The sequence below is a fragment of the Bacillus sp. SIMBA_026 genome, assembly GCF_046535335.1.
Taxonomy (GTDB): Bacteria; Bacillota; Bacilli; order Bacillales; family Bacillaceae; genus Bacillus; species Bacillus velezensis.
Window position 1 is genome coordinate 57,672 of record NZ_JAWRWX010000001.1, and the last position, 458,523, is coordinate 516,194.

Genomic DNA, 458,523 nt, shown 5'->3' on the forward strand with positions numbered 1-458,523 from the left:
CGGCCTGACACGCGGAACGACGAAGGAGCATTTCATCCGGGCTACGCTTGAATCTCTCGCTTATCAGGCGAAAGATGTGCTTGATGCCATGGAGGCTGATTCAGGCATCTCTTTAAAAACATTGCGTGTAGACGGCGGAGCGGTAAAAAATAACTTCCTCATGCAGTTCCAGAGCGACTTGCTTGATGTGCCGGTCGAACGTCCGGAAATTAATGAAACGACGGCGCTCGGTGCTGCGTATTTGGCCGGAATCGCTGTCGGCTACTGGAAGGACAGCACTGAAATCGCTGATCAATGGAACCTTGATAAGCAATTCAAACCGGAAATGGAAGATGAAACACGCGATGAATTGTACGGCGGATGGAAAAAAGCAGTAAATGCAGCTATGGCTTTTAAATAAGATAAAAATGTGGTATACTGAAAACAAGTTAATAGGAACGGTCCTGAGATGAGGAGAGACCACAGCACCAAAGTGATGACATGCGCTTTGGCTGTTGTGGTCTCTTTTTCTATACCGTGACAACAAGGAGGAAACGTAATGATGAATCACCAATTTTCAAGTTTGGAACGGGATCATATGCTGGAAGACATGACTAAAAAAACATACGATCTGTTTATTATAGGCGGAGGTATTACGGGTGCCGGTACGGCGCTTGACGCTGCTTCAAGGGGAATGAAAGTCGCTTTGAGCGAAATGCAGGATTTCGCGGCCGGCACATCAAGCCGATCCACAAAGCTTGTCCACGGCGGTTTGCGTTATCTGAAGCAATTTGAAGTCAAAATGGTTGCAGAAGTCGGTAAGGAACGTGCCATCGTGTACGAAAACGGCCCGCACGTCACGACGCCGGAATGGATGCTGCTGCCGTTTCATAAAGGCGGCACGTTCGGTTCATTCTCTACTTCCATCGGCCTGCGTGTGTATGACTATTTAGCGGGAGTAAAAAAATCAGAGCGCAGAAGCATGCTGTCTGCTAAAGAAACACTGCAAAAAGAGCCGCTCGTCAAAAAAGACGGCTTAAAAGGCGGAGGCTATTATGTAGAGTACCGGACGGACGATGCGAGACTGACGATTGAAGTCATGAAAGAAGCCGTTAAATTCGGTGCGGAGCCTGTCAACTATTCTAAAGTGAAAGAACTGCTTTATGAAAAAGGAAAAGTTGTCGGCGTTTTAATTGAAGATCTGCTGTCAGGCAAGGAATACAAAGTTTACGCCAAAAAAATCGTCAATGCGACAGGTCCGTGGGTCGACGAGCTGAGAGAAAAAGACCACAGCAAAAGCGGAAAACATCTTCAGCACACAAAAGGAGTCCATCTCGTATTCGACCAATCTGTATTCCCGCTTAAACAGGCGGTGTACTTTGATACACCGGACGGCCGGATGGTGTTCGCCATTCCGCGTGAAGGAAAAACATACGTGGGTACGACCGATACGGTTTACAAACAAAAACTTGAGCACCCGCGCATGACGGTGCAGGATCGCGATTATGTCGTCAGCTCCATCAATTATATGTTCCCGGAACTGAACATTACGGCGGACGATATTGAATCAAGCTGGGCCGGCCTCAGACCGCTTATTCACGAAGAAGGGAAAGACCCGTCTGAGATCTCCCGTAAAGATGAAATCTGGACATCTCAATCAGGCCTGATTACGATCGCCGGAGGAAAACTGACGGGCTACCGTAAAATGGCTGAGCACATTGTCGATCTTGTCCGCGACCGCTTGAAAGAAGAGGGCGGCCAGGACTTCGGCGGCTGCAAGACGAAGACGATGCCGATTTCCGGCGGACATGTCGGCGGCTCTAAAAACTTCGAGTCATTTGTGGAAGCAAAGACAAAAGACGGCTTGAAAATCGGTTTATCACAGGAAACCGCTAAGCAGTTAGCCATCAGATACGGCTCTAACGTTGAAAATGTATTCAGCCGGATTGAGGGTCTGAAAGACGAAGCGGAAAAACGCCAGATTCCGGTTCACATTTTGGCTGAAGCAGCTTACAGCATCGAAGAAGAAATGGCTGCGACACCTGCCGATTTCTTCGTCCGCAGAACGGGAAGACTGTTCTTCGACATCAAATGGGTGCAAACGTATAAAACGGCCGTGATTGATTACATGAGCGACCGATTCCAATGGAATGACGAAACGAAAGAAAAACACACTGAGTGGTTAAATACGCTGCTGCACGACGCGGTTGTTCCGCTCGAACAATAATAACCGGAGGGCTGTGCCGAAAAGGCATGAGCCCTTCTTTTATCTGTTTACATAAAGCATTTGGTTAAGTTATCAAGTGACACGGGCAGCCGCTTCATATTAAAATATGGTCATAAGCTGAAATTATAGGAGGACGAACATGAGTTGGAGTAAGAGTTACGAACGCTGGAATCAGGCCGAACAATTAGATTCAGAATTGAAAAAATTATTGGCGGACGCAGAAGGAAATGAGCAGCTGCTGGAAGATTTTTTCTACAAAAATCTTGAGTTCGGAACAGGAGGCATGAGAGGAGAAATCGGGCCGGGTACGAACAGGATGAATATTTACACGGTCCGCAAAGCATCCGCCGGACTTGCGGCGTATATCGCGAAACAGGGGGAAGACGCGAAAAAAAGAGGGGTTGCGATCGCATACGACTCCCGTCATAAATCTCCTGAGTTTGCGATGGAAGCTGCAAAAACCCTTGCTTCCCAAGGCATTCAAACATACGTATTTGATGAGCTCCGCCCGACGCCTGAGCTGTCTTTTGCGGTGAGAAAGCTGAACGCTTATGCCGGTATCGTCGTGACGGCCAGCCATAACCCGCCTGAATATAACGGATATAAAGTGTATGGCGATGACGGCGCACAGCTGCCGCCGAAAGAAGCGGACATCGTCATTGCGGAAGTGAATGCCATAGAAAATGAATTAACGATTCAAGTTGAAGATGAACAGTCACTGAAAGAAAAAGGTTTGATTAAAATAATCGGTGAAGAAATTGATAAACCATATACTGAAGAACTGACTTCCATCTCCGTACATCCCGAGCTTTCGGATGAAGTGGATGTCAGCGTCGTGTTCACTCCGCTGCACGGCACGGCAAATAAACCGGTGCGCCGCGGTCTTGAAGCACTCGGTTATAAAAACGTCACCGTCGTAAAGGAGCAAGAGCTGCCAGACCCGGATTTTTCAACCGTCAAATCGCCGAATCCGGAAGAGCACGCGGCATTCCAATATGCCATTAAACTCGGAGAAGAACAAAATGCCGATATTCTTGTCGCTACGGACCCGGATGCCGACCGTCTCGGCATTGCCGTAAAAAACAGCGAAGGCAAGTACACAGTGCTGACGGGAAACCAGACAGGCGCGCTTTTATTGCATTACCTGCTTTCCGAGAAGAAAAAACAGGGCGCCCTTCCTGAAAACGGTGTCGTCATGAAAACGATTGTCACGAGCGAATTGGGCCGCGCCGTCGCTTCATCGTTCGGATTAGATACGGTTGACACGCTGACAGGCTTCAAATTTATCGGTGAAAAGATCAAAGAATATGAAAAATCAGGCCAATACACGTTCCAGTTCGGGTATGAAGAAAGCTACGGCTACTTAATCGGCGATTTCGCGCGTGACAAAGACGCGATCCAGGCTGCGCTGTTAGCCGTCGAGGTATGCGCCTTTTATAAAAAGCAGGGCATGTCGCTTTATGACGCGCTGCTGTCCATTTTTAAAGAATACGGATATTACCGTGAAGGCTTGAAGTCATTGACGTTAAAAGGAAAGCAGGGAGCCGAGCAGATTTCCGCTATCCTGACTTCCTTCCGAAACGATCCGCCGAAGCAGATGGCCGGAAAACAAATCACGCAGGCTGAAGACTATTCAACGGGAAAACGGACTGTATTTGCCGATCATCATGAAGAGGATATTGATCTGCCGAAGTCAAATGTCCTGAAATATTTCCTTGAAGACGGCTCTTGGTTCTGTCTTCGTCCATCAGGAACGGAGCCGAAAGTGAAGTTCTATTTCGCTGTGAAGGGAACTTCTTTACAAGACAGCGAACAGCGTCTTGCCGCATTATCTGAAGCCGTCATGAAAACAGTGGATGGCATAGTGGAAAAAACGAAATAAACAACAAACCGCCGGAAGCGACATCCGGCGGTTTTTTTATACGTCTCATCCGAAAGTATGAGGAAAATTCATGCTGAAAACAAAGGAATATACAGAAAAGAATTGATATAATATGGATAATTCTGATTGGCCGGAGTGAGGGAAATTGACGAAAACGACGGTAGAAACGTTAAAAACGTTAAAAGCGATTGCGGAAACCTTAAACCAAAGCCACGATTTAAAGGAAGCGCTTGATAAAGTGCTCCGCGAACTGCTCAGCCTGACCGGGCTGCAGACAGGGTGGATTTTTCTGATTGAGCCGGACGGATCTTATACGCTCGCCGCATCCGCTTATTTACCGCCGGCTCTCGGTCAGCGGGAAAATGCACTCATGTGCAGCGGGGAATGCTATTGTTTGACCAAATTCAGCAATGGCGGATTGACAAAGGCCGTAAACATAATGAATTGTAAACGGATTGAATTTGCCGAACAGACGACGAACTGCCGCGATACGGAGGGCATTACCCATCATGCGACCGTACCGCTTGAGGACGGCGGCCGGAAGTTCGGTTTATTAAACGTCGCCGCAAGCGAAAAGACATTTTTCAACGAAGAAGAACTGCATCTGCTTGAAGCGGTTGCATTTCAAATCGGAACGGCGATTCAGCGGATGAATTTGGCCGAATTTGAGCAGCAGAACGCCCTGTTGGTGGAACGAAGCAGACTTGCGCAAGAGCTGCATGATTCCGTCAATCAGATGCTGTTTTCTGTCAGCTTAACGGCAAAAGCCGCAAAGAGCTTTACAGATAATGATCGGCTCCGTCAGATGATTACGTTTATTCAAGAGCTGTCTCAGGATGCGCTAACAGAAATGAGGGCGCTTATTTGGCAACTGAAGCCGGAAAGTTTGACGAAAGGGCTGTATGCGTCGATCAAAAGCTATGCCGCTCTTATCGGCCTGGAAGCCGTTTGTGAAATGGAGGATGAGCTGGAGCTTACGGATGAACAGGAACACGCGCTTTGGCGGATCGCCCAGGAAGCCTTGAATAACTGTAAAAAGCATGCGGGAACGGACCGGGTTATCATTTCCGCCGTTAAAAAGCCGGATTGCGCCGAGCTTCACATTAGCGACCGTGGAGCGGGCTTTAGCGCTGATGCGCATGCTGTGCTCCCATCGCTCGGCGTGGCCGGCATGAAAGCGCGGGCTGAAGCGATCGGAGGCCGCTTTACATTGCAATCCGAGCTTGGAGCCGGAACGATTGTCTCCGTTCGGCTTCCGTTTCGGGACAGGAGGTCTGATTGATGAAAATTGTGATTGCTGATGATCATCACGTTGTCCGCAAAGGACTGCGCTATTTCTTCGCCACTCAGGAAGACATTGAAGTTGTCGGTGAGGCGTCCACCGGTGCTGAAGCGCTTCAGCAAGCTGAAAAGACGGAGCCGGACATCATTCTGATGGATTTATCAATGCCTGATATGGACGGCATAGAAGCGGCAAAAATTGCGGCTGAACGATTTCCGGACATCAGTATCGTCGTTTTGACGAGCTATTCTGATCAGGAGCATGTCATTCCCGCCCTTAAAGCCGGCGCAAAAGCGTATCAGCTGAAAGACGCCCAGCCCGATGATTTAGTGAAAACGCTCCGGGAAGTGTATTCCGGACGTTACCGGCTGTCGGCGGATATTGTGCCTCATGTGCTGACCCACATGGTTCAGGATGATCAGGATAAGGAAAAATATTATCACCTGACCCCTCGTGAAAAAGATGTTCTTCAAGAAATAGCCAAAGGAAAAAGCAATAAGGAAATTGCGGCGGCACTGTTTATTTCAGAAAAAACAGTGAAGACCCACGTGTCCAACCTGCTGTCAAAGCTGAATCTTTCCGATCGGACGCAGGCGGCATTGTATGCGGTAAAATATAATGTTTTTGGAAAGGCGGTAAAATCATGAGCATATTAGTGATCAGCGGAACACCGAGAAAAAACGGGCGGACTAGAATTGCCGCTTCTTATATCAGAGATCGGTTTCATACCGATTATGTTGATTTGAGCGAAAGTGATCTGCCGCTTTATAACGGTGAAGAAGAACAGAACGAGCTGCCTTCAGTGCAAGAGTTAAGGCGGCAGGTGAAAAAGTCGGCGGCCGTCGTCTTATTATCTCCCGAGTATCACAGCGGCATGAGCGGCGCTTTAAAAAACGCCATCGATTTTTTAAGCAGCGATCACTGGGCATACAAACCGGTGGCAATCATTGCCGCGGCGGGCGGAGGAAAAGGAGGCATGAACGCGCTGGCGAATATGCGGACGGTCATGCGGGGCGTTTATGCAAATGTCATCCCGAAACAGCTGGTCTTAGATCCGATTCACATTGACATGGAGCGCCGGACCGTATCTGAGGATATGGCGGTCAGCCTGAAAGAGATGATCGAAGAGCTGAATATGTTCACAAACACAAGAAATCCCGGCGTCTGACGCCGGGATTGTTTTTATGTCAGCATGGCTAATTGATCTTCATAAGCGAGCTCTGTCGCATGATCAATATACCCGAGAAGAGAATACAGCTCTTTTTCAAGCACCGCATGATCATATTCGAAATGATACGCGTGCAGAAAGTGCTCAATACGCTTTGATAATAAATCATCTTTTGTACGAACCATCAATATTAACAAATTGTCCCATTGAGACCGGTGTGTGTAATACAAGGCTTTGTCATAATCGGCATGATCCATCTAACGCTTCTCCTTTCAATGAGAAGTTCTCCGTTAGTTTATGCCGCTGAAGCCCGGATGCAACGGGGGAAAAGTTGGTGTCCTTATCACTGCGGCATAGCAATATGAGGGAGACATAAAATAAAACCGCATATCCGTCTCTTCTTTGGACACGCTAAGATTGACAAAAAACGACTCAGGAGAACATAAAGATGAAATCCCTTCCATTTGCGCTTGCCCTCTTGTTTTGCGGCATTCTCATTGCCTCGATCGCTGAAAAAGGGCATACAGAACACCTTGATCCATCAGTTGAAAAATGGGAGCAGCTCGCATGGAACCAGCTTGAACGTGAATACAAGGGGGCCGAGCTTACCGATTATTCGTACATGGGCCGTACAAAAGTGAACCGGGAGCAGACGAAAGATGTGTTTCGCGTAACGGTGCAAACAGCAAAAGAAACGTTTTCATCCCGTGCTGAAGTGTATTTCCATCCGGTGACAAAACATGTGATCAGTATTAATATTTTCAGACTGTAAAAAAAGCTGCACAGCCTAATTGAGGCCGTACAGCTTGTCAGATATCAGAAGAAACGTTTTGCGCCGAGGTAGCGCTGTTTCCAATAGGAATTGTTCATGCTGGAAATAACGACACCCGAATCGTTGGCATTAATAAACTGGCCGTTTCCGAGATAAATACCGACGTGGGAAGGTCCGGCTTTATAAGTTGAGAAAAAGACAAAGTCACCGACCGCCGGCTGGCTGACTGATGTCATCGTATTCCAGTAGCCTGCGGCTGAAAGTCTGGATACAGAAGTGACCTTATTGAGAACGTAATAAATGAAACCGCTGCAGTCAAAGCCTCTCGGCGTTGTCCCGCCCCATACATACGGTACGCCCAGTTGAGCTTTTGCGGCATCAATCATTACATTAATCTTCGCGCTTGTTGAACCTGTGCCGCCTGTGTTGCCGGACTGATTCGGTGTCGTGTTTGTCTGCTGTCCGGTAATCGTCAGCTTTTGTCCGATTTGAAGAACATCTGTTTTCAGATTGTTTTTCTCGCGGATCTGCTGGGCGGTCACATTGAACTTTTGGGCGATCACCCATAAAGAATCCCCGCTTTTCACGGTATATGTAGTGGTTTTCCCTGTATCTCCGGACTGGTTCGGAGTTGACGGTGAAGACGAAGAGCCGGAAGATGACGTTTTTGTCAGCTTAAGCACTTGTCCGACCCGAAGCATGTCTGACGTCAGTTTGTTGATGCTTCTGATTTGCTGAACCGTCATGTTGTATGCGTTTGCGATTTTCCAGAGTGAGTCTCCGCTTTTTACTGTATAAGAGGACGTCTGTGTCTGGTTTTTATTTTGGTTTGAATTGTCTTTTGACGGCGTGTTTCCCGAAGAAGACGTTCCTTTTGTTTTCAGGACTTGGTTTACGTAGATCGTATCCGTTTTTAAATTGTTTAATACTTTGAGTTCCGCAATGGTCATATTGACGCTGTTTGCGATCTTCCATAGTGAATCGCCGAGTTTGACTTTATACGTTCCGGAAGATGATGACTGCTTTTTGCTGCTGTTTGAGTTGCTGCCCGGTGTGGTTTTTTTCTGATCGGTGCTTGAGGAAACTTTCCCCGTCACTTGCAGCTTCTGTCCGGCGCGGATTAAGTCGCTTGTCAGACCGTTCAATTTTTTCAGTTCCTGTACGGACATTTTAAAATCAGATGCGATCAGCCACAGCGAGTCGCCGCTTTTCACTGTATAAACGCTTTTAGTCGTGCCGCTGTTCTTTGAAGATGGCTTTGAGCTGCCGGAATCTGATTTGCCGTTAGGAATGTTGAGCGTCTGCCCGATAGAAATAACGGTGGATTTTAGATGATTCGCTGATGTAATGGCATCCACGCTTGTATTGTAGTTTTGGGCAAGCTTCCATAATGAATCTCCGCTTTTAACCTTAATCGTTTGTGCTTCTGCCGGTGTTACAGCTAACGCAGACCCGACGATCGCAGATGCAGTCAAACCGACCGCTACCTTTTTTTTCATAATGAATCTCCCTTTTCCTGCGATGATTTTACTATCCCCATTCGTTGCAGCCGCAAGGTGAGGATATCAGTAATGATAATCTTTATATCGGCACTTGTCTGCAATCGTTTATCATATTAATAGAAATAGTCCTTTTTTCTTATGCCGGCATAAAAAAAAGAAGGAATGCGGACATTCCTTCAGCTTCTGAGCAGTCTCATAATCTCCTCTTTGTTTTTGACCAGATCCCTTAACGTATATTTGTCTAAAACGGCCAGGTAAGCTTGCAGGGCTTCATTCAGAAGGTTCTTTAAGTTGCAGGCGGGAGATATGATACAGAGATTTTTTTTGGAGTCAAAGCATTCTACGATGTTAAAGTCGTCTTCTGTATTTCGAACGACTTCTCCAATGTTTATGTCTTCCGGTGTCATTCCTAATCGGATTCCGCCTCCCCGGCCCCGGATCGTTTCGACATACCCGAGCTGGCCGAGGCGGTAAATGACTTTCATGAGGTGGTTTTTAGAGATGGAATAAGTATCTGCGATTTCTTTTATGTTGGAAAGTTCGTCGGAATGTTTGGAAGCCAAAAAAATCAAAACGCGTAAAGAATAATCGGTATAGTTCGTTAATTTCATAGAATGACCTCGGAAAAAGAGATTTTGCTTCTGTTACAGTCTATCATATATGAATCTAAAATGAAAAAAAAGGAATTTGCCCCTTTAACTCAAAAAAAAACGTGCGCTCCTTCTGAGCACACGTTTTTTTCGTTAAGACATCGGCGGCTTACGATCGTCAGCCGATTGATGTTTTTCAATTTTGCGATCCAATTTTGCGAGATAACGGGAGGCAAATTCTTTTCCGCCAAGACCGAATGAAAGTCCGAAGGCAAGCGCGAAACCGCCCAGAATCAGAATAAACGCGGCATTTACGATCGTGTCGGCGACACCGAGCTGATCCAGCGCCATAAAGATTGAGAGAGTGATAATGGTATATTTCGCAAGCGGCGCCAGGAATCTGAATTCCTTTCCGCTCAGCATGCCGGCAAGCAGCCTGCTGACGAGCTGTCCGGCCAAAAGCCCGATTCCGAGAATAAATACAGCGGCCAGAACATTAGGCAGGTAAGCGATAATACCTGTTGCGATAACGACGAGAAATTCGAGATGAACAAGCTGCAGCGCCTCTGCCGTAAAGAGCAGGACGATGATGATCTGAACAATCATGCCGACCGTCTGAGAAAGCGTCAGCTTCGGGGTACCCGCCTGTTCAAAGCCCATTTTACCGAGAAGAGAGTCGAAACCGGCCCGGTGCAAGAGCCCGGACACAATGCTGTTGACCCATTTTCCGATCCAGATGCCGGCGATGATCAGCACGATACCGATGATGATATTAGGGAGCATTGTGAAGACCGTGTGCAGCATGGCTGACGCCGGTTCAGAAATACCCGCCACATCAAGCCGGTCAAGCGCAGAAATGATCACCGGAATGAAAATCAGCACGTAGACAATCGTTCCGATGATTGCCGACAGGCTTGTATCCTTCAGGTATATAGAAAGCCCCATACGTGCGGCGAGCCTTTCCGTGCCGATACTCGCCAGAAAGTTTGTGACGATATCACGGACGAGACGGGCAACAAGCCAGCCGATTAAAACAATCAGCGCCGCGGCGAATAATTTCGGTATAAAGGACAAAACGCTTTGGATCATATTTGTAAACGGCCCTGATACTCCGCTGATTTGGAGAGCGGCCAAGACGCCGGGCAGGAACAAGAGCAAGACGAAGTAAAAAACGATTCGTGAAGCGGCCGTAACGGATCTGCTCATCTCCGCTTCTTCAGAAACCATTGTCCATTTTCTGAACCGGCCGTTTTCAGCGAGTTTCATGCCCGCTTTTTTGACGAGATAGCTGAAAAGCGAAGCGGCCGCCCAGCCCAACAGCAGAATAAGGCCGGCTTTTAAAATGCTCGGCACAGCCGCCGTTATCGCTGACAGCATGCTGACAAAAGGCGAAGCCACGGTTGTCAGATGCAGAATGTTAAAGAATAGAATAAAAACGATGATTAATGCGATAAAATAAATGACTTTACTGATGACTTTTTCTGAGGAATAGCGCGCCGGCTTTTTTTCGGCGAACAGCCTGTCGTCGATTTTTGTTTTTTGCAGGCCTTTGTATACGGCTTTTTCAATGATTTTGGCAATGCCCCAGCCGATAAGCAGGACGAGCAGTGCAATGATCAGATTCGGGAGTTTGCTGAGATACGTCGTAAGCATGTCAGCTGTATTCAAGTAGAATCGCTCCTTTTCTTTTTGGGGTATGGTGTGTGTTTTACCCACTTACATATAAAGCAAACGGGGCGGATGTGCCGAAAGTTTTCAGCCGGAAACCGGTCTGTTATTTCATCTTTTGAGAGGAAGGGTCATACATTATAAATAAGTCCAAGTAGGGGGGATTCGGTTGAACGCGGAGGAGACAAAAGGTTTACAGCGGGCAATTGAGGAAATAACCGACATTGCGAAGGGTTTCGGCCTTGATTTCTACCCGATGAGATATGAAATTTGCCCGGCTGAGATTATTTATACATTCGGCGCGTACGGCATGCCGACGAGATTCAGCCATTGGAGTTTCGGCAAACAATTTCACAAGATGAAACTCCATTATGATCTCGGTTTGAGCAAAATTTATGAACTTGTCATTAATTCCAACCCTTGCTACGCTTTTTTGCTGGACAGCAATTCGCTGATCCAAAATAAATTAATTGTAGCCCATGTTCTTGCCCATTGTGATTTTTTCAAACATAACTGCCGCTTTCAAAATACGAACCGGGACATGGTTGAGAGTATGGCGGCTGCGGCGGAGCGGATTAAGCATTATGAAAGAATTCACGGGATAAAAGAGGTGGAGTCCTTTTTAGATGCCATTCTGGCGGTTCAGGAGCATATCGATCCGTCGCTCGTCAGGCCGAAGCTGCTGTGGAGCGTCGATGACGAAGATGAGGACGAAGAAGAAACCGCGCCATCGCCTTACGATGATTTATGGGGAATGGATAAGCCGAAGCAGGTGAAAAAGAAAAAAGGGAAAAAACCGTTTCCGCCCCGGCCGGAAAAAGATATTCTGCTGTTTATCGAGGAGCATTCGCGGGAGCTTGAACCGTGGCAGCGTGACATTTTAACCATGATGAGAGAAGAAATGCTGTATTTCTGGCCTCAGCTGGAAACGAAAATCATGAACGAAGGCTGGGCATCCTATTGGCATCAGCGGATTATCCGCGAGCTTGACCTGACTTCAGATGAAGCCATCGAATTTGCGAAGCTGAACGCAGGCGTCGTTCAGCCGTCAAAAACGGGAATCAACCCGTATTATTTAGGGCTGAAAATTTTTGAAGACATCGAAGAGCGTTATGACAACCCGACAGATGAAATGAAAAAAACAGGAGTAAAGCCCGGTTCCGGACGCGAGAAAATGTTTGAGGTCAGGGAAATTGAATCGGATATATCATTTATCCGCAATTATTTGACGAAAGATCTCGTGATGCGTGAGGATTTGTATTTATTCCAAAAGCAGGGCAGGGACTATAAAGTGATCGACAAAGAATGGAAGGCCGTGCGCGACCAGCTCGTGAACATGCGGGTCAACGGGGGATTTCCTTATCTGACCGTCAATGACGGGGATTACCTGAAGAATAATGAGCTCTATATTAAACATTGGTATGAGGGAATTGAGCTTGATCTGAAATATTTGGAGAAAGTGCTGCCGTATCTGTACCAGCTGTGGGGCAGGAGCGTGCACATCGAATCTGTTCTTGAAGACAGAGAAGTGATGTTTTCTTATGACGGCAAAGGAGTGCACCGGAGATATCTGTAAAAGAAGAAATGATGCGGGGAAACCCCCGCATCATTTTTTATTTTCCGTGTTTCAGGATGTGAAAGATCTTTTTGGCCTGGTCCGTGTTGTTTAAAAGCCCCGTAAATGACTCTCTTCCCGGACCGTATGCGTAAACGGGAACTTCTTCGCCCGTATGATCGCCGGTTGTCCAGCCGCTGTTGGTTTTCGCATTAAAGAGCTTAATGATCGCTTTGTAGACGCTCTTGTCAGCATCCTGTTTTGAGGCCGTTTCGATCTGTTTGATTTCCGCTTTTGACCATTTCAGGTCTGTATAACGCGCAAGCACGGAAGATACGGATTTGCCCGCTTTGATTTGGTCAGCCATAAACGCCGGTGTTTTTTTGGCGGCAAGGATCGGTTCAACATGCCAGTTTTTATCGTCATTCGCGCCGATCGTCAATCCCCCGGTGGTATGATCAGCCGTGGCAACGACAAGCGTATGTTTGTCCTTTTTGGCAAATGCGATCGCTGCTTTATACGCTTTTTCAAAATCCTTCATTTCACTCATTGCGCCGACTATATCATTGTCATGTCCCGCCCAGTCAATTTGGCTGCCTTCGACCATTAAGAAAAACCCTTTTTTATTCTTGTTCAGCCTGTCGATCGCTGCCGTTGTCATCTCTTCTAATGAAGGGACGGCGTTTGAGCGGTCGATTGCTTTGTCGAGTCCGCCATCGGCAAACAGGCCGAGAATCTTCTTGTTACGATCCTTTTTGAGCTCCTGTTTTGATGTCACGTAGCTGTATCCCGCTTTTTTGAAATCCTTTGTTACATTGCGGTCTTTACGGATAAAGTTTGACTTGCCGCCTCCAAGGAGCACATCGACTTTCTGTTTTCCGTTGATGCGGTCATCAAAGTAGCTGCTTGCGATGTCATCCATGTTCTTTCGGGATTTGTTATGGGCTCCGAATGCCGCAGGGGTGGCGTGCGCAATCTCCGAAGTTGCGACAAGTCCGGTGGATTTCCCTCTTTGTTTCGCTTCTTCGAGGACGGATTTTACCCGCTTTCCTTTTTTATCGACTCCGATCGCCGCGTTATACGTTTTCACGCCTGTGGCCATTGCCGTGCCAGCCGCCGCGGAATCGGTAATATTGGAATCAGGATCGTCAGGATAAGTCATCATCATACCGGTGAGATTGGGATCGAATGCCGTCAGTTTCATACCATCCGAAGGCTTTCCTTTGTTAATGACCGAACGGTAGGCGTTCATATAGGGAGCGCCCATTCCGTCGCCGACCATGAAGATGACGTTTCTGATTTCGTTTTTGTCAGGCTGTTTTTTTGCCGCAGCCTGTTCGGAGTGCTGAAGCCCCGCGCCCGCAATCAGACCGGCTGTCAGTACAGATACGGCTGCCGCCGGCAGAAGTTTTGATCGAACCTGTTTAAATAGACTCATTCTCACTCGTCCTCCTTTAATCGTGTCTGCATGTCTAATGGTAGGGGGTGTTTGTAAAGAGCGCCTGTTCCTCCTGTAAATTTCAGGTGAAACATTGTTAGAAATGTAAATTCCGGTGTAACTTATGTTTTCAAGAAAGAGTGAAAACCATTCACTTTTTTGAAAAAGACGAGGATTTTTTTAACAAGGGGTTATTTGGAAAATAAACTGCTTTGTTTTTCCAAAATACGAGGATCACAGGAAAAAAACATGACAAATTGACTCATTTTTCGTCACGTTTGAAATCAAATTGAAATATTTAATACCCTTAAAAACTTTTTTTAAAAACGAATTAGTAAGAAATTTGTCACGGGAAGTCAAGTCTATTTCTAGTGGAAATTGAACCTTATAATAGGAAACAGATAAAAACTTTAAAAAAGAGACACATAAAATAGATAGAATCATTCGGGGAGGAAAATATGAAAAAGCAACTTGTTACAGCAACAACGGCAGTGGTTTTGGGGACGACTTTGTTTGCGGGCGCGGCATCTGCGCAAACGATTAAGGTAAAAAAAGGCGATACATTATGGGGACTTTCAAATCGGTACGGAACGTCAATTAATTCCATTAAATCTGAGAACAAATTAAAATCGGATATCATTTACATCGGCCAGACGCTTTCGATCAACGGTAAATCATCTTCAGGTTCAAATTCGGGCAGCAAGTCATCATCGTCTACATATAAAGTCGTAAAAGGCGACAGCCTTTGGAAAATTGCGAATAAATATAAAATGACGGTAAACCAATTAAAAAGTTTAAACGGTTTAAAAACGGACCTGATCCGCATCGGACAAGTTCTTAAAGTAAAGGGATCAACTTCCGGTTCAACGTCTTCAGGATCTTCGTCATCAAAGCAGCCTTCATCCAGCCATAATGCTGCACAGACGAGCCTGAATGTAAACAAGCTGATTTCTGATGCGCAATCTTTAATCGGCACGCCGTATGTATGGGGCGGAACAACGACTTCCGGCTTTGACTGCAGCGGATTTATCTGGTACCTGTTAAACAAACAGACGAGTGTCGGCAGAACGAGCACTGCGGGATACTGGAGCTCAATGAAGAGCGTGTCGAGCCCGTCAAGAGGAGACTTCGTCTTCTTTACAACATATCAGGCCGGCCCTTCACACATGGGTGTGTACATCGGAAACAACAAGTTCATCCATGCCGGTTCTGACGGCGTCACAACAAGTGATCTGAATAACAGCTACTGGAAACCTCGCTACCTTGGCGCGAAAAGATTCTAGCAGCGATAGAAACCCGTTCATCAGAACGGGTTTTTTATTTAGACGGGACAGAGCTCTATTTGTTTCACCTAAAAATGAAAATGTGATAAAAAATCTAAAAAGGTTTTCTTTTTTTCATTTTCATAGAGGGCGATGGCGTACGCGCCCGCGCTCGGCATCTGGGTGAATTCGCACGGAATTTCAATCATGCTGCCTGCGGCGAGTTCGGCCCGTACCGCTGACAGCGGCAGAAATGAGACGCCCAGCCCCTCTTTAATAAATCGTTTCGTAATATGCGTCTGTGTCACCTTCATTGTCCTGACGAAAGGGAACTGTATTCTGACCTGGCGGAGCAAATCATCCCAATAGTCAGGATGGTTATGGGTCAAAAGCAGATATTGTCCGAACAGGTCTTTCACTTCATCCGCCTTCCCTGTCCCGGGTTTTCGGCCGGGCGGCGCGACGAGGACAACGGGGTCATTGTACAGGGGGCGGCAAGTGAGGGAAGATGATTGCACTTTTAAGCAGCTCAGTCCGATATCGGCTGAGCCGTTTCTGATTTGAGAGGCGATTTCTTCCGATTCGAAAATGGTGACCGTCATTTCGGTTTCTTTATTGTCCTCTGTATAACGCTTCATGACAGACGGGAGAACGGTGTCGGCGATAAGCGGCGAAACAGCGAGTGTCAGCGTGTGCGAGTAGCCCTGGCGCACCCTGTGCAGCTCCGCCATGCTGTTTTCATAGTCTTCCAAAAGCCTCATGGCAAACGGCACGTATGCTTTTCCTTCTTCCGTCAATTGTATTTTCCGGCCGCTCCGCTGAAACAGCTTGCAGCTGATTTCTTTCTCTAATAATTTTATATGAACGGTGACGGTCGGCTGAGATAAAAAAAGCGTTTCCGCCGTTTTTCTGAAGTTCTCATATTTTGCCGCGGTGACGAAGGTGTGAAGCCATTTAAAATCCATAGATGCACTCCTCTGATTAAAAGTTTTAATTAATTCCCTTAAAAATATTCATTATTTTTTAAATATTATATTTACTATAATAACAGAAAGAGGATAAGGGGGAATGAAATTGATTTATCGTGGATTGAAAGGGATTACTTGTGCAGAAACGGCTATCAGCCATATTGACGGAGAAAAGGGGCATTTAATATATCGCGGTTATGACGCGAAGGAAATCGCGCTGCAATTCAGTTTTGAAGAAGCGGCGTATCTCATTTTGAACGGGACGCTTCCTGATGAGCGGCAATTGCTTGCGTTTCAGGAAGAACTTGCAGCCGAGCGCGGGCTTCCGAAACATTTGATCCACTTACTGGAAACGCTTCCGGATGAAATGGACGACATGGCGGTGCTGAGAACGGCTGTTTCAGGTTTGGGCACAGATTCATTTACATATCCGCCCAAGCCGGAAGAAGCGATTAAACTGATTGCCGTCACACCGACGATTATTGCGTACAGATACCGCCGTAAACAAGGGCAGGAAGCGTTGTCACCTGAGGCGCGATACGGACACGTTGAAAACTATTTGTATATGCTGACAGGCAGGCAGCCGTCCGCAGCCCAAAAGAAAGCGCTTGAGACGTATATGATTCTGGCGATGGAGCACGGGATGAATGCATCGACTTTTTCAGCGAGAGTCACGGTTTCGACGGAATCAGACTTAGTGTCTGCCGTCACTGCCGCACTGGGTACGATGAAAGGGCCGCTGCACGGAGGCGCACCTTCAGGCGTCACGAAAATGCTTGAAGACATCGGGGAAAAAGAAAATGCAGAAGCATATTTGGCAGCGAAGCTTATGAAGGGAGAACGCCTGATGGGCTTCGGACATAGGGTGTACAAAACAAAAGACCCGCGGGCGGAAGCGCTGCGCATAAAGGCTGAAGAAGTGGCGGGAAATGATCCGTCGCTTGACTTGGCGCTTTATGTGGAGAAGGAAGCCATCCGTTTGTTAGAGCAATATAAGGCCGGACGGAAGCTGTATACGAATGTGGAGTTTTACGCAGCGGCTGTGATGCAGGCCATTGATGTCGACAATGATTTATTTACGCCGACCTTTTCAGCAAGCAGAATGGCAGGCTGGTGCGCACACGTGCTTGAACAGTCCGCTGACAACATGATTTACAGGCCGTCTGCGAAATACACCGGCGCGTTTCCCGAAACGGCTCAGCAGCTTTAATTACCGGCATATTTGTCCGTTTAACTCCCCGCGCTGCGTGGTATCGTCTCAGTAATACCAATTGCAGGAGTGTGAGAATATGAATCCGATGGACAGACAGACGGAAGGACAAAAGCCGCAGGTGCAAAAACGCCAGCCCGGTATTGAGTCAGACATGGAGCCGAAACCGCTCTTGGAGGACCCGGATGTAAAAGGGTCGGGCAGATTAAAAGGAAAAGTCGCCGTCATCACGGGCGGAGACAGCGGCATCGGCGCAGCGGCTGCGATCGCTTACGCGAAGGAGGGAGCGGATCTTGCCATCCTGTACCTAGACGAACATGCCGATGCTGAGAGAACGAAAAAGCGTGCGGAAGAATACCAGGCCGAATGCCTGTTAATTCCGGGAGACGTCGGTGATGAGGCGCATTGTCAGAAGGCGGTCCGGCAAGTCTTAGATCACTACGGAAAAATAGATATTCTCGTTAATAATGCGGCTGAGCAGCATCCGCAAAACGGGATTCTTGATATTACAGCTGAACAGCTGGAGAAGACATTCCGTACAAACATGTTTTCTATGTTTCATATGACAAAAGCCGTGCTGCCTCATCTCAAAAGAGGGAGCGCCATCATTAATACAACGTCTATTACCGCTTATCAGGGAGACACTTCTTTGATCGACTATTCGTGTACGAAAGGCGGCATCGTTTCCTTTACGCGTTCAATGGCGATGTCATTGGCCGATCAGGGGATCAGAGTAAATGCGGTGGCCCCTGGACCGATCTGGACCGCTCTGATTCCGGCGACGTTTACTGAAGAAAAGGTAGAAAAGCACGGTCTGGACACTCCGATGGGAAGACCGGGACAGCCTGCGGAACACGCCGGAGCTTACGTGCTTCTGGCTTCAGACGAATCTTCCTATATGACGGGGCAGACCATTCACGTAAATGGCGGCAGATTTATTTCAACATAATACGCAAGTTTTATCCCGCGCTTTTAAAAAGTGCGGGATTTTTATTTGAACGTACATATGAATACGATTTTTAAAAAATAGAAGTCGCCAGCAGAATCACTAATGTTAATATTTTGCAGTAAAGAATCCGCTGAGTTTTGCTTTATGAAAACCAAAAATAATATATAGAATTTTCAAAAAAGTTATTTTCATTTTTATATTTTTCGCTATAATATGATGTAGGAGAAAGGGATGATGTGCTGAAACATTTCATGCGAAAAATAAGAATTTAGTCATTATTGCTATTGTTATCTGAATATTCTAACATATATTGATTTACAAGGAGTGAAGCAGATGAAGGGGAGCGTATTCAGAAAGAAAAGCATTCAGGACCTGCTTGCCGCAACGAGCGGGGAAAAGTCGCTGAAAAGAGAGTTAGGGGCCTTTGATCTGACCCTTCTGGGGATAGGGGCCATCATCGGAACGGGAATTTTTGTATTAACCGGAACAGGCGCTGTCACGGCGGGGCCGGGGCTGACCGTTTCATTTGTCATCGCCGCTCTTGCGTGTTTATTTGCGGCTCTGTCATATGCTGAATTTGCTTCAAGCGTCCCGGTTTCAGGTTCCGTCTACACGTTTACTTATGCGACACTGGGTGAACTTCTAGCGTTTATCATCGGATGGGATTTAATCTTGGAATATATGCTCGCCGTCAGCGCGGTTTCGGTCGGCTGGTCCGGCTATTTTCAATCATTCTTGGCGGGCTTCGGCATTCATCTTCCGACCGTATTAACGGCCGCGCCGGGATCCATTAAAGGCACGGTCACATTCTTTAATCTCCCCGCATTTGTTATCGTGCTTGCGATTACATTCCTCCTCTACTTAGGCATTAGGGAATCGAAGCGGGTCAATAATATTATGGTCATTTTGAAGGTTCTGGTTGTTCTATTGTTTATCGCCGTTGCGGCCGTATATGTCAAACCTCACAACTGGCAGCCGTTTATACCGATGGGTTTCGGCGGTGTTTTCAGTGCCGCGGCGCTCGTTTTCTTCTCTTTTATCGGTTTTGACGCCGTCTCTTCCGCCGCTGAAGAAACGAAAAATCCAGCGAAGGATCTGCCGAAAGGAATTATCTTTTCATTAATCATCTGCACCGTGCTGTATGTGACCGTATCGGCGATTATGACGGGCGTCGTTCCGTTTGCCCGCTTTGAAGGCGTTGACCATCCCGTGTCTCTCGTCCTGCAGATGGCCGGACAGAATTGGGTGGCCGGGATTATTGATATCGGCGCAGTGTTGGGAATGACAACGGTGATGCTCGTCATGCTGTACGGCCAGACGAGGGTGATGTTTGCCATGTCCCGTGACGGTTTGGTGCCGGGGGCGCTTTCAAAAGTCCATCCGAAGCATAAAACGCCGCACGTGGTGACATGGGTGTTCGGCATCCTGTCGGCATTACTCGGCTCGCTCGTCCCGCTTGATGAACTGGCGAAGCTGGTGAACATCGGCACGCTTGCCGCGTTTGTCCTGATTTCCGTGGCGGTTATCGTATTGAGAAAGAAACAGCCTGATCTGCCAAGGGCTTTTAAATGTCCGGGGGTTCCCTTTATTCCGGTATTGTCCATTCTGTTCTGCGTGTTTTTGATTATTAACCTTGGCGCCACCACCATATTCCGTTTCTTTATCTGGCTGATCATCGGTCTGGTGATTTATTTCTTATATTCAAGAAAGCATTCGAAATTAAACGGGGATTTGTAAGGAGCGGCACCCGCCGCTCCTTTTTATTTTTCGGAATAATGAAACATATTGAAATGGGCTTAAGTTATCGCAGCGAATAAGGGATAATATAGGGCGGAAGGGAAGTGGAAAGTCGTGTCTGACCAAAAAAGGGTTCAATGGGCCTCAAAAATAGGATTTATTATGGCCGCTGCCGGTTCGGCGATCGGCCTGGGAGCCATTTGGAAGTTCCCTTACGTAGCGGGTACGAACGGAGGAGGCGCTTTTTTTCTTGTATTCGTCCTCTTTACCGTGCTTTTAGGCTATCCGCTTTTGCTCGGTGAATTTATTTTCGGAAGACGGAGCCAGACAAATGCGATTGATGCCTACAAACAAGCCGCGCCGAAGTCGGTATGGCACCTCACGGGTTATGTGGGTGTGGCGGCCTGTTTTTTAGTTTTGTCTTTTTACAGTGTTGTCGGCGGGTGGATTTTGCTTTATGTGTTAAAAGCCGTTACCGGTTCTTTATCCGGGCTCACTCAGGAGCAGTACGGCACGGTGTTCGGGACGGTCATTGAAAATCCGATCCAGACTCTCATTGCGCAGCTTGTATTTATGATCATGACGGTGGCGGTCGTCGCAAAAGGCGTGCAGAAAGGGATTGAACGTGTCAGTGCGGTGCTGATGCCGATTTTATTCGTGCTGTTTCTATTGCTTGTGCTGCGATCAGTCACGCTCGATCATGCCGTTGAGGGGATTAAATTTTTATTGGTTCCGCACTTTGAAGATTTGACGCCGGAATCCATCCTATATGCTTTAGGACAGGCGTTTTTTACATTAACGCTCGGTGTTTCGGTCATGGTGACATACAGTTCGTATCTGCCGAAAACCCAAAATCTTCCTGGTTCGGCGGGTTCCATTGTTATGATGAATGTGCTCGTTACGCTGTTTGCGGGACTGGCCATTTTCCCGGCGGTTTTTTCGTTCGGCTTTAAACCGGATGAAGGGCCTACACTGCTGTTTACCGTGCTGCCGGCTGTGTTTGACCGGCTGCCGTTCGGCTCGCTGTTTTTTATCAGCTTTCTGGCGGTCTTTTTCTTCGCCGCGCTGACTTCGGCCTTTTCGATGGTGGAAATTATCGTGGCGACTGTCGGGAAAGGTGATGAAACGAAAAGAAAGAAGCTGTCGTGGACAAGCGGTCTGCTCATTTTCTTAGTCGGAATTCCGTCCTGTTTATCATACGGTGTTCTCGGTGATGTTCATTTGTTCGGAAAAACGTTTTTTGATCTTGCGGATTTCACCGTCAGCAATGTGCTGATTCCGCTCGGCGCTTTATTAATATCAATCTTCGTCCCGCTGAAAATACCGAAGCAGGAGCTGTTTGCCGAGATGAAAAGCGGTTCCGCCATCGGCTATCGTTTCTTTCAGCTGTGGTATTTCCTTCTGAAATATCTCGTGCCGCTGGCTATCATCGTCGTATTGCTGCATTTAATCGGCGTTCTTTCATTTTAAAAAAACAGGCCCCCGTAAAAGGGCCTGTTTTTATGTTTAAAAACCGAATTGCAGATTCGTATCAACCGCAACGATCGTATATACACAGACAATGACGAACAAATTGAGAATGACACCGAGCAGTCCCGGGCCCGTCCGTCCTTTTTTAATAAACAGCTCAATGATGCCGAACGGCACGGCGGCCATCGCAAACGGCAGCATCTGATAAGAATAGAAAGTCACATTGCTGATGATTGCCACGTTCAAAAGCAGCAGCGACAAAATCGCGGTACCGACTGATATCCAGCCGAAAACATTATGCTCTTTAAAAATTCTTACCAATTCCATAATTCCACCTCACCGATGTTTGCTGCTTTTACTGTTTTGTTTTTCAGCAGACGTTCGATTTCTTTTGTCGGCCCCGTCACGACAGAGCCGTATACATTCATTCCGTGATGTTCAACATAGTCGATTCGGCTGCCAAGATTCATGTCTTTGCGTTTCGATATTGCATGCGCCCATTTTTTATGGCGGGACATAAATTCAAGGGCATTGATAAATTGTTCACGGTCTGTCTGTCCTTGCGTTTCGAAAGAGGACACCATCTTGGAATCTTTCCCGGGAAATCCTAACGGCTCGGCATAAGGACTGTCTTTCAGATTTTTCTCCGTTTCGACCGCGTTCCATAAAAACTTCACATCGTATTTTTTAAAAGTCGAATATACTTGAGAAGAAGGGTAGGCCCGGTCATAAGAAAGATAGACCTCCGCCACGCTTCCTTCAGGCAATTTTTTTAATGTCTGTCCGGCTTTGTCAATCGTTCGTTCCTTTAAGCCGGAAGGATGGGCGAAATAATGCTTTGCCTGTGCCGCGTCTAAATCATAGTAGTTAACGGCAGGCGATTTGACCGTATCTAAAAACATTTCAATTCGTTCTCCGCCGACGGATTTCGTTTTTGTGCCGATCTGCTTTTGCAGCGGAAATTCCGTATTCATTCCAAACAGCTTCACCTGGCTTTTCAGTCCGGAGGTATCGACGAGGACGTTCGGCATCGTTGTCGCCACCGTCACTGCCGCGGTCTCCATTAATTGATTGCCGGTGCTTTCTTTTCCTCCCAGACCGTAATAGAGGTAGCTTCCTAAAGTGCAAAGCGGCAAAATCATCAAAGTGGAGATGACGGCGAGAACTGAAATCCGCAAATACGATTTGCGTTTTCCGTATGATAAAATGGCCTTCTGTTTTTCCGGGCTGATGCCGACGTCCCATTCCCGGTCGTCCTGCATTTCGCTTTCAATCAACTCCTGATAGACTTCCAGCTTTTCCAGTTCTTCTTCAAAGGCGGCCATTTCCCGGTCGCTCATTTCTCCATTTTTGTATTGGTAAAAACGCTTTTTAAATTCTTCATTCATCATTAACACCTCTATTATAAAGTGCTTTCAGCCGCTGTCTGGCACGAAATAAAACACTTTTAAAATTAGCCTCTGAAATATTCATAATATGGGATGCTTCTTTGTAATTCAGTTCTTTTAAATAATACAGTGTTAAGGCCTCCCGATAATTGTCGGGAAGTTCGGACATATACCCTGTCAGCACTTCCTTGATTTCAATCTGATGAGCCGGGCTTTGAACAGCCGTCTGAAAAAGGCTCCCAATTAAGTCATCGGAAATGGTCACTTCCTTTTTATGTTTTCTGACATAATCTATAAACGCATTTCTCGCCACTTGAAAAAGCCATGGCTTTACTTTGCTGTGGTCGTAGGAGTGAATGTGTATGTATGCCCTCATAAAGGTTTCCTGCAGCAAATCTTCAGCGAGATGCTTGTCTTTTGTCATGGAGAGCAGGAACCGGTAAACATCATTCATATACATTTGGTAAATTTCATCGATCGTCACTGCCTTTTCTCCCCTCTATGTTATACACGCATAAGAAAGGTTTAAAGTTGCACGTTCCATGCAAACGGCTTAAATTCATTTTCACCTCATCAAACACCATTTCTCTATAGTACCCAAAATCCGTCATAAAAGATAGAGATCGGCGGAGGAAAAATATAATTATTAGTACCAGGTAATAAAAAATATTGTTATAATAGAGAGAGAACACTTTTGATCATTACAACAAAGGAAGTGCGTTATGTATAAGTTTTGTGCAAATGCCATCAAATGCATTCTATCCCTGCGCGGAGGAGTGAAAGTGTACAATAAAGAGAATCTTCCGTCTGATAAAGGATTCGTTATCGCGTGCACGCATGCGGGCTGGGTGGACGTCCTCACGCTCGGTGTCGGGATATTGCCCCATCAGATTCATTATATGGCGAAAAAAGAGCTGTTTCAGAAAAAGTGGATCGGAAGTTTTTTGAAGAAGATTCACGCGTTCCCGGTTGACCGTGAAAATCCGGGCCCGAGCAGCATTAAAACGCCGATTAAGCTTCTGAAGGAAGGAAAGATTGTCGGGATTTTTCCGAGCGGTACGAGAACATCAGAAGACGTCCCGCTGAAAAGAGGGGCCGTGACTATCGCCCAAATGGGAAAAGCGCCGCTCGTTCCGGCCGCATATAAAGGGCCGTCTACGGGAAAAGCGCTGTTTAAAAAGGGAAAAATGCGGCTTATCATCGGCGAGCCGATTTTTTTGGAGGACTTTTCCGATCTTGCGCCGAAGGAGAGGCTTGCGGCCATGACAGAAGAGCTGAATGCCAGAATTAAAGAGCTTGAGAAAAAACTTGAACAATTGTAAATGAAAAAAAGCTTGCCGTCTGTATCAGACGCGCAAGCTTTTTTGTTATGCTTCTTTTTGTTCGGCGGTTTCCAGCAGTTCATCAAACGCCAGTTTTTTCACTTCGATATATGCGACATGGTGGCCGTCAATTTCATTAATGATAAATTCACAGCCTTCTTCGATAATCGAGTCGTATTGTTCGACGTCGTATTTCTGGGTAAGGAACCAGCCGCCGATGGTGTCGACCTCGTCATTTTCCAAATGGATGCCGAGGAGTTCGTTCACTTGATCAATCAGGACCTTGCCGTCAAGCATGTAATGGCCGTCGCCGAGTTTACGGATTTCGTTGATTTCATCGATATCAAATTCATCACGGATTTCCCCGACGATTTCTTCAATAATGTCTTCAACGGTGACAAGCCCCGCGGTTCCGCCGTATTCATCCGACAGAATCGCCATATGAACCCGTTCTTTCTGCATTTTTACAAGCAGATCGTGAATCGGTGCCGACTCAATCACATGGATGATCGGATTGACAAAATCGGTAATCGGCGAGTCGACTGATACTTCGCCGCTGATGCAGGCGGTCAGCACTTCTTTAATGTTAATAACGCCGATAATATTATCTTTGTCACCCTCTTCGACAGGGTACCGGGTATATTTTTCAATCTGAATGATGTCCATCATTTCAGAAATTTTGATATCATGCGGCAGACTGACGATTTCCGTACGCGGAATCATGATTTCTTTTGCAAGTCTGTCGTCAAATTCAAAGATTTTGTTCACGTATTTAAATTCAGACTGGTTGATTTCACCGCTTTTATAGCTTTCCGATAAAATGATGCGCAGCTCTTCTTCAGAGTGGGCAAGCTCATTTTCAGACACCGTCTCCAGACCGAACGTCTTCGTTAAAAGACGGGCGGAGTTGTTCAGAAGCCAGATAAACGGGAACATGATGCGGTAAAACCAAATGAGCGGTTTCGAAAACAGCATTGAAACGGCTTCCGCTTTCTGGATGGCGACTGTTTTCGGCGCCAATTCTCCCACGACCACGTGTAAGAATGTAATGATCGCATAGGCGAGAATAAATGAAATAATATGCGATAATGAGCTTGGTACGTTTATCTTTGTGAAAAGCGGATGAAGCAAGCGTTCAATCGTTGATTCGCCTAAGACACCAAGACCGATGGAAGTCAATGTTATGCCGAGCTGGCACGCCGATAAATACTCATCTAAATGCGTGGTCACTTTTTTGACACCGATTGCGGCTTTATTTCCTTCTGCTATAAGCTGGTCAACCCGTGAGCCTCTGATTCTGATTATCGCAAACTCAGATGCTACGAAAAATGCCGTCAGCGCGATTAAAACCGCGACTAAAATCAAATTCACAATGTCCAATTAGAACCTTCACTTCTTTTGGGAAGATGAAGGTAACACCTCCTGTTAGTAAGATAATGGTTTAACTTAACAGCAGCATAAATGATTGAAGCACTGCAAGCTTTTCAGGAGCCAGCCTTTTTTTCAGCTGGGCGCGCTCCTCTGGTTCAAGCTTTTCAAACCGATTCAAGATCACGGAGATGTTTTGATTCATGTGATCAATTTCCGATGCCAGATTTCCAATATCGTCAGGCAGGGCTGAAGAGGGAAACTGGTTCTCCAGTCGATCTTTTATATCAGACAGGGCCAATCGCTGCTTTTTACAAGCGACTATAAACTTTAACCGATTAAGTGCAAGTGTATCGTAGTAACGATAGTTCGAACAAGACCTGTCAGGCTTTAAAAGCCCGAGGTTTGTGTAGTAATCCACCGTGCGTTTCGTTACACCGGCAAGCTCTGCTAATTCACTGATGCGATAAGTCTCAGCCCCATCTAAATCCCTCCCCAACCATCACGTTATAGTTATGAGAATAGTTTAATATATGAAGGGGAGTTTGCACAAGTTTATTGTTTTCCGTCTTTCTCCTGAAACGGCGCGGCGGGCTGTCTGAAAAAGCGTTGACTGCGCCATGTAAATCTTTCATAATCATTGTAAATAGAAACGGCAGAAAAAGACAGAAGGGACAGATGACAGTGGCCGGTTTATCACGGGAAGTGACACAGAATCTGGAGAAAGGTTCATGGATACGCAAACTATTTGATGAAGGCGCTCGGCTGAAAAAAGAGTTCGGCGCCGATAAGGTATTTGACTTTTCGATAGGAAATCCGGTTGCGGAGCCGCCTGAAACATTTAAAAAAGCGCTTTGCGAAGCGGCTGAAACAGGGCGGCACGGGTACATACAAAACCAGGGGCTTCCGGAGGCGAGAGAAAAGGTTGCGCGCTTTTTGTCAGAGCGGTTTCAGACAGAAATTTCCGCCAGGCATACAGTCATGACGGTCGGAGCCGGCGGGGCGCTAAATGTCGCGCTGAAGAGCATTTTAAACCCGGAGGAAGAAGTCATCCTTCTTTCGCCTTATTTTGCGGAATATAAAGCGTATGTTGAAAATTACCGCGGCAGACCCGTCATCTGCCCGCTGACTGACTCATTTGAGATTGATATTGAAGCGGTTAAAGGTGCGATCACCCCCCGTACGAAAGGACTGATCGTGAATACGCCGCATAATCCTACGGGGACTGTGCTCAGCCAGAAAAACCTTAACGAATTAGGCGCCTTATTAAAAGAAGCCGAAGAGCGGAACGGCCAAAGCATATTTATTTTATTTGATGAACCGTACAGCCAGCTGATCTACGGAGAAGAGCAGGCGAATCCGTTTCAGGCGTATCACCGCGTGATTTTAGTCAGTTCGTTCAGTAAAGATCTCGGCATTGCGGGGGAAAGGCTCGGGTATATCGCGGCAGACGCCCAAATGCCTGAGGGCGATCTTCTGACGGATGCGTTCGTTTTCTGCAACCGGACGCTCGGCTTTGTGAACGCTCCGGTCATGATGCAGCGCGCCGTGGCGAAAATGGATGATCTTTCGATTGACGCTGAACCTTACAGAAAGCGAAGAGACCTTATGGTGGACATCCTCACAGAAGCCGGCTTCGAATTTGAAATGCCGAAAGGAGGCTTTTTCGTCTTTCCGAAATCACCGATTGAAGACGAGGTGGTGTTCTGCATGCATGCCGCACAGAAATACAAACTATTGATCGTACCCGGCAGCGGATTTGGAAAAAGCGGTTATTTCCGATTATCTTTCAGCGTGCCTTCAGAACAGATCAGACAGTCGCGCGATGTTTTCAAAGCACTGTATCAAGATTTTTCTTCATAGCTTCCAATACATAAAGATGGGAGAACGGACAAATGTCGAGGAGAAATAATGGCACGTCAGACATCAGCATTACAGGAATCGGAGTCTTAACCGCGGTCGGACAAGGCAAGGAGGCGTTTCTCGATGCGCTTATGGAGGGGCGGCACGCCTTTGATGTGATGAAACGGCCCGGCCGGCAGAAAGGCAGTTCGTTTATCGGCGCGGAGCTTAGCGAATTAACGCCGCCGGACGCGCTGTCCAAGCGCTTGTACCGAAGGGCCGCATTATCAGGAAAGACGGCGCTTATCGCTTTATATGAAGCGTGGCATGACGCTCAATTAGACGGCGCTGACCACAGCCGCACCGGTCTGATCATCGGCGGCTCGAATATGACGCAGCGCGAATTGCTGCAGACCTTTGAGAAAAACGGTGAAACGCCGCAATTTGTAAATCCGACATACGGGCTTTCTTTTATGGATAGTGATTTGTCGGGGCTTTGTACGGAGCAATTCGGGATAAAAGGGCCGGCCTTTACGGTCGGCGGCGCGTCGGCAAGCGGCCAGGCGGCGGTTATCCAGGCTGCTCAAGGAATCAAAGGAGGCCTGTTTGACCGATGTATCGTGATCGGGGCGCTGGCCGATCTGTCGTACATGGAGTGTCATGCTCTCCGTTCTTTGGGAGCGATGGGCACTGATACATACGCTGAACGGCCTGAAGCCGCCTGCCGCCCGTTTGACCGGCATACGGACGGGTTTATATTCGGAGAGGCGTGCGGGGCGATTGTGCTGGAACGCGCTGAATCTGCCGAAGAGAGGGGCGCACGTTCGTGGGCCGGCTTAAAGGGCTGGGGGATGGCTTCCGATGCGAACCGCAACCCGAATCCTTCAGCAGAGGGCGAAATGACGGTGATCCGCCAGGCGCTGGAGCGGGCAGGTCTTTCAGCAAAAGAGATCGATTACATCAACCCGCACGGCACCGGTTCACCGATCGGTGATAAGACTGAATGCCGGGCGCTTTCTGAAAGCGGCCTGTCGCACGCGCGGATTAATGCGACAAAATCGATTACCGGACACGGCCTGAGTGCGGCCGGAACGGTGGAAATCATTGCTGCTCTCTTGCAAATGCGGGAAAACAAGCTTCATCCGATCCGAAATTTAACGGAGCCGATTGACGATTCATTTCAGTGGGTGACCGACGGGCCGAGCGCCCATACCGTACACCATGCGTTAAGCTTAAGCATGGGATTCGGGGGGATTAATACGGCGCTTTGTTTAGAAAATCATTTCCGAAGCAGATAACGGCAGCCTTCTTTTTGAAGGCTGTTTTTTATATGATAAAAAAATCTGAAAATGATGAAAGAATGGAGTTGTGATACAATAAAATATACAAATGACAATCATGCTTTGACTTAGGAGGTGGCAGGATGGGGCCCTCTGTGTAGTCAATCACCCATTTCGTTCCTCTCGCTTAAGAAAAACGATGAAATCAGGAGGTGACGTCCTTATCCTTCAATTCGGGATAAGGTGAAATGGACGATATTGACAGTTTGATTTTAATCGGTGTGCTCATTGCGTTAACGGCATTTTTCGTGGCGAGTGAATTTGCGATCGTCAGAGTGAGGAGATCCAGAATCGATCAGCTCATCTCAGAAGGGAACAGACGGGCGGTGCTCGCAAAGCGTATCATTACGGATCTTGATGAGTATTTATCCGCCTCGCAGCTTGGCATTACACTCACATCCATCGGGCTCGGCGTACTGGGAGAGCCTGCATTTGAACGGATGCTTCATCCTGTGTTTCAGGGCATGGGGCTGCCGGATTCTGCTGAGCATGTGATTGCTTTTGCTGCGGCGTACGGGCTGATTACGTTTTTACATGTCGTCGTCGGTGAGCTTGCGCCTAAAACGGTTGCGATTCAAAAAGCGGAAAAGCTGACGTTATGGATTGCCGGACCGCTTCGGTTATTTTACGTGTTTATGTTCCCGTTTATTTGGGTGCTGAACGGCTCCGCGAGAATTCTGACCGGTTTGGCCGGATTAAAGCCGGCATCTGAGCATGAAGGCTCCCACTCTGAAGAAGAGCTGCGGATCCTGCTGTCAGAAAGTTTAAAAAACGGAGAAATCAATCCGTCTGAATATACGTTTGTGAATAAAATTTTTGATTTTGATAATCGGATCGCCAAGGAAATCATGATCCCGAGAAAAGAAATCGCGGCTGTTTCCACTGATATGGACGTGCCGGAAATGCTTGATATGATGCTGAAAGACAAATATACGCGCTGGCCCGTAACGGACGGGGACAAAGACAGTGTCATCGGCATGATCAATACGAAGCATCTCTTTTCAGATCTGCTGTTTATGACAGAAGATGAAAAAGCGGAAGTATCCATCACGTCCTACGTCCGCCCGGTGATTGAAGTCATCGAGACGATCCCGATACACGACCTGCTGATAAAAATGCAGAGAGAACGGATTCATTTGGCGATATTGTCTGATGAATACGGCGGAACGTCCGGTCTTGTGACGACCGAAGACATCCTTGAAGAAATCGTCGGCGATATCAGAGACGAATTTGATGAGGACGAACAGCCGCAGATTCAAAAGCTGTCCGAACGCCATTATGTGCTGGACGGAAAGGTTCGGATTGATCAGGTGAATCATCTTCTCGGCGCAGGAATTGAAGAGGAAGTCGACACGATCGGCGGTCTTGTGCTGAAACGGAATATTGACATCTGTGCGGGTGAGTCGATACAAATCGGGGGATACACTGCCCTCATATTAGAAATGGACGGCCGGTTTATTAAACAGCTTGAACTCAAAGAAGAACAGGGCCGCCCGGGCGGTCAGGGAACAATAAACCGCCAGCTGCCCGTGCCTGAAACGGTCATGCTTCATAACGCAACCTTGAGCGAAAAATAAGCTCAAGGTTTTTTTAAATGGACATGATAATGAAGCCGCACCAGAACCCCAAAAGGCTTCCGGCTGCTGAAACAGCGATGTAGAGCAGGCTTTCCTTTATGCGGTTGTTCATCATCAGCTGCACGGCTTCAATACTGAACGTGGAAAAGGTCGTAAACGCACCGAAAAAGCCTGTCGCGATGATGATGCCGGCGGAAGGATTATCCAGGCCCAGTCCGGTGAACATGCCGAGGCCGAAGGAGCCGAGCAGGTTGACCGCAGCCATTCCAAGCGGAATCGGAAAACCTTTTGTTCTTTCTGAAATTGTTTTACCCAGCAGAGACCGTAATACCGCTCCGATACCCGCTGCGATAAGCATCAGGACAATCGTCATGGTGTATCATGCCCCCTTCCTGCTGCGTGAAGGGCAATCCGCCGTCCCCAAAAAATGCCGGCGTATGCAAGGGCAAGACCAGCGAATAAAGTCGCGGCAGCATAACAAAAAGCCGCTGCGGGAGACGATTGCAGCAGAAAAATGGTTTCTTTTGCGAAGGTTGACATCGTCGTGAAACCTCCGCAAAAACCGGTTCCTAAAAAGGCGGTCATAAGAGGGCGTTTAGCCCGAATGATGAAATAACCCGTAATAAGACCAAGTAAAAGGCTTCCCGCCGCGTTTTCGAGGAAAGTGGCCGCCGGGAAAGAACCGCTGTGAATGTGCGTGCTCATTTCAAAGCGGAGCAAAGCGCCAAGCGCGCCTCCGATAAAAATTGCGATGTATTGTTTCATATCAGCCATCCTTAGAAATAAAATCCGGAAAATCAGTTACAATGCCGTCAACTGCCATCATTTGCAGCTTTTCGGCCGTCTTTTGATTTCTGACCGTCCAGGCAAATACTTTCAGGCCGTGTCTGTGAGCGGTGGAAATCAAGAACCGATTCAGACGGGTATATTTAATATTGACATAATTTACGGCTGATTTGTAGGCGTTCAGCTGGTTTTTGGAAAACATCCCAAAGCTGGGTCTTGCAATAATTGCAGTCGGAACGGACGGATACATGCCGTGAAAGGTCTGAATCGACTTGAGGCTGAATGATTGAACGATAGGGTGGATGGAAAAGGAAAACCTGCTTAACAGCTGGCCGACTGCTTTTTCAAGGCCGACTTGAGAAACGTGCCCCTTCAGTTCAATTAAAAATCCGATTTCAGAATGATAACGCTTCAGAACCTCTTCGAGCAGGGGAATCCGCTCCCCTTTAAACTCAGCCCCATACCAGCTGCCGGCATCCAGAGACTGCAGCTTCTTCAGCGTAAAATCTTTTACAAAACCGGAGCCGTCCGTCGTCCGGTCGACTTTGTCATCATGGATGACGACAATCTGACCGTCTTTTGTGAGCTGGACGTCAAGCTCAATGAAATCAGCGTTCATTTCGGCAGCGATATCAAATGCCGCAAATGTATTTTCGGGCGCGTAACCGGAGGCGCCGCGATGAGCGATGGTATACAAGCTTGTCAGCTCCCCTCATGGGCATTTCTGTTATTATATCAGATTCGTATATGCACAGCGATTCAAACTGGTGAATGTGCAAAACAGTATTTTTTGGAATAAAGATAGTGCTTTTTTCGGTTTACAATCCGCATTGATGATTTATAATGGCAAAAAGGAGGCGAGATCATGGGAAAAGGGAGATTGAAAGTGGAAGAAAGAATTAAGGCCGAAACCGATGCTGAAATCCAAAAAGCGACTCTCCTGAAACAGACACAATCAAAGAAGAAATAGTGCCTGACCCTGTTGTATCTGGCTGAAAGATGAACGAATGTGTGAAAACCCCGGCTGTGCTCTGATGCCGGGGTTTTTCAGGCTGCCTAAAGACATTAAAAGAAGCTGATGTCCGAATGTTTTAGTATAATAGATTTTCGACAAGACAAAGGAGCATGCCATGATGACACAATTTCAGAGCTTTTTTACGCTTGACCATATTTCGCAGATCAGTATCAGCATTGGAATTTTAGCGGCTTTTCTCATTTTGAGAAAACTGTTTGTCAAATACTTTTTTCAGCTCATTTACAAATTGGCGAACAAGCCGAAAACCGACATATTCAAGCAGATTGCCGTAGCGTTTGACAAGCCGGCCAGATGGTTTTTCGCGGCGCTGGGTCTGTTTTTGGCGATTGAGTATTCGCCGTTTTTAGACGGGCAGATGGACATTGTCAAAAAATTGTACCGCTCTCTGATCGTTGCGCTGATTGCCTGGGGGCTTTGCAATCTGACATCGGCGTCTTCGTTTTTATTTCATAAAGTCAACAAGCGCTTTGAGCTTGATATGGATGACATTTTGGCGCCGTTTTTATCCAAGGTGCTGCGCTTTGTCATTCTCGCGCTCAGCGTCAGTGTGATCGCGCAGGAATTCAATTATGATGTAAACGGGTTCGTGGCCGGACTCGGACTTGGCGGATTGGCCTTCGCGCTTGCGGCTAAAGATACGATCAGCAATTTTTTCGGCGGCATTATCATCATTACGGAAAAGCCGTTTACGATCGGCGACTGGGTCGAGACGTCATCTGTGACGGGGGGCGTTGAAGATATCACATTCCGAAGCACAAGGTTCCGCACGGCGCAGGGGGCGCTTGTTACCGTACCCAATTCAACGCTGTCCATGGAAGCCATCACAAACTGGACGAGGATGACGAAGCGCCAGGTCACGTTTTCCGTTCGTGTTTCTTATGCGACGCCGATTGATCGTTTAGAGCGGTGCATCACAAGGCTCAGAGAAATGCTTCGTGAACATGAAGGCGTGCATGATGATACGATTATGGTTAACTTTGACGTGTTTGCGGACAGCTATTACAATCTGTTTTTCAACTTTTACACAAAGACCATCGTCTGGGCGGAAAGCCTGGACGTGCGGCAGGATATCAACCGCCGGATTATTGATATTTTTGCTGAGGAAGGCGTGGAGTTCGCCTATCCGGGCCAGAATGTATTCGTAAAACAGAAAAGCCACGATGATCCGGTTCATGTGAAGGATCATTCCGGAGAAAAAGAACGGGCATAACAGGCGCCGTTCTTTTTTCATGATATGATAAAAAGAAAAGGCGGTGGAAGAGTGGAAGCGTTTATGACATTGATCAATCAGGCGGAACGTATCGTGGTGCTGACGGGAGCGGGAATGAGCACGGAATCCGGCATTCCTGATTTTCGTTCGGCGGGCGGTATATGGACCGAAGACACCTCCAGAATGGAAGCGATGAGCAGGGAATACTTTGAACGCCGTCCGCGTGAATTCTGGCCTAAATTCAAACAGCTCTTTCAGATGAAAATGAGCGGAAGCTATGAGCCGAATGCCGGCCATACGTATTTGGCGGATCTTGAAAAGCGGGGAAAGCAGGTAGATATTTTCACGCAGAATATTGACGGGCTGCATAAGAAAGCGGGAAGCAGCAGTGTCTATGAGCTTCACGGTTCAATTCAGACCGCCGCATGCCCCCGCTGCGGAGCGCGCTACGGGCTTTCTCATCTGCTGAAGGACGAAGTGCCGGAATGTACGGCGGAAATCGGTGATCATGCGGTATGCGGCACCGTATTAAAGACGGATGTCGTGCTGTTCGGCGATCTCGTTCAGCATTTTGAAACCCTTTATGAAAAGCTTGATAAAGCTGATCTTCTTCTTGTGATCGGCACTTCGCTTGAAGTGGCGCCGGCAAGGTTTGTCCCTGAGGATGCGGGCCGGATTCCCGGTTTGAAGCAGGTGATTATTAACCTTGAGCCGACATATTGCGACCATTTATTTGATCTTGTCATCCATGAGAAGATCGGTGAATTTGCAAAACGGATCAGCGCCGCGACATAAAAAAAGCCGGATCATATACAGATCCGGCTTTTCTTATTCATGGACGGGAATCATTTGATCCGTCAGAACATCAAAGGAGTAGCCCTGGGCTTTCAGTTTTTGGATCAGGCTAGGCAAAGCGTGCACCGTCGCAGGCAGATCGTGCATTAAAATGACATGCGGCCTGCTCGTATGAACGCTTTCCAAATATGCGAGCTGATTCAATACTTCCGGCACGTACCGTGCATTTTTGTACTTCCAGTCTTCACTGTCTATCGTCCAGTCCCAGTACACGAATCCGCCTTTTTCAAGATTCTTAATTTGGGCATCCGTCAATGACGGTTTACTGCCGTAAGGCGTGCGGACAAGATCCGTTTTTACTCCGGTGATTGCCTCGAGTGTATCGCGTCCCTGCTGCATTTCGTTCAGCGGTGATGTCGGTGTTTGATAAAACAGGTGATTATCGTGCGTCACGCCGTGCAGGCCGAGCGCGATTCCTTCCTGCTTCGCTCTTTGCACGGAATGCTGATAGGCTTTCATCCGCGGTTCAAGCATAAAAAAAGTGGCCTTTGCGCCATTTGCCTTCAACACATTCAACAGCTGTTCAGTATATGGAGACGGCCCGTCGTCGAAGGTTAAATATACCGTTTTTTTCCCTGGGTCACGCTCTCTCTGCAAGTGTTTCATTAAGACGTCGGGAGAATCATTTTTCAGCCGCAGGCTTTCTGCTTCATCCCGAAGCTGCCCGTTTGCGGTCACAGTGACCTGTTTGTTTTTTGCGGCGGAAGCGGAATATCCCATTATGACGATTACCAGAAGCAGTCCGCACAAAACTGCTAAACTCGTAAGTTTAAAAGCCAATGAAAACAGAGAAGGGGAAGCACCTTCTTTTGTGTTGCGCATAACAATCTCTCCAGTAGCATAAGTTTCTGCATAATGCCGATAACAGCGGAGGCTTGCGAAGTGCCATAAGTTAACAGCATATGTATGTCGAATCAAGTATACAGGAACAAAACTGGAAAAGACATAGAAAAGGTGTCGAATAATAAGATTTTAAGAAAAAAATAAACTCCGCAGCCGGCTCGTTCAGTATGATAGAATAGTTGACAATAACAGCTGAGAATGCACATCACGGCAGATAACGATGAGGAGGGTTTACATGAAGACATTAGTAAACGGCCAGTTGATTGATCGTGAAGAAGCGGCAGTTGATATTGAGGACCGCGGATATCAATTCGGTGACGGTGTGTATGAGGTCATCAGAGTGTATAACGGCGCCTTATTCGGTCTGCGCGAGCATATTGACCGTCTTTTCAGAAGCGCCGCAGAAATCGGCATCACCCTGCCGTTCTCCGCAGAGGACATAGAATGGGATCTGCAAAAGCTCGTACAGGAAAACAAACTCATTGACGGCGGGGTCTATATACAGACGACGAGAGGGAAGGCGCCGCGGAAGCACCAGTATGACGAAGGATTGGAACCGCAGACGACGGCATACACCTTTTCAGTGAAAAAACCGGAAAATGAACAAAAAGCCGGAGCGCAGGCCATAACGGCGGAAGACAAACGCTGGCTGAGGTGTGACATTAAGAGTCTGAATTTACTGTATAATGTGATGATTAAACAAAAAGCCTATGAAGCAGGCGCTTATGAAGCGGTGCTGATAAGGGACGGAGCGGTCACGGAAGGAACCTCTTCCAATGTATACGCCGTCATAAACGGCACTGTCCGGACGCATCCTGCAAATGAGCTGATTTTAAACGGCATTACGCGGATGAAACTGTTAGAGCTGATGAAAGAAAACGGGATTGAGGTGCGGGAGCAGGCTCTTACCGAAGACGAACTCAGGGATGCGGATGAAATTTTCATCTCGTCAACGACGGCTGAACTAATCCCGATCGTAACCCTTGACGGAAAACCGGTCGGAAGCGGAGTGCCGGGACCTGTAGCCAAAACGATTCAGGAGGCTTTTCAGTCGCACATTCAGCAGGAGCTCGGCGTTCAGTCATAAGCTGAAAAAAGGCCGGAACACATCCGGCCTTTTTGCTTCAGTCAGATAAAGAGAGATTCGATATGCTGAACGAGCACACGGGAGATCTTCTCTTTTGAAAGACGCTCAGGTTCAAGCATGGCATGCAGCGCCAATCCGTCGGCGATGGCGTACATTTTCTCCGCTTCGATCTCTTTATCAAGATTCGGTTTCAGAAGCTTATTTTCATCCAGCCAGTCAATCAGACCGCGGATATATGCCAAGATCCCGTCCTGCTGGGGTTGAAACTCTTCTCCCTTATGTCTGGCATAAGCTGTGAAAGCGAACCATACCTCCATTTCAGCCATCGTTTCTTCATCTGTCGGGATGATTTCAAGCATCAGACGCACCGCTTTTTCTTTCGGCGGCAGATCTTTCATGGCAACTTCGTTAATTCTGGCGGCCGCTTTTTCTTTTACGAGTGTCATCGCATACCCTAAAAGCTCATCCTGGGTGGTGAAATAGTGCCTCAGCGCGCCTAAAGAAAGACCCGCTTCCTGGGCGATGTTTCTCACTGTCGCTCCTTCCATTCCCCGCTCCAAAATCGTCCGCCAAGTGGCTTCGGCTATTTGTTTTCTTCTTTTTTCATGATCGATTATTTTAGGCATGGTTCCAGTGTAACAGGAAATATTTTTTCTTGCAATTTTGTGATACAGTTGTATTAAATAAAAAGCAGTGATACAATGCATTTTAGAAAACGATAAGGGGGAACCGGATTGAACGCGATTGCTTGGTTGATTGTCATTTGTGAGGCTGCTTTTTGGGCGGCTGTCATCTTTGGATTGGCGGCGCGCTATATATTCAGGCGGCAAAAGCTCGGAATGTTTTTTTTCGCTCTCATTCCTTTATTGGATGCCGTACTGTTTCTGGCGGCTGCAGCTGATTTATACAGAGGGGCGGCGGCGACTATGGCGCATGCGGTGGCGGCCATTTATATCGGAGTGTCTGTCGCCTTCGGAAAAAGCATGATTCAATGGGCGGATGAGCGGTTCCGCTATTATGTGGTCAAGGAAGGGGCAAAACCGGTCAAACGGTACGGACTGGATTATGCCAAACATTATGCGAAAGGGTGGGGAAGACATGTATTAGCATTTGTCATCGGCGGCGTTCTTTTAGCCGGAACGGTATTTCTCATTCAGGACGCTTCCCGCACCGAAGCGCTCAGCGTACTGTTAAAGGGATGGTCTGTCGTATTGTGCATCGATTTTTTGATCATGGCGAGTTTTTTTGTGATGCCGAAAAAAAGAAGAAACAGCCGGGAGCTGTAAAAAAAGCAGCTTTTGATTAAGCTGCTTTACAGAAAGAATTATTTTACGATCAGCACGGGAATATCGGATTTCGATGACAGTTTTTCACTGACACTTCCGAATAAAAGTTTTTTCAGCCTGTTCTGGTCCCGGCTCCCCATGACGATCAAATCCGCCGATATACGGTCGGCATGCTCGATAATGGCATCAGCGGGATCACCTTCTAAAATGTCGATATCCCCGTCAATCTGGCTGTCGTTCATCAGCATTCTCGCTTCCGCAACGATTTCTTCCGTACGGTCTTCATAAATCATCGGATCAGGGGAGATTCTTTCCGCCTGGAGCGGGTCAGGAACGCTTGCAATCCCGCCGCCGATATACGTTGCCCCGGCTCCCGGCCTCGGGGGATCAACAATCGTCCGGGTATCTTTTGCATTGTGGGAATGTACGACCGTTAAATCTGCGTGAAATGTTTTTGAAAGGTCTATGGCTTTTTGGAGCGCTTTTTTACTATCATCACTTCCGTCAAAAGCTGCTATCAACCGGTCCGCGTGAAACATCGGCCTCATCCTTTCAGTAAAAAAGGTTTGTTTTACAATACCCGAATGGCAGAAATGTAAAACCTGCGTTGACAAAAAAAGGATTTGTTTATATGATGAAGGAACAATATAGGGAAAAAGGAGGTATGGATCATGTCAAAACTAAATCTTGTCAACTCATCTTCAGCTGAATACCGGCGTGACTCCCATACAGCTTCCGTTTTCTGAACATTTGCTTAAAAACGGGGCAGTCGCGCATAAACGGCGGGTCTGTACCTTATTTATAATAATAAGAGGCATGGAGCTGAGGCTTCATGTCTTTTTTTATACAAAAAAATGAAAGAAAGACAGGTGTGATGCATGTGGCGGTATTAGCGAAAACAATGAAAAACAATCCGGAAAAGCTTGAGGGCGGCTGATTGATGAAAGGGGATGACGGTATTTGTTTACTGTATTAAAAAAGCTCGCGTGGTTTTTTAAAGCCTATTGGCTGCGCTATACGACAGCGATTGTTCTGTTATTGATTGTGAATGTCATTGAAATGTTTCCGCCTAAACTTCTCGGTAACGCGATAGACGATATGAAGGCGGGCGTGTTTACAAAAAGCGGGATGCTGTTTTACATATGTGTTTTTCTCGCATTAACGGCAGCCGTCTATTTACTGTCTTATTTTTGGATGTATCAGCTTTTCGGCGGGGCGAATGTCATGGAGAAGATTCTCCGTTCAAAGCTGATGGGAAGGCTTCTTCAAATGTCACCGCCGTTTTACGAGAAATACAGAACGGGCGATTTAATGGCGCGGGGGACAAATGACTTGCAGGCCGTCAGTATGACGACGGGCTTCGGGGTCTTAACGCTCGTTGATTCGACGATGTATATGCTGACGATATTTTTGACAATGGGGCTTCTCATCAGTTGGGAGCTGACATTTGCCGCGATTATTCCGCTGCCGATAATGGCGGCTGCGGTCAGCCTGTACGGAAAAAAGATCCATGAGCGGTTTACGGAAGCGCAGGATGCTTTCGGATCATTAAATGACAAGGTGCTGGAGTCGGTATCCGGCGTCCGGGTCATCCGGGCATTCGTGCAGGAAAAAAATGATGTCAGCCGGTTCGGTGATATGACGGCGGATGTATATGAGAAAAATATGAAGGTGGCGTTTATCGATTCACTTTTTGAACCGACTGTGAAACTTCTCGTCGGCCTCAGCTATCTCATCGGTCTCGGCTACGGCGCTTATCTCGTTTTTCAAAACCGGCTGACGCTGGGAGAGCTGGTATCGTTTAACGTGTACCTCGGAATGATGATCTGGCCGATGTTTGCGATCGGAGAATTAATCAATATCATGCAGCGCGGAAATGCCTCCTTGGATCGTGTGAATGAGACGCTTTCCTATGAGCCTGACGTGACGGCACCAAAGCACCCCGCAGGCATCAAGGAGCCCGGGCGTCTTGTTTTTGACCAAGTGACTTTCACGTATCCGAGCGGAGCGGGACCGGCGGTTTCTGATGTATCTTTTTCCGTAGAAAAAGGGCAGACACTCGGCATCGTCGGGAAGACGGGAAGCGGAAAGACGACGATTATTAAGCAGCTGTTGCGTGAATATCCGCCCGGTGCGGGAGCAATCACGTTTACAGGCGTTCCGATTCAAGAGATTCCGCTCGAGGAGCTCCGCGGGTGGATCGGCTATGTGCCGCAGGATCATATTTTATTTTCAAAGACTGTAAAAGAGAATCTGCTTTACGGCCGGCAGGATGCAAACGAAGAGGAAATCGGCAGCGCGCTGAAAGATGCGCATTTTGAAAACGATATCGGTATGCTTTCCGACGGGCTTGAGACGCTTGTCGGCGAGAAGGGCGTAGCGCTCTCGGGCGGACAAAAGCAGCGCATCTCAATTGCGAGAGCGCTTTTGACCGATCCGGACATTCTCATATTAGATGATTCGCTTTCTGCCGTAGACGCGAAAACGGAAGCCGCCATCATTGACAGCATCCGTAAAAAACGGCGGCATAAAACAACGATTATCACCACCCACCGGCTCTCGGCAGTTGAACACGCAGATCTCATTCTCGTCATGGATGAAGGCCGGGTGTCTGAAAGAGGCACGCACCGGGAGCTATTGGCGCAGAACGGCTGGTATCGAAAACAATATGAGAGGCAGCAGCTGTCCTCTCTTGAAGAAGGGGGGACGGGCGCATGAAGACCGGGAGAAGATTATGGAATTACGCGCTTCAATATAAGAAGCTGCTGATATGGGCGGTCGTCCTGCTCATTATTGCGGTCGGCACTGAGCTGACCGGCCCGTTTATCGGAAAAAAAATGATTGACGACCACATTCTCGGCATTGAAAAAACATGGGTTAAAGCCTCTGCGGACGATCCGGGCGCCGTCAGGTTCCGGGGGCATGATTATGTCAGGGAGGACCGGCTCAAACCGGGGGCGGACAAAACCGGAGAGGCGCACATTTATCAAGTCGGTGCGGGCTACTATTTTGTTGACCGTCCCGTCAGTTTTGACGGAAACCGTTCGGTGTCTGACGGCCGGCTGACGATATCAAACGGTAAAGAAAGCAGCTCATATCCCGCCATTACGTTATCAAGACAGGAGATTTTTCAATTTTACCGTCCCGAAATAAAAGGATTGCTGACGTTGACCGCCATTTACGCGGGACTGCTCATGTTTTCCGTATGTTTTCATTACGGCCAGCATTATCTGCTGCAGATGGGAGCGAACCGGATCATACAGCGCATGAGGCAGGATGTATTTTCACACATTCAGAAAATGCCGATCCGCTACTTTGATAATCTGCCTGCCGGAAAAGTCGTGGCCCGCATTACGAATGACACAGAAGCGGTGAGGGATTTATATGTAACGGTGCTGTCGACATTTATCACAAGCGGCGTTTATATGCTCGGCATTTTTACGGCTCTGTTTATGCTTGACGTCAGGCTGGCCGCCGTTTGCCTGCTGATTATTCCGATTTTAATGATCTGGTCGGTTGTGTACCGCAAATACGCATCCGTCTTCAACCAAAAAATCCGTTCCATTAACAGTGACATCAATGCGAAAATGAACGAGTCCATTCAAGGGATGCCGATTATTCAGGCGTTCCGCCGAGAGAAGGAAACGATGAAGGAATTTGAAGAATTGAATGAAGCTCATTTCCGCTACAAAAACAAAATGCTGTCCTTAAATTCCCTCATGTCCCACAGTCTTGTCAATGTGTTGCGTAATCTGGCGTTTGTCGGGCTGATCTGGTATTTCGGGGGCGCGAGTCTGAGTGCGGCCGGAATTGTTTCAATCGGTGTTTTATATGCATTTGTTGATTATTTAAACCGTTTGTTCCAGCCGGTTACGGGGATTGTCAACCAATTTTCGAAACTTGAATTGGCCCGTGTCTCTGCCGCCAGGGTATTCGAGCTTTTACAGGAGGAGGAAACGGAAGAAGAAGGCGCTCCCGCAGACAGAAAGGCGAAAGGAACTGTGGAATTCCGCGATGTTTCTTTTGGATATCGAAAGGGAGAAGAGGTGCTGAAACACATCAGCTTTACAGCTGAAAAAGGGGAGACGGTCGCCCTCGTCGGCCATACGGGGTCCGGCAAAAGCTCCATCCTGAATCTTCTGTTCCGTTTTTATGATGCTCAAAAAGGGGATATTCTGCTGGATGGTCAGAGCATATACGGCATGTCAAGGCAGGAGCTGAGGTCGCATATGGGCATTGTGCTGCAAGACCCGTATCTTTTCTCGGGCACGATCGGCTCCAATGTGACACTCGATGATCAGCGTATTTCTTTGGAGCAGGCGGAAGAAGCGCTTCGCCAAGTCGGCGCCGCAAGCCTTCTGCAATCTTTGCCGAAGGGCATCAGAGAGCCCGTCACCGAAAAAGGCGGCACACTGTCCTCAGGCCAGCGTCAGCTGATTTCTTTTGCTAGAGCGCTTGTGTTCGATCCGGCCATTTTAATTTTGGATGAGGCGACGGCGCACATTGACACCGAAACAGAAGCAGTCATTCAAAAAGCGCTGCAAGTGGTTCAAGAAGGGCGCACGACATTTATTATCGCCCATCGGCTTTCCACGATCAGACACGCAGACCAGATTCTCGTGCTGGAAAAGGGCCGCATCATTGAAAAGGGAAGCCATGACGAATTAATGGCGCAAAAGGGGCAGTACCATCAAATGTATGAATTGCAGAAAGGAACTGCGAAGTCCGCGGTGTAATCGGAAAGGGTGAATCTAAAGATTCGCCCTTTTTTTCATTCAGTAAGCCAGTCCCACCCGTTTTCTGACAAACTGAGGGCTGATCAGCTCACGGTACAGAAAATGCGCCGTGTCTCCGACGGTGATTTCAGCGCCGTCTTCAGGAAGGCGATCCTGTTCGAACCGGTAAACTCCGGCAGCATCTCCGTCAGGAAGGTAGGTGGGACAGATGATTGTCCAGTCAAGATCCTCTGCCAGCAGCATCTCGTATACGCGGGCGTGTTCCTTTGCGGCTTTTGTTGATTTTCGTTTTGATTCTGCCGATTCAAAACGGTATTGATCAGGCATAAGCCGTGATTGAAGGATACCCGCGGTGCCGATCGTAATCAGACGCTGAACATGATGCCGTTTCATGCCGTCTATTATATGGGTCATAGCGGCTGAAAGGGTATCGTCACCGTCCGTGCCGAGACAGCTCACGACTGTGTCCGCTTTGGAAATCAATCGGCTTACATCTTCCCGCTGCCTCGCATTCCCTGTTATGATTTGTTTTTCAGGAATGGGAAGGACGATACCGGCTGATCTGACAAGAGCGAATATCTCCATATGTCCATGTTTCTGCGCTTCTTTTATAAAAGCCTGTCCGACTCTTCCCGTTGCTCCGAGTAAAGCGATGTTCATGTAAAAAACCTCCTCGCCGCTCATTATATCATTCAAAGCAGCGGGGAAAAGAATACCTGTGAATAAACGGGAAATGGTGGGCAACATATTCATTGACCAAAGAAACACTTACGAACTGAAACAGCTCCCAATTGACTGAGGCAATGAATGACATGTTTTCCCTCCTTTTTTCCTAGGGTATGTGGAATAGGAAAAAAGGGTGACGGCATAAAAGAAGACGCGGTATCCCGCGCCTTCTGTAAGCCATTTATTGAGTTATTGTACGCCTTGGCCGCCCATGTTCTGCTGTGCGAAAGATACTAGACGTTTAGTGATTTCTCCTCCGACAGAACCGTTTGCACGAGAAGTTGTTTCTCCGCCAAGGTTTACGCCGAACTCAGAAGCGATTTCGTATTTCATTTGGTCGATTGCTTGAGCAGCGCCGGGTACTACTAGTTGGTTTGAAGAGTTGTTGTTTGCCATTTGTATGATCTCCTTTATAAATTAGTATGGTTGGGTTTGCTGGAATTGCACCAGCCGATGGTTTTCGGAATGAAAACCATTGCCAGCTCGGCTTCACCCAATGCTTGTTTGCCGCTTTGTACTACGTATTATGGTAAAGCAAACGGCATCTCATTCGGAAAACGGTGTGGTAAATAGCGGAAGGGAAAAGAAAAGCCCAGCCTGGTGCGGCTGAGCTTTTAGCTTTCAGTCATATATGTGAAAAAGCATTAATTCATGCAGCTCTTTTACGAGAGCCGGCTCTTCTTTTCCCGGATGTGTGTGTCCCCATTCAATGTCTCCGGACTTATGGTAAATCCCTTCGTAATGCGTACCCTGCCAGTAAAATGAAATCCGCCATCCGGGCAGTTTCTCTTTTTTGAATAACGGTTTCCAGCTGAAGTGCGAAATCATGACGTTCACGCTCCTTATGGGAAATGTTGATCTTGTTCATTGTAGCTCATCGTTCATTGCCTGTCCCGGGTAAACCTAAAAAAAGACAGCCTCACCGCCAAAGTTTTTCCGGGGCGGTGATGGACCGTTCTGATAAATACGACGCGTATTCAAAATTTCTCCGTTTTGTCAGGTAATCGACCGATCTCAGCTTCGGATGGGAAAAAATGCTGCGCCCGGGGCGGGAATTGGCTTCAAACATCCAAACTTTCCCTGAATGATCGACGCCGAGGTCAAAACCGATTTCGCCGATAAAACCTTCAATGTGCTCATTTAACACGCGGCTGACCGCCAAGGCGGCTTTTGAAAGTTTCCGCATCATGCCGACTCTCTCGCGCGGATCGCCGTATAATTCAGCTAACGTCCTGACTTCTCCGCCGGTTGCCAGATGCGTCGTGATGCTGTTTTCACCGGAAATTTTTGCCGCAATGGCCGTCACTGTCCATTTCCCCTCGGCGTTTTTATTCGTGTGCACCCTGAAATCGACGGGGCGCCCATCCAGCCGGATCAGGTCAATGCCTTGCTGAATTAAAAATGCGGACGGGTCATTGTTTTCTTTAAATGATGTCATGAAGGATGCCGCATCTGAATACTCTGCCGTCACCACCGTTTTTTCCTCATTCGTGTGTTTGACAGATAAGCCGGCATCTGTTTTTTCCACCTTGTAAATCCCCGTTCCGAGTGCGCCGTCTGCGGGTTTGATATAGACGGTGCCAAATGTGCTGCATAACGTCTCTAACGCTTCCGCATTCGGGTGCAGGACAGATTTTGGCAGAAGTGAAGCGGTGAGACTGTTTTTTTCCAGAAGCTTATGAATGTCCCATTTATTAAAGAATTGCGGATTAAACCACGGAATCTGATAGTCATTCATCAGCCTCTGTTTTGTCTGCTGTAAAAGCGGAACTTCTTCCGTTTTTCGGCTCGGGAGCCTGTCATATACGACATTCGGAAGCGGGACGGCCGTCCGTTTCCAGCTGTTTTCTTTATAAATCAGCGCTTGGACGGTGCCTTCTTCCCAGTTGATCTGATGGGCCCCGAAAACGAAACAATACCCGTTCGCCTGTTCATGAAGAGAGAGCATCTTGGAAAAGAAGGCTGTACGGTCTCTTAACGGGCGGGACGGCGATGATGTGAACCCAGCTGTGAAAACGCCGATCAGCGGTCCGATGTGCACCGTCTGGCCGTGTATGAGAAAGTCAGCCCGGCTTTTATGCGGTATCAGCAGCTCCTCAAACAAATCTTCAGAAAGGAGCGCGCTTTTTTCAAGTGATTGAGAAAAGGCTACACGGCATTTGACAACCTTGGTCCCGAAGGCAGCGGATAAAAGCCCTTCCCGTTTCATGGAGGAGGGGAGAAACAGCGTATTTTTGCTTTTTTTATCGATGCCGACAATCATCCCTTTATGATTCACGCGGTAATACTCCTTTCCGGCTTTCCTGTGACTGAAGCTCGCGGAAGCGTCTCAGCGGACCCGTATACAAATCCTCTTTCGCCTCCGGAGCCACGCTTAAAATAGCTTTCCGTCCCGGCTTTGAATTGACATCCAAAAGCCAGATGCGTCCGTCTTTGGCATAGCAAATATCGAGCCCCAGCTCAAACAGCGGTCCGAACCGTTCATCAAGGAAATAAGGGACGGATTGGGTGATCGAAAAGACATCATCCAATAAAACGGCCTGCTGCTTTCTCGGAATTTCCTCAAACCATGTGTCAAACTTAATCGGTTCGGATCCTCCGGGCAAATGAGATAAAAGACCGTTCTGGTAACCCCTTCTGACCGCTTTTCCGACCGTTTCCCAAACGCCTGACTCCGTTTTGCGCATGAAAATGCGGATGTCGCACGGATGCCGCTCTTTATCCTGGATATTTAAGTAGGATTGAAGCAAATAGCGGTGCTGCAGCACTTTTTTGCACCAAGACTTAAAAGACACGTGATTGGAAAATGATTTTGTTTGTTTGTTTTTTCCGATATAGTAAGTGGCCGTAATTGATTTTTTGCCTGTTTCAAGCAGGATGATGCCTCTGCCTCCCGCGCCGAAAGCGGGCTTAAGTATACATGCTTTTTCCTTGGCTAAGTATGATTGCACCTGTTCATAGCGGCTGACTTCGGCCGTTTCAGGAATATAGGGACTGATCAGATGATGCTTTTGGAGCGCATCCGTGATCGTCCATTTATCAGGAAGCCCCCGGCCGATAAATTCCGTTTTCGGATATTTTTTCAGCCATTCGACGATCGGTTTGGCTTTTTGCGCTTCAGCGGATTTTCCGTAAAAACAGCGGTCGTAAATATATTCGGGAATATCGATTTCCGTTTCGTTCCACTTTCCGCTTTGCGGGTGATAGACGAGCGCTTTCACGCGCAAAGAATCCGGAAATATATCAAACGGTGTAAAGCGGGCTAAGCGCACATTATATTGAGGCGCTCTTTCAGCCAATTCCCCGGCGTAATCTTCCTCGTGCCGGCGGGATACAGACATAAAACCGAGTGTTGTCATATTATTACTCCCCCTTTATTCAAAAAGCCGCTGATGGAACGGCCCTTCCATCCAATAAATATGCTAAGCGCGTTATAAAAGATGATCTACTGTAAAGAGTACGAAACAGCATCTTGCCTTATTCCTCACAAACAACAATTCAGGTTCTTCATTTGCCCGCATGCCCGCCAGCCTCTATAATACGAATAGATATATCATCAAGAAAATAGAACATAAGATGGAGGCAGAAGAAAAGGAATGGGCATAGCAGGAACGTTTCTATTTATGATTGTGATCGGAGCCGCGATCGGCGCGGTGACGAATCATCTTGCCATTCAGATGTTATTTCGTCCGTACCGGCCGTATTACCTGTTCGGAAAACGGGTTCCGTTTACGCCGGGGCTGATCCCGAAAAGACGGGATGAATTGGCAAAACAAATGGGGCTCATGGTGACGAACCACCTTTTAACACCGGAAGGAATAAAAAAGCGGCTTTTATCAGATACCGTTAAAAACCAGGCGCTTCTTTTCGCCGAACAATTCACACAAAAAATGGCCGCTTCCGAGATGACGGTGCACGAAGCTTTGGCCGCCGCGGGCATCCGGAATCCGCAGGAAAAGACGGATGCCTGGATTGACCGTTTTACCGATGAAAAGCTTTCGGACCTGTACCGGAAATATGAGCACCGCGCCATAAAAGACTGGCTTCCTGATGAGCTTCAGGAAAAGCTGGATGAAAAAGTCCCGCTGGCCGCAGATTATATTCTGAAGCGGAGCATTGATTATTTTGAGAGCGAAGAAGGGAAAGACAGGCTCGGAAATATGATTGACGACTTTTTGAATTCCCGGGGGATGCTCGGCAGCATGGTGCAGATGTTCCTCGGCAATTCAAGCTTGGCAGACCGTGTGCTGCCTGAGCTGTTAAAGTTTTTGCGCAATGAGGAAACGAAAAAGCTTCTGGCTGATCTGCTTTCTCAAGAATGGGGCAAGCTCAAATCTTATACACTTTATGAGGCCGATGAAAAGTGGAATGCGAAAGATCTGCTGTTCAGCATGAAAAAGCGGGCTTTGGCCGCACTTCAAACCGCGCCCTTTTTCGAATGCCGGCTCGGTGACATCATCTCCCGTTATGAAGGGGAGATTACGGGGACGTACGCGCCGAAGCTGCTTGATGCGGCACTCGGCAGTATTGCCGCTCATTTGGAGGATGTGCTGAAACGGCTGCGTCTTGAGGAAGTGGTCAAAGAGCAGGTTGATCAGTTTCCCGTTGAACGGCTGGAGGAAATGGTGCTGTCGATTTCCAAGAGAGAATTTAAGATGATAACGTATTTAGGCGGTCTGCTCGGCGGGATGATCGGAGCAATTCAGGCTTTGTTTGTCATTCTTTTCTAAGGAAAACATACGCCGATGATGAAAGTCGCTCCGCAGTCTGTTATAGTGGAGTGGTATGTCCGAAAGGAAGAAAGGAGCGGTTACTATGGCAGTTCATTTTTATGATGCAGCATATGATCTTGAAAAAGCTTTGCGAAACAGTGATGAATACAGCCGTCTGAGAGGGCTTTATGATCAAGTAAACGCAGATGAATCCGCAAAACGCATGTTTGATAACTTCCGCAATGTACAGCTGCAGCTGCAGCAGAAACAGATGTCAGGTGAAGAAATCACTCAGGAAGAGGTAGAGCAGGCACAAAAAACGGTTGCTCTCGTACAGCAGCATGAATTGATTTCTCAGCTGATGGAAGCGGAACAGCGCATGAGCATGCTGATCGGCGAGTTAAACAAAATTATTATGAAACCTCTTGAAGAGCTTTACGGCAGCCCGGAATAAGCTCCACACCACCCCTCCATCTATGAAATGGAGGGGTTTTTTTATTCAACAGAAAAATCAAGCGAACCTTTTACCGTACCGTTAATGATGACAGACAGAGTGTGAATTCCCCGATAATGCTTGCGGGTGGTTAAATCTTTAAGGGAATGATGTTTGCTGAAGGCTTTTACGTCTCCGTTATCCATGGCGGACTCCGACATCTTAAACACCTTGCGGCTGCGGTGCCCCCTTTTCTTTACAAAATCAATCGCGTATTCAACCCTGACTTTTTGCCGGGCGGATGAGCGGATCTGAAAAGAAAAATGTATGCTTGTTCCGATGGCGGCCGTTTCCGAATTCAATGTAAAACGTTCCAATGAAATCCGGGTGGCGTCTTCAAACCCGAAAACCGCAAGCGCCTGTTTGTCTCCTCTTTTTAACAGTGTCCTGCAGGCGTGCTTCAAAATCCAGTCCGTGTGCGGACAGCTTCCGAACCGCTCGGCTGCGATCTGTAGCAGAAGATCCGGATGTGTTTTGGAGATGTCATTCAGGTTATTCGCCACGCTTTTTCTGACATATAACGAGTCATCCTGCATCAAGCGGTCCAGAACAGGGAGAATCGGAGAAGGATCTTCAAGAAGAGCCGGAATAGAGATTCCCCATGGCAGGCGCGGTCTTGAGCCTTCGCTGGCAAGCCTTCTGACATGTTCGTCCGGATGCTCCGTCCAGGAAAGGAACTCTTTGAACATCCGCTCCCGGTCAAGCCTGATATACGGGCGGACCGCAAATTCAGAAGTGGAAAAACGAGTGAAATACTGAAGCGCCTTCATGGATTCGTCCCAGTGATCCGTTCCGTACTGTTGGACATAATCGGGAAAAATAATCCCGGCGAGCCCTGAGAAGTGGGGAGCTGTCTCGTATAAGACGTCAAGCGCCCGTATGTAATCCTTCGGCAGTGTTTCATATAGAGAGTCTGTGATCCGGCGCATCCGCTGTTTTAACGTCAGTCCGGGCCAATCTTCCCGAAACATCAGCGCCCGGCACTTGTCCCGCTCAAAAGCCGGATACGCCGATTTGATTCTGTTGAACAGTGCTTCTGCAAATTCTTCGTTATAAATATCTTTTAATAGAGACATGACAGTCACCGCTTTTTTTTTTTTATTATATGAGAATGTATGTTCCCTTTCAACTTTATCATACATTCAGCACAGATATTTCCTCTAATTTTTTTAGTTAAAAAAACCCTTGTTTTTTAGCAATATAATTGAGATAATAACTCTGAAAGCGCCTACACTTACAGATGATCTAAGGATACGGTCGCCTATACTGCCTGGTATGATAAGGGGTAGCAACAGAGAGTAAGTGAAACGAGCGCATCAACGGTCAAATAAGGGGTTCCTGATATATTTCGTAAATAGAAATACACATTGGGGAGAAGGCAGCAAATCGATCGTATCCCAACAAAACGACAGTTCAAAGTCTGCTTGAGGCAGGCTTTTTTGCTGCGGAGAAAAGGTTGTTCTAAACAAAGAGACAGGGTCATATCCTAATGACAAGTACAGTCATCAAGGAGGGGGACTTCTCTGTGTCAAAACAAATGCTGGCGTTAAATATAGACGGAGCGCTTCTTCGCTCCAACGGCAAACTTCATCAAACGACAAAGGATGCCATCGAATACGTCAAGAAAAAAGGAATTTACGTCACACTGGTCACAAACCGCCATTTTCGCTCCGCTCAAAAAGTGGCGAAAATATTAAAGCTGAATGCGAAATTGATTACCCACAGCGGCGCATACATTTCTGAAAAAATAGATGAGCCGTTTTTTGAAAAGAAAATATCAGAAGATCACACGTTTAATATTGTTCAGGTGCTGGAAAGCTATCCATGCAATATCCGGCTTCTTCACGAAAAATATTCGATCGGAAACAAGAAGAAAGTGAACTCCAATCTGGTCGGGAAAACGATGATTCACCCGTCTGACCCGATTTTTTATCCGGTGCAGTTTGTCGAATCATTAAGTGACCTGCTCCTTGATGAGCCGGTTTCAGCGCCCGTCATTGAAGTGCATGCCGAAGATGGTCTGCAGGCTGATATAACGGATACGATAATGAAAGCATTCCCGGCCGTCGATGTGATCCGCGTCAACGGAGAAAAACTGAACATCGTGCCTAAAGGGGTTTCAAAAGAAAGCGGACTGTCGATGGTCGCCGCTGATCTCGGGCTTTCAATGGAAGAGGTTGTGGCTATCGGCCATCAGGAAGATGATCTGCCGATGATCGAGCTGGCCGGTCTCGGCGTCGCAATGGGGAATGCCTCAAATGAATTAAAAAGAAAAGCGGACTGGGTGACAAGGTCAAATGATGAACAGGGAGTCGCCTATATGATTAAGGAATATTTCCGCATGCAGCACCGCAAAGGCTTTCTCGATAAGTTCCATATGAAACGGCCGTAATCAAGAGCCGCAGACGCGAACCGCCGGTCTGCGGCTTTTTCGCGGATTGATTTTAGCCTGTTCTTTCTGTACACTAAAGAAAGTTTTGAATCTGAAAAATAAGGTGATCACATTGCAAATAAAAATAGACGGCATCACGGATGACAGGCTGCATCGTCCGCTGCAAAACATCGCGAATTTATTTTTTGAAGAGTGTGTTCTTGCATACGGCGAAACGGAGGAGCCCTCTGATCTTGTCATCTCACTTGCCATTTCTCAAGATGCAGACAGCGTGTCGGTATCCGGAGAAATTAAAGGAACCGGCGAAAAGGAACATCATACGAAACCGCTTCTTGCCGGATGGAGCGAAAAAGAAGTATTTAAACAGGTGAAAAACACGCTGTCGTACGTCTACTTAAATCTTCTTCAATCGCATACGGGCATGACACAAAAATGGGGCATCTTAACCGGCATCAGGCCTACTAAACTTCTTCATAAAAAGCTGCAGAGCGGCCTGACAAAAGAAGAGGCGCACGCCGATCTGAAAAAAGATTATCTGATCCATGATGAAAAAATCAATCTGATGCAGGAGATCGTCGACCGCCAGCTCGCTGCGGTTCCCGATCTGTACCGCGTCAAAGATGAAGTCAGCATATATATCGGCATCCCGTTCTGCCCGACGAAATGCGCCTACTGCACGTTTCCGGCTTATGCCATTCAAGGACAGGCGGGAAGAGTCGGCTCCTTTTTATGGGGGCTTCACTATGAAATGCAGAAAATCGGAGAATGGCTGAAGCGGCATGATATCAAAGTGACGACCATTTATTTCGGCGGCGGCACGCCGACAAGCATTACCGCTGAAGAAATGGATCTTTTATATGAAGAAATGGTCCGCTCTTTCCCGGATGTCGCGAATATCAGGGAGATTACCGTTGAAGCTGGCCGTCCCGACACGATTACGGAGGAAAAGCTGGCCGTTTTAAATAAGTATAAGATTGACAGAATCAGCATTAACCCGCAATCTTATGAAAACGAAACGCTTAAGGCCATCGGCAGACACCATACAGTTGAAGAAACCATCGAAAAATATCATCTTTCCCGCAAACACGGCATGAATAACATCAACATGGACCTGATCATCGGCCTGCCGGGAGAAGGGACGGCTGAGTTCAGGCACAGTCTTGAGGAAACGGAAAAGCTGATGCCTGAATCTTTGACCGTTCATACGCTTTCTTTTAAACGGGCGTCAGAAATGACGAGAAACAAGCATAAGTATAAGGTTGCCGACAGACAGGAAGTATCCCGCATGATGGATGACGCCGTCCGCTGGACAAAAGAGCACGGCTATACGCCGTACTACTTGTACCGGCAGAAAAACATTCTCGGAAACCTTGAAAATGTCGGCTATTCCTTCCCTGGTCAGGAAAGCATCTACAACATTATGATTATGGAAGAAGTGCAGACGATTATCGGTATCGGCTGCGGCGCGGCAAGCAAATTCATTCATCCGGAAACCGGAAAAATCACGCACTTCGCCAATCCGAAAGACCCGAAATCATATAATGACCGATTCGAGCATTATACAGAAGAGAAAATCAAATACTTAAATGAAATGTTCGTCAAATCTGCATTATAATATCAAAACGGCACGGAATCAGCGTGCCGTTTTTTTATGTTTAACCGTCTGCAAAAACGGGAAAAGACCATCAGACTGTTATTCGTAAGAGGTGTAATTATGTATGATGTCATAGGAGCGGGAATCGGGCCGTTTAATTTAGGGCTTGCCGCATTGTTAGAGGATATACCAGGAACAGACGCTCTTTTTTTCGATAAAAAGAAAGAATTTGTGTGGCATCCCGGTCTATTAATTAAAGGGACGGATTTACAGGTGGCTTTTCTGGCGGACCTGGTCACGCTCGCCGATCCGAAAAGCCGCTACACGTTTTTAAACTTTCTCCATGAACATGACCGGCTGTACCGGTTTTATACGTTTAATGAATTTGATATTCCGAGACGGGAATTTAACGACTATTTGAGCTGGGCGGCTTCAGAAATCAAATCATGCCGTTTCGGCTCAGAGGTAATCGGTGTGAAAAATGCCGGCGGACATTATGACGTCAGCGTCAAGAACATTGAGGACGGAAGCATCAGTGTCTATCAAACGAAGCATTTCGTCATGGGGACGGGGTCTGAACCGCTTATTCCCGCAGAGATTGCTGACGAAGCGCGTCAGGACACGATGGTCAGCACGGAATATTTGTTTCGGAAAGACGAGCTCGCCGGCGCCGAATCAATTACAGTGGTCGGCTCCGGACAGAGCGCCGCGGAGATCTTTTCTGACTTATTGCACGATGAACAATACCGCCGCAGCCGGCTGCAATGGGTGACACGCTCCGCCGGATTTCGAGAATTGGAAACCGCCAAGCTCGGGCAGGAAATGTTTACACCTGATTATGTGGAATATTTTAACCGCCTGCCTTTTAAAGAACGACTGAACACACTCCCTGAGCTGGACGGACTGCGCCACGGCATTGATTCTGACACACTTGCCGCCATTTACGATGCCCTGTATCACAGATCGATCAGCGGAGGTTCGCCTGACGTGTATATTCAGCCGATGGCGGAGCTTGAAAAAATTGAAAAGCAAAACGGGCGCTGCGTACTGAGCTTTCATCAATGGCAGATGGATGAAACCTTTACGGCCGATTCAGAAAAAGTGATATTGGCGACCGGTTTTAAACCTCATATTCCGGAATGGTTTACGGCAATTGCCCCCGATATCGAATGGGAGGATGAGAAACGGTTTAAAGTGACGGCAGATTCCCGTCTTGTCTTTAAGGACGACAGGCGGCATCATTTTTTCACATTAACGAATCTTGATCATGCTCACGGAACGGGCGCTACGAATTTGAAGCTGTCTGTTTACAGAAATCAAAAAATCATCAATACCATTCTGGGAAAAGAGCATTTCTCCATTAATAAAAAAACGGCTTTTCAGCAATTTCTTCCCGCTCAAAAAAACTGACCTCTTATGAAGAGGTCAGCTTTTTTTTATGATTTCTGCGGCTTCTTTTCAGGCGTCTTCCATTTGAACACGCTGTTCAACAGGAGATATATCCGCTTCGATTCTTTCGTGAGTAAAGGGCCGAAGATGGCCAGTATCAGAACATATAAGGCGGCGAAAGGTTTAAGTGAAGCGGACAGGCCGCCGGCGATGCCGAGATTTGCGACGATAATGGAGAATTCACCGCGGGACACAATGGTCAACCCGATATTGGACGATGCTTTATGAGAAAGCCCCGCCCGGCGCCCGGCGATCATGCCGGCGATAAAGTTTCCGGCAATCGTCAGCAGAACGGCGCCGAGGGCGAGCCATACCGCATCTCCGAGTGAAAACGGATCAATGCTGAGACCGAAGCTGAAGAAAAACATGGCTCCGAAAAAGTCACGGAACGGCACGACAAGGTGCTCAATCCTGTCAGAATGGGCCGTCTCCGAAAACACGAGTCCGAGCAAGAGCGCGCCGATCGCTTCAGCGACATGAATCGTTTCGGAAAAGCCGGCAATGAAAAAGAGCGCGGCGAAAATGACGATGACAAATACCTCGTTTGAACGGATATCAAGCAGTTTGTTCAGCAGAGGCGGCAATTTTCGGGCGGCAATGAAAAACAGCAGCATATATCCGAAAGCGATCACGATTGACATCAGCGCGCCTCCGACAGACGTCGCGTCTCCCAGAACAAGCCCGGAGACGACGGACAAGTAAACCGCCAGAAAGATATCCTCAAACATAATGATGCCGAGAATCAGCTCCGTTTCCGGATTGGCCGTGCGCTTTAAGTCGACAAGCACCTTTGCGACAATGGCGCTTGATGATATCGTGATGACGCCCGCCAATACAAGCACTTCCAAAAAGGAAAAGCCCGTGATAAAGCCGTAGATCAGCCCCAAACTGAAATTAATCAGAATATAAATCGTTCCGCCGGCGGCTATTGAACGTCCGGATTTGACTAATTTTCCGACCGAGAATTCAAGCCCGAGGTAAAAGAGGAGGAACAGGACGCCCATCCGTCCGAAAAATTCAATCACTTCCCGGCTTTCGATAAACGTCAGGTCAATGATGCCCGCTTGGGGCGCGTGCGGCCCGACGAGCATTCCTAAAATGATCAGGAAGGGGATGATCGAGAATTTAATTTTATTGGCGATGACACTCGCAATGGCCACAAGAACTAACGCCGTACCGACTTCAAATACGAGATGGTCCATAAACAGATCACACTCCGTCTCTGGAGAGGAAGTCTTGGATCAGTTTTTTCAGATGCTTTCTTTCACCTGAGAGGACGAGTGTATCGTTTGCTTCAAGGAGCGAATCAGCGCCCGGGTTTAAAAACTTTTTCTGGTCATGCTTAATGATGGCGATGACCGTCACGTCATAGTTTTGGCGCACATCCAGTTCGCCGAGCGTACGTCCTGCCGCTTTTGCCCCTTTTTCAACTTTAAACCATTCGATAATCAGATCGCTGAACGCCATTTCAATCGATTCAAGCGCCTGCGGTTTGTACACCATCCCGCCGATAATCGCGGCAATCTGTCTTGCTTCCGCATCATCAAGTGAAATGCTTGCCAGAAGCTCATCAGGGTCGCGGTCATCGAATCTGTAAATTTCCCGCCTGCCGTCATCATGAATGATGATCGTCATTTTTTCATGATTTCTCGTTTCGATTTCGAATTTTTTCCCGATGCCGGGCAGATCGTTTTCTTTAATATTCATAAAAAATCCCTCCGGAATATACTGTTTTTACACCGTAAATACAGATTGGCAATGAGAAATGGTCTGATGCCGGAGGTAATTTGACTGGTATTGTATCGGAATGGCGCATGTCCTTTCCATTGTGGAATCAATGAATTGATCAAGAGGTTTGACGGATAACAGGGAGATCATTCGGGATAACGCACCGTATCCTTTTGACAGGCCTTGCGGAGCGGTTTTGGTTTGAACCGGCGTCTTTGCCGAATCCGTTTCCTGCGGGTAAACCGAAATTTGTACATGGCTGTCTGTTTCTGTCACCAATTGGGAAGGAAGAGCGACATCCGAAGGGGGGAACAGCACCATAAAAAAGCTCAGTAATAAGCTGAGTATCACATATTTCATTATCGGCGTTTTTCCCCCCTTTTGTTTTGTATATCAATTTCACTATATAAAAATGTATGTTCAGTTTCAAATGATATGCATTTTTCGGTATCTGTTGACCTTGAAAAATAAAGGAGTTTTGCTTCGGGGAAAGGAATATATCATTTGAACAAAATATGTAAGCGGATTCAAGGGGGATGTAAACATGCAGTATATTCGTTATGAAGAAAAGGGAAAGATCGCAGAGATTGTGCTGAACCGGCCTGACAGTTACAACGCGCTGAATGAACAAATGCTCCGGGAATTGGAAAATGCATGTGTGATGGCAGCCGACAGCGAAGCGCTTATCGTGCTTTTACGGGGGGAAGGCCGGGGATTTTCCGCGGGCGGTGATATTCAGATGATGACGTCGGATCATGATTCAGGAGAATATGAACGGCTCATGAAAATGATCGAATCCATTACGCTGACCCTCTATGATATGAAAAAAATTGTGATTGCCGCCATCCACGGAGCCGCGGCGGGGCTCGGGCTGAGTTTCGCGCTGTGCGCCGATGTGGTGCTCGCCGAAGAAAACGCCCGCCTCGCGATGAATTTCATCGGCATCGGATTGGTTCCCGACGGAGGAGGCCATTATTTATTAATGAGACGCGTCGGTGAGATCGAAGCGAAAAAACTGATTTGGAGCGGTGAAAAATTGCCTGCTGAAAAAGCGGTGCGGCTCAAGCTGGCCGACGGGCTGTTCAGCGGCGGTCCTGCGGAGGGGGCACAACCGTATATCGACCGATTGCTGCATGCGCCGCTGTCAGCGATGATTGAAACGAAGGCTATTTATCAGAGCCTCCATATCAGCCGGTTAAAAGACGTTTTGTCTCTTGAACGAAAGGCCCAGGAAAATATGAGAAAAACGGATGATCATAAAGAGGGCATCCGCGCCTTTTTAGAAAAACGGACGCCGCAATTTAACCGGTAAAATACAGAAGCCGGAAAGCTTCTGTTATCTGTGGAATAAAATCAGCTTTCCGGCTTCATTTACCAAGCGATGAGTACTGTTCTCAAGCTTTTTTTCCTTTAATAAAGCCTCTCCGGCGGCCTTCGCCTCCGCCTCATTATCCGCTTCGATCCGTTCATCCAGCAGCGTTTCTCCCGACGCACGGAATGCGGTCAATACATATTGTCCCATCATGTCACCCCCTTTATAGAATGATATTCTGATAAAAAATTTAGAATCCTCCATTAATTTTTACCCATTTTAGTATATAATGGGTCAAGGAAGGAGTTGGATTCGTGCTTACAATTAAAAACGTAACGAAAACATTCGGCAGCTTTACCGCTGTTGACAATTTGAACCTGCAAATACCTGAAAGGGAAATGTTCGGGCTTCTCGGCGCAAACGGCGCGGGAAAAACGACGACCTTTCGGATGATTTTAGGTCTTTTAAGCCTGACTGACGGGCATATCACCTGGAAAGGGCAGCCGGTCAATTATTCTATCAGTGAAAAAATCGGCTATCTCCCGGAAGAGCGGGGGCTGTATCCGAAATTGAAGGTGAGTGACCAGCTTGTCTATCTGGCAAGATTAAAAGGGATGAGCAAAAAAGAGGCGGAAAAAGAGCTTATGACATGGCTCGAGCGGTTCGGCATTACAGATTATAAGAATAAGAAAGTCGAAGAGCTGTCTAAAGGAAACCAGCAGAAAATCCAGTTCATTTCGGCCGTCCTGCATAAGCCTGAACTGCTGATTCTCGATGAACCTTTCAGCGGTCTTGATCCGGTGAATGTCGAGCTGCTGAAAGAAGCGGTTATTTCTTTGAAAAACAGCGGCGTTTCCATCGTTTTTTCAAGCCACCGAATGGAGCATGTGGAAGAGCTTTGCGAGAATTTGTGCATTCTCCAGAAGGGAAAACCTGTCGTTCAAGGCAATCTGAAAGACATTAAGCGGTCTTTCGGCAAAAAAAATGTCACCGTTCATTCAGATGATGACCTCAGCTTTTTAAAAACGCATGAAGGTGTCGTGAAATGGAAGGAAACAAATGACGGGATCAGACTGCAGGTCGCGAATGAACCGGTTTCTCAGGATATTTTCCGGGCGCTGCAAGGGAAAGGTTTTATACGGAAGTTTGAATTGGAAGAGCCGTCACTGCATGATATTTTTATAGAAAAGGTGGGGGCCGTTTATGAATAAATTTTGGATTATGCTGTTCCATACATATAAAAACAAAATCACGACAAAGTCATTCATTATTTCGACCGCTATTACCGTTTTATTAGTATTAGCGGTGACCAACCTGCAATCGATTATTTCCGTGTTTCAATCGGATGACGGCAAGCAGCAAATCGCGGTGATTGATGAAACGGGCGGGCTGTACCCGGCGTTTGCAAAACAGCTTAAAGCTGCCGATACAGACAATGATCTGCAGGCAATGGAGACGAAGAAGTCCGAAAAACATGCCGTAAAGCGTGTCAAAGACGGTGAATGGGACGGACTGTTTATCATCAGACAAGATCAAAAAGGAACGATAACAGGTGCCTACAAAGCGCTGACCATTTCTGATGAATCAGCGTATAAACTTCTCAAGCAGGCTTTAACCCAGACAAAAACCGCTGTTGAAACCGCCAAGCTCGGCATTTCGGCAGAAAAAGTCAGCAGCCTCTACACTCCGCCGGAAGTCAGCAAAAGCGCGCTGGAAAAAGGGGCGAAATCTGAGGAAGAGCTCGGTCAGGTGATGGGGCTTGTATACATCATGCTGTTTGTCATCTACTTTTCAGTCTTCATGTACGCAAGTATGATTGCGATGGAAGTGGCGACGGAAAAATCGTCACGGGTCATGGAAATTTTAATTTCAAGCATGCCGCCGATTCAGCAGATGTTTGCCAAGCTGTTCGGTATCGCGCTCGTGGGGATCACACAGTTTGCGGTGCTGATTGCAGCGGGTTATCTCTCACTGAAGCTGAACCATCAAAATGATGAGTCGTCGCCGATCAGTGCATTTCTTAATTTTACGGATGTTCCCGTCTCGACGATTGTCTATGCCGTCATTTTCTATCTGCTCGGCTATTTTCTTTACGCGACACTTGCCGCGTTTCTCGGCAGTGTTGTCAGCCGGATAGAGGACGTGCAGCAGACGATTCAGCCGATGATTTTTTTAATCATGGCAGGTTTTATGATCGCTATGTTCGGCCTCGGCAATCCTGACGCCGGTTTTATTACCGTTACCTCTTATATACCGTTTTTCACGCCGATGATTATGTTTTTGCGTGTCGGGATGCTTGATATCCCGTTTTGGCAGGCGGCGGCCGGAATCGCCCTGACACTGGTCACTATCGTGATCTTTGCGGCGGTCGGCGCGAAAATTTACAAAGGCGGCGTTTTGATTTACGGAAACGCCGGCGGATTCAAAGCGATCAAACAAGCGCTGCGCATCTCCAAAAAATAAGTGAAACAGCCCGGAACAGCCGGGCTGTTTTTTTATTTTGCAGAACGTGCATTCGTATAAAAACGGTGCTAAAATAAGGGTAATTCAATTTGCAGAAAGGGGAGGGCGAGATGGCTGATCTGACGTTTATTCATGCCGCTGACCTGCATCTGGACAGCCCGTTTTACGGCATTTCGAATCTGCCTGAACCGGTATATGCGCGTATTAAAGAAAGCACATTTCACAGCGTCCGCCGACTGACGGACGGGGCACTCCGGGAGCAGGCAGATTTCGTGCTGCTTTCTGGGGATCTGTTTGACGAAGCCAACAGAAGTTTAAAAGCCCAGCTGTTTTTGAGAAAACAGTTTGCGAGATTACAGGGAGCGGATATCCAAGTGTTCGTCATATTCGGCAACCATGATCATTTGGGAGGTAAGTGGACGCCGATTGAATGGCCGGAAAATGTACATATCTTCACCTCGGATACACCGGAGGAAAAATCTTTCTTTAAAAACGGAGAGCTTGCGGCAAGCATATACGGATGCAGCTATCAGGAAAGAAGCGTAACGGTCAATCAGGCGGCCCGTTACCGGAAAATGACCTGCGCGCCTTATCATATCGGCATGCTCCACGGCATGTTATCAGGAGCGGAAGGGCATGACCCGTACTGCCCGTTTACGAAAGAAGACCTTGAAAAAAGCGGCATGGATTACTGGGCGCTCGGACACATTCATAAACGGCAGGTTCTGTCCGCCCGGCATCCCGCCGCCATTTACCCCGGGAATATTCAAGCCCGGCATTTAAAAGAAACCGGACCTAAGGGATATTATCTCGTCCGGGCGGCAAACGGTGAGATGTCTTGGGAATTCAAAGAAGCGCATGATGTGTTATGGGAGGAAATTGATCTTGATATCTCCGGAGCTGAACATATGACTTCACTTCTGAAAACCGCATCGGATACATTCTCCGGCTTGCGCGCGGCGGGCCGCCCGGCATGTGTCAGGCTGGTGCTTCGCGGCGCGGCGCCCCGCTTTTGGACGGAGGCGCCCGCAGGCATCGCGGAGGAGCTTCTTTCCGCTTTACAGGAGGAAGAGGCCGAAGAGGAATGTTTCGTCTGGCCGCTTGCGCTTGAGGATCGGACGGACGAAACAGCCAGCGTGCCGCCCGATCCGTTTTTTAAAGGGCTGCTTCAGGACATAGAACAATGCGCGGACATGAGCGGTGTATTTGAAGCCCTTGAGCGTCATCCCGTATACCGGCGTCAGATGGCTTCATTTACAGATGAAGAGATACTGGATATTAAGCGGCAGGCTCAAGCCGTTTTAAGACGCCAAATGAAGGAGCTTCAGCGATGAAAATAACGGCGATGCATATTTACCAATATGGAAAATTTTCTGACCGAAGTTTTCAGCTGTCAGATTCTCCCGTGCAAGTGATCTACGGATTAAATGAAGCGGGGAAAACGACATTGATGTCCTTCATCAAAAGCGTGCTGTTCGGTTTTCCGAAATCAAAAAAATACGAACCGAAAAACGGCGGGGTTTACGGCGGCACTGTGGAATTGAAGCATGGCGATCACGGTGCCGTCAAAATCGAACGGACAAAAGGCGCTGCCGAAAAAGTCAGAGTGTATACGGCTTCAGGCGAAATCAAGGACGGAGAATGGCTCAAACAGCTTCTCTCCGATACAGACCGGGCGCTGTACGAAGCGATCTATTCGTTCGATGTATTCGGACTGCAGGAGATTCAAGCTTTTAACCGGGACAAAATCGGCGAGTTTCTCCTGTATTCGAGCTTATTCGGGTCGGAAGCGGCGGCAAAGCTTGACGGGCGACTGGCAAAAGAACTTGACAGGATGTATAAGCCGAACGGGCGGAACCCCCGCTTAAATCAGGAGTTGGATACATTAAAGCGGCTCAGCGCCCAGCTGAAACAGGCGGAAGCTGCGGAAGCGGGCTATCACAGCCTTCTGGAAGAGAAAAAAAGCGCCGGCGGCCGTTTGCAGGATGCCGAAGCACGATTGAAAGACATAACTGAAGAAATCAAAACAGTAAAATCGGCGATAGAAGCAAAGCCGCTCGCAGACAAAAAAACAGCCTTGGAAAGCGAACTTTCTTCTTATCCGGAAGCATTGAAGCAATTCCCGAAGGACGGAATGCATCAGCTTGAAAAATACGAATCGCATCTCCATCCGAAAGCGGCCCGTCTTGAGGGGCTTCGGGCAAAAGCGGCTGAACTCAGACGGCAGGCTGAGCTGCTCGCTCCAAATGAGGTCTTGCTGCAAAAAGAGCGGCAGCTGCAGGAGCTTTCCGGCGAGCAGCATATGTATGAATCGCGCGGCGAACAGCTTGCCGCCATCCAATCACAGATACGGCAGACATCTGCCCGCGTTTCGTCAGGATTGCAGCAGCTCGGAAGACATGAGGAAGACGGCATTCTTTCACTGAACACCGATTATGAATATGAATGGCGGCTGCAGGAAGCCGTGCAGAGCGCCGGACAGGCAAGAGAAAGAAAGACACAGCTTGATGCGATTTTCGAACAAGCGCGGCTGGAGCTGGAAGAAGCCGAACGAAAACATGCCGTGACGGCGGAAAACATTTTGGACCCCGCTGTCAGGAAAGAAAAAGAAGCCGCTTTACAATCATATAAGCAAACGGCTGATACAGAAGGAAACGAATGGCAGGCACATGTTCAGCATCTGGAAAAACAGCGCGCCAAACAAAAAAAGCTCTTTCTCGGTGCGGGCATTCTGTTCATTGCGATTTTCGCTATGTTAAAGGAATGGCTGCCTGCCGCCCTTTTTACCGGTGCTCTGCTGCTGTATATGCTGTCCGGCATGCAAAAACCGCTGCCGTCAGAAAGAGGAGGGCTCGGACACAAGAAAAAGAAGCCGGCGATCTCCAAAGAAGCGGCTGATCTTCTGCAGGAAGAGCTTTGGCGTGACGGCCGGCACCGGCAGCAGCTGATTGCGGATCAAGCCGTGCTCGAACAGAAAGAAGCGGCATATGAAAGGGTCATCCGCCAATATGAAGAATGGGAGGCCGAAATGGCGCCGTCTGAAAAACAGGCGGAACTTTTTATGAATGAACTGGGGTTTTCAGGAAGTCCTGCCCATCTTCTTGACGCATATCATGTGATGAAAGATGTCAAAAAAGAAATCCTTAACAAGCATGAGCTGACCATTGAAGCGGGCAGGCTGCAAAAGCTGCAAAGAGCATTTGAGGACCGGGTCAAAAAGCTGATTCCTTCAGACGGAAGGGAGCTGTCCGTAAAAGAAAGACTGCACGTTTTGCTGGCTCAGGCGGAACGGGCCCGTGAGGAAGCAAAACGAAAACAGGCGCTCGAAACGGATCTGCTGCATGCACAAGAGCAAATGCGTGAATTAAACGAAGAAGTTCATTACTACGAACAGCAGGTCAAACAGCTTTTCATGGCGGCAGGCGCAAAAAACCGCGAACACTTTTGTGAACTCGCCAGGCTGAATGAAAGCCGCCGGGAAACAGAGCGGCAGTTGCGCGAAATCAAAACGCACTTGTCCGGCATAGGCGGAAAACAGCTGGAGCCGTACATGAGCCGCACAGTGTCCGAACTTGAACATACAGTCGTTCAGAAGGAAACAGAGAAAAAAACGCTTGAGGAAAAAAGCGCCCAGCTCCGTGAGCAAACCGCTTTATTAACGGTGAAGCAAGAGCAGCTGGAGTCCTCGGGGCTTGTATCCGATTTAAAACAGCAGACAGAAATGCAGAAGGAGCGCGTGAAAAAAACCGCTAAAGAGTGGGCTGCATTACAGACGGTCAGACACATTATAAGGGAAAAAATGGAGCGGCATAAAAAAGTGACGCTTCCCCGTCTGTTAGAAACCGCCGGCGCATTATACGGACCGCTTACGGACGGACGCTACCACAAATTGTATTTCTCCGAGGCTGATGATTCCATTATGGTCATGCGGAAAGACGGAACGGTGTTTTCTGCAGGCGAACTCTCACAGGCGGCATGCGAGCAGCTTTATGCGGCGATTCGTTTTGCCCTTGCGTCAGAGAGGGAATCTGCGGTATCACTGCCGTTTTTACTTGATGACAGTTTTGTCCATTTTGACAGGCAGCGGCTGCAGCGGCTGTTTGATGTGCTGAATCAGCTTTCAGAAGGCGGGCGGCAGATACTTTATTTCACCTGCCATGAGCATGTCAGCCGGTCTTTTCACAGCGGACAAGTCATGCGGCTCCTGTCATAAAAGAGTTTATTTTCAAAAAAGAGGTATGTGCTATACTGGTATTATGTAAGATATGGAGGGAGCTTTTAATAGAATGGCAAAAGGTATTATGCTGCACGAGGTCGGCGAGCAGGTCGATCAATACTTTCTGATTAAATCTTCGACTAAGGGAATCGCTAGCAACGGAAAACCATTCCTGACGTTAATGCTGCAGGACCAATCGGGAGATATCGAAGCGAAGCTGTGGGATGCCAAGCCGACTGATGAAGTAACGTACGCGGCGCAGACGATCGTGAAGGTGATCGGAGATGTCCATCACTATCGCGGACGAAACCAGCTTAAGCTGAGAAACATCCGGCCGGCCGGCGAGAACGAAAATGTCAGCATTGATGATTTTCTGGAAACGGCGCCGATTCCGAAAAATGAAATGATGGAAACCGTCACTCAATACATTTTTGAAATGAAAAACCCAAACATCCAGCGGATCACGAGACATCTGGTCAAAAAATATGCGGCTGAGTTTATGGATTACCCGGCTGCGGCTAAAAACCACCATGAGTTCGTCTCCGGGCTCGCGTATCATGTAGTGTCCATGCTGAACCTGGCAAAAGCGATTGCCGATCTGTATCCGTCTCTTGACCGGGATTTACTGTATGCCGGAGTCATTCTGCATGATCTCGGCAAAGTAAAAGAGCTTTCAGGCCCCGTCTCCACAACGTACACCGTGGAAGGGAATCTGCTCGGGCACATTTCGATCATGGTGACAGAGCTTTCAAAAGCAGCCGAAGAGCTTCAGATTGACGCTGAAGAAGTGCTGATTCTGAAGCATTTGATTTTAAGCCATCACGGAAAAGCGGAATGGGGAAGCCCGAAACCGCCGATGGTGAAAGAAGCGGAAATTCTGCACTACATTGACAATCTGGATGCAAAAATGATCATGATGGACAGAGCGCTGGAACGGGTGAAGCCGGGCGAATACACAGAGCGTGTATTTGCGCTTGAAAACCGTTCTTTCTACAAACCGACTTTTCATCAATAAGATAAAAAGGCCGATTCTCTATGATCGGTCTTTTTTACGTTCAGCTCTCATAACTTGTCTTTATCAAGCATAGCTTAGAATAAAGACTCTGGGTGAAAAAGGGAGGAAACCGACGTGCTATTTTTTCCTTGGTGGGTATACCTTTGCATTATCGGAATTATTTTCAGCGCTTATAAGCTTTTTACAACAGCTAAAGAAGAGGAAAAGCTTGACCAGTCGTTTATTGAAAAAGAAGGAAGGGTGTATATTGAACGGATGGAACAGGAACGCGAGCGCCGTATGGCGGCGCCCGCAGGTGAAAACGGGGATGCGGAAGAAAACTCCAATCATTCGATCGCATAAAAAAACTGTGCGGCTCGCCGAGAGCCCGCACAGTTTTTTTATTTAGATTGAGAAGATGATGATGTTGAAGTGTTAAACGTGTCTTTTAAGTCTTTGTCTTCAACTTTTACGTCAGCTTTTTTCATGACTTTTTGAATTGCCGCCTGTACAGCTGAGTTGTCGTTTAATTTCTGCTTAAGAACTTCTTCTTTCAGTTCTTTTTTCATGTCATCATATTTGCCGCGTTCTTCTGTCTTTTTGATGATATGATAACCGAATTTGGTTTTGACCGGATCGCTGACTTGTCCGACTTTCAGGCCGAATGCAGCTTTGCTGAATGTTTCATCCATTGACTTTTTATCGAACCAGCCAAGGTCGCCGCCGTTGTCTTTTGAGCTGTCAGTTGAATATTCTTTCGCAAGCGTTTCAAACTTCTCGCCTTTTTTCAGCTTTTTCTCCACTTCGTCAGCTGTCTTTTTGTCAGCGACAAGGATGTGGCTCGCGCGGATTTTACCTTTTAAGCCGTCGTAATATTCTTTCGTATCGGAGTCAGTCACTTTGATGTTGTCTTTCGCCGCTTTTTGTGCAAGCAGTTCATACTTCACCTGATCTTTCAGGTAATCTTCGCCGTACTGCTGTTTAAGGGCGCTGTACTGATCGCCGAGCTGCGTTTTGTACTCTTTCAGCTTGTTATCGATTTCTTTATCCGATACTTTGTATTTTTTTGCTAATACTTTTTCTTGTACGAGCTGTGTCAGCACACTTGCGCCCGCGGTTTTTTTCATGTTCGTGTAGAGCTCGCCTTTTGTTACATTTCCGGCATCCGTCTTGGCAATCACGTCGTTGTCGCCGCTGCTGCAAGCGCTGAGAGCCAGGACGCTCGTTGCCGTAATAGCTGCTATCGCGATTTTCTTCATTCCATTAAACACTCCTAATCATCCAAATTAAATTGCATATGCGTATCATAACATATTGTGGCTTTCTGTAAAAAGATTTTAAATAAAGGGCATTCGTCTAGTCAAACTTTTTCCTGATACATACAAATATATTGATCATGAAAAGGAGGTAATGAACCATGGGCGGAGGATATTCAAACGGTTTCGCACTGCTCGTAGTACTGTTCATATTGCTTATCATCGTAGGTGCAGCTTACATTTGTTAAGCGAAACGGATCGCTTTTTCTAAAAGCGGTCCGTTTTCTTACCCGGGCGCCTAATCGTTTCAGAAGTAAACTGCATATGATGTAATTGGAAAAATAAAACGTTTTGTAGGAGGTGCTTTTGGAGATGGGTGAAGTATTTGCAGGCGGTTTTGCATTATTGGTTGTTCTGTTCATCTTATTGATCATCATCGGCGCTTCTTGGCTTTATTAAGAAAAAAATATGGCTGTCGGGGGTCAGACCTCCGTCAGCCATATTTTTTTGCCTGTTTACACAGTAAAGGAGATCTCGACGAATGAAGAGATCAGTAAAATTAAAATAGATACATTAATAAAACGGAATACCTTATCCTGCCGGTCTTCAGGAATCTCTCTGACAAGGCATAATGTATTTGTGAGCCTGTTTATGAAATAAAGAATAAACAGGGCAGCCACGATAAAATAGAATAAAATGATGGGAGATTCCCCCTCTCTCTGAACTGCTCCCATATTACATTACCAAATATTTATTAAAAAAGATAGAATGTAACCTGAAAAATCAGCGGGACATCAAGACTCCGGCACTTTTTTTACTAAAATATCAAAACCGTCGGATTCCTGGTCAATCAGACATGATTTGGGCGCTTTGACCAGATGGAGCGCAAACAGAAGATCAGGCAGGCAATACCCCGCATGAATGCTCGAAATCATATAAAAGTAATGAGCGTGTCTCGGAAATGCCAGTCCGGCATAAAACAATAACGGCGTAATGAATAAAAACGGGCTGATCGTTGAAATCAGCATCGTTGTTTTCGGTATGCCTTTCCATGTCGGCATCCGCAAGAAGTACATTTTCATTTCCTTTTTTCTTTTTTTACAGATCATCGGCAGGACATGTATGACTTTATGTACAAATAAAGTAACAACGAGCAGAACACAAAAAGCAAACACGTGCCCGTCACTTAGACTGATATTCGGACGCAGCAGCCCGAATGCCAAGAAGTTGCATATAAAAAACAGGATCATAAAACCTACAGCAGTCAATAATAAACGAACCGCACCATAATCTTTGATCAGATTAATGGTTTTCCAGCAATTCATCAGAGTCATCCTTCCGTACAAAGATGGAGTACAATCTCAAAATAATTTACTCTCTTCAGGAGAAAAAATCAATCCTTTTTTAAAGAAAAAAATAAACCTGGAAAGAGAAGAACAGAAGAGCTCAATGAAACATGGAAATGTACGGTTTAACCTTTCTTCTCCATTCATTATCAGCTAAAATAAGATTAAAGATAGAAAGAAGTGAAACGGATGGATTCAATGGATCAGCGTATCGGGCGTTTAGAATATTACATACAATTGCTGGTGAAAACGGTGGATATGGATAAGTACCCTTTTTATGCGATGATGATTGAAAAAGGGCTGACCGAAGAAGAAGGAGAAGAGGTCGGGCGGATCTGCCGCGAATTGGAGGACGAGCTGGAGTCGCAAAAAGCGCAAGGCTTTGTGACGTTTGACAAGCTCCTTGCGCTTTTTGCGGGACAGCTGAACGAAAAATTAGATGTTCATGAAACGATTTTTGCTCTGTATGAGCAGGGGCTTTATACAGCGCTGATGGAAGAATTTATTGAGATTATGAAGCACTTTGATTAACTGTTGATCGGTTCCAGCTCTTCAGCCGTTTCATGGGCAGCCGATTCGTCCGTTTTTTTCTTCAGCCTTCCGTCTTCACTATCAAAATCATTGTTTATGTTTGTCAATGATTTCTCGAATATCTCCATAAAATCTTCGCCGTAAATGTGGCGGATGACACAGGTTAATTCTTCAACCTCAGGAAACTTCCCGAATAAGTGGTAGATTGGCTGTGAGCCTTTAAACACAGCGTTTCTCGACGGATCAAACTCCTCAAGCAGGCTTTCGAATACATTTTCCCCTTCTTCTGTTAACTGAATGTACGTGTTCCGTTTATCATTCAGCCGCTTGGAAAATTTCAGATATCCCCGTTCTTCAAGCTTTTTTGAAAAGTTAAATGCAGTTGATACGTGCATAACGCCGAATTTGGCGATTTCTGAAATAGAAGCTCCTTTAAGCTGATAGGCAATCCATAATATATGATGCTCATTAATATTAAGATCGTACGGCTTCAGCCAATTCTGCCAGTCTTTCTCGATAGATTTCCAGAGCGCTTTGGACAGCTGCGCCATTTTTTGGGTATAGATTAAAGCTTCTTTTAGATCGTAAGGCGGTTCAACACGATTCAATACAGATCACCTGCTTCACATTTTCTTTTCCTCTATTATGCCAATAAAATAAAGATTAATAAAGATGAAAATTTAAGAATTTTATAATAAATTCTTAATCCGTTGCTGGGAAAGGCTTTAAACCGCAAAAAAAAGTGCGGAACGCAATATGTCCGCACTTTTTTTGGTTGTATAGGATATTAGTTTTGTAAGGTTTTCTCCAGCTGTCTGATTTTCTCTTCGATATCAGCGATTTCCTTTTGGAGATCCTGCTGGTGCGGCTTGATTTCCTCCTGCCACCTTTTAATGCTGGTCTGAAGCTCTCCGCCTACGTCTTTAATGACTTCTGCGCTTTCTTTCGCCGTTTGGACAAGCTGATCCTTAAGCGCCATTCCGTCTTTTTTTAACCGTTTGATTGTGTCCTCAATTGAATTGCAATTCGCTTTGATTTTGCCCCGCAGCTCTTTTCCGGATGAAGGAGCCGAGAGTAACACCGCTGCGCCTCCGATCAATCCGCCTACGAAAAGGCCTGTTAAAAGGGAACGTCCGTCAGCCATTTGAAATCACCCCGTTTTTTTTCTCATAACTTTTATCATTTTTGTTCAGAAGAATAAACTTCTATACATAGCTTGCTTTATTTTAGCATATTTTTTAAGGGAAAAGGAGGGAGAAGGTTGTCTGTCTTTATGATTGTTTTATCTTGTATGGCTCTTGTCTTTGCGGCGGGCGCCGTTTATTACCTGAAACTGCTCGGCCAGGCCGCTTCTTATCCGCCGAAGCGGGTCGTCCGCCAAAAGGCCATTGTCTGCTCAGCAGGAACCGCCCTCGCATTGTTCCTTATCTTTTTCACAAAACTTCTCGTATAAAACATGCTGAAACACATTAAAAAACCTCTTCCGGCCGGAAGAGGTTTCAGTATGCGGTTATTACACCGTTTCAATCATATTGGACCGTTTTAAGATCGTCTGCACAATCGGATGCATAATGATAATGGCGATCGTATTCAGCGCAGCCGCCGGAAGGACGACCGCGAGCACCAATGCGGTGAATCCGCCCGGCAGGCCGACAATCAGAAGGGCCAGCGCCAAAAAGAGCAAACCGGAGATGAAGGTGCCGGCTATCGTAATGACGGCGGCGGCCGCTGTTTTCACGCTCTTCTTCACCAAAAGCGCCAGCGCGAGAAACAGAAACGCCGTTACCGGTTTTTCAATGATATTCGGAAGCTGTCCGCCCGGAAAAGATGTCGTGAGTGCGGAAATGATTCCCGTTACAATCCCAATCATCAGCACGTTCTGCACACGGGGGAATAACAGAATACCCATAAACATCATCACAAGCATCATATCGGGTTTCATTCCGAATAATACCGGCGGCATAATGGAATGAAGCACCGCTCCGATTGCCGCAAACAGGGCCATAATGACTAATTCTTTTGTTTTCATACTAAGCTCTCCTCTGCTAAGCTTTTTCGCCATCCAATAATATGCTCGTCATTTATTGCGATGGCCGGAAAAATTGATATGCAAACAGTATATCAAAGGAACCGTTATGTTAGAAGAAATTTATTCGTTTTCCTGCTGGAACTTTCTCATAAACTGAGCCAGTTTTTCACAATCAGCCAGGCTGACGGCGTTGTAGATAGACGCCCTGCAGCCTCCGACTGAGCGGTGGCCTCCGAGTCCGGTCATTTTAGCCGCTTTCGCTTCTTCAACGAATTTTTTCGTGAGACTGCTGTCGCGGAGGGTGAACGTGACGTTCATGTGAGAACGGCTGTCTTTTGCGGCATGCCCAGCGTAAAACCCGCCGCTTGCGTCGATTGTGCCGTACAGGACATCGGCCTTTTCCTGATTGCGCCGTTCAGCCGCTTCGACACCGCCGTTTTCAGCCAGCCATTCAAGGACGAGGCTCAGCATATAAATCGCAAATGTAGGCGGCGTATTATACAGTGAATCGGCTTTTGTGTGAGTGGAGTATTTCAAAATTTTAGGGACGTTGGCGTTTTCGTTTTCAAGCCATGATTTTTTCATGATGACGACCGTGACGCCGGACGGCCCGAGGTTTTTTTGGGCTCCGCCATAGATGACATCAAACGTTTTGACATCAATTTTTCTGCTCAGGATGTCGCTTGACATGTCGGCTACGAGCGGGATCGGTGAATTCGGGAACTCTTTCCACTGCGTTCCGAAAATCGTGTTGTTGGACGTAATATGCAGGTAGGCGCCGTCTTTGATTCCTGAGAGGTCCGCTTCCGGTATGTGGTTGTGGTTTGAATCTGCGCTTGTTGCCGTGACGGATGTGTTTCCGAACAGTTTCGCCTCGGCGAGTGCTTTTTCAGACCATGCGCCCGTTACGATGAAGTGCGCCGTTTTTTCCGGCGTTAAAAAGTTCATCGGCAGCATGGAGAATTGAAGGCTTGCGCCGCCTTGAAGAAATAAAATATCATAATCGTCGGGAATATCCATCAGTTCTTTCAGAAGGCTTTTGGCTTTTTGGTGCACCGCGTCATATTCTTTGCTCCGGTGGGACAGCTCCATGACGGACATGCCGGTATCATTGAAGTTGACAAATTCTTTTTGTGCTTTTTGCAGCACATCCAGTGGAAGGGCTGCGGGTCCTGCATTGAAATTCGTTGTACGTTCCATGTTTACGATCTCTCCCTGTTTTCCGCTTTAGTGTAAGAAATAATACAATTATCCTATCACAATTTTTTGATTTTTTTGATATAAAAAATATAATTTATGTTTTTTGTGTTTCCAAACGCAAAAAAACCTCATCTTTAAGATGAGGCAAGCCGTTTTCTGACGGTTGAAGCGATCTCCTGAAGATCGTCAGGCGTATAGTCATCGGCGTGGGTCTTCCAGACAGCCCCGAAACCGTCGCCTTTTCCGTAACGCGGAATGATATGCATGTGAAAATGGAACACCGATTGGCCCGCTTTTTCACCGTTGTTATTGAGAATATTCAGCCCGATCGGCTCGAATTCATCACGGATGGCGCGTGCGATTTTCGGCACCGCTTCAAAATATTCTTTAGAAAGCTCAGGCGTAAACTCGTACACGTTTTCGATATGTGTTTTCGGAATCACGAGCGTATGGCCTTTTGTGACCTGGCTGATATCAAGAAACGCCACGACGTGTTCATTTTCGTATACTTTTGAAGACGGAATGTCACCGGCAATGATTTTGCAGAAAATACAATCGTCCGCTTTGTGCATAGATGGGTTTCCTCCCTGAAAAGAAATATATGTATATTCTCATCGTACCACAAAAACGGCCAAAACAAAAAACAGGATGAACGACTGCGCGTTCACCCTGATGCAGAAGTACGAGCTTTATCACAGAAAATTGAATATGCCTTTTGTAAGCACCTCATTTGTTTTTAAAATGAAGACTTATGGGTCTGCTTAATCATTCCTGGGACAAACACCTCATTTGATTATTTCATCATGAATGAAGAACATCATCAAAGCAGTGTGTGAAGAAATTGTAAGCACAGGACATGTTGATTTTCATCCAACTGTTCTAAGACGTCTTTTATAAACACCTCATTTTCAGTTGATTAAAGCTGTTTCCTTCTACATACATTATGATGTCCGCCAAAACGATAACTATGCACACTTTTCACGTGAGAAAAAAAGGGAATCGTTTCAAATCAGACTTTATTTTTGGTACTATGAAGAAAAACGAATCAGAAGGGGAGAAATTATGTCTCTGCTATCGGTAAAAGACTTAACCGGCGGTTATACGAGAAACCCGGTCTTAAAAAATGTTTCATTCACCCTTGAGCCGAACCAGATTGTCGGACTCATCGGATTAAACGGCGCGGGCAAAAGCACGACGATCCGGCATATTATCGGATTAATGGACCCGCATAAAGGCTCGATCGAGCTGAACGGCAAGACGTTTTCGGAGGATAAGGAAAGCTACCGCTCGCAATTTACGTACATCCCAGAAACGCCGGTGCTGTATGAAGAACTGACGCTCAAAGAGCATTTGGAGCTGACGGCCATGGCGTACGGCCTTTCCAAAGAAACGCTTGAAAAAAGGCTTCCTCCGCTTCTGAAAGAATTCAGAATGGAAAAAAGGCTGAAATGGTTTCCCGCTCACTTTTCCAAAGGGATGAAGCAGAAAGTCATGATCATGTGCGCGTTTCTCGCGGAGCCTTCGCTTTATATCATTGACGAGCCGTTTCTCGGCCTTGACCCGCTTGCGATCAATGCATTGCTGGAGCGGATGGACGCCGCGAAAAAAGCCGGATCAAGCGTGCTGATGTCAACGCATATCCTGGCTACGGCAGAGCGCTACTGTGACGCTTTCATTATTTTACATAACGGCGAAGTGCGGGCAAGCGGCACACTGGAAGAACTGAGAGAGCAGTTCGGCATGGAAGACGCAGCTCTTGATGACTTGTATATTGAACTGACGAAGGAAGACGCCGGCCATGAATAATATGTCTACGATTTGGCAGTCCCGGCTTGAAGAGCATATAAAGGAAACCAGAATGTATATGAAATATATGCTCAATGATCATCTCGTCATTGTGCTGATCTTTTTTATTGCCGGCGCGGCAAGCTGGTACAGCAGGTGGGTCAAAGACATTCCCGTTCATTTTCCGTCATTTTGGGTGATGGCGGTGCTCTTTTCATTTGTGCTGACCGGTTCATACGTCCGGACGCTGTTAAAGGAAGCGGACCTCGTGTTTCTGCTGCCGCTTGAACCGAAAATGGGGACATACTTTAAGCATTCATTTAAGTACAGCTATCTGTCACAGCTGTTTCCGCTTATTGCCCTGTCGGTTGTATGCATGCCCCTGTTTTTCGCTGTAAGTCCGGGGGCGTCGCTAGCGTCGTATGCCGCCGTATTTATTCAGATGCTGGCGGTAAAAGCGTGGAATCAGGCCATGGAGTGGCGGATGACGTTTATGAATGACAGAAGCATGAAAATGATGGATGCGGTCATACGCTTTATCTGCAATATGCTGCTTTTATACTTCGTCTTACAGTCGTTTTATGTGTACGCTGCCGCCGTCTACATTGTGATGGCCGGCCTTTATGTGTATTTCACATCGGCCGCAAAACATAAATCATTAAAATGGGAAGCCCATATTGAATATGAATTAAGAAGGAAGCAGCGGTTTTACAGAATCGCCAATCTGTTTACCGATGTGCCTCACCTAAAGAAACAGGCAAAACGCCGGGCGTATCTCGACTTTTTGCTCAGAATGATTCCGTTTGAACAGCGGAAAACGTTCTCCTATATGTATGCGCGGGCCTTTCTGCGTTCAAATGATTATCTTGGCATTCAGGTCAGGCTCACGATTATTTTTATCCTGATTATTATGCTCGTTTCCGCAAATCCGTGGATAACGGCGGCGTTAACCGTATTTACCGTCTTTATTACGGGAATACAGCTTCTGCCGCTGTTCGGGCATTTTCATCATCTTTCTCTGCAGGAGCTTTACCCGGTCAATCAGAAAGCAAAGCTGCAAAGTTTCTTTTCGCTGATGAAATCGGCATTAACCGTGCAGGCGCTGCTGTTCTGTGCAGCGTCAGCCTATGCCGCTGGAGTCAGTGGGGCGCTGTATGCGGCTATTGCTTCAGCCGTTCTGATTTTTGTGATCATGCCTTCGTATATGGGCGGAAGATTGAAAAAGTACGGCAAGCTGTAATCTATCGGGTTTTTGAAACCTCAATGAAAGAAGGAGACACAGATGACCGACGATCAGCAGCTGATACAGGAAGCACTGCAATGGAAAGCGCGTTTTTTGCGCAAAGATTCTATACTTGAACGTTTTTCTAAAGGAATGCAGGCGAAAATAAATGAGCGGATTCCCGATAAAATTCATGCCGTTATCACAGAAAGCATAAAAAAAATGACCGAAGCAACAATGGCGGGTTCAAATCTGGTGAAAAGCAAGCGGGATACACACGGTATGACGCTTGCTGAAAAAGATGCCCTCGCCAGACAAACCATCGTATCGTACCAAAAGGTCGCGGCAGCTGAAGGTATCGGTACGGGGGCCGGCGGAATTTTTTTAGGGATGGCTGATTTTCCTTTGCTGTTATCCATTAAAATGAAATGTCTGTTCGATCTTGCCTCCATTTACGGCTATGATGTGAAAGACAGGGATGAGCGATTGTTTTTGCTGTTTATTTTTCAGCTGGCTTTCTCAAGCGGTGAACAGCGGAAACGCATATACTCAATGATTGAACAATGGGATTCGAAAAAGCATGATGTCGATTGGAGAGTTTTTCAGCAGGAATACCGCGATTATCTGGACGTGGTGAAGTTGTTTCAGCTTTTGCCGGTCGTCGGAGCCGCCGTGGGCGGAGCGGCCAATTATAAACTGCTGTCACAGCTCGGTGAGACGGCAAGACACGTTTTTCATTTAAGAATCACAGCAGCCGGTACGTAATGTACCGGCTGTTTTTTATGTCAGCGGGGGTAGCTCACCGCGGCGCCGATAAGCACCTTGGCGGCCGTCAGCATCGCTTTTTCATTAAAATCAAATTTCGGATGATGATGAGGATAAATGGTTTCCGCATTTTCTAAAGCGGCGCCCGTAAAGAAAAATGCGCCTTTTGTATGCTGCAGATAATAGGAAAAATCTTCTCCGGCCATCTGCGGCTCTCCTTCAATGACCTTCGTGACGCCGTCTGTTTCCGCTGCGGCTGCCGCCGCGTGCGCTGCTTCCTCAGGATGATTGACGACGGCGGGATAACCGCGCTTGAAACGATATTCATAGGAAGCGGAGTGCATGGAACAGATTCCTTTTACGACGGCTTCTATTTCTGCTTCGAGCAGGCTGCGCACACTTTCGTCAAACGAGCGGACGGTGCCTGATATGACTGCCTGATCGGCAATCGCATTAAACGGATTTTCAGCGATGAACGAGCCGGCTGAGATGACGGCCGGCTGCACCGGATTTACCCGCCGGCTGACGATATGCTGAAGAGCCGTGACGATTTGTGAGCCGATTAAAACGGCGTCCTTCGTATCGTGAGGAATCGCGCCGTGGCCGCCTTTGCCGATGACTTTAATCGTAAAGCCGTCAGCGGCGGCCATCACTGGGCCCGGGCGGCATAAGACCGTTCCGACGGGTTCAGTCGCCCATAGGTGTGTGCCGAAAATGGCATCGACATGTTCGAGGCAGCCATCCTCAATCATTGCTTTTGCTCCGCCGGGAGATAATTCCTCGGCGTGCTGGTGGATCATCACAAATGACCCTTTCAGTTTTTCCCGGTTGCGGTACAGCACTTTTCCGACCGCAAGCAGAGCCGCCGTATGGCCGTCGTGCCCGCAGGCGTGCATGACGCCGGGAATTTGTGAAGCATAGGGCACATCTTTTTCATCCTGTATCGGCAAAGCGTCAAAATCAGCTCTGAGTGCCACGACCGGTCCCGGTTCACTCCCTTCAATATAGGCTGTGACACCGTTGCCCCCGACATTCGTCCGGATGGGAACGCCGAACTTTTCATAAAATGAGGCGATGAACGCCGGTGTTTTTTTCTCCTTAAAGGATGGCTCGGGATTCATGTGAAGGTGACGCCTGATTTCAACCATTTCCTCATATAGCCCGTCAAGCTGAGCGTTTAAGCTTTTTTGAAGTGTCGTTAACGTCAAAAGCGATGCCCCCTCGTCTGCTTTTCCCATGATTGTATAGAAAATGTCAGAAGATTTCAATCCTTTTGCTACGGGAGAATGATGATGGCGGCGATCGTTGTGACGACTAGCCCGGCCGCAACCGGGATAAAGTTTTTTCTGGCAAGCTCAAACGGGTCAACTTTACAAATAGCCGCAGCGGGGATCAGTGCCCAAGGGACCAATGTTCCGCCCCCGACCCAGATCGCTGAAATCTGGCCCAGCGCCGTTAAAACGGCCGGGTCCGTATGAAGCGCGGCGGAAAACAGCTTTGCCATCGAGCCTGCAAGAGATATACCGGAAAACCCTGACCCGTCGAGCCCGGTAATCGCACCGACTGCGGCCAGGGCGATGCCGGCGAATTCTCCGGACATCGGAAAAGAATGGGACAGGGCCAATCCGAGGTCATTGACGATCCCCGCAGATCCTTTCGGCAGCGGGGTGTTCAAAATACTTTTAAACCCCGCGTCACCGAGATAAAAGAAGGCCGCGATCGGAATGACGGGGCCGAATACTTTAAAGCCGAATTGAAAACCGCCGATAAAATACTCGGTGATCTTTTCTAAATGCCGCTCTTTATATACAATGAAATGAATGATCAGGAGAATGCCGATCGCGGTTCCTCCGACGAGTGCCGTCGCATCGTTTCCTTGCAGACGGTATACGATCATGCAGATAATATCGGCGAGAAAAACAAGCGGAATGAAAACCGCCAGGATCACCCTGAGTTTTTTCGGCAGATACATACTTGTGTCCAAAGAACCGGAGCTGTCCAAGGAGAGGGGGGCCTTCGTTTTTTTTCGATCCCGCATGATGAGGAAGAAAGCGGTGATTGTCGTCGTTAACCCCATGATCAAAACGAGCGGAATACTTGCCTGCATGACATCGCTCACGGGAATGCCCGCGGCATCGGCCGTTAATTTCGGGGCCGCCTGAATGACGTAATCCCCCGATAAAGCGAATCCGTGGCCGAACAGGTTCATCGCCATTGCCGCGGCGATCGGAGAAAGGCCCGCCCGGATCGCTGCGGGAAGCAGCACAGCGCCGATCAGCGCCACCCCGGGTGACGGCCAGAAAAAAAGAGAGATGGCAAACATCAGACAGCCGATAACCCAATACGCGACAGCCGGCCCTTTCATCAGCTTTGCAAACGGAGAAATCATCGCTTCATTAATACCGGTTTCGGTCAAAAGGCCGCTCATCGCCACGATAAAACAAATGATAAAAATTGTCGGCAGCAATTCTCCGGCGGCATACGTGAAGCTGTGAAACAGGCTGCTGACCGAAGCGGAGAATGAATGCGTCGTCCATAGCGCAATCACAAAAATGCCGGCAAGTGAAATAAAGGTTGTATCTTTTCTGAGAAGCATAAAAACGATAATGGCCGCGATAAAAGCAACATAAAGCAGATGTACCGAGTAGACGCCGATCCCCAATTGAACCACTCCGTTTATAAATAGGATTGCTACAGGGTATTCATAGGCGGGCGGAAGGTGCAAAGAACGAAGCGTAAAATCGGGACATAAAAAAAGCCGGAGAATCTCCGGCGGTTTTCAGTCTATTGCGTAATAAGCGGTTACATAAGACGGGCGTGAGAAAATGGACGTCGTGTCGATGCCGGCTGATGTTCCGCGTTTTTTATGAGCTTCCTGATAAGAGTTTGACTGCTGCCAGCCCTGAAAGGCTTTTTCTTCTTCCCACAGGGTCAGGATGACATACGTATCGCCTTCGAGCGGCCTTAATACGCGGATGGCTTGAAAACCGGGTTCATTTTCCACTTTGCCGGCGCGGTTTTTAAACCGGTTTTCAAACAGCGGACGGCCTTCCTGGGTAACGGCGATGTTGTTGAGGACGGCGTAGCCCGGCTTTTTGATTTCCCCGACGCTGTCGATGCTCTCATATGAATGGGGCGCCTGAAAAACGGTTTCTCCATTTGTTTCATGAATTAAGACCGCATTTTCCTCCCCTTGCATCAGCACCATATTCTCACTCGGGTGTTTCTTTGCAATCGTCTTTAAAAAATCGGCTGTCCCGTATGTAATATAAACCTTCATATCAGCCACCTCCTGCTTGCTAGTATATCAAAAGAGTGGTATAAGTTTCTATTGGCGACTCATTCTGACATAATTCGAAACAATATTTCCCATACTACAAGTTAAGAAAGGCGAGGTGACTTATGCTGAAAAAGAAAAAAAGATTCTTTATTCCGGCTGTAATTGCGGCGGCAACCGCTTTTCTCGCGTTAATCGGATACATTATCATTATATTTCTCGGCCATTATGTCATCGATGAAAAGAAATTAATACTGCACGCATCTTCAAAAATCGTCGATCAAAACGGTGATGAAATCGCGAGCCTCTATACGGAAAATCGCGAGCCGGTATCCATTCAGCAGGTTCCGGAAGATGTGAGAGAAGCCTTTATCGCCGTTGAAGATAAACGGTTTTACGAACATCACGGCATTGATGTGAAGTCTGTCGGCCGGGCGGTGTTCCGGGATGTTTTAGCAGGCGGCAAGGTGGAAGGCGGAAGCACGATCACCCAGCAGCTGGCGAAAAACATTTTTCTGACTCATGATAAAACATTTTTGCGCAAGACGAAGGAAGTCATTATCGCCATCAATCTTGAGCGTGATTACAGCAAGGACAAGCTGCTTGAAATGTACCTGAACCAGCTTTATTTCGGCCATGGCGTTTACGGCATTCAAGCCGCGTCCCACTACTACTTTAATAAAGAAGTAAAAGATTTAACCGTTGCGGAAGGAGCCGTTCTGGCAGCGATTCCGAAGGCGCCATCTCTTTATTCGCCGATTCAGCATCCGGATAAAAATAAAGAACGCCGCGATACGATTCTTGCAATGATGAACGACCAAGGCTATATCAGCGCTAAGGAAGCCGTCAGAGCCCAGGGCCGGACATTGGGGCTTCATGTCAAGAAAACATCAGAAACGCCTTGGTTTGACAGTTATATTGATCTTGTCATCAAGGAGGCGGAAGACCGTTATTCGATGTCAGGTGAACAGCTGCTTCAAGGCGGCTATACGATCCGGACGTCACTTGATTCCAAGCTGCAGAAAACGGCATACACCCTCATGAAGGAAAGCGGCTATTTTCCGGGGACGGATCAGGCGGCAGAGGGAAGCGCCGTCTTTATTGATAATAAAACCGGAGGCGTGCGCGCGGCGGTCGGCGGACGCGACTACGTGACAAAAGGATACAACAGGGTTACGGCGAAGCGGCAGCCGGGCTCAACGTTTAAGCCGATTGCCGTATACGGGCCCGCCATGCAGGAAGACAAGTTCAAACCGTATTCGCTTCTCCAAGACAAACTGACGTCCTACGACGGGTATGAACCGAAAAATTATGACGGACAGTACAAGGGGGAAGTGACGATGCAGGATGCGATCACTTACAGCATAAATGCGCCCGCTGTCTGGACATTGAAGCAGATCGGCGTAGATACGGGAAAATCGTATCTTGAGAAAAACGGCATGAACGTTTCTGACAACGGACTCGCGATTGCGCTGGGCGGTCTGTCTGAAGGCGTCACCCCGCTTCAGCTTGCCGGAGCTTATCATACCTTTGCGGCAAACGGAATGTATACGAAGCCATTTTTTATAGAGAACATCACGGACGAAGACGGAGAAACGTTGTCCGGGCCTAAAAACGGCAAAACGCGCGTCTTCAGCGGACAGACGGCATGGAATATGACGAGAATGCTTCAGCAGGTCGTAAAAGAAGGAACCGCTTCACAAGGCAGCTATCAAGGTGACCTGGCGGGGAAAACCGGCACGACCACATTTCCCGGCGTCCCCGGCGCGACAAAGGACGCCTGGTTTGCGGGATACACTCCCGGACTGACGGGAGCCGTCTGGATGGGCTATGACAAAACGGATAAAACCCATTACCTGAAAGGCGGAAGCCAATACCCGGTCAGACTCTTTAAAGATATCGTCACAAAAGCGGGGGAAAACGGCCGGACATTCAAAAAGCCTGAAAATGTGAAGGAACTGGGCAGCCCGATTGAGCTGGAGGCGGTAAAGTCCCTGTCGGCCCGTTATACATTTAAGGCGATGGGACTGATTACGGTTCAATTAAAATGGGATATTCAAAAGGATGATCGGGTTGTTTACCGAATATATGAGAAGAAAGACGGAAAAGACAAGCTTCTGGATTCTGTGAAAGGAAAAGGCAGCTTTGACATACCGTACGCCAATCTGTTTTCAGGGGCTTCATACAAAGTCGTTCCATATAATTCACAGACGGATCAAGAAGGAGAGGGAACGGAATACGTTCAGCCGAAGCTTTTTTCTTCTTAATCATGAATTCGGCGATTTTTTGAACATTAAGCCTCAATTCTATACGCTTTTGAAAAAACAAGGTATAGTGTAATGGGCGAAGAACACGAACGTATGGTTGCAGGAGGAAAGGTGGAAATTCAGATGAGTAAACGAGAAGCGTTTAATGATACGTTTTTAAAAGCGGCACGGGGAGAAAAAACAAATCACGTCCCTGTCTGGTACATGAGACAGGCGGGGAGGTCTCAGCCGGAATACCGCAAGCTGAAGGAAAAGTACGGCTTAGTCGAAATTACGCATCAGCCCGAGCTGTGCGCGTATGTGACGAGGCTCCCGGTCGAGCAGTACGGAGTGGACGCTGCCATTTTATATAAAGACATTATGACGCCGCTTCCTTATATCGGAGTGGATGTTGAAATAAAAAACGGAATCGGCCCGGTGATCGATCAGCCGGTGCGCTCTGCTGCGGATATTGAAAAGCTCGGCGAACTGAATCCCGAACAGGATGTTCCTTACGTGCTGGAAACGATCCGATTACTCGTAAACGAACAGCTGAATGTTCCGCTCATCGGTTTTTCGGGAGCGCCTTTTACGCTGGCCAGTTATATGATTGAAGGCGGGCCTTCTAAAAATTACAACAAAACAAAAGCGTTTATGCACAGTATGCCGCAAGCGTGGCAAATGCTGATGGACAAGCTCGCGGACATGATTATCGTTTATGTGAAAGCGCAGATTAACGCCGGCGCAAAAGCCATTCAGATCTTTGATTCATGGGTCGGCGCGCTGAACCGCGAAGATTACCGGCAGTTTATAAAACCGGTGATGGACAGAATTTTCCGGGAGCTTTCCGCAGAGCAAGTTCCGCTGATCATGTTCGGCGTAGGCGCAAGCCACCTGGCCGGGGATTGGCATGACCTTCCTCTTGATGTCGTCGGTCTTGATTGGAGACTCGGCATAGATGACGCCAGAAAACAAGGCATTACAAAAACGGTTCAGGGCAATCTTGATCCGTCGCTTCTTCTTGCGCCTTGGGAAGTCATCGAGAAAAAAGCGAAAGCGATACTTGATCAAGGCATGAAAACGGACGGGTTTATTTTCAATTTAGGGCATGGCGTATTCCCTGATGTCAATCCGGCAACGCTGAAAAAGCTGACGGCGTTTGTACATGAATATTCCGCGGCCAAAAAAACGGAACAATCTTCCTGAGCAGATCGTTGGTTATAAGAAGATTTTCCTGTCAAAATCAAGGTAGACAGACCATCAAAAGAGGTGTTTAACAAAATGAGCAGCAAAAAGAAAATGGGACTTCTTGTCATGGCTTACGGAACGCCTTACAAAGAAGAGGACATAGAACGTTATTATACGCATATCAGACGCGGAAGAAAGCCGGAGCCTCATATGCTTCAAGATTTAAAAGACAGATATGAAGCGATCGGAGGCATTTCGCCGCTTGCAAAAATTACGCAGGAGCAGGCGGAGAAGCTCGCACAGCGTTTAAATGAAATCCAGGATGACGTAACATTCAAAGTGTACATCGGATTAAAACATATTGAACCGTTTATTGAAGACGCGGTGGCGGACATGCATAAAGACGGCATTACAGAAGCTGTCAGCCTTGTGCTCGCCCCTCATTTTTCAACATTCAGCGTCCAGTCATACAACAAACGCGCGAAAGAAGAAGCGGAGAAGCTCGGCGGCTTGACCATCAAGTCTGTTGAAAGCTGGTATGATGAACCGAAATTCGTTGATTATTGGGTCGGCCAGGTGAAGAAAACGTATGAATCAATGCCGAAAGAAGAACGGAATGACGCGATGCTGATCGTCTCAGCGCACAGCCTTCCTGAAAAAATAAAAGAATACGGCGATCCGTATCCTGACCAGCTGGAGGAATCCGCAAAACTGATTGCCGAAGGCGCCGGAATTACCGATTACGCAGTCGGCTGGCAAAGCGAAGGGAACACCCCTGATCCGTGGCTCGGGCCGGATGTGCAGGATCTCACGCGCGAGCTGTATCAAAAGCATCCTTATAAAGCATTTGTATACGTGCCCGCAGGCTTCGTTGCCGATCATTTAGAGGTGCTTTACGATAATGATTATGAATGCAAAGCTGTGACCGAAGAAGTCGGCGCAAGCTACTATCGTCCGGCTATGCCGAACGCACAGCCTGAATTTATCGACGCGCTTGCAGCGGTCGTGCTGAAAGAGCTGGACAAGTAGAATTAAACGGTAAAGAAGGCGATAAAAATGAGTGGCGATAAAAAACATCTGGTCATCATCGGCGGCGGCATAACGGGATTAGCCGCCGCCTTCTACATGGAAAAAGAAATCAAGGAAAAACAGCTGCCGCTTGAGGTCACCCTGATTGAAGCGGGCCCGAGAGCGGGCGGCAAAATTCAGACGGCGCATAAAGACGGCTACATCATTGAGCGGGGGCCGGATTCTTTTTTGGAAAGGAAAAAAAGCGCGCCGCAGCTCGTCAAGGATTTGGGGCTTGAGCATCTGCTCGTCAACAATGCGACCGGACAGTCTTACGTGCTCGTCAACGAGACGCTTCATCCGATGCCGAAGGGCGCGGTGATGGGCATTCCGACCAAAATCGCTCCGTTCATCTCCACCGGTTTATTTTCTATTCCCGGAAAAGCGCGGGCGGCGCTTGACTTTGTCCTGCCTGCGAGCAAACCGAAGGAAGATCAGTCTCTGGGTGAATTTTTCCGCAGACGCGTCGGTGACGAAGTCGTTGAGAATTTAATAGAACCGCTATTATCAGGGATTTATGCCGGAGATATTGATAAGCTGAGCCTCATGTCCACGTTTCCGCAATTCTATCAGACTGAGCAGAAGCACAGAAGCCTGATTCTCGGTATGAAAAAATCGCGTCCGCAGCCTTCGGGACAGCAGCTGACGGCCAAGAAGCAGGGCCAGTTTTTAACGCTGACGACAGGGCTTCAAACGTTGGTGGAGGAGCTGGAAAAGCAGCTTACGCTGACAAAGGTGATGAAAGGAACGAAAGTCACCCATATCGGCCGCGAGGAGAAGGGATATTCCGTGACGCTTGATAACGGCAAAGTGCTCTATGCGGAAGGATGCATAGTGACAGCCCCGCATAAAGCCGCGGCGAAAATGCTTTCTGATCTGCCGGCGGTTTCATGTCTCAAAGACATGCATTCTACGTCCGTTGCCAACGTTGCCTTAGGTTTTCCTGAGGGTGCCGTCAAGATGGAGCATGAAGGTACGGGATTCGTTATCTCAAGAAACAGCGACTTCTCCATCACGGCCTGCACATGGACGAATAAAAAATGGCCGCACGCGGCGCCGGAGGGCAAAACGCTTCTCAGGGCGTACGTCGGAAAGGCCGGAGATGAATCCATCGTAGACCTTTCAGATAACGAGATCATTAAAATCGTAATGGAAGATTTGAAAAAAGTAATGAAAATGAATGGCGAACCGGAAATGACCTGTGTGACCCGCTGGAACGAAAGCATGCCGCAATACCATGTCGGCCATAAGGAGCGCATCAAAGAGTTCAGAGATGCGCTGAAAGCTTCCTATCCGGGCGTATACGCGACGGGCGCGTCTTTCGAAGGGGTGGGCATCCCCGACTGTATCGACCAGGGAAAAGCCGCCGTATATGATTCACTGGCTTATTTATTTGAAACGTACCAGCCTCCGTTATCGTAAAACGGAGGTTTTTTTGCATGTTCCCGTTCTGTAAAGGGAACACCAATAAAGAGAAAAAACATTTGAATCTTCTTTGCGACTGTGATAAGTTATCTTATGTACAAAATGACTAAAACGTTCAAACGGTCAATTTAACGAGGTGGGAAACATGTCCGTCGATCGGAAAAAGCTCATTCTGGAAGCGGCAACGAAGTCTTTTACACAATTCGGCTACAAAGCAACGACAATGGATCTGGTGGCAAAGCTTGCAAATGTGGGGAAGGGAACCATCTACACGTTTTTCAAAAACAAAGAAGAACTGTTTGATGATATTTTCACCACTATTTTAAGAGAAATGAAGGAACACGCAGATGAAGCGATGAAACCGGAGCTTTCATTTCACGAAAATGTCCACCGGGCGCTTGTCGCGATTTTGGAATTCAGAAAAACACACCAGCTGACTATTAAAATTTTTCAGGAGAACGCCGAGATTGGTACAATAGCCGTTCAGGATGTCATTGTGAAAATGGAGCGGGCCATTCTGTCATACATTAAAGAAAAGATAGAAACAGCCATTGAAAACGGAAGCATTAAACCGTGTGATCCGGAACTGACCGCTTTTGTGATGCTCAAGCTCTACATCGCACTGATATTTGACTGGGAAAAAAACCATCCGCCTCTTGAAAAAGAGACGATCGCTGAATTGCTGGAAATGTATGTTGGTCAAGGATTATCTAAATAATAGATGATCCTTCACTTTTTAGGTGCCGTGACCGTTTTGTCAAATGAGTCAGTTTGCGGAAGGAGGCAACAGGGTTGAATACAATAAAAAGCCAGTGGAAAGACATTGTAACGAACAAGAAACTGTTAATCCCCATCATTGCCATATTATTCGTTCCGCTGATTTACAGCGGAGTGTTTTTGAAGGCGTACTGGGACCCGTACGGCACGGTGGATCAGCTGCCGGTTGTCGTTGTCAACCAGGATAAAGGGGCGGACTACGAAGGGAAACATCTTCAGATCGGTGACGATCTTGTGAAAGAGTTAAAGAAAAATGATAATTTTGATTGGCATTTTTCAAGCGATCTTGATCAATCGTTAAAGGACTTATTAAATGCTAAATATTATTTATTGGTCGAGATTCCTGAAGATTTTTCTAAAAACGCCAGCACGGTAATGGATAAAAATCCGAAGAAGCTGGATCTGAAATATCATACGAATGCCGGATCAAACTATGTCGGCGCGACAATCGGGGAAAAGGCGATCGACAAACTGAAAGCCTCCGTGTCGAAAGAAGTGACGGAGCAATACGCAAAAGTCATTTTTGATAACTTTAAAGATATTGCCAAAGGGCTCGGCAAAGCCAGCAGCGGAGCCAAGAAAATAGACGACGGCACGAAAAACGCGAAAGACGGCAGCGCCAAGCTGAAGGAAAATTTAGCGAAGCTTACTGAAAGCACCGCTACCATCAGCGATAAAACGCAGCAGCTTGCAGACGGAGCGGCGAAAGTGACAAGCGGAATTCAAACGCTTGACAGCTCTATCGCAAAACTTCAGAGCGCAAGCGCCGAAATTCAAGATAAATCAGGACAGATTGCTTCAGGAGGAGGCCAAGTGGCCAGCGGGCTGAAAACGAGCCTTGACGCACAAAAGCAGCTCCAGCAAAAGCTTCCGGATTTAACGAATGGATTAAGCGCGTTAAACAGCAAGGCGCAGGAAGTGTCGCAAAAAGCGGCGGCATTTGAAGATGCGATCAATTCAGTCAACCTGTCAGACATTGAAAACGCGGTTGGGCAGCTCGAGCAGACTGAAAAGGACCTGCAGCAGTTTAAGAAGAAGCTTTCTGATCTGAAAAACAACCTGGATGCCCGGGATGACGCGGTCAAAAAGGTGATTAAGGACAGTGATTTCTTAACGGATGAGCAAAAAGCGAAACTTATTCAGCTTCTGAATGAGAAGCTTCCGAAAGCCGACCTTCCGGATTTAGACAATATCGTCAGCCAGCTTCCGTCCGGCGGAGATATTCAGCTTCCGGATATGTCAGTCATAAAAAGCGCGCTCAAAGATGTAAAAGCGAAGGCTGATCAGCTGAAAGCACTGCCTCAGTCCACATCGAAACTGTATAACGGCGCAGCGGCGGTACAAGACGCGATTAACCAGCTGACGGCTGGAACTGATAAATTGTACAGCGGAGCGCAGACCGTTTTTGAAAGCCAAAACAAACTGACAGCCGGCATCGGCGAATACAACAGCAAGTTCGGACAGCTCAAATCAGGATCAGAAGCGTTAGTGTCAGGGAGCGGCCAGGTATCAGGCGGCTTAACGAAACTGCTGGACGCGCAAAACAAAATCCATGACGGCTCGTCCAAAATTGAGCAGGGTCAAGCGTCTCTCGGCACCGGTTTAAGCAAGCTTTTAGACGGCACCGGACAATTGTCCGGCCAGCTGAAAGATGCGGCCGATCAAACCGGGGACATTAAGACAGATGACAAAACGTACAGCATGTTTGCCGATCCGGTAAAAACGGACGATAACGCGATTCATTCCGTGCCTAACTACGGTACCGGACTGACGCCTTATATTCTCTCTATGGGCTTGTATGTCGGCGGCTTGATGCTGACGGTCGTATTCCCTCTGAGTGAAGCTTCAGGGCGTCCGAGAAACGGTTTTGAATGGTTCCTCAGCAAATTCAGCGTCATTCTGCTCGTCGGACTGATTCAATCCGTTATAGTCGCCACGGTTCTGTTAAAAGGAATCGGGCTTGATGTGGAGAGCACTTGGAGATTCTATCTCTTTACGATGATTACCAGCATCGCGTTCCTGTCCATGATTCAATTATTGGCGACAACGATGGGAAATCCGGGACGCTTTATCGCTGTCATCATTCTGGTGCTCCAGCTCGGGGCAAGCGGAGGAACCTTCCCGCTTGAACTCCTCCCGGGATTCTATCAAGTGATTCACGGGGCACTGCCGATGACTTACAGCATCAACGGGTTCCGCGCCGTCATCTCAAATGGCGATTACGGCTATATGTGGCAGCAGGCATCCATTCTGTTGGGCATCGCCGTTGTCATGATCGCGCTGACCATCGTGTATTTTACGGTGCAAAGCAAAAAAGAACACAAAACGGAAGAAGAAATAACAGCATAAGAAAAAGAGGCTCCTGAGCAGATGCTCAGGGCCTCTTTTTTTAGATTTCGATCGTCGTACTATTAAAATCCCCATCTTACCAACAGTCCGGTATACGTCAATCCTCCGCCGAACCCGAATAATACCAGCGTCTGGCCTTCCGACAGTTTTTTTGCTTTCACAGCTTCATCCAAAGCGAGAATAATAGAAACCGATGAGGTGTTGCCGTAATATTCAACGCTTGTCAATGTCCGTTCAAGCGGGAAGGGCAGTTTTTCGCAGATGGATTCGATCATCCGCATGTTGGCGCTGTGAGGAACGAACCAATCCAGATCGTCTTTTGAAAAGCCGGCTTTTTCTAAAAGGGCATTGCATTCCTCAGGCACGGTTCTGGCCGCCCATTTATATACTTCGCGCCCGTTTTGCACCATGTTTCCTCCGCCTTTAAGCGGCTCGCCGTTTAATTCTGCGCTCAGTCCCGTGCGATACAGCACGTCCGCGCTTCCTCCCGCTGTTCCTTGCACGGCTGCCAAAAAGCCCGGCGCTGATTCATCGCGTTCCACCAATAGGGCGCCTGCAGCGTCTCCGAAAAGAACGCAGGTCGTCCGGTCAGTATAATCCGTTACCTTTGATAATGTTTCACCGGCAATGACAATCACTTTTTGATGGGAACCGGCGGTAATTAATGCGTCTGCGAGCTGAAGGCCGTAAGTGAGTCCAGCGCATGTGGCGTTAATATCAAGCGCCCCCGTGTGCGGCCAGCCGAAGTAAGCCTGCACGCGTGCCGCGGTGCTTGGAAACGCATAGTCTGCCGTCGTTGTGGCGACAAGGATCATATCGACATCATCAAGAGTTCCGCTGTATCGTTCTGCAAGGTTTTTCACCGCTTCCACACACAAATCCGATGTGAATTCATGTTCGCCGGCAATGCGTCTTTCCTTCATACCGGTGCGCTGGACGATCCATTCATCAGATGTATCGACGATGCGCTCCAAATCCGCGTTTGTTAATCGGCGTGCCGGAGCATATGTACCGATTGCTGTAATTTTAGATTTTGACATGAAAAATCACTCCTTTATATCAGATTATAACACCTGATATTATTACTTGGTACTAATTTTAATAAAAAAACCCAAGCAGCATCCGCTGTTTGGGGAGCATGAGAAATCTATTTGTAAAACGGGCTTGTGTGAACGATTACCAATGACGGCAGCGGCAGCATGAATGATGATGCTTCTTTTTTTCTTTCTTCTTTTTGCAAGGGTCTTCTTTTTTCTTTTTACAGTGATCTTTTTCTTTTTTACAGCCCCAGAAGGCTGCACCAGACCAATCATCCTCAAACCAATCCTCAAACCAATCATTATGAAACCTTTTCCGCTTGTGCGGTTTACGGCTGATCATACATTTCCCTCCTATGCTCATGCTCCCTTCATTCTATGAAAAAAGAGAAGGAAAAGATTGGACGGGTTGTGGATCAAAAGAGTATATTTTAAGAAGAATAAAATTGATAGGAGGAATGACCTGTGGAAAATATAAAACATACGATGGAACTGATTAAAGAATTGGTGTCGATTCCGAGTCCGACGGGCAATACATACGAGGTTATCGCCTATACAGAAAGTCTTTTAAAAGAATGGGGCGTCTCCTCTTACAGAAACCGCAAAGGCGGTCTTTTTGTCACAATTCCCGGCCGTGATGACAAGAAACACAGATTGCTGACGGCGCATGTCGATACGCTCGGCGCGATGGTAAAGGAAATAAAGGCGGACGGCCGGCTGAAGATTGACTTGATCGGCGGCTTCCGCTATAACTCGATTGAAGGGGAATATTGCGAGATCCAAACTTCTTCCGGCAAAACCTATACAGGCACCATTTTAATGCATCAGACTTCAGTGCACGTCTACAAGGACGCCGGCAAGGCAGAGCGGAATCAGGAGAATATGGAAGTCCGCCTTGATGAGCCTGTCCGGACGAAGGAAGAGACGTCTGATCTCGGCATCAGGGTCGGCGATTTCATCTCATTTGACCCGCGTGTGCAGATTACGCCGAGCGGCTTTATTAAGTCCCGTCATCTTGATGACAAAGCGAGCGTGGCTCTGCTCTTGAATTTAATCCGCCGCATCACGGAAGAGAAAATCGAACTTCCGTATACGACGCATTTTCTGATTTCTAATAATGAAGAAATCGGCTACGGCGGCAATTCCAACATTCCTCCTGAGACCGTCGAATACTTGGCTGTTGATATGGGAGCGATCGGCGACGGCCAGTCTACGGATGAATATACCGTCTCCATTTGCGTGAAGGATGCGAGCGGCCCGTACCATTATCAGCTCAGAAAACATCTGGCCGGGCTTGCGGAGCGCTATGGCATTGATTATCAGCTTGATATTTATCCGTATTACGGTTCTGATGCCTCAGCAGCCATCCGTTCGGGCCATGACATCGTCCACGGGCTGATCGGCCCGGGAATTGACGCTTCACACGCTTTTGAACGCACGCATGAATTATCGCTTCTTAATACGGCGAAGCTTTTGCACCGGTACGTTCTATCGCCGATGGCATAAAAAACCCTGCGCGGAAATCATTCCGTGCAGGGTTTTCATTTTAACCTGAGATGGTTGTGTTTTGTTCTGTTTTGGCGAGGCTCATGACCTTCGCGCCTTTAACGGGATCATACTGGCCTTCCCATTTTGACATCACAACGGATGCCAGAGCGTTTCCGGTCAGATTGACGACCGTACGGGCCATGTCCATAATCCGGTCAACCCCGGCGATGAATGCAAGGCCTTCTGCAGGAATGTTGAATGCGCCTAATGTCGCAAGCAGGACGACGAAAGAAGTCCCGGGCACGGCAGCCATTCCTTTGGAAGTGACCATCAAGACAAGCACAAGGGTAATCTGCTGCCAAATGGACAAGTCAATGTGGTATACCTGAGCGAGGAATAAAGCGGCGATTGATTGGTACAGCACAGATCCGTCTAAGTTAAAGGTATATCCGATCGGCACAACAAAGGAAACAATACCTTTCGGACAGCCGATTTTCTCCATTTTTTCCATAACGCGGGGGAGTACGGTTTCGGAGCTTGACGTACTGAACGCTAATAAAATTTCATCCTTCATATAGGCGAGGAATTTGAAAATGTTTACTCCGGCAAGCTTTCCGACGATTCCGAATACAACAATGAGAAAGAAAGCCAAAGCTACATATACTAAACCGACCAGTTTACCGAGTGAAAGCAGGGAACTGAGCCCAAATTTGGAAACGGTAACACCAATCAACGCAAAAACACCAAACGGCGCAACTTTCATGACGAGGTTCACAACATGGAACATCGCATGAGAAACACCTTCAAAGAAGGCCAAGACAGGCTTTCCTTTTTCACCGATTGCCGAGATGCCGAGTGCAAACAGCACGGTAAAGCAGATGATGGCAAGCAGATCTCCTTCGGCTAATGATTGGAAGAAGTTTGTCGGTACGATATGCAGGAATGTGTCTGCGATAGATTTGTTATTTTGTTCTTTTTCTGTTTCAACATATTGACTGATATCTGTCTTTTGAGCTTCATGTATATTAACGCCTGTTCCCGGATGAAACAGATTCGCCAAAGCCAGCCCGAGAATAATGGCAAAAGTGGTAATGATCTCAAAATACAAAATCGTTTTGAAGCCTAATTTTCCGACTTGTTTTCCGCTTCCCGCGCCGGCAACGCCGATGATTAAGCTGGAGACCACAATTGGAATCACTATCATTTTGATTAAGCGTAAAAACAAATCGCCGATAGGCTGTAAATATGTTGGAATGGCGGGATTGCCGTACCAGATGACACCGACTACAACCCCTAGTATGAGTCCGACGAAAATTTGCGTCGCTAGTCCAAAGCGTAATTTTTTCATAGATTACCTCCCGAAGAAAAAAGTGCAATAAGTATCTAAAAAGATAGCTATTAGAACAAATTATAATAGAAAAGAAAACAATCCGTCTATAGAAAAATATAGATTGAAAATACTGAATCTTTTAAAAGGTACAGATAATTGCTAATAATGGTGAATAACGCCCTATTCAGAAAGTATGATGACGGCCGAAAAAACGGGCGCCGCACAACTTAGAATTGTGCGGCGCCCTATTGTCACATATCCTTAATTTTCAAGCAGTCATTGCACAAATTAATGTGACACTCATACTGTTCAACAATCTCATTTCCGCATTCTTCGCATTTCTTACCGGGTAAATTTCTGAAAAAATCCGACATCTTTTCCAACATACCCATCCCTCTTTCATTGTTTTTTCTCTATATTGTATTATAACAGTTTTGGAAAATCAACGGCTGTTTTGGCACAATGTTTAAAACATGCAATTTGTACGAAAAATAGGTATATTGGAGGAAAGGATCTTTTTATCATAAACATTCGGAGGATCATATGAAAATTACAGTCATTGGATGCTGCGGCGGATTTCCGGCCGCAAACGAAGCAACTTCAGGCTATCTGTTTCAGTCCGGCGGCTATTCTCTGCTCGTCGATTGCGGAAGCGCCGTATTATCAAAGCTATTTGCCTATGTTCCGGCAGAAGAGCTTGATGCCGTCATTTTGTCCCATTATCACCATGATCACATCGCTGATATCGGGCCGCTTCAATTTGCCAAACAGGTCGGCTCCTTTCTCGGAAAAGGGACGCATGCACTGCCGATTTACGGGCATGATGCTGATATAGAACAGTTTGAGCGTCTTACATATAAAACGCATACAAAGGGAGTGGCCTATCAGCCGGACCGCCCGCTTTCTGCCGGGCCGTTCACCATTACCTTTCTGAAAACGGTGCATCCGGTCACTTGTTATGCGATGCGGATTACTGACGGTTCAGCTTCTGTTGTGTATACGGCTGATTCAAGCTACCAGGACGCGTTTATCCCGTTTGCGGAAAATGCCGATCTGCTGATCTGCGAGTGCAATTTTTACGCAGACCAGGACGGCACGTCAGCCGGCCATATGAACAGTTTGGAAGCCGGACGTATCGCGAAGGAGGCCGGAGCGGGGGAGCTGATTCTCACGCATCTGCCTCATTTCGGCGAGCACCGGAAGCTGAAAGAAGAAGCGGAATCCGTATTCGGGGGCGAAGTGACAATCGCCGCTTCCGGATTGAAGTGGGAGAAATAAAGGAGGAGCACCATGTTATTTATCGACAACCAAAACATAACCGATCCGAGGATCAACCTCGCGATCGAGGAATATTGCGTGAAGCATCTCGACCCTGAACAGATATACCTGCTGTTTTATGTCAATCAGCCGTCGATTATCATCGGGAAGAACCAAAACACAATAGAAGAAATCAATACGAAATACGTAGAAGATAACGGAATCATCGTCGTCCGCAGGCTGTCAGGAGGCGGTGCGGTTTACCATGACCTCGGGAATCTGAATTTCAGTTTTATCACCAAGGATGACGGCGACAGCTTTCACAATTTCAAAAAATTCACCGAACCCGTTATTCAGGCGCTGCGTCAGCTCGGTGTAGAAGCTGAATTAAGCGGCCGAAACGACATCGTCGCGGACGGCAGAAAAATTTCCGGCAACGCTCAATTTTCGACGAAAGGGCGTATTTTCAGCCACGGAACATTAATGCTGGATTCCGCCATTGATCATGTTGTGTCAGCCTTGAAAGTGAAAAAAGACAAAATCGAATCAAAAGGCATTAAGTCAATCAGAAGCCGTGTCGCCAACATCAGCGAGTTTCTTGATGACAAAATGACGGCGGACGAATTCAAAAAGCATCTGCTTCACCATATTTTTAATACAAATGATCTTTCCGAAGTGCCGGAATATAAACTGACCGATGAAGACTGGAAAGCGATCCGGAAGATTTCAGAAGAGCGCTATCAAAACTGGGACTGGAATTTCGGCAGGTCGCCCGCATTTAATCTTCAGCATTCGAAACGTTATCCGGTCGGATCGATTGATCTGCGTCTTGAAGTGAAAAAAGGAATCATTCAGGACTGCAAAATTTTCGGTGATTTCTTCGGTGCGAAAGATGTGAGTGAAGTCGAACAGGCGCTGACCGGAAAACAGTATGACAGAACCGCTATCAAGGAGGCGCTGGCCGGAATTGATCTGAAACAGTATTTCGGCAAAATAGAGCTGGAAGATTTCCTCGAGCTGATTTATTAGAACATTTGCCGAACGCATGATTTGAATCAGCGCCCGTTTTTGTGAAATGATAGAACCATAATGAATGGGGAGGGATCATGATGAAAGTATTTCTCATCGGAGCAAACGGACAGATCGGACAGCGGCTTACCGGATTGTTTCAAAAAGACGGCACGCATACGCTGCGGGCGATGGTCCGGAAACAAGAGCAGAAAGAAGCGCTTCAAGCCGCGGGAACAGAAGCCGTTCTTGCAGATTTGGAAGGAAGCACGGAAGACATCGCGAAAGCCGCTGAAGGCTGTGACGCGATTGTGTTTACCGCCGGATCAGGGGGAAGCACCGGATACGATAAGACGCTTTTGATTGATCTTGACGGAGCGGCGAAAGCGATAGAAGCGGCAAAGAAAGCCGGCATCAAGCGGTTCATTATGGTAAGTGCCCTGCAGGCTCATAACCGCGGCAATTGGAATGAAGCGCTGAAGCCGTATTACGCCGCAAAGCATTATGCGGACAAAATTCTTGAAGCGAGCGGTCTGACGTATACGATTATCCGGCCGGGCGGGTTATTAAATGATCCCGGCACGGGAAATATCAAAGCCGCGGCCGATTTAGAAAGAGGCTCCATTTCAAGAGACGATGTCGCCAAGACCGTTATCGCATCCCTTGATGAACCGAATACGTATGAAAAAGCATTCGATCTGACAGCGGGCGGCACGCCGGTCAGTGAAGCGCTGAAACAATTATAGTTTCCGGTTTTACGGCACTCGGGGCTTTTTGCCCTTGAGTGTTTTTCTGTATTTTTCTATAATAAAAGTGAACGTTTATTCCGGATAAATGAATGACTATTCATTCATTACTTTTTTAAAGGGGTGGGAAAATGAATCTGGTTTCCAAATTGGAAGAAACGGCATCGCAGAAACCGGAAAAACCAGCTTGTCTGTTTCAAGATCAGTACATGACGTATGAGGAGCTGGCAGGTAAAATCAAAGCATTTGCAAACGGCTTGGAGGACAGGGGACTGAAAAAAGGGGATCATCTCGCGCTGCTGCTCGGAAATACGCCTGATTTTGTTATTGCGTTTTTCGGCGCGTTAAAAGCGGGAATTGTCGTCATACCTGTTAATCCGGCATATACACCTTCAGAAATCGCATACATGCTGAAAAACGGCGATGTCAAAGCGATCGCCGGCATCGACCTTTTAATTCCCGTATTTGAAAGCCTGCACGGCTCGCTGCCGCTGCTGGAGCATATCATTATCAGCCAGACAGCAGAGAACGCTCCATCGACAGAAGACCCTCAATTGCGCTTAAAAATGACAACGTTTACAAAAATGCTCCGCCCGGCGGAGCGCAGCAGAACTTATCCGACATTGTCCAAAGATGATACTGCCGTCATTTTATACACCTCAGGGACGACCGGAAAACCGAAAGGCGCCATGCTCACCCATCAGAATCTTTTCTCCAATGCAAATGATGTCGCCGGATACTTAGGAATGAATGAGAAAGACAAAATTGTGGCGGCATTGCCGATGTTTCACGTTTTTTGTTTAACCGTTTGTATGAATGCGCCTCTGATGAGCGGAGCGTGTGTCTTAATCGAGCCGCAATTCAGCCCGGCTTCTGTGTTTAAACTGATTAAAAGCCGTCAGGCAACCATTTTTGCCGGCGTTCCGACGATGTATAACTATCTGTATCAATACGAGCATGGCAAGGCGGAGGATTTTGCGTCCGTCAGACTGTGCATTTCAGGCGGGGCCTCCATGCCGGTCGCTCTGTTGCAGACGTTTGAACAAACCTTTGACGTCACCATTCTGGAGGGGTACGGACTTTCTGAAGCGTCTCCGGTTACTTGTTTTAATCCGTTTGACCGGGGGAGAAAGCCCGGCTCGATCGGGACGAATATTTTACATGTCGAAAATAAAGTCGTCGATACACTCGGACGCGAATTGCCTGACCATCAAGTGGGAGAATTGATCGTGAAAGGGCCGAATGTGATGAAAGGCTATTACAAGATGCCCGAGGAGACGGAGCACGCGCTGAAAGACGGCTGGCTGTACACGGGTGATTTGGCGAAGCGCGACGAAGACGGTTATTTTTATATCGTCGACAGAAAAAAAGATATGATTCTCGTCGGCGGATACAACGTCTATCCGCGCGAAGTAGAAGAAGTGCTCTACAGCCATGAGGGCATTAAAGAAGCCGTGGTCATCGGCGTTCCTGACGCCAAAACGGGGGAAGCGGTGCATGCTTATATAGTGCCTGGGGACGGTGAGCTGACAGAGCAGGCGGTTTTTGATTACTGTGAAACACATTTGGCAAAATATAAACGGCCGGCGGAAGTGGTTTTTCTTGATGAGATTCCGAAGAACGCGACCGGGAAGCTGCTGAGACGGGCGGTCCGGGACATGCTTCCGAAATGACGGACGAAAAGCGAAGCCGGGGGGCTTCGCTTTTACATGCTGATCCGGTCAGCTCTGTGATTCTTCCTTAATGATGCTTTGCACAAGCTTCGTATCATGCCGGGTCAGTTTGTAATACGTGTTTTTATACTTGTACATCATATAATTGCCGCTTTCGAGCCACATGCTGAATGAATCAAAACGGTCTTCATGGTATTTGACCGTTCCGTCGTAATCGGGAGATACGCTTTTGGTCAGTTTGACTTGTTTTCCTTGGTTCAAGATATCGAGCATATCTTTTACATTCTGCCTGTCTTTAATTTTGATTTCTTTTTTTCCGTGCTCAGACAGAATAATCAGATCTGCGTTGCTTGATGGAAACACATCGCCGGTCCGGCTGTATACATAGAAGAAAGCAATAGCCAAAAGGGCGATTACTACAATAAACGCGATTATTTTTTTCATATTCATCACTCCGTTTTTTAGTCTTTCCCGCTTCCTGTTGTTCCATTCTTTTCTGTTGTGAAAAGATTAACATCCGTTTCGGAGGCTTGGTTCTATTTATTTGCATTTATGCTTACAATAGGAGTAAGTCATAAGGCTAAGGAGGGAGACTTCCATGCGCAAATGGATAGCGGCAGCGGGGCTTGCCTATGTGCTGTACGGCCTTTTTTTCTATTGGTATTTCTTTATGACAGGAGACTCCGCCGTCCCGGAGGCCGTAAAGGGAACGAAAGCCGATCCGTCCTCGTTTATGGACCCGGGCCGCCTGGCAGCCGCTGAAAACTTTTCAAATGTAAAGGATTTTTTATTTTTCATCGGTGCGCCGTTAGATTGGTTTTTATTTTTTCTGCTGCTCATTACGGGGCTTGCCAAAAAAATAAAGCATTGGCTGGAAGCCGCGGTGCGCTTTCGGGTGCTGCAAATCGTAAGCTTCGTATTTGTGATTTCACTCATCGTTACGGCGGCTTCGCTTCCGCTTGAATGGATCGGATATCGGGTTTCGCTTGCGTATCATATTTCGACGCAGACAACAGCAAGCTGGATAAGAGACCATGTCATTGATTTCTGGATCAGTTTTCCGCTGTTTGCCGTGTGTGTGCTTGTGTTTTACTGGCTGATCACAAAGCATACAAAAAAATGGTGGTTTTACGCTTGGTGTCTTACTGTGCCGTTTACCCTGTTTTTGTTTTTCCTGCAGCCGGTCGTGATTGATCCTTTATACAATGATTTTTATCCGCTGAAAGACAAGGAGCTGGAAAGCAAAATTTTGTCGCTTGCCGACAAGGCCGACATTCCGGCCAGCCATGTTTATGAAGTAAATATGTCGGAGAAAACGAATGCGCTGAATGCGTATGTGACGGGAATCGGTTCGAATAAGCGAATCGTTTTGTGGGATACGACGCTTAACAAACTGAAGGATCGGGAAATTTTGTTCATTATGGGGCATGAGATGGGGCACTATGTGATGAAGCACGTGTACATCGGACTGGCCGGGTATCTGCTGCTGTCATTAGCCGGGTTCTGTATCATTGACAAGCTTTATAAGCGGCTGTCCAAATTCTTCGGCCGAATGCTTCATATAAAGGGGCCTGAAGATCTGGCCGCCCTCCCGCTGTTATTGCTGCTCATATCCGTTCTCAGTTTTGCTTCTGATCCGATTACGAATGCCGTCTCCAGGTATCAGGAAAACGCCGCCGATCGCTACGGCATCGAGCTGACCGGAAACCGGGAAGCGGCGATTGAGACGTTTCAGGACTTGGCCGATACGGGACTGAGCCGGGTCAACCCGCCGTTTCTCGTCAAAATTTTCAGAGGGAGCCACCCGTCGATCATGGAGCGGATTGAACATGCGGAGGAAGAAAAATAATAAAAAAACCGGCGGGGCCATGCCCGACGCCGGTTTTTTATGTTTTACTGAGCTGCCGCCTGTACGTTGATCAGCCCTTTTCCGTAGTAGAAAGCATCACCAAGTTTTGTAGTGGTGTTTTCTAAACTGCTGCGGACTTGAGTGTTTGTCCAGTTCGGGTGCTTAGAAAGAATCAAAGCAGCCGCTCCGGCAACGTGCGGAGATGCCATTGACGTACCATTGTACGCGCCGTATTTGTTTCCAGGAAGCGTGCTTTGGATAGAGACGCCTGGTGCCATGACATCAAGCTCAGAACCTACGCTTGAGAAAGATGCTCTTTGGTTGCTGCTGTTAACAGCGCCTACCGCGATGACAGAAGGGTATTTACCAGGGTAGCCCACTGTGCTTGAGCCGCCGGAAGTGCCTTCGTTACCGGCTGCCGCAACCACTACGACGCCGGAAGCAACGGCTTTGTCAACTGCCGCTTTTAACGCTGCAGAACCAGAAGGTCCGCCGAGGCTCATGTTAATAACGTCCATATTGTTTGCGATCGCCCACTCAATTCCGTTAATGATCCAGCTGTACTGGCCGGAACCGTCAGCGCCGAGAACTTTTACAGCGTAAAGAGATGCGCTTGGCGCAACGCCTAATACACCGACTGAGTTATTAAGAGCCGCAACTGTACCGGCAACGTGAGTTCCGTGGGAGTTGTTGTCTTGGAAAGGATTTGTTTCAGAAGGAACCATGCTGGCTCCGCCTGCTACCTTTAAATCAGGATGAGAAGAATCGATGCCGCTGTCGATAACCGCTACTTTAACATTTGATCCGGTGAAGCCTTGGGAGTGCAGAGCAGGGGCTTTAATCTGTGATACGCCGTAAGGCACGGACTGCGCATACGCTTTTGCAACGTGATCTTCTTCAACGTAAGCGACGCTAGGGTCTTTTTTCAGCTCTTTTACAGCTTTTTCATTTAATGTAGCTGAAGCTGCGTCTACATATTTGAATTGCTTTTGAACTTTCCCGCCTTTTTCAGAAATGACATCTTTTTTCTTGGCGGCGCTCATCGTGCTCATTGTCTGTTTAAATCCGACAATGTATTTCTTTTCCTCGTTTGATTTCCCTGCCGCCTGGGCAGGAGACGTGCTGCCGAACGCCATCGTAAAGATTAACGCTAAAGCAAACAGCAAACTGATCCATACCTTTTTGCCTCTCACTCTTTATCCACTCCTTTTTTCTTTTGCAGAACAACCAATAGACAGATTATTCTGTGGATTAATTGTATAGCATGGAATAATATTTTAGTAGACCCAATTTTTTTCAGTTTGTTTTATTTCTATTTAGGTATATCATCTCTCTTTCGTTTAATAGGAACCCGAAATATTTAAATTTTAATGGAAAAAACCGATGGAAGGACATGAGTATTTGTACACAGCCGCAATCGCTCTCTTGTTTGCTGGGTCGAACGGTTTGATTCCATTTTTGGAAGCTGAGGAAAAAACAGGATAAATGTCACCTTTTGTTGAATGCAGAAGTCTGATGGAAACGAAAGCGGAATGAAATAAAGCGGCCGGCATGAATCAGTCTTCGGCTTTCTTGACGGAGAAAAGCTGTGAAACCATTTTATAAAAATAATGATAATGAATATCATTGATACTTATATTGTCAATGATATAATTGCGGAAAAACGAAAGAGGAGGAACAGATGAAACCAATTTTCAGTATGCTGATGATCTTATCCGTTCTCTTCATAACGGCATGCTCAGAACAGGAACATGAAACCGCCGTCAGGCACGATCTGGGGACCTCGCATGTGACTGCGCACCCGCAGCGCATCGCCGTATTGAATGAGGGCTTTATTGACACCCTCCATGATCTCGGCATAAAGCCGGCGGCCGCGGCGGATAACCGGAAAGAGCGAAACGACGGCAGTCCGTCCGTCGGGCCCCCGTCACATCCCGATTTGAAAAAGATCACTTCGTTAAAACCCGATCTCATCATTGCAGACTCAAGCCTTCACAGGGGGATCTACCATAAACTGACGAAGATCGCTCCGACAATCGCTTTAAAAAATGAAGCTGCGGATTATCAGGATGCGGTTGACGCTGCCCTTACTATTGAAAAGGCGGTCGGTAAAGAGGGCATCATAGAGAAACAATTGTTGGCTCAGGAAGAAAAGCTGAATGACATCAAAAGAAAGCTGGATGCAGAAGGCGGCACGATTTTATTAATTGACGCTGCAAATGGCAGCATTTCCGTAAAGAATGATCAGTTCTTTACGTCCCGGCTTTTGACGCTCGCAGGGTTTACATATGCGGTCCAGACGGAGTCCGGCGGGAAATCAGACTCTATCAAAATGACGCCCGGGCAGCTTTTGCATATCGATCCTGATTACATCGTACTGTTGGACGGTGAGAGAGAACCCGAAAAAAATCACCTCTGGAAACAGCTGACAGCCGTAAAAAACGGACACGTTTACCGCGCGGACAGGGCGGTATGGACGGAGCGCCGGAGCATTGACGGTGCGGACGCCATATTACATGATCTTCAGAAAAAAATGCTCGCCAAAAAGGCCCAAAACTGAATTCGGGCCTTTTTGTTATGATTCTGACAGGTGGCTGCTTACATTGTAATCTTTGACGCGCCACTTATTTTTAATTCGTTCGATATTGCTCAGGCACGCATTGACAAGCTTAGCGTTTTGTATGTCGGTATCACCGTCTGAAATGGCGGACAAGAGGGCGTGAATGGCTGCGCCGTGAGCGACGATCAGTACTTTTTGCTCAGGAAACCGCTCCTGAACTTTCACTAAACCGGCAAGCATTCTGTCTGTCAGCTCTTCTGCGGTCTCCATGTTCGGGTAGTTTTTATCTGGGTAGCGCTTCGACCGTTCCGGTAAAGACATTCCTTCCGCATCACCGTAGCTCCGTTCTCTGAAATCTTCCATGACGACAATGGGAAGATTCAAAAACCCGTTAATAATGTCAGCTGTTTTTCTGGCCCGTTTCATCGGGCTTGAGACGATGACATCCCATTCGGACCCCTTTAAGTACTCTCCTGTTTCTTTCGCCTGACGCTCTCCCGTCGCATTTAACGGAATATCCGATTTGCCTTGAAGCTTCTTTTGGGCGTTCCAATCAGTCTCTCCATGTCTTACTAAACAAACGGCAGTCATAAAGTCTCCACTCCGATCAATTTTTTATCGATATCATCTATTATACTGCCGTTACGTTAACACTTCAAAGAGAAGCGCCAGTCCGACTCCCCCTCCGCTGCCGATTGCTGCTGCTGCGTAGCGGGCATCCGGGCGTCTTTTTGCTTCATAAAAAAGCCGGGTGACAAGCGCCGCCCCGGAAGCCCCGTACGGATGCCCGACGGCCAGAGCGCCGCCCCGGACATTTATTTTAGAATACGGTACTTGAAGCTGCTGTGAAAAAACGCATATTTTGACGGCAAACGCCTCGTTGATTTCGTATATATCAATATCATCCGGTGACAGTTCCCGTTCCTTCAAAAGCTTTTTGACGGCATACACCGGAGCTGCTGACGGATAATGCGGATGGACGCCGCTTACCGCGCTTCCGATAAAACGCAATCCCGGCTTTAAACCGAGAGACCGCGCTTTTTGTTCTTCCATCACACAAACTGCCGCCGCCCCGTCAGAAATTCCGCAGCTGTTGGCGGCGGTGACAGAGCCTCCGGACTGAAAGACGGGTTTGGCACGGGAGATGAGAGGCTCCATGTTCCGCTTTTTCAGCATGTTTTCGTCAGCGGCGAATCCGTGACAGGGAAGAATTTCCCGGCGGTACAAGCCGTCTTCGTGCGCTTTGACGCTCCGTTCATAGCTGAGAAGGGCATATTCGTCCTGCATCTTTCTCGTTACGCCGTAAGCCTGTGCCGTATACTCGGCCGCTATGCCCATATCAGGATCGCCGATGTGTTCAGGAGAAAAGCGCGCCCGGGATGAGAAAGGGGAACGGCTGCTGCTCTCGGCTCCTCCCGCGATGTACGTGCTCCCCGCGCCGGCTTTGACAAAGTGGCACGCGACCCTCACGGCGTCCAGTCCGGAGCCGCACTGCCTGTCGATGGTCGTACCGGACACGCTCAAAGGAAGTCCGGCGGCCAAGGCTGACAGCCGGGCGAGATTCCCGCCGCGGCCCGTCGCGTTTCCGATCAGGACTTCATCAATGTCTTCGGGCGTGTTCCGGCTCAAATGGCGAATCAGCGGAGCTGCCAAATCTTCTGGGAGACAGTCTTTTAACAGGCCGTTTTCCCGGGCGAAAATCGTCCGTTTCGCATCCGTAATTACAGCTTCCATTCCATCATGTCCTTTGCCTGCTTTTGTACGGCGGCACGGGCGATCTTTCCGCCGGCTGTTTCCGGTATTTTTGAAAACAGCCATTTTTTCGGGATTTTATATGCCGCCAGCTGCTCGCGGCACTGTTTCTTCAGTTCCTTTACATTTGCATGTCCGTCGATCACCGCAACGGCGATACTGCCCCAATAATCATCAGGAATGCCGATGACGGCCGCTTTTCTGACGCCCGGACAGCGGTTGAGCACACGTTCTATCTCTTCCGGGAATACATTCAGGCCGCCTGATACGATCATCCCGTTTTCACGTCCTTCGATATAAAGATAGCCTTCACGATCGATATATCCCATGTCATCAACCGTCATCCAGCCGGAATCATCAGGTTTTGCGCCGTTGATGTATCCGGAAAATTTCATCGGGCTGTTCACAAAAATCTTCCCCGTTTCGCCCGGCATGCAGCGTTCTCCGCCGGGCCGGCGGATTTCGATTGTAACATTTTCAAACGGACGGCCCGCCGCGTCAGGCTTCCGGGCGCTGTCTTCAGGCGATAAGAACGCCACGAAACTCAGCTCAGACGTTCCGTAAAAATCGTACAACCGCAAATGGGGATAGCGCTCTGACAGCGCTTGTTTTGACGAAGCGGGCCAGTCTGCACCGGAAGAAATCACCTTGAGCGGTGTATCGGGAAACGCCTCTAGTGAGAGCAGGGCGTCCGTCATTGTCGGAACGGTATATAGAACGTCAGCTTGTCTGAGCCGGTCTTTCATTCCGGCCGGATTGAATTTTCTTTGAAGGATGACGGTTCCGCCGATAAACAAAGTGCTGACGGCGCCGTATAAAAAGTGTGACGAGCGAAGCGTGCCCGGTACCAGCACTTTGTCATCAGGGGAAATGCCGAATTCACGTTTCGTACAAGAAAAGCTCTCCAGCCACGAACGGTGAGAGCGGGTGAAGGCTTTCGGCTTACCGGTCGATCCCGAGGTGAACCCGGTATAAAAGGGCAGGCCGGCGTTTTTGATCAAAGCGCCTTCCGTTTTTTCCGCCTCGATCAAAGGCCTGCATTCATCCCACAGGATGACAGGCGTTTTGACGCTGTCCAGTCTGCCGCTCAGCCGGCGGTCACAGATGACGAGGTCGGTTTTGCTGATGTTCAGCTGATCCGCGAGTTCCGCCGCTGCCGAGCGGGGATCTAACGGAACCGCCGTGCAGCCGGCATGCGCCGCGCCTGCGAAAAGTTGTAAAAATGGGATGCCGTTCGGCAGTAATATTGCAATGTTTTCCGGCTTACCTGAAAGGCTGCCAAGCCAGTTTGCGGTTTGGTTTACTAGCCTGTTCCAAGTTTGATAGGTGATCTGTTCTGTTTCTGTCTGAATTGCGATCTGTTCCGGCGCTTGTCCGGCTGTATCTGAATATGATGATGTAATCATGATGTGTAAAATCAGCTTCCTTTCGTCGGCAAAAGCCGGCTAGCTTGAAGAGTTTTTCTGATTCTTACGGCTGCGAATGAGGCTGCGGCCGCTTTAAGCAGATCTCCGGGCACATAGATGAGGCTGAGCTTTACGGCAGTCAAGATATCAATGTGCATCATAAAAGCCTGAACGGGAATGCCGATGACATACAAAAACAGCACGCCGAACAAGAACTGTCTGATAAACAAATGGGGGACAGCAGCTGAGCGAAGGCCTTGGATACTGAGGCTCAGCAATAATGCCGCCAGCGGATATGCGATGAGATATCCGGCGCTCGGCCCGAAAAAAACCCCGAACCCGCCTCTGCCGCCTGAAAGGAGAGGCGCTCCGCATGCCACAATCAGCAAAAACAGCAATTGGCTTAAAAACGCCGCTTTCGGTTTTAGGATGCTTCCTGATAAGAGCACACCGATCGTCTGGAGCGTAATCGGAACCGGCGTAAAGGATAAGAAAAGCGGCGGGAGCATCCCCAAAAGTCCCATAATGGCGGTAAACACGGCAATATGCATCATTTCTGTCAATTTCATTATGTATTCCTCCAGCTTATCAAAATATGTTTATACAATAAAGCGAGTCTTTATATATGTCAACTATATTATATTTTGAGTTGACATTAAAAAGACCGGCCCTTTATGAAAAAGGCCGGTCGGTTTATCTTTATTCTTCTGTAAGGATAACAAGTGAATCAACGGATGATGCAACGTGGGATACGGCGCGGCTGACTTCTTGAAGACCGCCGAGAAAGGCCTGCAAATCAACGTCGATTTTGCCTGTCTGGTCTTTGCTCGTTTTCATGCTTTGGACGATGTCATCAAACAGACGGTTGATCTGCGCCATTTTTTCTTTCGTTTCACTTACAAGTCCGTTTACATCTTTAATATGTTTGGACACGATGTCGATTTGTGTATTGGTATTGTTCACGAGCTCTGATACGGTGGAAACGGTTTTTTTCGTATCCTCTGAAAGCTTTCTTACCTCCGTCGCGACAACGGCGAACCCTTTGCCGTGCTCACCGGCTCTCGCGGATTCTATTGAAGCGTTGAGTGACAGGAGATTCGTTTGCTCGGCGATCCCCGTCACGATGCCGAAGATTTTTTCGATCTGCTGGGCGATGTCATTCAGCTTGTCCATTTCTTCTTCAATCTGCAGAAGGCTGGCGTCGATTTTATTCATCTGCTTCTGCTGGCTTTCAAGCTCTTTTTTCCCGCCGATTGATTTTTCTTCGACATGTACGGAAGTGACGGTGCCGGCTTTTGACGCCTCGGAAATGCCCTCGGATTTATCGACCAGCTCCTGCACGGCTCTGCTCGTTTCTGAAAACAAATCAGCGAGTGATCCGGATGTTTCCTGGATTTTCTGATGAAGACGGGCTTTCTTTTCCTCTTGTTCGTCACGCTGGCAGTTATATTCGCTCTGGAATGCTTCAAGGACGAGCTGCTGTTCAAGATTTAATATTTTCGTCGTCGCTTTGATCGCTTTTAAAAGCTCATGCAAATCCGGGATTGCTGCTTCATATATGTTCATCATCGACAGAAGCAGATCCTGAAACGCTCCCATATACCATTTCGGTTCAAGGCCGATCCGCAAGTGGATGGAAGCGATGCGCTGTCTTTTTTCAATGAATTCATCATCAATCGTGCCGGCAAACATCTCGTGGATATGACGCCGTAATGTTTTTTTCAGGCGCTCGACCGTGCTGTGGTCGTTAATGATCGTCATTAATGATTTTTCGTGATCTAGATTTCGGTAAAAGGAATCGACGATTGTTGAGATATGTTCTTTAATTAACGGCTGCAGCTCTTCAAGCACATGAAGTTCTTCGTTTCCGAGCCTGACCATTTTCAGCTGTTTTTGGACATCTGCATATTGATTTGAAAGCGCGATGCGTTTTTTTTCATCGGCTTCTGAAAAATAAGCTGTTTCTTTTTTGCGGTCTTTTTTAAATAACAATATAAGTTCCCCCAGATATTCTCTTTTTCTTTTTATCGGTATGGAAGGAACTTGAATGAAGGAATCTGATAAAAATTTTTTAATGCGGAAAAAAATAAAACCATTCTGTACGAATGGTTTAGTCAATCTTGGCTGAGGCGTTTCAGCGGCTTGATGGCGGGACCTTCGGCAACCCCGCCGTCAGGTGTGAACCGGGACCCGTGACAAGGACAGTCCCACGTCCGTTCGCCGTCATTCCATTCAACCTCACAGCCTAAATGGGTGCATGTCGTATCGACAAGATGCAGACAGCCTTTTTCATCATTATAGGCGCCGGCCCGTTTGCCGTTTACCGTTACGATTTTCCCCTCCCCGGGCCGAAGAGTCTCAGGTGAAGCGTCCGGCCTCTCAAGTTTGCCTGAGATAAGGTGTTTGGCCACGTCGGCATTATAAGAAATCAGTTTTTTCAGTCCCGGATCTGCGTGGAAGCGTGACGGAATAAACAGGCCGGAAAACGGGTTCTTTTTGTTTTGAATATGATCAGCCAAAAGCTTCGCGGCGAGCGCTGAGCTTGTCATGCCCCATTTTCTAAAACCGGTCGCCGCCAAAATATGTTCTTCATCGCCTGAGATGGGACCGATGAACGGAATTTTGTCAATGGTGACAAGGTCTTGTGCAGACCAATGATATGGGATGCTTTCAACCCCGATTGTGTTTTCCGCAAATTGTTTCAGCGCTTCGTAATGCTCGGACATTTCTTTTCCTTGGCCTGTTTTGTGGCTTTCGCCGCCGACAAGAACCAGTTTTTCACCGTTCAAATCGGTGTATCGCAGTGATCTGGACGGCTTGTCTATGCTGAGATACATCCCGTCCGGATACGCTTGTTTCGGTTTTACCGCGAGTACGTAGGACCTGCTGGCATACATTCTGGCGGCATAAAGCCCCCCTCCGTCATAAAAAGGAAAATGGGAAGAGCAGACAATGTAGCTGCACTTGATGCCGTGTCTGTTTTTCGTGACCACTTCCGGCTGCGGTTCTTTTTTTATGTCGATCGCAGCCGTCTGTTCAAAAATCCGCGCCCCGTTTTTAACGATCTCTTTGACGAGCGCCGCGCCATATAAAAGCGGATGGAATTGCGCCTGATTCTTCATGGCGAGGCCGAGCCTGCAATCAACGGGGACGGGAAGTTCTTTCACAAGCTCATGTTCAATGCCGAGCTTGGTATAAGCTTCCTGCTCGCTGCGGATTTTTTTGACGCCTGATTCTGTATTGGTGTAAAGATATGCGTCTTGTTCAGCCAGTCTGCATTCAATCGAAAGGTCCTTCATAATCTGCTTCATGTCTTCCATGGCGCGGAGATGGGCTTCGAAATACAGCCTTGCGCTGGTCAGGCCGATCTGCTGAATAAGATCGGCATAGATGAAATCATGCTGGGCGGTGATTTTTGCGGTTGTGCCCGCGGTCGTCCCGTTTAAAATCCGGTCTGCTTCAATGACAGCGACACGGAAACCTCTTTTCGTCAGTTCGTATGCCGTTGTCAGGCCCGTAATTCCTCCGCCGATAACCGCAACGTCACATTCTGTATCTTCAGTGAGGGCGGGAAAGGTAGGAATGTCAGCTGTTGCTTTCCAATAGGAAGCCGGTTCCTCGTTTGAAAAAGTAGTCAATTCAGATTTACCTCCTCTGTTGTATATTCTTAATTTTTCCAATAAGACTCTATTCATACATGAAATTCGTATAAGATGCTCAAATTACTCATAATATAGTAATTAATGTAAAGGAGTGATCAAAATGGCTAACCAGAAGAAGAAAACCTTGCCGCCGCAGCATCAAAACCGGCAGCCGGGCTTTGAATATGTAATGGACCCGCGCCCCGTTTTTGACAAACCGAAAGCGGCGAAAAAACTTGAAGGGAAAACGGCGATCATCACGGGCGGAGACAGCGGGATCGGCCGCGCCGTATCCGTTTTATTCGCGAAGGAAGGCGCTAATGTGGTCATCGTTTACTTTGATGAGCATCAGGATGCCGAAGAGACGAAGCAATATGTAGAAAAAGAGGGGGCGAAGTGTCTGCTGATCGCAGGGGATGTCGGCGACGAAGCTTTTTGCAACGATGTCATCCGCCAGGCGGGCCAAGCCTTTCCTTCCATTGACATCCTGGTCAACAACGCGGGTGAGCAGCACGTACAGCCGGGGATTGAGAAAATCACGAGCCACCAGCTCATCAGAACGTTTCAGACGAATATTTTTTCAATGTTTTACTTAACGAAAGCCGCGCTCCCTCACCTGAAAAAAGGAAGTTCAATCATTAATACGGCTTCCATTACCGCCTATAAAGGCCACAAAACATTGATTGACTATTCAGCGACAAAAGGGGCGATCGTCACGTTTACAAGATCTCTTTCCCAATCTCTTGTCACTCAGGGCATCAGGGTAAACGCAGTGGCGCCGGGGCCGATCTGGACGCCGCTGATCCCGGCGAGCTTCTCGGCGAAGGAAGTGGAAGTCTTCGGCTCAGACGTGCCGATGCAGCGCCCGGGAGAACCTGTTGAAGTGGCGCCGAGCTATTTGTACTTAGCAAGCGATGATTCTTCCTACGTCACGGGACAGACGATTCATGTGAACGGCGGCACCATCGTAAACGGATAATGTAAAAAAAGCCAATCCATATGGATTGGCTTATTCACTCTGTTTGAGTGCTGCATATTCTTTTGAAAGCGTGAGGAACGCTTCTTTATTTTTATCATCAAGCGCCTTATTAATCTGCATTGTCAGCATGGCGATCCGGCGTTTATACAAGGATTCATCAAGCACCATTTGAATGTAAATATCGGCCATTGTCACATCGAATTCGTTTGCTTTTTGCGTGTTGCGGGACTTCATGAGCTCAGTGTACGACTTTTTCTCTTTCATAAAGAATCCCCCCAATGCCTTTTTTATAGTATATGGATAACGGCCGGAAAAATCAATTAATTTTTATAATCTTTAGACAACTAATACTTGGAAATATATCGACATATCCTGCAAATTGACGAAAAAACGAAAATGATGATTGTATAAATGAGGTGAAATGAAAAAGAAAAATAATATTTAAATAGTAATTTAAGACTAAATTACAGCTTTAAAAGGTGATTTTTAGCTATATTCAAAAAAAACCTGTCGTTTTCCAATGACAGATGATAGATTATTAGTATAAATTTTCAAGAAAAGGATTGGAGGCTGCACATCATGTGCCAGAAAACACACGCACCCTTAGAAAGCTATGAAGTAAATCGTTCAACCATCGCTGTTTTGCCTGAGGAAATAGACGGTAAAATGGGGTCGAAGGTCATTGAAAAAGACTGCATTCTGTATGTCAGCATGAAGCCGATTCACATCATCGACAGAAGCTGCCGCTACTTTGGCTCCAGCTATGCCGGGAGAAAAGCGGGAACATATGAAGCGATTAAAATTTCTCACAAGCCGCCGATTATGGTGGACCCTTCAAATCACATCTTTTTATTCCCTACACTTTCTTCTGCAAGGCCTCAATGCGGCTGGATATCGCATGTGCACGTTAAAGATTTTCAACCGACGGCATTTGATGACACAGCGGTCACGTTCTCAAACGGCAAAACGATGGAACTGGAAGTATCCTATCATTCTTTTGAAAATCAGGTTTACAGAACCGCCTATCTCAGAACCACTTTTCAGGACAGGATGGGCAGTCATATCCCGAAGCGGCAGGAATTCATGCTGTATCCGAAAGAAGAGCGGACAAGAATGATCTACGACTTTATTTTGCGGGAGCTGGGGGAGAGATATTAGAGAAGCTGCGATGTGAAGGGACGGGTCCTCTCCTTTTGGGGAGGGCTTTTTTCGATTTACATGCCCGGGCAGAGTTGTATCGTGTCCGTCTGTTGGCTATGATGATGTAAAGAGTAATGATATTTCATTTTAGGAGAGATGGGCATGGATGTGTTTGCAAAATATGTATCAGGAATCGATAACCCGGATCACCGTCTCAAAGCAGAGGAAATTTTGTCGTGGACGGCTGGCCAATTTCCGAATTTAGAAGCGCAGATCAAGTGGAACAAACCGACATTTACCGATCACGGCACCTATATCATTATGTTTGCTGCGGCAAAAAATCATTTGAGCATTTTGCCTGAAAAAGAGACGATGGAGCATTTTGCCGATGACATCGCTCAAGCCGGGTACAGCGCTTCTTCGCGCCTGTTCAGAATTCGATGGACTGATCCGGTGCACTATGATCTGCTTAAGAAGATCATCGAATTTAACATCAAGGAAAAAGCTGAAAATCCGGGGTTTTGGCGCTAGCGGACGTGATGTTGAAGGAGGAAGACATGGACGTTTTCAAAGACTATTTATCAAGTATCGACAGCCCTGATCATCGTCTGCGAATGGAGGAAATCCTGTCGTGGACGGCTGACCAATTTCCGAACTTAGAAGCGCAGATCAAGTGGAACACGCCAATGTTTACCGATCACGGCACCTTTATTATCGGCTTTGCGGCAGCAAAGCATCATGTAAGTGTTTCCCCCGAAGAAGCGGGAATTGCGCATTTTGCCGACGACATTGCCCGTGTCGGCTACAGCGCCACTTCCCGTTTGTTCAGAATTCAATGGAGTGAACCGGTGCATTATGAGCTGCTTGAACGCATGATTCAATTCAATATTCAGGATAAGGCGGACTGCTCAGCATTTTGGCGGAAATAATGAAAGAAATGTTAAAAAAACAACCCTGAGGAGGGCTGTTTTTTTATTGGAAACACATGATCAGCCCATTTTAATCAAGAAGCAATGGATGACGTACTATAAAAAATAAGGAGTACGAAGAGTGAATGAATTTTATAAGGCGTTAACATATGTAAATAAAATTTTTTATGAACCAAATCACTTAACGATACATGATATTCAAGAAGAAGCTCAAAACTCAGAGTATGGGGCCGGTATGTTTCAACTGAATTCAACATCAGTTCGATTCAGAGTCGCAAAAATAACGCCTAACAAGATAGGACAGTTTGTTGCTTTTTGGGAAAAAGACGGAGATGGTAAAAACCAAGCCTTTTCATATGAAAAAGCTGCTGATTTATTGGTTATCAATACTTTTGCCAGTAATCATCATTTTGGACAATTTGTTTTTCCAAAAGAAGTTCTTGTAAAGCAAAATATCCTTAAAACAGCCGCTGCAAAAGGAAAAATGGCAATTAGAGTTTACCCTGAATGGGAAAATCCCACCAGCAAACAAGCTATCGAAACACAAAAATGGCAGTTGGCATATTTTGTTGAGGCGAACGATGCAGATCGTTTTCCGGCACAAGACCTGTTAAAGCTATATTCTAACTAAAATTGGACAGCCCTGAGCCGGCTGACAGTATGTGAAGTTAACCGGTGCGTGAGTTGGAGAATAACGGGGAACCTCAGCAAATGAGGTTCCTCTAATTGTTATATAGAAATCGACATTTTGAATGTAACAGAGTTTGTTTATTAAACGTCATCCGAAAAATAAGGGATTTGCGTATCCGGCAGACCCTCACGAAACGCACGATGTCAGAAATCGTGCGTTCAACATTCTTTATTTGACGACAGACATGCTGACGCTGCTGCCTGACACTGTCAATTTGGCAAAATCCTGTGTATCAATCACAGGTGTGACTGCTTTATTGTCGATCGTGATGTTCGTAAAGGCTGTTGAGAAGTTTGATTTGATGTAAGGGCGCTGATCCTCTGATGTGACCGCGACGGTGGCGAGCGCTTTCCATTTTGAAACAGAGCCTACATTTGTTTGGGCGAGTTCTGAGATGATGCGGCCGGTGTATCCGTCATTATTCGTGCCCCAATATGTGGCGCGGGTATTGCCGTTCAGATTTTTGTAAATGGTCAGCTGTACGGTGCTGCCGGGCCGGAAGCCTTTCGTATAGGTGAATTGGCTTTCTCCTTCCAGATACCGGACCTGGCCTTGTCCCTTTGAACCGACTTTCATGATCGGTTTCCATACATGATAGGTGTCACTGTACTGAAGCCCGATATCAGCCTCTGTGCCTCCGGTAAATCCTGAGTAAATATAGGCTGTCCCATTTGACACCTGAATCGAGCTTGGAAGCTGAATTTTCGTGACGAGAACTGAGCCCGTGCTGTTCAGGTAGGCCCTTCCGCCGATTCCTTTGCTGAGCTGGGACGCCGCTTCCGCCGTATTGGGACTGATCACCCCAGGAATATCCGCCGTACATGCGCCGAATAGAACGGCTGAAGTGAGAACACCCGCAAGAAGCCCTTTTTTCATCATCATTTCTCCTCCTATCATCATAGTCAGATAGCGCTATCAATTCATATTATAAAAGGTTTTGGGAAAAATTCCATAAAAGATATACGGGCGGACGTAAATTAAAACTATTTTCCTATTTATCTTGTAAATGGAGATTATTTGAAGTATGATATGTTCAGCAATACAGCATGATTCAGGAAAGGGGATAGGATAGAAATGAAAAAGACGGCAGCTGTGCTTTTGTCTTTCGGTCTGGTGTTCGGTTGTTCATACGGAGCGGGGCAGACGGCAGAAGCGAAAACAAAGGTAAAAACGTATCAAAACTGCAAGGCGCTGAATAAGGTGTATAAGGGCGGCGTGGCCAAATCGTCGAAAGTGAAAAACAAGGGCGGCAGAACAAAGTACAAGCCGTATGTATCAAAAGCGCTTTACAATGCAAATAAAAGACTTGACCGAGATAAAGACTATATCGCATGTGAGAAATAAAAAAACAAGCCTCTTTAAAGAGGCTTGTTTTTTTAAATGGATTCGGCGGTGACGGCGGTTCCGTATCCGATTAATTCGGATGTGTTCTGTCCTGCGGTCAGTTCGAACCGCAGGCCGACGATGGCGTTCGCTCCGAGCTGCTCCGCCTCTCTGGTCAGCCGCTCTTTCACCGCTTTTTTGGAGTCTTCCAGCATTTCAGTATAGCTTTTCAATTCGCCGCCGACGACAGATTTTAAGCCTGCAAGCAAGTCTTTGCCGATGTGTCTGGACTGGACGATACTGCTTGTCACCAAGCCTTTCACTTCTGTAATCTGTTTTCCGGCGACGGTTTCGGTCGTTGTCATGATCATGCGTTTTTCCCCTTTCGTGTATCTTACCGCTATCTTACCATTTAAGCCGCCTTTTCGGCTGCGCCGATTTGTTTTTTTCTGACTGCGGCGCTGACTGCAAACATGACGGCAATGTTCAGAACCAGTGCGATGATGCCTGTATTCATATCCTTAACGATCTGCGGAAGAAACGGAAAGAGGGTTCCGATGGTTGATTCGGTCAGCGTAATGAAGGCCACCGTTCCGACCCCGGCCGTTATGCCGGCAAAAGCGCCGTGGCTTGTGATGAAACGCCGCTTCGGCAGGCTGAATAAGAGGGCGGGGAAAAGCTGGGTGACAAGGCTGTAGCCCATTAAAAGCAAGGTGACGATGGTATTTCCGCCTTTCAGCGTAAAATATACGGATATCAGCGCGATGACGGGTACGGCGTATTTTGCGAGCCGTGAGACTTTTTTGTCAGTCGTGCCGGGCAGAATGGCTTTGTACACATTTTTGGCGAACAGCGTGCTTGAGGCCATTAATATCATTGAACCGGGTACAAGCGCCGTCAGAATGCCCGCCGATCCGATCAGTCCGACAAACCAGGGATCAAAGGTTTTCACAGACAGCTTTAATAAGGCGAGATCCGTGTCCGCCCCTTTTAAACCGGGCACCTGCAGAATCGCCGCAAATCCGGTAAAGATGACAAACAGCAGGACGAGCTGATAAAGAGGCATGATGATTGCGTTTTTCCGAAACACCCGCGGATGCTCCGCCGAATAGGAAGCGGCAAATGTATGGGGCCACATATAAAAGCCGAGGGCGGTCAGCAAAACCGTTGAGCTGAACCAGGAAACGCTCTGTCCGGTTTCCGGCAGCGTGAGAAATCCGGGTTTTGCGGCGTCAATTTGTTTGAACATCTCCGTAAACCCGCCATAGTAATGAATGGGCAAATAAATGCCTAAATACAGGACGATGCCTAAAATCATGATATCTTTAACGACTGATATCCATGCTGAACCGTGGATTCCTGATATCATCACATAAATCGTGATGGAGACAGCGCCGATCCAGACAGCGGCTGAGGGCGGAATCTGTCCGTATGACGTTGCTGAAACAATTAATCCGAGTCCTTTCAGCTGCAGGACGAGATAGGGGATGAGGGATGCGATGCCGACGAGCGATACGAGAATGCCGAGGAGCGGGCTGTTGTATTTTGAAATAAAAAAATCTGATTGCGACATCAGTTTGTGTTGTTTGGCGTAAGTCCACACGGCTGGCAGAAGCCAATATGACAAAATGTAGGCAAGGCAGCCGTACGCGATAATATAAAAGGCGGGGCCTCCTTTTCCGTAAGCCCATCCGCTTCCGCCGAGGAATGTAAAGGTCGTGTATATTTCTCCCGCCATTAATAAAAAGACAAACATCGTGCCGAAGCCGCGTCCGCCCACCGTCCATTGTTCAAGGTCCATATTTTTTCCTTTTCGGGCCCGGATTCCGAGATATACACAAAACAGGAGCACGGCGGCCATTACGGGAAATGCTGCGTTCATTCCGCCTCACCCGCCTTGTTTTCTTTGTCCAATTTGTAAACGGCGGCCATCAGTACGGAAGTCAGCACCGCCCAGATGACGACATACGCGAGAATGAAAGGCATTCCGAAAACATAAGGCGTCACCCGGTTGGCAAATGGAATGCCGGCGAGAATTCCGAAAAAGGGCAGGGCGGCGAGAACATGAATCAGTTTCATAACATTCCTCCTTTTCATTGAAAACAGCGTGTCCCGATTATAAAGAAAATCATGTCGAATGTATAGTGTGAATAGTCTGAAATTTATCAGCTGAAAAGGAAAAGCAGTCCCGGCTGCTTTTTAAATGGTCGCAAGAGACAGGTAATATTCCAATAAGGCGGTTACCTGTTCCCGTATTCTCGGGTTGAAATAACGGTGTTTTTCTTCATAGCCGTTAATGGTGCATATATAAAGCGTAAATGCTTCGTCTCTTTCCGCTTCGTATATTTTAATTTTCCGCTTTCTTAACTCTTTTCGAACATCACTCAAATCCTTTTGTGCTAATTTTAAAGAGCAGCCGATAAGCTGTTTATAGGGTTGTTTTAATTTAAACGGGCACGAATCAAGCGCTTCGAGGTCCCGGTTCAGGATGGCAGCCGCCATGGGCAGAAACAGCCCTTTTTCGATGAGATCGCGGGTGCCGCTCTGGATGTCAGGCATAAATACTCCTTCTTTCTTAAAAAAGAGAACGTTTGTTCTTATTTTATACTCGCTTACACGATATTTCAAGTCGGAAAATCTCGTAAACATTTTCGTTTTTTGGAGATAATGTGTAGAATAAGGATAGACAAACTCGTTAAGGAGTATAAACGTTGGAGCAATTTTTATCATATTTGACTGAGGAACAGCTGACGGAATGGTTCCAAAGCTATAGAGCTTTCGGCCCGGCGGCTGCGGCTGCACTGCCTTTTATTGAAGCGTTTCTTCCGTTTTTGCCGCTTGTTGTATTTGTGGTGGCGAATACGAATGCATTTGGTTTGTGGGAAGGTTTTTTTCTGTCATGGCTCGGGTCTGCGGCAGGATCGATGCTGATGTTTTATGCCGTCCGCCGTTTCGGACAGAAAAGAGCTTTTGGTTTCATCCGCAGGCATCAGACCATAAGGCGGATGATGCTCTGGGTTGAGCGGCACGGTTTCGGTCCGCTGTTTATTTTACTTTGCTTCCCCTTTACGCCGTCCGCTGCGGTTCATATCGTTGCGGGTCTGTCACGGGTGGGGGCGCTGCAGTTTATATCAGCAGCCGCTATGGGGAAAATGGTCATGATCTTTATGATCAGCTTTATCGGGTATGATCTTCACGCGCTCATGACACAGCCTTTTAGGATGGCGGGCGCCATAACGGTGATCGCGGTGCTGTGGTATGCCGGAAAGCATATCGAACGGCGTTTACAGACGAGAATCAGTCAGCATGAGAAAGACGGAGGGAGACAGGAATCTTGAAAAAACGATTTTGGTTTATAGCCGGCGTGCTTATCGTTGTTTTGGCCATACAATTAAAGAATGCCATTTTTATTGATTATAAAGTCGAAGGAATCAGCATGAATCCGACCTTTAAACAAGGAAATGAGCTGCTGGTCAACAAGTTTTCCCATCGTTACAAAACGATCCGCCGTTTCGATATTGTCCTGTTTAAAGGCCCGCACCGCAAAGTGCTGATCAAACGAGTTATCGGGCTCCCCGGCGAGTCAATCGCATACAGGGAGGATCAGCTGTATGTGAATGGAAAACGGGTGGCGGAACCGTTTTTAAAACCGTTAAAGTCATCATTGTCCGCCGGGAGCCATGTGACCGGTGATTATACGCTGAAGGAAACGACCGGGCGCAAAAGCATACCGAAGGGACAATACTTTGTTATTGGCGACAACCGCATATACAGCCTCGACAGCCGTCATTTCGGTCCGATTAAGGATAAAGATATTGTCGGAGTCATCAGTGAATCAGACGCCAAGTGAACGGCGTCTTTTTTTTTCAGAAATGATTGTAAAAAAGCAGAGGAAAGACTATAATGGAAATTGTTACGCGCGAAACAAAAAAAGAGGCGTTTATTTTTTAGTGATTTTGTTACGTCTGTAACAAAAATATGAAAGAGGGCTGATGAGATGAAAACACAGGCTGCCATTATCGGGGGAGGTCCGGTCGGGCTTATGCTTGCATCAGAACTGGCGCTGGCCGGAGTGAAAACGACTGTCATTGAACGATTGAAGAAGACGGTGCCATATTCCAAAGCGCTTATCATGCATCCGCGCACACTTGAACTTTTTGCCATGAGAGGCATATTGGAACGCTTTTTGGAAAAAGGGACGAAGGTGTCTTCCGGCCATTTTTCCATGCTGGATACACGGCTGGATTTTTCTCGGCTGGATACGAAGCAGAATTATTCGTTAATGCTGCCTCAGGCAGAAACGGAGCGGATTTTGGAGGAGTATGCATCAAGTCTCGGCGCAGACATCATCCGCGGGGCGGAAGCGGTGGCTGTCACCCAGACGGATGACGGAGTGGAGACGGTGTTCCGGGACGAAAGCGGGATCCGCACTCTTCACAGCTTATATGCCGCGGGTACAGACGGAGCGGGGAGCATTGTCCGGAAACAGGCGGGCATCGCTTTTTCGGGCACTGATGCCGATTTAACAGGAGCCCTCTGTGATGCCGCTTTGAAACATCCGCCCGAATCTTCCTTTTTTTCAACGTGCCGCCTGGAGGGATCGGTTGTGATTATCCCTCTTACGGACGGACTTTTCCGCGTTCTCATCGTTTCTCCGCACACCCCGCAAAGGCGGAAGGAAGAGCCGGTCACCGAAAATGAGCTGAAAGAAGACCTGCGGCGGATATGCGGCACTGATTTCGGATTAAGTGATCCGGTATGGATGTCGCGGTTCGGCAATGCCGAGCGTCAGGCCGAACAATACCGATCAGGCCGGGTTTTTGTGGCCGGGGATGCGGCGCACATTCATTTTCCCGCAGGCGGCCAAGGCCTGAACACGGGGCTTCAGGATGCCTTCAACCTCGGCTGGAAGCTGGCGGCGCAAATGAAGGGGAAAGCGGCGCCTCATCTTCTGGACAGCTATCATCAGGAAAGACACAGCACAGGAAAAGAAGTGTTGCACAATATCAAAACGCAGATAAAGCTCATGGATTTTACCGAGTCGGGGATGGCATTAAGAGAAACGATGACCGCTTTGCTGGATGTTCAGGAGTCCAACCGTTTATTGGCGGGAAAAGTATCCGCGCTTGATCTGCATTATGAACCGGATGCGGAGCTGCCGCCGCATACCCTGAACGGAAAACGCCTGCCGGATATCGAATTGACCCTTCATGACGGGCGGCCGGCCCGGCTGTATGATTTTCTTCATAAGGGCGCCTTTGTGCTTCTGTCATTAAGAGGGAGCATTCCCGCCGGTATTGATACGGACAGTGTGGCAGCTGTCAGGGCGGAGCTTGCTGAAACACGTGCCGATTGGGATGACGTCCACTCCGTTTTAATCCGGCCGGACGGCCACGCGGCATGGGCAGCCGGGGGCTCGGGACGTGAAGCGGAAGAAGCCGTTCTGGCCGGTTTGGAGAGATGGGGGTTCATCTGATACCCTTTTATGCGCCTGTGTGATTGTTTCTTATGTAACAAAACGTTATAGTAAAAGAAACAATCAATACGGAAGGGTGACTCAGCAGTTGGACAGAAGACAGCCAGACCATGCAAAACACATGATTCTTGAAAGGCTGACAGATATTTTTCACGAGCAGGAGAGGTGTCAGGAGGACATCAGGGCGTCGTTGGCCGGACGGATGGACGAACTCCGTGAAGAAAACGGGAAAAAATTACAGCTGACCTTGACGGAAATTCACATTTTGTCGTGTATCGGAGATCATGAACCGATCAATGTCACGTCAATAGCGGAAAAAATGAAGACGACAAAGCCGACCGTGTCGAGAAGCTGCGCGAAGTTTTTGGAAGCCGGCTTTCTGCGCAGGACCCGGCTGAGCGACAATAAAAAAGAAGTCTATTTCCGGCTGACTCCTGCCGGGAAAGAGCTGCATTCCCTTCATCATGAATATCATGAATTGATAAAAAAGCGGCTCTTGGCGTTTTTAGACCGCTATACAGATGAAGAACTGTTATTTGCTGAACGGCTGTTCCGTGATCTTTCAGCAAACTGGCGGTCTGTAAATGGCGGCGGAGAGCTGTTCAAATAAAAAACACGCATCCATATGCGTGTTTTTTTATTCGGATCATGTTCCTCTTTCTGCCCGGCCTCTTTCACCGTGTGCCCGTTTCAGCTGAGAAAGGTGGTGCAGCAGCCGATAGAAGGGCGGAAGCATGGCGATGACGAGAACGATCCGGATGACCTGAACCGCGACGACGAAAGTCGAGTCTTCGTGCAGGGTGATCGAAGTCGCCGCCATCTCGGCGATCCCGCCGGGAGAAAAGGCGAGAACAGATGTAATCATGGAGATGCCCGTTAATTTAGAAACCGCAATCGCGCTCAGAATCATGGCGGCGATTAATCCGACGGAAGAAATAAATCCGACGGTCAGCACTCTCGTCACGCCGGTGAACATGCTTTTGTACATTTTTGATCCGATTGTGGCGCCGAGAAAAATTTGTGACAGCTGGTTCGCTTCCGGCGGCCACCAGGCCAGCATGTCTTTGCCCGCCAAGGCGGACACGCCAATTTCCGCAGCAGCAACGCCGATCATGCTGCCGAGCAGCCAAGGGGCGGGGAATTTCAGCCGTTTTGCGCCTTTGCTTGCAAGCCAGGCAGCCAAAATAAATCCGGCCGTTAACAAGACGGGAGTAAGGCACGGATGTGAAGCTCCTGCCGAAACGGCTCCGGCTGATGTCTGAGCCGCACCGTTTTGTTTGGTAAATAAGAAAATGACGAGAAACGGTATTGTCATGACGACCAAAAGGACGCGCGTCAGCTGAATAAGGCTTACAATCGCGGTGTTTGCGCCGACTTCCTGGGCGATACCGGGCATGGCGGATAAACCGCCCGGCGCCGTGCCTACAAAGCTTGTCATCATGTCCGTCCGGCTGAACCGAAAGAGCACATATCCGGAAACAAGCGCCATCACGATAGAGAAAATCAGCATGAAGCCTACCGGAAGCCAATGCTCCCGTAAAACCGACAGAACGGACAGGTTCAGTTTCTGGCCGAGTTCGATGCCGAGGATCATTTGTCCCGCCGCAAGCCATCTGCGGTGAATCCCTCTTCTGTCAGGCGCCATGAACAGCCAGCGGGGCCTCGTCATGGAGAGGATGCAGCCGGCGGCCAGCGTTCCGAGCATCCAGGCGATCGACATCCCTGTAAGCGAAAGAAGAAACCCCCCTGCCGCACTGATGAGAATAAACCAGATATCCGTTAGGAGATGTTTGTCTTTCTTCAATGAAAACCCTTCTTCCTGAAACATTCATATTAAATTGTTAAGCTCGTTAACCTTACTATTACTATAGTATAGATTTTGAGATAAATAAATAATGAATTATTTCTCATAATCCATTCATTTTTCTTATCACAAATATAAAAAAAGCTCCGGAGATGGGTGAGTGCACCCTACTCCGAAACCTCGCCCGCTTTTCCTTTCCACATAAAGGTCAATCCCAGACCGAGAAATAAAACCACACCTGCGAACAGAAACGGGAAATGAATATTCATATCAAATAAAATACCGCCCAGAGCCGGGCCGAAAATGGTGCCCAAACTCGTGTATGTTGAGTTCATACCGGCGACAAACCCTTGCTGGTTTCCTGCGATTTTCGATAGATAAGTAGTCAGTGCCGGGCGCAGTAAATCAAACGCAAGGAAAATGATGCAAGTGACAGCGAGCACGGGCAAAAATCCTGACATCACCGTAGAAACGAAAGCCAGCACAGCGCCGATGACCAGACAAAGCTGGATGACTTTTTTCTCCCCGAGGAAGTTGACAAGTCTGCCGAACGCGAGCACTTGAATGAGGACCGCCACAATGGAGCTGAACGTAATAATAATGGCGATATCCTTTGGTGTGAAGCCGAATTTATGGTTTGTAAATAAGCTGAATACCGTTTCGTACGCCGACAGCCCGAATGCCAAAACAAAAACGATGATAAAGGCGATCAAGTAGTTTGGATGAATCGACTTTTTCAAATCTTTTAAGAAGGTTGATTCTTTGACGCTTTCCAGCTGCTTTGCGCGTTCTTCTTTAGTTAACGGCTCTTTCAGCATAAAGACAGAGGAAATCACTGCGATAAATGCAATTCCCGCCGCAAAGAAAAACGGCATACGAACGCCGTGATCGGCAATAAATCCTCCTATGCCGGGCCCGATGATAAACCCTGTGCTGATGGCGGCAGATACATAGCCCATCGCCTTCGATCTTTCCTGCACCGTCGTAATATCTGCGACATACGCTGTAACAGCGGGCATGATAAAAGCGGCACTGATGCCCCCCAGCACCCTTGCGAAATATAAAATGGAGACATGTGTGCCCAATCCGAAGGTCAGTTCGGATAATGCGAATAAAAACAGTCCGGCGAGAATCATGATTTTTCTGCCGAAGCGGTCAACCCATCTCCCCGCAATGGGGGATGCAATTAATTGCGCGACGGCGAAGGCAGCGACAAGGTATCCCATTGTGCTGCCCGTCAAGTGCATCACATTCATAAACAGCGGCATAACGGGAATGATCAATCCGATGCCTAAAAACGCAATAAATATGTTGCTTAATAAGATGATGAGTACAGCCTTTTGTTCTCTGATCGGTTTTTGCATGTTGTTTCTCCTTTGTCAGCTGTCTTGATTCTGTTGATCAGCATTGATGACTCCGTGAATAAACACGGAGATGGCTTCTTTTTGCAATTCGATTCTTTGCTGAATGGTATCGTTTTTATATAACACATCTAAACCGTAGAAGACGGACAGCAGGATTTTCACTTTTGATTCGACATGATGAATGGACCAGCTGCCGTCTTGATTTCCCTCTGTTAAGATCTCTCTCATCACATCGTCGTATTCAATATCAATTTTATTGAGACGTTTTACGACCTCCTCTGACGTAAACGCACTCGCATAAAACTCTTCGCTTGCTCTCATAAGCGGGTAATTAATGCTCATCCGGCTGAGCAGCTCCGCAAAGCCCGCCAGCTTTTCGGCAGCATCTTTCAGATCAGCTTCCATTTCCCTCCACGTCTCGATCATAACGCGGTGATCCTCTTCCATGATATGAAGAAACAGAAACTCTTTTCCTTTAAAATGGTGATATAGATTGCCTTTACTGATTTCGGCCGCCTCTAAAATATCCCGAATCGATGTTTCTGAATATCCTTTTTTTGCAAATAAGTCACGCGAAGCGGATACGAGCCTGTTCTTCGTCTTTTCGCTCTTTCCGGCACCGCCTTTTGTATTTGTCACTTCACACAGATCCTTTCCGCCAAATGAGGTTCGGCTCCTTAGAAACCGACCGGTTGGTTTATTTTATTATAAAGGGTTTTTGCTGATTATACAATGAAGAAGTTATCCATTGTTTAGAGGGAGTATATAAACGGCTCGAAAAGTAAACCCCATTCTCTCATGTTGAAAGAACGGGGTTTGTCTGCGGTCTGAAGACTCCCGGCGGGGGAGCGTGATCTGCCTGAACCGTTATTTTCCGGTATTTACCTCGGTGTAGCTTGTGTTCGGCGCGTTTGATACCGTTCCCCCTGTATGGTGGGAAGGAGAGTGGGCCATATCGTATAAAAACCACACGGCGTGACGCTGCTCGTCAAATGCCGTGCGGGCAAATAACCGCTTCGCTTCAGGGTGCACCGCTCTATCGGATGCCTGCAAATAAAAATCATTCGTTTTCTGCTCATCATAAAACGCCGCCCTCAGTCCTTCTCTGTATGTGTGCGGACAATGCTCCGTCTGTTTCGGCGTCAACTGTTTTCCGGTAATTGACGTATACAATGAAGAAAAAGCGTGCAGGTGGCGCACTTCTTCTTCTCTGATATGTTCGATTCGTCTTCTGATTTCTGCGGTCGGCGCTTTTTCGGCTAATATTGAGTAGCAAATCACAGCGCTGTATTCCCCGTTTATGGATTTTACCAGATCCTTGATAAGCACAGAATCGTCACTGCAGATGGCTGTATAATGAAAAAAATTCTCGTGCATTGGACTCACCCCCGGATGTTTATAGGGTATTATACGGCGGCAGCCCGTGACATGTGCGGATGTCATTTTTATTCTTGATCCAGCGGCGATGTAATATGGTCGTCGTATGTGTCGACAAAAAGCCGGCCGTTGCTTCCGCGCACAGCGTATACGACGTCTTCCGGTTTGAGGTTTCTCTTGTCCAATTCTTCTCTCAGCCATTTTTCCGATACGTGGTTTTCTTCCAGATTCTTCATCACCAGCCTGCCGTCCATAATCAGCTCAACGGCAAAGTTCTTTTCATGTCCGGCAAAGATGCCGAGATCCTGTCTTGTAACGGGCGCAAATTCCGGCTTGACCTCCACTGACATGCTGCCGTTTGTTTCAATGATGGCAGTCTGAACCTGAGAAATGTCAAATACGTCATTTACACGCAGCTGCTGGTTCAAGTAGTCGATGGTATAACGCATCGTTTTCATATTATGCTCAAGTATTTTACCGTTTTGAATAATAATGGTCGGTTTGCCTGCAAAGAAACCCCTAAGGACCCTGTTTTTCATAGAAAGATATGCGACAAGGTAAATGATTGCCACGAAAATAATGTAGGCAATGACATGATAATGAATCGGCAGCTTTGTATTAAACGACAGATTTGCCGTGATGGCGCCGAGCGAGATGGCCGCAATGAAATCAAAAAGCGTCATCTGTGAAATGGTTTGTTTACCGAGTATCCGGGCGCCGATAAACAGAATGCTGAACGACAGAGCCGTCCGTACAATTACTTCGGGATATTCTGACATCATCATTAGTCCTTTTTTCTTTATTTTGGTCAAAAACGAAATTTTTTAAAACAATCATCCCGTTTTTACCAGCAGATGAGATTGGTCATTTTCGTCAACTTTCGATAAAATGTAGAAAGATAAAAAGAGAGGGGTCTTTTAATTTGGGTGTTGAGTTTTTAGTAGGCAGATCGGGGAGTGGGAAAACGAGGCTGATTATCGACAGCATTCAAGATGAACTGCGCCGGGAGCCGTTCGGGAAACCGATCATTTTTCTAGTCCCGGATCAAATGACGTTTTTAATGGAATATGAGCTTGCTAAAACGCCGGATATCGGCGGCATGATACGCGCTCAAGTGTTCAGTTTTTCGCGTTTGGCGTGGCGCGTGCTTCAGCATACCGGGGGCATGAACCGCCCGTTTGTGACGACGACGGGTGTGCAGATGCTTTTAAGGAAACTGATTGAAGAATATAAGCACGAGTTTAAAGTGTATCAAAAAGCGAGTGACAAAACCGGGTTCACTGAGCAGGTGGAACGGATGCTGACAGAGTTTAAGCGGTACTGTATTGAGCCTGAAGACGTCCGCCGCATGGCGGAAAGCGGAACGGCGTCAGAATATCGCGGAGAGCGGATGCTGTCTGAAAAACTTCATGATTTAGGCATTTTATATCAGCAGATGGAAAGAAGCCTCGCCGGACACTATTTGCATTCAGAGGACTATTTAACGCTGCTCGCTCAGCAGATTCCTTTGGCGGACGTTGTAAAAGGCGCCCGTGTTTACGTCGACGGATTCTATCAATTTACGCCGCAGGAATTAAGGGTGCTGGAGCAGCTGATCATGCATGCTGAACATGTCACATTCTCGCTGACGGCGGACAGCCCTTCGGCGGAACAGGCACCGGATGAGCTCGATCTGTTCAGAATGACGGGAAGCACATACTATAAGCTTTATCAGACGGCAAAGGAATTGAATGCTGATATTTCCTGCAAGGAACTGCATAGCACGAAGCGGCATCAGCATGCGCCGGAGCTTGCCTGTATAGAGTCGCAGTACGATGTGCGTCCCGCCGCGGCGTATACCGGCGGACAGGAAGCTTTTACCGTCATGCAGGCGCAAAACAGAAGAGCTGAGCTTGAAGGTATTGCCCGGGAAATTCAATCGCTTGTCCGGGACGGAGGATACCGATACAAAGATATGGCGATTCTCATCCGTCAGCCGGAAGATTATAAAGATTTGCTGAAGGAAGTGTTTGCCGATTACGGGCTTCCTTATTTTATTGACGGAAAAGCTTCTATGCAGCATCACCCGCTTATTGAATTCATCCGTTCAAGCCTCGATGTCGTGAAGGGGAACTGGAGATATGAAGCAGTGTTCCGCTGTGCGAAAACCGAACTTTTATTCCCGCTTGATCAGCCGGAGCAGAAAATAAGAGAGCAGGTTGATCAGCTTGAAAATTACTGTATCGCCTACGGCATTAAAGGGGAGCGCTGGACGAGCGGCGAGCGGTTTGTATACAGGCGCTTCGTATCGCTCGATGAGGATTTCGCGCAGACGGATCAGGAAATAGAGATGGAACACATGCTGAATGAGACGAGAGAGTGGATAGCCGCGCCCCTTGTCCGGCTTCAAAACCGGATGAAAAAGGCGAAAACGGTTCAAAGCATGGCGGAGGCTCTTTATCTCTTTTTGGAAGATACCGATGTTCCCCTGAAGCTGGACCGAAAAAGGCAGCGGGCCGAAGAGGCCGGAAACATGATCGAAGCGCAGCAGCACGGCCAGGCGTGGGATGCCGTTATCCAGCTTCTCGAGGAGTTTGCCGGCATGATGGGTGAAGATGAAATATCTTTGGCGCTGTTCCAGCAAATGCTTGAAACGGGAACGGAATCGCTTCATTTTTCTTTAATTCCTCCTGCGCTTGACCAAGTATTTGTAGGGAATATGGATCTCTCAAGAATGTACGGCACGTCCTGCACATTCGTCGTCGGGGCCAATGACGGCGTTCTTCCGGCGCGCCCGGATGAAAACGGCGTGCTGTCTGATGATGACCGGGAGTGGCTGAAAGCAGTCGGAGTGGAGCTGTCTTCCGCGGGGCGTGAGCGGCTGCTTGATGAGCATTTTCTCATCTATATGGCGCTGTCGAGTCCGTCTGACCGTCTTTATGTGTCATACCCGATTGCCGATGCGGAAGGAAAAACGCTCCTGCCGTCAATCGTTGTAAACAGGCTTGGCGAGCTGTTTCCCGATCATCAGGAAAAGCTGTCAGCGGCTGATCCCGAGCAGGTAAGCGAAGAAGAGCAGCTTCAGTATCTCGTCAATAAACAGGTGGCTCAGACATATACGGCAAGTCAGCTCAGGCTGTGGACAAGAGAGTACGAGATCAGTGACGTATGGTGGAGCGCATACAATGTGCTGATGAAAGAGTCTGATCACCGGCGTGCGAAAAAGCTGTTTTCAAGCCTGTTTTTCCGCAATGAGGCGAAGCGTCTTGAACGGCCTGTTTCGCGCCAGCTTTACGGCGAGCATATTAAAGGAAGCGTCTCCCGGATGGAGGCGTTTAATGCCTGCCAGTTCTCTCATTTTGCATCTCACGGGCTTCAATTAAAAGAGCGGCAGTTTTTCAAGCTGGAAGCGCCGGATATCGGCCAGCTGTTTCACTCCAGCCTGAAGCTGATTTCAGACCGGCTTCGTGAGCAGAAGCTGGAATGGCGCGATCTGACGAAAGATCAGTGCCGGAATTTCTCCTATGAAGCGGTGGAACGGCTTGCGCCAAAGCTGCAAAAAGAGATTCTGCTCAGCTCAAACAGACACTTTTATGTGAAGGAAAAACTGCAGAAGATCGTCACGCGTGTTTCAGGCATATTAAGCGAGCATGCGAAGGCGAGCGGTTTCGTCCCGGTCGGTCTTGAACTCGGTTTCGGCGGAAGCGGGCCGCTGCCTCCGCTCACTTTCACGCTGAAAAACGGCTGTACGATGGAACTCGTCGGACGGATCGACCGCGTGGATAAAGCGGAAAGCTCAAAAGGCCTGCTGCTGAGAATCGTTGATTATAAATCAAGCGACAGAGGGCTTGATCTGGCTGAGGTGTATTACGGGCTCGCTCTGCAAATGCTCACATACCTTGACTTATCGATTACACATTCCGAAGATTGGCTCGGTATGAAAGCGACCCCGGCAGGCGTTTTGTATTTCCATATCCATGATCCGATGATTCAGGCCAGTCTGCCGATGGGGCTTGATGAAATCGAGCAGGAAATTTTTAAGAAATTTAAAATGAAAGGCCTTCTCCTCGGTGACCGGGAGGCGATCAGCCTGATGGACACGACTTTGGAGGAAGGACGTTCAAATATCGTCAATGCCGGTTTGAAAAAGGACGGTTCTTTAAGATCCGACTCAGCCGCGGTCAGCGAACAGGACTTTCATCTGCTGACAGACCATGTGCGGCGGACATTTGAACAGGCGGGCGAAGCGATAACGGACGGGCTTGTGTCCATTACCCCGTATAAGCTGAAAGATAAGACGCCTTGTACGTACTGTACGTTTAAGTCGGTATGCCAGTTTGATGAGTCGCTTAAGGAAAATGAATACCGCAGCCTGAAAGCGGAAAAAGACGGCACCATACTGGATTGGCTGAAAAAGGAGGCGGATGATGATGCAAATTCCTAAACCGAAAGACAGCATATGGACGGATGACCAATGGAGCGCCATCGTTTCTTCCGGCCGCGATATTTTGGTCGCTGCCGCAGCCGGATCAGGTAAAACGGCCGTGCTCGTGGAACGGATGATCAGAAAGATAACTGCGGAAGAAGATCCGGTTGATGTTGACAGGCTCCTTGTGGTGACCTTTACAAACGCCTCAGCAGCGGAGATGAAGCATCGGATCGCGGAAGCATTAGAAAAAGAGCTCGCCAAAAATCCGGGATCTCTGCATATCAGACGGCAGCTCTCTCTATTAAATCGGGCGAGCATTTCGACGCTTCACTCTTTCTGTCTGCAAGTGCTTAAAAAATATTATTATATGATTGATCTTGACCCCGGTTTTCGGATGGCTGACCAGACGGAAGGCGAATTGCTCGGAGACGAGGTGCTTGATGAGCTGTTTGAAGATGAATACGCAAAAGGGAATCAGGCGTTTTTTGAGCTTGCGGACAGATATACGACAGACAGGCATGATCTGGATCTTCAAGACCTTGTCAAACGGGTGTACGAGTATTCCCGGTCGCATCCTGACCCGGAAGCGTGGCTGCAAAGCTTTGTCCGCCTGTATGACGTGACAGAAGAAAGCAAAATAGAAGAGCTTCCGTTTTACCAGTATGTGAGAGAAGATGTTGAAATGGCGCTCTTCGGGGCAAAACAAAAGCTTGAGAAGGCGCTTGAACTGACAAAAGCGCCCGGCGGGCCGGCGCCGCGCGCTGATAATTTTCTGGATGACCTTCAGCAGATAGAAGAGCTGATCAGCTGCCGGCATGACTTCGATGCGCTGTATGAACGGGTTCCCGCAGTCTCATTTAAGCGGGCGAAGGCGGTAAAGGGTGATGAATTTGACAAAGCGCTTTTGGACGAAGCGACCGATTTGCGAAACGGCGCGAAGAAACTGATCGAAAAGGTAAAGACAGATTACTTTACAAGAAGTCCGCAAGATCACTTAAAGAGTTTAACAGATATGAAGCCTGTCATCGAAACGCTCGTTCAGCTCGTGATATCGTACGGAAAACGATTTGAAGCGGCGAAACAAGAAAAATCAATTATTGATTTCTCAGATTTGGAACATTACTGCCTGGCGATTTTAACTGCGGTTGATGAAGAAGGCCGGCGGGTGCCGAGCGAAGCGGCCGTTTATTATCAAGACCAGTTTCATGAAGTTCTGGTTGATGAATATCAAGATACCAATCTTGTGCAGGAGTCTATCCTGCAGCTTGTTAAAAGCGGGAATGAAGAGGCGGGAAATCTGTTTATGGTAGGCGACGTCAAACAATCGATCTACCGTTTCAGACTTGCTGAGCCGCTGCTGTTTCTCGGGAAATATAAAAGGTTTACAGAGAGCGGGGAAGGCGCGGGGCAGAAAATTGATCTGAACCAAAATTTCCGCAGCCGCTCCGATATTTTGGACAGTACGAATTTCTTGTTTAAGCAACTGATGGGCGGAAAAATCGGCGAAGTGGACTACGATGAACAGGCGGCATTGAAGCTCGGCGCATCGTATCCGCCGAATGAAGCGGCAAAAACGGAACTGCTGCTGATTGACAGTGCTGATGACGCAGACAGCTCCGAGGATGCCGAAGACTTTGAAACCGTGCACTGGGAAGCAAAAGCGATAGCCGGGGAGATCCGAAAGCTTGTTTCATCTCCGTTTAAGGTATATGACGGCAAAACAAAAACACACCGGAATATCCAGTACCGGGATATCGTAATTTTGCTGCGCTCCATGCCGTGGGCGCCGCAATTAATGGAAGAGCTGAAAAACCAGGGCATTCCGGTGTACGCCAATTTGACGTCGGGTTACTTTGAAGCCGTGGAGGTGGCTGCGGCGCTTTCAGTCTTGAAGGTGATTGATAATCCGTATCAGGATATTCCGCTTGCTTCCGTGCTGCGCTCGCCCATCGTCGGATGTGACGAAAATGAACTTGCGCTGATACGCCTTGAAAAGAAAAAAGCGCCGTTTTATGAAGCGCTTAAAGCATATATAGCGAACGGTGACAGGCATGATGACCTGTATCAAAAACTGAGAACCTTTTATGACAGTCTGCAAAAGTGGCGGTCATTTTCGACGAATCATTCGGTGTCTGAGCTGATTTGGGAAGTATACCGCGATACCGGATATTTTGACTATGCAGGCGGCATGCCTGGCGGAAAGCAGCGCCAGGCCAATCTGCGCGTCTTGTATGACCGGGCGCGCTCGTACGAAGCGACGGCGTTCCGCGGGTTATTCCGCTTTTTGCGGTTCATTGAACGGATGCAGGAGCGCGGCGATGATCTGGGGACGGCCCGGGCGCTCAGCGAGCAGGAGGATGTCGTTCGGCTGATGACGATTCACAGCAGCAAAGGACTTGAATTCCCCGTCGTTTTCACCGCCGGACTCGGCAGAAGTTTTAATATGATGGATCTCAACAAATCATACCTGCTTGATAAAGAGCTCGGTTTCGGCACGAAGTACATTCATCCGGAACTCAGAATCAGCTATCCGACTCTTCCGCTTGTGGCGATGAAGAAAAAGATGCGCAGAGAGCTCTTATCCGAAGAATTGCGCGTATTGTATGTGGCGCTGACCAGAGCGAAGGAAAAGCTGTTTCTCGTCGGTTCCTGCAAAAACCGGGAAAAACAGCTGGCCAAATGGCAGGCGCAAGTAGACCGGGTTGATTGGCTTCTTTCTGAATTCGACCGCTATCAGGCGTCATCTTATTTGGACTTTATCGGGCCTGCGCTCATCCGCCACCGTGACATGGAGGCGCACAGGACGCCGGGACTTTCCTCATCTGAGGATATCGCGCGCGATCCGTCGCGTTTTCACATCCGGATGCTGCAGCAAAGTGAATTGCTGGAAGAGAATCCAAAAGAACGTGCTGAAGAAAAGAGCAAACGTCTCAAAGCGATTCAGCAGGGCGAGCCGATTCCTGATTCGTTTTCATTTGATGATCAGGCGCGCCGTCTGCTTGAATGGGAATATCCGTACCGAGAGCTGACGGCTATCAGAACGAAGCAGTCAGTTTCTGAGCTGAAGAGAAAGCAAGAATACGAGGATGAATACAGCGGCCGCTCTCTCATCAAACCATCAGGAGACACGCTTTTATACAGGCGTCCCGGTTTTATGATGAAAAAAGGGCTGACAGCCGCCGAAAAAGGAACGGCGATGCATACGGTGATGCAGCACATACCGCTGACGCACGTTCCGACTGCCGAAGAAGCGGAGCGGACGGTCCGGATGCTTTACGAAAAAGAGCTGCTGACAGAAGAACAGCAGGAAGCCATTGATATAGAAGAAATTGTTCAGTTTTTCGGAACTGTAATCGGGAAAGATCTTCTCGGGGCGCTGCGGATTGATCGGGAAGTGCCGTTCAGTATGGCGCTTCCGGCGGGTGAGGTGTACAAGGATGCCGAAACGGCCGGTGAACCGCTGCTCGTGCAAGGGATTATTGACTGCCTCTATGAAACTGCGGACGGTCTCTATTTGCTGGACTATAAAACAGATCGGATAGAGGGGAAATTCCGGAACGGATTTGAAGGCGCGGCTCCGATTCTGCAAAAAAGGTATGAAACACAAATCGAATTGTATACAAAAGCGGTTGAACAAATTACAAAAACGAAAGTGAAAGGGCGTGCGCTCTATTTCTTCGATGGAGGTCACGTTCTTACACTGTAACAAGATCCGAAGCTCCTTTTTGGAGCGGATCTTTTTTTCTATCAAAAAGTGAGGTGAATGCGGTATGCGCATTTTACATACAGCTGACTGGCACCTCGGCAAAACGCTGGAAGGCAGAAGCCGGCTGAGCGAGCAGGCCGAAGTATTGGAAGAGCTGAATACCATTGTCAAGGAAGAAAATATTGATGCGGTCATTATGGCGGGGGATGTATTTGATACGGTCAACCCGCCTGCGCTCGCTGAACAATTGTATTACGAAAGTCTTTCCGCGCTTTCTGACGGCGGAAAGCGCCCGGTTGTCGTCATTGCCGGAAACCATGACAATCCCGACAGGCTGGCGGCGGCTTCTCCGTTAACAAATGAGCGCGGTATTCATTTAATCGGCTATCCGCGGACAGAACCCGTGCATATTGAGGTGCCGTCGGCGGACGAGCTGTTAGCCGTAGCCGCGCTGGCATATCCGTCAGAGGCGAGATTAAACGAAGTGCTTTCTGATACGTTTGAGGAAAAGCTTCTTCGCGATCATTACGATGTCAAAATCAGAGAGGCGTTTGCTCACATGTGCGGACTGTGCCGGGACGATGCCGTGAAAATAGCGGCGAGCCACATTTATGTCGCGGGGGGAAATCAGACCGATTCAGAGCGTCCGATTGAAGTCGGGGGCGCTTACACGGTCGCCGCTGACAGCCTGCCGGCTGATGCGGCTTACGTGGCTCTCGGCCATCTCCACCGTCCGCAAACGATCAAGCGCGCCAAGACGGCTGCCCGTTATTCAGGCTCTCCGCTCGCATACAGCTTTTCAGAAGCCGGTTATGCCAAATCGGTGACGGTGGTAGAAGCGAAGCCCGGCGGAGAAGCGAAGTGGGAAGAGATTTTCCTGTCTTCCGGTAAACCGCTCGTCAAATGGAAAGCGCAGGGGCTGAGCGAAGTTCACAGCTGGCTCGATGAAGGGCGTGACCGGAATGCCTGGATCGATCTTGATATCCATTTGACGGATCAGCTTTCTCTCGAGGAAATTCATCGGCTGAGAAAGGCGCATCCCGGCTTTATCCATATCAGGCCGGTTTTTGAAGAAAAAGAGACCGAAAATGACCGGATTGAAGTGAAACACACATCAATTGAGGATCGATTTAAGAAGTTTTATGAAAAACAAACGGGCGGCGGCGTGCCGGATGAGGAGATGGTCAAGCTGTTTTTAGAGCTTGCGTCAGCAGATGATGAGGAGGATGCGACATGAAGCCGATTCTGTTAACGATAAAAGGGCTCCACAGCTTCAGGGAGGAACAGACCATTGATTTTGCCGGACTGTCAGGAGCCGGGGTGTTCGGGATTTTCGGGCCGACCGGAAGCGGAAAATCGTCGATCCTTGACGCCATGACACTCGCTTTATACGGAAAAGTGGAGCGCGCCGCAAATAATACGCACGGCATCCTGAATCATGCCGAAGATCAGCTCGCCGTCTCATTTACATTCGCGCTTCAATCCGGCCACCGGGTTTCCTACAAGGTCGAGCGCGTTTTTAAGAGAACGGATGAAACGAAAGTAAAAACCGCCCTCTGCCGCCTGATTGAAATCAAAGACGAACAAACGGTGCTGGCCGATAAAGCGAATGAAGTGAACAAAAAGGTAGAGGAGCTTCTTGGCCTGACCATTGACGACTTTACAAGAGCCGTCGTGCTGCCGCAAGGAAAGTTTGCCGAGTTTCTGTCGCTTAAAGGCGCGGAAAGAAGACATATGCTCCAGCGCCTGTTTAATCTGGAACAGTACGGGGACAGGCTTGTCAAAAAATTGCGGCGGCGGGCGCAGGAAGCGGCAGCGAAAAAAAATGAAATGCTGGCTGAACAATCCGGCCTCGGAGACGCAGGAGAAGATGCGCTGAAGCAGGCTGAACAGCAGTTCCACGAAGCGAACGAACGGCTTGAAGCAGCTGAGAAGAAACGGGTCCGGGCAAAAGAGCGCTTTGAGAATCACCAGGAAATTTGGAACCTGCAGACAGAAAGAGATGAATATGAGCGCCGGGAGAAAAAGCTTGAGGAAAGACGCCCGTACATCACGGATTTGACTGAGCGTCTTAAAGAGGCGGAAACAGCTCTCGCCCTTGAGCCGTACGCAGACCGCTGCACAGAAGCCGTCCGCCGGAAGCAGCGCGCCGAACAGGAACACGAACTGGCCAAACGGAAATCAGAGGCGGAAACCGTTTCATTTACCCGGCAAAATGAAGCCTATGAAGCATGGCGGGCCCATAAGGCCGAACAGGAGCCGAAGCTTGTCAAGGAAGAAGAGCTGTATCAAAGACTTTCAGCCATTGAACAAAAACTGCTTGAAGCGAAAAAAGAAGCGGAAAAAACAAATGCGGAACACAGCAAAAAAGAGGAAGAATACGAAGCCGCCTCGAAACAGCTGGCCGCAGTGAAAGACCGCCTGACCCGCGGCCAAAACAGGCAGAATGAGCTGAAAGAAGAGCTGAAAGCAGTTCAAGTGACCGCCGATGAACGGAAAAAATGCCAGACCGCAGCACAGCTGGCGGCGGGCTTTCAGCAGACACAGGAACAAATCACGAAAGAACGGGCCAATCTGACAACGCAGCTGAAAAACATGGAGAAGCTGAACGGAGAAAGCGAGTCGCTCACAGCGAAAGCGAAAACGGAAGAGGAAGACATTACGCACGCTTATCAAACGCTTCAAACCGTTTACCATATGGTCTGTGAAACGGAGCGTTCACTGAAAGCCGCAGCCGAACGGGCTGACAAAACGCAAGCCGATCTCCGCAGGCGCTCAGAGGAAGCGAGAACGGCTGCATTAACAAAAGAATTATCGGAAAAACTAATCGAAGGAAAGCCTTGTCCTGTATGCGGCTCAACACAGCATGACCGCCCGCGTTCCGCTCATGAAATATTCTCGCCTGATACAGCTGTGCAGGAACAGTTGCAGCAGGTTGAAGCGCTGCTTTCTGAGGCGGCGGCTCTTTCTCAGGAAGTGCTGACAGCCAAGGTTGCATTAGAAGAACAGTCGGGGCGTTTTACCGAAGAATGTCCGTTTCTGCAAAGCGCCCGGGTTCCGGAGCTGGAAGCCGCTTCCTCCATCAGCGGACGCCCGCTTGATGAAGCGTTCAGCGCCGTCCGCTTGGAGTGGAAACAAATGAAACAGGATATGCTGTCGGTAAAAGAGAAGGTCACAAGACTGATCAGCGCGCATCAGCAGACGGTGAAACAAGCTGAGCAGCTTGCCGAACAAATCCGCTACGAGGAAAAAGAAGCCGACCGTCTCAGACATTCATTAGAAGAGCTTGAATCGCTGTCAGAAAGCCGATTGAATCAGTACAACGAAGTCTGCGGTGATATTCCGCCAAACCGGATTGACGCCTGGCAGGCTTCGATAGATGAGAAGGACAGGCAGGCAGAAGAATGTGAGAAGCGCATTGAAACAAGCATCGCATTCCTCAAGGAACATGAAGAGGAGAAAGAACGCCTGCAGGAGATGAAGCATCGGCTTGAACGGGAACGGCTCGAGCTTCACTATGCGTCTGAGCGCCTGCAGCAGGTGATTGACGGATATGAACAAGAGCTCGGAACAGCAGCTGAAGAAACATCAATTTCCGCAAAGCTTGAAGCGGTGCGGCAGGAATTACAGCTGTTAAAATCGAAAGAACAGTCCTTATTCGACGCGCTGAAGCAGGCGCAGCAATCACTGAATGACGCAAAAGGCCGGGAATCAGGGAGTCTCATGTCACTCAGGGATGCTGAGACTTCCCTTGAGAAAGCGCAAAACGACTGGCGCGTGAGGTCAAAAGACACCGGGTTTGCCGACCCGGACCAAGTCAAAAAAAGTCTGCTTCCGCAAGGGCGTGCAGAGGAAATGAAAAAAGAAATTGATGAGTTCCTGGACACCTCAAAACAGCTATCGGCAAATATCAGCCGTGTTACTGATAAATTAGCCGAGCGCCGGATATCGGAGGAAGAATGGACAGCATCCGTTTCTCTGCTGAAGCAGGCAGAGGCTGAGTCAGGGGCCGCCATGGAGGAAAAAGGAGCACAGGCAAAAGCCTTCGCGGTTATGCAAAAACAGCATAAGCGCTTTAAAGAGATTGAAGCCGAACTGAAAAGCTGGCAGACACAGATTGACAGGCTTGATAAGCTCCAGTCTGTATGTAAAGGCAATACATTTGTCGAATTTTTAGCGGAAGAACAGCTGGAAAGCGTGGCTCGGGACGCCTCTGCCCGTCTCGGAGCGCTGACAAGGCAGCGGTATGCCATATTAGTCGATTCAGAAGGCGGTTTCGTCATGCGTGATGACGCGAACGGAGGCGTCAAACGGCCCGTATCAAGCCTTTCCGGAGGGGAGACGTTTCTGACATCGCTGTCGCTTGCGCTTGCCTTGTCCGCCCAGATTCAGCTGAGGGGGCAATACCCGCTGCAATTCTTTTTCTTAGATGAAGGATTCGGGACTCTTGACCAAGGGCTCTTAGACACCGTTGTCACAGCGCTCGAAAAGCTGCAATCGGACAACTTATCCGTCGGAGTGATCAGCCATGTGCAGGAGCTGAGAGCGCGTCTGCCGAAAAAATTAATCGTTCATCCGTCCGAACCGGGCGGGAAAGGCACCCGGGTCACATTGGAGATCATGTAGAAAGGAGAACGAATTATGGCCGATTCTGCCGAGGGCACATGTGAATTATGCGGCCGCCATCATGTGCGGCTGACGGAGCACCACTTAACGCCTAAGGAAGAAGGCGGGACATTCCTTCCGACCGCAATGCTCTGCATCCCTTGTCATAAACAGGTTCACGCGCTCTATACGAATCAGGAGCTTGCGGCAAGGCTCGCGGGAATAGAAGAGCTGCGGCGTGACCCGAAACTCGCGCGGTTTGTGAAATGGATCAGAAAACAGCCGCCGGAAAAGCTTGTAAAAACAAAAAAAGCAAATGAACGAACATAACGCTGAACCAAAAGCAGCCCTCTTCTGAAAGAGCGGCTGCTTTTTAGGCGTTTCCGACCACATTTTGATCGCTGACATCGGGGTCTATATAGTTTGTCGCATTGACAACGTTGTTTAATAGCAGGAAATCTCCGGTATTGCCTGCTCCCGAACCGAGCGCAGATTTAGAAGAGCTTTTTGGAGAAAGGTAAAAGGAATCACCAAAGTTTACGACTCCGCCCGATATGGAATTGATAGCTATAGGTCCGGTAATTGCTGGCATAAACGACACCCTTTATAGAAGTCTCACCGTCATTATATGTCAGGGCTGCTGTGATTGTGAGCTTGACGTGAAGATCTGCCTAATATGTTTCAGCCGCGAATCTCCCAGAACGATCGACGTCGATCCGATTTGAACCACGGACGCTGACGATACCCCTTGAACTTTCACATTCCTTACCCGAATTGAAGGGTTTTCATGGCAGAATGCGCTTTGGACTCCCGTTTCCGGTAACGGCATGACAGCCGGCTGCCGAAAGATCTGGTATTCTTTTTTGTTAAATGAGCCTTCATCGTCTCTGTATAAGGCAATAGTACGCTGATCGGCCAATACTTTGACCCGCATATTGATTTCATCCGTATCGCCTGCTTGAAAGACACTCGCAATCCCGACTGAATTGATTTTGGCGTTCCGGAGGCGTGAAATGCGCTTTAACATTATTCCGGCGCCAGCGGCACATAAGGCCCGATAATAAGAGATTCCGGAGGCGTGTCAAAGATGGAAGACAGATAGACGGAATCGGTGTCGCCGATTAATAATAAGGAAGAACTGGACACACCGGTAGACCGGATGTCGCCGACTTCAATATTCCGGTTAATCACTGTAAAAATCATGACGGATCATCACCTTTCATTTCACCAGGTATGTGCTTAATAAAGTGCTCGACGGCCCTGACAATATCACGCTTCACATGTTCGGCAATCTGCTCGGCATATTGAGCGGGCGCCGTGTTTTCTTCTTTCGGGACATGGGACAGATAATACTGAATCCGGCTGTCCATCTGCTTTCTGATATCTTCAATAATATGATATTTGTTCGTTTCGTCCAGCCTGCTCTCATACTGAGTTTCGAGCTGTTCTAAAAGCGCGGGGATTTCTTCATTCAGGTACATATCGACGTTTTGGCGGATTTGCTGCATTTGCTGGCCCGCCTGTTCCTGCTGCATCATTCCGACCTGCGGAGATGTTTGGCCGACTTCGAAGTTTTGCACGGCATTTGGATCAGTCGGATTCAATCCGATATTCAGCGTTCCTTCCAGCCGTTCAATTTTCAGCTGATCAAATTTATACTCGAGCCGATCGATTCTTGTAGAAGGCTGCTGTTTCAGCGTTGAAATTTCATTTTGGAATTCTTTCAGCTGCCGTTCGAGCTCCTGAATCTGCTGCGCCTGCTGCTGGACGAAAGAATTTAAATTCTGCAGGTAGGATGAAACGGATTGATCATACATGACATTCACCTCGCGTCTCGTTTCCTTCATTAAAACTACCGGCTTGGCGGCTGGAGCGGTACAAATGATGAGGTGCCGGGACCTCCCCCTGTTGTTACAGTCTGCTGCCCCGCGGTGACAGGCGGCGCCGGCTCAACATAACTCCCTGTATTGTACAGATTGGAAAGAGATTTAATTGAACCGGCGCTTCCGATTTGCAGTATGGAGGAATTGCTGACAGATTCTACACGCATGTAATTGATATGGATCGACTGATTGACGTAAAAATTCATACGGCGCCTCCTTTATGCATTTCCTGCCATCGGCTGATCGATTACATCATTATCGTACACATTCGTTGAATTCCTGTAATTCGTCAGTGTGAGATTGTCTCCGGTATTGAAGCTGCCCGCTCCGGCAAATGTCTTAACCTCTGCTTTTGGAGAAATGGTGATGCAGTCGCCTATATGAACGACTCCGCTCGTACCGACGGCATTAATTTTAAACGCTCCGACAATTGCGGGCATACGAGCACATCCTTTTCGTGAAGATTTTCATGACTGCACTCCAGGAGCTTATCTGGGCTGCCTGCCTAAAATAGCTTATGACAAATGCACATTTTTGTGAGCGGAAAAAACTTTAGACGTAAAAACACCGGCGCTTTATGCATGCCGGGTCTTATACATAAATGATACAGATTTATATACATATCACGTTTATGAGAAAACCTCTTTTTTTCCTGCGGTGCGGCCGTGCTCAATCTGTGCGGACGGGTTCAGCCCGCTATCTTTCGTTTGTTGGATGAGCCCGCCCCGGCACCCGTTTAAAAGGCTGTCCAGCTCCTGGCTGCACCTGATGGTCTCCGTCGCATTGATTCCGAATTTTTGCGCTGTCTCGAATAAAGTTAATCTTTTTTCTTCAATTTTGTTCATCGTGTGATCTCCAATTCTCGATTATTTTGGAAAACATAGGATGATAATAGTATAACCCATTTTGCGCAAGAAGGTTTTATTTCGTCAATATGACTAAAAAAGTGACAATTTTTGATACTCTTTTACACTTATTTTCAGCCTGTTTAAAAGAGGAATTTCCCGCCCGGAGGAAGAATACATAAAGGAATGCCAGATTTAAAAATGATGGGGGATTAACATGAAATTTGCGACAGGGGAACTGAACAGCCGAACATTTGTCGGTCTGATCATTGATGATGACAAAATCTTAGATCTGCAAAAGGCTGAAAAAAAATTGTTTGAACTTGAGACGATTCCGGGTTCGCTGATCGAGTGCATTCAAAAAGGAGATAAGTTTGTCGCGCATGCCGGACAGCTTGCGGAATGGGCGAAAAAACCGAATGACGAGTCGGGTTCATTTATGTATGCGCTGTCAGACGTAAAGCTTTGTGCGCCTATTCCGAGACCTTCAAAGAACGTGATCTGCATCGGGAAAAATTATCGTGATCATGCCGTTGAAATGGGGAGTGAGGCGGATATACCGGAGCATCCCATGGTTTTTACGAAAGCCCCCGCTGCCGTTACAGGACACGGAGAAACAGTGGACAGCCACTTGGACGTAACGGAGCAGCTTGATTATGAAGGGGAGCTTGCGGTAATCATATCAAAAAGCGGATCGCACATCTCCAAAGAACATGCGCTTGATCATATATTCGGCTATACAATTGTAAATGATATAACAGCGCGCGATCTGCAGAAAAAACATAAACAGTTTTTTATCGGCAAAAGCCTCGATACGACATGCCCGATGGGCCCGGTCATTGTACATAAGTCGGCCGTCAGTGATCCGCAAAGCCTGAAAGTTGAAACGCGGGTGAACGGAGAACTGCGCCAATCAGGATCAACGGGTGACATGATTTTTCCGATAGCTGAATTAATCGAAACACTGTCAAAAGGAATGACGCTTGAAGCCGGTGACATTATAGCGACGGGGACGCCGTCCGGTGTCGGAAAAGGATTTAAGCAGCCGAAATTTTTAAAGCCGGGGGACCGCATTGACATTACAATTGAACCGATCGGCACGCTGTCGAACCAAATCGGATAATTGTGTGTCTTTCGCACGATTGATAATGCTCCGAGCGGCTTGTTGTGGTACCATAAGTGAGGCAGATTGATCTGATAGGGGGAATTGAACATAATGACACATTGGCATATTACTTCATGGGTCGTTGCGCTTATCCTGGTGTTTGTCAGCTATGGGCTGTACGGTTCCGGAAAAGCGAAGGGCGCAAAAATTACGCATATGATTCTGCGCTTATTCTACATTATTATTATTCTGACCGGAGCTGAGCTTTTCGTCCGTTTTGCGAATTGGAACGGAGAGTACGCCGGAAAAATGCTGCTCGGCATCATTACCATCGGACTGATGGAAATGCTCGTCATCCGCAAGAAAAAAGGCAAATCAACCGGCGGACTGTGGATCGGTTTTATTATCGTGCTCGTCCTGACGGTGCTGCTCGGCCTTCACTTGCCGATCGGTTTTCACGTATTTTAATCAATCGCTTGAAAAACCCGGATGCATCCGGGTTTTTTTTAGTTGCGCAACTGTGCCGCTGAATGAGAAATGCCGTGTTGATGAGGCGAAGGAGATGTGCAGGATGCCAAAAGCGTCAATCACTCTCGTTACCGCAAAAGCTACGGCTGTGAAGGGTAAAAGCAAACGCCGGCCGTCAATCAGCGTGAAAAACAAAGCTGAATACATCAGGCGGCACCTATTTAAAAGGTGCCGCCTGTTTGTTACGCGGTGCCGTCTTGTTTTGCCGCTGAATACATAATGGAGCGCCGCCCGTCAGATGCCGTCCATTCAAATCTGTCGTGTTTACCCGAGCTGCCGCGGTGATGCTGCAGGGCGCATTGTGCGTCATCCGCCGAGAAGTGATAAAACGAAACGCCTTCACCGGAAAACAGCGCCTGATTGTAGGAAAATACGCAATCATATACAGACAGGCCGAATCCGTGAAGATGGCTGAGAAACAGCAGAAACGTTTCATCGTCCAGCGAATCGAGCAAAGTTAACAGCGGCCGTTTGACCGCCTTTTCATAACGGATTTCTTCCCCGCCGAGCAGGGGGATGGTGTCTGCGCCGATTTCGGCCGCACCGCGGCAAATCCGTGCCGGCTGCCATCTGCCGCCGCGTTTCATCAATACGTCTGCGTTTCCTAGACTGTCTGCAAGCAGGATATCGCCTTCATCGTTTTCGACGAGGCAGATGCCGTCCTCTATCATCAGGGTGCCGCGCCCCCATTTGTTTTTTTCTGAGAAAAGCTGTTTTCGTTTCATAACCGTGCCGGTCTCCTTTGTTTGTTTCTTCTCTTCCGTTCTTTCCAAATCGGGCTTGTCTCATACAACTCTTAGTGGGACAAATCAACTATCTGCGTTTCTTTGCATAAACTGGGTAAAGTGCTGATAGAAACGAATTTGATACCGACAGAAACGGGATTGGAGCTGATATCACATGTGTGGAATTGCGGGTTGGGTCGATTTTCAAAAGCAGCTCGTCCAAGAGAAACATATTATGAACAATATGATAGACACTCTTTCAAAACGAGGGCCTGATGATTCAAACGTCTGGGGAGAGCCCCATGTTTTATTCGGACATAAAAGACTTTCGGTCGTTGACATTGAAGGCGGCCGCCAGCCGATGGCCTGCACGCATCAAGAGGAAACGTACACCATCATTTATAATGGCGAGCTGTATAACACGGAGGAATTGCGGAAGGAGCTTCAGGCGAGGGGCCACCGTTTTGAGAGGACCTCTGATACAGAAGTGCTGCTGCACAGCTATATTGAGTGGCGGGAGGAGTGCGTGGACCGCTTGAACGGTATTTTCGCTTTTGCCATCTGGGATGAAAAGCGCAAGCGGCTGTTCGGGGCAAGAGACCGGCTCGGCGTCAAACCGTTTTTTTATAAAGAACACGGCTCTTCCTTTCTGTTCGGGTCGGAATTGAAAGCCATCCTTGCTCATCCTGATGTGAAAGCCCGCACAGACAGCGGCGGACTTGCGGAAGTATTCGGACTCGGGCCGTCCAGAACTCCGGGCTGCGGGGTGTTTAAAGGAATTCACGAGGTGCGTCCCGCCCATGCGTTCACTTTCTCAAAGGACGGTTTGTCCATATGGCGTTATTGGAATGTAAAGAGCGAAAAGCATACAGACAGCCTCGATGAAACCGCGGCTCACATTCGGTACTTATTTCAGGATGCAGTGACACGCCAGCTCGTATCTGACGTGCCGGTTTGCACGTTTTTATCAGGGGGGCTTGATTCGAGCGCGATAACCGCGATAGCCGCCGCTCATTTTGAGAAACAAGGCAGAGATCCCCTTCATACTTATTCAATTGATTATGAGGAGAACAGCAAATTTTTTAAAGCGAGCGCCTTTCAGCCGAATGATGACGGCCCGTGGATCGATAAAATGACAAATGCATTCGGCACACAGCATCATAAGTGCGTGATTACGCAGGATCAGCTGGTTGAACATCTGGAGGAATCCGTTCTCGTCAGAGACCTTCCGGGCATGGCTGATGTTGATTCCTCGCTATTATGGTTCTGCCGGGAAATTAAAAAAGATTTTGTCGTGAGCCTTTCCGGAGAATGTGCGGACGAAATTTTCGGCGGATATCCGTGGTTTCACACCGCGGCAGAAGAAGACGGATTTCCTTGGATGAGGTCGACTGAGGAGAGAATCACGCTCTTGGATGAAAAGTGGCAAAAACGGCTGAATCTTAGAGAATACGTGAATGCGAGATATGAAGAAACCATTGCGGAAACGCCGCTGTTAGACGGTGAGACGGGAACAGATAAAGCGAGACGGCAGCTGTTCTACTTAAATATGCTTTGGTTTATGACAAATCTGCTCGACCGCAAAGACCGCATGAGCATGGGCGCAAGTCTTGAAGTACGGGTGCCGTTCGCCGACCACAGACTTGTGGAATACGTTTGGAATATTCCTTGGGAAATGAAAATGCATGGCAGCCGGGAAAAAGGCATCTTGCGGAAAGCGCTTGAAGGACTGCTTCCTGAAGATATTTTGTACCGCAAAAAAAGCCCTTATCCGAAAACGCATCACCCGAAATACACCCAGGGGGTCACAGAATGGCTGAAAACGATTTTACAACAGAAAGATTCCGTGCTTCACACCCTGCTTGACAGAAAGAAGCTGGAAATGCTGCTGGAGACAGAAGGTTCATCTTTTCAGGTTCCGTGGTTCGGCCAGCTGATGAAAGGCCCGCAGCTGATCGCCCATCTTGCCCAGATCCATACATGGTTTGAGGCGTACCGTATCGATATAGAAGAATAACAGTGCCGCGACCGGTTTCCGCTGAAGGATATCGGTCTTTTTATTGTGAAACATGTGGTACACTAAAAAACAGAGGAGTGATACCATGACCGAATACGAAACATGCGCCCAGCTTGCCGAGGCGCACTTTCCTTTATATAAACGGACTTTCTCATCCCTGCCGCCAAAAAACAGGCGGGCAGCATGGGCGGTGCTTGCTTTGTTTCACGAAGCTGATCGGCTTGATGTGCAGGAACTTGGAGAATTTGAACAGGCGGCACAAGACTTTCTGAACGGGACACGCGCCGACGGCTTTTTGTGGGAGGCGCTCACCGATGTGCGGCAGCAATTTGCGCTTGAAGAAGAGCCGTTACGTGAGTTTATCGCCGGCCAAATCTCTGACAGGGGAAAAGTAACTTATCAAGAGTTTGATGACCTGCTGATGTATGCGGGCCAAACAGGCGGAGCCCTCGGCCTGCTGCTGCTGCCGGTTTGTGCGCGCCGGAACCAAGAGAAACTCCGCCATGCAGCCGTTTCATTAGGAGCAGCCATTCAGCTGACCCGGGTGCTTCTGGGGGTCCATACGGACGAGCGGGCGAAAAATCGTCTCCCGCGCCAGGTGATGAAGCAATTCGGCTATACGGAAGAAGAGCTGGAGAGCCATACCGTCAACAAAGCTTTTATGAATGTATGGGAGTACATCGCATTCGAGGCCGAGGCGTATTTCGAGGAGGCGTCTGAAGAGCTGGAGCTGTTTCCGTTATACTCAAGGCCCGCCGTTACCGGTTTGCTGGCACATTACCGGTCAGAGCTCGGTGACATGAGACAACGGCTTTCGCAAGCATAAAAAAACGCCCGGCTTCATAACGAAGCTTCGGGCGTTTATGCAATCCCTTTTTGAATCCAAATCCGCGACCGCCATCTTCTGTACATAAGAATGCCTCTGACCCATTCATCCGCGATAAATGAAATCCAGATGCCCATAAGCCCTAATCCGAAATGGATGCCGAACAGATAAGCGAGCGGCAGTCCGATACCCCACATGGAAATCATCGCCATGTAGACGGGGAATTTTGCATCTCCGGCAGCCCGCAGCGAGTTGATGATAATGACATTGAATGAACGGCCGGGCTCAAGAATGATCGTCATGGCGATCAGCATGCTCGCCGTCGCAATAATGTCAGGGCTGCTTGTGAAAATTCCGATCAGCTGCTTTGAAAACAAGGTCATGATCACGGATGTCAAAGCGGCAATGCCAAGCGCCCAGTACAGACTTTTCATGCAGCGGTCATAAGCGTCGTCAAACCGTTTGGCGCCGATATATCTGCCGATTAAAATCTGTGTGCCCTGGCTGATCGCCGTTCCGAACAGCAGGATAAACATGGTGATGTTTTGTGTATAAACCTTTGTTGTAAGCGCCTGAGCGCCCATAATGGCGATAAAATAAGTGACAACCATTTGTGAAATGTTGTAAGACAGCTGTTCGCCGGCAGACGGAATCCCGATTTTCAGGAGTTTCCGCAAGTGCTCTTTATGGACGTGAAAAATCTTTTGCCATGTCAGACCGAGTCCGATGCGTTTTTTGACGATCACAATCATCGCGACCAGTCCGATGATCCGCGCGAAGGACGTTGACATCGCAACACCGGCGACGCCTAACACCGGAAGGCCGAGCGGCCCGAAAATGACAAGAAAGTTTCCGGCAATATTTAAAATATTCATCCCGATCGTAACGAACATCGTATCCTTCGTATGACCGTAGCTTTTTAAAATGGCGCTGAACGTCATAATCAAAGCCTGAATGAAGGACAGCCCGCCGACCACCTGCAAAAAGACTTTGGCATCCGGCATCAATTCATTGGAAAGACCCATCACATGAAGCAGCGGAACGGCCGCAAAAAATATGGCGGCGCTGATGGCGAGACTGATGACAAAGTTCGCTCCTATTGATACATAAGCCACTTCCTGCGCCTCTTTTTTCTGTTTAGATCCTAAAAACTGTGAAATCACAATTGTCGTACCCGTTGCGATAAAGCTGAACGTCACGATAATTAAATTTAAAATCTGATTGCTGACACCCACGGCCGCCACACTGTTGTCAGAGTATTGGCTAAGCATAAGAGTGTCGGCGTTTCCCATAAACATATATAATGAAACCTCAATAAATATCGGCCAAGTCAGCGCGTATAATGAGAGTTTGTGATCAGAGGATTGTTTGAATGCAGCCCGTTTTAAAATCGCTTGTTTCATTTCTTTTAACCCCTTTCCTGAAAAAATCAACGTTTAAAAGTGTATCTCCATTTTCTTATAATAAAAAGGGAGAGAAACGAAACTTCTTGCAAAAATCCGACTTAAAAAGGAGGGCCGAAAATATGTCCTTTCTCGAGTTCACAGTTCCTCCGTTCCCGGTCTTTATCGCTGCGGGAGAAGGAGTGTTCAAAAAAGGCGAAACCCATGTGAGACGGGTCTTCCCGGTGTTTGATCTGCTGTATGTGAAAGAAGGCGTCCTCTACATTACAGAAGACGAAAACGCCTTTTCCGTTGAAGCCGGAGAATATATTCTGCTTTCTCCCGGCCTTGAACATTACGGGACAAAAGGCAGTGAAGAAACGACATCCTATTCGTGGCTTCATTTTGAAGGAGCGGATTATGAGGTGACGGAAACAACCGGGAACAACTGGTCAGAGCTGAGGCGAAAAAAAGGGAGCTTTGAAGAGCCGTCCCGCTACCGCCTGTCCCTGCCGCAAAAAGGGAAGGTGAGACGTCCGCAGTTTATGGCCGGGCAATTCAGTGTGCTGACCGATGACAGCGCCGAGAATTCCGATCTGCCGCTCAGAAAGCAGATTCTGTTTGAAGAGCTGCTGCTCCATCTTCAGAAGGAAGCGTTCCAAATCCCGTCCGCAAAGGAAAGAGTCGCATGGGAGGCCGCCCGGTACCTGCAGGAGCACTATCAGGAGAAAACAACCATCAAAGCGCTTTCATCGGCTCTTCATTACAACCAAGACTACGTGACCCGCTGCATGCAGCAGGTGCTCGGCGTCACGCCCGGCCAGTATACGAATAAAGTCAGAATGACGGAGGCGAAACGTCTTTTGTCCGCAACCAATGACAAAATGGGGACAATCGCGGATGCCATCGGTATGGAAGACCCGACCTATTTTTCCAAACTGTTTAAACAGATTGAAGGCATTTCGCCGCTTGAATATCGCAAATTCGTAAGCCGGAAAACGGACTGACCTAAAACCAGAGAACAAAAAGTAGGAGGCGGTTTATCCGCGCCGAAGTGATCGGGACGGCGGGAAGCATCTTGGTCGGTACGCTGCGGAAAAGCCATGTCACCGTTTTAACGGAGTCAGGCAGCAGCTGCGAAATTATTCCGGATTTTCAAGCACGTTTTAAAGACGCTTACCGTCTGGAGCTTGAGCACTTTGACGAATGTGTAAAAAAAGGGGAAACGCCGATTGTGACAGACATCGATGCCACGATTAACTTAGAAATCGGGATCGCCGCGACGGAATCTTTTAAAACCGGAAGGCCAGTAAAGCTCACCCCGGGCGCCTCCGGCTATGCCGGATTATGATAGATTCGAAGTAAAAAAGCAAAGGCCCGGGAGGCCTTTGCTTTTTTATGATTCGTATGAGAAAAAAATGTAGTCAGTCGGCACGCCTTTATAGCCCATTTGGTGAAGCATCGCGGTGATATTGCCGCGATGGTATGTGCCGTGATTCACAACATGCCGGATCACATCGGCATATGTCGTCTGAAGCGTTCCCATGCGCGGATGAGAAATAGAGATCGGACCTTCCGGGTTCTCCATTTCTTTTAAAAATTCGCTGAATTCTTTGTCCAGTTCAGTCATTCTATGTTCAATCGCCTCAAAATCTCCGTCAAGCTTTTCAAATTGATCAAACTGCGAGACGATTTGTTCGAAAGTTTCTCCGTAAAGCACGTGAAGCCAAATGTAATCAGCCCGGTATATATGCACAAGTACGGCGTTCACAGTCGGAAAAACACTATCCAGTTTCTGCTGTAAGCTTGCCGCGGGCAGGGTCTTCAAATGCTGAATAACTTGCTCATTTGCCCATCTGTGGTAGTGATACAGCTTTAAAATGTCTGACATTCCAATTCCCCCTCTTCCTTCCGGTACATTCAACATGGTCTGGCCGAATTCCTTTTATCGAAACAAAAGCGCCGCAAAATAAAAAGCAGCACCCCACATCACCAATGCCGAGCATTTATTCAGGACATCGTCCGCCGTTTCATTTAATAAAAGATCACGTCACAATGGCTCCGAGCGCTTCTGCGAATGTCACGGCATGAGACGGAGAGATGCGGCATCCTTTCAGCTTCTCAAGTGAGACGTGCAGGTGATCAAATGTGCACGTGCTGATATCCATATTAAAAAGAGACGTGCCGATAAAATTTGAGCCGTTCAAATCACAGGCGTCAAGATCTGTGTATTCAAGAACGGCATCATTCCACTCACTTTCTGAAAGACCGCACGAGTCAAACCGGACATGCTTCATATTGGAATAGCTGAAGGAGCTGTAATGTGCGAGGCAGTCTTCAAACCGTACATGACGCATGGCGGAATCCGCCAGATTCAAGCCGAGAAGTTTTGAATGCTGAAACGCCGTTCTATGGATGATGCTTCCGCTGAAATCAGCGTTTGAGACATCACATTTGTCAAATAGGACATCCGTACATTCCATATGTCTGAAAGAGACATCCGTAAAAACGGTGTTTCTGAAAATGACTTTTTCGGCGCGCAGGCCGTCCAGTTTGCCGCTTATCACGGCGTTTTCTATGACGACTTCTTTGATGAGGTCGTCCTGAAGCGCTTCTGTGAAAGAAAGCACCGGCAATTCTTTCGGGATTTTCGGTTTTTGGATCGTATTCATCTCATACTCCCTTTTCTAAACATAATAGCTGAAATCGGCAATTGACAGATATCGTTTTCTGCCTGCCATTCTTGTTGTTGCGTAAAAGCGGGAAGGCGTCAATAATGTCGCATATAAAAGCAGACGTGACATTAAAAGTAATGCCCTTAGAGACATGTTCCCAAGGGCATTTTTCTGTTTCAGGCGAGTTCTTTATACATGATCACATGCGGGCCGATGCCGGGTATGTCAAAGGGGCTGCCCGTGCTTTTCCAGCCGAGCTTTTCGTAATATCCCTTTACGTGACATCTGGCGTTGCACCAGACAAGCGCTGCCCCCATTTCTGCCAGTTTCCGTTCTGCATAGGCGATTAACGTGCTTCCCGCTTTTTGCGTCCGGTATTCCTCAAGCGTCGCCATGCCGCGCAGCTGGTAGGCGGGCGCTGCCTGTAAAGCCTGTTGGTTCTGCGGGTAGAAAGAAGCGATGCTGATCAATGTCCCGTCGTAAAAACCTCCGAGATGAAAGGCTCCTTTGACGCTGTCCTGATCATATTTACAATCCTCAATCGTCTGATGGGGGCGCAGCACACTGTGTCTGATCGCGTATGTGTCTTCTGCGGTGATGGGTTTTACTTCAACCATGAAAAAATCCTCCTTTGCTTGATTCTTTTTCTGTATCGTACCATGAAAAAGCCGCCTGTCATATCAGGCGGCCTCTTCCGCGTCAATGCAAATATACATCAGCCCGCTTTTCATCCTTTTGCTTAATATAAGCTGCAAGTTCTGATGTCAAATCAGAACGGAGAAACGGGGTGATTAAATAAATTCCGTTAAACAGTTCGCACGCCGTGTCGAGAAGCGACTTGGCGATGGCGAGGCCTTCGGCTTTCTGCTTTAGCTTGTCTTCGCCGGCGAGCGCCATTTTTTCCCGGATGCTGTCTGACAGCTTAATGCCCGGGATTTCATGATGAATGAACTCTGCGTTGCGGCTGCTCGTTAACGGCATGATTCCGATATACACCGGTGTTTTGAGATGCTTCGTTTCATGATGAATGTCAATGAGCTGCTGCTCCGAGTAGACAGGCTGGGACACGAAGTAGTCAGCCCCGCACTCGATTTTTTTCTCCAGCCGTTTTACTGCTTTATCAAGATGGCGGACATTCGGATTAAATGCTCCGGCTACGGAAAAGTTCGTTTTCTTGCCGAGCGGTTTCCCTGATAAAGAAATGCCCTCGTTGAATTGTTTAATCAGCCTGATCAAGTCAAAGGACGTTAAATCATAGACGGAAGTAGCCCCCGGAAAGTCGCCGATTTTTGAAGGATCGCCCGTGATGGCTAAAATGTCGGTGAGCCCGAGCGTATCCAGCCCCATTAAATGTGACTGAAGGCCGATGATGTTGCGGTCTCTGCATGTAATGTGAACGAGAGAACGGATATCAAGGCGCTCTTTCAGCAATGAACCGCAGGCGGCATTGCTGATCCGCGGTGTCGCCAATGAATTGTCAGCGAGCGTCAGCGCTTCTATGCCGGTTTCTTTTAATTCAGCCGCCGCTTGCAGAAATTTGTCAAAATTCAATTTTTTCGGCGGATCAAGCTCCACGATAATTGACCGTTTTTTAGCGGCGATTTCGTTTAAACCGGGCTCGGTCCGTTCGTTGCTGACTGAGATGACTTCTTCTTCCCGTCTGATTTTCACTTCTTTCTCAGTGACGGGGGAAAGGCCGCGAACCGCTTCAGCCATGGCTCTGATATGGTTGGGTGTCGTACCGCAGCAGCCGCCGATAATGCGCGCGCCCTGAGTGCGGAACTGTACGGCGCTCTCCCGGAAATAGGCATCGTCCGTATCATAAACAAGCCGGCCTTCTTCTAAAGACGGAAGGCTGCTGTTCGGATAGACCGATAAATAAGCGTCACGCAAAATCGGCACTTCGGTGAGCGCTTCAATCATGTGGTACGGGCCGAGCCGGCAATTGATTCCCGCTATGTCAGCGCCGAGATCGGCAATGGACCTGAGGGCTTCCCGAAGCGGCGTTCCGTCCTGCAGCACGCCCTGTTCGTGCATGGATACGTTCAGCATAATCGGAAGTTCCGTTTCTTTTCTCGCTATCTTCAGCACTTCGCGCGCCTCTTCTAAATCATAGTATGTTTCCAGAAGCAGACCGTCCGGCTCTTCATGCAGCAATAAATAAAGCTGCTCACGAAAGCTGCGTTTAATCTCCTCCAGGCTGTAGGCGTTTTTGTTAAAGGTGCGGATGCCGCCCATCGTTCCCAATACATAAGCGCCGTCTGAGGAAGCGCGCGCGATTCTGACCGCCTCCTGATTGATTTTTTTCGTTTCATCCTCAAGTCCGTATCTTGAGAGCTTAATAAAATTCGCGCCGTACGTATTTGTCTGGATGATGTCTGCCCCGGCTTCCACGTAAGCCTTATGTATCCGCTTGATTTCCTCGGGCTTTGATACGTTCAGTTCCTCAAAACATCTGTCAATGCCGTAGGAATAGAGGAGAGTGCCCATCGCGCCGTCACCGATTAAAATCCGTTCTTTTAAGTCTTGTAATAGTCCCATTGTTTGCCTCCTTCGTCACATTCAGCAAGGAAAAAAGAGAAATAAAAAAAGTCTTCTTAAGAAGAAGACTTTGTAATCATTTGTCTCTCTTCTTATCTTCCAAGCTGTTTTTAGCTTGCTGGATTTAGCACCTTGGTCATGGTTTGGGTAAACCACTACACCGGTTGCTGAAGCGTCGTCGGGCCAGTCCCTCGGCTTCTCTTGATAAGAACGTTCATGTAATTGTCATGGGTTTCCAAAACTTAACTGTGAAAATCCCTTTCTCCAAATTTACCGAAAATAGAGACAATAATCAATAGGAATCACATAATTTATCTAAAATTAATAAATTGAACGTCAATCGGCAGGTCTGCTCCGCGGACGGCTGCGATAATCTGCTGCAGATCATCTTTATTTTTTCCGGTGACGCGCACTTGGTCGTCCTGAATCTGCGACTTGACCTTCAAGCCGGAGTTTTTAATCACCGCGTTGATTTTTTTGGCGCTGTCTTTATCAATGCCCTGTACAAGCTTCGCGCGCTGGCGCACCGTGCCTCCTGAGGCATTTTCGATTTTGCCGTATTCAATGTTTTTCGTCGGCACGTCCCGTTTGATCAGCTTGCCGCTCAGCACATCTTTGAGCTGATTCAGTTTAAACTCGTCATCAGAAATCAGGACAAGTTCTTCCTTTTCTAAAGTTACATCGCTTTTCGATCCTTTAAAGTCATAGCGCGTGCCGATTTCTTTCAGCGTCATCTGAATCGCATTCTGCACTTCGGGAAATTCAACTTTCGATACAATATCAAAAGAACTTTCTTTTGCCATGAGAAAACCTCCTATAACATTTCACTTATGAGTTGATTATAGTAGAATAAAGAGAAATGTCCAACAGCATAAGGCATGAATTTATGCATATTGGAAAAAATGAGAAAAACATCAGCCTCATACGGGCGAATCAGGAAGGACGATAACATGAGACCAGGGCAGCAGCTCACGCTTAGTATAGATCACCAAACCGATTTCGGTTATTTTTTAACCGACGGCGAGGATACGGTTCTTTTACATAACAGTGAAATCACAGAGGATATCGAAGACAAAGATGAAGTGGACGTATTTATTTACGTCGATCATCAGGAAAGACTCGCGGCGACGATGAAAAAGCCGCTCATCAGCTTTTATGACTACGGATGGGTGGAAGTGACGGACGCTGTGGAAGATATGGGCGTATTCGTCGACGTCGGTCTGTCAAAGGACGCGCTCGTCGCAACGGAGCACCTGCCTCCGTACAAATCCGTCTGGCCGCAAAAAGGAGACAGACTGTATTGCATGCTGAAGGTGACAAGCCGCGGGCGCATGTTTGCCAAGCCGGCGCCTGAAGATATCATCAGTGAATTATTTACGGATGCAGGGGAAGACGTCATGAATAAAGACCTGACGGGTACGGTGTACAGACTGATTGCATCAGGCTCTTTTCTGATTACCGATGAAGGCATCCGCGCGTTTATTCACCCTTCAGAAAGAAAAGAAGAGCCGAGACTCGGCAGCCGCGTGACAGGGCGTGTCATCGAGGTGAAGGAAGACGGCTCCGTCAACATGTCCCTGCTGCCGAGAAAGCAGGATGCGCTTTCGGTTGACGCGGAAGAAATTCTGACCTATCTGAGATCAAGAAACGGCGCGATGCCTTACGGAGACAAAAGCCATCCTGACGATATCCGCGAACGGTTTCATTTAAGCAAAGCCGCCTTTAAGCGGGCGCTCGGGCATCTGATGAAAAACGGCAAAGTGTATCAGAAAGACGGCTGGACATACGAAAAACATTAAATGTTCTGCAAAAACATCGGTGAACCAAAACCGATGTTTTTTATTTTCTCAAAAGCTCCTATGGCCCTCATTTGTTTATCACCCTGCCGAACATACATATTTTATTGAAATAAAATATTCTGACATCCGAACCGATATATAACTATAGAAAAAAACAAAAGGAGAGTTTCAATGAGAAAAATGGCGATATTTGCGGCTGTACTGCTGCTTGCGCTCAGCACGGCGGGATGTGCCGGCAAATCTGAGGAAACGGCGGCCGAAAAAACGAAAACAATCGGCATCATGCTGACAGACAACGGCCTCGGCGACCAATCATTTAATGATTCAGGCTTTCAAGGTTTGATGAAAGCGAGAGACGAGCTCGGCATCACATTTGACTATCGGGAAATAAAAGATACCGGTACATACGAAAAAGGACTGACCCAGCTTGTCCGGGAAGGCAATGATCTTGTTGTGGGGCTCGGTTACAGCATGCAGGCGGATTTAGAAAAGGTCGCCAAAAAATATCCGAAGCAGCGGTTTGTGCTGATTGATTCCGTATCAGACCTGGATAATGTCACCTCCGTCACGTTTAAAGAGGATGAAGGAAGCTTCTTAGCCGGAGCGCTGGCGGCTATGACGAGCAAAACCGGCACGATCGGATTTATCGGCGGTTCAGATGCCGACGTCATTAAACGGTTTAAGAAAGGCTACCTGAAAGGGGCGGAATCAGTCAAACCGAATATCCGCGTACTGTCGGACATCAGCGGTACGTTTGATGATGATAAGCTTGGGAAGGGCATCGCCCAAAACATGATCCGAAAAAAAGCCGATGTCCTGTTTACGGCGGCCGGCTTCACGGGTGTCGGCGCACTGAAAGAAGCGGAGGCGCAAAAAGTATATGCCATCGGTGTTGACAGCGATCAATATTACACCGCCGAGCACGCCGTTATCTCTTCTTTAGTGAAAAACGTCGACCAAGTCATCTATGAATTGGCGAAAGATTTAAAAGACAACAAGGAGATCAAAAGCGGAGAGATCGTTTACGGACTGAAGGAAAACGGCATGGACTTAGCCAAGATCAGAGTTGTCAAAAACGCAGGCGGGCTGACGAAAAAGATCACGGATATGAAAAACAGTCTGATTGAAAAAGGAGGCGATCTGAAGTGACATTACGGACAAGGCTGCTCGTTAACGCAGCCGTTACGATGATTTGCTTCGCCGCCGTCATCGGCTTTACCATTGTAAACATGATGAAGATTCAGGCTTCAAATGAAGATGAAGTGGACGCGCTGTTAAACGTCCAGGAAGCAAAAGCTGACCTTAATACGTTAAAAGAAAGCATCACCGGCTATTCCTATACGCTCGCAGACGCCCAGAAAGAAGATGTGCGAAGCTATATGAAAAGCAGCTCAGACAAACTGGCGGCGCTCAAAAAAACGATGACGGACGATGCGGACAAAGCCGCTTATGACAAACTCGCCAAAAAATACGAAACATGGCAGGCGGAGGCGGACGCTGCTCTTGATTCGAAAAGCCCGGCTGAAGCGACAAGGACGGCGGCCCGCATCAACGGTCTTCTGAATGATATTTATATGCTGAATCTGAAAACCCGGGATCACTATGAAGACATGCAGAAGCAGACGGCTGACCAGATTCAGTTTATCGTTTACAGCGCAGCCGTTCTGACCATCGTGATACTTACTGTTACCGTCATATCTTCCATCAGGCTGACGAAGAGAATTGCAGGGCCGATCCGCCGCATGGCTGAAAATGCCCGTCGTATTGCAGGAGGGAACCTTGCTGTTGAAATGCTTGATTATAAAGGGAAGGACGAACTGAAAGAGCTGAATGACTCATTCGGAATGATGGCTGAACAGCTCCGCACCTTAATTCAGGCGATCGGAGAGGTCGGCCGTGAAGTCGAGACTTTCGCGGAAGGTTTGACGAAGGAAAACCAGACGCTGAAGGACATGACCGAGCAGGTGTCCGTGTCGACGGAAGAAATGGCGCAAGGCTCCCAAACCATTTCAGAAGATCTGCAGCATGCGGTGCAATTCATTGAACAAATGGATGAACATTCAAAGGCGAACGCCGAACGTTCAAAACAAACGACGAGAAGCAGTGAAGAGACGATTGCGGCGGTGGCTGCGGGGCGCGGTGCTTTAGCCGAAACCAAGCAAGCCATTGATAAAAGCAATGAGACATCAAAAGAGATTTCCGAAGCCGCCGATCTCTTCATAGAGCATGCGGCAGGCATCAGTATGATGGCGCAGACCGTTTCTGACATTGCGGGCCAGACCAATCTGCTGTCATTAAACGCCGCAATCGAGGCGGCCAGAGCAGGCGAGGCCGGAAAAGGATTTGCCGTCGTTGCCGAGGAGATACGAAAGCTCGCAGACGGATCAGCCAAAGCGACCGCGCAGATTTTCGATATGGTAAAGCAAATTGAAGACGGCATCACGTCTATTACCGGAGCTGTCACGACCGGCGTCGCTTTAGCGGACAGACAGCAGGAGCTGATGGAGAAAACGTCAGAATCATTCGCCCATATTGAACAAAAAGCCGCCCATATTAAAGCGGAGCTTACTCAATTGGACGGACGGATCATCGAATCGAAACAGCTTGGTGAGCAAGTGCTGCATCATGCCGAAAGCATCAGCGCCGTCGTTCAGGAAACGGCTGCGGGAAGCGAAGAGATTTCTGCCTCCGCGCTTGAGCAGCTGTCTTCTTTTCATAAAATGGCGGAAAGCGTCAATAATCTGGTGAGTCTGACAGAGCGGTTAAACGATCAGGTCCGCCGGTTTACTTTGTAACGGGCTTTTGCCCCGCCCCTGATTTTTGCAGCCTGACATGAGTAACTTCTGAATGAAACACAAATACTGAATATACATGTGTTTATATTTATTCTTTTTCGTGAAAGGTGAAAAAAGAAGGGAGGAATCGGGATGGATGAACAAATTCCGCAGGAAAAGGGTCTTGATAATAGTCTGGCTTTATTACGCGATGGTTATGTATTTGTGAAAAACCGAGCGGAGAATTATCGCTCAGATGTGTTTCGCGCCCGTTTATTAGGGAAGACATTCATTTGTATGAGCGGAGCGGAAGCCGCAAAGCTTTTTTATGACACAGAACGATTTCAGCGGCAGCAGGCTCTCCCCAAACGGGTGCAGAAAACGTTATTCGGAACAGGGGCAATCCAGGCAATGGACGGTGAACGGCATAAGCACAGGAAGCTTCTATTTATGTCACTGATGACGCCGCCCCGGCAAAAACGGCTTGCGGAAGCGGTGGCAAAACAGTGGAAAGCATCTGCGGAAATGTGGGAGGGTTCAAACCGAATTGTCCTTTTTGATGAAGCGAAGAAAGTGCTGTGCCGGGCTGCCTGTGAGTGGGCCGGCGTCCCGCTGAAAGACTCAGAAGTGAAAGAGCGGGCGGAGGATTTCACCGATATGGTAGACGCATTCGGCGCTGTCGGACCGCGTCATTGGAAAGGCAGAAGGGCGAGGCTGAAAACGGAGAAATGGATAGAGGAGGTCATTGAGGATGTGCGGTCCGGCAAGCTGCAAACGCCGGAGGGCTCAGCCTTGTATGAAATGGCTTTTCATACAGAACTTGACGGGAACAGACTTGATTCTCACATGGCTGCTGTTGAGCTTATTAATGTTCTGCGCCCGATTGCCGCCATTTCTTACTTCATTACGTTTTCAGCTCTTGCATTGCATGATTACCCTGAATATCGGGGCAAACTGAGATCGAGAGATGATCAGGAGGCCGAAAGATTTGCACATGAAGTTCGGAGGTATTACCCGTTTGCCCCGTTTTTAGGAGCCGTTGTGAAAAAAGATTTCGTATGGAAGAACTGTGAGTTTAAAAAGGGTGCCTCCGTCATGCTTGACCTATATGGGACAAACCATGATTCCCGGCTCTGGGAGAATCCGAATGAATTTCGCCCGGAACGTTTTCAGGGGCGGGAGGAAAATAAATTTGATTTCATTCCCCAGGGCGGAGGTGATCCGGCTAACGGCCACCGCTGTCCGGGTGAGGGAATGACCGTGGAAGTCATGAAAACTTCCCTTGCGTTTCTTGCCAATGAAATAGAGTACGATGTTCCGTCCCAAGATTTGAGCTTCAGCCTGTCCAGAATGCCGGCATTGCCTGAAAGCGGATTCGTGATAAGTGATGTTAGACGCATATAGAACAAAAAACAGCCCTCTTTCTTCTAAGACAAGAGGGCTGTTTTGCTTTTACAGATGGTCCGGTTTTTTGGAATTCTGGTTTTTTCCCGCCTGCCGGTTTTTTTCGGCAAGCCGGTTCTTTTTCTGATTTACGGCGTTATTGTCCAACGGTTTTTTGTCATTATCTTTCATGCGGCAAAGCCTCCCTTCTGTCCGTTAGGATGCCCGCCCGCATTGAAATTATGGCTTCAGGAAAAAAATCGCGAGCGTACCCGGCCCGGAGTGCGCGCCGATCGCAGAGCCGATTGAATGAAGAATGATCTCTTTCGGATGGAACGCTTCTTCAATCATTTCCTTCATCCGAAGCGCCGTCTCCTCGTTATCTGCGTAGCTGATCCCCACGGTTTGATCCGCCCAATCGCCGCCTTCTTCCTTCATCATTTCTATAATCCGTTTAAATAGTTTCTTTTGTCCGCGCAATTTTTCGAGCGGCACGAGTCTGCCGTCATCCACATGCAGAATCGGTTTGATGTTCAAAAGCCCCCCGACAAAAGCGGACGTTTTTGAAATTCTGCCGCCCCGCGCGAGATAAGCGACATCATCGACCGTAAATATATGTTTCATCCGTGCGCAAAAGCTCTTTACAGACGTTTCGATTTCTTGTATTGTATTCCCGTTAACACAGAGTGTTTGCGCGTGCATCACCGCGAGGCCGCAGCCCAATGAAGCGCATTTGGAATCTACAATCCGTAAATCAAAATCGGGAAATTCCTCTTTTACTTCATTGGCGATCATTACGGCCGTCTGATAGGTGCCGGAAAGACCTGAGGAAAAGGCGATGTATATCGCCGGTTCTCCCAGTTCCGCGTATTGTAAAAATACTTTTTTTATCGTATCCGGTGATGCCTGGGATGTTTTCGGAACTTTCCCGTCCCGCATCGCTTGAAATATGTGATCCGCCTGAATGGTGACCGCGTCCTCATATTCGTTTCCGTCAAGTGTTACGTGCAGCGGAATGAACCCGATCCGGTTTTCTTCAATATAAGATTTCGGCAGGTCAGAGGCGCTGTCAGCAATAAGGTGAACTGTCATCATAATTCCCTTCTTTCCGATTGGTGAGAGTGATGCCAACTATATCATATAAATGTGGCAAAATAGTGTTCAAAACTTTGTTTTAAGGGAAAAGCTAATAATGAAAATGAGCGGAGGAGCAAGCCATGGTACTAGAACAAGCAAAAAAATTAGCAATCGTCGTCATCGGCGCGTTTCTGTATGCGGCGGGACTGAATTTATTCCTGATACCGGCGAATGTATATGCCAGCGGTTTTACCGGTGTCGCCCAGCTGCTGTCAAGCGTCGTTGATCAATACGCCCCCTTTTATATTTCGACAGGAGTTCTCATGTTCCTCTTAAACATTCCCATCGGTGTGTTAGGGTGGCTGAAAGTCGGCAGATCATTCACCGTATACAGCATATTAAGCGTAGCGATGACGTCCGTCTTTATGGGAATTCTCCCGGAAATGAGACTGTCGCACGATATTCTTCTGAATACCGTATTCGGAGGAGTCATCTCAGCTATCGGCATCGGTTTAACGCTGAAATTCGGCGCTTCGACAGGCGGTCTTGATATCGTGTCGATGGTGCTGGCCAAATGGAAGGATAAACCGGTCGGCACATATTTCTTCATTTTGAACGGGATTATCATTTTGACGGCAGGATTATTGCAAGGATGGGAGAAAGCATTATATACCCTTGTCGCTCTGTATGTCACAACAAGGGTGATTGACGCCATTCACACCCGCCACATGAAACTGACCGCCATGATCGTTACGAAAAAAGCCGATGAAATCAAAGAAGCGATTTACGGGAAAATGGTCCGCGGCATTACGACGGTGCCGGCAAAAGGCGCTTACACAAACGAACAGAAAGAAATGATGATCATCGTCATTACGCGGTACGAATTGTATGACCTTGAGAAAATCGTGAAAGAAGTCGACCCGAAAGCCTTCACAAACATCGTGCAAACGACGGGGATCTTTGGTTTCTTCAGGAAAGACTGATAGGAGCGGATAGAATGAAGTGGCTGTTTGGCCTGTTATTACCGGTCATTTTACTGATCGGATGCAGCAGTCAATCCGGGCAGAAGGAGCCCGCTGAGGAGGTATCCGGAGAGATGAATGAACAGCAAGCGGAATTAGCCGTAAACCCTGTGCAGACGGATCAGCAGATCGAATTTCAAATGTCTTTAAAAAACAAAAGCGAAAGCCCGATCGATTTCACATTCAGCTCAGGGCAGAAATTCGAATTGACCGTACATGACCAACACCACAAAGAACTGTACCGCTATTCAAAAGACAAAATGTTTACTCAGGCGTTTCAGACCGTGACCTTAATGCCGAATGAAACGTATGACTTTTCAGATGTGTGGAAGAACGTGCCCGGTCCGGGAACATACACGGTGACGGTGACGTTTTTAGGGAAGTCCGATCAGATCGGAAAAAGGCTGAAAACGGTAAAAACATTTGAAGTGAAATAAAAAAGCGGCGCCCTCGTCTTAACGGGGCGCCTTTTTTTATTGCAATTTCTCCAGCTGATCCTGAAATTGGTGCAGCTGCTGACGTTCTGCATCTGTCGAATTGGCGTACGCGGAAGATACGGCATTTTTGGCGCGTGAGACAGCTTTTTCCTGATCGCCGTCCTCGAAACCGTTAGCAATCATGACGGCCTGCTGGACAAATGACTTGGCTTGAGAAAACAGTTCGTTTCTCATTAAAAGTCAACCTGCCTTTCAGCCGAATCTTTTGCTGCATCATGCTGTGCTTCCTCTAATGTAGACCGATATGGAAATCTTGCGTCATGAAGACTGACAGAGTCCTTGCCTTGCTGAATAAACCGTTTTGATTTGTTTCGTTTACCCATTGCAATGTCCCCCTTCCATATTTAGACGAGATGAGTCGTCTGTTTTAGTATGGGCGGAAGGCTTTGTGTTATGAGCGGCAAAACCTCACAGGGAGAAATAGGATTTTAAAAATTCGGCGATTCCGTCCGCTTCATTTGATCCCGCGACGCGGTCGGCGGCCTGTTTGACTTCATCCGTGCCGTTTCCCATCGCTACGCCGCACCCGGCAAACCGGAGCATTTCAAGATCGTTGTCTTCGTCGCCGAACGCGATGATCCGTTCTCTCGGCACTTGGTAATAGTCGCTGATTTTCTTCAGGCCGACCGCTTTATTCATCCCGTGTTTAATAATTTCAATCACATGCCAAGGAGCCGCCCATCTTCTGTGGTCAATGACCTCGGCGTGCACATCGGATAAATGCGCGCGTATGTCCGCGACGTCCTCTTCCTTCGCGTGAATCAATACGGACGTCACATCCTCTTGGACCGTTTCGCGCAGATCGCCGAATGTGACATTCGCCGTATTCATATGAAACGCCTCAATTAAATGCTCATCATGATAATGGAAGTACACATCATCAATGATCTCAGCGAGCACATTATGTATTTGATAGGTCTCTGTAAGTTCGGCAAGCTGTCTGACCACAGCGACAGATAAAGACGTGTGGTAGCGTCCCCATGACTCGTCTTTCGGGTGGTGGACAAACGCCCCGTTAAAATTGACAATCGGCGTTGTCAGCCCAAGCTCGTCATAATACATCGAACTGGAACGGAAAGGGCGGCCGGTTGAGATGCAGACATGATGGCCCGCTTCTTTCAGCGTCTGAATCGTCCGTGCCGTTTCAGGGGAAATGGTTTTATCATCTTTTAATAAAGTTCCATCCAGATCTAAGGCGATGAGGTAAGGTTTTGTCTCCATAAATAACTCCTTTTGTCATGTAATTTGCTGTTTTTCTCTTATGTACAGTGTAGCTTTTTACCATCTTTATTGTCTACATGTTACACTTATGATTATGGTTATCCTAAGGAGGGAGTCAACGTGATTCTTATTGATCATCAAACCGTATCAGGCATTCCGTTTTTACATATTGTAAAAGAAGAAAATCGGGACCGTCCCGCTCCCCTTGTTTTCTTTATTCACGGTTTTACAAGCGCGAAGGAGCATAATCTTCATTTCGCTTACCTGCTTGCTGAAAAGGGTTTCAGAGCCGTGCTGCCGGAAGCTCTTTACCACGGTGAACGCGCTGAACAGCTGTCAGCAGAAGAGCTCGCCGTCCATTTTTGGGACATTGTATTAAATGAAATCGAGGAGCTTGACGTGCTGAAAAAGGATTTTGAAGCGCGCGGCCTGATTGAAGACGGGCGGATCGGTCTTGCGGGCACGTCAATGGGCGGAATTACGACATTCGGCGCGATGGCCGCGTATGATTGGGTCAAAGCCGGCGTCAGCCTGATGGGAAGCCCGAACTATACGGCGTTTTTTCAGCAGCAGATTGACCACATTCAAAAGCAGGACATCGACATTGACGTCACAAAAGAACAGGTCGATGAACTGTTTGCGCGGCTCAAACCGTTTGATCTCAGTCTGGAACCGGAAAAACTCCGGAGCCGCCCGCTGCTGTTCTGGCACGGCGTTCAAGACAAAGTCGTTCCGTATGCACCGACCCGCGGCTTTTATGAAACGATTAAACCTCATTACAGCAGCCGGCCTGACCATCTTCAGTTTCTGAAAGACGAACGGGCTGACCATAAAGTCCCGAGATACGCCGTTTTAGAAACCGTCGCCTGGTTCGATAAGCATTTATAAAGCACAAAGGTGTTAACAAAACCCGCTTTTACGTTATACTGAGGAAAAAGGAGTGATGGAACGTGGAAGAAGCATTAAAAGAAAACATCATGGGCGCCTTGGAGCAGGTTGTTGACCCTGAGCTCGGCGTCGATATCGTCAATCTCGGCCTTGTATACGACGTTGATATGGATGACGACGGCCTGACGCACGTTACGATGACACTGACATCAATGGGGTGCCCGCTCGCTCCGATCATCGTCGACGAGGTGAAAAAAGCGCTCGCCGACATTCCGGATGTAAAAGAGACGGAGGTCCACATCGTCTGGAATCCGCCGTGGACGAGAGACAAAATGTCACGCTATGCAAAAATCGCATTAGGGATTCAGTAATAAGAAAATGCACCTCGGATTTTAGGTACATCCTAAAGTTTGGAGGTGCTTTTCTTTTGTCTGCATATTTGTTTTGGATCGCAAACAAACCTTTATATATAAAATTTCATATGAGGTTTATCTTTTTTGTAATAGGACAGTCTGTCTTGGAGTGTACCTGTGTGGAATTCAAATTTATGTCCATCGGGATCAGTAAAATAAATTGACTTTTGATCTTGTTTATCTCTTGGACGTCCATTTAATATATTTACATTTAGATTTTTTAATCTTTGATGTATTGCATCAAAATCTCTTGGATCAATTGAAAAAGCCATATGTGTGTAGGATTTATGTATTTCATTTCTTGGTATATCCGCCTCTAAGTTAAGTGCAAGCCAAAGCCCGTTCAGATCAAAATATGCTGTTTTTTGCCCTTTAACCAGGAGTCGTGCATGAAATACTTCCTCATAAAATTCTATAGATTTTTCCAAATTTGAAACAGAAAAAAGAAGATGATTGATTCCTTTTATGTTTATTTTCCCCACCTCATTTAACATGTTTGTTTTAAACAATCCCTTTGGTAATACATCTGCGTATATATCGATTATATACTGACCAAAAAATCATTTTAAGGATTTCTGTGTATTTTTATGCCCGGTGTTTTCCGGCTGACCGTTTCGAGCTGTACTAAACATGATTCTGTCGGGCGCCGTTCTGTCTGCTTTGTCGCTAGAGACCGGCGTGCGGAAAGAAGGGCAAGTCACTAAAAAACCCCGAGTTTCCCGCCATTCGGGGTTTTTCGCGGTATCGGGTTAAAAAGGAAAAAAACGGACGTGAGGCATGATATAATAGACCGGCTGCATGCGAGGGAGGAATCCATGAAGAAAAAATTACTTCTCATTATCCTTAGCATTCTTGTTTATACGGCGCTGTTCGCTGTTTCCGCTTTTCACAAAGAGCCGGAGCAGCAGGCAGGGACAATGACGGATGTCAGCCGTCTCATGCCCGTGAAAATTAAGCAGACGGTCAAAGGAAAAGAGAAAGAAACATTGGTCGAAACCATTAAGGAAGCAAAGAGAAAGCATCTGAAGATCTCAATCGCAGGCGCCCAGCATTCAATGGGCGGCCAGACGTATTATGAAGACGGGATCGTTCTCGACATGACGGGCTACAACAAAATACTCGGTCTCGACCGAAAGAAAAAAATCATCAGGGTGCAGGCGGGAGCGACGTGGAATGATATTCAGCGCTATGTCAATCCGTACGGGCTCGCGGTAAAAGTCATGCAATCGCAAAACATTTTTACGATCGGCGGCTCACTGAGCGCCAACGCCCACGGCCGGGATATCCGGTACGGTTCGCTGATTGATACAGTCAAATCGTTTCATCTTTTAAAGGCGGACGGCAAAGTCATCACCGTTACTCCTAAAGATGACCTGTTTTCAGCTGTCATCGGCGGCTACGGCCTGTTCGGCGTCATCCTTGACGCGGATATTGAGCTGACGGATGATGAGCTTTATGAAATGAAAACGAAACGCATGAACGCTGATACATACAGTCAATATTTTACGCAGCATGTTCAGCGCAACCCCGCCGTGCGCATGCATCTCGCGCGGATCGCAACAGGGGATAAAGGCTTTTTGCACGATATGTATGTGACTGATTACACACTCTCAGACAATCAGAAAGAATTAAAGCGGCACAATGAACTGAAAGAAGATGAGCATCCGGCGCTGACGAAATTCGCGCTCGGCCTCTCCCGCCGGTATGACTGGGGCAGAAATTGGTTCTGGTCAACTCAGCAGTCTTATTTTCTCAGCCAAAACGGCGTGAAAGTCTCCAGGAACAATGTCATGCGGTCAGAGTCGAAATTTTTGGAATATGAAAACACGGACAACACCGACGTGCTACAAGAATACTTCGTACCCGTCGGCGAATTTGCGCCGTACATTCATGACTTACGCAAGACGCTGTCACATGAAGATCTCAATCTCGTAAATATTACGATCCGCTACGTGCAAAAAAATGAAAAAGCCGATCTGTCATACGCAAAGGAAGACATGTTTTCACTCGTTCTTTTAATCAATGAAGGGTTTTCAAAAGACAGCCAGGCGAGTGCGGCGCGGATTGTCAGAAAAATGACGGATACGGCATTGCGCCACCGCGGCAGTTATTATCTCCCGTATATGCTGTACCAAACGAAAGAGCAGATGCGCGAGGCATATCCGAAAAGCGATATGTTCTTTCAGAAAAAACACAAATATGATCCGGATGACTTGTTTATGAATTATTTTTATCAGAGGTACAAATCATGAAAAACAACCATTTAAAATGGCTGATCCTGTCACAGAGCAGTGTCTTTTTTGCCGGCAGCCTGATCTTTCCGTTTTATATTTTATTTATTAAAAACATCGGTTCCAGCTACACGCAATTCGGTCTCTCATACGGCTTGTTCGGCCTGAGCGGCGCATTGATTCATCCGCTGCTCGGCCGGCTGTCGGCAAGACTGGATCCCCGCTGGTTCCTTATGGCGAATTCGTGGGGGATGGCGGTGCTTCTTCTGACGCTCCCGCACATTACCGGCGTGCACCAGGTTTATGTTGTGCAGGTGCTTTTGGGCCTGTTCGGCGCGATGCAAAAACACGGCGAGAAAATCATGATCGCCGATTACACCGACGGCGGGGAGCGGGGAAAAAAAGTCGGCAGCTATCATTTCTGGACGGCCGTATTTTCAGCTGCCGCCATTATTCTCGGCGGGTTTCTCGCTGATTTCTTTACGGTTTATATTATTTTTTACGCCAGCTCCGTACTGTTTTTTATAAGCGGGCTGATGATGTTGAAAAAAACAGGCTGATCCGATCAGCCTGTTTTTCTTATGAACCCCCCTCGATCGAGAGGGGGTTTTTTGTCAGCGAAAGCAGATGGAAAATGAATGAAAAAATATTAAATATACAATTGAATTAATTTTTATTCATGTTATAATGTTAAATAATTTCACAAAAACCAAGAAGGTGAACCCGTTGAAAATAGGTATTATAGGCGCTACTGGTTATGGAGGCGCCGAACTTGTCAGGATTCTTAACCATCACCCTTATGCAGAGGATTGTATATTATATTCATCGAGCGACGAAGGGAAAGAATATGCCGCTTCATATCCGCATTTGAGGAATATAGCGTCACAATCACTTCAGCCTCTTCATATAGAAACGATCCGAAACGAAATTGATGTCATGTTCATAGCCGCGCCGCCCGGCGTCTCCGGAGAGTGGTCGCCCAAGCTGGCGGAGGCGGGCATCCCGGTCATTGATCTATCCGGCGATCTGCGGATTCAAAACCCGGCCGTGTATGAAATGTGGTATAAGCGGAAGGCCGCTCCGAAAGGAACGATTCAAAGCGCGGTTTACGGTTTAGCTGAACTGCAAAAAGAAGAGATTCAGACTGCAAAGCTGATTGCCAATCCGGGATGTTTTCCGACGGCTGTGCTGCTCGGGCTCGCCCCGCTGGCAAAGAATAAGCTTTTACAAGATTCATTTCTGATTGTTGATGCGAAAACAGGCGTATCCGGCGCCGGCCGAAAAGCATCCATGGGCACTCATTATTCTGAGCTGAATGATAATTTCAAAATTTATAAGGTTAATGAGCATCAGCATACTCCGGAAATTGAACAGCAATTAGCGGCTTGGCAGCCCGGCACAGGCCCGATCACGTTTTCCGCTCATTTGGCGCCGATGACAAGGGGCATTATGGCGACGATGTATACGGAGGCTCCCCCGGGTATGTCTGCTGCACAGGTAAGAGAATTGTATTCCGAATTCTACAAAGATTCATATTTTGTCAGAATCAGGCCGGAAGGTGAATTTCCGGCGACGAAAGAGGTATACGGCAGCAATTTTTGTGATATCAGTGTCACCGTGGATGAAAGAACAAACCGTGCCACCATCGTTTCTGTCATAGATAATCTGATGAAAGGCGCCGCAGGGCAGGCGGTTCAAAATTTAAATATCATGAATGGCTGGCAGGAAGAAACGGGACTTACGATGACGCCAGTCTATCCATAGAACGAAAGAGGGATTCGAAAATATGATTCAGCTGAGTGAGGAAATCACGAAAATAAAAGGCGGCGTATCCTCGCCGAAAGGGTTTGAGGCAAAGGGCGTGCACTGCGGTCTGCGCTATTCAAAAAAAGATCTCGGAGCGATTATCAGCGAAGTGCCTGCAGTCAGTGCAGCGGTATATACGCAGAGCCATTTTCAGGCAGCGCCGCTGAAAGTGACGCAAGCCAGCCTGAAAAAAGAGGGTGTGCTTCAGGCGGTTATCGTCAACAGCGCGATTGCCAACGCCTGTACGGGAGACCAAGGATTAAAGGACGCCTATGAAATGCGGGACGGCTTCGCGAGCCAGCTCGGCATTGAGCCGGAGCTTGTTGCGGTTTCGTCAACCGGGGTGATCGGCGAGCTTTTAGATATGAAAAAAATTCAAGCGGGTATTGAACAGCTCGGTCAAGCGCCGTCCGTGTCCGGAGCATTTGAAGAAGCCATTTTGACGACGGATACAGTGACGAAACAGACGTGTTATGAACTGGTGATCGGCGGAGACATCATCACGATCGGCGGAGCGGCGAAAGGCTCCGGCATGATCCACCCCAACATGGCGACAATGCTCGGCTTTGTCACAACGGACGCGGCCGTGGAAGAACAGGCGCTCAAAAACGCGCTCAGAGAGATTACGGATGTTTCATTTAACCAAATCACCGTTGACGGAGAAACATCGACGAATGACATGGTGCTTGTGATGGCGAACGGCTGCGCGGGGAATGATTGCCTGACGGAGGATCACCCTGACTGGCCGGCTTTTAAAAAGGGATTAAAGCTTGTATGCGAAGACCTTGCCAAAGATATTGCCAGAGACGGTGAAGGAGCGACGAAATTAATTGAAGCCAGAGTCGAAGGCGCGAAAAATAACCTTGAGGCGAATATTATCGCCAAAAAAATCGTCGGCTCAAGCCTTGTGAAGACCGCCGTTTACGGCACAGACGCCAATTGGGGGCGCATCATCGGCGCAATCGGGCACAGTGCGGCAAGCGTAACGGTCGAACAAGTGGAAGTTTTCCTTGGCGGTCAGTGTCTGTTTAAACACAACGAACCTCAGCCGTTTTCGGAAACTGATGCCAAGGAGTACTTATCAGGTGATGAGATTACGATTGCAGTCCGCCTGCAGGAAGGCTCCGGCAGCGGCCGGGCATGGGGCTGTGACTTAACCTATGATTATATCAAAATCAATGCGAGCTATCGCACATAACAAAGGGGAGCGGCATGAAGAAAACCATCGTTTTTAAGTGCGGCGGAAGCGTAATCCGCGAGTTATCCGCCGATTTTTTTCAAAATGTAAAAGAGCTTATGCAATCGGGCTGGAACATTGCCGTCGTGCATGGAGGCGGCCCGGACATTTCAAGAATGCTGAAAACATTGCAGATTGAAACGGAATTTGTCGATGGACAGCGGAAAACGACCAAACCGGTGCTGGAAACAGCGGAAATGGTCTTGTCAGGGACGATCAATAAATTTTTCGTAACCGAACTCGCGAAAAACAGGCTGAAAGCCGCGGGAATATCAGGAAAGGACGGCGGTCTCCTTCAAGCATCTTACCTTAATCAAGACAAATACGGAGAAGTCGGTGAAATACAAAAAACCGATCCGTCAATCATTCACGCATTAATGAAAGAAGGCATCATTCCCGTTATCGCTCCGCTTTCCATGACAAGTGATTTCGAAACGCTGAACGTCAACGCAGACGCCGCGGCATCGGCCGTCGCTTCAGCCTTACACGCCGATAAACTTTTATTTGTCACAGATGTCGAAGGAATTATGGACGGAGAGAACAGGCTGGATACTTTGACGCCGCAAGAGATTCAGGCCCTCATCGATGACGGCGTGATTTCAGGGGGGATGATTCCGAAGGTAAACTCGGCATTATCGGCACTGAGTGAAGATGTCGAGGAAGTGATGATCGTAAACGGAAAAGGAGCGTTTTTCACCGATCAAGCCTTCCAAGGAACAAAAATCGTCAAAGAAAAGGAGAGCGTGTCATGAGCAGCCTATTTCAAACCTACAGCCGCTGGCCTATCGATATCAAAAAAGCGAAAGGGACAATCGCAGAGGATGAAAACGGAAAAACGTATCTCGATTTTATTCAGGGCATCGCCGTTTCCAATCTCGGCCATTGTCATGATGAGGTCACAGAAGCGGTGAAAGAACAGCTTGACAGCGTATGGCACGTTTCCAATCTGTTTGAAAATGATCTTCAGGAAAAAGCCGCGGCAAAGCTTGCCGGACATAGCGAGGGGGATCTCGTTTTCTTCTGCAACAGCGGAGCCGAAGCGAATGAAGGCGCCATTAAGCTTGCCCGTAAAGCAACGGGAAAGACAAAAATCGTAACATTTCATCAATCCTTTCACGGCCGGACCTATGCGGGGATGGCCGCCACCGGACAAGACAAAATCAAGACCGGTTTCGGACCGATGCTTCAAGGCTTTCACTATCTTCCGTTCAATGATCCGTCGGCATTCAGCACGCTTTCAAAAGAGGATGATATCGCCGCCGTCATGCTTGAGACGGTGCAGGGAGAAGGGGGAGTCAATCCCGCCGATCCGGAATTCATCGAAGCCTTACAGACATTTTGCCAAGACAAACAGACGCTGCTTATCGCAGACGAGATTCAAACCGGAATCGGCCGGACGGGCAAGGCATTCGGCTATGAGCATTTCGGCATCTCTCCGGACATCATCACTGCTGCGAAAGGGCTTGGAAACGGTTTTCCCGTCGGAGCCGTGATCGGCAAAAAGAAGCTTGGCGACGCCTTTACGCCGGGTACGCATGGTACGACTTTCGGCGGCAATAAGCTTGCCATGGCAGCTGTGAAAGCAACCTTGGACATTGTGTTTCAGCCGGACTTTCTCCAGGCGGCGGCAGACAAAGGATCATTTTTAAAAGCGCAGCTGAACCGTGAACTGACAGGGCCTTTTGTAAAAGAAATCCGCGGAAAAGGGTTATTAATCGGCATTGAATGCGCAGGTTCCGTGTCCGGCATCATCGGAGATCTGCAGGAACGCGGACTTCTCGTGCTTCCGGCTGGACCGAATGTCATCAGGCTGCTCCCGCCGCTTACGGTTTCTGAAGAAGAAATGCTGTCGGCCGTCAGTATGCTGAAAGCAGCGATCGAAGCGCATTCGGCAGTGAAACGGTAATTTTTTTCGATATAAGAGTATAAAAATTCATATTTTTAATTAATTATTCATCAAGAGGTGGGCTTTAGATGAAAGGCTATTTAGTATTGGAAGACGGAACATCATTCGGCGGTGAACTTGAAAAAGAGGCCCGCTGTGTTGGCGAAGCTGTTTTTTTCACCGGTATGACGGGCTATCAGGAAGTGCTTACAGACCCGTCATATAAGGGCCAGATCATCGTCTTTACGTATCCGCTGATCGGAAACTACGGAATTAATGAAAAAGACCTTGAAAGTAAGATTCCTCAAGTCAAGGCTGTTGCCGTCTATGAAGCGTGTGAACATTTTTCTCACCATGAAGCAGTCTCAAGCTTGAGAGAGTATTTAAATAAATGGAACATCCCGCTCTTAACCGAAGTGGACACACGGGCCGTCGTCAAAACCATCCGCTCCGGCGGCACGATGAACGCTGCCGTGTCAACAACAGGAGAGATTCCCGCAGCAGCATCCGGAACAGAAAACCCGGCGGAGCTGGCGCAGTCTGAAGACATCACGTCAATGGGGAACGGAGACCGGCATATTGCGCTGATTGATTTCGGTTATAAAAAATCAATCGCCTCGTCACTTGTAAAGCGCGGCTGTAAAGTAACGGTCATTCCGTATCAGCAGATGAACGCTGTTTACGACATTCAGCCTGACGGAATCGTGCTCTCAAACGGCCCGGGCGACCCGAAAGCGATTGCGCCGTACATGAACCGGATTACATCATTACTCAGTGATTTCCCCGCACTCGGCATTTGCCTCGGGCATCAGCTGATTGCTCTGGCTTTCGGAGGAAATACGTATAAGCTGCCGTTCGGCCACAGGGGTGCCAACCATCCCGTCATTGACCGGAAAACGAAACGGGTGTTTATGACAAGCCAGAACCACAGCTATGTCGTTGATGAAGCATCAATTGACGAAAACGAGCTGTCCATCAGATTTCATCATGTCAATGATACATCAGTGGAAGGGCTCATTCATAAGCGCCTTCACGTATTAAGCGTCCAGTTCCACCCTGAAGCTCACCCCGGACCGGCTGAGAGCGAGTGGATATTTGATGAATTTCTAGAGAAAGTGATACCAGCAAGGAGAGAAATCGCTCATGCCTAAAGATACAACCATTTCCAGCATATTAGTCATCGGCTCCGGCCCCATCATCATCGGCCAGGCGGCTGAATTTGATTATTCAGGAACGCAGGGCTGCATGGCTCTGAAAGAAGAAGGATACCGCGTTATTCTAGTCAACAACAACCCGGCAACGATTATGACGGATGAGGCGTTTGCCGATGAAATATATTTTGAACCGCTCACAACCGACAGCATCGAGGCTATTATTGAAAAAGAAAAACCGGACGGTCTGCTTGCCAATTTGGGCGGCCAGACGGCATTGAATTTAGCCGTTAAGCTTGAAGAAGCAGGCGTGCTGAAGAAGCATCACGTCAAGCTTTTGGGAACATCGGTGGAAACCATTCAAAAAGGCGAAGACCGGGAGCAGTTCCGCGCCCTGATGAAAGAGCTCGATCAGCCCGTTCCGGAAAGCGAAATCGTCGACAACGAAGAAGACGCCCTCCGCTTCGCTGAGTCTATCGGGTTTCCAGTCATTCTGAGACCGGCGTACACGCTAGGCGGAAAGGGAGGCGGAATCGCGAAAACGAAAGAATCGTTTCAGACGCTTATTAAACAGGCGCTGTTAGCAAGCCCGATCAGCCAATGCCTCGTCGAAAAAAGCATCGCCGGTTTTAAAGAAATCGAATATGAGGTCATGCGTGACAGCAATCATACATGCATCACCGTCTGCAATATGGAAAACATCGATCCCGTCGGCGTGCATACAGGAGACTCCATCGTCGTCGCACCGTCCCAGACGTTAACGGATGAAGAATATCAGATGCTGCGTTCAGCAAGCCTGGCGATTATTTCGGCGCTGGATGTGGTCGGCGGCTGCAACATTCAATTTGCGCTGGATCCGTTCAGCAAACAGTACTATGTCATTGAAGTGAACCCGCGTGTCAGCCGCTCTTCAGCTCTCGCGTCAAAAGCGACCGGCTATCCGATTGCCAAAATGGCGGCGAAACTTGCCGTCGGCTATACGCTTGATGAACTGAAAAATCCGCTGACGGGCTCTACTTATGCAAGCTTTGAACCGGCGCTTGATTATGTCATCGTCAAATTCCCGCGCTGGCCGTTTGATAAATTTAAACATGCCGACCGCACGCTCGGAACGAAGATGAAAGCGACGGGAGAGGTCATGGCGATCGAAAGAAATATGGAAGCGGCCATTCAAAAAGCGGCGGCCTCCCTTGAGCTGAAAACGATCGGCACCCGCCTGCCTGAACTCGGCGGCTGTACGATCAATCAGCTGTGGGAATTAGCGGTAACGCCGGATGACCGGAGATTTTTCGTCGTCATGGAACTGTTAAGCCGCGGTGAAACGATAGAAGACATCCATGCCAAAACAAAAATTGACCCGTTTTTTCTTCATGTATTCCGAAATATCATCACATTGGAAAACAAGCTGATGGAAGAAGGGGATCATCTGTCTTTCCCGCTTTTAAAGCAGGCGAAGGTAAAGGGCTTCACGGATGTTATGATCGCATCTCTCACAGGAAAAACGGAAGAAGACATCCGTGCTCTCAGAAAGAAATCAGGCATCGTCCCGTCGTTTAAAATCGTAGATACATGCGCCGCTGAATTTGATGCCAAGACGAATTATTTCTACTCCACCTACCTCGGGGAAAGCGACGGAGATATCAGCCGAAAAGAGAAAAAACGCGCCCTCATCATCGGCTCAGGCCCGATCCGCATCGGTCAGGGAGTGGAATTTGATTACAGTGCCGTCCACGGCGTTCTGACCCTGCAAAAGCTGGGTTTTGAAACGATTATGATCAATAACAATCCGGAAACAGTAAGCACGGATTATGAAATCGCCGACCGGCTTTATTTTGAACCGCTGACGACAGAACATATTTTAAACGTGGCGGAATATGAAAACATTGATTTTGCCATCGTCCAGTTTGGGGGACAGACCGCGATCAATGCCGCTGAACCGCTGGAAAAAGCGGGCATTCCGCTGCTCGGAACATCCTTTGAAACCCTTGATGCGCTGGAGGATCGGGATCTGTTTTATCAGCTGCTTGATGACCTTGACCTGAAACATGCCAAAGGCGAAACCGCTTATTCAAAAGAAGAAGCAACGGAAAAAGCAAGCCGAATCGGCTACCCCGTGCTGATCCGTCCGTCTTATGTCATCGGGGGGATGGGCATGATTATCGTTGATTCAGAAGCGCAAATGTCAGAACTGCTGGAAAATGAAGCGGGCATGCCGTATCCGATTTTGATCGATCAGTACATTACAGGAAAAGAATTGGAGATCGATCTGATTTCCGACGGACATGAAGTATTCGTGCCGACTTACACAGAGCACATTGAGCGCGCCGGCGTCCATTCGGGCGACAGTTTTGCGATTCTTCCGGGTCCGTCTGTCACACCTGATATGCAGCGGAATATAAAAGAGGCCGCCGAAAAAATCGCGGTAAAACTGGCTTTTAAAGGCATCATGAACATTCAGTTTGTCATTGATGAAAAAGGGGATATTCTCGTTCTTGAAGTGAACCCGCGGGCAAGCCGCACGGTTCCTGTCGTGTCTAAGGTGATGGGGGTGCCGATGATCCCGCTTGCCGCCAGATTGCTGGCCGGCGCTTCCCTTAAAGACATCAAGCCCGAGGTTCAAAATCAGCACGGAACGGCAGTGAAATTCCCGGTTTTTTCTTCTCACGCCATTCAGGATGTGGACGTAAAGCCCGGGCCGGAAATGAAGTCGACCGGAGAAGGCATGTGTGTCGCGTTTGACGCAGAAAGCGCCCTGAAAAAAATCTACGCGCACGTTTGGGAGAAAAAAGGCAGCATCTATCTGGAAGGCTGTGATGCGGAATTGGAACGTCAGGCTCAAGAGGCGGGATTTACCGTATGCAAAGATGCGTTCCCGGCATGGGCAGAGCGAAAGGATAAAGCGGTCCATATCAATTTCAATCACTCTGAAGAAGCGCGTAAACAACGGATCGAAGCCATGACGCACGGTGTGACGGTCTTTACTGAACCGGAAACCGTAAAGGCATTTTTAGCAAGCGGCTCCGGCAAACCTCAGCCTGTATCGCTCAAAGATCTTTATCAAAAGGAAGTGGCATCATGCACACAATAAAAGCGGAACACACATTAACCCATTTGTACGGCAAAGATTTTCTTTCCTTAAAAGATGTCAGCCCGTCAGACATCAATGCGCTTCTGACAGAAGCTTCATTATTAAAACAACATCCGATACAGCCGATTTTCCAAGGGAAAACATTGGCGATGATTTTTGAAAAATCTTCAACCCGCACACGCGTGTCTTTTGAAGCGGGAATGGCCCAGTTCGGGGGAACGGGACTATTTCTTTCAAGCAGCGACCTGCAGCTTGGGCGGGGGGAGACGGTCGCGGATACGGCGAAGGTGCTGTCCGGATTCGTTGATGCCATTATGATCCGCACCTTTGAACATGAAAAAGTCGAAGAGCTTGCCGAGCATGCAGACATTCCCGTCATAAACGGGCTGACCGACCGGTACCACCCGTGTCAGGCACTCGCGGATCTGTTAACGATACAAGAAATAAAAGGAGAACTGAAAGGAGTAAAAGTTGCCTATATCGGTGACGGAAATAATGTGGCGCATTCACTTATGATCGGCTGCGCAAAAATGGGCTGTGACATTGCGGTTGCTTCGCCGAAAGGCTATGAAGCAGAGGAAGAGGCGGTGAATGCCGCAAAAGAAGCGGCGGCTGTTTCCGGAGCGAAAATCACCCTTACCGAAAATCCGCAGGAAGCGGTGCGGGATGCAGACGTGATTTACTCCGACGTCTTCACGAGCATGGGGCAGGAGGAAGAGACGCAGCAGCGGCTGAATGTGTTTGCCCCGTATCAAGTCAACGCCTCACTCGTCAGTCTCGCCAAACCTGACTATACATTTTTGCATTGCCTGCCCGCGCATCGGGAGGAAGAGGTCACGTCCGAGATTATCGACGGCCCGAACTCTGCGGTATTCCAGCAGGCGGAAAACCGGCTTCACGCGCAAAAAGCGCTCCTGAAAGCTCTTCTTTACAAACAGGATGAACAAAAAAACCGCTGAATCTCATTCAGCGGTTTTTGATATTTCTCCGCATACAAGCGCATACTACATAAAAAAGAAAAAGGAGGAAATGACGTGGGACAGCAGCATCAATTCCGCCCGGGACAAAAAGCGCCGAATAACGGTGTGTACGTTGAAATCGGCGAAACGGGAAGCATGGTCAAAAACCCGCAAAAAATTAAGCTTACGGTGGGAGAAATGTTCCCTGAAACTTCAAACCACAACAGATTGTGGACGTATCAACGAAAACCGTGAACACAAAAAAACCTGCTGAATAGCAGGTTTTTTTATTTAATGCTGGCTTGCATCCTGTTTGACAGGCATGATCTCCGCAAGAACAAAGACAAGCACCGCAATAACTACGGCAATAACGGATGATTGCTTGAAATTGTACGCCGCGCTGTTCATGGAGGCGACCAAATAACAGGCCATATGTGTTAAAAGGAACGTCCAAATAAAACCGATAATAAACCGCACGTTTCCACCTCGTCCTTCATTTTATTCTACGTTGTATCATACCATACATAAGGCGCGGGCGGAAGGTCATTTTCTCATCAAAAAGCGCGCCTGAAACTGACATGTGCCCGCCTGTCCGGCCGTCTGAAGGAAAATTCGGTTCCTGTGCTTGGGATAATAGCCAAAACATAGCAGCAAATAGGAGTTTATCCGATCCGTTTTCATTCTTCTTACATATGATAGCCAATAGAGAGATTAGGAGTAAAAGGAGGCGGGCAGGCATGGGGATTACGGAAAGATTTTTCCAATTCGGATCTGAGCCGAACGTCATCCATCTGCCGTATCGGCCGAACGGCTTCTGTATCTTTATTCTGGGGGACAGAACCCACTTTGTCAGCCGGGACTCAAGCTTTTGGCTCGAACATGAAGGGAGAAAGCAGCTGTTACATGTGCTGCTTGACAGAGGGTACACCATTTTTAACAGCAATTTATACGGACGGCATTGGGGTTCGGAAAAAGCCGCTCTTTACGCCAGACAGCTGGTTCATTATGTGCTGAAACAAGAAACCCTCAATCCGAAAATACACTTGCTCGCAGAAGGCATGGGCGCCCTTATCGCCGATCAATTGCTGCAGTCTTCACCGGAGCATATCCGTTCAGCCGCAATGTTAGATCCTTGTCTTGATCTTCAAGCCCATTTTGAATCAGAGAAAGAAAATAAGTTTTTTTATAAGCAGTTCCTGAGGGAAACGGCACAAAGCTTCGGTGTTTCTGAAAAAGAGGCAAGCTCACTGAGCTATCAGACCATTACCGGCTGCCGCACCAGCGTGCCGGTACATATATGGCAAAGAACGACCGGAGCGCCGTACCCGTACACCCTGCATGCGAACGCGTATAAAGAAGCCCGGGAAAAGACTGGAAGCAAGACTGATATCACGTATCACCTGCTTGAGAACCCTGCGCGTATGTACAGAGCCATCTGCCGGTTTTTCCGCAGTCATGAAAAAGACCTGTAATGAATAGAATACAACAGCCATCTCTTTTCAGAGGGCTGTTTGGCTTGTGTGCGAATGAAAAACCGGAAAGGCGGCAGATGTGATGAAGACAGCGCTGATCATTGGAGCAGATGAATTTCTCGGCCTTTCATTGTGCGAACGGTTGATGGATGAGGGTGTGCATGTCGATGTCATTTTGGCAGAACCGGAGGACAAAACGAGGCAGCTGTATTTAGAAGAACGTTTAATGTGGCTCGCGAGAAACGGGCTTTTTCAAATAATAGATGAAATCGGTGAAAAGGAATACGATCGTATCTGCGTTCAATACGGGAGCGGGTGTCTGCCTGAAGAAAGGGCTGAGCCTTTATATTGGATTGTTTACAGTGAGGATCACGGAGACTGGAAAAAAAACGGTCAGCGGGATACGGCAAAAGCGATTATCCTTCCTCCCCTTTACGGTCCGTGGACAGAAGCAAAAGAAGATGGCGAAAGCAGGATCTTTTTAGAAGACGCAGTCTGCGGGCTGATGAATCAGCTTGAGGCTGACGGCACAGAAGACGAAAATCAGATTATTACCCTGGAAATAAAAGAAAAAACGCAAAAAACGGAAGCGGAAGAAAAAATTCAAGAGTGGAAAAGACAATTTTCATCAATATTCGACATTTTTTAAGAAATACCTTCCATGTTATGTGCATTACCGCTACAATAAACGTATATCAATTATATATGTTATGAGTTTGAAAAGGGGTTGAACATGGCTTGATCACCAGGCTTGTCATGATCTTTTCTCTCCTCCTTTTATTGAGCGGATGCGCACAAACTCCGTTTAAAGGAAAAATTGAGAAGGTCGGAATGCTTTTTCCTGATACCATCAGTGACTTGGTATGGGGCACAAAAGGTTACAAAGGTTTATTAGCGATACAATCTGAATTTAACGTTGACGTTTATTATAAAGAAAATATCAGATCCGATGAAGATATTTTAAAAGCGATAGATGATTTTCATAAAAAAGGAGTCAATCTTTTATACGGGCACGGAAATGAATACGAGGAAATCTTCAATATGATCAGCAAGGATTATCCCGACATGGAATTCGTCGTCGCAAACGGAACGGCGAAAAGCGATAATGTCACAAGCGTTCATCTTATGGGAGAAGCAATGGGCTTTTTCGGGGGAATGACGGCCGCCCATATGTCAAAAACCAATGAGGTCGGCGTCATCGCCTCCTTTTTGTGGCAGCCTGAAGTAGACGGCTTTATCAAAGGGGCGAAATATGAAAAACCCGATATCACCGTCAATACTGAATTTACGGACCACTGGGATAACGGCAATGAAGCGCTGCATCTTTACGAAAAGTTAAAAGCGGAAGGCACGGATGTTGTATATCCGGCCGGAGACGGGTATAATGTTCCTGTCATTCAGCAAATCAAAAAAGACGGGCTTTACGCCATCGGCTATGTCGCCGAGCAATCGAATCTCGGCAAAAACACGGTGCTGACAAGCACGGTGCAAAACGTAGATAAAGCCTATACATTAATTGCCGAGCAATATAATAAAGGTACGCTCAAGAGCGGAGATCACAACTTTGATTTCAGGGAAGGAGTCGTTGAAATGGGGACGTTCAGCCCTCTGGTGGACAAAGCATTTCAAGACAAAATCTCAGACCTTGTAAAAACGTATAACCGAACAAATGAACTGCCGTCAAATGAATAGAGGTGGATACACATGCAGCATGAAAAGTCTCTTGAATTTATGCAGATCGCGATGAAATACCTGCCGGAAGCAAAGGCGGAGCTTGAGAAATCCGGCATAGATCTGTCTATGGAAATGATTCAGCCGTTTATGGACCTGTTTACATCGGTCATGGCGGAAGCGTATGAGCTTGGCAGATCTGATGCCGGGGAGCTGAATAAATAAAGAGAGCCACTTTTCATGAAGTGGCTTTTCACATGATTTTTTTCTTTATAGCGGACACCATCGGCGCGAAGTCTTTAAATACGGGCTTTAATTGATCCAGAGAGTTCATGATGGATCCCAGCTGATTCATCACGTGGTTGTAATCGATCTCTTCTTCGTTTTCAGCCTGAGGCTGCTCAGGGGTTTCTTCCGGTTCTTTATCCCGGTCTCTGGAATCGCCGAACATCATTTTGGAGAAAATATCCATAGTGAAGCCTCCTTTCGTCTTCCTTTTATTCTATGAGGAGAAGCGTCCGATAGTTTAGACGAATATATTGCCAACAGAAAAAAAATAGGGTAGAATTAGTACCTGATACTAATAATTGATCATAACTAATTAGTTTTAAATTCATTATAAAAAAGGAGTCTTTTCCAATGAAAGCTGGAATTCTTGGCGTCGGCCGTTACATCCCGGAAAAAGTGCTGACAAATCATGATCTTGAACAAATGGTAGATACATCGGACGAGTGGATTCGTACGAGAACAGGTATAGAAGAAAGAAGAATCGCCGCGGAAGATATGTATTCATCCGGCATGGCCGCTGAGGCTGCGCAAAAAGCGCTTGATCAGGCCGGCATTTCCGCTGAGGAGCTTGATATGATCCTCGTGGCGACGGTTACTCCTGACCAGTCTTTCCCGACCGTTTCCTGTATGATACAAGAGAAGCTCGGGGCCAAAAAAGCGTGCGCGATGGATATCAGCGCCGCGTGTGCGGGTTTTATGTACGGTATCGTAACCGCCAAACAATTCATTGAATCGCAAACATACAAACATGTCCTCGTGGTCGGCGTGGAAAAGCTCTCAAGCATTACCGACTGGGACGACCGCAATACGGCTGTGCTGTTCGGAGACGGAGCCGGAGCGGCGGTCATCGGACCGGTCAGCGACGACAGAGGCATACTGTCATTTGAGCTCGGAGCAGACGGTACAGGCGGCCAGCACTTGTACTTAGATGAAAAAGGGCATACAATCATGCATGGAAGAGAAGTATTCAAATTCGCCGTCCGGCAAATGGGTGAATCGAGTGTAAATGTCATTGAAAAAGCCGGCCTCTCCAAAGAGGACGTAGACTTTTTGATTCCGCATCAAGCAAACATCCGCATCATGGAAGCGGCACGGGAACGTTTGGAGCTTCCGGTTGAAAAGATGTCTAAAACAGTCCATAAATATGGAAACACATCCGCAGCATCCATTCCGATTTCATTAGTAGAGGAACTGGAAGCAGGCAAAATTAAAGACGGCGACGTCATCGTCATGGTCGGTTTCGGCGGAGGATTGACATGGGGCGCCATAGCAATACGCTGGGGACGATAAAAAAAAGTGAGGTGCACACAAGATGAGTAAAAAAAGAGTAGTCGTTACAGGGCTTGGAGCCCTGTCTCCGCTTGGAAACGACGCCGAAACAAGCTGGAAAAATGCAATCGGCGGCGTATCCGGAATCGGACCGATCACACGTGTGGAATCGGACGAGTATCCGGCGAAAGTAGCTGCTGAACTGAAAGATTTCAATATTGAAAATCACATGGATAAAAAAGAAGCGCGAAAAATGGACCGCTTCACGCAATACGCTGTCGTAGCCGCGAAAATGGCCGTTCAAGATGCCGGTCTTAACATCACAGATGAGATCGCGCCGAGAGTCGGCGTTTGGGTCGGGTCCGGAATCGGCGGTCTTGAAACGCTTGAATCCCAATTCGAAATCTTCCTGACAAAAGGGCCGAGAAGGGTCAGCCCGTTCTTTGTTCCGATGATGATTCCTGATATGGCGACAGGCCAAATCTCAATCGCTCTCGGAGCAAAAGGAGTCAACTCCTGTACGGTGACGGCATGTGCGACGGGAACGAACTCTATCGGTGACGCGTTTAAAGTCATTCAGCGCGGCGATGCCGATGCGATGATTACGGGCGGAACAGAAGCGCCGCTGACAAGAATGTCATTTGCGGGCTTCAGTGCAAACAAAGCCCTTTCTACAAATCCTGATCCGAAAACGGCAAGCCGCCCGTTTGATAAAAACCGTGACGGCTTTGTCATGGGAGAAGGCGCGGGGATCATCGTGCTTGAAGAGCTTGAGCATGCCCTTGCCCGCGATGCGAAAATCTACGGGGAAATTGTCGGCTACGGCTCAACGGGTGACGCCTACCACATTACCGCGCCTGCCCAAGACGGGGAAGGCGGTGCCAGAGCGATGCAGGAAGCAATCAAAGATGCGGGCATCAAGCCTGAAGAAATTGATTACATCAACGCTCACGGCACAAGCACGTACTACAATGATAAATACGAGACAAAAGCCATTAAGACCGTTTTCGGTGATCATGCGTACAAGCTTGCCGTCAGTTCGACAAAATCAATGACAGGTCATTTGTTAGGCGCTGCCGGAGGAATTGAAGCAATCTTCTCCGTCATGGCCATTAAAGACGGCATTATCCCGCCGACGATTAACATCGAAACACCTGATGAAGAGTGTGATTTAGATTATGTACCGGACAAAGCGCGCGAGCAGGATGTCAACGTCGTTCTCAGCAACTCGCTCGGCTTCGGCGGACATAATGCCACTTTGATCTTTAAAAAATATCAATAATACAGTTTTGATCGGCTGCCTGAAAAAGGTGGCCGGTTTTTTTGTGCGTGCATATGATAACAACAAGAGGAGGCGAACCGGTATGAGCGTCAAGCAGACATATCAATGGATGGAAAAGGCGGCATCCGTAAATGATCTGGCCCCGCATCTTTTGCCGCTTTTTTCAGGGGCCGATAAGAAAGAGTGGAAGCCGATACTCGGGATGCTGCAAAACCACGGCATGTTCCGCCATTTGAAGGACGGCGTCAGGACCAGTAAACGGCTGAAAGAAAAAGGATGCTACAGTCATATTCAAAAGGAGGAAGCCTATTTAAAGGAGAAGTGGAACGGGCCGGACGTGCCGATCGTAGTTTTGCCCGTCGATGAACGAAACCGGAAAATCCGTCAGGAATTCGGATCAAAATCCGGTCTGGCCTTTCGGGACAAAATGTTCCTCTTTCTATCGTCGGATAGTTCCAATTCAGCTGTATCCGCCCTTATGACACATGAATATAATCACGTCTGCCGGTTAGAACATGTGACAAAGGACGAAAAAGATGAGACATTTCTTGATACAATCATGATGGAGGGGCTGGCAGAATATGCTGTATATGAGCGGTTCGGCTCAAGTCTTACGGCGGAATGGACGTCATACTATACGCCTGAGCAGCTTGATTTTCTGTTTGAAAAAAGAGTCAAGCCGAACCTCCGCTTAACGAGAGACAGCAGAATGTTTTCCCAGCTGTTATACGGAAAAGGATACTTCCCCTCAATGCTCGGCTATGCTGTCGGATTCAATATAGTAAAAAAATATTTAACCGACCATCAAAAAACAGTAAAAGAAGCATTGGCCATCCCTTCAAAAACCTTTCTGGAGGCAACGCATTAATAGATTAAAAGAATGGAAATTATTTAAGGATATTACATTTATCCTAAAAAATTCTTGCTTTTGTAATAATGATGTAATAATATACAACTATAAAATTTTTCGACTATTCTATATTTTGTGATAGCGAAACGTATGTTTCCCTCTGCTTCAGCGGAATGAGAAAGGGGCGTATCATGAGCACACTATTAGAAGTGAATAATTTAAAGACCTATTTTTTCAGAAAGAAACAGCCGATCCCCGCAGTCGACGGGGTTGATTTTCACATTAACAAAGGCGAAACCGTCGCTCTTGTAGGAGAATCCGGCTCGGGCAAAAGCATCACCTCGCTTTCTATTATGGGACTTGTCCAAGGCTCGGGCGGAAAAATTATGGACGGCTCGATTAAGCTTGAAGGCAGGGACCTGGCCTCCTTCACCGAAAACGAATATTGCAAAATCCGCGGAAATGACGTCTCTATGATCTTTCAGGAGCCCATGACTTCCCTGAATCCGGTGCTGACCATCGGCGAACAAATTACCGAAGTGCTTGAATACCATAAAAAAATGAATAAAAGAGAAGCGGCTAAAAAAGCCGTTGAGCTTCTGGAGCTCGTCGGATTCTCCAGAGCGGAACAAGTGATGAAAGAATATCCGCACCGTCTTTCCGGAGGGATGAGACAGAGGGTGATGATCGCCATTGCGCTCAGCTGCAATCCGAAGCTTCTGATCGCTGATGAGCCGACGACGGCGCTTGATGTGACGATACAAGCCCAAGTATTGGAGCTGATGAAAGACCTCTGCAAAAAATTCGATACTTCCATTCTGCTGATCACTCACGATTTAGGTGTGGTTTCCGAAGCCGCCGACAGGGTGATCGTGATGTACTGCGGACAAGTCGTAGAGAGCGCGAGTGTGGAGGACTTATTTTTAAACCCTCTTCATCCGTATACCGAAGGGCTGTTAAACTCCATACCGGTGATAGATGGAGAGATTGATACATTAAAAGCGATCAAAGGCAGTGTCCCGACACCGGATAATCTTCCGGAAGGCTGCCGATTCGCCCCGAGGTGTTCAAAAGCGATGGACAAATGCAAAACAGGGCAGCCGGAGCTGATAACGCATGAAAGCGGCCGTTCTGTAAGATGTTTTTTATATGAGGAAGAGGGTGCCCAATCAAAATGACAGCTGCAGGCCAAGAAACGATTTTAGAGCTGAAAGACGTAAAAAAATATTTCCCGATCCGCTCCGGTTTTTTTCAAAGGAAAGTCGGTGATATAAAGGCTGTTGACGGCGTTTCTTTTTCACTGAAGCGCGGGGAGACGCTCGGCATCGTCGGTGAATCAGGATGCGGCAAATCAACGGCGGGAAGGACGATGATCCGTTTATACAAGCCGACAGACGGCCGGATTCTTTTTAAGGGTCAGGATATCTCGGGCTTATCTGAAGAAAAGCTGAGAAAAAGCGTCCGCAAAAACATCCAGATGGTCTTCCAAGATCCCTTCGCATCCCTTAACCCGAGGAAAACGCTGCGTTCCATCATTAAAGAGCCGTTCCAGACTCACCATATGTACAGCATGAGCGAGCGGAACGAGCGAGTGGAGGAGCTGCTGGCGAAAGTCGGCCTTCATCCGAGCTTTGCAAACCGCTATCCGCATGAATTTTCCGGGGGGCAGCGCCAGCGGATCGGGATTGCGCGGGCTCTGACGTTGAATCCCGAGCTGATTATTGCGGATGAACCCGTTTCCGCACTCGATGTCTCCATTCAGGCCCAGGTCATCAATCTGATGGAAGAACTGCAGGAAGAATTCAACCTGACCTATTTGTTTATTTCTCATGATTTGAGTGTTGTCCGCCATATCAGCGACAGAGTCGGCGTCATGTATCTGGGGAAAATGATGGAGCTGACCGATAAACACGAGCTGTACGGCAATCCGCTTCACCCTTATACGCAAGCGCTTTTGTCTTCAGTGCCCGTCACGAGAAAAAAAGACGCCGTCAAGCGGGAACGAATCATCCTGAAAGGAGAACTGCCAAGCCCGGTAAACCCGCCGAAAGGCTGCGTGTTCCACACGCGGTGCCCGATGGCCAAACCGATCTGCAAGGAACAAATCCCGGCATTTGAAGAAGCCGCTCCCGGCCATTACGTCGCCTGCCATTTATATGCCTGAAATGACAAGCTTCGAGAGGGGGTATGCCGGATTACATAACCAGTTTGCTGCATATATATCACAAAGGGGGAATTGATATGAAATTACGTAAAAGCGCACTGATGATGCTAAGTGTTTTTATGGCGCTCGCCATCTTCCTGTCAGCCTGCTCCGGCTCAAAATCCACAAGCACCGAATCCAAACCGGCAGGAAAACCGCAAAAAGGCGGAGATTTGGTTGTCGGGTCAACCGGGGAACCCACACTTTTTAATCCACTTTATTCTACCGATGTTGCAAGTTCTGATATTGAAGGAATGATTTACAGCACATTATTGGAAACTGATGAGAAATTAAACGTCAAGCCGTCGCTGGCTGAAAAAGTAACAGAAGCTGACGGGGGATTAACGTATGATGTAAAACTGAAAAAAGGCGTTAAATTCCATGATGGAAAAGAGCTGACGGCCGATGATGTTGTTTTCACCTACAGCATCCCTCTTAACAAAGATTACAACGGTGAGCGTGGCTCGGGTTTTGAGTCCCTTAAATCCGTAACGAAAAAAGGAAAATATGAAATTCAGTTTAAAATGAAGAAAAAAGATGCCTATTTCTATAATGTCGTTCTCGACAGTTACGGCATTTTGCCTAAACATATATTGGGTAAGGTGCCAGTTGCAGATCTGGGAGAGAATGAATTTAACCGTAAAAATCCAATCGGCTCCGGTCCGTTTAAGTTTGTTGAGTGGAAAAAGGGCGAGTATGTCAAACTGGAAGCAAATGATGATTACTTTGGCGGCAGACCTTACCTTGATACAGTGACAGTAAAAACAATACCTGATTCTAACGCTGCCGTGGCTCAGTTAAAAGCGGGGGATATTGATTTCTTCGTTGTGCCGGGCACAGATTTTGATACGGTTAAAACGTTTGGAAATGTGAAGGTCAAATCTGATCTTGGCTTAAACTACAGCTATATTGGCTGGAATGAGAAAAAAGAGATCTTTAAGGACAAAAAAGTGCGTCAGGCATTGACTTACGCTCTTGACAGGCAGGCAATGGTGGATCAAGTGCTGAACGGAGACGGTAAGGTAGCGGATGTTCCTGAGAGTCCGCTGTCATGGAATTATCCGAAGTCTAAAGTGCCGACATTTGATTATAATCCGAAGAAAGCAAAGCAGCTGCTAAAAGAAGCCGGATGGGAAGACCATGACGGTGACGGCTACCTTGATAAAGACGGAAAAAAATTCTCGTTTGAAATTAAAACGAATCAAGGCAATAAAATTCGTGAAGATTTAGCTGTTGTCGTTCAGCAGCAACTAAAAGAAGTGGGAATTGAGGCTAAACCGCGAATTGTTGAATTCAGTGCGTTAATTGAACAGACAAGTGCCCCTAATTGGGATTATGACGCTCTTCTTCTCGGATGGAGTCTTGCAACGTTCCCGGATCAGTTCTCTATCTTCCATTCAAGCCAATCGAAAAACGGGCTGAATAATATCTGGTATAAAAACCCGAAAGTCGATAAGCTGCTTGAAGAAGCGAAGACAATTACTGACAGAAAAGAATACCAAAAGAAATATGAAGAGATATACAAATTGATTGCTGAAGATCAGCCGTACAGCTTCTTATTCTATTATAATTACCACAGAGCGATGCCGAATAATTTACAAGGCTATGTATTCCATCCTAAAAATGACTTGTACAATATTGGAAAATGGTGGCTGGATCAAAAATAGCAAAAGCCCTGGAGAGGGAAGGAGGTTCCTTTCCTCTCTTATCCTATTTAAAAAGGGGACAAGAATATGGCTACATATATTTTAAGGCGAACATTAATGTCCTTGCCGATTCTCTTAGGCATTACAATTTTGTCGTTTGCCATTATGAAAGCAGCGCCGGGAGATCCGATGTCACTTATGATGGACCCTACAATCAGTCAAGCGGACAGGGCGAAATTCATTGAAAAATACGGGTTGAATGATCCGGAACCTGTTCAATATGTGAAATGGCTGGGGAATATGCTGCAAGGGGATTTCGGGACTTCTATCGTCAAGAAAGGCACTCCAGTTTCTGAACTTATCTTATCCCGCTTACCGAATACGATTGTGCTTATGCTTTTCTCAACCCTTGTCGCTCTTCTTATTTCTATTCCATTTGGCGTTCTGTCAGCGAAGCGTCCTTATTCAAAATTGGACTACGGGATAACTGTTACTTCATTTTTAGGGCTTGCCATTCCGAATTTTTGGTTCGGTTTGATTTTAATCATGGTTTTATCTGTAAATCTAGGGTGGTTTCCCACTGGCGGAGTAAGCACTTTGAATGCTGACTTTAACATATTTGACCGATTGCATCACTTGATTCTGCCTGCTTTTGTGCTCGCCACGGCAGACATGGCAGGGATAACGAGATACACAAGATCCAGTATGCTTGATGTGTTAAAACAGGATTATATACGAACGGCGCGTGCGAAAGGATTCCGAGATAATAAAGTGATTTTTAAACACGGTTTGAGAAACGGACTTCTTCCTGTCATCACTATTTTTGGTCTGATGATACCGTCATTTATCGGGGGAGCGGTAGTGGTAGAACAGATTTTTACTTGGCCGGGTCTCGGCAAATTGTTTATTGATTCAGCCTTTTCGCGGGATTATCCGGTTATCATGGCCATGACGGTCATTTCAGCTGTTTTGGTTGTGGTGGGGAATTTAATTGCGGACATCTTATATGCGCTGGTTGATCCCCGCATTGAATATTAACAAAGAGAGGTGAGAGTCAAATGTTACAGCCAAATACCGGCACACCCCCCAGCGAAGTAAAATTAAAGGAAAATATTCAATCCAAACCGGAAACAATGACGAAGATTTTTTTCGAAAAGTTCTTTCAAAATAAACTAGCTGTAATCGGAGCCGTTATATTAACCATCATCATCTTGTCAGCCTTATTCGCTTCGGTAATCGCTCCTTACTCTCCGGAGAGTCAATCTCTTATCAATCGTTTGAAGCCGCCGAGCTTAAAACATCTAATGGGAACTGATAAATTCGGAAGAGACATCTTTACGAGGGTTCTGTACGGGGCGCGCGTCTCCTTGCTTGTCGGATTCGCTTCTGTGATCGGCGCGATTACAATCGGGACAGTTGTCGGAGCCGTTGCCGGATATTTTAAAGGGATTGTCGATGCCGTTCTCATGAGAACCGTTGATATCGTATTATCCATACCTGATATATTTTTGCTTATTACACTTGTTACGATTTTTCAGCCCGGAATGGATAAATTAATTTTAATTTTCTCCCTTACAGGCTGGACAACAACGGCACGTCTTGTCCGAGGGGAGTTTTTATCGCTTCGTTCCAGAGAGTTTGTATTAGCTGCAAAGACGATCGGTACAAAAAATCATCACATCATCTTTTCTCATATATTACCGAATGCGCTCGGACCGATTATTGTCTCAGCCACATTAAAGGTGGGAACGGTTATTTTGGCGGAATCTACATTAAGTTATCTCGGTTTCGGGATTCAGCCGCCGATCGCAAGCTGGGGCAATATGCTTCAGGATGCACAGAACTTTACGCTTATGATTCAGGCTTGGTGGTATCCGTTATTCCCGGGTTTGTTGATCCTTCTTACCGTATTGTGCTTTAACTTTGTCGGAGACGGGCTGCGTGATGCGCTTGATCCGAAAAATGTGAAATGATCTCCCGGACGGAACGGGAGATTTTTTTGTTGCAATGCAGTCGGAAATCCAGTTCCGTAATGCGGAAATCTCATATTGAAATGGAATAATTTATCTATCCCTTGCCTATACTGTGGACAACAGTTTTTATAAAGTGAGGGGTCGAATATGTTATTTCTTCATGATGTATGGGTCAATTGGTTTGAAGGGGAAGAAAACGGCTACAATGTGTGCCATTTTCACGAATGGCGGAAGGAAGACACGGTTGAGCTTTTGGATCAGACGCCGCTGCTCAGAGTGCCGTCGGTATTATTTCATTACATAGAAAACGACTTATCAGAGCTTCCGAAAGAGCTGCTAGACCAAGTCCATCAAAAGTCATACGTGCGAAAAAATCATGAGCGGACAAAGCTGGAGTACTGTTTTGTCGTGACAGACGGGATCGGCATCATTGCCGTGGATACGATCGGATATACCATTCCGGTCAGAAAGAGCCGCCTGATTCCGAGACAGGAGCAGCTTGTTTATGAAATGGTAAAGGATGTAGAACCGGAATCGTTTCAATTTGTGCCGGCGCAATTGGAGTCTTCAAAGGAATATCACATTTTGTCATTGGCGCCGGAGCATGTCAGAGGGCTGACGAGAAAAGAGCGGCAGATCAAGCAGCTGATGTTTATGGCGCTCGACCAGCTGAAAGGGCTGAAAAACCGTGCGGAAATTGTGTATTGGTACACGGAATGGAATCCGCATATGTATGAGCAGATCAAACGGATGAGCTTTGAAGAGATCTGGGACATGCTTTACAATGAAACAATTGAAGGCTGGTCAGATAAACATCTTGCGTTCTGTGAAAATTTGATTAAAGGGCAGCCGTTTTTCGAAAAGCTTTGGGAAATGGAGCAGGAATCAAAAGTGAACTAAAAAAAGAGGCGGGGATTCTCCCGCCTCTTTTCTTTATCTTCTTTTCCGTCCGAGACCCATGGCGTTTTCCATTTTCTTCACCATTTTGCCGGCCGTTTTGTTTGCGCGCGCCGCTCCTTCGTCGAGAATGCGGTCAAGCTCGTCGCTCTCAATTAATTCACGGTAGCGCTCTTGGATCGGTGTCAATGCGCCGATAACGACTTCGGCTAAATCGCTTTTGAATTCACCGTACCCTTTGCCTTCATATTTAGCTTCTAATTCTTCAATTGATGTGTTTCCTAAAATAGAATAGATCGTCAAAAGATTAGAAACGCCCGGTTTGTTTTCTTTATCATACTTTACAATGCCTTCAGAATCAGTCACGGCGCTCTTGATTTTCTTCTCGAGCTGCTTCGGCTCATCAAGCAGCGTGATGTATGCCTTTTGGTTCGGATCTGATTTGCTCATTTTTTTGAGAGGATCAGCCAGTGACATGATGCGCGCGCCTGATTCGGGAATTTTCACCTCAGGAATCGTGAAGATGTCATTGTATTTTTTATTGAAGCGTTCCGCCAGGTTGCGGGTCAGTTCAAGATGCTGTTTTTGGTCTTCTCCGACCGGAACAAGATCCGTTCCGTACAGTAAAATATCGCCGGCCATCAGCGGCGGATAGGTTAACAGTCCTGACACGACGGCTTCTTTGCCCTTTGACTTATCCTTAAATTGCGTCATCCGCTCAAGCTCGCCGATATATGCGACGCATTGGAGCATCCACCCCGCCTGGGCATGAGCGGGAACCTCCGACTGGATAAAGAGGGTCGCTTTCTCGGGGTCAAGTCCGACGGCCACGTAAAGAGCCGCGAGATTGCGGATGTTCTTCCGCAGTTCAAGCCGATCCTGCGGCACCGTTATCGCATGCTGATCGACAATGCAGAAGTAGCCGTTGTAGTCATGCTGCAAATCGACAAATTGTTTCATTGCGCCGATGTAGTTGCCGAGGGTAACGGAACCGCTCGGCTGAATGCCAGAAAAAATCGTTTTCTTCATATTTCTTACCTCATTTCTTAAAACATAATAAAAAAAGCCCATTCTTCCCGTAGAAAAAAGGGACGAATGAACCGTGGTGCCACCCTGATTATTCCATTACAATGGAATCGCTCGAGACGTTGGTAACGGAGGCTGCTCCGGCTGGGCCTACTAACGTTCGGTCAGCTGCTCAGAAGTCCATTCCACATCGCCCGTTACCTGCTCCCAGCACCGCAGACTCTCTTCAAACGGATGAAAATGTGTACTATTCTTCATCATCGCAATCACAACAAATGTATTTGATTGATCTATTATAAATCAATTATAGCCAAATGTCATCAGAGGAATACAAGCTTATTTCCAGTTTGCTTAAGGGATGGAAATCCTCAAAAAGAACTGAAAATGCTTAAATGATAACGTATATCAACATTTCGTATAACGAATATTATATGTAAAAAGCAATATGAACTGGAAATTGCAATAAAAAAATTTAGTTAGGTCATGCTTTAAACTATAGAAGTATATCACCTTTTTGACAGAAAAACTGACCAAATTTAAATATTTTAAATTGAGAAAATAGTATTGCAATAAATTATTCATTTCATTATAATGAACTTGTTCACTCTATTGTTACAGCTTCTTTACATAAAATAATCAGAAAAGACGGAACACAATTAAAGTTTAGAAAAATATTAAGTTATTTTGTCTGATATTTCTGAGTATTTAGTAGTAAAGGCTGAAAAATTTGATTAGGGGGTTAGTGCATGAAAAAGCGTTGGTCTATTGTAGGTTTGATGCTTATCTTTTCGCTTGTATTAAGTGCGTGCGGCGGGTTCAGCGGCGGATCAGGCGGCGGTAAAAAAGACACCAAAGGACAGACTTCACTTAATATCAATATTAAAACCGAGCCGTTCTCACTGCATCCGGGTTTAGCGAATGATTCCGTGTCAGGAGGCGTAATCCGACAGACTTTTGAAGGATTGACACGCGTAAACTCCAAAGGTGAGCCTGAAGAAGGAATGGCATCTAAAATTGAAACAAGCAAAGACGGAAAGACCTATACATTTACGATTCGTGACGGTGCGAAATGGTCTAACGGCGACCCTGTGACGGCGCAGGATTTTGAATATGCGTGGAAATGGGCGCTTGACCCGAACAACGAATCACAATACGCTTATCAGCTCTACTACATCAAAGGCGCTGAAGCTGCCAATACAGGAAAAGGCAAGATTGATGATGTAGGCGTAAAAGCCGTAAATGACAAAACATTAAAGGTTGAACTGAATAACCCGACACCTTATTTCACGCAATTAACTTCATTCTATACGTATATGCCGGTCAACAAGAAAATTGCGGAAAAACATAAAAACTGGAACACAAACGCGGGCGAGAATTATGTGTCAAACGGCCCGTTCAAAATGACGGCCTGGAAACACAGCGGTTCCATCACGCTCGAAAAGAACGATCAATATTGGGATAAAGACGCTGTGAAATTGAAGAAAATCAACATGGTGATGATTAACAATAACAACACCGAACTGAAAAAATTCCAGGCCGGTGAGCTTGACTGGGCAGGAATGCCGCTCGGCCAGCTTCCGACTGAATCTCTGCCGACATTAAAAAAAGACGGATCTCTTCACGTTGAACCGATCGCAGGCGTGTATTGGTACAAATTCAACACAGAAGAGAAACCGCTGAACAATGTCAACATCCGTAAAGCCCTTGCTTATGCGATCGACCGCTCGTCCATCGTGAAAAATGTAACGCAGGGCGAACAAATCCCGGCCATGGCTGCGGTGCCGCCGTCAATGAAGGGATTCAAGGATAACACAAAAGGTTATTTCAAAGACAATGACGTCAAATCAGCTAAAGAATTCTTAAATAAAGGACTGAAGGAATTAGGCGTCAAGAATGCCTCTGACCTTCCGGCGATCAAACTGTCCTACAATACGGATGACGCGCATGCGAAAATCGCGCAGGCCGTACAGGAAATGTGGAAAAAGAACTTGGGCGTCAAAGTTGAGCTTGATAACTCCGAATGGAATGTTTACATCGACAAGCTGCACAGCCAGAACTACCAAATCGGGCGTATGGGCTGGCTCGGCGATTTCAACGATCCGATCAACTTCCTTGAATTGTTCCGTGATAAAGAAGGCGGAAACAATGATACCGGATGGGAAGATCCTGAGTTTAAAAAGCTGCTGAACCAATCTCAGCTTGAAACGGATCCGGATAAACGTATCGAAGAGCTGAAAAAAGCAGAAAAGATCTTTATTGACGCAATGCCGGTCGCGCCAGTTTATTTCTATACGGATCCTTGGGTGCAGGATAAAAACCTCAAAAATGTGATCTTGACAGGAACAGGCGAAGTTTACTTCAGAAACGCTTCTTTTGAATAAAAGACGGTTCTGAAAACAAAAGACCCAAGGTATATGGGGAGGATGTCCCCATATACCTTTCTTACTGATTAAGTATAAAATTGTAAAAAACATGGAGGTGTTCACCTTGCTGAAATATATCGGTAAACGATTCATTTACATGATCATCACATTGTTTGTGATTGTGACCGCCACATTCTTCTTAATGCAGGCAGCGCCGGGCGGACCATTTTCCGGCGAAAGAAAGCTGCCGCCTGAAATTGAGGCAAACTTAAACGAACACTATGGCCTGGACAAGCCTCTTTTCGTTCAATATGCCAGCTACTTAAAATCTGTGGCGATGTGGGACTTCGGACCTTCTTTTAAATATAAAGGCCAAAGTGTTAATGATTTAATCAATTCAGGCTTCCCCGTCTCATTCACTCTCGGTGCAGAAGCTATTCTCCTCGCTTTAGCGTTCGGTGTGCTTTTCGGGGTGCTTGCTGCCCTGTACCATAATAAATGGCAGGATTATACCATTGCGATTTTAACGATCTTTGGGATCTCAGTTCCGAGCTTTATATTGGCAACGATTTTGCAATATATTTTCTCAATTAAATTAGAACTGTTCCCGGTCGCAGGGTGGGAATCCTGGGCATACACCTTTCTGCCCTCTATTGCGCTCGCTTCCATGCCGATGGCGTTCATTGCCAGACTCTCCCGTTCAAGCATGATTGAAGTGTTAAACAGCGATTACATACGGACTGCAAAAGCTAAAGGACTTTCCCGTCCGTCAGTCACCGTGCGCCATGCGCTGCGAAACGCGCTTTTGCCGGTCGTGACATATATGGGGCCGATGGCGGCATCCATTTTAACGGGAAGTTTCATCATTGAATCCATTTTCGGAATTCCCGGTTTAGGCGCGCATTTTGTAAACAGCATTACAAACCGTGATTATACGGTCATTATGGGAGTTACCGTGTTCTTCAGCGTGCTCCTGCTTTTATGCGTATTAATTGTTGACGTGCTGTACGGATTAATCGATCCGAGAATCAAGCTTTCTAAAGCAAAGAAAGGAGCCTAGACCATGCAGAACATTCCTAAAAATATGTTTGAACCAGCTTCAGCTAATGCCGGCGATGCCGAAAAAATAAATAAAAAAAGCCTTTCCCTCTGGAAAGACGCCATGCTCCGCTTCCGCAGCAATAAGCTTGCGATGGTCGGGTTCGTACTGATTGTTCTTATTATTCTGATGGCGATTTTTGCGCCTATCTTTTCAAGGTATGATTATGCCACTACCAATCTATTAAATGCGGATAAAGCGCCGTCGAAAGATCATTGGTTCGGCACGGATGACCTTGGAAGGGATATATTCGTCCGGACATGGGTGGGCGCGCGGATTTCCATCTTTATCGGTGTCGCAGCTGCCGTGCTTGATTTATTAATCGGCGTAATCTGGGGCAGCATTTCCGGATTCCGCGGCGGACGCACAGATGAAGTGATGATGCGCATCGCCGACATTCTGTGGGCTGTTCCTTCATTATTAATGGTTATTTTGCTGATGGTTGTCCTGCCGAAAGGATTGCTGACCATTATCGTCGCCATGACGATCACGGGCTGGATCAATATGGCGAGGATCGTCCGCGGACAGGTGCTGCAATTAAAGAATCAGGAGTATGTGCTTGCTTCACAGACACTCGGCGCCAAAACCGGCCGGCTATTGTTTAAGCATATCGTCCCGAACGCGATGGGCTCTATCCTCGTAACGATGACACTGACGGTTCCGACGGCGATTTTTACAGAAGCGTTTTTAAGTTATTTGGGCCTCGGCGTACCTGCGCCGCTTGCGAGCTGGGGAACGATGGCCTCAGACGGATTGCCTGCATTAACCTATTACCCTTGGCGTCTGTTCTTCCCTGCCGGCTTTATCTGCCTGGCGATGTTCGGCTTTAACGTTGTCGGCGACGGGTTAAGAGACGCGCTGGATCCTAAGTTACGCAAATAAGGAGTGATATGAGTGACACGCTTGCTAGAAGTAAAAGACTTAGCCATTTCATTTAAAACATACGGCGGAGAGGTACAGGCAATCCGCGGCGTGAATTTCCATTTGAATAAAGGAGAGACGCTGGCGATCGTGGGGGAGTCGGGTTCCGGAAAAAGTGTGACCTCCCAAGCGATTATGAAACTGATCCCGATGCCGCCGGGCTACTTTAAAAGAGGACAGATTCTTTTTGACGGACGGGATATCGTGCCGATGTCTGAAAAAGAAATGCAGGCTATCAGAGGAAAGGACATCGGAATGATTTTCCAAGATCCGATGACCTCTCTGAACCCGACGATGAGAGTCGGCAAACAAATTACGGAAGTGCTTTTCAAACATGAAAAAATCTCAAGTGAAGCGGCGAAAAAGCGCGCCATAGAGCTGCTTGATCTCGTCGGAATTCCGATGCCCGAAAAACGGATCGGCCAATTCCCCCATGAATTTTCAGGCGGGATGAGACAGCGTGTCGTCATCGCGATGGCGCTTGCGGCAAATCCGAAGCTGTTAATTGCCGATGAACCGACAACGGCGCTTGATGTGACGATTCAGGCACAGATCCTTGAGCTGATGAAAGATCTGCAAAAGAAAATTGATACGTCTATCATTTTTATCACGCATGATCTCGGCGTTGTCGCCAATGTCGCCGACCGGGTCGCCGTCATGTACGCAGGTCAGGTCGTCGAATCGGGAACGGTGGATGAAATCTTTTATGATCCGCGCCATCCGTATACGTGGGGACTGCTTGCCTCAATGCCTAGCCTGGACAGCACCGATCAGGAAAAACTGACGGCCATCCCGGGCACACCGCCTGATCTGACGAATCCTCCGAAAGGGGATGCATTTGCGCTCCGCAGCTCATATGCGATGAAAATCGACTTTGAACAGGAACCGCCGATGTATAAAGTGTCAGATACGCATTTCGTGAAATCGTGGCTTCTGCATCCTGATGCGCCTAAGGTCGAGCCGCCTGAAGCGGTGAAGGCTAAAATCCGTCAGCTTCCGAATACGTATCAGCATCCTGTTTTAATGAAGGAAGGTGAAAAAAATGACTGAGAAGCTTCTCGAAATCAAACACTTAAAACAGCATTTTTTCACGCAAAAAGGAACGGTAAAAGCCGTAGATGATTTGTCATTTGATATTTATAAAGGCGAAACGCTCGGCCTTGTCGGAGAATCAGGCTGCGGTAAATCAACGACGGGCCGCAGTATTATCCGGCTGTATGAGGCAACCGACGGGGAAGTTCTCTTTAACGGGGAAAATGTGCACGGGAAAAAATCCCGCAAGAAGCTGCTGGAGTTTAACCGGAAAATGCAGATGATTTTCCAGGATCCGTACGCATCTTTAAATCCGAGAATGACAGTCGCCGACATTATTGCCGAGGGAATAGATATTCACCGCCTGGCAAAAACGAAAAAAGAGCGGATGCAGCGGGTTCACGAACTGCTGGAAACGGTCGGTTTAAATAAAGAGCACGCCAACCGCTACCCGCATGAATTTTCGGGCGGACAGAGACAGCGTATCGGAATCGCCAGAGCGCTGGCGGTTGATCCGGAGTTTATCATCGCGGACGAACCGATTTCGGCGCTTGATGTCTCCATTCAGGCGCAAGTCGTCAATTTAATGAAAGAATTGCAGAAAGAAAAAGGGCTCACTTACCTGTTTATCGCCCATGATTTATCAATGGTCAAATACATCAGCGACCGCATCGGCGTCATGTATTTCGGAAAATTGGTGGAGCTTGCGCCGGCGGATGAGCTTTACGAAAACCCGCTTCACCCATACACGAAATCATTGCTGTCCGCTATCCCGCTCCCTGATCCGGACTATGAAAGAAATCGCACGCGAAAGAAATACGATCCGGCAGTTCATCAACTCCAAGAAGGAGAAAAAATGGAATTTAGAGAAGTGAAACCGGGACATTTTGTCATGTGCACTGAAGATGAATTTAAAACCTACCTATAAACCTATCAACCTCCAAGACTCAGTCTTGGAGGATTTTTTTGCGCACATTCAAGTTTATTAAGCCTGCTCCCGTTTTTCTATAATGGAAAAAAAGGGGGAGATCAGTATGAAAACCATTTTGTGCGCCATTTGTGCGGGACTGTTTATCAGTGCAGCCGCTTATCCGGCCCACGCCGCTGTGAAAGAGGAGCAGCCGCTTGTAAAAATAGCGCTGGCCGAAAAAGAACTGCCGAAATCAAATGCACGGTTCGCTTATCCGTCAGGGCTGCATTTTTCACATCCTGATAAGGTGCGGGGCATTTACGTCACAGGGCATTCAGCGGGAGGAAGCAAATTCGGGGAGCTGACAGACTTTGTGGACAAGACGGAGCTCAATACAATGGTGATTGATGTCAAGGACGACAACGGAAACCTCACCTTTAAGCCGGACGGCCATTCTGAGTATGCCGAAATCGCCAAGCCGTACATCAAAGACCCAAAAAAGATGATGAAAAAGCTGGAGGAAAAAAAGATCTATCCGATCGCGCGTATTGTCGTATTTAAAGACAGCGAACTCGCGAACAAAAAGCCGGAGTGGTCTTTTAAAGAAAAAAACGGAAGTGTCTGGAAAAACGGCCGCGGCGAATCGTTCGTCAATCCGTTTATGAAAGAAGTATGGGATTACAATGTAAAGATTGCAAAACAAGCCGTAAAGATGGGTTTTCAAGAAATTCAGTTTGATTATGTCCGTTTTCCTGAAGGATTTGAAAAACGTGATGACGAACTGACATACGGTCACGGCGATTACGGAAAAACAGCAGACAGCAATGTGCAAAAACGCGTTCATGCCGTCACCGATTTTGTCGGTTATGCGAAGAAAAAACTCAAGCCGTACGGCGCGGATGTGTCGGTTGATATTTTCGGCTATTCAGCCACGCTGCCGGAAGCGCCTGGTATCGGCCAGAATTTCAGCAAAATTTCAGAACAGGTCGATGTCATTTCATCCATGATTTACCCGAGCCATTGGACAAGCTATTTCGGCATTGATAAACCGGATCTTGAGCCTTACAAAGTCATCAAAGAATACGCAAAGGTGGAAAATAAAAAACTGTCTAAGCTGAAACACCCGCCTGTATCGCGTCCGTGGCTTCAGGACTTCACGGCATCATATCTCGGCAGCGGAAATTATCAAAAGTACGGGAAACGCCAGGTGGAAGACCAGGTTAAAGCGCTGCATGATGAAGGAATTGACGAATTTTTATTATGGGACGCGGCAAACCGTTATACCAAAAACGTCGATTACACACCATTTTAAAAAAATTGAAACCATGTTAAAGGATCACACGTCTTAATAGATGTAAGATTGTTTAAACAATCGGAAATGGGGTATATCTAAAAGTGTGAAGACAACGAACCCATAAGGAGCAAATGAATGAACTGGTACGAAAAGCTGAGTGAATATTTTCCGATTGAAGAAATGAAATCAAAAGCGCATATGGAGGCTCTGTTAAAGGAGCAAAGCGATGTTTATCATAAAGAAGAGGGGCAGTACCACGTGCTGATGTATGCGGAATTTGACTCTTTCATCTTTATTGATTACCTGTTTGTGTCAAAGAAATCCAGAGGACAAGGCCTCGGAAGCAAGCTGATCGGCAGGCTGAAAAAGAAAAACAAGCCGATTCTGCTTGAGGTGGAGCCTGTTGACGAAGATGACACGGATACACAGAAACGCTTGCGTTTTTATCAAAGAGAGCATTTCAAGCACGCGCAGTCAATCGGGTATCGGCGCCGGTCATTGGCTACGAATGAAGTGAACAAAATGGAGATTCTGTACTGGTCACCTAAGACGGAATCAGAAGAAGAAATGTTTGAAGCAATGAAACAAACATATGAAAACATTCACACTTATAAAGATGAAAAATGGTACGGAGAATCATACGAAAAAACGGATGAAGTTCTCAAAGTCATTGATGAGAAAAAACGAAAAAACATTTTCGATCAGCTGAGCTAATTGAGAATGGGGAAACATCCGCCAGCCGTAAATTTGCCGGATTGACACATTTTTTTCTCAGGAGACTGTTCACACTTACTTTTTTATAGTATAATACCTATAAAGATTCCTTTTTTAAAGTCATTTCAATTTGAGAATACAAACATGTTCATCCTACTAATTAGAGGAGTGAAGATTAATGGTTACATTATACACATCACCTAGCTGTACGTCATGCAGAAAAGCAAGAGCTTGGCTTGAAGAGCACGAGATTCCGTTTGTAGAGAGAAACATTTTCTCCGAGCCGTTATCAATTGATGAGATCAAGCAGATTCTGCGTATGACTGAAGACGGTACGGATGAAATTATCTCTACCCGTTCTAAAGTATTCCAGAAACTGAACGTAAATGTTGAATCTATGCCGCTTCAAGACTTATATACTTTAATCAATGAGCATCCGGGACTGCTCCGCCGTCCGATCATCATTGATGAAAAACGTCTGCAAGTCGGCTATAACGAAGATGAAATCAGACGATTCCTGCCAAGAAAAGTGCGTTCTTTCCAATTAAGAGAAGCACAGCGTCTTGCCAACTGATATAAGCTTACGATAAGCATGGAAAAAGCCCAAAACCATCGCGGTTTGGGCTTTTTTTATTTTTCAGTCTGTTGGTAAATCATACTGGCGAGGATAACAAATACGACGGTCAAAATCGGCAGCATCATTTGTATAATGCCGTGTTCTGCCATGAAAAATGACAGCTTGCTGTCTCTGGCAATCATTTCACCGCCGGTAAATGCGAGAAGACCGCTCCCAGCATACATCAATAAAGGCATTTTTTCCATGGCGGCATGAACGAGCTTGCTGCCCCAAATGATAATCGGCACCGAGATGAAGAGACCGATCACTACAAGTGTCAGCTCACCGTGAGAAGCGCCGGCTACTGCGATGACGTTGTCAAGCGACATAAAGATATCAGCCAGAACGATTGTGCGGATGGCTTTCCAAAGAGAAGAACTGCTTTTCACATGCTGCGCATCTTTCTTCTCAATCAGAAGCTGATAGCCGAGATACAATAAAAATACCCCGCCTGCGCATTGCAAAAAAGGAACATTCAATAAATAGACCGCAGCGCTCGTCAGAACGATTCTCAAGATGACTGCGATAAATGTTCCGAAGATGATCGCTTGCTGTCTTTGTTTATGGGCCAGATTCCGGCTGGCCATCGCGATGACGACGGCATTGTCACCGCCGAGAATAAGGTCAATCCCGATAATAAGCAGAAGGGACAGCAGGTAATCGTGCGGCATGGTAACACCTCGCTTATAGATCGATTGCTTGTACAGCTAATATATGAAGCAGTGCGCTATTTATGATGGGAACCGGGAGAAAGCCTGTTTTTCGCTGTGAAAATGCTTTTTTATTTCTTTTATAACTGTTTTATCATAAAATAGAAATATAAAGAATTTGCGCTGTCTTCTATAAGGTTAAGATGTGGACGGAATGGGTAAAGTGTAGTAAAGTACTATTCATCGGGAGCTTAGATGTCCCTTCAACATCTTATAAAGAAGGGAAGGTTGGCAAAATGGAAATAGAAAGAATTAATGAGCATACTGTAAAATTTTATATGTCTTATGGTGATATTGAAGATCGCGGTTTTGACAGAGAAGAAATCTGGTACAATCGCGAGCGCAGTGAAGAACTGTTCTGGGAAGTCATGGATGAAGTGCATGATGAAGAGGAATTCGCTGTCGAGGGTCCTCTTTGGATTCAGGTTCAGGCATTGGACAAAGGACTGGAAATAATCGTAACAAAAGCCCAGCTTTCCAAGGACGGACAAAAACTCGAACTGCCGATCCCGGAAGATAAAAAACAAGGGCCGGCAGATGAAAATCTCGATGCTTTACTTGATGATTTCCAGAAAGAAGAGCAGGCCGAGAGCCGGGAAGATAAGGAGCAAAAGCTTCAGTTCACTTTGCGGTTCGATGATTTTGAGGATCTCATCTCGCTATCAAAATTGAATCTTAACGGAATTAAAACGACCCTGTATTCGTTTGAAGACCGATATTATTTATATGCAGATTTTTATGAGCAAACTGATGAAGAGGTTGAAAATCAGCTAAGCATCCTGTTGGAGTACGCGCACGAGTCATCAGTCAGCATTCACCGTCTTGAAGAATACGGCAAATTGGTGATCGCTGATCATGCGTTATATACAATAAAAAAACACTTTGCATCATAACAAACCGATTTCTCTCAGCAGAAATCGGTTTTTTTTGTTCTGAATGACAGGATGAACGGCTGAAAACCGTATAACGGCTCTCATCCGCAAACAGGATTATATCTTCTTCCTGCTGAATACAACAAGATTCAGGAAAGGAGAAGATGCAACATGTTCAGTGCTGTGACTGCCGACGGAAGGCTCATTCAGCTGGCCGGAAGCTATTCAAAGGAAAAAGCGGCGGAGCTGAGAAAGAAACGCTGGTTCTGCCCCGTTTGCAAAAGTGAGCTTGATATCAAACTGGGACGGGAGAAACTGCCGCACTTCGCTCATAAAAAAAGCAGGCTGTGTCCCGGGGAATCCGAACCTGAAAGCGAATACCATCTTGAAGGAAAAAGACAGCTTTTTCTCTGGCTAAAGACACAAGGGTGCAGTGTCAACCTGGAACCGTATCTGACTTCCGCGGGACAGCGGCCTGACTTGACGGCAGAAAGCGGAGAAGAGAGGCTGGCTTTTGAATTTCAATGTGCGAACCTTTCGGCGGACTCTTTAAAGAGCCGGACGGCAGGCCTGAAAAACGCCGGGTACCGGCCGGTCTGGATCATCGGGGCAAAACGGTTAAAACGGATGGCCGCGCAATTTTTCCGGCTTTCTGCTTTTCACTGGCAGTTCTTTGAAGTCAATTCATTTTCCTCCTTACTGTTTTACTGCCCCGACGCCCGCTCCTTTTACAGGCTGCATTCCATCACTCCGTTTTACACCGGCTATTCTTATGCCGGCTTAACCACAATCCCTCTTCACAAAGCAAACCTGAAAGACATTTGTGATCCGGAAGGGCGGCACAGCGTCAGACTTCCCTCGTGGGGACGTGCCGTAGCCGGCTTCCGCAACAAAAGCGGGCGGTTTTTATCAGAAGATGCCGGTCTTATCCGGCGTCTTTTTTACGAAAGACATCAGGTTGCATTTCCATTTCTCCCATCTGAAGTGTTTATTCCCGTTTCAGCGGGCTTTGTGTTTGCAAGTCCCGTTTTTGTGTGGCAGGGCCATTTATACTTACGACTTGCGGAACTTTCTAAAAAAGGCGCGCCGATCCGATTATCCGGCATGGTTCATGATTTACGGCAAAAAATCAGGCATAAGGAGATCCGGATGCGGTATGGTTCACAAGACAGCCTTATCAGAATGGCGGTAAAACAATATGCTGATTTCTTATGCTTGCAGGATTTTTTAAGGGAAATTGAGAATGAAGTATATATGCCCTCATCTCAACGGAAGCTCCCTCAAACGGCAGAAGAGCTGCGCCGGCGGGATCTGCTCTTTTTTGGGGAATGAGAATGCTTCATTTCGTTCACCCTAACGTCAAGGTGGTGGCGAATGTGAGGGGCGTACAAGCATTTTGTTTTCGTTTTTTCACTGTATTATTGGTATGCTCGGTCTTATATGCCGCATATGATTTGACAAAAGGCAGTGAAAAGCCGGAAGATAATCACAACACAAGTTTTTGGAGAAACAATCGTTTTTTCAATTGGCTTGAAGTAAAGAAAACGAGGGGGATCACCATGACTGAGGAAAATAAAGCAGCACAGCTGCCTGACAGAAGTGAAGTAAAGGCAGAGCATACATGGAGACTAGAGGATATTTTTCCTAGTGATGAGGCCTGGAATAAAGAATTTCAAGCAGTTAAAGAATTAATTCCGAATTTATCTTCTTTTAAAGGCACGCTTGCTCATTCGGCTGATAATTTATACGCTGCGCTTACGGCACAGGATGAAGTGACGAACCGCCTTGGGAAACTTTATGCATACGCGCATATGCGCTCAGACCAGGATACGGGAAATTCTTTCTACCAAGGGCTGAACGATAAAGCCGCAAGCCTGTATTCTCAGGCTGCCAGCGCGACTGCTTACATTGAACCGGAAATTCTGGCGATTCAGGAGGACAAGCTGCACCAGTTTATTCTGGAAAAAGAGGAGCTTAAGCTTTACTCTCATGCAATTGAAGAAATTACAAAACAGCGTCCGCACGTGCTGAGCGAACAAGAAGAGGCCCTGCTTGCGGAAGCCTCAGAAGCGCTGTCGTCGCCTTCCAATACATTCAGCGTTTTAAATAACGCCGATATTACGTTTCCGTCGATTAAAGATGAAAACGGCAAGGAAACTCAAATCACACACGGCAACTTTATTAATTTCCTGGAAAGCAGCAATCGTGAAGTCCGTAAAAACGCATTTGAAGCCGTATATAAAACATACGGACAGTATAAAAACACGATGGCGACTACACTCAGCGGCACTGTGAAAAAAGATAATTTTTACGCCCGTGTGAAAAAGTATAAATCAGCACGGGAAGCGGCTTTATCCAATAACAGCATCCCTGAAGAAGTTTACGATAACCTTATTAAAACGATCAATAAACATCTTCCGTTATTACACCGTTACATTGACCTGCGGAAAAAGGTTCTCGGCCTTGATGAAGTCCATATTTATGACCTTTACACACCGCTTGTAAAAGATTCGGGAATGAAGGTCACATATGAGGAAGCGAAAGATTATATGCTCAAAGGACTTGCTCCGCTGGGCGAGGAATACGCGTCTATTTTAAAAGAAGGACTTGAAAACCGCTGGGTCGATGTATACGAAAACAAAGGAAAACGCAGCGGTGCTTATTCGTCCGGTACATACGGCACGAATCCGTACATCTTGATGAACTGGCATGATAATGTCAATAATCTGTTTACGCTCGTTCACGAGTTCGGCCATTCCGTGCACAGCTACTATACGAGAAAATATCAGCCGTATCCGTACGGTAACTACAGCATTTTTGTCGCTGAAGTCGCTTCAACGACTAATGAAGCGCTGCTCGGTGAATATATGCTGAACAGCTTAAAGGATGAAAAACAGCGTCTGTACCTGCTCAACCACATGCTTGAAGGATTCAGAGGCACAGTGTTCAGACAGACGATGTTCGCTGAATTTGAGCATCTGATTCATACGAAAGCGCAGGAAGGCGAGCCGCTGACGCCTGAACTGCTGAACGAACTTTATTATGATCTGAATAAAAAGTATTTCGGTGACAACATGGTGATTGATAAAGAAATCAGTCTGGAATGGTCAAGAATTCCGCATTTCTATTACAATTATTATGTGTATCAATATGCGACAGGCTACAGTGCGGCCCAAGCGCTGAGCAGCCAGATCTTAAAAGAAGGCAAGCCTGCGGTGGAGCGCTATACCGAATTCTTAAAAGCGGGAAGTTCGGAATATCCGATCGACATACTGAAAAAAGCGGGAGTCGATATGACATCGCCTGAACCGATCGAGGCGGCCTGCAAAATGTTTGAAGAGAAGCTGAACGAAATGGAAGAGCTTCTTTCGAAAGTGAACCCTTCGTAATTCAAAAAAGCCTGTGCATAAGTTGCGCAGGCTTTTTCTAAAACCCTTTAAACGTTTTTCTGTGATTCAGCCGGTACAAGGCAAACAATATGGACAGAAACAGCAGGGGAGATGTAATGTAAATCGGCAGCATGTGCATCATGGCCAGCAGATTTAAAAAGAAGAAAAACACAATCATTCCGATGATCAATACGGTGCGGAGCATTGATTTCCCTCCTTGTTTTTCATTGATATATTCTATGAAAACAAGCAGTCAGTTATGTTTTGTGACAAAAATATGAACATTAATCTTATGGCTTGTCAAAACTCGACAAGATTTGATATGATAAGGATGTGAAATTGATCACAAACAAACATTACCCCTTTGTTTGACCGTGAAAAATTTCTCCCATCCCCTTTGTTGTCGTTAAGACATATGAAACCGCGCTTATCCCGGCGCGGTTTCTTTATTTGCACAAAAAAAGCCGGCTCCGTAAGGAATCAGCTTTTTTTAATGATCACAACAGGTGACATCCTCCTGGGTGCCGGCCAGAGACTTCCAAAACAGACCGTGCTTTGCTTCCACTCTGGCGACCTTTTTGGCGAATGCCAGTTTTTTCATTTCTTTTTCAACTTCTTCTAGACTCCAATCATAAACGAGTGCGATTTCTTTCGATGCGACAAACCGGAAATATTCAATGAAACATTCCAAAGGCGGCGTTTCAGAAGGCTTCGGTTCATCCCCGAGCATTTCGAATAAGATCTCTTCGTATACGTCATAAGAATAGTTGCCGGGAACCTTCAGCCCTTCATCATCATGCAGGCTGTTAAAGAACGTCAATGTCGGGTTGACGGTGACGTCCATTTCCGCCGCGATTTTCATATCGCACTGAAGCGCTTTTACCGCGCTTTGCGAATGGAGGTCACGCTTGAATTCTTCAACATCCAATTTCGTCTTTTCGGCAATCTCTAAAAGAACGTCTTCATCCGTAATATTCTGCTTGGAAACAAACAGGCTTTCCTGCATGCTGCGGAGAAACAGAATGCCCGCTTTTCTTCCCTGCAGTTCGGCTGCTTTTAAAGCGAGTGCGGCAAGGTAGGGCGATGAAAGAGGCTGATCCTGCTCAAGCCAAAGGCTTCCGTCACAGGGCATCCCGGAACGGTTCGCAATTTTTTCCCAAGCTTCGGCAAGAAGGTGTTTTTTCCGCTTTTGCTTATTCAGCGATGTAATGCTCGCGGAAACAATGATCCGCAGCGTAAAAAAACGTCCGTATTTGATTTTTAATTTTTTTATGGCGGGCTCCAGCGACCAGCATTCAGGACATAAAGGGTCGACAAACATGTAAATTTCGAGCGGTTTTTTTGGATGTCCGTGGCAATGGGCGAAGTATTGCTCATGCTGATAATTCGTCAATATGATCGATCCTCCGCTTCTGACTGGTTTACCATATGCCTGGCCGTTAGTTCCAGACGCCCGTACAGAAATTCACGAATATCGCCCTCCAGCCCGACATCATCCATCGCTTTGCTCATACAGCTTAGCCACGCATCAGCCCTCTCGTCCGTAATCGGAAAGGGGAGATGCCTTGCCCTGAGCATGGGGTGTCCGTGCTCTTCAGTATAAAGAGGAGGTCCGCCCAAATACTGGGTTAAAAATTGCTTTTGTTTTCTGGCCGTTTCAGTCAAATCACTTGGAAATATCGGCTTCAGCAAGGGATGAGACGAGACACGCTCATAAAAAGTATCAACAAGTTGCGATAGAAGTTCCTCTCCAATCGCTTCATATGGTGCGTTAAACGATTGTCCCATGTTGACTACTCCTTTATATGGCTAATAGGAATCATAATTCCCATTGCGAATTTATCTTTCAGTTTTACTATCTTCAGTTACTGTATATTTTAGCAATAACATTTTATTTCTACAAACAAAGTGCCTTTCTGTCAGGCGCTTGTATTTCATATCATATCACATCGCCTTCATTCATGTGTAAGATTTCACTCCGCAAAAAAACCAGAGGGCGAAGGAAGCCTCTCTGGTTTACGCGTAATACTGTTTGGTTATGTTTTTAACATATTGCTGTGTTTCCTTAAACGGCGGAATGCCTCCGTACCGATCTACGTTGCCGGGGCCTGCGTTGTAGGCGGCTAACGCCAGAGATACATTTCCGTCGTATTTCGTGAGCATCTGCTTTAAGTACTTTGTGCCGCCCTCAGCGTTCTGGACGGGATCAAGCGGGTTTGACACCCCGAGTGATTCTGCCGTGGAAGGCATGAGCTGCATCAGTCCCATTGCCCCCGCACCGCTGACCGCTTTCGGATTAAAGCCTGATTCCTGTTTAATAACCGCGCGGATCAGCTTTTCGTCCACTCCGTATTTTTTGGCCGCTTTCTGAATGGCGCTGTCTATTGAAAAGTTTCCGGTGCTGATATCAGAAGCCGCATCCCGAGACTTTATGCCCGGGGAAGCGGTCTGTGAAGCAGCCGCGGAGCCCGATGAAACGGGAATTCTCGGTGAATATGAAGCGTGAGCGGTCCGCACACCGTTTAAAATTCCTGATTCCGGCTGCTGCCGGACGGCTGTGTCCGTATACTGGCTGAGAAGCGCGCTGAAATTGGCAAGCGGGCTATCTGAAGATTGTCCGCCTGAAGCCGTGCTTGTATGAGAGATTGATTGCAGCGCCATTGATTGCAGCTGGAGAAGGGCCGCCCAATTCGTTATATTCACTGTGTCATTCCACCTTTTTTTGTTTCTGTTCATAAAAACGCTGGATTTTATTTTTCGTGATCCGCTCTGGGATGCCGAATTGCTTGAGCAATTGTTCAAACGCCCGTTTTCCTTCATCCCAGTCAGCAGCTTCGAATTCCAATTCAAAGTCTTCTTTCTCTAAATATCGGCTGTGATCTAAAATGATTAAGCCTTTTTCTGATTCTTTTTCCGAGCGTGCGGTCGACAGCGTCCCGAAATAGCAAATGTGTTCTGAGTTGATTCCGAGACCTTCCAGCTGACGTTTGACGGGGCCTTCCGGAATCTTGAAGACGTCAAGATCAGGTGCCGCAAGCTCTTGGTGGGTTTCCAGCAGACCGACCGCGGCAGGCTCTTTTAACGTCAGAGCGAACGCGCCGTCTTTTTCTCGGATGCGGAGTGCTGATTTTTTTTGTTTCAGGGAAAAATCTTTCGTGTCGAAATAATGATTGACCTGCTGTTTAAAATCATGTTCTTTCATGCAGAGTGCTTCACTCAGCTTCAGAAATTCTGATTTTGTCAGCAGGTTTTTGAATTCAATTTCTATTTCTTGGGTCATGACAGTCTTCCTTTCAGGACGAAAAATTGTATAATTCCCATTATCTCTTTAGAGGTTACGTTTATCAATATCGACCTTGATATGATAAAATAAATGCTGTACTTTGTTAAAAAAGGAGAACATTATGCAAAAGAGAATTGAAATCCAAAATGCATCATTAACAGAAGACGCGCTCCGCTTGAAGTGCGGAGAGGACTTAAGCGGAGCGGAACGCAAAGCCTCAGGTCAAATGCTTGTTGATTCCGATCACTTTGCTTTTGTATACATACTTGAATCAGCTGACTCTTTTGAATATGTCATTATAAAAGAACATATCTGGCCGGATCTGAAAAAAGCCTTAGACCAAAGAAAACCGGCGGTCCTTGAGGCCGGCGGAAAAATGGTTGAACTTTCAGGGCTGCATGAAGAACTCGATTATCTTCTTGAAAATATTAAAGATAATGCAAACTACGGAGATATGGAAGAAAAAGTGAAAAACGTATTTCTTTAGAACAGGTTCGGAATTGGGGGATGTACGATGGATGACAAACAATGGGAGCAATTTCTAGCGCCATACCGCCAGGCTGTTGAAGAATTAAAGGTGAAGCTGAAAGGCGTCAGAACCCTTTATGAGTATGAAGATGACCACTCACCGATTGAGTTTGTGACAGGCCGCGTGAAGCCGGTGGCGAGCATACTTGAAAAAGCGAGACGAAAAAGCATACCGCTTCATCAGATTGAAACGATCCAGGATATCGCGGGGCTGCGTATTATGTGCCAATTTGTCGATGATATCCAGATCGTCAAAAATATGCTGTTTGCCAGAAAAGATTTTACCGTTGTCGATAAGCGGGATTACATAGCAGAGCATAAGGAAAGCGGATATCGGTCTTACCACCTTGTCGTTTTATATCCTTTACAAACAACGTCCGGAGAAAAGCACGTTCTTGTGGAAATACAGATTCGGACGCTTGCCATGAACTTTTGGGCAACCATTGAGCATTCACTGAATTACAAATACAGCGGGAACATTCCCGAAAAAGTAAAGCTGAGGCTGCAGCGGGCCTCAGAAGCCGCATCACGGCTCGATGAAGAAATGTCAGAAATCCGCGGAGAAATCCAGGAAGCCCAAGCCGCGTTCTCGCGAAAGAAAAAAGCGGGAGACCACCAGTAGGAAAGGAGGGGAATGGCATGAAATTTGCCGTTTCTTCAAAAGGAGACGAGGTTTCAGATACACTGAAAAGCAAAATACAGGCGTATTTACTCGATTTTGATATGACCCTGGATGAAAAAGAGCCGGAAATCGTTATTTCCGTCGGCGGTGACGGAACGCTTCTTTACGCATTTCACAGGTACAGCGACCGTCTCGATAAAACGGCGTTTGTCGGAGTTCACACGGGGCATTTGGGTTTTTATGCCGATTGGGTTCCGCAGGAGATAGAAAAGCTCGTTCTGGCCATTGCCAAAACGCCGTATCATACCGTGGAGTATCCCCTTCTTGAGGTGATTGTCACTTATCATGATGAAGAGCGTGAGGAGCGGTATCTGGCTTTGAACGAATGTACGATCAAAAGCATAGAAGGCAGTCTCGTCGCTGACGTGGAAATTAAAGGCCAGCTGTTTGAAACGTTCAGGGGAGACGGTTTATGTCTGTCCACGCCTTCCGGAAGCACGGCTTATAATAAGGCGTTAGGCGGCGCAATCATCCACCCTTCCATCAGAGCGATTCAGCTTGCGGAAATGGCCTCCATCAACAACAGAGTGTTCAGGACTGTCGGCTCGCCGCTTTTGCTTCCCGATCATCATAACTGTGTCATCAAACCGAGAAACGACGTCGACTTTCAAGTCACAATTGATCATTTAACCTTGCTGCATAAGGATGTGAAGTCCATTCTATGCCGTGTGGCAAATGAAAAAGTCAGATTTGCAAGATTCCGTCCTTTTCCGTTTTGGAAAAGGGTGCAGGATTCCTTTATCGGAAAAGGCGAATAGAAAGAGGAAACGGATTGGACAACTTTTTTATCCAAAAGAACATGACTGCCCGGGAAGCTGGCATGACGGTAAAAGAATATACGGCGCAGCTCGGCATTTCAAAGCGGCTTCTCGCTGACATTAAATTCGGCGGGGGAGACCTGCTTGTGAACGGAGAGCATGTAACCGTCCGCACCGTGTTAGCGGACGGAGATGTGCTTAAGATTGAATTTCCGAAGGAGCATGTGAGTGAAACGCTTTTGCCTGAGCCGGTTCCGCTTGATATTCTTTATGAAGATGACCATGTGCTTGTGGTCAATAAACAGCCGTATGTCTCCTCAATTCCATCAAGAGAACACCCGTCGGAAAGCATCGCTAACGGAGTGATCAGCCACTACCGAAAAAGCGGCGTACAATCAACGGTTCATCTTGTCACCCGCCTTGACAGGGATACATCGGGGGCGATGCTCATCGCCAAACATCGGCTGTCCCATTCTCTTTTGTCGGCAGCGCAGAAGAAGGGGCTTGTCAGCAGGCGGTATCTCGCTGTCGTACACGGGATCATGCTGCAGAAGGAAGGAACGGTGGACGCGCCCATCGGAAGAAAACACGACAGTATTATTGAGCGGATGGTAACGCCGGAGGGACAACGAGCGGTGACGCATTTTCAAACGGAAAAATCGGGACATGCGTTTACGCTTGCAGCCCTGCGGCTGGAAACGGGGCGGACGCATCAAATCCGGGTGCACATGAGCTACCTTGGCCATCCTTTAGTCGGTGATACATTGTACGGCGGAAAAAATGAGGGAATTGCGCGGCAGGCTCTTCACAGTGAGCGGCTTTCATTCGTACACCCCATGACCGGAGAAACGCTCGTTTTTCACGCTCCGGTGCCTGACGATATGAAAACATTAATTGAACACATGTAAAGCCCGAACCGTTTACCGGTTTCGGGCTTTTTTTCATGCCTCCCTGCCGTGATCCTCGCGAAATCGTGAAGCATCATAGGGCATTGAGCTTTCCACAGAGACGGTTTCATGCTCCGGAAAGCGAAAGCCTGTCAGTTGATTGCCGAAGACGCATCCTGTATCAATGTTGATTGTACGGTTGACGATCCGGGGGCGTTTTACCGGGGTATGGCCGTAAACAATCCATGCCTTGCCTTCGTAAGCGGCGGCCCAGTCTCTTCTGACGGGCCTGCCGTCGGGATACGTTTCACCCGTGATATCGCCGTACAGAACAAATTCTTTTACCTTACGCGAGTATTTACCGATATCGTCAGCTTTTATGCCGGCGTGGGCGACAACAAGATCGCCATTATGTAAAATGTCATAAAGCGGCGCTGACTCATATAATCGGATGAATTGTCTGGAGACTTCCGTTCTGTCGGCGGGAGACAGCTCTTTCAGTTCGGCTGCCGTCGTTTCCAGTCCGTGCATCACTTTTACGGGGTTTCCTTTTAAGTAACGATACAGTTTGTTGCAATGATTTCCCGGGACATAACGGACGGCTCCTTTTTCATATGCTTTTGCCGCAAAACGCATCACTTCTACGGATTTTGGGCCTCTGTCCGTTAAATCCCCCGCAAAGACAAGTGTCCTGCCTTCAGAATGAACGGGCGTTCCGTCTTTCACTTCATATCCGAGCTTTTGCATTAACGCGATCATTTCGTCATAACATCCGTGTATATCGCTGATGATGTCATAAGCCATTCGTGTCAGCCTCCTTATTAACGGTTTTTTATTTATTATGGGGCTAATTCCTATACCTAATTACGCTGTTTTTGCACAAATTAAAAAAAGAATTAAAGAAATAAAGCCTTATCACTTTTTTTTCGCGTTCAGCCTTGTTAGAATATGCGTTATGTTTTTAAAAAAAAGTAAGGTTTCGCCCGCTTTAAAGCGGGCTTTTATAACCCTTGTTTTAAGGAGGTATTTACAAATGGAACACACATCAGTCGCATCTTTAGTCGTCGTTCTGATCGTCGCTTTTTTGACGCCGCTCCTTTTACATCGGTTTAAGCTCAGCATCCCCGTCGTCGTCGCGGAGATCATCATGGGGCTTATTATCGGAAAAAGCGGCCTGAATCTTGTCGTTCAGGGAGATACGTGGCTGGAGACGCTGTCTGTTCTCGGCTTTATCTTTTTAATGTTTTTAAGCGGCTTGGAAATTGATTTTTCTTCATTTGAGAAAGGGAAGAAAAAACAATTCCTTCCGAATGGCAAGGAAGCGCCCAACACGTTTTCTGCCGCACTGATTATCTTTTTCGGCATCTTTATTTTATCATTGCTGCTGTCCTATGCCTTTGTATTAGCCGGTTTTATACAAAACGCATTTTTAATGACGCTTATTATTTCGACGATATCACTCGGTGTGGTGGTCCCGACTTTAAAGGAAGAACGGATCATGAACTCCAATATCGGCCAGATCATCCTGCTTGTCGCCGTTATCGCGGACTTGGCTACGATGATTCTGCTCGCTTTTTTCTCTTCTCTTTACGGAGAAGACAGCGGAAATATGTGGCTTCTGTTGATTCTCTTTGCCGCGGGGGTCGTGCTGTATTTCTTCGGCAGGATCTTTAAACACCGTTCATTTGTGCAGTCGATGTCTAAAGGCACCGTGCAGATCGGGACGAGAGCCATTTTCACACTGATTATCGTGCTTGTCGCTTTATCGGAATCTCTCGGGGCGGAAAATATTCTCGGCGCGTTTTTGGCAGGCGTTCTGGTATCGCTTCTGTCTCCGAATAAAGAAATGGTGGAACAGCTGGATTCATTCGGCTACGGGTTTTTAATTCCGATCTTTTTCGTCATGGTCGGGGTGAAATTGGACATTTGGACGCTTTTCCAAGATCCGAAAACATTAACGATGATTCCGCTGCTTCTGCTTGCGCTGTTTATCAGCAAAATGTTTCCGGTGTTTTATTTAAAGAAATGGTATGACAAAAGAACCGTGTTTGCTTCGGGCTTTTTGCTGACGTCCACGCTGTCGCTTGTTATCGCGGCGGCTACGATCGGAGAAAGGCTCCACATTATCAGCGCCAATATGTCCGGCGCGCTGACTTTAGTTGCGGTTATTGCCAGCATCATCACGCCGATCGGCTTTAAGAAATTATACAAACGGCAAAGTGCGCCGCAGGAAAAAAAGCGCATTACATTTATCGGCGCCAACCAAATGACACTTCCGGTTACGCTGGAATTGCCTGGGGAGGAATATGAAGTACGGGTCGTCCATGTGTATCAGGAAAATGCCGGGGAAACGCTTGCGGAATCCGTTTTTTCGGTTGACACGATTTCTGATTACGAGCCCGGCACGCTTGAGTCGCACGGTATTTTCAAAACGGATATTCTTGTCGTGGCGACGGGAAATGAAGATGTGAACGCCGAAATCGCCTTAATAGCGAAAGAGAAAGGGACTGAGCGTATCATCGCAAGCGTCGGCTCGGTTGAGCATGAAACAAAACTGAAAGAAGAGGGCATCAGTATTTTTTCTATCCTTCTGTCTACAAAGACACTCTTGCGTGCATTAATTGAGGCGCCGGGCGTGATGAGCCTCCTGACGAATGAGGAGTCTTCGTTATATCAGATCAATCTGGAAAACCCGGCGTATAACGGCATCATTCTGCGGGAATTTCCGCTGATGGGCGATGTGATTTTCGTCCGGATTTTCAGAGGTGTGGACAGCATCGTTCCGCACGGAGACACGCGGCTGAAAACAGGAGACCGTCTCATCGTCACGGGCTCGCGCAACTACGTGTCGGAACTGAGAAAAATTCTTGAAGCTTGACCAAATTGCAATTCGTGATAATATAGAAGGCATAACAAATAAATCATTAATCGTATGACCACTAGGGGTGTCCTTCATAAGGGCTGAGATAAAAGTGAGACTTTTAGACCCTCATAACTTGAACAGGTTCAGACCTGCGTAGGGAAGTGGAGCGGTATTTTTTTGGGGTTCCTTTTATCCATTTAAATTCCAAACCACTTTTCCGATGCGGGAAAGTGGTTTTTTTATTTTAACAGGGGGGAAGACATGATGACATTTTCTGAAGAATGCAGACTGGCGGCTGCCGAATGGTGGGACGGAAGTTTTGTTCATCCGTTTGTAACGGGAATCGGTGACGGAAGCCTGCCGATAGACCGTTTCAGCTATTACGTGCTGCAAGATTCCTACTATTTGACGCATTTTGCAAAAGTTCAGGCGTTCGGCGCCGCATATGCCGAAGACTTGTTTACGACGGGCAGGATGGCGGGCCACGCTCAAGGGACATATGAAGCGGAAATGGCGCTGCACCGCGAGTTTACGGAGCTTTTAGGGATTACGGAAGAAGAGCGTGCGGCATTTAAACCGGCACCGACAGCCTATTCTTATACGTCTCATATGTACAGATCGGTGATGAGCGGCAATTTTGGAGAAATATTAGCTGCGCTTCTGCCCTGTTATTGGCTTTATTATGAAGTCGGCGAACACTTAAAGGAGTGCAAACCGGAGCATCCGATTTATGAAAAATGGATCGGTACATACGGCGGAGACTGGTTCAGACAGCAAGTCGAAGAACAGATCAGCCGTTTTAACGAGATTGCTGAAAACAGCACAGAGGACATCCGCGCGAAAATGAAAGAGAATTTCGTGATTTCAAGCTATTATGAATATCAATTTTGGGGAATGGCCTATCAAAAAGAAGGCTGGTCCGAGAAGGGCGGAAAAGAGGTGGAATCTTTTGGAGCTGCACGCGGTAACTGATAATCGCAAACCCGTTGCCGAGCTGGCCGAGGATATCCTTTCGATTCAGCGCGAAGTAAGCTTTATCCATATCCGTGAGCGGGATAAAACAGCGGGAGAGCTCATGCAGCTTTTGTCCCTTTTGAAAAAGGGCGGTGCGGATAAGGACAAATTGATTATCAATGACAGGGCGGATATCGCGCTTTTTGCCAACATACACCGTGTTCAGCTTCCGTCCCGCAGCTTTTCCGTAAAGCAGGTGCGAAGCAGATTTCCCCATCTTCATATCGGACGTTCGGTTCATTCGCTGAAAGAAGCCATCCAAGCTGAAAAGGAAGATGCGGATTATGTGGTGTTCGGCCATGTATTTGAAACCGAATGTAAACAAGGACTTGAAGCAAGAGGCATCAGCCTGCTTTCAGAGATCAAACGCACGCTTTCCATCCCCGTCATCGCAATCGGCGGAATGACACTGCAGACGATCGGACACACAAAGCAGGCGAAACCGGACGGAATTGCCGTCATGTCAGGTATTTTCTCAGCTGAAAATCCTGAGGAGGCGGCAAAACGGTATGCACGCGCGGTAAGGGAGGCCGATTATGAAGAAGCACTATGATACGGCGGTGATCGGCGGCGGAATTATCGGGTGCGCCATTTCTTATGAGCTGGCGAAGACGCAGCAGAACGTTGTCTTGCTTGAAGCCGGAGAAGTCGGCCGAAAAACGACAAGCGCTGCCGCGGGAATGCTGGGCGCTCATGCGGAATGTGAAAACCGGGATGCGTTTTTTGATTTTGCCATGCACAGTCAAAGGCTGTATGAAACGGCGGGACAAGAGCTTGAGGAAGCTTGCGGCATTGACATCAGGCGCCATAACGGCGGAATGCTTAAACTGGCGTATACCGAAGAAGATATCGCCCGTCTACGGAAGATGGATGATCTACCTTCCGTCACTTGGCTTTCAGCGAAAGATGCCCTTGAAAAAGAGCCTTACGCTTCAAAAGACATTCTCGGCGCAAGTTTTATAAAAGACGATATCCATGTCGAACCGTACTATGTCTGCAAAGCGTATGCAAAAGGAGCGCGGCGCTATGGCGCTGATATATATGAGCATACACAAGTCACCTCCGTAAAACGGGTGAACGGAGAATATTGCATCACAACGTCCGGCGGGGATGTTTACGCTGACAAAGTCGCAGTTGCAAGCGGTGTATGGAGCGGCCGGTTTTTCAGCCAGCTTGGCTTGGGACAGCCTTTTTTTCCTGTGAAAGGAGAATGCCTTTCCGTGTGGAATGACGATACCCCGCTGACCAAAACTCTTTACCATGATCATTGTTATGTTGTCCCGAGAAAAAGCGGCCGGCTTGTCATCGGCGCCACGATGAAACAGGGCGACTGGAGCGATACGCCTGACATCGGAGGAATTGAGGCCGTCATTGCAAAAGCGAAAACCATGCTTCCCGCCATCGAACATATGAAAATAGACCGGTTTTGGGCGGGTCTCAGGCCGGGAACAAGAGACGGAAAGCCGTTTATCGGGCGGCATCCTGAAGACAGCGGCATCATCTTCGCCGCCGGCCATTTTCGGAACGGCATCCTGTTGGCGCCGGCAACGGCTGAAATGGTGCGGGATATGATCATGGAAAGACAGATTAAACAGGAATGGGAAGAAGCGTTTCGAATTGATCGCAAGGAGGCTGTTCATATATGATCCTTCAGCTGAACGGAAAACAAATTGATTGGAATCGAAATGAGGGGACGGTTCAGGATTTGCTTGAATCGTACCAGCTCGATCAAAGAATCGTAGTTGTGGAGAGAAATAAAGAAATCATTGAAAAAAAGAATTATGAAAAGACGAGTTTGTGTGACCGCGATGTCATAGAAATTGTCCATTTTGTAGGAGGCGGATGAGGATGTTAACAATAGGCGGAAAACAGTTTCAGTCAAGATTGCTGTTAGGAACGGGAAAATATCCGAGTTTTGAGATTCAGAAAGAGGCGGTGGCCGTCTCGGAATCAGATATTTTAACCTTTGCGGTGCGGAGGATGAACATCTTTGAAGAGTCTCAGCCTAACTTTCTCGAACAGCTTGATTTGTCTAAATACACGCTTCTGCCGAATACGGCCGGCGCCGCAACGGCTGAAGAGGCGGTCCGAATCGCAAGGCTTGCCAAAGCTTCAGGGCTTTGTGACATGATAAAAGTAGAAGTCATCGGATGCAGCCGGTCACTTTTGCCTGATCCGGTTGAAACGCTGAAAGCATCAGAACAGCTGCTCGAAGAGGGATTTATCGTGCTTCCGTATACGTCAGATGATGTCGTGCTCGCAAGACGTCTTGAGGAGCTCGGAGTGCATGCCATTATGCCGGGCGCTTCGCCGATCGGTTCCGGTCAGGGAATTTTAAATCCGCTGAATCTATCCTTTATCATTGAACAGGCGAAGGTGCCGGTCATTGTCGATGCCGGCGTCGGATCTTCAAAAGACGCCGCCTACGCGATGGAGCTCGGGGCAGACGGCGTGCTGTTAAATACCGCTGTGTCAGGCGCTGATGATCCGGTTAAGATGGCCAGGGCGATGAAGCTTGCCGTAGAAGCGGGCCGCCTTTCTTATGAAGCCGGGAGAATTCCGGTGAAAGATTACGGAACTGCAAGCAGTCCGCGAGACGGTCTTCCGGTATGACGGACAGATATTCCAGACAGGAGCTGTTTCAGCCGATCGGTCCCTCCGGCCAAGAGAAGCTCCGGTCGTCTCACGCCGTGATTATCGGCGCGGGTGCGCTTGGGACGGCAAGTGCGGAGATGCTTGTCAGAGCAGGGGTCGGGAAGGTAACGATCGCTGACAGAGATTATGTGGAGTGGAGTAATCTCCAGCGCCAGCAGCTTTATACCGAAGACGATGTCAGACAGGAAATGCCGAAAGCCGCGGCGGCTGAAAAACGGCTTCGATCTATAAATAGTGATGTAGAGGTCGAGGGATTTGTCATGGATGTCACTGCGGAAAACGCACCCGGATTGATTCGCGGCGCCTCCCTCATCGTGGATGCCGCCGACAACTTTGAAACGAGGCTGATTGTGAATGATGCGGCTGTACAGAAAGGGATTCCCTTTCTGTACGGCGCCTGTGTCGGCAGCTACGGGCTCTCTTTTACCGTCATTCCCGGTGTCACGCCGTGCCTTCACTGTCTGCTTGAAACATTGCCTTTAGGCGGTATGACATGCGATACGGCGGGAATCATCAGCCCGGCTGTATTGCAGACGGCCGTTTTTCAGGCAGCAGATGCGCTGAAGCTGTTAACGGGCGGATCTATCGAGCATGTTCTCCGCTCCTTTGATTTATGGAAAAATGAACGGTCGGAAATAAACGTCGGCCGTCTTAAGTCGGCTGATTGCCCAAGCTGCGGCACAAACGATTTTCCGTTTTTATCCTATGAAAATCAGACAAAAGCGGCGGTTCTGTGCGGGCGGAACACGGTGCAGATCAGAACGGGGATCTCCGAACAGTTTGATCTGCAAAAACTTGCGGGACAGCTCAGACAGGCAGGGCTTGATGTTTCAGCCAACCCGTATTTAATTTCGTTTTGCACAGACAATTTCAAGATGGTACTGTTTCGTGACGGCAGAGCATTAATACACGGCACAAGTGATATCAGCAGAGCGAAATCCTTTTATCATAAATGGATCGGATAATGCGAAAGGAGCGAAAAACATCATGAGCATATGCAAAGCATTGACGATTGCCGGATCAGATTCAGGAGGCGGCGCCGGTATACAGGCGGATCTCAAAACCTTTCAGGAGCTCGGCGTTTTCGGGATGTCAGCCATTACAGCGGTAACCGCCCAGAACACTTTGGGCGTCCACGGCATTTATCCGCTCACCCGGGAAGCGCTGGGCAGCCAGATTGACGCGGTAGCGGAAGATTTGCGGCCTGACGCTGTAAAAACAGGAATGCTGTGGAGCGCGGAAATGATTGCGGAAATTGCGGAAAAAACGGATCAGTACGGGCTTGATCATGTCATCACCGACCCCGTCATGATTGCCAAAGGAGGCGCTTCCCTGCTGCGTGAGGAATCTCAGGCCGCGTTAAAAGAGCTGTTAATTCCGCGCAGCTATGCGGTGACGCCGAATGTTCCGGAAGCTGAGGTATTGACGGGAATGGAAATCCGCACGTTTGAGGACCGGAAAAAAGCGGCCGAATGCCTTTGCAAGCTTGGTGCAAAGCATGTCATCATAAAAGGCGGACACCAGCCTGAACAGGGGAGGATCGTTGATTTATTATTTGACGGTTCGTCTTTTACCCAAATCAGCCACGCTTATATTGACACGAAACACACCCACGGAACAGGCTGCACGTTCGCAGCCGCGCTGACGGCGGAAACGGCAAAGGGGAAAAACATTCAGACCGCGTTTGAGACAGCCGTCAATTTTGTGCGGGAAGCCGTGGAACATACGCTTGGCATCGGTGCGGGACACGGCCCGACCAATCATTTTGCCTTTAAAAGGAACAGTCTGCAGACGAGATAAAAAAGAGACCGCTTCAACATCCGCGGTCTTTTTCCCATGCTTTCAATCTGGACAAGGTTATGATATGATAAAAATTAAGATCAGGTACTAAAACTATGTCTTTAAGACGATTACAGGAGGCTTTATACATATGAATTTCTCACTTGAAGGCCGCAACATCGTTGTGATGGGCGTTGCCAATAAACGCAGTATCGCATGGGGAATCGCCCGTTCGCTGCATGAAGCCGGAGCGCGCCTCATTTTCACTTACGCGGGAGAGCGCTTGGAAAAATCAGTTCATGACCTTGCGGCTACATTAGAAAGAAATGATTCCATCATCCTTCCGTGTGATGTGACAAATGACGCTGAGATTGAAACTTGCTTTGCGAGCATTAAAGAGCAGGTCGGCGTGATTCACGGCATCGCGCACTGCATCGCGTTCGCAAACAAAGAAGAGCTTGTCGGCGAATATTTAAATACGAACCGCGAAGGATTCCTGCTTGCGCATAACATCAGTTCTTACTCTCTGACAGCGGTCGCAAAAGCGGCGCGTCCGATTATGACTGAAGGCGGAAGCATCGTTACACTCACTTACCTCGGCGGAGAGCGCGTCGTTTCAAACTATAACGTAATGGGCGTGGCAAAAGCGTCTCTTGATGCGAGCGTCAGATATTTAGCCGCTGACTTAGGAAAAGAAAACATCCGCGTCAACAGCATTTCAGCAGGACCGATCCGTACGCTGTCTGCAAAAGGAATCAGTGATTTCAACTCTATCCTGAAAGAAATTGAAGAGCGCGCGCCGCTGCGCCGCACGACAACACCTGAAGAAGTGGGCGACACGGCTGCATTCTTGTTCAGTGACCTGTCAAGAGGCATCACGGGCGAAAATCTTCACGTTGATTCAGGATTCCATATTACCGCACGTTAAATAACAAGCAGTCCCTTTCAGGGATTGCTTTTTTCTTTCTTCTGATTTTAATCATTCCGTCATATAAATAAAACATGACAGAATCGGAGGGATGAAGATGTCAAAACAAAACAGAAACGCGGAAAAAAAACCGCTCATGTATATTGTTCAGGCGGATTATTCAGACACGCAATCATCAATGCAGGACATATTAATCAAAAAAAGGAAAGCGCCTCAGCCGCCGGAAGAAGAGCCGATGCATGGAAAGCGGGAGGAAGAATGTCAAACTCAGCCTGAAGGAGCAGTGGCTGTCGAACCAGAAAAGCAAGTACCTGAACAGCACAGCCGCGCAGAAGAAGCCGTTCAAGAAGTTCCGGCGCAAGCGGAGCAGGACACTGCCAAGCCTGACGCCGCTAAAAAAGAGCCTGATGCCGCTGAAAAAGAGCCTGAAGCGGTTCACAATGCCGCCCCAGAGGAAAAGGTTCCGCCAAAGCGCGTGAAAAAGCCGATGAGCAGAATGTCCATTCTTGAAAAAATTGATTTCTTAACGAAGCTGCCGCATAATATGCCGCGGACCCTTTGTCTGATAGAAGCCAACGGGAAAACCTACAGAGGCGTAATCGTCGGCAGAAAAAATAATGCGATCTTCCTGCGGACGACAAGCAACGGAGCGCCGGCAGAACTCGCAATAGACGATATTACCTCGCTGCATCCGCTTGGATTTTAACCATACAAAAAGCTGCCTGAATTCTTTAATCCGGCAGCTTATTTTTATGCTTTTTGATTTAAGAATGTGTGCGGTTGATCAGTCTCGGGTTCAGGCAATTGATGGCGCAGAAGCTATGGAGATCGACTTCAACGCAATAGTTCGTTTTTTCTAAACGGAATACATCGCAGAGAGAGTCTTTATCTGTAAAATCAAGAATGTGCTTATGCTCGTCAAAAGCAATAAGCAGACTTAATGTGGCACAGCCGTCACAGACCCTTTCAACTCTGAAAAAAACGGTGTTAAAACACGGACCGTTATCCAGCTCGCCGACATTTCCGAATGCGGTAAACGGTGATGATTTAGAAGTGAAAAGCACAAACGGCACTGTATCGCCTAATGAAAAACCCGGCGATAAAAGGTTGGAATAGCATCCGGCCGGGCAATCTTCCTCAACCGCATTTTGCAGGTCTTCAATATTTTCTACCGCTTCACGCACACAGTATGTTGTATGCTTGCTCATAATATCCCTCCTGACTTCACGTTTTATATACCGGATTAAACGATATCGGAGAGTCAGCCGCCCGGAAGTCCGGGCGGGCTGATGATTGCATCTGTAATAGAAGGTTGGAAGGGGATTCTTCTTTAGGAAAGATGCGAATCAATGACTATCCGTGATGCTTTTTCTCTTTGTGCGGCTCAGGCCGGTCAACAAGCTCCGGTGAAAGGCATTGAATGGCGCTGAAGCAGCTCAGATCAACTTCAATGCAAAAATCTGTTTTTTCTAAACCGAAGAAATCCGGGTCACAAGGATGGCAGACGCTGAGGGTGTCGCCGTGCACATCTACGGGGCGCAATACTGAAAGCGTTGCGCAGCAATCACAAACTCTTTCTGCCCGGAAGAAAATAGACTCGAAGCACTGGCTGTCATCCGCAAATCCTCCGACGTTCCCGAATGTGGAGAACAAACCGCCTTTTTTATCAAACAAGAGAAACGGGATGGTATCTTTACCGGTAACCGTCGGGCTTAACAGATTGGTATAGCATCCAGTCGGGCATTGTTCTTCAACAGCCTCTTGTTCTGCTAAAATCTTCTCGACTGCATCGCATACACAACTTTCATCTCGGCCATGGTGTTTTCCGCAGCTCATGGATTTCAGCTCCTTCTTTTAGGGTATTTGACTTTTGTCTTTAACAACATATGTACGCGAGCCTCACTTGGTGTGGGTGAACGTCTATATATTCATCATATGCGGAGAAAATAAGAAAAAGCAGAGCATTTTTAGCTCTGCTTTTTCTTTTTAGAGGATCAGGGTGATGACTAAGATGGCAACCAGTGTATTTGTCGCTGTTGAGATCAACACTGCGATATCGGCATCTACTGTTGTCACGTTTACGCCGCGGGAGTTTTCGATGAGCAGTTTTTGACGGTTGATTTGTTTGTTAGCTGTTAGCTGCAATAAGTCTTGTGCGACCAATTCAGCGATGACTCCGTCAGCGATTGAAGTGAGAGTGGCTGTTACGACTGCTGCATTAAGAGCTGTCATGACTGAAGCGACTGCCTGAACGTCTGTTGACGTTACGTTAATATCACAAGAGTCTCTGATAATAATCGCTTCTTCAGAAACTTGTTTGTTGAGATTCGCTTGAGCCAGGTCCTGGTCGATGAAGGCATTATCTTCGCCGAATCCGTTTCCGTTACAGCAAACACTGCATCTTCTGCCTTCTTTTTCTTCTTTTTCTTCTCGCGGATGTTCGCATTCAGGATCAAGTGCAACCCAAGAGTATGGTCTGCTTTCCATATCTATTCCTCCTTTTCTTTTACTAATATTAAATGAGCCGGCCCCTTACTTTGACTCAGGCATCTATCCTGATAAAAATCACTATTTTTTAGTTATTGACCGGGATTTTGGCGTCTTTGCCGGAGCTGTTCGATTAATTGTTCTCTGCGGGTTTTTGGATTTGTCTGCTGTTCTTGCGCTTTTTCCTGCTCTTTTTTCTGTTTCTGGCTTTCAAGAAAAGCTTCTGATTTCGCCTGCATGTCTTTGACTAATGCGATCAGCATTTCTTTTTCTTCATCAGGGATATCCCGCATTTTATCCTTTGTCACGCCGTGTTTTTTGAAGACATTGCTGACAAGCACTTTTAAAAGCGGATCCACTTCTGGTAGACTTTCGAGTTCTTTTTTTAATTTTTCGTTATCTGCCATTTGTTCTCACCTCTATTTAAATATTTGAAAAGAAAGGTTAAAGGATGTCTAGTTCAGCAAAAAGTATATTTAATAATTGAAACAAAGTTTGTACAAAGGCCATGATATCGTCTGCTGTCAGTGTGATTTTGACATTGCGGCTGTTAATGACTTGAATGAGGGTTCGCTTTTTTATTTGGCAATCATCGAGGATCAGCAGTTCGGTTGCCATTTGGTCGGCTGTGTCTTCATCTGCGATCGCGAGCTGTGTCGCAAGGATAATCGCCGTAGTAACTGAAGCTTGTATTGAAAGAGCGGCCGTTATAAGTGTTGTATCTATTGTGACATTTTCGCAATCAATCACTTCGATCTTCTGCTCGAATTCGTTGGATAATTGTTCGAATATTTGAGGTTGCAGTGTTTCGACTTTTTCTTCAAACGACATAACCTTCACTCCTTTCTCATTCATACTTTATATAATGCAAATGAAACGCCGAGCGGAATAAGAAAAACAACTAAATCGCACCTATTTTTTTACCGGACAAGGTGCGATTCATGAAGATCAGGGTTTTCGCATATGTATAAAGAGGTCAAGTTTTGAAAAGGAGTGAACAGGTGGTTATCAATTGGCTTTCATTTATTCTGTTATCGTTTGCCGTTTTCCGGCTGGCCAGGCTTTTCGTATTTGACACCATTATGGCGCCGCTTCGGAGCCTTTTTCACGAGGAAAAAACAGAAACCGCACCAGACGGCACGACAGAAACCTACATTGTCATAAAAGGAAAAGGCATCAGGGCATTTATCGGTGAACTTCTCAGCTGCTATTGGTGTACGGGCGTATGGTGTGCCGCCTTTTTAATTGCGGCGCAGATTGTGGTACCCGAGGCTGCGCAATGGCTGATTTTGCTGTTAGCCATAGCCGGCGCGGCCGGGATCATTGAAGCTGCGGTTTCTCGTCTTCTGCAGGAATAAGGCGGTTCCACCAGCAACTTACCGTCACTTTCGGCATAAACTGGCATATATGACATAAGGAAAGGAAGGATCACCATGAATCAATCAAGCAAACCTTCCCAACATTCTCCATACAAAACAACTGTGCATCAGCCTTACGAAAAAAAAATTAAGAAAAAAGGCTGCGGCTGCGGCCAAAAGAAAAAACCGAAATAGCCGTTCTCTAAAAAACCGGAGCTTCCGGTTTTTTTGTTTTTTGCCGAACGCCGGCCTCTGTTCGGCATAGATCATAGGAGGAGGGGATGTTATGAATATATTTGAATCATTCATAAACGGTAAATACCGCCGGCACAATCAAAACCAGCGGGAGCATGACAAATATATCTTATCTATTGAAAAACAGCTGTCTGAGTTTGATGAAGCGGGATCGCGCTTTGAGGAATGGATAGATGTGTTTGCCGCCGAAACAGAAGCAAAACTGAAGAAAAATGAGCATTCTCACTAAAATGAATGAAATCCGCACCGGCCCTATGCATTTATCCAAGCCAAACAAGTCGGCTCACATAGTGTATAGAGAGTAAAGGAGGTGCTTAGATATGGGATTCGGATATGGCGGATTCGGCGGCGGCTACGGCGGTTATGGCGGCTGCGGCGGATACGGAGGCGGCTATGTCGGAGGCGGATACGGCTCAACATTTGTTCTTGTTGTCGTATTGTTCATCCTTCTGATCATTGTCGGTGCATCCTTTTTTGGCTAAACCTTAGCAAGACCTTGGATAAGCGCGGGACCGTTCAGTCCCGTGCTTCCCTGATGTATGAAGGCGTATAGAGACGGGCACTCGGAATTTTTTCCTTGTCTTACGGGCACATGTTCCGCTCTTTATTCATACAATATCGTATTACTCCACAAAAGGAGGCACACCATGGATAATCAATTTTTCAAAAATATTGAGAAGAAAACAGGCGTCAGTATGAAGGATGTCATGAACCTTGCAGGATCATTGCAAAATGCCAATTTCAAAGATGAAAACACGGTGAGAGGCGTCATTCAGAAGGTGTCCCAGCTGGCTAACAAGCGTGTTCCGAAAGAATTGGAAGACAAAATCGTTCAATCTATTACAAGCGGTAAAGAGAAACTTGATTTTGGCACCATTTCTAAAATGCTGAACAATAAATAGGCGTCAGCCGGCCTTGCTAAAAAGGCCTTTTTATGTGAGAAGAACCCGGCAGTGATCTGCCGGGTTCTTTATATCCTGAGTGCGCTCCGTCTGTCCGTCCGAAGAAGGGGCTCGAGAAATCTTGAGCTGCGCGCTGTTTTTCCCCGCCTGTATGCGGGACAAGATACATATAAATGCTGCATGGCCCTTGTCATTGCGACATACAGAAGCCGTCTTTCTTCTTCGAGCGGAGCGGGATCGCCCTGTCTCGCCGTCTCAAGCGCGAAGTCATGGGGGATCGAGCCGTCAGCCGCGCCTAAAATATAGACCGTATTGAATTCAAGACCTTTAGAGCGATGAATGGTCAGCAGTTCGACGCCGTTTTCATCGGTTTTCAGATTCTCAGCGGCGCGCATATGATCGACATGCGCAAGAAAATCGGGAATGGTTTTGAATTTTTTGGCGGCCACTTTGACATCCCTGAGATCATCAGAGCCTTTTTCCAGTTTGTTCCCCTCATTGCCCCGTTTTTTTAAATACTCGGAAAAACCCATTTTGCTTTCTGCAAAGGTGATGGCTTCAACCGGCTTCATTGTCCGGATGCTTGCGAAAAACGGAACGATCTGCTTGATCTTCCCTATTTGAAAAGGCTTCAGGTCAGGCAGTTTCGTCAGGGCCTTAATCATCGTGCAATCTTCCGTGATTGACAGCGCCTTTAACGTTTGCAGGGCGGATTGCTTTAAAAATAAGGCGGGCAGCAGGTCTTTCACCGCATCCGGATCATCTTCATTCTGACTCGCATATAAGTAGGCGAGGATCTGGCGTACGATTCTGCGGCTGTAGAACGTCTGCACGCCCCGGTCGGCATGATAAGGAATCGATGATTGATGCAGTCTTTCATAAATGGCCCGTCCGGCGCTGTTTGTCCGGTAAAGCACGGCAAAATCGTCAGGACTCGCCCCGTTTTGAATTTTCTCTTTCATATCCGAAACGATCATGGTCGCTTCTTCTTCTTCATCGTAAGGATAAAACATCACGGGGTTGTGAACGCCGTCTTTGACGGCAGATAGTGTTTTTTCATACCGTTTTTTATTTTTCTTTACGACGGCATGAGCGCTTGAGACGATCGGATGCGGCGATCGGTAATTTGCCGTTAAGTAAATGGTCTTTGCTGCCGGATAATCCTTTTGAAAATCAAGAATGAAAGACGGGCTGCTGCCGCGGAACGCATAAATGGATTGGTCGTCATCACCCACGCAGCACAGGTTATTCTCAGGACTTGCGATCATTTGCATAATGTTGTACTGAACAGGGTTGATATCTTGAAACTCATCAATCAAGATATGAGAAAATCTGTTTTGGTACTGCGCGAGAATATCAGGCCGGCTTTGAAACAGTTCATAACAGCCTTGGGCCATGTCATCAAAATCAAATTGGTGTTTTTCCCGCTTCTGCCGTTCGTAATGTTCGTAGAGCCTGTACACTTTTTTCTCCCAGTCGTCCGCAAGCGGAATGGTCTCATGGGAGAGATACGTGTTTTTCCAGCAGCCGATAAGCTGAAGCGCCTGGTCGACGGGAAACTCTTTTTCATCCAAATTTTCTTCATAGAGCGCCTTTTTCACATATTGCTCTTTTTGCCACTCCATTTTTAAAAGCTGGCTGCCATTCCATTTTGAAGAATCATAATGATAGAGTATTTTATAGAAAAAGCTGTGGAACGTTCCGGTCACGAGACGGGAGACTTTTCCGGCTGCCAGACCGTACTCATTCGCCATCCGCTCTTTCATTTCGGCGACGGCTTTTGTCGTAAAGGTCACAAGCAGCATATTCTCGGGTGAAATGCCGAGGTGTTCAATCATATGGGCGGCGCGTGCTGTCAGCACCCTTGTTTTTCCGCTTCCCGCTCCGGCAAGCACTAATAAAGGCCCGTCCGTTTCAGTAACTGCCTTCATCTGTTCACGGTTCAGGCCGATGCCGGGGAACAAAGATGTATCAGCCGCCTCGGATGTTGGTGAAAACGGTTCGGCCGCAGGCACTTTTTTCGGGCTTTTCCATTCTGAGACGATCGGTTTCGGATTCTCTGAAATCGCTTTTCCTTTCGGCAGGCGGAACATGCCGGCTTCCTTATACTCTTCTTTTTCTTTCTCCGCTTGCGGTTCCTCGGCCGCGCATGCTTTTTCACAGGCGGTGAAGTCTCCCTTTTGCCGGTGATAAAATGCCGGCTGCTCTAAAATCGAAAGCCGCATCAAGACGGGCTGGTCACAATGTGCGCAAAAAATATTTCCTTTTTGAGCTTCTTCAAAAAGGAATTGGTAATGTTCTCTGGAATATGTATGTAAATGTATCGTTCGGTTATTCAGTCGGGCGCATTTCAAAAAGGGGTCCTCCCATTAAAAGGTGTTCATCCATTTGATAGACAAAGAATATCATAACAAAAGAACAGCGTTTCAAAAAGTAAGATTAAGGGAAATGAAAAGCGAAGGGGAGGGGTACATATGATTTATGCAGGACGGATTCAAAACCAGCAGTATTCTCAATACGCAAACCGGGCAGCGGGTTATAAGCCTGATTACGCCGGCATTACGAAAGCGGCCGCCCTCGCCAATGACAGGTTGTACAGAGAGGTGGAGCGCCGCCAGGAAAATACCGCAGCCGCAGAAAAGAAAGTACATGAGGAAAAACGTAAGCGCTCTCTTTCCCGTCTGCCGCAAATCATGGGAAAAGGCCGGCTGATAAATCAATACGTGTGAAAAAGCCCGGATATATCCGGGTTTTTTTTGGGTCGTATATATGAAAGATGCGGAAAGGAATGATTCAATTTGAGAAAGCTTTCATTATTGATTGCGGGGTTATTTCTATTCGGCCTCTTTACTGCCGGAATGAAACCGGCACACGCGGCGGAGGGCTCCGCAGCAAAAGATGTCACTCTCACACAGCTGGCGCCGCATGTCTGGATGCATACAAGCACCGGTACGGCAGACGGAAGTCCCGTCCCTGCGAACGGATTGCTTCTTGAGACTTCAAAAGGAATCGTACTGATTGATACTCCGTGGAATGACAGTCTCACAGAGCAATTAATGACACAAATAAAACAGCGGTTTCCCGGCAAAAGGATGACCGATGCCATTGTGACACACGCCCATGACGATCGTATCGGCGGTCTGAACACCCTGTACAAATACGGTGTAAAGGTGCACAGCACGAAGCTGACCGCCGACTTCGCCCGACAGCAGGGATTTGACCGGCCGCTCGGAGATTTGAAAAACGTGACAAAGCAGCAGTTTGGCGATATGAAAATTGAAACGTATTATCCGGGAAAAGGGCATACGGAAGACAATATTACCGTCTGGCTGCCTGAGGATAAGCTCTTATTCGGCGGATGCTTAATCAAGGCTTTAGAAACAAAGGAAATCGTGCCTACTCCGGGTTTTTATCCGGATCAGTGGCCGCGCGCCGTCCGCAAAGTCATGAAAAGATATCAGGACATCAGCATTGTCGTTCCGGGCCATGGCAGCCCGGGGGATGACCGTCTGCTGCCGCATACGATAAACCTTCTGAAAGAAACGTAATAAAGAAGACCGGCGCTCCCATTACGGAGTGCCGGCTTTTTTTATCTCTTCCTGATTTTCATAAAACTGAGGAAAGCAAGTGCAAGCGCCAAAACGGTATATCCCGCTATCGGCCAAATATGCTGATGAAAGGAAGAATAATCTCCGGATATGACTTCCTGAGCCAGCTCGATCGAGTGAATAAACGGTAAGGCATAAGCGATATGTTTGAATGTGTCACCGAGCAGGCTCACCTCCATCCAAGCCCCGCCCAGAAATTGCACGAGTGTAATATAAATCGTTCCGATACCTGAAATTTGTTTGTCCGTAAACACAGCCCCTAAACATAAACCGAAGAAAACGGACATCATCGCAATCGGCAGCAAGACAGCGATACCTGCGAGAAGATTCATCCACTCGGCGGATAAACCGGCAGCCGCTGCTGCGATAAAACAAATGACGATTTGTAAAATGGCTAACGGCAGCATCGGCAGTGCATAACCGATGACATAATCGGCTGTTTTTAAAGGGGAAGCAAACAAACGGGTCAAAAGGGCGGTCTGTTTGTCTTTTGCGATCAGCAATGCAGAGAACATCGTAAGGAAAGCGAAACCGAAAACAATGAGTCCGGGTGCTAAGTGCTGAATTTTAAAGGTATCAAGCGGCGCATTTTTTTCAATCGCCGTAAACAGAAACAATAGAATAACAGGCAGTGCGATTCCAAGGATAATAGACAGGGGGTCACGAAAAATTTCTTTGCGGTTGCGAATGGCGAAATCAAGCATAAAGACCCGCCTCCCCGTCACAAATCGCTAAAAAGGCATCTTCAAATGTGGCTGAATGAGTTTGCTTTTTCAAGGCCTCCGCCGTGCCCAGTGCTTTTAAAGTCCCATTTTCTAAAATGCAAATACGATCTGCCAGGGCTTCAGCCTCTTCTAAATAGTGTGTCGTTAAAATAATCGTCATGTCACCCTTTAATGCCTCAAGATTTTTCCACAACTCGCGGCGTGAACGGACGTCCAGCCCTAATGTCGGCTCATCTAAGAAATAAATATCCGGTTTTGTAATCATTCCCATTGCGATGCTGAGGCGGCGCTGCATTCCTCCTGATAATGTTTTTGTTTTTGCTCTTTCTTTCTCTTTTAATTGAAACAATTCGAGCATCTCATCTGTTCTTTTTTTTGCTTCTTTTTTTGGAATTCCGTAGACTCCGGCTATAAACTCTAAGTTTTCCCGTACGGTTAGATGAGGCGCGATAGCTGTTTCCTGCGGGGACATATTCAATTTCGGTTTTATTTTATCCAAATCAGTCAAAATACTGTGTCCAAGCACTGATGCATCACCGTCATCCGGAGAAAGGAGTCCGCAAAGCATACTGATTAATGTCGTTTTTCCGGCTCCGTTCTCACCGAGTAAAGCGAAAAATTCCCCTTTCTCAACTGAGAACTCAAGACGGTCAACGGCGGCGGTTTCTTTATAATGTTTCGTTAATTGCTTCAGCTCAATCGCGTGCATTTACTCATCCTCGCTATCTTCATCGATTTGCTTAGCGTTTAAAATATCTTTTGCAAATTCGAAAAAGAGTTCTTGTTTAACAAGTGCGATACCTTGCTGGTCATCCCCAAGCATAAGCAGTGAATCCCCCGGATTTATATCGAAAACATCTCTTGCTTCTTTAGGAATGACAATCTGTCCTTTTGTACCCACTTTAACAGTCCCGAATATGTGTTTTCCTTTTGGTGCCGTCATGTTTATCCCTCCGCAATATGAATTGTATTTTTTGTATGAATTGTAATACTTCGTATACTAAACATACATTAACCTTCCATAAAATGCAATAAAATTCATGAAATAGTATTATTTTCATAAAAAAAGCACTCCTGCTATAAACAGGAGTGCTTTTGATTTTATCGTTTGTGTTCCTTTATCATTTCCAGATGGGGGATGCCCGCATCGAGAAATTCTTCGCCGGATGTGACGCGGTATCCTTGTTTTTCGTAAAACGGAACCGCCTGCGTCTGTGCATGTAAGATAAAGCTGTCGGCGCCCTTGGCTGCCGCCGCTTTTTCAAGCGCCTGCATAATGATGGCTCCGACGCCTGAAGAACGATGGCTTTTCATCACGCAGATGCGCTCTAATTTTCCATGCCCGTCTTTCAAGCGCCATCTGCCGGCTCCGACCGGCTGGCCGCCGTCATATATGACTATATGCTCTGACGTGTCCTCGAATTGATCAATCTCTTCTTCTTCCGGAACGTGCTGTTCTTTAACAAAGACCTCTTTTCTGACGAAAAAAGCGTCGTTCAGCTGTTTTTCAGTTTTTGCGATGATGGATTCCAAACAGTTATTCTCCTCCGCCTAATAAAAATGTTTCGTACACAGTCCATGAGCCGTTATCCAGCTGATAGAGCAAGTGAAAACGGTCGATGACTTCTTCGTGGGAAATGTCCTGCATTTTCAGCTGTCCGAGTACGTCGGAATGTTCATCTGACGACAGCTTCTGGCCGACCGTGACATGCGGAACGAAGCTGTATTCCGGCTCGCCGGATAATGCTCCTGAGTAGCATTTCTCACTCAGAGATTTTAATTCCTCCGTCGGCTCCGCTTTCATATATATCACATTATTCACAGGAGAAAACGAGCTGTATTTTGTGATTTTCAGAACGAGCGGATGCGACTCTTTCGCCGTCTGTCTCAGCTGTGACACGACCTGCTCGATTTCCTGTTCTGTCGCTTCAAACGGATATCTTAGCGTCAGGTGCGGAGGAATGAGCGCGTAGCTCGGGTCGTAGCGTTTCCGGTACGAATTTGCGAGATCCTGTAATTTTTTTGATGGAAATAAAACAACACCGTATTTCATGAAAGTTCCCTCCTTAAATGAATGGTTACAGCATTTTTTTCAGCGCCGGCGTGATGAGCGGCTGCCAGTAGGTCCATTTATGATCCCCGTCGAAGGTTTCATACGTGTATTCAGACTGTTTGCTTTCCAGCAGCTGTTTGAGCTCTTCGTTCGGCACGGTGAAATCAAGAACCTGGCCGTCTGTCGTGTGAACGCCGGTTTCTTTTTCTCCGATTTGATGATAAACGGAAATCTGTTTGAGATCCTCCGACTGCCGGACGGCATCCAGCACGTGCCCGTCAACATACGGAGACTGCATGATGACGTTTCCAAACATGTTCGGATAGTCAATCGCCGTCATGAGCGAAACGGTTCCGCCGAGGGAATCCCCGATCATGGTGCGGCCGTATCCGACTTGATAAGTCGGGTATTCTTTGTCGATAAAAGGAACGAGCTCATTTGCGATAAATCGCTTATATGAGGCGAATTTAGAGCCTTCTGGATGGTATGTGTTTCTTCGCTCCTGCACATTTTTATAAGGGACGCCGATAATGATGCAGCGGTCAATTTCCCCTTTTGACATAAGCTCTTCCGCCTGCCGCCCGATTCTCCCTAATCTGAAATAATCATGGCCGTCCTGAGCGATGACCGTATGATATTTATACAGGGGGGAGAAGGTGGCGGGCAGGTAGACCAAAACGGTCATTTCCTCTTCAAGCTCATGGGAGAAAAGTTTTTTCTCGTGAATGATTCCGTTTTTTGATGCCACATCGCATTCCTCCAGGCCGCTTCTTGTCTTGATGGTTTTTTCCTATTGTACCATGAATTATTAGAAATTTCTTTCTTCAGATGCACTTCTTGCGAGAGTTCAGATAAATAAAAAGTTATTGAAATTCATTTTATAGTGCGTTAATATAGAACAATCAGAAAATACAAAACAATATTCTTATCACGAGAGGTGGAGGGACTGGCCCTTTGAAACCTCAGCAACCGGTTTGCTTTGCCGCGGGAAGGCAAAGTGCCAAGGTGCTAAATCCAGCAAGCGATTCACATGCTTGGAAGATAAGAGGAAGAGAAAAGCTCCTTCTTCTTATGAAGAGGGGGCTTTTTTATTTTTGAAAAAGGATGGTGCTTACTGATGACGCAGCATGTTGATACAAAATTAGCCCAAATCGGAAATAGAAGCGAAGAAGCAACGGGAACGGTCAGTCCGCCGATTTATCTGTCCACCGCTTACCGCCATAGAGGAATAGGAGAATCTACAGGTTTTGATTACGTGCGCACGAAAAACCCGACACGCCAGCTCGTCGAAGACGCCATCGCCGTGTTGGAAAACGGTGCGAGAGGATTTGCCTTCAGCTCGGGAATGGCAGCCATTCAAACCATTATGGCGTTGTTTAAAAGCGGGGATGAATTGATTGTATCCTCCGATTTATACGGAGGCACGTACCGTTTGTTTGAAAACGAATGGAGAAAATACGGCTTAAGCTTTATTTACGATGATTTCAGCGATGAAGACTGTTTACGCTCCAAAATAACGGAAAATACGAAAGCGGTATTTGTTGAAACACCGACAAACCCGTTAATGCAGGAGGCGGACATTGAAAAAATCGCCCGGATTACGAAAGAAGCCGGCCTGCTTTTAATTGTGGATAATACGTTTTATACCCCGGTGCTACAGCGCCCGCTTGAACTGGGAGCGGACATCGTCATTCACAGCGCCACAAAATATTTAGCGGGGCACAATGATCTCCTTGCCGGTCTGGCTGTCGTTAAGGATGAAGAGCTCGGCGAGATCATGTTTAATCACCAAAATGCGATCGGCGCGGTTCTCCCGCCGTTTGATTCGTGGCTTTTAATGAGAGGGATGAAAACACTCGGACTCAGAATGCGCCGTCATGAAGAAAACGCCCGTGAACTTGCAGAATTTTTAGAACAGGAAGAAGAAATCGCCGACGTGTTATATCCCGGAAAAGGGGGGATGCTGTCTTTCCGGCTGCAAAAAGAGGAATGGGTCAATCCGTTTTTAAAGGCGCTGAAAACGATCTGTTTCGCAGAAAGTCTCGGCGGGGTGGAAAGCTTTATTACATACCCCGCGACACAGACGCACATGGACATTCCGGAAGACATCCGTATCGCAAACGGTGTCTGCAACCGTCTGCTGAGATTTTCAGTGGGCATTGAACATGCAGAAGATTTGAAGCGGGATGTAAAGCAGGCATTACAGCAAGTAAAAGAGGGGGCCGTGTCATATGAGTAATCACAATTGGACGCTGGAAACCCAGCTCGTGCACAATCCATTTAAAACAGACGGAGCCACCGGAGCCGTCAGCGTCCCGATCCAGCATGCTTCCACATTCCATCAGTCTTCATTTGAAGAATTCGGGACATATGACTACAGCCGCTCAGGCACACCGACAAGAACAGCGCTTGAAGAAACGATCGCAGGTCTTGAAGGCGGAACGAGAGGATTTGCTTTCAGCTCCGGAATGGCGGCGATTTCGACGGCGTTTCTGCTCTTATCCCAAGGCGACCATGTTCTCGTCACGGAGGATGTGTACGGCGGAACATTCCGCATGGTGACTGAGGTTCTGTCCCGTTTCGGGATCGAACATACCTTTGTCGATATGACGGACACAGAAGCTGTCGCCCGCGCCATCCGGCCGAATACGAAAGCCATCTATATGGAAACACCGTCAAACCCGACGCTCGGCATCACGGATATTAAGGGCGTCGTCAAACTGGCAAAGGATCACGGCTGTCTGACATACCTTGACAATACTTTCATGACGCCTGCTCTGCAGCGTCCGCTTGATCTCGGCGTAGATATCGTGCTCCACAGCGCGACGAAATTTTTAAGCGGCCACAGCGATGTGCTGTCAGGCCTTGCCGCCGTAAAGGATGAAGAGCTCGGCAATCAGTTGTATAAGCTGCAAAATTCATTTGGAGCGGTGCTCGGCGTTCAGGACTGCTGGCTCGTATTGAGAGGCTTAAAAACATTGCAGGTCAGACTGGAAAAAGCGAGCCGGACGGCTGAGCGGCTGGCTGCCTATTTTAACGGGCATCCTGCCATCAAAAACGTTTACTATCCCGGCCTTGCCGGACACCCGGGAGCTGATACCCATAAACGTCAAGCGAGCGGAGCGGGCGCCGTCCTGTCTTTTGAATTGGAAAGCAAAGAAGCCGTCAAAAAGCTGGTCGAAAACGTATCGCTTCCGGTATTTGCCGTCAGCCTCGGCGCCGTCGAGTCCATTCTCTCATACCCTGCAGCCATGTCGCATGCCGCCATGCCGAAAGCAGAGAGGGAGAAACGCGGCATCACAGACGGCCTTCTGCGCCTGAGCGTAGGAGTCGAAAACGCCGAAGATTTAGAACGGGACTTCGAACAGGCATTGAAAAAAATAACTCCCGCCCAAGTGAGATCATAAACGAAAAGGGCGCCGTCAATTTTATGACGCGCCCTTTTTTTATTTTAGATAAAAAAAGTGTTGACGAATGAGAAACCAGGATATATAATTATAAATGTCAGAGAGACAACAACATACCCAGCAACACATACATATCATGATTCCGTAGCTCAGCTGGGAGAGCGCTACCTTGACAGGGTAGAGGTCGCTGGTTCGAGCCCAGTCGGAATCATAGCCGAAACCCTTGCGTAGCAAGGGTTTTTTACTTTCTCTTAATATAGCCGGTTTATCAAATTCGCAAGTTGTTGGCGAACTTGATTTTTTGGCTCGAAATTTATGGTCCGTATCTCTTTTTTGGGTCAAAATTGTTGAAAAGTTCAGCTGGTGATGCGTCAAGTAGATCCAAACCGCACTGTCGGTATTGCATTTCTATCCCGATAAAAAAGGCCAAAAAATCGGTATCAATATAAAAAGGCCCTCTCATAAAAGGGGGGCCTTCAGTGTTTCTTTTAAATAGCTTCTTTTAGTTGTTCTATTACACTTTTTAACCATTCTATAGGCGGTAAGCCAATTGTCGGGAAATATATTTCTGCATTACACTTTATAATGTCTTCCTTTTCTTCTTTAGTTAGATCGCTATTTAGAAACTCTTCGCAATACTTTACTGTAAATAGCAAACCTTCTTTACTAATTTCCTCAATAAATTCGTCTAAGGCGTGTTCAGGGGATTGGATATCTTGATGAAATGTTGCACCTAAAAAATTTTCTAATTCATCTAAGAAATCATACCTTTCATCCATGATACTTCCTCTCTTTCTATTTGGTTGGATATCCTGTAAGAATAAAGTTACCGTTATTATCTTTTTTGAGTATAATTTTTGCGTTTGTAACGTTTTCTACTAGTTCTGAATTTCTTGATACACTTCTGCCGATTATTTCTCCATCGCCCTTGTATCTTAACATTAATTTAGGTTTTTTAGGATTATCAATCCAATTTTCGATTTTCTTTATATTTTTTGGATCGTTTAAAACTGAATTAGCAATTCTTTCAGCGGTCTATCTTTAAAAGTAGATGAAGCTGTAATATGTGGGTTGGGATCAGTTTTCAGCCTTTCTATTAATTCTTTATCTGTTTTCCCAACATGTCTTTCTATAAGGTGTCCGCCTTTTGCTTCGTGAGCAGCTAAACCCCCGCCCGGTGCGAGAGGGGTACTATCACCTTGTTTGACATTACCTATGCCCGTGCTGTTAGAGGTTTCAGATTTTCTAAGAACACTCTCTTTCTGATCTTCAATAATACTTTTCAACAAAGGCGTATTCTTCACATTGTGAGTATTTTCAATATCCTGTGCTATTCCGGCAACCGCGGGTTCGTACTTATTTTTCGAAACGGAATTGATATAGTCTTTTCCTTTTTCAATCCCGGTTTTTACATGTTTTGCAGCTGCTGTTTTACCGGCTTCCAAGACGTTATCCACTTTTGCGGCACCTGTTTTGGCGAGCTTGCTTGATACTTTTACAGCTGAGCCGGAACCTTTGAGCCCGACAATGCTCCCGATGGCGTAGGTGATGTAATGTGATCTTGAATACGCATCTCCGTTAACCATTTTATCATTCCATGAATCCGCCAGGTTTGTCCATATGATTTTTGCGTAGGAGGGCGTGTTCAATACAGCCGATATGGTTTTAGCGACTTTTTGTTCATCAGAGAGATGGTAAAAATCCCATGCGCCGACAGCCAGATCTTTGACGCCTGTTATGGTGTCTTTCCCGACATCATAAAGGCCGACGCCTATTCCTTTGACGATATCCCAAGATCTAGCTATATCATGAAGAATACAGATAAATCAAGAAGCATTACTAGGCTCTTTCTCTTTTATTTCCAATATAGTATAATTTGGAAAAGAAGGAGAGGGAATGAAAAAGCTAATCTTTTTGGCTGTAATTTGCATTGGTTTTATATTGAGTATTAACACACCAAGTGCTGAGGCGAAGCTTACATTAGACTATAAAAATGTGAATTTTCACATGAGTAAGGATTCAGAGAGTTTTTCAATGGCAGATTATTTTGATCGGAATTATGATCGCACTTGGCTCTTCTACAAATTAACAATTAGCAATGCTGAAGGGTGTACTCTAAATATGAAAATCAGTAGGATAACTCTTGCTGGCTGGGTATTTCCACGTAGTGAGAAGCAGTTTGTAGGGAACTATGCTGACTATACTGCTACAGATCGAGTAGAGGGAGATGCTAATCGTAATCATATGTTAGAGATTACAAAGAATCCAGGCTGCGGAGATGTGTGGATTAAAGGTATTTATGGATTTGAACATGAAGATTCATTTGATTGGTAAGCTTAATACATAGTCAAGGTATATCCTTGACCTTTTTTATATGATGATAATTTAAAGTTTATTTCAAATGGAGGGGTACATTTGGGTATACTCAACTTTTTCAAGAATAAAGTTAAAAATGAACAAAATGAGAATAAAAATAATAATATTAACACTGTTGGCGTTAATAACGAAACAGAGATGGTATGGAAAAAAGAAAATTTCCCAATCTTGATTCAAGAGACAGGCTTCTCAAGGAAATATGAAGAAAAGTCTGCATTTTTCGAGTATATAGACTTCAAGGTTGCAGGAACATCACACTATCAAAAAGATATTAAGAAAGCCATCAAGACTGAGGATGAAGATAGCTTTTTCTTCGATGAAAAATATGATGGTATGACAAATAAAGAGATTCTAGAATCAACTTTTGATGAGCCGATATTTATTTATCATAATTCCCTTTTCTCAAATTGTGAATTGCGGTTAGAAGAGAACAACAAGTACGATCCGGAAGCTATAGCTGTCTATGTAAATGATTGCAAAGTAGGACATGTTCCTCGAAAGAATTTTCAAGAAGGCAAGAAATACATTTACGATCAGTTAAAGAGTGGTATAAGGCACCCGATATCAGCAAGTTTGTATGGAGGGAAGTATAAAGTTAACCGTGATGATACAAAGATTGAAACAGGTGAAATAGATTATAAAATTGAGTGTCAAATAGTGATTAAAACAGACAAATAGACAATAAAACTACGATTTTAATAAAACTTCCCCTTCAAAAGAAGGGGATAAAGTCTTTAAAGAGAAATATAGTTTTGTTATTTAAAATGATTGAACTAATTGAATTGTTATGTAAACTGCTACTGCCCATATGATTACTGCAGATACCTTATTTATAATTCTTAAAAATTTCCCATCAGAATCAATATTGCCTATTATACGACCTGCTATTGCAAGACTAAAAAACCAAATCCAAGAAACAATTATACAGGCTGCAGTGAATACTATTTTTTCTGGCCCCGAATAACTCAATGAGTTTGTTCCAATAACACCAACTGTATCAATAATTGCGTGAGGATTTAATAAGGACACTGAAAGAGCAAACATGATTTGTTTTTTCATTGGCATTGCTGATTCTTTTTTGCTTAAGTTTGCTGAATCACTTTTCCAAATAGACCAGCCCATGTAAATTAAAAAAATCAATCCTACACTGAATATTATTGTTTTTAAAATTGGTATGGTCAAAACAATTAAAGATACACCTAAAACTGCAAATAATATTAGGAATGTATCGCAAAGAGATGCTGTAATGATTACGGGCAATGCGTTTCTGAATTTTAGTTGGGATACCCCTTGATTAAAAACAAAAACATTTTGAGCACCAAGGGGAAGGATTAAACCTAAAGCTAATACAATTCCATTTAGTAACGCTGCTAGCAAAATACTTACGCTCCTATTCTCTTATTTATTTATTTTCTGTTTATTAAATAGTGACCACATATATCTTCAATTACGCTATAAAACCCTGGTAAAAAAGATTTGAAAAAACCTGTGCAATGGTGTGCTTCTTTATATTCTGGATCTTCCATTAATATTACATGTGCTTTTTTTAAGTTATAGTGAGGAATTGCTGGAAACAAATGATGTACTAAATGGTAATTATCATGATGTGGGTGTAAAAAGAATATTTGCACAGGATTGCCAAATGTATTTCTGCTTGCATATAGTTCGTTTTCATTTTTTAATCCTGAATGTTCAGCCATCTCTGCCCAATATCTTATTATTTGAAACGTAGTAAGTAGTGGGACAAACCAAAAAAGAATTAATTCCTTCCAAAAGCCAAAAACAATACTACATATAACAATTGATAACCAAAAAGCAATCTTTATAATTCTTTCAGAATAAGGCTCTTCTTTTGAAAAGATATTGACTTTAATTGTTCCATAAATATATTTAGGAACGTGAGTTAGTGTAAGTGGTTTTAAAATATGTTTTAAGATAAATTTTTTAATACTACTTTGAGGTTTGTCGAGCCCAATTAAAGCATATCTTTTAGTATCCGGATCTTTATTGATATCCCATAAATGCCGATGATGTTGATAATGGGAATTACAATAGGCAGTATAAGAAGTGAAAACTGGAAAAGCTGCAAAAAAGCATGCCACCCATTTATTTAAAAAACGATTTTTGAACAATAAAGCATGACTAGCTTCATGCATTAAATTATCAAAAGCTCTCATTCTACTGCCAATAATTAAGATACTTAAAATATACATCCACCAAGAAGGGAATAGCTTTGTTATGAAAATACTTGCTATAATTAAAGACCAATCATACCCAAGAGAAAAAAAGTTGTACCAATTATTTCTTTTGTACAGTTCCCTTAGCCTTGCCTTTAACTCTCGAGAAAATTTGGCTTTTTTGATATTTTGATTATGCGTATAAGAAGTCATATTTATTCCTCCCTTTGATGTATTTTAATGGTTAATATTAGGTTTTTCTCCTTTCTTCTATGTGTTTAATTGATATTTGAAAGGGTGTCTAATAGATAGTATAAATAATTTGAGAAAAATGTCAATATATTGATAATATTGAATTTATTTTAATCTTACGTCTATTATTGATATTTTGTATACGATCCCTCTTTTGATGTAACTGGATAATTAAAAACTATGTACAACAGTTATTCCCTAATGGAAGGATTTAAGCAAACATAAAAAAAGCATTAAACTAAATGCTCTTTTTCATACCGAAACGCCGGCAATCACGCAAGAATACACCACTTTTTACAGAGCTTTTGAACAAAGTGTAATCGCAATTGTCGCAGCGGCCATACTTTACATCAGGATACTCTTTGTAATCATGGACGATTGAAGTATCATACCCATTTGTTTCGTATTTCTTTTCCACAAGATCACCTATTATTCAACATATTCAAGAATACCAACTTTCGTTCGATATAGGGAGGGAAACAATGAGTGGATTAGCTTCTGGCTTGGAGAGACCGGTATTAAGTTTATTTTTGTTGAACAGGTCTATGATGAAGAGTTTAAGCAGGAACTGATTGATTTATTTTTACTAGGTATGGAGCAGAATATGATTGAACTGTTCTTTAAGAATAAAATAAATATCATGGTGTTTTACATATTAATTGGATTGCTGCCACTGGCCATAAAAATTGCTGGTCTGCTGAAGAGGAGTTAGTTATATCGGTTATCGATAACTTTTTTGTAATTCAATTTGAAAATGATGATTACTTCAAGTCGTTTAAATTAGACGGTAGTGGTTATGTAGCATCTAAGGGGCTTCATGACGCTTCTAAGTTTACTACAATGTCAGAAGCTTTAGTGATCTCAAACGAGCTATAGACAAAGTTTAAAGCCACTTCTGACATAAGGCAAATTGAAGTTATTACTAGGTGAGGAGTGTTCAGGTGTACTGGATTGAATGGATTGAGGATGGGGAGAAGAAAAGCATCGTTGCTGAAGGTTGGGTTGAATGGGCTTCAATCCTGAAAGACCTTTATCAGCAGCGATTTGAGTATGTTGAATGGAGGAGAAGTTTAAAAACATCTGAAAGGAAATGAATTTGATTTGGTATTGTTTAATTGGCTATCTCAAAACAAAGAATGGGTGTTTAGCGGTGCGGGTTTAACTATTATTGCTTTTGCGTTTAATCTTTTTAAGAAAAAAAATAAAAGTGAAGGAAAAAGATTCATCCAAGAATCTGGCGACAATTCCGTGAATATACAGGGGGAGAGCGTTAAGGTTGGTAATATAACGCCAAAGCAAGGAGAGGATACAGATGCTTAACAAAAATATTCGGCAGCAAGGCGGGAATCATTCCACGAATGTTCAAGGTGAAACTGTACATATTCATAGCGGGATAACCATAGCAGATGCCAAAGAAATTGCAAATGATGTTTTTGAAAAAAACATGTACAAATTAACATTCATTGCAGAAACAACTGCTAAGGAACGTGCTGATTTTCTTGTATCTAATATGCTTAGTAAAATAGATCAGGAAGCTGAGAAAGAAAAGTTGATTGGGAAATTTAGCGATCCTGATATACAGTATATTCTTTATACTTCTCAAAAAAGTTTTGCAAGGAGCGGTGACCAAGACTTGGGGGAGGTTTTGTCTAATCTTTTTATAGAAAGATTAAAGAGCGGTGAAAGTGACTTCAAGAAATTAATCATGAATGAAGCAATCGAAATAGTACCTCGTTTAACAAATAAACAAATTGAAATATTAACATTGAATTATACAATCGCTCAAATGAAGTTTAATAGTTTAAGATCTCTTGATGATTATAGAAACATGTTCTATGAAATTATCAATCCATTTATACCCTCGGAGGCACCGGCTCCCAATGACTGTGTTCATTTAGACTTTTGTAGAGTTGCTAAATTAGACATGGGATATCGCACATCTGTCTCTGAGTGTACTAAAATCGCTTATCCGGAGATATTTCCGCAAGGACTATCAGAAAGTGAGATGTTAGCATTTATAAGCAAATCAATACCTGAATTTTTAGTTCTTCACAATATATGGAGTAAATCGGTAATTCAACAACTATACCCTACGCTTGTTGGTTGGGTATTCGCGGAATTAGCAATCGAAAAGAAAACTGGGATCAAACTTAATATTGAATTTGAATAATGAACCAATTGGGTAGCACACAGGTACCCGCAAGCTAAGAATTGTCTGTGGCAGCATGATTTCGAAAAAATCTTTTATTTTTTGATGCAGTTAGAGTATCGGGAGACGCTAGTAATCTTAATTTGCAGCTTAACACTATTAAAAAATTCAGTCACTCCGAATTAATGACTTTTAAGAAAAGGAAATGAAAATACAGGGGGATAAGTTAGTGAATCTTGTACTACAGGCATGGATTGGAACAGGCTCTGATATATCAACAGGGCTTATTACTGGAGTAGCAACAGGTATCGTGACAGGATTTATAGTCACAGCTTATTTTAGAAAAAGAGATGCAAAAAAAGAGAAGAAGAGAACATTATATGAGAAATATATGTACTTGCGAACTTTAAAAAGAAATTTAGACTTAATGTTGAATGATGAAAATAAAAAAGATCGTCAAAGTTATTTGTATTTTAATATCATTAATTTACTAATAGATGAACAATTACCACCGCATCTTGCTTTAGAAGGAATTAAACTTAAAGCTGAAGAGGATAAGTGCCTAAGAGAAGCAAATAAAGCATACGAATTGATTTATGAAAATTTCGTCAAAAGCAAGGAGATAATTAATGATGAGGATATTAAAAAAATGAGTTCCAAAGTGCTTATGGCCTCAACAGATCTTCTTACAGTTACTAATAAAATCAAAGTGTGAATAACAAGTGAATTATTAAATTTTAATGTTAAGTAAAAACAATAATAAAGGCGGTTTTATATGGACGAGTTTGCTCACTATAAATTGAAGATTGATGCAAAACCAAGTATGTTTCACGGCAAGACAGTTAGAAAAAATCTAACTGATACTCTTTGGCGTAAAAAAATCAGGGCTGCCATTCTTGAAACAAAGAAACACAGGTGTGCGATTTGTAATTATACGCCTCACATCAATGATTTACGAAGACTTCATGTACATGAAATAGAAGAATATGATTTTGATAATGGGGTTGTAAAGCTATTAGACCTAGACCTGATATGCATAGACTGTCATTCTTTTCATCACTTTAAACGATCTCAATTGGTTCTAACTGATAATCAGTTAGCTAATCTTGCTAAACATTTTTGTAATGTGAACAATTGTACGATGGAGGATTACGAACAGTATAGGCAAATTCTAAAAGAAAAACGTTTCAAAGAGATACAGGAAGAAATCAAACGAGAATTACAACTTAAAAAGCCGTTAGGGATAAAGCACAACACTGATATAAAGTTCGCTATCCTAGGTGATATACCATATAAAGATTTAGTTATTGAACGCTTAAAGAAAAAAGGCGTATATTACGAGTATGACAACTCGCAAGTTAAAGACAAGGGCTTATCCTAGGAACCCTTGTCTAAATAAAATATGAATTTAATTAGAGGGATCTGAATTTTTCTTAGGGGAGAACGCTTATGGATTTACTTAATTGGACTTACATTTTATCTACAACTATAGGAGCCGCTGGGTTCATAAGTTTATTGTGGTTCTCTTATCTTAATAATAAAAGTGAAAAATAAAGCGGAGAATTGGGTTAATTTGTATATTGATTGTGATGATCAAAGTTAAATAGTAAGGGGGATTAATGATGACTGAAGACTTTTATTGTGATGAAGTATTAAGCGGAAAAACAAAAGTAAATAAAGTTTTAGAAACCGAGAATGTTTTGGCGTATCATCATACAAGACCTTTTTGGCCGGTGCATATTGTTGCTATTCCTAAAAAACATATCTCTTCTTTAATCACTTTGGAAGAAGACGACAATGAACTTTTACTCGAGTTGCTGGGTGTGATTAAAGGTTGCGGCGAAGGTGACAAAAGAAAGTGGTTCTTGCAGGGTGCTTACAAACTTAGGAGATTATCAGGATTCAAAGCATCTGCATTGGCATATAGCTTCAGAAGATCCATTGAGATAAAAGAATCCTTTTAAAGTGGACTCCAAGGAGCAGTTGATTCTAAATAGCCAAAAATTGAGGATATAAAATGAAATTGTATAATGAATTTATAAATATAGCTAAAACTCTTAATAAAGAGTTAGACATTACTCCATTATTATATGGCTCTTTAGGTCTTGAAAAGGTAACTGGGTTAAACTTTTCACCAGAAGATATTGACATCCTTATTCCTTTAATATTTTTAGAGGAACAGTGGGAAAAACTTAAAAAAATTATGGAACTGCAAGGATATAAATTGGTTGATTTACATGAGCATGAATTTAGGAAAACTAATACTAAAATAGGCATTGCTTACATTGAGGATTTAAAACCATTTGCAGATGTAGACTATCATAACCTAGGGGTTTTTGAAGATGACGGAGCGAAATATCATTTGCTGACTATTGATGATTACCTCAAGGTTTATAATATGTCTTTATTAGATGGATATAGAAGAACAAAGAAGAGTAATAAAGATCAAAGTAAAATTAACATATTGAATAAACTGATACAGTATTAATTAAATATTTGTACATTAACATGGCGGCAAAACCATCACCTCTTCAATCCATTTTTGCATCTCTTCGTTTGGAGTTCAATAAAGAAATATCGCCACATACTCAAGACCCCCTCACCATTCTGTGAGGGGGTCTGTTTTTATTTATCTTATTAATTTGGAATATGCGTTGACATGCAATTCATATTCAGAAAGATCAATCGTTTTTAGATTCACCGCGTCTAAATCACTTTGTTTAGGTTGAATCGGTTGTTAGAACATCATGTGATGCACCTCCTTTAAAAAGCATAAACACATATTAGATGGCTGAAATTCACTCGAATGAATTAGGATACGACGGCCCAAACGGCTTTCCGCATGGAACCAACCTGGGCAACTGGTCAACAGCTTTAGAAACTTCATCTTAACAGGGAAGTACGGCAAGCATTGGGAATATAAAGGAATATAGGCTTACAGCTATGAAGGATGTATGAAAATCCGTCAGACGGCGAAGGAGATCAATTTCATTGAAAGTGTGGATTACGCCAACAGTTTTGATGAACAGGCGAAGCAGTCCCGTGTATCCAATACGGAAAAAATGACAAACGCAGTCTCCATGTATTGTGTATGGAACTTCCCGTTCATCCGGAGTTATGTCAGAGGGACGAAAAGACTTTTATGGAGGAGGAAGCGGAATGATTGAATTTACACGGCCATCGCCTATGAAGAAAACATGCACGATGCACCCGGAAAAGGAATCTGTCAGAGCGGTTTCGTTTACTGATTTTAACGGCAATTCTGTAACAGTAACCCTTTGTCAAATGTGTCTGGCTGAATTAAAAATGAAAGCCGCGACTGAATACAGGAGCATGACTGAGGAGCGGGCTAAACTGAATCGTTTCAAGATTGGTGATCATGTGTATTTAGAGCATTTGGGAGTAGTCAGCGAGATAAAAAACATGGAAGGCGTTCAAGTGGCAAACAGGACAGACACAGACGGAGTCCGAAAGGCTACCCCTAAGGAAATCGCAGAATATAAAAAGCAGGGGAAGCAATGACGGTGAAAAAATTATTCAGTCAATCATTCTATCAGCTGTATTACTTACAGGAGCGGCGGCCGGATGTTTACGCATGCGCGACTTACATGGCCGGAGCCTCCACGGTGGAGAGGAGGAGAATTCAAACTAAGAATGTGAATTGATCAAACGCAGTTTCATGAATCTCCGAAGGCTTTCATCAGAAATTTTGGTGCAGTATGGAAAAATTTTATGGAAACTTGACATAATGCTGTCAGGTCCCTATTGTATGATTAAATGAATGGCCAGTAAAATGATAGGAGGCGTTCAATATGAAGTTGCTGCAAATTAGACTATTGGTTAATGATTTTAAGAAAAGCGTCGAGTTTTACAAAGATTCATTAGGACTTCCAATAAGTTGGTTAGAGAAGGAAATGGAATATGCACTTTTCGATAATGGAGAAACGAAAATAGAACTTTTATCTCGAGAAAATATGGCTGAAATAGTTGGAGAAGAAAGAAAATCTTTAGACGGAGATGCGCAATCAAGATTTTTGCTTCAGTTTAAGGTAGAAGATGTTGATAAAACGTATGACTATCTGCACAAGCAAGGGATTAAATGCGTCAATGAACCACATGATCGTCAGGAATGGCGTGCACGAATTGCTCATTTCAGAGATCCAGATAATAATCTTATTGAAATATATAAAATGATATAATTTTTTGACTGGCGGGATTAAGGTAATGCGTTTGTTAACTTACCTTATGATTTTTATAGTCTGCAAGAGAAACGTATATAGGTCCAAGACGGAAAGCCTGCGGACACTGATCATTGCACAGCATCACTGTGCTCTGACTGTGTCCGTTTTTATTTGCACGGAGGGATAACAAATAGATGATGATCACGAAGCGGACATGCAAACATTCAGACGCGGCAAGGGCGGCGCATTTAAGCGCAAATAAGGGGAGGAACAGAATACAAGATTTAATCATTCAAAGGAAATATATTGACTTTCATCCTGTTTGTAATGTTAATTAGAAGATGTATACAAAATCATTATAATGAGGAGGCCTGAATGTGAAAAATAAAGCGGGAATACAAGTTGGAATATGCATTGGACTTTTATGTTTGAGCTTTACCGGTTTCAATCCTTTATTCGGCTCAGCGCATGCTGAAGCGAAGTCTATAGAAAACACAAAAATGACAAGCTGTATAACGAATCAGAAATTTGTTCAGCTTGAGAAAAAATTTGATGCCAGGCTTGGGGTTTATGCGATTGATACAGGTTCAAACAAGACAATCGCCTATCGGCCGAATGAACGGTTTGCTTACGCATCAACCTATAAAGTTCTGGCCGCAGCTGCTGTTCTGAAGAAAAGCTCAAATGAAAAACTTAATGCCATCATCCGCTACAGCAAAGACGATTTAGTTACATATTCTCCAATCACAGAAAAACACCTGGATACAGGCATGAGCCTGAAAGAAATCTCAGAAGCCGCTGTCCGTTACAGCGATAATACCGCCGGGAACCTATTGCTGCAGCAGCTTGGCGGCCCTAAAGGTTTCGAAAAGTCATTGAAACAGATCGGGGATCATGTAACGAAAGCTGATCGATTCGAGACGGATCTAAACTCGGCGATTCCCGGGGATCGTCGTGACACAAGCACCGCAAAAGCACTGGCAACTGACCTTAAGACTTTCGCTTTGGGTAACACTCTCACGACTGACAAGCGCACGATCTTAACGGATTGGATGCGGGGCAACGTTACCGGCGACGAACTGATTCGGGCAGGCGCTCCTGCAGGATGGGAAGTCGGTGATAAATCCGGAGCCGGAAGCTACGGCACACGAAACGACATTGCGATCGTTTGGCCGCCTGACAGAGCCCCAATTGTTTTGGCAATCCTGTCAAACCGGTTTACGGAAGATGCCGATTATAATAATGCTCTTATCGCTGAGGCTGCAAAAGCCGCTCTTAATGCTCTTAAATAAACATTGCCGTTCATTTTTTATGGCCGGTTTTTTATATGTTGAGAACATCGGTATTTTTTTCGATAAATGTGGTAATGAAGAGCCGTAAAATGATGGGAAGAGGGGGAATTTCGATGCATTACATAACGGCATGCTTAAAAATCATCAGTGATAAAGACCTTAATGAAATAATGAAGGAATTCAAAAAACTTGAGGAAGAAACGAACAAAGAAGACGGCTGTATTCAGTTCCATGCTCATCCGCTCGAACCATCAGAACGCAAAATCATGCTTTGGGAGATTTGGGAAAACGAAGAAGCTGTTAAAGTCCATTTCACGAAAAAACACACAAAAGACGTTCAAAAACAAGAATTAACGGAAGTAGAATGGTTAATGAAAAGCAATGTGAATGAGTAAAAGGCCTCTTAAAAAAGATATTTCAAATGACTAAGAATCAACCACTTGAAATTAGTGGCGGAATATTTGCAGATTTTTATCTAACCCTCCTAATTACAACCTTCATTGTCTCAAAATGAAAGGGTTGATGAGAATTGAATATACTTGCTGCAGGGCATCAACTACCTTGACAGAGTAAAGATCTTTGGTTCGAGACTATCGGAATCATACGGCGATTAAAGGTGTTACATCAACGTTTCTAACCGTTTTTATTTTTTGACTTGGTTGGTGATTTAGAGGGACTGAGGTGAGATATTATTAAGTGTATGTTCTTTTTATTTAAGCATCTGGTTATCAAATGTTTTATATTTTTATAACCAGTTTGGAGGAATTAATATTATTAAAGCTCAAAGTATTACAATATACACAATAAGTTTCATATTATATAAAAATAATTGTTATAAGATTGGAAATGGAACTAAAAACTCTATGATGTTTTTTTATTCTAGAAGTGATGAATTGGTGACACTATTAATTGTTTGATAGAATCACTTGTAGAAAAACAGAGGTTTCTCTACAAGTGATTAATTATTTATAGCCAACGAAAATGTTTGAGTGTTATTGTGTATTTTTTTCACTTGCCCTAGAAGAATAAAAAGTATGCTCTTTTTTAACGGTAATATTTGTTAATCATGGTTTATATGTTTGTTCCATATACATGTCTATATTATAAGGAACTAGAGCACCAGCTTTTTGAGCATCAGCTGCATAATTATTTGCGACTTTAACAATTGCGCCAGGGATACCGCCACCAGATTTTTTAATCGTTTGGTAATCGTATGTATCGTGGATACCTATCCAAACTTTCCACTTACCGCCACTTTGTTTTTCCGCATACCAATCATAAGCGAATTTACCTATTGTAAGATACCAATCTAAACCAGCATTGCCTGCAGAAGTAGCAGCGCTTAGATTTGATCCTCCAATTGCTTTATGTCCTTTTTTATTTTCAGATTTGATTTTGGCCGCCATTTTTTTTGATATTGTTGAGTAAACAGCTGTATTTGAAAAGCCATTAGAATATGTAGATCCAGCAGGAAAACTTCTGGCTTTTGGGTGATCATCTAGTGAATGCCATAGAAAATTGCCTGCTGTCTCCAAATCAAATGAGCCCATTGTTAAAGCTAAACCTTGAAGAGTTGTTCTATAAAATGTTTTGTTTAAACCAAGAGTGTGAAATACCGGCGTATCATTGTTTTTTTGATTATCTAATTGTTTTTGAGTTTTATTAATTTCTTTTATTGTTGAATTGTAGTTTAATTTAGCGTGGTCATTCGCGTTTTTTATCTTTTTGTAAATGTTTTTTGCTTCATTGTTATAATAGACTTTTTCTGTTTCAGCGATTTTCTTTTCTTTGTTTGCTGCAAGGGTAGTTTGAGGAAAATATAAGCAAATTAAAATCGCTGACAATGAAGATATTTTCAACAAATGATTCAAAAATTTGTTTTTCATAGTTAACTCCTTATTATTTCTTTTTTTCCTTGTAATTGTATACTATCCTCCCTTTTCAAATTATTCATAAATATGTTAGCACATATATTGATAAAATTACCTTAAAATAACTTTAAAATTTTATATTTTAATATATTCCATGATAAGATAAAGGAAAGGAGGTTTATTATGAATTGGAAAAGAAGTGAGAAGTTTATGTTTACAGGAACTTTAGTTGTGATTTTGCTAGTTATAATTTTTAGTGTCTTTTTTGTTATGGAGGCGAACAATACGCCCAGTAAGGATGATGTTGTTGTCTTTGGGAAATTTGCTATAAGTAGACCCCCGGTAAACTATGATCTGTATAATAAAGAGAACTCCAAGACCGTCTTAGAAAACGTTACCGGATATTATGAATCGCCTAACTCTCAGGTGTATGTACAAAATGATTCTGAATTTGTAGTAATAAACAAAGGAAAGTCATATGAGATAAAATCGCTAAAAAGAGCATCGGAAAATGATAGAGTAATGTTAAGTAAAATAACTAAATTGAGTAAAAGATAACCTGTAGTGATAGGGTGTTTAACGTACTCTCTCATAAACTGTCTATGGGTCAATGAAGCCAGTTAAGAAGAAACAGAAATATTAATTTACCCATCAATCGATGAAAGGCAGTTAAAATGTCTAAAATATTATGTGTATAATTTATTAGTGAGATGTTATATAAAATAGAATTACAGCATCGAACATATTTTTAAAGAGGCCCAGTGATTTTTACATAATGGGCCTCTTCTGAATTTTCTATATAACATTTTGAAAGTCTAAAACACATTCTTTAAATGAGTTGTGTTTATAGCTATAATCGGAGGAACCAATTCAGTATATGGATTATCTTTAGTAATTGATTATTTCTTTCCTGTTGCGGCGTCATGAAAAGCGTCAATTGCGGTTGTGTATTTCAAGACGTTTTTAGACACTTTGGCGGTTGCGCCTAATGGATACGCGTCTGACAGAACGCTGGAGTGAGCTTCGGGTTCCCAGTAAAATACGCCGGTTCCTTTGCCGTTCGGAACGGCTTTCACCAGTTTTATGGTGTCTTTTATGGTCCAGTAGGAATCTTTCGGATTATTTTCATCTCCGCCCAGTTCAACCACCATGACTTCCTTGTTGTGGCGTGAGGCGATGTCATTCAAATTAGATGATAAATGGCTGGTGAGCTCCCAGTACGGCTTACCTTCCCAATAGGGATAGAACGAAACGCCGATGATGTCGGTTTTTCCTCCGTTTTTAAAGAATTGATCAAACCACCATCTGAATAGGCTGTTGTCCGTGCCGTGTGCCAAATGGCTGATGACCTTGGTGGCCGGGCTGACGGATTTCACGGCGTCATAGCCTTTGTTCAGTAAGGCGGTCAATTTGCTGAAATCGTTCGTGCTGCCGTCGGGCAGTAAAATTCCTGAATTCATTTCATTTCCTACTTGCACCCAATCAGGGGAGATGCCGTGATTTTTAAGTTCTTTCATGACATCGTACGTATGGTTATACACGGCTGCCTGCAGCTGGCTGCTTGAATAGCCGGTCCATTGGTTCGGCTTGATCTGGTGGCCGGGATCAGCGAACACATCACTGTAATGGAAGTCAACCATTACCTTCATTCCTAACGCTTTTGCCCTTTTGGCCGCCGCAAGTACGCCCGCTTTGTCACTATAGCCGAGCATGGTCCATGTTGTGCCGTCTTTCAGCCAATAATAGCTGCTTGGCGGATTCACAAACACTCTCAGTCTCACGGCATTTATTCCGTGATCTTTAAGAATCTGCAAGGCATCTTTCTGTTTTCCGCCGTCATCCAGCCAGCGCACACCTTCGTCCTCCATTTGTTTCAGCCATCCTATATCAGCGCCATAGGCAAACGGGGCATCCGCTTTTGCTTTAGGAGACTTCTCAAAGAATGTAAAAGCAGTGAAAATGAGAGAAAGACAGATTGCGTTTACAAATACACGTTTCAATCGGTTTTTGAACATCACAATACCTCCTGATAAAAAAGATTGTTGATTGATTTCACTCTGAATGTTTCAGCTGCCATTCTCCAATAACGTCGTGAAACGCTGAAACGCCTGAATTCCTTCGGGTGTCATTTTAAAAACGCCTGCATCGGTCAGCGCGCGTAAAAATACATTCGCGGTTTCTTTTTGTAAAACAGCGGCTGCATTTTCCGGTGTCACGTCTTCATTCGCTTTGATGTTTTCGGCCCACGGAAGATGAATGTCTTTGATGTCATGAGGTTTATTCAGTAAATACTTTTTCACTTCTGCCAGCTCATCTTTCAGGCGGGGAGGTAAAACGGCGAGTCCCATCACTTCAATCAGACCGATATTTTCTTTTTTGATGTGATGGACATCTTGATGCGGGTGAAAAATGCCATCCGGATAATCTTCGGAGGTGCGGTTGTTTCTGAGAGCGAGATCCATTTCGAAATCCGTTCCCCTGCGTCTGGCAATTGGAGTGACGGTATTATGGGGTTCATTTGTCTTTGCGATGATGCTGACGGTTTCGTCTGAATATTCCCGCCACTTTTCAAAAACATACGCAGCGGCATCTGTCAGCAAATCCGGATTTTTTGCGCGAAGGCGGATCACTGATACCGGCCACTTCACGGCTTCGGCCTGAACGTCTGGAAAATGACGCATATGAAAAGGGTAGAGGGAACCCGCTTTTGCCATCGGAAACTCATGGCCGCCGCCTTGATAATGATCGTGAGAAAGAATGGAGCCTCCTACGATCGGCAAGTCTGCGTTTGATCCCGCGAAATAATGCGGGAAGATTTCCGTTATGGCCAGGAGCCTTCTGAAGCTGTCACGGCTGATGTTCATCGGCTTGTGTACGCTTGAAAGAAAGATGGCATGCTCGCTGTAATACGCATAAGGAGAGTATTGAAAACCCCACTGTTCTCCCGCTAAGTCAAGCCTGATGATGCGGTGGTTTGAACGGGCGGGGTGATGCGGTGTGCCGGCATACCCCTCGTTTTCCATACAGAGCAGGCATGTCGGATACCGGTTTTCCGGACTGTTTTTTACCGCGGCGATGTCTTTAGGATCTTTTTCGGGCTTTGATAAATTAATGGTGATGTCCAATTCTCCAAAAGGTGTTGGTGAGCGGTACACGATATTTTTTCGAATGGCCCGCGTCTTAATATAGTCGTTGTTTTGACTCAATCTATAAAAATAATCTGTTGCTTTTTTCGGACAATCTGATAACAATTTGCTGAATGCGGCATTGATCAGAGAAGGGGCCGGTGTGATCACGTCCATGATTCTGCTTCCCAGCATGTCTCTTTCAGCCGGCGTATCGTTAATGATTGACCGTTTTACCGCGTCTTTCACCATTTCATCCAAATAGTAAAGCCTGTTTTGTTTCTTGATATGTTTCGGTTCTGCATAATCCGTCAGTCCGAGCAGATCGAGAAGTCTGTTTCTTGTGTAAATCACATCTGTTTCATTTATGTCGCCTAAGACAGTGCTTTCTTTCAGAAACCCTGCCACTGATTCAAAAACTTCAATGACTGCCGCCTCCATTTCATTTGTCCTTGTATCCGTTTGGATGTTGCCGATGCCAATTCCATGCTGATGCAATGATTTCCGATATGTCCGTTTGTTTCGGATTCCAGCCCAGAATGTTCCGCGCTTTATCGCTGGAAGCGATGAGAGTGCTTGGATCACCGGGTCTTCTTGCGGCCGCTCTTACTTTTATGTCTCTTTCGGTCACTTGCCGGGCCGCTTCCGCCATTTCTGATACGGAAAACCCGCTGCTTGATCCTAAATTGAAAATGCCGCTGTCTCCGCCGTTTTGCAAATATTCCAGAGCGAGAATATGGGCATCGATTAAATCGGAAACATGGACATAATCGCGGATGCACGTGCCGTCTTTTGTATCATAGTCAGTGCCGAATATCAAAACCTCCTCGCGCTGACCGAGCGCGGTTTGTAAAAGGATAGGGATAAGGTGGGTTTCTGGATGATGATCTTCTCCGATGGAACCGCCCGTTTTCGCGCCGGCAACGTTAAAATACCGAAGCGAGACATATTTTATGCCGCAGGCAGTTTCACACCACTTCAGCATTTTTTCTGCCATGAGTTTTGATTCGCCGTATGCGCTTTCCGGCTTTTCCGGCATGTCTTCTGTGATGGGCACTTTTTCAGGTTCGCCGTATACAGCGGCGGATGAAGAAAACACAATGTGTTTGACTCCGAATTCCTGCATGACCTCCAGCGTAATTTGCGTACCGTACACATTATTATTGAAATATGAAAGAGGGTCTTTCATTGATTCGCCGACAAGGGATTGAGCGGCAAAATGGAGAACGCCTGTTACGTTCTCCTTCGCAAACACAGAGCGAAGAAACGGTTTGTCACGGATATCTCCATGGTAAAAGACTGCTTTTTCATGAACAGCTTTCCGGTGGCCTGTCTGCAGATGATCCACAGCTATCGTTTTCAATCCTTTGTTTAATAATTGATCAACCGCATGAGAACCGATATAGCCGGCTCCGCCGAGAACGAGAATCGCCATGATTTATTTTTCCCTCCATTCAGCCGCGCCATCGCTTATATCCGCGATGTAGAAAGATGCTTCAAGACCTGTCCTGCTGCGGTAGTGAGATGAAACGGCCCGGGTAAAGCCGGCGGTTTCTTCACTTTCCACAATGGCTATGGCGCAGCCGCCGAACCCCGCGCCCGTCATCCGTGCTCCGAGCGCTCCTTCTTTCCAGGCTGCTTCAGCGAGCGCGTCTAATTCGTCACCGGTCACTTCATAATCATCGCGTAACGAACGGTGGGACGCATTCATCAGCTCCCCGAACGTTTTCAAATCATTCGATTTGAGAGCCTCCGCGGCTGAGAGGGTCCGCTCGTTTTCATTGACCGCGTGCCGGGCTCTTTTACGCAACGTTTCACAGGAGAGAAGGGATTCGAGTTTGTTGAATTCTTCTCCCGTCAATTCCGCAAGTGATGCGATATTCCGATATTGCCGCAGTTCTGAAAGAGCTGCGTCGCATTCGCTGCGGCGTTCATTATATTTTGAAGCCGCCAGCTCCCGGCGCTTGTTCGTATTCATAATGACGATTTTGTATCCGTTAAAAGCAGCCGGAATCATTTCGTGCTCAAGCTTATCGCAGTTTAACAGAATGGCCATGTTCTTTTTGCCTTTTTGCACTGCGAATTGATCCATAATGCCTGAATTCACGCCGATAAATTCATTTTCGACTCTTTTCCCGATAAGCGCCAGTTCAGTATCGGAAACGTCCAGACTGAATAACTTCCTTAAAATGGAACCGGTTAACATTTCAATAGAAGCGGAGGAGCTTAAACCGGCTCCGTTTGGAATCGTACCGTGAAAAAGAATATCCATTCCGCTGTCTATTTGGCCGCCGGCTTTAAGAAGGTAATGGATCATCCCCTTCGGATAATTGGCCCAGCCGTCTTCTTTTTTGTATGCTGTGGCGGAAAGATCAAGACAGACAATGCCGCTGTCAGGAAAGTTTTCTGAGTATAACCGGATCTGATGATCTCCGCGTTTTGCGCATACGGCATATGTTCCGATCGTGATCGCGCATGGAAGAACGTGACCGCCTATATAATCCGTATGTTCCCCGATCAGGTTGATCCGGCCGGGTGCGAAAAACAGTTCTCCGTTACTTCTCTTGAAAATGTCTTCGAATCTTGATTTCAAAAGTTTGGCATCCATGATAAACCTCCGATTCTATTTTGAGGTATGCTCCAGTATGAACTGAATGGCTTTTTGTGAATTTCTGGTGAGACTGATATATTCCGCTCCTTTCGTTGCAATGAGTTTCACATGCAGGCGATCCGCATCTTCTTTAATGTCATCATAATAAGAGCCGACCTGCGGAGCCAAAATGATCATATCGAAGTCTTTCATGATGTCGTAATGGGAACCGTAGGCGCCTGCTGAGGCGGTAATCGGCACGTTGTATTCTTCGGCTCCTTCTGTCAGTGCGTTCGCAAGCATGGCGCTCGTTCCCGCTCCAGCGCACAGCACTAACACATTGGTGCCGTGTTCCAAGGCGGATGAGGATTCCTGAAAATTTGTGCTGATGACGGAGGCCGCGTCTTCTGAGGCGCCGGCCATGGCGGGCTGTAATGTTTGCGGCGCGCTTTCAGGCTCGGTGTGTTGGGCTTCTTTCGCCGCTAATACTTTGTCATAAGCTTTGCAGAATGGCAGGTATATCAGGAAATCGACAATGATTAATACAGCCGTCAGCACAAAAGCCGAGAGCCCCATGCCGGTTCCGAGAATCAAGCCGGCGGGCGCCGGGGTGGCCCACGGAAGAACATACATAAAACTGTTCATTCCGATGACATCCACGAAAAATTTAAACAGACAGACATTCACCATCGGCGTTACAACAAACGGAATGAAAAAATAAGGATTTAAAATGATCGGCGCAGCAAAGAGCAGAGGTTCGTTTACTGCGAAAGACACCGGAACCGCGGATGCTTTTCCGACTGCTTTCAATTGCTTGGATTTCGCGAAAAGAAGAAAGATAAACGGAACAACAAGGGTTGCGCCGGTCCCTCCCATTGTGCCGACGAAGTTCCCGAGTCCGACGGTCAGCACGTTGGACGCCTGCTCACCGGCATTATGAAGCTGAAGGTTCGCCTCCACATTTGCGTAAATAATAGCTGCGATGGCCGGCTCCACAATAGAAGGCCCGTGAACGCCGACAAACCAGAACAGCGCCATCATTCCCCAAATGACACAAATCCCAAGATAACCGTCTGCGGCGGTAAAAAACGGCGATAAGAGAGAGGAGAGAGCCTCTGCAAAAGATACGTTCAGCATATTCCTGATCAATAAATCAATGATTACCATGGCCAGAACGGAAAAAGCGAACGGAAAAACATCTTTAAATGTTTGTGAAATGGTACCCGGTACTTCTTTAGGCATTTTAATCGTAATATTTTTCAGCACGCAGAATCTGTAAACGTTCACTGTTATGAAAGCGGATACAAAAGCGGCTAAAAGACCTTTTGTGCCGAGGTATTCCGTGGAGAATCCGCCGTCGATTTGAGTGACGCTTAAAATGAGAAACCCGACGACTGAAGCAAGCATCGCTGAAACGGGGTTGATCCCTTTGTTTTTCGGCATTTTTCGGTTCATTGATTCACTCAGGCATTTCGCACTTGTTGCCGCAACGATCAGACCGAGGGCGCCCATTGAATAGTTATAAACTTTCCAAAGCCATTCAGAAACACTTTTAGGCCAAGTGAAACCCAACACTTCCGGCACAGCGGCGGTGAGGATAAAAATGCTGGCGAATAAAATAACAGGCATGGCCGTTAAGAAGCCGTCGCGGATCGCACCTAAATAAATGTTTCTTGAGATTTTTTCAAAAAACGGTTTTCCCTTTTCGATTTGCTTGATGATACCGTTCATTTTTCCACTCCTTATCGGCGGCTTCGGTAGAGTTCTATAAAATCCTGAATAAGATCACGGAGCAAAAGGGTTGTCATCAAGTGATCCTGACCGTGAACGAAAATAAATCCTAATTCCATGTCCTTGCCGTCAGCTTCTTCAGCTAACATTTTCGTTTGCGCATTGTGGGCGAGGGTTAAATTTTCATCGGCGCTTTTCAATGCTGCTTCCGTGTTTTCGAAGTTTCCGGCACGGGCTTCTTTCAGGACTTTCAATAAAGTGCTTCTGGCGTCACCGGCATAGGCGACAATTTCAAAACCGAGCATCTGCAATTCTTCCTTTGTCATGAAAAAACCTCCTAAAGACGGCACACATGATGAAAAGAGACTCTTTTCACCATGTATGATCGTTAAATGATTGTTTTTGTTTCACTTACAAGTTTGTACCAGTAGGCCGATTCTTTCGGATACCGTTTTTGGGTGTCGAAGTCGACGTAAAAAAGACCGTAACGTTTGTTGTAGCCGTTGGTCCATGAAAATAAATCCATTAAGGACCATAAGAAATACCCCTTTACGTTGACTCCGTCGGTAATCGCTTTACTGACGGCTTCTAAATAGACTTTTAAATAGTCGATTCTTGCCTTATCCATAATGATGCCGTCTTCAAACTCATCTTTATAGCCCATGCCGTTTTCGGTAATGTAAATTTTGTTATATTGCGGATAGTCCCGTTTGATGCGCATCAGCATGTCATACAGACCTTCAGGATAAATGAGCCAGTCCCAATCGGTCCGCTTCAGGCCTTCTTTGTAAATTCTTTCGCCGATTCCTTTTACTTTATAGACCGAAGTGCCCTTATCGCCCGTTCCGTTATGGTGAATAACGGTTTCTCCGTCGTACGCTTTGACGAAATGGCATTGATAATGATTGATGCCGAGATAATCATTGCGCGTCGAAGCTTTTTTCATCACGTCAAAGTCACTGTCTGAAAACTCGTATGAAGCGCCGTTTGCCTCACAGATTTCATCCAGAGCCCGCATGGTTTCCTCAGAATAATAGCCAAGGTAGGTGGCGTCGAGGAGGAATCTCACTGATAACGCGTCATCCAGAAAACAGGCGTGGCGGTCTTTTTCTGAGTCACTGGCGGGATATTTTGTTTCCAATGAGTGGACGACACCGATTTCTCCCGGATAGCCGCCGTCTTTAAAAAGATTGACGGTCATCGCATGCGCTACCATCATGTGATGGAGGCATTGAATGACTTTTGTGATATCACTTTTAACAGATGGCGGAAAAACCCCGAGTAAATACTGGTTGGTGGCTGTGGGATAAATTTCGTTAAACGTGCTCCAATATCTGATTTCGCTGAATTCTTTAAAGCAAAACTCCGCATAGCTGACAAACGCTTCTATCGCAGCGCGGTTGAGAAAGTCTCCCTGATCAAACAATCCTTTCGGTGTATCGAAATGATGCAGCGTGACAAAAGGGGTGACGTTGCGTTTATGGCACTCTGAGAAAATACGATGATAGTAATCAACACCTTCCTGATTGATTTTGCCCGTGCCGTCAGGGAAAATTCTCGTCCAGGCTATAGAAAGGCGGATGCCGTTTATTCCGAATTTTTCACATAGTTTAATATCTTCCGGAAACTGGCGGTAAAAATCACTTGCCGGATCAGGGCTGAATCTTCCCTGTTTTTCAAGAAATTCATCCCAGGCCACAGGCCCTTTGCCGCCTTCTTTTGTGGCGCCTTCCGCTTGATATGCCGCAGTCGCCCCGCCGAAAATAAAGTCATGAGGTAATTTGAGCATTACTGAATCCTCCTTCGCCAATGTGTGAATTGGAGTTTGTTAATGTTTGTAATTGTTATCTTTTGTTTAATAGTAAACGCATACATTTTTGTTGTCAATAGCTTCATAAAGAAATAAAATCTGTGTTCATAGGGGTTATATAAGTTTTTCGTTGTTTTATATGTTGATCATGTTGTTTGTTAGTGTTTGTTTTTGTTGACCAGATTGCCGCGGTGTGTTAGATTGTGTGTAAAGTTGAGGGGATGATTGAACATGTTAAAAAAAGAACGTCTTTTAAAAATCATCGATATCGTAAACTCGCGGGGGTTTATTACGGTGAGTGATATTATCGATGAACTGGATGTTTCTGATATGACAGTGAGAAGAGATCTGGACGAGCTGGATAAGGCCGGAAAAATCGTACGTATTCACGGAGGCGCACAGAGCATTTCTTATTCCATTGATCACGAATTATCGCATAATGAAAAACTGGGTGTTCAAATGGAGGAGAAGGAGAAGATCGCGGAACTCGCAGCTTCCTATGTAAATGACGGCGATACCGTTTTTTTAGGGCCCGGCACGACGATTGAACTTTTAGCCAAACACTTGCTGCATAAGCGAATCAGGATTATCACAAACAACTATCCCGTATTTGATATTTTAAAACATGGTGACACTGCGGATACCATCCTGATTGGCGGCGATTTCCGGAAAAATACCGGTGCCTTCGTCGGGCCCATCGTGAACGGCAATCTGCAGAAATTCAATTTTACGAAAGCCTTCATCAGCGCCAACGGCATACATAATGATGAGATTTCTTCTTACAGCATTGAAGAAGGGGAAGCCCATCAAATCGCGCTGAATAATTCGCGGACGAAATTTTTGCTGGCGGATAATAAAAAATTCAACCGGGAAGATTTTTACGTGTTCTATAACTTGCATGATATGGATTATCTGATTACGGATGATAAAGTAATGAAAGATGTTCAAATTCATTACGAGCAATATGTAGATGTCAAAATCGCAAAAAAATAAAAAGGCGGGCGGTTCGATGAAAGGAGTTATTTTTGATTTCAACGGCACGATGTTTCAAGATTCGCATCTGCACGAAAAAGCATGGTTTTTCATGGTGAAAAAATACGCGCCGAAAACCATTTCTAATGAAGACATTTTCGTGAACATTCACGGGAGAACAAACAGTGAAATCCTGACGTACTTTATTTCCGGCGATTTAACAAATGAAGAAATCGAGAAGCTGTCTTTTGAAAAAGAAGCCTACTACAGAGAATTATGCCTTGAAAACAAAGATGAGTTAAAGCTGACGAAAGGACTGACCGGTGTATTGAACCATCTGAAAAAATCAGAAACGCCGATGACCATTGCCACGGCTACGGTAAAGGAAAATGTCGAGTTTTACTTTGACGTCTTTCATTTGAATCGGTGGTTTGATTTTGACAAAGTCACGTTTGATGACGGGAGCTTCCCCGGAAAACCGGCGCCGGATATTTTTCTCATCGCATCGGAAAAGTTAGGCCTCAGACCTGAAGAATGCTTAGTCATTGAAGATGCCTTTTCGGGGCTCACAGCGGCGAAAAAAGCAGGTGCAGGCAAGATTATAGCCATTGACCCGCTCGGAAAAAACCGCGCGCTATTTGAAGAAAAACAGCTGGCGGGTGACGGGATACTGACAGACTTCACCTCGTTTTTTGAGGTGATTGCCGGACATTCTGTTTGAGAGATCAGCCGGTTCTTCATGCCGATATGGCTGTACAGGCTGCGGACTCCGTTCGCAACACGGGATGTTTTTGTGTTCAGCGGTGTCTGCTTCTCGTGAAGAAAGGGGTTTCGCTTTTTAATCGGAGTCACTTTTAAGACAGGGGTATCCCTGTTTTTTTTAAATTCCTCGTATTTACAAACAAGCGCTAAGGTGCTTATTGCTGACTGTTTATATGTTTTACGATAAAATCCTGAGCATACAAGAAAACCAGCCATCCTGTAAGTCCAAGCCCTGATGCGGCAATGAAAGACAGTGAATGGCGAAGGGCGATGCCGATAATGACCAGCATAATGACTGTGGAGGGGATGCCGGAAGCCACGCTGAATGCAAAATGACTTAATGTCTCCTTCGTTTCGCCTTGGATGTACAGCCAAACCATGCTCAGCATACTGACAATTGGTAAAGCCGCTATAAGACCTCCATAACTCGGGCTTCTTCTTGATATTTCAGTGATAATCCCAATAATAGCAGCGGAGACAATGATTTTAACGATCGTAAACATTTTCAGCACGCTCCTTCATCAAACTGAATGCTTTTAAGACAAGTGTTCTTTCTTCATTATTCATGCTGTCAAAAAGGAGCTGTTTAAGCTTTTCTTCATCAAGACCGGAATGCCGGTAAAGGACATCCGCCCCCAAACTGGTAAGTTTTAAAATGACTTTCCGCTCATCCTCAACGCTTCTGGTTTTATAAACGTACTTTTTCTGCAGTAACCGCTTTATATGTTCCGAAGCGGTATTATGTGATACTTGAATCGCTTCGGCAATGTCTTTTATTCCGACTGCCTTTTCTTTTTGAATGACTTGCAGAATCCGTACACCTTGGTGAGTAATTTTTTCATGGTGCTGATAACGGAGCCGGTAGTAAATATCTGTCCAGAGGTCATTTAATCGGATTATTTCGTTTGACATCATCATTCACCTTCTATCGTTTATTAAGATTATATCTTATATTACGATATATTTTTGCGGATTGAAAGCAATTTTTGAGCATGAGGGAGCGGTATTTGTTCTGTTTTTAGAAGATGGAAGAGACAAGCGGCCGCAGCTTCAACGAATAAACTTGTTTAATATACTCTCAATAAGTTATATCCCTTATTTTGGAAACTTCAACTTGATACCTTCCGCATATAAATAAGGGCGCTGACAATATGATAAAGAACCAAAGTATATATTCAAATGCAGTTTTTTCAGCAGGGCAGTCTTGTGCTGATTGAAAAAGATACGGGGGATAAAAAGCGGGTAAGAAGATAAGGAAAGGAGAGAGACGGATGGAACTTGATTTTGTGATTCGTCTGGCGGTTGCGGGTCTGCTCGGGGCTCTTATTGGATTGGAGAGAGAATTCAGGGCGAAGGAAGCCGGTTTGAGGACGCATTTTTTAGTGGCCGTCGGCAGCGCCTTGATGATGATCGTTTCCAAATACGGCTTTTTTGATTTGTTATCCAACAGCCATACGTCCTTTGATCCGAGCCGGGTGGCGGCGCAGGTCGTCAGCGGCGTTGGATTTTTAGGAGCCGGCACGATTATTTTGCAGCGGCATGTCGTGCGGGGGCTTACGACGGCCGCGGGGATTTGGGCTACGTCGGGGATCGGACTGACGATCGGGGCAGGTATGTATGTCATTGGCATCAGCGGCACGATTTTGGCGTTAATCGGGCTTGAACTGTTAAATTTTCTGTTTAAACCGGCGGCGCATTCTTTGTCTGTCAGTTTCAGGATTGAAGAGAAAGCCGTCATGCATGATATTTTAACATCTCTTGAGAAAAAAGGAATTCTTATTACGTCCTATGAATTGAATAAGGCGGTGCTTGAAGTGAAGGGAAGGGTGAAAAGCAAAAGCGGGAAAGCGGCGGTAATGGAAAAAGTTCAAGCTCTCCCGTATATTCTGTCGGTCAAAGTTGAATAGCAGACAGGGGAAGCCTCCTGTCTGCGGTCATTTCTTTTCAAACATTAATACCAGGGATAGAACGGGATATACGGCCGCGGATAGTATGGATACGGTCTGGGGAAATAATAAGGCGGCCGCGGATAGTATGGATATGGTCTAGGGAAATAATAAGGCGGCCGCGGATAATGATATGGCACCCGTTCGTGGCTCTCGGCTGTGTATTCATGATAGAAAGGATCGTACAAGAGGAAAACCTCCTTTTCAAATGATGGTTCCGTTTACCTTATTCCTGTATGCCCGGTATGGTGTACGTACAACGGGCAAAAAAAAAGACGCCGGTTATCATCCGGCATCTTTTTTTACACTTTCACATCAATTGAGTGGCCGGCAGTCGGGTGCTGGGACGGCAGCATTTTCACTGTTTCTTCCGCCGCAGCCTGTGTATGCTGCATGACCGTTTTTGTTAAAGCGATATTTACATTCTGCGCCAGAGATGCTTGGTGCATAGCAATTGATAACGCAGGGATATCCATAGCTTCCACCTCCTTATCCCTTCATATCGGCGGCGTGCTCCGATTATGAAGGGGACTGGCGGTTTCTTTTTACGGCCCATTCTAAAAATGCGGCAGCGCATACCCCGAGAGTATAGGCAAAAATGTCACTCCAGACAAATTGCCAGCCGAGGATCAGCCCGCCGAGCGTGCTGCTTCTGACCGCATCAATCCACGGCGCGTGATACAGCTGGCTGCATTCAATCAGACAGCAAAACGAGAGGCTCAGGATAGCGGCTGTTTCCGTCCGGATGTGCCGAAATAAAAGCCCGAATCCTGTAAAAATCATTGCCGCCCACAAGGCATCTCCTAAATAAGCGTTTATGATGCCGGGCAATAGGGCGGTGATGTATGCGGTTCTGGACAGCAAACCGAGGGCGATGATAAAAACGGTACATATTCCGTATGTCAATGGATGTCTATTCACTTCAAACTGTTCCCCTTTTTTTGTACTCCCATGTATTGTAAGGAACGACGGAGAAGCTGTCTATCAAAAAAACGGCCCGGAAGGCCGCTTTTTTCGCGTTATCTTGCTTTTAGGTTGACGTGGTCTGCTTTTTGATCACTGCCGATGACGAAGCGGAGCTCATACTGCCCCGTATGGTAGACGTAATCTGTTTCGCCCGTTTTTGGCACTGTCAGGATTTTGTCAGCGCTGCCGATTTGTTTGCTTAAGACGTCAGGTGTGACGCCGCCGAGGTTTAAGCGCCGCTCGACCCCTGTTCCGAAATAGCGAATTTCCGAGATTTTTCCGTTTTTATGATAGGAAAATCCATAACCGGGGTTTCCCATGTTCCAGCTGTATAAATCAAATGGATTGCGGCTGTCTGCTTTTTGTTCCGGCTCGCCGATTTTATCGTAAACGTCCTGTCTTGTGCTTTGGTTGATTTTCAGGCCTCTCACATTTTGCGGCATTTCCCCTTTAAACGCCGATTGGTAAAGGCTGTTCACCAGTTCTTGTGCACGCTGGTTTTCCGTTTTTGAAGCGGCTGCGGCATGGACGGGCTGTGTATCTGAAAATGCTTCTGCGCCGAATGCGCATCCCGTGAGCATCACTGCCGACAATCCCGCGGCGAGTGTTTTTTTCTTCAACATATGTGAACGCCTCCTTTTTACCGCTCATACCCGTATGTTTCCTGAGATAAACGAGATGTTTTAGTGAAAGGCCGGTTGGGAATCATAGAGGATGTATAGAGGGGTACAGAAAGGGGAAAAGAAAATGGCTGATACAAAGAAGGTTACAATCAATGGGGTTGAAATGGAAGCGCCGGACGGTCAAACCGTTTTGCAGCTTTTGAATAATAGTTCAATTGACGTGCCGCATGTGTGTTATCATCCGAGTCTCGGGCCGATTGAAACGTGCGATACCTGCATCGTCAATGTTAACGGGGAACTGGTGCGTTCGTGTTCCGCGCAAATAAAGGACGGCGATGTCATCGATACGCTTTCGTCTGATGTGAAAAAAGCGCAGATTATCGGCATGGACAACATTTTGCACAACCATGAATTGTACTGCACGGTCTGTGATTACAACAATGGGAGCTGCGAAGTACATAATACCGTAAAGGAAATGAAAATCAATCATCAAAGCATTCCGTTCGATCAAAAACCGTATCCTAAAGATGAATCAAATCCGTTTTACAGATATGATCCCGACCAGTGCATTTTGTGCGGACGCTGCGTCGAAGCCTGTCAGGACGTACAGGTAACCGAAACGTTAAGCATTGATTGGGAGCGGAAACGCCCGCGGGTCATTTGGGATCAGGATGTGCCGATCAATGAATCATCATGTGTTTCCTGCGGACATTGTTCAACGGTATGTCCGTGCAATGCCATGATGGAAAAAGGCATGGAAGGCGAAGCGGGGTATTTAACAGGCATTAACCAAGAGACGCTTCGGCCGATGATTGACATCACAAAAGGCGTCGAAACCGGATACGGATCGATTTTGGCCATATCGGACATGGAATCGGCCATGCGGGATGAAAGAATCAAAAAAACGAAAACCGTATGCACATACTGCGGTGTCGGCTGCAGTTTTGATATATGGACGAAAGGAAGAGACATTTTAAAGGTAGAACCTCAGGCCGAGGCGCCCGCAAATGGCATTTCGACATGTGTGAAAGGGAAATTCGGCTGGGATTTCGTCAATAGTGAAAAGCGCCTTACCAAACCGCTTATCCGGGAAGGAGACTCGTTTCGGGAGGCGGAATGGGATGAAGCGCTACAGCTGATCGCTGATAAATTTACTGATATAAAAGAACATTTCGGCCCGGACGCACTTGCCTTTATCACATCTTCCAAATGCACGAATGAAGAATCATACGTGATGCAGAAGCTTGCAAGAGCTGTCATCGGCACAAATAATGTCGACAACTGCTCACGCTACTGCCAGTCTCCCGCCACGGCCGGATTGTTCAGAACGGTCGGATACGGCGGTGATTCAGGGTCGATTACAGATATAGAAAAAGCTGAGCTCGTGCTGATTATCGGCTCAAATACGTCTGAGTCTCACCCCGTCCTGTCCACACGCATTAAACGTTCTCATAAGCTGCACGGACAGAAGCTCGTCGTCGCTGACTTGCGTAAACATGAAATGGCCGAGCGCTCTGATGTGTTTTTCCAGCCGCGTGCCGGATCAGATAATGTCTGGCTGAATGCCGTATCGAAATATCTGCTTGATCACGATTTGGCGGATACTGCATTTCTGAAGGAGAGAGTGAACGGATTAGATGAATTCGTGAAAAGCCTTGAACCTTATACAATGGAATATGCGGAAAAACATACCGGTGTGGACAAGGATACCTTAATCAAAGTGGCCCGGATGATTCATGAAGCCGGCAGCGTGTGCGCACTGTGGGCGATGGGTGTCACCCAGCATATCGGAGGAAGTGATACGAGCACAGCCATTTCCAACATGCTTCTTGTGACCGGGAATTACGGCAAGCCCGGCGCAGGCTCATATCCGCTTCGGGGCCATAATAACGTGCAGGGCGCCAGTGATTTCGGCAGTATGCCTGACAGCTTCCCCGGCTATGAAAAAGTAACGGATGAAAAAGCCCGCAAAAAGTATGAACAGGGTTGGGGAACAGACCTGCCGAAAGAAATCGGAATGACAAATCATGAAATGATCGAAGGCATCCACTCAGGAAAACTGAAGTCCATGTACTTAAAAGGAGAAGAAATGGGGCTTGTCGACTCCAATATTAACCATGTTCATGCCGCATTTGAAAAGCTTGATTTCTTCGTTGTGCAGGATATCTTTCTTTCGCGTACGGCCGAGTTCGCCGATGTCGTGCTTCCGGCAAGCCCGAGCCTTGAAAAAGAAGGGACGTTTACGAATACGGAACGGAGGGTGCAGCGCCTTTACGAAGTGTTTGAACCGCTGGGCGATTCAAAGCCTGATTGGCAGATCATTACGGACATCGCCAACCGTCTGGGCGCTGATTGGCACTATGAACATCCGGCAGACATTATGGAAGAAGCGGCAATGCTTTCGCCGCTCTATGCAGGCGTCACTTACGAACGTCTCGAAGGCTACAATTCACTGCAATGGCCGGTTGCAGCGGACGGAACCGATTCACCGCTTTTATTTACGGATAAGTTCCCGTTTTCAGACGGCAAAGCGATTTTATATCCCGTTCAGTGGACCGAGCCGAAAGAATTTGGTGAAGAATATGATATCCATGTGAATAACGGGCGGCTGCTCGAGCATTTTCACGAAGGAAATCTGACTTACCGATCAAAAGGAATATCCGAAAAAACACCGAGTGTGTTCCTTGAGGTCTCGCCCGAACTCGCCGAAGAAAGAGGGCTGGAAGACGGAACGCTTGTCCGTCTGACATCACCGTACGGAAATGTGAAAGTCAAATGCGTCATCACAGACAGGGTAAAAGGCAAACAAGTCTATCTTCCGATGAACGATTCAAAAGACGCCGCCATTAACCTTTTGACAAGCAGCTATGCGGATAAGGATACCGATACACCGGCTTATAAAGAAACATCAGCGAAGATGGAGATTTTGAAAAAAGAAGGCGTTAATCCGCTTCCGAAAATCAATTTCCGTTACGGAAACCCGCAGCCGCAGATCGGTGTCCGGGTTGATCGGAAATGGGCGCGTAAAGATTATGTATTTCCGGGAGACGCCGTAAAAAGGGGGAAACAGCAAAATGGCTAAAGCAATCAGCGGCATCCGAAAACAGACCGTCACAGAAGAAGACAAACGAAAAAAGGACTTAGAAGAGATCGAGACGGCTCTTTTGCGAAATAAAGACGCGATTTTGGAATCTCTGCACATTCTTCAGCACATGAACGAGCGCGGCGTTTTGGCGCTTCTGCGCGGGCTCTTCGGCCAGGGAGACAAAGTGATGGATATCCTCGTGAAAAAGGCGAATACTCCGGAAACGGCCAATATGCTGAAAAATCTCCTGCTGTTAAGCGGCGTTCTCGGCATGCTCGATGTAAAACAGCTTGAGCCGTTTATCGTTAAAATCAATGCGGGCGTCACAAAGGCCGTCGAGGAAAAAGACAGCGGCAGGAAGACGGGGTATTTTGATATCGTCCGCGCTTTAAAAGACCCGGAAATCAACAAGGCCGTCACTCTGCTGTTTTCTTTCCTGAAAGGCATGGGCACTGATACGGACGATATGGAAAGAAATACGCAGCCTCCTGAAGACCAAAAGCAGCACCAGAAACCGCAGACGAATGAGTGAACATTTCTCCCGAGCCTGGCCGAAGGCTCGGGTTTTTTGTGCGCTTCTGCTGTTTTCTTGGGAGAAATTTCACCTCCGGATTCATGACTTTTGTTGTGTTATGTTAATAGTTCAGGTTATGAATAGAAAAAAATTGAAAATGTGTGCTAGGATAAAATTCAAGGTACGTCAACTATTCAAATATGAAACAATCAGGAGTGATGAAACATGAGTAAGCTGAGGAGCACGAGACAAGCCATCCAAAGAACCCTGATGAAAGGAAAAAACGGCCTGGACGTATACAACCCTTTTCCTTGGTACGAAAAAATGAGACGGGAAAGCCCTATACACTTTGATGAAGAAACGAAGGTTTGGAGTGTGTTTTTATACGATGATGTCAAAAAAGTCATCAGTGATAAAGAGACGTTCTCAAGCCTCATGACTGATGTGAAAAGCTCGATTGCAAAGTCCATGCTGAATATGGACCCGCCGAAGCATACCCAAATCAGATCTGCCGTCAATCGCGCTTTCACTCCCCGCGTCTTGAAGGAATGGGAACCGAGAATTAAAGACATTACCGATCATCTCCTGAAACAGGCAAAGAACAAAGGGCGGATTGATATCGTTAAAGATCTCTCTTACCCTTTGCCGGTCATGGTGATTTCAGAATTATTAGGCGTTCCGTCCGAACGTATGGATCAGTTTAAAAAATGGTCGGACATTCTCGTCAGCATGCCGAAAGATGCGAGTCCTGAAGCGGCGGAGAAAAATCAGCAGGAACGTGACCGGTGTGAGGCAGAGCTGGCGGCATTTTTTGCGGAAATAATAGAAAGCAAACGAAAACAGCCCGGCCAAGACATTATTTCTATTTTGATAAAAGAGGAAGAAGAGGGAGAGAAGCTCACGGCAGAAGATCTGATCCCGTTTTGCAACCTGCTTTTAGTGGCGGGAAATGAAACAACGACTAATCTCATTTCAAATGCGGTTTACAGCATATTAGAGACGCCCGGCCTTTATGAAGAATTGAAGCAGGACCCTTCTCTCATCACGCAAACGGTGGAAGAAACGCTGCGTTTTCGCGCTCCTGCTCCGTTTGTCAGAAGGACGGTCCGGCACGACACTGAACTGCGCGGACGCCACTTGAAAAGCGGGGAGATCGTTCTCTGCTACGTTGCATCTGCCAACCGTGATGAAAACAAATTTGAGAAGGCGGGCGTATTTGATATTCATCGCCAATCGAATCCGCACCTTTCCTTCGGATTCGGCGTACACTTCTGCTTAGGCGCACCGCTTGCCAGACTTGAAGCGGAAGTCGCGCTGAAAGGAATTGTAAAAGCCTTTTCACACCTTGAGCCCGTCCGGATTGAGCCGATCCGAAACAGTGTCATGTACGGGCTGGAGTCTTTAGAAGCGGAGATAAACGAAAATGAGGGAGAAGAAAAAAGATGAGAAAAACACACATCGCCATTATTAATGTGGCCGCTCACGGTCATGTCAATCCCACGCTGCCTGTAGCCGAGGAACTTGTCAATCGCGGGTATAAAGTGACATTCGCTACGACTGAGGAATTTGAAGCTTCCGTTGCCAAAACGGGCGCCATTCCCGTTTTATACCGCACAAGCATAAAGGCGGACCCGGAGACGATAAAAGAACGGGTAAACAAAAATGACGCGTTTGTGATGTTTCTGGAAGAAGCGGTTGAAGTGCTTCCGCAGCTGGAAGAGCTGTACAAAGACGACCTTCCTGACATCGTCCTGTTTGATTTTTTAGCTCTTGCCGGAAAATTGTTTGCGGATAATGGCGGCATCCCGGCCGTAAAGTTCTGCCCGAGCTATGCAATGAATGAGTATTTTCAATTAGGAAGAGACGAAGAAACACTGGAAGCGGCCAAACAGGCGATAGAAGAATACCAGGAGCAGATTGAAAATGAACAATTGAAACGTATGACAATGGAAGAGTTTTTTATGCCTGAAAAACTGAATATTGTCTTTATGCCAAGGGCCTTTCAGCCGAAACAGGAAACCTTTGACGAACGATTCTGTTTTGTGGGTCCGTCTCTTGGAGAACGCACAAATACGGGAAGTCTGGAAATTGATGCAGCCGATGACCGTCCGCTTATGCTCATTTCACTGGGAACGGCGTTTAACGCCTGGCCTGAATTTTACCGGATGTGTATTGACGCGTTTCGGGACTCGGACTGGCGGGTTATTATGTCAGTCGGCACAACAATTGATCCGGAAAGTTTTTCGGATGTCCCCGAACACTTTATCATCCGCCAGCACGTTCCTCAGCTTGATGTGCTGGAGAAAGCAAAGCTGTTCGTATCTCACGGCGGGATGAACAGTACAATGGAAGCAATGAATGCGGGTGTCCCGCTCGTTGTCGTTCCGCAAATGCACGAACAAGAGGTCACCGCAAAGCGTGTGGATGAATTGGGGCTTGGCGTGCATCTGCCGCCGAAAGAAGTCACTGTGGCCCGTTTGCAAAAAGACGTTCAGAACGTATACGGCGATAAGAACATCCTCAGCCGCGTGAAAAGCATGCAGCAGAAAATAGAAGAAACCGGCGGCCCAAAACAGGCTGTTTGCGCCATTGAAGAATTTTTGAAAACGGCGGCCGTCGAAAATTGATTGAGAAACAGGCAGCGCACCGGAAGACGGCTGCCTGTTTTGTTATATGTTTTTCTTCATGCCGCATCTCCGGCATTCCCTCAAAAATTTTCCGCCCTTCACTGAGCTTTTAAACAGCGTGTAGTCGCAATTGTCACATCGGCCGCTGTGAACATCAGGATATTCATTGAACTCATAAATGACCGAAGTATCGTATCCTTTTGTCTCGAACTCTTTTTTTGTTTCCATGATTGAAAATCCCTCCGCGAATCAAATCGTTCTGCCCGGTTAATGATACAGCAACTGCACGGGGGATTCAACGGGAGCATAGCTTGATTTTCCCGGCTGATTGCGTAACAATAATAGAAATAAATGACGGCCTGCCATAGGGCGCCCGGCATCTGAAGGGAAGAAGAAAACAGCGATGGGAAAAGGATTGAACGGGAAACGGATTGCCATCGGCGGTTCGCGGAAAACAGAAGAGATCACAAAATTAATAGAAAAGCAGGGCGGAACGGCGGTCGTCCGTTCCCTCCAAGGAACCGTATACCTGGCGGAGGATCAAATTGAACCCGACGTAAGAACATTTGCCGGGCAAAAAGCCGACTGGGCGATATTCACCACAGGCATCGGTACGGAAACGTTATTGTCGGTATCGGAAAAAATCGGTCTGAAAGAAGAATTTTTAGCGGCCGTTCATGAAGCGAAAATCGGCTGCAGAGGCTATAAAACGTATGCGGCCTTAAAAAAGCTCGGCATCACGCCGCATGCCTCAGATGAAGACGGTACAACAAGAGGGCTGATCCGCTCCTTGGAACGATTTGACTTTAAAGATAAAAGAGTCATGATACAGCTTCATGGCGAAAAAGCGCCGGTCTTAACGGAGTTCCTTGAGAAAAACGGAGCGGAGGTATTCCCTGTTCTCCCGTATCAGCATATTCCGCCTGAAAGGGAGACGGTCGATAAACTGCTGGGAGAGCTGTTAAACGGAGAGGTCGATGCCGTATGTTTTACGACAGCCATTCAAGTGCGCTCTCTCTTTGATTATGCAAAAGAAAAAGGGTTCACAAAAGAATTGCAGCAGGCATTCGAAAAACAAGTGCTTGCCGCCGCAGTCGGCAAAGTGACGGCTGAAGCGATCCGGGATGAAGGGATAAAGAGGGTTCTTGCTCCGGACATTGAGCGGATGGGAGCGATGATTATTGAATTATCCCGTTACTATGAATCTCTGACCTTGTCATAAATAATCATTCAGCAGGGAAAAAGCCTACGCTTCCCTGCTGAATTTTTTTAATTGCCAGTGTTCCGTGAAAAGGGAAGGATATGTCAAGGCGCTGAGTATGATACATGTAAGAAGAGCGGAGGCCATCGTTGTAAAAACGATCAGCAGCTGAAAGCGCACCGCCTGTATCGGATCAGCCCCCGCTAAAATCTGCCCCGTCATCATGCCGGGAAGCTGAACGAGACCCAATGTTTTCTGGCTTTCAAGCGTCGGGATCATACTGAGCTTCATACTGGACGTCAATATCTGCCGGACGGCCTGCTTAGGCGTTCCTCCGAGAGAGAGAATCAGTTGGATTTCTTCTTTTCGCAGGTCTGCTTCCGAACTGAGCCGGCTTAAAAACAGGCTTGAGAGCACCATGGCGTTTCCGATGACCATGCCGCTTATCGGAATGACATATCTTGAAGTGAACGGAATGATATGAAGGGTCAGTAAAAGTCCCTGCGTCACGGTTTCCGCGATCGCCAGTGTCAGAAAAACGCGCCAAAATGAGCCGATCTGCATTTTTTTCCGTTTGGCGACATTGTGCGAAGCGGCCGTGAGCATGAGAAGCACCATTAATATGATAAATATCGGGTGATCACCGCGAAAAATCAGCGACAGCACATAGCCTATGATAAGCAGCTGAATGACGGCCCTGACGGTTGCGACGATCATATCCTTTTCGACGCCGGCTTTAAAAGATTTAGACAGGAATAAAGCGATAATGACAAATATACTTGTCAATAACAGAGAAAGATCATTCATATCAGCACCCGCTCCCTTGTAAAAGCGCCCGGGCCTTTTCATGTTTCGGTTCCTTAAAGAACGTTTTCGTTTCCGCGGTTTCTAAAAGCCGTCCCTCAGCCATAAACCATACTGTATCGGATAATCGTTCCGCTTGTTCAAGGTTATGGGTGATCCACAGGATCGTCAGCTGTTTTTGCCGATGGAGTTTCGTAATCAGTTTCTCAATGATGAGAACGGATGACGGGTCCAGCGCCGAGGTGATTTCATCCAGCAGCAGGATGGACGGCAGTCCGGCGAGGGTTCGCGCTAATGAGAGCTTCTGCCGCTGTCCGCCGGATAATTCTTTTGCATTCCGATCCAGAAGCCCGCGCGGAAGATCTGTAAAATCTGCGAGCTCTTCAGGGGTATAGTGCTGTGCGCCGTGGAGTTTTTCTGCGAGCAGAAGGTTGTCCCGCACCGTTCCCTTGAGGACGGGAGCTGATTGAAATGCAAGGCCCGCGGTTTTTCTGAGCTCTCTGATGTCCCAGTGTCTTATTTCTTTTCCGAATACAAGCACTTCCCCTTCATCAGGCGTATTCATCAGATTGCACAGCGACAGCAATGTGCTTTTTCCCGCGCCGGAAGGCCCTATTAACGCCGTGATAGAACCTTTTTGAATATGTCCGGTTACACGGCTTAGGACATCAAAGGACGTATTGTTTTGTTCAAAGCGTTTGCCGGCTGACAGAAAAGATATTGCCGGAATTTCTTCTTTCATACAGGATGACACCTTTCGTAAAAAAATCAGGAACCGGTGAGATTGGCTGACGTTTGCTCAGCCGTTTTCTGGTCTGTCTGCCGGGAAGCGAATGTATGCATGACCATTCCCGCAATAATAATGAACAGTCCGGCAAATGAAAGAAGTGACGGAAACGCCGCGGATAAAAAGACGATTTCGCCGATCAGTGCAAAAAGAACCTCTCCGGACTGCGTCGCTTCAACAGCAGCGAGCTTCTGCGGCTCATTCCTCACCATATCGGTGGCGCGGAAAAATAATACTGTTGCGATAACGCCAGAGCTGAGTGCGACGATAAAGGATTGGAATGTCTGTCCCATTGACGGAAGCCCGTCTCTATGCCAGCCGAAAGCGGCGATCAAAAGCCAAAACGGAAGGCTTGCGAGCGTCATGCCGAGCACCCGCTGAAATGTATCGAGTTTTCCGCCGTATTGTTCCAGCATTTTGCGGTTGCCGAGCGGATAGGCAAACGCCGCGATGACGACCGGCACAACGCTGAATAGTATCGTGCGGCCGGACAGAGAACCCGCATGCTGAAGCTGAATCAGCCCGGCTCCGATCAGGATGATGACGGAAGTAACCAGCGAAATCAGCGGGATCTTTTGTCTGGCGGAAACCGGGCCCGCCGGTGAATGTTTTGTTTCGTAAAAAAACGGCGACAGAAGCACACCCGCGACAATTGTAATCTGCCACGTGCCCGCGATCAGCCAGCCCGGCCCATATGCCGCGGCAAACGTAATCGGGGCATAAAAAAGCACGAACCCGGTAAAACTCCACTTCAGCCAAAAAAACGGTTTTTTTCGGATTTCATGCCAGAGCGGCGCCCATTTTCCTTTCGCATAAACGATCAAAAATAAAAACGGAATCATAAAAAGAAAACGCAGGGAAGAGCTCCACATCCAGCTTCCGCCGGAAAGCTCCATCGCCCTGTTTAAAATAAATGTGACTGCGAAAAACAGAGATGCCAATATTCCGATCACGATGGCTTTCATTAAATCCCTCATTTTGACACATATTTTTTTATACTATACTATTCACCGGCAGGCTTCGCAATGGAATATGGGAAAATAGCGTTTTAACAAATGATGAATGGGAAACAGACATATACGGAGGTGAAAACAGTGCAGAAAGAGGATATTCAAGTGCTTTATTTCGAAGATGACGGCCGCATTCCGAATAACCCGAATCTTCCGCTTGTTATTTATAAAGCGGTATTTAATGAAGAAACGGTACAGAAAGCAGAGTCCGTCCTCCGCCGGCACGATTGGTCGAACAGCTGGACGGGCGGAGTATTTCCGTATCACCATTTTCACAGCACCACGCACGAAGTTCTTGTTGCGGTAAAAGGAAACGCGGTTTTGAGGTTCGGCGGGGAACAAGGAGCGGACGCCGTTCTTCAAATGGGAGACGCAGCGGTCATTCCGGCCGGCACCGGACATAAAAAACTGTCGGGCAGTTCTGATTTTACCGTGATCGGGGCTTATCCGGGCGGCCGGCAGTACGATACAAAAACGGAGAAAAATGATAGAACTTCAGAAGAAATCAGCCGTGTCCCGCTCCCGGAATGCGACCCCTTTACGGGAAAACCGGGCCCGCTATTAAAATTGTGGGAAAAATGACAGGGGAAAAGCGGATGGTCTGTAAAAAAATAGCCTGAAAGAAACGTTATTACACCCCCGCCATATAAATAATTTCATAAACGAAACAATTCACGTTCAAATTTTGTTCAAAAAGTGTTATTATATAAGAGTAAATCAAATTTGGGTTTTTTATGTTTGCTATTTTCAGAGAGGAAAAAGAAATTTTGACTTATTCAATTGTTTTTGTTGATATAAAAATAATACTGGATATGGCAAAGTGAAAAACTGGGTAGTAAACATTTATTTTTGTAAATGATTGTGCATGAATTCACAATCTTGCTTTTTCATGCTTTTCTGCATGAAGGGGGAAAGGCTACCCTTTCCAAAAAAATCAGCATACTGCTTATAGTAAAGGAGAATCGGATATGCCAGAAACAATCGATCAAACAAATGCATCTGTCAGCCAAGGCCAACGCGATCTTATTGATCAGCTGCTAAAACCTGAAGTTCAAGAATCACTGACTGTTTTAGTGGATCAGCTTCCAAAACTGACTGAGTTAGTAAATATTTTAACGAAGTCTTATGATTTTGCACAGTCTGTAGCGACAGACGAAGTATTGAAGAGCGATACAGTGGGTGCGCTTACAGAAATTCTTGAGCCGGTGAAAGAAACAGCGAAAGAAGTTGCGGCTACTGCGATCGAAGCAAAAGACCGCGCGGATGCAAGCAATGAAACGATCGGACTTTTCGGCCTGCTGCGCATGCTGAAAGATCCTCAAGCTCAAAAGCTGTTCCGTTTTGCTAACAGCTATCTTGAAATCATGAACGAAAAACAAAAATAATCTCAGATTCAAATTGATATAAAGGACGGAGGATATACGATGTCAAAACATATTGTCATTTTAGGCGCTGGTTACGGCGGAGTTCTTTCTGCTTTAACCGTTCGCAAACATTACAGTAAAGATGAAGCACGCGTAACCGTTGTGAACAAATACCCGACTCACCAAATCATTACGGAACTGCACCGCCTTGCAGCCGGCAACGTGTCTGAACAGGCTGTTGCTATGCCGCTTGAAAAACTTCTGAAAGGAAAAGACGTCGACATTAAAATCGCAGAAGTCAATTCTTTCTCAGTTGATAAGAAAGAAGTTGCCCTTTCTGACGGTTCTAAGCTGACTTATGACGCGCTTGTTGTCGGACTTGGTTCTGTTACGGCTTATTTCGGCATTCCTGGACTCGAAGAAAACAGCATGGTGCTGAAATCTGCTGCTGATGCCAACAAAGTATACAAACACGTGGAAGACCGTGTGCGTGAATACGCTAAAACGAAAAACGAAGCTGATGCAACGATCCTTATCGGCGGCGGCGGCTTAACAGGCGTTGAGCTTGTCGGTGAGCTTGCTGACATCATGCCGAACCTTACGAAAAAATACGGCGTAGATCCGAAAGAAATCAAACTGAAATTAGTAGAAGCAGGTCCGAAAATTCTTCCTGTTCTTCCTGATGACCTTATCGAACGCGCGACAAAAAGTCTTGAAAAACGCGGCGTTGAGTTCTTAACAGGTCTTCCTGTTACAAATGTTGAAGGAAACGTTATTGATCTGAAAGACGGATCAAAAGTCGTTGCCAACACATTTGTATGGACAGGCGGCGTACAAGGCAACCCGTTAGTCGGCGAATCCGGCCTTGAAGTGAACCGCGGCCGTGCGACGGTTAACGATTTCTTACAATCTACTTCTCATGAAGATGTATTTGTTGTCGGAGACAGCGCTGTATACTTTGCGCCGGACGGCCGTCCGTACCCGCCGACAGCGCAAATCGCTTGGCAGATGGGTGAACTTGTCGGTTACAACCTGTTCGCTTACTTAGAAGGAAAAACGCTTGAAACATTCAAGCCTGTAAACTCTGGTACGCTTGCAAGCCTCGGACGTAAAGACGCGGTTGCCATCATCGGAGCGAACTCTACTCCGCTGAAAGGCCTTCCGGCATCTTTAATGAAAGAAGCAAGTAACGTACGTTATTTAACACATATCAAAGGATTATTCAGCCTCGCTTACTAATCCTTAAGATCACACAGAAGACATTGCCGGACTTTCTCGGCAGTGTCTTTTTTTTGTATGAAAATGTTAACAGATACAATTTTCTGAAAAGTTAAATAAAAATGATTGATATGTGAGAAAGAGGAAGCTAAAATAAAAAAGAACCATTTTGTTAACGTTAACATTTTTAAGAGGGAGGATGAAAGTGTGAAAGCTTTTATGGGTGATGATTTTTTACTGGACAGTAAAACGGCCGTAAAGCTGTACCGGGATTACGCTGAAAACATGCCGATCATTGATTATCACTGTCACTTAAGCCCAAAGGAAATCTATGAAAATAAAACCTTCGCAACGATTACGGAGGCATGGCTTTACGGTGACCACTACAAGTGGCGGATCATGAGGGCCAACGGCATTGAAGAGCGCTGCATTACCGGAAACGCTTCAGATGAAGAGAAGTTTTTCGCCTGGGCAAAAACGGTGCCGATGGCGATAGGCAATCCGCTGTACAGCTGGACGCATTTAGAGCTGCAGCGCTGGTTCGGCATTTATGACGTATTGAATGAAAAAACGGCCGCGGCCATTTGGAAAAAAACGAATGAGCTCCTGCAGGGAGACGGGTTTGGCGCAAGGGATCTCATTCTGAAATCAAATGTCAAAGTCATTTGCACAACCGACGATCCTGCCGATGCGCTGACATACCACGAACTGTTGAAAGAAAGTGATTTTCCGGTTCAAGTGCTGCCCGGATTTCGGCCTGACAAAGGACTGGACATCAGCAGCCCGGGTTTTGCCGATTGGGTCCGTTCGCTGGAGAGCGCTTCCGGAATGGCTGTCACCACCTACCAATCGTATTTAGATGCGTTAGAGTCCCGCGTCCGCTTTTTTCACAATGCCGGGGGAAGAGTGTCGGATCATGCGTTAGATCAAATGGTTTATGCCGAGACGACCGAGGAGGAAGCGGCCCGGATTTTTGCAGCCGGATTAAGCGGAGAGCATGTGTCTTTTGAAGATGAAAAGAAATTCAAAACACGGACGCTGCAATATCTTTGCGGTCTTTACGCCGAACTGGACTGGGCGATGCAGTTCCATATTAACGCGTTAAGAAATACCAATACAAATAAGTTCAGCAGCCTCGGTCCTGATACGGGATATGACTCAATTAATGATGAACGTATCGCAAAGCCGCTTGCCCGGCTGTTAGATTCCGCCGAAAAAAAGCGGCAATTGCCTAAAACGATTTTGTATTCTTTGAATCCGAATGACAACTATATTATCGCCAGCATGATCAACAGCTTTCAGGATGGGAAAACACCGGGGAAAATTCAATTTGGCACAGCCTGGTGGTTCAATGACACGAAAGATGGAATGCTCCAGCAAATGAAAGCGTTATCAAATATGGGCCTGTTCAGCCGTTTTATCGGGATGCTGACGGATTCAAGAAGTTTCCTGTCCTATCCCCGCCATGAATACTTCAGGCGGCTTGTCTGCACGCTGATCGGCGGCTGGGCGGAACAAGGCGAAGCGCCTTACGATATGGAGCTTTTAGGAAAGATTGTCGAGGGGATTTGTTACCGGAATGCTGAGGAATATTTCCGCTTTTAAAAATGGAATGAAAGAGGTGGCCTATGAGTAATGTGCCTGTCGTGACAGCACCTGCCGCAAAAGTGAAGGAGCATAAGCTGAGTCTGAAAGAAAAAGTATCCTATGGTTTTGGAGATTTTGGGAACGGATTTATGTTTGATCTCGGGCAGATCTATTTGCTGAAGTTTTTCACAGATGTCGCAGGCATTCCGGCAGCGTTCGCCGGCAGTATTTTTTTGGTCAGCAAGCTGTTTGCGGCTTTGACTGATCCGATTGTTGGCTCGGCCATTGACTACAGAAAAAAGATCGGACCCCGGGGTAAATTCAGGCCGTACTTATTATTCGGAAGTATTATTCTTGCGGTCATGACCGTATTGATTTTTGTGTCACCGGACGTGAGCGTCACCTGGAAGCTTGTGTACGCCTATGCTTCTTACATGCTGTGGGGGGTGGCTTATTCTTTCGTCAATATTCCGTACGGCTCCCTCGGCGCGGCCATTACACAGGATGCGGAGGACAGAACGGCGCTTTCCGCATTCCGCCAGATCGGCTCCCTCGGCGCGCTGCTCATTACAAGTGTCATTGTCATCCCGATTCTCGTTCATTTTGATAACGTTCACATCGGCTACCCGGCAGTCATGGGAATGATGGCCGTAATCGGAATCGCGGGATTTATGATCTGCTACCGAAACTGCAAAGAAAGAATTATCGTCCGTGAAGCGCCGAAAGAAAAGCTGTCCGTTATGTCGGTTTTCAAATGCTTTATCGGCAACAAACCGCTTCTGACCGTCGTTTTCATGACGATTTTCTCAATATCGGCATATAACATTAAATCCGCTATGCTTGTTTACTTCGCCCAGTACAATCTCAACAATGCGGAGCTGATGTCCTACATGAGTTTTATCATCATCGGTTCTTCATTTTTAGGTGTTTTGTTTATGCCGAAACTCGTCAAACGTTTCGGAAAAAAGCAAACGGTGATGATCGGTTTTGCCGTCAGCGCCGCGGCTGATGCGCTGAATTTCTGTCTCCCGTCAAACGTATATATCTTTACGGCGTTAGCGAGCATTGCTTTTATTGGGATCAGCATACCAAACGGCATTACATGGGCGCTTGTGTCGGACATTATTGATTACGGAGAGTGGAAGACGGGTGAACGGAAGGAGGCGACGACATATTCGCTTTTCAACTTCTCCAGAAAACTCGCCCAATCTTTATCAGGTTTTCTTTCAGGCATCGGGCTGAGCGTTATCGGCTATATCCCGAATGCATCTCAGACAAAAGGCACGCTGATCGGGATTAAAGGGCTACTGCTGCTGTACCCGGCTTTCGCTTTAGCGTGCGCCATGCTGATTATCGGTTTGATGTATAAGCTGACGGACCGGCAGCATGCCGAGCTCGTTCAGGACTTACATCATGCAAAACCTCAACTTTAGTGATTTTACGGACTGTCCGTTAATGGTACAATAGAAATAAATGACAGCATACAGAAAGAAAGGAAAAACGATGGTAACCATAAAAGATATCGCAAAACTCGCCAACGTATCCCACACAACCGTATCCCGGGCACTTAACGGCAGCCCCTACATTAAAGAGCATACAAAACAGAAAATATTAGAGCTCGCTTCACAGCTGAATTACACACCGAATGTAAATGCAAAAAGCCTTGCCATGCAAAAGTCCCATACGATCGGACTGTTTTTTACAAGCATCACAAACGGAACCTCACACAGCTTTTTTTCCGATACCATCAAAGGTGTAAACCGCACAATCAGTGAGGAATACAATTTGTTCGTCCGCGCGATTGACGACCTGAAAAGCTTTGAAACCATTACGCCTATGAGATATGACGGAATCATTTTAATGAGCCAAAGCGACAGTGATAATTCATTTATTTATCATATCCGCGAGAAAAACATCCCGCTTGTCGTGCTGAACCGGGACATTGATGACCGGAGCATCACGAACATCCTGTCAAACGATAAAGAAGGCTCCAGACAGGCGGTCGACTGCCTGATCGCAAACGGACACAGAGATATCGCGATCATTGAGGGAAAGGAAGGATTCAGGTCAACTTCTCAGCGGAAAGAAGGCTATTTGACATCTTTAATTGATCATTCTATTCCGATTAAGCATGAATACAGTGTAAAAGGCCGCTATGATATGGAAAGCGGAAGTCAGGCGATGGAAAAACTCTTGGCGCTTCAATCACCGCCTACGGCTGTTTTTTGTTCAAACGATGATATGGCGATCGGGGCGATGAACGCCATTTTCGCCAAAGGCCTGAACGTTCCGGAAGATATATCCGTTATCGGGTTTGATGACATCGGCATTTCCCAATACATGACGCCGAGGCTTTCGACAGTAAAACGCCCGGTTGAAAACATCAGCATACTCGGCGCAGAGAAGATCTTGGCGCTAATCGCCGACCCGGATACGGCGGCGGAAAAAATATACGAAAACACCGAGGTGATGATAAGAGATTCAATTAAAAAACTCACATAACGGCCCGTCTGATTATCCGGGTTTTCGTACGATAAAATGTTAACGTGTGCATAAATGCAGAAGGAGGCGGACAGCTTGCGGCAGCTGAATAAAAAGATGTGTGGTGAATACATTCAATATCCTGAAAAAGTCCTTCAGTTCGGCGAAGGTAACTTTTTGCGGGCCTTCGCAGACTGGCAGATCGATCAATTGAATCAATTGACGGATTTTAACGGAAGCGTTGTCGCCGTACAGCCGAGAGGCTCTGAGAAAATCAAACGTTTAAACGAGCAGGACGGTTTATTTACGCTTTTTTTGCAGGGGATAAAGGACGGGAAACCGGCTGAAGAACACACGATCGTCAAATCCATCAGCCGCGGCATTGATCTTTTTTCTGACTATGATTCCTTTAAACGGCTGGCAGCACAAGAGGAGCTTCGTTTTATCATTTCCAATACGACAGAAGCGGGAATTACGTTTGAGAAAGGCGACCGGCTTGAGGATAGACCTCAAAAAACATTCCCCGGGAAATTAGCGGCGTTCCTTTATTTCCGCTATAAGGCATTTGCGGGTGACGCCGAGAAAGGGTGCATTGTGCTTCCATGTGAACTGGTCGAAGAAAACGGACGGAAACTGAAGGCTGCCGTGCTTCAATATGCCGGGCTGTGGGAGCTGGAGCCTGATTTTACTCAATGGATTCATGACGCGAACATCTTCTGCAATACCCTCGTGGATCGGATTGTTCCCGGATTCCCTGTTGATACCGTAGAAGAACTTACCAATTTTCTTGAATACGAAGACCGTCTGCTTGTGGTCGGTGAGCATTATTATTTGTGGGTGATAGAAGGGCCGGAACAGCTTCAGAATGAACTTCCTTTTGCTGAGGCCGGGCTGAACGCACTGATCACGTCTGACCTTACGCCTTACAGGACAATAAAGGTGAGAATCTTAAACGGCGCTCACACGGCATTGGCGCCAGTGGCTTTACTATACGGACTGCAAACCGTCCGGGAAGCGGCTGAGCACGAGGTGACGGGCAGGTTCATCGAAGAGCTGATCAATGAAGAAATCCTCCCTGTGCTGCAAATGGAGGGTGTCACCCAATACGCGGCAGATGTGTTACAGCGGTTTAAAAATCCTTATATCCAACATTATCTGCAAAGCATTACCCTTAACGCTGCCGTGAAATTCAAAACAAGAAACCTGCCGACGCTGAAGGCTTATATCGAACAGGAGGGCCGGCTACCTGAGAAGCTGGTATTTTCGTTCAGCGCCATGATCTATTCATACTGGAACGGACCGAACAAACCGGCTGACGACGCGGAGGTTCTTCACCGTTTTCAAATGGCGCGGTCCCGTTGCAAAGATGATATGTTTCAAGCGGCATCTGCCATATTAGGAGAAGAGCGATTGTGGGGGAAGAATCTGAATCATCTTCCGGGGCTGACTGAACGAACGGCTTTTTTTCTGTCTGTCATTCATAAGCGGGGTATGAAGCATGCGTTACATGAATGCTGCGGAAAAAAGGGGGAAGTGAAATGAAAGAGGTCATAAAAATCCATAAAAACGATAACGTGCTTCTCGCCATGCGCCATTTTAACAAAGGGGAGCGGCTGCATACAGACGGACTGACGATTGAAGTGAAGGACTCTGTAAAGCGGGGGCATAAAATCGCGCTGCAAACCATTGAAGAAAACGGCAGCATCATTAAATACGGTTTTTCGATCGGGCGTGCAACAAGGCGGATTTCGGCCGGCGAGCATATTCATACCCATAATCTGCAAACGAATTTATCCGATGTGCAAGAATACACGTATTCACCGCGCTTCGAGGACAATCCTTTTACAAATGAGAACCGGACATTTAAAGGCTACAGAAGAGAAAACGGTACATCCGGCGTCCGGAACGAACTGTGGATCGTGCCTACAGTCGGCTGCGTAAACGGCGTCGCTGAGAAAATCCTGCAGCGCTTCGTAAAAGAGGCGAAAGACATTGCGCCCTTTGACAATGTGCTGGTTTTAAAGCACCAATACGGCTGCTCCCAGCTTGGCGATGATCATGAGAATACGAAACAAATGCTGATGAACGCCATCCGTCATCCAAATGCGGGCGGTGTGCTGGTTTTAGGGCTCGGCTGTGAAAATAATGAGCTGGCGGCGATTAGGGAAGCGCTTTCTGAAGTGAATGGAGATCGGGTGAAATTTCTCGAATCACAGGCTGTCACAGATGAAATTGAAGCGGGGACTGCGCTTCTTAAAGAGATACACCTTGCGGCAAAGGGAGATAAACGTGAGGAGATTCCGCTGTCAGAATTGAGCATCGGATTGAAATGCGGCGGGTCGGACGGTTTTTCCGGCATCACGGCAAACCCTTTATTAGGGAGATTTTCAGATTACTTGATTGCACAGGGAGGGAGCACGGTTTTAACGGAGGTGCCTGAGATGTTCGGCGCTGAGACGATTCTCATGCAGCGTGCGGCGAGTGAAGAAGTGTTTCATAAAACAGTCCGATTGATCAATGATTTCAAGCAATATTTTATGAAGCACGAGCAGCCGATTTATGAAAACCCGTCACCAGGGAATAAGGAAGGCGGCATTTCAACGCTCGAAGACAAGTCGCTCGGCTGCACCCAAAAAGCCGGTCTTGCACCGGTTTCTGATGTGCTGACATACGGTGAAACACTGAAAACAAAGGGATTGACACTGCTCAGTGCGCCCGGCAATGATTTAATCGCTTCTTCAGCGCTCGCCGCGGCGGGCTGTCACATCGTTTTGTTTACAACCGGAAGAGGCACGCCTTTCGGCACATTTGTCCCGACTGTGAAAGTATCAACAAATACTGATTTATTTCAATCAAAGCCTCATTGGATTGATTACGACGCGGGCAGATTGGCGGAAGACCAAACAACAGAAGATCACATTGTAAGAGATTTTATTCAATACATTATTAAAGTTGCAAGCGGAGAATTCGTCAATAACGAAAAAAACGATTTTCGGGAGCTTGCAATTTTCAAGTCCGGTGTGACGTTATAAGGGAAAGGGCGATCTGACAACAGACCGCCTTTTTTATATTAATTTTATTCCGCTGATTAAAATAATCGCCGCCATCACAAACTGCAGCGGGCGCGGTGAGAATTTCGGCGAAAAGAAGCTGCCGAGAAGCACACCCGGCACAGAGCCGATCAACAGATTCAATACAAGCAGGTAATCGACGCTTCCGAAGCTTGCGTTTAACAGACCGGCAGCCGTTACGAGCAAAAAGGCATGTGCGATATCCGTTCCCACCACTTCTGCCGTTTTCATTCTGAACAGGTATAACATGGCGATTGCAAATAACGAGCCGGACCCAATAGATGTCAGGCCGACGATGAAGCCGAAAATGACGCCGATCAGTATCATGAGTGTCCGCTTTTCTTCAAGCGTTTTTTGCTGCCAGCGGTTCGGCCGAAGTTTTTTATCGAAAAAAAGGCGGGCGATAATGGAAATGGCGACAAGGGTCAGCACGTAGCCGAGCGCCTGTTTGATAATCTGCTCCTGATGCTGGTGAAAAGCGGGAAACAAGTGAAGAACACCGATGGCGGCTGTTGCGCTGGGAATGCTCCCGAGCGCCAAATAGCCGACAAGTTTAAATTGAACGGTGCGCTGCTTCCAATGAGAAACGACACCGAACAGTTTGGTGATGGAGTTATATAAAAGGTCAGTGCCGACGGCGATTGAGGGGTTGATCCCCAAAACGATCAGTAAAGGAGTCAAAAGCGCCGCTCCTCCCACACCCGTCAATCCGACAAGCGTTCCGACAAAGAAACCCATAAACACAATGCTTACAGTCATCTGTGTGCCTCCTGAATAATCCTACTATTTTTATCAGATTATATATGATTAAGAGGCGGTAATCAATTAAATTTTCGGAAAATTTTATACAGAACAAAAAATCCGCCAGCCTGCTGTTATGTCGCAGACCGGCGGATGGCCGGATTATGATTTTTGCTGATAAAACGGAAGTTCCGTGTGGCCCATTTCTCTGACATACACGAAAAGGTTGCCTTTATGATGAATTTCATGCTCCATGGCAAGCTGAAGGAGAGCAGCGCCGGTCACTTTTCTGCCGAAAGAGGCGGTCAGGTCAATTTCGCGGTTCAGCTGCTCTTCAGTCAGCTGTGACAGGATGTCTGTCGTTTTTTCAGTACATGCTTCCGCCAGTTTGACGAGGTCTGTTTCCGCTTCTTCTTTCGGTTTGTTCTGGATGGCTGATCCGTTTCCGTCGTTAATGACGTTTGCAAACATAAGAAAAGAATAAACGATGTGTTTTACAAGTTCCTGAGCGGACATTGATGTCTCTGCCGGTTTGTAGTCGTAATGCTCGCGGCTGATTTTTTCGGCCAGTTCAATCGTCACGTTTCGATGTGACAGAAAGTGGCTGACCAATTGATTTTGTGCTGTCATGTGAAAACCCCCATTTAATACAGAATAAAAGCTGCAAGGATATGCTATATCAACGGCACGGAAGAAACAAGCAATAAGCTTGTGACGGAGATAAATCGTTGCGGATATCCGAAATTCGACAATTGCGGTCTTTTTGCGTTCTTCTTTTTCTAGCAAATATGATAAAATATGACATATCTCGGTCATTCCAAAAGGGGGGATTTATTGAGGATGAAGCAGACTATTCCGTCCTCTTTTGTCGGGCTCAAAATTAATGAATGGTATACCCATATCCGGCAGTTTCACGTCCTTGAGGCGGAGCGCGTCAAACGTGAAGTAGAGAGAGAGATCGAGGATATGGAAGAAGATCAGGATCTGCTGCTGTATTATTCATTAATGGAATTCAGACACCGTGTCATGCTGGATTACATCAAGCCCTTAAAGGAGGACCCTTCTCAGCCTGAGTTTTCAGAATTATTGGAAGACATTGAAGGCAACCAGTATAAACTGACAGGACTGCTTGATTACTACTTTAATTTTTTTCGAGGAATGTACGAATTTAAACAGAAAATGTTCCTAAACGCCATGATGTATTACAAACGGGCTGAAAAAAACCTTGCACTCGTTTCTGATGACATCGAGAAAGCTGAGTTTGCTTTTAAAATGGCCGAGATATTTTACAACCTGAAACAAACCTACGTCTCCATGAGTTATGCCGTTCAAGCCCTTGAAACGTACCAATCGTATGAGACGTACAACGTCCGCAGAATCCAATGTGAATTCGTTATTGCAGGGAATTATGATGACATGCAGTATCCAGAAAGAGCATTGCCCCACTTAGAACTTGCTTTAGATCTTGCAAAACAAGAAGGCAATCCCCGTCTTATTAGTTCAGCCTTATATAATCTCGGAAACTGTTACGAAAAAATGGGAGACCTCTCTAAAGCAGCCGAATATTTTGAGACATCCGTTTCCATTTGCAGGTCAGAAAAGTTCGATAATCTTCCGCATTCTATTTACTCATTAACACAGGTTCTTTATAAACAGAACACTACAGCCGAAGCAGAGAAGCAATATCGCCTCGGGCTCAGTATCGCCCGCGAATACAATGATGAATTGTTTGTGAATCTGTTCCAATTTTTACATGCGTTATACGGCAAGGAAATGGATAACGCATCCGTCAGGCACACGTTTGATTTTCTGGAAGAACACATGCTGTATCCGTATGTGGAAGAATTGGCGCATGACGCTGCCAAATTTTACATGAAACACGGACAGACTGAAAAAGCGCTCACGTTTTATGAAAAAATGGTGCACGCCCAAAAACAAATCCAGAGAGGAGATTGTCTATATGAAATCTAAACTGTTGTCAGGATTGCTGCTTGTTGCTGTCGGGTTCAGCTTTACACAGGTGATCGGCCATGAAAGCCATTTGGAAAACCAAGCGGACGGCACATTCCATATTGCCGCGCGCAACCAAACATAACATAAAGACCCTTCTTTGGAAGGGTCTTATTTTTTGCATGCGTATCCATTCCATTTTTATCCGAATGCGGGGTCTATATGCTCAAGTTATCTGTCCTACGAATGCCACCTATTGATGAAAAAGGCATAAGGAGAGATGAAGAGTGGGGATTGAAGTGAAAAAAAAGCTCGTATCGGCTGATAAATATGCGTTAAAATGTCCGAATCCGATGACACCGGAGTATATTACCATTCATAACACGGCAAACGACGCATCCGCAGCTAATGAAATCAGCTATATGACGGGAAACAGCGAATCAACGAGCTATCATTTTGCGGTTGATGACAAAGAAGTGATCCAGGGAATTCCGTTGGACCGGAATGCCTGGCATTCGGGAGACGGCACGAACGGTACCGGAAACCGTAAGTCGATTGCTATAGAAATCTGTTACAGTAAGTCAGGCGGCGAACGGTACAGAGCTGCAGAAGAACTGGCAATTGCGTTTGCGGCGCAGCTTTTGAAAGAACGGGGCTGGGGGATTGACAGAATCAGAAAGCATCAGGACTGGAACGGAAAGTACTGCCCGCACCGCATTTTGTCTGAAGGCCGCTGGGATGAAGTGAAGGCGAAGATTGAAAAGAAATTAAGCGGGAGTATGCCGGCGAAAAAAGCCTCTATTTCTTCTTCCGCGTCTGAATACCATGTGAAAAAAGGCGACACCTTATCGGAAATCGCCGCATCGCACGGTGTCAGCGTAAAATCGCTGCAAAGCATCAACCATATCACCGATCCGAATCACATTACAGTCGGACAAGTGATCAAGCTCGCTCAGACGGGTTCTTCTTCAAAAAGTCAGGCTGTGTCTTCCTATCCGCTTCCATCCGGTGTGATCAAAGTGACGAAACCGCTGACGAAAGGGGAGAACGTAAAACAAGTGCAAAACGCTTTATCCGCTCTTTATTTTTATCCCGATAAAGGAGCAAAAAATCATGGGGCGGACGGCGTTTACGGCCCGAAAACGGCAAATGCCGTAAAACGTTTTCAATCCGTCAGCGGATTAACGGCAGACGGAATTTACGGTCCGAAAACGAAGGCGAAAATAGAAGAAAAACTGTAATCAATAAAACGGAAGCTCCCCGGGCTTCCGTTTCTTCTTACATACAAACTGCTGCAAGGGCCTTTTGAATATCATAAATGCTTTCATCTTTTTTAAACTGCTTTGAGACAGCGGGAAGTTCCGCGCCTGAAATCCAAATTTTCAGCTCTGAATCAAGGTCAAAGCGGCCAGCGGTTTCTACGCTGAATCTGGAAATGCTCTTGTACGGAATGGATTGAATCTCCGTTTTCTTCCCCGTGAGTCCCTGTTTATCAACAAGAATAAGACGCTTATCCGTAAAGACAATGATATCTCGGACAAGCTTAAATGCGGCGTTGACATTCTCACCTTCCAGCAGAATACGGGCCAGTTCTGCTTTTGCTTCAGCCGTCGATATTGTTGACGCATTGCCCAGCAATCCATTGATGAATCCCATGATATATCCCCCCTGTTACGTATTCTATCAAATCATACTATAAAAAGGTTTCCATTCCCAGATGAGTAGAGTAAACTGGTGCTGACTGGAAAAGGAGAGCATGTTACACATGAAAGATAGATATGACAATTTCGCAGCCCTTTCAGCTGCTGAATCAGAATACAGAATTATTTATGAAGAAAAAGAGGGAAGTAAATGTATCGTCCTCGCTCCCCACGGCGGCAGGATTGAGCCGGGAGTCAGTGAGCTGGTGCGGGCATTTTCTGACCAAAGCTCAATTTATTTATTTGAAGGAACGAAGCGGTGCGATAACCGTTCTCTCCATTTGACAAGCACACGCTTTGACGAACCCCTGGCTTTAGAAAAAGTGACCGCCCATCATTACGCATTGGCTTTTCACGGGTATCATGATCTGAAAAAGGCAAATACACTCGTCGGGGGCGCGGATCTGGAAAAAGCAAGACTGATTTGTGATCTGCTGCGTGAAGCGGGGTTTGATGCCGAGCTGACAGAGAAGAATGATCGGCTGGCAGGTGTAAATCCCGGCAACATTGTCAATCGGACAAAAAGGAAAATGGGGCTGCAATTGGAAGTGAGCACGGCGCAGAGACACGCGCTGTTCAGCAATTTTGGCTGCCGGGGAGAAAAATATACGCCAACCGATCTGTTTTTTCGGTATGTAGAAGCCGTGAAGGCCGGTTTTTATGATAAATGAACAGGGGGGCCCGTTCTTACATTCACTGGAGCTATGCGGCGCAAGAAGTGCTTGGCGGGCAGCACGGTGAGAACAGCGTCATGATGCAAAAACCTTTCCTGCGATTTAAAATGCTGACACTCTGTCGGCGGAGAATCGCTAATTTTCAATAAAATACGGCGTTTTTTCCTCAGCGGCATGCAAGTGTGTCTGTCCGCTTTCATAATACCCATTCGGCCGCTTGTCGGATAACAGACAAGTGAGCCGCTTCTGAAATTGAATACCTGCTTTACGCCGTTCAAACAGCTCCAGCCTTTTTTCCGCAAATGATGCCGTCACCCGGAAAGCGGCTGCGATTAAAATGACGGCGTGGCTCCTCCGCTGGGGAAGCTCCATGTTTAACAGCATAAAGGTCGGCACACAGAAGTGGTACATAAAATGGTTGGCCTGAAATTCCTGCAGTTCCCTGAACAGCTTGTTCATATGAAAATGGTTGCCGGTATGCTTCAGCACATGGCACAGTTCGTGCGCAAAATCCTGCCATTGCTCTTCGGGTGACTTTTTTTGATTCAGGACGATGCTGTACATGCCGTCCCGCTTCAGCATCATACTGTGCGTATCTTCAAAATGAATCCAAATGTCAAGCTCCTTGGCAATCATCTGCATATCAATATGGAGAGGGGCGGTCATTCCCATGCGGCAATATAAGTTTTTGACGTATTCCTCAAGATGTGTTAAAAAATCGCCCAATTGAATACACCCTTTCGAACGTATGTTCTTTTTTAAGCGAGAAAGAAAAGCCCTGATCGGACTTTGAATCAATTCCCTTTTCTTTTAAAAATAAACATTCAGCTTTTATATCGGCTGAACGTTAAGCAGTTTAAAGGAAAAGAGCGGTTTATTTATGTTTCGGCCTGCGGTTTTTCTCTTTTTCTTTTAAATAATTAATGAATTCAATGGCCTGCTGCTTGCTTTCCGGGGAAAAGTCCTGCATGTCCCGATATGCGATCTGCAGGTCGGGATCGGCAAACATGTCTTCATCTGAAGGTTCTTTTCCGGTTAACAAATAATCAGTCGACACTTTGAAATAATCCGCAAGCTTTTGCAGCGTGTCGTAATCGGGTTCAGATCGGCCGTTTTCATAATGAGAATATCTGGCGCGCGAGACACCGATATGATTTGCGACTTCTTCCTGCGTTTTCTTTCCTCTGAGACTCTTTAATCTTCCGCCTATCATCCGAATGACCTCTCTTTTTTCAACACCCTAAGTTACTTATGATTATAGATACAAAATGTATCAAAATAAAGTGATGATAAAAAAAGTATCAAAAAGGTCTTGATGATACGAATTGTATCGTATATAATCAACATCATAGGGATACAAAATGTATCAACATGCGATAAAAAATTGATCAGGAGGGTGAGAGATGAAGCCGATTATCATCCGTTTCAGCAGCAATCCGGCTGACCAAAGATGTTTAGGAAAAGCAGGCGGCTCGATATCTTTTACCGCTTGCGGACTTCCGGTATTCCGATTTGATAACCGATTGCAGTATGAACGCTATATAAGTCTGAAGACAAACGGAGACGTCCAATATGAATCGTAAAAGCTACCCGTTTTTCATCTATTCCGGATTATTGAATTCAGAACATTATGACAAAATAGGGTCTGCTATTTGGCTGTTTTTATGGTTCATCAGCTCAACGACAAAGGAACACGTAAAAGACGGCGTAAAGTGGGGGATCGTCCTCGGACATAAGCCCTTAAAAGCAAGAGAAATGGCCGACGTATTTGCCGTCAGCGAAAAAACCGTCAGACGGTGGCTTGAGGTTTTGGAACAGCATGAATATATCAAAACCGTCCGCGCCCCTTACGGACTCATCGTCTCCGTAAAGTACTCGAAAAGATTCACGCAGAAAAAGACATTGACCCGCCCGGAAGTCACAGACCGGACAATATCGGCGGATCACCGGGACAAAAATGTCCGGAGAGAAATAGATATAACAAAAAATCATACTGCTGAAGAAGCGATTAACGACATTGCCGCCCATTTTATCAGATTAAGGTCTGCACAGGAGGGGCGGAGCGTATACCCGTCGCCCCGGGATTATCAGGCCATCGCCCGTATTGTTTCCCTCGGTGCGTCAGCACAAGAAGCAATCAAATGGCTCGGCGAATGCTTTACAGCTTTTGAACAGCGGCGCACCTCTTCAGCTGAAACGATCAAGGCTTTCAGCTATTGCGCCAAGTATATGGAAGACCGCTTGAATGCACGAATTGCGGGAAGGACAATCACAACAAAAAAAGAGAGGAATACGATACATGACAAAACGAACGATCGAGCAGATACTGGCCGACCTGAAAAACGGAAAACGTCCATTACTGGCGGACAGACCGGAAGAATCAGGCGAAAGCCGCTTTGACTGTCCGCTCTGTAAAGATCAGGGCGGTTATCTCAAAAACCAGCTTGGAATGGATGTGTGGGTTAAGTGCCGCTGCGCCGCCGAACGAAAAGCAGAGCGCATTCTCAGCGCAAGTGAGATTACAGGCGCCTTTCGGAAGCTGGATTTCAAAGGGTTTATCACGCGGGGCAAGCCTCAGGCAGTCGTCGACGCATATGAGTGCGCCCTTGAATATGTTGAAAACTTCGACAAGATTAAAAACTGCCGGAAAAACAGCATTGCCCTTTTAGGGCGTCCGGGATCGGGAAAAACCCATCTTTTGACCGCTCTCAGCAATTATGTCATGAGACAGAAGCAGACACCGGTGCTGTATTTTCCTTTTGTGGAGGGCTTTACGGATTTAAAAAATGATTTTGATCTGCTTGATGCAAAGCTTGGCCGTATGAAACAGGCGGATGTGCTTTTTATTGACGATCTGTTCAAACCGCTGAACGGAAAACCCCGGGCGACCGATTGGCAGATTGAACAAATGTACGCCGTCGTGAATTACCGCTATTTAAATCATAAGCCGGTTCTTATCTCGAGCGAGCTGGCCTGTGACGGACTGGTGCAGGTTGATGAAGCCTTAGGCACAAGAATTTATGAGATGTGCAGCGATTATTTAGTCATCATTAATGGCAATTCATTTGACGTAAACCACAGATTAGAGGGGGCGAGATAATGTGTAAGCTGTGCGGGCCGAAGAAGGTCATTATGACGGAAACGGGTTTCGGCGCTGTCTTTCACCCTTGCCCGAACTGCAAAACAGGCACTGATTTAACGCCGGTCATTAAACGTCTTGAGCGAATGGTTCAAGACGCAAAAGCGAGGCTTGATGCACGTGTATAAATATATCAAATGGCTTTTTTGCCTGCTGTTCAGGGCGAAACGGATAGAAAAGCAAATTGAAGCATGGCATGAGGCTGATGGAAAGTGAGGATAACCATTGCAAGAAAATCACAGCCCCGCTCCATGGCGGGCCGTAAACAGCGGAGAAGAAAAACCCATTTACATTTATTCCGCTTACAGCGAAGCGGATAAAGAGAAGTTCCCTTATTCAAACGGAAGGCTCATCGCGGCCGTTTTTAACTTAAGTTCATACTCACAGCAGATCAACGCGGCATTGATGGCGAAAGCCCCGGAACTTTTTGAGGCGGCCGAAACGGCTCTCCGCCTGCTCCGGGGAGAAAGTTCTGAAGAAAAAGAAGCGTTCATAAATAAGCTCGAAAGCCTCATACATGAAGTAAACATCCTGAAAAAGACGGAGGACGTAAAACATGAATCCTAAAAAACTGACTGACATTGAACATACAACATTAAAAAGCCAGCTGGAAGAAGGCAAGGTTCGGGTGATTATTGTAGACGGACTGAAGAAGGAAGCATGGCTCGCCGAAGCGCCGGAGCACGGCAAAACGCTTGTCGAAACGCGAAAAGGGGATCTGGCCCGGGTCGAATATGAAATCGGCTTTAAATTGAATTAAAAACAGAATACGTCCAAGACGGAAAGCCTGCGGACACTGATCAATCGCGCACATGCTGCGCATTGGTTGGTGTCCTTTTTTTGTTCCGAAAAAGAGGAGGATCTACATGGAAGACTTACTATTTGAATATAAACGCACGCTGAAAGAGACGAAAAAGTGGTACAAGCAGCTGGAGGAAGCCGATGAAACGATGCTTACTTCAGAAGAACTGAAAGATAAAAAAATCATCAGAACGATCATTACAGATGTGGAATATGTCATCGAATGGCTTGAAAAAGGCCGGCAGCCCGGCATAAGAAGAGCGATAGACCGCAGAGACGCTTATCAGAGAATGCTGATTAAAGATCCTAGAATCATAGAAACCTATTCGCAGGCGCTGATGTTTGAACCTTCCGCAAATGTGACTGAAGAAGACAGAATCAGACTGCGGGACGCATTAGCCGTTTTAACGGATAGAGAAAAAGAAATGCTGCTGCTCCACAAAGCGGAATGCTTTTCGTATGAACGGATCGCCGCCTTGCTGAACGTAAAGAAATCAACCGTACAGACGACGGTCAAACGGGCGCTTCTAAAAATTCAAAAACAGCAGGAACAAAGAAATCAATCGCCTGCTTCATAAGTTGTCATACGTTTGCCACCTAGAAGTGAACAGACGATCACAAAAAGCGGCCCGATTAGAAGCCGCTTTTTATTATAGACAATCATGTCGGAGGTGGCGGTGATGCCGTAGCATGAAAAACGCAAAAAGAGAACAGGCATTTACAATCTATCAGTCTCATAAAGGCCGCATCACAAATCGCGCCCTTGCCGGCAAATCAGGCGTATCCGCAAGAACGATCGGCAGATGGAAAAAAGAAGGGCGCTGGGACGAGGCGCTCCATAAGAACGCGGAAAGCGGCGGAAAAAACACCCCGGGCGAAGGTGATGAGTTAAACGAACGCCAGCGGCTGTTTTGTCTTTATTATGTGAAAAGCTTTAACGCCACCCAATCTGCGATAAAAGCCGGATATTCACCGGAAAGCGCGCATGTGACGGGAAGCAGGCTGTTAAAAAACGAAAAAGTCGCCAAAGAAATCAGCCGCATGAAAAAGGAAATGGTCAATAAAGTGTTTGTCGAAGCGATGGACGTTCTTCAAGTCTATGTGAAAATCGCTTTCGCCGATATTACCGATTATGTAACCTTCGGAAAAAAAGAGGTTCAGGCCTTCGGAAAATCAGGGCCGCTCTTTGACGAAAATGATAATCCGATTATGCAGGAAATCAGCTACGTTGACGTTAAAGATTCGCACCTTCTGGACGGAACCATCGTCACAGAAGCAAAACTCGGAAAAGAGGGCATTGCAATCAAGCTTGCCGACAAGATGAAGGCTCTTGAAAAGCTGTCCTTGTACTTTGACCTTTTCCCCGATCAATTTAAACAAAAAATCGAAAATGAAAAATTAAAGCTGGCACAGCAGAAGATGGAAAAAACAGAAGACAGCCAAAAGCCGATTGACATTGTCATTACGCGGAAAGAGGAACGGTCATGATTGAAAAAGCGGTTAACCCGCGCTTTGAAGATTATTTGTTCAATTGGAATGAAACGTACCAATTTCTCGTCGGAGGCTATGGCTCGTCAAAAAGCTATCATACCGCGCTGAAAATCATCCTGAAGCTGCTTCGTGAAAAGCGGACGGCGCTTGTCGTGCGGGAAGTTTTCGATACGCACAGAGATTCTACTTTTGCCTTGTTTGAAGATATTATCGGGGAGCTTGAGCTGGGACATGCCGTAAAGGCCGTGTCTTCGCCGATGCAGCTGAGATTTTCAAACGGAAGCCGGATTATGTTTAAAGGGATGGACAACCCGGCCAAATTGAAATCCATTCATCATATTTCACTGATTTGGATTGAAGAATGCTCTGAAGTGAAGTATGAAGGATTTAAGGAGCTGATCGGGCGTCTGCGCCATCCCGAGCTTTCGCTTCATATGATATGCACCACAAATCCCGTCGGCACCTCCAATTGGACGTACCGGCATTTTTTCCGTGATGACCAAAAAAAACGGTTCGTATTGGATGATCAGACGCTGTATGAAAAAGGCACCGTCGTTAAGGGAGATACGTATTACCACCATTCCACAGCGTGCGATAATCTGTTTTTGCCGAAAAGCTATTTTAAGCAGCTGGACAGCTTACGGCATTACGATCCTGATTTGTACCGGATCGCCCGCAAAGGACAGTTCGGCGTCAATGGCATCCGCGTGTTTCCGCAGTTTCAGGTCATGGAGCACAACGAAGTAACGGAGCGGATTGCTTCCATCAGGCGCCCCCTGTTTCGGACGGGCATGGATTTCGGTTTTGAAGAGTCATACAATGCGGTCATCCGGCTTGCCGTCGATCCGGATCAAAAAGACCTTTATATTTTCTGGGAGTATTACAAAAACAAAATGACCGATGATCAGACCGCTGAGGAGCTTCAGGAATTGGCGGATCAAAAAGAGCTGATCAAAGCGGATTCAGCTGAGCCGAAAAGCATCCAATATTTCCGCAGGCAGGGCTTTTGCATGGTTGCGGCCAAAAAGTTTCCGGGCTCAAGACTTCAGTATACAAAAAAGCTGAAACGGTTCAAACATATCTATTGCTCAGACAGCTGTCAACATACGATCCGCGAGTTGCAGAACTTAACGTACGCAAAAAACAAAAACGGCGTTCTGTCGGAAGATGAGTTTTCAATTGATCCCCACACACTTTCAGCCATTTGGTATGCGCTGGATGACTATGACGCGGCGGATTTGAAAGATGCATCACAAAAACGGAGACGTCCGAATCGGGAAAGGAGGAGGTAGGCGTTGCCGAACTATCAAAACGTTAGAGCCACCGTCTTTAAATCAAAAATGGCCGCGCCGCAGGCAAGGCAGATGAACGAAGATCAATTTGCCGATCTGTACGGCGAAGACATCATTTCACCGCCCTATAATCTCATTGAACTGAAAACAATCGCCGAATATTCGACGATTCTTCAGCAGTGCATTGACGCGTATCGGGTCAATATTACGGGTTTTGGGTTTGATGTGGAATATACCTTTGATGTAAATAGCCCAGATTGCTCCCCGTCAAAAAAGGCCCGGGCCGAAAAAAACTGGATGAAGCTGGAGAGCTTTTACAAATGTCTTCATTTTGATGAATCGGCCGAGACGATCCTCGGATATGCGATAGAAGACCGCGAAAAAACGGGCAACGGTTTTCTCGAAGTGCTTCGGGACGGGGCAGGAAAACCGGCGGGGATTGAATATTTGGATGTGAAACATATGCGCGTCTGCGGTGTGACTGATCCCGTTGAAGTTACATTTTCATATGAAGAAAACGGCGCATCCAAAACGATTAAAAGGCAAAAACGGTTCCGTAAATATGTTCAGATGCTGAACGGTCGGAAAGTGTTTTTTAAGGAATACGGCGATCCCCGCATGATGGACATGAGAACCGGCGAATACGTAAAGACCCTGTCTGAAGAATACCGGGCAAATGAAGCGATTCACTTAAAAATCGGCAGCGGCACTTACGGAATTCCGCGCTGGGTCGGCAATATCGTCAATCTGTACGGCGCCCGGAAAGCGGAAGAACTGAATTTTATGTATTTCAAGCAGGGCCGTCACGTGCCGGCCGCCATTACGGTTGAAAACGGCATGCTGTCAGAAACCTCGTACAAAGAGCTCCAGGATTATATGAATGACCTGGAAGGGGTGGAAAACGCCCACAAGTTTCTGCTGATTGAGGCGGAAGGTATTGCGAAGGAAAAAGACCTTCACGGAGGCGAAGACATTACGCCCGTGTCTGTGGAAATTAAATCACTTGCCGAAATTCTGCAGGATGATGCGCTGTTTCTTGAATATGACGACAAAAGCAGAAATAAACTCCGCTCCGCGTTTCGTCTTCCGCCGCTTTATACGGGCGAGGCGCAGGAATACAACAAAGCCACCGCCGATACGGCACGGAAAATAACGGAGGAACAGGTGTTTCAGCCGGAGCGGAAAACGCTGATTAATAAGCTCAACACGTTATTTTTGCCAGAATTGGGTCTCCACGATGTACAGCTCACATTAAAAGGGCCTGATTTTCGCGATCCGCTTGAAATTGCGAAGGTGCTTACGCCATTTATTTCCGCCGGCGCGGTCTCTCCTAATGACCTCCGTGATCTGGCCGGAAGAGTGCTCGGGAAGACGCTTGAGGAGTGGCCTGAAGAGTACTACAGCCGGCCGGTGCTGAAAGGGAAAAAGGAGCAATCCTGAAAGGGGGTGAAAACATCTCGTGCCGAGAGAATTGAGAAATGCCGTCATCAGTTTTGTGAGCTATGTCGATAAGGCGGCGAACCAAACGGAATTCTTTTTTACAAAATCAGCCGGAGGCCTTCCGTCATTTGAAAAAAAGGTGCAGGTGTTTACAAAAAGCGAATCGGATGAACAGAAGCTTGTTTACGGCATCGTTTACGAGCCGGATGTCCCGGATGCCCATGGCGATTATATGACGGCTGAAGAAATTGAAAAGGCCGCTCACGGTTTTTTGGCGGACGCCCGCAACATCGATACAAATCATAATTTTGAAGGCGGGACCGGCGAGGTGGTGGAGTCGTACGTCGCCCCGGATGACTTTGAAATCGGGAATGCTGTGATCCGGAAAGGATCTTGGGTGCTTGTCACCAAAGCTTCCGATGAAGTATGGGATCAGATTAAAGCCGGTATTATTACGGGCTACAGCATGGCGGGAACCGCTGACGTTTACGAAGAGCCGGCAGAAAAGCAAGCCGGCTTATTCGGCGCGGTCAAGCAATTTCTCGACCGTGACCGCAAATCAAGAAACCGCAAAGGAGAGGACTTGAACAAGATGAGAAAAGAAGACGTAAGAGAATCGATTGAACACGCGCTGCACCCGCTTTTAAAGCGGCTTGACAGCTTGGACCAAAACACGCAAGACAAAGACGGGGCGGCTGCGCCGTCTGATGAAGAAAAGCTGAAAACGCTTGTTGAGGACATGCTCGCGCCGATTATTAAACGCATTGAAGCGCTTGAAAAAGTAAGAGGCGCATCAAAGCAGCCTGAAGAAGAGACGGGCGGCCAAGAGCCTGTTAAAAAATCCATTTGGAGCGGACTGCTTTAAGCCCAGTCAGAAGGAGGAACTGTAGAGTGAGAAATCAAGATATCATCAGAAAGGCGGAAATGTCACTTTCCGCTTTAAAAAGCGGCGGTTTAATGAACCCTGCACAAGCTTCAGCATTTATCCGCATGGTGCAGAACACGCCGACCATTTTCAGCGAATCGCGTGTGATTCAAATGGAAAATGACTCGCAGAAATTTGAAAAAATCGGTTTCGGCCAGCGTATTCTGCGTGCCGCTGAGGAAGGAAAAGCCTTAACTGACGATCAGCTGACCGTCCCGGCAACAAGTACGGTGCAGCTGAATACGAAAGAAGTCATTGCGGAAATTAATATCACCTATGACACGCTTGAAAATAATATTGAAAAAGACGGCCTGCAGCAGACGATCATGCAGATTTTGGCGGAGCGGGCGGCAGTCGATATTGAGGAGCTTGTCGTAAACGGCGATACATCTTCTTCTGATCCGTACTTGGCACAGCTTGACGGAATCCGTAAGCAGACTGTATCTCACGTCATTGACGGAAACGGGGAAGAGCTGTCCAGAGCCACATTTAAAAAAGGCTTAAAAGCCATTCCTGCAAAATATTTGCGCCTGCCTCAGGAATTCAGATTTTACACATCTCAAGGCATGGAGATTGAATGGAAAGACCGTGTGGCTGACCGTCAGACCAACCTGGGGGATCTTGCGGTGCAGGGCGGTTTGTCTTCAGCATTCGGCGTTCCGGTCAAAGGAGTGTCCAATCTGCAGCCGTACTCAGTCGGAGAAGGTGATTCCCAGTACGATGCGTCTGACATCATTCTGACTCACCCGAAAAATATCATTCTCGGTTTTTCACGGAATATCCGAATCGAAGTAGATAAAGATATTCGCAGCCGCAAATTTATTATCGTACTGACGGCTAAACTTGACAGCAAATTTGAAGAAGAAGATGCAAGCGCCAAAATCGTAAACGTTAAAGAATAAGACGGGGGTGGCAGTTATGTTAATTCAGCCGTCTGACGTTGTTTCATATTCAGTTTATGATCAAGTCAAAAACAGGCCGGAGCCGCTTCTTATACAGGACATTCTGGAGGCGGAGGCGGAGGCGGCCAGAATGGCGGGGCATTCGTTCACTGATCCTATATACTCACCGCTTCCCGAAAAGATTAAGCTTGCGTTATTAAAGCTTTCTCAATATTTTGCGCTGATCAACCAGAATGAAGCGGCCGCTTCCGCCTATCAATCTGAAAAGATAGGCGACTACTCGTATACGGTGGCAGATGAAGGCGGAATCAGAAAACCGGCGGTGCACCATCTGCTCTGTGAATATATCGCGCCGGGTTATTCCCCGGTTTCTGCACACGCAAAGGTGAGACCTTTATGAGCTACGAACGGCTGCTCACTGACAGATGCGATATTTATCATGAGACGGTGTCAGTTCCGAAGGCCGGACGCTTCGGGATTCCCGCCGAAAAGCTCCAGCCTGTCTTTTCTTATCCGGAAGTGCCCGATGCTGAAGATGTGCCGTGTCTGTTTGTTGAAAAACAGCAGCAGCTTATTCAGCTTGAGCCTGATCATAAGGTATATCAGCGGTTTCTCGTTCATTTTCCGAAAGAGGCCGTTGTGCGTGTCAATGACAAAATCATTTGGGAAGGCCAGGCGTATATTCTGGAAATGCCGAAGAAAGCAAGACAGCACCATTGGGAGGTTATCGCTGTGAGAGATGACAGACTATGAGCATAAAAAACCTTGAACAATGGAATCGGTCGCTGCAAAAGGCATCATCCGGAGAATTTGCCTGTCAGGCAGGCGAATGGCTGGAACAGTCAGGAGAGGATTTTCTCGACTTGGTACGGGAGGAGCTTATTCATTCGGGAGGGATTGATACAGAAGGCCTGCTGTCTTCTTTCCGAAAAGGAGCGCAGGATCATGTATGGATCATTGAAAACGGGGGTCTGACCCTTGAAATCGGCACCAATGTAGAGTATGCCTCATTCATAAATGACGGACATTGGACCGTCTCAGATGAAAATGTCAGATGGGTGCCCGGGTATTTTCAAGGCTCCCGGTTCATCTATGATCCGTCAGCTTCAACGGGAATGGCGCTCAAAAAACAATGGATCAGCGGGAATGGGTTTTGGGACAAAGCCCTTCTTTTGTATGAAACACTCTTCGCCGAATCGCTGGACAAGCGTTTCGATCAGTGGCTTAACACGTTGGGGGGAGATATCGGATGAATCGCGAAACTGGTTCAATCGCCGCTTTTTTGTATCAGCAGTGCGGCGTGCCCGTATATGAAAATGAACTGCCTGAACAATTTCAGGTGCCGTCACTATACATTCCGCCCCCGTATGTTTTTGACGAGAATGACACAGTCTCCACCTTTAAGAAGACATACAGTCTGAATGTGAAGCTGTTCCATGCCGACTCGGTGCAGGCGCTCTATGCAGCCGACCGGATCGCCGATGCGGTGAGAGAATCAAGACAGCTGATTCCGCTGCTTACGGAATCAGGGGAGGATACCGGTGATTTCGTCCGCATCAGCCGTATCGAAACAAGAGTCGGAGACAAAGGCGAGGCAGTGATCACAATCCGCTGGACGAGCCGCTACTACTATCAGAAACAAACATCTCCCGCACTGCGGGATGTGGACATTAACAGCGGGGTGATAGAAAAGTGAAACAACATAAAAAGAAAAACGCCGCAGCGGCGGAACGAGCGGTTCTTTATGACACGGCGGATTTAACAAAGCACGCGAAGGAGCTTTTCGGCGTAAAACCTGAGATTCTCCAGGGGGCTTTATTCGGCGTGAAGCAAAAACAAATGACAAAAGCGCAAGCAAAGTCTTACATTGAAGCATTTTTAACCAAGGAGGTCATGCAATAATGAACGGCGGAACATTTACACAAGGAAAAGAAAAAGAACGTGCCGGGATCTATTTTAATTTTAAAACAACCGCCCAGGAGCGGGTATCGATCGGTGAACGCGGGATTGTCGCCCTTCCCGTCGCATCAAGCTGGGGGGAAGCGAAAACATTCGTTTCCATTTCAAGCATTGAAGATTTGAATAAAAAAGTGGGGCTCAGTATTGAAGATCCGTCACTGATTCTGCTTCGTGAGGCGAAAAAGAAAGCAAAAACCGTTTTGATGTACCGTCTGACAGAGGGAATCAGAGCGAGCGCCGATCTTTCGCAAGGTGTTAAAGCAACCGCTTTGTACGGCGGTTCAAAAGGAAATGACATCATCATTCGCATCAGTGAAAACGTCCTTGATCAGACCGCTTTCGACGTGACCACTTACATGGATGAAGCGGAAGTTGACAAACAAACGGTGAAAAAAGCCGAAGAATTAAAAGCAAACGGCTATGTCACATTCACGGGAACGGGCGAACTGTCGGCTTCCATCCCGCTGACAGGCACTGAGGAAGAATCCGGGGAAACGTTAAACCCGCAGGCAGGCATCCGTCTTGCGGGCGGAACTGATAAAGCACCGGTCAACTCAGACTATACGGATTTTTTAGCTGCGGCTGAAACGGAGAATTTCGATGTCATCGCTCTTCCTATCGCGGAAAACGATCAGCTGAAAGCGACATTTGCCGCATTCATTAAACGCCTTCGCGATGCGCAGGGACAGAAAGTGCAAGGGGTGACCGCCCATTACAGCGGGGATTATGAAGGCATTATCAATGTGACTGAAGGTGTGCTGCTGGAAGACGGAACGGAGATTAAAGCTGAAGATGCGACCGCCTGGGTGGCAGGCGCAAGTGCCAGCGCCGCATTTAATCAATCCTTAACATTCGTTGAATACGAAGGCGCCGTCGATGTGCTGCACCGCCTGACTCATGATGAAGTGATCGAACGTCTTTCCAAAGGTGAATTCCTTTTCTCTTATGATGCCCGTGATAAGTCAGTCAGCGTTGAAAAAGATATCAACTCATTGGTGACATTTACGGCAGAGAAAAACAAAAAGTTCGCGAAAAACAAAATCGTCCGTGTGCTTGATGCGGTGAATAACGATTTGACACGTGAACTGAAAGCCTTAATTAAATCGAAAAAAGGCACGGGCAGCGATCTTCCTGCGACAAATGACGGCCTTCAATTCGTTAAAACGATGATCATTCAATATTTGACTACGCTTCAGGATGCGGGCGGCATCGCCAACTTTGATTCAGACAAAGACATTGCAATCGGGCTGAATGAAGACCGCGACGGCTTTTTAATCGATCTCGCCGTACAGCCTGTGGATGCGGCAGAAAAATTCTACTTTAACGTGGAGGTAAACTAAGATGGCATTAAAAGCGCAAAACACGATTTCAGGAAAAGAAGGCCGTTTATTTCTCGACGGAGAAGAGATGGCGCATATTAAAACCTTTGAAGCAAACGTGGAAAAAAACAAATCAGAAGTAAACATCATGGGCCGCCGCATGACGGGACATAAAACAACAGGCGCCAACGGAACGGGCACGGCAACATTCTATAAGGTCACATCCAAATTCGCCGTCCTTATGATGGATTACGTCAAAAAAGGCAGCGACCCGTATTTTACGCTGCAAGCCGTTCTTGACGACAAATCATCAGGCCGCGGAACAGAACGCGTCACCCTGTATGACGTCAACTTTGATTCTGCAAAAATCGCCGGACTGGACGTAGACTCAGAAGCCCTCGAAGAAGAAGTGCCGTTTACCTTTGAAGATTTCGATGTGCCGGAAAAGCTTTCTGAAACGTTTTAATTAAGATCGGTATGAGTGAAACAGGCCTTTTACAGGCCTGTTTTTTATAAAAAAAAGAGTAAGGGAGTTTTCATCATGAGCGAAAAAAACGAACAAGTATTTGATCTATCATTCTTTATGCCGGGTAAAACAGTCGAGGCTGAGGAGATTCGGGTTCCGCTTTCAAAGCGTTTTGTCGATAAAAAAGGAAACATCGTGCCTTTTATTTTTAAAGCCATTACGACTGAGCGCATTGATGAACTGGAGAAGGAAAGCACGACATATAAAAATGTGAAGGGCAGAGGCCGCGTAAAAGACTTAGACAGCCAGCGCTTCTATGCGCGGATCGCGGTTGAATCTACGATTTACCCTGATTTCCGGTCTAAGGAGCTCCGCGACGCTTACAAAACGGCAGATCCGGTCGAGGTGGCAAAACGCGTGCTTTCAGTCGGCGGTGAGTATGCAAATTGGCTGAATAAAGCGATTGAGATCAATGGTTTTGAAGATGAATTAGAAGATCTGGAGCAAGAAGCAAAAAACTGATAAAAGATGGGAATAAGGAAGCCGTGTATCTCTATTACGCGATGCATGAGCTTCATTATTCTCCATCAGAACTGAAAGAGTTATATGAAGCACCGAGACATTTTAAGGCGCTGTTGTACGGTTTAATCGGTTACAAGCTGGACATTCTTGAAAAACAAGCGAAGAAAGGGGGAGCGACATCATGGCAAAGCTGACCGCCCGTTTTGAATTGGAAGATCGGGTTTCAAAGAAAATAAGGAAAATCCAAAATGGCTTCAGAGCGCTTGAGAAATACAGGAAAATGACAAAACGCCAAAGTGAAATTGATATACGCAAAGAGAGTAAATCTGTTTTAAGAACAATTGACCGCATCCAGCGCTCTATGAAAAGAAAGCTGGGCGCACAAATGATCTCTATTTCAGCTGAAGACGGAGCCAGTGCCGTCATTCAAAAGGTGCAAACCCAATTAGCGGGTCTGCCTGCGTCTTTAACCGTTAAAATAGGAGCAAAAGACAGCGCGACAGCGGCATTTGAGAGATTGCGGGATCTGGCTGCGGGTTTTAAAGGATTTACCGTTTCACTGTATGCGTCAGACGAAGTGACTCCTGCCATGGAACGTATCAAACGCTACATGCAATCTGCGTTAAAGAACGGGTACTCTGTCACTATACGCGTCATAGATCACGTCATGACAACAGTCGGCCGAATTTCAGCGGGCATTGATTCGCTGACGGGAAAAAACAATGTCATTCAATTATCGTTAAACGAAAAGGTGACAGCACAGCTGGCTGCAATGCAAAAGAATATGCCGGACGTCGGAAAAGCTTCTGCATCTGCTGCTCCTGCTTCGCCGAAAAACGATTTTTCAATGCTTGACTCCATTGCAGACACCTTCATGAAAAAAGTCAATGACATCGCATCCAAATTTTATCCGGAAACAATCATAGCGGAACTGGATAAATTCGCTGCAAGCTTTATGAAGAAAGCGGACGAAATCGCGAGTAAGTTCAGCCCTGCAACGATTTTAACCGAACTGGACAAGTTCACGACCTCATTCATGGGAAAAGTGGACGAAATCGCAAGCAAATTCAGTCCTGAGACGATTTTAGCAGAGCTGGACAAGTTCACGAGCTCATTCATGGGAAAAGTGGACGAGATCGCAAGCAAATTCAGCCCTGCAACGATATTAGCCGAACTGGACAAGTTCACGACCTCATTCATGGGAAAAGTGGACGAAATCGCGAGCAAATTCAGCCCGGAGACGATATTAGCCGAACTGGACAAGTTCACAACGTCATTCATGGGAAAAGTAGACGAAATCGCGAGCAAATTCAGCCCGGAGACGATTTTAGCAGAGCTGGACAAGTTCACGACCTCATTCATGGGAAAAGTAGACGAAATCGCAAGCAAATTCAGTCCTGAGACGATATTAACCGAACTGGACAAGTTCACGACCTCATTCATGGGAAAAGTGGACGAAATCGCAAGCAAATTCAGCCCTGCAACGATATTAGCCGAACTGGACAAGTTCACGACCTCATTCATGGGAAAAGTGGATGAAATCGCGAGCAAATTCAGCCCGGAGACGATTTTAGCAGAGCTGGACAAATTCGCTGATTCGTTTATGAAAAAAGTAGACGGGGTCGTGAGTAAATTCAGTCCGGAAGCCATATTGAAAGAGCTGGATAAATTCGCTGATTCGTTTATGAAAAAGGTAGACGGGGTCGTGAGTAAATTCAGTCCGGAAGCCATATTGAAAGAACTGGATAAATTCACTGATTCATTTATGAAAAAGGTTGATGACGTTGTCAGCAAATTCAGTCCGGAGACCATATTGAAAGAGCTGGATCATTTTACTGATTCGTTTATGAAGAAAGTCGACGACGTTGTCGGTAAATTCAGTCCTGATAAGCTAATCGACCGCGCCGAACAATTTGTAAATGACACGATTGACCGAATTTCTGAGAAATTCGATTTTCTCAATCCGGATAAGATCTTGGAAAAAGTGGAGCAGTTTACATCCTCACTGTTCGGAGGCATTGATAAAAAGTTCGGCAAATTCAGTCCTGATGCGATCATCGAAAAAGCCGAGGCATTTGTTGATAAAATTGTCAGCAAGATTGCAAAGAAATTTGAGAATTTCAGCCCGGACAAAATCATCGAAAAAGCCGGGGAATTAATAGAAAAAATATTTTCAGGAATCGCTGAAAAATTAGGCAAACTCAATATCGGCGGATTATTAGGAGGCGGCACGAAAAAAGAAAAGAGTAAGGGCGGCCTTTCTGCCGGCGGCACCAACAGCCCGAAGCGTCCTGATCTGACAAAGGGTCCGCAGCGCACGGCAGCACCACCAAAATCTTCAGGAAAGTCAGCCAAAAAAACCGGCGGGGCTTTGGGGGGCTGCTGCTGCTGTACCGGAGTGACGAGGGGCAAAAGCAGTAAAGTCGAAGGGCGGAATAAATCTTCAAAACGAGGTTCATCCGCAAAGGGAAGCAAACAGGCATCCGTAAATACGCCGAAAACAAAAGGGGCAGGTAAAGGCATCGGCGCGCTTTTGAAAGGCTTAGGAGATTCAAAGGCGCTAAAAGGCGGTATGAAAGGGTTAAAAGGTGCCGCTAAAGGAATTCCCGGCATAGGTGAATTGTTATCACTTACTGATTTAGCCGGCATCAATAAAGATAATGCAGGAGAGAAGGTCGGCTCAGCAGGCGGCGGTCTTGCCGGAGCCGCGGCCGGAGCGGCAATCGGCAGCGTTGTTCCCGGAGTGGGCACATTAATCGGCGGCGCGGTAGGCGGCATCGCCGGCAGTTTAGGCGGTTCCAGCTTGGGAGAGGCCTTTGATTCAGGGGCTTTGAAAGACACGTGGAATGATATTTCCAAAGCGGCGCAAAGTGCTTGGACAACAATACAAGATACTTGGGGAAGCGTTTCATCCTGGTTCATGGAAAATGTATGGACGCCGGTGTCATCAGCTGTCGTCGGAGTGGCGACAAGCATCTGGTCAAATATCGTGAATGCGTGGACAACGATTCAAGGGATTTTCAGCACGGTGTCATCCTGGTTCATGGAGAATGTATGGACGCCGGTTTCATCGGCTGTCGTCGGAGTGGCAACCAGCATCTGGTCAAATATCGTGAATGCGTGGACGACGATTCAAGGTGTCTTCAGCACAGTATCCGGCTGGTTTATGAGCACGGTGTGGGGGCCCGTAAAATCAGCTGTCGTCGGAGTGGCAACGTCCATTTGGAGTAAAATTACAGGAGCCTGGGATAAAATTAAGTCCGTTTTCAGTACGGTTTCCGGCTGGTTCATGGATACTGTCTGGAATCCGGTGAAAGACATGGTGAAAAATGTAGGTAAAGGAATATCAGATGCTTTCCAGACTGCTTTAGATACGGTAAAGGATATATGGAAAGGGTTAAGCGGCTGGTTTGAGAAACATATAAAAGAACCTCTTGTAAAAGTGGGAACAGCCATATCAGATGCTTTTTCTGCAGCATTCGACTGGGTGAAAAAGATTTGGGATAAAACCGGCGGCAAAATGATTTCAGGCATAATGAATTTTGTCACAGGAGGCGGCGGAGATAAAAAGAAAAAACCGGACAAAAACGCCACAGGAGGCTACATTACAAAACCGACCATTTCCTGGATTGGTGAAGCCGGTAAAGAATTTGTCATCCCCGTCGACAACAATCGCGGACGCGGAAAGATGCTGCTTTCACAAGCTGCGTCTAAGCTCGGCATGCGTGTTGTCGATGATATGGGCGCGGCTTCGGCTCAGTCTTCTGCTGTTCCGGCGGGAACGGGCGGTGTTTCTTCTTCTGCATCTGTGTCGGCCGCAGCGTCTGTGGATTCTTCCGGATTTGCCGGGACGGCTTCATCACTCGGCAAACAGTTTACTGAAGGCTTTGACAGCGGAATCAGCAAAAAAGCGGTGGATATGGACGGCTGGAAGGAAAAAAACATCGGAACGCCGTTCAATGCCCTCATTTCGTCTTCATCCGGTTACGGAAAGCAAGTCGTTGCGGGCTATGCCAAAGGTCAGAATACTTCGCCGACGGGCACCGATTCATTTTTAAAAACAAAGGTGAAAACACCTTATCAATCGGCGGTTAACCAATCGTCATCATGGGGCGCCGCAACGGTGAAAGGATATTCGGCCGGACAGAATGCAAAAGATACGGGAACGTCGCAATACGTAAGCACACATATCAATAAACCGTTTGTGCAATCAAGAGATTCCGCGAACGGCTGGGGGTCAGGCCTGATCGGACACTTCGTATCAGGGATGACTGCAAAAGGAAGCGAAGTCAAACAGGCGGCCAAAGATATGGCCAAAAAAGTCGAGGACGCATTCAGGGAAGAGCTTGATATTCACTCTCCTTCCCGTGTCATGATGAGTCTCGGACGCTTTGCTTCAGTCGGCGTCGTCAAAGGGCTCAGCTCAGTTGACGTGAAAAAATACGCCGAAAAACAGGCAGGCTCGCTTGCAGCAGCCTTTTCCGGCATGGGTGCAGCGGGAGGAAGCGTCAAAGAGTGGCTTTTGGCCGCAATGAAAGCAACCAATACGCCGATCAGCTGGCTTCCGGGATTAATGACGATCGCACAGCATGAGTCAGGCGGCAACCCTAATTCCATTAATCTATGGGACAGCAACGCCAAAGCCGGACACCCGTCACAGGGGCTTATGCAGACGATTCCAAGCACCTTTGAAGATCACAAAGCGCCGGGCATGAATGATATCAGAAACCCAATTCACAACGCCGCTGCCGCTATCGGCTATATTAAAAGCCGATACGGCTCGATCAGCAATGTCCCCGGGATTAAAAGTATGGCTCATGGAGGCCCTTATGTCGGTTATGCCAATGGGGGTCTGATTACCAAGGAGCAGATCGCCCGTGTCGGCGAAGGGAACAAACGAGAGTGGATCATCCCTGAAGAGCGGGGTATCCGGGGCCGTTATCTGCTGCAAAAAGCGGCTCAAGCGCTCGGCATGGAAGTGTCCGATCCGTCCCAGACGGAACCGGCGGCGCTTTCAGCCGGCACGGTTTCCGCAGCCGTTAAAGGCGGCGGCCAAACCGTTCAAAAAACGGGAACAAAAGAAATTAAAATCGAATTCAGCGGCGATCAGCATTTCCATAACGGACAGGACGCCGACGGCCTCGCCGCCAAAATCAAACAGGCGCTGATTGATGAACTGCAAAAAGACATTTATACCGGAGCAAAGGGGGCTGTTGCTTTTGACTAAATCTGTTTACGAATTTTGGCTGTCTCAGGGAAAGGACAAGCTTCGGCTTCCCATTCTCCCTGAAGCGATTGATATCGCAAACAGCGTGCAGAATGATTCCGTGAAAGTCACCGGACTTGGAGAGGTGACGTTTATCGAAGAACCGGGAGCGAAAGAAATTTCGTTCTCTTCTTTTTTTCCGAAACGGTACAGCCCGATTGCCGAATATCAAAGCATCCCTTCGCCGGAAAAAGCCATTTCAGACATTGAAGCATGGATGAAAGCGAAAAAACCCGTTCAGTTTTTGATTACAGGGACAAAAATCAATGTCACATGCAGCATTGAAAGTTTCAATTACAGTGAAGGTGACAATGAAATCGGCGACCGGAATTTTGATATCGTACTGAAAGAATATAAAACCGCTTCGCCGAGAAAAATCAAACAAAAGAAAAAAACGAAAGCGAAGCGCCCGTCCAAAGCTTCACCCAAAACATATACCGTCAAAAAAGGGGATACGCTTTGGGACATCGCCGGCAAGTTTTACGGAAAACACACGGAGTGGCGGAAAATCTGGAACGCGAATAAAACCGCCATGATTAAGCGCAGCAAACGGAATATCCGGCAGCCGGGGCATTGGATCTTCCCGGGGCAGAAGCTGAAGATACCGCAATGAAACGGGTGAAAAGATGATTGAACTATTTGTCATAAAAGAAACGGAGTGGCTCGAGCTTGTCACAGAAAGCGTAACGCTGGAAGGACACAGATATCAGGCGCCCCGTTCCATCGAAGCGACGATTGTCGTAAAGCAGGGCGGCCAGACGTATTACGGCGTATCAGAAGGGGATACGGTTTTGTTCAAATGGAACGGAAAAGAACTGTTCCGCGGCATTGTCTTTGCAAGAACGCCCGATGAGCATACCGTCGCCTTCACCGCATACGATATGCTTCAATACCTTGTGAAAAACCAGGACGTTTACGTGTTTTCCAACAAGCGCGCCGATCAAATATTAAAAAGGATCGCCAGCGATTTTCAAATTCCCGTCACATCCATTGCTAACACAGGCCATACCATTAAATCACTCGTTTTTAAAAATGATACAAGCCTTTACGATATGATGCTAAAAGCGTTAAAGCAGACAAAAAGCCAGACGGGGCGCAATTATCAGCTCTATTCAGAAAAAGGCAGGCTCGGCTTGCGTGAATGGCCGGAGCCGTCTGACATATGGGTGCTGGAAACAGGAGTTAATATTACAGGGTATCAATACAGCACCTCAATTGATGACACCGCAACCCGTGTCGTCATGCGGCTGCAAAAAGACAATAAAACGATAAAGGCTTCCGCCTCAGACAGCGCGGGCATGAAAACATTCGGCGTTTTGCAGTATACCGAAACGGTTTCTGACGACATTAACGAAGCTCAGCTGAAACAGCGCGCAAAAGTGAAGCAGGCTGAGAAAAAAGGCGTTAAGAAAGAGCTGAAAAATATACAGGCGATCGGTATTCCTGGGTTGGAAAGCGGGTTGCCTGTCTATATTTCAATTCCGGAAATCGGGCTGAAGAAAACCTATTATGTAGATACGGACCGCCATGAATTCCAAGGAACAAAACATACCATGACGATTGACGTCACGGAGAAAAATTCACTGCCGGAGGGGACATCCTGATGAGATTAAGTGATGCCATTAAACATTTAGCCGTCGGAGCGGTTGACGCCGAAGCGCCGGTGGAGCTGATGCCGGCCGAAGTGACCTCCGTTTCCCCGCTCGAGCTGAAACTGAAAGATCACGACAAACTTTTGATTCCGTCTGATGCACTCATTGTGCCGAAGCGGCTGAGATCCGGAGAAGATGATCAGCTCCAGGCGGGAGATCGGGTGATGACCGCCGCTTTAACAGGAGGACAGTCTTTCTTTGTACTGGACAAAATTTAACCGGCATCCGGACGGAGATGTACGAGAATATCAGCCTATTAAAGCCGCTTCATCTGCCGAAGAGGGCTTTTTTACATGAACAAATCTAAAAGGAGCGGGTGCAATGGCCCTGACACCGGAAATCGAATTTGAAGATTTGGAGGATGCGAGTGAGGCCGTTGAGACTTCACAAACCTACCGAATTGATTTTGAAAACAACCGGATTACCAATGAACTGATAAACGGACTGGACGCAATCAGGCAATTCGTCTATATCGCTCTTCACACAGAACGGTATTCATATTCGGTTTTCAGCCATGATATCGGAAACGAACTGCAGGAAGTGCTTTCAGATCAGAACACGACGGATGCTTATAAAAAAATGGAGATCCCAAGACTGATAGAAGAAGCCTTGCTGTATGATGACCGTATTTTGGCCGTTACCAATTTTGAGATTGAGAAAAAAGATGATGCCTTCATCGTCTCTTTTACCGTTGAAACTGATGAGGGCATGCTTGAGATAGAGGAGGTGCTGGGTGAGGATGTTTGAAGCTCAGACGTTTGACGACATTATGGACAGAATGCTGGCGCGCGTTACGGCGGATATTGATACGAGAGAAGGCAGCGTCATTTACAATGCGCTCGCGCCTGCGGCCGCTGAGCTCGCAAAGTCATATATTTGGCTGGATACCGTGCTGGAGCTTGTGTTTTCCGATACGGCTCAGGGAGAATTTCTGGACAGGCGTGCTGCTGAAGCGGGAATTGAACGAACACCTGCCACAAAAGCGGTCAGAGCCGGAGAATTCACAGCGGGCATCACCATTCCGCCAGGCTCCCGTTTCTTTGTTGATAACCTGTATTTTCAATATACGGGGGATGGAACGCTTGAATGTGAAACAGCCGGTGAAGCGGGCAATGCCGGCATTTCAGGGCAGAACCTGCTGCCGCTTGAAACGATACCCGGGCTTGAGAAAGCAGTCATGCGTGATATATTAATTCCCGGCCGTGAGGAAGAAGATGACAACAGCTTAAGGGCGCGCTATTTTACCCGTGTCCGCCGGGAGGCAGTCAGCGCAAATAAACAGCACTATAAACAATGGGCCGAAGAGGTTGACGGCGTGGGCAGGGCAAAAATCTTTCCGCTTTGGAACGGAGCCGGAACGGTGAAGGTTGTCATCACAAATGCGAATTTGGAACCGGCATCAGATATTCTGATCAAAAAAGTAAAGGATTATATTGATCCGGACGAAGGGCAGGGAGAAGGACAGGCGCCGATCGGAGCGGCAGTAACGGTGGAAAGCGCCGTATGGAAGGAAATCGAAATCTCCGCTTCCGTGCTGCCTGAGCTGAACAGCTCGATTGATGACGTAAAAGCGGAGATTGAAAAAGGCGTCCTGAATTTATTTAAGAAAATGGCCTTCGAAGAAAACACCGTCCGTTTATCACAAATTAACAACATTGTTTATAACTCGGCATCCGTCAGTGACTATGCCGATATCAAAATGAACGGTGCGGCGGAAAACCTCGTGCTCAGTGATGTGGAAATTCCTAAACTCAAAGAGGTGACAATCCTTGAGCAGACTCGATGAGATGACGGCGTACCTCCCGCCGTTTTTAACCCGATTAAAGGAGATGGCACAACTGCTTGAGGCGGAAGCTCCTGAGTTTGAGCGGCAGAATAACGACATTTTCGATTTGACAGATCAGCTCTTTATCACGACGGCGACGTGGGGGCTTGACCGCTGGGAAAAAATATTAAAAATACCGCGGGAATCAGGTGACACGGAGGATATGAGACGGCTCAGGCTGATTTCCAAGATGTCGAATATTCCGCCCATCACACATCAAGCGATCGAGCAGGCGCTAAACCGTTTTTTAAAACATCCGTCAGCTTACGTTCGGATGTTTCCAGGGCAGTATCGTTTTTATGCCGATATCGGCCTTGATGACCTGCAGCACATGAACGAGCTGATTGAAACGCTTGAAAAGATCAAACCCGCTCATTTGGCGTTTACACTGAGAGCCGCATTAAACGAAACACTGGAAATCAAAGACCGGGTCATTCTCAACAATCGGAGATACCGAAAAGTCAGTGAACTGAAGGTCGGTTATTCCGTCACACTCAACAATAACGAGGTGGTCTTACCATGATATCAGCCGCTTACAGACAGCGTGCCGCAGCCGATCTGAAAAACAGGATCACAAAAGTGCTGTTAAACGGCAAAGAAACTCCGATTGCGGATATTTCCGTAAAAGATGCCGCAGTCACCGTTCTCACACGCAGGGAAGAAGACATCAAACACATTGAAACCGTGCAGATGCTTGACGAAACAGGAAGCGTCATCACAGAACGAAAAACAAATTTAGATCTCAGCAATAACAGAACGCTTGATTTAAGATTTACCTTTGAGGTGGTGTAACGATGGCTTACGAAGAAAAAACAGACTGGCTTCCGGACGATCCGATTAACGAAGATGACGTCAACCGCTGGGAAAAAGGCATAAAAGACGCCCACACGGATCTGGCGGCCCATAAAAACGACATGAACAACCCGCACAAAACGACAAAGGCGCAAATCGGCCTCGGAAACGTGGACAATGTCCAGCAGGCAGCAAAAAAAGATTTTGATCAGCACAATCAAGATCTGGACCGGCATGTGACGAAGGAAGAGCGCCAAAAGTGGAATAACGGGCAATTAACAAAGCTGACGGATGATTCAGGGAAATATTTAATAAGTATACAAGATGGCTTGGATTTTCATCAAATTGTAGACCAGCTTAATCAATCTTTTTTCTTTTACACAAATAACACGGGAGTTCATACTCCTCCGCTTTCCACCAGAGGCTTATATATCGGATTCAAGTCTTATGGTGAGGCTCTGGCAATGGATTATGAAGGAGGCACATGGAGAAAAACCCTTAAAGCTTCCGGCTGGTCTGATTGGGTTCAGTTAGAAACTTCGGAAGGCGCCCAAAAAAAAGTCGATGCCCACACAAATCAGACTGATATCCATGTAACGAAAGCTGAGAAGGATACATGGAATGCAGGGCAGCTGTTTAAAATCACCGCTGATAACGGCACGCAAAAAATCAATTTAACTTCCGGCTCGTTTTATGACTCGTTAAAAGATGTTGGTTCTGTAACTTTTTACGGAACCAATGCAGTAACAGACAACCCGTCAAATACGAGTCTGCGAGGTATGCAGTTAGTGGGGCAGCCGGGAATAGGTAATGGTTATGCTGTAGACGTGAAGGGTAATGCATGGTGGTTTTATTATAACTCTAATCAAACAGCAATCAATTGGTATCCAATTGAATCCATAACTGGAGCACAGTCAAAGGTCGATGCACATGCGATAGATTCATCAATTCATATAAGTCCTATCGAAAGAGACAAATGGAACGGCGGCCAGTTGGCGAAGTTGACAAAGGATGATGGGAGACGAGCACGATTAGAAAACGGATCAGACATACTGGCGCTGAGCTCGGGGTTTTATTGTGGAATGGGTGCTCAGCTGAAAAACAATCCGGTTGAAAATGATAATTCCTGGTTTAACTATGATGTGGTTGAGGGGGAGTCAGGGAGGAAGTCGATTTTAGCTTGGAGAAGTTACGATAACAATGTATGGATTGCAACTGTTCATACAGACGGTGTTTTTAAGGGGTGGAAACGTCTATTTACTGAAGAGGATTTTAATAAAATAACTTGGTATGATTTAACGCTAATTAATGGACATAAGGTTGGCGGAAGAAAACCTCAGTATGCAGTGTGGGGCAACCAAGTATTCACCCGTGGTGAAGTGGTTCCTCCAGACTTCGATAGTGTTTTTGCTGTACTCCCCGCTGAAGCTCATCCTTCAACACAGAAAGCAATGACTGCCACTTTCTTTGGAACAACGGGGGTAACAAAATATTATGCCGAAACAACGGGTGAACTGAGATTTAGCGGAAAATTCGCTAAAATAGAGGAAAATATTACAGGGATTTCAATAGATAATAATTTCACTATGTAATGAGGGATGAATATGCAAGTCTTTTTGTATGATGAGAATTTTTATTTTCAGAGGCCTGAAATCTTAGACAGTACATCAAGTATAATGCCGCAAAACTCAACAACCATAAAACCTCCGGACGGCTTATGGAGACCGCAGTTTGATGAAGTAAATAAAATTTGGAACGAATCTGCTGATCAAGAATATAAGGAAAATCAAAAAAACAAGTATCAGGATGTGGTGGAGCCGGATCCCATTGTGGAACAGTTGAAAGAAATCGGACAGCAACTGGCAGATGAAAAACTAGCGAGAAAACAAGCAGAACAAGCTCAAAATGCTTTAGGTGTACAATTGTCTGCCGAAGTGGCAGCAAGGGAGAAAACAGAGATGTTGAATAAAGCTTTAGGTGAACAAATAGCGTCTTTAAAACTGGAATACTTAAACGTAAAAGGAGAATAAAAAATGAAGAGACTTAACTTTTGGGTTTACGCTTTGTTTTATAAGTGGGCCTCAATAGAAATGGTAAAACAGGCTATGGGCTATGATGACTGCTCTGCCGAAGATCTGGCGGAAGGTGTGGCCGCGAAGTATATCACGCCTGAGGAATTTCAAGAAATAACGGGTGAAACATACGAAAATTATAAAAATGCTGTGTCATAAGCCAAACGGCTTTTTTTATTTGTCATTTTTAGTAAATGAGAAAAGGAGGACGGCCGATGAAAAAGCATTCATTTGAATTTCCCGCCGATCAACTTGGCAGACCCGGCGCAGTAAAAGCTTATCGCGGTAACAAAAACGATTATGTCACACCGGTTGCTGATTTGTCCGGAATGGCAGAGCTTCTTACCAATACGCCGCTAGAAGCGATTGAAGTTTACAGCCAATTCGGACAAGACCGTTTAGGAGCCGTCTTAATAGACAGAGCACAGGGGTGGGCTTATTCGGACCGCAGCGGAACTCTTTTTATCGAAGAGAGCGAGGATAACAATTCGTGGACAGCTTCACATTCTCTCGCAGTAAAAGGCGGAGTGCTGACCGCTTCGGGGTGGGTCTGCCTGACAAAACGATATTACCGGTTCCGTTTTGAAAATGGAAATCAAAAGCAGTCCGAATTTGTTTTATACCAATCTGTCGGTACGGGCGGTGATATGGCGTTTTCATATACAGACGTGATTTTTCATGAAAATGCAGCAGAGGCGGGCGAGGGAAGCATCTTCTCGGCGGGCGCTTGGAAAAAACTTCTCGTCGAAATCACCGGCACGGCTGAGTCGGGCCATGTCGCGTTTTGGGGGAGATCCATCTCGGGAAAAAACGTGCCGATCAGAGGAATCAGGTCTGAAGACGGAACATCAGCAGCCGGTACATCAGGCACAGACGAAGTGTGGTCATTTGATATTGCCGGTTTTAAGGAAATCATCATGGAAATCAAAAGCATTTCCGGCGGGAGCCTTTCTGTCAAAGGCACGGCATTTTCTTAAAAATGAAACTTCCGAAGGGAGGTGAGAACAATGTAAGAGGGGGGGAGCGGTAGTGCTTCTGGATGAACAAGCGGTGCAAGAAGAATTCGCGGGCATCAAAGGTGAACAAAAGGTGCTTGAACAGCGGGTGGCCGCATTAGAGCGGGTATCCGACCGGCAGGATCAGCAAATCATGACGCTGAATGAAAAACTGAACAAAATTGACGAAAACACAACATGGATTAAGCGGACCATTACAGGGGCGATCGTGACAGCAATCTGCACGGGCGTCATTGGCGGAGCCATCGCCATCATGTACAATCTGCTGCAAAAGTAAGGGGGAAACCGATATGAAATTCGCGGACAAAGGCACGGTCGTCAGGACGGTGCTTCTTTTGCTTGCTTTATTGAATCAAACTTTGCTGATGTTCGGCAAATCGCCGCTGAATATTCAGGAGGACCAGGTCAGCCAGCTTGCAGATACGCTGTATGCCGCCGGGTCGGCCGTTTTTACAATCATAACGACTGCCGCCGCCTGGTTTAAAAACAATTACGTTACAGCAAAAGGGAAAAAACAGCAGGCTTTATTAAAAATAAACAATTTATCGAAATAGGAGAGATGAGAATATGGTAAAAATCACACAGGATTTTATCCCGGCAGGAAACAATAACCGCCCAGGCTATGCAATGTCACCGATTTACATTACGGTGCACAATACAGCCAATACTGCAGTCGGAGCTAACGCCAAAAGTCACGCAAGCTATGTGAAAAATCCCGATACACCGACAAGCTGGCATTTCACAGTCGATGATACGGAAATTTATCAGCATCTTCCGCTGAATGAAAACGGCTGGCATGCCGGTGACGGAAACGGAGACGGCAACCGTAAATCCATCGGTATTGAAATTTGTGAAAACGCAGACGGCAACTTTTCACAGGCCGTGGCAAACGCCCAATGGCTCATCCGCACATTAATGACGTCGCACGGCATCCCGCTTGCAAATGTCGTTGCGCACAAGCATTGGTCAGGAAAGCTTTGTCCGAGAAGACTGTTGGATACATGGGATGAGTTTAAAGCGGGAATCGGTTCTGAGGAAAGACAGACGTATACCGTCCAAAAAGGAGATACGCTGTCGGCGATCGCGCGGAAATTCGGCGTCAGCGTGGCCGATCTGCAGAAATGGAATAACATCGCTGACCCGAACCTGATTAAAGTCGGACAAGTACTGATCGTCAGCCCGCCGGTTGAAGCACTGTATTCTCTTCCGGACGAGGTGATTCAGCTGACAGAGCCGTACACGTCCGGCGAAAAGGTATACCAGGTGCAAAACGCGCTCGCCGCGCTTTATTTCTATCCTGAAAAAGGAGCTGTCAATAACGGAATTGACGGTATCTACGGTCCGAAAACCGCAGATGCCGTGGCCCGCTTCCAATCTGTAAACGGGCTGACGTCTGACGGCGTCTACGGCCCCGCTGTAAAAGCGAAAATTCTGATGCAGCTTTAACAAAAAAGGCTGAGTCCCGTTCATATTGCGGGATTCAGCCTTTTTTCTTTTTTAACCGGTTCAATAGCCCGAGATTCCTCGCCCGCATCCTCAGCGAATAAGCGGAAAGCCCGAAGCGTCCGTAATCCACAAACTTTACGCGCCTGACAATTTTCTTCACATCATCACCTGTCGCATCTCTTTGTTGGTTTTATTATATGAAAGATAAGGAAAAAAGGAATAAGGACAAGAGCCGTGTCTCCTGTCCTTAGTGTAATCAAGCTTTTTTTTGTTTATACTTGTCAATCAGCCGCTCGTTTTCTTTGAAAATTCTGGCGGTATGAGGGCTGACCTGGTAACTTGCGATACTTGTCATTGAACGTTTTTTAAACATTTTGAACGGTTTCGCTCTTTGTTCCGGCTGCCCGTTTTGAAATGCCTGCTCCATTTAACCGTCACCTTCCTCTTCTATTGGCAGCATTAAATCATAAATGCTCGTTAGCGATGTGAAAAGCAAATAATCGAATTCCGTCAACAGGTTTTCCGACGTGAGTTTGATCACGTAATGGTGGTTCTGGACTGTAAACGGAATAAGCACAAGCCTGCCTTTTTGATCATAGTAGACGTCTTTACGGTTAAGACGGGACTGAACGTCTGCCGCATCAGGCATATGCTCCGTCAAGCGGTCCTTATCCGATTGTGCGGAATAGTCGCACAAGGAAGCCGTGACATTCATTTTTTCGGCATAAGCGGCCAGCAGTCTGCTGATGCCTTCCGCATAAGCTTCTGTACTTCCATAATATACATGGATCGGTTCATTTTTCAACAGATATTGATAGGTTTTCAGTTTTTCAAGATAGGAGTGAAGCATTTCGTTATTTTCTTCTAAAATTTCCCGCGTATCCGTCTCTAATTCATTGCCGGCGAGCTTTTTGATATACGCGCTCAAAAAGATAAACGCATCAATAAGGGCAAAGCAGACGGCAACAATCAAATATTGTCTCCATGCGGCAAAGAGCGATTCAGGATCATATGTCCAATAGACCATGGAGCCCAGTACAAATAGTAAATACCACGTTTTACGGATGGCAAACATTTTTTCTTTTACCTTTGCCTCATACCGCCAGGATGCGTACACATATAAAATGAGTGCGGCCGCCATCGTCCACACCATGATCTGAAAAAACAAAAGCATGAGCATCCCTCACAATTTGAAAAATGGTCTGCTATGTTCATTCTATGTCATGACATCATTTTCCTGTCACAAAAAAAACCGCTTCTGTAAAGAAGCGGATGTCATCAGAAAAACAGATCTAAGATGAAAAAGGCGATGGCGCCGAGTGTACCTGCAATCGGCAGGGTGATGACCCATGTAATGAGCATCCGTTTAGCCGTTCCCCAGTTTACGCCTTTTACGCGGTGGGAAGCGCCCACACCGAGAATGGAAGACGAAATGACGTGCGTCGTGCTGACAGGGAGATGAATAAACGTGGCCCCGAAAATAATGGCTGCGCCGGTTAAGTCGGCAGATACGCCGTTTACCGGACGGATTTTCATAATTTTACCGCCGACGGTTTTAATGATTTTCCAGCCGCCGATGGATGTGCCGAGACCCATTGCCAGGGCACAAGAGAGCTGCACCCAAAAAGGAATGGCATCACTTTTATGTAAATTGGCCGTCATAAGCGCCATCGTAATGATACCCATCGCTTTTTGCGCGTCGTTTGTTCCGTGTGTATAGGACTGAATGGCAGCCGTCAAAATCTGCACTCTGCGGAAGCGTTTATTTGTTTTCGCCAGGTTGCTGTCTTTAAAAATCAGCTTCACGATCGAATATACGATAAAGCCGAGAACAAAGGCGATGATCGGTGATAAAATAAGTGCTTCGATAATTTTAATGAACCCTTTATAATTAAGCGTCGCAAAACCTGATGCTGCAATGGCCGCACCGGCGATCGCTCCGATAATCGCATGTGAAGAGCTGCTCGGAATGCCGAAATACCATGTGATCAAGTTCCAGACGATTGCGGCGAGTAAAGCAGCAAGAATGACAACCGATCCGTTGTCTAATGTATAAGGATTCACAATATCTTTCGTAATGGTTTTCGCCACACCGGTAAACGTCATCGCTCCGAGAAAGTTCATGATGGCGGCCATGATAATCGCGTGCCGCGGCTTCAGCGCTTTTGTCGAAACTGAGGTGGCGATTGCGTTGGCGGTATCGTGAAATCCGTTAATGAAGTCAAATACCAAAGCGCAAATGACAATTAATATCGTTAAAAGTAATAGAGTATCCATTTTAACCCCTCGTTACGCGTTTTTCATAATGATGGTTTCAAGATTATTGGCAACGCTTTGGCAAGAGTCAGCAATTTCTTCAAGCGTTTCGTAAATTTCACGATATTGGATCACTTTGATCGGATCTGTTTCATGGCCGAAAAGATTTTTTAATGATTTTCTGTGTAGGTTGTCACAGTTGTGCTCATACTCTTTAATTTTGATGGCGTGAGGCTGAATGTCCTTTAAGCGGTTTTCTGCCAACAGCTCAGTTGCAATTAAAATTTCTTTCGCACATTCTCTAATGTATCCGCTGAATTTGTCGATATGCTCGTCTGATGAAGTAATTGAGAAAATCTCCATCATGGCAGAGAAATGTTCAATTCCGTCAAGCACATCATCCAGGCTGTTTGTCAGCTGAAGGATATCTTCGCGTTCAATAGGAGTGATGAATGCTTTGTTAAGCTCTTTAATCATGACATGAACATGATTGTCACCTTTTGTTTCGTATTCTTTTAACGTATCTGCAAATTCTTTAAGTGTTGTTTGGTTTGTGACTTTAAAGTTCACAAAATACTCTGCAGTTTCATCTATATTTTTTGCGATTTCTGTTAAAAGGAGTGAGAACTTATCTTTTTTTCTTTTTATCATTAAAAACCCTCCATTGTTTGAATGAGACAATGCACACATCAAATTATTATATAGCCTTTTGTCGAAAAAAAATAGATAAAGTCGAAAAAAACGCCTCTTGATTTTTTCGTAAAAACGTGTCTCATCCTGTTTTTCTTATGTTACCCACTTTGCCAAAAAAACGTAACATACTTCGAATTCAGACATCTTGCTTAAAAAGTATAACAAAAGATGTGAATTTGCTGTCAACTTTTGCACGTGATTTTGCCGAAAAAAAAACGGTTCCCGTAAAAGGAACCGTTTTTGTCAGTCATTTCTGCCGTTTTTCAGCCAAAAATAAAGCGGGAGTCCGGCAAGACCGATCAAGATGGAAAGCCCGCAGCTCAGTGTATCTGTAATGATCGTGCTGATCAGCACAAACAGTGAACCCGCGATGGCCAAAACAGGAATGACCGGATACAGAGGCACGCTGTAGGCGCGCGGTTTTCCGCCGCTTTTTTTTCTTAGGATGAAAACGGCGAAAAAGGCCATGACGTAAAAAATATAAATCATGAAAATAGAGATTTCAGACAGCTTATCAGGATTGCTGATGATCATAAAAATAATGGCCAGCGCGATCTGAAATGACACGGCAATCCAAGGAGTGCAGAACGTCGGATGCACCCGTGAAATCTGTTTGGCAAACGGCAGCTGTTTCCGTTCCGCCATTGCAAACGAGACACGCGGAAAAGCGAGAATCTTTCCGTTTAAACAGCCGAAAATGCTGACGATGATCCCGACGCTGATCAATTTTCCCCCGATGTCGCCAAACAGCATTCCGGCAGCGGTGCCTGTGGCATTTTCACCGAGTTTGACGATGTCGGTCGCGGGAAGAATGTGCAGCAGTGCGAAGTTAATGAAAAGATAAATGGCGGTGACGACCAGCAGTCCGCCCGTCATCGCTCTCGGGAGCAGCTTTTCCGGATTTTTCATTTCACCGCCGAGAGCCGCAAGCAGAATCCAGCCGTCATAGGCAAACAAGGTGGCCAGTATGGCAGCGCCGAAATTCATGTCCGACATGCTGCTTGTAACGGCTGTAAAAATATGCTGATCGCCTTTCCAAAGGCCGAACACGATCATGCAGATAATCGGAATCAATTTGCCGACAGTCGTAATTCCCTGTACGATGCCGCCATATTTCGTTCCGATAATGTTAATGATGCTTAAAAACAAAACGGCTGAAATCCCGATCAATTTAGACCAGCCGGAATCCCAATTGAACAAGTGCGCCATCAAAGAGCCGAAATACAAGCCGATTGCTCCGATAATCGCGGGGCCGTAAATGATAATTTGAACCCATCCGCACAAAAAGCCCCAAAATTCGCCGTACACTTCTTCGAGATATGTATAAAGTCCGCCCGTTTTCGGGATCTGAGTGCCGATTTCCGCAACGGTCAAGCCGCCGGCAAGCGTCAAAATGCCTCCTAACAGCCACGCGATAAGCGCGGTTTTCGCATCACCGGAGTAGGCAAGCACGGCGCCTGGTTTCATAAATACGCCGGAACCGATGATGGTGCCGATAACAAGTGAGAGGGCGATGGTAAGGCCGATCTCTTTTTTAAGTCCGTTCTCTTCAATCTGCATATCCTTTCCCTCCAGATGTAAAATCGTCATGCTGAAAAAACTATTTTCCATATTGTAAACCCTAATTGCTGAAACACGAATAAAATAAATTTTCTGATTTTGTCGTTTTGTCTAAAAGATAAAGGTTTCTGCTTTTGAGAAGGAAAAAATACCGTTTTAAAAGCGAACATTAATGATTTTTTAATATCAAAGGTTCGTTATTTGGGAAGCGGCAGTCTGCAGACCGTCTGTGAAGCAGATGGGTTGACTTTACGATCCGGATAACATAAATTGTATATATAAAATATCTCGAAATCGAGATAATTGACTGGAGGATAACATAATGAAAGTTAATGGAATACACCATGTATCAGCATTGACGGCTGATGCGCAGAAAAATTTAGATTTCTATCGGAACATCCTGGGACTGAAGCTTGTGAAAAAGTCCGTAAACCAAGATGAACCTACGATGTATCATTTGTTTTACGGTGATGAAACAGCCAATCCGGGATCTGAATTGACGTTTTTCGAGATTCCGCGGATTGCGCCGTTTCATGCGGGGACAAACAGTATTTCTTCAATCGGCCTGCGTGTCCCGGATGCACAAGCGCTGCAATATTGGAAAAAACGATTTGAAGAGCATCAGGTCTCTCACAGTGAGATCGTGAAAATAGCGGGCAGGGACACACTCGCTTTTCAGGATCATGAAGGACAGCGGCTTGTGCTGACAGCTGACGAAAAAGGAAAAGACATCGGTGAAGCGGTGAAGCAAAGCGGCATACCGGAAGAATATTCTTTCCGCGGTCTTGGTCCCGTTGAATTGACCGTCCCGTATGCAGAACCGACCCTGCGTGTGTTAACCGATGTGCTGGGCTTCACTGAAATCGGGAAAGAAACGCATGAAGACCGGGGCACGGTTACGGTGCTCGAATCCGGTAACGGAGGCGCGCGTACAGAAGTCCATCTCATTGAAAGAAACGATCTTCCGCGCGAGCGTCCTGGAAAAGGCAGCGTGCACCATGTGGCCTTCCGCGTTCAGAATGAAGAGGAGCTTGCTTTATGGCACCGCATCATTACGAAAGAAGGTTTCAGCAACTCAGGCATTGTAGAGCGTTATTATTTCAAAGCGCTGTACTTCCGGGAACCGAACGGAATTCTGTTTGAATTGTCAACGGACGGTCCGGGATTTATGGTTGATGAAAAACCTGAAGAGCTAGGCAAAACGGTTGCGCTCCCGCCTTATCTCGAACACCGCCGTTCTGAAATAGAAGCACGGCTGAAACCGATTCAGTAAATCAGAAATCATGACAGATGCCTCTCGGCTTGACGGGGGCATCTTTTTTTTGTCTTTTTACCCGTTTTGTCATTCTTTTTACCTATTTGTAAACGGCAAAATAATTGTCTTTGTTTATTAATAAATTTTTCACATTTGGTTGTTACACTTGTTCAAAGTTAAACAAAAGGAGTGAAAACACAGGTGAAAATGAAAAAACGCGAGATAGACGCAGTCTTAATTCTCATTTTACTCGCTTCCGCATTCTTGAATATGTACAACATCTGGAATGACGATACGGTGAATCCTTATTACACCGCAGCGGTAACGAGTATGCTTCAAAGCTTTCATAATTTCTTTTACGCTTCATTTGACGCAGCCGGGTTTATCACGGTAGATAAACCGCCTGTTACATACCAGATACAAACGATCAGCGCGCTGATATTCGGTATGCACGGGTGGAGCGTCATCCTGCCTCAGGCATTGGCGGGTGTAGGTTCAGTTCTATTCATGTACTTATTAATAAAGCCGACGTTCGGAAAAACGGCGGCGCGCATCGCCTCATTTGTCATGGCGTGTACACCGATCGCAGTAGCGGTCGCGCGGACGAATAATGTCGATGCTTTACTGGTCTTTTTCCTCTTGTTCGCCACATGGCTTCTCTTTAAAGCGATCAGAAAAGGCAGACTGATCTGGCTTTTGGCGGCATTTTTTGTCGTCGGAGCAGGCTTTAACACAAAAATGCTTCAGGCTTATATGATTTTGCCGGCCTTCTTGCTGTTCTATATGATTGCGGCAAACACCACGATTAAGAAAAAAATCATTTCATTGGTAAGCGCGTTAGCCGTTTTAGCAGCCGTTTCATTGTCATGGCCGCTCATTGTTGACAATATTCCTGCCAGCAAAAGGCCATATGTCGGAAGCAGCCAGACAAACTCCGTATTGGAATTGGCTTTCGGATATAACGGGATTCAGCGGCTGACAGGGCAAAGTTCCGGCGGCGGCCAGGGCGGGCCGGACGGAAACGCATCGAAAGAGATGTCTTCTTCCGGCGGTTCTTCACAAATGCAAAAACCGCCTGGCCAGTCTTCAAGCAGCAGTTCAGCAAGCGGAGACAAATCACAAAACGGCAGTATGACGGCACCTCCATCTAACGGGAAAATGCCAAGCGGCGGAGACGGTCCCGGCGGCGGAGGAAAAAGCGGTGCAGGCACCGGCTCGAAAATGCAATCAGGTTCAGGAATGTTCGGCACGGGAACCCCTGGTCCGCTGCGCCTTTTCCAAACGGAATTATCTGATCAGATCAGCTGGCTCCTGCCGTTTGCGATTTTTGGAATGGCCGGTTTATTGATCGCTGGGGCAAGAGAAAGAAGACGATTATCAGCAGAACAGAAGGAAACGATCTTTTGGGCAGCGTGGCTTTTGCCGATTGCCGGATTCTTCAGTGTGGCGGAATTTTTCCACCATTATTATCTCATTATGCTGGCCCCTCCGATCGCGGCACTTGTCGGTGCGGGATGGGTCGCCCTCGTTCATCTGTACCGCAAGCATGCGGGATGGAAAACTTGGCTATTGCCGGCCGCTATTCTTGTGACAACCGGATTGGAGCTGTTTATCCTCAGAAACTACAATGATCAAATCGGCGCAGGCTGGAGCATCGGAGCAGGCGTTCTCGGCGCAGTGGCAGCAATCGCCCTGTTCGTATTCAAACAGCGCCAAAAACCGCTCAGTTATTATGTTTCACTTGCAGCCCTTCTCGTCTTGATGGTCATGCCGATTTATTGGGCGAGCACACCGCTTCTGTACGGAGGCAACAGCTCATTGCCTGAAACAGGCCCTCAGCTCGCTTCAACAAGCGGAAAAGGCATGGGAATGGATAACGCATCTGTCAATACAAAACTGATCAACTATTTAGAGAAACATAACGCCGGAGCGGACTATCTATTTGCTACAACCGATTCCAACACGGCGGCGCCTTACATTATTAAAACGAAAAAAGCGGTCATGGCGATCGGCGGATTCAGCGGGTCTGACCCGGCCATTACGCTGACTCAATTTAAAAAGCTCGTAAAAGAAGGGAAAGTAAAATACTTCTTAACATCCGGAATGGGCAAAGGCGGAAATAACGATATTGTGCAGTGGGTTGAGAAAAACGGAAAGAAAGTATCTTCAGATAAATGGCAATCAAGCACAGATCAGAAAACGAAAAATCATGATGCAGCTGATACAAAAAGCAGCAAGGCCGCGGGTAAAAACAGCCGAATGAGCGGCGGGCCGGGCGGAATGAATCAGTCAGCTTCACTATACGAACTTCAATCTGATGAATAGGAGGAAAAAACATGAGCAGACATATTCAATATTCAATAGTCGTCCCGGTTTATAACGAGGAACTCGTCATTCAGACAACCTATCAGCGCCTGAAAGAAGTCATGGATCAAACAAAAGAGCATTATGAATTGATCTTTGTCAATGATGGAAGCAAAGACCGCAGTATTGAGATTTTAAGAGAGCAAAGTCTGATTGATCCGAGAGTGAAAATTATCGATTTTTCCAGAAACTTCGGACATCAGATCGCGATCACAGCGGGTATGGATTATGCAGAGGGGAATGCAATCGCCGTCATTGACGCCGATTTGCAGGACCCTCCTGAATTAATCCTTGATATGATTGAGCAGTGGAAAGAAGGCTACGATGTGGTGTACGCCGTCAGAACGAAACGAAAGGGAGAAACCTTTTTCAAGAAACAGACGGCCTCTATGTTTTACCGGCTGCTGCGGAGCGTGACTGATATTGATATTCCGCTCGACACCGGAGATTTCCGCCTGCTGGACAGAAAAGTCTGTGATGAGATGAAAAGATTAAAAGAAAAAAATCCTTTTGTCAGAGGACTCGTCAGCTGGGTCGGCTTTAAGCAGACTGCTGTAGAATATGAACGTGATGAGCGGCTTGCGGGGGAAACGAAATACCCGCTTAAAAAAATGCTGAAGCTTTCCATGGACGGAATCACAACGTTCTCTCATAAACCGCTCAAGGCGGCAAGCTATGCGGGAATGATCATGTCCGGAGCGGGTTTTCTCTATATGTTTATCGTTTTATACATGAAGCTGTTTACGAACAGCACCATTACGGGCTGGTCCTCTCTGATTGTGATACAGCTGTTATTCAGCGGCATCGTTCTATTAATGCTCGGAATGATCGGCGAATATATCGGAAGGATTTATGACGAAGCAAAAGACCGTCCGCTCTATATCGTGCAAAAAGCGTACGGCATGAAAAACGAAAAGATTTATCGGGACCAGCATATGTCTTAACCGAAACACCCTGTCCGGCCAGCGGACAGGGTGCTTTTTTATTCATCTGCGGCCGGTCTGCGTGTGCAGAGAGCGCATGATCAGTCCGGTTCCCGAAAGGTTCAGTAAAATGCTTGCACCAAGCGTCTTTCCCCAAGCAGCGTTTTGCTGAGGAAGCTGAATGCTCAGCTGCAGCAAGATCAGGCCGGTAACGACCAGCAATAGTCCGGTTTGTTTCATGTGTATGTATCATCTTGTACACTAAGTCATACGGCTGATCCAGGCCTAAAGTTTCATCAGTATATAAAAAATCCAAGGCGGCTGCCTTGGATTTTTGTTAAGAAGATGTTTCTTCTTTTTGAGTCAGTTTCATTTTTTTCGTCATTTCCTTGCCGTTTCTGATAATCTTCACGTCAACGGTGCTGCCGACTTTCGTATTCTTGTAGAGAATATTGCGAAGTTCGCTGCCCGTGTCGGTTTCTTTCCCTTTTAAGCTGATAATGATGTCTTCTGCTTTTAATCCGGCTTTGGCTGCAGGTGAGCCCTGCGCCACTTCGCGAATATAAACGCCTTTATTCAGCTGTTTGCCGAAAAGCCCGAGTGTGCCTTCCTGATAGTTTTGCGGCACTTGTTCCAAGTCGATCATGCTCACGCCGATATAAGGGCGCTCCACCTGTCCTTTCGTGAGAAGCTCTTCGGCGATCGGTTTTACATCGTTGCTCGGGATGGCAAAGCCGATGCCTTCTACATCACTTTCGCTGATTTTCATGCTGTTGATGCCGATGATTTTGCCGTCTGTATTCAAGAGCGGCCCGCCGCTGTTTCCAGGATTGATCGCGGCATCGGTTTGGATGACATTGATGCTTGACTCACCAGCTGACGTGGAAATCGAGACGGTTCTGTTTAAACCGCTCACGATGCCCTGTGTGACGGTGCGGGAAAGGTCTTTTCCGAGCGGATCACCGATGGCGATCACGGATTCACCCGTTCTGAGAGCGGATGAGCTGCCGAAACTTGCCGTTTTTGTCACGTGTTTATCACTGATTTCTAAAACGGCCAAGTCTGTCAGAGAGTCGCTGCCGACGAGTTTAGCTGTTACATCGGTGCCGTCATATAATGACACTTTAAGGGAAGAGGCGCCTTCGACCACGTGGTTATTCGTAATAATATACGCTTTGCCGTTTGCTTTCTTAAAAATAACGCCTGAACCCGATCCCGTTTCCGCATCATCACCCGATGAATTTGAGTTTGAATCTGAGCTTGATCCGAATCCGAATAAATCGGAACTGCTTTGCTGCTTCTGCAGATTGGTGATCCCGACGATCGCCGGTGAAATGTCTTCCACCATATTCGAAATGCTGCTTGAATTTGCCGATGAGCTGTTTGCCGATTTGCCGCTGCCGGAATCAGAAGATGTCTGCTTGGCGGTTACCGATGACGTTTCCTGAGCGGGAGCCGGATTGGAAGTATCTTGAGTCTGATGGTCTCCAAGCGGCGTAAATGTATAGATGCCGAGGGCGAGCCCTCCGCCGATCACTCCGCCGAGAAGCGGTCTGAACCAGCCGAAGCTTCGTTTTTTCTTGTCCTCGTCCGGCGCGGAATATCCGGTCGGCTGCGGGTTTTCTTTTACTAAAAGGACTTCCTGTTCTTTTTGGTCTGTCCGATTTTCATCACGATAGTTATCCATCATGTTCACTCCGTTTCTCTATTTCATCATAGCATGATTTGCCTATTATTACTGACTCCATCTTAAACAAAAAGTGTGGGATAATAATGAAAAGATTGTGGGAAATTGTGAAAAAGACGAAATCGGACGGCGGCGCTTTATATTGACAATTTCCATCGGATTTGAAATAATAAATGAGATATTATGTTCAATCCTTCACATGAAAAGATATGAAAAATTCTGTCAAGCTAATGGGGGAAATCTGTTAGCTTTTTCACTTTGTCAAATAGTCAGAAAGGAGCTGTCACATGAAAGAAAAACATCACTGGATTATTTCTCTGCTTGCTGTATTGGCGGTCGGGCCGGGGCTGATGTCGAATACCGCTCTTTCGGCTGTCCAAAGCCTTGTCCGGCAGACGGTCGGCGGGGAAAACTTTGACTCTTTTCATCCGATTATTATCGGGAATATGGCATTTGCCTTATTCGTGCCGGCGGGGCCGTATTTAAGAAAAAGATTCGGCTCCCGGCCTGTCTATATGATTTCGATGGCCGCGGGTGTCATCGGAGCGCTCCTTGCTGCTGTGACAAATGATATTTATCCGCTCGCCGCGGGCCGTTTTTTACAGGGAGCTGCGGCGGGTACTATGCTGATGATTATGATTCCCATGCTGGTGCTTTCGTTTCCGATTGAGCGCCGGAATTACGCATTATTTGTGTTAATCGGCGGATTTTACGGTTCCGTCATTATGGGGACCGTTTTAGGCACGGCGGCGGCAAGCGCCGGCCATTGGCATTGGCTGTTCGGCATTTTTAGCCTGCTGTCTTTTTTCGGCCTCATTTTCAGTTATATGTGGCTGCGGGATGACGCTCATAAAAATGCTGAAAAATCTCCATTTGACGGCATCGGTTTTCTGTTAGCGGGTGTATCAGCCGTGCTGACCGCCTATACATTTATTCATCTGCCGAAATGGGGCTTTTCATCATGGCAGACATTGGCGGGATTTGGAGGAAGCATCGCCATTCTTCTCATCTTGCTGATCATGCAGTACAGAAACGAACATGCGCTGATTTCGATTAAACTTATGCTGATTCCAAAGCCGATTCTGGGTGTTTTCATGATCGCTGCGGGCAGTATTTCCATAGCGGTCAGTCTTTCGGCATTTCACGGGGAGCTTCAGACCGCATATCATATGTCACAAACTCAACTGATATTCCTATATGCGAGCCTTTTGGGAGGCGTGGCCATCGCCGCTGTCATCAGTGCATTAGCATATGATAAAGTCGGTCCGGGCATGCTCGGCATAACAGGCTCTGTTATACTGGTGTTCGTGAATTTCCAATGGATGACGGCAGATCATCATATACCGCTTATTCTATTTGCGGGGCTTTTCGTGATGCTGGCGGCCGGGACAGGGCTTATTGTGGCAGCCGGACTGATGGGAGCCGCGTTGGGCGGACCGCTTCCGGAACTGGTGAAACGCATGACGGCAGTTCAGTTTTTAAGGCTGTTCATTTATATGGGCGCTCCTGTTTTAATAGGGTATTTTACGAAAAGAGATGCTTCCGGCACGCTTCGGGGCGCGCGCGGCACACAATCGCCGCATGACCTGCTGATGGGGACATACAGCGATTTGTTTCTTATTGCTTTCATCTTAAGTTTGCTTTTAGTGTGTTTATCATTTGTCATGAATGCGACCGGCATGGGGCATAAGCTGGCGCATAAACCGCATGCCGTCCGTAAGCAGGCGGCTGAAGAGCCTTCGCCGCAGGCTCCTGAACCGATCAGGCATCAGGTCATTCCCGATCATGAATACAGAAGTGCGGTCAGACAGTTTCAGCGTCATCACATAAGCAAAAACAGTATGTAACTTTTTCTATCAGCAAACCCTTTTCCCGGTGAAAAGGGTTTGTTTTTTCCTATAATGGCAGAATGGTATATTGCATGTTTCATCCTTTTTTAATATAATTTGTTAGAATATTCATAATTTAATATCGAAATTTTAAGTAAAAAAGGAGGCATTACATGAAACTGTATCTATCTGTGGATATGGAAGGGATTTCCGGACTGCCTGATGAAACATTTGTCAATTCCCGCATGCACAATTATGAGCGCGGCAGGGTTCTGATGACCGAAGAAGCGAACTGGTGCATCGCAGAAGCGTTTAATAACGGATGCACGGAAGTGACCGTGAATGACAGCCACTCAAAGATGAATAATCTGCTCGCGGAAAAACTTCACCCTGAGGCAGAGCTGATTACGGGGGATGTCAAGCCGTTTTCCATGATGCAGGGGCTTGATGAATCGTATTCGGGTGTGATGTTTATCGGCTATCATGCGAGAGCGTCGATGCCGGGCGTTATGTCGCACAGCATGATATTCGGCGTCCGCCACTTTTACATAAATGATAAGCCGGTCGGTGAACTGGGGTTAAATGCCTATCTCGCCGGATTTTACGATGTCCCGGTCATCATGGCTGCCGGAGATGATTGCGCCGCAAAAGAGGCGGAGGAGCTGATCCCGAATGTGACGACTGCCGCCGTCAAACAAACCATTTCAAGAACCGCGGTCAAATGCCTGTCCCCTCAAAAAGCCGGACGGCTCCTGACGGAAAAAACAGCCTATGCGCTCAAAAATAAAGATAAGGTCAAACCGCTGACTCCGCCTGAAAGACCTGTATTAGGCATTGAATTTGCCAACTACGGACAGGCTGAATGGGCCCATTTAATGCCGGGCACAGAAATCATCCCGGGAACAACAATCGTTCAATTTCAGGCAAAAGACATGCCGGAAGCCTATCAGGCCATGCTCGTCATGACAGAACTCGCCATGAGAACAACATTCTGTTAAAGGGGTGAACGGCATTGCTGCGGTATTTTATCAAACGTTTTATCGCCATGATTATGACCGTCCTCGTCATCACCACTCTGACATTTGTCATGATGAAAGTGATACCCGGCTCGCCTTTTAACGAAGAGCGGGGCACAAACGAAGCGGTTCAGCGAAATCTCGAATCCTACTACCATCTGAACGAACCTCTTATCACTCAATACGCCATCTATCTAAAATCCATTCTTACCTTTGATTTCGGTCCTTCAATTAAAAAACCGTCAGACAGTGTAAACGCTATGCTTGAACGAGGGTTTCCGGTCTCATTTGAGCTTGGGATAACGGCGATCATCATCGCTGTTATTTCCGGGCTCGCGCTCGGCATAATGGCCGCTCTCAGGCGCGGCGGATTTCTCGATTACGCGGCTATGAGCCTTGCGGTGCTCGGGATTTCCATTCCGAATTTTATTATGGCTACGCTGCTGATTCAGCAATTTGCGGTTCATCTGAAATGGTTTCCGGCAGCTACCTGGACGAGTCCCGTTCACATGGTCCTGCCGACTGTTGCGCTTGCCGTCGGTCCCATGGCCATTATCGCGAGGCTGACAAGATCAAGCATGGCCGAAGTGCTGACTCAGGATTACATCCGCACGGCAAAAGCAAAGGGGCTTTCTCCCGTCAAAATTGTGATCAAACACGCATTGAAAAATGCTCTTATGCCTGTTGTGACAGTACTCGGGACGCTTGCCGCAAGTATTTTAACGGGCAGTTTCGTCATCGAGAAAATTTTTGCCATACCGGGAATGGGCAAATATTTCGTAGAAAGCATCAATCAGCGTGATTACCCGGTCATCATGGGAACGACCGTATTTTACAGTGTGATTCTGATCGTCCTGCTGTTTCTGGTTGATTTGGCATACGGCCTGTTAGACCCGCGCATAAAACTTCATAAGAAAGGGTGATCCTGATGAATCTCCCGCAAGAAACGGTAAAACACACAGAAGTGCCTGATGACTGGTTTCAGCCGGGCGCGGAAAGAAAGGGTGAAACCGAGTCGGTCAAGCGTCCGAGCCTGTCTTACAGTCAGGATGCGTGGCGGCGGCTTAAAAAGAACAAATTGGCGATGGCCGGGCTTGTGATATTATGCTGCCTGTTTCTATCGGCTGTGTTCGGTCCGCTGATATCACCGCACAGCGTGACAAGGCAGACGCTCGCCGAGCAGAATCTTCCGCCGTCTTTTTCACACTGGTTCGGAACCGATGAACTTGGCCGGGACGTGTTTACAAGAACATGGTACGGAGCGAGGATCTCTTTATTTGTCGGTGTGATGGCGGCGCTGATCGACTTTTTGATCGGCGTTATCTACGGAGGCGTCGCCGGCTACAAAGGGGGCCGGACAGACAGCGCCATGATGAGAATCATCGAGGTTCTCTACGGATTGCCGTATCTGCTCGTTGTCATTTTGTTAATGGTGCTGATGGGGCCGGGGCTCAGTTCCATTATCGTAGCTCTGACCGTGACGGGATGGGTCGGCATGGCGCGGATTGTCAGAGGGCAGGTGCTGAGGATGAAGCATGATGAACACGTATTGGCTTCGAAAACGTTTGGAGCGAAAACATTTCGGATTATTAAGAAAAATCTGCTGCCGAATACGATGGGAGCCATTATCGTCCAAATGACGCTTACGGTGCCGGCGGCGATTTTTGCGGAATCATTTTTAAGTTTTCTCGGACTCGGCATTCAGGCGCCGTTTGCAAGCTGGGGAGTCATGGCAAACGACGGGCTGCCGGCGATTTTATCAGGCCATTGGTGGCGGCTGTTTTTCCCCGCTTTTTTCATTTCCTTGACGATGTACGCGTTTAACGTACTTGGAGACGGCTTGCAGGACGCGTTAGACCCGAAACTGAGGAGGTAGGAAAAATGGCGCAGCAAGTTCTTTCCGTTCAAAATCTGCATGTTACTTTTTCAACATACGGAGGCACTGTGAAAGCCGTCAGAGGCGTCAGCTTCGATTTATATAAAGGTGAAACGTTTGCGATCGTCGGTGAATCTGGCTGCGGAAAAAGCGTGACGTCACAAGCCGTGATGGGTCTTCTTCCGAAACATTCGGCAAAGATTGAATCCGGAAGCATACAATTTAAACAGAAAGACCTTTGCCAAATGTCGGATCGGGAAATGCGGGCAATCCGGGGGCGCGATATTTCTATGATCTTTCAGGACCCGATGACGGCGCTCAATCCGACGTTGACCATAGGGAATCAGCTCTCAGAAGCGCTGTTGGAACACCGCGCCATGACAAGAAAACAAGCTGAATCCGAAGTTCTCGCCATGCTGGATCTGGTCGGTATCCCGGACTCGAAATCCCGCCTGAAGCAGTACCCCCACCAATTAAGCGGGGGCATGCGGCAGCGGATCGTGATCGCAATGGCTCTGATCTGCGAGCCGGAAATTATGATCGCCGATGAACCGACAACGGCCCTTGATGTGACGATTCAAGCACAAATCCTTGAATTATTTAAGAAGATTCAAAGAAAAACAGGCGTGTCAATTATTCTGATCACACACGATCTCGGCGTCGTCGCTCAGACTGCTGACAGAGTCGCCGTCATGTATGCGGGGAAAATCGCCGAAATCGGCACGAGGCATGATATTTTTTACCGTCCGGCTCATCCATACACAAAGGGGCTGCTTCATTCAGTGCCGCGGCTGGATATGGAGGATAGTGAGCTTTCGCCGATTGACGGGACGCCGCCTGATTTATTCGATCCGCCGCCGGGCTGCCCGTTTGCCGCCCGCTGCCCGGACAGGATGATCGTCTGTGAAAAGGTATATCCGGCAACAACCATGAAATCCAAAAGCCATATCGTCAACTGCTGGCTTCAGGATCACCGTGCAGAGCGGCTGAAGCAGCAGCTGACGGCAGCAGAGGAAAAAGGGGGATTGAAATGAAAAAGAGATGGGCGATCGGTGTGATTGCTGTTGTTTCGTTTGCTCTGATGGGCTGTACAGCCAATGAACAGGCGGGGACAGAACCCGGCAAAGCAAAAGAACAGGGGGGTGAAACGGTGCTGCGGCTCAATAACGAAAATGAGCCGACCTCACTTGATCCGCCGATCGGATTTAATAATGTTTCCTGGCAGCCGCTGAATAACATCATGGAAGGATTGACGAGGCTCGGAAAAGATAATAAGCCCGAACCGGCCATCGCGGAAAGCTGGAAGGTGTCCGCTGATAAGCTGACATATACCTTCAATATCCGTGATAACGCCGAATGGACAAATGGCGATCCCGTTACGGCGGAAGACTTCGTGTACGCCTGGAAACGGATGCTCGATCCGAAAACAGGCGCATCTTCCGCATTTCTCGGCTATATGATCAAAGGCGGAGAAGAATTTAACAGCGGAAAAGGCAAACAAGAAGACGTGAAAGTCACGGCAAAGGATAAAAAAACGCTTGTCGTCACATTGGCGGCACCGCAGGATTATTTTCTGAGCGTCGTGTCCAATCCGGCGTATTTCCCGATTAATGAGAAGGTCGCCAAGGCTGATCCGAAATGGTTCACTGAAGCAAAAACCTTTGTCGGCAACGGGCCGTTCAAACTGACGGAATGGAAGCATGACGACAGCATGACGATGGTCAAAAACGAGACGTATTGGGATAAAAAGACGGTGAAACTGGATAAAGTCACATGGGCGATGGTCAGTGACCGGAATACCGATTATCAGATGTTCCAGTCGGGGGATTTGGATACCGCCTTTGTGCCGGCAGAGCTGAGCGAGCAGCTGATGGGAGGAAAAAATGTCCGCACGTGGGATCAGGCCGGACTCTATTTCTATCGTTTTAACGTGAAAATGGAGCCGTTTCAAAATGAAAAGATCAGAAAAGCGTTCGCGGCAGCGATTGATCAGAAAGAAATCACGGATTATGTGACCAAAAACAGTGAAAAGCCGGCACATGCCTTTGTATCCCCTGGATTTACTCAGCCTGACGGGAAAGATTTCCGCGAAGCGGGCGGCAGTTTATTAAATCCGGATGAATCAGAAGCCAAAAAACTGCTGGAAAAAGGCATGGCGGAAGAGCATTATGACAAGCTGCCCGCCGTTACCTTGACATACAGCACAAAACCGGAGCATAAGAAAATAGCGGAAGCGGTTCAGCAGAAGCTCAAAAGTGTGCTCGGTATAGACGTTAAGCTCGCCAATATGGAATGGAACGTCTTTTTAGAAGAGCAGAAAGGACTGAAGTTCCAGTTCTCTCAAAGCTCATTTTTACCGGATTACGCAGATCCGATCAGTTTTCTTGAGGCTTTCCAGACGAATAATTCCATGAACCGCACCGGCTGGGGAAGCGCGGCATACGACGGCTACATCAAGCAGGCAAAACAGGAAGCCGATGCCAAAAAACGTTTTGCGCTCATGCATAAAGCGGAAAAGCTGCTCATGAACGAGGCTCCGATCATTCCGATTTACTTTTATAATCAGGTGCATCTGCAGAACAGCGGCGTGAAGGGCATTGTCCGGCACCCCGTTGGTTACATTGATCTGAAGTGGGCGGAAAAGTCCTGATCTTACAGCGGAAACATATGCTGCTCTTTTGCCGTTAAAGGAGCGGCGTGTTTCACTTTTCAATCCGGAAAGGAGATTGAAAAAGTCATGAACCATAAACCGAAAGCACTGCAAAAAGGCGACACGGTCGGTGTGATTGCGCCCGCAAGCCCGCCTGAGAGCGGGACGCTGCAAACCGCGCTGCTGTTTTTAGAGAATGAGCTTGGCCTTCATGTGAAACTCGGCCGGGCGCTGAAGACTCGTCACGGCTATTTGGCGGGAGAGGACCGGGCGCGTCTCGATGATCTCCATGACATGTTTAGTGATCAGAATGTCAAAGCGGTGATATGCGCGTGCGGAGGATTCGGCACGGGCCGCATTGCCGCCGACATCGATTTTGGCTTAATCCGCCGCAATCCGAAAATTTTCTGGGGATACAGCGATATCACGTTTTTACATACCGCCATTCATCAAAATACGGGGCTCGTCACATTTCACGGCCCGATGCTGAGCACGGATGTCGGGCTTGAAAATGCTGATCCCCTGACGAAAGCGTCGTATCATCAGCTTTTTACAGAAACGGAATTCACCTATACGGAGGACATTTCTCCGCTTGAGGTGCTGACAGGCGGAAGGGCCGAGGGAGAGCTTGCGGGCGGAAATTTGTCGCTCATTACGTCCACGCTCGGCACGCCGTTTGAAATTGATACGAAAGACAAATTGCTGTTTATCGAGGATATTGATGAGGAGCCGTATCAAATCGACAGAATGCTGAATCAATTAAAGATGGCCGGAAAACTGTCAGACGCAGCCGGAATCCTGGTCTGTGATTTTCACCAATGCGAACCGAAAAACAAAGAAAAGTCCCTTACCTTAGAGCAAGTGCTGAACGATTACATTGTCAAATCAGGGAAGCCCGCGCTCAAAGGCTTTAAAATCGGCCATTGTTCACCGAGCTTCGCTGTTCCGATCGGAGTCCGCGCGATTATGGATACGGCGGCCAAAGCGGTAACGATTGAATCGGGGGTTTCCGGAAGGGAGTGATCAGGCGTGAGGATAACAGATATTCAAACGGGACGGATGTCCGTGCCGCTGAAAAAGCCGTTTAAGACCGCTTTACGCACGGTTTACAATGCTGAATCGGTCATTGTGAAGCTCACTTTTGACAACGGTCTGATCGGCTGGGGGGAGGCGCCGCCGACGGTTGTCATTACAGGCGACAGCGCGGACGGTATTGAAAGCGCCGTCCAAGATGTGCTGAAGCCCGCTCTGCTGAGCCGGAGCCTTTCCGGCACGGAAGCTGTTCTGTATGATATCAGCCGGCTGTTGGAAAGAAATCAAAGCGCAAAAGCCGCGGTAGATATGGCTGTATATGACGGATGGGCGCAAATGCACGGACAGCCGCTTTACCGGCTTCTCGGCGGCTATCGGAATACACTGGAAACAGATTTTACCGTCAGCGTTAATTCTCCTGAAGAGATGGCGGGGGATGCAGACCGTTATGTGAACAAAGGATTTCATATTTTAAAAATAAAAGTCGGCATAGGTGACATATCGGACGATGTTGCGCGGATTCAGGCGATCAGATCACGTGTCGGCGGAAACGTCAAACTGAGATTGGACGCCAACCAAGGCTGGACGCTGAAAGAAGCCGTGACTGCGATCCGAAAGATGGAAGACGCCGGCCTGGGCATTGAGCTTGTCGAGCAGCCTGTTCATAAAGACGATATCGCCGGGCTGAAGCAGGTCACAGATGCCGTAGACACGCCGATTATGGCGGATGAGAGCGTCTTTACCCCCCGTCAGGCCTTTCACGTGCTGCAGACGAGAAGCGCCGATTTAATTAATATTAAGCTGATGAAAGCGGGCGGCATAAAGCAGGCGGAAACAATCAATGCGATGGCGGAAACGTGCGGCGTGGAATGCATGGTCGGCAGCATGATTGAGACCAAGCTCGGCATCACCGCCGCGGCTCATTTTGCCGCGGCCAAACGGAATGTGACAAGGTTTGATTTTGATGCGCCGCTTATGCTGAAAGATGATTTGATTCAAGGCGGCATCACATACAGCGGCAGTCAGATTACGATTCCCGATGAACCGGGTCTCGGCATTACCGGTGTGTCGATACAAGAGGAGGCGAAAAGATGAGAGCAGCCGTTACAGCGGCGGCAGCCAACGTATGGACGCTGCCGTCATCTCCCCGTTCGGATGATGCGCCGATGCTCGAAAACCCGCCGCAGATCAGAAAATGGTTAGCGTCTATGGAATATGAAGAGCGGCTGCAATTATGCACAGACAACCTTGTCCAAACGCAAGCGCTTTTCGGGGAAGAGGTGATCATTCTTAAAGAGGAAGGGGAATGGGCTTTTGTCGCCGTTCCCGGCCAGCCTTCAAACAAGGATGTGCGCGGATATCCGGGGTGGATGAAAAAAAGCCAGCTTTCAAAAGACGGCTTTCATACATCTTCCCCCGCTGTATGGATTACCAAACCGACCGCTTTTTTATATCACACAAACGGCGAACCGGACTTGGAAGTAAGTTTCTTAACGCGTCTTCCGGCATCAGGACGTGAGAAAGGCTTTTTCCGGGTGGTGACGCCCCTCGGAGAACGGTTCGTAAATGAAGCTGACGCAGACGAGTGCCGGCATACGGAAGGACGGGCGGCCGATGTCATCGAAACGGGCATGATGTTTCTCGGGCTTCCGTATTTATGGGGAGGACTGAGCGGTTTCGGGTTTGACTGTTCCGGGTTTATGTATTCGATATTTAAAGCAAACGGCTATGCCCTTCCCCGTGATGCAAAGGACCAAGCAAAAGCCGGATGCAGCGCGGCGGTAAACGATATCCGGCCGGCTGACCTTTTGTTTTTCGCCTATGAAGAAGGAAAAGGCGCGATCCACCATGTCGGTTTGGCGCTGGGAGACGGCCGAATGCTGCACTCCCCGAAAACGGGAAAAACAATCGAAGTGCTGTCTTTGGAAGGAACCGTCTATGAAAAAGAATTATGCACCGTACGCCGCTGTATAAGCGAAAAGGGGGAATAGAAAATGACGGCATCTCCGCTCCTTGAAGTCAGCGGGCTGAAAATGCATTTTGACGCAGGAAGAAAGAAAGCCGTAAAAGCAGTCGACGGTGTCAGTTTTCACATTAAAAGAGGGGAAACATTCGGACTTGTCGGAGAATCGGGATGCGGTAAATCGACGCTCGGAAGGGTTATTCTCCGTCTGTATGACCCGACGGCCGGTTCGGTATCATATGAAGGGACGGATATACACCGTGCCGCGGCAGAACAGCGGTCGGTCTTCTTCCGCAAGCTGCAGATGATTTTCCAAGACCCTTACGCCTCGTTAAATCCGCGCCTGACCGTAAGGGAAATTATTATGGAGCCGATGGAAATTCACAATCTTTACAATACAAGAAAAGCCCGTCTGATGATGGCGGATGAACTGCTTGAAGCTGTCGGGCTCCATCCGGATTTCGGCAGCCGGTATCCTCACGAATTCAGCGGCGGACAGAGGCAGAGAATCGGGATTGCCAGAGCGCTCTCTCTGCATCCCGAATTTATCGTGGCGGATGAGCCGATTTCCGCGCTGGATGTGTCGGTACAGGCTCAGGTCGTCAACCTTTTAAAAAGGCTTCAGAAAGAGAAAGGGCTGACATTTTTATTTATCGCCCACGATTTATCAATGGTCAAGCATATCAGCGACCGGATCGGCGTGATGTATTTGGGCCGCATGATGGAAATTACAGAAAGCGCTGCGCTTTACCGGGAACCGCTTCACCCTTATACGAAGGCGCTTTTATCCTCAATTCCGATTCCTGATCCGCTTCTTGAGGACAAGCGTGAACGGATTATTCTGAAAGGGGAGCTGCCGAGCCCCCTTAACCCGCCGAGCGGCTGTGTATTCAGGACGCGGTGTCCTGAAGCGATGGAGCTCTGCGGTAAGATAACGCCTGAGCTTGAAGAAGTGAAGGCGGGGCGTTTTGTCGCCTGCCATTTATACAAAAAAGAAAGCTGACTTTATATTGTCAGCTTTCTTTTTTGATTAAACCTGATGCAGAAATGACACGCAGACAGGATACGGAACCGGAATGTCGGATTGAAGCAGAGTCAATTTGCCTGTTTCCGGATCACGTTCAAACAAAACCAGATTTCCCGTTTCTTCGTTTGACGCGACAAGGAATGTCTCAGAAGGGTCAAACGCGAAATCACGCGGCCAGTTGCCTTCTGTCGGCACCCATTCAATAAGAGACAATTCACCGGAATATTGGTTGATCTTATAGATGGCGATGCTGTCATGTCCGCGGTTGGCGGCATAAAGAAATCTGCCGTCTTTAGATATGCGGATCGCGCTGCCTTGCGATTTGTCCGTAAAGCCTTCAGGCAAAGCGGAAATGACCTGCAGCTCTCTGAACTCACCTAAGGTCGGGTTGTATTCAAGCGCGATGACTTCATTGCTGATTTCCGTCATGACATAGGCGTATTTTTCCGCCGGATGGAAAACGATGTGGCGCGGTCCTGAACCCGGTGCGAAAGAATGAGTTTTCACCTCTGTGAGCGAACCGTTTTTCATTTGGTAAGTATAAAGCGTATCCGTCCCTAAATCGACGGCTGCAATGTAGTTATGCTCAGGTGTATAGCCTGCGAAATGGGTATGCGGTTTCTCTTGTCTTTCATGAGGACCTGTTCCCGTATGAGCGGCTTCGGCAGCCGGCTCCTGCAGACTTCCGTCCTCATTGACGGGAAAGGCGTGCACTTTCCCGCTGTGGTAATTAGCGGTTAACACATATTCATGTTTATCATCAATGCTGACGTGGCATGGAGACGGGCCTTCAATCAGCTGGTGGTTCACAAAAGTTAATTCCCCGCTGTTCTGATGAATCTGATAGGCTGCGACACCGCCTTTTCCGTCTGCCTTTTCAATGGAATACAGCATGCTGTTATCAGAATTCGGAGTGACGTATGTCGGGTTGCCGAGCTTTGCTGCCAGCTTCGGCCGGCTGAGCCGTTTCGCTTCTGTATCAAGTTCAAAACAATAAATGCCTTCGCTTCCGCCTTTTGTATATGTTCCCGCGTATCCTATGTACTTAGCCATTCGGTTTCCCCCTTTAGAGTCTTGTCTTCTCTATATTAACGTATCTTGAAGGAAACTGCCTTGTAAATGTTTAAGATGTTCTGACAAGCGGCAAGGTGCAGCAGCGGAAGGAACCGCCTGATTTAATAATTTCGGAAAACTCGGTTTCAATGACTGTATAACCTCTTTTTCTGAGCTCGCGGTTCGTATGACGGTGCTGCGGCAGGCTGATAATTGTCTGATTGCCGATTGACAGGATATTCGGGCCGAGCGTGAATTGCTCTTCTTCAGGCACTTCTATCATCTCAAAACGTTCGGCGAGAAGATCAATTTCTTCCTGCCGCAAGCCATTTTTGCAGTATAGCGCTTCCGTTTCCGAGATCATATTAAATACACAGTCCAAATGTAAGAAATCCTCCTTGAGAGGGATCGGCACAACCGTCATCTCCGGCAGCGCCTCCCGCAGCTCCCGGACAGCCGCTTTATCCGTGCGCTTGCTCAGCCCGGCGTAAACGGTGCCGTCTGCGATCAAGATGTCGCCGCCTTCAATGTTCGCTTTTTTCAGTCGCGTATAGGGGATTTTCTTATTGTCAAGCAGGTCTTGAAACACTTTTTCTTCTCCCTGCCGGACTGAAGCCGCCATGTTTGAAATAAACGCCGTCTCGCCTAAGACAAATCCGATATCCCGGGTGAATACCTGCTCAGGCAATGCGGGATCGGCAGGCAGCAGGACGACTTCAATCTGATGAGATCTTAAAATGTCAATAAACTCACTATGCTGTTTGAGGGCAACGGGTATGTTAATATTTTCTTGTTTGAAATGTTTCTGCGTTCCGTTAATAATATCCTTGATGGCCATGTGTTCCGGCCGGCATAAGACGACTGTCTGCAAAGCATCAAACTCACTGCGGCAAGCCGGTTTTCGCGTGGATTTGGGAATGGATACGTTCATGTGATATCCTCCTATCGGTATTCAATGTGCGTTTATTATTCCCGGATGTGATGAATAATGAAACATTTATGAGAGAATATCTAACCAACTTAATATTTAAAATTTTAGACAAAACGGTCAAAGTATTGTTTAATAGGGTACAGATGAATGAGTCAAAACGACCAGACACCAAAGGGGAGTTTAAATAATATGAAGTTGCCAGAATCAAGATTTTGCAAAGAAACAAGGGTTGTTAAAACAAGCAGGGTTTTTCCGCTTGATACGAATAATCACAATACGCTGTTTGGCGGAAAGCTGATGAGCTACATTGATGATATCGCTTCAATTTCCGCGGCCCGCCACTGCCGGTGTGAAACAGTCACGGCCTCAATGGATTCTGTAGATTTTTTGCGCCCCATCGGCCAACAGGATTCCGTATGCCTTGAATCTTACGTCACATGGGTCGGCACATCGTCTATGGAGGTGTTTGTCAAAGTCATTAAAGAACATCTGATGACGGGCGAACGCGAGCTTGCGGCAACGTCGTTTCTGACCTTTGTCGCGCTTGATTCAAACGGGAAATCAGTACCCGTTCCGCGGATCGTGCCGGAAACCGAGGAAGAAGTCATGCTTCACAATACGGCCGTTCAGCGCGCCGGAGAACGAAAAAACCGCTTAAAACACAGCAAGGCCCTGGCCGAGGCGCTCGGAACAGATAAACCTTGGTAATCGTCAAACCGCTTTTTTAAAAAGCGGTTTTTTTATGCTGAGAAAGGACTTTTCCTGCCGGATCCATAATCTATTACAGGGAAAGGAGACGTGGCGTGCATGATGAAACATAAGTCTTCCGGCACCATCCTGACAACCGGGCGTATCCGTCTGCGGACTATGCGGGATGACGATGAAGAAAATTTGTACAGGCTGTTTACCGACAGAGAGGTCATGAAATATTATCCTTCTCTTAAAAGCAGACGGGAAACGAAGGAGTGGATTGCCTGGAACAAACGATTGGCCAAAGGATACGGCGTCAGCCTTTGGATCGCAGAGGATAAAGAGACGGGCGCATTTCTCGGTCAATGCGGAATCGTTCCGCAGACGGTAAACGGAAACACTTTGATGGAAATCGGCTATATGTTTGCCCGCCGCCGCTGGGGCCTCGGCTATGCGACAGAGGCGGCGAACGCCTGTCTGGACTACGGTTTTCATACGCAGCAATACGGACGCATAGCGGCGCTGATTGATCCGGAAAACGCTGCCTCCGTCCGTGTCGCGGAAAAAATCGGTATGGTGCCCGGTGAGACCGTTACCAAATGGGAGAGGCAGCTGACGGTTTTTGACATCACATCTGACGTTGAACGTTTCGGCGAAATGTAGTATGATACGAACAGACATGTTTTCTAGGGTTCCGCATGTTCATACATGGCCTGGTCCGAGAGAAAACACATATGCGGACATATCCCGCATATGCGCACGGAGGGAAAAAAGCCCGGGAGAGTCAATCTCATGTGAGACGACTATCCGGGCTTTTTTGTATTGTCCGGATACAGAAAGGGTGAAGAACATGAAATGGGGTTTAGTGGTCATAGCGGCCGTATTTGAAGTGGTATGGGTCACCGGCCTGAAACATGCTGATTCGGCACTGGCGTGGAGCGGCACGATTACGGGAATCATCATCAGTTTTTATCTATTAATCAAGGCGACAGACAGCCTGCCCGTAGGAACGGTATATGCGGTCTTTACCGGGCTCGGGACAGCGGGCACCGTGCTCAGTGAAATCCTGCTTTTCAAAGAGCAGGCCGATCCGGTGAAAATCGTGCTGATCGGCGTTTTGCTGATTGGTGTCATCGGGTTAAAGCTGGTCACACAGGATAAGCCTGAGACGAAGGAGGAGAAGGCGTAATGCATTGGATCAGCCTGATAGCCGCGGGTCTTTGTGAAATGCTCGGGGTCATTTTAATGAATCAATTTCAAAAAGAAAAGAAAGTCAAATGGATTCTCTTCATTATCGCCGGATTTGCGGCTTCTTTTTCCCTGCTTTCTTATGCGATGGAGGCAATCGCGATGGGCACGGCCTATGCGATCTGGACCGGTATCGGCACAGCGGGCGGCGCATTAGCCGGCATTCTTTTCTACGGCGAGCAGAAGGATGCGAAGCGCATCTTTTTCATTGCGCTTATTTTATGCGCTGCCGTAGGGCTGAAAATTCTTTCGTAAATTGATTTTTATCAAATCTTCAGTATAATCTATTAGTAAGTTACGAATTATGAAGATACGAGGGATTAAAACAGATGAATTCATATATGACACAGCGGCTGAAAGAATACCGCCGCGGGAATGAGGAAAAAGGGCGCCTGCTCGTCAGCTGCCCCGACCAGCCGGGAATTGTATCGGCCGTGTCGGCGTTTTTGTTTGAACATGGCGCAAACATTATTGAATCAAATCAATACACGACTGACCCTGAAGGCGGACGGTTTTTTCTTAGGATCGAATTCGACTGCAAGGGCATTCGTGAGAAAAAAGAGGACTTACAGCAGGCGTTCGCCTCAATCGCCCAGACATTCGGCATGACATGGAGCCTGTCTCTGGCAAGTGAGCTGAAGCGAGTGGCGATCTTTGTATCGAAGGAGCTGCACTGCCTTCATGAACTGATTTGGGAATGGCAAAGCGGCAATATGATGGCCGAAATTGCGGTCGTTATCAGCAACCACGAAGAGGCCAAAGAAGTGGTCGAACCGCTGAATATTCCGTTCCATTACATGAAAGCTAACAAAGACATCCGCACCGAAGTGGAGCGGCGCCAGCTTGAGCTGCTGGAGCGGTATAAGATTGATGTTATCGTTCTTGCCCGTTACATGCAGATTTTGACGTCTGATTTTGTATCTGCCCATCCGAATCGGATTATTAACATCCACCATTCATTTCTGCCGGCCTTTATCGGCGCTAATCCGTATAAACGGGCTTATGAGCGCGGAGTGAAATTAATCGGCGCGACCTCTCACTATGTGACGGACGACCTTGACGAAGGGCCGATTATTGAACAGGATATTGAACGCGTCGATCACAGAGATCACGCAGAGGATCTGAAGAATATTGGCAGAACGATTGAGCGGAGCGTGTTGGCAAGAGCCGTAAAATGGCATCTGGAAGACCGCGTCATCGTTCACGGAAACAAAACGATCGTATTTAATTAATGGCGGTCCGCCGGGGAGGCGGACTGTTTTTTATGGATGAAAATGTCTTGACAAGAACCTGTTTTCTTTGCATAATAAAAAAAAATCATTGAGCGTTGAAGAGGATCAGTACGCAGAACTTTCTGTGACAGAGAGCAAAATGGCCCGCTGAAACATTTTGCCGCATGAAACCTGCCGAACCTGCCTTGGAGTCCTGAGGGGAAAACTCAGGCGCGATAACCTGGCGTTACAGGAAAGCGGGACGCGTGAAAAACGCGTTCAAACAAGGTGGTACCACGGAAAGCCCATTTCGTCCTTATTTTTCAGGACGGAATGGGCTTTTTTTATTGACGAGAGCCGGTTTGGATTGATTGCCACGGAGGAGAAACGATGAAAAAACAAAGAATTGTTGTGAAAATCGGGAGCAGCTCGCTCACCAACAGTAACGGAAGTATTGATGAAGCAAAAATCAAGGAACATACGGAGGCCATTTCTTTATTAAAAGAAAACGGGCATGAAGTGATCCTCATTACCTCAGGCGCGGTGGCAGCGGGTTTTTCCGCTCTCGGCTATCCGTCGCGACCCGTTACGATAAAAGGAAAGCAGGCAGCTGCCGCAGTCGGCCAGACGCTTTTAATGCAGCAATATATGGACCATTTAAAAAGATACGGTCTGACGCCGGCACAAATTTTATTAACAAGAAATGATTTCTCAAAAAGAGAGCGGTACAGAAATGCTTATGCTACTGTAATGGAACTGTTGGAGCGCGGCGTCGTGCCGATTATTAATGAGAATGATTCCACATCAGTTGAAGAGCTGACGTTCGGTGATAACGACATGCTGTCGGCGCTTGTAAGCGGGTTGATTCATGCAGACCAATTAATGATTCTCACAGACATAAACGGGCTGTACGATGCCAATCCGAATGAAAACCCGGACGCAAAGCGGTTCGACTATCTGAATGACATCACACCAGAATTGCTCGGGTATGCCGGATCAGCAGGCTCAAAGGTCGGCACCGGAGGCATGAAGTCAAAACTTCTCGCCGCCCAGACCGCATTGTCGCTCGGGGTGAAGGTGTTTATCGGAACCGGCTCCGGACGGGAAAAACTGATGGGAATTTTAGACGGAAAAGGCGACGGCACATATATCGGTGATAAAGACCTGTCCTCAGTGAATAATACACGGCAATGGATCATGTTTCATTCTCCGATATCAGGGGAAATCATCATTGATGGGGGAGCGGAGCAGGCGATGATCCATAACGGGTCAAGTCTCCTCCCGGCCGGCGTCGCCGATGTCTGCGGCAGTTTTCCGAAAGGGGCCGTAGTGGAAGTCAGAGGACCCGGGGGCATTATCGGCAAAGGGCAGACGCAGTACTCATCCGATGAAATTTTAGAAGCCAAAGGGAAGCGGAGCGACCAGCTTTCAGGAACGAAGCAGGTGGAAGTGATTCACAGAGATGATTGGGTGAATTTATTTGACGAGGGGGAACACAAATGAGTGAAGTATTGCAAAAGGCGGCTTTGGCAAAAGAAGCGGCTGCCGAAATGGTCATGAAAACGACGGCTGAAAAAAACGAAGCGCTCCAATGTATTGCAGACGGACTCAGAAATGAACGCCGGCTGATTTTAACAGAGAATCAGAAAGATATTGAAGCGGGACGGAACAGAGGACTGACACCTGACATTATTGACAGGCTGACTCTTGATGAAAAACGCCTGCTCGATATCGCGGACGCCGTGGAACTGTTAATCGGTCTTGAAGACCCCGTCGGTGAGTCGCTGGAGACCATTCAAAAAGAGAATGGATTATCCATTGAAAAAATCCGCGTGCCCCTCGGAGTAGTGGGCATGATCTATGAGGCCAGACCGAACGTTACCGTAGACGCGGCCACACTCTGCCTGAAAACCGGAAACGCGGTTGTGCTCAGAGGAAGTTCTTCCGCCATCCACAGCAACATAGCGCTTGTCAGTGTGATGAAACGCGCACTTGGGCTGTCAAAGCTTCCGATTGATGCCGTTCAGCTCATAGAAGATACAAGCAAAGAAACCGCCAAACAGCTCTTTACATTAAATGACGGGCTGGATGTATTGATCCCGCGCGGCGGTAAAAATTTAATTGATCTTGTGGTCAGGGAATCAACCGTACCCGTTTTAGAAACCGGAGCGGGCAATTGCCACGTGTACATAGATGAGTCAGCAGATCCTCAAATGGCAAGCGAGGTCGTCATCAATGCCAAAACACAGCGTCCTTCGGTCTGCAATGCGATTGAATCTCTTTTGATTCATGAAAAATGGGCCGAAGAACACGGACGAAAGCTGCTGAATCAGCTGACAGAAAAAGGGGTGGAGCTCCGAGGAGACCAGGTGATTTGCAGATTGGAACCTCAAGCGAAACAAGCAGAAGAAGCCGATTGGGGAGCGGAGTACCTGGCGCCGATTCTCAGTGTGAAAACGGTGCAGGACGTACAGGAGGCGGTCCGCCACATTCAGCAGTACGGCACAAACCATTCAGAAGCCATTCTGACGGAGAAAGCCGAGCATGCGGCTTACTTCCAGACCGCCGTTGATGCCGCCGCCGTGTATCATAATGCTTCAACCCGGTTTACGGACGGTTTTGAATTCGGATACGGAGCCGAAATCGGGATCAGCACGCAAAAGCTTCACGCGAGAGGGCCGATGGGGCTTCCGGCGTTAACATCTACAAAAATCATCATTAAAGGAAACGGACAAATCCGCGTATAATTTTTTAAGCTTATCCTTCAAAAAGGGTAGGCTTTTTTTATGCGGAAAGATTGACGCCCTCTATTATATTGTGTAAGATTAAATTGTACACAATACAATAGAGGTGAATTTACATGACAAAACCATTATTTACTGCAACCGTATCAGCTGCCGGCGGACGTGAAGGGAAAGTCACGTCTTCTGACGGGGTGCTGAATCTTGATGTTGCCATGCCGGGAACGCCAAGAGCGAAACGGCTCGAACATGCTACAAACCCTGAACAGCTGTTTGCCGCAGGATATTCAGCCTGCTTTGACAGCGCTCTTCAGCTCGTAGCGAGAAAAGAGCGTCTGAGTATTGAAACAGAGGTCACTGCGCATGTCAGTCTGCTGAAAGATGAAGCAGACCAAGGATATAAACTAGGCGTTACGCTTGAGGTCAAAGCATCCGGCATTGATAAACAGGAGCTTGAAGCCCTTATCCAAAAAGCGCACGGTGTCTGTCCGTATTCAAAAGCGACAGCGGGAAATATTGAAGTGAAGCTTCTGGCAGCAGAATAAAAATAAGGATGCCCATTCGGGGCATCCTTATTTTTTGCCGTGCAGCGTATTCAAAACCTCATAAAGCGACTGCTTTAACTGCTTTAATTCCTCTTTTGACCGTCCCGTCTGTTCCAGCATGGCAATGGGAATATCCGCCGCTGTTTTCTGCAAGGCCCGTCCTTCATCTGTGAGCCTGATCGTCACGGACCGCTCGTCTTCAGCCGATCGCTTTCTCATGATGATTCCGTGCTGCTCCATCCGTTTCAGCATCGGTGTCAGCGTTCCGGAATCCAGGTACAAAAGCTCACCCATCCGTTTCACATTCAGTTCTTCGTGCTCCCATAATAAAAGCAGCGCCAAATACTGGGGATAAGTTACGTTGAGCTTATCAAGCAGCGGTTTGTACCGTTTCGTCATTTCCCTTGAGCTTGCGTACAGCAAAAAACAAAGCTGATTCTCCAGTTTCATATGTTCAAATTCTTTTTCTGCCATTACTTCTTTCACCAACTCTTTGTTTGTTAACGTTACCCCTATTGTAGCCGAAAAACGGCCCATTTCCTATTGCAATCATGTTTAAAAATATGAGCAGGGGCAATATATACAGTAAGTACAATGAGGAGGCTGATAATAATGGCATTATTTACTTCAAAAGCGACCGCAGTCGGCGGACGGGCAGGACATATTAAATCCGAAGACGGGGTGCTGGATTTTGACATCGTCATGCCGAATGCAAAAAAAGACGGAGAAACCGGCACAAACCCTGAACAGCTCTTTGCGGCAGGGTATGCTGCCTGCTTCGGGGGAGCGCTTGAGCTCGCCGCCCAAAAACAAAAAATCGACATGACCTCTGAAATTGAAGGACAGGTCAGCCTTTTAAAAGATGAGAGTGACGGAGGTTACAAAATCGGCGTAACGCTCGTCATTGATACAAAAGATCTTGACAAAGAAACGGCGGAGAAGCTAGTGCACGCCGCTCACGAGTTCTGTCCGTATTCAAAAGCAACAAGAGGAAATGTAGACGTCAAACTTGAATTAAAATAAAACAACGAACGAATATCCCGGATTTTATATCCGGGATATTTTATTAACGAAAACATCAGTAATGATCTCTTCTCTCCCGGAATAAGAATACGATATAGCACTTTTGCATAACGACACCAAGAGAAAAGAGGGAGAAATCGATGTCTCTTCCAAACATACCGAACATCACCCCCGACATTACACTCTCCAGATGTGAGACCCTGAACCTCCTTCTTTCATCCGTGGCTATGGAAGAAATCGGACTATCCCATATTCTGCAGGCGGAAGCGGAAAGGATTCAAATGTTTCTCGGCGCTTCCGGCAATCCCTCCTTGGAGGAATTGTCATCAATCAATAGAAGCACTGAACGGCTCCTGCGCACCGTCATGAAATCACAACTCCTTTTGCAGACGAAGCTTGAGGACATTATCTTCTTACAGGATTCTGAAGCCTGTAGGGACCCGGACGACCCAAGCAATCCAAGTAATCCGGGCGATCCTGATGACCCGTGGAATCCGGACGACCCAAGTAATCCGAGTGATCCGGGCGATCCCGATGACCCGTGGAATCCGGACGACCCAAGTAATCCAAGTGATCCGGGCGATCCTGATGACCCGTGGAATCCAGACGATCCCAGTGATCCGGAAGATCCGTGTGACGGCCTGTTTTACGGCCGCATTGGCTGCTGTGAGTACGGGGATTGTGAGGACTGCGGTTGGAAGAAAAAAGGCGGGGAGCGTTCATAAAAAAAGAGACGGGTGAAGCATATGCCGTATCCAAGCATTTCAAAAGCGAAACAGGCATCTTTTGAAGCCATGCATTGTCTCACGATTGCGCTGTTACATATATTATCTGTGACCGTGGATAAAAGAAGGGGTTCAAATTACAAAGAAGAAATCAGGCTGTTCTCCGCATTGTGCCGCTGGCAGATGGAAACAGGCGGCCGTCTGTTTTTAATGATCAGCCTGGAAGAAGAGCAGAAGCAGATGTATGAGCGGCACTTTCTTGAAATGAAGACAGTTACGGAACGAACGAAAAAATTCATTTTTGAAAGCCCGCGCGAATTCCGGGCGCATCCCATTACGAAGCGGGCTGTCAGGCAGCTTCAGGAATGGGATACGGAAACTGCCGAACCTGCCGTCAGATGGGTGCGGCCTGTCATCATAACGATGAACGGCACTCCTGAACGGCCTTGGTTCAATCAACAACTCCAAAATCGGGAAAGGTGAGAAAATGAGCGGAAATGCTGAATGTAAACTGACTCTTTGCATGATTGTGAAAAACGAGGAGAGATACATCTCCCGTTGTTTATCAAGTGTACAAGACATCGTTGATGAGATCGTCATCGCAGACACCGGATCACAAGATAATACAAAAGATATATGCAAAAGCTTTCAGGCAAGAGTGTTTGATTTCGAATGGGAGAATGATTTCGCAAAGGCCAGAAATTACGCCCTGCAGCATGCCGAAGGAGATTGGATTTTAGTGCTTGACGCGGATGAAGAGCTCGATCAGGAGACGGGCCGTTTTTTAACTTCGCTGCTTCATGACGGATTACCGAGCCGGGGTCTTTTGAAAATCATCAATTATACAGGGAAGCTGCTCGATGAAAACGAAGCGTTTGAAAGCATGCAGCCGAGACTGTTCCGCAATCATAAAGGCCTTCTGTATCAAGGCAGAATTCACGAGAATATCTCGGCTCCCAATGAGGAAGAAAACAATGCTTTTTTCACGCTCCCATGTGTGATTCATCACTATGGCTACTTGGAGCAGGAAGAAAAGATCAAGCAAAAACATAAACGGAATATCAGCATTTTAAATGAAGAGCTTTCAGAGGAAAATCCTGATCCGTGGCTTGTCTATCATTTGGCAAGTGAATGCTACAGAATAAAAGACTATGAAAAAGCATTACATCTTGTCAACGGCTCAATTTTTCAATTTTTAAGCGAAAAACGAATGCCTCCGTCTCTCCTGTATTATTTGAAATATACAATATTGCTTGAGCTCAAACGGTATGAAGAAGCCGAACAAGGGATTGAAAAAGTGCTCAAGCTATATCCTGATTACAGCAATCTTCATTATTATAAAGGCCTTGTATTATATCATTTGGAAAAGTACAGAGCGGCAATCAAAGCATTTGAAAACGGAACGCAGGTTGAAGGAGAAAACGCTGATCACTTCATTTTAAAAGGTGCCGCCGATTTCAGAGCTTTTTATTATATGGCGAAATGCCATGCTGCATTAAACCATGATATGACGGCCATCGCTTACGCCAAAAAATCGGTGAAGTTCAATCCTCAATTTAAACCCGCACAAGAGCTTCTGTCTCAATTAAAAAAGGATCAGCGGACAAACGCCTGATCCTTTTTTTGCATGTTCGATTAAGATAATCGAATAATGTTTAAAGCTGCACCGGCGCTTCCTCCAAGCAATGTGGCCGCACCCAATAATCCGAACAGCTGAAGCTGGATGGTGCTGCCTGCTGGCAAAGTCACAATAAAGGAGTTATTAAAGTTTGCCAAAGACGCGACCGGGGCGATAATCGAACTTGCAGGAGGAGTGCCGTTGATTAAAATACGCGAACTTACAAGCAGGCCGGCCGTTAAATTAATATGGTAGGAAATATAGTACCGTCCCGCCGGAGCAACGGTAAATATGGTATTTGCGGCGTTAGCCGTAATATCTGCCGAAAGGTTTTGTTCATTCGGTAAGGGAATGGTCGTGCCGCCGGCAATAACTGCGACAACACCGCCGCCCGTATTGCTCGCATAGCCGGAAGTTGCTGTCAGACTTGTTCCGGTGATCCCGGTCGGTCCGGTGCCGCCAGTAACGCCGGTGATCCCGGTCGGTCCGGTGCCGCCAGTAGCGCCGGTGATTCCGGTCGGTCCGGTGCCGCCAGTAGCGCCGGTGATTCCGGTCGGTCCGGTACCGCCAGTAGCGCCGGTGATTCCAGTCGGCCCGGTACCGCCAGTAGTGCCGGTGCTTCCCGCTGCAGCTAAAAGTGTATAGTCAGCTGAGGCTCCAGGGGTTCCCACAGGGCTGTTTACGTTTGCGACGTAAGAGCTTCCGTTATACAAGACAACCTGTCCGGTTGTGTAAGTGGGGGCGCTCAGCGGATTAAAAGCAACAATTCCTTGAAGGCCCGCACCGGTGACCCCCGTCGGCCCGGTCGGTCCGGTTGGCCCCGTCGCTCCGGCCGGTCCTATTGCCCCGGTCGGCCCCGTAGCACCAGTCGGTCCCGCCAGTGTAGGGATATTTGAGATACTGTCCAATTTTGAACCGAGAAGAAGCTCCTGTTTCATTAAGCTGTCAAGCGTATCCCGGACGCTCTCATTCAGGTTAAGAATATCAGCAAGACTTGACGGGGGTCCTGTTAATCCGGGAATCGTTCCGAGCGCGTATTGGATTTTTTCCCCTTCCGCATTCAGAATATGTGCCATTCCCAGCTCTTCCATAGCAATTGACGAAAGAAGAAGGTTAATGGTATCGTCTCTGGAAAGTGTAACGACAGGGGTGATATTGGGCAAATTAGGCTGTGACACAATGTCCCTCCTTATGAGTTGGCTGAAAATCATTTTATTACGAACAAAGTTCCCCGAAATGAGCGTAAGCAGTACTGTATCATTATATTCACGGATTCTGTCCAAGTTTCTGATTCCCTTCATTAACCAATTGAGCGGGCTATACCGCTGTTTTTGATTTCATCATATATGAAGGAAATACTTTAAATATAGAGAAAATACATCGCACAGCATTCGCAAATCGGTCAAAATGACAGCGGGACATGTGATCGTCTATAAAGCGATGGCTATATATCTTGTGCGTTTCCTGCAAAAACTCTCTTTTTCATTTCAAGTTTTCTGTATACAAGGGCGAGTAGCATGGATGGGATCGTACAAACAATCATTCCGATAAAGGCATACCGGGGTTCAATTTCATATAAAAAACCTCCGAAAATAGTAAATGCCGCAGTGCTCCAGCTGAGCGCAAGCGCTGAATATATGCCTTGGGCTTTCGGGATTTGCGCGGGTGAAATATTTTTAATTAAGTATTTCATAAATGCATAGTGTCCCATCGCGAATGAACAGGCATGCAGCGTCTGCGCAATACAGAAAATGATGACATGCGGAAAGGCAAATACGAGTATCCAGCGTACGGTAGCACCAAGCGCCGCCAGAGCGAGCAAAGAGCCTGCCGTAAATTGATGAAAGTATCGGTCAGCGATTGCAAAGAAGATAATCTCCGCGATAACGGCGATGTTGATGATGATTCCGATGGCATATGCGGGCGCATCGATTTCCTGCAAAAAGAGATAACCGTAATTGTAGTAAGATGCATGTGCCGCCTGCAGTAAGATAACGATTGCGAGCACCAGACCGAAATATTTGATGCGGAATAAGGCAAACATACCCTCTTTTCTTGCGCGGTCTGTTTCCGGCCGTTTTGAAAGAACAGCTGGCGCATGCATAAAGCTGAGACATGCGAATATCAGGGTGCCCAAAAGCAGTGCCCATAAAATCGCTTGATCTCCGAATATACCTGTAAAGACGGACAGGATGACGCCGGCTGAAACAAAACCCGCGGACCCCCACTGGCGGCTTGTCCCATAAGCCTTTAATTCGTTATGCTGTACAAGGACGCCGCAAGCGCTGTCTAAAGCAGGCATTAAAGCAGGGTAAAACACATGCAGCACTAATGTGACAAGAAGCAGGCTTTGAAAAGAATCAGCGGGAATATAACATAAAAGTGCGAGAAGCGTCCCGATTCTGGCGCCGTTTAATAAGGCTTTGCTGCTGAATTTTCCTGATAAATAAGGGAAGAAAAATAATGTGGAAATCCCTCTTGCCGCCAAGCCCAGGCTCATAATGAAACTGGCTTCGGATACGGAAACCCCTTTTATATGCACCATCCATCCTGTCCAATAGGGCAGAAAAACACCCCATGTCATAAAAAAACTAAAAAAATGCAGACTCATCCAGCGATATGCTTTCATTCCCGTTCCTCCTTTAATTGGCATGTTATCATGTAAGGACATAAAGACAATATGAGATATCTCATATTTTTGGGGTGGACGATGGAAATTTATAAAGGCGAGAAAAAGCGGCATAAGTTAAAAAAACACTCAATCGCGCATTTATTCTCTTTCCCCGCTGAAGAGTTTATGGAAGTGCGCGAATATGAGCGGGACGAATGGATTATTCAAGAGGGCAGGAGGTCTGACTTCCTGTTTTACGTGATTGAAGGAAAAGCGAAAATATATGTAACCCATCAAAACGGGAAAGTTTCTTTAATTAATTTTATCAACAAAAATGATTACATCGGAGAGATGGAACTATTACATGAAGTGTATTACACAAAAGGAATTCAAGCCTCAGCGAAGACTGTTTGTTTTGCTCTGCCTATTTACCGCTGTCGCGTGCAATTGCTGCAGGATGCGAAATTCCTGCGTGAGTTGGCTAAGTTTCTAAGTGCTAAGGCAACGCTTATGGCTTCGAAATATTCACAAAGTCTGGCGTTCCCGCTTGAAAACCGGCTGGCTGATTTTATTTTGCAGACGGCTTATGAAGGGGTTTATAAAGAGAAGCACGTAACGGTCTGTGATTATTTGGGTGTATCTTACCGTCATCTCTTGCATGTGCTGACGCAATTCTGCCAAAAAGGGTATTTGCAAAAAGAAGGGCGGGGCTATCAAATTAAGCAGCATGATTCACTAAGTGAACTTGCGGAGGCGCTGAAGAATAAGTAGCACGCCCAGAAAAAACAGCCACCCGCGATTTGCGGATGGCTGTTTTTTTATACAAGCTGAGCTTGTTTTTTTCGTGCCTGTTTCGCGGCGTCGACCATATTTTTTAATGCCGCAACGGTTTCTTCCTGCTGTCTTGTTTTCAGTCCGCAGTCCGGGTTTACCCAGAAGCGGTCAGTCGGACACACTTCAAGCGCGTCATCAATAATTTGATAGATTTCTTCAGTTGCCGGCACACGCGGGCTGTGAATGTCGTATACACCGAGTCCGAGGCCTTTCACGTAAGGATGTTCTTTCAAATATTCTAAAAATCCTCCGTGGCTTCGGCTGTGTTCGATTGTAATGACATCCGCGTCAAGATCATTGATCGTATCTACGATATCTTCAAAGTTGCTGTAACACATATGCGTATGAATCTGCGTCTCATTTTGCACAGAAGACGTCGTTAACCGGAATGCTTCTGCGGCCCAAGTTAAATATTCATCCCAATCCTGCGTTTTTAACGGCAGTCCTTCGCGGAGCGCGGGTTCATCCACTTGGATAATCTGAATACCGGCATCTTCAAGCGCTTTTACTTCTTTTCTGAGGGCAAGCCCGATCTGGAAGGCGATTTCTTTTCTTGAAATATCCACACGCGGGAATGACCAGTTTAAGATGGTGACAGGTCCCGTCAGCATGCCTTTCATGTGTTTTTCCGTCAGCGATTGGGCGTAGACCGTATCTTTTACCGTCATCGGTTCGATAAATTCGACATCTCCGAAAATGACAGGCGGACGTACGCAGCGTGAACCGTAAGACTGCACCCATGCATATTTCGTAAAGGCGAATCCGGCCAGTTTTTCACCGAAGTATTCGACCATGTCCGTCCGCTCAAATTCTCCGTGAACGAGCACGTCTAAGCCGATTTCTTCCTGAATGTCAACCCAGCGCTTCGTTTCCGCATTAATAAAGGCTTGGTACTGTTCATCCGTCCAATCTTTTTTGCGCCATTTTTGCCGTGCGCTCCGCACCTCGGCAGATTGAGGGAAGCTTCCGATTGTCGTCGTCGGCAGAAGAGGAAGACCGAGTGATTCATTCTGCAGCGCCAATCGTTCTTCAAAGCTTGCCGGACGGGAGAAATCTTTTTCCGTCAGCTGATTCAGCTCTTCTTTTTGAGCTGAGTTCGCTCCTGTTGCGAATGCTTTTAAAGCCTTAAGTGCCGCTTTTGATTCTTCGATCTGCTCACTGACGGCCGCTTTTCCGGACAGAAGCCCTTCTTTTAAGACGCCGAGTTCCGCCAGTTTTTCTTTAGCGTATGACAGGCCGTTCAGCAAATCCTTTTCAAGATGCTCGTCAGGGTGTTTCGCCACCGGCACGTGCAGAAGGCTGCTTGAAGGCTGAATCCATAACTCTTCAACATCAGCGTGGCTGAGGATATCCAAAGCCGCATCAAGGCGTTCTTCAACATCGATTTTCCAAATGTTCCGGCCGTCGACCACACCGGCTGCCAGCACTTTATCTTTCGGGAAGCCGTGCTTTTTCAGCTGCTCAAGGTTTCTGCCTTTATCATGTACGAAGTCAAGCCCGATTCCCTGTACAGGATAAGAAACGAGTTCTTCATATGCATCAACCGAATCGAAGTATGTCTGCAGGAGGACATTCAGTCCTGAAAGCTCTTTTGTGATCGCCTCATAGAGGTCTTTGGCGGCGCGGACGTCTTCAGAAGAAGCTGTCACAAGGGCAGGCTCATCGATCTGAACCCATTTTACGCCTTCTGCTTCAAGCTCTTTCAGCAGCTGCACATAAAGAGGAACAAGGCGCTTTTGAATCGCTTTCGCTTCTGATTCTTCGTATCCTTTCGCAAGTGTGACGAATGTGTATGGACCGACGATGACTGGTTTTGTTTCCGCTCCGAATTCTTCTTTGATTCGGCGGTAGTCGTCAAGCTGTTTGTTTCTCGTCAGACGGAATTCAATGCTTTCGTCATATTCAGGAACGATGTAATGGTAGTTGGTATTGAACCATTTCGTCATTTCACTGGAAACGGCGTCTTTTACACCGCGGGCAATCGCAAAGTATGTATCAACGGGATCCGTGATGCTGCGGAATCTTTCCGGAATCCAGTTAAAGCTGACGGCTGTATCAAGCACATGGTCATAATGGGTGAAATCAGAGACCGGCACGATATCGATATGTTGGTCAAGCTGTGTTTTGACAGCTGATAAGAATAAACCGTCAAGCTCTTTAAGAAACGTTTCTTTGTCAGTGTTACCTTTCCAATAAGCCTCAAGCGCTTTTTTCCATTCTCTGTTCAAGCCGATTCTCGGAAAACCGAGGTTCGAAGTTTTGATTGTTGTCATTAAGTTTCCTCCTTTAAGTGAGATGTAACAAAAAAGCCTCTTTCTCATGAGAGAAAGAGGCTTTAACTTCAAAATGCAAGCCTCTCTTATCTCTCAGATCACGTCTGATGGAATTAGCACCGTGCCTTATGAGACAATCGTCTCGGCGCAAAAATCACGCGCCCCATTTCACAATGGAATTACGGTCGGTTGCTGTTGGGGTCAAAAGGCCAATCCCTCGCCCAACTCTCGATAAGAGAAAATATTTCAATTTTTTTGAAAAGTTACATCATTTGTTGGTTATCTTATCAGCTTATTCAGATCACTGTCAATAGAAAATCTCACAATTTAAAAATTGGTGATGTGACAAGCTGATTAATCATTATACGAGAAAAATATCAGAAAGACAGCAGCTGTGCCTGTTCGGCTCTTTCCATCAGCACTTCAGGCGCGTCTAAATACAGAAATCCGTTCCCGGCCAATGTTTTGGAGATGTCCAAAGGAAGGGTCCGCCGCACGAGCTGGGCGTAGATTTCAGCCTCAGAAAGCGTCCGCTGAAACGCGTCCTGTTCAAGCCCTTTTATTAAGGCAAGCGCTCCGCTCACATGCGGGGCGGCCATTGAAGTGCCCGTCAGCTTCCCGTATTTATGGTTGGGAAGGGTGGAGAGAATATTTTCTCCCGGAGCCACCAGGTCAATCTCTTTATTGGCGTTTGAAAATTCAGACGATTTACGGGCGATTGAGACTGATCCGACTGCGATCACTTCGTTGTAAGCGGCCGGATACGACAGTTCCTCTGTACGCTCGTCTCCGTCGCCTTCGTTTCCTGCTGCGCAAACGACCAGAACACCGCTTTTTACCGCATTTGTGACGGCTTCTTTCAATTCAGGCACATCGCTTGGCCCGCCGAGTGACATGGAAATGATATCGGCCTTTTGTTCAACGGCGTAGTTGATGCCGTTAATGATCCATTCGTATTTGCCGCTGCCGTTTTGACCGCCGAGAACTTTAACGATTAAAAGGCTTGCTTCCGGCGCGACACCCGAAATTCCGCCGTTTGAATCATTGGCGGCAATCGTTCCGGAAACGTGTGTCCCGTGTCCGTTATAATCGGAAATCGCGTCTTCTTTGCCTCCATCATCATCGGTGAAGTTTTTCCCGCCGACAATCCGGTCTTTCAAATCAGGATGATTGATGTCGCAGCCTGTGTCAAGCACCGCGATTTTAATATCCTTGCCTTTAAACCCTTTTGCCCACAACTCTGGCGCCTTAATCACTTTAATCCCCTCAGGAAGCTCGTTCACATCCATGATCTGTTCATCCGTGACATAAGGAATCAAATGCATTTCACCATTCATAAAAAAGCCCTCCTTTTTTATGCTTGCGAGTGGATACAAGGGGTGTTGCTACTATTTTATGGCAGAGCATGCCGGCCGGAAAGAGTCATTTGAAGCATTTTCATAAAAAAGGCGTAATCTATCGTACTAAAAAATTTCAAATATATGGATAGTTTGACAGCTTTCATTTTCATTCATGACCCGCTGACGCTATAATTGGAAATGGGAAAGGAGAAGAGATATGAAGATAAGTGAAGCATTATACAACTATTTTTCAGAACAAGTGGATCAAATTGCGAAAGAGTGGATCGAAACGATGGAAGATTCGGATCCGAATTCGATTTATTCTTTGACAAATCCTGTCATCACAGAAGAACTGACGGAGCAGGATAAAGAATTTTACCGGCATATTAATAAAATGTATATCATGCCGGAAAAAGAATTTTTAGAAGAGTTCGAGCAGTGGGTGATTGAGCTCGCGAAAGACCAGAAGCATCTGGATACACCCGTCCAGTATGTGGTCCGTGAATTCATGAGAAACCGGAGACTATACATCAGTTATTATGATGCGTTTGCCGATAAACATGAATCTTCGTTTGCACAGGGAGAAAGGAAGAAATGGGAGAATTTAATTGTACAAGTATTTGATTTTACGATTTACACGTTTGTCGATCATGCCGAGCATAACTCAAAAATGCAGCTGAACGCGCAAAGAGAAATGATTTTGGAGTTAAGCTCGCCGGTTATCACGCTGAGCAAACGGACGGCGCTGCTGCCGCTTGTCGGCGATATTGACACGGAGCGCGCCAAATTCATTCTTGAAAATACGCTGAGCACATGTGCCAAACGGCGGATTGAACATCTGTTTATTGACCTGTCGGGTGTAGTGGTTGTCGATACGATGGTGGCGCATCAGATTTTTAAATTAATTGAGGCGCTGAACCTGATCGGCGTCACGTCCACTTTATCCGGAATCAGGCCGGAAATGGCTCAAACCGCCGTACAGCTCGGCATTAATTTCTCAGATATTACGATCAAGTCCAATCTCGCTCAGGCTCTCAATTATCATCAATAACATACATAACAAAACAGGCTGCCGAATCACTCCGGCGGCCTGTTTTTATACAAACAACAATGAAATGAGCCAGCTTGCGCCGAATAACAGAAGCACGAGCAGGAAAAAGCACCAGTCGGCGCGGCGCACAGTAACAGTTCTGTAAAACGTGCGGTTTCGGCTCCCCGTAAAGCCTTTAGATTCCATCGCGATCGCCGTGCGTTCCGCCTTTCTGATTGCGCCTGCCAATAGCGGAATGGTGAAGCGCCTGAAGGCGGAGAGCTTTCCTTTCAGCCCGGAATCAGACGCCGCGCCCCTGATTCTGTGCGCCTGCCGGATGATCAGGATTTCATCTTTCAGAAGAGGGAGAAACCGGAACCCCGCGATAACGCCGTATGCAAGCTTGGGCGGCAGCTTACACTGCTGAATCAGACTGAGCATGAACAGAATCGGATCGGTTGTGAAAAGAAACATCATCGACAAAGCGGAAAAACATAAAATACGAAACGCGATAGAAATCCCGAGCGCCGCGTTATCACTGTTGACGGCAATCGGCCCGAGCTTAAACAGCAGGTTGCTTCCGGTTGTCGGGATGTTTCCGAATACGGCGGCTGTCCATAAAGAACCGAAGGCCAGAATGACAAACGGAATCGTGAACAGCAGCCATTTTTTCAGCGGCACACGCCCCGCCGAGAGGACGCCTCCCGCAATGATGATATAAAACAAAGCAGGGGTGTACGGATTATAAATAAACGACAGCATAATGACGCATAACAATACAGCCGCCGCCTTTATTGACGGGTTAACAGCCTCCAGCCGCAAGTTCATTTCTCCGCCTCCTGTCGTGTTTCATCCATTCATACCGCAGCGGCAAAGCCAAATGCGCCTGCTCGGCGATCCCGGTGTTATCAGAAAACAAAGCGTCGGGAGTTCCCCGGAATACCAGTTTCGTGCCGCAGAGCACAAGGATCGTGTCGGCATAATCTGAGACGAGTTCCATATCGTGTGTCACCATTAAAACAGCCGTTCCTTCCTTTTGAATCTCACGGAGCATTTGCATACACTCCCGCGCCGTTTTGGCATCCTGTCCGAAAGTCGGTTCATCAAGCATCAAAACGTTCACATTGTGCATAAGCATCGTCGCGACGCTGAGCCTGCGTTTTTGTCCTTGGCTTAAAGAAAACGGATGCTGTGAGGCATGGCGTCTCAGGCCGAATCGGGTTAACAGCTGAAGAGCTTTCTCCTTTGCGGCTCTGCTGCTTTCAAAACCGAACATCAGCTCTTGAATGACGGAATCTGTGACAAACTGGTGTTCAGGATTTTGGAAAACATATCCGATCAGCCGCCGCAGCTCTTTTTCAGAATAGGAATCAATCGGTCTGCCGTCTATTTTGATGTCTCCGCCCAGCGGACGGATGAGCTTGGCCGCGGCAGAAAGGAGCGTGGATTTTCCTGTTCCGTTAGGGCCGGCAATCGCGGTGATTGAACCTTTTTTTACGGAAAAGCTCACATCCTGAAAAATGACGTCTGCTCCTCTTGAGAATGACAGCTCGTGAACGTTCAGCGCGTCTTCTGCCGAAAGCGCGGCGGGCCGGGGTTCGGGCAGAGATGGTACAGGTTCGTGAAACAGCTTTTCTTTACACAATGTAAAAGGAATGCTGACGTGCTCCTGCAATGAGATCACACGCGGGATCGGAATGCCGAGCTCCATCAGCTCTCCAATCTTTGTTTCAAAGATAACGTCCGTCTCTCCGTCCATCACCTTCTGACCCGTTTCATCAAGGACAATCGTCCTGTCCATCCACGGCGCCCAATGATCAAGCTGATGTTCGATAACGAGAAGGCCGAAGCCTTTTTTTGCTTGAAGATCTTTGATCAGCCGCACTAATTCACGTGCGGAATATGGATCAAGCTGTGCCGTCGGTTCGTCCAAAATAATGAGTTCCGGTTCCATCGCAATGATACAGGCAAGCGCCACTTTTTGTTTTGAACCGCCTGACAGCGAAGCGATCGTTCGCGTTTTCAGATGAGTGATCTCTAATTTTTCTAAAACGTCATCGATGATTGCGTCCATATCTTCTTTTGTATATTGCAAATTTTCCAGGCCGAAGGCGATTTCATCTTCAACCGTCAGCATGCAAAACTGCTGGTCCGGATCTTGAAACACGACGCCGATGGATCTGGCGGCGGGTTCTGTCAGATGTGAAAGAGGTGTTCTGTATAAAGAAACGGTTCCCGATTGAACCCCATCGCATGCTTCCGGGTACAGACCGTTTAAACAGAGAGCGAGCGAGCTTTTACCGCATCCGCTCGGCCCGAGCAATAAAGCCCGCTCTCCTTTGCGGAGCTGAAAGGACACGTTTTGAAGAATCGGCTTTTCATCCTGATCATAAGAAAAGGTAAGACGGCCGGCCGATAGAAGGGGCTCAAATGCCTGCATCTTGGTTCACCTGTTTCTTTTTCTTCTTGAATTGTTTTCCGAGCGCCATGCCGTTCAGCACCCCTGTGTAAGCCAGCGCATCACTGATTGCTTTGCCGAGAAGGCCGGCAAGAAGCGCACCTGAGACCAGACGGATGAGAAGCATGACGGCTAATAAACCCGGATTCAAAACAGAGTACCCCGAAACGAACAAGTCATAAATGAAGCTTGTCACAGAAGACCCCATACCGGATAAAAGAAGCACGGGCAGGGTATAAATCCGCCAGCGTGTCGCAAAAAAGACCGCTTCCGCACCGATTCCCTGTGCGATCCCGATCAGAATCACCATCGGTCCTGACGGATTTCCGAGTAAGCACTCCACAAACGCGGCGATGATTTCAGAAACGAGAGCCGCTCCCGGTTTTTGAATAATGTACGCGGCAATCACCGAGACGATAAACCAGATACCGTAAATCGGTTCATAGCTCATCCTGCCGAAAAATCCTGCCGCTATATTGCTTGCATGAGTTGATACTAAATAAATGACAGCAAATACAACACTGATGACGGACATGACGACAATTTCTCTCATTTTCCAATTTTTCATTGTGATCTCCTGCTTTCTTATCGGATAGTCGTATGTATGAAAGAGTTGATTTTACAGGCGGTTTATATTTAGTTTCATATTGCGGTGTCCTCCCCCGTTTTTTAATGAAAAATAAAAAACTGCATATCCGAGGGAATATGCAGCAGCAGAACGAAAACGCATGGGGAAAAACCCTGCGCTCCGGTCAATCTGCACTTCCCCACGCTGGTATTATCCAGATCGGGTTATAAGGGATCAAAACACGCCTGCCGCATGTTTTATCTCAGCCGATAACAGCACCCCTAGTGCGTTTCCTATACAGTTTTTTATGATGACATCATCATAGTTGATCATGTCTGATTTGTAAACAGCCTTTCTCCGAACAGAGTTTGGAATCGGAGCGGAAGATCATTCATAAAGATAAGAAGAGCCCTAAGATAAGAAGAGCCCTTTTGATCAAAAGGAAACGGAGGACATCTATGTTTGTTCATACAGTGCAGTCTGGCGACTCGTTATTTTCCATCAGCAGAAAGTACGGATACCCTGTTGACAGCATCAGAAGCGTCAACGGGCTTGAGGAAACGAATATCGTTCCGGGGCAGGCGCTTTTAATCCCTCTTAATGAATATACGGTTCAGCCGAATGATACGTATGCCGTTATCGCAGGTAAGGCTTATGTGCCGCAGATGCAGCTGATGCAGGCAAACCCGGATATTCCGCCGAACCGGCTGCGGGCGGGTATGAAAGTGAAGATCCCTGATATCTCTAACTATCTTGCGGGTACCCTGCAATTTTATGTCATTCGGACGCCTGAAGCGGATAGAGAGTTAATTAATGATTTTGCGCCGTATTCTTCGGCGATTTCTTTGTTTGAATATCATTTTGGCCCGAATGGAGATATCATTAACGATTTAAACGACAGAACCGCAATAGAAACCACATGGCAGAACAGAGTGCGCCCGCTTGCCGTCATTACGAATCTGACAGAAGGGGGATTCAGTCCGGAATTAGCCCATCAAGTGCTGCAAAATCCGACGGCAAGAACGAATCTCGTCAACAATATCGTCTCCTTAACCGTAAGAAAGGGATACGGCGGTGTAAATATCGATTTTGAACGGGTCAGAGAAGCTGACAGGGACCTCTTCACAGGATTTCTCCGGCAGTTAAAAACCCGGCTTTCAGAGCATCAGCTCGCGTTAACGATATCGGTTCCGGCGAAAACAAGTGATGCAGTGCCGTGGCTGAGGGGATATGATTACGGCGGAATCGGAGCCGTCGTCGATTATATGTTCATTATGGCGTACGACTGGCACCACGCCGGCAGTGAGCCGGGACCCGTGGCGCCTTTGACAGAGGTCAGGCAAACGATCAATTTTGTCATCAGCAGGGTGCCGAGAAGAAAAGTGATTCTCGGTGTTCCGCTGTACGGGTATGATTGGGTGATTCCGTACCGTCCGGGAACGACCGGATCCGCCATCTCCAATCAGCGTGCCATGGAAACGGCCATGAAGCATCAATCAGTGATCCGTTATTCCCAGCAGGAGCGTTCCCCTTACTTCCGGTATACTGATGAAAATGGAAGAACGCATGAAGTGTGGTTTGAGGATGTGCGGAGCATGAGTGAAAAAATGGTTCTCGTTCGGGAGTTCGGACTGCAGGCGATCGGCGCGTGGCAATTAACGCTCGGTTTCAAACCGGGCCCGTGGCTGCTTAGGAACTTTTTCACGATCCGAAAAATATAGCTGCATGTCCCGCTCCGCAAGTGATTTTTTTTCTATGATAACGGGTCTTCTTTTGGACAATCTAAAATTGAACAGGAGGTCTGTCATATGAAGAAAAGGGAAGAGCAGTATATCAACGAGGCTGAGTATGTACCGCATCCGACAAAAGAAGGGGAGTACGCGCTCATGCTGCATGAATCCTATCATTTCCTTTCAGAAGAAGATGAAAGCGATTTGCCGGAATAAGGGTTTTATGCCTTTATTCCATTTATTTTATAGGCATGTGCTGAAATCACAAATTTAAGGTTGACACATTCCTTTTTTTTCTGTAATCTCAGTGTGTCAATTCAAATAAGAACTTCGTTAGGTGAGGCTCCTGTATGGAGATACGCTGCTGCCCAAAAATGTCCAAAGACGCCAATGGGTCAACAGGAATCATCGACATAAGGTGATTCTTAACGCAGCTGGATGGCTGTCCTATGCCATACAGTGCTAAAGCTCTACGATTGGAGGCCCCGCACGTTTATTTGCCGTGCTTGTTTTCGCCTTCATATCAGAAGGTTTTTTTTATGCCTCAAAACGTACACGACTGAGCATGATAAGGAGGTGCGGAGTATGGATTCTCCCCATTCGAGTATGTCAGAAGAAGTACCCATATACAGCCAGATAACCAGTGACGACATGATGAGGAGACAAACCGCCGCACTTCCCTTGACGGACGGCGCGTCTCCGTAAAGGAGGTACGAGTCCCGATGGTCCAAAACATGACCTATGACGAACTCATATTACGCATTATCATTTTATTGCGGGACGGAAAAATAAAAGAATTCCGAAACATGATAGATGAGCTTCAGCCCTATGACATGGCATTTTTGTTTAAAGAAATGCCGGAAAAGCACCGGGCCCGCTATCTGTCATATATGACGGTTGATGACATCACCGATATGATCGGAGAGCTGGAGCGGGAATTTCAGCTTGCCGTTTTGCATAAAGTCGGTAAAACGAAAGCCACTCTCGCAATGAATAAAATGGATAACGACGATCTCGCAGCATTGCTGGAAGAGATGGATGAAGAACTGAAAGAACAGCTTTTATCCAGCATGGAGGCTGAGGAATCAAAGGCCGTACAGCTTTTGATGAACTATCCGCAAGAATCGGCGGGCCGGATGATGACGAACCGCTTCGTCTGGATTCCGCAGCATTATACAGTAAAAGATGCGGTCGTGAAGCTGAAAAGCTTTGCAGAAATCGCAGAATCAATAAATTATTTGTACGTGATTAATGACAGCAAGCAGCTTGTCGGAGTGCTCTCATACAGAGATTTAATTCTCGGCGAGCCTGAGGATAAAGTGCAGGATCTCATGTTTACTCGTGTCATCTCGGCCGGGGTGCTCCAAGACCAGGAAGAAGTCGCCCGGCTGATCCAGCGGTATGACTTTTTAGCCATTCCCATCGTGGAAGAAAATCATGTGCTTGTCGGTATTGTCACTGTCGATGATATTATTGACGTCGTGATTAAAGAAGCCGATGAAGATTACGAAAAATTCGCAGCCTCCGGTAAGGCGATTACATTTGATACGAAAGCGTACGTTGCGGCGTACCGCCGTTTGCCGTGGCTCATTCTGCTTTTGTTTATCGGATTGATTTCCGGAAGCATTCTGAATTATTTTGAAGATACATTGCAAAAAGTAGTCGCCCTCGCGTTTTTCATGCCGATGATCGCGGGAACGACGGGTAATACAGGCACACAGTCACTCGCCGTCGTCATCAGAGGACTGGCTAAAGAAGAAATGAATAAAAAAACCATCTTTAAACTGATTTTCCGTGAATTAAGAACCGGTATCTATATCGGCATCGTCTGTGCGATCGCGATTACGATTGTCGCAACCGTCTGGCAGAAAGACTTAACGCTCGGTTTTGTCGTCGGTTCATCGCTGCTTGCAACGTTGATTATCGGTACGATGGCGGGAACGATCGTCCCTATTATTCTTCATAAACTGAACATTGACCCGGCGATTGCATCAGGACCGCTGATTACGACGCTGAACGATATTTTGTCCTTATTAATTTATTTCGGCATTGCAACTGCATTTCTTCATGCTTTATAAAAAAAGTCCGTCTCACAGGAGGCGGACTTTTTTGATCAGCGGTTTTTATACTTAAAATGAGCATTAAGCTGTCCTTCCAGCATTTTTTTGCGGAGCTGCGGGTCGTTTTTAAGAGCCTGTTCTTTTTTTCGCATGTCTTTTAAAATCTCAGCCGTCTGCACGCCGTCTTCCCGCTTGTTGGCAATATCCATGAGCCGCTCAACGTCCGCGAAAGAATACTTTCTCGTTCCCCGTGATGAACGCTGCGGGTAGATTAATTTCCGTTCTTCATAGTATCTGATCTGTCTGACTGACAATCCGGTTAATTCGCTTACAATGCCGATCGAGATTACTTTTTTATCTTTGTAAGATTGTTCGTCTGCCGTCATTTTCCCCACCCCTGGATGTCTTTTACTCATATTATATAAGAAAAAAAGAGAAAAAACCTGACGCTTGTCAGGTTTTCTGACACGGAATAGAAAATTTTAGAAAAAAAGCGGCAGAAAAATTGACAAGGTTAATGCATGGTCCTTTGCCCCGTTTTATGCTTACTGTACAGACACAATGAGGAGGAAGGATAGGAATGGAGAAAGAAAAAGCGGTTTCGCTGGCAAAAGAAATCATTGAATTAGATATGAAACGCGATGAAATGCTGGAGGCGTTCATGCAGCTTGCCGGGGAACACGCTTTTCCGCTGCTCAGAGCCGTCCAGAACGGACTTTACCGAAAAACATCATAATCTACAGAAGTTTTACAATGGCTTTATACATCTTTGATATAAAAGCGTTATTCTGATCATAGAATAACGGAAAACAAAGGAGGCCGCCATGAGTCGTTTGCTTCAAAATGCATTGGACAAAGAGAGAAACCATTATTCCAAAAAGCTTCTGCAGATCGGAGTCTATACGAAAGAAATACTCAATTCCATGACAATTACGGAGCTGAGAAAGGAATACGCGTATTTTTTTCGGAACATTCCCTATAAAGAACGGAACCCTTATACAAATTAAATGATGTATAAGGGTATTTTTTTATATAAAAAAGAAGGAATTCTGAAAAACGGCACGAATAGAATATAAAACAAAGAACGACTCTTATGAATTGTAAGGGTTTACATTATTTTTTTATAAAAATCTTAAATACGGGGTAGATATGATGAGATTATCATTTAACGAAGAAGAAGTGATGCGTTCGATGAATTTGTACAAAGTTTTTGCAAGGGCTTTCAAGAGTGTGTCTGAACACAGCATCCGAGACAGTAAAGAACACGGTTTTAATCCGACTGAATTTGCCGTTTTGGAGCTGCTCTATACGAGAGGACCGCAAAAGCTTCAGCAAATCGGGTCGCGTCTTTTGCTTGTCAGCGGGAATGTCACCTATGTCATCGACAAGCTTGAAAGAAACGGGTTTTTGGTCAGAGAACAAGACCCGAAGGACAAACGGTCTGTTTACGCCCATTTAACTGATAAAGGAAACGAGTATTTGGATAAAATTTATCCGATTCATTCATTGAGAATTGCGAGAGCGTTTTCAGGACTTATGCCTGAGGAACAGGAACAGCTGATAGCCCTGCTGAAAAAAGCGGGAATTCACAGCCAGCATTTGCTTTTCCGTTAAAAGAAAGCGGATACAGACACTCTTCTTCACGAAGAGTGTTTTTTTTCTGTTCCGGACAGTAGAGCCTGAAGCGGTTTTTGCATAAGCTGATACAGGTCGGCATCATTATTTACCAATCATAATGTGACATGCCCCATGCCAAAATATGAGGGTGCTTTGAATATAAAGAAGGTGAACATGTGAGAAGCTGTCTGCTGTCTATATGGTACTTACTTGATCCGCTTTATTTCTTCTTTACCCGGCTGACGCTGATTGATAAACGGCAATCGAATGTATTCCGCGTCCGTTTGACTAGATATAAAGGAAAAGAAGTCATCCTGAGCGACGGAACCAGAATTAAAAAAAACGACGTGTTAGTTAAGATTCATCTTCATAATGTCAAACTCCTGAAAGAGCTGCAGCCTATTGAAAGCGCGGTCAGAAGGGGGATTATGCTATATCAGAAGGTATATCAATCCATGCCTCATTTAGCGGATTATATTAACCAGCATAAACGGAAAGACGAGATTAAGGGAGTCGTCGGCATTACAATGCTTCATAAAGGAGCGGCGAGACTCGGTTTTGATGTGATAAAACCGTCCAGCGGCTGCTACAGGCTGTTTAAGAAAGCGGCCCATATTCCCATTTTATACTTTACTGCAAAACAGCTCACCCTCAAAAACATTCCTTACTCCTGCTATTTATTTATTTCCAAAGAAAAATTGATGTGCACATATCAGACTGAAAAGAGCTGACAAAAAGCGTCAGCTCTTTCTCTTGATTTGCTCAAGCACGATTGAAAGCGGGCCGTCCTGCGGATTCCGGTAAAAATCATAAAACGGATCTCCCTCTGTCCTGACGCGGTTCACTACTGTATCGATCGTATAATCATCAGGTGTTAAAGAGGAGTTGACTTCGCTCCAATAAAGGGGAGCCGCAACCGTTCCCAGTTCGTTGCCCCGGGTCGAATAGGGGGCGATAATGGTTTTCCCTTCGGCATGCTGCAAATAATCTAGATAGAGCCTGCCGTTTCGGTTTTTGATAAACCGCTCTGTCGTAAAAAGATCCGGGCGCGTCCTGACGCAATAATCGGCGATGAGCATTGTGAACGCACGGGTTTCTTCATAGGTGAATGCTTCCGGTGAAAGCGGGATGTAGAGCTGAATGCCTTTATTTCCGGAGAGCTTCGGGAATGACGTAATACTGAATGAATCAAACAGCTGTTTCAGCACATGCGCAGCCTCCACAGCCATAGGGAAATCATTCCTTGACGGGGGATCAAGGTCAATGACAATCTCTGCGGGCCTTTCAGAATGAACTTTCTGAAACGGAACGTGAAATTCAAGCGCCAGCTGATTAGCCAGCCATAAAAGTGACGGTATGCTGCTGCATACGATGTGCTCGTGGCTCCCGTCAAACACGCTTGAGACAAAGTCCGGCGTGTAGTCCGGTTTGTTTTTTTGAAAAAAAGATTCGCCAGGCGCGCCGTGCGGATAACGGATCACCGTGACGGCCCGATCTTTAAGAAAGGGCATAAGAAAATCGCTCATTTTCACCATATAACTAAGGAAATCTGCTTTCGTTTTTTCACGTTTTTTAAAAACAATCTTATCCAGGCTTGTGAACTGCAGCTTCGGCGGCAGCGTTTTAGAGTGAAGGATAAGCTGCTGATACGTGCATTCCGTCCAATCCATTTCAAACTGAAAAGACACAAAAGATACTTCACGCAGCGTGTCCTGCAATATGGTTAAATACTGCACGGTCATGCAGATAGAAGGCTCAAGTGTATACTCGCCGCTTTTTTGTTTTTTTCCATGGGTCTCCATAATGGTTCTGACGGCGTTTTTTTCTTCCGCCTGCATGCCGTGGGAAACGGAAGCGATCGGGACGGCGGTGTCGTCTTTTAAAACAGAGGCCGTTACATACCCGTTCTTCGGGTTAAACCCGGTTAATAGCACATGTGCCGTTTTCATATGTTTATACTTTTGCCAGTCGGGAGAGCGTTTATTTTCCGCCCAGCCGCTGGAAGCCCTTTTTGCTACGATACCTTCTCCGTCATGGCGGACGACCTTGTCCCAAAGCGCATCAAAGTCAGTGTGTTCCGGAATGTATTGAATCGCTTCTTCCGCTAAGTGATGAGGGCAGGCGGGAAGATTTGCTTCTTTAAGCAGTTTGGAAAGGGCGCGTTTCCGTTTCACATACGGTAATGAGACGGTGCCGGCGCCTTCCAGAACGAGGAGATCAAATGCCAGAAAGCGGCACGGCCGTCTATCAGCGGTGCTTTCAATTGCTTCCGTCCGTTTTAAACGTCCGCGGATTTGAAGATGCTCAAAGTCCGCTCTGTACGGATTGATTAAATAGACAAGCTCTCCGTCAAGCGTAATGGGAAACCTGTCTTTCATGTGCTGAAAACACCGGGCCGCAAAAGCCGTGATTTCGGGAAATTGATTCGTCAGCGTCTGTCCGTTTCTGCTGGTTAATGTAACGCCGCTTTCGTCTATGCGGAGAAGACAGCGGAACCCGTCATACTTTACCTCATAGCGCCACTCACTGCCTTCAGGCGGTACAGAGGTCAAAATCGGCTGCATCGTCAGCACCATGATTAAGACGTTCCGGCTTTTTGTCTGGTCGTCTTCTGCTTTTTGCCTCCGCCGCCTGCTGACGCGGCGTCTTTTGTCCGCGCCGGTGCAGCCTGTTCGCGATCCGGCCGCTTCGTCCGGTCAATGCTTGCCTGAAGCGCGCTGACAAGATCGATGACATCTTCGCGCGGGCCGGCAGCAGCCGGTGTCACGCCCGCTTCTTCATGTTCGAGCTTATCGTTAATTTTAGCGAGAAGGGCTTTCCGGTATGTGTCTTCGTATTGTTCCGGGTCAAACTCGGTTGTCAGCTCATTAATTAACGTAATCGCCGTCTGCAGCTCTTTTTCATTAACGGCTGTCTGCTCGGGAACGCCCGGCACATGTCCGGCGTTTCTGACTTCATCCGGATAATGAATGGATTCCATCACGATGCAGTTGTCATACACGCGAAGAATCGCAAGCTGCTGTTTAGAGCGGATCGTAATGGAGGCAATCCCGATTTTACCCGTCGTCCTCAGCGCTTCCCGTAAAAGTGTATAGGCTTTTGTGCCGTTATCTCCCGGCCCGACATAATACGACCGGTTAAAATAAATCGGATCAATTTCCTGCAGCTGGACAAAGTCAACAATCTCAACCGCCTTTTCTTCATGTTCCTGTTTTACGTCTTTCAAGTCATCGTCTGTCATAATGACGTATTTCCCTTTTACATACTCATAGCCTTTCACGATTTCATCAGGCTCCAGACTCTTTTCACATCCGGTGCAGATTTTTTCGTATTTAATCGGCGCATGGTCTTCTTTATGAAGACTGCGGAATTTTATATCTTTATCTTCAGTGGCCGCAAAGAGCTTAACCGGGATATTGACGAGGCCGAAACTGATCGAACCCTTCCACATCGTGTGCATGAATAAAAACTCCTTTTTGTCTTTTATTGTGGATAAACGGGTCCGTTCCATGTGTAGCAACTTATGGGTGTTGCGGCGCTTCATGGAGCGGCTGTTCCATTTCCTCAGGCGGAAATGGTCGGCTGAAAAGCAAATGAATTCTTTATAGTGAATCGGTAAGTTCTTTAAAGCGCTGAAGTCCCTGAAAATCATCAGCGGTAATCAAAAAGATTATACAAAATCATTCCCCGGGAAATGCCCCGCATTCCCATGTAGTGACTGAGAAAATTTCCCGCTCCCATATGAACTGAATCCGCGGTCAGCCGCCGCTTACCGCGAAGGGTAATTTTTCCGGAGAACTTAAGTGATATAACCGCCGCCAGACAAGCAATCAGGAGACAGGCGGGACGTTGTATTGCGCATGTCATTCCCTCCCGCTATACCGATCTGAAACGACTCACATTTATAACGGGCATGTCTAAAAGATATTTCAGACTCAAGGTTTTGTGTTAAAATCATTCTTAAGTTTCAGAATATAGACGTAAGCCGGGAGTGATAAATCATCGAAGATTTCATCATATCAATAATTGAAGCGTTTAAAAGCTTATCTTACGCCGGAATTTTTTTGGCGCTCAGTATAGAATTCATCCCGGCGGAAATTGTTCTTCCGCTTGCGGGCTATTGGGTCTCAAAAGGGGATATGACGCTTGCCGGGACCGTGTTTGCCGGTTCGCTCGGCGGTGTTTCAGGTCCGCTTGTCTTATATGGAATCGGCAGGCTGGGCGGTCGGCCGTTTTTGCTGAAATATGGAAATTATATATGGATAAAACCCGAATCCCTGCAGAAATCAGATGATTTCTTTCAGAAGCACGGAGGTTTGGTCGCGTTCAGCGGCCGTTTTATACCGGGGGTCAGGACGCTGATTTCTTTACCGTGCGGCATTGCGAAGATGAATGTCTGGGTGTTCTCTCTATATACATATGCAGCGATGCTGCCGATTACATTTGCTTACGTATACCTCGGAATGAAACTCGGGGAAAATTGGAAAAGCGTCGGTTCCATTCTCGATCAATATATGCTGCCGCTCGGTATATTCATTGTGTTGCTTCTCATTCTTTGGATGTTTTTAAAGAGAAGAAAACAGCGGGCCAAAACAGAAAAAATTTCTCAATTTGTTAAAAAAGTTAAGCGTTGACAAATGATGAAACAGGCTTTATCATGAGCGTATAAACAAATATTTCTTGAAATCCCAAAGGGGAGTAGCGTCCGGATATTCCGGAAACAAAGTCGTCAATTCATGGATCATATCCATCGGCTTTGTTGGCATGCCAATCATTCATGTCTAGCAAGACCTTTGCCTTATATCGGCAAAGGTCTTTTTTGCGTAAAAAACCGCCGGTATAAGCTCGGATGATAGAAAAAAGAAACGGAGGGAATGGATTGGACTTTGCATTATTATTGGAGTATGGATGGGTTCTTCTCGTTTTAATCGGGCTTGAAGGGATTTTGGCGGCGGATAACGCGCTGGTGATGGCTGTGATGGTGAAGCATCTTCCTGAAAAACAAAGGAAGAAGGCTTTATTTTACGGATTGGCGGGCGCATTTATTTTGCGTTTCGGGTCGCTGTTCGCCATTTCTTTTCTGGTGAATGTTTGGCAGGTCCAGGCCGTCGGCGCTTTATATCTGTTTTACATTGCGGTCAGCCATTTGCTGAAGCGGTATGTATTTAAAGATAACGCCGGTCAGAAAACGCAGAAAGAAAGCGGGTTTTGGCAGACTGTCTTGAAAGTGGAGCTCGCGGACATCGCTTTTGCCGTTGACTCCATTTTAGCGGCGGTCGCGCTTGCCGTAACGCTCCCGGGAACACAGCTTCCTGCCATCGGCGGCTTGGACGGCGGTCAGTTTCTCGTTATTTTAGCCGGCGGCGTAATCGGTTTAATCATTATGCGTTTTGCGGCATCAATGTTCGTATCCTTACTGAAAACCAGGCCGGGCCTTGAAACGGCGGCATTTGTGATTGTCGGATGGGTAGGCATGAAGCTCGCTCTTTATACATTGGCTCATGAGGAACTCGGTATAATTCCGGCAGATGTCATCCATTCGGCGGCCTGGAAAATCATTTTCTGGGCGGTTCTGGCTGCCATTGCGGTTTGCGGATGGTTTATGTCAGGAGCAAAACAAATAGAGTCTGGCGCGGAATCGGAAAAAAGAGAACACGCGTAAAATGATCAAAAAGGGAGTCTGACTTTTTAAAAAGCAGGTTCCCTTTTTGTTTGAAACGCTTACATTTAAGACATATGATAACAATTTTATAACAGCATTGTTACAAAAAACACAGAGAAAACCCCCTTAATTCTGCATGGGGGCACGAAATCATGTATAGTACGTCTTATTGGCTTGTCATAATTGAGACAAATGAAATCGATTTCTCTTTTTCTTCCTTTGCGAATCCCTACTAAATTAGCTATGATTATGAGTAGTTATAGGGAGGAACTGAGGTGAAACCAGTGCTTAGCCTTTTGTTTAAATTGGGAAAAAAGAAGCAAACGCTTGAAACATCTGTTGAAAAAATACAAAAAGGCGACAAAGATCTGCAGAACGATTTAATACAGCAATATAAGCCTTTTATCGCGAAGACGGTTTCATCCGTTTGTAAACGATATATAGATGAAAAAGACGACGAATTCAGCATCGGGCTGATCGCGTTTAACGAAGCTATTGAAAAGTATTCGGCTGAAAAAGGTAATTCGCTGCTTGCATTTGCAGAGCTGATTATAAAAAGAAAAGTGATAGACTATATCAGAAAAGAAGCAAGAACCGCTCAGCATATCAATATGGATGTGCAGGAAGGCGACGACCAGGAATCTTCGCAGAGCCTTATCGAAGCGGAGCTTTCCATTGATGAATACCGCAAACAGATAGAACAGGAACAGCGCCGGGAAGAAATTCTTTTTTTTCAGAAGCAGCTGAAAGAATACGGCCTGTCTTTTAAAGAGCTGCTGGAACAATCGCCGAAGCATACAGATGCGAGGCAGAATGCGATTAAGGTAGCCTACACGCTTGTTGAAAATGAAGAGCTGGCGTCCATTTTGCACCATAAAAAACAGCTTCCTGTCAAACAGCTGGAGCAGCTCGTGTCGGTCAGCAGAAAAACGATCGAACGGAACCGAAAATATATCATCGCCATGAGTATTATTATTACCGGTGATTATATTTATTTAAAAGATTATCTTAAAGGGGTGTTGCACTCATGAGAAGAGGGATCATAGTAGAGAAAAATAAAAAATTCGTCACGTTGCTAACCCCTGACGGACAATTTTTAAAAACAAAAAATGATCACCGCACTTGTGAAATCGGAGAGGAAATTACGTTCGAAGGCGAAACGCGTATGGGAAGAAGGGCCAGCTTTTTTGATTTTCTGAAACTGCGCCCTTTTAAATTGGGAGTGTTTACGATGACTGCTATTATTTTGTTTATTTTAATTTTGCTCCCGGTTTTTTCTGATAACAAAGCTTACGCGTATATGACGCTTGACATTAATCCCAGCATTGAAATGGCTTTAAACAGCAAATATGAAGTCATTGAACTGACACCGCTGAACCATGACGCCAAACAGGTCATCAGTGACATCGGAGATTGGAAAAGCAGCGATTTTAAGGAAGTCATCAGTAATATTATTACCGATTGCAGCAAGCACGGATATGTAAAGGAATCAAAAGAGATTTTAATTTCCACGGTTTATGAAAATACAGATGACAATACATATAAAAAAGGCGTTAAAAAACAGCTGGCTGACATGACTGAAAAATATAAGGGCACCTACCAGGTCCAATCGCTTGAATCTGATATGGAAACAAGAGAAAAAGCAAAACAGGAAGGGATGTCAACAGGCAGCTACATAAGAAGAAACGAAAAGAAAACAGAAGAAAAACAGCCTGAAAAGCAAACCGACGGCAATGAAACAGATCAAAAAGATACCGAAACAGACGCTGATCAAAGCGAGCAGCCGGACACAGAAAAGCCGGCGGCTGATGAAAAGACAGCTCCTGATGAAGAAAAGGCAGCAGAGAAGCCGGGAAACAATGAAACAACGCCCGGTACGGAAGAAGCGAAGCCGGACAGTCAGGACGGCAATCAGCAAACCGAAAAAAATGCAGCTTCCGGATCAGAGGAAAACACACAAAAGGAACAAGATGGGGAAACAGAGCAGCCCCCAACACAAAATCCTCAGGAAAACGGAAATGACAAAGAGCCTAAGCAAAAGTATTACAATCATTACTGGAATCATGATCGCAATGAACATTGGGAATCCTATCGGCATCATGAAGATTCGTCAGACCGAAGGAATCCGAACGGCTACCGGCACGGAAAGGAGAATGCCGATAAATATCAAAATTCGCCGAGAAGTCCCGGCGAATAAGCTGCATTATTGATTTTTCCCGTTTAATTGTGATTGAGCCTGCTGTACAAGACGTTTTGTCATTTCCCCGCCTACAGAGCCGTTTGCGCGTGCTGCTGTATCAGAGCTAAGGTTCACGCCGAATTCTTGAGCCACTTCGAATTTAAATTGGTCAAGTGCCTGCTCAGCCCCTGGAACTAAGAGTTTATTTCTGCTCGCCATCTTTTTCATCTCCTTTTCTCTGGCAAGATGTGTTTTCGCATTTTAGTTTCAAACGGAACGGTATTGATTATGCTGGCAATTGTTGTACAGCAAAAAAACCCCGGCGCAGACACCGGGGCGAAGAAGCGTTATGAATTATAATAAATGGCTGATCATTTTGTAGGCTGAGGCTTGAATATGGAAAGTCAAAACGGAGAGCACCGTGACGGCGATTATGGATCTGATATCGTTCCATTGTCCGCTTCCGAGTTCTTTAAAGCAGCCTTTGAGCTTGTCCGTCTGCTCTTCGACGAGCTCCTGCAGGCTCGTTTCCTTCATCGGCGGGTTTGCCTTATGATGAAGATAATCAATCACTTGGGCGCAGCTTTCATAGTAGCTGATCGGGCTGATGACGTCGTCTGATCTGTCTGTGATCGTGTTAAAAGCGATTTTTAATATGCCGCGTATATGTTCGAAGTCATAAATTGATTTTAAATCACGTACAATGAGAAGGATGACAGCTTGTTCAATTGTATATTTTTTGCCGAGTAAGGGGTGGCCGATTAAATCTTTAATATCGCGCTTCACCCAGTTTTGGACGGCGGTTGATTTTAAAGACGTCAGCTCGCACAGATTTCCCAGCTCGACAATCTCGTTAGTTGAAAGCCCGTATTCCTTTTTCTCTTTTTTTCGTTCGAATCTCGTCAGAAATTCAGGGATATGCAGACGGCTTTCCGCTTCATCCAAGGTCATATCCGCTGATTGCAATAAGATTTGGAGAGGGGTTGCGTCTCCTTGGCCTTTTAACGCGTAAAGAAGCCGGACCATATCAGTTCGGGTCAGTTTAAACGTGTTCATGGTTCACCTCTGATTGATTACGTGTTACTTTCTAATATCAATGAGAATTACATTAACATCATACGTCGAAATTGTTGCATTTTCAAACAGATCATTTATAATTTAAGTAAATAAGTTCTTTTGATCTTAAAAAAGACGGAGGTAATTATGGCGAAAAGAATATTTCTGTTTATTTTAACGAACCTTTTGGTCATTACGACAATCGGAATTGTGCTTACGATTATTACAAGCGTTACCGGTGTCGGCTCATATATTCAAAATGGCCGCATTGATCTGATGGCATTGCTCGTGTTCAGTCTTGTCGTCGGTTTTGTCGGTTCTTTTATTTCTCTCGGAATGTCCAGATGGATGGCCAAAACGATGATGGGCGTCCGGGTGTTAAATCCGAAGAAACAGTCGCTCAGCTATGAAGAACAGCAATTGGTTGACCGTGTGCACAGATTGTCCCGTGCCGCAGGGATGACGAAAATGCCTGAAGTCGGCATTTATCATTCCCCGGAGGTCAATGCTTTTGCGACCGGGCCTTCTAAGCGCCGTTCGCTTGTCGCAGTTTCTTCAGGTTTATTGCAGCAGATGGATGATGCTGCGGTGGAAGGGGTTCTTGCCCATGAAGTCGCACACATCACAAACGGTGATATGGTCACGATGACGCTGCTGCAGGGAATCGTCAATACGTTCGTCGTATTCCTTTCCCGAATCGCGGCATGGGTTGCAAGCCGCTTTGTCAAAGAAGACCTCGCGCCGGTCGTTCATTTTATCGCGATGATCGTGTTTCAGATTATCTTTTCCATTCTCGGCAGTCTTGTCGTCTTCGCCTACTCGCGCCATAGAGAATTTCACGCTGACCGCGGCGGTGCAGACCTTGCCGGCAAGGATAAAATGATTCACGCCCTGCGTACGCTGAAGTCTTATACAGGACATGTGAATGAAGAGGACCAGACGGCGGTGCAGACGTTAAAAATTAACGGCAAAAAGCATTCGTCACTGTTCTCCACACACCCTGATCTCGATGAGCGCATCCGCAGGCTGGAAGCAAAATAATCAACAAAACCTCTGACAATCGTTTCAGAGGTTTTTTGTTTAAAGATCGGCAAATTACATAAGGTAATGAAAAATCTTTCTAAAAAGACCTTTAAAAATTCTCCCAATATCATTAGAATAATTACGTACTACATTTGAGAGGCAGAAGGAACTATCTTATGAAATTAAAACTGAAGAAATTCATACAGATCTTGTCGCCTGCACAGCTGATTGCATTATATTATTTTCTTGCTGTGACGGTGGCATTTATTTTGCTAAGTCTGCCGGCCGCCCACAAACAAGGGGCCAGCTGGTCGTTTATAGACGCGCTGTTTACGGCTGTCAGCTCAGTCAGTGTCACCGGTTTAACGGTCGTCAACACGGCTGATACATTCAGCACGGCCGGGATTGTCATTTTGGCTTTCGTGCTTCAATTCGGCGGAATCGGCATCATGACGCTCGGAACATTCGTCTGGCTCATTATGGGCAAACGGATCGGTCTGCGGGAACGGAAGCTCATCATGGTGGATCAGAATCAATCGCAGTTTTCCGGTATCGTCAACCTGATGAAGCAAGTGCTGTTTTTGATTTTATTAATCGAGTTTTTAGGCGGCATCATCTTAGGAACATATTTTTTAACGTATTATGATTCGTTTGAACAGGCGTACTTGCACGGATTCTTTGCGAGCGTCAGCGCCACGACAAACGGCGGTTTTGATATTACGGGAAATTCACTCGTCCCGTTCAGACATGACTATTTCGTGCAGTTTATTACGATGCTTCTGATTATTTTCGGTGCGATCGGTTTTCCGGTGCTCGTAGAAGTAAAAGACTTTTTGTTTTCAAAACAGCGCAGATACTCATTCACGCTGTTTACGAAAATTACGACCGTTACGTTCGGAATGCTCGTTTTGTTTGGAGCCGTGGGCATTTACGCGCTTGAAGCAAGCCATGTCATGAAGGGGAAAAGCTGGCATGATGTTTTATTTTTATGTCTCTTTCAATCAACCGCTACGCGAAGCGGCGGGCTTGCGACAATTGATATCAGCCAGCTGTCGGCGCCGACATTATTTTTCATCTGTGCCCTCATGTTTATCGGCGCATCACCGAGCTCGGTCGGCGGCGGAATCCGTACGACGACATTTGCGCTTAACCTGCTTGCCCTGTTTCATTTTGCCCGGGGGAATAAAGCGGTCAAGGTCTTTAAACGCGAGCTTCATCAGGCTGATGTCATGAAGTCGCTGGTCGTCACGATGATGGCGATTCTGCTCGTGTTCGGATCGACGCTGATTCTGTCCGTGACGGAGAAAAATCAGACGCTCCTCGGACTGCTTTTTGAAGTGTGTTCCGCATTCGGAACGACCGGCCTGTCGCTTGGGATTACTCCGCATTTAAGCGACATCGGAAAATGCGTGATCATGATTGTCATGTTTATCGGCCGGATCGGCATTTTGACGTTCCTTTATTTGATCGGCCGAAAAGAAATCGAAGCAAATTATCACTATCCGAAGGAAAGAATGATTATCGGCTGACACCGCTTTTTAGAAAGCGGTGTTTTTTATTGCCGTAAAATGGATGAGTGGAAACAGTTTCTTTGGAGATTCTACTTGTAAAGAGGTGACGTCATTGTTTGCCGTATTTTGGAAGTCGGTAATTATGATAGCGGTCGGTACCTTTTTATTGCGGATTGCCGGACGGAAATCAATCAGCCAGCTGTCGGTGACCCAGACAGTCATCATGATTTCGATCGGCTCGATTATTATTCAGCCGTTTATTGAACATAATTTATGGGAAACCATTTTCGCGGCGGCGATTTTTATTGCGGTATTAATCCTGATGGAATATTTAGAAATCAAATCAAGCTTTTTTGAGTTTTTATTTTCAGGAAAAACCGTCGCTGTTGTCAGAAACGGAAAAATCATCCCGGAAAATTTAAAAAAAATGCGTTTTACCGAAGCTCAGCTGTCAATGAGGATCAGGCAGGAAGGCCTCGGAGACATTCAAGATTTTAAATATGTGCTGCTTGAGCCGAACGGACAGATCGGCTATGAACTCATTGATGAGGCCAAAAACGTGACAGTGCGCGACTTGAAAAAAATGCTTGATGAATTCAAAACAGATTTGCTGACAGAAGGAGGAAATCAAATGAAACGCAAAGCAGCAAAGAATGAAGCTTTGACCAACAACAACACACCGACTGAGAGCATGGACAAAGATGCATACAAAACACAATATGACGGTGATCCCGGACTGAGAGGCGCAAACCGCAAATCAAAACACGGCAAACAAGGAGGCGAGTAACATGACGAAAAAAAACCGCCACAGCAAAGACATGCAAAACCATAAAAAGCCGATGGACCCTAAATTGCTTGAAGAAGAGTTTGCAAGCGAGCTCGGTGATTATAACGCCGGAAAATGGATTGAAACGCTTGAACAGACGAAGCCAAAGAAAAAAGAAGACGGCAAACAATAAAAAATACCTCTTAGGCGGCAACGCTTAAGAGGTATTTTGCATTATTTCGAATAAGCACCGTTTCTTGTTCCTTTCACCGCTTCAAGCAAACCGGTTATCCGCAGCTCAATAAACGGCTGTGCGGCCGTTTTCACCGCATTGCTGGAGAGAATGGACGTAAGAGCGGCCGTTAAAATTAAGAGCATGACTAAATTCTGATAATCAGACAAGTGATCTTCAAGCCCGATCTGCCGCAGCGTTTTTATAATGAATCCATGCAGCAGATACACGTAAAACGTTCTCGTACCCCATTTCGTAAAGAAATAACGCCTTTGCGGAACGAGCGCCAAAAAGCTGAAAGTGGCGGCAAAGGCCAAAACATACCAGCCGATGCGCGACAGACCGCTCAACAGCGACACCGTGCCGAATGTGGAATAAGGCTCCGATCCGAACAGCCACGAGTAATCAAAATCAATACACCAGCATAACAGGAAAACAATCCCCAGTACGCCGGCGGCAATCTGCCTGCCTCTTTTAGCCCGAAGCAAATCAAAGTGCTGTTTCTTTAAATAAAACCCGACGAGAAACATCGGAAGAAAAACAAACGTCCGTGAAAGACTCAGCGTGCTGCTGATAAAATCAAGATACCCGATCATGACGGCAAGCCCGCAGCTCGCCCCAAGCGCCCACATCTTCGGCAGCTTTGTAAAAGGATAAAGCAGCAGATTCCAAAAGAATAAGCTGACTAAAAACCAGAGAGACCACTGCGGATCAATTGGATTGACGCTTGCCATGCTTTCATCCTGAATCAAATAGTAAAAAACTGAGTAAATGCCCTGAAAAATCAGGTACGGAATAATCAGCTTCACAGCCAGCTTCTTCACATAACCTTTCCGCTTAAAGTTTTTTGCGAAATAGCCGGAAACCAGGATAAAGGCCGGCATATGAAAAGTATAAATGAATTTGTAGAGATGGAGCATAAACTCATTTCCGTTAATAAATGACCGGAGGATATGGCCGAACACCACCAGAAAAATCAAGATAAACTTGGCGTTGTCAAAGTAACTGTCTCGCGATTTTGTCATAGCATCACCTTCTCTTCAAAAATCATCCACTGCATGATTATTTCCTGTTGTTGTTCATTTTAAAATAAAAAATAAAAAATTGAAGGAGGACAAAAGGGATTGTTAGGATGATGTAATGGGGAGGTAAGGATCGTAGAAAAAGACTTTAACTTGTCATATCATTGAAATTTTCTGAAATGTATAGGGCGAATGAAGGAAGATGAGGTATTTTGTAGAAATATTGAAGGATAGGTTTTTGAAGAAGGAGTGTACTGAATGGCTGAAACTCTGGATTTGCAAACAAAAGAGTCGCTGAAAGAGCAGCTGAAGCGGATGAAAGAGGAAAATGACCGCCTGAAGAGTGATTTGAACCGGTATCACGTGATTATGAATAACACGCTTGATGCCATTTTTATATGCCGTAAGGAAATGAAAATCGTCCAGGCGAACGAGGCTGCGGCCCGGATGATGCAGATTGAGGCAGAGAGCCTCATTAACCGCTCCGTCCTGGATTTTTTATATTCCGTGCCTCAGGAAGAACTGAATAAGGCCGTGAAAAAGTTTTTAAAAAAAGGCCATCTGTGGAAAGAGGTGCCGATTAAGCTTGACAGCGGCGCGACGAAATACATTGAATTCCTCGCCAGAGACGGAATTGGGGAGGATTATTTTTTTGTGGTGATGAGGGATATCTCCTCTAAAAAAATATTAGAGCGCGAATTCTCCATGAACGAGCAGCTGTTTAAAGATTTGTTTGACAGGGCTGTCGACGGCATCGTGCTGTTTGATAAGGACGGCGGGTTTATTGATGCGAACCTCTCTTTTTGCAAAAGCTTTGAGATCGGCCAGAATGAATTGTCCCATCTGTCGCTCCGCCATTTTACCGACGGAGAAAACAAAAAGCATCTGAAAGAAATCTGGGAAACCCTCCGCAGAAAAGGAAACGCCAAAGGAGAACTGCCTGTCAAGCTTCGGTCCGGCGAAGAGAAGCTGTTTGAATTTACGATTACGTCCAACTTAATCAGCGGGTTCTACATGTCTATTATGAGAGACATAACAGAGAAACGGTTGATGGAATTGAAACTCTTTAAAAGCGAAGAGCGATTCCGCGAAATTTTTGAAAACGCCATGGACGCGATTGTCATTTGGTCTGATGACGGAAAGATTGCCAAAGCAAACGAATCGGCGTGCCGCATTTTCGAACTGCCGATGGATAAGCTGGTGGAGCGGAATTTATGTACGTTTATCGTTGATCCGCAGAAAAAATACAAGCAGATTAAGAAGAAATATGAAAAATACGGAGAAATCCGTGAAGAAATGCTGTTTCAGATGGCAAACGGCCAATTTAAAGAGCTTGAGTTCACATCAAAACGAACCATACTTGAAGGTCAGCATTTAACCATTTTAAGAAATGTCAGTGATCGTAAGCGGATGGAAAAAGAATTGCGGGAAAGCGAGCTGAAATTCAGAAAAGTATTCAACGGCTCAATGGACGGCAAGGTCTTATTTGACAACCAATTCCGCATTATTGACGCGAATCCTCTCGCAAGCCGTATACTCGGTATGCCGGATGAGGAGCTGAGAGCGTACACCGTTCCGGATATTCTTTCTTTATTTGATATTGAAAACGCGGGTGTTCCCGCCAGAAAGATTGATTTAGAAGGAATGGATAATGAAATCCCCTTCCTGTTAAGCAGCAGCGACAGCCGCAAACTGGAATTCTCCTTCAAAAGAAATATCATTCAAAATATGAATCTGGCCATCTTTAAAGATGTCACAGAGGCCAAAGAGCTTGAAGAGAGGCTGCGGAAATCCGACACTCTTCATGTTGTAGGGGAGCTGGCGGCGGGTATCGCCCACGAAATCAGAAACCCGATGACGGCGCTGAAAGGGTTCATTCAGCTTCTTCAAGGAAGCATTGAAGGTGAATATTCTCTGTACTTTAACGTCATTACCTCAGAATTAAAACGCATCGAGTCTATCATCACTGAATTTTTAATTTTAGCGAAACCTCAGGCGATATTATATGAAGAAAAAGACGTGACGCAGATTATGAAAGACACGGCTGATCTTTTGAATGCCCAGGCCAATCTTGTTAATGTGCAGATCCATCTGAACCTGACCGGAAACATCCCGCCGATTTACTGTGAACCGAATCAATTAAAACAGGTGTTTATCAATATTTTAAAAAACGCAATTGAAGTCATGCCGGGCGGCGGCAATATCTACGTGACCATTCAGTCTTCTGATCAAGACCACATTTTGATTTCTATTCAAGATGAAGGAACAGGCATTTCCGAAGACAAATTAAAACGTCTGGGTGAACCATTTTACACGACAAAAGACAGGGGAACGGGCCTCGGCCTCATGGTCAGTTATAAAATCATCGAAGAGCATCAGGGCCGCATTCATGTGGAAAGTGAAGAAGGGAAGGGCACGGTTTTTCATTTGACGCTTCCGGTCCGGCAGAATACCGAGGAAAGAAGGAGCGGGGAATGATCTGTTTTACAAGTGTGAAAGCGCCGTTTGGAACCGTCATCGTAACAGAGGAAGAGAGCTTTATTACCGGCCTGTTTCTCACCGGGGAAGAGTTTGAGAAATGGCGGAAAGGCGCGCCCGGCGTAAAGCCGTGCGAAACCGCTTTGCTGTCGGAGGCGAAACAGCAGCTGACAGCATATTTTTCAGGAGAAAGAAAGCAATTCTCTCTGCCTCTGAGACAAAAAGGCACACCCTTTCAGGAAAGGGTATGGAACGCGCTGACGATGATTCCTTACGGGGAATCCCGAAGCTACGGCGATATGGCTGAAGCGATCGGAAAACCGAAAGCGGTGCGCGCCATCGGACAAGCCAATAAACGAAACCGGCTGCCGATTTTGATCCCGTGCCATCGGGTAATCGGCAAAAACAGCGCCTTAACGGGATACGCGGGCACGAAGACGGATGTAAAAGCGGTGCTGCTGAACATCGAACAAATATCCTATAAAGAAAAATAAAGCGTATGGCACGTTCCGTTTTTTCACGTCCGACATATCATTTTATTAAGTGAAAAAAGTTGGTCTGATGAAAAAGGAGGACGAAGCCTGATGAAAATGAGCCGCCCGCAGAAGATAGCCGGTTATGCAGAGCTGTTTTTTAAAATGCATCTCATTACAGCCGTCCAAAAAGATGAAGTGATTACATTGTGCAGACAAAAAAACCGCTGACATTGCCTGAGGCAACATCATCAGCGGTTTTTCAGCTCAGCTGGCAGTCAGCGAATAATTGTTCAATTTCTTCCTTGTAAGAACCGGTCACAATTCCTTTCTCGGTTATAATGCCGGAAATCAGGCTGCCCGGTGTGATGTCAAAGGCCGGATTGAAGACCGGAACATCCTCGGGAGCGGTGCGTATGCCGGAGATCTGTCTGACTTCATCCGGATCTCTTTCTTCAATCGGAATCTGATCGCCGTTTTCAATCTGCAAGTCAAATGTCGAAAGCGGTGCGGCCACAAAAAACGGAATTTGAAAGGCGTTTGCCAAAATAGCGAGGCCGTACGTTCCGATTTTGTTGGCCGTATCACCGTTTTTTGCAATTCTGTCAGCGCCGACAATGACTGCAGAAATATGTTTTTCCTTCATTGTATGGGCGGCCATGCTGTCGGTAATGAGCGTGACATCAATTCCGCCCTGCATCAGCTCCCACGCCGTCAGCCGTGATCCTTGGAGAACGGGTCTTGTTTCACATGCGTAGATATGAAGGCCGAGGTCTTTTTGTTTTGCTAAGTAAAAGGGAGCAAGCGCCGTACCGTACCGGCTTGTGGCGATCGAGCCCGCATTGCAGATGGTCATGATCTGGTCGCCTTTTTTAAAAAGGTGCAGCGCATTTTGGCCGATCATACGGCATGTTTCTTCATCCTCAATCTGAATTTGAATGGCTTCATGAACGAGCGTTGTCTTCGCTTCATTGATTGAGATCGCATCCCTGATCGAATCCGTCAGTCTGTCAAGCGCCCACGCGAGGTTGACGGCAGTGGGCCTTGAACTGTTTAAATACGCTTTGACGTCCGCGAACTGACGTCGGAAATCTGAAAGGTCGCGGGCTTCAAACGACTTGGCGGAGAGCGCGAGTCCGAACGCCGCGGTTATACCGATGGCCGGGGCGCCCCTTACTTTCAGCGTGACAATCGCGTCGAATACATCTTCCTTTGTTTCAAGTTCCGCATATTCAGTGACGTCGGGAAGCTTTTGCTGATTTAAAATGCGAATATAGGTTTCTTTCCATTCTACAGAACGGGGGATGGCAAATTCATTGGTCATGCTGCATCATTCCTTTACACGGAGCTTAAATTGGTCCAGAACCTCGGTGATATGCTTCAGTTCTTTTCTGTTTTCGATATAATAGGCGCCGATCTCAAGCGCCAGCTTCTTCCGTTCGATTCGTTTGTCAAACGGAGTGATTTCATCTAAGTCAGCCACATGGGCGAGTCCAATCGTGCGCCGGATCAATTCGCATCCCGCAAAACCGACCGCTTCCTCAAACGCGTTTTTCAGTGTGTCTTCCAGCAGGTGTCTGCGGGAAGGCAGGCAGTCTTTCTCCCATGCTTCACTGAATGTTTTCACAAATGTATCCCATACGGCGGCAGTATGGTCATATAACGGCTGTCTGTCGTCACCGTCGCGGCTGAGGGCGTTTAAGAGCAGATTGGCGATAAATTGGCCGATGTCAAACCCGATCGGTCCGAAGAAAGCAAACTCGGGATCAATCACCTTTGTTTCATGTTCATCGGCGAAGATGCTTCCCGTGTGCAGATCGCCGTGAACCAATGTTTCCGCGGAATTCAGAAAGATGGCTTTCAATTCGTCAGCGCCTTCTTTCAGCCGGGAATTGTTCCAAACTTTTTCTGCGTATGGGCGCAGCTCCTCTTCAAAATCGTTTGTCTCATGGTCGAGAAACGGTTCTGTAAACACAAGCCTTTCTGTAATATTGCAAAGCTCAGGATTTGTAAACTGCTTTGCGAGCTGCTGCTTTACTTTCGCATCAAGCGCATAATCGGATGAGTAAAAAAGCGTTTTCCCTAAAAATTCACCGATATGAACCGATAAGTTCGGATAATGCTGCCCTTCCAGCAGCCCTTTTCTTGAAATCCGCAAATGGGAGAGGTCTTCCATAACCGTGACGGCCATTTCAGTATCGGAATAGTAAACGGCCGGAACGAGGTGCGGCACGTGTTCGCCCTGGCGGATGAGGGCGCTGCTTTCGATTCTCGCCCGATCAATGGTAAGCGGCCAGCTTTCACCGACGACTTTCGCGTAAGGGATTGCCTGTTTAATAATCAGTCCTTTTTTGTTTTCTTTATCGTAAACATGAAAGACGTAATTTAAATTGCCGTCGCCGATTTCACGGCATGTCAGAGTGCTTTTGCTTTGGAACAAGCCGAGCTTGACGGCTAACGCGGCGGCGGAGCTTTCTGTTAATTGTTCATAAAGACTTGTTTTAGTTGCTGACATGGATTTACCCTCCAATTATGTAGTGGCAGTAAGAGATCGTGACGGAGAATACGCCCGAAAAAAAGCCTCCTTCTCTGAAAGAGAAGGAGGCTGAAACAGTGCAGTCCGCCTCTTATCTCTCAGATAACATCTGATGGAATTAGCACCGTGCCTTACGAGACAATCGTCTCGGCGCAAAAATCACGCGCCCCATTTCACAATGGAATTACGGTCGGTTGCTGTTGGGGTCAAAAGGCCAATCCCTCGCCCAACTCTCGATAAGAGAAAAATATATTGATTTGTATCACAATTCGGATTAATCAGTTGATGAAAATATTAGCAGGTGCCGGATATTCTTGTCAACATTTTTTTGAAAATTAATATAAATCACGCCGCAAGTCTTGGAAAACCGGAATGGTTCCGCGAACGGCCGCGCTTTCTGACACATCGATTTCCGCCCGGACTGCGCCTTCCGTCCGGTCTCCTTCGGCTAAAATCCGGCCCCACGGGTCAATAATCAGGCTGTGGCCGGCAAATTCATTATCGGGATTGGACCCCGTGCAGTTAGAGGCTGCGACAAAACATTGGTTTTCAATTGCTCTGGCGATAAGCAGGCTTCGCCAATGATCAAGGCGGGGCAGAGGCCATTCCGCAGAGATAAACAGGACATTCGCGCCCTGGGACGTATGCTTTCTGATCCATTCGGGGAAACGGATATCATAGCAGATCAGCCCGGCGCACTTGACACCGTCAAGCTCAAAGGAACCGTCGCTGTTTCCTGCTGCCAAGTAAAGGTGTTCATCCATCAGCTGAAACAGATGGGCTTTCTGATACCGCTTCACGATCTGTCCGCTGTTATCGGCGATGTACATGGTGTTATAGACATTTTCGCCTTCTTTGACCGCAAAAGATCCGGCAACGAGGTGTACGTTGTATGTTTTTGCCGTTTCTTTAAGCCATTGTTCCGAAACTTTGCCGTTTTCATCCGCCAGCTGGTCTAGCCGTGTGAGATCATAGCCGGTCGTCCACAACTCAGGAAGCACGATTACATCCGCATGGCGGCTTTCTTGCTCAATCAAAGATTCTGCTTTTTTAAAGTTTTCTGAAGGATTTCCGTATGAAATATCAAATTGCAAACAGGAAACGGTCCATTTCATTTTTTAACACCTCAAGTTTCTCTTTACTTTTTTTATTTAACCATATATGATGATGGACTATCATTTCAAGACATTTTTAGAAGGTGAAAATATGAACTTTGAAATCTCAGATGTACTCAAACAGCTGCCGGAACAATTTTTCGCATCATTGGTGCAAAAAGTGAATCAAAAGCTGAAAGAAGGCAGAGACGTCATCAATTTAGGGCAGGGAAACCCTGATCAGCCGACGCCTCAGCATATCGTTGAAGAAATGAAGCGCGCCGTCGAAAGGCCGGAAAATCATAAATACTCATCATTCCGGGGCGCTTACAGCTTCAAAAAAGCAGCCGCTGCATTTTATGAAAGGGAGTACGGGGTCACGCTTGATCCGGAAACGGAAGTCGCCGTGCTGTTCGGAGGCAAGGCGGGACTTGTTGAGCTTCCGCAATGTCTTTTAAACCCGGGAGATACCATTCTGGTGCCTGATCCCGGATATCCTGATTACTGGTCGGGCGTCGCCCTTGCGAAAGCGAAAATGGAAATGATGCCGCTGACAGAAGAAAGAGGGTTTCTCCCTGATTACAGCGTAATTCCTGAAAAGGTGCGGAGCGAGGCGAAGCTGCTGTATCTCAATTATCCGAATAATCCGACCGGCGCTGTGGCGACTGAGGCGTTTTTCGAGGAGACGGTCGGCTTTGCGGAGCAAAATGGCATTTGTGTCGTTCATGATTTCGCGTACGGAGCCGTCGGCTTTGACGGTCATAAACCGCTGAGCTTTTTGCAGACTGAAGGCGCAAAAGAGACGGGAATCGAAATCTATACCTTGTCCAAAACGTATAATATGGCGGGCTGGCGGGTCGGATTTGCCGCCGGAAACGCTTCTGTCATCGAAGCGATCAACCTTTATCAGGATCATATGTTTGTCAGCCTGTTTCCCGCGGCGCAGCAGGCGGCGGCAGCCGCTCTTTTAGCGGATCAGGCATGCGTCGCAGCGCAAAATGACAGATATGAATCGAGACGCAATGCATGGATTGAAGCCTGCCGCGATATCGGCTGGGATGTGACGGCTCCGGCGGGCTCCTTTTTTGCATGGCTCCCTGTGCCTGACGGTTATACGTCACAGTCGTTTTCAGATCTGCTGCTCGAGAAAGCGGATGTCGCGGTCGCTGCCGGAAACGGGTTCGGAAAATGGGGGGAAGGCTATATAAGAGTCGGTCTTCTGACAAGTGAAGAAAGACTTAAAGAAGCTGCGGAACGGATCGGGAAACTGAATCTTTTCACCCGAAAAAGCATTGACATATCAGGATAACAATGCGATAATTCAAAATACTTTATAAAATCATTATTCTTATCAAGAGCAGGCAGAGGGACGAGCCCGATGAAGCCCGGCAACCGACTGATAAAGCACGGTGCTAATTCTTGCAGCAGGAGCTGAGAGATAAGATTCGGACATAACACGAAGCCTCTTTCTGCTCATACGGAAGAGGTTTTTTTATGTTTTGCGAAAGAAAGAGAGGCGTTCACGCATGAGCGAAGTATTGGCAACATATCTTCTGACAGACACAACGGACAGTGAAAAGCGGGCGGAACAGATTGCGGCGGGGCTGACAGTAGGCTCCTGGACTGACCTGCCTCTGGTGAAGCAGGAACAGCTCAGAAAACATAAAGGGCGGGTCGTAAAAGTTGAGGAGAAAGAAGGAACCTCAGAAAACGAAACACAATCCGTCATCACCATCGCCTATCCCGAGGCGAACTTTTCAAGAGATATTCCGGCCGTCCTGACGACGGTATTCGGAAAGCTGTCACTGGACGGAAAAATAAAATTGACTGATCTTGAATTTTCCGAAGGGTTTAAACGCTCCCTTCCCGGGCCGAAATTCGGTATATACGGCATCCGCAAACTGCTGGGCGAATTTGAAAGACCGCTTCTGATGAGCATATTTAAAGGCGTGATCGGACGGGATCTCGCCGACATTAAAGAACAGCTCAGACAGCAGGCGCTCGGCGGCGTGGATCTGATTAAAGATGACGAAATTTTCTTTGAAAATGAACTGGCTCCGTTTGAAACCCGCATTATCGAAGGAAAACAAGTCCTGAAGGAAACCCGGGAGGAGACGGGGCATAAAACGCTGTATGCCGTAAACCTTACGGGAAGGACGGCTGAATTGCGGGATAAAGCGAGGCGCGCGGCAGAACTCGGGGCGGACGCCCTTTTATTGAATGTGTTCGCTTACGGTTTAGATGTGATGCAGAGCCTTGCTGAAGACAGGGAAATCCCGCTTCCGATCATGGCGCATCCGGCAGTCAGCGGCGCGTTCACATCATCTCCCGTTTACGGCTTGTCGCATGCGCTTTTGCTCGGCAAGCTGAACCGCTATTGCGGCGCTGATTTCAGTTTATTTCCGTCACCTTACGGATCCGTTGCTCTTCCGAAGGAGTCCGCACTTGCAATCCATGATGAATGTGTAAAAGACGATGTCTTTCATCCGTCGTTTGCCGTCCCGTCAGCAGGCATTCACCCCGGTATGGTGCCATTATTGATGCGCGATTTCGGCATCGATCACATCATCAATGCCGGCGGAGGCATTCACGGCCATCCGAAAGGAGCCGAGGGCGGCGGAAGAGCGTTCCGCGCCATCATTGATGCGGTGCTTGAAGCGCAGCCGATTGAAGAAAAAGCCGCGTCGTGCAAAGATCTTCAGCTCGCATTAGACAAATGGGGAAGGGTGGAAGCCGTATGACCCGCACGCCGCTGATTATTTGTGATTTCGACGGAACGGTCACCATGAACGACAACATTGTCAGCATGATGAAAGAATTCGCGCCTCCTGAGTGGCTTGAAATAAAAGACGGTGTTCTGTCTAAAAGCATATCAATCCAAGAAGGAGTCGGACGGATGTTCGGACTGCTGCCGAGCAGCTTAAAAGAAGAACTGACCGGCTTTATCCTGAAGGATGCGAAAATACGGGACGGCTTTTTGGATTTTGTCTCGTTTGTCCGGTCAAACGGCCTCCCGTTTTATATCGTAAGCGGGGGAATGGACTTTTTTGTGCATCCGCTTTTGGAAGGGATCGTAGAAAAGGAGCGGATTTTCTGCAATCATGCATCCTTTGACAATGAATATATTCATATAGACTGGCCGCACGCCTGTGACGGAGACTGTACCAATCAATGCGGCTGCTGCAAACCGTCAGTCATCCGGAAGCTATCCGATCAGCAGAAATTTCTCGTTATGATCGGTGATTCGGTCACGGATGTCGAGGCTGCAAAGTTATCCGATATGTGCTTTGCGAGAGATTATCTTTTGACTGAATGCAAAGAACTCGGTCTCCGGCATCTGCCTTTTCAAGATTTTCATGAGGTGAAAACAGGCATTGAAAACATCGGGGAGGTGCAGGCATGGCTGCAAAAGAAGAACGCTGGCGCGAACTTGCCGAGGTAAAACGCGAGCTGGCCGAAAGAGACTGGTTCCCGGCAACGAGCGGGAATCTTTCCATCAAAGTATCCGACGCGCCGCTGACTTTTCTCGTTACGGCGAGCGGAAAAGACAAACGAAAAGAAACAGACGAAGATTTTCTCTTAATCGATGAGTATGGTAAGCCCGCTGAGACCGGCCATTCTTTAAAACCCTCAGCGGAAACGCTTCTCCATACTTACTTATACCAAAAGACAGACGCCGGCTGCTGTCTGCATGTCCATACCGTCAATAATAATGTCATCTCAGAGCTTTACGGGGATGAAAAACAAATCACTTTTCAGGGGCAGGAGATGATTAAGGCGCTCGGATTATGGGAGGAAAACGCGTCCGTGACCGTTCCGATCATTGACAATCCGGCGCACATCCCGGCATTGGCCGAAAACTTCGCACACCATGCGGACGCCGGATCAGGCGCGGTATTAATCCGCAATCACGGCATTACGGCATGGGGGCGGACCGCATTTGAAGCGAAAAGGGTGCTGGAAGCCTATGAATTTTTATTCAGCTGTCACCTCAAGCTTCTGTCACTTCGTCCGCAGCTGGTAAAATAAAAGGAGGAATAGAAAATGGCGACCATCAGAATTCATGACGAAAAGAATACGCTTATTGAAAAACAGGAAGAAGTAGCGCGCTTCTTAGACGAACAAGAGGTGATCTATGAGCAGTGGAACATTGAAAAACTTCCGTCTGGGCTTTCGGAAAAATACGATCTAACCGAAGATGAAAAAGAACGGATTCTCGCGGCGTTTGACACGGAGATTCAGGACATTTCAGCCCGGCGCGGATATCAGTCTCAGGATGTTATTTCTTTATCAGATACCACGCCGAATCTTGATGATTTATTAAAAAATTTCCAAAGAGAACATCACCACACGGATGATGAAGTCCGCTTTATCGTCAGCGGACACGGCATCTTCGTCATTCAAGGCAAAGACGGCACATTTTTCGACGTCCGTTTAAATCCGGGAGATTTGATTTCAGTTCCGGAGAACATCCGCCACTACTTTACGCTTCAGGAAGACCGCCGGGTCGTCGCAATCCGAATCTTCGTGACGACTGAGGGCTGGGTGCCGATTTACGAGAATGAAAGTGTGCAAAACTGATAGACGCCCGAACCTCTCATGCCCCGCCGGCATGAGAGGTTTTTTATTGTAATGTAAAGTCAGCTGTAGCTGTTTTTTAAATCTTGAATTGAATATGCCGCATTCTGTTTATATCATTACCCGAATGGGTATTATTCTCGTATTCATGCAAAGATTCCAATACGAAATGAAAAAATAAGTTATTTAGTAAAAAAATGTTTACAAATAAAGTATAATCTGTAATAATGCTCAATAACCCAATCAAACTTGTTTCCTATTCTTTTAGCGGTGAGGGGTGAAGTGAATGGGCAGTTATTCTGAACAAGAAAAATTGCTTGTATCTATTGATAAAAAAAGAAAAATGATGATAGATGCGGCTAACAGGCAAGGGTTTACAGGATATGACACGATCAGGCACAGCCAGGAACTGGACTGTCTGATGAACGCGTATCAGCAGCTGGTAAACCGTGATCGCACACATCACCAAGGAATACAGGGCCTTGTGAAGAAAATAGGCTTGTTCTCCCGCGGTGACGTCATGCCTGCATATGAAGCAAACAAATGATTGATGATAAAACAGATAACGAAGACTGAATGCGCTTCCTGATCAAGCGCCGCATCCGAAAGATGACCGCGTACTGTCAGCACATTTTTCCGCTGGCACGGCTCACGAAGCGCCTCGTACTATCTGCCGGCCATGATGCCGTTCCTCTGGTATATCCTCTTACACATATTCTTCTTTAAATGAAAAACACCCCGATCCAGGGTGTTTTTTTCATCGAGAAGCGGCAGGGAGGGTAATGGTGACCTCTGTGCCCTTATCGACTTCGCTTTGAATGTCAATTGAACCGCCGTACATCAGCATGATTCGTTTACATACGACAAGGCCGAGGCCGGTGCCTTTTTCCTTTGACGTTACAAACGGAAGAAAAATGTGTTCAAGCATATCTTCAGAAATGCCCATTCCGTTGTCGGCCACCTTAATGACTGCTTTATGATCGCGGGCTTCTAAATAGATGGACAGCCGGCCGCCTTCCTGCATGGATTCCAACGCGTTTTTCGCGACATTTAAAATCACCTGTTTAATATGGTCTTTCGTGCAGTTGACCTTGAGCGGCCGATTGACGAGAATCTCCACATTCACTTCCACATTATACAGATTCCCTTCAGAATAAATAATCGGCATAATCTCATCAAGAATATCCTGCAGCGAGTTCACTTCCAACCGTTCAGCAGTGGGTTTTCCAAGCACTAAAAACTCACTGACAATCTGATTGATCCGTTTAATCTCCTGCTCAATAATTGAGAAATACAGCTGATCTTCCTCCGATTTGTATTTTTTCTGCAAAAGCTGAATGAAGCCGCTGATCCCTGTAAGCGGGTTGCGGATTTCATGGGCGGTGCTGGCGGCAAGCGTTCCGATCAGCTCCAATTTCTGCGCTTCATTTTGAGCGCGCTCCAGCTGGGTCTTGCGCTTAAGCAGATAATATTGAACGAGAATGAACAGAATATTCAGCAGCACGGCAATACTGGACATCGGCAGCAGCACGCTTTTGGTCAGCTCATTCAGCTCAACCGGTTTCGGATAAACATTGATATTCCAATTAATATCATCCAGATAGCCGCTGACCGGTTTCACACCTTCTGATTGATCAGCCCGTCCGCTGGCAAATATCACTTTATTCTGATTGGTTGCCTTGACATAAACGTCAGGGCTCAGCATATTGATCATATTTCTCAAATAATCGACTTGTATGGCGGCTACTAAATAATCTGTGACTTCCCGTTTTGCGTCTAACACCGGCACGCAGATCGTGAAGATGCGCTGGCCTGTAATTCTGCTGGAGTAGTCATTTGTGATGACCGTTTTTTTCGTCTTTTTCGCCTTCGTAAAATACGGTCTGTCGGCCAAATTCACCTTTGATTTCAGATCAGTCGTGCTTGCGATGACATCACCTTTGGAATTCAGCATATACAGTCCGCTGAATCTGGGTTCATCCTCAAAAGCCTGATCGAGAATGTCAATGATCTTTTCTTCATTGACAGGCTTATCGACAGCGATCGCAAGTGTTGTCATCCGGGCTGTTGTTTCACCGATTAAATAATTGAGCTTATTGCGGTGAAGGTTGAGCATCATACTGGCTTCCTGTATGTGTTTATCGGCTATTTTCTGCTTTTCTTTTTCATAAATGAAAAAGCTGATAATAAGTGCCGGGATGATCACCAATATGAGATAAAGCTTGATCTTTCCCCGGGCACCTTTAAATGTATTCACTCTGCATCGCTCCAACATTACACTTGAATAGAGGTATTATATCATCTTTATACTTCTTTAATAAGAAAAAATAACCAAAATGATAGAAAAACAAATTATTTTATTAAGGTCAGACAAAAAGAAGAGAAATTTTGGAAACATTTTTGTTGACATTTTTCATTTTGTTTATTAATGTTTCTCTGTAACGGTTTCTTTTGTAAAAGGATGATTGAATGTATGACGGATAAAACAGAAAACTCATTGAAATTATTTATTGTACTGTCACGTGCGTACCGATCTATTAACGACCATATGAATAAACATATTCATAAGCACGGTCTGAACCCGACGGAATTTGCGGTGCTTGAGCTGCTGTACCACAAAGGCAACCAGCCGCTTCAGCAGATCGGCGACAAAATTTTATTAGCGAGCGGAAGTATTACATACGTTGTTGACAAATTAGAGAAAAAAGAACTTCTCATCAGAAAAGCCTCGCCGACTGACAGAAGAGTGACTTTCGCGCAGATTTCTGAAAAGGGAATCCGTCTTTTGGACGATATTTTCCCTGATCATGCTGAAGAAATTAAGGAAATGATCAGTGTGCTGAGTGATGAAGAGATAGAAATGTGTACGGAAATGCTGAAAAGAGTGGGGTTAAACGCAAAACATTTTCATCAGAAATAAAAAAGGAAGCCATTTGAAAGGCTTCCTTTTTTATATTACTGATTTTGGTCAGTCGCGGCGTTTCTAGGCTGTATCAATACCTCGACGCGCCTGTTTTTGCTGCGCCCTTCAGCGGTTTTGTTCGACACGGCCGGTTTATACTCTCCGAAACCTTTGGCGCTGAATACTTTTGCGTCAAGTTTCGGGTTTTCTGTCAGAATAGCCATGAAGTTGACGGCCCGCATGACGCTTAAATGCCAGTTAGATTGATATTGTGAGTTTTTAATCGGCACATTGTCCGTATGTCCGCTGATGATAATGTTCCTCGGCGGATTCAGAACAAGGAGATTCGAGATTTCCTTGGCAAGCGGAATATCTTCCTGACGGATATCCGCCCGTCCGGAATCAAAAAAGATACTGTCTTTAATGGTAATTAAGAGTCCTTCTTTAGTCAGCTTTGTTTCCAGCTGAGTTTCAAGCTTTTTATTTTTTATAAATTGATTGACTTGCTTTTGCACGCCTTCAAGTTCTTCGCGGTCGGCTGCTTCTCTTTCTTTCTTTTTCTGTTCTTTATCTTTTTCCTTGTCTTTTTTTAACTGATCAACGCCGTCTTTTTCGTTTTCAGGAGGGGTGACGCTTGAATATTCAAGAACACCCGTGCCTCCGGTAAACACGGCGTTAAATGATTTAGACAGCATTTGGAATTTCGCCGCATCGACCGAGCTCATGGCGAACAATACAATGAACAGAGCCAAAAGAAGGGTGAGCAAATCCGCGTACGGGATCAGCCAAGACTCATCCACATGCTCGTCATCATGCTTCTTCTTCTTTTTTCTCGCCATTGTTTGCCTCTCCTTCTTGTTCAGCGACTTTTGCGCGTTCATTCGCAGGAAGATACATGAGAAGTTTTTGTTCGATCACTTTAGGGGCCTGTCCTTCAAGCACTGACAGAACGCCTTCGATCATGATTTCACGCAGTTTGACTTCCTGCTTTGATTTGCGTTTCAGTTTGTTGGCGAAGGGATGCCATAGTACATATCCTGTGAAAATCCCGAGAAGGGTGGCGACAAACGCCGCACTGATGGCATGTCCGAGCGCCTCGGTATTGTTCATGTTGGAAAGAGCGGCGATAAGGCCGATGACCGCACCCAAAACGCCGAGTGTCGGCGCATATGTGCCGGCTTGTGTAAAGATGGCTGCGCCGGCCTGGTGTCTGTCTTCCATCGCTTCAACTTCCTCAGTCATAATATCTCTGATAAATTCTGCGCTTTGTCCGTCAACCGCCATGCTCAGGCCGTTTTTCAAAAATGCGTCATCCACGTCTTCAATGCTTGCTTCCAATGCGAGCAGACCTTCACGTCTGGCGATTTGCGCCCATTGAGAGAACATAGGAATTAATTGCGCAATTGTCAGCTGTTTGTTTTCTTTAAACAGCACTTTAAAAAGGGCAGGCACTTTTTTGATTTCTTTTCCGGGGAATGCGATGATCACCGCAGAAATCGTACCGAACAAAATAATCAGAATAGCTGCCGGGTTAGCGAGTGCGCTTAAGCTGACCCCTTTCAGCACCATGCCCACGCTTAAAGCAATCAAGGCGAGGATGATACCGATAATCGATGTTTTATCCATAGTTTTCACCAAATCCTTTATACTAGCTTTCTATGGTTAATATCGGTGGCAGTGCATGGAACTTTAGGGTGATTGAGAAATTGTTCCCGAATTCTTCACAGTTTCTCCCTTCCGGCATGGAGATAGAAACAAAAAAGCGGCTCCCCGCGAGGAGGGAACCGCTTTTTTCTTATTGTGCCCGGACTTTGATGCCGTCCTCTTCCATTACGACATGGAAGGCTTTTATTTCGTTGTCATCCAATAAGAGATCTGTCATTTCGTCCTCGATCAATTCTTGGATGGTTCTTCTGAGCGGGCGTGCTCCGAAAGCTGGGTGGTAGCCGATTTCAGCGATTTTTTCTTTCGCATCATCGGTGACGTTCAGGCTGATGCCGCGCTCTTTTAATGTGTCTTCAAGCTCTGTGAGAAGCAGGCTGACGATTTTCACGAGATGTTCTTTTTTCAGGGATTGGAATTCAATAATGCTGTCAAACCGGTTTAAAAACTCCGGTTTGAAGAACGCGCTCAGTGAATCAATCAGCGTTTGTTCTTCCAGGACGCTCTCTTCAGATTGGAATCCCACTTTCACCTGTTTTTCGCCGGTTCCAGCGTTGCTTGTCATAATCAAAACGGTATCTTTGAAGCTGACCGTTCTGCCCTGGCTGTCTGTCAGACGGCCGTCCTCCATAATCTGCAGAAACATATGCTGGACATCAGGGTGGGCTTTTTCAATCTCATCGAGCAGCACGATGCTGTACGGATTGCGGCGCACTTTTTCCGTTAATTGCCCGGCTTCATCGTGTCCGACATATCCCGGCGGTGAACCGATTATTTTTGATACGGCGTGTTTTTCCATGTATTCACTCATATCGAGACGGATAATGGAATCTTTTGTACCGAACAGTTCATCTGCGAGTGTCTTTGATAACTCGGTTTTTCCGACTCCGGTCGGTCCGACAAAGAGGAAGGAGCCGACAGGTCTGTTTTTGGATTTTAAGCCGGCGCGGCTTCGTCTGACCGCTTTCGCCACTTTTTTCACGGCTTTTTCCTGACCGATGACGCGCTGATGAAGATGCTCTTCAAGTTCCTTCATTTTGACTTGTTCATCAGCCTGGAGTTTTCCGACCGGAATGCCTGTTTTCTGTTCAATGATGGCTTGAATATGCTCCGCCCCGATTTCAGGTGAAGAGGCCGGTGTTTCATGCGCCAGCTGCTTTTCCAACGCCGCTTCTTCATCACGCAGTTTCGCGGCAAGCTCATAATTTTCTTCATGAAGCGCTTTTGTTTTCTCCGCGTCAATTGCTTTGAGTCTCTCAGCCGCATCTTCTTCATTTACGGTATCAAGCTCCAAGTTCGCCTTAGAGCCGGCTTCATCTAATAAGTCGATCGCTTTATCCGGCAGGTGGCGGTCCTGAATGTAACGGGATGAAAGCGTAACACAGGCGTTTATCGCTTCATTGCTGAATGTGACGCCGTGATATTTCTCGTATTTATCTTTAATGCCTTCCAGAATGCTGATGGCTTGTTCTATTGTAGGCTCGTGAACCATGACAGGCTGGAAGCGTCTTTCAAGCGCCGCATCTTTTTCAATCTGGCGGTACTCTTTCAGCGTTGTCGCCCCGATGACCTGCAGCTCGCCTCTGGCAAGCGCCGGTTTCAGGATGTTCCCGGCATCCATTGATCCCTCGGCAGAGCCGGCGCCTACAAGAAGGTGAATCTCATCAATGAACAAGATAACGTTTTTCCGTTCTTTTAATTCGTTCATTAATTGTTTCATTCTTTCTTCAAACTGGCCTCTGATCCCTGTATTGGCGACGAGAGAAGCGACGTCAAGCAGGTAAAGCTCTTTGTTTTTCAATTTGTTCGGCACATCGCCCTCAGCGATTTTAAGCGCGAGGCCTTCTGCAATAGCCGTTTTACCGACGCCCGGCTCACCGATCAGCACCGGATTGTTTTTATTCCGGCGGTTCAAAATTTCAATTACACGCGCCACTTCATTATCGCGGCCGATCACAGGGTCAATCAGACCTGCTTTTGCGCCGTTTGTGACGTTTTGAGCGAGCTCGTCGAGCAGGCCTTTTTCAGGGCCGGCCTGCTGTTTATTTTGATTGGGAGCGAAACCTTGCTCAAACGGGAACCCGAATGATTGCGGCCCCATGCTCATAGACGGTTTTCGGGTTAATTCTGTATAACATGTTTCACATAAAACGAATTGTTTTTGAATGGAATTGACTTGCATGTTCAGGCGAATCGTCGCCTCGTTTTTCTGACAATGTTGACAACGCATTTGCCAAAACCTCCTTGAAAAATGTTTGATCATCTTTGACCAAATGGATTAGAAAATAAGGTCTTAACTTTGACCTTCTTTGATTAATAGTATACTCTGACCTTCTTTGACTTTCAAGTGTTTTGTTTCAAACCCCGAAAAATAAATGTTTACAGCATGATAAGTGATATTTGCGTGGTCTGATTATCTTTGACCAATATAGTCAGAAAGGAAATGAAATGCTTTGACCTTTCTTGATGAAGAGTATACGCCGGCCCTTTTTTTCTTTCAATATTTTTGCTTAGAGGAGAGAGCTGAATCTGTTTTCTCCAGGGAAGTACGATTTGTTCGTCTTTTCGGGCGACTTGTCTCATAAGCATATATAAAGGCCTGGACAAATCTGCGCTTAGCCGGAGGGTGAAATGGGACAAACAAAAGGTTCTGCAAGTCAGCTTGCATTTGTATACGTAGGCACGGTTGTAGGAGCCGGTTTTGCCACGGGAAGGGAAATCGTTGAGTTTTTTCTGAAGTTTGGCTGGATCGGTCTGTTCGGTATCGTGGTAAGCGGTCTGATGTTTACATATTTAGGCGCCAAAATCATGATCATTTCCAAACGGATTCACGCAGCATCTTATCAGGAATTGAACACATATTTATTCGGCCAGTCCATCGGCCGCGCCGTAAACATGTTTATGATGTTTATATTGCTGGGAGTGACCTCTGTCATGCTGTCCGGAGCGGGAGCGCTGTTTCATGAACAGCTTGGCTGGCCCGCACAAGCCGGGATCCTTCTGACGATCGTACTGAGCTTTGCCGTCATGACAAGCGGCGTTAAAGGTGTGTTCGGCGTCAATATATTGGTTGTGCCGCTTTTAATTTCTTTCTCTTTTATCGTGACAGCTGATTCATTTGTATTTACAAGCACGAGAAACGCGGACGAATGGGTATGGCCTGACAAGTGGAATTGGCTTTTGTCCGCCGTCTCTTACGGCGCGTTAAATTTATCGCTCGCCCAAGCCGTCCTTGTGCCGCTTGCGAATGAAATGTCTTCAGAGAAGGTGATCAGAAGGGGGGCTTATATAGGCGGCATTCTGTTGACACTGGTGCTTGCCGCGAGCTTTTTATCATTATCGGTGCTGCCGGATGTGCTGGAGTTTGACATTCCGATGGCTCAAGTTGTCTATTCGTATTCGCGTTCGCTTCATATCATTTATTTGTTTATTATTTTCGGGGAAGTGTTTACGTCGGTCATCGGCAATTTATACGGATTGGAAAAACAATTAAACAGTTTTCTTCATATAAGAAGTACATATATTTACGGCGGCATTTTGGCGTTTGCTTTCATTATCAGCCAAATCGGCTACGGACAGCTGATTTCCACCGTTTATCCGGTGTTTGGATATGTGAGCCTCGCTTTCATCGGCGCATTGATTTGCAAAAAAATCCCGAAAGAAAAATAAGGATATAAGGAAAATGTCTGTATTTTTTGGGAATTCCCCTTCTTTTTTCCTGGCATTTCTGTATAATGAATTGGGAAATGATGGGGAGGAGTAAGAGATGAAAGCTCGACGTGTATTATTGGGATTTATTTTTATTTGTATCGGCATTGCGTTTTTTTTACAGAAGGCGGGAGTTATACATATATCCGCAGGTTCGGCGTGGCCGTTTCTTTTCATTATAATGTCCGCAGGGTTTCACGCCGGATTTATTTTTGCGAAAAAAACGCCTGACCAGGCGGGACTGCTCGTTCCGGGCGGTATGTTTCTTGTGCTGGGCTGCCTGTTTTGTTTTGAAACGGCAACAGGATGGACGTATTCAGGCGTGACGTGGCCTGTTTATATATGGGCGCCTGCTCTCGGTCTGTTTGAGCTGTGGTATTTCGGCGGGAGGAAGTTAGGTGTCTTGATTCCTGCTTTCATCCTGACTGCCGTGGGAGCACTATGCTTTGCCGGTATGCTGATGCCGGGGCTGTGGCCGCTTTTGATCATCGCAGCCGCGCTTTTGTTTCACGCCGCTGCCTTTACGCAACCGAAAAAAAGATCGGGCCTTCTTATTCCGGGCGGCATTTTGCTTGTGACGGGCGGGTTGTTATGGTTTGAAACGCTGACGGATTGGACATACGCAAATGTGACATCGCCTGTCTACCTCTTTGCCGTTGCGTTCGGCCTGTTTGAAGCCTGGCTGTTCGGCAGAAGGCAAAGAGGGCTTTTGACTGCTGCTGCGGTTCTGTGCGCCGCGGGCATTTTCGCCATATTCACCAATGCAAATGAAGTCATCAGCGAACGCGGCTGGCCCGCTCTCATTCTTTTGCTGGGCGCCGCTTTTCACATTCCGATTTTCGGCCCGAAACCTGTCAAAAACGCGGGGCTTCTCGTACCGGGCGGCATCTTATTGATTACGGGGATCTTGTTTGTCTTTGAAACGGCAACCAATTGGTCCTACTCCGGTGTGACATGGCCTGTTTATCTGCTTGCAACGGCATTCGGTTTATTTGAGCTGTGGCTGTTCGGCGGGAAAGAGAAGGCGCTGCTCATCCCGGTTGCGGTGCTGACCTTGACGGCACTTTGCTTTATGATGACGAATCAGCCGATCATTCCGGTTTCTGTTTTCTGGCCTGCTTTATTTGTTCTGATCGGGATTGCGCTGATGGTATTTCCGGGGAAAAAACGCGGGGCTTAAACCCGCTTTTGCAGCCTGACACAGGGTTCAGGCTGTTTTTTTATTGTCACGGGAAACAACATTATGGTATGATAGCAAAAGTGAAAAAAGAAGAAAATCCGTATTGATGCGGGAGAGGTTCTAGCTACACCCTCTATAAAAAACTAAGGACGAGCTGTATCCTTGGATACGGTTTTTTTATGTTTTTTAGGGCGCCTTCTCCGAAAAAGGCGCTTTTTTTATGGAATGATAGATAAGGGAGAGAAAGACATGAAAAAAGAAAAAGCAGTTGTGGTGTTCAGCGGAGGCCAAGACAGCACGACTTGTTTATTATGGGCTTTGCAAAACTTTGAAGAAGTGGAAACCGTTACATTCCATTATAATCAGCGTCACCAAGAAGAAATCGATGTGGCAAAATCAATTGCTGAAAAGCTCGGTGTCAAAAATCACTTGCTTGATATGTCTCTTTTAAACCAGCTCGCGCCGAATGCGCTGACAAGAGATGATATCGAAATTGAAGCGAAGGACGGGGAACTGCCGACAACCTTTGTACCGGGACGCAACCTTGTATTTTTATCCTTTGCATCGATTCTTGCATATCAAATCGGCGCGCGCCACATTATCACCGGTGTTTGCGAGACTGATTTCAGCGGCTACCCGGACTGCCGTGACGAGTTTGTCAAATCCTGCAACGTCACCGTCAACCTGGCGATGGAAAAGCCGTTCGTCATTCATACGCCGCTTATGTGGCTGAACAAAGCAGAAACGTGGAAACTTGCGGATGAGCTCGGCGCGCTTGATTTTGTAAAGAATAACACACTGACTTGCTATAACGGCATCATTGCGGACGGGTGCGGCGAATGCCCGGCATGTCTGCTCCGCAATAAAGGATATGATGAATATATGAAAATGAAAGGAGAGCGGAACTAATTGCTTTCTCAAATTTACCCGCAGGTTCAGCATCCTTATTCGTTTGAGTTGAATAAGGATATGCACATTTCAGCCGCGCACTTTATTCCCCGCGAAAGCGCCGGAGCGTGCAGCAGAGTCCACGGGCACACGTATACAGTAAATATTACAGTTGCGGGGGATGAACTGGACGATTCAGGCTTTCTCGTGAATTTCAGCGTGCTGAAGAAATTGGTGCACGGCGCTTACGATCATACATTGCTGAATGACCATGACGAATTTTCTGAAGATGACAGATATTCACTGCCGACGACCGAGGTCGTGGCCAAAACGATTTACGATAAGGTGCAGTCCTACCTTGAAACACTGGAGAATCAGCCGGTCTGCGTGCAGATTTTTGTCAGGGAAACCCCGACAAGCTATTGCGTATACCGCCCGAAAAAAGGTGATAGGAATGGCTAAAGGAATTCCGGTATTAGAAATTTTCGGACCGACGATACAAGGGGAGGGCATGGTTATCGGCCAGAAAACCATGTTCGTCCGCACGGCGGGCTGCGACTACTCCTGCAGCTGGTGCGACTCCGCTTTTACATGGGACGGCTCAGCCAAAAAAGATATCCGCTGGATGACGGCGGAAGACATTTACCGCGCGCTGAGAGAAATCGGCGGAGACGCCTTTTCCCATGTCACCATCTCAGGAGGAAACCCGGCGCTGTTAAAGCAGCTTGACGCGCTGATTCTGCTGCTGAAAGAGCACGGGGTGCGCGCCGCATTAGAAACGCAGGGAACGGTCTATCAGGAGTGGTTCACAATGATTAACGACCTGACGATTTCACCGAAGCCGCCAAGTTCGGGGATGACAACCGATTTTGCAAAGCTCGATCACATTGTGTCTTCGCTTGATGCGGCAGAAAGGCTTAACGCGGTCAGCTTAAAGGTCGTCATTTTTAATGATGAAGATCTGCAATTCGCGAAAAAAGTGCACAAGCGGTATCCCAATATCCCGTTTTATCTTCAGGTCGGAAACGATAACGTCCATACGACGGACGACCGGGCATTGATCGCACATCTGCTCGGAAAATACGAAACACTCGTTGATAAGGTTTCAGCCGATTCGGATCTGAATCTCGTCAGAGTCCTGCCACAGCTGCATACGCTGCTTTGGGGCAATAAACGGGGAGTTTAATAGAAAGGGAGATTTAAATGACTAGAAAAGAATCAGAATTAGAAGGAGTTACGCTCCTGGGGAATCAAGGGACAAACTATTTATTTGAATATGCGCCGGAGGTTTTGGAATCATTTCCGAATAAACACGTGAACCGTGATTATTTCGTTAAATTCAACTGCCCGGAATTTACGTCGCTTTGCCCGAAAACGGGACAGCCGGACTTCGCAACCATCTACATCAGCTATATTCCGGACGAAAAAATGGTGGAAAGCAAATCGCTGAAGCTGTATCTTTTCAGCTTCCGCAACCACGGAGATTTCCACGAGGACTGCATGAACATCATCATGAATGATTTGATCGAATTAATGGACCCCCGCTACATTGAAGTATGGGGCAAATTCACGCCAAGAGGCGGAATCTCGATTGACCCGTATACAAACTACGGCAGACCGGGAACAAAATATGAAAAAATGGCCGAACATCGGATGATGAATCATGATATGTACCCGGAGACGATTGATAATCGGTAATTATTCCGTTGTGTGATACGGAGTGTGAAACGAAGTGGAGTCACAGTAAAATCCGAACATTCAGTGCTGATTTTCAGCGAAATTGTGACCGAGTCACAGCGAAGTGTGACCTGAGGTGCAACCTGAACTGTGACTTTTATGCAGTGAAAAAATGATAGTACAGAAGCAGATTAAGGCGTACAATTTGTACGTCTTTTCTTTTTTATCCGAAAGAAAAAATGCCTATCTAGAGATCAGAGGCATTAAATATGATTATCAATATCTTCATTTATTTTTTGGCTAAGTTTCTGAACCTTCTCTTTAACATTTGAAACAGCTCTTTTTTGACACTTCTTATTAGAACTTCACTTTCAAAATTGAATATCTCATTTATTTCTGACTGTTCTTCATCTGTTAGGCGATGGTATTGAAGTTGTTTAGCATTTACTTCAGCAGCTACATCAATCCTAACGTACAATTTCATATTCACCTTCTGCATACTCTTGCTCCGCATAATGGCTTCCCCATTGACAGAGCTCCTGCAAGATAGGTTTAAGAGATTCTCCAAGTTCAGTGGATGAATATTCAACCTTCGGCGGTACTTGATTATACATCTTTCTGCTCACAAGTCCACTGGCTTCAAGCTCTCTAAGTGTTTGAATCAGCATTTTCTGAGTTATATTTGGGATAATGCGCTTTAATTCACTCGTTCTCTTTGGCCCATTCATTAAAAAGTATAATACAAGGCCTTTCCATTTTCCGCCAATGACTTCCTTTGTCACTTCAAACCCACAGCTAAATTTTTTCATGTCTAAAGCTCTCCATTCCACATTTATTACTTTTTAGTTACTATATCACAAAAAAGTGGGTACTTCCGATAATGTGCTTACTGAAGGATACTATATCTTGTAAGTTGTTCTTCAAGTACTTAAAGGTACTAGACGTAAAATAAAATTAATTCTAAAGGAGTGTTAAGTATGGGTAAATTTGAAGGTAAAATAGCGCTTGTAACGGGTGGAACAAGTGGGATTGGTCTTGCTGCAGCACAAAAATTTGTAAACGAAGGTGCATATGTTTATATCACGGGACGCAGACAAAACGAACTTGATAAAGCTGTTAACCAAATTGGCAAGAATGTAACCGGTGTTCAAGGTGATATTTCTAAGCTTGAAGACTTAGACAAACTATATGACATTATAAAGCAGGAAAAAGGTAAGTTGGACATTCTTTTTGCTAATGCAGGCATCGGCAACTTCCTTCCATTAGGTGAAATTACTGAAGAGCAGGTTGATAGAACGTTCGACATTAACGTTAAAGGAACCATCTTTACTGTTCAAAAAGCGTTATCACTATTCCCGGACAAAGCAGGTTCTATTATTGTAACGGGCTCTACTGCTGGATCAATTGGCAACCCAGCGTTTAGTGTATATGGAGCATCTAAAGCAGCATTAAGAGCACTAGTTCGCAACTGGATTCTTGACCTAAAAGGTACTGAAATCCGTGTAAATGTGGTTAGTCCAGGAGCTATTCTTACACCTGCATACGATGAGCTTTTTGGTGATGCACTTGAAGGAGCAATGGAAAATGCCAGAAATACTGTTCCAGCTGGAAAAGTTGGGACACCTGAAGAAGTAGCAAACGCTGTATCTTTCCTTGCTTCAGACGAAAGCAGTTACTTGACGGGTGTTGAATTGTTCGTAGATGGCGGGCTAGCACAGGTATAATTTCACTGCGCAGAGATTACAAATAGTCCCCAAAAAAGGTTAAAATCAATCGTTTGGTAAGGTGTGAAATTGGTGTGACTTCATGATTAATGTCTAGAGCAAGTACTTATGGGACAAGACTTTGACCTGCCTTTTCTTCCACGAGGACTGCGTGAACATCATCATGAATGATTTGATCGAATTAATGGACCCCGCTACATTGAAGTATGGGGCAAATTCACACCAAGAGGCGGAATCTCGATTGACCCGTATACAAACTACGGCAGACCGGGAACAAAATATGAAAAAATGGCCGAACATCGGATGATGAATCATGATATGTATCCGGAGACGATTGACAACCGTTAATTTTCAGACGGAGTACGGTCTCGGAATATAACCTAAATACCCCCGCCTTTTAAGCGGGGGTATTTTTCGTCTGTGCCGCGCAGCCAAAAAGGTGCATGATATTTGCACAGAACTTCTATAAGGAAAAGAGAGATCATTTGGAGAAAAGAAAAAGACGAGTAAACCCGGGGGGAGTGTACTCGCCGCTTCAATAAGTGACGGGTGCTGGATGGCAGCTCGTCTGTTTCATTATAAAATAGGGAACGTATGTTTGTAAAGGCCTGCGCTGTTTTTTCTCATTCGGAGCGGATCAATTGTAAAGGAATGGTCAGCATGATAGCATGTCCTGTAAAAAGAAGGAGTGTTCGTTATGGAGCCGTTAGAGTTAAACGGTGTAAGGCTGAAAATGTATGATTGTAAAGAAAGTGCGGGCAAAAACGGCCGCATGATTTCATTTGTATTGAAGGTGACCTCTGAAACGTATCATGATATTGCTGTCCTTTTGTATGAAAAAACATTTGACATCAAGGCGCCCGAGCGAGGGCTTGAATTCCGCGGTAAAATAACCAACTACCATACATCCGTCACAAATCTTTACAATAAAGATCAGACCGGTGATTTTTTTGTAGAAATGACGGAGATCTGAGTTCATTTGAAAAAGCTGCCGGGCGGCAGCTTTTGTGCGGGATATGTAAATGGTTCGGATTGTTCGAGGGGGTTTAATAGGAGTCTCTGATGATTTTATAATTCTTATGGTTGACGACAGTGAGGGAATCTAATTCAAGGTCACGATAATTATCCATGATGGTTACATCAACGATGACGGAATTTTCATTTACTTTTTCAACAATACCGGTTAATCCGTTTTTAAATTCAATGACGTTTCCAACCTTAGCAATTTTCACGAGCTTCCTCTCCTTTATCATAAATCCTGTTTGAAAATATTTTGCAGTATTTTCTTTAAGAAGTAAAGCGATATGGGTATCAGCCCGCTCAATCATTGTCCCGGCGGGGGAAAGATGGTATATTGATTTTCGGGAAAAAGCCGAGAAAAGGAGGCTGTGTTCGTTGCTGCCTGAGGAAATTTCAGAATCTATCAACCAAATGCGCACCGGTGAAATCAAAGAATTCAGGGTGCAGAAAGAACATTTTCTTGCATTTCGAGCGGTTTTGTCGAAGCAGGAAGATTTTAAGCATTTCCGCGGTATTGCCCAGCAGGGCGGGGATGTTATATTCCAGTATTTAGAACAGCCAAGAAGCTGACGGCTCCTCGCACTTGAGGAGTCTTTTTTTGTTTTTTAGTTTCTCATTTCATCTGGCTGTAACAGATGTAAACAAAATGTAAAATCCCTCCGATGGATACTTTTACTGCTATTTGGTTAATGTTGTGAAAATAATGGCTGTTTTCCTGCCAATAACAAGGCTGTTAACGAACTTCTTCCATCATAAAAGCTGATTGGGAGCACTGGAAAATCTTTAACCGTGAATTTGCGCACAGCTCTTGTTAAGGTAGTGAAGTATTTAAGGAGGAAATCGTATGACGACAAAATTTGCTGCCTTGGCTGTCTTTTTTCTATGTTTTATGCCTGCATCAAAAATTGAACATACAGAAGCTCTGTTTACTTTTGCGAAGAAGCCAAAGCAAGAACCCAGCACACTGGTTGCTGATTTAAATAAAAAAAGCTCGGTTCCGAAGCTTTCAAAAACGGATCATAAGCATTCTATCCAACCGATAAAGCTGTCATCTCACCAAGAGAAGGAAGCCAAACCGGAGGAGACGGCTTATCAGCCGCCGAAAAAAACGTATTCCCGCGCTGACAGACAACTTCTGTCGCGTCTCGTTCACGCAGAAGCGAAAGGTGAGTCTTATAAAGGGAAGGTTGCGGTAGCCAGCGTAGTGCTGAACCGCACTGAAAAAAACGGCTTCCCGGATACCATTCGGGGTGTGATCTATCAAAGGAATGCATTTGAACCGGTAGCAAACGGAAGTATTAATCAAAAGCCGGATAAGGATTCCATCGCCGCCGCAAATGAGGCGCTTGACCATCCGGGCAGAGAAACGAACGCGTTGTTTTTCTACAATCCGAAAACGGCATCTGACCACTGGATTCGTTCCCGAAAAATTATCGAACGGATCGGCAGACACGTATTTGCGATGTAAGCATAGCGGGATTAAAAATATCCCGGCTATGCTTTTTTCAATTTTGAGAAATCGAAAATATTTTCAGAACTTGTCTCATATGATGATGGAAGAACGAGAGACAAGGAGAGACACCATGAATCGATTTGTGAAAGGGATCATTCTTTTATCCATCGCCGCCTTTTTCGCGGAATGTCTGGAATTTGTCGTGAATATGATACTGGCGCGGGAGCTTGGCGAGCATGGGATGGGACTTTACATGAGCATTCTGCCCACCATTTTTTTAATTATCGTCATCGCCAGTCTGGAGCTTCCGATCTCCATTTCAAAATTCATCGCGGAATCCAATCAGAAGCTGCATGAAAGCATGCTCCGGCATGCCTTCAGAATGACCGCCGTTTTTACCGCGTTTTCAACCGCGGCCGCAAGCATCACGCTGCCGTTCATTCCTGTATTCGATACGTACCACCCGTTTATTAAAGGGATTGTCATCGGGCTGATTCCAGTCGTCGCTTTTACATCCATCGCCAGAGGTTATTTTATGGGTGTGCAGCAAATGGGAAAAATCGCGGTTGCGCATGTCTTGAAAAAAATCATTCAAGTGCTTTGTCTGTTTATCTTTTTTCAATGGTACTCTTTTGAAATTGATATGGCCGTGCTCATTTCGTTATTTGTGCTGGTCGCAAGCGATGTCGTGGTGTTCGTTTACTTGTATACGCAGTTTATTTTGGCGCGGAGGGCGCTTTCCGGCCATCAGCACATTCATCTTCGCGGGAAAGACGTGCGGAAACGCCTCCTGGCCGTATCCATCCCGACAACGGGACTTCGTATATTTCATGCGGTGACGAACGCCATTGAACCCTTTTTAGTGAAAGGAGCGCTGCTGGCGTCCGGGGCAGCCGGGACAGCCGCGATTGATCAATACGGCATGCTTGCCGGTGTAGCAATGACAATCGGTTCGTTTCCCGCATTTATCGCCCATTCGCTGATGGTCGTCATGATTCCCAGCATTTCAGAAGCGTATGCGCTGTCCCAATATGATATTGTGCTGAAACGGCTGAGACAAGCGATTTTTATTACATTCGGCTACGGCATTCCGGCAGTCTGGGTCATGTTTCAGTTCGCGGGCCCGCTGACCCATTTGTTTTTTCAGTCTCCGGAAGCGCAGTATTATTTGCAGCTTTTGTGGCCGTTTTTTCTTTTTCATCTGTTTGTGATGCCGCTTCAGGCCTGTCTGATCGGTATCGGCCACGTGAAAACGGCGTTTTATCATAACGTATGGAGCAGCATTGTAGGGCTTTCGATGATGTATGTGCTCGGTTCTATGCCGGAATTGCAAATGCTCGGCATTATACTCGGCATGAATACCGGCATGATTCTTCTGACAAGTTTACATTACGCGACGATCTGCAAAGACCTCGGTGTCTCCGTGTTTTTGACGGGCGGCGGAAGAACAGCGCCCCGGATCGAAAGCTGAAAAGGCTGATACATTTCAATAAGGAAGGGCAAGCTATCCGAAACGCGTGAAAGGAAGATCATATGCATAAAAACCGCCTAATTGTATGTGCAGTCCTTTTGATAGCTGCCGCCGTCTGGATGCCTGAAGCAAAAGCCTCATCAGAAAAACAGGCAGTTCCTGCCGTGTTTCTGATGAAGACGATTGAAGGAGACGAGATATCGATTCCGAATAAAGGGCAGAAAACGATTTTGCATTTTTGGACATCGTGGTGTCCGCCGTGCAAAAAAGAACTGCCGCAGTTCCAAACGTTTTTTGAACAGCATCAGTCCGATGATGTAAGCCTTGTAACGGTAAATTTGATGAATGCCGAGCGAAACAAAAATACCGTTCAAAACTTTGTCAGTCAGCATCATCTCACTTTCCCGATTGTTCTTGACACGAAAGGCGAGCTTATGAAGGAATACGATGTCATGACGATTCCCACGTCATTTCTGCTGAATGAAAAAGGAGAAATCGAAAAAAAGATCGTCGGTCCGATGACCGCCTCACAATTAAAAGAATGGTCAGAGAAATAAAAAGGTGCGGGAGGAATTCCTCCCGCACCTTTTTTGCATATAATGAACAGCTGAAGAAACACTAATGATAATTATTATCAAAAAGAAATTAAAACAATTATAATTGAAATCTTCCGCCGGCATGCTATAATAAAGAAAACACTGCGATAACACTGTGAAAATGCTGCCTGTCAGGCGGCTGTTTTGCTTTTATCGGGGAATTGAAGATGATTTGCGTTCTCAATTAGAGAGGAGAATTCATAATGAATGAACAAGTGATGACACAAACCCATTCACAACAGCACATACAAGAAGAGCGGGCCGGAAAAAAGTGGCTCCAGCATGCAGAACTCATTGCGGCGCTCGTATCCGGCGTCCTTATTCTTGCGGCCTGGTTTTTTACCGAAACAAAAGGCCTGTCCGTCACTTTGTATATCCTAGCCTTCCTGATCGGGGGATTTGCAAAAGCGAAAGAGGGAATTGAGGATACCATTGAGACGAAGGCGTTAAATGTGGAACTGCTGATGATTTTTGCGGCTGTCGGCTCCGCCCTGATCGGTTATTGGGCTGAAGGCGCTGTTCTTATCTTTATTTTTTCGTTAAGCGGCGCGCTCGAAACATATACGATGAATAAAAGCAGCCGTGATTTAACCTCTTTAATGAAACTGGAACCGGAGGAAGCGACACTGCTTGCGGACGGACGGGAAAAGCGGGTGCCGGCTGCTGAACTTAAGATCGGTGACATGATCGTCATTAAGCCGGGCGAACGCGTAGCAGCAGACGGGATCATTGAGTCTGGCGTGACGAGCCTCGATGAATCGGCGCTTACGGGTGAAGCGATGCCGGCGGAAAAAACAGCCGGAGATTCTGTGTTTACAGGAACGGTAAACGGAAACGGCTCCTTAACGGTCCGTGTGACGAAAACAAATGAACAGTCTTTATTCAGAAAAATCATCCGGCTGGTGGAATCAGCCCAAAACAGCGTGTCACCGGCTCAGGCATTTATTGAACGATTCGAAAGTGTCTATGTAAAAGGCGTGCTGTTAGCCGTGGCTTTGCTTTTATTCATTCCTCATTTCGCTTTAGGCTGGAGCTGGAGTGAAACCTTTTACAGGGCGATGGTGTTTATGGTGGTCGCCTCCCCGTGCGCGCTTGTCGCTTCTATTATGCCCGCTGCGCTTTCCCTTATCTCAAATGGGGCCCGCAACGGATTATTGGTTAAAGGAAGTGTGTTTTTAGAGCAGCTGGGAAGCGTCCGGATGATCGCTTTTGACAAAACCGGCACGGTCACAAAGGGACAGCCGGCAGTCGCGGCGTTTCAAGCTGCGGAACATGTGAATGAAGATGAGATCATCCAAGCGGTGTATGCGATGGAAAAGCAATCAAGCCACCCGCTTGCAAAAGCGATAGCTGAATTTGCCGAAAGCCGGGGCGCCGTGCCCGCAGGACATCTATCGATTGACGAGACGTCCGGATTCGGTGTTCAGGCTGAAATAGAAGGCGTCAAATGGATGGTCGGAAAAGCGGGGTTTGCAGGTGAAGATGCGGCAGATGCTTTTTTGCAGACATCGGGAAAAGAATTAAAGGATAAAGGTTTTACACTGGTCTTTGTTAAAAAAGATGACCGGATTGCGGGCTGCTTTGCCTTAAAGGATCAAATCCGACCTGAAGCCAAAGCCGTGATGGCTGAGCTTGAATCACTGGGCATTCAAACAGCCATGCTCACCGGCGATCAGTCTGAAACTGCGGCTGCCATTGCAAAAGAGGCGGGAATGACGACGGTTGTTGCCGATTGTCTGCCGGACCAAAAGGCAAAAGAAGTGAAGAAGCTGAAAGAAACGTACGGCACAATCGCCATGGTGGGGGACGGCATTAATGACGCGCCCGCTCTGAAAACCGCTGACGTCGGTATTGCGATGGGCGGGGGAACGGACGTGGCCCTTGAAACGGCTGACTTAGTCCTTATGAAAAATGATCTTCACAAGCTTGTGAAAATGTGCAGACTCTCAAGGAAAATGAACCGGATTATTAAGCAGAATATTGTTTTCTCGCTCTCGGTCATCTGCCTTTTGATCTGCGCTAACTTTCTGCAGGTGATGGAACTGCCGTTTGGCGTGATCGGGCATGAGGGGAGCACGATTCTGGTCATACTGAACGGACTGAGATTATTAAAATAAACATGACAGCCGCACATCGGGCGGCTGTTTTTTTAATGTTCGTTCACAGCATAAACGCCGGAAAACTGATAGAATGAATAAAGAGTCACTTTGGTAAGGAGGAAAAGCAAAAAATGAACAGATTAGAACGTGTTTCATCTTGGCTGAAAAAAGAAGGACATGATGCGGCATTTATACATACAAAGGAAAACGTATTTTATTTAACTGATTTTTACACGGATCCGCATGAGCGGTTAATGGGATTGTTCCTGTTTCAGGAACAGGAGCCGTTTTTCGTTTGTCCGGGAATGGAAGCCGGACAAGCCCGAAGCGCCGGGTGGGAGCATGGTATTATCGGCTACGGCGATCACGAAGATCCGTGGGAGCTGATCAAAGCCGAGCTCACAAAACGAAATGTGCGGCTTGATTCCATCGCGGTTGAAAAGGATTCGATCTCTCTTTCCCGTTCAGAACAGCTTAAACAAGCTTCAGGGGGCGCGGCCTTTGTTTCGGCAGAAGAAACGCTCAACCAATTCCGTCTCGTAAAAGATGAGAAGGAAATCAGCATTCTCAGGGAAGCGGCAAAACTCGCGGATTACGGAGTTGAAGTCGGTGTCGCGGCGCTTAAAGAGGGTGTGAGTGAAACCGAAGTACTCGCGCAGATTGAGTTTGAGCTGAAGAAAAAAGGTGTGCAGGGCATGTCATTTTCAACGATGGTGCTGTTCGGGGAAAAATCAGGCCAGCCCCATGGGAATCCGGGTGCAGACCGGTTGAAAAAAGGCGATTTCGTTCTGTTTGATCTGGGCGTTATTCTTGACGGCTACTGTTCAGACATTACGAGAACATTCGCATACCAATCAATCAGCCCGAAACAGGAAAAGATTTACGAAACGGTGCTTAAAGCTGAACAGGCGGCGCTTCAATTAAGCAAGCCAGGTGTCAGAATCGGCGATCTTGATTTAAAAGCCCGCGGCATTATTGAAAAAGCCGGATACGGAGACTATTTCCCGCACCGCCTCGGCCACGGACTCGGGATTTCGGTTCACGAATATCCATCAATGAGCAGCGCGAACGACACACTCCTCAAAGAAGGCATGGTCTACACGATAGAACCGGGGATTTACGTGCCGGATGTCGGCGGCGTGCGTATTGAAGACGATGTGTTCGTCACAAAAGACGGCGCCGAAGCATTAACGCAGTATCCGAAAGAATTAACGATCCTGAAATAGAAAGCTTTGTGATAAAAAAGGACGTTTCTGGAACGCAGCGTCCTTTTTTATCACCTTTTAAATGAAAAAATCATCAAAATGCTGAAATGGTTTGATTTCATGCTTTTCATTCAGGGGCCGCAGGGCAAGGTAACTGCCGCCGAGTATGGCCAGACACAAACCGATTAAGCAAAGAATCCCCATCGCTGTTCTTCTCCTTTCAAACGAATAGGATGTATCTGTTTCTAGCTTACTGTATGAAACGCATTCCAGATCAAGGGAAAAAAAGAAAGGGGGGACGCAATGGCTACGATCAGAGACATTGCCGGCGCTGCCGGGGTTTCTGTTACAACGGTATCAAGAGTTTTAAACGATCATCCTTATGTAAGTAAGGACAAAAGAGAAAGAGTGAAAAAAGCGATGCAATCGCTCGGATATACGCGCAACATTCATGCTGTGCATTTATCCAAAGGTTTTTCCGATATGATCGGCGTTGTGCTTCCGTCGGTGAATCTTCCGTATTTTGCAGACCTTGTTGCAGGTATTGCCGAGGCTGCCGAAGCGTCAGGCGTGCATCTTTCTTTATACCAGACAGATTATCAGCAGCAAAAAGAATGTTTTGCCTTATCACAATTACAGGAGCGCCAAGTGGACGGCCTGATTATCTGCTCCAAAGCAATTCCTGATGAGCATCTGCTTACCTTGAAAGAACCGCTCATCCTCTGCCAGTACACTGATGCGGCAGGGCTTTCCTCCATCAGTAATCCGCATCGGGAAGCATTTCGGCACGGTCTGGATTATCTGATAGAAAAGGGACACCGGAAAATAGCGATCAGCCTGGCCAGAAAAAAGGGAAAAAACAGTCAAGTCCGCATCGCCGCATACAAAGAGGCGCTGAATAAGACCGGGCAGCCTTACAGAGAAGAGCTGGTTGTGGAAAAGGCGCTGACGCTGCTTGATGGGAAAGCCCTTTTTCATAGATGGAAGAGCTGGGATGACAAACCGACTGCGCTGTTTGCGGCGAATGATCAAGTATCCGCAGGTCTTTACCTTGAAGCCAAGGCAAATGGGACGCGCATCCCGGAAGAGCTTGCGATTTTGAGCATCGACAATCATGATATCAGCAAGATGTTAGGTATTTCTACAATAGATATACAAACAAAAGAAATGGGAAAGCAGGCTTTTCACATGCTTGAGAACCGGATCAGCGGCGGGCCTCCGGCAAGGAAAGTTCTTGATTACCGCCTTATTGAACGATCAACCGTCTAAAAAAAGAATTGACGCGCTTTCCGTTCGTTTTGTACGATATGATGTATTGAATGACAAAGGAGCTGAGGATCATGAAGGGGTCCTTTACAGTTGAAAAGGTATTAAATAACAATGTGCTCATCGCAACACATGATAGATACAATGAGGTCGTCTTAATCGGAAAAGGGATCGGCTTTGGAAAAAAACAAGCGGATGTCATTGAAGATAAAGGGTATGACAAGATGTTCATCTTAAAGGATGAAAAAGAACAAAAACAATTTAAAAAGCTCCTCGGTTATGTGGACGAGACACTTGTCGACATCTCCAATGACGTCATTTATCATATCAAGAAGCGGACAAGCCAACCGTTAAATGAGCACATCCATATTGCGCTGACTGACCATATCGCCTTTGCGGTAAAGCGGCTGCAGCAGGGTTTTGACATTAAAAACCCGTTTCTCATGGAAACCGAAACGCTTTATCCGGAAGAATTCCAAATTGCCCGTGAAGTCGTCGGCATGATTAATGAAAAGACGGGAATCTGCCTTCCGGAAGGAGAGATCGGCTTTATCGCTCTGCATATCCACTCCGCCCTGAGTAATCGGCCCCTTTCAGAGGTCAATCAGCATTCACAGCTGATGTCCCGGCTCGTTCAGGTGATTGAGGAATCTTTCCAGATGAAAGTGAATAAAGAAAGCGTCCACTATTTGCGGCTGATCCGGCATATCAGATTTACCATAGACAGGATTAATCGGGAAGAGCAGACAAAAGAACCAGAAAAGTTAATGTTATTATTGAAAAATGAATACCCGCTATGCTACAATACTGCTTGGAAACTGATAAAAATCTTGCAGCAAATACTGAAAAAACCAGTTCATGAGGCGGAAGCGGTTTATCTCACGCTTCATTTGTACCGATTAACCAATAAAATTTCATAATTTCAGTTGAAACCTTAAAAACGTGTCACTGATTCGATCAGGCATGAGTGATTGAGGGTAAAAAACGGGAAGAACGATCCCGTTATTTTGCACACCCTTTTTACTCATGCCTTTTTTGTTGTGTAAAAGGGCAAATGTAAACGGTTAAACTGAAGACTTGCGCCAGTGAATTCGTTGTCATGAATTTTCGCTGTAAGGTCACACTAGCTAACAGAGGAGGTACATCTTTTATGTTTAAAGCATTATTCGGCGTTCTCCAGAAAATCGGCCGTGCTCTTATGCTTCCGGTTGCGATTTTACCGGCTGCGGGGATCTTGCTTGCGTTAGGGAATGCCATGCAGAACAAAGATATGATTCAAGTCATGCATTTCTTAAGCAATGATAACGTTCAGCTTGTGGCGAACGTCATGGAAAGCGCCGGCCAAATCGTATTTGACAACCTGCCGCTTCTTTTTGCAGTAGGAGTTGCGATCGGCCTTGCCAACGGAGACGGTGTTGCCGGAATCGCGGCTATTATCGGATACTTGGTCATGAACGTATCCATGAGCGCCGTGCTTATGGCAAACGGCAGTATTCCGTCTGACAAAATTGAACGGGCAAAGTTTTTTGCGGAAAACCATCCGGCCTATATTAACATGCTGGGGATACCTACTTTGGCGACGGGCGTGTTCGGCGGTATTATCGTCGGGGTTCTGGCCGCGTTATTGTTCAACAAGTTTTATAAAATTGAACTTCCGCAGTACCTCGGATTCTTTGCGGGTAAGCGGTTCGTCCCGATTATCACATCAATTTCCGCATTAATTCTCGGTCTTATTATGTTAGTGATCTGGCCTCCGATCCAGCACGGTCTGAATTCCTTCTCCACGGGTCTTGTGGAAGCGAATCCAACCTTGGCGGCCTTTATTTTCGGGATGATTGAGCGGTCATTGATTCCGTTCGGTCTTCATCACATTTTCTACTCGCCGTTCTGGTATGAATTTTTCAGTTATAAAGATGCCGCAGGAGACATCATCCGCGGAGATCAGCGGATTTTCATGGCTCAGATCAAAGACGGCGTACAGCTGACGGCGGGAACATTTATGACGGGGAAATATCCGTTTATGATGTTCGGTCTTCCGGCGGCAGCGCTTGCAATCTATCATGAAGCGAAGCCTGAAAAGAAAAAACTTGTAGCCGGAATCATGGGTTCTGCCGCTCTGACAAGTTTCTTAACGGGAATTACCGAGCCGCTTGAATTCTCATTCTTGTTTGTGGCTCCTATCCTGTTTGCGATTCACTGCGTATTCGCGGGACTTTCCTTTATGGTCATGCAGCTGCTGCATGTAAAAATCGGCATGACCTTCTCAGGCGGTCTGATTGACTACTTCCTGTTCGGAATTCTGCCTAACCGGACGGCTTGGTGGCTTGTCATTCCGGTCGGCTTAGGATTAGCCGTCATTTACTACTTCGGTTTCCGGTTTGCGATCAGAAAGTTCAATCTGAAAACGCCGGGCCGTGAAGAAGAGGCTGCGGATGAAGGTGCGGGCGCCTCAGGCGAAGCCGGCGACCTTCCTTATGAAATCCTGCAGGCAATGGGTGATCAGGAAAACATTAAGCACCTTGACGCTTGTATCACGAGACTCCGCGTTACGGTCAACGACCAGAAGAAAGTGGATAAGACTCGTTTGAAACAGCTTGGCGCCTCAGGCGTTCTTGAAGTCGGAAACAACATTCAGGCCATTTTCGGCCCGCGTTCTGACGGTTTAAAAACACAGATGCAGGATATTATCGCCGGACGCACGCCGCGCCCTGAACCGAAAGTATCCGCACAAGAAGAAGTCAGCCAGCAGGTTGAAGAGGTTATCGCAGATCCGCTCCGAAACGAGCAGGGTGAAGAAGTGTTCGCTTCTCCGATCACCGGCGAAATCCATCCGATTACCGATGTGCCTGACCAGGTGTTCTCAGGAAAAATGATGGGCGACGGTTTTGCGATTCTTCCTGAAGAAGGAATCGTCGTATCGCCTGTCCGCGGAAAAGTGCTGAATGTTTTCCCGACAAAACATGCGATCGGCCTTCAGTCTGACGGCGGAAGAGAGATCCTGATTCATTTCGGAATCGACACAGTCAGCCTGAAAGGCGAAGGATTCACTTCTTTTGTTTCTGAGGGTGACCGGGTTGAACCGGGACAAAAGCTGCTTGAAGTTGATCTTGAAGCGGTTAAACCTCATGTTCCTTCATTAATGACACCGATTGTCTTTACAAATCTTGCCGAGGGTGAAGCGATTTCCCTTTCGGCCGAAGGTACCGTAAAACGGGAACAAAAAGATATTGTGAAAATCGGAAAATAAGCATATAAATACGCCGTGCTTGTCAGATGACAAGTACGGCTGTATGATATAATATTGTGTAGTAAAATAGCTTTAATTTAAAGGAGAATGATAATCATGGCACAAAAAACATTTAAAGTAACAGCAGATTCCGGAATCCACGCTCGTCCTGCGACAGTTCTTGTACAGACTGCAAGCAAATACGATGCTGACGTAAACTTAGAATATAACGGCAAAACAGTAAACCTTAAGTCAATCATGGGCGTTATGTCTCTAGGTATTGCTAAAGGCGCTGAAATCACAATTTCCGCTTCAGGCGCTGACGAAAACGATGCTCTTAACGCTTTAGAAGAAACAATGAAAAGCGAAGGACTCGGCGAGTAATGCAAGAATTAAAAGGAATAGGCGCTTCAGCCGGAATTGCGATTGCGAAAGCATACCGGCTTGAAGAGCCGGACTTAACGGTTGAAAAGAAAAACATTGCTGATGCTGCGGCTGAAGTAAGCCGTTTTGATGAAGCGATTGTACGTTCTAAAGAAGAGCTTGAAAAAATTAAAGAGCATGCTTTAAAAGAACTGGGACAAGATAAAGCTGACATTTTCTCCGCGCACCTTTTAGTTCTGAGTGATCCTGAGCTGTTGAACCCGGTAAAGGAGAAAATCAGCGCAGATTCAGTCAATGCTGAATTCGCTTTGAAAGAAACAGCTTCCATGTTCGTTACTATGTTTGAATCAATGGATAACGAATACATGAAAGAGCGTGCGGCGGATATCCGCGACGTAACAAAACGTGTGACGGGGCACCTGCTGGGCGTGGAAATTCCGAACCCGAGCATGATCTCAGAAGAGGTTGTTATCGTGGCTGAAGATTTGACACCGTCTGATACGGCGCAATTAAACCGCCAGTTTGTAAAAGGTTTTACAACTGATATCGGCGGACGCACTTCACACTCCGCGATCATGGCCCGTTCGCTTGAAATTCCGGCTGTCGTCGGCACAAAAGCGGCTACAGGGACAATTGAAAACGGTGTTACGGTAATCGTAGACGGCATCGATGGTGATGTGATCATCGATCCTTCCAGTGAAACGTTAAAGAAATATGAAGAAAAGCACAGTGCTTACCTGGCGCAAAAAGCTGAGTGGGCGAAGCTCGTCAATGAACCGACTGTTTCAAAAGACGGCCATCATGTAGAGCTTGCCGCAAACATCGGCACCCCGGATGATGTAAAAGGCGTTCTTGAAAACGGAGGAGAAGCTGTAGGGCTTTACCGTACGGAATTCCTTTACATGGGACGCGACCAGCTTCCGACGGAAGACGAGCAGTTTGACGCTTATAAAACGGTTCTTGAGCGTATGGAAGGAAAATCAGTTGTCGTTCGGACATTGGATATCGGCGGCGACAAAGAGCTTCCTTACCTGCAGCTCCCTAAAGAAATGAACCCGTTCTTAGGCTACAGAGCCATCCGCCTTTGCCTTGAAGAGCAAGAAATCTTCAGAACTCAGCTTCGTGCGCTGCTTCGTGCAAGTACATACGGAAACTTAAAAATCATGTTCCCGATGATTGCGACAGTAAACGAGTTTAAACAGGCGAAAGCGATTCTTCTCGAAGAAAAAGAAAAACTCGTCGAAGCCGGCGTAGCGGTTTCTGACGATATTGAAGTCGGTATGATGGTAGAGATTCCGTCTACAGCCGTTATCGCAGATCAGTTTGCCGCAGAAGTTGACTTCTTCAGTATCGGAACAAATGACTTGATCCAATACACGATGGCTGCTGACCGCATGAACGAGCGCGTAGCTTATCTGTATCAGCCATACAATCCGGCGATTCTCCGTCTGATCACCCTTGTTATTGAAGCCGCTCACAAAGAGGGCAAATGGGTCGGCATGTGCGGAGAAATGGCGGGAGACGAAATTGCGATTCCGATTCTTCTCGGCTTAGGCTTAGATGAGTTCTCGATGAGCGCTACATCCATCCTTCCGGCAAGAACGCAGATCAGCAAGCTTTCTAAAAAAGAAGCTGAATCATTCAAAGAAACAATCTTGTCTATGAGCACGACAGAAGAGGTTGTCGCATTCGTTAAAGAAACATTCAATAAGTAATACAAAAGCCAGACGGTGTAAGCCGTCTGGTTTTTTTCATATTCGGAAAAAAGGGGGGAACAATAATTTTCAACAGGAGGGATTATCATGACAAAATCATTTGCAGCGGGGGATACGGTCTATGTGATTTACCGCAATCCGCATGCCGCCAATGTTGCCCATATTAAAGAGGCGGAGATCGTCCATCACCCGTATCATGAGGGAGAATTGTCTCTGTTTTTATACGAAACCTATCATCCGCTGGCCGAAGATGACGCGGTCTTTTCGACATATGAGGAAGCGGAAGCGCTTTACAGCGAGCTTTTTGAAGAAGACCGGTATCATTGATCAAAGGAAATGTTTACAACGCATATTCACTCTCTTTTAAACGGAAAGTAACAACATGAGAATATGTAAAGGGAGTGTCTGTCTATGCTGAAGCCGTTTGTGCCCCAGCTTGTTTATATTGAACCGAGAGCGCTCGAATACCCGTTAGGCCAAGAGCTGAAAAATAAGTTTGAAAACATGGGGCTTGAGATCAGAGAAACGACATCGCATAATCAAGTCCGGAATATTCCGGGAAAAAATCACTTGCAGCAATACCGGAACGCGAAATCAACATTGGTAATCGGCGTCCGGAAAACACTGAAATTCGATTCTTCAAAGCCGTCCGCCGAATATGCCATTCCATTTGCGACGGGCTGTATGGGGCATTGCCACTATTGCTACCTGCAGACGACGATGGGGTCAAAGCCCTACATCCGGACATATGTCAATGTGGAAGAGATTCTGGATCAGGCTGATGAGTATATGAAAGAACGGGCGCCGGAATTTACAAGATTTGAAGCCTCTTGTACGTCTGATATCGTAGGAATCGATCATCTGACACATACATTAAAAAGAGCCATTGAACATTTCGGACAAAGCGAATTGGGACAGCTCAGATTCGTGACTAAATTTCACCACGTCGATCATTTGCTTGATGCAAAACATAACGGAAAGACTAGGTTCAGATTCAGCATCAATGCGGATTATGTCATTAAAAACTTTGAACCGGGAACTTCTCCGCTCGACAAACGGATAGAAGCCGCCGTCAAAGTCGCTAAAGCGGGCTATCCGCTCGGTTTCATCGTGGCGCCGATTTATATTCACGATGGCTGGGAGGAAGGCTATAAGGAGCTGTTTGAGAAACTGGATGCGGCGCTTGATGAAGACGTTCGGCATGACATCACATTTGAACTGATCCAGCATCGTTTTACAAAACCGGCCAAACGGGTGATTGAGAAGAACTATCCGAAAACAAAGCTTGAGCTTGATGAAGAAAAGCGCAGGTACAAATGGGGACGCTACGGAATCGGCAAATATATATACCAAAAAGACGAAGAACATGCCTTAAGGGAAACACTCGAATCTTATATCGAAACCTATTTTCCGAAAGCAAAAATCGAATATTTTACGTAAGGCGGAGCTGTCGGCATGACGGCTCTTTTTTTTGCTGCGCCAAATGACGGAAATGTTTGATATTTATTTCAAGATTTATTCATTTTCTTGGCCGAAAGACCGATATAACTCTCAGGAGGGGATGGTTATGTTTAAAAAAATGCATATCAAAATTGCTGTGTTTGTCTCGGCAATGCTTATTGTAACGGTTGTTTTTTTAACGGTTTCTTCATATTTGACATTAAAGCCGATGATGACGGAGGAAGCAAAACGTACGACAGAGAATGTCACCAATTCACTCGGTCAGAACATTGAGCTTCAGCTGAAAAATGATGAGACCGTATTAATGAGATTAGCAGACGGTGAATTGTCCCGGTCTTTTCTATCAGATGGGAAGAAAGAAACCGCGCGGCTTTTTAACGATGAGTTAAAACAGATCGGACAGAATGACAAATATGTCGCGCTTGCGTACGTCGGAACCGCAAACAAACAAATGTTTACATATCCAAAGGCCGATTTTGCCAAAGACTATGATCCGACAAATCGAACGTGGTATAAGATGGCGGCTGAAAAACCCGATAAGGTTGTCTGGACTGACCCTTATAAAGATGCAGTGACGGGAGACATGATCGTGACGGCGTCAAAAGCCATTCAAAACAGCGGAACCGTCGTCGGAGTGGCGAGCTTAGATTTGAAGCTGTCCTCTATTCAGAGCATGGTCAACGAGCAAAAGGTTCCGTATAAAGGATTTGCCTTTTTAGCGGATGAAAACGGCTCTCTTCTGGCCCATCCGGCAAAACAGGGAAAAAATACTTCGGAAGATCAGACGTTAAAAAACATCACTACGGACAAAGAAGGCATCAAAGAGCTGCAGGGGAACATGGTCGTCTACCAAACGGTAAAAGAAACAGGGTGGAAAGTCGGAACGCAGTTTGAAAAAGATCAGCTGATGGGAGTAGCCGACAAAATGAACACGGTGAGCATTTTTATGTCACTGATCGCCCTTGTGATTACGATCGGACTCAGCTATTTCCTCGCAAAAACGATAACCGGGCCGATTCAGCAGCTGATCGCCAAAACAAATTCAGTCTCAGCGGGAGATTTAACCGTCCGCGCCCAGACGAAATCAAAAGATGAAGTAGGCGAGTTAACAAAAGACTTTAACCAAATGGTTGAAAATATGAAAGAGATGGTCGAACAGGTCAAGGCCTCCTCGGAAAATGTATCTGATACATCTGACCAGCTAACCGTCATTTCACAAGAAACAAATGAAACGAGCGGACAAATCGCAAAAGCGATAGAGGAAGTCGCCGCCGGAGCGACAGAGCAAGCGTCAGAGGTTGAGACGATCAACGAAAAATCAGAAAATCTCTCGGTCAAAATAAAAGGAATCGCAGATCGCGCGGGCAGCATAAAACAACTCTCAAAATCTTCAGAGGATGCCAGCTACAAAGGATTGGACGCGCTCGGGCAGCTGCTGATGAAGTCAAACGAAGCCAATTCAGAAACGAAAAAAGTAGAGGCAATGCTGAATGACCTGGAAGAACAAACGAAAAACATAGAAGAAGTCGTGACGGCAATATCCGCCATTTCAGACCAGACGAACCTCTTGGCGCTGAATGCGAGCATTGAAGCCGCAAGAGCGGGAGAAAGCGGCCGGGGCTTTGCCGTCGTCGCTGAAGAAGTCCGCAAGCTTGCTGAGCAATCAGCTCTTTCTTCCGGCCATATCAGTGAAACGGTCCGGCTGATTCAATCTGAGACAAAAGAAGCGTCACACGCGATGATTGAGGCAAGCAGAATGAATGATGAACAAAACAGCGCCATTCATGAAACGGGTGAGGTTCTCAATCTGATTACGACGGAAATGCAGTCTCTCGTTCAAGGTATAGATCATATTTACAATGACATTCAAAAAATGAGTGAAGAACAAGCCGCGATTCAAGAAGCGATTCAAAGCATCTCCGCCATTTCTCAAGAATCTGCGGCAGCGGCGGAAGAAGTGAATGCTTCTACTGATGAACAGCTCGTTACGCTTGAAAAAGTGAAGCAATCGACTGACATGTTAAAGAGCGCGAGCGAAGATCTGATCAGCGCCATTTCTAAATTCACTTTGTAATGCGGTCTCTATCAGCCTATAATATGGTAATATAGACATGAAAGAATAATACTATGAATCGCATCAGGGGAGGAAAGCGCAGTGAACAAAACGGTCGGATTTATCGGTTTGGGCGTCATGGGAAACAGTATGGCATCGCACATTTTAGAAGCGGGCTATCCTGTTTTAGTCTACACGCGGACGAAACAAAAAGCGGAAGAGATTCTGAATAAGGGAGCGGTCTGGCAGGAGACGGTCAAAGACCTTTCAGAGAAAGCTGACATTATTATTACCATGGTCGGCTACCCGAGTGATGTCGAGGAAATCTATCTCGGCGAAAACGGCATTCTCCGGCACGCAAAAGAAGGGGCGTTTGTCATTGACATGACGACATCAAAACCGTCTCTGGCGAAGAAGATAGCGGAGAAAGCCAAAGAAAAGTCCATTCACGCCTTGGATGCACCCGTTTCCGGCGGAGACATCGGCGCGAGGAACGGAACGCTTGCCATTATGGCCGGAGGAGAAAAAGAAGCATTTGAAGCATGCCTGCCGCTTTTCTCCGTTATGGGGGAAAACATTCAGTATCAAGGGCCGGCTGGCAGCGGCCAGCATACGAAAATGTGCAATCAGATCGCGATTGCAGCGGGAATGGTCGGAGTGGCTGAAGCGATGGCTTACGCTGAAAAATCCGGTCTGAACCCGGAACAAGTGCTGAAAAGCATTACAACCGGAGCGGCTGGCAGCTGGTCATTGTCCAACCTCGCTCCCCGTATGCTGAAAGGCGATTTTGCGCCGGGATTCTACGTGAAACACTTTATTAAAGACATGGGCATCGCCCTTGAAGAAGCGGAGCTCATGGGAGAAGAGATGCCCGGATTGGCGCTCGCCAAATCATTATACGACAAGCTTTCCGCGCAAGGAGAAGAAAACAGCGGAACTCAAAGTATTTATAAGCTTTGGGTGAAATAAAAAAGATTGCCCGCAGGGGCAATCTTTTTTATTATTTATTTTCCGATGAATTGCTGTGTCCAGATGTTTCCTGATTCTACATAACCGACACCGATTTGAGTGAACTCGGGGTTCAGGATGTTCTTTCTGTGGCCTTCACTGTTCATCCAAGCTTTAACAACAGCTTCAGGAGTCGGCTGCCCTTTGGCGATATTTTCACCGGCAGTTTTATAAGTGATTCCGAAAGACTTCATCATATCAAAAGGTGAACCGTAAGTCGGACTTTGGTGATCGAAATAGTTTTTGTCTTTCATATCTTGTGATTTTGCGTGAGCTGATTTACTTAGTTTATCATCAATCTGCAGAGGTTTTAAGCCTTGCTTTTGTCTCTCTGCGTTTGTCAATTCAACGACTTTCTTTTCATACGCACTGACAGATGAAGGAGTTTTCTCGCTGCTGTTGTTTGTGTTAACTGTCTGTTTTGCATTGTCAGCCGTCTGGTTTTGATCGGCTTTCGGTTTTTCAGCAGCTGCCGGAGCCGTTTTTGCAGGTGTTTCTTTTTGAACGTCTTTAACTGTCATGTCAGAATGCTTTGCGTGTTTTTGCAGCAGCTGAGTCAGTTCTTTCTCATTTTTAACGTTCAGCTTTTTCACGCTCGTTTTCATATGTAGTTTTTCAACAGCCTCTTGAAGAGTCAGATGCTGTACAGTGTTTCCTTTTTTCACGGTAACGACGTGCTGGCATGACAGCTCTTTGGCAGATGCCTGCTGAATGCCTCCGAATGTAATTAAACTGACTGCCGCGGCGGCAGATAAGAGAAATGCTTTTTTCATAGTTAATAGCCTCCCAGAGAAGTTTTTTTCTACATGAAAAATCTTATCACAGCTTTTTTGTCATAATGCAGGCAGCCATTTCCTTTGACAACAAACTCTTGTCATAATTGTAATTGAGCGCAGAAAAATAGCTCTATACCGGGAAAAACGATCTGTATTTATTTTTTAAAATCCGTTACATCTCTTCAAATTATTTGAAGTGTTAGATATATTTTAAGATAATTTGATCTTGACAGTTTTTTTTACCCGTTTTCGCTGTAACAACTTTTACAAAAATGTTACAATTAAAATCTGTTTATGTAAATATATTCAATGATTTGAGAGGTGTAACAGAAAGTGGCTGAAGTTGCGCGCGAACCAAAGAAAAAAACGAAACGTTACAGAGCGCTGAGAATGAATCTCTATTTTTTGATTGTTTTTCTTCTCTTTACGGCACTGATTTTTAAACTCGGCATCGTCCAGATTGTCGAAGGGGATAAACACCGCCAGGATGCGGAGAAGGCAAATGCAAAAACCGCCTATTATCCGACACCGCGGGGAAAGATGTATGACAAGCGGAACAGGGTGGCGGTTGATAACCAGGCTGTGCCTGAAATTGTATACGTTTCTACCTCAAAAACCTCGGCAAAGGACAAATTGAAAACGGCAAAAAATCTCGCCGCACTGATTCATATTGATACTGAATTTATGAAGGATCGAAATATCATTGATTACTGGCTTGCCGCACATCCGAAGAAGGCGGAAAAGCTTATGAAGGATTCAGAAAACAGCCTGAAACCGCAAGAAGTATACAAACGCCAGATTGAACGCGTCCCGAAGCAGGAGATTGACGCGATCAAAAAAGATAAAAAAGAGCTGGAAATCGCGGCGATTTATACGCGTTTTTCAAGCGGAAACGCCTATCAGCCGCAAGTCGTCAAATCAATGGACCCCAATAAGCTGAACGGAAACGGAAACAGCGGTTCATTGCTTGACGAGCATGAAAACAACAAGCAAAAACCAAAAAGCGATCTGACATATGAAGAAGTTTCCGTCGTATCCGAGCACCTGAAAGAGCTCCCCGGCATTGACGTGATCAATGACTGGACGCGAAAATATCCATACGACAAAACGCTGTACTCTCTGTTCGGCGGTGTGACGACACCGGAACAGGGATTGTTGGGCGAACGGAAAGATTACTATGTCACAAGAGGCTACTCACTGAATGACCGGGTGGGAAAAAGCTACATCGAATATCAGTATGAGGACTATTTAAACGCGCATAAAGAAAAAGTAGAGTATGTGGAAAACAGCAAAGGTGAGGTCGTCAGCCAAAAGCCCGTCGATGAAGGCAGCAGAGGCTACGATCTGCAGCTCTCGCTCGATATGGAATTACAGTCGAAAGTCGAAAAAGTCATTGAAAAAGAGCTGAGAAGAAGCCGCGCCGCAGGCAACTATATGGTTGACAGAGGATTTGCCGTCATGATGGACCCGAACAACGGGGATATTCTCTCAATGGCGGGGAAACGCATCGATCTCGAAACAAATAAAACACAGGATTTTGCGATCGGAGCATTTACGACCCAATATGAGATGGGCTCTTCTGTTAAAGGAGCGACTGTTCTTGCGGGTTACCAAAGCGGCCTCCCGCATTATAAAACGTTTGTCGATGCACCGCTTGTATTTAAAGGCGACACGAAAAAACAATCGTGGACACAAATGGGAGCCATTACTGAGCTGACCGCGCTGCAAAGAAGTTCAAACGTATATATGTTTCATGTGGCCATGCATATCGCGGGCATTACTTACGTCCCGCACGGCACGCTGCCTGCCGGATTAGACGATATTAAAAAAATGCGCAACTACTACGCCCAATTCGGCCTAGGTGTGAAAACCGGGATTGATCTTCCGCAGGAATCAGCGGGCATGCAGTCAAATCCGCAAATGGTCGGGGGATTGCTGCTTGACTTTGCGATCGGACAGTTTGATACGTATACGCCGCTTCAAATGGCTCAATATATTTCAGCCATCGCAAATGGCGGGTATCGCGTCCAGCCGCGGATTGTCACAAGCATTCATGAACCGGACAGCAAAAACAAGATTGGAAAAGCGATTGAACAGCGAGATAGTAAAATTTTGAACAAAGTAAATAACAGTCCGAGCGATTTTGACCAAGTTCATAAAGGGATGAAATTGGTTACAAGCTCACCTCAGGGAACGGCTTATTCAACATTCCAAGGTTCCGGCGCTGATGTTTCCGGAAAAACGGGAACCGCGCAGACGCGCTATTACGGCACGAACAAAAACTGGTGGGGGAAAGACACTTATAACCTGACCTTTGTCGGCTATTATCCGTCAGAACATCCACGAGTGGCATTCAGCGTCGTCGTACCGACTGTTCAGGATGATCACGATCCCGTCAGCAAAAACATTGCCAAAGGAGCAATTGACGCTTACAAAGAGCTTGAAAAGAAATACAATAAAAAATAACAAATGAAAGGGCGGCCGAACATATCGTGCGCCCTTTCTTTCATTCAGGAAAATTGACGTTCACAATAAGAATAGAAGGAGAATGCTCATTTTTTAGCGAATCAATCTAGTGGAATTTCTTTTTATATCAGTCCGTGTCCAGCCTGCAGTGCGAGTATAATGCAAAGGAGGGATTCTGTGGAACAGGATACTCAGCATGTCAAACAGTTTCAATCGAAAACCGATCTTCATGCCGTTTTGACGTCTAACGGGCGTATTATGTATATTTCTGCAAACTGCAAATCGTACTTCAGTTATTCTCAGGAAGAGATGATCGGGTCATTTCTCAAAACGTTCCTGCATGAAGAAGATCAATTTTTGGTTGAAAGTTACTTCTATAATGAGCATCATTTAATGCCTTGCACCTTTCGTCTTATTAAAAAAGATCATACCATCGTATGGCTTGAAGCGGGTGTGGAAATTGTCACACCGCAAATGGAGGGGACGGATCGGGAAATCATCCTCAAAATCAAGGTGCTTGAGGAGAAGACCCCCCGCCGGCCTTATATGTATGAACAAAAGAAGCAAAAGGCAGAACAACAGTCGGAAGATGCGGCTGGAAACGGCGAATTCGAGCGTCTTGTCGAAATGCTGCCGAATCCTTTATATGTCAGCATCAACGGCACAATCGCCTACGCCAACAACGCGATGCTTGCCATGCTGGGAGCCGAAAGCAAAGACGAGGTAATCGGCAGGCGCTCTTATGAGTTTATTGAAGAAGAGTATCACGACATTGTGAAAAACCGAATTGTGCGGATGCAAAAAGGAATGGAAGTCGGAATGATCGAACAGACGTGGAGAAGGCTCGACGGCACGCCCGTTCATTTAGAAGTGAAGGCGGCACCGACGACATATAAAAATCAGCGGGCGGAATTGCTGCTTCTGATTGATATTTCTTCACGGAAAAAATTCCAAACGATTCTGCAAAAAAGCAGAGAGCGTTATCAGCTCCTCATTCAGAATTCAATTGATACGATCGCCGTGATTCACAATGATAAATGGGTATTCATGAATGAGTCGGGCATTTCGCTGTTTGAGGCTGAAACATATGAAGATTTAATCGGGAAAAACGTCTATGATCAGCTTCATCCCTGTGATCATGACGGCGTGAAACAGCGGATCCAAAATATTATCAACCGAAAGACTGAGTCAGAAATTATTAAGCAATCGTGGTTTACCTTTAAAAACCGGCTGATCTACACGGAAATGGTCTGCATTCCGACGACGTTTTTCGGAGAAACGGCCGTGCAGGTCATTCTGCGTGATATTTCTGAGCGGAAGCAGACGGAGGAATTAATGCTGAAGTCGGAGAAGCTGTCTATCGCAGGGCAGCTGGCGGCGGGAATCGCTCACGAAATCCGCAATCCGCTGACGGCGATCAAAGGATTTTTACAGCTCATGAAGCCGACGATGGGGGAAAACGAACATTACTTTGAAATTGTGTTTTCTGAACTGAGCAGAATCGAATTAATTTTAAGTGAGCTTTTAATGCTTGCCAAACCTCAGCAAAACGCCGTGAAAGAGCGTGTAAACTTAAAGAAAATTATAAGTGAAGTGACCGCTCTTTTAGAGACGCAGGCAAATCTTAAAGGGATTTTTATCAAAACGGATTATGAACATGACAGCATGTATATTAACGGTGATCAAAATCAGCTGAAACAGGTGTTTATCAACCTGATTAAAAATGCCGTTGAGTCGATGCCGGATGGGGGAACGGTTCACATCATCATGACAGAAGATGAGTACTCCGTTAATGTGACGGTGAAAGACGAGGGTGACGGGATACCGGAAAACGTGCTGAAACGAATAGGCGAACCGTTTTTGACAACGAAAGAAAAAGGAACCGGCCTGGGGCTGATGGTCACATTCAACCTTATTAAAAACCACCAGGGAGCCATCCAAGTAGACAGCAAACCGGATAGAGGCACGGCCTTTCATATTACATTCCCGAAACAATAAAAAACAACGGCGTTATGCCGTTGTTTAAATAGTCTGCATGGATTCTCTCGTTTTTAAAATAAATGCTTCCAGCCGGTCCAAGCCTTCTCTCAATGTATCCAGTGAATATGCGAATGACAGCCTCACATACCCTTCACCCAACTTTGAAAACGAGCTGCCGGGCACAAGAGCCACACCTGCATCCTCTAAAAGAGCCATACTAAAATCAAACGATGACATTCCGAATGACTTAATGGAAGGGAAGATATAAAATGCGCCTGACGGCTTTACGACGTCAAGCCCCATTGAAACAAGACGGTCATATACATAGTCAAGCCGCTTTTTATACTGTTCTCTCATAATAAGCGCATCATCAACACCGTTTGTCACCGCTTCAAGAGCCGCTTTCTGAGAGATTGAAGACGCGCATGTCACACTGTATTGGTGAACTTTTAAGATGTGCTTGGCAATTTCTTTCGGTGCGAAAATGAAACCGATTCTCCAGCCCGTCATGCTGTGTGATTTTGACAGGCCGTTGATAACGATCGTCTGGTCTCTCAAATAAGACGCGATCGAATAATGCGGTCTGTCATAGGTTAATTCGCTGTAAATCTCATCAGACAGGACAAAAACATTTCTGCCCTTCAGGACGGCCGCGATGTTTTGCAGCTCTTCCTCAGACAATGTCACTCCGGTCGGATTTGACGGATAAGGAAGAATGACGCATTTTGTTTTTGGTGTCAGCGATTCTTCAATGAGCCGCGCCGTCAGCTTAAATCCGTGTGTCGTCGTATCCACATGAACCGGAACGGCGCCCGACATGCGGATGATCGGTTCGTAGCCCGGATATATCGGTCCGGGGAGAATAACTTCATCGCCCGGAGATAAAATCGTCCGCAAAGACGCGTCAATCGCTTGGCTTGCCCCGGTTGTGACGATGATTTCAGTTTCAGCTTCATAATTCAAATCAGCTTTTTTCTTCATATAAAGCTGTACGGCCTGTCTCAGCTCAAGGCCGCCCGCATTCGGAGTATATGCCGTTGCGTTCTCGTCGATTGCCTTTTTGGCAGCCGCTTTGACATGGTGCGGCGTGAAGAAATCCGGCTGACCGATTGTAAGCGAAATGACATTGTCGTGCTGAGCTACAAGATTTGAGAATTTGCGAATTCCTGAAATTTCAATTTCTTTTACATTCGGATTAAGCAAATGTTCCATAATTCATCACCTTATACTATATATTGAGTTTATCCTATTTTACCACTAGCTGAGCATTTGTCATCTTTTTATTGAACTATCCCGAGTATATGTCCGATATGTGAAAACATACCTTCTTTCAGAAAAAAATAAGACAACCAGCTGAAATGATTGTCTTCATTGTATCATGATCTATCTATTGTGATATGTGGCGAATGTCATTAATACCCGTATTCAAAGCTGACGTCTTCCCGCCATAAGATGTAGGGAGCGGGCTTGTCGGGACGCTCTTTCGCCTCTTTTTTCATTTGCAGGTAAGCCGTTTTGCTGATATCTTCTAACACCGTCATTTGATCTTGGTCGAATATGACTACTGTACCCATTTATTACACCCTTCTTCCTGAAAAATCCTTGACTATTTTACCACTCGATGTCAAAAAGTCAATGGGATATCAGAAAAAAGCATTTTTTTATAAAGAGTTCATGGCCAGTTGGACCGAATACATTCACTTTTTCCGTTTCCAGCCGATATATACAGTACAATACTGAATGCGGATAGCGAGGGATTGAATTGTCTTTACAACAATACGATATTTTATTGGATTCAGGCACAAACGAATTAGAAATCGTCAAATTTGAAGTAGGCGTCAATACATTTGGCATAAATGTGATGAAAGTCCGGGAAATCATTCAGCCGGTAGAGGTCACATCTGTGCCTCAGTCTCATAAAGACGTAGAAGGGATGATTAAGCTGAGAGGCGAAATTCTTCCCGTCATCAGTCTGTATTCCTTTTTCGGCGTTGATGCCGAAGGAGCAAAAGACGATAAATATATCGTAACGGAATTCAACAAGCGGAAAATCGTCTTTCACGTCGGTTCCGTTTCACAAATCCACAGGGTGTCCTGGGAGGCGATTGAAAAGCCGACTTCCCTGAACCAGGGCATGGAGCGGCATTTAACGGGAATCATCAAACTGGAAGACACGATGATCTTTCTGCCTGATTATGAAAAGATCATTTACGATATTGAATCGGCATCCGGCGTTGAGACTTATCATGTCCATCAGGAAGGATTTGATGAAAGACGGGCGGGTAAAAAACTGATCATCGTTGAAGATTCGCCGCTTCTGATGCGTCTTTTGACGGATGAGCTGACTGAGGCGGGGTACAGTGAAATCGTTACGTTTGAAAACGGAAAAGAAGCGTATGATTACGTCGTGGAACTGACGGATAACGGAGCAAACCTGTCAGACCATATTGACATGATTATCAGTGACATTGAGATGCCGAAAATGGACGGGCACCGTTTGACGAAGCTCCTTAAGGATAACCCGCAAAGCTCTGATGTGCCGATTATGATTTTCTCGTCCCTGATTACGGACGACCTGCGCCACCGGGGCGAAGTAGTCGGAGCGGATGAACAGATCAGCAAGCCTGAAATCAGCGAGCTCATTAAAAAAGTGGATACGTACGTGATTGAATAGAAAAAAGCCGATGCATGACGCATCGGCTTTTTTGCGGCGGAATTAAAAATAACTCTCACCAAGTTTTTTAAATACGGGTTTATGATAAGCGGGCTGCTGCCTGTTGGCGGCAAGCGGTTTTTCCTTTAAGCCCACATATTTTTGCAATACGTTTTTCGCTTTTGTCAAAGACATTTGTGCTTTAGGATTGCGGTACGATTGATTTAACGTACCTAAATGCGGAAGATGCTGGAAGTCTTCTTTTGTTGGAGGCATGTGAAAATAGTAGTCTCCGATAGAGATAAGTACGTCTGACTGCTGTTGGCTAAACCTGGGATTATTTGAAAAGTGAAGCCCTATTTTTTTCCCTTTGCCTTCTTTCACAAGCTTTTGTAATGCCCGTTTTTTCAGCAGATAAAGGTATTTAGGGTTGGGGGCGGTTTTTGCATGGCGGTTCACAGTATAAACAGCTTTTGAAAGATTCTCGATGGTTGGCTGCAGCTCTTTCGAATAAGCGTGGTCGTCCATTATTTCTCTCCTTTGCATTGATCAAGTTCATATATAGATTATACTTTTTTAGCGTTGAAATGCAAATATTGATTATAAAAATACGCCTTTTTCTGATGAAAAGGGCGCATCTTTTTCCTTTATTAGACAGGATTCGCATGTTTTTCGGAATCAGCCTTTAATGATTGCTGCACATCGACCTCTGCTGCCTCGGCGCTGTATTTCGGAAGAGCGATAAAATAGAACACAAATACCGCTAAAATCACGATTCCCATGCCGTAATAAAGGTAATCAATATTGGTAACGAATTTCGGAAATAACAGGGCGACCAGTCCGAGTGTAATCGATTGGGCAAACATCATAAAAGGATCCTGCCAGCCGCTGACCCGGCCCATTATTTTCGGATGAACGATTTTCGGCATCCAGCCGCCGATGGCGATATTGACAGGGCCGATGCACATGCCGAGGACGAAAGCCGCCGCATAATAAATCCACAGCTTATCCGTATAGCCGAGGACAAAAATGAGCAGTCCGGCTGCCAAAATAGGAATCGACATCAAATGATGCGGTTTGACTTTTTTTGCGATCATCGTTCCGATTACACTTCCTGCAAGCAGGCCGAAGCCGAGTGCGACGGTGAAGATGGAAGTATGTGATTCGTAATGATCAGGCGCAAGTCCGTATTTCATCGTAAACATCGGCAGTACGGCAAAGCCGCCGTTGACAAAACCAAAGATAAAAAAGCCGAAAATAAGGGAAGCAAGCAATTTGTTTTTAACAATATATACGATCCCTTCCTTAAAATCAGCGACCGAGTCTTTCAGAAACGAATCTCCCCATTTAAAAGGGCCGTTCGGCTGACGGGCTTCTTTCGGAATGCGGCAGGCGCGGATCAGAAAGCCTGATACAATAAAGCTGACAAAATCAAGGATAATGGCTCCGTGAATACCGATCGTTTTATACATAAACGCGCCTATACCGACGCCGAATACCATGAAGATGCTGAACAGGATCTGGTTAAGTCCCGCCGCTTTCGCGTAATGCTCCTTAGGCAGAATAGCTTGTACAAGGCTGGCTTCCGCCGGGAAAAAGAACTTGGTCACGGCGCTTCTGATGAACAAAATACAGAACACGAGAGGGATGCTCCCGGTGTATAATGCGGCAAACAATACGATCGTCAGTCCGGCTCTGATCCAGTCACAATTCTCTGCGACTTTTTTTCTGTCAAGCCGGTCAGCTGCGACACCGACAATCAGAAATACGAAAACTGTCGGCAGTGAATACATCAGCTCAGCCAAAGTCGTGTATGCCGGCTGGTTTGAAAAATGGTCCAGCAAGTAAAAAGCGAAAGCCATATTACCTACAGTCGTTCCCATTTGAGAAGCGAGTGCTGCGAAAAAGAGACGGACAAAATTGCGATTTTTAAATATATCCATAAACACGCTCCTTACCCTAAAGGTCCCACTGTAATATATTATCATCAGCTCGTTCCATTAACAAATAAGATCTTTCTATCTTATAATAGTCACCCTTGTTCCATTAGGAACGGTAGCGGCAAGTTCAGTGACGTCCTGATTATACATCCGGATGCATCCTTTTGATACCGCTTTGCCGATGGAGGAAGGATTATTTGTTCCGTGAATGCCGTAATGAATTTTAGAGAGGCTGAGCCAATAAGCGCCGAACGGGCCGCCGGGCTTAGGCTGGCGGTTCACGATGTAAAATTCTCCGGTCGGCGTGGTCGTCAATATTTTTCCGACTGCGATGGGGTACGTACGGATGAGCCTGCCAAGGCGGTATAACTCCAGTTTCTTCGCTCCGATATACACGATGATGGAGTAGGGAATGGTGGATGGATCGGGAAGATTCGGTATGATAATATGCTGTCCCGCGTATATGACCGATTGGATTGAGGGATTTGCCTGAAGGAGAGCAGCAGTGCTTATTCTGAAGTCTTGCGCAATGCTGGAGATGGTTTCTCCTTGTTTCACTTGATATGTCAGCAGTTTCATCACCCTCCTTTTTGCTCTTTTCCATATACATATTACGGAGGGGGTGTCTGTGCATCAGGATAAAAGTCTTATTTTTGCTCGGTTTTCAATGTGAACAGCGTGATTTCCGGTCTGGCTAAAAATCGATACGGCAGTCTTGTCGTACCGAGCCCGCGATTGACGTAAACGGCTGTGTCATGCAGCGTATACATGCCGTCGGTATACGTTTTTCCGTAAGGAGGCGTAATGAGAGGGCCGAAAAACGGGAGCTGGACCTGGCCGCCGTGAGTGTGTCCCGACAGCTGGAGGTTTACGGGATATTCGCCTATCTTGAGAGCGGCATCAGGCTCGTGGACGATTAAAATGGAAAAAGCATCTTCGGAAAGGCGGGACAGGGTGACTTCATAATCGGGTTTTCCGAGCATTACATCATCCAAAAACGCGAGTTCAATCCGGCTTCCGTCTGTCAGCTGCACCTGACGATAGCCGTTTCGAAACACTTGAAAATCAGCCGCTTCCATCAGAGCCTTGTACGTGTTCGTACCGTAGCCTCCGTGGTCATGGTTTCCGTAAACACAAAGTTTGCCGAAGGGAGCTTCAAGATTTTGCAGCACGGCGAGTGCATGCTGGTGATCATTAAATAATTGCGGCTTATCAATTAAATCTCCCGTAAAGATGAGCAGATCGGGTTTCAGCTGATTGATCTTTTCTGCTGCTTTATTCAAGTCACCGGATGTAAACACATCACTGAGATGCGTATCGCTGAATTGAACGATTTTAAAATTGTCAAAGCCGCGGGGGATCAGACGGTTGGTGATTGTATGCCGGGTGACCTCAATCATGCGCGGTTCAATATACCGGGCATAGCCGTAACCTCCGCAAGCCATTGCGAGAGCTGCACCCAAAATGCCGAATCCTCTTTTTAAAAATGTTCTTCTGGTCATTTTCTCCATATGTAAAACCAACCTTTGTCAGAGTTGTTCTATTATATCATCAGCTTGGCTGAAAAATCCCTTCTCAGCATGTAATGACGCGGAAAGACATTTGTGATAAAATTATGAATGATTATTCATTCAATAAAAGGGGTGGGTTTGTTATGGATAAGAAAGCGGTAATCATTACAGGCGGTTCAAGCGGCATGGGAAAAGCAATGGCGAAAAAACAGGCTGAATTAGGATGGCACGTCATGGTGACAGGGAGGAACCATGAAGCACTTGAGGAAACAAAAAAAGAAATTGAGACCTTTGAGGGGCAGGTCGCCTGTTTTCAAATGGATGTCCGTTCTGATTCCGCCGCTTCAGACATGATTACAGAAGCGAAAAAAGTATTTGGCCGGCTCGATGCGCTGATTAACAATGCGGCCGGCAACTTTATTTGCCCGGCAGAGAAGCTGACGCCCAATGGATGGAAAGCTGTTATTGAGATTGTTTTAAACGGCACATTTTTCTGCAGCCAAGCCGCGGCAAGGCATTGGATCGAGCAGGAGCAGAAGGGCGTCATCTTAAATATGGCCGCTACATACGCATGGGGAGCGGGAGCGGGTGTCGTTCATTCCGCTGCAGCCAAAGCGGGGGTATTGTCACTGACAAGAACGCTGGCCGTTGAATGGGGGAGCAAATACGGCATCCGCACAAACGCGATAGCCCCCGGCCCTATTGAACGGACAGGCGGTGCGGAGAAGCTGTTTGAATCGGAAAAAGCGGTGTCCCGCACTATGAACAGTGTGCCGCTCGGCCGGCTGGGCACACCGGAAGAAATCGCCGCGTTGGCAGCGTTTTTACTATCTGATGAAGCGTCCTACATAAACGGGGACTGTATCACAATGGACGGGGGGCAATGGCTGAATCCTTATCCGTTTTAATTTTTCATATATTGATTATTTTGCAAAACAAGCGAACGTTAAAGCCGCCGTTCGCTTGTTTTATTTTCTATTCAAAATTATGATATAATTTTGAAAGATTAAGGGGCGGTTAATTGAAGAAATTATTAAAATGGTTTGTTGTACTATTTGTAAGCAGTTTCGTTATCATCTTTAATATTTGGTACTTTATCATTTGCGCTTTTACTCCGGAGTATTATCAAAATACCAATCTTACATCTGATGAAATAATCAGATTTGAAAAGCTATATCACATAGATTTTCCTGATGAAACGAAATTTATTAAAGCCAGGGAGTATTTGAGTGGGCTCGGAGGCGATACATCGGCTGTATTATATGTGTCTCTGCCAACTAAGCTGGCGGAAACAATTTTATCTGATTATACGTATATGCCAATAAATCATACTGATCATGCCGGTTCAATGTATGGAGTTGACGTTTCCAAGAGTGTTGGCGGGTTAACAACTCTTACATTTGGCACTTTAGATAAAAAAGGAACTTTCTTTCAGTTGGAACATGAGGATGATTGGATATATAACAGAACTGATTGGAGCCATTATTTTTGGACAGCTGCCGGTTATAATGCTCTTATATTTATCCTTTTATTTGTGATTGTGAAACAAATGAATAACGTCCTTAATTAACCGGAAGAGTATCTTAAAAAGTTTTCCCCTTTTATTTTAAGCTGCTGCCATACTGCCTCCTTTTCCCCTAATCTAAACATTTGTGGTGCTGATATAATTGTGTATAATCAGACAAAGATAGAGAAGCAGGTGATAACATGTTGGACCCACTTGATATACTGACGAATATTGATGATGTCATTCCGTATTACCAAGCGATTTTTAACGCTGAGGAACAAAGAGTCGTAGGCTACGAAGTGCTTGGCCGGATTTTGGCAGATGCGGAGATTGAGAGCCTCGGGCCGTTTTTCTTAGATTCCGGCATTCCGGAAGAATATAAGCTTGAGGTCGATGACAGAGTCATCAGGCAGGCGCTGGAGCGGTTTAAAGAAGCTGATCGTGATCTGTTGATTTTTATCAATCAGGATGCGAATGTATTGATGCTTGACCACGGCGAAAGCTTTCTTGAGCTTTTGAAAGAATACGAAGAGCAGGGCATTGAATTGAACCGTATTGTGCTTGAGATCACCGAGCACAATTTCGAAGGCGACATTGAACAGCTGTACCATATGCTTGCCTACTATCGTACATACGGCATTAAAATCGCGGTGGACAATATAGGTAAGGAGAGCAGCAACCTGGACAGAATCGCGCTCCTTTCACCGGACCTTCTGAAAATAGATTTGCAGGCGCTGAAGGTATCTCAGCCGTCACCATCATATGAGCATGTGCTGTACAGCATTTCATTGCTGGCGAGAAAAATCGGCGCCGCGCTGCTGTATGAAGATATAGAAGCTGATTTCCAGCTCCAGTACGCATGGAGAAACGGAGGCCGATTTTTTCAAGGCTATTATCTGCAGGCGCCGAGCGGCGATTTTATAGACCGGAGCCTGTTAAAAGCACGCTTGAAAACGGAGTTTCAGCAATTTATCACGAGAGAAAAAAAGAAGCTGGAAACGGTCTATGAACACTCTGAGAATTTTTATAAGCGGGTCAATCAGGCAGTTTCCGAGCTGAAGAAAACCCATCAGGCGGACGATGAGTTTATTAAAAAACTGGCGGAAAACCTGTCCGACTGCTGCTTCAGAATTTATATGTGTGATGAAGAAGGCTATCAGCTGACGGGAAATGTGTTCAAGCAGTCCGGCGAATGGCTTTATCAGCCTGAATACATGGAGAAAAACTGGAGCTGGCGTCCGTACTTTTTAGAAAACATCATGAAGATGCGGAATTCAAGAAAAGGCTTTTTCAGTGACCTGTACAGTGATATTGAGACAGGTGAGATGATCAGAACCTTTTCATACCCGATGGATGACAATATGTATTTATTTATCGATCTGCCTTACTCTTATTTATATGAACAGGACGGATTACTTTAAAGCGGCTGCTGTATGCCGCTTTTTTTGTTCATTTGAAAAAAGTTTTAAAAAACGTTTGACAATGATACTGATAATCATTATCATTTGGTTATAGAGAGAAGTTACTCTCTGTTCCCCAACCCCTCTATCAGATCAAGATCCGAAAAAACTTGGCGCTACCCCCGCCAAGTTTTTTTATGCTGTTTCCTCATAAAAGGGCTTCTCCTCACATACATCTGACAATGGCGGCTCAAAAAGCGAAAAATTATTTTTGAAAGGTGTATGACATTCCGAAAAAAGCTTCAAACTATTCGAAAACACGGTTTTCCCGTTTATTTCTTTTTGAAAATCCAGCGGGAAAATGCCATCCCGGTCTACTTTATGGTATGATGCTCTGTAGAACTTGTATTATAATAAATACTTGTTGATTTGAAGTTGTTTTTTGAAAGGAGTCTTTTTTTAGAATGTCACAATTAATGGGTATCATCACGCGGCTGCAAAGTCTGCAAGAAACAGCGGAAGCGGCTAACGAGCCGATGCAGCGTTATTTTGAAGTTAACGGCGAAAAAATTTGCAGTGTTAAATATTTCGAAAAAAATCAAACGTTTGAACTGACGGTTTTCCAAAAAGGTGAAAAACCTAACACATATCCGTTTGATAACATTGACATGATTTCTATTGAAATTTTTGAGCTCCTTCAGTAATTTGATTTGATTTTTCAGGCTGACCAAGCTTCCGGTCTTCCGCAAGCGGAGCTTTATTAAATTATGCAAAGGAACGTGCTTGTTCGTTTGGTTGTAGACTCTGGAAAGAGGAGTGTCCGTACATGGCTGATTCTTTTCTGTTTTATAATCTTTCTGAGGCACAGATGACCTTTCAAGACGTGACGGAGCGGCTGAAACGCTTTGTCAATAAAGACCCCCGTTCAGCATACGTGCTGTCTGTAGGGACTGATTCACAAGTTTACCGCGACTTCACAAAGTTTATTACGGCTATACACTTGCACCGTACAGGCAAGGGAGCTTGGGGCTGTTTGAAAAATCACGATCTTGCAAGACCGATACATAGCCTTCGCGAAAAAATTTCGCTGGAAACCGCGTTCAGCCAGGAGATGGCAGCGCATATCCTCGACGGCCGTCTTATGGAACTGACAGATTTGCTCTTGCCTTTTACGGATGAAGGGGCGGATCTTTCATTTGAAGTGCATCTGGATATCGGTCAAAAAGGGCTGACAAAAGAATTGATACAAGAAATGACCGGCCGCATTACCTCGATGGGCATTGAAGCGAAAATCAAGCCTGATTCCTGCACAGCATTCAGTTATGCCAATCGTTACACAAAATAATATTTCATACAGAATCCGCAAAATGTCGAATTATGCGGTTGACGATTTTTTTCTGTTTACTTATTCTAGCGGTAGAGCTGAAAGCAAATTTCACATTGCTTTCAGAGGTATTCAGTTAAAAATAGGGGGCCTGATTACGTATGAGTCTTATCAGTGAACGATTTACGGAAGAAGAACAGAAACTTCTGCTGAATATCCTGATCAATCAAGAATATGCCATTGAGCTTTTGACCAGCGAAATCAACGATATAGAAGCAGGGTCAAAAAGCGTTGATGGAACCACTTATAAAAAACTCGTAACGCTCTATGACCGTTTTCGGAACGAAAATTAATCAGCGGCCTATAAATTGATACTCGATTGCAAAGAGTATCTTTTTTATTGACGGAAACTTTTCGACAAAAAATGATAATGTTTATATTATTGCAATATAGGGAATACATGCTTTGATGAAAAATGTAAAGGGGTCGAAGTGACATGATTAGCTTACAATCAGATCAGCTTCTTGATGCAACAGTCGGACAATTTATGATCGAGGCGGATAAAGTGGCGCACGTTCAAGTCGGAAACAACCTTGAGCATGCTCTATTAGTGCTGACGAAAACCGGCTATACCGCCATTCCCGTCCTTGACGCTTCGTACCGTCTGCACGGTTTGATCGGGACAAATATGATTATGAACAGCATTTTCGGACTTGAACGGATCGAGTTTGAGAAGCTGGATCAAATTACGGTTGAGGAAGTCATGCTGAAAGACATTCCCCGTCTCCACATCAATGATCCGATTATCAAAGGGTTCAGCATGGTCATTAATAACGGCTTTGTCTGCGTTGAAAATGATGAAGGCGTCTTTGAAGGCATTTTCACGAGAAGAGTCGTGTTAAAACAGTTGATCAGCCATATCAGATCATTGAATAAGTAGGCTCGCACGATCAGCCTATTTGTTCTTTTTCATGCCGGAAAAAGAAAACGCATACATATGAGTGGCGCTTGCCTCGGCAGCCTTTATTTTATTAGAATGGTAGATAAGAAATACGAAAAGGCATTGAAAAGGAGGACGACATGCAGCTTCAAGAGCTTCATATGCTCGTAGTTTTAGCTGAGGAATTAAACATGAGGAAGGCTGCCGAACGGTTATTCGTGTCACAGCCGGCTCTGTCCCAGCGATTGCAGACCATTGAAAAAGCCTGGGGAACAAAGATCTTTCTAAGATCTCAAAAAGGACTTACGGTAACGCCGGCAGGAGAGAAAATCATACAATTTGCAAATGACGTCACGGATCGGCAAGAAAGAATCAGAGAAAATATTGATGAACTTGAGGGTGAGATTCACGGCACATTAAAGCTTGCCGTCGCCTCCATTATCGGGCAGCACTGGCTTCCGAAAGTGTTAAAAACATATGTGGAGCGTTATCCGAATGCAAAGGTCTCTCTCATTACAGGGTGGAGCAGCGAAATGCTGAAAAGTCTGTATGAAGATCAGGTACATATCGGCATTATCCGGGGAAATCCGGAATGGAAAGGCCGGAAAGATTATTTAATGACCGATCATTTATATTTGGTTGATACGGAAATTTCCTGTATTGATGATATAGCCCATACCGATCGGCCGTTTATCCAATTCAAAAGTGACAGTACATATTTTCAGGAAATTCAGCATTGGTGGCATCAAAAATTCAAAACCTCGCCGAAACAGACCATCCTCGTCGATCAGATTGAAACGTGCAAGCAGATGGCGCTACACGGGATCGGTTATGCCATTCTGCCGTCAGTCACCTTAGAAGAGGAAGATAAAGTAAATAAAATGCCCCTGCTTGATACAAAGGACCATCCGATCGGCCGTGACACATGGCTGCTCGGATATGAGCCGGCATTTGAATTAAAACAGGTGCAGGCTTTTGTTTCTGTCATTAAAGATATGCTGAAGCAGGAACGGCCATTTTAGAAAGACAGCAATCATGCTGTCTTTTTTTATTTTTTATTGACAATGAAAATCATTATCATTTAAAGTGTTATATATGTTAATGAAAATCATTATCAATTACGAGGTGATCATATGCAGAAAGCATTAATGATATACGCAAGCATGTCGGGGAATACAGAGGATATTGCCGGCATTATAAAAGAAACACTGAGCGGGCATCAGATAGCAGTTGACTGTCTTGACATGGACGAAGCAGATGCGGATTCTCTCGAAGCATATGATTATGTTTTTGTCGGCACGTACACATGGGGGGACGGTGATCTTCCTTACGAAGCGGAAGATTTTTACGAAGATATTCTGCATAGCCAGCTCAACGGACTGAAAACGGCTTGTTTCGGTTCAGGCGATCACGCCTACCCGAAGTTTTGCGAAGCGGTCACGCTGTTTTGCGATGCGTTTGAACAGGCCGGAGCCAATTTATATCCGGAAACGCTGAAAATCGAGCTGGCGCCCGAGACGGCTGAAGATCAAGAATGCTGCAAAGAATTTGTCCGCGGTTTTCTTGCATGGGCCGCTCACCACGGAGACCGGTGCCATGTTTCATAAAGGCGCGACGGCTGTCATGGCATCAGTGACTTCAGGATATTTTGTCGCAGTGAAAGACGAAGGTATTTTTCATTTTTCCGCGGAAGAAGGCTGGAAAAGACTATTCCGAGTGAAAAGCAGGGTTCATGTGCTGACTTATATAGGGCCCTACATATTCGCGGCTGGAGAAAAAGGCGTCGTCCTCAGATCAGCCGATCAGGGAAAGACTTGGACGGCCTCCCGATTTCCGACCAGCGCCTCCGTATGGGCCGTTGCCGGGCGGAATGACGGGTTTGTCTGTGCGCACGGCACATACTGCCTCTACTTATCTGATGATTTCGGCGTCACTTGGCATGTGGCTAAGCCCTTTTCACAATTAAAGGAGCCGCCTGTCATCCGTTCGCTTTGTTTACACGGTCAGACGATTTATATCGGCACCCGGATTCATATGAATCATGGCGGCATTTGGGCGTATGATCTGACGGAAGACCGCATCCGGCGTATAAGCCGCGAAAGGCAGCGCATGACGGCTTCAATGATGATGTATCAGAATGACTGGCTCATTGCAGTAAAGGGCGCGGCAAAGGGAGAACGGGGGGAGGTTGCCGTCCGAAACGTGCGGACGCAAGAGGAGTTTGCCATTACAGCCGGGCCCGCCGAACGGGAAAAATCATTTCTCGACGTTTCTGAGGATAACGGGGTTATTTATGTCACATCGTCACAGGACGAAAACGGATTTTCGCGTATTTATCAAGCTGATCTCGTCGCCGGTGAATTAAAGTGGTTTGATACGATCCGCGGTCACGGATGGCGGGTGGCCAACCGGGAAGAAAACTTTTTTTGCGCGGGCCTTTACGAAAGTAAGTTTGTCAGACCGTATGAGGCGGTACGGCTCGCACATTAGTTTTTATGCATAAAGGAGAGACGAAGATGGGGAATGTATTGCTTGTTTACGCTACAATGTCAGGAAACACCGAGGCGATGGCGGATTTAATTGAAAAAGGGCTGATCGAAGCACAAGCATCCGTAGACAGATATGAAGCGATGGATATTCATGCCGAACTTTTTAATGATTACGAGTATATTTTATTAGGCACATATACGTGGGGAGACGGGGATCTTCCTGATGAAATGCTCGATATTGCTGAAGATATGGAAAACCTGGAGTTTACGGGAAAAACATTTGCTTTGTTCGGTTCCGGAGATACGTCCTATGAGTTTTTTTGCGGAGCGGTTGACGAATTGGAAAAAGTAATCACGGCCCGCGGCGGGCGGGTGGTGCTGCCGTCGGTCAAAATTGAAAACAACCCTGAGGGCGGTGAGGAAGAAGAGCTCCGGGAATTCGGAAGACAGTTTGCCGCGCTGTGCAGCCAGCCGGCAGAATAAAGGCTTGTTCCTTTTTTTCTTGTCTTTGTATCCTTCCTTTGTTACAGTAATGAGGTAGAAAATCAGAGGAGGACAATACATATGAAAATGATGGATGCAAATGAAATTATTTCATTTATTCAAAATAGTACAAAATCAACGCCTGTAAAAGTGTATGTAAAAGGCGATCTTGAAGGAATCAGCTTTGGCGATTCCGCTAAAACATTCCTGAACGGCCAATCCGGCGTCGTTTTTGGCGAGTGGGCTGAAATTAAAAGCGCAATCGAAGAAAACAAAGACAAAATTGAGGATTACGTCATTGAGAATGACCGCCGCAACTCTGCGATCCCGATGCTTGATTTAAAAGATGTTAAAGCGAGAATCGAGCCCGGCGCTATTATCCGCGACCAAGTCGAAATCGGCGACAATGCCGTTATCATGATGGGTGCATCTATTAATATCGGTTCAGTCATCGGCGAAGGTACGATGATTGATATGAACGTTGTGCTCGGTGGACGCGCGACTGTCGGCAAAAACTGCCACATCGGAGCGGGTTCTGTATTAGCGGGCGTTATTGAGCCGCCTAGCGCTAAGCCTGTTGTCGTGGAAGACGACGTTGTGATCGGCGCAAATGCGGTTGTGCTTGAAGGCGTAACAATCGGTAAAGGCGCGGTTGTCGCTGCCGGAGCCATCGTTGTAAATGACGTCGAGCCATATACCGTTGTAGCGGGAACACCTGCGAAAAAAATCAAAGATATCGATGAAAAAACAAAAGGCAAAACAGAAATCAAACAGGAATTACGCCAGCTGTAAGGAATGGTTTGATAGAATGGGCGTGGATGATAAAATCCACGCCTTATTCTTATCTCAAGGAGGAATACATATGGAAAAAGAGCGGCTCATTGCCATCCGAAGAGATCTGCACCGCATTCCGGAGATCGGCTTTCAGGAATATAAAACCCAACAGTACCTGCTGAATCTATTGAACCAATATCCGGAGGAAAGAATTGAAATCGAAACTTGGAGAACCGGCATCTTTGTCAAAGTCAACGGCACGGCTCCGGAAAAAATGCTCGCCTACAGAGCGGATATAGACGCTCTGTCGATTGAAGAGCAGACGGGGCTTCCGTTTGCATCTGAACACCCCGGTTTTATGCACGCATGCGGCCACGATATGCACATGACCATCGCGCTCGGCATTATTGATCATTTTGTCCATCATCCCGTCAAACATGATCTGCTCTTTTTATTCCAGCCGGCTGAAGAAGGACCGGGCGGAGCGGAACCGATGCTTGAAAGCGATGTGCTGAAAAAATGGACACCGGATTTGATTACCGCTCTCCATATAGCACCTGAGCTTCCTGTAGGCACAATCTCCACCAAAAGCGGATTGCTGTTTGCCAATACGAGCGAACTCGTCATCGATCTCGAGGGGAAAGGCGGGCATGCGGCATATCCGCATACAGCAGACGACATGGTCGTCGCCGCGAGCACGCTTGTCACGCAGCTGCAGACGGTCATATCCAGAAATACGGATCCACTTGACAGCGCTGTGATCACTGTCGGAACGATTACCGGGGGCACGGCGCAAAATATCATCGCAGAGCATGCTCATCTGGAGGGAACCATCCGGACGCTTTCCGAGGAATCAATGCGTATGGTGAAAAAGCGGATTGAAGAGCTTGTCAAAGGAATTGAAATCGGCTTCCGATGCAAAGGAAAAGTTACATATCCGTCCGTTTATCATCAAGTTTATAATACGAGCGGTCTGACCGAAGAATTTATGCAATTTGTCAGCGATCATCAGCTTGCTGACGTGAGAACGGCGAAAGAAGCGATGACCGGAGAAGATTTCGGGTACATGCTGAAAAAATATCCCGGCTTTATGTTCTGGCTGGGGGCCGATTCATCCCACGGGCTTCATCACGCAAAGCTGAACCCGGATGAAGATGCGATGGAAACCGCGGTAAATGTCATGGTCGGATATTTTTCGAAGTATGCCAATTAAATCCGAAAAGAAGAATAATCTAACAAAAATTGAGCATTCTACATAACGGAGGTGTTCAATATGACGAAAAAAATTGGAATTGAACAATCTTTATCGGATGTAGAACAGGCGTTAAAACAAAAAGGATATGACGTAGTGATGATGAAGACTCCTGAGGATGCGAAGAATTGTGACTGCTGTGTCGTAACCGGACTTGACAGCAATGTCCAAGGAATTGCCGATACGTCAACTCAGGCTCCCGTCATTACGGCTTCCGGAATGACCGCCGACGAAATCTGCAGCGAAGTGGAAAAAAAATTTCATTAAAAAGAAAAAACCGAAGCTTACGCTTCGGTTTTTCTATTCGGCGGATGCGGCGTTTTTAAAACGGTCGAGCGCGATTTTCATTTCTCTCCGCAGTACGCGTTCAACCCGCCATTGCTCCATATTTTCTGTTTTGGCAATGATTCTGAGCACCATTTCTGACGAGCTTAAATCCTGAACCCCGATGACGTCCGGCCCTTCCTTAATCTGCGGGAGCTCAGCGGCTGCTTTGTCACACGCGGTTTGCAGGATTTGAATGGTTTCATCAAGATTTTTTTCAAGCGGCACTTTAATATCGACAAGCGCCTGCATCGTTCCGCGGGAATGGTTGCTCACATTCGTAATGCCCCGGTTGGGAAGATAGTGAAGCGTGCCGTCAAAGCTCCGGATTTGCGTCGTACGGAGACCGACCTGCTCGACAATGCCGCTGTAGCCGGCAACCGTAATATAATCGCCGACGTCGATCTGTTTTTCCAAAAGGATAAAAAATCCGGTGACGATGTCACTGACGAGCCCCTGAGCCCCGAAGCCGACTGCGAGACCGACCACGCCGGCGCCAGCAATGAGAGCGCTCGGATTGTAGTGAAATAAATCCAAAATCATTACGATAAAAACGAAAATCAGGATGTATCCATATACATTAAGCGCGAGGCTTCGCAAAGTATAAGCGCGGCCTTTGGAGAGGTTGTTTTGTTGCTCGAATTTCTGAAACAGATGCTTGATCAGCTTTTTTCCTGCCGTCCGGAAAATAAAGTACGCTAAAATAATGAGAGCCAGCTTTATGATGAAAATCCCGGCAGATGTGAGAAGCCCGGCCCAATCAAAGTGTTTTAAATCAATCATAGTGATGTCTTCCTTTCAAGTCTATTGCAGAAAAAGCTAAAAGTGATATACCCGTTTTTAAAATAAAATAAACCTTTTAATAGAAATCAGTTATTTCATTTATGATTTGTTCATATTGCCGGTTTCAATATCATCATTTTTGTGAAGATATGAACTAAGAAATCGCCACACTCATTTTAACATGGTGATTCAGCCAAATCATATCCTTTGGAGGGAAAACAGGAGTACGTTGCCCGGCGAAACTGAAAGCCCCGGCAAAAAGCCTTTTTCATAAGGAGGGAGATAAGATGAAATTACGTCAGCAAATGCCTGAATTGACAGGCGCTAAAGCATGGATTAACAGAGAAGTCACGAAGGAACAGCTGGTCGGCGGAAAGCCGGCACTGATTCACTTCTGGTCCGCCAGCTGCCGCATGTGTAAAGAAGCGATGCCTGAGGTGAACGGGTTTCGTGATAAATATAAAGATCAGCTGAATGTGGTGGCCGTTCACATGCCCCGTTCCGAAGATGATCTTGACCTTGAGAAAATCAAGAAAACAGCGGCTGAACACGATATCTCTCAGCCGATTTACGTCGACAGCGATCATACGCTGACTGAAGCATTTGAAAATGAATATGTGCCGGCTTATTACGTTTTTGATAAAAGCGGACAGCTCCGCCATTTTCAAGCGGGAGGAAGCGGGATGAGAATGCTTGAAAAACGCGTCAGCCGAGTACTTTTAGAATCGGAGCAGGCTTCTGAGTAATCGGGACAATCTCCGTCGGACTATTGTCTCGGTTCCGCAAACCCTTTGCTGTTAGGTAACAGGGTTTTTTTGTGTCTATTGGATAAAAAATTCCAATATGACATGTGTGGCTTAAAAAATAAGAGAAACAGCCGTAAACACGCTGTACCGCTTGTTTTATCCATATCATAATCTTTTACATATTATAGTCGAAAATTGTAGATATTACGCTAATTTTCATTAAACAAGTAATTTCAAGTTATATTTTGAAATGGTTAAATAAATTGGAACTTTGTCCAGAATCCCCTATATGATAAGGGATTTTTGTATATAAAGTACCATTTTCAGAAAATAAGCAATTTTTCATAGAGTAAATAAAATAGTAAAATGATAAAATAATAGTTGATAAAATTACTTTTGTAATCTAATATCTTAATAAAAGCGTTTAAATTTTTGACAGGGGGTTTTACACATGTTTAATGAAAGAGAAGCGCTGCGCTTACGTTTAGAACAATTGAACGAAGCAGAGGTAAAAGTCATTCGTGAATATCAAATAGAACGTGATAAAATATATGCAAAACTGAGAGAATTAGACAATACAGGCAGCCTGTCCGATACAAAAAAAGAGTTTCGTCCGGAGAAAAAAAGTGACTCTCTCCCGGTGCTTGCAGAGCTTGCAGCACAGGAAATGAGAAGCTATCAAAAGCCGCAGACACAGCCTCAATCCTCCCAGCCGCAGATGCAGTCTATTACGTCTCTTCCCGCCGGCATTCCAGACGGTTCTACAAGAAGAAGAAGAGGGACGGCGAGACCGGGATCAAAAGCGGCAAAACTGCGCGAAGCAGCGATTAAAACATTGAAACGCCACAATGCAGCGATCAAAAGTTCCGAACTGCAAAAGGAAATTGAAAAGGAAAGCGGCCTTGAAATTCCTAATATGACAACATTTATGCAAAGCTTAATTAAAATGTATCCGGAAGTGAAAAAACCATACCGCGGCCAATATATTCTTGAGGGAGAAATTTCTCAGGAAACAGCAGAAACGGCAAATGATACGGCTGCTGAATAATAAAACAGTAAAAACTGCTTGCGTTACTCAAGCAGTTTTTTTGCGTTTTCCCGCTTATTCTGCGGAAGTGACGCATCTTTTCCCGGCTTTTTTTCAAGCTTGACGACATATTTTTGGAAAGGCTTTTCGCCTTCAGCACGTTCTTTCAACGCATCCAGTTTTTCATCAAACGACTGATCGCGGGACTCTGATTGTACAAATTGTTTTTGCAGGGAGATGACTTGTTCGGTAACGGCTTTAAGCAAGTCTTCTGCCTGAACAGTCTCTTTGGAAACAGAAGGGATTTCCAGAGCTCGTTCCGCCGGTTCCGCCGTGCGGCTGTCAATATCAGCAAAATGGCCGGCAATCCAAGCATCACTTTCGTCCAGCTGCCGTTTATACGAAAGAATGGTTTCTTGAAATAACTTTTCTTTCGTTTTTTCTATTTCTACAAGCCGTTCTTTTGTTTCTAGTATTCGATCTCTCATATGATTAATTTCTATTTTAATATGTTTAAGCTGGTATTCTTTTTCTACCATTTGTGTTTGGAGCCGGGTATTTTCGTCTGCAGCGGCATGATAACGCTGTTTCATATCTTCGTGAGAAGTCCGTTCAGTTTGAATGGCGGTCTCAAGTGAGCGGATGCGGGTATGTAAGTTTTTATTTTCTTCTTCAAATTTTACATTTGTAAGATGCAGACGGTGCTTTTCTTCCATCTCATTTTTCCGCCGAAACGTTTCCTGCTGAAGCAGTTCTTGCAGAATGACGATTTTATCGAGCAGCCCGGCTCTGATTTCATGCAAAGAACGTTCCGTGTCACTTGTCTGTTTGTGTTTTTGAGCCATGGCTTCCAATTCGTCAGAAAGCTTGTGAAGCCGCTCTTTAATATTGGCGTTTTCCTCCTGAAGCTTATTATTTTTTTGATGGAAGTAGCTTGCTTCAAATTCTGAAATTAATTTTCTGCATCTGGAAAGTTCGGATTTCAAGTAAAGGTTCTCTTGAGAAGTGTCGTGGAAAAACGGACCGGATATTTTCATAAGAACCATCTCCCTCATGATGTTAACACTACAATATGGGAAAGGATCAACGGCTATTCCTCTTAATTAAACAGACAAGCACCGTAATATTGTATTTCGGCTGAGGCGTTTGCTATGCTTTTATATAGAATGGGAGAGAGATGACATGAAACGGGTGAATGTAATATTAGCGGGGGGAGCTTCCCGAAGATTCGGAGAACCGAAAGCTTTTGCAAAGTGGAAGGGCGGCATGTTTTATGAACAGGCGAAAAAAGCCTTCGGCGGCGGAGAAACGGTAATTATCACCCGCCCTCAGCATATAAAAAAGTTCTTATCAAACAGGGAGCGGCATGTTTTGGCCGATGAGCCGCGGTTTCGGGGAATGGGCCCGCTTGCCGGCATCTATACGGCAATGAAACAAACGGAAGGCGAAATATATACGGTCATATCCTGTGACACGCCGCTCGTGACAAGAAAAACGATGGCGGCGCTTGAAATGAAGCTGACCGGAAACCTGGACGCTGTCATACCGGTTTGTGAAAACAGAGAGCAGCCCCTCTTGGCGGTTTATCATAAGCGGGTGCAGGATGTGCTTTTTGATCAGCTGACACAAAACAAACTGAAAATGACAGACACGCTGAAACGGCTGTCTGTCTGTTATGTGCAGGCTGAAGACATCGGCGCCGGGCTGGAGGAGTTCGCTAATATCAACACACAGGACGATTACACCAGACTTTTGGCGCATGTCGAGTCTTCAAATCAAGACTGATCGGGAAGAAACATGGTATGATGGAAATAAAAATGCAAGGGGACAACACAGATGGAAGAGCGCTATTCGCGGCAGACAAGATTTAAGCCGATAGGGGAAAAAGGGCAGCAGGCGCTGGCTGACAGCAGTGTCCTGATTGTCGGAGCCGGAGCCCTCGGAACAGCCGCGGCAGAGGGCCTGGCAAGAGCCGGAGCGGGCCGTATGGCGATTATTGACCGGGATTATGTGGAATGGAGCAATTTACAAAGACAGCAGCTGTATACAGAAGAAGACGCGAGACAGCGCCTGCCGAAAGCAATGGCGGCTAAGGCGCGTCTTTTGGCGGTAAACAGTGATATACATATCGATGCTTACGCGGCGGAAGGTACGGCGGAAACGCTCGAACCGCTGATCGAACAAGCGGATTGCATCGTGGATGCGACAGATAATTTTGAAACGAGAATGGTCATCAATGATCTGGCGTTGAAAACGGAAACACCTTGGATTTACGGGGCCTGTGTCAGCAGTCAGGGAATGTGCATGACGATTATTCCGGGGGTTACGCCGTGTTTATCCTGCCTGTTTGAGCAAATGCCCGTGGGCGGAGCGACATGTGATACAGCAGGCATCATACCTCCGGCGGTTCATATCGTCTCCGCTTATCAGCAGGCTGAGGCGCTGAAATTGCTGACAGGAAATCATGCGGCGGTAAATCGGCGCTTTTTCACGTTTGACGTGTGGAATAACACCAATATGAGCATAAATGTGGATCAGATCAAACGGGATCATTGCCCTTCCTGCGGCGCGGAGCCCGTATATCCGTATCTGCAGCCTGAAAACAGGCCGAAAGCAAGCGTGCTGTGTGGAAGAGACACCGTTCAAATCAGATCGGAAGCCTTAAAGAGGCTGGATAAAGAAGAGCTTGTCAAACGTCTGAAGCAGATCGGTAAAGTGGAAGCAAATGAATTTCTGCTGCACATGGCGTATGAGCGCTTCAGAATCGTTATTTTTCAGGACGGACGGGCTTTGATTCACGGTACAAACGATATAAAAGAAGCAAATTCAGTTCTGGCCAGGGTGATCGGACTGTAGGAAGGGGAGATATTGCTATGCTTGAAAAAAGAACGCCGATTCAGGTGGACGAAGCAGTCCGCCGGGTGAGCCGGTATAAAAAACAGGGGGATACCGAATGGGTGGCGCTTGAGGACAGTCTCCACCGCTATTTGGCGGAGGATGTTAAGGCGGATCATGATGTGCCGGCCTTTAACCGTTCCCCGTATGACGGGTTTGCCATCAGGGCGAGCGATTCAAAAACGGCTTCCCGTGACAATGCCGTCACCTTTGAAGTCATTGACCATATCGGAGCAGGCGCCGTGTCGGAAAAAGAACTCGGGCCTTATGAAGCGGTCCGCATTATGACGGGGGCGCAGATTCCAAAAGGCGCGGATGCCGTAGTGATGCTTGAGCTGACAAAAACGTTTTCTGAAAACGGCACGAATTACATGTCAGTGAAACGCCCTTTTCATGCGGGTGATAATATTTCATATCAAGGAGAAGATGCGAAAAAAGGCAGCTCGCTATTAAAAAAAGGGACGAAAATCACGCCGGGCGTAACCGCTCTTTTAGCAACCTTCGGCTATGCTTCTGTTCCCGTGGTCAGAAAGCCGGTTGTCGGCATTATCGCAACGGGAACCGAGCTTCTTCATGTCAGCGATCCGCTTGAGCCGGGGAAAATCCGCAACAGCAACGCTGCCATGGTGTATGCCCAGGTCATTGAAGCGGGCGCGGTACCGCTGAACTTAGGGAAAATTTCCGATGATTTTGATGACAGCTATGATGCGGTGAAGGAAGCTATGAAAAAAGTTGATTTTCTGATCACGACCGGCGGCGTGTCAGTCGGCGATTTTGATTTTCTTCCAGACATTTATAATAAGCTCGGAGCGGAAGTTCTTTTTAACAAAGTGGCAATGCGCCCGGGGAGCGTGACAACTGTCGCACGGGCCGATGACATGCTGCTGTTCGGCCTTTCAGGCAATCCGTCCGCATGTTATGTCGGATTCACCCTGTTTGTCAAACCGATGATTCAGACATGGCTTCTGAATGAAAAACCTCATTCCGGATGGGCAGAAGCCGTGTTAACAAACGACTTTCCGAAACCGAATCCGTTTACGAGATTTGTGAGGGCATTTGTTTATCATAAGGACGGAAAGATGATGGCGTCACCGGTCGGTCTCGACAAATCAAGCTCAGTCACATCTCTAGCTGAAGCAAACGCGTTTATCCTTCTGCCGGGAGGAACGAGGGGGTATGAAGCGGGCCGGACGGTTCACGCGCTCCTCATCCGTGATGAGAATGGAAGTGAATGGCCGTGGTCAATTCTTTCCCGATCGTCCAGATCGTAGGTTTTCAAAACAGCGGTAAAACAACGTTTATTGAACGTGTGCTGAAAGCGGCGCCGAAAGAGTGCAATATTGGATGTTTAAAACATCACGGACATGGCGGAGAACCGGAGCCTTTTTCTGACGGAAAAGACTCGGAGCGTTTTTCAAAGGCCGGAGCCGCGGTTACGGCAGTAGAAGGGGACGGCGTCCTGCAGCTTACGGCGCGAAAAAAATGGGATTTGGCGGGTTTGATCAGTCTGTATGAATGTCTGGGAATTGACGGTCTTCTCATAGAGGGATTTAAACATGCGCCGCATCCGAAAATCATTATGATCAAAGACAGCGAAGATTGGCAAAAGCTGAAGCATTTGGAGCGCGTGATCGCGGTTGTCAGCAGAAATACGGAGCATATGCCGGCAGATGCAGGCATGCCCGTATTCCATGCGGACGATCCGGCTGCCATGATGTTTGTGCTTTCGCAGCTGAAAGGGGAATCTGCATAAATGGAACGTTTTCAAATTACAAGGGAACCTATCATTGCGGAAAATATCGTAAAAAAAGTTGAAAAGCGTGAAGCCGGGGCCATCACAACGTTTATCGGCACGGTCAGAGAGTGGACTGCCGGGCGGCGGACGGTACGGCTCGAATATGAAGCGTATGAACCGATGGCTGTTCAAATGCTTTCTCAAATCGGCGATGAAATCAGTGCGAAATGGGAAGGAGCCGAAGCTGCAATCACTCACCGTGTCGGCGTCCTTGATATCGGAGAAGCCGCGGTCGTAATCGCCGTGTCTTCACCGCACAGAAAGGCGGCATATGAGGCGAATGAATATGCAATTGAACGGATAAAACAGATTGTGCCGATATGGAAAAAAGAAATCTGGGAAGACGGCGAAGAATGGATAGGCGATCAGCTGGAAACAACGCCCTATCCGAACGGAAAACCGGATTTGGATAAAGGGGAATCGCGATGATTAAAGTATTATTGTTTGCCGGGCTTGCGGAGCAGGCGGGAACACCGGTCATTGAACTTGACGAAAAAGAAACGGCGGCGTCTGCTGTAAAAACGCTGCTAAAGGAACGGTACGGCCTTCAGACGATTGACAATGCCATGATCGCAATCAATGAAACATATGTAAAAGACAACAGCGTCGTAACAGAAGGTGATACCATTGCCTTTATCCCTCCTGTAAGCGGAGGGTGAAAAAAAAGCCGGATGTGCATCATTGCCATCCGGCTTTTTCGTATATAGGCGCTGAATTCCAGAGAATATATAAATGGGATTTAAAGGGATTTGCGATTGAGGCGGTTTTGACTACATGAATAGGCTGAAGACAGTACCCTTACAAGGCTTTGTGCCTCCCGTCATACCGGGATGACAATGCTTTTTTTTACATAATTATGGAACGTAAAGCTGAGAATTTGTGTTACAATTTAGCATAAATACGCAAACGGCAAAAAAATTGAAACTTCTCTCAGCCTAAAGCGTACGTATAAACAGAATAATACATAGGAGGCATCAGCAATATGGAACCAAACCTGGAAAAAGGCAATACGGCAGTAACGGAAAAGCCGTCAATTTTCGGCGTCATTACAAGTCCTGTTGTGCAGTTTAAAAGATTAAAAGAAAAGCCGGTCATCGGCATTCCTCTCCTGATTGTCATCATTCTCATCGCGGCCGGCAGTATTTTGCGCGGGCTTGGGATGAATTATGAAGAAGTGCTGAACAGCTCATCTCTTGACGGTTTGACGGATGATCAGATTGAAATGACCAAAACCTTCGCTAAATTCGGCACGATGTTCGGAGGAATCTTCGGGGGCATTATCGCTCTGTTTATCGTTCCGCTCATTTACTGGCTGTGCGTCAAAATTTCAGGCGGCGTGACAACTTACAAAAAAATGCTCTCACTCAGCCTGTTTACGGCATTTATTACCAATATCGGCTTAGTTATTAACGGTCTTGTTACTTATTTTACCGGTGCGGGCTCACTGTACGCCGTTACATCTTTGGCGAGTGTCATACCGGCCGGAGACGGCGTCGCGGTCTTTTTAAGCGCGTTTGACATTTTCAGCATCTGGAGCTATATTCTGCTCGCTTTGGGACTTCGCTATACAGGCGGCATTTCGAAAAAAGCGGCTTGGACTTCCGCGATTGTCCTTTTTGTTATTATGCTTTTGGTTTCGGCAGTCGGAGGACTGTTAAGTTCAGTGACAGCAGGTGTATAACATGAAAAAAATTTGGATCGGAATCGGCATCGCCGTAATTGTTGCAGTATTCATCGGTATCAATATTTATAAGTCTGCCGCTCCCGCGGGCGGCAGCGCCGGGAAAAAAATCGAAACCGGAACCATGGAAAACAGAGAAATCTCATCTACGGTTATGGTTCCGGGAACACTTAAATTCTCTAAAGAACAGTATGTTTTTTATGAAGCGGATAAAGGAACTCTTGATAAAGTGAAAGTAAAAGAAGGCGACAAAGTAAAAAAAGGGTCGTCGTTAGTCACGTATACAAATGAGCAGCTCAATCTTGATAAAGAACAAAATGAGTTGACAGAACAATCAAAACGGATGCAAATCGAACAAGTTGAAGAAAAACTCAGAGCATTAAACAGCAAGGAACAAGATCTGGCAAAACAAGTGGGAGAAGCGGAAGCCAAAAAACAAATTGAATCCGAACGGACGGATCTGCAGCTTCAGCAAAAAACGGCGGAAATCGAATTAAAGCAATCTGATTTGCAAAAGCAGTCTCTTGAAAATCAAGTGGCGAATCTCAATGTTAAGAGTGAGATGGACGGGACGGTTATCTCGGTAAATCAAGAAGCGGCTTCTAAAAAATCGGATATTCAAGAACCGGTTATACATATAGGAGACCCGGAACACCTGATCGTTGCCGGCAATTTGTCCGAATACGACACGCTGAAAGTGAAAAAGGGACAAAGCGTTACAATTACCTCAGACGCCATTCCAGGTAAAACGTGGAAAGGGAGAGTGGCGGCTGTCGGCCTCGTTCCTGATCAAAAGTCAAGCGCTGCTTCCGGGGAAAGTACGGAACAGGCCGTGCAGTATCCGTTCCAGGTTAAGCTGATCGGAAACCTTCCGGAGGGCAAGCCGGGGTTTAAATTAATTATGAACATTGAAACCGACAAACGGAAAGCCGATACACTGCCGTCCTCCGCAGTCAAAAAAGACGGAGATGAGCACTGGGTCTTTACGGTAAAAGACGGGAAGGCCAAACGCGTGAAAGTTAAAGTCGGCGATACCGCAAATCAGCTTACGGAGATAAAAGAGGGGCTTTCAAAGGATGATAAAGTCATTCTGAATCCGGCTGACGATTTGACTGACGGAACGGATGTGAAAGCATAGATGATTCAGCTTTCAAAGGTGAAAAAAAGCTATCAGATCGGCAAGGAGACGTTTGATGTTCTTCGTTCAATCGACTTGACGATTGAAGAAGGAGAATATGTGTCAATTATGGGACCGTCGGGATCGGGGAAATCTACGATCATGAATATCATCGGCTGTCTGGACAGACCGACGTCCGGCAGTTACAGGCTTGCGGGCGAAGATGTTTCTTCATGCACTGAAAAAGAGCTTGCGGCGGTCCGGAACAAATCAATCGGATTTGTCTTTCAGCAGTTTCAGCTGCTGCCGCGATTGAATGCAAGAAAAAATGTCGAACTCCCCATGATCTACGCCGGTATCGGCAAAAAAGAGCGTGAGGAACGGGCTGAGTATGCACTGGAAAAAGTCGGTTTGGCGGATCGGATGCGTCACATGCCGAATGAGCTGTCAGGCGGCCAGAAGCAGCGTGTCGCGATTGCAAGAGCCATCGTGAACGAACCGAAGCTCATTTTGGCTGATGAGCCGACCGGCGCGCTGGATACGAAAACAAGCATTTCCATTATGGAGCAGTTCACAGAGCTTAATGCAGAGGGCGTGACCGTGGTGCTTGTGACTCATGAGCCTGAAGTGGCGGACTGTACAAACAGAGTGATTTTCGTCCGTGACGGCATGATCGTTTCCCGCGATGCTGAGCAGAGGAGAGTGGGGGAATGAGCCTGTCAGAAAATCTCCGGATGGCCCTCAGTTCCGTAAGAGCTCACAAGCTGAGATCGATTCTGACAATGCTCGGAATCATTATCGGCGTCGGTTCAGTAATCGTTGTTGTGGCTGTGGGCCAAGGCGGAGAGCAAATGCTGAAGCAATCCATCAGCGGGCCGGGCAATACGATTGAATTGTTTTACCTTCCGAGTGATGAAGAATTAACAGCCAATCCGAACGCCTTACAGGAAGCGAGTTTCACAGAAGAAGATATTAATGGATTAAAAGGAGTGGACGGCGTAAAGCAGGTTGTCGCTTCCGCTGTAAAATCCATGACGGCCCGTTACCATGAAGAAGACACGGATATTACGCTGAACGGCATTAACAGCGGCTACATGGACGTAAAAAAGCTGGACGTTCAAGATGGACGGACATTTACGGACAATGATTTTCTTTCCGGTAAAAGAGCGGGAATCATCTCAAAAAAAATGGCTGAAAAGCTGTTCGGGAAAACGTCTCCGCTCGGAAAAATCGTCTGGGCCGGCGGACAGCCCGTAGAAGTAATCGGCGTACTGAAAGAAGAGAGCGGTTTTTTATCGTTAGGACTCAGTGAAATGTATGTGCCGTTCAACATGCTGAAAACGTCTTTCGGTACTAACGACTACAGCAACGTTTCCGTTCAGACGGAGTCCGCTGATCAAATCAAATCAACAGGAAAAGAAGCGGCTCGTCTCTTAAATGACAATCACGGTACAAAAGAGGCCTATCAAGTTATGAATATGGAAGAAATCGCGGCGGGAATCGGTCAGGTCACGACCGTCATGACGACGATCATCGGTTCGATCGCCGGTATTTCTCTCATTGTCGGCGGGATCGGGGTCATGAATATTATGCTCGTATCAGTGACGGAACGGACAAGAGAAATCGGCATCCGCAAATCGCTCGGTGCCACGAGAGGACAGATTCTGACACAATTCTTAATTGAATCTGTTGTGCTTACATTAATCGGCGGCTTAATCGGAATCGGTCTCGGCTACGGGGGAGCATCACTCGTTTCCCTTATCGCAGGCTGGCCGTCGCTCGTTTCTTGGCAGGTGGTTTGTATCGGCGTACTGTTCAGTATGCTGATCGGTGTCATTTTCGGCATGCTGCCCGCCAACAAAGCATCACGCTTAGATCCGATTGAAGCGTTACGGTATGAATAACCCGTACCCCATGCAGTCTGCATGGGGTTTTTTTGTGTTTTAATGATTGAATGAATATAATAGACTTTTTTCATTTATGATAAAAAGAAAATGTCATACAATTGTCCCCCTTTTTGTCGAATTTACAGTTTACAAACCCTATGTACATACGTTAATATGAACAAATGTGAAAGATTTTGATAGTTATTGAATGAATTTGAGTGATTTTAGTTGCTAGAAGTAAAAAAAGCGTTTACAATTATCTTGCAGCCGAAATGAATACGTTTCCAAAGGAGGCGGAATATGCTCACTCCTGAAAGGTATCAGCTGATTATTGATCAGATTGAAAAGCGTGATGTGGTGAAGATTCAAGAGCTGATAAGCATGACAAATGCTTCTGAATCAACGATCAGAAGAGATTTATCAACACTCGAAGAGCGCGGATTTTTAAAGCGCGTTCACGGCGGGGCGTCTAAACTTTCCAACAGCAGGCAAGAACCCGATATGCTTGAAAAATCCTCCAAAAACCTTCAAGATAAACTGAAGATCGCAGAAGAAGCGGCATCTTTATTAGAAGAAGGTGACTGTATTTATCTTGATGCGGGAACAACTACATTGCATATGATTGATTTTATAGATCATACAAAGGACATTGTGGTTGTCACAAACGGAGTTATGCATATCGACGCTTTAATAAGGAAAGGGATTCCCTTTTATCTTCTCGGAGGATATGTGAAGCATAGAACAGGTGCAATGATCGGCGGCGCCTCATTAACGGCGGTCAGCCAGTACCGTTTTGACAAAAGCTTCCTCGGGGTGAACGGCGTGCACATTGAAGCCGGTTTTACAACACCCGATCCGGATGAGGCTCTTCTGAAGACAAAGGCTGTGAGACAGGCGAAAAATGCGTATGTTTTAGCCGATCCTTCTAAATTCGGCGAAATTTCTTTCGCAGCGTTCGCCGCCTTGGGCGATGCAGCTATCATTACCACTGAAGCTGAAGAACTTGCATTCGATAATTACCAAGAAAAAACTGTCGTAAAGGTAGTGAAACCATGATTTACACTGTAACCCTCAATCCGTCTGTTGACTATATCGTTCACGTTGAAGATTTTGCCGTAGGCGGTTTAAACCGTTCCAGCTATGACACGAAGTATCCCGGCGGAAAAGGCATCAACGTTTCAAGATTACTGAAAAGACACCATGTACCGTCAAAAGCATTGGGGTTTGTCGGCGGATTTACCGGAAATTATATTACGTCATTTTTGCAGCAGGAAGGTCTGGAAACGGCTTTTTCTGAGGTGGATGAAGACACGCGTATAAATGTAAAACTGAAAACGGGCGATGAAACGGAAATTAACGGACAGGGCCCGACGATTTCAGACGAAGTGTTCAATACCTTTTTAGAACAGTTCTCCGCTCTGGAAGAGGGAGACATCGTCGTTTTAGCGGGAAGCATTCCTTCTTCCCTGCCGCATAACACGTATGAAAAAATTGCTGAGGCATGCAGAAAGCAGAATGCCCGGGTAGTCGTGGACATCTCCGGTGAAGCGCTGATGAAAGCGACAGAAATGAAACCGTTTTTGATGAAGCCGAATCATCATGAGCTTGGCGAAATGTTCAATACGGTCATTGATTCAGCCGAAGCTGCCGTTCCTTACGGTAAAAAATTGATTGAACAAGGCGCTGAACACGCGATTGTTTCGATGGCTGGCGACGGTGCGCTTTTATTTACGAAAGAGGCGGTTTTCCTCGCCAATGTTCCTAAAGGAAAGCTTGTCAATTCGGTAGGCGCGGGTGATTCCGTCGTCGCGGGATTCCTTGCGGGAATTTCAAAACAGCTGCCTTTGGAAGATGCGTTCCGTTTAGGAGTTGCTTCCGGAAGCGCGACGGCATTTTCTGAAGAACTCGGAACTGAAGAGTTTGTACAGCAGCTTCTTCCTGAAGTTAAAGTCACACGTCTATAGAGGAGGAAAGAAAAGTGAAGATAACTGAGCTGTTAACAAGAGATACAATTCATCTCAATATAGAAAGCAAAGAGAAAGAAAACGTTATCGATGAAATGGTGACAGTGCTTGACAAAGCCGGCAGATTAAATGACAGAGAGGCTTACAAAGCAGCCATTTTAAATCGTGAAAGCCAAAGCTCAACGGGAATCGGCGAAGGCATTGCCATTCCTCATGCGAAGACGGCGAGCGTCATTAACCCGGCCATCGCATTCGGACGTTCAAAAGATGGTGTGGATTATGAATCATTAGACGGTCAGCCGGCACACCTGGTCTTTATGATTGCGGCAACCGAAGGAGCGAATAATACGCACCTTGAAGCATTATCAAGACTTTCAACGCTTCTTATGCGTGAGGAAATCCGCAAACAGCTTCTTGAAGCTGAATCAGAAGATGCGATCATTGACATCATCAATCAGCATGACAAAGATGACGATGAGGAAGAAGAAGAGCAGGAAGAACAGGCAGCGCCGTCAGGAAAAGGCAAAATCCTTGCCGTTACGGCATGTCCGACAGGTATCGCCCATACGTTCATGGCAGCTGACGCACTGAAGGAAAAAGCGAAAGAGCTCGGCGTTGACATTAAAGTAGAGACAAACGGCTCAAGCGGTATCAAACATAAGCTGACGGCTCAAGAAATTGAAGACGCGCCTGCGATCATCGTGGCGGCTGATAAACAGGTTGAAATGGAACGCTTTAAAGGCAAACATGTTCTTCAAGTGCCTGTGACGGCCGGTATCAGACGTCCTCAGGAACTGATTGAAAAAGCCGTTAACCAAGATGCGCCGATTTACGAGGGCAGCGGCGGAGGATCTTCCGCTTCAGATGAAGACGGCCCGAAACAGAAATCAGGCACAAGTATCGGAAGTACTTTCTATAAACACTTAATGAGCGGTGTCAGCAACATGCTGCCATTTGTCGTCGGCGGCGGAATCCTCGTGGCGATTTCATTCTTCTGGGGAATTCATTCAGCTGAGCCGAAAGATCCGACATACAATACGTTTGCTGCAGCGCTGAACTTTATCGGCAGCGATAATGCGTTAAAACTGATTGTTGCCGTTCTTGCCGGATTCATCGCAATGAGTATTGCGGACCGCCCGGGATTTGCGCCGGGTATGGTCGGTGGATTTATGGCTACGCAGGCGAATGCCGGATTCTTGGGCGGACTGATTGCCGGATTCTTAGCTGGTTATGTCGTAGTCCTTTTGAAAAAGCTGTTTGTCTTTATTCCTCAGACTCTTGACGGATTAAAACCTGTATTGATTTATCCGTTGCTCGGTATTTTTATCACCGGTGTCCTGATGCAGTTTGTCATTAACACACCTGTCGCAGCGTTTATGAATTTCTTAACAAATTGGCTTGAAAGCCTTGGAACTGGAAACCTTGTCTTAATGGGGATTATTTTAGGCGGTATGATGGCTATCGACATGGGCGGCCCGCTCAATAAAGCGGCGTTCACTTTCGGAATTGCGATGATCGATGCCGGAAACTATGCGCCGCATGCGGCCATCATGGCCGGCGGAATGGCTCCGCCGCTTGGAATCGCACTGGCGACAACATTCTTTAAACACAAATTCTCTAAACGTGACCGTGAAGCCGGTATTACGTGCTACTTCATGGGAGCAGCTTTCGTTACAGAAGGCGCCATCCCGTTTGCAGCGGCTGATCCGCTTCGCGTCATCCCTGCAGCCGTTGTCGGTTCTGCGGTAGCGGGCGGGTTGACAGAGTTTTTCCGGGTAACGCTTCCTGCACCGCACGGAGGAATATTCGTTGCATTCATTACGAACCATCCGCTGCTTTACTTAATGAGCATCGTGATCGGAGCGATTATAACGGCGGTTATCTTGGGAATCGTCAAAAAACCGGTAGTAGAGAAATAAGCAAAAAGCGTCCTTTACGGGCGCTTTTTTCAATCATGTGCGCATAGAAGCGTTATGTATTTTATGATGAGTTATGATAAAGTAAAGATGGTACATGAACTGAAACAGTGATCGTCTAGGAGGAACCACG

Annotated in this window: 488 protein-coding genes, 1 tRNA gene, 7 pseudogenes, 10 riboswitches and 2 other annotated features (1 of these 508 cut by a window edge); of the genes and pseudogenes, 320 read left to right on the forward strand and 176 right to left on the reverse strand. The window is 46.6% G+C overall.

What is annotated here, in order from left to right:
• From glpK to SB847_RS00400, 6 genes are all read left to right on the forward strand, one after another.
• Positions 1–400, forward strand: partial view of a glycerol kinase GlpK gene (gene glpK / locus SB847_RS00375; protein ID WP_410563044.1) — the final stretch only. The gene continues 1,091 nt to the left of window position 1, outside the view; 400 of the gene's 1,491 nt are visible here — the last part of the coding sequence; the start codon falls outside the window, past its left edge; its stop codon occupies positions 398–400.
• A gap of 138 nt (positions 401–538) precedes the next feature.
• The gene (glpD, locus tag SB847_RS00380; protein ID WP_003155341.1) at positions 539–2,206 is read left to right on the forward strand and encodes a glycerol-3-phosphate dehydrogenase; all 1,668 of its coding nucleotides are present in this window, start codon (positions 539–541) and stop codon (positions 2,204–2,206) included.
• Between the two features lie 139 nt (positions 2,207–2,345).
• The gene (locus SB847_RS00385; RefSeq protein WP_410563041.1) at positions 2,346–4,088 is read left to right on the forward strand and encodes a phospho-sugar mutase; all 1,743 of its coding nucleotides are present in this window, start codon (positions 2,346–2,348) and stop codon (positions 4,086–4,088) included.
• 145 nt (positions 4,089–4,233) lie between these two features.
• The gene (locus tag SB847_RS00390; RefSeq protein ID WP_410563038.1) at positions 4,234–5,370 is read left to right on the forward strand and encodes a GAF domain-containing sensor histidine kinase; all 1,137 of its coding nucleotides are present in this window, start codon (positions 4,234–4,236) and stop codon (positions 5,368–5,370) included.
• Positions 5,370–6,017: a response regulator gene (locus tag SB847_RS00395; protein WP_007610297.1), complete on the forward strand. Its 648-nt coding sequence runs from the start codon at positions 5,370–5,372 to the stop codon at positions 6,015–6,017. The genes SB847_RS00390 and SB847_RS00395 overlap by 1 nt, the downstream gene beginning before the upstream one ends.
• Positions 6,014–6,538, forward strand: coding sequence for an NADPH-dependent FMN reductase (locus SB847_RS00400; RefSeq protein WP_088462359.1), 525 nt, complete (start codon positions 6,014–6,016; stop codon positions 6,536–6,538). Before SB847_RS00395 ends, SB847_RS00400 begins: the two co-directional genes overlap by 4 nt.
• Before the next feature lie 14 nt (positions 6,539–6,552).
• On the opposite strand, the gene SB847_RS00405 is transcribed toward SB847_RS00400, so the two are convergent.
• Positions 6,553–6,795: a YhdB family protein gene (locus SB847_RS00405; protein WP_003155335.1), complete on the reverse strand. Its 243-nt coding sequence runs from the start codon at positions 6,793–6,795 to the stop codon at positions 6,553–6,555.
• Between the two features lie 191 nt (positions 6,796–6,986).
• Here SB847_RS00405 and SB847_RS00410 point away from each other — a divergent pair, with 191 nt between their 5' ends.
• Entirely contained in the window at positions 6,987–7,310 is a 324-nt protein-coding gene (locus SB847_RS00410; protein ID WP_003155332.1) for a DUF3889 domain-containing protein, read from the forward strand.
• A 44-nt stretch (positions 7,311–7,354) separates the two neighbouring features.
• Here SB847_RS00410 and lytF read toward each other — a convergent pair whose 3' ends face one another.
• The 3 genes from lytF to SB847_RS00425 all read right to left on the reverse strand — a co-directional run bounded on the left by lytF (position 7,355) and on the right by SB847_RS00425 (position 11,070).
• Entirely contained in the window at positions 7,355–8,809 is a 1,455-nt protein-coding gene (gene lytF / locus SB847_RS00415) for a peptidoglycan endopeptidase LytF (RefSeq protein ID WP_310526936.1), read from the reverse strand.
• A gap of 179 nt (positions 8,810–8,988) precedes the next feature.
• The gene (gene nsrR, locus SB847_RS00420; protein ID WP_032874275.1) at positions 8,989–9,423 is read right to left on the reverse strand and encodes a nitric oxide-sensing transcriptional repressor NsrR; all 435 of its coding nucleotides are present in this window, start codon (positions 9,421–9,423) and stop codon (positions 8,989–8,991) included.
• Positions 9,424–9,555: 132 nt separating this feature from the next.
• Complete coding sequence (locus SB847_RS00425; RefSeq protein ID WP_410577211.1) at positions 9,556–11,070, reverse strand: mechanosensitive ion channel; 1,515 nt, start codon at positions 11,068–11,070, stop codon at positions 9,556–9,558.
• 169 nt (positions 11,071–11,239) lie between these two features.
• Here SB847_RS00425 and SB847_RS00430 point away from each other — a divergent pair, with 169 nt between their 5' ends.
• Positions 11,240–12,646, forward strand: coding sequence for a SpoVR family protein (locus SB847_RS00430; RefSeq protein WP_410577213.1), 1,407 nt, complete (start codon positions 11,240–11,242; stop codon positions 12,644–12,646).
• A 37-nt stretch (positions 12,647–12,683) separates the two neighbouring features.
• On the opposite strand, the gene phoA is transcribed toward SB847_RS00430, so the two are convergent.
• Positions 12,684–14,063 carry an alkaline phosphatase PhoA gene (gene phoA, locus SB847_RS00435; protein ID WP_265972338.1) on the reverse strand — a complete coding sequence of 460 codons (1,380 nt, stop codon included), beginning with the start codon at positions 14,061–14,063 and terminating at the stop codon, positions 12,684–12,686.
• Between the two features lie 458 nt (positions 14,064–14,521).
• Between phoA and SB847_RS00440 the strand changes: the two genes are divergently transcribed.
• The gene (locus SB847_RS00440) at positions 14,522–15,346 is read left to right on the forward strand and encodes a C40 family peptidase (protein ID WP_014417294.1); all 825 of its coding nucleotides are present in this window, start codon (positions 14,522–14,524) and stop codon (positions 15,344–15,346) included.
• Positions 15,347–15,414: 68 nt separating this feature from the next.
• Here the strand turns inward: SB847_RS00440 and citR are convergent, their stop codons facing one another.
• Positions 15,415–16,290 carry a transcriptional regulator CitR gene (citR, locus tag SB847_RS00445; protein WP_319465252.1) on the reverse strand — a complete coding sequence of 292 codons (876 nt, stop codon included), beginning with the start codon at positions 16,288–16,290 and terminating at the stop codon, positions 15,415–15,417.
• 109 nt (positions 16,291–16,399) lie between these two features.
• On the opposite strand from citR, the gene SB847_RS00450 reads away from it, so the two are divergent.
• The 4 genes from SB847_RS00450 to SB847_RS00465 all read left to right on the forward strand — a co-directional run bounded on the left by SB847_RS00450 (position 16,400) and on the right by SB847_RS00465 (position 21,659).
• Complete coding sequence (locus SB847_RS00450; RefSeq protein WP_410577216.1) at positions 16,400–17,503, forward strand: citrate synthase/methylcitrate synthase; 1,104 nt, start codon at positions 16,400–16,402, stop codon at positions 17,501–17,503.
• Positions 17,504–17,582: 79 nt separating this feature from the next.
• Positions 17,583–18,452 carry an SDR family oxidoreductase gene (locus tag SB847_RS00455; protein WP_007610321.1) on the forward strand — a complete coding sequence of 290 codons (870 nt, stop codon included), beginning with the start codon at positions 17,583–17,585 and terminating at the stop codon, positions 18,450–18,452.
• A gap of 333 nt (positions 18,453–18,785) precedes the next feature.
• The gene (bcaP, locus tag SB847_RS00460; RefSeq protein WP_038457443.1) at positions 18,786–20,189 is read left to right on the forward strand and encodes a branched-chain amino acid transporter BcaP; all 1,404 of its coding nucleotides are present in this window, start codon (positions 18,786–18,788) and stop codon (positions 20,187–20,189) included.
• A 114-nt stretch (positions 20,190–20,303) separates the two neighbouring features.
• Positions 20,304–21,659, forward strand: coding sequence for a sodium-dependent transporter (locus tag SB847_RS00465; protein ID WP_007610324.1), 1,356 nt, complete (start codon positions 20,304–20,306; stop codon positions 21,657–21,659).
• Between the two features lie 36 nt (positions 21,660–21,695).
• Here the strand turns inward: SB847_RS00465 and SB847_RS00470 are convergent, their stop codons facing one another.
• Genes SB847_RS00470 through sigM form a run of 3 tightly spaced genes read right to left on the reverse strand, consistent with a single transcriptional unit; the run spans position 21,696 to position 23,531 of the window.
• A complete protein-coding gene (locus SB847_RS00470; RefSeq protein WP_003155315.1) occupies positions 21,696–21,986 on the reverse strand; it encodes an anti-sigma-M factor in 291 nt (96 codons plus the stop codon).
• Complete coding sequence (locus SB847_RS00475) at positions 21,974–23,050, reverse strand: anti-sigma factor (RefSeq protein WP_088005355.1); 1,077 nt, start codon at positions 23,048–23,050, stop codon at positions 21,974–21,976. The genes SB847_RS00470 and SB847_RS00475 overlap by 13 nt, the downstream gene beginning before the upstream one ends.
• Complete coding sequence (gene sigM / locus SB847_RS00480) at positions 23,040–23,531, reverse strand: RNA polymerase sigma factor SigM (RefSeq protein WP_003155312.1); 492 nt, start codon at positions 23,529–23,531, stop codon at positions 23,040–23,042. The genes SB847_RS00475 and sigM overlap by 11 nt, the downstream gene beginning before the upstream one ends.
• A 238-nt stretch (positions 23,532–23,769) precedes the next feature.
• Between sigM and SB847_RS00485 the strand changes: the two genes are divergently transcribed.
• Positions 23,770–24,369, forward strand: coding sequence for a lysophospholipid acyltransferase family protein (locus tag SB847_RS00485; RefSeq protein ID WP_007610331.1), 600 nt, complete (start codon positions 23,770–23,772; stop codon positions 24,367–24,369).
• 45 nt (positions 24,370–24,414) lie between these two features.
• Here SB847_RS00485 and SB847_RS00490 read toward each other — a convergent pair whose 3' ends face one another.
• On the reverse strand, positions 24,415–25,749 hold the full coding sequence (locus tag SB847_RS00490; RefSeq protein WP_003155308.1) for a hemolysin family protein: 1,335 nt from the start codon (positions 25,747–25,749) through the stop codon (positions 24,415–24,417).
• Positions 25,750–25,810: 61 nt separating this feature from the next.
• Positions 25,811–26,236, reverse strand: coding sequence for a Cu(I)-responsive transcriptional regulator (cueR, locus tag SB847_RS00495; RefSeq protein ID WP_007409263.1), 426 nt, complete (start codon positions 26,234–26,236; stop codon positions 25,811–25,813).
• Positions 26,237–26,415: 179 nt separating this feature from the next.
• Between cueR and SB847_RS00500 the strand changes: the two genes are divergently transcribed.
• The 3 genes from SB847_RS00500 to SB847_RS00510 all read left to right on the forward strand — a co-directional run bounded on the left by SB847_RS00500 (position 26,416) and on the right by SB847_RS00510 (position 30,496).
• Positions 26,416–27,600 (forward strand): pyridoxal phosphate-dependent aminotransferase, encoded by a 1,185-nt coding sequence (locus SB847_RS00500; protein WP_410563016.1) that lies wholly within the window; start codon positions 26,416–26,418, stop codon positions 27,598–27,600.
• A gap of 32 nt (positions 27,601–27,632) precedes the next feature.
• Positions 27,633–28,877, forward strand: a complete 1,245-nt coding sequence (locus tag SB847_RS00505; RefSeq protein ID WP_038463734.1) for a beta-ketoacyl synthase N-terminal-like domain-containing protein — start codon at positions 27,633–27,635, stop codon at positions 28,875–28,877.
• A 230-nt stretch (positions 28,878–29,107) separates the two neighbouring features.
• A complete protein-coding gene (locus tag SB847_RS00510) occupies positions 29,108–30,496 on the forward strand; it encodes a hemolysin family protein (RefSeq protein ID WP_007610337.1) in 1,389 nt (462 codons plus the stop codon).
• 13 nt (positions 30,497–30,509) lie between these two features.
• Here the strand turns inward: SB847_RS00510 and crcB are convergent, their stop codons facing one another.
• From crcB to SB847_RS00525, 3 genes are read right to left on the reverse strand one after another with little or no spacing between them, the layout of a single operon-like run.
• Complete coding sequence (gene crcB / locus SB847_RS00515) at positions 30,510–30,869, reverse strand: fluoride efflux transporter CrcB (protein ID WP_007610339.1); 360 nt, start codon at positions 30,867–30,869, stop codon at positions 30,510–30,512.
• Complete coding sequence (locus tag SB847_RS00520; RefSeq protein ID WP_410563012.1) at positions 30,866–31,261, reverse strand: fluoride efflux transporter FluC; 396 nt, start codon at positions 31,259–31,261, stop codon at positions 30,866–30,868. Before SB847_RS00520 ends, crcB begins: the two co-directional genes overlap by 4 nt.
• Before the next feature lies 1 nt (position 31,262).
• Entirely contained in the window at positions 31,263–31,979 is a 717-nt protein-coding gene (locus SB847_RS00525) for a glycerophosphodiester phosphodiesterase (RefSeq protein ID WP_007610342.1), read from the reverse strand.
• 168 nt (positions 31,980–32,147) lie between these two features.
• Between SB847_RS00525 and SB847_RS00530 the strand changes: the two genes are divergently transcribed.
• The 3 genes from SB847_RS00530 to SB847_RS00540 all read left to right on the forward strand — a co-directional run bounded on the left by SB847_RS00530 (position 32,148) and on the right by SB847_RS00540 (position 34,323).
• Positions 32,148–32,252 (forward strand): YhdX family protein, encoded by a 105-nt coding sequence (locus SB847_RS00530; RefSeq protein WP_003155299.1) that lies wholly within the window; start codon positions 32,148–32,150, stop codon positions 32,250–32,252.
• Positions 32,253–32,412: 160 nt separating this feature from the next.
• Entirely contained in the window at positions 32,413–33,528 is a 1,116-nt protein-coding gene (locus tag SB847_RS00535; RefSeq protein ID WP_410563008.1) for a mechanosensitive ion channel family protein, read from the forward strand.
• A 63-nt stretch (positions 33,529–33,591) separates the two neighbouring features.
• Positions 33,592–34,323: an NAD-dependent protein deacylase gene (locus SB847_RS00540; RefSeq protein WP_301294548.1), complete on the forward strand. Its 732-nt coding sequence runs from the start codon at positions 33,592–33,594 to the stop codon at positions 34,321–34,323.
• A gap of 33 nt (positions 34,324–34,356) precedes the next feature.
• On the opposite strand, the gene SB847_RS00545 is transcribed toward SB847_RS00540, so the two are convergent.
• Entirely contained in the window at positions 34,357–35,205 is an 849-nt protein-coding gene (locus SB847_RS00545; RefSeq protein WP_025284491.1) for a polysaccharide deacetylase family protein, read from the reverse strand.
• Positions 35,206–35,461: 256 nt separating this feature from the next.
• Between SB847_RS00545 and dat the strand changes: the two genes are divergently transcribed.
• Positions 35,462–36,313, forward strand: a complete 852-nt coding sequence (gene dat / locus SB847_RS00550) for a D-amino-acid transaminase (RefSeq protein WP_029325975.1) — start codon at positions 35,462–35,464, stop codon at positions 36,311–36,313.
• A gap of 41 nt (positions 36,314–36,354) precedes the next feature.
• Here dat and SB847_RS00555 read toward each other — a convergent pair whose 3' ends face one another.
• Positions 36,355–36,939, reverse strand: coding sequence for a TetR/AcrR family transcriptional regulator (locus tag SB847_RS00555; RefSeq protein ID WP_012117186.1), 585 nt, complete (start codon positions 36,937–36,939; stop codon positions 36,355–36,357).
• A 108-nt stretch (positions 36,940–37,047) separates the two neighbouring features.
• Here SB847_RS00555 and SB847_RS00560 point away from each other — a divergent pair, with 108 nt between their 5' ends.
• Positions 37,048–37,599, forward strand: coding sequence for a hypothetical protein (locus tag SB847_RS00560; protein WP_014417310.1), 552 nt, complete (start codon positions 37,048–37,050; stop codon positions 37,597–37,599).
• A gap of 38 nt (positions 37,600–37,637) precedes the next feature.
• Here the strand turns inward: SB847_RS00560 and SB847_RS00565 are convergent, their stop codons facing one another.
• Positions 37,638–38,138: a universal stress protein gene (locus SB847_RS00565; protein ID WP_007409250.1), complete on the reverse strand. Its 501-nt coding sequence runs from the start codon at positions 38,136–38,138 to the stop codon at positions 37,638–37,640.
• 421 nt (positions 38,139–38,559) lie between these two features.
• Here SB847_RS00565 and bmrC point away from each other — a divergent pair, with 421 nt between their 5' ends.
• Entirely contained in the window at positions 38,560–40,317 is a 1,758-nt protein-coding gene (gene bmrC / locus SB847_RS00570) for a multidrug ABC transporter ATP-binding protein BmrC (protein ID WP_410577219.1), read from the forward strand.
• Complete coding sequence (gene bmrD, locus SB847_RS00575; RefSeq protein ID WP_410577221.1) at positions 40,314–42,335, forward strand: multidrug resistance ABC transporter ATP-binding protein/permease BmrD; 2,022 nt, start codon at positions 40,314–40,316, stop codon at positions 42,333–42,335. The genes bmrC and bmrD overlap by 4 nt, the downstream gene beginning before the upstream one ends.
• 39 nt (positions 42,336–42,374) lie before the next feature.
• Here the strand turns inward: bmrD and SB847_RS00580 are convergent, their stop codons facing one another.
• The 6 genes from SB847_RS00580 to SB847_RS00605 all read right to left on the reverse strand — a co-directional run bounded on the left by SB847_RS00580 (position 42,375) and on the right by SB847_RS00605 (position 46,420).
• A complete protein-coding gene (locus SB847_RS00580; RefSeq protein WP_410563002.1) occupies positions 42,375–42,995 on the reverse strand; it encodes an NAD(P)-dependent oxidoreductase in 621 nt (206 codons plus the stop codon).
• A 28-nt stretch (positions 42,996–43,023) separates the two neighbouring features.
• Entirely contained in the window at positions 43,024–43,149 is a 126-nt protein-coding gene (locus SB847_RS00585) for a hypothetical protein (protein WP_007610363.1), read from the reverse strand.
• Positions 43,150–43,250: 101 nt separating this feature from the next.
• Positions 43,251–43,457 carry an alpha/beta-type small acid-soluble spore protein gene (locus SB847_RS00590; RefSeq protein ID WP_007610368.1) on the reverse strand — a complete coding sequence of 69 codons (207 nt, stop codon included), beginning with the start codon at positions 43,455–43,457 and terminating at the stop codon, positions 43,251–43,253.
• 225 nt (positions 43,458–43,682) lie between these two features.
• The gene (locus SB847_RS00595) at positions 43,683–43,898 is read right to left on the reverse strand and encodes a YheE family protein (protein ID WP_406527320.1); all 216 of its coding nucleotides are present in this window, start codon (positions 43,896–43,898) and stop codon (positions 43,683–43,685) included.
• An 82-nt stretch (positions 43,899–43,980) separates the two neighbouring features.
• Positions 43,981–45,339, reverse strand: coding sequence for a YheC/YheD family endospore coat-associated protein (locus tag SB847_RS00600; RefSeq protein ID WP_007409242.1), 1,359 nt, complete (start codon positions 45,337–45,339; stop codon positions 43,981–43,983).
• Entirely contained in the window at positions 45,329–46,420 is a 1,092-nt protein-coding gene (locus SB847_RS00605) for a YheC/YheD family endospore coat-associated protein (RefSeq protein ID WP_038457467.1), read from the reverse strand. Before SB847_RS00605 ends, SB847_RS00600 begins: the two co-directional genes overlap by 11 nt.
• Positions 46,421–46,657: 237 nt before the next feature.
• Between SB847_RS00605 and SB847_RS00610 the strand changes: the two genes are divergently transcribed.
• On the forward strand, positions 46,658–47,791 hold the full coding sequence (locus SB847_RS00610) for a DUF445 domain-containing protein (RefSeq protein ID WP_045207060.1): 1,134 nt from the start codon (positions 46,658–46,660) through the stop codon (positions 47,789–47,791).
• A gap of 85 nt (positions 47,792–47,876) precedes the next feature.
• Entirely contained in the window at positions 47,877–48,227 is a 351-nt protein-coding gene (locus SB847_RS00615; RefSeq protein WP_014720937.1) for a YlbF/YmcA family competence regulator, read from the forward strand.
• Positions 48,228–48,268: 41 nt separating this feature from the next.
• On the opposite strand, the gene SB847_RS00620 is transcribed toward SB847_RS00615, so the two are convergent.
• On the reverse strand, positions 48,269–49,408 hold the full coding sequence (locus tag SB847_RS00620; protein ID WP_410562994.1) for a DNA alkylation repair protein: 1,140 nt from the start codon (positions 49,406–49,408) through the stop codon (positions 48,269–48,271).
• Positions 49,409–49,791: 383 nt separating this feature from the next.
• Between SB847_RS00620 and SB847_RS00625 the strand changes: the two genes are divergently transcribed.
• The 3 genes from SB847_RS00625 (at position 49,792) to SB847_RS00635 (ending at position 53,662) form a co-directional block, all read left to right on the forward strand.
• Positions 49,792–50,658, forward strand: coding sequence for a Cof-type HAD-IIB family hydrolase (locus SB847_RS00625; protein WP_007409237.1), 867 nt, complete (start codon positions 49,792–49,794; stop codon positions 50,656–50,658).
• Between the two features lie 112 nt (positions 50,659–50,770).
• Complete coding sequence (locus SB847_RS00630; protein WP_410562991.1) at positions 50,771–52,273, forward strand: coproporphyrinogen III oxidase; 1,503 nt, start codon at positions 50,771–50,773, stop codon at positions 52,271–52,273.
• 99 nt (positions 52,274–52,372) lie between these two features.
• Positions 52,373–53,662: a lysine N(6)-hydroxylase/L-ornithine N(5)-oxygenase family protein gene (locus SB847_RS00635; RefSeq protein WP_410562988.1), complete on the forward strand. Its 1,290-nt coding sequence runs from the start codon at positions 52,373–52,375 to the stop codon at positions 53,660–53,662.
• Between the two features lie 26 nt (positions 53,663–53,688).
• Here SB847_RS00635 and SB847_RS00640 read toward each other — a convergent pair whose 3' ends face one another.
• Genes SB847_RS00640 through SB847_RS00650 form a run of 3 tightly spaced genes read right to left on the reverse strand, consistent with a single transcriptional unit; the run spans position 53,689 to position 55,789 of the window.
• A complete protein-coding gene (locus SB847_RS00640; protein WP_003155266.1) occupies positions 53,689–54,903 on the reverse strand; it encodes a cation:proton antiporter in 1,215 nt (404 codons plus the stop codon).
• A 7-nt stretch (positions 54,904–54,910) separates the two neighbouring features.
• Positions 54,911–55,408: a cation:proton antiporter regulatory subunit gene (locus tag SB847_RS00645; RefSeq protein WP_003155265.1), complete on the reverse strand. Its 498-nt coding sequence runs from the start codon at positions 55,406–55,408 to the stop codon at positions 54,911–54,913.
• Between the two features lie 27 nt (positions 55,409–55,435).
• On the reverse strand, positions 55,436–55,789 hold the full coding sequence (locus SB847_RS00650; protein WP_014417322.1) for a hypothetical protein: 354 nt from the start codon (positions 55,787–55,789) through the stop codon (positions 55,436–55,438).
• Between the two features lie 184 nt (positions 55,790–55,973).
• Here SB847_RS00650 and SB847_RS00655 point away from each other — a divergent pair, with 184 nt between their 5' ends.
• Complete coding sequence (locus SB847_RS00655; protein WP_007409232.1) at positions 55,974–56,741, forward strand: enoyl-CoA hydratase; 768 nt, start codon at positions 55,974–55,976, stop codon at positions 56,739–56,741.
• 24 nt (positions 56,742–56,765) lie between these two features.
• Here the strand turns inward: SB847_RS00655 and SB847_RS00660 are convergent, their stop codons facing one another.
• Positions 56,766–56,951 carry a YhzD family protein gene (locus tag SB847_RS00660; RefSeq protein WP_410562983.1) on the reverse strand — a complete coding sequence of 62 codons (186 nt, stop codon included), beginning with the start codon at positions 56,949–56,951 and terminating at the stop codon, positions 56,766–56,768.
• A 104-nt stretch (positions 56,952–57,055) separates the two neighbouring features.
• Between SB847_RS00660 and SB847_RS00665 the strand changes: the two genes are divergently transcribed.
• The 6 genes from SB847_RS00665 to SB847_RS00690 all read left to right on the forward strand — a co-directional run bounded on the left by SB847_RS00665 (position 57,056) and on the right by SB847_RS00690 (position 64,777).
• A complete protein-coding gene (locus SB847_RS00665; protein WP_375005146.1) occupies positions 57,056–57,952 on the forward strand; it encodes an ABC transporter ATP-binding protein in 897 nt (298 codons plus the stop codon).
• On the forward strand, positions 57,945–59,204 hold the full coding sequence (locus tag SB847_RS00670; protein ID WP_410562980.1) for an ABC transporter permease: 1,260 nt from the start codon (positions 57,945–57,947) through the stop codon (positions 59,202–59,204). The genes SB847_RS00665 and SB847_RS00670 overlap by 8 nt, the downstream gene beginning before the upstream one ends.
• Before the next feature lie 110 nt (positions 59,205–59,314).
• A complete protein-coding gene (locus SB847_RS00675) occupies positions 59,315–60,538 on the forward strand; it encodes a metallophosphoesterase family protein (RefSeq protein ID WP_410577223.1) in 1,224 nt (407 codons plus the stop codon).
• The gene (locus SB847_RS00680) at positions 60,535–63,417 is read left to right on the forward strand and encodes an ATP-binding protein (RefSeq protein ID WP_410577225.1); all 2,883 of its coding nucleotides are present in this window, start codon (positions 60,535–60,537) and stop codon (positions 63,415–63,417) included. Before SB847_RS00675 ends, SB847_RS00680 begins: the two co-directional genes overlap by 4 nt.
• Positions 63,418–63,490: 73 nt before the next feature.
• Entirely contained in the window at positions 63,491–64,435 is a 945-nt protein-coding gene (yhaM, locus tag SB847_RS00685; RefSeq protein WP_003155251.1) for a 3'-5' exoribonuclease YhaM, read from the forward strand.
• Positions 64,436–64,549: 114 nt separating this feature from the next.
• Complete coding sequence (locus SB847_RS00690) at positions 64,550–64,777, forward strand: sporulation YhaL family protein (protein WP_032874329.1); 228 nt, start codon at positions 64,550–64,552, stop codon at positions 64,775–64,777.
• A gap of 38 nt (positions 64,778–64,815) precedes the next feature.
• On the opposite strand, the gene SB847_RS00695 is transcribed toward SB847_RS00690, so the two are convergent.
• A complete protein-coding gene (locus tag SB847_RS00695; RefSeq protein ID WP_032874331.1) occupies positions 64,816–65,673 on the reverse strand; it encodes a peptidylprolyl isomerase in 858 nt (285 codons plus the stop codon).
• A 158-nt stretch (positions 65,674–65,831) separates the two neighbouring features.
• Between SB847_RS00695 and yhzE1 the strand changes: the two genes are divergently transcribed.
• Both yhzE1 and yhzE2 read left to right on the forward strand, forming a co-directional pair.
• Positions 65,832–65,918 carry a sporulation protein YhzE1 gene (gene yhzE1, locus SB847_RS00700; RefSeq protein WP_017417375.1) on the forward strand — a complete coding sequence of 29 codons (87 nt, stop codon included), beginning with the start codon at positions 65,832–65,834 and terminating at the stop codon, positions 65,916–65,918.
• A gap of 124 nt (positions 65,919–66,042) precedes the next feature.
• Positions 66,043–66,129: a sporulation protein YhzE2 gene (yhzE2, locus tag SB847_RS00705; RefSeq protein WP_003155248.1), complete on the forward strand. Its 87-nt coding sequence runs from the start codon at positions 66,043–66,045 to the stop codon at positions 66,127–66,129.
• 56 nt (positions 66,130–66,185) lie between these two features.
• On the opposite strand, the gene SB847_RS00710 is transcribed toward yhzE2, so the two are convergent.
• Both SB847_RS00710 and SB847_RS00715 read right to left on the reverse strand, forming a co-directional pair.
• Entirely contained in the window at positions 66,186–66,404 is a 219-nt protein-coding gene (locus SB847_RS00710) for a hypothetical protein (protein ID WP_003155245.1), read from the reverse strand.
• Positions 66,405–66,464: 60 nt separating this feature from the next.
• Complete coding sequence (locus SB847_RS00715) at positions 66,465–66,995, reverse strand: DUF3267 domain-containing protein (protein WP_007409225.1); 531 nt, start codon at positions 66,993–66,995, stop codon at positions 66,465–66,467.
• A gap of 210 nt (positions 66,996–67,205) precedes the next feature.
• On the opposite strand from SB847_RS00715, the gene SB847_RS00720 reads away from it, so the two are divergent.
• Positions 67,206–67,547 (forward strand): YhaI family protein, encoded by a 342-nt coding sequence (locus SB847_RS00720; protein WP_003155243.1) that lies wholly within the window; start codon positions 67,206–67,208, stop codon positions 67,545–67,547.
• Here the strand turns inward: SB847_RS00720 and SB847_RS00725 are convergent.
• Together SB847_RS00725 and SB847_RS00730 are read right to left on the reverse strand one after the other, a co-directional pair.
• Positions 67,544–68,155 (reverse strand): HTH-type transcriptional regulator Hpr, encoded by a 612-nt coding sequence (locus tag SB847_RS00725; protein ID WP_007610395.1) that lies wholly within the window; start codon positions 68,153–68,155, stop codon positions 67,544–67,546. The genes SB847_RS00720 and SB847_RS00725 overlap by 4 nt on opposite strands.
• A 179-nt stretch (positions 68,156–68,334) precedes the next feature.
• Positions 68,335–68,691 (reverse strand): YtxH domain-containing protein, encoded by a 357-nt coding sequence (locus tag SB847_RS00730; protein ID WP_007409224.1) that lies wholly within the window; start codon positions 68,689–68,691, stop codon positions 68,335–68,337.
• Positions 68,692–68,808: 117 nt separating this feature from the next.
• Here SB847_RS00730 and yhzF point away from each other — a divergent pair, with 117 nt between their 5' ends.
• Complete coding sequence (gene yhzF, locus SB847_RS00735; RefSeq protein ID WP_007409223.1) at positions 68,809–69,000, forward strand: membrane protein YhzF; 192 nt, start codon at positions 68,809–68,811, stop codon at positions 68,998–69,000.
• A 60-nt stretch (positions 69,001–69,060) separates the two neighbouring features.
• On the opposite strand, the gene SB847_RS00740 is transcribed toward yhzF, so the two are convergent.
• The 3 genes from SB847_RS00740 to SB847_RS00750 form a co-directional block, all read right to left on the reverse strand.
• Complete coding sequence (locus SB847_RS00740) at positions 69,061–69,576, reverse strand: tryptophan transporter (RefSeq protein WP_029325969.1); 516 nt, start codon at positions 69,574–69,576, stop codon at positions 69,061–69,063.
• A 120-nt stretch (positions 69,577–69,696) separates the two neighbouring features.
• Positions 69,697–70,776, reverse strand: a complete 1,080-nt coding sequence (serC, locus tag SB847_RS00745; RefSeq protein ID WP_044802753.1) for a 3-phosphoserine/phosphohydroxythreonine transaminase — start codon at positions 70,774–70,776, stop codon at positions 69,697–69,699.
• A 134-nt stretch (positions 70,777–70,910) separates the two neighbouring features.
• Positions 70,911–71,348, reverse strand: a complete 438-nt coding sequence (locus tag SB847_RS00750; protein ID WP_045207064.1) for an HIT family protein — start codon at positions 71,346–71,348, stop codon at positions 70,911–70,913.
• A gap of 490 nt (positions 71,349–71,838) precedes the next feature.
• Between SB847_RS00750 and SB847_RS00755 the strand changes: the two genes are divergently transcribed.
• Genes SB847_RS00755 through SB847_RS00765 form a run of 3 tightly spaced genes read left to right on the forward strand, consistent with a single transcriptional unit; the run spans position 71,839 to position 74,548 of the window.
• Entirely contained in the window at positions 71,839–72,582 is a 744-nt protein-coding gene (locus SB847_RS00755) for an ABC transporter ATP-binding protein (RefSeq protein WP_025284506.1), read from the forward strand.
• Positions 72,575–73,801: an ABC transporter permease gene (locus SB847_RS00760; RefSeq protein ID WP_410562966.1), complete on the forward strand. Its 1,227-nt coding sequence runs from the start codon at positions 72,575–72,577 to the stop codon at positions 73,799–73,801. Before SB847_RS00755 ends, SB847_RS00760 begins: the two co-directional genes overlap by 8 nt.
• Before the next feature lie 42 nt (positions 73,802–73,843).
• On the forward strand, positions 73,844–74,548 hold the full coding sequence (locus SB847_RS00765; RefSeq protein WP_410562963.1) for an EcsC family protein: 705 nt from the start codon (positions 73,844–73,846) through the stop codon (positions 74,546–74,548).
• A gap of 20 nt (positions 74,549–74,568) precedes the next feature.
• On the opposite strand, the gene SB847_RS00770 is transcribed toward SB847_RS00765, so the two are convergent.
• The 3 genes from SB847_RS00770 to hmoB form a co-directional block, all read right to left on the reverse strand.
• Positions 74,569–75,756: a M20 family metallopeptidase gene (locus SB847_RS00770; RefSeq protein WP_410577228.1), complete on the reverse strand. Its 1,188-nt coding sequence runs from the start codon at positions 75,754–75,756 to the stop codon at positions 74,569–74,571.
• A 68-nt stretch (positions 75,757–75,824) separates the two neighbouring features.
• Positions 75,825–77,210, reverse strand: coding sequence for a hypothetical protein (locus tag SB847_RS00775; protein ID WP_038457495.1), 1,386 nt, complete (start codon positions 77,208–77,210; stop codon positions 75,825–75,827).
• A 117-nt stretch (positions 77,211–77,327) separates the two neighbouring features.
• Positions 77,328–77,828, reverse strand: coding sequence for a heme-degrading oxygenase HmoB (gene hmoB / locus SB847_RS00780; protein WP_007610409.1), 501 nt, complete (start codon positions 77,826–77,828; stop codon positions 77,328–77,330).
• Between the two features lie 122 nt (positions 77,829–77,950).
• Here hmoB and SB847_RS00785 point away from each other — a divergent pair, with 122 nt between their 5' ends.
• From SB847_RS00785 to SB847_RS00810, 6 genes are all read left to right on the forward strand, one after another.
• Positions 77,951–80,092 carry a transglycosylase domain-containing protein gene (locus SB847_RS00785; protein WP_410577231.1) on the forward strand — a complete coding sequence of 714 codons (2,142 nt, stop codon included), beginning with the start codon at positions 77,951–77,953 and terminating at the stop codon, positions 80,090–80,092.
• Between the two features lie 123 nt (positions 80,093–80,215).
• Positions 80,216–81,277, forward strand: coding sequence for a uroporphyrinogen decarboxylase (hemE, locus tag SB847_RS00790; protein ID WP_003155222.1), 1,062 nt, complete (start codon positions 80,216–80,218; stop codon positions 81,275–81,277).
• Positions 81,278–81,352: 75 nt separating this feature from the next.
• Positions 81,353–82,288, forward strand: a complete 936-nt coding sequence (gene hemH, locus SB847_RS00795) for a ferrochelatase (protein WP_310526911.1) — start codon at positions 81,353–81,355, stop codon at positions 82,286–82,288.
• A gap of 27 nt (positions 82,289–82,315) precedes the next feature.
• The gene (gene hemY / locus SB847_RS00800) at positions 82,316–83,749 is read left to right on the forward strand and encodes a protoporphyrinogen oxidase (RefSeq protein WP_410577233.1); all 1,434 of its coding nucleotides are present in this window, start codon (positions 82,316–82,318) and stop codon (positions 83,747–83,749) included.
• Positions 83,750–83,897: 148 nt separating this feature from the next.
• Positions 83,898–84,470: a TetR/AcrR family transcriptional regulator gene (locus SB847_RS00805; protein WP_007610428.1), complete on the forward strand. Its 573-nt coding sequence runs from the start codon at positions 83,898–83,900 to the stop codon at positions 84,468–84,470.
• Between the two features lie 74 nt (positions 84,471–84,544).
• On the forward strand, positions 84,545–86,878 hold the full coding sequence (locus SB847_RS00810) for a YhgE/Pip family protein (protein WP_410577235.1): 2,334 nt from the start codon (positions 84,545–84,547) through the stop codon (positions 86,876–86,878).
• Between the two features lie 62 nt (positions 86,879–86,940).
• On the opposite strand, the gene fabHB is transcribed toward SB847_RS00810, so the two are convergent.
• Together fabHB and SB847_RS00820 are read right to left on the reverse strand one after the other, a co-directional pair.
• Positions 86,941–87,918 (reverse strand): beta-ketoacyl-ACP synthase III FabHB, encoded by a 978-nt coding sequence (gene fabHB / locus SB847_RS00815; RefSeq protein WP_003155217.1) that lies wholly within the window; start codon positions 87,916–87,918, stop codon positions 86,941–86,943.
• A gap of 136 nt (positions 87,919–88,054) precedes the next feature.
• A complete protein-coding gene (locus SB847_RS00820) occupies positions 88,055–88,258 on the reverse strand; it encodes a hypothetical protein (RefSeq protein ID WP_410562953.1) in 204 nt (67 codons plus the stop codon).
• A gap of 143 nt (positions 88,259–88,401) precedes the next feature.
• Between SB847_RS00820 and SB847_RS00825 the strand changes: the two genes are divergently transcribed.
• Complete coding sequence (locus SB847_RS00825; RefSeq protein WP_014720961.1) at positions 88,402–89,421, forward strand: M42 family metallopeptidase; 1,020 nt, start codon at positions 88,402–88,404, stop codon at positions 89,419–89,421.
• Between the two features lie 40 nt (positions 89,422–89,461).
• On the opposite strand, the gene gltT is transcribed toward SB847_RS00825, so the two are convergent.
• Both gltT and yhfH read right to left on the reverse strand, forming a co-directional pair.
• The gene (gene gltT, locus SB847_RS00830) at positions 89,462–90,751 is read right to left on the reverse strand and encodes a glutamate/proton symporter GltT (RefSeq protein ID WP_003155211.1); all 1,290 of its coding nucleotides are present in this window, start codon (positions 90,749–90,751) and stop codon (positions 89,462–89,464) included.
• Positions 90,752–90,984: 233 nt separating this feature from the next.
• Positions 90,985–91,125, reverse strand: a complete 141-nt coding sequence (yhfH, locus tag SB847_RS00835; protein ID WP_012117221.1) for a protein YhfH — start codon at positions 91,123–91,125, stop codon at positions 90,985–90,987.
• A 151-nt stretch (positions 91,126–91,276) separates the two neighbouring features.
• Here yhfH and SB847_RS00840 point away from each other — a divergent pair, with 151 nt between their 5' ends.
• From SB847_RS00840 to SB847_RS00855, 4 genes are all read left to right on the forward strand, one after another.
• A complete protein-coding gene (locus SB847_RS00840) occupies positions 91,277–92,011 on the forward strand; it encodes an MBL fold metallo-hydrolase (protein WP_007610443.1) in 735 nt (244 codons plus the stop codon).
• A 12-nt stretch (positions 92,012–92,023) separates the two neighbouring features.
• Entirely contained in the window at positions 92,024–93,019 is a 996-nt protein-coding gene (gene lplA / locus SB847_RS00845; protein ID WP_410562950.1) for a lipoate--protein ligase, read from the forward strand.
• An 80-nt stretch (positions 93,020–93,099) separates the two neighbouring features.
• On the forward strand, positions 93,100–93,744 hold the full coding sequence (locus tag SB847_RS00850) for an SDR family oxidoreductase (protein ID WP_044802762.1): 645 nt from the start codon (positions 93,100–93,102) through the stop codon (positions 93,742–93,744).
• A 131-nt stretch (positions 93,745–93,875) separates the two neighbouring features.
• Positions 93,876–95,417 carry a fatty acid--CoA ligase family protein gene (locus tag SB847_RS00855; protein ID WP_007409202.1) on the forward strand — a complete coding sequence of 514 codons (1,542 nt, stop codon included), beginning with the start codon at positions 93,876–93,878 and terminating at the stop codon, positions 95,415–95,417.
• A gap of 48 nt (positions 95,418–95,465) precedes the next feature.
• On the opposite strand, the gene SB847_RS00860 is transcribed toward SB847_RS00855, so the two are convergent.
• Positions 95,466–95,861, reverse strand: coding sequence for a YhfM domain-containing protein (locus SB847_RS00860; RefSeq protein WP_130571198.1), 396 nt, complete (start codon positions 95,859–95,861; stop codon positions 95,466–95,468).
• Between the two features lie 154 nt (positions 95,862–96,015).
• On the opposite strand from SB847_RS00860, the gene SB847_RS00865 reads away from it, so the two are divergent.
• The gene (locus tag SB847_RS00865; protein WP_410577238.1) at positions 96,016–97,266 is read left to right on the forward strand and encodes a M48 family metallopeptidase; all 1,251 of its coding nucleotides are present in this window, start codon (positions 96,016–96,018) and stop codon (positions 97,264–97,266) included.
• A 44-nt stretch (positions 97,267–97,310) separates the two neighbouring features.
• Here the strand turns inward: SB847_RS00865 and SB847_RS00870 are convergent, their stop codons facing one another.
• Complete coding sequence (locus SB847_RS00870; protein ID WP_410577240.1) at positions 97,311–98,459, reverse strand: S8 family peptidase; 1,149 nt, start codon at positions 98,457–98,459, stop codon at positions 97,311–97,313.
• A 488-nt stretch (positions 98,460–98,947) separates the two neighbouring features.
• Between SB847_RS00870 and SB847_RS00875 the strand changes: the two genes are divergently transcribed.
• On the forward strand, positions 98,948–99,826 hold the full coding sequence (locus SB847_RS00875) for an ABC transporter substrate-binding protein (RefSeq protein ID WP_410577241.1): 879 nt from the start codon (positions 98,948–98,950) through the stop codon (positions 99,824–99,826).
• A 15-nt stretch (positions 99,827–99,841) separates the two neighbouring features.
• Here the strand turns inward: SB847_RS00875 and SB847_RS00880 are convergent, their stop codons facing one another.
• The 7 genes and pseudogenes from SB847_RS00880 to SB847_RS00910 all read right to left on the reverse strand — a co-directional run bounded on the left by SB847_RS00880 (position 99,842) and on the right by SB847_RS00910 (position 106,622).
• The gene (locus SB847_RS00880) at positions 99,842–100,417 is read right to left on the reverse strand and encodes a histidine phosphatase family protein (protein ID WP_410577243.1); all 576 of its coding nucleotides are present in this window, start codon (positions 100,415–100,417) and stop codon (positions 99,842–99,844) included.
• 51 nt (positions 100,418–100,468) lie between these two features.
• A complete protein-coding gene (locus SB847_RS00885; protein ID WP_410577245.1) occupies positions 100,469–101,560 on the reverse strand; it encodes an acetyl-CoA C-acyltransferase in 1,092 nt (363 codons plus the stop codon).
• Positions 101,548–102,984, reverse strand: coding sequence for an acyl-CoA synthetase (locus tag SB847_RS00890; RefSeq protein ID WP_410577247.1), 1,437 nt, complete (start codon positions 102,982–102,984; stop codon positions 101,548–101,550). The genes SB847_RS00885 and SB847_RS00890 overlap by 13 nt, the downstream gene beginning before the upstream one ends.
• Positions 102,985–102,995: 11 nt before the next feature.
• Positions 102,996–103,553 (reverse strand): biotin transporter BioY, encoded by a 558-nt coding sequence (locus tag SB847_RS00895; RefSeq protein ID WP_044802768.1) that lies wholly within the window; start codon positions 103,551–103,553, stop codon positions 102,996–102,998.
• 130 nt (positions 103,554–103,683) lie between these two features.
• Complete coding sequence (locus tag SB847_RS00900) at positions 103,684–104,199, reverse strand: methyl-accepting chemotaxis protein (RefSeq protein ID WP_369878811.1); 516 nt, start codon at positions 104,197–104,199, stop codon at positions 103,684–103,686.
• Between the two features lie 243 nt (positions 104,200–104,442).
• Positions 104,443–105,102 (reverse strand): annotated as a pseudogene (locus tag SB847_RS00905) (protoglobin domain-containing protein); the annotation flags it as partial.
• On the reverse strand, positions 105,099–106,622 hold the full coding sequence (locus SB847_RS00910) for an FAD-dependent oxidoreductase (protein WP_410577248.1): 1,524 nt from the start codon (positions 106,620–106,622) through the stop codon (positions 105,099–105,101). The gene SB847_RS00910 and the pseudogene SB847_RS00905, both read right to left, overlap by 4 nt.
• Positions 106,623–106,746: 124 nt before the next feature.
• On the opposite strand from SB847_RS00910, the gene SB847_RS00915 reads away from it, so the two are divergent.
• On the forward strand, positions 106,747–107,604 hold the full coding sequence (locus SB847_RS00915) for an SDR family oxidoreductase (protein WP_007610477.1): 858 nt from the start codon (positions 106,747–106,749) through the stop codon (positions 107,602–107,604).
• A gap of 30 nt (positions 107,605–107,634) precedes the next feature.
• On the opposite strand, the gene SB847_RS00920 is transcribed toward SB847_RS00915, so the two are convergent.
• Complete coding sequence (locus tag SB847_RS00920) at positions 107,635–107,868, reverse strand: IDEAL domain-containing protein (RefSeq protein WP_007610478.1); 234 nt, start codon at positions 107,866–107,868, stop codon at positions 107,635–107,637.
• Positions 107,869–108,183: 315 nt separating this feature from the next.
• Here SB847_RS00920 and SB847_RS00925 point away from each other — a divergent pair, with 315 nt between their 5' ends.
• The 4 genes from SB847_RS00925 (at position 108,184) to SB847_RS00940 (ending at position 110,304) form a co-directional block, all read left to right on the forward strand.
• Positions 108,184–108,762, forward strand: a complete 579-nt coding sequence (locus tag SB847_RS00925; protein WP_003155179.1) for a competence protein ComK — start codon at positions 108,184–108,186, stop codon at positions 108,760–108,762.
• Positions 108,763–108,906: 144 nt separating this feature from the next.
• Complete coding sequence (locus SB847_RS00930; RefSeq protein WP_012117235.1) at positions 108,907–109,275, forward strand: iron chaperone; 369 nt, start codon at positions 108,907–108,909, stop codon at positions 109,273–109,275.
• Between the two features lie 26 nt (positions 109,276–109,301).
• A complete protein-coding gene (locus SB847_RS00935; RefSeq protein WP_410577250.1) occupies positions 109,302–109,673 on the forward strand; it encodes an iron chaperone in 372 nt (123 codons plus the stop codon).
• A gap of 121 nt (positions 109,674–109,794) precedes the next feature.
• Positions 109,795–110,304 carry a MepB family protein gene (locus tag SB847_RS00940; RefSeq protein WP_130571192.1) on the forward strand — a complete coding sequence of 170 codons (510 nt, stop codon included), beginning with the start codon at positions 109,795–109,797 and terminating at the stop codon, positions 110,302–110,304.
• A 228-nt stretch (positions 110,305–110,532) separates the two neighbouring features.
• Here SB847_RS00940 and SB847_RS00945 read toward each other — a convergent pair whose 3' ends face one another.
• Positions 110,533–111,243, reverse strand: coding sequence for a YrpD family protein (locus SB847_RS00945; RefSeq protein WP_082997804.1), 711 nt, complete (start codon positions 111,241–111,243; stop codon positions 110,533–110,535).
• A 195-nt stretch (positions 111,244–111,438) separates the two neighbouring features.
• On the opposite strand from SB847_RS00945, the gene SB847_RS00950 reads away from it, so the two are divergent.
• A complete protein-coding gene (locus SB847_RS00950) occupies positions 111,439–111,708 on the forward strand; it encodes an excalibur calcium-binding domain-containing protein (RefSeq protein WP_003155168.1) in 270 nt (89 codons plus the stop codon).
• A 32-nt stretch (positions 111,709–111,740) separates the two neighbouring features.
• Here SB847_RS00950 and SB847_RS00955 read toward each other — a convergent pair whose 3' ends face one another.
• The 4 genes from SB847_RS00955 to SB847_RS00970 form a co-directional block, all read right to left on the reverse strand.
• Positions 111,741–112,058: a YbjQ family protein gene (locus SB847_RS00955; protein ID WP_082997805.1), complete on the reverse strand. Its 318-nt coding sequence runs from the start codon at positions 112,056–112,058 to the stop codon at positions 111,741–111,743.
• 41 nt (positions 112,059–112,099) lie between these two features.
• On the reverse strand, positions 112,100–113,569 hold the full coding sequence (locus SB847_RS00960; protein ID WP_038457538.1) for a sodium:solute symporter family protein: 1,470 nt from the start codon (positions 113,567–113,569) through the stop codon (positions 112,100–112,102).
• Positions 113,566–113,766, reverse strand: a complete 201-nt coding sequence (locus tag SB847_RS00965) for a DUF3311 domain-containing protein (protein ID WP_007409181.1) — start codon at positions 113,764–113,766, stop codon at positions 113,566–113,568. The genes SB847_RS00960 and SB847_RS00965 overlap by 4 nt, the downstream gene beginning before the upstream one ends.
• A 120-nt stretch (positions 113,767–113,886) precedes the next feature.
• A complete protein-coding gene (locus SB847_RS00970; RefSeq protein WP_044802775.1) occupies positions 113,887–114,246 on the reverse strand; it encodes a YhjD family protein in 360 nt (119 codons plus the stop codon).
• 152 nt (positions 114,247–114,398) lie between these two features.
• On the opposite strand from SB847_RS00970, the gene SB847_RS00975 reads away from it, so the two are divergent.
• The 4 genes from SB847_RS00975 to SB847_RS00990 all read left to right on the forward strand — a co-directional run bounded on the left by SB847_RS00975 (position 114,399) and on the right by SB847_RS00990 (position 117,773).
• Positions 114,399–115,025, forward strand: coding sequence for a TVP38/TMEM64 family protein (locus SB847_RS00975; RefSeq protein WP_059367273.1), 627 nt, complete (start codon positions 114,399–114,401; stop codon positions 115,023–115,025).
• Positions 115,022–115,537 carry a signal peptidase I gene (gene lepB, locus SB847_RS00980; RefSeq protein WP_007610493.1) on the forward strand — a complete coding sequence of 172 codons (516 nt, stop codon included), beginning with the start codon at positions 115,022–115,024 and terminating at the stop codon, positions 115,535–115,537. The genes SB847_RS00975 and lepB overlap by 4 nt, the downstream gene beginning before the upstream one ends.
• Before the next feature lie 147 nt (positions 115,538–115,684).
• The gene (locus tag SB847_RS00985) at positions 115,685–117,163 is read left to right on the forward strand and encodes a monooxygenase (RefSeq protein WP_410562921.1); all 1,479 of its coding nucleotides are present in this window, start codon (positions 115,685–115,687) and stop codon (positions 117,161–117,163) included.
• A gap of 88 nt (positions 117,164–117,251) precedes the next feature.
• Positions 117,252–117,773, forward strand: coding sequence for a MarR family transcriptional regulator (locus SB847_RS00990; protein ID WP_045207084.1), 522 nt, complete (start codon positions 117,252–117,254; stop codon positions 117,771–117,773).
• A 36-nt stretch (positions 117,774–117,809) separates the two neighbouring features.
• Here the strand turns inward: SB847_RS00990 and SB847_RS00995 are convergent, their stop codons facing one another.
• The 5 genes from SB847_RS00995 to SB847_RS01015 form a co-directional block, all read right to left on the reverse strand.
• On the reverse strand, positions 117,810–118,967 hold the full coding sequence (locus tag SB847_RS00995) for an AbrB family transcriptional regulator (protein ID WP_410577252.1): 1,158 nt from the start codon (positions 118,965–118,967) through the stop codon (positions 117,810–117,812).
• Positions 118,968–119,134: 167 nt separating this feature from the next.
• Positions 119,135–120,331, reverse strand: a complete 1,197-nt coding sequence (locus SB847_RS01000) for an MFS transporter (RefSeq protein WP_038457542.1) — start codon at positions 120,329–120,331, stop codon at positions 119,135–119,137.
• Between the two features lie 15 nt (positions 120,332–120,346).
• The gene (locus tag SB847_RS01005) at positions 120,347–120,970 is read right to left on the reverse strand and encodes a TetR/AcrR family transcriptional regulator (protein ID WP_308825574.1); all 624 of its coding nucleotides are present in this window, start codon (positions 120,968–120,970) and stop codon (positions 120,347–120,349) included.
• Between the two features lie 228 nt (positions 120,971–121,198).
• On the reverse strand, positions 121,199–121,708 hold the full coding sequence (locus SB847_RS01010) for a ferritin-like domain-containing protein (RefSeq protein WP_007409173.1): 510 nt from the start codon (positions 121,706–121,708) through the stop codon (positions 121,199–121,201).
• A gap of 68 nt (positions 121,709–121,776) precedes the next feature.
• Positions 121,777–122,490 carry a DUF421 domain-containing protein gene (locus SB847_RS01015; protein ID WP_079891472.1) on the reverse strand — a complete coding sequence of 238 codons (714 nt, stop codon included), beginning with the start codon at positions 122,488–122,490 and terminating at the stop codon, positions 121,777–121,779.
• A gap of 140 nt (positions 122,491–122,630) precedes the next feature.
• Between SB847_RS01015 and addB the strand changes: the two genes are divergently transcribed.
• The 5 genes from addB (at position 122,631) to SB847_RS01040 (ending at position 134,757) form a co-directional block, all read left to right on the forward strand.
• The gene (gene addB / locus SB847_RS01020) at positions 122,631–126,131 is read left to right on the forward strand and encodes a helicase-exonuclease AddAB subunit AddB (RefSeq protein WP_410577255.1); all 3,501 of its coding nucleotides are present in this window, start codon (positions 122,631–122,633) and stop codon (positions 126,129–126,131) included.
• Complete coding sequence (addA, locus tag SB847_RS01025; RefSeq protein ID WP_410577674.1) at positions 126,118–129,822, forward strand: helicase-exonuclease AddAB subunit AddA; 3,705 nt, start codon at positions 126,118–126,120, stop codon at positions 129,820–129,822. The genes addB and addA overlap by 14 nt, the downstream gene beginning before the upstream one ends.
• Before the next feature lie 64 nt (positions 129,823–129,886).
• Entirely contained in the window at positions 129,887–131,059 is a 1,173-nt protein-coding gene (sbcD, locus tag SB847_RS01030; RefSeq protein WP_007610508.1) for an exonuclease subunit SbcD, read from the forward strand.
• Positions 131,056–134,448, forward strand: coding sequence for an exonuclease subunit SbcC (gene sbcC / locus SB847_RS01035; RefSeq protein ID WP_410577257.1), 3,393 nt, complete (start codon positions 131,056–131,058; stop codon positions 134,446–134,448). The genes sbcD and sbcC overlap by 4 nt, the downstream gene beginning before the upstream one ends.
• Before the next feature lie 15 nt (positions 134,449–134,463).
• On the forward strand, positions 134,464–134,757 hold the full coding sequence (locus tag SB847_RS01040; protein WP_007610512.1) for a hypothetical protein: 294 nt from the start codon (positions 134,464–134,466) through the stop codon (positions 134,755–134,757).
• A gap of 43 nt (positions 134,758–134,800) precedes the next feature.
• Here SB847_RS01040 and SB847_RS01045 read toward each other — a convergent pair whose 3' ends face one another.
• The 7 genes from SB847_RS01045 to SB847_RS01075 form a co-directional block, all read right to left on the reverse strand.
• On the reverse strand, positions 134,801–135,019 hold the full coding sequence (locus tag SB847_RS01045) for a spore germination protein (RefSeq protein WP_003155143.1): 219 nt from the start codon (positions 135,017–135,019) through the stop codon (positions 134,801–134,803).
• Between the two features lie 39 nt (positions 135,020–135,058).
• Complete coding sequence (locus SB847_RS01050; RefSeq protein WP_410577259.1) at positions 135,059–135,454, reverse strand: spore germination protein GerPE; 396 nt, start codon at positions 135,452–135,454, stop codon at positions 135,059–135,061.
• Complete coding sequence (locus tag SB847_RS01055) at positions 135,454–135,630, reverse strand: hypothetical protein (protein WP_003155141.1); 177 nt, start codon at positions 135,628–135,630, stop codon at positions 135,454–135,456. Before SB847_RS01055 ends, SB847_RS01050 begins: the two co-directional genes overlap by 1 nt.
• Positions 135,627–136,244, reverse strand: a complete 618-nt coding sequence (gerPC, locus tag SB847_RS01060) for a spore germination protein GerPC (RefSeq protein ID WP_003155139.1) — start codon at positions 136,242–136,244, stop codon at positions 135,627–135,629. The genes SB847_RS01055 and gerPC overlap by 4 nt, the downstream gene beginning before the upstream one ends.
• Positions 136,245–136,279: 35 nt before the next feature.
• Positions 136,280–136,516: a spore germination protein GerPB gene (locus tag SB847_RS01065; protein WP_007409164.1), complete on the reverse strand. Its 237-nt coding sequence runs from the start codon at positions 136,514–136,516 to the stop codon at positions 136,280–136,282.
• A gap of 12 nt (positions 136,517–136,528) precedes the next feature.
• On the reverse strand, positions 136,529–136,750 hold the full coding sequence (locus SB847_RS01070; RefSeq protein WP_003155135.1) for a spore germination protein: 222 nt from the start codon (positions 136,748–136,750) through the stop codon (positions 136,529–136,531).
• Between the two features lie 189 nt (positions 136,751–136,939).
• A complete protein-coding gene (locus tag SB847_RS01075) occupies positions 136,940–137,155 on the reverse strand; it encodes an aspartyl-phosphate phosphatase Spo0E family protein (RefSeq protein ID WP_007610516.1) in 216 nt (71 codons plus the stop codon).
• Between the two features lie 217 nt (positions 137,156–137,372).
• Here SB847_RS01075 and SB847_RS01080 point away from each other — a divergent pair, with 217 nt between their 5' ends.
• Together SB847_RS01080 and SB847_RS01085 are read left to right on the forward strand one after the other, a co-directional pair.
• Positions 137,373–138,278 carry a fumarylacetoacetate hydrolase family protein gene (locus tag SB847_RS01080; protein ID WP_410577261.1) on the forward strand — a complete coding sequence of 302 codons (906 nt, stop codon included), beginning with the start codon at positions 137,373–137,375 and terminating at the stop codon, positions 138,276–138,278.
• Between the two features lie 93 nt (positions 138,279–138,371).
• A complete protein-coding gene (locus SB847_RS01085) occupies positions 138,372–138,728 on the forward strand; it encodes a YisL family protein (RefSeq protein ID WP_007409161.1) in 357 nt (118 codons plus the stop codon).
• 242 nt (positions 138,729–138,970) lie between these two features.
• On the opposite strand, the gene SB847_RS01090 is transcribed toward SB847_RS01085, so the two are convergent.
• Positions 138,971–139,513 carry a DUF2777 family protein gene (locus SB847_RS01090; protein ID WP_410577263.1) on the reverse strand — a complete coding sequence of 181 codons (543 nt, stop codon included), beginning with the start codon at positions 139,511–139,513 and terminating at the stop codon, positions 138,971–138,973.
• Positions 139,514–139,688: 175 nt separating this feature from the next.
• Here SB847_RS01090 and asnB point away from each other — a divergent pair, with 175 nt between their 5' ends.
• Positions 139,689–141,530, forward strand: a complete 1,842-nt coding sequence (gene asnB / locus SB847_RS01095; RefSeq protein WP_012117256.1) for an asparagine synthase (glutamine-hydrolyzing) — start codon at positions 139,689–139,691, stop codon at positions 141,528–141,530.
• A gap of 85 nt (positions 141,531–141,615) precedes the next feature.
• Complete coding sequence (locus SB847_RS01100) at positions 141,616–142,356, forward strand: squalene/phytoene synthase family protein (protein ID WP_410577265.1); 741 nt, start codon at positions 141,616–141,618, stop codon at positions 142,354–142,356.
• A 35-nt stretch (positions 142,357–142,391) separates the two neighbouring features.
• On the opposite strand, the gene SB847_RS01105 is transcribed toward SB847_RS01100, so the two are convergent.
• The gene (locus SB847_RS01105; RefSeq protein ID WP_410577267.1) at positions 142,392–143,759 is read right to left on the reverse strand and encodes an MATE family efflux transporter; all 1,368 of its coding nucleotides are present in this window, start codon (positions 143,757–143,759) and stop codon (positions 142,392–142,394) included.
• 122 nt (positions 143,760–143,881) lie between these two features.
• Between SB847_RS01105 and SB847_RS01110 the strand changes: the two genes are divergently transcribed.
• Positions 143,882–144,745 (forward strand): AraC family transcriptional regulator, encoded by an 864-nt coding sequence (locus SB847_RS01110; protein WP_032874405.1) that lies wholly within the window; start codon positions 143,882–143,884, stop codon positions 144,743–144,745.
• A gap of 35 nt (positions 144,746–144,780) precedes the next feature.
• Positions 144,781–145,089, forward strand: a pseudogene (gene iolX, locus SB847_RS01115) (scyllo-inositol 2-dehydrogenase); the annotation flags it as partial.
• A gap of 45 nt (positions 145,090–145,134) precedes the next feature.
• On the opposite strand, the gene SB847_RS01120 reads toward iolX, so the two are convergent.
• The 5 genes from SB847_RS01120 to SB847_RS01140 all read right to left on the reverse strand — a co-directional run bounded on the left by SB847_RS01120 (position 145,135) and on the right by SB847_RS01140 (position 149,757).
• On the reverse strand, positions 145,135–145,629 hold the full coding sequence (locus tag SB847_RS01120; protein ID WP_044802788.1) for a DinB family protein: 495 nt from the start codon (positions 145,627–145,629) through the stop codon (positions 145,135–145,137).
• A gap of 154 nt (positions 145,630–145,783) precedes the next feature.
• A complete protein-coding gene (locus SB847_RS01125; protein ID WP_045207096.1) occupies positions 145,784–146,410 on the reverse strand; it encodes a pentapeptide repeat-containing protein in 627 nt (208 codons plus the stop codon).
• Positions 146,411–146,589: 179 nt separating this feature from the next.
• On the reverse strand, positions 146,590–147,030 hold the full coding sequence (locus tag SB847_RS01130; RefSeq protein ID WP_044802790.1) for a GNAT family N-acetyltransferase: 441 nt from the start codon (positions 147,028–147,030) through the stop codon (positions 146,590–146,592).
• Positions 147,031–147,112: 82 nt separating this feature from the next.
• Positions 147,113–148,954 (reverse strand): bifunctional homocysteine S-methyltransferase/methylenetetrahydrofolate reductase, encoded by a 1,842-nt coding sequence (locus tag SB847_RS01135; RefSeq protein WP_410577269.1) that lies wholly within the window; start codon positions 148,952–148,954, stop codon positions 147,113–147,115.
• 89 nt (positions 148,955–149,043) lie between these two features.
• Positions 149,044–149,165, reverse strand: a riboswitch (SAM riboswitch).
• Between the two features lie 100 nt (positions 149,166–149,265).
• Positions 149,266–149,757: a YajQ family cyclic di-GMP-binding protein gene (locus SB847_RS01140; protein WP_003155112.1), complete on the reverse strand. Its 492-nt coding sequence runs from the start codon at positions 149,755–149,757 to the stop codon at positions 149,266–149,268.
• A gap of 99 nt (positions 149,758–149,856) precedes the next feature.
• On the opposite strand from SB847_RS01140, the gene SB847_RS01145 reads away from it, so the two are divergent.
• The 4 genes from SB847_RS01145 (at position 149,857) to cypC (ending at position 154,931) form a co-directional block, all read left to right on the forward strand.
• Positions 149,857–150,753 carry a CvfB family protein gene (locus SB847_RS01145; RefSeq protein WP_410577676.1) on the forward strand — a complete coding sequence of 299 codons (897 nt, stop codon included), beginning with the start codon at positions 149,857–149,859 and terminating at the stop codon, positions 150,751–150,753.
• A gap of 171 nt (positions 150,754–150,924) precedes the next feature.
• Positions 150,925–151,902: a BMP family lipoprotein gene (locus SB847_RS01150; RefSeq protein ID WP_410577271.1), complete on the forward strand. Its 978-nt coding sequence runs from the start codon at positions 150,925–150,927 to the stop codon at positions 151,900–151,902.
• Positions 151,899–153,548 (forward strand): methyl-accepting chemotaxis protein, encoded by a 1,650-nt coding sequence (locus SB847_RS01155; protein ID WP_410577273.1) that lies wholly within the window; start codon positions 151,899–151,901, stop codon positions 153,546–153,548. Before SB847_RS01150 ends, SB847_RS01155 begins: the two co-directional genes overlap by 4 nt.
• A gap of 132 nt (positions 153,549–153,680) precedes the next feature.
• Positions 153,681–154,931 carry a CYP152 family fatty-acid peroxygenase CypC gene (gene cypC / locus SB847_RS01160; protein WP_325083818.1) on the forward strand — a complete coding sequence of 417 codons (1,251 nt, stop codon included), beginning with the start codon at positions 153,681–153,683 and terminating at the stop codon, positions 154,929–154,931.
• 48 nt (positions 154,932–154,979) lie between these two features.
• Here cypC and SB847_RS01165 read toward each other — a convergent pair whose 3' ends face one another.
• A complete protein-coding gene (locus SB847_RS01165; RefSeq protein ID WP_139024026.1) occupies positions 154,980–155,102 on the reverse strand; it encodes a DUF3941 domain-containing protein in 123 nt (40 codons plus the stop codon).
• A 48-nt stretch (positions 155,103–155,150) separates the two neighbouring features.
• On the reverse strand, positions 155,151–156,002 hold the full coding sequence (locus SB847_RS01170) for a DegV family protein (RefSeq protein WP_310526883.1): 852 nt from the start codon (positions 156,000–156,002) through the stop codon (positions 155,151–155,153).
• Between the two features lie 125 nt (positions 156,003–156,127).
• Here SB847_RS01170 and SB847_RS01175 point away from each other — a divergent pair, with 125 nt between their 5' ends.
• Both SB847_RS01175 and SB847_RS01180 read left to right on the forward strand, forming a co-directional pair.
• Positions 156,128–156,970, forward strand: a complete 843-nt coding sequence (locus tag SB847_RS01175; protein WP_007610547.1) for a YitT family protein — start codon at positions 156,128–156,130, stop codon at positions 156,968–156,970.
• Between the two features lie 14 nt (positions 156,971–156,984).
• On the forward strand, positions 156,985–157,446 hold the full coding sequence (locus tag SB847_RS01180) for a BsuPI-related putative proteinase inhibitor (RefSeq protein WP_003155099.1): 462 nt from the start codon (positions 156,985–156,987) through the stop codon (positions 157,444–157,446).
• Between the two features lie 36 nt (positions 157,447–157,482).
• On the opposite strand, the gene SB847_RS01185 is transcribed toward SB847_RS01180, so the two are convergent.
• The 3 genes from SB847_RS01185 to SB847_RS01195 all read right to left on the reverse strand — a co-directional run bounded on the left by SB847_RS01185 (position 157,483) and on the right by SB847_RS01195 (position 158,727).
• Positions 157,483–157,680 carry a DUF3813 domain-containing protein gene (locus SB847_RS01185; protein WP_003155097.1) on the reverse strand — a complete coding sequence of 66 codons (198 nt, stop codon included), beginning with the start codon at positions 157,678–157,680 and terminating at the stop codon, positions 157,483–157,485.
• Positions 157,680–157,829, reverse strand: coding sequence for a hypothetical protein (locus SB847_RS01190; protein WP_003155094.1), 150 nt, complete (start codon positions 157,827–157,829; stop codon positions 157,680–157,682). Before SB847_RS01190 ends, SB847_RS01185 begins: the two co-directional genes overlap by 1 nt.
• An 85-nt stretch (positions 157,830–157,914) precedes the next feature.
• Complete coding sequence (locus tag SB847_RS01195; RefSeq protein WP_410577276.1) at positions 157,915–158,727, reverse strand: Cof-type HAD-IIB family hydrolase; 813 nt, start codon at positions 158,725–158,727, stop codon at positions 157,915–157,917.
• 120 nt (positions 158,728–158,847) lie between these two features.
• Here SB847_RS01195 and SB847_RS01200 point away from each other — a divergent pair, with 120 nt between their 5' ends.
• Together SB847_RS01200 and SB847_RS01205 are read left to right on the forward strand one after the other, a co-directional pair.
• Positions 158,848–159,615 carry a prolyl oligopeptidase family serine peptidase gene (locus SB847_RS01200; RefSeq protein ID WP_007409140.1) on the forward strand — a complete coding sequence of 256 codons (768 nt, stop codon included), beginning with the start codon at positions 158,848–158,850 and terminating at the stop codon, positions 159,613–159,615.
• Positions 159,616–159,677: 62 nt separating this feature from the next.
• Positions 159,678–159,986, forward strand: a complete 309-nt coding sequence (locus SB847_RS01205; protein WP_003155088.1) for a metal-sulfur cluster assembly factor — start codon at positions 159,678–159,680, stop codon at positions 159,984–159,986.
• 92 nt (positions 159,987–160,078) lie between these two features.
• Here SB847_RS01205 and fosM read toward each other — a convergent pair whose 3' ends face one another.
• The gene (gene fosM / locus SB847_RS01210; protein WP_310526881.1) at positions 160,079–160,522 is read right to left on the reverse strand and encodes a FosM family fosfomycin resistance protein; all 444 of its coding nucleotides are present in this window, start codon (positions 160,520–160,522) and stop codon (positions 160,079–160,081) included.
• Between the two features lie 321 nt (positions 160,523–160,843).
• Here fosM and SB847_RS01215 point away from each other — a divergent pair, with 321 nt between their 5' ends.
• The 10 genes from SB847_RS01215 (at position 160,844) to SB847_RS01260 (ending at position 172,640) form a co-directional block, all read left to right on the forward strand.
• Positions 160,844–162,280 (forward strand): FAD-binding oxidoreductase, encoded by a 1,437-nt coding sequence (locus tag SB847_RS01215; protein WP_094032930.1) that lies wholly within the window; start codon positions 160,844–160,846, stop codon positions 162,278–162,280.
• Complete coding sequence (locus tag SB847_RS01220; RefSeq protein WP_410577279.1) at positions 162,277–162,819, forward strand: MFS transporter; 543 nt, start codon at positions 162,277–162,279, stop codon at positions 162,817–162,819. The genes SB847_RS01215 and SB847_RS01220 overlap by 4 nt, the downstream gene beginning before the upstream one ends.
• 166 nt (positions 162,820–162,985) lie before the next feature.
• Complete coding sequence (argC, locus tag SB847_RS01225; protein WP_410562885.1) at positions 162,986–164,023, forward strand: N-acetyl-gamma-glutamyl-phosphate reductase; 1,038 nt, start codon at positions 162,986–162,988, stop codon at positions 164,021–164,023.
• 22 nt (positions 164,024–164,045) lie between these two features.
• On the forward strand, positions 164,046–165,263 hold the full coding sequence (gene argJ, locus SB847_RS01230; RefSeq protein ID WP_410562882.1) for a bifunctional ornithine acetyltransferase/N-acetylglutamate synthase: 1,218 nt from the start codon (positions 164,046–164,048) through the stop codon (positions 165,261–165,263).
• A gap of 14 nt (positions 165,264–165,277) precedes the next feature.
• Positions 165,278–166,054 carry an acetylglutamate kinase gene (gene argB / locus SB847_RS01235; protein ID WP_410562880.1) on the forward strand — a complete coding sequence of 259 codons (777 nt, stop codon included), beginning with the start codon at positions 165,278–165,280 and terminating at the stop codon, positions 166,052–166,054.
• On the forward strand, positions 166,051–167,208 hold the full coding sequence (gene argD, locus SB847_RS01240; RefSeq protein WP_410562878.1) for an acetylornithine transaminase: 1,158 nt from the start codon (positions 166,051–166,053) through the stop codon (positions 167,206–167,208). Before argB ends, argD begins: the two co-directional genes overlap by 4 nt.
• A 68-nt stretch (positions 167,209–167,276) precedes the next feature.
• Positions 167,277–168,338 carry a carbamoyl phosphate synthase small subunit gene (locus SB847_RS01245; protein ID WP_410562875.1) on the forward strand — a complete coding sequence of 354 codons (1,062 nt, stop codon included), beginning with the start codon at positions 167,277–167,279 and terminating at the stop codon, positions 168,336–168,338.
• The gene (gene carB / locus SB847_RS01250; protein WP_410577280.1) at positions 168,331–171,426 is read left to right on the forward strand and encodes a carbamoyl-phosphate synthase (glutamine-hydrolyzing) large subunit; all 3,096 of its coding nucleotides are present in this window, start codon (positions 168,331–168,333) and stop codon (positions 171,424–171,426) included. The genes SB847_RS01245 and carB overlap by 8 nt, the downstream gene beginning before the upstream one ends.
• Positions 171,414–172,385: an ornithine carbamoyltransferase gene (gene argF / locus SB847_RS01255; protein ID WP_038457606.1), complete on the forward strand. Its 972-nt coding sequence runs from the start codon at positions 171,414–171,416 to the stop codon at positions 172,383–172,385. Before carB ends, argF begins: the two co-directional genes overlap by 13 nt.
• 75 nt (positions 172,386–172,460) lie before the next feature.
• Positions 172,461–172,640, forward strand: coding sequence for a YjzC family protein (locus SB847_RS01260; RefSeq protein ID WP_003155070.1), 180 nt, complete (start codon positions 172,461–172,463; stop codon positions 172,638–172,640).
• A gap of 36 nt (positions 172,641–172,676) precedes the next feature.
• On the opposite strand, the gene SB847_RS01265 is transcribed toward SB847_RS01260, so the two are convergent.
• Entirely contained in the window at positions 172,677–172,862 is a 186-nt protein-coding gene (locus SB847_RS01265) for a YjzD family protein (protein ID WP_007409129.1), read from the reverse strand.
• Positions 172,863–173,122: 260 nt separating this feature from the next.
• Here SB847_RS01265 and SB847_RS01270 point away from each other — a divergent pair, with 260 nt between their 5' ends.
• The 4 genes from SB847_RS01270 to SB847_RS01285 all read left to right on the forward strand — a co-directional run bounded on the left by SB847_RS01270 (position 173,123) and on the right by SB847_RS01285 (position 175,753).
• Positions 173,123–173,857, forward strand: a complete 735-nt coding sequence (locus tag SB847_RS01270) for a lipase family protein (RefSeq protein WP_038457610.1) — start codon at positions 173,123–173,125, stop codon at positions 173,855–173,857.
• Between the two features lie 82 nt (positions 173,858–173,939).
• Positions 173,940–174,506, forward strand: a complete 567-nt coding sequence (locus SB847_RS01275) for a Rossmann-fold NAD(P)-binding domain-containing protein (protein ID WP_082997832.1) — start codon at positions 173,940–173,942, stop codon at positions 174,504–174,506.
• 89 nt (positions 174,507–174,595) lie between these two features.
• Positions 174,596–175,549 (forward strand): BMP family ABC transporter substrate-binding protein, encoded by a 954-nt coding sequence (locus SB847_RS01280; protein WP_007610578.1) that lies wholly within the window; start codon positions 174,596–174,598, stop codon positions 175,547–175,549.
• A gap of 12 nt (positions 175,550–175,561) precedes the next feature.
• The gene (locus SB847_RS01285) at positions 175,562–175,753 is read left to right on the forward strand and encodes a ComZ family protein (protein WP_003155061.1); all 192 of its coding nucleotides are present in this window, start codon (positions 175,562–175,564) and stop codon (positions 175,751–175,753) included.
• A 28-nt stretch (positions 175,754–175,781) separates the two neighbouring features.
• Here SB847_RS01285 and SB847_RS01290 read toward each other — a convergent pair whose 3' ends face one another.
• Complete coding sequence (locus SB847_RS01290; protein WP_007610579.1) at positions 175,782–176,000, reverse strand: hypothetical protein; 219 nt, start codon at positions 175,998–176,000, stop codon at positions 175,782–175,784.
• Positions 176,001–176,167: 167 nt separating this feature from the next.
• Between SB847_RS01290 and SB847_RS01295 the strand changes: the two genes are divergently transcribed.
• The 9 genes from SB847_RS01295 (at position 176,168) to SB847_RS01335 (ending at position 185,939) form a co-directional block, all read left to right on the forward strand.
• A complete protein-coding gene (locus SB847_RS01295; RefSeq protein WP_007409122.1) occupies positions 176,168–177,106 on the forward strand; it encodes a beta-ketoacyl-ACP synthase III in 939 nt (312 codons plus the stop codon).
• A gap of 22 nt (positions 177,107–177,128) precedes the next feature.
• Entirely contained in the window at positions 177,129–178,367 is a 1,239-nt protein-coding gene (gene fabF, locus SB847_RS01300; RefSeq protein ID WP_410577283.1) for a beta-ketoacyl-ACP synthase II, read from the forward strand.
• Positions 178,368–178,449: 82 nt separating this feature from the next.
• A complete protein-coding gene (locus SB847_RS01305; protein ID WP_029325951.1) occupies positions 178,450–179,235 on the forward strand; it encodes a DUF2268 domain-containing putative Zn-dependent protease in 786 nt (261 codons plus the stop codon).
• A 173-nt stretch (positions 179,236–179,408) separates the two neighbouring features.
• Positions 179,409–180,395 (forward strand): ABC transporter ATP-binding protein, encoded by a 987-nt coding sequence (locus tag SB847_RS01310; RefSeq protein WP_029325950.1) that lies wholly within the window; start codon positions 179,409–179,411, stop codon positions 180,393–180,395.
• Positions 180,392–181,381, forward strand: a complete 990-nt coding sequence (locus tag SB847_RS01315) for an ABC transporter ATP-binding protein (RefSeq protein WP_410577285.1) — start codon at positions 180,392–180,394, stop codon at positions 181,379–181,381. The genes SB847_RS01310 and SB847_RS01315 overlap by 4 nt, the downstream gene beginning before the upstream one ends.
• Positions 181,382–181,458: 77 nt before the next feature.
• The gene (locus SB847_RS01320; RefSeq protein ID WP_410577287.1) at positions 181,459–183,087 is read left to right on the forward strand and encodes a peptide-binding protein; all 1,629 of its coding nucleotides are present in this window, start codon (positions 181,459–181,461) and stop codon (positions 183,085–183,087) included.
• A 66-nt stretch (positions 183,088–183,153) separates the two neighbouring features.
• Positions 183,154–184,104 (forward strand): ABC transporter permease, encoded by a 951-nt coding sequence (locus tag SB847_RS01325; RefSeq protein ID WP_410577289.1) that lies wholly within the window; start codon positions 183,154–183,156, stop codon positions 184,102–184,104.
• A gap of 20 nt (positions 184,105–184,124) precedes the next feature.
• Positions 184,125–185,039, forward strand: a complete 915-nt coding sequence (gene opp4C / locus SB847_RS01330; protein ID WP_007409117.1) for an oligopeptide ABC transporter permease — start codon at positions 184,125–184,127, stop codon at positions 185,037–185,039.
• A 147-nt stretch (positions 185,040–185,186) separates the two neighbouring features.
• Positions 185,187–185,939, forward strand: coding sequence for a YjbA family protein (locus SB847_RS01335; protein ID WP_038457621.1), 753 nt, complete (start codon positions 185,187–185,189; stop codon positions 185,937–185,939).
• A gap of 33 nt (positions 185,940–185,972) precedes the next feature.
• Here the strand turns inward: SB847_RS01335 and trpS are convergent, their stop codons facing one another.
• The gene (trpS, locus tag SB847_RS01340) at positions 185,973–186,965 is read right to left on the reverse strand and encodes a tryptophan--tRNA ligase (RefSeq protein WP_012117281.1); all 993 of its coding nucleotides are present in this window, start codon (positions 186,963–186,965) and stop codon (positions 185,973–185,975) included.
• A gap of 55 nt (positions 186,966–187,020) precedes the next feature.
• Positions 187,021–187,232: a binding site (T-box leader), on the reverse strand.
• A 476-nt stretch (positions 187,233–187,708) separates the two neighbouring features.
• On the opposite strand from trpS, the gene SB847_RS01345 reads away from it, so the two are divergent.
• From SB847_RS01345 to spx, 8 genes are all read left to right on the forward strand, one after another.
• A complete protein-coding gene (locus tag SB847_RS01345) occupies positions 187,709–189,343 on the forward strand; it encodes a peptide ABC transporter substrate-binding protein (RefSeq protein ID WP_022553558.1) in 1,635 nt (544 codons plus the stop codon).
• A gap of 106 nt (positions 189,344–189,449) precedes the next feature.
• Positions 189,450–190,385, forward strand: a complete 936-nt coding sequence (locus SB847_RS01350; protein ID WP_014417417.1) for an ABC transporter permease — start codon at positions 189,450–189,452, stop codon at positions 190,383–190,385.
• A 3-nt stretch (positions 190,386–190,388) separates the two neighbouring features.
• Positions 190,389–191,306: an oligopeptide ABC transporter permease OppC gene (gene oppC, locus SB847_RS01355; protein WP_003155041.1), complete on the forward strand. Its 918-nt coding sequence runs from the start codon at positions 190,389–190,391 to the stop codon at positions 191,304–191,306.
• A 12-nt stretch (positions 191,307–191,318) separates the two neighbouring features.
• Positions 191,319–192,395 carry an ABC transporter ATP-binding protein gene (locus tag SB847_RS01360; protein ID WP_003155039.1) on the forward strand — a complete coding sequence of 359 codons (1,077 nt, stop codon included), beginning with the start codon at positions 191,319–191,321 and terminating at the stop codon, positions 192,393–192,395.
• On the forward strand, positions 192,388–193,305 hold the full coding sequence (gene oppF, locus SB847_RS01365) for an oligopeptide ABC transporter ATP-binding protein OppF (protein WP_266121832.1): 918 nt from the start codon (positions 192,388–192,390) through the stop codon (positions 193,303–193,305). The genes SB847_RS01360 and oppF overlap by 8 nt, the downstream gene beginning before the upstream one ends.
• A gap of 106 nt (positions 193,306–193,411) precedes the next feature.
• Positions 193,412–194,599: a putative glycoside hydrolase gene (locus tag SB847_RS01370; RefSeq protein WP_410562843.1), complete on the forward strand. Its 1,188-nt coding sequence runs from the start codon at positions 193,412–193,414 to the stop codon at positions 194,597–194,599.
• Between the two features lie 117 nt (positions 194,600–194,716).
• Positions 194,717–195,295 (forward strand): GNAT family N-acetyltransferase, encoded by a 579-nt coding sequence (locus tag SB847_RS01375; RefSeq protein WP_007409110.1) that lies wholly within the window; start codon positions 194,717–194,719, stop codon positions 195,293–195,295.
• Positions 195,296–195,473: 178 nt separating this feature from the next.
• Entirely contained in the window at positions 195,474–195,869 is a 396-nt protein-coding gene (gene spx / locus SB847_RS01380; protein WP_003155034.1) for a transcriptional regulator Spx, read from the forward strand.
• Between the two features lie 56 nt (positions 195,870–195,925).
• Here the strand turns inward: spx and SB847_RS01385 are convergent, their stop codons facing one another.
• The gene (locus tag SB847_RS01385) at positions 195,926–196,582 is read right to left on the reverse strand and encodes a TerC family protein (RefSeq protein ID WP_032874459.1); all 657 of its coding nucleotides are present in this window, start codon (positions 196,580–196,582) and stop codon (positions 195,926–195,928) included.
• A 275-nt stretch (positions 196,583–196,857) separates the two neighbouring features.
• Here SB847_RS01385 and mecA point away from each other — a divergent pair, with 275 nt between their 5' ends.
• The 3 genes from mecA (at position 196,858) to pepF (ending at position 200,882) form a co-directional block, all read left to right on the forward strand.
• Positions 196,858–197,514 carry an adaptor protein MecA gene (mecA, locus tag SB847_RS01390; RefSeq protein WP_045207118.1) on the forward strand — a complete coding sequence of 219 codons (657 nt, stop codon included), beginning with the start codon at positions 196,858–196,860 and terminating at the stop codon, positions 197,512–197,514.
• Between the two features lie 150 nt (positions 197,515–197,664).
• Positions 197,665–198,825 (forward strand): competence protein CoiA family protein, encoded by a 1,161-nt coding sequence (locus SB847_RS01395; RefSeq protein ID WP_410577292.1) that lies wholly within the window; start codon positions 197,665–197,667, stop codon positions 198,823–198,825.
• 227 nt (positions 198,826–199,052) lie between these two features.
• Entirely contained in the window at positions 199,053–200,882 is a 1,830-nt protein-coding gene (gene pepF, locus SB847_RS01400) for an oligoendopeptidase F (RefSeq protein WP_003155028.1), read from the forward strand.
• 37 nt (positions 200,883–200,919) lie between these two features.
• Here the strand turns inward: pepF and SB847_RS01405 are convergent, their stop codons facing one another.
• The 5 genes from SB847_RS01405 to SB847_RS01425 all read right to left on the reverse strand — a co-directional run bounded on the left by SB847_RS01405 (position 200,920) and on the right by SB847_RS01425 (position 204,162).
• Positions 200,920–201,087, reverse strand: coding sequence for a hypothetical protein (locus SB847_RS01405; protein WP_003155026.1), 168 nt, complete (start codon positions 201,085–201,087; stop codon positions 200,920–200,922).
• Positions 201,088–201,372: 285 nt separating this feature from the next.
• Positions 201,373–202,275: a protease adaptor protein SpxH gene (gene spxH, locus SB847_RS01410; RefSeq protein WP_410577294.1), complete on the reverse strand. Its 903-nt coding sequence runs from the start codon at positions 202,273–202,275 to the stop codon at positions 201,373–201,375.
• Positions 202,272–202,670, reverse strand: coding sequence for a globin domain-containing protein (locus tag SB847_RS01415; protein WP_007610618.1), 399 nt, complete (start codon positions 202,668–202,670; stop codon positions 202,272–202,274). The genes spxH and SB847_RS01415 overlap by 4 nt, the downstream gene beginning before the upstream one ends.
• Positions 202,671–202,898: 228 nt before the next feature.
• Positions 202,899–203,585, reverse strand: coding sequence for a lytic transglycosylase domain-containing protein (locus tag SB847_RS01420; protein WP_410577295.1), 687 nt, complete (start codon positions 203,583–203,585; stop codon positions 202,899–202,901).
• Between the two features lie 4 nt (positions 203,586–203,589).
• On the reverse strand, positions 203,590–204,162 hold the full coding sequence (locus SB847_RS01425) for a CYTH domain-containing protein (protein WP_410577297.1): 573 nt from the start codon (positions 204,160–204,162) through the stop codon (positions 203,590–203,592).
• Positions 204,163–204,286: 124 nt separating this feature from the next.
• Between SB847_RS01425 and SB847_RS01430 the strand changes: the two genes are divergently transcribed.
• Genes SB847_RS01430 through SB847_RS01445 form a run of 4 tightly spaced genes read left to right on the forward strand, consistent with a single transcriptional unit; the run spans position 204,287 to position 207,041 of the window.
• A complete protein-coding gene (locus SB847_RS01430) occupies positions 204,287–204,652 on the forward strand; it encodes a UPF0738 family protein (RefSeq protein ID WP_285979634.1) in 366 nt (121 codons plus the stop codon).
• Positions 204,653–204,679: 27 nt separating this feature from the next.
• Positions 204,680–205,315: a GTP diphosphokinase gene (gene yjbM, locus SB847_RS01435; RefSeq protein WP_038457640.1), complete on the forward strand. Its 636-nt coding sequence runs from the start codon at positions 204,680–204,682 to the stop codon at positions 205,313–205,315.
• A 17-nt stretch (positions 205,316–205,332) separates the two neighbouring features.
• Entirely contained in the window at positions 205,333–206,133 is an 801-nt protein-coding gene (locus tag SB847_RS01440) for an NAD kinase (RefSeq protein ID WP_003155018.1), read from the forward strand.
• Positions 206,134–206,147: 14 nt separating this feature from the next.
• The gene (locus tag SB847_RS01445) at positions 206,148–207,041 is read left to right on the forward strand and encodes an RluA family pseudouridine synthase (RefSeq protein WP_044802815.1); all 894 of its coding nucleotides are present in this window, start codon (positions 206,148–206,150) and stop codon (positions 207,039–207,041) included.
• 33 nt (positions 207,042–207,074) lie between these two features.
• Here SB847_RS01445 and prpE read toward each other — a convergent pair whose 3' ends face one another.
• The gene (gene prpE, locus SB847_RS01450) at positions 207,075–207,824 is read right to left on the reverse strand and encodes a bis(5'-nucleosyl)-tetraphosphatase PrpE (RefSeq protein WP_022553552.1); all 750 of its coding nucleotides are present in this window, start codon (positions 207,822–207,824) and stop codon (positions 207,075–207,077) included.
• 229 nt (positions 207,825–208,053) lie between these two features.
• On the opposite strand from prpE, the gene SB847_RS01455 reads away from it, so the two are divergent.
• The 10 genes from SB847_RS01455 (at position 208,054) to SB847_RS01500 (ending at position 216,965) form a co-directional block, all read left to right on the forward strand.
• Complete coding sequence (locus tag SB847_RS01455; RefSeq protein WP_101670370.1) at positions 208,054–209,898, forward strand: monovalent cation:proton antiporter family protein; 1,845 nt, start codon at positions 208,054–208,056, stop codon at positions 209,896–209,898.
• Between the two features lie 53 nt (positions 209,899–209,951).
• A riboswitch (TPP riboswitch) is annotated at positions 209,952–210,060 on the forward strand.
• 87 nt (positions 210,061–210,147) lie between these two features.
• Positions 210,148–210,855: a thiaminase II gene (tenA, locus tag SB847_RS01460; protein WP_410563173.1), complete on the forward strand. Its 708-nt coding sequence runs from the start codon at positions 210,148–210,150 to the stop codon at positions 210,853–210,855.
• On the forward strand, positions 210,833–211,450 hold the full coding sequence (gene tenI, locus SB847_RS01465) for a thiazole tautomerase TenI (protein WP_410562823.1): 618 nt from the start codon (positions 210,833–210,835) through the stop codon (positions 211,448–211,450). The genes tenA and tenI overlap by 23 nt, the downstream gene beginning before the upstream one ends.
• Positions 211,434–212,543 carry a glycine oxidase ThiO gene (gene thiO, locus SB847_RS01470; protein WP_410562821.1) on the forward strand — a complete coding sequence of 370 codons (1,110 nt, stop codon included), beginning with the start codon at positions 211,434–211,436 and terminating at the stop codon, positions 212,541–212,543. Before tenI ends, thiO begins: the two co-directional genes overlap by 17 nt.
• The gene (gene thiS, locus SB847_RS01475; protein WP_310526861.1) at positions 212,540–212,743 is read left to right on the forward strand and encodes a sulfur carrier protein ThiS; all 204 of its coding nucleotides are present in this window, start codon (positions 212,540–212,542) and stop codon (positions 212,741–212,743) included. Before thiO ends, thiS begins: the two co-directional genes overlap by 4 nt.
• Positions 212,740–213,510 (forward strand): thiazole synthase, encoded by a 771-nt coding sequence (gene thiG / locus SB847_RS01480; RefSeq protein WP_007610655.1) that lies wholly within the window; start codon positions 212,740–212,742, stop codon positions 213,508–213,510. Before thiS ends, thiG begins: the two co-directional genes overlap by 4 nt.
• On the forward strand, positions 213,507–214,517 hold the full coding sequence (gene thiF / locus SB847_RS01485) for a thiazole biosynthesis adenylyltransferase ThiF (RefSeq protein ID WP_410562817.1): 1,011 nt from the start codon (positions 213,507–213,509) through the stop codon (positions 214,515–214,517). Before thiG ends, thiF begins: the two co-directional genes overlap by 4 nt.
• Before the next feature lie 22 nt (positions 214,518–214,539).
• Positions 214,540–215,352, forward strand: coding sequence for a bifunctional hydroxymethylpyrimidine kinase/phosphomethylpyrimidine kinase (thiD, locus tag SB847_RS01490; protein ID WP_045207126.1), 813 nt, complete (start codon positions 214,540–214,542; stop codon positions 215,350–215,352).
• A gap of 130 nt (positions 215,353–215,482) precedes the next feature.
• Positions 215,483–216,259, forward strand: coding sequence for an enoyl-ACP reductase FabI (gene fabI, locus SB847_RS01495; RefSeq protein WP_003155001.1), 777 nt, complete (start codon positions 215,483–215,485; stop codon positions 216,257–216,259).
• A 97-nt stretch (positions 216,260–216,356) separates the two neighbouring features.
• A complete protein-coding gene (locus SB847_RS01500; RefSeq protein WP_007409092.1) occupies positions 216,357–216,965 on the forward strand; it encodes a CotO family spore coat protein in 609 nt (202 codons plus the stop codon).
• A 58-nt stretch (positions 216,966–217,023) separates the two neighbouring features.
• Here SB847_RS01500 and cotZ read toward each other — a convergent pair whose 3' ends face one another.
• The 5 genes from cotZ to SB847_RS01525 form a co-directional block, all read right to left on the reverse strand.
• A complete protein-coding gene (cotZ, locus tag SB847_RS01505; RefSeq protein WP_003154997.1) occupies positions 217,024–217,467 on the reverse strand; it encodes a spore coat protein CotZ in 444 nt (147 codons plus the stop codon).
• Between the two features lie 145 nt (positions 217,468–217,612).
• Positions 217,613–218,095, reverse strand: a complete 483-nt coding sequence (locus SB847_RS01510) for a CotY/CotZ family spore coat protein (RefSeq protein WP_003154995.1) — start codon at positions 218,093–218,095, stop codon at positions 217,613–217,615.
• A 150-nt stretch (positions 218,096–218,245) separates the two neighbouring features.
• On the reverse strand, positions 218,246–218,746 hold the full coding sequence (cotX, locus tag SB847_RS01515) for a spore coat protein CotX (RefSeq protein WP_014417434.1): 501 nt from the start codon (positions 218,744–218,746) through the stop codon (positions 218,246–218,248).
• A gap of 92 nt (positions 218,747–218,838) precedes the next feature.
• A complete protein-coding gene (locus tag SB847_RS01520; protein WP_265972193.1) occupies positions 218,839–219,153 on the reverse strand; it encodes a spore coat protein in 315 nt (104 codons plus the stop codon).
• Between the two features lie 37 nt (positions 219,154–219,190).
• Positions 219,191–219,577 carry a spore coat protein gene (locus SB847_RS01525; protein WP_014417436.1) on the reverse strand — a complete coding sequence of 129 codons (387 nt, stop codon included), beginning with the start codon at positions 219,575–219,577 and terminating at the stop codon, positions 219,191–219,193.
• Between the two features lie 170 nt (positions 219,578–219,747).
• Here SB847_RS01525 and SB847_RS01530 point away from each other — a divergent pair, with 170 nt between their 5' ends.
• From SB847_RS01530 to spoVIF, 4 genes are all read left to right on the forward strand, one after another.
• The gene (locus SB847_RS01530) at positions 219,748–220,104 is read left to right on the forward strand and encodes a DUF1360 domain-containing protein (protein ID WP_014417437.1); all 357 of its coding nucleotides are present in this window, start codon (positions 219,748–219,750) and stop codon (positions 220,102–220,104) included.
• A gap of 286 nt (positions 220,105–220,390) precedes the next feature.
• The gene (locus SB847_RS01535) at positions 220,391–220,588 is read left to right on the forward strand and encodes a hypothetical protein (protein WP_012117306.1); all 198 of its coding nucleotides are present in this window, start codon (positions 220,391–220,393) and stop codon (positions 220,586–220,588) included.
• 91 nt (positions 220,589–220,679) lie between these two features.
• Positions 220,680–220,841, forward strand: coding sequence for a YjcZ family sporulation protein (locus tag SB847_RS01540; protein ID WP_007610678.1), 162 nt, complete (start codon positions 220,680–220,682; stop codon positions 220,839–220,841).
• A 165-nt stretch (positions 220,842–221,006) separates the two neighbouring features.
• Positions 221,007–221,261 (forward strand): sporulation-specific transcription regulator SpoVIF, encoded by a 255-nt coding sequence (gene spoVIF, locus SB847_RS01545; protein ID WP_003154986.1) that lies wholly within the window; start codon positions 221,007–221,009, stop codon positions 221,259–221,261.
• 68 nt (positions 221,262–221,329) lie between these two features.
• Here spoVIF and SB847_RS01550 read toward each other — a convergent pair whose 3' ends face one another.
• Complete coding sequence (locus tag SB847_RS01550) at positions 221,330–223,615, reverse strand: ATP-dependent helicase (RefSeq protein ID WP_319465181.1); 2,286 nt, start codon at positions 223,613–223,615, stop codon at positions 221,330–221,332.
• A gap of 120 nt (positions 223,616–223,735) precedes the next feature.
• On the opposite strand from SB847_RS01550, the gene SB847_RS01555 reads away from it, so the two are divergent.
• Both SB847_RS01555 and bla (SB847_RS01560) read left to right on the forward strand, forming a co-directional pair.
• Positions 223,736–223,990, forward strand: coding sequence for a hypothetical protein (locus SB847_RS01555; protein ID WP_032874485.1), 255 nt, complete (start codon positions 223,736–223,738; stop codon positions 223,988–223,990).
• A 69-nt stretch (positions 223,991–224,059) separates the two neighbouring features.
• Positions 224,060–224,809, forward strand: coding sequence for a subclass B1 metallo-beta-lactamase (gene bla / locus SB847_RS01560; protein ID WP_410562805.1), 750 nt, complete (start codon positions 224,060–224,062; stop codon positions 224,807–224,809).
• A 41-nt stretch (positions 224,810–224,850) separates the two neighbouring features.
• Here the strand turns inward: bla (SB847_RS01560) and SB847_RS01565 are convergent, their stop codons facing one another.
• The 6 genes from SB847_RS01565 to SB847_RS01590 form a co-directional block, all read right to left on the reverse strand.
• Positions 224,851–225,573: an ABC transporter permease gene (locus SB847_RS01565; RefSeq protein ID WP_017417468.1), complete on the reverse strand. Its 723-nt coding sequence runs from the start codon at positions 225,571–225,573 to the stop codon at positions 224,851–224,853.
• Positions 225,566–226,303, reverse strand: a complete 738-nt coding sequence (locus tag SB847_RS01570; RefSeq protein ID WP_007409079.1) for an ABC transporter ATP-binding protein — start codon at positions 226,301–226,303, stop codon at positions 225,566–225,568. Before SB847_RS01570 ends, SB847_RS01565 begins: the two co-directional genes overlap by 8 nt.
• Positions 226,304–226,537 carry an AbrB/MazE/SpoVT family DNA-binding domain-containing protein gene (locus SB847_RS01575; protein WP_007409078.1) on the reverse strand — a complete coding sequence of 78 codons (234 nt, stop codon included), beginning with the start codon at positions 226,535–226,537 and terminating at the stop codon, positions 226,304–226,306.
• Positions 226,538–226,695: 158 nt separating this feature from the next.
• Entirely contained in the window at positions 226,696–227,127 is a 432-nt protein-coding gene (locus SB847_RS01580) for a GNAT family N-acetyltransferase (protein WP_174738480.1), read from the reverse strand.
• Between the two features lie 4 nt (positions 227,128–227,131).
• A complete protein-coding gene (locus tag SB847_RS01585; RefSeq protein ID WP_410562800.1) occupies positions 227,132–227,647 on the reverse strand; it encodes a YjcG family protein in 516 nt (171 codons plus the stop codon).
• Positions 227,648–227,672: 25 nt separating this feature from the next.
• On the reverse strand, positions 227,673–228,395 hold the full coding sequence (locus SB847_RS01590; RefSeq protein WP_410562797.1) for an esterase family protein: 723 nt from the start codon (positions 228,393–228,395) through the stop codon (positions 227,673–227,675).
• Positions 228,396–228,569: 174 nt separating this feature from the next.
• Positions 228,570–228,695: riboswitch (SAM riboswitch) on the forward strand.
• A 69-nt stretch (positions 228,696–228,764) separates the two neighbouring features.
• Between SB847_RS01590 and SB847_RS01595 the strand changes: the two genes are divergently transcribed.
• The 3 genes from SB847_RS01595 to SB847_RS01605 all read left to right on the forward strand — a co-directional run bounded on the left by SB847_RS01595 (position 228,765) and on the right by SB847_RS01605 (position 231,265).
• The gene (locus tag SB847_RS01595) at positions 228,765–229,886 is read left to right on the forward strand and encodes a methionine biosynthesis PLP-dependent protein (protein ID WP_007610693.1); all 1,122 of its coding nucleotides are present in this window, start codon (positions 228,765–228,767) and stop codon (positions 229,884–229,886) included.
• Positions 229,879–231,054, forward strand: a complete 1,176-nt coding sequence (gene metC, locus SB847_RS01600) for a cystathionine beta-lyase (RefSeq protein WP_129192895.1) — start codon at positions 229,879–229,881, stop codon at positions 231,052–231,054. Before SB847_RS01595 ends, metC begins: the two co-directional genes overlap by 8 nt.
• 138 nt (positions 231,055–231,192) lie before the next feature.
• Positions 231,193–231,265 (forward strand) — tRNA-Val (locus tag SB847_RS01605).
• A gap of 277 nt (positions 231,266–231,542) precedes the next feature.
• Here the strand turns inward: SB847_RS01605 and SB847_RS01610 are convergent.
• The gene (locus SB847_RS01610; protein ID WP_015417243.1) at positions 231,543–231,833 is read right to left on the reverse strand and encodes a contact-dependent growth inhibition system immunity protein; all 291 of its coding nucleotides are present in this window, start codon (positions 231,831–231,833) and stop codon (positions 231,543–231,545) included.
• 16 nt (positions 231,834–231,849) lie between these two features.
• A pseudogene (locus tag SB847_RS01615) lies at positions 231,850–232,850 on the reverse strand (RNase A-like domain-containing protein); the annotation flags it as partial.
• Between the two features lie 100 nt (positions 232,851–232,950).
• Here SB847_RS01615 and SB847_RS01620 point away from each other — a divergent pair.
• Positions 232,951–233,388, forward strand: coding sequence for a hypothetical protein (locus tag SB847_RS01620; protein WP_044802827.1), 438 nt, complete (start codon positions 232,951–232,953; stop codon positions 233,386–233,388).
• A gap of 81 nt (positions 233,389–233,469) precedes the next feature.
• Positions 233,470–234,108, forward strand: a complete 639-nt coding sequence (locus SB847_RS01625; RefSeq protein ID WP_410562791.1) for an HIRAN domain-containing protein — start codon at positions 233,470–233,472, stop codon at positions 234,106–234,108.
• A gap of 81 nt (positions 234,109–234,189) precedes the next feature.
• Here the strand turns inward: SB847_RS01625 and SB847_RS01630 are convergent, their stop codons facing one another.
• From SB847_RS01630 to SB847_RS01640, 3 genes are all read right to left on the reverse strand, one after another.
• Positions 234,190–234,807 (reverse strand): LysE/ArgO family amino acid transporter, encoded by a 618-nt coding sequence (locus SB847_RS01630; protein ID WP_044802828.1) that lies wholly within the window; start codon positions 234,805–234,807, stop codon positions 234,190–234,192.
• Positions 234,808–234,836: 29 nt separating this feature from the next.
• Entirely contained in the window at positions 234,837–235,820 is a 984-nt protein-coding gene (locus tag SB847_RS01635; protein WP_044802829.1) for a fatty acid desaturase family protein, read from the reverse strand.
• Between the two features lie 277 nt (positions 235,821–236,097).
• Complete coding sequence (locus SB847_RS01640; RefSeq protein WP_083061805.1) at positions 236,098–236,277, reverse strand: DUF8096 family protein; 180 nt, start codon at positions 236,275–236,277, stop codon at positions 236,098–236,100.
• Between the two features lie 523 nt (positions 236,278–236,800).
• On the opposite strand from SB847_RS01640, the gene SB847_RS01645 reads away from it, so the two are divergent.
• The 12 genes and pseudogenes from SB847_RS01645 to SB847_RS01700 all read left to right on the forward strand — a co-directional run bounded on the left by SB847_RS01645 (position 236,801) and on the right by SB847_RS01700 (position 243,876).
• Entirely contained in the window at positions 236,801–236,953 is a 153-nt protein-coding gene (locus tag SB847_RS01645) for a hypothetical protein (RefSeq protein WP_139790830.1), read from the forward strand.
• Positions 236,954–236,960: 7 nt separating this feature from the next.
• Positions 236,961–237,179, forward strand: a complete 219-nt coding sequence (locus SB847_RS01650; RefSeq protein WP_083061807.1) for a hypothetical protein — start codon at positions 236,961–236,963, stop codon at positions 237,177–237,179.
• Entirely contained in the window at positions 237,172–238,029 is an 858-nt protein-coding gene (locus tag SB847_RS01655) for an LPO_1073/Vpar_1526 family protein (RefSeq protein ID WP_410562785.1), read from the forward strand. Before SB847_RS01650 ends, SB847_RS01655 begins: the two co-directional genes overlap by 8 nt.
• A 208-nt stretch (positions 238,030–238,237) precedes the next feature.
• Positions 238,238–238,723: a hypothetical protein gene (locus SB847_RS01660; RefSeq protein ID WP_044802832.1), complete on the forward strand. Its 486-nt coding sequence runs from the start codon at positions 238,238–238,240 to the stop codon at positions 238,721–238,723.
• 60 nt (positions 238,724–238,783) lie between these two features.
• Positions 238,784–239,389, forward strand: a complete 606-nt coding sequence (locus SB847_RS01665; RefSeq protein ID WP_044802833.1) for a hypothetical protein — start codon at positions 238,784–238,786, stop codon at positions 239,387–239,389.
• 238 nt (positions 239,390–239,627) lie between these two features.
• Positions 239,628–239,958: pseudogene (locus SB847_RS01670) on the forward strand (HIT domain-containing protein).
• A 67-nt stretch (positions 239,959–240,025) separates the two neighbouring features.
• Entirely contained in the window at positions 240,026–240,496 is a 471-nt protein-coding gene (locus SB847_RS01675) for a nucleotidyltransferase family protein (RefSeq protein WP_017417559.1), read from the forward strand.
• A 466-nt stretch (positions 240,497–240,962) separates the two neighbouring features.
• Complete coding sequence (locus tag SB847_RS01680; protein WP_083061808.1) at positions 240,963–241,175, forward strand: hypothetical protein; 213 nt, start codon at positions 240,963–240,965, stop codon at positions 241,173–241,175.
• Positions 241,168–241,530, forward strand: coding sequence for a hypothetical protein (locus SB847_RS01685; protein WP_038457666.1), 363 nt, complete (start codon positions 241,168–241,170; stop codon positions 241,528–241,530). The genes SB847_RS01680 and SB847_RS01685 overlap by 8 nt, the downstream gene beginning before the upstream one ends.
• Positions 241,531–241,820: 290 nt before the next feature.
• Positions 241,821–242,207: a VOC family protein gene (locus SB847_RS01690; RefSeq protein ID WP_410562777.1), complete on the forward strand. Its 387-nt coding sequence runs from the start codon at positions 241,821–241,823 to the stop codon at positions 242,205–242,207.
• 353 nt (positions 242,208–242,560) lie between these two features.
• Positions 242,561–243,481 carry a class A beta-lactamase gene (gene bla / locus SB847_RS01695; RefSeq protein WP_410563171.1) on the forward strand — a complete coding sequence of 307 codons (921 nt, stop codon included), beginning with the start codon at positions 242,561–242,563 and terminating at the stop codon, positions 243,479–243,481.
• Positions 243,482–243,555: 74 nt separating this feature from the next.
• Positions 243,556–243,876: a putative quinol monooxygenase gene (locus tag SB847_RS01700; RefSeq protein WP_410562775.1), complete on the forward strand. Its 321-nt coding sequence runs from the start codon at positions 243,556–243,558 to the stop codon at positions 243,874–243,876.
• 669 nt (positions 243,877–244,545) lie between these two features.
• Here SB847_RS01700 and SB847_RS01705 read toward each other — a convergent pair.
• The gene (locus SB847_RS01705) at positions 244,546–245,367 is read right to left on the reverse strand and encodes a hypothetical protein (protein WP_052510534.1); all 822 of its coding nucleotides are present in this window, start codon (positions 245,365–245,367) and stop codon (positions 244,546–244,548) included.
• 168 nt (positions 245,368–245,535) lie between these two features.
• On the opposite strand from SB847_RS01705, the gene SB847_RS01710 reads away from it, so the two are divergent.
• Positions 245,536–245,910 (forward strand): hypothetical protein, encoded by a 375-nt coding sequence (locus tag SB847_RS01710; protein WP_044802836.1) that lies wholly within the window; start codon positions 245,536–245,538, stop codon positions 245,908–245,910.
• A 341-nt stretch (positions 245,911–246,251) separates the two neighbouring features.
• On the opposite strand, the gene SB847_RS01715 is transcribed toward SB847_RS01710, so the two are convergent.
• The 7 genes from SB847_RS01715 to lacG all read right to left on the reverse strand — a co-directional run bounded on the left by SB847_RS01715 (position 246,252) and on the right by lacG (position 254,587).
• On the reverse strand, positions 246,252–247,367 hold the full coding sequence (locus SB847_RS01715) for a glycoside hydrolase family 53 protein (RefSeq protein ID WP_044802837.1): 1,116 nt from the start codon (positions 247,365–247,367) through the stop codon (positions 246,252–246,254).
• Positions 247,368–247,418: 51 nt separating this feature from the next.
• Positions 247,419–248,918 carry a UDP-glucose--hexose-1-phosphate uridylyltransferase gene (gene galT / locus SB847_RS01720; RefSeq protein WP_410562771.1) on the reverse strand — a complete coding sequence of 500 codons (1,500 nt, stop codon included), beginning with the start codon at positions 248,916–248,918 and terminating at the stop codon, positions 247,419–247,421.
• Between the two features lies 1 nt (position 248,919).
• Positions 248,920–249,912 (reverse strand): UDP-glucose 4-epimerase GalE, encoded by a 993-nt coding sequence (gene galE / locus SB847_RS01725; RefSeq protein ID WP_410562767.1) that lies wholly within the window; start codon positions 249,910–249,912, stop codon positions 248,920–248,922.
• A 3-nt stretch (positions 249,913–249,915) separates the two neighbouring features.
• Positions 249,916–251,085 (reverse strand): galactokinase, encoded by a 1,170-nt coding sequence (locus SB847_RS01730; RefSeq protein ID WP_130571106.1) that lies wholly within the window; start codon positions 251,083–251,085, stop codon positions 249,916–249,918.
• A gap of 15 nt (positions 251,086–251,100) precedes the next feature.
• Positions 251,101–252,798, reverse strand: coding sequence for a PTS lactose transporter subunit IIBC (locus SB847_RS01735; RefSeq protein WP_410562764.1), 1,698 nt, complete (start codon positions 252,796–252,798; stop codon positions 251,101–251,103).
• Positions 252,799–252,809: 11 nt separating this feature from the next.
• Entirely contained in the window at positions 252,810–253,124 is a 315-nt protein-coding gene (locus SB847_RS01740; RefSeq protein ID WP_044802842.1) for a PTS sugar transporter subunit IIA, read from the reverse strand.
• Positions 253,125–253,186: 62 nt separating this feature from the next.
• Positions 253,187–254,587 carry a 6-phospho-beta-galactosidase gene (lacG, locus tag SB847_RS01745; RefSeq protein WP_088462267.1) on the reverse strand — a complete coding sequence of 467 codons (1,401 nt, stop codon included), beginning with the start codon at positions 254,585–254,587 and terminating at the stop codon, positions 253,187–253,189.
• Positions 254,588–254,839: 252 nt separating this feature from the next.
• Between lacG and SB847_RS01750 the strand changes: the two genes are divergently transcribed.
• Positions 254,840–255,601: a DeoR/GlpR family DNA-binding transcription regulator gene (locus SB847_RS01750; protein ID WP_007610724.1), complete on the forward strand. Its 762-nt coding sequence runs from the start codon at positions 254,840–254,842 to the stop codon at positions 255,599–255,601.
• Positions 255,602–255,617: 16 nt separating this feature from the next.
• The gene (locus SB847_RS01755; RefSeq protein WP_410562759.1) at positions 255,618–256,301 is read left to right on the forward strand and encodes an HAD family hydrolase; all 684 of its coding nucleotides are present in this window, start codon (positions 255,618–255,620) and stop codon (positions 256,299–256,301) included.
• 196 nt (positions 256,302–256,497) lie between these two features.
• On the opposite strand, the gene SB847_RS01760 is transcribed toward SB847_RS01755, so the two are convergent.
• Positions 256,498–256,845 (reverse strand): DUF3147 family protein, encoded by a 348-nt coding sequence (locus SB847_RS01760; protein ID WP_044802843.1) that lies wholly within the window; start codon positions 256,843–256,845, stop codon positions 256,498–256,500.
• On the reverse strand, positions 256,829–257,254 hold the full coding sequence (locus SB847_RS01765) for a MarR family winged helix-turn-helix transcriptional regulator (RefSeq protein ID WP_410562756.1): 426 nt from the start codon (positions 257,252–257,254) through the stop codon (positions 256,829–256,831). Before SB847_RS01765 ends, SB847_RS01760 begins: the two co-directional genes overlap by 17 nt.
• A 359-nt stretch (positions 257,255–257,613) precedes the next feature.
• Between SB847_RS01765 and SB847_RS01770 the strand changes: the two are divergent.
• A pseudogene (locus tag SB847_RS01770) lies at positions 257,614–258,010 on the forward strand (MgtC/SapB family protein); the annotation flags it as partial.
• 283 nt (positions 258,011–258,293) lie between these two features.
• Here SB847_RS01770 and SB847_RS01775 read toward each other — a convergent pair.
• From SB847_RS01775 to SB847_RS01790, 4 genes are all read right to left on the reverse strand, one after another.
• The gene (locus SB847_RS01775) at positions 258,294–258,476 is read right to left on the reverse strand and encodes a hypothetical protein (protein ID WP_072177299.1); all 183 of its coding nucleotides are present in this window, start codon (positions 258,474–258,476) and stop codon (positions 258,294–258,296) included.
• Positions 258,477–258,590: 114 nt separating this feature from the next.
• Positions 258,591–258,764, reverse strand: coding sequence for a YjfB family protein (locus tag SB847_RS01780; protein WP_069955905.1), 174 nt, complete (start codon positions 258,762–258,764; stop codon positions 258,591–258,593).
• A gap of 43 nt (positions 258,765–258,807) precedes the next feature.
• Entirely contained in the window at positions 258,808–259,209 is a 402-nt protein-coding gene (locus SB847_RS01785; RefSeq protein ID WP_038457694.1) for a ribosomal maturation YjgA family protein, read from the reverse strand.
• Between the two features lie 98 nt (positions 259,210–259,307).
• Entirely contained in the window at positions 259,308–259,877 is a 570-nt protein-coding gene (locus SB847_RS01790; RefSeq protein ID WP_410562750.1) for a YjgB family protein, read from the reverse strand.
• Positions 259,878–260,001: 124 nt separating this feature from the next.
• Between SB847_RS01790 and fdhF the strand changes: the two genes are divergently transcribed.
• The 4 genes from fdhF to SB847_RS01810 all read left to right on the forward strand — a co-directional run bounded on the left by fdhF (position 260,002) and on the right by SB847_RS01810 (position 266,103).
• Positions 260,002–262,959 carry a formate dehydrogenase subunit alpha gene (gene fdhF / locus SB847_RS01795; RefSeq protein WP_410577300.1) on the forward strand — a complete coding sequence of 986 codons (2,958 nt, stop codon included), beginning with the start codon at positions 260,002–260,004 and terminating at the stop codon, positions 262,957–262,959.
• A complete protein-coding gene (locus SB847_RS01800; protein WP_003154925.1) occupies positions 262,952–263,494 on the forward strand; it encodes a helical membrane plugin domain-containing protein in 543 nt (180 codons plus the stop codon). The genes fdhF and SB847_RS01800 overlap by 8 nt, the downstream gene beginning before the upstream one ends.
• Before the next feature lie 207 nt (positions 263,495–263,701).
• A complete protein-coding gene (locus SB847_RS01805) occupies positions 263,702–264,922 on the forward strand; it encodes a cytochrome P450 (RefSeq protein WP_410577303.1) in 1,221 nt (406 codons plus the stop codon).
• Complete coding sequence (locus tag SB847_RS01810) at positions 264,919–266,103, forward strand: macrolide family glycosyltransferase (RefSeq protein ID WP_045207155.1); 1,185 nt, start codon at positions 264,919–264,921, stop codon at positions 266,101–266,103. Before SB847_RS01805 ends, SB847_RS01810 begins: the two co-directional genes overlap by 4 nt.
• Before the next feature lie 42 nt (positions 266,104–266,145).
• Here SB847_RS01810 and SB847_RS01815 read toward each other — a convergent pair whose 3' ends face one another.
• A complete protein-coding gene (locus SB847_RS01815; RefSeq protein WP_003154919.1) occupies positions 266,146–266,331 on the reverse strand; it encodes a DUF8096 family protein in 186 nt (61 codons plus the stop codon).
• A gap of 175 nt (positions 266,332–266,506) precedes the next feature.
• Here SB847_RS01815 and SB847_RS01820 point away from each other — a divergent pair, with 175 nt between their 5' ends.
• Positions 266,507–267,325 carry a uroporphyrinogen-III synthase gene (locus tag SB847_RS01820; RefSeq protein WP_224181818.1) on the forward strand — a complete coding sequence of 273 codons (819 nt, stop codon included), beginning with the start codon at positions 266,507–266,509 and terminating at the stop codon, positions 267,323–267,325.
• A gap of 24 nt (positions 267,326–267,349) precedes the next feature.
• Here the strand turns inward: SB847_RS01820 and SB847_RS01825 are convergent, their stop codons facing one another.
• The 3 genes from SB847_RS01825 to SB847_RS01835 are packed head-to-tail and all read right to left on the reverse strand — an operon-like array spanning position 267,350 to position 269,860.
• A complete protein-coding gene (locus SB847_RS01825; protein WP_032874538.1) occupies positions 267,350–268,111 on the reverse strand; it encodes an ABC transporter permease in 762 nt (253 codons plus the stop codon).
• Position 268,112: 1 nt separating this feature from the next.
• The gene (locus SB847_RS01830) at positions 268,113–268,850 is read right to left on the reverse strand and encodes an ABC transporter ATP-binding protein (protein ID WP_410562736.1); all 738 of its coding nucleotides are present in this window, start codon (positions 268,848–268,850) and stop codon (positions 268,113–268,115) included.
• Positions 268,851–268,876: 26 nt separating this feature from the next.
• Positions 268,877–269,860: a DMT family transporter gene (locus SB847_RS01835; protein ID WP_029325858.1), complete on the reverse strand. Its 984-nt coding sequence runs from the start codon at positions 269,858–269,860 to the stop codon at positions 268,877–268,879.
• A gap of 129 nt (positions 269,861–269,989) precedes the next feature.
• Here SB847_RS01835 and SB847_RS01840 point away from each other — a divergent pair, with 129 nt between their 5' ends.
• The 8 genes from SB847_RS01840 to SB847_RS01875 all read left to right on the forward strand — a co-directional run bounded on the left by SB847_RS01840 (position 269,990) and on the right by SB847_RS01875 (position 279,587).
• A complete protein-coding gene (locus SB847_RS01840; RefSeq protein ID WP_410562733.1) occupies positions 269,990–270,487 on the forward strand; it encodes a cupin domain-containing protein in 498 nt (165 codons plus the stop codon).
• A gap of 386 nt (positions 270,488–270,873) precedes the next feature.
• Positions 270,874–271,290 (forward strand): DUF1641 domain-containing protein, encoded by a 417-nt coding sequence (locus SB847_RS01845; protein ID WP_003154908.1) that lies wholly within the window; start codon positions 270,874–270,876, stop codon positions 271,288–271,290.
• 39 nt (positions 271,291–271,329) lie between these two features.
• A complete protein-coding gene (locus tag SB847_RS01850) occupies positions 271,330–272,508 on the forward strand; it encodes an NAD(P)/FAD-dependent oxidoreductase (RefSeq protein ID WP_014417508.1) in 1,179 nt (392 codons plus the stop codon).
• 186 nt (positions 272,509–272,694) lie between these two features.
• Positions 272,695–274,092: a glucuronate isomerase gene (gene uxaC, locus SB847_RS01855; RefSeq protein WP_410562729.1), complete on the forward strand. Its 1,398-nt coding sequence runs from the start codon at positions 272,695–272,697 to the stop codon at positions 274,090–274,092.
• 23 nt (positions 274,093–274,115) lie between these two features.
• Positions 274,116–275,507 (forward strand): MFS transporter, encoded by a 1,392-nt coding sequence (locus SB847_RS01860; protein ID WP_049589350.1) that lies wholly within the window; start codon positions 274,116–274,118, stop codon positions 275,505–275,507.
• A gap of 70 nt (positions 275,508–275,577) precedes the next feature.
• Positions 275,578–276,576, forward strand: a complete 999-nt coding sequence (locus SB847_RS01865) for a LacI family DNA-binding transcriptional regulator (RefSeq protein ID WP_007407297.1) — start codon at positions 275,578–275,580, stop codon at positions 276,574–276,576.
• Positions 276,577–276,651: 75 nt separating this feature from the next.
• Positions 276,652–278,097 carry a tagaturonate reductase gene (locus SB847_RS01870; RefSeq protein WP_410562725.1) on the forward strand — a complete coding sequence of 482 codons (1,446 nt, stop codon included), beginning with the start codon at positions 276,652–276,654 and terminating at the stop codon, positions 278,095–278,097.
• Entirely contained in the window at positions 278,094–279,587 is a 1,494-nt protein-coding gene (locus SB847_RS01875) for a UxaA family hydrolase (protein WP_410562723.1), read from the forward strand. The genes SB847_RS01870 and SB847_RS01875 overlap by 4 nt, the downstream gene beginning before the upstream one ends.
• Positions 279,588–279,620: 33 nt before the next feature.
• Here SB847_RS01875 and SB847_RS01880 read toward each other — a convergent pair whose 3' ends face one another.
• Together SB847_RS01880 and SB847_RS01885 are read right to left on the reverse strand one after the other, a co-directional pair.
• Positions 279,621–280,385, reverse strand: coding sequence for a sulfite exporter TauE/SafE family protein (locus tag SB847_RS01880; protein ID WP_007610763.1), 765 nt, complete (start codon positions 280,383–280,385; stop codon positions 279,621–279,623).
• 144 nt (positions 280,386–280,529) lie between these two features.
• Entirely contained in the window at positions 280,530–280,997 is a 468-nt protein-coding gene (locus SB847_RS01885; protein WP_021494037.1) for a DinB family protein, read from the reverse strand.
• A gap of 204 nt (positions 280,998–281,201) precedes the next feature.
• Between SB847_RS01885 and SB847_RS01890 the strand changes: the two genes are divergently transcribed.
• The 3 genes from SB847_RS01890 to SB847_RS01900 all read left to right on the forward strand — a co-directional run bounded on the left by SB847_RS01890 (position 281,202) and on the right by SB847_RS01900 (position 283,558).
• Positions 281,202–282,338: a response regulator aspartate phosphatase gene (locus tag SB847_RS01890; RefSeq protein WP_410562720.1), complete on the forward strand. Its 1,137-nt coding sequence runs from the start codon at positions 281,202–281,204 to the stop codon at positions 282,336–282,338.
• Entirely contained in the window at positions 282,328–282,462 is a 135-nt protein-coding gene (locus tag SB847_RS01895; RefSeq protein WP_003154881.1) for a PhrA family phosphatase inhibitor, read from the forward strand. Before SB847_RS01890 ends, SB847_RS01895 begins: the two co-directional genes overlap by 11 nt.
• 142 nt (positions 282,463–282,604) lie before the next feature.
• A complete protein-coding gene (locus SB847_RS01900; RefSeq protein WP_410562716.1) occupies positions 282,605–283,558 on the forward strand; it encodes an N-acetylmuramoyl-L-alanine amidase in 954 nt (317 codons plus the stop codon).
• Positions 283,559–283,595: 37 nt separating this feature from the next.
• Here SB847_RS01900 and SB847_RS01905 read toward each other — a convergent pair whose 3' ends face one another.
• Positions 283,596–283,973: a PH domain-containing protein gene (locus SB847_RS01905; RefSeq protein WP_007610770.1), complete on the reverse strand. Its 378-nt coding sequence runs from the start codon at positions 283,971–283,973 to the stop codon at positions 283,596–283,598.
• Between the two features lie 109 nt (positions 283,974–284,082).
• Between SB847_RS01905 and SB847_RS01910 the strand changes: the two genes are divergently transcribed.
• A complete protein-coding gene (locus tag SB847_RS01910) occupies positions 284,083–284,688 on the forward strand; it encodes a poly-gamma-glutamate hydrolase family protein (RefSeq protein WP_088462252.1) in 606 nt (201 codons plus the stop codon).
• A gap of 138 nt (positions 284,689–284,826) precedes the next feature.
• On the opposite strand, the gene SB847_RS01915 is transcribed toward SB847_RS01910, so the two are convergent.
• A complete protein-coding gene (locus SB847_RS01915) occupies positions 284,827–285,417 on the reverse strand; it encodes an ImmA/IrrE family metallo-endopeptidase (RefSeq protein ID WP_014417517.1) in 591 nt (196 codons plus the stop codon).
• Positions 285,418–285,565: 148 nt separating this feature from the next.
• Positions 285,566–285,904: an HTH-type transcriptional regulator Xre gene (xre, locus tag SB847_RS01920; protein ID WP_003154871.1), complete on the reverse strand. Its 339-nt coding sequence runs from the start codon at positions 285,902–285,904 to the stop codon at positions 285,566–285,568.
• Positions 285,905–286,094: 190 nt separating this feature from the next.
• Here xre and SB847_RS01925 point away from each other — a divergent pair, with 190 nt between their 5' ends.
• From SB847_RS01925 to SB847_RS02100, 36 genes are all read left to right on the forward strand, one after another.
• Positions 286,095–286,274 carry a hypothetical protein gene (locus SB847_RS01925; RefSeq protein WP_038457727.1) on the forward strand — a complete coding sequence of 60 codons (180 nt, stop codon included), beginning with the start codon at positions 286,095–286,097 and terminating at the stop codon, positions 286,272–286,274.
• On the forward strand, positions 286,264–287,091 hold the full coding sequence (locus tag SB847_RS01930) for a phage portal protein (RefSeq protein ID WP_410562712.1): 828 nt from the start codon (positions 286,264–286,266) through the stop codon (positions 287,089–287,091). The genes SB847_RS01925 and SB847_RS01930 overlap by 11 nt, the downstream gene beginning before the upstream one ends.
• Positions 286,991–287,791: an ATP-binding protein gene (locus tag SB847_RS01935; protein ID WP_308825653.1), complete on the forward strand. Its 801-nt coding sequence runs from the start codon at positions 286,991–286,993 to the stop codon at positions 287,789–287,791. The genes SB847_RS01930 and SB847_RS01935 overlap by 101 nt, the downstream gene beginning before the upstream one ends.
• The gene (locus tag SB847_RS01940; protein WP_162839610.1) at positions 287,791–287,958 is read left to right on the forward strand and encodes a hypothetical protein; all 168 of its coding nucleotides are present in this window, start codon (positions 287,791–287,793) and stop codon (positions 287,956–287,958) included. The genes SB847_RS01935 and SB847_RS01940 overlap by 1 nt, the downstream gene beginning before the upstream one ends.
• Before the next feature lie 97 nt (positions 287,959–288,055).
• Complete coding sequence (locus tag SB847_RS01945; RefSeq protein WP_088462249.1) at positions 288,056–288,397, forward strand: phage portal protein; 342 nt, start codon at positions 288,056–288,058, stop codon at positions 288,395–288,397.
• Complete coding sequence (locus SB847_RS01950; RefSeq protein WP_003154859.1) at positions 288,387–288,590, forward strand: XtrA/YqaO family protein; 204 nt, start codon at positions 288,387–288,389, stop codon at positions 288,588–288,590. Before SB847_RS01945 ends, SB847_RS01950 begins: the two co-directional genes overlap by 11 nt.
• A 106-nt stretch (positions 288,591–288,696) precedes the next feature.
• Positions 288,697–289,209, forward strand: coding sequence for a sigma-70 family RNA polymerase sigma factor (locus SB847_RS01955; RefSeq protein ID WP_032874577.1), 513 nt, complete (start codon positions 288,697–288,699; stop codon positions 289,207–289,209).
• 112 nt (positions 289,210–289,321) lie between these two features.
• Positions 289,322–290,119: a terminase small subunit gene (locus SB847_RS01960; protein ID WP_044802860.1), complete on the forward strand. Its 798-nt coding sequence runs from the start codon at positions 289,322–289,324 to the stop codon at positions 290,117–290,119.
• Positions 290,116–291,414 (forward strand): PBSX family phage terminase large subunit, encoded by a 1,299-nt coding sequence (locus tag SB847_RS01965; RefSeq protein WP_410577305.1) that lies wholly within the window; start codon positions 290,116–290,118, stop codon positions 291,412–291,414. Before SB847_RS01960 ends, SB847_RS01965 begins: the two co-directional genes overlap by 4 nt.
• 48 nt (positions 291,415–291,462) lie before the next feature.
• Positions 291,463–292,854: a phage portal protein gene (locus SB847_RS01970; RefSeq protein ID WP_088412335.1), complete on the forward strand. Its 1,392-nt coding sequence runs from the start codon at positions 291,463–291,465 to the stop codon at positions 292,852–292,854.
• Between the two features lie 19 nt (positions 292,855–292,873).
• Positions 292,874–293,719, forward strand: a complete 846-nt coding sequence (locus SB847_RS01975; RefSeq protein ID WP_130571089.1) for an XkdF-like putative serine protease domain-containing protein — start codon at positions 292,874–292,876, stop codon at positions 293,717–293,719.
• 26 nt (positions 293,720–293,745) lie between these two features.
• Positions 293,746–294,681: a phage major capsid protein gene (locus tag SB847_RS01980; protein ID WP_007407274.1), complete on the forward strand. Its 936-nt coding sequence runs from the start codon at positions 293,746–293,748 to the stop codon at positions 294,679–294,681.
• Positions 294,682–294,697: 16 nt separating this feature from the next.
• Positions 294,698–295,081, forward strand: a complete 384-nt coding sequence (gene yqbG, locus SB847_RS01985) for a protein YqbG (RefSeq protein WP_032874585.1) — start codon at positions 294,698–294,700, stop codon at positions 295,079–295,081.
• Positions 295,078–295,434, forward strand: a complete 357-nt coding sequence (locus SB847_RS01990; protein WP_007610806.1) for a DUF3599 family protein — start codon at positions 295,078–295,080, stop codon at positions 295,432–295,434. The genes yqbG and SB847_RS01990 overlap by 4 nt, the downstream gene beginning before the upstream one ends.
• On the forward strand, positions 295,431–295,934 hold the full coding sequence (locus SB847_RS01995) for an HK97 gp10 family phage protein (RefSeq protein WP_410562697.1): 504 nt from the start codon (positions 295,431–295,433) through the stop codon (positions 295,932–295,934). The genes SB847_RS01990 and SB847_RS01995 overlap by 4 nt, the downstream gene beginning before the upstream one ends.
• Complete coding sequence (locus tag SB847_RS02000; RefSeq protein ID WP_007610808.1) at positions 295,931–296,377, forward strand: hypothetical protein; 447 nt, start codon at positions 295,931–295,933, stop codon at positions 296,375–296,377. Before SB847_RS01995 ends, SB847_RS02000 begins: the two co-directional genes overlap by 4 nt.
• On the forward strand, positions 296,374–296,583 hold the full coding sequence (locus SB847_RS02005) for a YqzN/YkzM domain-containing protein (protein WP_007610809.1): 210 nt from the start codon (positions 296,374–296,376) through the stop codon (positions 296,581–296,583). The genes SB847_RS02000 and SB847_RS02005 overlap by 4 nt, the downstream gene beginning before the upstream one ends.
• Positions 296,583–297,980 carry a phage tail sheath family protein gene (locus tag SB847_RS02010; protein WP_410562693.1) on the forward strand — a complete coding sequence of 466 codons (1,398 nt, stop codon included), beginning with the start codon at positions 296,583–296,585 and terminating at the stop codon, positions 297,978–297,980. The genes SB847_RS02005 and SB847_RS02010 overlap by 1 nt, the downstream gene beginning before the upstream one ends.
• Position 297,981: 1 nt before the next feature.
• Entirely contained in the window at positions 297,982–298,425 is a 444-nt protein-coding gene (locus SB847_RS02015) for a phage tail tube protein (RefSeq protein WP_003154837.1), read from the forward strand.
• A 75-nt stretch (positions 298,426–298,500) separates the two neighbouring features.
• Entirely contained in the window at positions 298,501–298,947 is a 447-nt protein-coding gene (locus SB847_RS02020) for a phage tail assembly chaperone (RefSeq protein ID WP_032874591.1), read from the forward strand.
• A 41-nt stretch (positions 298,948–298,988) separates the two neighbouring features.
• Positions 298,989–299,141: a hypothetical protein gene (locus tag SB847_RS02025; protein ID WP_015239684.1), complete on the forward strand. Its 153-nt coding sequence runs from the start codon at positions 298,989–298,991 to the stop codon at positions 299,139–299,141.
• Positions 299,129–304,174 (forward strand): transglycosylase SLT domain-containing protein, encoded by a 5,046-nt coding sequence (locus SB847_RS02030; protein ID WP_410562689.1) that lies wholly within the window; start codon positions 299,129–299,131, stop codon positions 304,172–304,174. Before SB847_RS02025 ends, SB847_RS02030 begins: the two co-directional genes overlap by 13 nt.
• Positions 304,167–304,826 carry a LysM peptidoglycan-binding domain-containing protein gene (locus SB847_RS02035; RefSeq protein WP_410562687.1) on the forward strand — a complete coding sequence of 220 codons (660 nt, stop codon included), beginning with the start codon at positions 304,167–304,169 and terminating at the stop codon, positions 304,824–304,826. Before SB847_RS02030 ends, SB847_RS02035 begins: the two co-directional genes overlap by 8 nt.
• Before the next feature lie 13 nt (positions 304,827–304,839).
• The gene (locus SB847_RS02040; RefSeq protein ID WP_265972139.1) at positions 304,840–305,817 is read left to right on the forward strand and encodes an XkdQ/YqbQ family protein; all 978 of its coding nucleotides are present in this window, start codon (positions 304,840–304,842) and stop codon (positions 305,815–305,817) included.
• The gene (locus tag SB847_RS02045) at positions 305,817–306,083 is read left to right on the forward strand and encodes a DUF2577 family protein (RefSeq protein WP_007610818.1); all 267 of its coding nucleotides are present in this window, start codon (positions 305,817–305,819) and stop codon (positions 306,081–306,083) included. The genes SB847_RS02040 and SB847_RS02045 overlap by 1 nt, the downstream gene beginning before the upstream one ends.
• Before the next feature lie 103 nt (positions 306,084–306,186).
• Positions 306,187–306,612 (forward strand): DUF2634 domain-containing protein, encoded by a 426-nt coding sequence (locus SB847_RS02050; RefSeq protein WP_003154825.1) that lies wholly within the window; start codon positions 306,187–306,189, stop codon positions 306,610–306,612.
• Positions 306,605–307,651: a baseplate J/gp47 family protein gene (locus SB847_RS02055; RefSeq protein ID WP_406527978.1), complete on the forward strand. Its 1,047-nt coding sequence runs from the start codon at positions 306,605–306,607 to the stop codon at positions 307,649–307,651. The genes SB847_RS02050 and SB847_RS02055 overlap by 8 nt, the downstream gene beginning before the upstream one ends.
• Positions 307,635–308,213: a YmfQ family protein gene (locus tag SB847_RS02060; RefSeq protein ID WP_032874599.1), complete on the forward strand. Its 579-nt coding sequence runs from the start codon at positions 307,635–307,637 to the stop codon at positions 308,211–308,213. Before SB847_RS02055 ends, SB847_RS02060 begins: the two co-directional genes overlap by 17 nt.
• On the forward strand, positions 308,210–308,482 hold the full coding sequence (locus tag SB847_RS02065; RefSeq protein ID WP_015239690.1) for a hypothetical protein: 273 nt from the start codon (positions 308,210–308,212) through the stop codon (positions 308,480–308,482). The genes SB847_RS02060 and SB847_RS02065 overlap by 4 nt, the downstream gene beginning before the upstream one ends.
• Positions 308,483–308,484: 2 nt before the next feature.
• Positions 308,485–310,074, forward strand: coding sequence for a hypothetical protein (locus SB847_RS02070; protein WP_410562681.1), 1,590 nt, complete (start codon positions 308,485–308,487; stop codon positions 310,072–310,074).
• Positions 310,075–310,086: 12 nt separating this feature from the next.
• Positions 310,087–310,512 (forward strand): hypothetical protein, encoded by a 426-nt coding sequence (locus tag SB847_RS02075; protein WP_410562678.1) that lies wholly within the window; start codon positions 310,087–310,089, stop codon positions 310,510–310,512.
• A gap of 3 nt (positions 310,513–310,515) precedes the next feature.
• Positions 310,516–310,713, forward strand: coding sequence for an XkdX family protein (locus SB847_RS02080; RefSeq protein ID WP_007610833.1), 198 nt, complete (start codon positions 310,516–310,518; stop codon positions 310,711–310,713).
• Positions 310,714–310,769: 56 nt separating this feature from the next.
• Entirely contained in the window at positions 310,770–311,531 is a 762-nt protein-coding gene (locus SB847_RS02085) for a phage portal protein (protein WP_101669645.1), read from the forward strand.
• A 52-nt stretch (positions 311,532–311,583) separates the two neighbouring features.
• Entirely contained in the window at positions 311,584–311,847 is a 264-nt protein-coding gene (locus tag SB847_RS02090; protein WP_410562674.1) for a hemolysin XhlA family protein, read from the forward strand.
• 13 nt (positions 311,848–311,860) lie between these two features.
• Positions 311,861–312,124, forward strand: a complete 264-nt coding sequence (locus SB847_RS02095; RefSeq protein WP_003154813.1) for a phage holin — start codon at positions 311,861–311,863, stop codon at positions 312,122–312,124.
• Between the two features lie 13 nt (positions 312,125–312,137).
• Complete coding sequence (locus SB847_RS02100; protein WP_410562670.1) at positions 312,138–313,016, forward strand: N-acetylmuramoyl-L-alanine amidase; 879 nt, start codon at positions 312,138–312,140, stop codon at positions 313,014–313,016.
• Positions 313,017–313,050: 34 nt separating this feature from the next.
• Here SB847_RS02100 and SB847_RS02105 read toward each other — a convergent pair whose 3' ends face one another.
• The 6 genes from SB847_RS02105 to SB847_RS02130 form a co-directional block, all read right to left on the reverse strand.
• Positions 313,051–313,176 carry a hypothetical protein gene (locus tag SB847_RS02105; RefSeq protein ID WP_003154809.1) on the reverse strand — a complete coding sequence of 42 codons (126 nt, stop codon included), beginning with the start codon at positions 313,174–313,176 and terminating at the stop codon, positions 313,051–313,053.
• A 96-nt stretch (positions 313,177–313,272) separates the two neighbouring features.
• Entirely contained in the window at positions 313,273–313,443 is a 171-nt protein-coding gene (locus SB847_RS02110) for a type II toxin-antitoxin system SpoIISB family antitoxin (protein WP_003154807.1), read from the reverse strand.
• A complete protein-coding gene (locus tag SB847_RS02115) occupies positions 313,444–314,190 on the reverse strand; it encodes a type II toxin-antitoxin system SpoIISA family toxin (protein ID WP_410562665.1) in 747 nt (248 codons plus the stop codon).
• 104 nt (positions 314,191–314,294) lie between these two features.
• Positions 314,295–315,293: an inorganic phosphate transporter gene (locus SB847_RS02120; protein ID WP_032874611.1), complete on the reverse strand. Its 999-nt coding sequence runs from the start codon at positions 315,291–315,293 to the stop codon at positions 314,295–314,297.
• A 12-nt stretch (positions 315,294–315,305) separates the two neighbouring features.
• Positions 315,306–315,923, reverse strand: coding sequence for a DUF47 domain-containing protein (locus SB847_RS02125; RefSeq protein ID WP_032874614.1), 618 nt, complete (start codon positions 315,921–315,923; stop codon positions 315,306–315,308).
• Between the two features lie 285 nt (positions 315,924–316,208).
• Positions 316,209–317,525, reverse strand: coding sequence for an APC family permease (locus tag SB847_RS02130; RefSeq protein ID WP_045207179.1), 1,317 nt, complete (start codon positions 317,523–317,525; stop codon positions 316,209–316,211).
• Between the two features lie 322 nt (positions 317,526–317,847).
• Here SB847_RS02130 and SB847_RS02135 point away from each other — a divergent pair, with 322 nt between their 5' ends.
• The 3 genes from SB847_RS02135 to SB847_RS02145 all read left to right on the forward strand — a co-directional run bounded on the left by SB847_RS02135 (position 317,848) and on the right by SB847_RS02145 (position 322,088).
• A complete protein-coding gene (locus SB847_RS02135; protein ID WP_007610844.1) occupies positions 317,848–318,798 on the forward strand; it encodes a ring-cleaving dioxygenase in 951 nt (316 codons plus the stop codon).
• Between the two features lie 183 nt (positions 318,799–318,981).
• Positions 318,982–321,105, forward strand: a complete 2,124-nt coding sequence (locus tag SB847_RS02140; RefSeq protein ID WP_410577308.1) for an ArnT family glycosyltransferase — start codon at positions 318,982–318,984, stop codon at positions 321,103–321,105.
• Positions 321,106–321,116: 11 nt separating this feature from the next.
• Positions 321,117–322,088, forward strand: a complete 972-nt coding sequence (locus tag SB847_RS02145; RefSeq protein ID WP_007610846.1) for a glycosyltransferase family 2 protein — start codon at positions 321,117–321,119, stop codon at positions 322,086–322,088.
• Between the two features lie 42 nt (positions 322,089–322,130).
• On the opposite strand, the gene SB847_RS02150 is transcribed toward SB847_RS02145, so the two are convergent.
• Positions 322,131–322,307: a hypothetical protein gene (locus SB847_RS02150; RefSeq protein ID WP_169042603.1), complete on the reverse strand. Its 177-nt coding sequence runs from the start codon at positions 322,305–322,307 to the stop codon at positions 322,131–322,133.
• Between the two features lie 97 nt (positions 322,308–322,404).
• On the reverse strand, positions 322,405–323,754 hold the full coding sequence (gene htrA / locus SB847_RS02155) for a serine protease HtrA (protein WP_180960744.1): 1,350 nt from the start codon (positions 323,752–323,754) through the stop codon (positions 322,405–322,407).
• Between the two features lie 287 nt (positions 323,755–324,041).
• Between htrA and SB847_RS02160 the strand changes: the two genes are divergently transcribed.
• The 10 genes from SB847_RS02160 (at position 324,042) to SB847_RS02205 (ending at position 335,123) form a co-directional block, all read left to right on the forward strand.
• The gene (locus SB847_RS02160) at positions 324,042–325,601 is read left to right on the forward strand and encodes an MFS transporter (RefSeq protein ID WP_032874624.1); all 1,560 of its coding nucleotides are present in this window, start codon (positions 324,042–324,044) and stop codon (positions 325,599–325,601) included.
• Positions 325,602–325,756: 155 nt separating this feature from the next.
• Positions 325,757–326,581 carry a M55 family metallopeptidase gene (locus SB847_RS02165; RefSeq protein ID WP_007407248.1) on the forward strand — a complete coding sequence of 275 codons (825 nt, stop codon included), beginning with the start codon at positions 325,757–325,759 and terminating at the stop codon, positions 326,579–326,581.
• Between the two features lie 14 nt (positions 326,582–326,595).
• Entirely contained in the window at positions 326,596–327,522 is a 927-nt protein-coding gene (locus SB847_RS02170) for an ABC transporter permease (protein WP_007610853.1), read from the forward strand.
• Positions 327,523–327,527: 5 nt separating this feature from the next.
• Entirely contained in the window at positions 327,528–328,475 is a 948-nt protein-coding gene (locus SB847_RS02175; protein ID WP_003154782.1) for an ABC transporter permease, read from the forward strand.
• Between the two features lie 5 nt (positions 328,476–328,480).
• Entirely contained in the window at positions 328,481–329,509 is a 1,029-nt protein-coding gene (locus SB847_RS02180; RefSeq protein ID WP_410562653.1) for an ABC transporter ATP-binding protein, read from the forward strand.
• A complete protein-coding gene (locus SB847_RS02185) occupies positions 329,506–331,125 on the forward strand; it encodes a peptide ABC transporter substrate-binding protein (protein ID WP_410562650.1) in 1,620 nt (539 codons plus the stop codon). The genes SB847_RS02180 and SB847_RS02185 overlap by 4 nt, the downstream gene beginning before the upstream one ends.
• Positions 331,126–331,212: 87 nt before the next feature.
• Positions 331,213–332,148 (forward strand): S66 peptidase family protein, encoded by a 936-nt coding sequence (locus SB847_RS02190; protein ID WP_410562647.1) that lies wholly within the window; start codon positions 331,213–331,215, stop codon positions 332,146–332,148.
• A 36-nt stretch (positions 332,149–332,184) separates the two neighbouring features.
• Positions 332,185–333,252 (forward strand): dipeptide epimerase, encoded by a 1,068-nt coding sequence (locus SB847_RS02195; protein ID WP_410563165.1) that lies wholly within the window; start codon positions 332,185–332,187, stop codon positions 333,250–333,252.
• Positions 333,249–334,148: a C40 family peptidase gene (locus SB847_RS02200; protein ID WP_410562644.1), complete on the forward strand. Its 900-nt coding sequence runs from the start codon at positions 333,249–333,251 to the stop codon at positions 334,146–334,148. Before SB847_RS02195 ends, SB847_RS02200 begins: the two co-directional genes overlap by 4 nt.
• Before the next feature lie 3 nt (positions 334,149–334,151).
• Positions 334,152–335,123, forward strand: coding sequence for an ABC transporter ATP-binding protein (locus SB847_RS02205; RefSeq protein WP_007610864.1), 972 nt, complete (start codon positions 334,152–334,154; stop codon positions 335,121–335,123).
• 27 nt (positions 335,124–335,150) lie between these two features.
• Here the strand turns inward: SB847_RS02205 and SB847_RS02210 are convergent, their stop codons facing one another.
• The gene (locus SB847_RS02210; RefSeq protein ID WP_101669635.1) at positions 335,151–336,200 is read right to left on the reverse strand and encodes a lactonase family protein; all 1,050 of its coding nucleotides are present in this window, start codon (positions 336,198–336,200) and stop codon (positions 335,151–335,153) included.
• Between the two features lie 70 nt (positions 336,201–336,270).
• Positions 336,271–337,131 carry a dimethylarginine dimethylaminohydrolase family protein gene (locus SB847_RS02215; protein WP_410562640.1) on the reverse strand — a complete coding sequence of 287 codons (861 nt, stop codon included), beginning with the start codon at positions 337,129–337,131 and terminating at the stop codon, positions 336,271–336,273.
• Between the two features lie 189 nt (positions 337,132–337,320).
• Here SB847_RS02215 and SB847_RS02220 point away from each other — a divergent pair, with 189 nt between their 5' ends.
• The 8 genes from SB847_RS02220 to SB847_RS02255 all read left to right on the forward strand — a co-directional run bounded on the left by SB847_RS02220 (position 337,321) and on the right by SB847_RS02255 (position 343,566).
• Positions 337,321–337,839 (forward strand): acyl-CoA thioesterase, encoded by a 519-nt coding sequence (locus tag SB847_RS02220; RefSeq protein ID WP_021493808.1) that lies wholly within the window; start codon positions 337,321–337,323, stop codon positions 337,837–337,839.
• 99 nt (positions 337,840–337,938) lie between these two features.
• Positions 337,939–338,484: a GNAT family N-acetyltransferase gene (locus SB847_RS02225; RefSeq protein ID WP_410562636.1), complete on the forward strand. Its 546-nt coding sequence runs from the start codon at positions 337,939–337,941 to the stop codon at positions 338,482–338,484.
• A 12-nt stretch (positions 338,485–338,496) separates the two neighbouring features.
• Positions 338,497–338,605, forward strand: a riboswitch (guanidine-I (ykkC/yxkD leader).
• Between the two features lie 66 nt (positions 338,606–338,671).
• Positions 338,672–339,010 carry a DMT family transporter gene (locus SB847_RS02230; protein ID WP_007407236.1) on the forward strand — a complete coding sequence of 113 codons (339 nt, stop codon included), beginning with the start codon at positions 338,672–338,674 and terminating at the stop codon, positions 339,008–339,010.
• Complete coding sequence (locus SB847_RS02235) at positions 339,010–339,324, forward strand: DMT family transporter (RefSeq protein ID WP_410562632.1); 315 nt, start codon at positions 339,010–339,012, stop codon at positions 339,322–339,324. Before SB847_RS02230 ends, SB847_RS02235 begins: the two co-directional genes overlap by 1 nt.
• 74 nt (positions 339,325–339,398) lie before the next feature.
• Positions 339,399–340,301, forward strand: a complete 903-nt coding sequence (purU, locus tag SB847_RS02240) for a formyltetrahydrofolate deformylase (protein ID WP_410562628.1) — start codon at positions 339,399–339,401, stop codon at positions 340,299–340,301.
• An 86-nt stretch (positions 340,302–340,387) separates the two neighbouring features.
• Positions 340,388–340,601, forward strand: a binding site (T-box leader).
• Positions 340,602–340,670: 69 nt separating this feature from the next.
• Positions 340,671–341,783 carry a glutamate 5-kinase gene (gene proB, locus SB847_RS02245; protein ID WP_007610876.1) on the forward strand — a complete coding sequence of 371 codons (1,113 nt, stop codon included), beginning with the start codon at positions 340,671–340,673 and terminating at the stop codon, positions 341,781–341,783.
• Positions 341,780–343,027, forward strand: a complete 1,248-nt coding sequence (proA, locus tag SB847_RS02250) for a glutamate-5-semialdehyde dehydrogenase (protein WP_082997905.1) — start codon at positions 341,780–341,782, stop codon at positions 343,025–343,027. The genes proB and proA overlap by 4 nt, the downstream gene beginning before the upstream one ends.
• A gap of 113 nt (positions 343,028–343,140) precedes the next feature.
• Positions 343,141–343,566 carry an organic hydroperoxide resistance protein gene (locus SB847_RS02255; protein WP_007407231.1) on the forward strand — a complete coding sequence of 142 codons (426 nt, stop codon included), beginning with the start codon at positions 343,141–343,143 and terminating at the stop codon, positions 343,564–343,566.
• A 27-nt stretch (positions 343,567–343,593) separates the two neighbouring features.
• Here the strand turns inward: SB847_RS02255 and SB847_RS02260 are convergent, their stop codons facing one another.
• The gene (locus SB847_RS02260) at positions 343,594–344,103 is read right to left on the reverse strand and encodes a MarR family winged helix-turn-helix transcriptional regulator (RefSeq protein ID WP_032874653.1); all 510 of its coding nucleotides are present in this window, start codon (positions 344,101–344,103) and stop codon (positions 343,594–343,596) included.
• Between the two features lie 75 nt (positions 344,104–344,178).
• Here SB847_RS02260 and ohrB point away from each other — a divergent pair, with 75 nt between their 5' ends.
• From ohrB to SB847_RS02280, 4 genes are all read left to right on the forward strand, one after another.
• The gene (gene ohrB, locus SB847_RS02265) at positions 344,179–344,589 is read left to right on the forward strand and encodes an organic hydroperoxide resistance protein OhrB (protein ID WP_038457767.1); all 411 of its coding nucleotides are present in this window, start codon (positions 344,179–344,181) and stop codon (positions 344,587–344,589) included.
• A 140-nt stretch (positions 344,590–344,729) separates the two neighbouring features.
• Positions 344,730–345,314, forward strand: coding sequence for an alpha-helical endospore appendage domain-containing protein (locus tag SB847_RS02270; protein WP_410562623.1), 585 nt, complete (start codon positions 344,730–344,732; stop codon positions 345,312–345,314).
• Between the two features lie 21 nt (positions 345,315–345,335).
• Positions 345,336–345,797 carry a hypothetical protein gene (locus SB847_RS02275; RefSeq protein WP_029325871.1) on the forward strand — a complete coding sequence of 154 codons (462 nt, stop codon included), beginning with the start codon at positions 345,336–345,338 and terminating at the stop codon, positions 345,795–345,797.
• Between the two features lie 4 nt (positions 345,798–345,801).
• Positions 345,802–346,929 carry a glycosyltransferase gene (locus tag SB847_RS02280; RefSeq protein ID WP_410562620.1) on the forward strand — a complete coding sequence of 376 codons (1,128 nt, stop codon included), beginning with the start codon at positions 345,802–345,804 and terminating at the stop codon, positions 346,927–346,929.
• 20 nt (positions 346,930–346,949) lie between these two features.
• Here SB847_RS02280 and SB847_RS02285 read toward each other — a convergent pair whose 3' ends face one another.
• A complete protein-coding gene (locus SB847_RS02285) occupies positions 346,950–348,110 on the reverse strand; it encodes a BclA C-terminal domain-containing protein (protein ID WP_410562618.1) in 1,161 nt (386 codons plus the stop codon).
• Between the two features lie 266 nt (positions 348,111–348,376).
• Complete coding sequence (locus SB847_RS02290; RefSeq protein WP_130571064.1) at positions 348,377–349,561, reverse strand: MFS transporter; 1,185 nt, start codon at positions 349,559–349,561, stop codon at positions 348,377–348,379.
• An 81-nt stretch (positions 349,562–349,642) separates the two neighbouring features.
• On the opposite strand from SB847_RS02290, the gene yeiL reads away from it, so the two are divergent.
• On the forward strand, positions 349,643–350,314 hold the full coding sequence (gene yeiL, locus SB847_RS02295) for a transcriptional regulator YeiL (RefSeq protein ID WP_410562615.1): 672 nt from the start codon (positions 349,643–349,645) through the stop codon (positions 350,312–350,314).
• Positions 350,315–350,361: 47 nt separating this feature from the next.
• Here the strand turns inward: yeiL and metE are convergent, their stop codons facing one another.
• Both metE and SB847_RS02305 read right to left on the reverse strand, forming a co-directional pair.
• Complete coding sequence (gene metE / locus SB847_RS02300; RefSeq protein ID WP_003154751.1) at positions 350,362–352,650, reverse strand: 5-methyltetrahydropteroyltriglutamate--homocysteine S-methyltransferase; 2,289 nt, start codon at positions 352,648–352,650, stop codon at positions 350,362–350,364.
• An 83-nt stretch (positions 352,651–352,733) separates the two neighbouring features.
• Positions 352,734–352,888, reverse strand: a riboswitch (SAM riboswitch).
• Positions 352,889–353,027: 139 nt separating this feature from the next.
• A complete protein-coding gene (locus SB847_RS02305; protein WP_044801314.1) occupies positions 353,028–353,987 on the reverse strand; it encodes a S8 family peptidase in 960 nt (319 codons plus the stop codon).
• A gap of 220 nt (positions 353,988–354,207) precedes the next feature.
• Between SB847_RS02305 and SB847_RS02310 the strand changes: the two genes are divergently transcribed.
• Positions 354,208–355,041 (forward strand): STAS domain-containing protein, encoded by an 834-nt coding sequence (locus tag SB847_RS02310; protein ID WP_265972108.1) that lies wholly within the window; start codon positions 354,208–354,210, stop codon positions 355,039–355,041.
• Positions 355,042–355,086: 45 nt separating this feature from the next.
• On the opposite strand, the gene SB847_RS02315 is transcribed toward SB847_RS02310, so the two are convergent.
• The 3 genes from SB847_RS02315 to SB847_RS02325 are packed head-to-tail and all read right to left on the reverse strand — an operon-like array spanning position 355,087 to position 358,046.
• Complete coding sequence (locus SB847_RS02315) at positions 355,087–355,848, reverse strand: energy-coupling factor transporter transmembrane component T family protein (protein WP_012117396.1); 762 nt, start codon at positions 355,846–355,848, stop codon at positions 355,087–355,089.
• Positions 355,823–357,460 carry an ABC transporter ATP-binding protein gene (locus tag SB847_RS02320; protein ID WP_265972105.1) on the reverse strand — a complete coding sequence of 546 codons (1,638 nt, stop codon included), beginning with the start codon at positions 357,458–357,460 and terminating at the stop codon, positions 355,823–355,825. The genes SB847_RS02315 and SB847_RS02320 overlap by 26 nt, the downstream gene beginning before the upstream one ends.
• On the reverse strand, positions 357,447–358,046 hold the full coding sequence (locus tag SB847_RS02325; protein WP_007610905.1) for an ECF transporter S component: 600 nt from the start codon (positions 358,044–358,046) through the stop codon (positions 357,447–357,449). Before SB847_RS02325 ends, SB847_RS02320 begins: the two co-directional genes overlap by 14 nt.
• A 179-nt stretch (positions 358,047–358,225) precedes the next feature.
• A riboswitch (TPP riboswitch) is annotated at positions 358,226–358,339 on the reverse strand.
• A gap of 165 nt (positions 358,340–358,504) precedes the next feature.
• On the opposite strand from SB847_RS02325, the gene SB847_RS02330 reads away from it, so the two are divergent.
• The 3 genes from SB847_RS02330 (at position 358,505) to mgtE (ending at position 361,854) form a co-directional block, all read left to right on the forward strand.
• Positions 358,505–359,767 carry a glycoside hydrolase family 18 protein gene (locus tag SB847_RS02330; protein WP_265972100.1) on the forward strand — a complete coding sequence of 421 codons (1,263 nt, stop codon included), beginning with the start codon at positions 358,505–358,507 and terminating at the stop codon, positions 359,765–359,767.
• An 87-nt stretch (positions 359,768–359,854) separates the two neighbouring features.
• Positions 359,855–359,992 (forward strand): transcriptional regulator SplA domain-containing protein, encoded by a 138-nt coding sequence (locus tag SB847_RS02335; RefSeq protein ID WP_003154740.1) that lies wholly within the window; start codon positions 359,855–359,857, stop codon positions 359,990–359,992.
• Between the two features lie 106 nt (positions 359,993–360,098).
• Positions 360,099–360,264: riboswitch (M-box (ykoK) riboswitch) on the forward strand.
• A 234-nt stretch (positions 360,265–360,498) separates the two neighbouring features.
• On the forward strand, positions 360,499–361,854 hold the full coding sequence (gene mgtE, locus SB847_RS02340; protein ID WP_012117400.1) for a magnesium transporter: 1,356 nt from the start codon (positions 360,499–360,501) through the stop codon (positions 361,852–361,854).
• Between the two features lie 35 nt (positions 361,855–361,889).
• On the opposite strand, the gene SB847_RS02345 is transcribed toward mgtE, so the two are convergent.
• A complete protein-coding gene (locus tag SB847_RS02345; RefSeq protein ID WP_014417562.1) occupies positions 361,890–362,222 on the reverse strand; it encodes a MerR family transcriptional regulator in 333 nt (110 codons plus the stop codon).
• Positions 362,223–362,416: 194 nt separating this feature from the next.
• Here SB847_RS02345 and SB847_RS02350 point away from each other — a divergent pair, with 194 nt between their 5' ends.
• The 4 genes from SB847_RS02350 to SB847_RS02365 all read left to right on the forward strand — a co-directional run bounded on the left by SB847_RS02350 (position 362,417) and on the right by SB847_RS02365 (position 364,184).
• On the forward strand, positions 362,417–362,572 hold the full coding sequence (locus tag SB847_RS02350; protein ID WP_003154733.1) for a hypothetical protein: 156 nt from the start codon (positions 362,417–362,419) through the stop codon (positions 362,570–362,572).
• Positions 362,573–362,660: 88 nt separating this feature from the next.
• Complete coding sequence (gene fbpA / locus SB847_RS02355) at positions 362,661–362,843, forward strand: Fur-regulated basic protein FbpA (RefSeq protein WP_003154731.1); 183 nt, start codon at positions 362,661–362,663, stop codon at positions 362,841–362,843.
• Positions 362,844–362,985: 142 nt separating this feature from the next.
• Positions 362,986–363,450, forward strand: coding sequence for a MarR family winged helix-turn-helix transcriptional regulator (locus SB847_RS02360; RefSeq protein WP_007610911.1), 465 nt, complete (start codon positions 362,986–362,988; stop codon positions 363,448–363,450).
• A gap of 179 nt (positions 363,451–363,629) precedes the next feature.
• Positions 363,630–364,184: a YkoP family protein gene (locus SB847_RS02365; protein WP_007407215.1), complete on the forward strand. Its 555-nt coding sequence runs from the start codon at positions 363,630–363,632 to the stop codon at positions 364,182–364,184.
• A 9-nt stretch (positions 364,185–364,193) separates the two neighbouring features.
• Here the strand turns inward: SB847_RS02365 and SB847_RS02370 are convergent, their stop codons facing one another.
• Together SB847_RS02370 and ku are read right to left on the reverse strand one after the other, a co-directional pair.
• Entirely contained in the window at positions 364,194–366,029 is a 1,836-nt protein-coding gene (locus SB847_RS02370; protein WP_265972096.1) for a DNA ligase D, read from the reverse strand.
• A gap of 2 nt (positions 366,030–366,031) precedes the next feature.
• A complete protein-coding gene (ku, locus tag SB847_RS02375) occupies positions 366,032–366,913 on the reverse strand; it encodes a non-homologous end joining protein Ku (RefSeq protein ID WP_044801320.1) in 882 nt (293 codons plus the stop codon).
• Positions 366,914–367,451: 538 nt separating this feature from the next.
• On the opposite strand from ku, the gene SB847_RS02380 reads away from it, so the two are divergent.
• From SB847_RS02380 to SB847_RS02395, 4 genes are all read left to right on the forward strand, one after another.
• Positions 367,452–368,087 carry a DedA family protein gene (locus tag SB847_RS02380; protein ID WP_410563162.1) on the forward strand — a complete coding sequence of 212 codons (636 nt, stop codon included), beginning with the start codon at positions 367,452–367,454 and terminating at the stop codon, positions 368,085–368,087.
• 245 nt (positions 368,088–368,332) lie between these two features.
• Entirely contained in the window at positions 368,333–369,115 is a 783-nt protein-coding gene (locus tag SB847_RS02385) for a TerC family protein (RefSeq protein WP_038457795.1), read from the forward strand.
• Positions 369,116–369,390: 275 nt separating this feature from the next.
• Positions 369,391–370,146 (forward strand): RNA polymerase sigma factor SigI, encoded by a 756-nt coding sequence (gene sigI, locus SB847_RS02390; RefSeq protein ID WP_044801321.1) that lies wholly within the window; start codon positions 369,391–369,393, stop codon positions 370,144–370,146.
• The gene (locus SB847_RS02395) at positions 370,143–371,312 is read left to right on the forward strand and encodes an anti-sigma factor domain-containing protein (protein WP_007407209.1); all 1,170 of its coding nucleotides are present in this window, start codon (positions 370,143–370,145) and stop codon (positions 371,310–371,312) included. The genes sigI and SB847_RS02395 overlap by 4 nt, the downstream gene beginning before the upstream one ends.
• A 6-nt stretch (positions 371,313–371,318) precedes the next feature.
• Here SB847_RS02395 and SB847_RS02400 read toward each other — a convergent pair whose 3' ends face one another.
• Entirely contained in the window at positions 371,319–371,513 is a 195-nt protein-coding gene (locus SB847_RS02400; protein WP_029325876.1) for an alpha/beta-type small acid-soluble spore protein, read from the reverse strand.
• A 135-nt stretch (positions 371,514–371,648) separates the two neighbouring features.
• Positions 371,649–372,350: a DUF1836 domain-containing protein gene (locus SB847_RS02405; protein ID WP_007610930.1), complete on the reverse strand. Its 702-nt coding sequence runs from the start codon at positions 372,348–372,350 to the stop codon at positions 371,649–371,651.
• A 147-nt stretch (positions 372,351–372,497) separates the two neighbouring features.
• Between SB847_RS02405 and htpX the strand changes: the two genes are divergently transcribed.
• The 4 genes from htpX to SB847_RS02425 all read left to right on the forward strand — a co-directional run bounded on the left by htpX (position 372,498) and on the right by SB847_RS02425 (position 375,843).
• Positions 372,498–373,391 (forward strand): protease HtpX, encoded by an 894-nt coding sequence (gene htpX, locus SB847_RS02410; protein ID WP_007407207.1) that lies wholly within the window; start codon positions 372,498–372,500, stop codon positions 373,389–373,391.
• A 158-nt stretch (positions 373,392–373,549) separates the two neighbouring features.
• Positions 373,550–374,902 (forward strand): TrkH family potassium uptake protein, encoded by a 1,353-nt coding sequence (locus SB847_RS02415; RefSeq protein ID WP_007610933.1) that lies wholly within the window; start codon positions 373,550–373,552, stop codon positions 374,900–374,902.
• A gap of 94 nt (positions 374,903–374,996) precedes the next feature.
• Positions 374,997–375,671 carry a DUF421 domain-containing protein gene (locus SB847_RS02420; protein ID WP_224181610.1) on the forward strand — a complete coding sequence of 225 codons (675 nt, stop codon included), beginning with the start codon at positions 374,997–374,999 and terminating at the stop codon, positions 375,669–375,671.
• A gap of 1 nt (position 375,672) precedes the next feature.
• Positions 375,673–375,843, forward strand: a complete 171-nt coding sequence (locus SB847_RS02425; RefSeq protein ID WP_007610936.1) for a hypothetical protein — start codon at positions 375,673–375,675, stop codon at positions 375,841–375,843.
• 41 nt (positions 375,844–375,884) lie between these two features.
• Here SB847_RS02425 and SB847_RS02430 read toward each other — a convergent pair whose 3' ends face one another.
• A complete protein-coding gene (locus tag SB847_RS02430) occupies positions 375,885–376,907 on the reverse strand; it encodes an acyltransferase family protein (protein ID WP_038457803.1) in 1,023 nt (340 codons plus the stop codon).
• 255 nt (positions 376,908–377,162) lie between these two features.
• Here SB847_RS02430 and SB847_RS02435 point away from each other — a divergent pair, with 255 nt between their 5' ends.
• The gene (locus SB847_RS02435; protein ID WP_032874693.1) at positions 377,163–379,382 is read left to right on the forward strand and encodes a PAS domain-containing sensor histidine kinase; all 2,220 of its coding nucleotides are present in this window, start codon (positions 377,163–377,165) and stop codon (positions 379,380–379,382) included.
• Positions 379,379–379,876: a methylated-DNA--[protein]-cysteine S-methyltransferase gene (locus tag SB847_RS02440; RefSeq protein ID WP_032874695.1), complete on the forward strand. Its 498-nt coding sequence runs from the start codon at positions 379,379–379,381 to the stop codon at positions 379,874–379,876. Before SB847_RS02435 ends, SB847_RS02440 begins: the two co-directional genes overlap by 4 nt.
• A 241-nt stretch (positions 379,877–380,117) precedes the next feature.
• Here SB847_RS02440 and mtnA read toward each other — a convergent pair whose 3' ends face one another.
• The 3 genes from mtnA to SB847_RS02455 all read right to left on the reverse strand — a co-directional run bounded on the left by mtnA (position 380,118) and on the right by SB847_RS02455 (position 383,506).
• On the reverse strand, positions 380,118–381,179 hold the full coding sequence (gene mtnA, locus SB847_RS02445) for an S-methyl-5-thioribose-1-phosphate isomerase (protein ID WP_349551609.1): 1,062 nt from the start codon (positions 381,177–381,179) through the stop codon (positions 380,118–380,120).
• A gap of 6 nt (positions 381,180–381,185) precedes the next feature.
• Positions 381,186–382,370 carry an S-methyl-5-thioribose kinase gene (mtnK, locus tag SB847_RS02450; RefSeq protein ID WP_099566693.1) on the reverse strand — a complete coding sequence of 395 codons (1,185 nt, stop codon included), beginning with the start codon at positions 382,368–382,370 and terminating at the stop codon, positions 381,186–381,188.
• A gap of 109 nt (positions 382,371–382,479) precedes the next feature.
• Positions 382,480–382,634, reverse strand: a riboswitch (SAM riboswitch).
• 92 nt (positions 382,635–382,726) lie between these two features.
• Entirely contained in the window at positions 382,727–383,506 is a 780-nt protein-coding gene (locus tag SB847_RS02455; protein WP_076424017.1) for a carbon-nitrogen family hydrolase, read from the reverse strand.
• Between the two features lie 91 nt (positions 383,507–383,597).
• Between SB847_RS02455 and SB847_RS02460 the strand changes: the two genes are divergently transcribed.
• The 6 genes from SB847_RS02460 to spo0E all read left to right on the forward strand — a co-directional run bounded on the left by SB847_RS02460 (position 383,598) and on the right by spo0E (position 388,610).
• Positions 383,598–384,794, forward strand: a complete 1,197-nt coding sequence (locus SB847_RS02460) for a pyridoxal phosphate-dependent aminotransferase (RefSeq protein WP_308825687.1) — start codon at positions 383,598–383,600, stop codon at positions 384,792–384,794.
• A gap of 36 nt (positions 384,795–384,830) precedes the next feature.
• Positions 384,831–384,930: riboswitch (SAM riboswitch) on the forward strand.
• 81 nt (positions 384,931–385,011) lie between these two features.
• Positions 385,012–386,226, forward strand: coding sequence for a 2,3-diketo-5-methylthiopentyl-1-phosphate enolase (gene mtnW, locus SB847_RS02465; RefSeq protein WP_015388316.1), 1,215 nt, complete (start codon positions 385,012–385,014; stop codon positions 386,224–386,226).
• A complete protein-coding gene (mtnX, locus tag SB847_RS02470; RefSeq protein ID WP_082997922.1) occupies positions 386,223–386,927 on the forward strand; it encodes a 2-hydroxy-3-keto-5-methylthiopentenyl-1-phosphate phosphatase in 705 nt (234 codons plus the stop codon). The genes mtnW and mtnX overlap by 4 nt, the downstream gene beginning before the upstream one ends.
• A complete protein-coding gene (locus SB847_RS02475; protein ID WP_007610966.1) occupies positions 386,885–387,514 on the forward strand; it encodes a methylthioribulose 1-phosphate dehydratase in 630 nt (209 codons plus the stop codon). The genes mtnX and SB847_RS02475 overlap by 43 nt, the downstream gene beginning before the upstream one ends.
• A 15-nt stretch (positions 387,515–387,529) precedes the next feature.
• Positions 387,530–388,066, forward strand: coding sequence for a 1,2-dihydroxy-3-keto-5-methylthiopentene dioxygenase (locus SB847_RS02480; protein ID WP_101669615.1), 537 nt, complete (start codon positions 387,530–387,532; stop codon positions 388,064–388,066).
• 283 nt (positions 388,067–388,349) lie between these two features.
• Positions 388,350–388,610 (forward strand): aspartyl-phosphate phosphatase Spo0E, encoded by a 261-nt coding sequence (spo0E, locus tag SB847_RS02485; RefSeq protein ID WP_003154690.1) that lies wholly within the window; start codon positions 388,350–388,352, stop codon positions 388,608–388,610.
• A gap of 210 nt (positions 388,611–388,820) precedes the next feature.
• Here spo0E and kinD read toward each other — a convergent pair whose 3' ends face one another.
• Positions 388,821–390,338: a sporulation kinase KinD gene (gene kinD / locus SB847_RS02490; RefSeq protein ID WP_410562580.1), complete on the reverse strand. Its 1,518-nt coding sequence runs from the start codon at positions 390,336–390,338 to the stop codon at positions 388,821–388,823.
• Between the two features lie 198 nt (positions 390,339–390,536).
• Here kinD and mhqR point away from each other — a divergent pair, with 198 nt between their 5' ends.
• A complete protein-coding gene (gene mhqR, locus SB847_RS02495; RefSeq protein ID WP_003154686.1) occupies positions 390,537–390,983 on the forward strand; it encodes a MarR family transcriptional regulator MhqR in 447 nt (148 codons plus the stop codon).
• Between the two features lie 35 nt (positions 390,984–391,018).
• Here mhqR and motB read toward each other — a convergent pair whose 3' ends face one another.
• From motB to clpE, 3 genes are all read right to left on the reverse strand, one after another.
• The gene (gene motB, locus SB847_RS02500) at positions 391,019–391,804 is read right to left on the reverse strand and encodes a flagellar motor protein MotB (RefSeq protein ID WP_003154685.1); all 786 of its coding nucleotides are present in this window, start codon (positions 391,802–391,804) and stop codon (positions 391,019–391,021) included.
• Positions 391,776–392,591, reverse strand: a complete 816-nt coding sequence (motA, locus tag SB847_RS02505; RefSeq protein ID WP_007408461.1) for a flagellar motor stator protein MotA — start codon at positions 392,589–392,591, stop codon at positions 391,776–391,778. Before motA ends, motB begins: the two co-directional genes overlap by 29 nt.
• A 169-nt stretch (positions 392,592–392,760) precedes the next feature.
• Positions 392,761–394,857, reverse strand: coding sequence for an ATP-dependent protease ATP-binding subunit ClpE (gene clpE, locus SB847_RS02510; RefSeq protein ID WP_032874707.1), 2,097 nt, complete (start codon positions 394,855–394,857; stop codon positions 392,761–392,763).
• A gap of 401 nt (positions 394,858–395,258) precedes the next feature.
• Here clpE and SB847_RS02515 point away from each other — a divergent pair, with 401 nt between their 5' ends.
• The 6 genes from SB847_RS02515 (at position 395,259) to queF (ending at position 400,101) form a co-directional block, all read left to right on the forward strand.
• A complete protein-coding gene (locus SB847_RS02515; protein ID WP_410562574.1) occupies positions 395,259–396,296 on the forward strand; it encodes a YkvI family membrane protein in 1,038 nt (345 codons plus the stop codon).
• Positions 396,297–396,393: 97 nt separating this feature from the next.
• Positions 396,394–397,515 carry a hypothetical protein gene (locus SB847_RS02520; protein WP_410562572.1) on the forward strand — a complete coding sequence of 374 codons (1,122 nt, stop codon included), beginning with the start codon at positions 396,394–396,396 and terminating at the stop codon, positions 397,513–397,515.
• A 108-nt stretch (positions 397,516–397,623) separates the two neighbouring features.
• Positions 397,624–397,668, forward strand: a riboswitch (PreQ1 riboswitch).
• Between the two features lie 96 nt (positions 397,669–397,764).
• Positions 397,765–398,424 carry a 7-cyano-7-deazaguanine synthase QueC gene (gene queC, locus SB847_RS02525; RefSeq protein ID WP_003154679.1) on the forward strand — a complete coding sequence of 220 codons (660 nt, stop codon included), beginning with the start codon at positions 397,765–397,767 and terminating at the stop codon, positions 398,422–398,424.
• Positions 398,425–398,865, forward strand: coding sequence for a 6-carboxytetrahydropterin synthase QueD (queD, locus tag SB847_RS02530; protein WP_007611020.1), 441 nt, complete (start codon positions 398,425–398,427; stop codon positions 398,863–398,865).
• Positions 398,858–399,589, forward strand: a complete 732-nt coding sequence (gene queE, locus SB847_RS02535; protein ID WP_410562568.1) for a 7-carboxy-7-deazaguanine synthase QueE — start codon at positions 398,858–398,860, stop codon at positions 399,587–399,589. Before queD ends, queE begins: the two co-directional genes overlap by 8 nt.
• Before the next feature lie 17 nt (positions 399,590–399,606).
• Positions 399,607–400,101, forward strand: a complete 495-nt coding sequence (queF, locus tag SB847_RS02540; protein ID WP_003154673.1) for a preQ(1) synthase — start codon at positions 399,607–399,609, stop codon at positions 400,099–400,101.
• A gap of 446 nt (positions 400,102–400,547) precedes the next feature.
• Here queF and SB847_RS02545 read toward each other — a convergent pair whose 3' ends face one another.
• The gene (locus SB847_RS02545; protein ID WP_007611023.1) at positions 400,548–400,889 is read right to left on the reverse strand and encodes a winged helix-turn-helix transcriptional regulator; all 342 of its coding nucleotides are present in this window, start codon (positions 400,887–400,889) and stop codon (positions 400,548–400,550) included.
• 168 nt (positions 400,890–401,057) lie between these two features.
• On the opposite strand from SB847_RS02545, the gene SB847_RS02550 reads away from it, so the two are divergent.
• From SB847_RS02550 to SB847_RS02560, 3 genes and pseudogenes are all read left to right on the forward strand, one after another.
• Positions 401,058–401,804, forward strand: a complete 747-nt coding sequence (locus tag SB847_RS02550) for an SDR family NAD(P)-dependent oxidoreductase (RefSeq protein WP_410562564.1) — start codon at positions 401,058–401,060, stop codon at positions 401,802–401,804.
• A gap of 136 nt (positions 401,805–401,940) precedes the next feature.
• Positions 401,941–402,152: pseudogene (locus tag SB847_RS02555) on the forward strand (tunnelling fold family protein); the annotation flags it as partial.
• 349 nt (positions 402,153–402,501) lie between these two features.
• Positions 402,502–402,777, forward strand: coding sequence for a DUF3219 family protein (locus tag SB847_RS02560; protein ID WP_032874712.1), 276 nt, complete (start codon positions 402,502–402,504; stop codon positions 402,775–402,777).
• Positions 402,778–402,850: 73 nt separating this feature from the next.
• On the opposite strand, the gene SB847_RS02565 is transcribed toward SB847_RS02560, so the two are convergent.
• A complete protein-coding gene (locus SB847_RS02565; protein ID WP_003154669.1) occupies positions 402,851–403,036 on the reverse strand; it encodes a YkvS family protein in 186 nt (61 codons plus the stop codon).
• 163 nt (positions 403,037–403,199) lie between these two features.
• Between SB847_RS02565 and SB847_RS02570 the strand changes: the two genes are divergently transcribed.
• The 6 genes from SB847_RS02570 (at position 403,200) to SB847_RS02595 (ending at position 409,669) form a co-directional block, all read left to right on the forward strand.
• Complete coding sequence (locus SB847_RS02570; protein WP_029325879.1) at positions 403,200–403,394, forward strand: hypothetical protein; 195 nt, start codon at positions 403,200–403,202, stop codon at positions 403,392–403,394.
• A 274-nt stretch (positions 403,395–403,668) separates the two neighbouring features.
• Complete coding sequence (locus SB847_RS02575) at positions 403,669–404,292, forward strand: cell wall hydrolase (RefSeq protein WP_007611030.1); 624 nt, start codon at positions 403,669–403,671, stop codon at positions 404,290–404,292.
• 115 nt (positions 404,293–404,407) lie between these two features.
• Complete coding sequence (locus SB847_RS02580; protein ID WP_410562558.1) at positions 404,408–405,748, forward strand: polysaccharide biosynthesis protein; 1,341 nt, start codon at positions 404,408–404,410, stop codon at positions 405,746–405,748.
• 62 nt (positions 405,749–405,810) lie between these two features.
• Complete coding sequence (stoA, locus tag SB847_RS02585) at positions 405,811–406,305, forward strand: endospore biogenesis thiol-disulfide oxidoreductase StoA (RefSeq protein WP_317986214.1); 495 nt, start codon at positions 405,811–405,813, stop codon at positions 406,303–406,305.
• Positions 406,306–406,547: 242 nt separating this feature from the next.
• The gene (locus SB847_RS02590) at positions 406,548–408,461 is read left to right on the forward strand and encodes a heavy metal translocating P-type ATPase (protein ID WP_410562556.1); all 1,914 of its coding nucleotides are present in this window, start codon (positions 406,548–406,550) and stop codon (positions 408,459–408,461) included.
• A gap of 113 nt (positions 408,462–408,574) precedes the next feature.
• Positions 408,575–409,669 carry a M24 family metallopeptidase gene (locus SB847_RS02595; RefSeq protein ID WP_310526627.1) on the forward strand — a complete coding sequence of 365 codons (1,095 nt, stop codon included), beginning with the start codon at positions 408,575–408,577 and terminating at the stop codon, positions 409,667–409,669.
• A gap of 57 nt (positions 409,670–409,726) precedes the next feature.
• On the opposite strand, the gene SB847_RS02600 is transcribed toward SB847_RS02595, so the two are convergent.
• Complete coding sequence (locus SB847_RS02600) at positions 409,727–409,852, reverse strand: hypothetical protein (protein ID WP_257720512.1); 126 nt, start codon at positions 409,850–409,852, stop codon at positions 409,727–409,729.
• Positions 409,853–409,951: 99 nt separating this feature from the next.
• On the opposite strand from SB847_RS02600, the gene SB847_RS02605 reads away from it, so the two are divergent.
• From SB847_RS02605 to SB847_RS02645, 9 genes are all read left to right on the forward strand, one after another.
• Positions 409,952–410,917, forward strand: coding sequence for a LacI family DNA-binding transcriptional regulator (locus SB847_RS02605; RefSeq protein ID WP_410562553.1), 966 nt, complete (start codon positions 409,952–409,954; stop codon positions 410,915–410,917).
• Between the two features lie 50 nt (positions 410,918–410,967).
• Entirely contained in the window at positions 410,968–411,834 is an 867-nt protein-coding gene (glcT, locus tag SB847_RS02610) for a glucose PTS transporter transcription antiterminator GlcT (protein WP_007611051.1), read from the forward strand.
• 230 nt (positions 411,835–412,064) lie between these two features.
• Entirely contained in the window at positions 412,065–414,161 is a 2,097-nt protein-coding gene (ptsG, locus tag SB847_RS02615; protein ID WP_003154656.1) for a glucose-specific PTS transporter subunit IIBC, read from the forward strand.
• 96 nt (positions 414,162–414,257) lie between these two features.
• Positions 414,258–414,524: a phosphocarrier protein HPr gene (locus tag SB847_RS02620; protein WP_003154654.1), complete on the forward strand. Its 267-nt coding sequence runs from the start codon at positions 414,258–414,260 to the stop codon at positions 414,522–414,524.
• Entirely contained in the window at positions 414,524–416,239 is a 1,716-nt protein-coding gene (gene ptsP, locus SB847_RS02625; protein ID WP_007611069.1) for a phosphoenolpyruvate--protein phosphotransferase, read from the forward strand. Before SB847_RS02620 ends, ptsP begins: the two co-directional genes overlap by 1 nt.
• An 87-nt stretch (positions 416,240–416,326) precedes the next feature.
• Complete coding sequence (splA, locus tag SB847_RS02630; RefSeq protein WP_003154646.1) at positions 416,327–416,566, forward strand: splAB operon transcriptional regulator SplA; 240 nt, start codon at positions 416,327–416,329, stop codon at positions 416,564–416,566.
• Positions 416,567–416,650: 84 nt separating this feature from the next.
• Complete coding sequence (splB, locus tag SB847_RS02635) at positions 416,651–417,679, forward strand: spore photoproduct lyase (protein WP_003154644.1); 1,029 nt, start codon at positions 416,651–416,653, stop codon at positions 417,677–417,679.
• 127 nt (positions 417,680–417,806) lie between these two features.
• Positions 417,807–419,774: a methyl-accepting chemotaxis protein gene (locus SB847_RS02640; RefSeq protein ID WP_410562545.1), complete on the forward strand. Its 1,968-nt coding sequence runs from the start codon at positions 417,807–417,809 to the stop codon at positions 419,772–419,774.
• A gap of 81 nt (positions 419,775–419,855) precedes the next feature.
• Positions 419,856–420,722 (forward strand): NAD(P)-dependent oxidoreductase, encoded by an 867-nt coding sequence (locus SB847_RS02645; RefSeq protein ID WP_003154640.1) that lies wholly within the window; start codon positions 419,856–419,858, stop codon positions 420,720–420,722.
• A 35-nt stretch (positions 420,723–420,757) separates the two neighbouring features.
• Here the strand turns inward: SB847_RS02645 and SB847_RS02650 are convergent, their stop codons facing one another.
• On the reverse strand, positions 420,758–421,534 hold the full coding sequence (locus SB847_RS02650; RefSeq protein WP_410562541.1) for a CAP domain-containing protein: 777 nt from the start codon (positions 421,532–421,534) through the stop codon (positions 420,758–420,760).
• A gap of 336 nt (positions 421,535–421,870) precedes the next feature.
• Here SB847_RS02650 and SB847_RS02655 point away from each other — a divergent pair, with 336 nt between their 5' ends.
• Entirely contained in the window at positions 421,871–424,003 is a 2,133-nt protein-coding gene (locus tag SB847_RS02655) for a peptidoglycan D,D-transpeptidase FtsI family protein (protein WP_410562538.1), read from the forward strand.
• A gap of 177 nt (positions 424,004–424,180) precedes the next feature.
• Positions 424,181–426,001 (forward strand): PAS domain-containing protein, encoded by a 1,821-nt coding sequence (locus SB847_RS02660; RefSeq protein WP_017417673.1) that lies wholly within the window; start codon positions 424,181–424,183, stop codon positions 425,999–426,001.
• Here SB847_RS02660 and SB847_RS02665 read toward each other — a convergent pair.
• Both SB847_RS02665 and SB847_RS02670 read right to left on the reverse strand, forming a co-directional pair.
• Positions 425,982–427,195 (reverse strand): annotated as a pseudogene (locus tag SB847_RS02665) (aminotransferase A). The gene SB847_RS02660 and the pseudogene SB847_RS02665 sit on opposite strands and share 20 nt — an antisense overlap.
• Positions 427,196–427,395: 200 nt before the next feature.
• Complete coding sequence (locus SB847_RS02670) at positions 427,396–427,557, reverse strand: hypothetical protein (protein WP_007409608.1); 162 nt, start codon at positions 427,555–427,557, stop codon at positions 427,396–427,398.
• 188 nt (positions 427,558–427,745) lie between these two features.
• Here SB847_RS02670 and cheV point away from each other — a divergent pair, with 188 nt between their 5' ends.
• The gene (gene cheV, locus SB847_RS02675; protein WP_088462207.1) at positions 427,746–428,657 is read left to right on the forward strand and encodes a chemotaxis protein CheV; all 912 of its coding nucleotides are present in this window, start codon (positions 427,746–427,748) and stop codon (positions 428,655–428,657) included.
• A gap of 42 nt (positions 428,658–428,699) precedes the next feature.
• On the opposite strand, the gene SB847_RS02680 is transcribed toward cheV, so the two are convergent.
• The 4 genes from SB847_RS02680 to SB847_RS02695 form a co-directional block, all read right to left on the reverse strand.
• The gene (locus SB847_RS02680; RefSeq protein ID WP_003154622.1) at positions 428,700–429,164 is read right to left on the reverse strand and encodes a YkyB family protein; all 465 of its coding nucleotides are present in this window, start codon (positions 429,162–429,164) and stop codon (positions 428,700–428,702) included.
• A 122-nt stretch (positions 429,165–429,286) separates the two neighbouring features.
• The gene (locus SB847_RS02685; RefSeq protein WP_007611093.1) at positions 429,287–430,579 is read right to left on the reverse strand and encodes an MFS transporter; all 1,293 of its coding nucleotides are present in this window, start codon (positions 430,577–430,579) and stop codon (positions 429,287–429,289) included.
• Positions 430,580–430,654: 75 nt separating this feature from the next.
• On the reverse strand, positions 430,655–431,149 hold the full coding sequence (locus tag SB847_RS02690) for a L,D-transpeptidase family protein (RefSeq protein WP_088462390.1): 495 nt from the start codon (positions 431,147–431,149) through the stop codon (positions 430,655–430,657).
• 74 nt (positions 431,150–431,223) lie between these two features.
• On the reverse strand, positions 431,224–432,087 hold the full coding sequence (locus SB847_RS02695; RefSeq protein WP_410577311.1) for a metallophosphoesterase: 864 nt from the start codon (positions 432,085–432,087) through the stop codon (positions 431,224–431,226).
• Positions 432,088–432,230: 143 nt separating this feature from the next.
• Here SB847_RS02695 and fadH point away from each other — a divergent pair, with 143 nt between their 5' ends.
• From fadH to SB847_RS02765, 14 genes are all read left to right on the forward strand, one after another.
• The gene (fadH, locus tag SB847_RS02700; protein ID WP_003154618.1) at positions 432,231–432,995 is read left to right on the forward strand and encodes a 2,4-dienoyl-CoA reductase; all 765 of its coding nucleotides are present in this window, start codon (positions 432,231–432,233) and stop codon (positions 432,993–432,995) included.
• Between the two features lie 113 nt (positions 432,996–433,108).
• On the forward strand, positions 433,109–433,657 hold the full coding sequence (locus SB847_RS02705; RefSeq protein ID WP_410577312.1) for a hypothetical protein: 549 nt from the start codon (positions 433,109–433,111) through the stop codon (positions 433,655–433,657).
• A gap of 137 nt (positions 433,658–433,794) precedes the next feature.
• Positions 433,795–435,015: an EAL domain-containing protein gene (locus SB847_RS02710; RefSeq protein WP_044801349.1), complete on the forward strand. Its 1,221-nt coding sequence runs from the start codon at positions 433,795–433,797 to the stop codon at positions 435,013–435,015.
• A gap of 443 nt (positions 435,016–435,458) precedes the next feature.
• The gene (locus SB847_RS02715) at positions 435,459–435,698 is read left to right on the forward strand and encodes a YkuJ family protein (protein WP_003154613.1); all 240 of its coding nucleotides are present in this window, start codon (positions 435,459–435,461) and stop codon (positions 435,696–435,698) included.
• 122 nt (positions 435,699–435,820) lie between these two features.
• Positions 435,821–436,339, forward strand: coding sequence for a ribonuclease H-like YkuK family protein (locus SB847_RS02720; protein ID WP_007409617.1), 519 nt, complete (start codon positions 435,821–435,823; stop codon positions 436,337–436,339).
• A gap of 140 nt (positions 436,340–436,479) precedes the next feature.
• On the forward strand, positions 436,480–436,671 hold the full coding sequence (gene abbA, locus SB847_RS02725) for an antirepressor AbbA (protein ID WP_003154609.1): 192 nt from the start codon (positions 436,480–436,482) through the stop codon (positions 436,669–436,671).
• A 143-nt stretch (positions 436,672–436,814) separates the two neighbouring features.
• Positions 436,815–437,258 carry a cyclic-di-AMP-binding protein CbpB gene (gene cbpB, locus SB847_RS02730; RefSeq protein WP_410562522.1) on the forward strand — a complete coding sequence of 148 codons (444 nt, stop codon included), beginning with the start codon at positions 436,815–436,817 and terminating at the stop codon, positions 437,256–437,258.
• A 140-nt stretch (positions 437,259–437,398) separates the two neighbouring features.
• Positions 437,399–438,280: a transcriptional regulator CcpC gene (ccpC, locus tag SB847_RS02735; RefSeq protein ID WP_007611101.1), complete on the forward strand. Its 882-nt coding sequence runs from the start codon at positions 437,399–437,401 to the stop codon at positions 438,278–438,280.
• A 111-nt stretch (positions 438,281–438,391) separates the two neighbouring features.
• Positions 438,392–438,865 (forward strand): flavodoxin, encoded by a 474-nt coding sequence (locus tag SB847_RS02740; RefSeq protein WP_012117440.1) that lies wholly within the window; start codon positions 438,392–438,394, stop codon positions 438,863–438,865.
• Positions 438,855–439,748, forward strand: a complete 894-nt coding sequence (locus SB847_RS02745) for a WD40/YVTN/BNR-like repeat-containing protein (protein WP_410577314.1) — start codon at positions 438,855–438,857, stop codon at positions 439,746–439,748. The genes SB847_RS02740 and SB847_RS02745 overlap by 11 nt, the downstream gene beginning before the upstream one ends.
• Positions 439,749–439,774: 26 nt before the next feature.
• Positions 439,775–440,230 carry a flavodoxin gene (locus SB847_RS02750; protein ID WP_282999996.1) on the forward strand — a complete coding sequence of 152 codons (456 nt, stop codon included), beginning with the start codon at positions 439,775–439,777 and terminating at the stop codon, positions 440,228–440,230.
• A gap of 81 nt (positions 440,231–440,311) precedes the next feature.
• Positions 440,312–441,022, forward strand: a complete 711-nt coding sequence (dapD, locus tag SB847_RS02755; RefSeq protein ID WP_007409623.1) for a 2,3,4,5-tetrahydropyridine-2,6-dicarboxylate N-acetyltransferase — start codon at positions 440,312–440,314, stop codon at positions 441,020–441,022.
• A 70-nt stretch (positions 441,023–441,092) separates the two neighbouring features.
• Positions 441,093–442,217, forward strand: a complete 1,125-nt coding sequence (locus tag SB847_RS02760; protein ID WP_012117444.1) for an N-acetyldiaminopimelate deacetylase — start codon at positions 441,093–441,095, stop codon at positions 442,215–442,217.
• 60 nt (positions 442,218–442,277) lie between these two features.
• Complete coding sequence (locus SB847_RS02765; protein ID WP_003154596.1) at positions 442,278–442,523, forward strand: YkuS family protein; 246 nt, start codon at positions 442,278–442,280, stop codon at positions 442,521–442,523.
• Between the two features lie 33 nt (positions 442,524–442,556).
• Here SB847_RS02765 and SB847_RS02770 read toward each other — a convergent pair whose 3' ends face one another.
• A complete protein-coding gene (locus SB847_RS02770) occupies positions 442,557–443,363 on the reverse strand; it encodes a mechanosensitive ion channel family protein (protein WP_044801353.1) in 807 nt (268 codons plus the stop codon).
• 287 nt (positions 443,364–443,650) lie between these two features.
• On the opposite strand from SB847_RS02770, the gene SB847_RS02775 reads away from it, so the two are divergent.
• The gene (locus SB847_RS02775) at positions 443,651–444,109 is read left to right on the forward strand and encodes a TlpA disulfide reductase family protein (RefSeq protein WP_044801354.1); all 459 of its coding nucleotides are present in this window, start codon (positions 443,651–443,653) and stop codon (positions 444,107–444,109) included.
• A gap of 451 nt (positions 444,110–444,560) precedes the next feature.
• On the forward strand, positions 444,561–445,157 hold the full coding sequence (rok, locus tag SB847_RS02780; protein ID WP_003154591.1) for a transcriptional regulator Rok: 597 nt from the start codon (positions 444,561–444,563) through the stop codon (positions 445,155–445,157).
• 23 nt (positions 445,158–445,180) lie between these two features.
• On the opposite strand, the gene SB847_RS02785 is transcribed toward rok, so the two are convergent.
• Entirely contained in the window at positions 445,181–446,173 is a 993-nt protein-coding gene (locus SB847_RS02785; RefSeq protein WP_044801355.1) for a coiled-coil domain-containing protein, read from the reverse strand.
• Positions 446,174–446,318: 145 nt separating this feature from the next.
• Here SB847_RS02785 and SB847_RS02790 point away from each other — a divergent pair, with 145 nt between their 5' ends.
• The 13 genes from SB847_RS02790 (at position 446,319) to SB847_RS02850 (ending at position 458,393) form a co-directional block, all read left to right on the forward strand.
• Positions 446,319–446,921, forward strand: a complete 603-nt coding sequence (locus SB847_RS02790) for a molybdenum cofactor guanylyltransferase (RefSeq protein WP_410562512.1) — start codon at positions 446,319–446,321, stop codon at positions 446,919–446,921.
• A 51-nt stretch (positions 446,922–446,972) separates the two neighbouring features.
• On the forward strand, positions 446,973–447,992 hold the full coding sequence (locus SB847_RS02795) for a molybdopterin-synthase adenylyltransferase MoeB (RefSeq protein ID WP_017417685.1): 1,020 nt from the start codon (positions 446,973–446,975) through the stop codon (positions 447,990–447,992).
• Between the two features lie 17 nt (positions 447,993–448,009).
• Positions 448,010–449,302, forward strand: coding sequence for a molybdopterin molybdotransferase MoeA (locus tag SB847_RS02800; protein WP_007611114.1), 1,293 nt, complete (start codon positions 448,010–448,012; stop codon positions 449,300–449,302).
• Positions 449,263–449,784 (forward strand): molybdopterin-guanine dinucleotide biosynthesis protein B, encoded by a 522-nt coding sequence (gene mobB, locus SB847_RS02805; protein WP_044801357.1) that lies wholly within the window; start codon positions 449,263–449,265, stop codon positions 449,782–449,784. Before SB847_RS02800 ends, mobB begins: the two co-directional genes overlap by 40 nt.
• Entirely contained in the window at positions 449,785–450,255 is a 471-nt protein-coding gene (locus tag SB847_RS02810; RefSeq protein WP_007611116.1) for a molybdenum cofactor biosynthesis protein MoaE, read from the forward strand.
• Positions 450,252–450,485 carry a molybdopterin converting factor subunit 1 gene (moaD, locus tag SB847_RS02815; RefSeq protein WP_410562507.1) on the forward strand — a complete coding sequence of 78 codons (234 nt, stop codon included), beginning with the start codon at positions 450,252–450,254 and terminating at the stop codon, positions 450,483–450,485. Before SB847_RS02810 ends, moaD begins: the two co-directional genes overlap by 4 nt.
• Before the next feature lie 323 nt (positions 450,486–450,808).
• Positions 450,809–451,507 carry a YknW family membrane protein gene (yknW, locus tag SB847_RS02820; RefSeq protein ID WP_038457866.1) on the forward strand — a complete coding sequence of 233 codons (699 nt, stop codon included), beginning with the start codon at positions 450,809–450,811 and terminating at the stop codon, positions 451,505–451,507.
• Between the two features lies 1 nt (position 451,508).
• The gene (locus SB847_RS02825; RefSeq protein ID WP_022553411.1) at positions 451,509–452,645 is read left to right on the forward strand and encodes an efflux RND transporter periplasmic adaptor subunit; all 1,137 of its coding nucleotides are present in this window, start codon (positions 451,509–451,511) and stop codon (positions 452,643–452,645) included.
• Positions 452,646–453,338 carry an ABC transporter ATP-binding protein gene (locus SB847_RS02830; protein WP_007611126.1) on the forward strand — a complete coding sequence of 231 codons (693 nt, stop codon included), beginning with the start codon at positions 452,646–452,648 and terminating at the stop codon, positions 453,336–453,338.
• Positions 453,335–454,528 carry an ABC transporter permease gene (locus tag SB847_RS02835; protein WP_038457867.1) on the forward strand — a complete coding sequence of 398 codons (1,194 nt, stop codon included), beginning with the start codon at positions 453,335–453,337 and terminating at the stop codon, positions 454,526–454,528. The genes SB847_RS02830 and SB847_RS02835 overlap by 4 nt, the downstream gene beginning before the upstream one ends.
• Before the next feature lie 282 nt (positions 454,529–454,810).
• Entirely contained in the window at positions 454,811–455,566 is a 756-nt protein-coding gene (locus tag SB847_RS02840) for a DeoR/GlpR family DNA-binding transcription regulator (RefSeq protein WP_007611128.1), read from the forward strand.
• Positions 455,563–456,474, forward strand: coding sequence for a 1-phosphofructokinase (gene pfkB, locus SB847_RS02845; protein WP_045207294.1), 912 nt, complete (start codon positions 455,563–455,565; stop codon positions 456,472–456,474). Before SB847_RS02840 ends, pfkB begins: the two co-directional genes overlap by 4 nt.
• A 14-nt stretch (positions 456,475–456,488) precedes the next feature.
• The gene (locus SB847_RS02850) at positions 456,489–458,393 is read left to right on the forward strand and encodes a PTS fructose transporter subunit IIABC (protein ID WP_410562501.1); all 1,905 of its coding nucleotides are present in this window, start codon (positions 456,489–456,491) and stop codon (positions 458,391–458,393) included.
• The last annotated feature ends 130 nt before the right edge of the window (positions 458,394–458,523 follow it).

Coding starts and splice junctions, on each gene's coding strand:
- SB847_RS00500 (WP_410563016.1), top strand. CDS start 26,416: ATGACAGTGGCCGGTTTATCACGGGAAGTGACACAGAATCTGGAGAAA.
- SB847_RS02760 (WP_012117444.1), top strand. CDS start 441,093: ATGGAAAAAGAGCGGCTCATTGCCATCCGAAGAGATCTGCACCGCATT.
- mobB (WP_044801357.1), top strand. CDS start 449,263: ATGGCCGTGGTCAATTCTTTCCCGATCGTCCAGATCGTAGGTTTTCAA.
- SB847_RS01860 (WP_049589350.1), top strand. CDS start 274,116: ATGAGTAATGTGCCTGTCGTGACAGCACCTGCCGCAAAAGTGAAGGAG.
- SB847_RS02345 (WP_014417562.1), bottom strand. CDS start 362,222: ATGACGGCAGACGAACAATCTTACAAAGATAAAAAAGTAATCTCGATC.
- SB847_RS02545 (WP_007611023.1), bottom strand. CDS start 400,889: ATGAAAAAATTTAGCTGTGGGTTTGAAGTGACAAAGGAAGTCATTGGC.
- SB847_RS00470 (WP_003155315.1), bottom strand. CDS start 21,986: ATGGAATTGGTAAGAATTTTTAAAGAGCATAATGTTTTCGGCTGGATA.
- SB847_RS01520 (WP_265972193.1), bottom strand. CDS start 219,153: ATGGCAGATAACGAAAAATTAAAAAAAGAACTCGAAAGTCTACCAGAA.
- SB847_RS02605 (WP_410562553.1), top strand. CDS start 409,952: ATGGCTACGATCAGAGACATTGCCGGCGCTGCCGGGGTTTCTGTTACA.
- SB847_RS01000 (WP_038457542.1), bottom strand. CDS start 120,331: ATGCAAAAACCGATCAGAGAACAAAAGGCTGTACTCATCATCTTATTA.
- SB847_RS01165 (WP_139024026.1), bottom strand. CDS start 155,102: ATGAAAGATAATGACAAAAAACCGTTGGACAATAACGCCGTAAATCAG.
- SB847_RS00580 (WP_410563002.1), bottom strand. CDS start 42,995: ATGAACATCGCTTTACTCGGAGCAACGGGAAGAGTCGGACAGGCTTTT.
- SB847_RS02160 (WP_032874624.1), top strand. CDS start 324,042: ATGAAAGAAAAACATCACTGGATTATTTCTCTGCTTGCTGTATTGGCG.
- SB847_RS02000 (WP_007610808.1), top strand. CDS start 295,931: ATGAATCGCGAAACTGGTTCAATCGCCGCTTTTTTGTATCAGCAGTGC.
- SB847_RS02715 (WP_003154613.1), top strand. CDS start 435,459: ATGTCACAATTAATGGGTATCATCACGCGGCTGCAAAGTCTGCAAGAA.
- SB847_RS02455 (WP_076424017.1), bottom strand. CDS start 383,506: ATGAAATGGACCGTTTCCTGTTTGCAATTTGATATTTCATACGGAAAT.
- SB847_RS02835 (WP_038457867.1), top strand. CDS start 453,335: ATGAGCCTGTCAGAAAATCTCCGGATGGCCCTCAGTTCCGTAAGAGCT.
- SB847_RS01800 (WP_003154925.1), top strand. CDS start 262,952: ATGGCTAAAGCAATCAGCGGCATCCGAAAACAGACCGTCACAGAAGAA.
- SB847_RS02120 (WP_032874611.1), bottom strand. CDS start 315,293: ATGGATACTCTATTACTTTTAACGATATTAATTGTCATTTGCGCTTTG.
- SB847_RS00650 (WP_014417322.1), bottom strand. CDS start 55,789: ATGAAATATGTGATACTCAGCTTATTACTGAGCTTTTTTATGGTGCTG.
- glpD (WP_003155341.1), top strand. CDS start 539: ATGATGAATCACCAATTTTCAAGTTTGGAACGGGATCATATGCTGGAA.
- SB847_RS02055 (WP_406527978.1), top strand. CDS start 306,605: ATGTTTGAAGCTCAGACGTTTGACGACATTATGGACAGAATGCTGGCG.
- SB847_RS00765 (WP_410562963.1), top strand. CDS start 73,844: ATGACCGACGATCAGCAGCTGATACAGGAAGCACTGCAATGGAAAGCG.
- SB847_RS01130 (WP_044802790.1), bottom strand. CDS start 147,030: ATGGTTGAAGTAAAACCCATCACCGCAGAAGACACATACGCGATCAGA.
- mtnK (WP_099566693.1), bottom strand. CDS start 382,370: ATGTCAGCAACTAAAACAAGTCTTTATGAACAATTAACAGAAAGCTCC.
- SB847_RS02670 (WP_007409608.1), bottom strand. CDS start 427,557: ATGGGTACAGTAGTCATATTCGACCAAGATCAAATGACGGTGTTAGAA.
- SB847_RS01290 (WP_007610579.1), bottom strand. CDS start 176,000: ATGGATATTTTCTCCAAAATGATGTTCGGCGATTCCAGAGACCGGGAT.
- SB847_RS01585 (WP_410562800.1), bottom strand. CDS start 227,647: ATGAAATACGGTGTTGTTTTATTTCCATCAAAAAAATTACAGGATCTC.
- SB847_RS02825 (WP_022553411.1), top strand. CDS start 451,509: ATGAAAAAAATTTGGATCGGAATCGGCATCGCCGTAATTGTTGCAGTA.
- SB847_RS01125 (WP_045207096.1), bottom strand. CDS start 146,410: ATGAATACGATCCAAAAACCGAAAATCCCGAAAGAATTGCCGGTGCTT.
- SB847_RS01100 (WP_410577265.1), top strand. CDS start 141,616: ATGACCGAATACGAAACATGCGCCCAGCTTGCCGAGGCGCACTTTCCT.
- SB847_RS02425 (WP_007610936.1), top strand. CDS start 375,673: ATGACGAAAAAAAACCGCCACAGCAAAGACATGCAAAACCATAAAAAG.
- SB847_RS01815 (WP_003154919.1), bottom strand. CDS start 266,331: ATGGAAACAAAAAAAGAGTTCGAGACAAAAGGATACGATACTTCGGTC.
- SB847_RS02415 (WP_007610933.1), top strand. CDS start 373,550: ATGAAATTAAAACTGAAGAAATTCATACAGATCTTGTCGCCTGCACAG.
- SB847_RS02460 (WP_308825687.1), top strand. CDS start 383,598: ATGAACTTTGAAATCTCAGATGTACTCAAACAGCTGCCGGAACAATTT.
- splA (WP_003154646.1), top strand. CDS start 416,327: ATGACAAAATCATTTGCAGCGGGGGATACGGTCTATGTGATTTACCGC.
- SB847_RS02400 (WP_029325876.1), bottom strand. CDS start 371,513: ATGGCGAGCAGAAATAAACTCTTAGTTCCAGGGGCTGAGCAGGCACTT.
- SB847_RS01170 (WP_310526883.1), bottom strand. CDS start 156,002: ATGACAGTTCACCTTATTGCTGACAGCGCCTCTGACCTGCCGAAATCT.
- SB847_RS01440 (WP_003155018.1), top strand. CDS start 205,333: ATGAAATTTGCCGTTTCTTCAAAAGGAGACGAGGTTTCAGATACACTG.
- SB847_RS01810 (WP_045207155.1), top strand. CDS start 264,919: ATGAGAAAAACACACATCGCCATTATTAATGTGGCCGCTCACGGTCAT.
- SB847_RS01675 (WP_017417559.1), top strand. CDS start 240,026: ATGAAATTGTATAATGAATTTATAAATATAGCTAAAACTCTTAATAAA.
- SB847_RS00965 (WP_007409181.1), bottom strand. CDS start 113,766: ATGAAACTGATTCATGTTCTCGCCGCCCTGCCCTTTTTCGGAATTCTC.
- SB847_RS02080 (WP_007610833.1), top strand. CDS start 310,516: ATGAAGAGACTTAACTTTTGGGTTTACGCTTTGTTTTATAAGTGGGCC.
- SB847_RS02125 (WP_032874614.1), bottom strand. CDS start 315,923: ATGATAAAAAGAAAAAAAGATAAGTTCTCACTCCTTTTAACAGAAATC.
- SB847_RS00730 (WP_007409224.1), bottom strand. CDS start 68,691: ATGGCTGACGGACGTTCCCTTTTAACAGGCCTTTTCGTAGGCGGATTG.
- SB847_RS01715 (WP_044802837.1), bottom strand. CDS start 247,367: ATGTTCAAAAACCGATTGAAACGTGTATTTGTAAACGCAATCTGTCTT.
- SB847_RS02580 (WP_410562558.1), top strand. CDS start 404,408: ATGAATCGATTTGTGAAAGGGATCATTCTTTTATCCATCGCCGCCTTT.
- galE (WP_410562767.1), bottom strand. CDS start 249,912: ATGGCGATTCTCGTTCTCGGCGGAGCCGGCTATATCGGTTCTCATGCG.
- fabI (WP_003155001.1), top strand. CDS start 215,483: ATGAATTTCTCACTTGAAGGCCGCAACATCGTTGTGATGGGCGTTGCC.
- pfkB (WP_045207294.1), top strand. CDS start 455,563: ATGATTTACACTGTAACCCTCAATCCGTCTGTTGACTATATCGTTCAC.
- SB847_RS01905 (WP_007610770.1), bottom strand. CDS start 283,973: ATGGGATTCATCAATGGATTGCTGGGCAATGCGTCAACAATATCGACG.
- SB847_RS02740 (WP_012117440.1), top strand. CDS start 438,392: ATGCAGAAAGCATTAATGATATACGCAAGCATGTCGGGGAATACAGAG.
- SB847_RS02650 (WP_410562541.1), bottom strand. CDS start 421,534: ATGAAAAAAGCATTTCTCTTATCTGCCGCCGCGGCAGTCAGTTTAATT.
- yjbM (WP_038457640.1), top strand. CDS start 204,680: ATGGATGACAAACAATGGGAGCAATTTCTAGCGCCATACCGCCAGGCT.
- SB847_RS00555 (WP_012117186.1), bottom strand. CDS start 36,939: ATGCCTAAAATAATCGATCATGAAAAAAGAAGAAAACAAATAGCCGAA.
- mecA (WP_045207118.1), top strand. CDS start 196,858: ATGGAAATAGAAAGAATTAATGAGCATACTGTAAAATTTTATATGTCT.
- SB847_RS00455 (WP_007610321.1), top strand. CDS start 17,583: ATGAATCCGATGGACAGACAGACGGAAGGACAAAAGCCGCAGGTGCAA.
- glcT (WP_007611051.1), top strand. CDS start 410,968: ATGACAAAGGAGCTGAGGATCATGAAGGGGTCCTTTACAGTTGAAAAG.
- thiD (WP_045207126.1), top strand. CDS start 214,540: ATGAGCATATGCAAAGCATTGACGATTGCCGGATCAGATTCAGGAGGC.
- cotX (WP_014417434.1), bottom strand. CDS start 218,746: ATGGAAAGCAGACCATACTCTTGGGTTGCACTTGATCCTGAATGCGAA.
- SB847_RS01180 (WP_003155099.1), top strand. CDS start 156,985: ATGAAGTGGCTGTTTGGCCTGTTATTACCGGTCATTTTACTGATCGGA.
- SB847_RS02440 (WP_032874695.1), top strand. CDS start 379,379: ATGATCTGTTTTACAAGTGTGAAAGCGCCGTTTGGAACCGTCATCGTA.
- SB847_RS01830 (WP_410562736.1), bottom strand. CDS start 268,850: ATGAAAGAAGAAATTCCGGCAATATCTTTTCTGTCAGCCGGCAAACGC.
- SB847_RS00805 (WP_007610428.1), top strand. CDS start 83,898: ATGTCCGTCGATCGGAAAAAGCTCATTCTGGAAGCGGCAACGAAGTCT.
- SB847_RS01880 (WP_007610763.1), bottom strand. CDS start 280,385: ATGACTGTAAGCATTGTGTTTATGGGTTTCTTTGTCGGAACGCTTGTC.
- SB847_RS00565 (WP_007409250.1), bottom strand. CDS start 38,138: ATGTTTCACGCGGACCGGTTGATAGCAGCTTTTGACGGAAGTGATGAT.
- argB (WP_410562880.1), top strand. CDS start 165,278: ATGAAGAAAACCATCGTTTTTAAGTGCGGCGGAAGCGTAATCCGCGAG.
- SB847_RS01835 (WP_029325858.1), bottom strand. CDS start 269,860: ATGAAAGCCATCGTGATCGGAATATTGGCATCTCTGTTTTTCGCAGTC.
- SB847_RS02275 (WP_029325871.1), top strand. CDS start 345,336: ATGCCGTATCCAAGCATTTCAAAAGCGAAACAGGCATCTTTTGAAGCC.
- splB (WP_003154644.1), top strand. CDS start 416,651: ATGCTGAAGCCGTTTGTGCCCCAGCTTGTTTATATTGAACCGAGAGCG.
- SB847_RS00955 (WP_082997805.1), bottom strand. CDS start 112,058: ATGATCATGACAACGACCGAAACCGTCGCCGGAAAACAGATTACAGAA.
- queC (WP_003154679.1), top strand. CDS start 397,765: ATGAAAAAAGAAAAAGCAGTTGTGGTGTTCAGCGGAGGCCAAGACAGC.
- SB847_RS00485 (WP_007610331.1), top strand. CDS start 23,770: ATGTATAAGTTTTGTGCAAATGCCATCAAATGCATTCTATCCCTGCGC.
- SB847_RS01735 (WP_410562764.1), bottom strand. CDS start 252,798: ATGAACGGTATCATCAAGCAAATCGAAAAGGGAAAACCGTTTTTTGAA.
- SB847_RS01595 (WP_007610693.1), top strand. CDS start 228,765: ATGACGCAGCATGTTGATACAAAATTAGCCCAAATCGGAAATAGAAGC.
- SB847_RS01750 (WP_007610724.1), top strand. CDS start 254,840: ATGTTAAAAAAAGAACGTCTTTTAAAAATCATCGATATCGTAAACTCG.
- rok (WP_003154591.1), top strand. CDS start 444,561: ATGTTTAATGAAAGAGAAGCGCTGCGCTTACGTTTAGAACAATTGAAC.
- SB847_RS01665 (WP_044802833.1), top strand. CDS start 238,784: ATGGACGAGTTTGCTCACTATAAATTGAAGATTGATGCAAAACCAAGT.
- SB847_RS02840 (WP_007611128.1), top strand. CDS start 454,811: ATGCTCACTCCTGAAAGGTATCAGCTGATTATTGATCAGATTGAAAAG.
- lplA (WP_410562950.1), top strand. CDS start 92,024: ATGTTATTTATCGACAACCAAAACATAACCGATCCGAGGATCAACCTC.
- SB847_RS02135 (WP_007610844.1), top strand. CDS start 317,848: ATGAAAGTTAATGGAATACACCATGTATCAGCATTGACGGCTGATGCG.
- htrA (WP_180960744.1), bottom strand. CDS start 323,754: ATGGATAACTATCGTGATGAAAATCGGACAGACCAAAAAGAACAGGAA.
- SB847_RS01220 (WP_410577279.1), top strand. CDS start 162,277: ATGAAAAACAACCATTTAAAATGGCTGATCCTGTCACAGAGCAGTGTC.
- SB847_RS02560 (WP_032874712.1), top strand. CDS start 402,502: ATGGAGCCGTTAGAGTTAAACGGTGTAAGGCTGAAAATGTATGATTGT.
- SB847_RS02550 (WP_410562564.1), top strand. CDS start 401,058: ATGGGTAAATTTGAAGGTAAAATAGCGCTTGTAACGGGTGGAACAAGT.
- SB847_RS00645 (WP_003155265.1), bottom strand. CDS start 55,408: ATGAATATTAAAGAAAACGATCTGCCCGGCATCGGGAAAAAATTCGAA.
- SB847_RS01050 (WP_410577259.1), bottom strand. CDS start 135,454: ATGTTAAAGCGCATTTCACGCCTCCGGAACGCCAAAATCAATTCAGTC.
- SB847_RS01850 (WP_014417508.1), top strand. CDS start 271,330: ATGTCAAAACATATTGTCATTTTAGGCGCTGGTTACGGCGGAGTTCTT.
- SB847_RS01085 (WP_007409161.1), top strand. CDS start 138,372: ATGACACATTGGCATATTACTTCATGGGTCGTTGCGCTTATCCTGGTG.
- SB847_RS01710 (WP_044802836.1), top strand. CDS start 245,536: ATGAATTGGAAAAGAAGTGAGAAGTTTATGTTTACAGGAACTTTAGTT.
- citR (WP_319465252.1), bottom strand. CDS start 16,290: ATGGATTTTAAATGGCTTCACACCTTCGTCACCGCGGCAAAATATGAG.
- SB847_RS00950 (WP_003155168.1), top strand. CDS start 111,439: ATGAAAAAGACGGCAGCTGTGCTTTTGTCTTTCGGTCTGGTGTTCGGT.
- SB847_RS01875 (WP_410562723.1), top strand. CDS start 278,094: ATGAAAGAGGTCATAAAAATCCATAAAAACGATAACGTGCTTCTCGCC.
- SB847_RS02290 (WP_130571064.1), bottom strand. CDS start 349,561: ATGAAAGCATATCGCTGGATGAGTCTGCATTTTTTTAGTTTTTTTATG.
- SB847_RS01990 (WP_007610806.1), top strand. CDS start 295,078: ATGAGCTACGAACGGCTGCTCACTGACAGATGCGATATTTATCATGAG.
- SB847_RS02075 (WP_410562678.1), top strand. CDS start 310,087: ATGCAAGTCTTTTTGTATGATGAGAATTTTTATTTTCAGAGGCCTGAA.
- SB847_RS01535 (WP_012117306.1), top strand. CDS start 220,391: ATGAATATATTTGAATCATTCATAAACGGTAAATACCGCCGGCACAAT.
- SB847_RS01845 (WP_003154908.1), top strand. CDS start 270,874: ATGCCAGAAACAATCGATCAAACAAATGCATCTGTCAGCCAAGGCCAA.
- SB847_RS02325 (WP_007610905.1), bottom strand. CDS start 358,046: ATGAAAAATTGGAAAATGAGAGAAATTGTCGTCATGTCCGTCATCAGT.
- mhqR (WP_003154686.1), top strand. CDS start 390,537: ATGACGGATAAAACAGAAAACTCATTGAAATTATTTATTGTACTGTCA.
- SB847_RS01345 (WP_022553558.1), top strand. CDS start 187,709: ATGAAAAAGCGTTGGTCTATTGTAGGTTTGATGCTTATCTTTTCGCTT.
- SB847_RS02795 (WP_017417685.1), top strand. CDS start 446,973: ATGGAAGAGCGCTATTCGCGGCAGACAAGATTTAAGCCGATAGGGGAA.
- SB847_RS00610 (WP_045207060.1), top strand. CDS start 46,658: ATGGGCATAGCAGGAACGTTTCTATTTATGATTGTGATCGGAGCCGCG.
- lacG (WP_088462267.1), bottom strand. CDS start 254,587: ATGCTCAAATTACCTCATGACTTTATTTTCGGCGGGGCGACTGCGGCA.
- SB847_RS01140 (WP_003155112.1), bottom strand. CDS start 149,757: ATGGCAAAAGAAAGTTCTTTTGATATTGTATCGAAAGTTGAATTTCCC.
- SB847_RS00875 (WP_410577241.1), top strand. CDS start 98,948: ATGAAACCAATTTTCAGTATGCTGATGATCTTATCCGTTCTCTTCATA.
- purU (WP_410562628.1), top strand. CDS start 339,399: ATGAATTCATATATGACACAGCGGCTGAAAGAATACCGCCGCGGGAAT.
- SB847_RS02360 (WP_007610911.1), top strand. CDS start 362,986: ATGATGAGATTATCATTTAACGAAGAAGAAGTGATGCGTTCGATGAAT.
- SB847_RS01500 (WP_007409092.1), top strand. CDS start 216,357: ATGTCAAAACAAAACAGAAACGCGGAAAAAAAACCGCTCATGTATATT.
- SB847_RS02680 (WP_003154622.1), bottom strand. CDS start 429,164: ATGGACGACCACGCTTATTCGAAAGAGCTGCAGCCAACCATCGAGAAT.
- thiF (WP_410562817.1), top strand. CDS start 213,507: ATGACGGACAGATATTCCAGACAGGAGCTGTTTCAGCCGATCGGTCCC.
- SB847_RS01325 (WP_410577289.1), top strand. CDS start 183,154: ATGGCTACATATATTTTAAGGCGAACATTAATGTCCTTGCCGATTCTC.
- SB847_RS02165 (WP_007407248.1), top strand. CDS start 325,757: ATGAAACTGTATCTATCTGTGGATATGGAAGGGATTTCCGGACTGCCT.
- SB847_RS01375 (WP_007409110.1), top strand. CDS start 194,717: ATGAACTGGTACGAAAAGCTGAGTGAATATTTTCCGATTGAAGAAATG.
- SB847_RS02395 (WP_007407209.1), top strand. CDS start 370,143: ATGAGAAGAGGGATCATAGTAGAGAAAAATAAAAAATTCGTCACGTTG.
- SB847_RS01685 (WP_038457666.1), top strand. CDS start 241,168: ATGATTGAATTTACACGGCCATCGCCTATGAAGAAAACATGCACGATG.
- SB847_RS02025 (WP_015239684.1), top strand. CDS start 298,989: ATGCATGAGCTTCATTATTCTCCATCAGAACTGAAAGAGTTATATGAA.
- SB847_RS00825 (WP_014720961.1), top strand. CDS start 88,402: ATGGAACTGATTAAAGAATTGGTGTCGATTCCGAGTCCGACGGGCAAT.
- SB847_RS00590 (WP_007610368.1), bottom strand. CDS start 43,457: ATGGCAAACAACAACTCTTCAAACCAACTAGTAGTACCCGGCGCTGCT.
- moaD (WP_410562507.1), top strand. CDS start 450,252: ATGATTAAAGTATTATTGTTTGCCGGGCTTGCGGAGCAGGCGGGAACA.
- SB847_RS01705 (WP_052510534.1), bottom strand. CDS start 245,367: ATGAAAAACAAATTTTTGAATCATTTGTTGAAAATATCTTCATTGTCA.
- SB847_RS00540 (WP_301294548.1), top strand. CDS start 33,592: ATGACATTGATCAATCAGGCGGAACGTATCGTGGTGCTGACGGGAGCG.
- SB847_RS01215 (WP_094032930.1), top strand. CDS start 160,844: ATGAAGAAAAAATTACTTCTCATTATCCTTAGCATTCTTGTTTATACG.
- yqbG (WP_032874585.1), top strand. CDS start 294,698: ATGTTAATTCAGCCGTCTGACGTTGTTTCATATTCAGTTTATGATCAA.
- SB847_RS02640 (WP_410562545.1), top strand. CDS start 417,807: ATGTTTAAAAAAATGCATATCAAAATTGCTGTGTTTGTCTCGGCAATG.
- SB847_RS00740 (WP_029325969.1), bottom strand. CDS start 69,576: ATGAAAACAAAAGAATTAGTCATTATGGCCCTGTTTGCGGCAATCGGA.
- SB847_RS02595 (WP_310526627.1), top strand. CDS start 408,575: ATGAACAGATTAGAACGTGTTTCATCTTGGCTGAAAAAAGAAGGACAT.
- SB847_RS01820 (WP_224181818.1), top strand. CDS start 266,507: ATGGGAAAAGGATTGAACGGGAAACGGATTGCCATCGGCGGTTCGCGG.
- SB847_RS01045 (WP_003155143.1), bottom strand. CDS start 135,019: ATGCCAGCAATTACCGGACCTATAGCTATCAATTCCATATCGGGCGGA.
- SB847_RS01055 (WP_003155141.1), bottom strand. CDS start 135,630: ATGATTTTTACAGTGATTAACCGGAATATTGAAGTCGGCGACATCCGG.
- SB847_RS02600 (WP_257720512.1), bottom strand. CDS start 409,852: ATGGGGATTCTTTGCTTAATCGGTTTGTGTCTGGCCATACTCGGCGGC.
- SB847_RS00510 (WP_007610337.1), top strand. CDS start 29,108: ATGGACGATATTGACAGTTTGATTTTAATCGGTGTGCTCATTGCGTTA.
- SB847_RS02750 (WP_282999996.1), top strand. CDS start 439,775: ATGGGGAATGTATTGCTTGTTTACGCTACAATGTCAGGAAACACCGAG.
- SB847_RS00635 (WP_410562988.1), top strand. CDS start 52,373: ATGTATGATGTCATAGGAGCGGGAATCGGGCCGTTTAATTTAGGGCTT.
- SB847_RS00695 (WP_032874331.1), bottom strand. CDS start 65,673: ATGAAGAAAATCGCGATAGCAGCTATTACGGCAACGAGCGTCCTGGCT.
- queE (WP_410562568.1), top strand. CDS start 398,858: ATGGCTAAAGGAATTCCGGTATTAGAAATTTTCGGACCGACGATACAA.
- SB847_RS02280 (WP_410562620.1), top strand. CDS start 345,802: ATGAGCGGAAATGCTGAATGTAAACTGACTCTTTGCATGATTGTGAAA.
- SB847_RS01510 (WP_003154995.1), bottom strand. CDS start 218,095: ATGAGCTGCGGAAAACACCATGGCCGAGATGAAAGTTGTGTATGCGAT.
- hmoB (WP_007610409.1), bottom strand. CDS start 77,828: ATGAAGGTTTATATTACATACGGGACAGCCGATTTTTTAAAGACGATT.
- SB847_RS00860 (WP_130571198.1), bottom strand. CDS start 95,861: ATGAAAAAAATAATCGCGTTTATTGTAGTAATCGCCCTTTTGGCTATT.
- SB847_RS01925 (WP_038457727.1), top strand. CDS start 286,095: ATGAAGCCGATTATCATCCGTTTCAGCAGCAATCCGGCTGACCAAAGA.
- queF (WP_003154673.1), top strand. CDS start 399,607: ATGACTAGAAAAGAATCAGAATTAGAAGGAGTTACGCTCCTGGGGAAT.
- SB847_RS01635 (WP_044802829.1), bottom strand. CDS start 235,820: ATGACTTCTTATACGCATAATCAAAATATCAAAAAAGCCAAATTTTCT.
- yhzE2 (WP_003155248.1), top strand. CDS start 66,043: ATGGGTGAAGTATTTGCAGGCGGTTTTGCATTATTGGTTGTTCTGTTC.
- dat (WP_029325975.1), top strand. CDS start 35,462: ATGAAGACATTAGTAAACGGCCAGTTGATTGATCGTGAAGAAGCGGCA.
- SB847_RS00755 (WP_025284506.1), top strand. CDS start 71,839: ATGTCTCTGCTATCGGTAAAAGACTTAACCGGCGGTTATACGAGAAAC.
- SB847_RS01295 (WP_007409122.1), top strand. CDS start 176,168: ATGAAAGCTGGAATTCTTGGCGTCGGCCGTTACATCCCGGAAAAAGTG.
- SB847_RS02335 (WP_003154740.1), top strand. CDS start 359,855: ATGAAGAAAAGGGAAGAGCAGTATATCAACGAGGCTGAGTATGTACCG.
- kinD (WP_410562580.1), bottom strand. CDS start 390,338: ATGTTGGAGCGATGCAGAGTGAATACATTTAAAGGTGCCCGGGGAAAG.
- SB847_RS02575 (WP_007611030.1), top strand. CDS start 403,669: ATGACGACAAAATTTGCTGCCTTGGCTGTCTTTTTTCTATGTTTTATG.
- yhfH (WP_012117221.1), bottom strand. CDS start 91,125: ATGGGTATGTTGGAAAAGATGTCGGATTTTTTCAGAAATTTACCCGGT.
- SB847_RS01740 (WP_044802842.1), bottom strand. CDS start 253,124: ATGACAAAGGAAGAATTGCAGATGCTCGGTTTTGAAATTGTCGCCTAT.
- SB847_RS00960 (WP_038457538.1), bottom strand. CDS start 113,569: ATGAACGCAGCATTTCCCGTAATGGCCGCCGTGCTCCTGTTTTGTGTA.
- SB847_RS01970 (WP_088412335.1), top strand. CDS start 291,463: ATGGCCGCGCCGCAGGCAAGGCAGATGAACGAAGATCAATTTGCCGAT.
- SB847_RS00925 (WP_003155179.1), top strand. CDS start 108,184: ATGTGCCAGAAAACACACGCACCCTTAGAAAGCTATGAAGTAAATCGT.
- SB847_RS00985 (WP_410562921.1), top strand. CDS start 115,685: ATGAAAACACAGGCTGCCATTATCGGGGGAGGTCCGGTCGGGCTTATG.
- SB847_RS01070 (WP_003155135.1), bottom strand. CDS start 136,750: ATGCCCGCAATTGTCGGAGCGTTTAAAATTAATGCCGTCGGTACGAGC.
- phoA (WP_265972338.1), bottom strand. CDS start 14,063: ATGAGTCTATTTAAACAGGTTCGATCAAAACTTCTGCCGGCGGCAGCC.
- SB847_RS01190 (WP_003155094.1), bottom strand. CDS start 157,829: ATGGGTAAACGAAACAAATCAAAACGGTTTATTCAGCAAGGCAAGGAC.
- SB847_RS00620 (WP_410562994.1), bottom strand. CDS start 49,408: ATGTATGATAAAGTTGAAAGGGAACATACATTCTCATATAATAAAAAA.
- yhzE1 (WP_017417375.1), top strand. CDS start 65,832: ATGGGCGGAGGATATTCAAACGGTTTCGCACTGCTCGTAGTACTGTTC.
- SB847_RS02150 (WP_169042603.1), bottom strand. CDS start 322,307: ATGAAACAAACCGGACTATTGCTGGTCGTTACCGGCCTGATCTTGCTG.
- SB847_RS00920 (WP_007610478.1), bottom strand. CDS start 107,868: ATGAAAGAGAAAAAGTCGTACACTGAGCTCATGAAGTCCCGCAACACG.
- fdhF (WP_410577300.1), top strand. CDS start 260,002: ATGGCTGATACAAAGAAGGTTACAATCAATGGGGTTGAAATGGAAGCG.
- SB847_RS01150 (WP_410577271.1), top strand. CDS start 150,925: ATGAGAAAAATGGCGATATTTGCGGCTGTACTGCTGCTTGCGCTCAGC.
- SB847_RS00545 (WP_025284491.1), bottom strand. CDS start 35,205: ATGCGCAACACAAAAGAAGGTGCTTCCCCTTCTCTGTTTTCATTGGCT.
- SB847_RS02330 (WP_265972100.1), top strand. CDS start 358,505: ATGTTTGTTCATACAGTGCAGTCTGGCGACTCGTTATTTTCCATCAGC.
- ku (WP_044801320.1), bottom strand. CDS start 366,913: ATGCACACGATGTGGAAGGGTTCGATCAGTTTCGGCCTCGTCAATATC.
- SB847_RS02100 (WP_410562670.1), top strand. CDS start 312,138: ATGGTAAAAATCACACAGGATTTTATCCCGGCAGGAAACAATAACCGC.
- metE (WP_003154751.1), bottom strand. CDS start 352,650: ATGACAACAATCAAAACTTCGAACCTCGGTTTTCCGAGAATCGGCTTG.
- SB847_RS02480 (WP_101669615.1), top strand. CDS start 387,530: ATGGCGACCATCAGAATTCATGACGAAAAGAATACGCTTATTGAAAAA.
- SB847_RS02310 (WP_265972108.1), top strand. CDS start 354,208: ATGAAGATAAGTGAAGCATTATACAACTATTTTTCAGAACAAGTGGAT.
- opp4C (WP_007409117.1), top strand. CDS start 184,125: ATGTTACAGCCAAATACCGGCACACCCCCCAGCGAAGTAAAATTAAAG.
- motB (WP_003154685.1), bottom strand. CDS start 391,804: ATGGCGAGAAAAAAGAAGAAGAAGCATGATGACGAGCATGTGGATGAG.
- stoA (WP_317986214.1), top strand. CDS start 405,811: ATGCATAAAAACCGCCTAATTGTATGTGCAGTCCTTTTGATAGCTGCC.
- serC (WP_044802753.1), bottom strand. CDS start 70,776: ATGGAACGTACAACGAATTTCAATGCAGGACCCGCAGCCCTTCCACTG.
- SB847_RS01755 (WP_410562759.1), top strand. CDS start 255,618: ATGAAAGGAGTTATTTTTGATTTCAACGGCACGATGTTTCAAGATTCG.
- ptsP (WP_007611069.1), top strand. CDS start 414,524: ATGCAAGAATTAAAAGGAATAGGCGCTTCAGCCGGAATTGCGATTGCG.
- crcB (WP_007610339.1), bottom strand. CDS start 30,869: ATGACGATTGTCCTGATGCTTATCGCAGCGGGTATCGGAGCGGTATTA.
- galT (WP_410562771.1), bottom strand. CDS start 248,918: ATGGAGGCGGCAGTCATTGAAGTTTTTGAATCAGTGGCAGGGTTTCTG.
- SB847_RS01655 (WP_410562785.1), top strand. CDS start 237,172: ATGCTTAACAAAAATATTCGGCAGCAAGGCGGGAATCATTCCACGAAT.
- SB847_RS01270 (WP_038457610.1), top strand. CDS start 173,123: ATGGGGATTACGGAAAGATTTTTCCAATTCGGATCTGAGCCGAACGTC.
- SB847_RS02745 (WP_410577314.1), top strand. CDS start 438,855: ATGTTTCATAAAGGCGCGACGGCTGTCATGGCATCAGTGACTTCAGGA.
- SB847_RS00675 (WP_410577223.1), top strand. CDS start 59,315: ATGGCTGATCTGACGTTTATTCATGCCGCTGACCTGCATCTGGACAGC.
- SB847_RS02515 (WP_410562574.1), top strand. CDS start 395,259: ATGGGACAAACAAAAGGTTCTGCAAGTCAGCTTGCATTTGTATACGTA.
- SB847_RS00615 (WP_014720937.1), top strand. CDS start 47,877: ATGGCAGTTCATTTTTATGATGCAGCATATGATCTTGAAAAAGCTTTG.
- SB847_RS02195 (WP_410563165.1), top strand. CDS start 332,185: ATGTCCGTGCCGCTGAAAAAGCCGTTTAAGACCGCTTTACGCACGGTT.
- SB847_RS02720 (WP_007409617.1), top strand. CDS start 435,821: ATGGCTGATTCTTTTCTGTTTTATAATCTTTCTGAGGCACAGATGACC.
- argF (WP_038457606.1), top strand. CDS start 171,414: ATGCACACAATAAAAGCGGAACACACATTAACCCATTTGTACGGCAAA.
- trpS (WP_012117281.1), bottom strand. CDS start 186,965: ATGAAGAAAACGATTTTTTCTGGCATTCAGCCGAGCGGTTCCGTTACC.
- SB847_RS02045 (WP_007610818.1), top strand. CDS start 305,817: ATGAGATTAAGTGATGCCATTAAACATTTAGCCGTCGGAGCGGTTGAC.
- SB847_RS00715 (WP_007409225.1), bottom strand. CDS start 66,995: ATGAATTGCTGGAAAACCATTAATCTGATCAAAGATTATGGTGCGGTT.
- SB847_RS00885 (WP_410577245.1), bottom strand. CDS start 101,560: ATGGAAGCTGTAATTACGGATGCGAAACGGACGATTTTCGCCCGGGAA.
- SB847_RS02765 (WP_003154596.1), top strand. CDS start 442,278: ATGACGAAAAAAATTGGAATTGAACAATCTTTATCGGATGTAGAACAG.
- sbcC (WP_410577257.1), top strand. CDS start 131,056: ATGAAGCCGATTCTGTTAACGATAAAAGGGCTCCACAGCTTCAGGGAG.
- tenA (WP_410563173.1), top strand. CDS start 210,148: ATGACATTTTCTGAAGAATGCAGACTGGCGGCTGCCGAATGGTGGGAC.
- SB847_RS00660 (WP_410562983.1), bottom strand. CDS start 56,951: ATGGGACAATATGTATTGACCGCATTCCGTGCGTCGGGAGAAACGCTG.
- SB847_RS01960 (WP_044802860.1), top strand. CDS start 289,322: ATGAAAAACGCAAAAAGAGAACAGGCATTTACAATCTATCAGTCTCAT.
- SB847_RS02785 (WP_044801355.1), bottom strand. CDS start 446,173: ATGAAAATATCCGGTCCGTTTTTCCACGACACTTCTCAAGAGAACCTT.
- mtnW (WP_015388316.1), top strand. CDS start 385,012: ATGAGCGAAGTATTGGCAACATATCTTCTGACAGACACAACGGACAGT.
- SB847_RS00680 (WP_410577225.1), top strand. CDS start 60,535: ATGAAAATAACGGCGATGCATATTTACCAATATGGAAAATTTTCTGAC.
- SB847_RS02350 (WP_003154733.1), top strand. CDS start 362,417: ATGGAGAAAGAAAAAGCGGTTTCGCTGGCAAAAGAAATCATTGAATTA.
- mgtE (WP_012117400.1), top strand. CDS start 360,499: ATGGTCCAAAACATGACCTATGACGAACTCATATTACGCATTATCATT.
- oppC (WP_003155041.1), top strand. CDS start 190,389: ATGCAGAACATTCCTAAAAATATGTTTGAACCAGCTTCAGCTAATGCC.
- SB847_RS01910 (WP_088462252.1), top strand. CDS start 284,083: ATGAAAGATAGATATGACAATTTCGCAGCCCTTTCAGCTGCTGAATCA.
- SB847_RS01275 (WP_082997832.1), top strand. CDS start 173,940: ATGAAGACAGCGCTGATCATTGGAGCAGATGAATTTCTCGGCCTTTCA.
- hemY (WP_410577233.1), top strand. CDS start 82,316: ATGAGTGGCGATAAAAAACATCTGGTCATCATCGGCGGCGGCATAACG.
- SB847_RS01935 (WP_308825653.1), top strand. CDS start 286,991: ATGACAAAACGAACGATCGAGCAGATACTGGCCGACCTGAAAAACGGA.
- SB847_RS01335 (WP_038457621.1), top strand. CDS start 185,187: ATGTTATTTCTTCATGATGTATGGGTCAATTGGTTTGAAGGGGAAGAA.
- cotZ (WP_003154997.1), bottom strand. CDS start 217,467: ATGAGCAAGCATACAACATACTGTGTGCGTGAAGCGGTAGAAAATATT.
- fadH (WP_003154618.1), top strand. CDS start 432,231: ATGGATAAGAAAGCGGTAATCATTACAGGCGGTTCAAGCGGCATGGGA.
- spoVIF (WP_003154986.1), top strand. CDS start 221,007: ATGGATAATCAATTTTTCAAAAATATTGAGAAGAAAACAGGCGTCAGT.
- SB847_RS02255 (WP_007407231.1), top strand. CDS start 343,141: ATGACAAAACCATTATTTACTGCAACCGTATCAGCTGCCGGCGGACGT.
- SB847_RS02015 (WP_003154837.1), top strand. CDS start 297,982: ATGGCATTAAAAGCGCAAAACACGATTTCAGGAAAAGAAGGCCGTTTA.
- SB847_RS00840 (WP_007610443.1), top strand. CDS start 91,277: ATGAAAATTACAGTCATTGGATGCTGCGGCGGATTTCCGGCCGCAAAC.
- SB847_RS00655 (WP_007409232.1), top strand. CDS start 55,974: ATGCAGTATATTCGTTATGAAGAAAAGGGAAAGATCGCAGAGATTGTG.
- SB847_RS02095 (WP_003154813.1), top strand. CDS start 311,861: ATGAAATTCGCGGACAAAGGCACGGTCGTCAGGACGGTGCTTCTTTTG.
- SB847_RS02475 (WP_007610966.1), top strand. CDS start 386,885: ATGGCTGCAAAAGAAGAACGCTGGCGCGAACTTGCCGAGGTAAAACGC.
- xre (WP_003154871.1), bottom strand. CDS start 285,904: ATGATAGGCGGAAGATTAAAGAGTCTCAGAGGAAAGAAAACGCAGGAA.
- SB847_RS01065 (WP_007409164.1), bottom strand. CDS start 136,516: ATGAATTTTTACGTCAATCAGTCGATCCATATCAATTACATGCGTGTA.
- SB847_RS01930 (WP_410562712.1), top strand. CDS start 286,264: ATGAATCGTAAAAGCTACCCGTTTTTCATCTATTCCGGATTATTGAAT.
- SB847_RS01425 (WP_410577297.1), bottom strand. CDS start 204,162: ATGACCCAAGAAATAGAAATTGAATTCAAAAACCTGCTGACAAAATCA.
- SB847_RS02225 (WP_410562636.1), top strand. CDS start 337,939: ATGATGAAACATAAGTCTTCCGGCACCATCCTGACAACCGGGCGTATC.
- SB847_RS02810 (WP_007611116.1), top strand. CDS start 449,785: ATGGAACGTTTTCAAATTACAAGGGAACCTATCATTGCGGAAAATATC.
- abbA (WP_003154609.1), top strand. CDS start 436,480: ATGAGTCTTATCAGTGAACGATTTACGGAAGAAGAACAGAAACTTCTG.
- fabHB (WP_003155217.1), bottom strand. CDS start 87,918: ATGTCAAAATCTAAAATTACAGCAATCGGTACATATGCTCCGGCACGC.
- SB847_RS02040 (WP_265972139.1), top strand. CDS start 304,840: ATGATTGAACTATTTGTCATAAAAGAAACGGAGTGGCTCGAGCTTGTC.
- thiS (WP_310526861.1), top strand. CDS start 212,540: ATGATCCTTCAGCTGAACGGAAAACAAATTGATTGGAATCGAAATGAG.
- SB847_RS01120 (WP_044802788.1), bottom strand. CDS start 145,629: ATGTCAGACATTTTAAAGCTGTATCACTACCACAGATGGGCAAATGAG.
- SB847_RS02685 (WP_007611093.1), bottom strand. CDS start 430,579: ATGGATATATTTAAAAATCGCAATTTTGTCCGTCTCTTTTTCGCAGCA.
- SB847_RS01610 (WP_015417243.1), bottom strand. CDS start 231,833: ATGGATGAAAGGTATGATTTCTTAGATGAATTAGAAAATTTTTTAGGT.
- SB847_RS00720 (WP_003155243.1), top strand. CDS start 67,206: ATGGATTCAATGGATCAGCGTATCGGGCGTTTAGAATATTACATACAA.
- SB847_RS01940 (WP_162839610.1), top strand. CDS start 287,791: ATGTGTAAGCTGTGCGGGCCGAAGAAGGTCATTATGACGGAAACGGGT.
- SB847_RS01790 (WP_410562750.1), bottom strand. CDS start 259,877: ATGTTGAAGAAAAAAACACTCGCCGCGGGATTGTCGGCAGTGATGCTC.
- SB847_RS02010 (WP_410562693.1), top strand. CDS start 296,583: ATGAACGGCGGAACATTTACACAAGGAAAAGAAAAAGAACGTGCCGGG.
- fabF (WP_410577283.1), top strand. CDS start 177,129: ATGAGTAAAAAAAGAGTAGTCGTTACAGGGCTTGGAGCCCTGTCTCCG.
- oppF (WP_266121832.1), top strand. CDS start 192,388: ATGACTGAGAAGCTTCTCGAAATCAAACACTTAAAACAGCATTTTTTC.
- SB847_RS02270 (WP_410562623.1), top strand. CDS start 344,730: ATGTCTCTTCCAAACATACCGAACATCACCCCCGACATTACACTCTCC.
- cypC (WP_325083818.1), top strand. CDS start 153,681: ATGGATGAACAAATTCCGCAGGAAAAGGGTCTTGATAATAGTCTGGCT.
- SB847_RS01555 (WP_032874485.1), top strand. CDS start 223,736: ATGATTTATGCAGGACGGATTCAAAACCAGCAGTATTCTCAATACGCA.
- SB847_RS01320 (WP_410577287.1), top strand. CDS start 181,459: ATGAAATTACGTAAAAGCGCACTGATGATGCTAAGTGTTTTTATGGCG.
- addA (WP_410577674.1), top strand. CDS start 126,118: ATGCAAATTCCTAAACCGAAAGACAGCATATGGACGGATGACCAATGG.
- SB847_RS01765 (WP_410562756.1), bottom strand. CDS start 257,254: ATGTCAAACGAAATAATCCGATTAAATGACCTCTGGACAGATATTTAC.
- hemH (WP_310526911.1), top strand. CDS start 81,353: ATGAGCAGCAAAAAGAAAATGGGACTTCTTGTCATGGCTTACGGAACG.
- SB847_RS02115 (WP_410562665.1), bottom strand. CDS start 314,190: ATGCTTTTGTTTTTTCAGATCATGGTGTGGACGATGGCGGCCGCACTC.
- proB (WP_007610876.1), top strand. CDS start 340,671: ATGAAAAAACAAAGAATTGTTGTGAAAATCGGGAGCAGCTCGCTCACC.
- ohrB (WP_038457767.1), top strand. CDS start 344,179: ATGGCATTATTTACTTCAAAAGCGACCGCAGTCGGCGGACGGGCAGGA.
- SB847_RS02110 (WP_003154807.1), bottom strand. CDS start 313,443: ATGGAGCAGGCATTTCAAAACGGGCAGCCGGAACAAAGAGCGAAACCG.
- SB847_RS00605 (WP_038457467.1), bottom strand. CDS start 46,420: ATGACAACACTCGGTTTTATGTCTGTATCCCGCCGGCACGAGGAAGAT.
- SB847_RS01185 (WP_003155097.1), bottom strand. CDS start 157,680: ATGAGAAACGAACTGTTTTCTCAAGCCAAGTCATTTGTCCAGCAGGCC.
- SB847_RS00405 (WP_003155335.1), bottom strand. CDS start 6,795: ATGGATCATGCCGATTATGACAAAGCCTTGTATTACACACACCGGTCT.
- SB847_RS01620 (WP_044802827.1), top strand. CDS start 232,951: ATGAAAAAGCTAATCTTTTTGGCTGTAATTTGCATTGGTTTTATATTG.
- SB847_RS02260 (WP_032874653.1), bottom strand. CDS start 344,103: ATGGGCCGTTTTTCGGCTACAATAGGGGTAACGTTAACAAACAAAGAG.
- SB847_RS02200 (WP_410562644.1), top strand. CDS start 333,249: ATGAGAGCAGCCGTTACAGCGGCGGCAGCCAACGTATGGACGCTGCCG.
- SB847_RS02590 (WP_410562556.1), top strand. CDS start 406,548: ATGAATGAACAAGTGATGACACAAACCCATTCACAACAGCACATACAA.
- lytF (WP_310526936.1), bottom strand. CDS start 8,809: ATGAAAAAAAAGGTAGCGGTCGGTTTGACTGCATCTGCGATCGTCGGG.
- argJ (WP_410562882.1), top strand. CDS start 164,046: ATGATTCAGCTGAGTGAGGAAATCACGAAAATAAAAGGCGGCGTATCC.
- SB847_RS00530 (WP_003155299.1), top strand. CDS start 32,148: ATGGGAAAAGGGAGATTGAAAGTGGAAGAAAGAATTAAGGCCGAAACC.
- SB847_RS02430 (WP_038457803.1), bottom strand. CDS start 376,907: ATGACAAAATCGCGAGACAGTTACTTTGACAACGCCAAGTTTATCTTG.
- SB847_RS01680 (WP_083061808.1), top strand. CDS start 240,963: ATGAAAATCCGTCAGACGGCGAAGGAGATCAATTTCATTGAAAGTGTG.
- SB847_RS00535 (WP_410563008.1), top strand. CDS start 32,413: ATGATGACACAATTTCAGAGCTTTTTTACGCTTGACCATATTTCGCAG.
- SB847_RS01385 (WP_032874459.1), bottom strand. CDS start 196,582: ATGCCGCACGATTACCTGCTGTCCCTTCTGCTTATTATCGGGATTGAC.
- SB847_RS02710 (WP_044801349.1), top strand. CDS start 433,795: ATGTTGGACCCACTTGATATACTGACGAATATTGATGATGTCATTCCG.
- argD (WP_410562878.1), top strand. CDS start 166,051: ATGAGCAGCCTATTTCAAACCTACAGCCGCTGGCCTATCGATATCAAA.
- mtnX (WP_082997922.1), top strand. CDS start 386,223: ATGACCCGCACGCCGCTGATTATTTGTGATTTCGACGGAACGGTCACC.
- ccpC (WP_007611101.1), top strand. CDS start 437,399: ATGCAGCTTCAAGAGCTTCATATGCTCGTAGTTTTAGCTGAGGAATTA.
- spx (WP_003155034.1), top strand. CDS start 195,474: ATGGTTACATTATACACATCACCTAGCTGTACGTCATGCAGAAAAGCA.
- SB847_RS01955 (WP_032874577.1), top strand. CDS start 288,697: ATGGAAGACTTACTATTTGAATATAAACGCACGCTGAAAGAGACGAAA.
- SB847_RS01080 (WP_410577261.1), top strand. CDS start 137,373: ATGAAATTTGCGACAGGGGAACTGAACAGCCGAACATTTGTCGGTCTG.
- SB847_RS00890 (WP_410577247.1), bottom strand. CDS start 102,984: ATGATTACATCATCATATTCAGATACAGCCGGACAAGCGCCGGAACAG.
- SB847_RS01565 (WP_017417468.1), bottom strand. CDS start 225,573: ATGCTTGATTTCGCCATTCGCAACCGCAAAGAAATTTTTCGTGACCCC.
- SB847_RS01950 (WP_003154859.1), top strand. CDS start 288,387: ATGAATCCTAAAAAACTGACTGACATTGAACATACAACATTAAAAAGC.
- SB847_RS00900 (WP_369878811.1), bottom strand. CDS start 104,199: ATGAATAAAATCGACGCCAGCCTTCTGCAGATTGAAGAAGAAATGGAC.
- fosM (WP_310526881.1), bottom strand. CDS start 160,522: ATGTTAAATGAGGTGGGGAAAATAAACATAAAAGGAATCAATCATCTT.
- SB847_RS02305 (WP_044801314.1), bottom strand. CDS start 353,987: ATGAATGGTGAAATGCATTTGATTCCTTATGTCACGGATGAACAGATC.
- SB847_RS00865 (WP_410577238.1), top strand. CDS start 96,016: ATGCGCAAATGGATAGCGGCAGCGGGGCTTGCCTATGTGCTGTACGGC.
- SB847_RS01865 (WP_007407297.1), top strand. CDS start 275,578: ATGGTAACCATAAAAGATATCGCAAAACTCGCCAACGTATCCCACACA.
- SB847_RS01805 (WP_410577303.1), top strand. CDS start 263,702: ATGAGTAAGCTGAGGAGCACGAGACAAGCCATCCAAAGAACCCTGATG.
- sbcD (WP_007610508.1), top strand. CDS start 129,887: ATGCGCATTTTACATACAGCTGACTGGCACCTCGGCAAAACGCTGGAA.
- SB847_RS02185 (WP_410562650.1), top strand. CDS start 329,506: ATGAAAAAGAGATGGGCGATCGGTGTGATTGCTGTTGTTTCGTTTGCT.
- SB847_RS02620 (WP_003154654.1), top strand. CDS start 414,258: ATGGCACAAAAAACATTTAAAGTAACAGCAGATTCCGGAATCCACGCT.
- SB847_RS02020 (WP_032874591.1), top strand. CDS start 298,501: ATGAGCGAAAAAAACGAACAAGTATTTGATCTATCATTCTTTATGCCG.
- SB847_RS01175 (WP_007610547.1), top strand. CDS start 156,128: ATGGTACTAGAACAAGCAAAAAAATTAGCAATCGTCGTCATCGGCGCG.
- SB847_RS01780 (WP_069955905.1), bottom strand. CDS start 258,764: ATGGATATCCCTGCGTTATCAATTGCTATGCACCAAGCATCTCTGGCG.
- SB847_RS02320 (WP_265972105.1), bottom strand. CDS start 357,460: ATGCAGGCATTTGAGCCCCTTCTATCGGCCGGCCGTCTTACCTTTTCT.
- prpE (WP_022553552.1), bottom strand. CDS start 207,824: ATGGCTTATGACATCATCAGCGATATACACGGATGTTATGACGAAATG.
- SB847_RS02405 (WP_007610930.1), bottom strand. CDS start 372,350: ATGAACACGTTTAAACTGACCCGAACTGATATGGTCCGGCTTCTTTAC.
- SB847_RS01370 (WP_410562843.1), top strand. CDS start 193,412: ATGAAAACCATTTTGTGCGCCATTTGTGCGGGACTGTTTATCAGTGCA.
- SB847_RS02520 (WP_410562572.1), top strand. CDS start 396,394: ATGAAAGCTCGACGTGTATTATTGGGATTTATTTTTATTTGTATCGGC.
- SB847_RS00585 (WP_007610363.1), bottom strand. CDS start 43,149: ATGTCATTCATTGCCTCAGTCAATTGGGAGCTGTTTCAGTTCGTAAGT.
- SB847_RS02220 (WP_021493808.1), top strand. CDS start 337,321: ATGAAGTTGCCAGAATCAAGATTTTGCAAAGAAACAAGGGTTGTTAAA.
- asnB (WP_012117256.1), top strand. CDS start 139,689: ATGTGTGGAATTGCGGGTTGGGTCGATTTTCAAAAGCAGCTCGTCCAA.
- SB847_RS01105 (WP_410577267.1), bottom strand. CDS start 143,759: ATGAAACAAGCGATTTTAAAACGGGCTGCATTCAAACAATCCTCTGAT.
- SB847_RS00915 (WP_007610477.1), top strand. CDS start 106,747: ATGGCTAACCAGAAGAAGAAAACCTTGCCGCCGCAGCATCAAAACCGG.
- SB847_RS01015 (WP_079891472.1), bottom strand. CDS start 122,490: ATGATGTCAGAATATCCCGAAGTAATTGTACGGACGGCTCTGTCGTTC.
- SB847_RS02190 (WP_410562647.1), top strand. CDS start 331,213: ATGAACCATAAACCGAAAGCACTGCAAAAAGGCGACACGGTCGGTGTG.
- SB847_RS02215 (WP_410562640.1), bottom strand. CDS start 337,131: ATGAACGTATCCATTCCCAAATCCACGCGAAAACCGGCTTGCCGCAGT.
- SB847_RS02180 (WP_410562653.1), top strand. CDS start 328,481: ATGGCGCAGCAAGTTCTTTCCGTTCAAAATCTGCATGTTACTTTTTCA.
- yeiL (WP_410562615.1), top strand. CDS start 349,643: ATGGAAATTTATAAAGGCGAGAAAAAGCGGCATAAGTTAAAAAAACAC.
- SB847_RS00880 (WP_410577243.1), bottom strand. CDS start 100,417: ATGACTGCCGTTTGTTTAGTAAGACATGGAGAGACTGATTGGAACGCC.
- SB847_RS01315 (WP_410577285.1), top strand. CDS start 180,392: ATGACAGCTGCAGGCCAAGAAACGATTTTAGAGCTGAAAGACGTAAAA.
- SB847_RS02315 (WP_012117396.1), bottom strand. CDS start 355,848: ATGAACTTGCGGCTGGAGGCTGTTAACCCGTCAATAAAGGCGGCGGCT.
- SB847_RS01540 (WP_007610678.1), top strand. CDS start 220,680: ATGGGATTCGGATATGGCGGATTCGGCGGCGGCTACGGCGGTTATGGC.
- pepF (WP_003155028.1), top strand. CDS start 199,053: ATGACTGAGGAAAATAAAGCAGCACAGCTGCCTGACAGAAGTGAAGTA.
- SB847_RS00710 (WP_003155245.1), bottom strand. CDS start 66,404: ATGGGAGCAGTTCAGAGAGAGGGGGAATCTCCCATCATTTTATTCTAT.
- SB847_RS00440 (WP_014417294.1), top strand. CDS start 14,522: ATGAAAAAGCAACTTGTTACAGCAACAACGGCAGTGGTTTTGGGGACG.
- SB847_RS01040 (WP_007610512.1), top strand. CDS start 134,464: ATGGCCGATTCTGCCGAGGGCACATGTGAATTATGCGGCCGCCATCAT.
- SB847_RS00850 (WP_044802762.1), top strand. CDS start 93,100: ATGAAAGTATTTCTCATCGGAGCAAACGGACAGATCGGACAGCGGCTT.
- SB847_RS00520 (WP_410563012.1), bottom strand. CDS start 31,261: ATGAAACAATACATCGCAATTTTTATCGGAGGCGCGCTTGGCGCTTTG.
- SB847_RS00400 (WP_088462359.1), top strand. CDS start 6,014: ATGAGCATATTAGTGATCAGCGGAACACCGAGAAAAAACGGGCGGACT.
- cbpB (WP_410562522.1), top strand. CDS start 436,815: ATGATTAGCTTACAATCAGATCAGCTTCTTGATGCAACAGTCGGACAA.
- SB847_RS02205 (WP_007610864.1), top strand. CDS start 334,152: ATGACGGCATCTCCGCTCCTTGAAGTCAGCGGGCTGAAAATGCATTTT.
- clpE (WP_032874707.1), bottom strand. CDS start 394,857: ATGCGTTGTCAACATTGTCAGAAAAACGAGGCGACGATTCGCCTGAAC.
- SB847_RS02830 (WP_007611126.1), top strand. CDS start 452,646: ATGATTCAGCTTTCAAAGGTGAAAAAAAGCTATCAGATCGGCAAGGAG.
- carB (WP_410577280.1), top strand. CDS start 168,331: ATGCCTAAAGATACAACCATTTCCAGCATATTAGTCATCGGCTCCGGC.
- SB847_RS01525 (WP_014417436.1), bottom strand. CDS start 219,577: ATGTCGTTTGAAGAAAAAGTCGAAACACTGCAACCTCAAATATTCGAA.
- SB847_RS00750 (WP_045207064.1), bottom strand. CDS start 71,348: ATGCACAAAGCGGACGATTGTATTTTCTGCAAAATCATTGCCGGTGAC.
- SB847_RS01690 (WP_410562777.1), top strand. CDS start 241,821: ATGAAGTTGCTGCAAATTAGACTATTGGTTAATGATTTTAAGAAAAGC.
- SB847_RS02435 (WP_032874693.1), top strand. CDS start 377,163: ATGGCTGAAACTCTGGATTTGCAAACAAAAGAGTCGCTGAAAGAGCAG.
- SB847_RS01575 (WP_007409078.1), bottom strand. CDS start 226,537: ATGACGGCACCAAAAGGAAAACACATATTCGGGACTGTTAAAGTGGGT.
- ptsG (WP_003154656.1), top strand. CDS start 412,065: ATGTTTAAAGCATTATTCGGCGTTCTCCAGAAAATCGGCCGTGCTCTT.
- SB847_RS02775 (WP_044801354.1), top strand. CDS start 443,651: ATGAAATTACGTCAGCAAATGCCTGAATTGACAGGCGCTAAAGCATGG.
- SB847_RS00505 (WP_038463734.1), top strand. CDS start 27,633: ATGTCGAGGAGAAATAATGGCACGTCAGACATCAGCATTACAGGAATC.
- nsrR (WP_032874275.1), bottom strand. CDS start 9,423: ATGAAATTAACGAACTATACCGATTATTCTTTACGCGTTTTGATTTTT.
- hemE (WP_003155222.1), top strand. CDS start 80,216: ATGAGTAAACGAGAAGCGTTTAATGATACGTTTTTAAAAGCGGCACGG.
- SB847_RS01885 (WP_021494037.1), bottom strand. CDS start 280,997: ATGACAGCACAAAATCAATTGGTCAGCCACTTTCTGTCACATCGAAAC.
- dapD (WP_007409623.1), top strand. CDS start 440,312: ATGAAAATGATGGATGCAAATGAAATTATTTCATTTATTCAAAATAGT.
- SB847_RS01075 (WP_007610516.1), bottom strand. CDS start 137,155: ATGAACAAAATTGAAGAAAAAAGATTAACTTTATTCGAGACAGCGCAA.
- SB847_RS01135 (WP_410577269.1), bottom strand. CDS start 148,954: ATGGGACTATTACAAGACTTAAAAGAACGGATTTTAATCGGTGACGGC.
- SB847_RS01430 (WP_285979634.1), top strand. CDS start 204,287: ATGCAAAAGAGAATTGAAATCCAAAATGCATCATTAACAGAAGACGCG.
- SB847_RS01310 (WP_029325950.1), top strand. CDS start 179,409: ATGAGCACACTATTAGAAGTGAATAATTTAAAGACCTATTTTTTCAGA.
- SB847_RS01145 (WP_410577676.1), top strand. CDS start 149,857: ATGAGAAAAACATCAGCCTCATACGGGCGAATCAGGAAGGACGATAAC.
- SB847_RS01110 (WP_032874405.1), top strand. CDS start 143,882: ATGTCCTTTCTCGAGTTCACAGTTCCTCCGTTCCCGGTCTTTATCGCT.
- SB847_RS00760 (WP_410562966.1), top strand. CDS start 72,575: ATGAATAATATGTCTACGATTTGGCAGTCCCGGCTTGAAGAGCATATA.
- SB847_RS01305 (WP_029325951.1), top strand. CDS start 178,450: ATGAGCGTCAAGCAGACATATCAATGGATGGAAAAGGCGGCATCCGTA.
- SB847_RS01455 (WP_101670370.1), top strand. CDS start 208,054: ATGGAACACACATCAGTCGCATCTTTAGTCGTCGTTCTGATCGTCGCT.
- SB847_RS00785 (WP_410577231.1), top strand. CDS start 77,951: ATGCTGAAAAAGAAAAAAAGATTCTTTATTCCGGCTGTAATTGCGGCG.
- spo0E (WP_003154690.1), top strand. CDS start 388,350: ATGGGCAGTTATTCTGAACAAGAAAAATTGCTTGTATCTATTGATAAA.
- bcaP (WP_038457443.1), top strand. CDS start 18,786: ATGAAGGGGAGCGTATTCAGAAAGAAAAGCATTCAGGACCTGCTTGCC.
- SB847_RS01825 (WP_032874538.1), bottom strand. CDS start 268,111: ATGAATGATCTTTCTCTGTTATTGACAAGTATATTTGTCATTATCGCT.
- SB847_RS00670 (WP_410562980.1), top strand. CDS start 57,945: ATGAATAAATTTTGGATTATGCTGTTCCATACATATAAAAACAAAATC.
- yhaM (WP_003155251.1), top strand. CDS start 63,491: ATGGCAAAAGGTATTATGCTGCACGAGGTCGGCGAGCAGGTCGATCAA.
- htpX (WP_007407207.1), top strand. CDS start 372,498: ATGGCGAAAAGAATATTTCTGTTTATTTTAACGAACCTTTTGGTCATT.
- SB847_RS00410 (WP_003155332.1), top strand. CDS start 6,987: ATGAAATCCCTTCCATTTGCGCTTGCCCTCTTGTTTTGCGGCATTCTC.
- SB847_RS02070 (WP_410562681.1), top strand. CDS start 308,485: ATGGCTTACGAAGAAAAAACAGACTGGCTTCCGGACGATCCGATTAAC.
- SB847_RS01730 (WP_130571106.1), bottom strand. CDS start 251,085: ATGGATGCCAAACTTTTGAAATCAAGATTCGAAGACATTTTCAAGAGA.
- SB847_RS02235 (WP_410562632.1), top strand. CDS start 339,010: ATGCATTGGATCAGCCTGATAGCCGCGGGTCTTTGTGAAATGCTCGGG.
- SB847_RS02050 (WP_003154825.1), top strand. CDS start 306,187: ATGGCCCTGACACCGGAAATCGAATTTGAAGATTTGGAGGATGCGAGT.
- gltT (WP_003155211.1), bottom strand. CDS start 90,751: ATGAAAAAATTACGCTTTGGACTAGCGACGCAAATTTTCGTCGGACTC.
- SB847_RS02085 (WP_101669645.1), top strand. CDS start 310,770: ATGAAAAAGCATTCATTTGAATTTCCCGCCGATCAACTTGGCAGACCC.
- SB847_RS02065 (WP_015239690.1), top strand. CDS start 308,210: ATGATATCAGCCGCTTACAGACAGCGTGCCGCAGCCGATCTGAAAAAC.
- SB847_RS01395 (WP_410577292.1), top strand. CDS start 197,665: ATGTTCAGTGCTGTGACTGCCGACGGAAGGCTCATTCAGCTGGCCGGA.
- fbpA (WP_003154731.1), top strand. CDS start 362,661: ATGAGTCGTTTGCTTCAAAATGCATTGGACAAAGAGAGAAACCATTAT.
- SB847_RS01760 (WP_044802843.1), bottom strand. CDS start 256,845: ATGTTTACGATCGTTAAAATCATTGTCTCCGCTGCTATTATTGGGATT.
- SB847_RS01700 (WP_410562775.1), top strand. CDS start 243,556: ATGAAGAGCCGTAAAATGATGGGAAGAGGGGGAATTTCGATGCATTAC.
- SB847_RS01995 (WP_410562697.1), top strand. CDS start 295,431: ATGAGCATAAAAAACCTTGAACAATGGAATCGGTCGCTGCAAAAGGCA.
- SB847_RS02770 (WP_044801353.1), bottom strand. CDS start 443,363: ATGATTGATTTAAAACACTTTGATTGGGCCGGGCTTCTCACATCTGCC.
- proA (WP_082997905.1), top strand. CDS start 341,780: ATGAGTGAAGTATTGCAAAAGGCGGCTTTGGCAAAAGAAGCGGCTGCC.
- metC (WP_129192895.1), top strand. CDS start 229,879: ATGAGTAATCACAATTGGACGCTGGAAACCCAGCTCGTGCACAATCCA.
- SB847_RS02695 (WP_410577311.1), bottom strand. CDS start 432,087: ATGGAGAAAATGACCAGAAGAACATTTTTAAAAAGAGGATTCGGCATT.
- SB847_RS00970 (WP_044802775.1), bottom strand. CDS start 114,246: ATGCCTGACATCCAGAGCGGCACCCGCGATCTCATCGAAAAAGGGCTG.
- thiG (WP_007610655.1), top strand. CDS start 212,740: ATGAGGATGTTAACAATAGGCGGAAAACAGTTTCAGTCAAGATTGCTG.
- bmrD (WP_410577221.1), top strand. CDS start 40,314: ATGAAGACCGGGAGAAGATTATGGAATTACGCGCTTCAATATAAGAAG.
- SB847_RS02230 (WP_007407236.1), top strand. CDS start 338,672: ATGAAATGGGGTTTAGTGGTCATAGCGGCCGTATTTGAAGTGGTATGG.
- SB847_RS01405 (WP_003155026.1), bottom strand. CDS start 201,087: ATGCTCCGCACCGTATTGATCATCGGAATGATTGTGTTTTTCTTCTTT.
- SB847_RS01570 (WP_007409079.1), bottom strand. CDS start 226,303: ATGCACGCGATTGAGCTGAAGCAATTAACGAAACATTATAAAGAAACC.
- thiO (WP_410562821.1), top strand. CDS start 211,434: ATGAAGAAGCACTATGATACGGCGGTGATCGGCGGCGGAATTATCGGG.
- SB847_RS00930 (WP_012117235.1), top strand. CDS start 108,907: ATGGATGTGTTTGCAAAATATGTATCAGGAATCGATAACCCGGATCAC.
- SB847_RS00475 (WP_088005355.1), bottom strand. CDS start 23,050: ATGATGAATGAAGAATTTAAAAAGCGTTTTTACCAATACAAAAATGGA.
- SB847_RS00935 (WP_410577250.1), top strand. CDS start 109,302: ATGGACGTTTTCAAAGACTATTTATCAAGTATCGACAGCCCTGATCAT.
- SB847_RS01245 (WP_410562875.1), top strand. CDS start 167,277: ATGAAAGGCTATTTAGTATTGGAAGACGGAACATCATTCGGCGGTGAA.
- mtnA (WP_349551609.1), bottom strand. CDS start 381,179: ATGACCAATGAATTTGCCATCCCCCGTTCTGTAGAATGGAAAGAAACC.
- SB847_RS02790 (WP_410562512.1), top strand. CDS start 446,319: ATGAAACGGGTGAATGTAATATTAGCGGGGGGAGCTTCCCGAAGATTC.
- SB847_RS02145 (WP_007610846.1), top strand. CDS start 321,117: ATGAGCAGACATATTCAATATTCAATAGTCGTCCCGGTTTATAACGAG.
- SB847_RS01965 (WP_410577305.1), top strand. CDS start 290,116: ATGATTGAAAAAGCGGTTAACCCGCGCTTTGAAGATTATTTGTTCAAT.
- SB847_RS02210 (WP_101669635.1), bottom strand. CDS start 336,200: ATGGCTAAGTACATAGGATACGCGGGAACATATACAAAAGGCGGAAGC.
- SB847_RS02370 (WP_265972096.1), bottom strand. CDS start 366,029: ATGGTGCTGACGATGCAGCCGATTTTGACCTCTGTACCGCCTGAAGGC.
- SB847_RS00855 (WP_007409202.1), top strand. CDS start 93,876: ATGAATCTGGTTTCCAAATTGGAAGAAACGGCATCGCAGAAACCGGAA.
- yknW (WP_038457866.1), top strand. CDS start 450,809: ATGGAACCAAACCTGGAAAAAGGCAATACGGCAGTAACGGAAAAGCCG.
- SB847_RS02030 (WP_410562689.1), top strand. CDS start 299,129: ATGGCAAAGCTGACCGCCCGTTTTGAATTGGAAGATCGGGTTTCAAAG.
- SB847_RS00640 (WP_003155266.1), bottom strand. CDS start 54,903: ATGGACCATCTCGTATTTGAAGTCGGTACGGCGTTAGTTCTTGTGGCC.
- SB847_RS02130 (WP_045207179.1), bottom strand. CDS start 317,525: ATGCAGATTGAAGAGAACGGACTTAAAAAAGAGATCGGCCTTACCATC.
- SB847_RS00820 (WP_410562953.1), bottom strand. CDS start 88,258: ATGATCAGCCGTAAACCGCACAAGCGGAAAAGGTTTCATAATGATTGG.
- SB847_RS00895 (WP_044802768.1), bottom strand. CDS start 103,553: ATGAAATTGACAGAAATGATGCATATTGCCGTGTTTACCGCCATTATG.
- motA (WP_007408461.1), bottom strand. CDS start 392,591: ATGGATAAAACATCGATTATCGGTATCATCCTCGCCTTGATTGCTTTA.
- SB847_RS00945 (WP_082997804.1), bottom strand. CDS start 111,243: ATGATGAAAAAAGGGCTTCTTGCGGGTGTTCTCACTTCAGCCGTTCTA.
- SB847_RS02800 (WP_007611114.1), top strand. CDS start 448,010: ATGCTTGAAAAAAGAACGCCGATTCAGGTGGACGAAGCAGTCCGCCGG.
- gerPC (WP_003155139.1), bottom strand. CDS start 136,244: ATGTATGATCAATCCGTTTCATCCTACCTGCAGAATTTAAATTCTTTC.
- SB847_RS01895 (WP_003154881.1), top strand. CDS start 282,328: ATGAAATCTAAACTGTTGTCAGGATTGCTGCTTGTTGCTGTCGGGTTC.
- SB847_RS01195 (WP_410577276.1), bottom strand. CDS start 158,727: ATGGAGACAAAACCTTACCTCATCGCCTTAGATCTGGATGGAACTTTA.
- SB847_RS00385 (WP_410563041.1), top strand. CDS start 2,346: ATGAGTTGGAGTAAGAGTTACGAACGCTGGAATCAGGCCGAACAATTA.
- SB847_RS01285 (WP_003155061.1), top strand. CDS start 175,562: ATGCAGCATGAAAAGTCTCTTGAATTTATGCAGATCGCGATGAAATAC.
- SB847_RS02175 (WP_003154782.1), top strand. CDS start 327,528: ATGAATCTCCCGCAAGAAACGGTAAAACACACAGAAGTGCCTGATGAC.
- SB847_RS01090 (WP_410577263.1), bottom strand. CDS start 139,513: ATGAAACGAAAACAGCTTTTCTCAGAAAAAAACAAATGGGGGCGCGGC.
- SB847_RS01010 (WP_007409173.1), bottom strand. CDS start 121,708: ATGCACGAGAATTTTTTTCATTATACAGCCATCTGCAGTGACGATTCT.
- SB847_RS00395 (WP_007610297.1), top strand. CDS start 5,370: ATGAAAATTGTGATTGCTGATGATCATCACGTTGTCCGCAAAGGACTG.
- SB847_RS01415 (WP_007610618.1), bottom strand. CDS start 202,670: ATGGGACAATCGTTTAACGCACCATATGAAGCGATTGGAGAGGAACTT.